The following is a 461,373-nucleotide window of genomic DNA, read 5'->3' on the forward strand; positions in this document are numbered from 1 at the left end:
GAAGAATTTGGTGGCTGGTTGAGTGCAGAGACCATGGATTATGTGGCTTCCTTACTCAAAATAGAGCCTATTGAAGTGTATGAAGTGGCCACTTTTTATTCGATGTACAACCTGAAGCCGGTTGGTAAATATGTTTTTGAAGTGTGCCAAACCGGGCCCTGCATGTTGAATGGCAGCGATGAGATCATTGAGTATATAAAGAACAAGCTGGGTATTAAAGTAGGCGAAACAACCGCCGATGGTTTGTTCACCCTGAAAACAGTGGAGTGCCTGGGCGCCTGCGGTTATGCCCCCATGATGCAATTGGGCAAACATTACCGCGAGCACCTGACGAAAGAGAAGATCGACGCCATCATTACAGAGTGTGAGCGCAACGCCGTGACGAATAATTAATAAACCTGACAGCATAATTGCTGAAAGAAATATAGAATGGGAAGAAAATTATTATTAGAAAAAGCGCATGTTCCGGGGATCCGTAGTTACGATGTATACCGTCGTGAAGGCGGTTATCGCAGCGTGGAAAAAGCGCTCAAGACCATGAGTCCCGACCAGGTAACCGAAGAAGTTAAGAAGAGTGGATTGCGGGGCCGTGGCGGTGCTGGTTTTCCTGCCGGTATGAAGTGGAGCTTTCTGGCCAAACCCGAAGGCGTTCCCCGTTACCTGGTATGCAATGCCGACGAATCGGAGCCAGGAACCTTTAAGGACCGTTACCTGATGGAGTTCATTCCGCACCTGCTGGTGGAAGGGTTGATCGTAGCGTCCTATGCGTTAGGTTCGAACAGAACATTTATTTATATCCGCGGCGAATACGCGTGGATCGTTGATATACTGGAACAGGCCATTGCCGAAGCCAAAAACAATGGCTGGCTGGGTAAGAACATCCTGGGCAGTGGCTTCGATTGTGAAATTTATGTACAACGCGGCGCCGGCGCATACATCTGCGGTGAAGAAACAGCCCTTATTGAATCGCTGGAAGGTAAACGCGGTAACCCCAGGATCAAACCTCCGTTCCCGGCGGTAAAAGGTTTGTGGGATTGCCCCACCGTGGTGAACAATGTGGAAACCATTGCTGCGGTAGTGCCCATCCTCAATATTACCGGTGAGGAATACGCCAAGATAGGCGTAGGTAAATCAACCGGTACCAAACTCATTTCAGCTTGCGGTAATATCAATAAACCCGGCGTGTTTGAAATTGACATGACCATTTCGGTAGAAGAATTTATATACAGCGAAGAATATTGCGGTGGTATTGCCAATGGCAAACGCCTGAAGGCCTGCATACCCGGTGGTTCTTCGGTTCCCATTTTGCCCGCCAACCTGCTGTTGAAAACAGCCAAAGGCGAAGCGCGTATGATGAACTACGAAAGCCTGAGCGATGGCGGTTTTGCCACCGGTACCATGATGGGTAGTGGCGGGTTTATTGTGCTCGATGAAGACCAGTGCGTGGTGCGCCATACGTTAACACTGGCGCGTTTTTACCGCCATGAAAGCTGCGGACAATGCTCACCCTGCCGCGAAGGCACCGGCTGGATGGAGAAGATCCTGAAGAATATTGAATACGGAAAAGGCAAGAAGAGCGATATTGATCTGTTGTGGGATATTCAACGTAAGATAGAAGGTAATACGATATGTCCGTTAGGTGATGCCGCTGCCTGGCCGGTAGCTGCAGCCATCCGTCATTTCAGAGATGAATTTGAGTGGCATGTGCAGTATCCGAATGCCGCCCAGAACAGGAATTATGGACTGGCGCATTATGCTGATCCGTTGCCCGTAGCAGCAGCTCCGAAGGCATAATACCCCCTGTCCCCCTAAAGGGGGAATACCCCCGGCCCCTAAAGGGGAGGAGGAAATTTAAAAAAGGGATATGAAGAAGAAAATGTTCTACGGTGCTTCATGGTTGCTTTTTGAAAGAGCAAAGAAGTTTCGTGAGAACATGACACAAGCGGAATTAGTTCTTTGGGAATATTTGAGACAACGTCCTTTAGGATTTAAATTCAGACGGCAACATCCTTTAGGAATTTATATAGTGGACTTTTTTTGCCACAAATTGAAACTGGTTATTGAAGTAGATGGAAGTGTGCATGATCTGAAAGAAATAAAAGCGGCGGACCTGGAAAGGCAAAGACTGCTTGAAATGGAAGGATTGAAAGTTATTCGTTTTACAAACGAAGAGATACTTAAGACGAAAGAAGTTGTAGTAGAGAAAATAAATTTGTTAATCAACGAGCTTTCTTAACGGAAAGTTCCAAAAAGCCCCTTTAGGGGTTTGGGGTTTGGTTTTATGGCTGATCAACCAAAGTTATTTAAAGTAACCATCGATAACATCACCGTTGAGGTGGAAGCGGGAACCAGTATCCTGAATGCGGCCCGCATGATCGGGGGTGATGTGGCACCGCCCGCCATGTGCTATTACAGCAAACTGAAAGGCAGCGGCGGTAAATGCCGTACCTGCCTGGTAGAAGTATCGGCAGGCTCAACGGCCGACCCGCGTCCGATGCCTAAACTGGTGGCCAGCTGCCGTACCAACGTAATGGATGGCATGGTGGTGAAAAACATTACCAGTGAAAGAGTACAGGATGCAAGAAAGGGTGTGGTGGAATTGTTGCTCATCAACCACCCGCTCGATTGCCCAATTTGCGACCAGGCCGGTGAATGCCACCTGCAGGACCTTAGCTATGAACATGGCGCAGAAGGCACCCGCTACGAATTCCCCCGCCGTCAATTCGAAAAACATAACCTCGGCCCCTATATACAACTGCACATGACGCGTTGCATCCTGTGTTACCGTTGTGTATTTACGGCCGACCAGCTCACCAATAAACGCGTGCACGGTGTATTAGACCGTGGCGACCACGCCGAGATCGCTACCTACATTGAGAAAGCGCTCGATAATGATTTTATCGGCAACGTGATCGATGTATGTCCTGTTGGTGCATTGACCGACAAAACCTTCCGGTTCAAAAACCGCGTATGGTTCCTGAAACCGGTAGATGCGCATCGTAATTGCCCCAAATGCTCAGGTAAGGTTACCTTGTGGCACCGGGGTGATGAAGTGTTTCGCGTTACCGGCCGTAAAGACCAGTGGGGCGAAGTGCAGGACTGGATCTGTAACGACTGCCGTTTCGAGAAAAAGAAAACGAGCGACTGGGTTATTGATGGGCCAACCAAGGTAAGCCGTCATTCGGTGATAAGCGCCAACCATTATGTTGATACGGTGAAACCACACGAAGCCTTACCCGAAGTAATGGGTGGCCGTCAGCCCCGCCTGCTGATGAATATTCATTCGGTGAGTGAAGTGAATAAACCCACGATAGACCTGTCGAAAATACAGGGACCGGCGCATTCGGGAGATTTTAAGAAAGGGGAGTAGGGGACAGAACCCTGAAGTGCGCGACGCAACAGAAGACGAGAAGAGAATAAACAGTTGACTACATAAAAAATTAAAATGCATTCTGCTTTATTAGCTATTGACCTGTTTTTTGTAATTGAGAAACTGGTGCTCATTGTAGGCATCGTCACCATGTCATTGGTAATTGCCATGTATGAAACCTATGCCGAACGTAAAGTAGCTGCTTTTATCCAGGATCGCCGTGGGCCGAACCGGGCGGGCCCGTTCGGGTTGTTGCAACCGCTGGCCGACGGGTTAAAACTGTTCATGAAAGAGGAGATCATTCCTAATACATCGAACCGTTTCCTGTTCATTCTGGGTCCCTGTTTAGCGATGCTGGCCGCCATGATGACATCGGCGGTAATTCCCTGGGGCGGCAAGCTCAATGTTATGGGCCGCGAAGTGAACCTGCAGATCGCTGATATCAATATTGGAATTTTATACGTGTTTGGCGTTGTGAGCATGGGGGTATATGGTATTATGATCGGGGGCTGGGCCTCAAACAACAAATTTTCGCTGATGGCCGCCCTGCGTGGCGCCTCGCAGGTGATCAGTTATGAGTTGCCCATGGGCCTTTCGCTGATCGCCTTGCTGATGCTCACCGGTTCTTTAAAAATGAGTGAGATCGTTGCTCAGCAAATAGATAGTTGGTGGAATGTTGTTTACCAACCGCTGGGCTTCTTTATATTCCTGGTATGTGCGTTTGCTGAATGTAACCGTACACCGTTCGACCTGCCCGAGGCAGAAAACGAATTGAACTTTGGATACCACCAGGAGTACTCTTCGATGAAACTGGGTTTTTACCTGTTTGCTGAATACATCAATATGTTCATCAGCAGCGTAATAATGGCAACCCTTTTCTTTGGTGGCTATGATATTCCATTTTTTAACGATGCTGCCCATGCCGACTGGGGCAACTGGCTCGTGGCTTTACAGGCAGTGTCATTACTTGGAAAAGTGGCCTTATTTATATTCCTGTTCATGTGGGTGCGCTGGACCATCCCGCGCTTCCGCTACGACCAGCTGATGAACCTGGGCTGGAAAGGGTTGATACCCCTTAGCCTTATCAATATGATAGTGACCGCCGCCATAGTATTGCTGAAGGCTAACCACTGGAAGTTTTAGTACCGCGGAACGCGGGAGGAATTAATTGGCGTATTGAAAGGAGAAAAATACTTTTGCGGTTTTAGTAGTGAAGGTTGTTTAAGCAGATCTAAGTTAACTTTTTATAATGCAAGCATTAACAAACAGAGCCAAAGCGGTAGACCGTAAACCCATGACACTTGTGGAGAAACTCTACGTGTGGAATATTTTCAAGGGTATGATGATCACCTTACGGCATCTATTTAAAAAGAAAGCTACCATTAGCTATCCCGAGCAAAAACGTCCGTTTAGCCCGGTGTTCCGTGGTTTGCATATCCTGAACCGCGATGAAGAAGGACGCGAACGTTGTACCGCCTGCGGGTTGTGCGCACTGGCCTGCCCTGCTGAAGCCATTACCATGGAAGCAGCCGAGCGTTTACCGGGTGAAGAGAACAAGTATCGCGAAGAGAAGTATGCCGCCAAATACGAGATCAATATGCTGCGGTGCATCTTCTGCGGATTGTGCGAAGAGGCCTGCCCCAAAGACGCCGTTTATTTAAGTGAAACCTTTGCGCCTTCGAACTATCAGCGTAAAGGGTTTATATACGGCAAGGATGATCTTTTGATCCCGAACCCTAAAGACAACCCCGGCGAATACTGGAAGGCTGTGGGTAACCGGAAAGCAAACAAAGAACAAGGCAATTAACAGAACCAACAAGCTGCAATGGATATTACACAAGTATTATTTTATGCTTTAAGTGCAATGGCACTGGGCAGCGCCATAATGGTGGTGATCAGTCGAAACCCGGTACATAGTGTATTGTGGCTCATCATTACATTCTTTGCCATTTCAGGACATTATATTTTAATGAATGCCCAGTTCCTGGGTATTGTGAACCTGATCGTATATGCAGGCGCCATCATGGTATTGTTCCTGTTCGTGATCATGTTGATGAACCTGAATGCCGAAACCGAACCGCAAAAGAATAAATGGCTCAAGCTGGCTGGTGTGGTGGCAGGCGGCTGTCTGCTGCTGGTACTGGTAGCTGCATTGAAACAGGCCGAAGTAAAAGGAAAGATAGCTATGCTGGGAACCGGTGATATTGGTTTGATCCGCAACCTCGGTAAAGCCCTGTTCACCGATTACGTAGTGCCTTTCGAAATAAGCAGCGTGCTGTTCCTGAGCGCGATGGTGGGCGCCGTTGTGATTGGTAAGAAGTAATTTATTAAAAGAGATTTATGTTAATTGAAAGATATATCTACCTGGCTATTGCCCTTTTTTGTATCGGCATTGTAGGAGTGCTGGCCCGCCGTAATGCCATCATCATCTTCATGTGTATTGAGCTAATGCTGAATGCGGTGAACCTGTTGCTGGTTGCGTTCTCAAAAATGCATCTTGCGGCAGCATTACCCGGTAAAGCGAATGCCGGTATCGACGGACAGCTTTTCGTATTCTTCATAATGGTGGTGGCGGCAGCCGAAGTAAGCGTGGGCCTGGCCATTATTGTGATGATGTACCGCAATACGCATTCGGTGGATGTAAATTTTTTAAACAGGTTGAAGCATTAAAAACTGTATGAACAACGTGTTACAATTAGTTTGGTTGGTTCCCTTTTTTCCACTGGTTGGGTTTCTGATCAATGGGTTGCTCAGAAAACAACTTCCCAAATCGCTGATCAGTATTATTGGCAGCGGTATGGTATTGGCCTCGTTCATTGTGAGTGTGCTGCTTTTCATGGAAGTAAAGAACGGGAACACACAAGTGGTAAACCTGTTTGATTTTATAAACTCCGGTACTTTATCAATTCCCTTTGCCTTTCAGATAGACCAGCTTTCGTCTCTCTTTCTGCTGATCATCACCGGCGTGGGTTTTCTGATACATTTGTACTCAGCCGCCTATATGCACGAAGAACGGAGTGAGCATTTTGGCCGTTACTTCTGTTACCTCAACCTCTTCGTGTTCTCCATGTTGCTGCTTGTACTGGGCGCCAACTATGTGATCATGTTCATTGGTTGGGAAGGTGTAGGTTTGTGTTCTTACCTCCTTATCGGTTACTGGTTCAAGAATACCGAATACAACAATGCAGCCAAGAAGGCCTTTATCATGAACCGTATTGGTGATCTTGGTTTTTTGATCGCCATCTTCTGGCTCATTGCCAAGCTGGGCACCGTAACATATACTACACCCGAAGGCAGCGGTGTGTTCGACCTGTACAATAAATTAACAAGAACTGATATTATCGGTATTACCTTACTGTTGTTTGTAGGCGCTACCGGTAAAAGTGCACAGATACCTTTATATACCTGGCTGCCCGATGCCATGGCGGGTCCTACCCCGGTATCGGCGCTGATCCATGCCGCTACGATGGTTACGGCTGGTATTTACATGATCGCGCGCAGCAACATTTTATATACCATGGCGCCCGAAACGCAAAGCGTGGTGGCGGCTATTGGTTTGGCTACTGCCCTGTTTGCGGCCACCATCGCCATCAAACAAAACGATATTAAAAAAGTACTGGCTTACAGTACCGTGAGCCAGCTGGGTTATATGTTCCTGGGTTTGGGCGTGGGCGCATATACCGGGGCCGTGTTCCATGTAATGACGCATGCCTTCTTCAAGGCCCTGTTGTTCCTGGGAGCAGGTTCTGTAATACATGCCATGCACCATGAGCAGGACATTCGCAAAATGGGTGGTTTGGCAAAGCACCTGAAAATAACCCATGCAACTTTCCTGATCGGTTGTATTGCCATTGCCGGTATACCACCCTTCAGTGGTTTCTTCTCCAAAGATGAAATATTAGCAGCCGCATACGAAAAAGACCATCTGTATTATTACCTGGGTGTGGCCGGTGCTATGATAACCGCCTTCTATATGTTCCGGTTATATTTTACTACCTTCTGGGGTTCTTTCCGCGGAACCGAAGAGCAAAAGCATCACCTGCATGAAAGCCCTGCCGCCATGACCATTCCATTGATCGTGCTGGCGATATTGAGCATGATAGGTGGTTTTGTTGGCCTGCCCGAAGTATTCAATATGGGTGAGCACAAACTGGAACATTTTCTGGCCCCCATATTTGAGGCTTCCACTAAAGCAAAAGAGTTGGTACACCCCGAAGTGGCGACCCTCGATCATGGTACCGAAATCATGCTGATGAGCATTTCGGTTGGGGTGGCTGTAATAGCTATTCTGATTGCCTGGGCCCGGTACATCAAAAAGCCTGAACTCAATGAACCTGCAGGTTTTGGAAAAGTGCTGGCCGACAAATGGTACATCGATGAATTATACAACTTCATTATAGTTAAACCATTGAACGGGCTGGCCAAATTCATGAACAGCTTTGTAGAGAAAAGATTTATCGACTGGCTGGTGAACGGGGTAGGCCGCACAGTGAATTATACCAGCCGCCAGGTTCGCCTGGTACAAAGCGGACTGGTGGGCAATTATGTGCTGTTGATGGTGCTGGGCATGCTGGCCTTGTTCGTTGTGAAGTTCTTTTTGAAAAAGTAAGATGGTGAGTTTCACGTTTCACGATTCTTGAATATTTATAGCTTATTATGATACCTGTATTGCTGATAGTTATTCCGTTGGTGAGTGGTTTGCTGGCTTTCCTGATAAAACAGGACAAGAGTGTGAGGGTATGGTCATTGTTGACATCCATTATAACAATGGTTGTTGCTGTAGCGGGCATCGCTTTTATACATAAAGCGTCTTACTTTCAATGTGATGTACCCTGGTTGCCAAGTTTAGGCAGCAGCTTTTCGCTGACGATGGATGGCATGAGCAAAATGCTGTGTTTGCTCACAGGTATTGCTTACCCTGGTATCTTTATTGCCACCTGGAATTCAACCTACAGAAATCCGCATCAGTTCTTTGCCCTGATGCTGTTGATGCAAACCGGTTTAATGGGTGTGTTTGTGGCTTCTGACGCCCTGTTGTTCTACTTCTTCTGGGAACTGGCGCTTATTCCTGCTTACTTCCTGTGCTCTACCTGGGGTGGCGAAAGAAGAGTGGCTGTTACCTTCAAGTTTTTCATCTACACGTTTATAGGCTCGCTGTTGATGCTGGTGGGTATCATCTGGGTTTATTTTCATACCCCCGATCATTCATTTGCCATGAGTTCTTTCTACAAACTGAACCTGCCCGGCGCTCAACAGGGCTGGTTGTTCTGGATGTTCTTCCTGGCCTTTGCCATTAAAATACCATTGTTCCCATTCCACACCTGGCAGCCCGATACGTATGAGCAATCGCCCACGGCGGTTACCATGGTATTGAGCGGCATCATGGTTAAAATGGGGGTGTTCGGCATTCTGCGCTGGCTGGCGCCGGTAGTACCGGTTGGCTTATGGGGTTATGGTGATCCTGCTGCATCCATGTGTGTGATCGGAATGATCTATGCATCCATAGTGGCCATGCAACAGGACGACCTTAAACGCCTGATCGCCTATTCATCAATTGCCCACATGGGTTTAATGGGCCTGGCCATCTTTGTTACCTCTTCAGTGGGTATACAGGGTGTAATGGTGCAAATGTTCAACCACGGTATCAATATTATCGGTCTCTGGATCATTGTTGAACTGATAGAGCGTCAGTTTGGAACGCGTAAGATGAGTGAGCTGGGCGGACTGGCACAAAAAGCGCCCACCCTGGCCATTATGCTGGTGATAGTATCGCTGGCCAATGTGGCCCTGCCGCTGACCAATGCTTTTATTGGTGAGTTCATGATGTTCAACGGGGTGTTTGGCTCCAAGTCATCGAACTACCATTATATCTTTATGGTAGTGGGCGGTATCAGCATTATTTTATCGGCTGTATATACCTTAAATATGCTGCAAAAGGTATTGTATGGCAATACCAGCACATTGACCGCCAATGCCAAGGATATTCGTGGCAATGAAAAGCTTGTACTGGTTGTATTGCTGATAGGCATTGTAGTAATGGGTGTATATCCCAAGCCAATGATCGAAGCAACAAGGCATGCGGTAGATGCCATTTACTCAAAAATGTTTGTCAAATTACCATAAGCGAACGTATAGAATTGAATTATGAATGCAATTGTAATTTCGGCTGTTCTGGGTGTAGTGATGATGTTTTGTGGCGTGTTCACGAATAGTAAAACCGCTGTGCGCACTGTAGCTATTATTGGCCTGCTGGGTTTGGTAATAGCCAATGTGCTCGACATGGGCGGCTATCATTTTTTTAATGTGAACGTACGAGGCATGCTGTCGTTCGACATCTTTGGCCTGTTGTTCAATACCATTGCCTTTGGCAGCACCTGGGTGTACTTCCTGCTGAGTGGCCGTGATATGGAACGCGTGGGGGTAAACCTCGCCGAATACTTTGCCTTGATATTTTTTGTGCTGTGCGGTATTGCCATTGTATCGTCGTTCGATTCTTTGCTGATGCTGTTCCTCGGTATCGAGATCATCTCAATACCATTGTACATATTGACCGGTAGCGATAAACGCAATCTCAAAAGCAATGAGGCGGCGCTGAAATACTTCCTGATGGGATCTTTTTCAACCGGTATCATGCTCATGGGTATTACCCTTATTTATGGGGTAAAAGGCAGTTTCAATATGGATGTGATCCGAATGGGAACCACGAACCTTACACCCATGCTGGCTGCCGGTTTACTGCTGCTGTTGTTCGCAATGTCGTTCAAGGTATCGGCTGCGCCCTTCCACTTCTGGACGCCCGATGCGTACGATGGGGCACCCACCGTGTTTACTTCTTTCATGGCAACCATTGTAAAGGTGGCCGGCTTCATAGCTTTTATCCGTTTGTTCGAAGGCTGTTTTGGCGATGTAAAAAGCCAGTGGCAATTGCTGGTGGCTATCATTACAGCTGCCACCCTGTTTATCGGTAACATTACTGCCGTATTTCAGCAAAGCGTTAAAAGAATGCTGTCGTACTCAAGTATAGCACAGGCCGGCTTTATGCTGTTTGCCCTGGTTGCTATGAACGATATGGCCAGGGAAGGGATGATCTTTTATGCAGCTGCATACAGCCTGGCTACCATCGGTATTTTCGCAGTGTTGCTGAAGATGAAGGATTATACTTTTGAAGGTTTTAACGGACTGGCCAAGCGTCAACCGGTGCTGGCTGCTACCAATACGATCTTCCTGTTATCACTGGCTGGCATACCTGCAACGGCGGGCTTCTGGGCCAAATTCTATATGTTATCGGCCGCCATCAGCAATGGCAATGTAATGTGGCTGGTTATTGTAGGGGTGTTGTGCGCCGCCATCAGCGTGTATTATTATTTCCGCGTTATACAGGCCATGTATTTTAAAGAAGGGGAAGCCGAATCACAGGAAATTGAAACCTCCCGCAGCTTTAAAGGGTTACTGATCGTTATTGCTGCCGTGGTCGTGTTGCTGGGTATTTTCCCCGAATGGCTGTTACATCAGTTAACTTCTTTCTTTTATTTGTAGTTCTGAGCGGGCTTGCGCTGAGCGAAGTCGAAGCGCCGAAGAATCGAGAGCTCACCACTCATATAACTTACCGTTTTGCAAGGCGTAATATTTACTATATTAGGCACACTAATTTAGTATGACACTTCGCGATACGCTTTCGCTGTCTTTTCGTACGGTGCGCAGTAACAAGTTGCGTACGGGTATTACAGTGGCCATTATAGCCCTGGGTATCACCGCGCTTATAGGCATCAATACCGCCATTGTAGCCATTCAGCAAAAATTCCTGGAAAGCTTTTCTTCCATGGGCGCCCTGGGTTTTACCCTCCGCTACCAGGAGCCCCGCCGTTTTTTCAGAAATGAAGAGGTGAAAAAGGAAAAGAAGGGGCAGAAGAAGGAGAAGAAATCGAGCCAGGGCAAACCCATTACCGAAAATCAGGCCGAAGCGTTCAAGGATATTTATCATTTTCCGGCACAGGTTAGCACCAATATTATGGGCGTACGCGATGCCATCATTTCGTATGGGAACCAGAAAACCAATCCCAACGTATGGGTGGTTGGCGGTGATGAAAATTACACCAGCTTAAATGGGTTTTCGGTTTTATATGGCCGCGATCTGAATACATTGGATATTCAAACCAGCCGTAATGTATGTTTGATCGGAAAAGATGTGGCCACCCGTTTCTTTGGAGAGAGCTTTGAACGGCCGCTCGATAAGATCATCCGCATCAATAATATTCCATTCCGCATTGTGGGCACGTTAGAACCAAAGGGTTCCACCTTTGGCCGCAGCCTCGATAATATCATTATAACTTCTTATTCGAACGTGCGCCGGTACTTCAATAGCAATCCCAATGCTTCATTCAATATTCAGGTAAAGGTGCCCGATATCAAGCTTATTGATGGCGCCATTGGTGAAGCCACCGGTACTTTTCGCACCATTCGCAGGTTATCGGTTACCGAAACCGATAATTTCCAGGTCGATAAAAGCGACAGCTTTGCTGAAATGCTGATCCGCAATTTGAGCTTTATCACTTTTGCGGCCCTGCTTATAGGGGTGATCACCCTGGTGGGGGCAGCTATAGGTTTAATGAATATTATGCTGGTGGCCGTTACCGAACGAACCAAGGAAATTGGGCTGGTAAAAGCGATTGGCGGTAAAAAGAAGAATGTGCGGTACCAGTTCCTGTATGAATCTATCATTATCAGTATGCTGGGGGCCGGCTTCGGTATTGTGTTGGGCATTATACTGGGCAATGTGGTGGGCATATTGCTGAGTACCAGTTTTGTGATACCCTGGAACTGGGTGATCACGGGTATTGTCATTTGTTCGCTGGTGGGTTTGCTGGCCGGGATATATCCTGCTATAAAGGCTGCGCGGTTGAACCCGATTGAGGCGTTGCGGTATGAGTAGTTTTTAGTTTGTTAGATTTCAGTTCGAAGTTCACAGTTCAAAGTTACCCGAACGTCTATGGTTTTAGTGGTTACATGCAGGAGTACCGGTATATCTATAAACAATACCTGCAAGCATAGATCAATTTGCAGGTGCTGCAACGCGAAATAATCCCCGGTTGCATAGAATTGCGCCATAGTCAGTCATTTTGCTGGTACTTTAACGAGAAATAATCCTTTGTTGCATAAGATTGCGCCACTGTGAGCGATTTTCTGGTGCCACTGCTTAAATAATCACCTTTACTTAAGCACTTTGCTCCATAACTAATCGATTTACTGCTCTAGGTTTCAATTTTCATCCCAATAGTTACTGATTTACAAGCTACTCTGCGATTTTTTTGTGAAATGTTGGAAGGAATTGCGATTTCCCGGAAGCTTTTGCGGATTCCTGGAGGCAATTGAGAATTCCTTTCAACTTTTAAGAATTCCCGGAAGGAAAGGAGATTTCCCTGAAGCTTTTATGAATTCCCGGAAGGAAAAGAGATTTCCCGGAAGATTTTATGAATTCCTGGAAGGATTTGTGAATTCCTTTCAGCTTTTAAGAATTCCTGAAAGGAGGAGCAATTTCCCGGAAGGATTAGAGAAATCCTGAAAGGAAAAGAGGATTCCGGAAAAACGGCCGGTCGCCTGAAAAAAGAAAATCCCTGAAAAAAAGGAGTCCAACTTGCTGATTTTCATTGAACTGTAAGTTCATGAAAAGAAGGGACCGGGCCAAAAAAAGAAGGGTACTTATCCCTTTCGAGTTAAGTACCCTTAAAATTTATTACTCTGATGTTTATCGCGAGTCTGCCTTTACACCCCCGTTAGGGGGCTTGGGGGTGTGGGCCGCGCCCTACCTCGGGTTCAATACCCTGTCAATTCTTTCATTCAGATCCTGCAAATGGTACCGGCTCATTTTATCGCCATAAGCAGGGATCGCAGCGGCGATCTCGGCCTTCAGCGCACGCAGAGTGCCGCGGGCAACCGAAATGATATCGGTCTTCCGAACTTCTACCGAGGGGCCAAACGAAATGGTGATGCCACCGCCGCCGCCCATACCGCCAGCAGGAGGCGTATTGGCAGCCAGCGAGCTCAATCTTTCAACAAAAGATTTTTGCAGGTTACGGCGGTAATTATCAATAGGGGCGCGGGCGGGTAATTCGCTCCAGATGCCTTTTTTCAGATCGTCCATAAACTCATCGAGGCGGTAAGCCTGCGCATCGCGGTTAGTACTTGAAATCAGGCGTTGCAAACGTAGGGGGCTTAACAGGGCGCCCAACCATACATCCTGCAGGCTGCTGATCTTGTCCTCAACCGGTGAGGTTACCTTTTCCATAATGGCTTTGTTCAACAGCCAGGTAGGTGTTGCGAACAGGTTCTTTTGCAAAAAGGCCATGGCCTCTTTTTGCACGGCTTTAGGTACAACGGTATATACGGCGCCATCCTGGTCGGTGGTCTTGAGATCAGTATATACGCCGCCGATATGGGTAACGGCATGGCCTATATACCGGCTGAAGGTAGTATACACTTCGTCATACACCTCATCGAGGGTTTTGTAGTTCTCGCCCTTTTCATTCAGCCATTTAGGTAATTGTGGTACTATCCATTTCAGGTTTTTGATGCCATATTCATTGGCCTTCATATTATCATCGCCGAGGCACTCGGTTTGTGCGCGGGGGTCAACGCCGTCGGCATGTAAGAAGCGCAGGCGGTTATTACCGTAATGGCTCTTTACCAAATCGTTCAGAATGGCTTTTTCTTCATCGTCGGTTTTACCGGGCAGTAATTTATAGCCCCATTCAATACTCCACAGGTCGTACTCGCCAATGCGGGGATACAGGCCGGCAATGCCTATTTTATCTTCCGGTTGTGCTACATAGTTAAAACGGGCGTAATCCATGATAGAAGAAGTATGGCCATGCTCTTCTACCCAGGCCTTATCGCGTAGTTTTTCAACGGGGGTAGCCGAAGATGCACCCATGTTATGGGGCAAACCAAGGGTATGGCCTACCTCGTGAGAAGATACAAAGCGAATAAGATCGCCCATTAATGAATCGTCGAAATGCGCATGGCGGGCACGGGGATCGCTGGGCGAAGCCTGTATCAGGTACCAGTTACGCAGCAGCGACATTACATTATGATACCAGTTAATATGCGATTCCAGGATCTCGCCGCTGCGGGGGTCATGAACATGCGGTCCGCTGGCGTTGGGGATCTCGGAAGGTTTATAAACAATGGCCGAATAGCGGGCGTCTTCCAGGCTCCAGGTGCTGTCTTCCTCTTTGGTAGGCGCCCGTTTGGCAATGATGGCGTTCTTGAAGCCGGCCTTTTCAAAGGCTTTTTGCCAGTCGTTCACCCCCAGAATGAGGTAGGGGACCCATTTTTCGGGGGTGTTGGGGTCAATATAGTAAATGATAGGTTTTTTAGGCTCAACCTGCTCACCCCGTTTGTATTTCTCCATGTCTTCCTCTTTGGGCTCCAGGCGCCAGCGGGTAATGAGGCTGATGTCCTTAACGCCTTGCGGATCGGCATCAAAATCAGTGTACTCGGTAGTGAAATAGGCTACCCGGTCGTCGTAAAAGCGGGGCCGCATAGCTTCTTTGGGCAACAGTACCAGCGAGCTGTTGAGCTCAAAAGTGGCATTACCGGTAGGCCCGGTGGCCAGTCCGGGAAATGGGCTGGGGGCAGGCATTTTATTATAGGTCTTTACCGTTTTTATTTCGGTATTGATGGGGAATGACCGGATGTCTGCTATATAGGATTTATCCATTTGAACCCCGCCAATGCGAAGCGATGATTTAAAGAAAGAGGCAAAGAACAGGATATCATTATCGCTGTTGATGAAATCTGTTACATCTATAACGATACCGGTGCTGTCTTTACTGAAGGCTTTAATATCGAAGGCGGCGGCAATGGGTTGAATATTGCTGTTCTGTACCGACTTGTACATGGGTTTCGAAGAGTCGCGGGAATAAACGGAGTAGGAGATATTCCGCAGCCATATTTTATTATTGGGGCCTTTATCAAAACGGATCACGTTCTCATTGATCTCGTCACCGGCATAGCCAAAGAAGCCGCTTCGGGTATTGATGGGGGCCTTGGAAATGCGGTTCACCACCAGTACATCTCTTCCTAACAGGGTATCGCCAATTTCGAAGTACCATTTGTCGTCGAGCTTATGAACGGTGAAAAGACCTTTGCGGGTTATTGCTTTGTCGGTGATAACTTCTTTGTAGGGTTTAGGGCCGGTTTGCGGGGGGCGGGGAGCTAAAGGCACCGGGCGTTTAGCAGTATCTGCCGCCGGGGCTGGCGTGTTTGATTTTTTTTGCTGGGCAAATGTGAGTGCACTACAACAAATCAGTACCATCACCAGGAGGGACGAACTCTTTTTCATCATTATAGTTATTGTTTTTTGAGCCAGATGGATTTTTAATGAACACTTAATTTAGGGTGCCCTGGAACTATTTACGAAAACGTTGTATTAAAATATCCATCTGAAATCAGACCATGAAAAATTTTAATGGATGAAGGTAGGGTAATTCAATTTCTCTCAATGTAAACCTTATTACCGTTGATCAAAAATGTCGATTGTTAATTAGCAATAAACTATGCCTGATTAACAATCGGCAAGCAGTTCAATAGGGGGGAACCGGTAGTTGGTTGTCTATAGCCTAATGCTCATTGAGTCAATCACTTGTTTTGTTTCTAATTATGACATATATTGGGCCCGTTCTATTCAATCAAATCGCCTGTTTTTTAGGCGATCAGTTAAGAAATTTCTTAACTTGTGAACCTTATCAAAATTTTTCTTGATCTTTTTGATCGGGGGAAGTTAGTTTTTGCATAAAATTGTGGGCCCATTTAGAATCTACTGATAGCTTAAAATTTATAAAACACTAAAAAACACAATCATGGCTGAAACAAGACCCGTTGCGACTGCAACCGCAGCGAAGAGTAGTACATCCGTTCAACCAAAAAAGAAATCCAATGCTATTTCATGGGTAGCCCCTGTTGTTTGTATCATCGCTGGTTATTGTATCTGGCGTTTTTTGCTCGGTGACGCCAGTAACTTTTCTCAACCTGATACTTCTGGCGCTTTTTTCTGGCCTAAACATAAAGGACCTAAGGGTGGTTTGGTGAGAATGTATGATGGTGGTATTATTGTACCTCTTCTGCTTGCAACCTTTTTAACCGTTATTACCTTCGTTATCGAGCGTTTACTGACTATTACAAAAGCTACCGGTGCTGGTAACATTGCTGAATTCATTCGTAAAGTACAATATCACCTGGCTAACAAAAATGTTGATCAGGCTATTTCTGAGTGCGACCGTCAACGCGGTAGTGTAGGAAATGTGATGAAAGCTGGTTTGCGCAAGTACAAAGAAATGATCTCTAACACTGAGCTGGATACTGAGCAAAAAGTACTGGCTATTCAAAAAGAAGTTGAAGAAGCTACCGCTCTGGAACTGCCCATGCTCGAAAAGAACCTGGTGTTCCTGTCAACTATCGCTTCAGTAGCAACCCTGTTGGGTCTGTTAGGAACGGTATTGGGTATGATCACTTCATTTGCGGCCCTGGGTGCTGAAGGTGGTGGCGGTGCTGCTGCTGAGCTGTCAAGAGGTATCTCTGAAGCGTTGTACAATACCGCATTGGGTATCGGTACTTCAGCTATCTCCATCATCATGTATAACATCTTTACTACAAAGATCGACTCTATTACTTATGGTATCGATGAGTCTGGTTTCACCCTCACCCAAAGCTTTGCCTCTCTGTACAAATAAGTGGTAAGCCCCAAATTGGGAAATATTGCTTTTTTAAGAGAAATGCATATGGAATTTGGAAGGAAGTGAATCTTATACCAGAATCAGAAATAATTAAAATATGCCAAAAGTAAAATTGCCGCGCAAGAGTACCTCTGTTGACATGACAGCGATGTGTGATGTGGCATTCCTGTTGCTTTCTTTCTTCATCCTCACCACCAAGTTCAAATCTGAAGATGGTGTGGCCGTTGTAACCCCCAAATCGGTTTCAACCAAGCCAGCAGAAGCCAAGAATGTGGTGGAGATCCTTATGGATAAAGATGGGAAAGTATACTTTTCGGTTGGCGACGATAATATTAGTCAAAAGCAGGACATTATCGATATGATAGACCAGGGCAAAAACCTTGGGTTAAGCGCCAAAGAAAAAGCTGCATTTGCAAAAGCCGGCTCATATGTAGGGGTTCCTTTTTCAATGCTGAAGTCGTATTTGCAATTGACGCCCGAGCAGGTGAAAACCTACAAAGCTCCGGGTATTCCCATCGATACGGCTAATAACGAATTGAGTATGTGGATGAACGCTGCCACCCGCGCCTTCTCAGGTAAAACAATGACCCTGCTGGTAAAAGGTGACAACAGCGCTAAATATCCTACATTCAAAGGGGTGATCGACGCATTCAAAAAGAATGAAATATTTAAGTTCTCGATGGTGACCGATCCCGAGGGTGTTCCCGAAGGTACTGCCCTGGCTGCTAAAAGAGCTGCCGGAAAAAAAGAGGAATAGAGCGAATCAAATTCTTAACTTAAAAAAAAGTGCGATATGGCAGAAATGGATACCTCCTCCGGGGGGGGACATAAAAAAGGCCCAGGCGTTAAGAAAGGGAAGAAACTTTCTACACGCGTTGACCTTACGCCAATGGTGGATCTGGGATTCCTGCTGATAACCTTCTTCATATTCACCACAACCATGAGCCAGCCTACTGCCCTGAAGCTTTTCCTGCCGAAAGACACGGATAAGCCTGAAGAGCAGAATAAGGTAAAAGCGTCTGGCGCTTTGACCATTATGCTGGGTAAAAGCGATGGGGTGTATTATTATGAAGGGGAGTTATTACCAGATGGTTCCAACTTCAAATCAAGCAACTTTAAAGAGATCCGTGAGGAGATCATCAATAAAAAGAAATCAACCAATCCCCAGGATTTTGTAGTGGTTATTAAACCCGGCCCCGAGGCTACCTACAAAAACACCGTTGACATTCTTGATGAAATGACCATCAATGATGTTAAGCGCTATGCGATGGTAGATATTTTTGATGTTGAAATTCAGCTGATGAAAGCTACCGAAGCCAGCCAGGGGATAAAATAAAAGTTGCTTTATGGAAATTTGCATTCAAAGCATCTAATTACAAAGATATTTTTTAATATGGAAGCCAATAAAATATTAAGCGCTGATGTTCTTGACATCATCTTCGAGGGCCGGAATAAGGACTACGGTGCTTATGACTTGCGCAAAACCTATAACAAGCGATTGATAACATCGCTTCTTACAGTTGCCGCAATTTGTCTTCTGCTTTTCCTTGGATACCTGGTATCCAGCTTACTGGAAAAAAATGCAGAATCAAAGAGCGTGGTGGTGCAGGACGTTCAGCTCGAAGAAATAAAACAGGAAGAGAAAAAGGAGGAGCCACCGCCACCTCCACCACCAAAACCACCAGAACCACCCAAAGTGGAAATGGCAAAATTCACCCCACCCAAGATCGTAAAGGATGAAGAGGTGAAAGAAGAGGAGAAACCACCAGAAGTAGAAAAACTGGAAGAGACCAAGATCGGTACAATGAACCAGGAAGGTCAAAAAGACGAGGGTATTGTGGCCCCGCCAGTTGAAGATGCCGGAAAAGGAGTTGTGGAAGCACCCAAAAAAGACGATGAAGACTGGGATAAAACCTTTACCAAGGTAGAAATTGAGTCGGAGTACCCCGGTGGAGCAGCTGCCTGGCAGCGCTACCTGAACAGGAACCTCCGCTATCCCCAGGAAGCTATCGATAACGAAGTACAGGGTGCTGTAGTTGTACAGTTCATTGTGGACAAAGAAGGTAATGTGAGTGATGTTGAAGCCATCAGCGGACCGCAGGAATTGCGTTCAGAAGCTGTACGGGTTATCAAGAAGAGTGGTAAATGGACACCAGCTGTACAAAACGGACGCCAGGTTAAATCGTACAAGAAGCAACCGATCGTGTTCCGTCTCGAATCTGAAGGATAATTCATCTCAATAAAAAGATTCTAAATCCTCTCCAGAAATTGGGGAGGATTTTTTGTTTTTAAAGGGGTGAACAAATAATTACCCGGGATTTATGGAAAAGGGTGAAGGGATACATCTTAGTAATAGCGTATAGCCTTGAAAAGATCAACCCATTCTAATATTGTTCATCAGGAAAGTACCGTAAGCAACGCAGTTTAACGAATGAGTTTACATCCTCCCGATACATCGGGAGGATTTTTATTTTATATTATTATAACGGTACAATATAAGTGTAGTTGATAAACAAATACCCGCATAAGTAGTATGGAAACTATCAATAGTTACATCTTATTATAAAATGTAGCCATGGAAAGTTCAACCATTTTAACCGCAGACGTACTCGACATTATCTTTGAGGGACGCAACAAAGAGTATGGCGCTTATGATCTGCGACGCACGTACAGTAAACGATTAACCGTATCCATTACTGTTATGTTATCGGCGATTGGCATTGTGACTATGAGCTTTGCCTTTACCGGTAAAAAAACAAAAACAGATGCGGATCTCCCTGAGAAAGTCATTGAGTTAGCGAGCGTAGAACAGCCACAGCGACCAGTAGAGCCGCCGCCACCACCACCGGTAAAGCCTCCGGCCCCGCCTGCCCAGGTAAAGATGGCAATTTTTGTTGCACCAGTAATTGTCCAGGATGATCAGGTAAAACCCGATGAAATGCCACCTGCCAACGAAACACTGGAGAATTTAAAGATCGGTAACAAAAATGTACCCAATGGGGTAGAGGATGATGGAACCATAATGGCGCCTCCCGGCGATGGTAATGTGGTAACATTGCCACAGAAGGAAGAAGAAGACTGGGAAGGAACCTGGACCAAAGTTGAAATTCCTTCGGAGTATCCTGGTGGGCCAGCTGCCTGGCAGCGCTACCTGAACAGAAATCTTCACTTTTCGCAGGAAGCGATAGATAACGAGGTAGAGGGTACAGTTGAGGTACAGTTCATTGTGGATAAGGAAGGGAATGTTAGTGATGTAGAAGCTATCAACGGGCCCATGGAATTACGCGCAGAAGCCGTACGGGTTATTAAGAAAAGCGGCAGATGGACACCAGCCATTCAAAATGGTCATCAGGTAAAAACGCTTAAAAAGCAACCGATCATTTTCCGTCTTGAAAAAGAAGGATAACAGCCGCCGTAGGTATGTTACCCTCCTGAAATTGGAACAATGGCTCGCCATTGCGCTCTACAAGCGGCAAATTATTCAGGATCCTCCCGAGGTATCGGGAGGATTTTTTTTATTTCTAACGGTATACAACGTATGTAAATGGATCAAACAAATATTCATTAATAGTATGGAAAGTATTTGATACCGCATCTTAGTAATAAATGATAGCCATGGAAAGTTCAACCATTCTAACCGCAGACGTGCTCGATATTATCTTTGAAGGACGCAACAAAGATTACGGCGCATATGATCTGCGACGCTCATACAACCGGCGATTAAAAGTATCCATCACTGTTATGTTATCGGTGATCTGTATGCTATCGCTCGGTTTTGTTTTTGCCGGCAAAAGAAAAAAAGTAGATCCTGCTTTGCTGGCCATGAAAGACATTGAGTTAGCTGCTGTAAAACCTGAGCAACCTGTTGAACCGCCGCTACCGCCACCCCCACCGAAGCCCCCGGCCCCGCCTGTACAGGTGCAAATGCGACAGTTCACGACCATCAAAATCGTACAGGAAGTGAAGCCTGAAGAAATGCCTCCTGAGACCAAAGAACTGGAAGATGTTACGATCGGAAAAATGAACAAAGACGGTGTTAAAGATGATGGTATAGTGGCGCCGCCTATTGATGTTGCCGGTACAGGCGTAATTGAAGGGCCCAAAAAGGAGGAGGAAGACAAAGATCACATATTTGTCTCAGTTCAAATTGAATCAGAGTTTCCCGGTGGACCAGCAGCCTGGCAGCGGTTCCTGCACAAGAACCTGAATTACCCGCAGGAAGCCCAGGATAACGGCATACAGGGGTATGTAACGGTTCAGTTCATTGTTGACGAGTTTGGAAATGTAAGTAATGTGGTGGTATTAAGCGGTCCCGAAGAATTGCGCGCAGAAGCGATACGGGTAATTAAGAAAAGTGGCAAATGGACACCCGCCGTACAAAATGGCCGTAACGTAAAATCGTACAAAAAGCAGCCCCTCGGGTTCAAATTGAATGACGAGTAGGACCCCCCAACCCCCTAAAGGGGGAGTTACAAGGAACAGTGCCACGTTTACAAAGCGTGGCATTGTTGTTTTTTTACTTACCTCTTGCTTCCCGCTTCGCCTGCCTTTTACCAACCCGGCATCAATAAAAACACACTCGTTGCCTTTTCGTACTTTTGCTGCCGTTTAAATACATTGTATGCAGGGAAAATCAATCGGCTGGGAAGATACCATTGTAGCACTGGCAACCGCGCAGGGAATTGGCGCTATTGGCGTTATCCGCCTCAGCGGCAGGCAGTCATTCGGGATCATCAACCGGTTGTTCCCCGCGAAAGACCTTACCAAACAGGCTTCCCATACCCTGCATGTAGGTTATTTGAAAGAGAATGGCAAGGTGCTCGATGAAGTGGTTGTATCGCTGTTTAAAGGCCCAAAATCGTACACGGGCGAAGATGTGGTAGAGATCTCAGGCCACGGCTCGCCATTCGTTTTACAGCAAATAATACAGGCATGCGTGAACCAGGGCGCCCGCCTGGCCAAACCGGGCGAATTTACCCAACGCGCCTTTTTAAATGGCAAGCTCGACCTGGCGCAGGCCGAAGCCGTGGCCGACCTTATTGCCAGTAATACCGAAGCCTCGCGCAAAACGGCCCTGCACAATATTCGCGGCGGTTTTTCAGAACGGTTGAAAGACCTGCGCGAACGGCTCATTAAATTCTCAGCACTCATAGAACTGGAGCTCGACTTCTCCCAGGAAGACGTGGAATTTGCCGACCGCACCCAGTTATTCGAGCTGCTGGCCGAAGCGCAGCAAACCACCCAGCAGCTGGCCAACAGTTTTCAGCTGGGCAATGTGATCAAGAATGGCGTAAGCGTGGCGATCATCGGTAAACCCAATGCCGGCAAATCGACCCTGCTCAATACCCTGTTGAACGAGAACCGTGCCATCGTAAGTGATATTGCCGGTACCACCCGCGATACCATTGAAGAAGTGCTGAATATCGATGGCATCCTGTTCCGCCTCATCGATACGGCCGGTATACGCGAGCATACGCACGATGTAATAGAAAGCATCGGCATGGAAAAAGCCCTGGCCAAAATGCAACAGGCCGATGTGGTGATCTATTTGTTCGATGTAAACGAGATCACCATTGCCGGGTTGCAATCCATCGTTGACGAACTGAACGCCAAAAAACTGAAATACATCCTGGTCGGAAATAAAGCCGATATGGCGCCGGAGGCCTCGCTACGTGAAAAGTTCAGCACGATCCCCGGTATAATATTCATTTCTGCAAAGGCCCAACAGCATACCGAAGTATTAAAAGAGAAATTAGTCGACCTGGTACTACAGGGCAAAATACAAACCGACGATACCATCATTACCAATGCCCGGCATTACCATGCCCTGCAGGAAGTATTACAATCACTGATCGATATCCGTAATGGGTTCGAGAACAAGGTGCCCGGGGACCTGGTGGCGCTCGACATCCGCCGCTGCCTGCATTATTTAGGTGAGATCACTGGTGAGATCACAACGGAGGATCAGTTGGATTATATATTTAGTAAGTTTTGTATTGGGAAATAGGGCCTTTCTTTTACTTTTCCTTGTTTTCATCAGCTTTCTTAATGTAATGCTTATCAGGACTGTATTCTAACAGATTCCTTTAATTTTCCTGCGTTTTTTTTGTTGGACGATTTCTGTTAATTTCGGATAGCAGGTGCGAGGTACAATATTTAAAGATTTTGGAGAAATTATTGCACTAAGATGCTCTTTAGTGCTTTCTAATGCAATAATGGATACCTCAACGCACCAGCACAAATCGTAAGAAATGAGCAGTAATATCAGAATACAGAGAGTTTATTTGCATTGTAAAAAGATGTTTACGGCCAAGACCACCGTAACAAAATTCTGTTCAGATGATTGCGCAAAGCGTAATTACAAACTACGTATGAAGGGGCAGAAGGTAGAGGCATCAGTAAGCGAAGCCAGGAGTGAAATGGATCATAACCTGTGGCATATACGAGCAAATTTCGCCCCCCTGACCTGATTTCGATGCGGAAACAAAAAAAGCATTTCGCCTCCTGATTCCTACAATGGTAACGGAAAATGGTACATAATTGCCAATTGTCTTGGTTCATCTGAATATTGCCTCAATGCTTATAAAAAAGGCGAATTATTTGTACCTGTAGATTCCGTTTTTTCAGGCATAGACATTGAAGCATTTTTTCACAGGTCATTCAGAATTTTATTTCGATTGATTAAGGTCGAAGACTTTCCATAACTAAAAATTGGCAGGCGGCTTTTATTTTCATAAGCAAACAGTCAGTGAATATTTAACCGTTAATGTATATGATTATGTTTGCACTGGATCGGGGTTCCAATTGGTATTGATATTTATTGGATGATATGTCAGCATCAGGCCACAACATTTAATAATGAAGTCGGTGAGACTATTAATTTTATTGTGCGGTAAATGAACCAGGGAAACGTCCAAAGGTTTAACTGATACCTGGCACTGGGAAAAGTATGTATACGTTACTGTATGTGACTTATGGCTGTAGCTGTTCTTATGGGAAAAAGTGGTATCTTCGATTAATTCGGTACTTTAAACACTGAAGATAAGTATTTAAACCTCCTTCTTTCTATGAAACAAAGAACTAACTTGCTTCCAGTCATTTTATGCTTGAGCTTAATTGTAAATTGTGCCTGCAAATCAGCAAAAGTATCTAAGGGACAACCTTCTAACAATATTCAAACCGCAGCAAGTGGTAAGTGCGACCAGGTAATTAAATATTACTCGGAAAAGGCAACGGGAAAAGACGGAAACGAGACCACTTTTAATACAGAAATTATTATTGATCCTTCAGCTAAAGTGATCAGTCTGGCCAGCAGCCCTCCAAATCAGGAGCCTGTAAAATTTAATATGAAAATAGAAAGTATTGATTGCAATTTGAGCCCCGACCTAACAACTGGGCAGTCAATTTATAAGGTTTATATTAATAAACCCGATGGCACTACAACACTGGAGATAATCAGGTTAGAGGCAAAAGATGGATATATTACCATTTCAGGTGATCCCGAGAAGGAAAGCGCAATGATTATAATAGTATCAAAATGGGAAGTTGTACGGTCGTAAGCCCTGCTTAAGCAACTTATATAATTTTAAGGTTTGTTGAAATTGATCATACTGTTTATTGAAAAAGATGATCAGTAATCTGAAGCGGTTTATTACTTTCAAAATTGAAAAGCGTTAATCGCCTGATCAGGTAATATAAAGACCAGTAGCTGCGTAAATTATTTATATAATCAGTAACGGCCCGGTCTTTATCGAGTTGTGCATTATTAAAATCAGTATAATTAAGACTGCCTACAGAATATTTTTGTAAAGCGATGTCATAACGTTGTTGTGACAGATGGCTTGCTTCTTTGGAAATTTCCATTTGCTCTTTTTGCATACTCCATTTCATGATCTGGTAATTTACTTCCTGCTCGGCAGAGAGCAGTTGTTGGGTAATTGTATTCTTCTCAAGCTCAAGATTTGCCAGTGCCCGTTTTCGGTTAGATTTATTTACTCCCCAATCTACAAGGGGAACATTGAACCCAATAGTTATTGATTGGTTTCTTAGCGGGTCGGAGTAGGATTGCTGAAATGTATTACCTGTTTGCGTTAGACCAATGTTGGCGTTGAGGCTTATGGATGGACCTGTTTCTGATTTAGTAGCGGCGACCGCTTGTTCTGCTTCAAGCCGCCTTCGCTGAAATTCAATGATAAATTTTCTGTTGCTTTTCACTTTTTCCAACGCAGCGGCCGGACTTACATCAAAAAAAGTTATAGAATCAGGCAGCTCAATTTCCAACTCTTCAACCTTTTCAAGATTTAAAAAGCGTATGAGGTTTTGTTGGGCGGTTTGCAATGAAAGCAAAGAATTAGCAACCGCTTTCTTTGCATTCAGTAAACTGACTTTTGATTGAAGAACATCATTAAGTTGTACTGTGCCAATTTCAAACCGGGCCTGGGTGGTTTTTATAAGTGTATCAATATTCCTCAGGTTTTGTTGATCCAGTTTAAGCTGAATATCTGCAAATAATAAGTTGAAATAATAGTTTACAGTATTATAGGAGATATCTTCCAGGTTTTCAAGATACTCCCGTTGTGCTTCCTTCAATCTCAATGGTTCAATCTTTTTCTGCCACTTGATATAATTATAAAACAAATTGTTTTGGCGATAGCTTATTGTCAATGGAACTGAGGTATATAAAGTGTTTTTAAAGTTTCCGAAATTATCTATTCTTCGAAGAGATGAACCCACTGATATGTTGCCACCAGTTAGCCCTATATTCTGCGACAGATTCAGGTTAATGCCTGAGTTTGCGACGTTCTGACTTACAAAGTTATTTTGACCATTGGGCAAAGTGATTGAATTAATAGTCCTGTAATAATCCGGCAAAGTTCCGTTCAGTGATAGCTTAGGTAAAAAGCCCGCTTTATAGCTTTCATAATTCCAGTAAGAGGACCGTGCTCTGTTTACTGCAATTTTATAGTCAAGCGAGTTTTCCAATGCAATATGTATTGCTTCTTTAAGAGTTAACCTACTTGTAGATTGTGCATTGGCATAAGAGAAAAGTATGGAAAAGATAACAATAAGGGGCAATCGTTTTTTCATTAATTCAGTGAATAAGGGTAATGAATTTCAGGCAATCAATAGTAACACAAAAGGCTATAACTAAAAGTGAAAGTACAATTTTTGTAGACAAAAAAAATGCATCAATTGATATTAGATAATAAAATATTTGTGTCCTTTATTTGGTTGGGTGATTTTTTTATTTAAACTTGTCATAGTTACAGTTAACCAACCAACCTTTAAACGTATGCATGACATTTATCAGTTCCACCGCGCAATACCCATTTACCCCAATCGATGTATTGGTTCTCTTCCCTGATATATCCTACATATAGACATACTTTACTGATCATGCTTTTGCAATAAGCAAGCTTTCCCAATTATAACGATTACATATGAAAATAGCAGTAATTGGGGCTGGCGCTGCAGGAATGACAGCTGCTTACTCTTTAGTGAAAAAGAACGTGAGTGTAGATATCTATGAGGCAAGTTCTGACATTGGCGGTCTGGCCCGTACTCTTTCCTTATGGAACCAAAAAGTAGATATTGGTCCCCATCGTTTTTTTAGTAATGACAAACGTGTCAATGCGCTTTGGCTGGAAGTGATAGGTAGTGATTATGAGATGGTGAACCGGCTTACACGCATACATTACAAGAATGATTTCTATAGTTATCCTTTAAGTATATTCAATGTCCTCAGGAATCTCGGAATTGGAGAAACAACCCGTTGTTTGCTTAGTTATTTGGCCGAGCAGTTCAGGCCAACGAAACAGGACGGATCTTTTGAAGCATGGGTACAGAGAAGATTTGGCAAACGTTTGTTTGAGATCTTCTTCAAAACGTACACCGAAAAGCTTTGGGGAATAAAATGTACCGAGCTGGATGCTGACTTCGCCGCCCAACGGATCAAGAAGCTCTCACTATATGAAGCAATTAAAAATGCCGCTTTACAAGGAAAAGGTAATAAACACAAAACACTTGTTGATCAGTTTGCTTACCCGCTCGATGGTACTGGAGTAGTGTATGAAAGGATGGCCAGGTTCATAAAGGAATCAGGGAATAACATTTATCTGAATACGCCGGTTTACAGGGTTACCACTTCTAATGGGGCTGTAAATGGCATAGAACTGAAAGATGGTACCGGCAGGCAATATGACCATGTTATATCATCTATGCCCTACACACTAATGGTGGGCCGCTTGCCGGAAGCGCCGGTGGAAATTAAGTCGTTGGCGCAGAAATTAAAATACAGGAATACTGTTATTGTTTACCTCCTGGTCAATGCTGTTGATATTTTCCCCGACAACTGGATCTATATTCATTCTTCGGATCTGAAAATGGGAAGAATAACTAATTTCAGAAACTGGGTGCCAGATCTTTATGGCGACAAAAAGAAAACTATTCTTGCGATTGAATATTGGTGTAATGATGACGATGAAATATGGAAATCCACCGACAGCAGTTTTATTCAGCTGGCATCAACTGAAATATTGAAGACTCAATTATTGAAACAGGGTATGCTAGAAAGTGGTTATGTACATCGCATACCCCGGTCATATCCGGTATACAGTAAAGGCTATAAAGAAATTTTAAAGCCAATAGAGGAATATCTTTCTTCAATACAAAACCTTTCGGCTATAGGCAGGTATGGTGCTTTCAAATACAATAATCAGGACCATAGTATTCTTATGGGGTTATTGGCTGCGGAAAATATTGCGGATGGCGCGGGTCATAAGTTAAGTGAAATCAATACCGACTATGAAACGTATCAGGAATCATATATCATTACAAAATCAGGATTGCTCAAACAATGATAAAGACCAGCACATATATAAAATGGAAAACCATTGTTTCCGATTGTTTGCAAAGCCCGCTGTTTTGGTTATTACTGATATGTTTTACTTTCAGGAATTTTTATGAACATTTATATGTTCCTGAGATCAACTATTATTCAGATACTGTAACCTATTATTATGCCGCGCAGCATATTTTTAATGGCATTGTAGATGCATTCAGAACTCCTGTTTATCCGATAATCATTAAGGTTATTCAGGCGATAGATGAGCGTAGTGTTTTTAATAACATAGTTTACTTTCAGAGAACCGTTTCCTTTATCAGCATTATTCCCTTCTATCTTTTTTGCAAAAGGTGGTTACAGGCAAAATATTTGCAGTTCACGGCAACCCTTATTTATGGCTGTATGCCGGCTATCCTTTATTATAACGTTGGGATTTTTCCGGAATCGTTGCTTTTATCCTCACTAACATTCTTGTTGTATTTCTTTTCAGAATATATACGGCAACCAGGTCCTGGTAAGGCAATAATGTTGAACTTATTCATTCTTTACCTTGTTTTATTAAAGCCTGGTTGTATTTATTTATATGGGGTGCTGGGCATGATCTGGATATTGAAGCTGTTTTATGAAAAGGGCAGAACACACTTCAAATATGAGATCGCGGGTTTCATTGTAAGTATCTTATTGGTGTTTGGTTACTGCCTGTTGAACAAAAAGCAAAATGGCATTTTGGGATTATCTACAGTTAACCACGATAATAATTTTGCGAATATAATTTTAAGCAACGCATACAAAAATATTTCCGATAAAAGATTTGTTGCTGCAATTGATAGTGCTAAAGGCAAGGGGCATTATTACAGTGTATATTATTTAAACAACGATTTCTACCGGTACCAGAAGTGTTACAAAAGTTTTCCTGCATTTTACCCATTTACAGAAGATATGACCGGGGTTTCTAAAGTGCCGCCAAATAATTATGGGTATACAAGAGCGCAATTAGATGCATATATAAAGGAGGCAATGCTGTCCAAAACATATTGGCAATACATTGTCAGCGAATTTGAAACGTTTACTCACTTCAGGCTGCTATTTATTAGCGGGTATATGCTTTATCTGCTTTTTCTGATTGAGTTGGTATTAATACTTCAGTTGGTAATACGCCGGAAAAAAATATCATGGATACATCTTTTTTGCTTTCTCGTGCTGGCTGGCATAATAGGCACAACTTTAATCGGGGGTATTGATGATGGTACCAGAAGCAGGGTGTTAATGCCTGTAGCCCCATTCCTGATTATTTTCATAATTGGATTTATTGATAGGTTACAGATCACAATTTTTAATAAGAATGGATTTAGGAAAATGCTGAATTATTACTCATAAACCTTTTTTCCACCGTTGAAAAAGTTACTATTGATACTCCAAAATGTTATAGGAAAGGTTTGGACCTCTCTAATTGGCTTGCCCTGGAGAAGATATCTCAGATATGTTGCCAGGAAAGCCGTATACCTGCTTTTGATTTTTATTTTGATTGTGGTTTTGCGTGTTTTCGTATTCGAGTTCTATAGCGTTGATTCGAATAGCATGGAAGGTACCTTACTTAATGGGGACCTTATAATGGTTAACAAGATTTGTTATGGAGCAAGATTACCACGTAAACCAAACGAAATGCCTTTTGTGGAAGCTGCTGCTTACTTACTTGGCTTTCAATCATGGGCACAGGACGAGAGTTGGAGTTATCGCCGGATGCCGGGAACGGGTGGCGTAAAGCGTAATGATATCATCGTTTTCATGCATCCGGAAAATGAAAAATATATTGTTAAACGCTGCATCGGTTTACCCGGAGATACGCTTCAGATCAGCCATAACTGCAGGTATATAAATGGCATAATTCAACCAGAGTCTCAGGAGGCAAAATTCTCCTACAATGTTAAATCAAAAGCAGAAAATCTTCCAGTCGATTCATTAAAAGAATATGGAATTACCAACAAGGATTTTCTATGGAGGTACAAAAGCTATTTCCATATGTCAATGACGGATAGTGCCGCGGTTTCTTTAAAAAACTGTAGCCTCATTGATACTGTTGCTATTGATGATATGCCGGTAGGTACAAATGGGCCGGCTTTGTTTCCGCCGCATTATGATGTAAAATTTACGAGGGAGAACTATGGGCCGGTTATTATACCTGCAAAAAACAAAACCATCCTGCTTAATACCAGCAATGTGGCTTTTTATATTGATGTTATTACTAAGTATGAAAGCAACTTGTTGAACATTTCAGGTAATAAGATCTATATAAATGATAAAGAAACTGATCGATATACATTTAAGATGAATTATTATTTCATGGCAGGAGATAACCGCTACCATTCTATAGATTCCCGGTATTGGGGATTTGTGCCTGAGAACCTGCTTATTGGTAAAGTGTCGTTTATGTTTTTTTCATTAGACCCTGAACAAAGCGGCTTCAAAAAATTTCGTATGAACAGGATGTTTAAAAGTATAAATTAAGAGAAATGAATAGAAATATTTTATTGGTGATCATCGGAGCCGTTATACTTTGTTTCGTAGCGTTGGATAATAAATTTCCAGTACTAACGCAGGATACAGGAAGTTATATAAACTCGGGTTTTACCAGGGATGTTCCCTTCGACAGACCGGTTTTGTATGGCTTGTTTATTAGTCATGCCAGTTGGGGGAGTTCTTTGTGGCTGGTTGTTTTCAGCCAGGCACTTATTCTTTCCATTGTATTATTCTATTATTTCCGTTATTTCTCTGCAAACATTTATTTCAATTTTTTTTATCTGGCCTGTTTGTTCTTTATAACTTTTTGCATGACCGGCTCATTAGCTGCAAGCAAGATCGCACCCGGTGTGTTTGGTGGTATTACTTTATTAGGTACGGGACTCATGTTATTTGCGAAAGACCTTACGCAACGCGATTACTGGATTATCCTGTCCATAACGGTCATCAGCGCCGGAATGGATGTAGCTTATCTGATAACACTGGTATTGCTTGTGATAATTTATGGAGTTGCAGCATTAATTAAAGGAAAAGGTCAGGTTCCGCATGTAATCAGTGTAAATAGAAAAAGAGTATTACATACAGGAGTAATGGCGGTTGTTGCCTGGCTGTTGATCTCAATGATACATTTCCTGCTCGGGGCAGGTTTTGGCATCACCCGTGATAAGCATATTTCCGTTTTTCCCCGCTTAATTAATACTGGTTTGGCGAAAGAATACCTTGATCAACATTGTGAAAAAGGGCAGCCTGGTATTTGCGCTTATAAAGACAGTTTAAATAAGCTGATTACGGTGAACAGCAGACTTGTTAACGCAGCTTTAACCGATGCACAGATCAAAGCATTCAGGGAAATAGTTCCTGAGATCATTTCACAAAACGGATTTGCGCGTAAAATAGTGAAAAGATCAGTCATCGATTTTTTCTTACAGATACCTAAGATCAGAACTGCTAAATATACACAGCTCCATGAGCGTTCGGTAACATATACATCTATTTATAAATGGTATAACAGTTCAGTGAGAGAGACCTATCTCTCGCGGCAAATGGCCAGATGGTTGGATTTCTGGTACCTGAATTACTCTCAGATAATTTCTGTTATATGTTGTTTAGGAGTTTTTATACTGGTTTTCTTTAATAAAGTAGCATCGCGGCAACAGCCTTTATTTATGTATGTATTTATTGCATACATGGTGTATGCTTTCGCAGGTGCGCTTTTATATGGAAGCAGAAACGATTTTCAAAGCGATATCGTTTGGGTATTGTGTGTTCCGGTTTTTATTTATCTGTCTGAAGCCGGGTTTAAGAATAGTGCTCAAAAGTCCGGCAAGGGTTTAACTTCTCCACAGGAAAGTCTTTTAATTTAAAAATTGATAGCCGAAAATGAATAAACAAATAACACCTACATACAAAAACATATTAGCTATCATTACAGCTACTGTGGTATTATGTTTCATGGCATTCCATAATAGATATCCGCTTATTTTCAACTGCGATTCGGCTATGTACATAGAAGCTGCCAATATGGGAATGGTAAGGGCAGACCGCCCTATATTATATGGTCTTTTCGTTATGTTTATGAGTCTCCATAAATCGTTGTGGCTTGTGGTGGTTGTACAGGCTATGATAGTTGCTTTTGTTGTTAATTGTTATTTCCGGTACTTTACTTCCGCGGCGAACTATATTCCTTATTATCTGAGCTTTATTGTATTGATTTCCTTTTTTATGGGCGGCTCATTTGTAACAAGCTGGTTAATGCCCGATGTTTTTACGCCTCTCTCAATTTTATGCATAGGCCTGTTATTATTCATCGAAAAATTAAAGCTCGCGGAGTTAATTGTTATATCAATACTCACTGTTGTAAGCATTGCTATGCATAATTCGCATTTCTTCATCTGCTTAAGCTTTACATTATTGTTACTGGCAGGCTTTGCTTTCAGGCAAATAAGATATAAATATCAGGCAGCCGGCATTCAAATAAAACGGCTGCTATTCACCATTGTTCTTGTTGTTGTGAGCAATGTTTTTTTATCGGCTGTTCATTACAAATACAGTGGCGAATTTAAAGCCTCCCGGGGCGGCCCTATTTTTCTGATGGGCAGTTTTATAGAAATGGGTGTTGTTGATACCTACCTGGCTGAGAACTGTGGGCGAAAAAATTATAAGTTATGTCAATACAGAAAAGCTTTGCCTAATAATTTTATGTGGGCAAGTAAAAGCCCCATTCATAAAACAGGAGGATGGGAGGGAAATGAATTAGAGTACTCAGCTATTATTAAGGATATACTCACCACTCCGGCGTATTTGAAAACGGTGGTTTATAATTCCATTATACTAACAAGTAAACAGTTCTTTCATTTTGAAACAGGGGAAGCCGGTGTGCCGCTTGAAACAGTAGTTAATGTTATACAAGACTATTATCCCAATGAAGCTTTAAGGTTTATGAATGCACGGCAAAGCAATGGCACACTTCATTTTGAATTTATAAATCATACTCAAACTCTGATTGTTGGGATTTGTCTTTTTCTTTTTTTATTGGTTTTCATATACGGAAAGTTAACTGTAAGGTTCCGGTTATTGATCATTTTTATATTAACAGCGTTGCTTCTTAATGCCTGGTTCTGTGGTACTTTTTCAGGTGTGTATCCCAGGTACCAGGACCGCCTCGTGTGGCTGCTCCCTTTACCGCTTTTTCTCTATGCGATGGAGCTGGCTGTAACCGATAATCTTTTTTATTCGATTAAGAAGAAATTGAATTTGTTATATGTCGAAAAGAGAGGAATAACAGATTAAAAATAAATTAAGACGATAATTGTCATGGAATTTACAATCTTAATGCCTTGCCTGAATGAGGCGGAAACTTTAAAGTCCTGCATACAGAAAGCTAAGAATGGTATAGCGCATAACAATCTGGTAGCGGAGATCCTTGTAGCCGACAATGGAAGTACCGATGGTTCTATTGATATGGCACTACATTTGGGAGCCCGCGTTATACATGTTGATGACAAAGGTTATGGAAATGCATTGAGGGCAGGGATTGAACATGCAAAAGGTAAATACATCATTATGGGTGATTCTGATGATAGTTATGATTTTGAAGATATCTCTTTATTCGTAGCCAAATTAAGGGAAGGTAACGACCTTGTTATGGGAAATAGGTTTAAGGGTGGAATAATGAAAGGCGCAATGCCTTTTTTGCACAGATATCTTGGAAACCCCGTATTGTCATTTATCGGAAGACTATTTTTCAAGATAAAGATTGGTGACTTCCATTGCGGACTGCGGGGGTTTAACCGAAATGCCATATTGGATATCGGATTAAATTCAACAGGGATGGAATTTGCATCGGAAATGGTGGTAAGATCTTCATTAAATAATTTGAAAATTTCAGAGGTGCCGACGACGTTACAACCCGACGGCAGATCTAGACCACCGCATTTGCGAACATGGCGGGATGGCTGGCGTCATCTGCGATTCCTTTTAATGTATAGTCCTAAATGGTTGTTCTTATATCCCGGAGCAATACTCACCATTACAGGACTTATAATAACAGCTATCCTTTTTGGGGGACCTGTGCAAATTAAGTCGGTAACATTCGACATTCACACAATGCTCTATTCGTCTATTATGATAATAATAGGCTTTCAGGTGCTTACATTTTATTTCCTTTCGAAGATTTATGCCATTAAGGCCGGACTGGATAATAATAAAAAGTGGTTAGGCAGCTTTGATAAATTTTTCTCTTTGGAAAGAGCATTAATATCGGGAGGGCTGGTTTTTATGGCAGGTTTGTTTCTCACCATTTACAGTATCGGGGTATGGAATAGCAAATCATTCGGGAATTTAGATCCGGTACAAACCTTCCGGTTCGTAATACCATCATCTACCTTCCTGGTATTGGGAATACAAATGGTTTTTAACAGTTTTTTTACCAGCATTCTGAACATGCAGGCGCGTGGAACTATAAAGTATAGTTGATTTTTTAATAGACAACTCTTTTTTTTCATTCACTTAAATCAAAATTCCATGCAAAGAAAAATGGTGTTTAAAGTAGCGGCGGCCCTACTTGTGGCTGGCCTTATGTTTCTTAATGTTGTCGTTGTTTCGAAGGACAAGGCAACTGCTCACCTGGAGGTGAGTTCTATTTACAAGGTGCTGGCAGAAGGTGAATCGGCCGGATCTGCCGACGGTGGCACAAGCGCTGCTGGAATGTTTCAATACGGCACTGACAACGATATTACTGACTGTCCCATCGAAACTATAACAGGTGTGAGATGGGAGGGGGTATCCGGAAGTGTGCAGGTGGGTACCGTTATTAAGGGGGCAACTGTTCAGCTGAATGCCAGTGGTGAAAAGGGTTACTATGAAAGTTACACTAAAACGACAGATGGTAAAGGGACGCAGAGAACGTGTCACACTGTCCCTATTCTTTGGTATTGTACTCCAAGTAGAACATGTTACCATTAATTAGATGGCTTTTATCTGTAAAAAGTAGCATGCGTTTAATCTGAAACAAATGTGAAAAAACTCCGGAACAGGTGTTTGAACCTGGTTCCGGAGTTATATTGATAATAATATTATTTAATTATTCTTAAGAAATGCAATTGAAAGTATTTAGAGAAAGCTGTAAAGCCATATTGTTAGGTGTATCTTTACTATCAGTAGCTTGTGGCAACAAGGAGCAAGGAGAAGCAAGAGCGAAACGTTTTTTTAAAGGATATGAAGATGTTGCAGGCAGATCGACCAATGTACCCTCTGTTTTAATAGAAAACAACGGCGCCCCCACAATAAAAATAGATAAGAAGAGTATTGCTGAATTATTTCTAATGCAGGATATTGTTGACTCTATCCGGTATGTTAAGCTGGAAACGAATAACTATAACCTGATTGGAAGGATAGATGAACTGTATTTTGACGATGGGCTTATTTTTGTTGTAGACAAGGAGATTGCATCTTCTGTATTCATTTTTGACAAAGAAGGGAAAATTATTTCTAAAATACACAATGTCGGTAAAGGGCCGGGAGAATATTTGGGTGTCAATAATGTGGCCATTGATCGCCGTCATAAAAGAATATTGTTATATGATATGTATTCAAGAAAGATCAATTATTATGACTATAAAGGGAGGTTCCTGAAAGAAGAAAGAACAATGATCTATTTTTCAGATATTAAGATTCACCCGAAAACCGGCGAGTATGTTTTTGCAACATACGGCATCCCGAATCTACATATTCCATCATTAGCATACAATTATTTAATTGTAGGTGACTCAACAAAAAAGTTTAACCATAAAGGCATCCCCTTTACACCAGAATTGTCTGTTTTGTCGCTATGGGGTAATTTCGGTTTAAATGATAATAATAACTTAATTGGTTATACGCCACGATTTTCGGATAGCATACTTGCTTTTAATGTCGCGGCTGACAAGTTGTTAGTTAAGTATATATTCGACTGTGGCGCCAACGGGCTGAAATATGAGAATAAATATACTATGGATACCAAAGAATTGTATACCTATTTAAATAAGAAAGAATTACTTTATTTCAACGGAAAATATATAGAGACAAACAAATACTTATATTTTACTCTTGTAACGGAAAATAAGATTGTGCATGGGTTGTATGAAAAAGGCACGCAGCAATTAGTTGTAACATCTGGGGTAGGAAATGACAATTATACGGTACCGGTTTTTGCAATGCCGGTAACAAATTTTGATGATTGGTTCGTTGGTGTTGTGCCTGTTTCGCGTTTTATTTGGAACAAAAATAATTTTAACGCCAGAATGAAGGATGATCCGGGGTTTGCCAAACTGATCAATACTACTCAGGAAAACGACAATCCGGTATTGGCATTTTATAAATTTAAAAGTCTTAAAGATCTAGGCAAATGAAAATTGTTGCAATTGTTTTGATAATTATATTATCGATCGTAAACGTTCTTCTTTTAGGGCATATTCATGCGTATAAGAAAGAGGTATCGCTTGATGAGAAATATTTAAGGGATGATAAAAATATACTTGAAAACAGGGTCATATTCCAGGTTAAAAGCAGTAATGACCGGGTAGCCACAACTGCCATGTTGAAAGACGAGAACAGGAACACCCATGCGTTGTCTGATATTATTAATAATAAGGATAAGTTTGTACTAAGGTTTACTGAAAACAATTGTCATAGTTGTGTTGAGTCAATGTTTCGGCAATTGAGCGAACCTGCTATAGGATTAAAAAAAGAAGATGTAATTATCCTGGTTAGCTATTCAAATATGAATAGCCTTAAACATCTGCTTGAAAAGTACCGATTTGATGGGCATATCTATAATATTGATGAAAAAGAGATGGCTGATAATTTTGCTGAAAAGCTGAATGTACCGTATTTTTTTGTCATAAAGGCGGATGGTACAGAAAGGATGGCTTTTTTCCCTGAGGGTCCCATATTATATGATCTGACGGAGGAATATTTGAAGATTGTTTCTGAAACGCTGCATAAACAAGCGGCAGGTAGTCAATAGCAGGCGAAAACTGTTTTAATTTAATTCTTTACTTATGAAGGGGCTAATAGTGCTTATTTTCTTACTCTCTGCAGTTGCTCTTCAATCGTGCGAAAGCAGGAGTAATGAGCCTGCAGATCCAGACAATGCAGCGAAGAATATATTTAAAAAAGAGGCTGCGGTTGTAACTGTAGCCAAAGCCAGGCTCGGGAATTTTGATCTCGAAATAAATTGTAACGGAAATGTATATGCAATAAACAATGCTGAGATAAAATTTCCTTTTTCTGAAAAAATAAGTGCAGTACTGGTTAAGAACGGAGAAGTAGTGAAAAAGGGGCAAGTGCTGGCCAGCCTGGATGAGACTGAGCTGGCTAAAAGACTGGCAAGAAGCAGAGAAGCTTTTGGTAAAGCGCTGATAGATCTGGATGACCGTTTGATAGATTATGGATACCGTTTGAAAGATTCAGTCAGTATACCTACAGACATTATGCGAATGGCAAGGATAAAAAGTGGTTATAACAGTGCTCAATACGATTATGCCGATGCAGAAACGGCATTAAATAAAACCAGGATTTTAGCGCCGTTTTCAGGTAAAATAGCCAATTTGGAAGCCCGTGAATTTAATACCTCAGAGAATTTTCGCAGGCTTTGCACCCTTATTGATGATAGCAAAATGCGGGTTGAGTTTAATGTGCTTGAAAGCGAATACCGGTTTCTTTCCAAAGGTTCGCCTATAGAAATAGTGCCTTACGGTGATGGCGCATCGATAAGAGGAGTGGTGAACCAGATCAACCCTTTGGTGGATGCGAACGGAATGATTAAAATTATCGGAATGATTGACAACCAAGCAGGACATTTGCTGGATGGAATGAGTGTGAAAGTAGTTGTCAGAAAATCGGTGCCCGGTAAATTATTCATTCCAAAAGACGCTGTTCTGCAACGTCAGGATAGGGAAGTGGTATTTACTTATAATAATGGACGGGCAAAATGGAATTATGTGCAAACAGATCTGCAGAATAGTAAGTATGTGAGCATTAAGGATGGCTTGCGGGAGGGTGAGCAGGTCATCACCAGCAATAATATAAATCTTGCACACGATTTGGAAGTAAAAATTGACAAAAATAATTAGTTGTTGAATCATTCTAGTAAGCGTATAAAACTTCCTTTACCGCCTTTTACTATTATTACCTTGTTTGCGGCGTTAATGATCGCAGGGGTGGCTTTTGTGCCTTTGTTGTCTTTTCAATTGGAACCTTCGCCCGACGTTAATAATATTACGGTAAGCTTTAGCTGGCAAGGAGCATCCGCCGAATTGCTTGAGCAGGAAGTGACTTCGAAGATTGAAGGTGTTTTGTCTACGGTGAAAGGAGTAAAAAATATCCGGTCTGTTTCTTCCAATGGCTATGGATTTGTGCAAACAGCTTTAGATGAAGGCGTAAATATTAACCAGGTAAGATTTGAGATCGCGATGTTAATGAGGCAGGTTTACGCTGGTTTCCCGGGTGGTGTTTCTTATCCTATGGTTTCTGCGAATCAGCCATCGCGAAACGGTACTAAGTCTATCCTCTCTTATGTTATTAATGGCCCGGGAAGCGCTTCTGCAATACAGCAACTGGCAGAAAAGAGTATCAAACCGAAATTAGTACAGATAAAAGGTGTATACGAAATTAATATTTATGGAGCGCCGCCTTTAGGGTGGGAACTTAGTTATGATCCGCATGAACTCGAACGCTGCCATGTTTCTATAAACGATATCCGGTCATGTATCGGCAATTATTTCAGAGAGTATGAACTGGGAAAGGCTTACGATGTACCGCTTACCCGGCCAAGCCGTTCCTCATACAGCTATCTTACTCTAAAAACCAACGGAAGCAGGCAAATTGACCTGGCTAAAATACCGGTTAAGAAGATCGGCAACAGAAATATTTATTTAAGCGATCTTGTTAAAATGAGTTATAAAGAGCAGGACGCTTATTCGTATTATCGCATTAATGGATTTAATACGGTGAATATAGAGATCGTTGCAGATAAGAACACCAATTACCTGACCCTCTCCAAAACAATTAAGGAACAAATACAAAATATTCAGCAGCACCTTCCCCCGCAGCATGCTATAATGCTGGCATATGATGCAACCGATTACCTGCAAAAAGAGCTGAACAAGATCACATGGCGTACTGTAGCCACGCTTATAATATTGCTTCTATTTGTTTTGTTGGTGAGCAAACAGATAAGGTATTTACTGCTCATCACCATATCATTAATAAGTAACCTGCTGCTGTCGTGTATTCTGTATTATTTTTTTAAACTGAAGCTCCACCTGTTCTCACTGGCCGGTATCACCGTTTCAATGGGTATGATCATTGATAACAGTATTGTGGTGATTGAGCATATTCGCTACAGAAAAAACATGCGGGTGTTACTTGCAGTTGCAGGCGCTACCTTGTGTACTATTGGTGCTGTATGTATTGTTTTCTTTTTAGATAAGGAGCAGCAGATGAAACTGATCGACTTTGCCTGCATAATGATCATTAATCTGGGTGTTTCATTATTGATAGCATTGCTTTTTATCCCCGCATTAATGAACTGGTTGCCATTGAAGGTGCATGCATTATCAAAACAGATCAGGCGCAAGAAAAGGGTTGTTCACTGGAACAGATTTTATTTACGTCTGATCACTTTTTGCAGCCGTTTCAGGATACTGCTGGTCCCCGTTATTATTTTGTTATTTGGTATCCCGGTTTTTATGCTTCCGGAGAAAATTGAAAGTGATAGCCGGTGGGCCAATACATATAATGCTACCATTGGAAGTGAATTTTATAATAAGTCTTTGAGATCATGGGTAGATAAGGGGCTTGGCGGAACGCTGCGTTTATTTTTAACAGATGCAGAGCAGTTCTCTTATGACGATATACCCCTGGAAAGAACATGCTTAAAAGTTACTATTCATATGCCTAAAGGCGCCAACCTTGAGCAAATGAACGACCTGGTGGTTGAGTGGGAAAGTTATCTGAGCGGTTTCAACGAAGTGGCGCAATACCAAAGCAGGGTATACAACGGACAGTATGCGGATATAGAGATCCTTTTTAAAAAGCAATTTGAAGAGAGCAGTTTCCCAATTACGCTTAAAAATCAATTGGAAACCAAAGCTGCCTTTACAGGGCTGGCTGAGTTTAATATCACCGGAGTAGGAATTGGGTTTAACAATGAATTACATACAGAAACAACTAACTATGGATTAGAACTTAATGGATACAATTATGACCGGCTTCGTGAATTGGCCGAGCAGGTTAAAACCCTGTTAAAGGCGAATCCAAGGGTAGAAAAGATAAGTATTACAAGCACAGAAGATCAGAAAGGAGAAAGAAGCAACTATGAATATGTTTTTCGCGTTCATAGTCAGGATAAATTGCTGTTGCATTATCTATCCCCCCATATGATCAGTAATGCGCTTACAACGCTTTCCGGAGAAAAAAGAAGAATAAGCGATGTATTGTACCATGGAAATTATGTGCCCGTTATTTTATCCCCTGTTAATAAAACGGCAGATATATGGGAAGTTATGAATGGCGCTGTGCGTTCAGATTCCGGTACGTATGTTCGTTTAAAGGAATTTGCCGATATGGAAAAAGAAAAAGAGGGGGATCAGATACTGCGGGAAAACAAGCAGTATCAACTGGTGGTCAATTATAATTTCATTGGGGACCTTAATTTGGGTGAAATAGTGTCAGAACGCATAATCAAACAGGTAAGTGCCGACCTGCCTTTGGGCTATAGTCTTAAAGAAACCAAACATAATTTCTGGAGGGGGGCAAAGAAAAAACTTACGTGGGCCATATTGCTCACTATAGGTATTGTATTTGTTATTTGCTCAGTGTTGTTGAACGATTGTAAGCAGCCGCTCGCCATTATAGCAATGATACCCATATCGTTTATTGGCGTTTTCTTAAGTGCTTATTTTTTCAGGTATAAGTTTGATGAAGGAGGGTATGCAGGAATGATCATGTTATGCGGTGTTGTTGTAAACGCTGCCTTATTTATATTGAATGATTATAATAATTTACTCAGGGATTATCCGGCCGTACCACGCAGGCGATTGTACATTAAGGCTTATAATTCGAAGATCGTACCGGTTATGCTGAGTATTACATCTATGACGCTTGGACTGACACCATTCATTGTATATTCAAAAGATGAAACGTTCTGGTATCCTTTGGCAATGACTGTAACAGGCGGGCTGCTTTTTTCTGTTATAGCTATTCTGATATTTCTTCCATTGTTTTTAAAGAGAACGTGTAAAAAATAGGGTATGGTTAAATTCCTGATTCATAGGCCGGTGGCTGTTATTATGGTGTTTGTTGCATTGATACTGTTGGGTATTATTGCAGTTGAACGTATCCCTGTTTCGTCTTTGCCCGATATTGACATACCGGAAATCACCGTGCATGTAGATAAAAAAAATACATCATCCAAAGAACTGGAAAGTACAATAGTGCGAACCCTGCGTGCGCAACTATTGCAGGTACCCGACCTTAGTGATATACATAGTGAAACAAGGGACGGTTATTCAAACATTCGTCTGCGTTTTAATTATGGGGCGGATATCAATTACGCTTTTATAGAGGTCAACGAGAAAATTGATCTCTCCATGAATAGTTTTCCCAGGGATATGGAAAGGCCCAGGGTGATCAAAGCCAGTGCTACAGACATTCCGGCGTTTTATATCAACATGAGCTTAAGGGATACAGTAGGGTCGGCCGATAACATGTCGCGTTTTATTGAGTTAAGCGAGTTTGCACGCGAGGTGATCAAACGGAGGCTCGAACAATTACCCGAAATATCTTTTGTAGATATCACCGGTGTTGTGTATCCGGAAATTTATATTATACCTGATATGGCAGCCATGTCGGCCCTTAATTTAAAGGAAGAAGACTTTAGGCGCATCATTGAAACTAATAACCTGCTTTATGGTAATGTGTCGGCTATGGACGGCGCATTGAAGTATAATATCCGTTTTGCCTCAGTAAAACCCATTTCTGTTGATGACATCAGGAATATCAGGTTCAAATATTATGACAGAATATTTAAGTTAGGCGATATTGCCACCATTGGCCAGCGCCGGCAGGATCTGAAAGGTTGCTTTATCGCGAATAGTCAACCAGCTATAAACCTGGCTATTATTAAACAGCCTGCCGCTAAAATGAGCGACCTACGCAACCAGATAAAGGGAACACTGGAACAGTTTACGCGGGATTATCCGAATATAAGGTTTGAACAAACACAGGACCAAACAGAATTATTAGAATATTCAATCGGTAACCTGAAACAGGATCTTTTGATTGGCAGCGCATTAGCCTTTGTGTTAATGTTTTTCTTTCTGAAGAATATCAGGTCTCCTTTGTTAATAGGAATTGCCATTCCGGTATGCCTGATATTAAGTATCCTGTTTTTCAGTTTGATCCATCTCAGCATCAATATTATTTCACTTTCAGGCCTGGTGTTGGGCGTTGGATTAATGATCGATAATTCCATCATTGTTATTGATAATATTTCTCAGTGTCAGGAACGAGGCATGGAGCTTTCTTTGGCTTGTAGTAAGGGTACAACTGATTTAATAAGACCACTTCTTTCTTCTGCAATGACCACCTGCTCGGTTTTTGTGCCGTTGATTTTTCTGAGTGGTATTTCAGGGGCGCTATTTTACGATCAGGCAATGGCTATTACAATTGGTTTATGTGTATCTCTTATAGTTTCAGTAACACTATTACCTACGCTTTACCGGTTGTTCCATAACGGGAAAAGGAAATCAGGTTCAATTGAGCATGACTTTTTTGAAAAATATGGTATCGTTTTTTTTGAAAGGATGTATGAAGCCGGATTTCATTGGGTGTTCAGATACAAAGTAATTTCCTTAATTATTGTAATTATCCTGATTGCTGCCAATGCGGTTTTATTTGTCCGTTTAAAAAAAGAAAAACTTCCTGCCTTTGAGCAAACGGAGCTCGTTACGAATATTGATTGGAATCAGAACATTACCATTGAAGAGAATAAGAAAAGAATAGTTGAACTGGTTATAAGTATGGGTGATGAACTATCTCAATCAAATGGAATGATCGGGGAACAGCAATATTTGCTGGATAAAGAGAAGGAGTTATCATCTTCACAGGCACAACTTTATTTGAAAGCAAAAAATAGCAGGTCTGTTGAAAAGATCAAGAATAAAATAAAGCATTATCTCAATGAATATTTTCCTGAATCCAGCTTGAAGATCAACGTTCCTAAAACTATTTTTCAGAAGGTGTTTGGAGATGATGAACCAACTCTTGTTGTGAAAATTACGCAATCAGGAGATGAAATATTACCCTATAAGAAAGACGTAGATAACGTATCTCTGCTAATTAATAACACTTTTAACGGCGCTAATATCTCACCCGTTGCAATGCAGCGAACCACTGCGCTGAGTGTAGACCCTGATAAGCTTTTATTATATGATGTGTCGATGGATGCTATATATAATAAGTTGAAAAGTGGATTGAATGCCAGTGAGATCGGCAGCTTACAGACCGGACAAAAACGGGTGCCTATAGTAGTAAGTGACCAAAATAATTATTTAGATCATATTTTCAGAACAGGATCTGTAATAAACAGTAAAGGATCACCTGTTCCTTTATCAGCGCTTTTAGAGATGAGCCGGGAGGAAACCTATAAAACTATTGAAGGAGACAAAAATGGCAACTTTATTCCTTTGGCCATGGAGTCTGATAAGCCGGAACAGGTCATTGAATATCTTAATAAAAAGGTCAGGGGAAACGGTAATTTTGAGATCTCTTTTGCCGGCAGTTATTTCTCTAACAAACAACTTATTAAAGAAATGACTATTGTGCTGGGTGTGGCTATACTTTTATTGTATTTTATTCTTGCAGCGCAATTCGAATCGATGATCCAGCCTTTAATTGTATTGCTCGAGTTGCCGATAAGTATGTGGGGGGCTTTAATAATGCTGTATGTGTTTAATTCATCCATAAACTTGATCTCATTGATTGGGCTGGTGGTTATGTGTGGAATTATTATTAATGACTCTATTTTGAAAATTGATACGGTAAACCAATTAAGGTGGAAAGAAGGATATAAATTGATGGATGCTATACATACTGCAGGAGTAAGAAGGTTAAAATCAATTATTATGACTGCTATGACTACCATTCTCTCTGTAGCGCCGTTTTTATTTGGTTCCGATATGGGATCGGTACTCCAGCGACCTTTATCTCTGGCGCTTATCGGGGGGATGGTAATTGGTACTCCTGTGAGCCTTTATTTTATTCCTTTGCTTTACTGGTTCTATTATAGAAAATCAGAGAGCAAGCAGGAAGTAAAGGTGGCTTAAGTTGAATTATAACGTTGTTCGAGGGTTTATTATTCCCGCTTACAGATAGGAGAAAAATGGGAGAAATAATTTGCAAAAGAGGTGCCTGTCTTGTTAGTAAACTCCGGAGCTGTGATACTAGAGGAACCAGCTATACCATCGGTAGCATCAGAAACGCATAATCGCTTTATGGAGATGCCTTTCAGGCGTTAACGTAAAGCAAGAAGCGAAAAATGTGGAGATAGGCATGGCCGTGGATTGTACCTCTTAATATGCAAATGTTTGAAAGTCAAAGGAATGTAAATTCTGTATTGGGAAGTAGGGCCTTTCTTTTACTTTTCCTTGTTTTTATCAGCTTTCTTAACGTAATGCTTATCAGGACTGTAGTCTAACAGATTCCTTTAATTTTCCTGCGTTTTTTTTGTTGGACGATTTCCTGTTAATTTCGGATAGCAGGTGCGAGGTACAATATTTAAAGATTTTGGAGAAATTATTGCACTAATATGCTCTTTAATGCTTTGTTGTGCAATAAAGGAGACCCTAACGCATCAGCACAAATCGTACGAAATGAGCAGTAATATCAGAATACAGAAAGTTTGTTTGCATTGTAAAAAGGTGTTTACGGCCAAGATCACCGTAACAAAATTCTGTTCCGATGATTGTGCAAAGCGCAATTATAAACTGCGTATTAAGGTGAAGAAGGTAGAGGCATCTGTAAGCGAAGCCATGCTGTCAATTAAATAATAGTTTTTATGCTTTAGGAAGAATCGACCCTTTTAAATAGACCTGGCAATACCAGGAACCCCGTTGATTGGTTGATACCTGTTGCTCCCTGATCGAATAATTCATCCCGATGGAATTTAGTAGCCGCCGATTTTCTTCCGTATCATAGATGGAGAGGATCATATGCCCTCCCTGTTTTAAGAAATGCGCGTACTGCACCAGCAGTTTCACAGGTTCCCTGGCATAGTACAGTGATTCATTAAAAATGATCACATCAAACCTACTTTTTGGGATATAAGTTTCCATGTCGGCCCGCACATACTGTGTAGTTTGATCACATAGCCTTCCGGCTTTTTTAATAGCTACCTCTGAAATATCAATGCCCAGGTAACTTGAATAACTTCCTGGTGGCATCCTTGATTGTAATATACCTTCACCACATCCTACCTCCAGGATATATCCATTGCGTCCATAGGCCTGCACCGCCTGGATGATCGCATCATATCGTTGTGCTTCAAGGTCGTCGTTCAAATAATCCCACATGCCTTTACGGTACTGGTCGTTCCAATCGGATCTTCTGCGGCCGGCCAGACTTTTTTTCAGGAATTTCAAAATCATAATAATTGAAGATTGACATTAAAACTATACAGCTGCCAGAAGGAAGGGATACCCCGACGTGGTCAATTTTATCCGGATCTCATTCACCTCATAAAAATCGTCTCTTACCTTCAATTGGTGCAGAATATCCTTCATTTTAATTCCGGGATGGGCGGCCTGGTATATTCTCCTGATCAAATTATCAGTAATAGTGGCGGGTATAGGAAATTTCAGCGGTTTCTCATTCAATAAATACCCTTTGTTGTTGTCCAGATAATATGTGTTCAACAGCATGGAAGATTTGGAAAAACTTGTTTCCAGGAATTCACTGCAGATTGACTCTTCGCTGCTTCTTTTTATTGTTGCATCTTTTCTCTGCAAATAGAACCACAGCATCGGCGAGTTGTTCATCATTAATAAATTCGATATCTGCCAGCGTTTAACATCCGGTAAAGCGTTGTATTGAGCCTTCAGGTATTCATCTGTAAATTTCATATTCCATGTAACCCTGCCAGCGTCTATATCAAATTGATTCTGGCAGGGCTGTAAGTATTGCAGGTTGCAATTTTCCAATAATTCTCCCAGCGATTCAACCGTATAGCTGTATTCATTCGGTTGAATAAGCTGATCGACCATCTGTGCTTCGGGCATGTTGACATGTGCAGACAGATAACTCTTCATTAAGCCATCATATTGAAAATCGGCCAGCAATTTTTTGATCAGCGTAAGTTCGAGGTCGAGGTCGATGGTGGAACTGGTGTCATAAAAATTACGGATCGCCTTTTGACAAGCCACCGATGCTATCCGGTGATAGAAATTATATACCATGAATTCCATGATGCCATTTTTCTTCAGCGCCCTGGATATCCTGTTCAGGGTGATCTCAGGATTTGCATTATGGTGAACTACTCCCGTGCAAATGATATAATCGAACTCCTCTTCATAGTCAACCTGGTTTAAACTTTTTTCTTCCAGCACCAGGTTCTTAACGCCAATCTGATCTGCATTTTTTCTACAGGTATTGATCGACTGGGTTGACAGATCTGTTCCATATACCTGGGCCTGCGGGAATTTCAACGCCGTCAAAAGCGCCTGGTTGGTGCCGCAGCCGGCAACCCATATTTTAAGATCCGTTGGAATTCGTTGATGCTCCCAGTTACCTATATCCTGGTTCAGGAACAGGGTAGTAACATCCGCAGGATATGAATGAATAACAGAAGGAGGCCATGGATAATTAAATCTGCCGTAGAATTTTTTATTGATCTGATCAATTTCTTCATTGGAATCGATAAGGGTTAGGTTAAAAACATCTGTGTTGCTCATACGTTTGGTATTTGAAAGTAAAATAGTGTTTATGGTTTGGATGAAAATGGCGGTAAATACTCATGTTATACTTTCGGGTAGATTCCGCCAACCGAATGCTGTTCGATATCACATGATGTCATTGCATTGCCAGCGTTGTTTGGATGGATATGATCCCGTTTTTAAGCGCATGTTTGAAGAGCCCGATAATTGACTTTACCTCAAGTCTTTCTTTCAACTCCTGTTTCAATTTCTCGACGGAGCTAACACTTAAATACACGGCAGATGCGATCTCCTGGTTACTTTTTTCTTCCCATAATAACTGGACGATCTTTTTTTCCCTCTCTGTTAAAATGTAGGCGGGGCTTTTCAATTGCCTGTTGATCTTTTGTTCTTTGTCGATATAAAGCGCCTCGGTGAACAACTTGTTCCTGTAAATCCTGTTTTCAGATGCCGCCACAATAGCCTGCAGAAGATTGGCTGGCTCGTCTGCCTTGGACAGATAGGCATAAATGCCCAGGTCCAGTAGTCCGCTGATGATCTTCAGGTCAGTACACAGGGATACGATGATGATCTTGATATCAGGAAATTCATTTCGCAGGATAGTAACGGTGTCAATACCGTTCATTCCCGGCATGAACAGATCGAGCAGAACAATGTCGACCGGGACCTTTTTCAACTTGCTTAATAATTCGAATGCATCTCCTGTCTCCAGGTTGATGGAAAGGTTTTTTTTTTCAGAAAGAAAATCCACCAGGAGCTTTCTAAATAGAGCGTGGTCATCGGTAATGGCCACATTGATAGGTTTAAGAATCATGATAAAAGAATTTGGTTGGGTGAACCGGCATGGGCCCTGGTTCCATCATTGTAATTTAAATAGCTATCGATATTTATTTTTTACGGATAACCAGAAAGTATTTTATGGCAGCGCTCAATTATACTCGTAACCATGTCTCTATTTTTGAGAACGGACCCGGGCATAGATTTGTTGAGTCGAAATGTGAATACGTGAAGAACGTAGACCGGTGTTAAGTCACACGAACATGTACACACAAACATAATTGTATGAGTGTATATATACGAGTAATGGTAATGAAAACAAAATGTTAAATCCTTTTTAACATCCAGGCATGCGAATGCAAACTATTAATTTGGCTATTGTCGATCATCATACGCTGTTCAGAAAAGTACTGAAGAATTATCTTTCGGGGCAGGACAATATTTTTGTCACGATACAAGTACGCACGATGACTGAACTGTTGGAAGAACTTAAATACAAACCCGTTGATATCCTTCTGATGGATCTGTTCATGCCCGGGTTGAACGGACTTGAAGCTGCCGAAAGGATCAGGCGGGAATATCCGGCTATTAAAATATTGATCTTATCCGTAAGTATGGATATGGATCTTATCAGCGACCTCATCGATGTTGGCATCGATGGATTTGTATCGAAATCGGATGAGCCGGAAGAATTGATGCACGCCATTTACGACATTGCGAATAACAGGGTCTGCAGGAGCCGGTGGTTCACAGAGGCGTTGTACTGGAATAAACAAATTACTATCAAAATAAATATGAACGGCGGCCGTAGCATTCTGAGCGACCGTGAAAAAAAGATCCTTCAATTGCTATGGGAGGAAAAAAGCAATAAGGAAGTGGCGGAGGAACTTTTCCTCGGCATTCGAACCGTGGAAAGGATCAGGCAGGAAATGAAGGAGAAGGTCGGGGCCAGTTCAACAGTGGGGCTCATCAAATTCGGACTCGAACAAAAGATCATCAGGACGCTAATGAATACTGCTGAACGATTCTTTATCAGTTAGAAATACTACCGTTGAACGAACCTAACACCCACTATTAATAATATTAAAGCTGCTGTAATGACAGGCAACAAAAAGATCGCAGTCATTGGTGCGGGCACCATGGGTACAGGGCTGGCGCTGAACCTTGCTATTTTCGAATACGAAGTTATATTGATCGACGCCGATCCCCAGGCGTTGCAAAGGGCTGAAGCAAAGATACCCGGTGATCTGCGCTTATTCAGGATGATGAATTCCGAAAAAAAATGGCCCACATCGGCAGAACTGTTGGCACGCATCGTATTCACCACCGAATACAAAGAACTGGAAGATGTACGTATCGTTATAGAGAATATCCCTGAGGATTGGAACAAAAAGGAAGCCCTTTACAGGAATATCAGGGGTGTATTTGATCCGGAGACGCTGTTCGCCATCAACACGAGTTGTATAGCAATAACCAGGGCTGCAGCCTGTTTTCATCGGCCGCAGAATGTTATAGGAACGCATTTTATGAACCCGGTACCATTAAAAAATTTTGTAGAAGTAATAACAGGTTATCATACATCGGAGCATACGGTAAACACTATAAAGACGTTCCTGGCCTCTTTCGGAAAGAAGTGTGTGGTGGTAAAAGACTACCCGGGTTTTGTATCGAACCGTCTTTCTCATTTATTTATGAACGAGGCTGCTTTTTTGTTGCAAGACCAGGTGGCTTCTCCCAGGGACATTGACCTCATTTTCACAGAGGGGTATGGGCATGCCATGGGACCGCTGGCTACGGCCGATCTCATTGGCCTGGATACAGTGGTGAACTCCCTGGAAATTTTGTGCAATAGTTATCAGGACCCTAAGTTCAGGTGCTGTCCGCTTCTGGTAAAAATGGTGCAGGCGGGTATGCTTGGCAGAAAGACAGGACAGGGTTTTTTTAAATACACGTGAAAAAGAATTTATGAATGAGAAAGAGCAACGACACAGCAAGGATGTAAAATGTCTTATATGGGACCTGGATGATACGTTGTGGCATGGAACCTTGTCTGAGAACCCACAGGTAATTCTTAAACCAGGGATCACCGAAGTATTGGAAAGCCTGGATCACCGCGGCATTCTGCTTTCCATTGCCAGTAAGAACAATTTCGACGACTGCTGGAGAAAACTGGAAGAGCTGCGCGTGGCGCATTATTTCCTTTATCCGCAGATCAGTTGGAATGCGAAATCCGCCGCGGTAGACATCATCGGAAAAAAAATGAATATCGGTCTCGATACGATCGCCTTTATAGACGACCAGCCTTTTGAAAGGGAGGAGGTTGGCAGCACACACAGCGAAATACAATGTATTGATGCGGGCGATTATCTTAACCTGCTGAACTACCCGCGGTTTAATCCGAGGTTTGTGACCGAAGACTCGGCCCGGCGAAGGGAGATGTACCAGCAGGATATCCGGCGTAACGAGCATGAACAACAATTCTCAGGGCCGAAGGAAGCGTTTCTGGCAACGCTGAATATGGTGTTTCAAATATCAGACGCCGGGGAGTTTGATCTACAGCGTGCAGAAGAGCTGACGGTTAGAACAAACCAACTGAATGCCACGGGAGTTACTTACAGCTTCGAGGAATTGCATTTTTTCAGCAACTCTGACAAGCATGACCTGCTGGTTTGTGAATTGACAGATAAATATGGTTCCTACGGAAAGATCGGCCTGGCATTGGTAGAGAAGCGCGTAGATGCCTGGCAGTTACGCATGATGTTGATGTCGTGCCGGGTGATGTCCCGGGGGGTAGGAACTGTTCTGTTAGCCTATATTATGAATGAAGCCCGGCGAAATGGTGTAAAGCTGCGCGCCGACTTCAGGATGACTGACCGGAACAGAATGATGTATGTCACCTATAAGTTTTGCAATTTCTATGAGATATCCAATGATGGAACAGGCAATATAGTCTTTGAGAACGAACTTTTGCAAATACCGGAGTATCCCGATTACATAGATCTTAGAATAAACAGAAATGCAATATGGAAGTAAGAGAAAAAATCCGACACTTCATAACTGCCAATTTTATTATTTCAAATGAAGAGGCCGATGTGTCATTTGAAGACCATGAAAATATTTTTTCGCTCGGTTTTGTAAACTCAATGTTTGCCATGAAGCTGCTGAATTATATCGAGAGCGAGTTTGGGTTCAGGGTTGATAACGACGATATTAACATCAACAACTTCAAGAGTGTAGATAATATGGTGTTACTGGTCAATAAAATGAGAGGGGCACTGACATGATAACTGAAGTAGCCGGTCTCATTGATGAGGCAAGGGCCTTTGCTGCAATGGAAATACGGCCGTATGCTGCCACATTCGACGAAGAACAGCAAATCTCCGCCGGCCTGATCCGGAAGATGGCGGATAAGGGATACCTGGGAGCCAGTTTTCCGGCAATGTACAATGGTTTGGCATTGGATGCAGTGAGCTATGGTTTGCTGACCGAGCAGATCGGAAAGGCATGCGCGTCGACGCGATCGCTGCTGACCGTGCATACATCCCTGGTGGGGGAAGCGATCCTCCGGTTTGGAACAGAAAGCCAGAGAATGAACTGGCTACCCGAAATGGCCGCTGGCAATAAGATAGGCGCTTTCGCCCTGACTGAGCCGGGCGCCGGATCAGATGCCAGAAGCATCGTGACTGCCTACCGGCGGCATAAAGACAAATATGTAATCAATGGTCGAAAGAAATGGATATCCTTTGCCGCCATCGCCGATTTTTTCCTTGTGATTGCGAGGAACGGAACAGACATATCGGCATTTATTGTAGATGCGAAGAGCCCTGGCGTTTCTGTAGTTCCCATGAAGGGGCTTTTGGCCAACCGGGCAGCACACCTGGCAGAGATCGAATTCTGTGAGGTTGAAGTTCCGGAAGAGAACAGGTTGGGAAAAGAGGGATTCGGTTTTACTTATATTGTCAATACTGCACTTGATCATGGTCGATATAGCATTGCCTGGGCAGGGCTTGCGCTTGCGCAGGAAGCGCTCGAGGCAATGAATGCCTATTCAATTCAAAGAAAACAGTTCGGCCGGAAGATATTCCTGCATGCTCCGGTACAGGCTATCATTGCCGAAGCGACCACCGGCGTGCATGCAGCAAGGTCATTGTGCCTGCGGGCCGGCAGCATGCGGCAGACAAAGCATAAAGATGCGCTGATGGAGACGATCATCGCGAAGTGTTTTACCGCTAAATTGGCAATGAAAGTGACTACAGATGCGGTGCAGGTGCATGGCGGTAATGGCTGTAGCAAAGAATACCCGGTAGAGCGTCTTTTCAGGGAAGCCAAGATCCTTGAGATCATAGAAGGAACTACTCAGATACACCAGGAGGCCATTGCTGAATTCAGTGTGCGCCAATATGGAATGAGATAAAATAACTCGAATAATATGAATGCAAAAAAGATAAAACTTTTTTGTTTGCCCTATGCAGGAGGCACGGCTGCTTATTATGATAAATGGAAGCCATTACTGTTTCCATGCATTGAAATGATACCGGTGGAGCTGGCAGGCAGAGGTAAGCGTATGCATGAGCCTTTCTCTGATGATGTATCAGTTATGGTGGAAGATGTGGTTGCCAGAGTCAGTACAGAGATTAATGATTCAGCGCCTTACGCATTTTTCGGCCATAGTATGGGAGGCCTGCTGGCCTACCTGGTTGCCTGCCGGCTGGAAGAGACGAGGGGCACAACCGCTGCGCATCTGTTCATTTCTGCCAAGGGGGCGCCACACATTCAACGACCCGACAGAACACCTTATCATTCGTTGCCCCGGGAGGAGTTTGTTTCGGCAATTGTAAAACTGGGAGCCACACCGGCTGAGGTATTTGAGTATGATGAGCTGTTGGATCTTTTCATGCCGTTGCTGCGATGTGATTTCAGGATCGGTGAAACCGTGTTGGCCGAAAAAGATATCAGGCAGCTGAGTTCGGATATAACCATTCTCACCGGCAGCAATGACGATATTTTACAGGAGCAGGTAGAAGGATGGAAAAGCTACACCCGGAAGAAGTATAATATACATGTATTTGACGGCGGTCATTTTTTCATCAATGAACATGTGAAAAGTGTAACGGATCTTATCAATGATCAGTTTAAAAGATGCAGCCGGTGCCAGCTTCATTAGCGTATAATCCGCCATAAAATGGCTGGTTATAACAAACAGCGTTTTGTTTTTTTAAAATAATTTGAATAGCATTTCCCGCTCGGGAGATCTGTTCCTGAAAATTTCCTGACCTTTTATTTTCCTTTTTTTTTGCAGAGAAGTCCTGTTACTTACTGTAGCGATAGCCTTATTCTTTACTCAACCTTAATCCTGTTTCCGCATGAATGGTTTTAATACCGGCTGGTACCTGATCTATACCCGGCCACGCCATGAGAAGAAAGTATACGGTCAACTTATTGAACGGAGCATCAATTCCTATCTTCCTTTAAAGAAAACGCTCAAGACCTGGCACGACCGGAAAAAATATGTCGACGAACCATTGTTTCCCTCTTATGTCTTTGTTCAACTTGAAAATGGTGAAGATTATTACCGGTGTATGCAAACAGACGGGTATCTGTATTATGTCAGGTCTGGCAAGAGCGTAGCGCGGATCAATGACGCGTTGATAAATAATCTAAAGCTTACAGTAAATGATGAAAATGAGATCCAGGTGTCGGAACGCTATTTCGAACCAGGCAAACAATTGACCATTACCCGTGGTGTGCTCGCGGGTCTTTCCTGCGAGGTGGTGAGGCATGATGGCAAAGAAAAATTACTGGTGCGTGTAGAGCTCCTGAACAGGAGCGTTCTTATGACATTACCCGAAAAAAATTTAATAGCTATTTAATGAAAAATAAAAATAACAATAGTGGTTTGGAGATCGCTATCGTGGGTATCAGCTGCCGCCTGCCGGGAGCAGATAACTGGCGGCAGTACTGGGACAATCTGAAGAAGGGCATAGAATCGGTAGAGTTCCTGTCGGATCAGGAACTGATCGATGCGGGGGTAGACCCTGGTATGATGGCGCGTAAAAATTATGTGCCTGTAAGAGCTGCCATGAGAAAGAAAGACCAGTTTGACGCGTCCTTTTTTGGATACCGGCCAGATGAAGCAACCCTCATGCATCCTATGAACCGCATTTTTCACGAATGTGTGTGGGAAGCTTTTGAAGATGCGGGTTATGACCCCAGGCAGGTAAATGGCCCAATAGCATTGTTTACCGGCGGGGGAGATGATCTGAACTGGAGGATCCATTCGCATTTAAAAAATTCGCAGTTGCAGATAGATGGCCTTACGCTCAACCAGATCAATAATAAGGATTACCTGGGTCCGCTGCTGGCCTATAAATTTAACTTCAAAGGGCCGGTGGTAACGTTGCATACCGCATGTTCCACCTCGTTAGTTTCCGTTAACCTGGCCTGTAAAGCCTTGTTATTCGGTGAAGCAAAGATGGCCGTTGCGGGTGGGGTACATGCAGCTACCACCCGGGATGGAGGTTATTTATACCAGGAGGGAATGGCCAACTCGATTGATGGTCATTGCCGTGCTTTTGACAAAGATGCCAACGGAGCGGTCAGCGGTGAGGGTTCATGCGTCGTTGTTCTTAAACGGCTCGCAGATGCCATCGAAGAGGGAGATCATATTTACGCTGTTATCAAGGGCAGTTTCGTCAACAGTGATGGTGATAGAAGAGCTGGATTTACTGCGCCCAGTGTGGAAGGACAGGCTGAATGCATCAGGCGGGCGTATGCTTTTGCCAAAGTAACCCCTGATACCATCGGTTATGTAGAAACGCATGGTACGGCAACCCGCCTGGGCGACCCGATCGAGATCGAAGCGCTGAATATTGCTTTTAACAGGGCAACAGAAAAACATTGCGCCATCGGGTCGGTGAAATCGAATTTAGGACATCCCGATACGTCCGCAGGAGTGGCTGGTCTTATCAAGGCCTGTCTCTCCCTGAAATATAAACTAATACCTCCCAGCCTGCATTTCAATTCGCCCAATCCGGCTATTGATTTTGCAGGAGGGCCTTTCTATGTGAATACGGAACTGAAAGAATGGAACAGGAACGGAACGATGCCTCTTCGCGCTGCAGTAAGCTCCATGGGTATGGGCGGTACCAATGCGCATGTAATACTGGAGGAGGCTCCGGAAGAAACAGCATACGAACAGGGGTGGCCTTTCCGGATACTAACCTTATCGGCCAGAACGGACCAGTCATTAGCAAGATACACGAACGATCTGAAGACGTTTGTGCTAGAACATGAAGATATCAATATCGACGATCTTGCATTCACTTTACAAACGGGTCGCCGGCACTTTCCCAGCCGGTATGCCGGGGTGTTTTCAACCAGAGAGCAGTTGCTGTCCCTTTTGGATGCACAAGCCGGGAAACAATCTTCCGGTAAGATCATGGAAAAGCAATCGAGGCTGGTCTTTATGTTCCCCGGCGTAGGCTCGCAATACCTCAATATGGGAAAGGAGCTCTATCAGTCGGTGCCTGCATTCAGAACGGAAATGGATCTTGGATTTTCACTGATCAACCGGCTGATGGGTATTGATATCAGGGAAACGATCTATCCTACTGGCCGGGCAAAAGGGTTGCTCGATGAATCGCTGTATAATTATCCCCTGATCTTCCTGTTCGAATATGCGCTAGCGAAATGGCTGATGTCGACAGGAGTAATACCCGACTACATGATCGGGCATAGCCTGGGAGAATATGTTGCTGCCGTGATCAGCGGGATATTCACTTTCGAAGATGCGATGATGCTGATCCTCAAAAGGGCTGAAATAGTGATGAAACTTCCTGAGGGCGTAATGCTAAGTGTGGCAGCGGGGGAAGACGCTGCGGGTGGATATATCAGGGAAGGCGTTTCTCTCGCTGCGATAAACGGTCCGGGTCAGATAGTGCTGTCTGGAGAGCCGCAGGCCATGAACAGGCTGGCCGCTGAACTTGACCAGTGCAACACCGACTATGTGAAGCTGCGCACGGCACAGGCTTACCATTCTCATATGCTCGATCCATTCCTGGATGAATACAGGCAGCAGTTGGAAAAGGTACAATTTCATACACCCAAAATACCTATTATCTCGAATATGACCGGGGAGTTCGTTGAGCCGGAAGTTGCTGCCTCCCCCACATACTGGTTACGCCATATGCGTAATACCGTTAGGTTTTCTCAGGGGATCAAAACGCTGCTTAACCGGGATGAGGAGATGTTGTTTGTGGAGGTTGGTGCGGGCAACTCGCTCACCAGTTTGCTGAAGCAACACCAGGATGACGGCAGGGATATCTTTTCCCATTACCTGGTGCGGTCGCTGTGGGAAGAAAACAGTGATCTTCGGTTGGTATCGGCAACCCTGGCATCTTTATGGTCGCGGGGGTTAGAGGTAAACTGGAAGGCATTTCATGCGCATGAAAAAAGGAAGAAGATGCCATTACCTACCTATTCTTTTGAACCTGTTCGTTTTGATCATAAGGCTGATCTTTCCGCCGGTGCAGGCATGCTTGCCCTTCCGGGTAAAAGGTCCCTGGAAAACTGGCTGTATTATCCATCCTGGATGCAGTCAGCTACATTCCACCACATAGGCAGAAAAGATAAAGGGACATATCTCTTTTTTTCCCCTGGCAGGGAATTTTCCGGCTATTTTACAGGCCTGCTTGTGGCAAACGGTTGCCGGGTCATCGAAGTGTATACCGGTGAAGAATATTCTAAGACGTCTCCTGACTCATATATTATAAATCCCCATTCGCCAAACGATCTGCGAATACTGGTCGAAGATTGCCATCATGCCCGGGAGAACATTACTGACATCATTTATGCAGGGCATGAAGGTAATTTTTATACGCCTTTTTGGAAGGCTATTCAGGCCTTTTTGCAGGCCGGCCGCCTGGAAGGAAAGAGGATATTCCTTTTAACCGACAGGCTGTATAAGGTTTCCGGAACAGAGATGTTTTCAGCAGATGCTTCGCTGATGCCGGGCATACTGTCTGTTCTGCCCCAGGAGCAAGCGGTTACCTGTATGAATATCGATATAGATGTAAGCGCAGACCCGGCAACTTTTGCTGAAGCAGTAGTGGCCGAACTGCTGTGCGCCCGACAAATAAAACAACCATCCATTGCCGTCCGGGGCGGTCAGCGATGGGAGCTCGTTTACCGCAGGCTTCCCGGTATTGCGGATCATGAAAGAAAAATAATTAAGAAAGAAGGATGCTACCTCGTTACGGGTGGTTTGGGAGAACTGGGCCTTTTGCTCGCAACGTATTTATTAAAACAATACCAGGCAAGGATCATAGTGACCGGCGGGGAGGAACTCACCGGCGCCGGCATGAAAGACAAACTCCGCAGGCTGCAGAAGTTGAAGGAAATGGGAGGAAGTGTACAATACGTAAATACGAATATTGCAGACCGGGAGTCTTTCGAATCTGTGGTCACAATGATAGAAAAGGAACATGGACGCATTGATGGATTGATCCATACGGCGGCGATTATCGACAGAGCCCATGTTGAATTGGTAGAAGATCTTACTGAACAACGGGTACAGGAGATCTTGGTCCCGGTAGTAACAGCAGCAAAAAATATCTACGATGTTTTTAAGCACAAAAAACCTGACTTCGTATGGATCGCCAGCAGCCTGGTAGCTGCTGTGGGCGGACTGGGGTACAGCACTTATGCAGCAGCGTGTAGCTGGGTGCATCATTTCATAGCGTCGAAGTCTTCCGAATTACCTTCCTGGAAATGTGTGGGGTTGGGTGAGATGGCTTTTGATGAGATGGAATCTAATCCTGCTGTGCTGCATCCTTCAGAGATCAGGGGTTTGTTCGAGCGCACATTACAGTATAACAATTGCCCTGTCGTGTTCGAAACCATCACCGACCTGATGCAAAGAATAGAGGCTGTGAATAGTGCTGAAAATATTGCAGGTGCGGGAGAAGCTGTTGCAGAAATTGCGGCTGCAAAGACCGAGCGTCCCAGTTTAGAAACTAACTATATCTCCCCTGAAACAACTACGGAAAAAGAGGTGGTTAGCCTGATCGAAGGATTTTTTGGGATAGATGGAGTGGGTGTAGAAGACAGTTTCTTCGACCTTGGAGGCGACTCGCTGAAGGCAATGGTTTTCCTGCGATCAGTAAGAAAGAAGTTCATGGTCGATCTATCATTGAAAGCCTTCTTTCAGTTGAAGAATGTTCGTCAGCTGGCATTGGAAATAGATGATATCTGCTGGATCAATAGCAAGAAAGAAAAACAATTTGTCGTAGACATTTAACATACGTTTCTATGAATGTAAAAGAAGTACTGCGGGAGCTGAAGGAGAATAAGATCGACATCGCCCTGCACAATGGTGATATCCGGCTCAGCAGCGATAATCCGGAGATTCCTGCAGCGATGATCCGGCAGATCAGGGAGATGAAAAAGGAGGTGATCGATTATCTGAAGCAACATATTAGTGATGATGCGGTCATAGATGCTATTCCTTTGTTACCGCCTCAGGAGGATTATGTATTGTCATCTTCCCAAATGCGTTTGTGGATGGTGACCCAACTGGCGGAAGGAGGCACTGCCTACAATATGAACGGGGTGTATATTTTCAAGGGCCAGGTAGATGAACTTGCACTGGAATATGCATTCAATATCCTTATGGCGCGACATGAGAGCCTGCGGACTATATTCCGTAATAATACATCCGGGGAAGTACGGCAGGTGATCGTGCCCCTGAATGAGTTGGAATTTTCCCTTGGCCGCATAGACCTTCGGGACCGGGCCGACAGGAAGGAGCATGTAAGACAACTGCTTGATGCTGCATTCAGAAAACCGTTCGATCTTTTAAAAGGGCCGCTCATCAGGGCCTGTATTTACCGGTTGGAGGATGATGAATGGGTATTCTCCTATACCATGGATCACATCATCACAGACGGCTGGTCAATGGATATTTTGTTCGGGGAATTACAACTGTTGTACAATGCCCGTATTAGTGGTAAAGAGAATCCCTTATCCCCTTTGCGGATCCAATACAAGGATTATGCTTCATGGCAGCAGCGGTGGTTCCAGAAGCCTTCGCTGAAAAGACAACGGGAATACTGGATGCAGCAGTTTGCCGACAATGTGCCGGTACTGGAGATGCCTGTTGACAAGCCGCGCCCCATGGTGAAAAGTTTCAGGGGGGGAGAGATGCGCAGATACATCAGTGCGGAGAAAACAAGTGCTCTGAGAGATCTGTGCCAGGCAGAAGGAAGTACGCTGTTCATGGGATTGCTGGCTGTTATAAATACCCTGATATACCGTTATTCGGAACAGGAAGATATTGTTATTGGAAGCCCCATTGCAGGAAGGGTTCACCCCGACCTGGAAGATCAGATAGGATTTTATGTAAATACACTGGCGTTACGAACACGCATTTCAGGTAAGGATACTTTCCGGCAGCTGTTGACTACCGTTAGAGATATTACGCTCGGGGCCTATCAAAACCAGGAATTCCCTTTTGATGAGCTGGTAGCCAACCTGCCTATACAAAGGGACATGAGCCGTAACCCTTTATTTGATGTGGTGGTAGCATTGCTCAATCATGAGATCAATGGAGCCAGGAAAAAGCAAAGACCAGCGAATTTTGAAGCGACCCCCTGGAAGACCAATGAATATAAGATAAGCAAGTTTGACCTGAGCTTTGTGTTTACCGAAACGGAGAATGGCCTTACCGCCTATATCGAATATAACACCGACGTTTATCTCGAGGATTCCATTCGCCAAATGTCGGGCTACTTTGAAAATTTACTGGACGCTATTTTGAGTCAGCCTGACCAGTCCATCGGCCTGTTACCTTTGCTCAATGAGCAGCAGCAAAAAGAATTGCTGATATCACTCCAGGCTCCCATGGTGGCTGTTCAGGAAGAGGGGACGCGGCCAGGCGAAGAGGCGGCGACGGAAAAGACCGTCGTGAGGTTGTTTGAGGAGCAGGTGAATAAAACGCCTGATGCCATTGCATTGATCTTTGAAGAGAACAGCTTAACCTATAAGGAATTGAATGAGCAGGCCAACCGGGTAGCACATTACCTAAGAGAGTCGTGTGCTATTGTTCCGGATGACCTGGTAGGGGTGCGACTGCAACGTAGTCATCGGATGATCGTCGCGCTGTTGGGTATTCTGAAAGCAGGGGGCGCCTATGTGCCCATCGACCCGGAATATCCTGATGAAAGGGTACAGTATATCCTTTCAGACAGCAGGTGTACACTGCTGCTGGAAGAAGCAGAACTTAAAAAAGCTTTAACAGGGGAATATAGCGGGGAGAACCCAACGGCTGTTAATATTCCTTCCCACCTGGCTTATGTAATATATACTTCGGGATCAACGGGATTGCCGAAAGGTGTCATGGTAGAGCACAAGAGCATTGTGCGGTTGGTGAAGCCCGGTGATTTTGTTCCGCTGACCGGGCGGGAGACGTTGTTGTCAACCGGCTCCCTTTCTTTTGATGCAACCATTTTTGAATTCTGGGGCATGCTGCTCAACGGTGGGCGGTTGATATTATGCACGGCCCAAACACTGTTGAATGGCACTGTGCTGGAGCAGCTGATCAGGCGTTGGGGTGTAGATACGATGTGGTTTACAGTGAGCTTTTTCAATCAGCTGGTGAGCAGGAACATTAGTGTATTCTCCGGCCTGAAGACTATTCTTATAGGTGGTGAAAAGCTATCGGCTGAATATATCCGCATTTTAAAGGATCGGTACCCGCACGTGAAGATCATCAATGGGTATGGCCCAACGGAGAACACCGTTTTTACCCTGACCTGTGAAATACATTCGGCCGGCTATATTCCCATAGGAAAACCAATGCGGAATACATATGCCTATGTCCTGAACAGGAAGGGACAGTTGCAACCTCCGGGCATGATGGGTGAAATTTGCGCGGGCGGTTTGGGGGTTGCCAGGGGCTATTTGTACAGGCCGGAATTGACGGCGGAAAAATTTGTCGATGATCCATACCTCCCGGGCGCACGGCTTTACCGTACCGGAGATCTGGGAAGGCTGCTGCCAGACGGAAATTTTGAATTTCTGGGGCGCAGGGATGACCAGCTAAAGATCAGGGGATTCCGTATTGAACCCGGAGAGATCGAAAGTGTGTTGTTGCGGCATAAGGCTGTGAAGGGGGCTGTGGTAGTTGCTGTGCCGAACAGAATGGGAGAAAAGGAGCTGGCTGCCTATCTCGTTAGTGAGGAAGTGCTCCATGTATCGGAACTGCGATCCTGGCTCTCGGAAGCGTTACCCTCGTACATGCTGCCTGTTCATTATGTTCAGTTATCTGAATTGCCGCTGACGGCTAATGGAAAGGTCGACAAACGGGCCCTGCCTCATCCGGAAGGGATGGAAATGGCAACCGGAAAAAAATATGTTGCTCCACGTAATGAAATAGAAACAAAGCTGGTTGCCATCTGGCAGGAAATGCTGAGCAGGGAAAGGATCAGTGTGAATGACGATTTTTTCGAGCTGGGTGGCCATAGCCTGAAAGTATTCCGGCTGGCCAGTGTACTGGATAAAGAATTTGGCGTTAAGCTAAAGATGCGCGACCTGTTTATGCATGTAGAGCTTGGCGCGCAGGCAATGTTGATAGAGCGGGCACAAAAGGGGATCGATGCCCCCGGCCAGCAGGTGGAAGGAACAGACGGCATTAAACACGAAACACCGGTTGTTGTTCCCATTGAGAACATTCCGTTGACACCGGATTATATTTTATCCTCGGGCCAACACCGGCTTTGGGTATTGCAACGGTTTTCAGAAGACAGTGTTGCATATAATGTACCTTATGCCTACACGCTGCGCGGAAAAATTGAGGAAGACCTGCTTGAGCGGGCGCTTGGAATGATCGTTGAAAGACACGAGATATTACGAACAGTTTTCAGGGAAGACGGTTCCGGAGAAGTGCGGCAGTTGGTGCTTCCTGCAAACGCTTCCGGCTTTATAACTGTGCGGGAAGACGTACGTGACAGAATAGATAAACGGGAATATATAAAGCATAGGGTTGAACGAATGTTCCATGAGGCATTCGATCTGGCAAAAGGACCATTGGTAAGAACAGGTTTGTTCAGAGTGGAAGACAATGAATGGGTGTTTTGTTATGTGATGCATCATATCATCGTTGATGGGTGGTCAATGGCCGTTCTTATAAGAGAATTCAGTCAGCTGATGACTGAGCACAGCGGACAGGTGATGGCAGGGATCAATCCACTGCCACCGCTGCGTATCCAATACAAAGATTATGCACATTGGCAGCAGGAGCAACTTGCCGGACAGGTGATGAAAGCGCACCGGGACTACTGGATGCGACAATTCGAAGGAGAGTTGCCTGTACTTGAGCTCACCGGTTCCGGTTTGCGCAGACAGCTGAAAAGCTACCGGGGCGGTAAAGTACGCCGCGAGTTAGGAACTGCAGAACTGGCTGTATTGAAAAAATTCTGCCGGGAAGAAGGCGGCACTTTGTTTATGGGACTATTGTCAGTCCTGAATATGCTGCTTTACAGGTATTCGGGCCAACAAGATATTATAGTCGGCAGCCCAATAGCCGGCAGGGACAATGCTGACCTGGAGGATCAGGTCGGGTTCTATGTGAATACGCTGGCGTTGCGCAACAGGTTCGAAGGAACAGATGATTTCAGGCAGCTATTGCAAAAAGTGAAGAAGACCACTCTGGAAGCTTACGAGCATCATCCTTACCCTTTTGATCAGCTGGTGAATGCGCTTCCCTTGCAAAGGGGTATGGGCAGAAACCCTTTATTCGACGTACTGATCGACTTCTCGAACCTGAATGAAACAATACATACACAGATGCAGCAGCGGTGGTTTAAGGATTTCGAATTAGAAAAATTCGGGGCTGTTGCACCGTCGATCAGTAAGGTGGACCTGACTTTTTTTCTGGAAGAGAATAACGGGGCTTTGTCCCTGTCAATAGAATATGATTCAGATCTGTACAGTAAGGAATGGGTAGAGCGGATGTGCGTACATTACCAACAGCTGCTCGAGGCTGTGAGTGCTGATCCCTCAAGGCCCATTGAGCAGATAGATATCCTGGACGACCTGGAAAAACAGATACTGAAAGACTTTAACAAACCATCATCAGCGGCGCCAGGGTACACCAACGTTGTGACCTTGTTTAACAGGCAGGCTGCAGCGACGCCAGAGGCCGTGGCCGTGGAGTTTGGCGAGCACCGGCTAACGTACCGTGAGTTGAATGAAAGGTCAGATGCATTGGCGGCTTATTTTGCCGATGAGTATTCAATACGGCCCGGCGACCTTATCGGGATCATGCTGCCCCGTTCGGAAAAACTCATCGTCGCTATACTTGCTACGCTCAAGCTGGGTTGTGCATTCGTGCCGCTGGATCCTGAATATCCTGCCACGCGGAAAAAGTTTATCATAGAGGACACAGGTGTTAAGCTGATGGTTATACAGGCAGATGAACTCGCAACGCTCGATTATTACGAAGGTCAGGTCTTCGCCATCGACATTCAGCTCGATGCCATTGTGCCGGCAACACCATTTGCCATGCCACACATTTTGCCCGGCAACACCGCATATCTTATTTATACATCGGGTTCTACCGGGAAGCCAAAGGGCTGTGAGATCGCACATCAAAGCTTTGCTAATTACATTCAATGGGCCAACCGTTATTATTTCCCCGAAGGGCTGATCCCGAATTTCAGCTTGTTTACGCCGGTGACCTTCGACCTTACTATTACAAGTATCTTCTGTACGTTGACGAGTGGGGGCACATTGGGCATTTATTCACAACATGCCGACATTACGGAGATACTTGCTAACTGTATGTCCGGCAGATTTTCTGCCAATTGCGTTAAGCTAACGCCGTCCCATGTCGACATGCTGAGCCAGCTTGGCCTTGGCAGTTCACCGGTGGTTTGCGTGATCCTGGGCGGTGAGCCGGTTGACAGGCGGCACGTTCACTTCCTTAAGGAGTTGAACCCCGATATGCGGATCTATAACGAATACGGGCCAACGGAGGCAACGGTAGGCTGTACAGTTGCGCTGCTGTCGGCAGATGAGCCGGTACTGATTGGTAAGCCGATTGCCAATACACACATCTATATCACCAATGCCGCAGGCGTTTTGCAACCAGCGGGTATCGAGGGAGAAATATGGATAGGGGGAACAGGAGTTGCCAAAGGTTATTTAAACCGTCCTGATCTGACGAATGAAAAATTTGTAATGGATCCTTTTTTTCCCGGCGGCCGAATTTACAAAACGGGCGATCGTGGGCGTTGGTTAAAGAATGGAAACCTGGAATACTTGGGACGAATAGACGAACAGGTAAAAATACGGGGCCACCGGATCGAGCCGGCCGAGATAGAAACTGCCTTACAGCTGCATCCGGATATAGATGCTGCGTTAGTGACGGCTACATCCGGCGCTGCCAACGAAAAAGAATTGATAGCTTACCTCGTTACGCAAAAGGAGCCTGCCGTTGCGGACTTACGCGCGTACCTCAAAGGACTGCTGCCTGCCTATATGCTGCCGCAGCATTATGTATGCCTGGACGCTTTTCCCCTATCGGCCAACGGCAAAGTGGACAGGAAAAAACTGCCTGACCCGATGGTTAAAGGAGGGCGTAGTGCAGAGCAATATGTGGCTCCTGTCAGTGATACGGAAAAAAGACTGGCTGCAATCTGGCAAAAAGTGCTGGGGGCCGAACAGGTAGGCCTGAACGATGATTTTTTTGAAATGGGCGGGCATTCTTTTCTTGCCTTGAAGATCGGCATCGAGATCAACAGTGCGTTTAATACGAACATTGAAGTAAAACATCTGCTGCAGTATACAACCATCCGTACGCTGGCGGAATTTGTAACGGCACTTACTGCCGACGAACCGGGCAATGGCCATCCGGGAGCTCCGCATGACGAGGCAGACCTTTCAGGGCCACATTACGAAGTGACAACCACGCAGGTTTATTGGCTGAACGATGAGATCGATAGTGAATACAAGTTGACGGATCCCATGCACAGTTCCGGCGTTATGATATATGAGCTGCAGGGAGAATTGGACCTTGACATGCTGAAAAAAGCGCTGTACGACCTTATGCGCCGTCACGAGAGCCTGAATGCTTCTTTTCACAAAATGAACGGGCGGTTTGTGATGAAGGTGAACGAAGTAGACCCCGCTAAACTGCCTCTTCAGGTTCTGGAACAAAAGAATGGCGGGGCGGTCAATGCAGCAGACGCCGAAAAATTCCTGGCGTTCAACGACCATATATTGAAAACGACAAGAGCGCCTCTCTTCCTGATTCGGGTCGTTCGGCACAATGCCGGCTATTTTACTTTTTCATTGAACATCCATCACGTCATTGCCGATGGCTGGGCGCTCGACATCCTGATGAGAGACCTGGTTGCTTTATACAATGCGCATAAGACAAACACACCGGTCAATTTGCCGGAATTAAAATATCAGCTAAAAGAACATTTCGGGTTCATTAATAAACATAAAGCATTGAATTATGATACCCACAAAGCATATTGGCAGGGGCTTTACAATGACCTGCCGGCAAGGCTTACGCTGCCAGGTTGCAATGAAAAACGTACGGCGCTGAAAGATAAGATATGCAAAGAGGTGACATATTCTTTTACAGACCGGCATGCGGATAACCTGAATGTACTGGTGAGAGAGCATAGGGTTAACCTGTTTATTGTTTTACAGGCGACGTTCAAATCTTTTCTTTTCTATACCACAGGCCAAAAGGACCTCCTTATAGGCACCTACGTGTTGGGGCGGGATATCCCCGATTCGGAGAACCAGATAGGCTGCCTGGCGAATACAAAACTCATTAGAACAATATTGAACGGGAACGATACAGTCAGAGAAGCCATAAGGAAAGTACAGAAGTCAAATGAGGATATGAACACGTATAATGCCTATACGTTGAACGACCTGTTCTCTGCAATGCTGCCGGCCAATGAATCGCTGACAGACGGGTATTGGAAGATAAACATGCAGTATGTCACCGTCAAAGAAGAGACCTTAAGTAACAGCTATTCCGGCAGCGGTGATCTCATGGTAAAAAAGAGGCCTGCTGAAACGGATGCCGTTATTCCCATCGACATGCAGCTTCAATTCCGTGGTTCTTATAAAAATCTGAAAGTGGATGTAACGTATGACAGCAGCCGCTATCAGGAAGATGCCATACAACGGCTAATGTCCGGTTATTTCAACTACCTGGAAAAAATGACAGGTTCCGGGAATATTTTAAATCCTGATAAGATATAAATGGGATAATTATGACTTGTTCTGATATTGTTCAAGGGACAAAACTCAAGTGGTACAACAACGGGCTTGAAATGAAGAAGGATATATGTTTACTTGTTCCCCAATTCAATGAGGGTGGCAGAGAGAACTTCCTGGGAAGGCTGGATTATTTCAGGGAACTGGCCAGGGAATTCAAAGACCATCTCGACATTATCCTTATAGACGACGGCTCTACTGATGGCAGCTTTGCGAAGATAGATGGCTACCTGGGATCTCATCCAGATGCATTTTTCTTTGCTTCCGTGTCCCCGAATGCCAATAAGGTAGGGGCGCTGAGCCAGGTTGCCTTATCGGTGTCGCATGAATTCATTATTCTTTCTGATTTCGATACCAACCTCGACGGGCTGAAGGACCTCTTGTCAAAGATCGATCTCTGGCGTGCGAACGATTCTCATATGGGTTATTTTTTCAGGCTGGTGCCATTCGAAGGCTCAGGGAAGATCTTCCAGTACCAGCAGCTGGAATACTGCCTGGCGCGTGTAAGATATAAATTTCACCAGAGGGTGTACACCGTACCGGTAATGCCCGGAGCAGGTTGTTGCTTCAAGCGGGATATATTGAATACGATCTATTCCCGCCACAGTGGCCTTAGGAACGGGGAAGACAGGGAGGCTACGATGATCGGCAGGCGGCTGGGTTATTCGGTGTCCTATCTGAAGAATGTACAGGCCCTGACACGCACACCGCTTACAATGAGGGCATTGATAAAACAGCGCGTTCGCTGGAACCTCGGTTACCTGGAGACGGTATATTTCGAACGGCGGCAGTACTGGCGGGAGATTCAATCGTTCAGCGTGCTGGGTATGCGCACCCTGTTAGATATGTTTTCTGTCTTCTTTATTCTGGCACTGCCCTTTATTCTGTTGATCATCGGCATGAATGGGCTACTTCACCTGGCGCTCCTTTCCACGCTCTATATCGGATTCGTATCCTGGTGCTACGCGTTGCTGCAGGTAGAACCGGAAGAATGTGCAGAGTTCAGGCCTAAGCTGATCCCGATGTTGCTGCTCTTTCCTTTGATCAAGCTTTGTATCGACTACACCGCCTGGTTAGGCGCCTTCAGGCAGTTCGCAAAGAACAAATATTCCGGATTTGGGAGCAGGTATGTTTAATTGAATATTACAAAAAAGATTTAAGCCATGAACGGAAAAAAAGTTTATTTAAAACCCAACGTGGTATTGGAGCCATTGGTCATGAACTGGTATGCCTGGCCGCATCTTATTTCGCCGGCCACGCTGGCTATGAATATTGTCGGAAGGCATCTTAAAATAATGAATTCATATATACGGTCGCCGGAGATACATCGCAAGGCGACGCTGGATCCCAAAATGAGGGGTGGGCCCTTTATGGATTACAAGGAGTCTCGTCAGCAGGAGATACGGCAGCTGAAACAGGAGACCATTGTGCAGCAATCCAGGCAGATAGAGCTGGCAGAGGCTATCGTTGAATTGGATGAAATGATCAGGAGGAATGCGAAAGGGGCTTCGATGGAAAGTCTTTATGAAAAGGTGCCTGATCTGCTGAAAGGATATGTGGAGCTGGTGTATGACCTCAACAACAACGCATCGTTCAGGCTGTTTGAATCGCTGTTGTATAACAGTGAATTTTACAACAAGTCTTTCCAAAGCATTGCGCTCTGGACCACCTGCAATGATGAGCGTCCATTTTGTTTAAGTGTGGCGAGGCTTGAAGAGCCGGGTGTGCTTCAATTGAATATCCCTTTCGAGCATGAAGGGGTAGATGCCTTGAGCCGGATGAAGAAAGAAGCAGCGCCGCTGGAAGAGATTGCTGCGCTATTGAATGTTCCGGCGGAGAAGAGACCCTTGTTCAACAGTTTATTTACAGAAGAACAACCCCCGGCCTACAACAGGTATTCAGGTGATAAGGCCAGGATGCGGTATTTCGGGCATGCCTGCATCCTGATAGAAACCTCCGAGATCAGTATCCTGGTAGACCCGGTGATCAGCTATTATGGATATGATTACAGCGTTGACAGGTTCACCGATGCAGACCTGCCTGATCACATCGATTTTGTATTGATCACCCATAATCACCAGGACCATATCCTGTTCGAGACCTTACTTCCTTTGCGGCACCGGATCGGAACCATCATTGTGCCGAAGACGACAAGCGGGGCCTTACAGGACCCCGACCTGAAAAAAATGTTCAATGCAATAGGCTTTAAGAATGTGGTTGAAATTGACGACATGGAGAAGCTTGAATTTGGCGAGGTGGCCGTCAGGGGTATTCCATTTACTGGCGAGCACAGCGATCTGAATATCCGCACTAAAAGCTGTTATCATGTAGCTGTTGAAAAGTTTACTTTTCTTTTAATGGCCGACTCGCGCATCGTTGAACCGCGTTTGTACGGGCACGTTCATGATCTTATTGGCGACGTGGACGTGCTGTTCCTGGGAATGGAATGCGACGGCGCGCCCCTGTCGTGGCTGTACGGACCGCTGCTGACGGAAGAACTGTCACGTGACAAGGATCAGTCGAGAAGACTGTCAGGGTCGGATTGTAAAAAGGGAATGGCGCTTGTTGATATCTTTCGCCCTGCCGAAGTATATGTATATGCCATGGGGCAGGAGCCGTGGATAGAATTTATCAGCAGTATAAAGTATACACCTGAATCGAACCCCATTATCCAGTCTGATAAGCTCATAGCAGAGTGTACCGCACAAGGCCGTGTTGCCGAAAGGCTGTTCGGCGAGAAAGAATTATTGTATAGTTACCGTAACCGGCAGGTTTCAAAATTACAGCATTATGAAAAGTAGCCGCACAAATATATTGATTGGCACATTGGCCGTCATCTCCGTATACATATCCGGAGATGTAAAGGCCCAGCAAAACAATGGCATGCCTGATCGCATGGTCGATGAACGCTGGACAAAGCGCGAAGTGATCGGCAAGGCCCGGATGATCAGTGAAAGCATAGAGAATAAGAAGATTTTTGATAGTGTTGAGCGGCGCCTGCTTCGCCACATGCGTGCACTTCGTATCCCTGGTATGCAGGTGGCTGTGGTAAAAGGTGGAAAGATCATTTGCCTTAAGGCGTTAGGCATTGCCAATGTAGAAGATTCGATAGCCGTATCTGACCAAACGGTGTTTCCTGTTCATGGTGTTACCCGGGCCATCATAAGCGTATCCATCATGCAACTGGTTGAACAGGGCAGGCTTGATATATATGGTCCTATATCAAGGTATCTCGACGATCTTCCGCGCGACTGGCAAAAAGTGACTATCCTTCATTTGCTTACCAACAGCTCCGGATTACCCGACTGCTGGGACCCTATCGATCGCGTGCCTGACCATGACGACGATGTTTCCTGGGCAAAAACCCTGGGCACTTCCATATTGTTTGAGCCAGGTGGAAAATTCCTGCTTTCGCAAACTAATTATGCGTTGTTGGGTAAAATTATTGAAAGGGTCAGCGGAATGCCATTCGCTCAATTCATATCCACGCGTCAATTCAATGTCGCCGGAATGAAGTGCAGCGGATTTGGAGATGCGCGTGATGTTATACCACATTTATCCAGGGATTATTGCTTTTACCGGGAAATTCACGATCACAGGGAAGATACAAACAGGCTTCAGGTGGCTGCACGTAACTGGCCTGAATTTGTATGGCCGTCCGTGGGTTTAAATACGTCCGCAAAGGACCTGGCGCAATGGACCATTGCGCTACAGGAAGGCAGGCTTATAGGGAAAAATGCAATGGCGCAAATGTGGAAACCGGTGGTCGGATGGGAGTCATCCATGGAAAAAAATGGTTTAAAAGAAGGATATAGCTGCGGCTGGGAGGAGACAACCTTTGAGAAACGCAGGGTTCACGCTATCACCGGCGGGGGTAAAGCGGCGATCTATTTCTTTCCGGATGATGATCTTACCATTATTGTGTCGGCCAACCTGGGGGTTCATGCTGAGCCAGACAGGATGGCTGAGGCTATAGCGACTATCATAAATAATTATAATCCCTGATGAATACAGGACTTTGGCGCTTTGTGAAACCCTATTGGCACCTGATCGGGATGTTGATTGTGCTAATGCTGGCAGCCAACGCCATGAGCTTATGGATACCCGCTATTGTATCACAAGCCATCGATGCCTACGGCAAAGGCGGGTTTCATGCAGGGGCGGTAATTTTAAAATTCTCCGTCGCTGCTGTGGCCATCGTGGTACTGGCCTGCGTTCAGGGCGCGGTGCAAGCCCTTTTTTCGGAGCGGGTTGCAAGAGACCTGCGCAGGAAACTGTCAGATAACATTGCCCATCAAAGCTATGAATGGATGGAAGACACCGACCCCGACAGGCTGTTGACACATTTGACCATTGACGTTGACGCCATCAAAACATTCATATCCCAGGCTGTTTTCACCATTGCATCTGCCATCTTTGTCGTCATCAGTTGCAGTGTGATCATGCTGTTCATCAATTGGCAGCTGGCCCTGTGCGTAATGGCGATGGTCTTTGCCATCGGCATAGCGAATTTTACCATGCTGCACAAGATAAAAATATTATCCAGGGGTAGCAGGGAGATAATTGACCGGCTAAATAAGGTGATCAGCGAGAATATTACAGGCGCAGCATTGATAAGGCTGGTTCATGCCGGGCATGAAGAGCAAGGGAAGTTTATAAAGGCCAATGAAAAAGCAAAAGGCCTGGGGTTGGCAACGGTGAACCTGTTATCGAAGTTCATGCCGGTGACCCCCTTTGCTACCAATATAGCAGCCCTGACTATTCTGGTGCTTGGTGGGTATTTTGTTATCACGGGCAACATGAGCCTGGGTAATTTTGCGGCATTCAACAGCTATCTATCCATGCTGGTGATACCCGTCCTTCAGATCGCATCCATGTCGGGAGTGATTGCCGGGGCTACTACCTCATACGAAAGGATCAAAAATATTCTTGAAGCCCCTCCACCGGCTGAAGCAGGCACACTGGAAGGTCCCTTGCAGGGAGCGATAGGACTGGAGAAGATACAGGTGGCTTATGGGCCAACTACCGTATTGAAAAACATTTCCCTTTCCATAAAAGCCGGGTCCAGAACGGCCATCATCGGTCCTACCGGCGCCGGCAAAACGAAGCTGTTGTACCTGTTGACCGGCCTGATAAGGCCACAAACAGGATCGCTGAAATTCGACGGCGTGGATATAGAAAAATATTGCGCGGCCTCATTTCAATCCCAGCTGGGCTTTGTTTTCCAGGACAGTATTATTTTTAACATGACTATTCGCGACAACATTGCCTTCAGCGCCTGCGTAACAGCTCAGTCCCTCGAAAAGGCCATCGCGACTGCAGAGTTAAAGGATCTCATTGATTCTTTCCCCAACGGATTGGATACGGTGATCTCGGAAAGAGGTACCACCCTTTCGGGTGGGCAGAAGCAACGGCTTATGCTTGCCCGTGCTTTGGTGATCAACCCGAAGATCCTGCTCCTCGATGATTTTACCGCCCGGGTCGACAAGAATACAGAACAAAAGATATTGTGCAATATCGAGCGGAATTATCCGGAGCTGACCCTGGTGTCGGTAACACAAAAGATCAGTTCTGTGAAGCATTACGACCAGATCGTACTGCTGATGGAAGGGGAGCTGCTGGCTATGGGAACGCATGAACAGTTGATGCGCGTCAGCCCTGAATATGTTCAGTTTTTTTTCTCACAGGAAAATGTGGACAATTATGAATTACGACCTGAACAAGCTGGCTGAGCAACGGCGGCGCAATGGATCCATTGCCGGCCTCGGCGGATTCATTGCGTTTTTTTCCCGTGAGCGGAAAATCCTGTGGCTGGCGATACCTGCCATATTAACAAATGCTGCGTTGAACCTTGCAGGTTCATTCCTGATCGGCTATTCCGTGGATCAATTTATTCAGCGCAGACCATTGCACGAAGTTTGGAAATTTCCGGCTGTCTTGCTCATAGTTTACCTGGCGGCGTCGATGACCAGTTACTTACAAACGCGGCTTATGGGTACCGCGGGGCAACGGATCCTGTTCTCGCTGAGAAATACCGTCTTTCAAAAATTGCAGACTTTGCCAGTTGACTTCTTCCATGCCAACAGAGCAGGGGATATCGTAGCGAGGGTCAACAATGATACGGAAAGCCTGAACCATTTTATTTCGGGGTTGCTGACCATGATGATCGCCTGCCTGGCTGCTGTTATCGGGGCATGTATCTGTATGCTGTTCATTAACTTCAGGCTCGGCCTCGCCGGCCTGGTACCCGCAGTGTTGTATGTTCTTTTTGTATGGGTAATTTCTCCTTTGGTAAAAAGGAAAAATGCCGCCTGGTTGGAGATGGCAGGACAAATGAGCGCCGCCGCGCTGGAAAACTTTAAGAATTTCAAATTTTTTGTGGCCCACAAACGCAGGGATTATTTCAGGAAGAGAATGAATAGCGTACTGTCCCAAAATTACACGGTAGCCATGGAGGCAGGAGCGCTTAATAATATCTTTTTTTCTGTGTATGCCTTTTTTTCGGCGTTCGGTCAGCTAATCGTGCTGGTGTACGGTTTATCGATGGTTGCTGCCGGCGGATTTTCTACCGGACTGCTGATAAGTTATCTTATTTATTCAGCTTACTTATACAATGCATTGCGGATAGTAGCTTCCTTTTGGCCCAGTTTACAAATTGCCCTGGCGGCCTGGGACAGAGTCAACGTTATACTTTCTATCGATGAAGCCTCAACGCACGCATCTGAAGAACGGGGCGATACTTCCGGTGCGTTGGTGGAATTCAGGAATGTTCATTTTACCTATGAGGGCGGGAAAGAGGTCTTGCGGAATGTATCCTTCCGGCTTCAGCGCGGCAAGAACTATGCTTTCGTGGGACCTACCGGTGGTGGAAAAACAACTACCGCCTCGCTCATCGCCAGGCTGTATGATCCAACCCGGGGATCTGTATGGCTCAATGGAAGGGATATACGCAATTATGCCGGGGAAGAGCGATGCCGGAAAATAGGTTTCATTTTACAGGAGCCAGTCCTGTTCACAGGTACTGTGCGGGAGAATATCTCTTATGGCAACCCGTATATATTAGCCGGTAAATTGCTGGAAGAGCTGCTTGAAGAGTGCCGCCTAACGGACCTCCTCAATGTTTTCAAAAACGGCCTCGACACGGAAATTTCGCCCGGCAGCGACAGCATCAGTCTTGGCCAGCGGCAGCTGGTATCATTCATCCGGGCAGTGCTGCGTAATCCTGAAGTTCTTATACTGGACGAAGCAACAGCCAATATCGACCCGGTTACGGAGCGCCTATTGGAAACAATACTCGACCGTTTGCCTGGGGAAACCACCCGAATTACCATCGCGCACCGGTTGAACACTATAAAAAATGCAGATGAGGTGTTCTTTATCAACGCCGGGGAAATCTATCGTGCATCTTCCTTCAATGACGCGGTGAACAAGCTGCTCACTGAAACAAGAGTGAGCTGATATCACTTTAAACTTATCTAAAACTTTTACCTGTATGGAGAAACAATTTCGACCCGGAGCCAGCTACGGCAAAGCCGGCTATTTTTTCCTTCCCTTTATCGTTTTGATCATGTTCGGCTTTTATAAGTCGTATATAGGCATATTCCCTTCTTTTAAAGCTACCGTACATGATCATTTCATGATACATTTTCACGCCGCCCTGTCCATGATATGGGTGATCCTTTTGATCGTGCAGCCTCTTTTGATCCGATTTAAAAAGGTCAGAATACACCGCTTATTGGGGAAAATGACATATGTTGTTGCGCCGCTGCTTATCTTTTCTTTTATTGGCCTTATTATCTCCTATTGGAAGCAGGAGAATGTTTCAACCTGGCCCTTTTTTGAGATTGCCCTTCATTACTATTTCCAGGTAATGCACATCATTTTCTTTACAACATTTTATATTCTGGCGGTCATTAACCGGAAAAAAACGGCGCGGCATGCGGCATTCATGATCGGCACCGGATTGATCTTTATTAACCCCATCGTTCGCCGGGTGTTCAGTAATGCATTTGGGTATTCCTTTACCGTAGCAGAGACAATAGCGCTGGCTGTTACAGACATAGCTCTTGTAAGCCTGCTCATATATGCGAAGAGACGGAATCTGAACCATAAGATTTATTATCTCATTATGGGCATGTTCGTCTTCTACCAGGTACCTATGTTCCTTATCCTGTATTACTTTTTTCCGGGTCAGTAAAAGCATTACCCATGTTCACAGTCGATCAACTTTATGGCGGGCACCTGAGCGCTCATACCTTGTCCCTGACTTTCGACGACGGGCCTGGGCCGAAGACGTACGCGCTTGCCGAATACCTCAATAAGCAAAATATCCCTGCTACTTTTTTTATGGTGGGGAAGCATTTGGAGGAATACCCGGAAGCGCCTGAGCGGCTACGTGCGCTGGGCCATCTTGCAGGCAACCATACTTACAACCATTTTGACCTTACGGACAACCGCCTTTCGGGTAACGAGCTGGTTAATGAGGTAGAGCATACCACGACCTTGCTGCATACCCGGCCCGAGGACAAGACGGTTTTTTTTCGTGCACCCTATGGGTACTGGAACGAACAGGTAGCCACCTGTTTGAACAGTAAACTCGATAAAGTGCGCCGTTACCGCGGACCTTATTATTGGGATGTTGATGCCCGTGACTATTTATTCTGGCAACATGGCCAACAGTCAGCGGCTTGCGCGAACGCCTATCTAAACGATATTCAAAAAGTGGGACGGGGTATCGTCCTGATGCACGACAGCTGTGCCGACAATGAGGTTATAAAAAAGAACAACCTGACCTTCGAAGCCATCAAAATAATGGTGCCGCGATTGAAAGAGCTGGGCTACAGATTCGTCAGGCTTGATACAATTACAAACAATACATATGAGCCAGTCAAAGCATGAATGTTTTTCGAGCAGATCGACTATTATCGACCGGTTGCAATTACACGCATCCGTGAGTCCCGACAGAAAACTGTTTCGGTTTCTCGACGACCAGGGGATGGGCAGCGAATGGGCATTTTCCGATGTATGGCGAAACGTTGCCGCACTTTCGCAGTACCTATCCACCTTACACTTAAAGAGTCAGCGGGCGCTCCTTGTATACCGGGATGCGGGACAGTTTATCATTCCTTTTCTGGCTTGCCTCCATGAAGGCATTGTAGCTGTACCTGTGCCTTTTCCCCGGGGCACCAAACAATTATCAAGGATGGTAGGCATATTCATGGATGCGGAAGCAACAGCGGTCATGTGCTGTTCAGGTGACTTTCATTTGATCGGTGCTATCCTGGCAGATAAGTCGGAAAACAGCCGGCCGGAGATCATTTTTACCGATGGGGAGCGAGCTACCGGAAATTATGCCGGGCTGGAGCAAAAGGACAATGAGACGGCATTCATACAATACACCTCAGGCTCCACGGCAGAACCAAAGGGTGTGGTCATCGGCCAGGGACAGATCATGCACAACCAGCAGTTGATCACCCAGGCCTTCGGATGCGACGGAGATTCGGTGATCCTGTCCTGGCTCCCTTTTCATCATGATATGGGGCTGATCGGGAACATCCTTCATGCGGTGTATACTGGTTGTTGCTGTGTACTGATGCCTCCGATGAGCTTTATACAACGGCCTTTATTGTGGTTGGAAAATATTTCCCGGCTGGGCGTAACGCACAGCGGGGGGCCAAATTTCGCCTATGACCTTTGCCTGGAAAAGATCAGTGCTGAGGAAAGGGATAAGCTCAATCTTTCACGCTGGCGGGTAGCCTACAATGGATCGGAGCCGGTGAGGGAATCTACCATTCGGCGTTTTACCGATTTTTTTGAACCTGCAGGTTTTGAACCGGGTGCATTCTATCCCTGTTACGGCCTTGCTGAAGCCACCCTTATCGTCTCTGGAAGTAAAGAGCATAGGGCGCCTGGTTTTCTTACCATCGGGCAGGGCCGGGAGAAAGAAAAGATAGCCTTTGCAGATAAGCCCGCACCGCTGACCAGAACAGTCGTCAGTGCAGGAAAGATATTGGATGGAATGGAGGTAAAGCTGCTGTCGGACGGTGGTGGAACGGTTTCCAGCGATCTGGAGGAGGGAGAGATCTGTATCTCGGGAAACAGTGTTTCCCCGGGGTATTGGAATAAAGACAACCAGTCCTGCTATTATTTTGAAGGGCATCGCCGTTTTTTCAGAACAGGTGATCAGGGATTCATCTATAATAATGAATTGTTTATCACCGGTAGAATAAAGGAAATGTTGATCATCCGGGGTAAAAACTTTTTCCCTTATGATATAGAATATGCGATAGCCTGTTGTGATCCGCGCATCGAGGGTAATGGAGTAGCCGTATTTAGCATCGAGACTGATCAGTTGCCGGTAGCTGTAGTCGAAGTAAAGCGTACTTCGGTAGCAGGCCTGGATGCTGCACAATTGGTTGGTGTAATAAACGATGAGATCGTAGCCGTTTTTGGTTTCTCACCTTATGATATAGTGCTGGTGCCTCCCCGCGAATTACCCAGAACTACCAGCGGCAAGATCAGGAGAACGCTGTGCAGGGAACTTTATGAAGAAAAAAGCTTCATGCAACTGGGGTCCTGGCAACAGTTGATGAATAGTCGTGAAGAAGATAACAGGCATTTGCTGAATATGGTTATGACCAGGAGGGATGAAGAATCTGTTAGAAATTATTTGCTTGATCTTATAGGTCGAAAGACAGAGGTCAGCAAAGACGCATTTGATGGTGAAACGGAACTGGCGGCCCTTGGTATAGACTCCATAGGCACCATCGAGCTGGTAAACAGGATCAATACACAGCTGCATATCAACCTGGATGTAGCAGACCTGTTCAGGGCTAGAACGCTGAATGGGATGGTGAACCTCATAGAAAAGGTGCTTTGGTTGAAGTCTGCCGGCCAGGGTAATGAAATAACAATTTAAAACGACACGTATATGATCAAAATGTATAAAAATATCGGGTTTGTTTTTCTAATCCTTCTTGCTTTTGTGATGGCGGGATTTTTCAAAACATACTGGGTCTTTCTTCCTCACCTGAATTTTCCTGCGACGGCCACTGCCGTCACTCACTTTCATGCCATGGTCATGAGCCTGTGGGTGTTGTTACTGATTGGCCAGCCGTTGCTCATCAAATACAAAAAAACACAGCTTCATCGTATACTCGGCAAAGTGACATATGTTCTTGCCCCTCTTGTAGTGGCCTCTGTCATTGGATTGCTGATAAGGAATTATCATAGGGATAATATGCGCATCTGGCCTTTCTGGGATCAGATGCAGGGTGTTTATTTCGGCGCAATACATTCGCTGCAATTCATCGTGTTCTATATACTGGCCCTCATTTACAGGCGGAATACAGCACTTCACGGAGGGTTCATGATAGCTACCGGGGTCGTATTGATCAATCCCGCCGTGGTACGGATCTGGCTGCATTTGTTCCACCTGCCATTCTCTATTGCGCAAACGATCACCTGCTCTACAACTTTTACGGCTATGTTGTTATTAGTGCTGGCGGCCCGTCGCAGACAAATGGATTACCGGTTTTTGCTGGTGATCTGGTCTACCTTCCTGTTGTATGACATACCGATGCTTTACCTTATTTGGGCATAGATAAAAAAGGAACAGTTTTATGCAAATTGCCGAGATCATTGATAAGCTAAAAAAATATGGCGCCGTACCTCGCCTGGAAGGTGATATGGTTAAGCTGACAGGCGCTGTGGAAAATATACCATCCTTTATTCTGGACGCGATAAGAAGCGAAAAGCAGGCGTTGATTGAGTATCTGAAGGAATCGCACAGGAAGATGAACGCTGTGCAGATACCACTTGCTGCCAAAAGAACGTATTATCCCTGCACGGCTGCGCAAAGACGTATGTGGTTCCTGTGTCAGCTCGATAATGGCTCTGCGGCCTATCACATCGTTACCCGGCTGAAGCTGGGCAACGATATCGATCTGGCATTATTGGAAGAGGCTTTCAGACTGTCTGTCAAAAAACATGAGATCCTGCGTACAGTATTTAAAGACATCGATGGTGCTCCGTTCCTGGAGATCCTGGACGATGTTCCTTTTGCAATCAACAGAGAACAGCCGTCTCTTGATGAAGATTTGCCTGAGCCTGTTCTTTTCGACCTGGATAAAGGTCCTCTTTTTCATGTCCGGTTGATGACACCGGGCAATAAAGACTATGAGATGATTTTTACGATCCATCACATAATAAGTGACGGATGGTCCATCCAGGTATTGATGAAAGAAGTGATGGATAATTATCAACGTCTCCTGCGCAAGGAAACGCAGGCGCAGGAAATGTTGAAGATACAATACAAGGACTATGCACACTGGATGGAACAACGGCTGGCGGGTGAATGGGGACAGCGCGGGATCGGGTTTTGGCAGCGGCAATTTCCATCGGCTCCTTCCGTTTTATCCCTGCCCTACGACATTCCGCGCACCGGGACCGTTGAATTTAAAGGAGCCACCGAGCGGTTTTCTTTCCAGCGGCAGCAGTACCTCGATATGCAGGCGCTTTGCAGGGAAGAAAAGGCGACACTCTTTAATTTTCTGCGTGCTGTGCTTAGTATATTACTTGGCAGATTCTCCCAACAAAACGAATTTGTAATAGGTGCTCCGGTATCGGGCCGCACCCATCATGAGTTGGCAGATCAGCTTGGACTTTATGTAAATACTTTGCCCCTCGCTGTACATATCGAAGGGAACCTGCATTTCAAGGAATTTTTGAAGGAGGTATCTGCCTCAACGCGGGATGTATTCGAGTTTCAGGATATCCCGCTGGACACCATTATTGATAAGATTGCTGTCAATAGGGAAGTGGGCAGACATCCGCTGTTTGATGTGATCATGGTTTTTCAGAATCCTGTTACAACAAACGAACCGGCCGCCTGGAGCAGACTGGATATTCATGCGCAAGGTGTCGCAAAATTCGATCTCACCTTTAACTTCGACTATACTGCTGATGGGTTATTTTACCTGGATATCGAATATGCTACCGGGCTATTTGCTGCCTATACCATCAAAAGATTATTTACCGCCCTGCAACAGATAATAGAACAGGTATTGAAGACGCCTGATATAAAACTTAACCAGATTGACCTGTTGACAGCGGAAAAAAGGCGTGAGTTGCTTTATGAACGTAATCCGCTGGTGTCTGACATTCATACACCAAATATCCTTCAACTGCTCAACCAGGCCTTTGATCAATGGAAGAACAGGATAGCGGTGATCTTCGAAAACAAAAAAGTAAGTTATGGCGAACTGAACAGTTATTCCACCAGCCTTGGCCATCGTCTGGATATTGAGCTGAACGGTGACACCGAATTGGTGGGACTGCTCACCGCGCGTAATGAATGCACCATAGGCATCATGCTGGGTATATGGAGATCGGGCCGGGCATACGTTCCCATTGACCCATCCTACCCGGTGCAAAGGATCAGGTATATTATCGCCGATGCAGGTTTGAAAGTGTTGGTCATAGACAGGCAGTATTCAGCATTGGTCCCTGACGATTTGAAAATAACGATCCTGTTCACAGATGAATTGGACGCTAACACTGCTGCAGACAATTCGGCTGTTATTACTACCGACTTCAGGGAAAAGCTGGCTTATGTGATCTATACTTCAGGGTCAACCGGAAGTCCGAAAGGCGTGGGCATTTGTCACAGAAATGTGATAGCCTTCCTCCAGTGGGCAAAGCGGGAATTTGCGGCGACTCCTTTTTCTATACTGTATGCAGCAACATCTTATTGTTTTGATCTCTCAATATTCGAATTTTTTGCTCCCTTGTTGCTTGGAAAAAGCATCAGGATGCTGCCCTCCGCGTTGTCGATACCGGAATATGCACATTCGGAAGAGGGGCTTTTTATAAATACGGTGCCCTCGGTAGTACATAGCCTGCAGGAAAGCGGAATGAACTGGGATAATGTGACTGCGTTGAACATTGCAGGTGAACCGTTAAGTGGAAACATGCTCAGCGGGTTGAACATTGACAAAATAGAGATCCGCAATCTGTACGGGCCAACGGAAGATACCACTTACAGTACCGTATACAGAGTGACCGGGCAGTTGACAGCCGCCGTCCCAATCGGCAAACCTATCGATGACACCCGGTTGTATATACTCGACGGGAACCATTGTCCGGTTCCGGAAGGTATGGCCGGAGAAATATACCTTTCCGGGCATGGCGTGGCAAAAGGATATATCAATCAACGGCAGCTGACAACCGAAAGATTTCTTAATAACCCATTCGTGCCCGGTACTGTTATGTATAAGACCGGTGATATTGGCAAATGGCTGGGGGATGGCAATGTGGAATTCATCGGGCGTGCTGATCTGCAAGTGAAGATCCGGGGACATCGCATTGAACCGGGAGAGATTGAACATACGCTGGAACAATATCCTTTGGTGAACCGTGGTTTAGTGACGATCTTTCGCGATGGAGGGGAATTCAGGATCGCTGCTTACTACACGGGTTTGGGATTGATTGACTTAGTGGGCCTGCAGGAATTCTGCCGCCGGCAATTACCTTCCTGGATGATCCCTGATTGTTGGATGCAATTAGACGCTTTCCCGCTAACTACTAATGGAAAAATAGATCGCAGCCGGCTGCCTTCGCCGGAGCTGTTCTCACAGTCTGACAGCGTTATTGAAAAGCCATCCACACTGCTCGAAGAACGGCTGTTGGATATATGGCGCGAACTGTTAGATAAAAAAGACATTGGCATCAATCAGTCTTTTTTCGAGGCTGGTGGCAACAGCCTGATGGCGATGCGGCTTAAATTCCTGGTGGAGTCACGTTTGTACAAACAATTATCCCTAAGCGAGCTCTTTATTCATTCAACCATCCGGCAACAGGCGCAATTGGTTGAACAACGGCCGCAGATGGTGATGTCAAAAATTGAACGGGCGAAGGACGGTCCCTTGTTCCCGGTATCGCACGTACAGGAAAGGCTCTGGGTACTCACCAGGTTTGAAGAAGCATCCGTAGCCTATAATATGCCTGCTGTCTTCCGCATAAATGGCGTCTTGGATATACCGCTGTTGAAGCAGGCTTTCCGGTTATCTATAGAAAGGCACGAAGCATTAAGAACAATTTTTTTCGAAGAGGATGGGCGGCAGATGCAAAAGATTCTGACGCCGTCAGCAATGACCTTTTCAGTCTTGGTGGAAGATTATGAAGATGAGGCTGCCTGGATCCAAAAGCATGTTACGCTGCCTTTCAATGCCCAAACAGGCCCATTGATCAGGTGTGCGGTGCTGCGAAGAAGGTCGGCAGACATCCTGTTGTTTAATGTGCACCATCTTGTCTGCGATGGACGGTCTGTCGAAATCTTATACGAGGAGGTTATAGAAGCCTACCGGGCGCTAATGTCGGGAGCTGTGCTGGAAAGACCTCCGCTTTCCTTGCAATACAGGGATTTTTCGCTTTGGCAAAGAAAGAAGTGGCAGAATGGATTTTTCGACGAGGACCTTCATTTCTGGAAGAACCTTTTCAATGATGGTGTGCCCGTATTATCCCTGCCTGAAGATTGTAACAGGCCCGATATTAAAACCTACCGGGGCGCCAGTATTACCCGAACAATGGGCGCTGCTGTGCTGGAAAAGATCAGCCATCTGCAGGCGAAATCGGAGAGCAGCCTGTTTGCGGTGCTGCTGGCCTTTGTAAATATTCTGCTGAAAAAATACGCCAACCTTGACGACATTGTCGTCGGCGTCCCCGTTTCGGGCCGTGATCATCGTCAGTTGGAAGATCAGATAGGGTTCTATGCCAATACGCTGGCGATCAAAACGCATGTCGATGCCACGCTCGACTTCCTTTCATTTATACGTGTACAAAAAGATATTATTCTGGAGGCATTTGTACATCGGGAACTGCCTTTTAGCATTCTTCTTGATAATCTGGACCTGCCCAGGGATTTGTCGAGAAGTCCGCTTTTCGATGTCATGGTAGTATTGCAGGAGGGCAGCGCCCTGGATGGTGATGTTGCCATTCATCCCGGCCTGCACTTTACCCGCATGCCGGTGGCGGCGAAATCTGCTAAATATGATCTGACTTTTACTTTTACCCTGCACGCCGGAAAGCTGGTGCTTGAGCTTGAATACAATTCGGATGTATTTGTGGAGGATACTGTCAACAGGATGACAGAACACCTGTCTCGCATAATCGGCCAGGTTATTAATGACCCTGCTCTGAAGATCAGGGATATTAGCCTGTTGGCGGAAGAAGAAACCCGCATGCTCAAAGAAAAGACCGACAGAACTGCTGTTGACTACGATAGGTCGGCCACGATCGTAAGCCTGTTCAGGCAGGCGGTGATGCAATGGAAAAATAAGACGGCTTTGCAAGCCGGTGATAGAAAAATGTCCTATGCGGAATTGGATGGCCTTAGCAGCCGGCTGGCTTCCATACTGGTGAAAAAATATGGCGTGAAGCCCGAAATGCCGGTGCTGCTGCATTTCCAGCGTGGCGAGTGGATGCTGGTGGCCATTTTTGCCGTGTTGAAGGCTGGGGCAGTGTATGTTCCTGTAGATCCTGATTATCCTTCAGCAAGGATCGACTATATACTCGACGATACGGGTGGCCAGCTGCTTTTGTACGATGTAGAGCCGAGGTACCCGATACGGGCGAACAAACCTGATCTTCAGTGTATCGCCATAACCGGTGAAGAGCTGAACAATTGGGCGGAAGATACCGGTGAATCAGATGAACACGAGGCTGCAGTAAGGCCTGATGCACTTGCTTATATTATTTATACTTCCGGAACAACCGGCCGTCCCAAAGGTGTTATGATAGAACACCGCAATGTAGTGCGACTTCTTTTCAACGATGAAATGCCCTATGACTTCAACGATTCAGACAAATGGGTGCTGTTCCATTCTTACTGTTTCGATGTATCGGTATGGGAAATATTTGGCTCTCTGCTCAATGGAGGTACGTTGATCATTCCTGGCAAGGAGACAACACAGAACAGCCTGGTGTTTTATGATCTTTTATTGCGTGAAGGGATCACTATCTTAAACCAGACCCCCACTGCCTTCCGAAGCCTTGTGCAGAACAACCAGCAACGGTTTGCAACGGAACCGCTGGCCAGCATCCGGTGGCTTGTGTTTGCCGGCGAAGCCCTCATGCCCGGCATTTTGAAGGAATGGAAGAGGCATATGCCCGGCTGCAGAAATATAAATATGTATGGTATTACGGAAACTACGGTTCACGTAACCTTCAAAGAACTCAGTGAGCAGGATATTGCCCATAATGTCAGCAATATAGGTTTACCGCTCCCGACGTTGAGTTGTGTTGTGCTGGATAAGGACCTTCAACAGGTACCCGTAGGTGTTACAGGTGAATTGTTTGTTGGCGGAGCCGGGGTAGGAAGAGGTTACTGGAACCAACCTGCGCTTACGAACCAACGGTTTATTGAAGATCCCTTTCACCCGGGGCAGCGGTTGTACCGGAGCGGGGATTATGCCAGATTTTTAGCAAGCGGCGATATAGAATATATCGGTCGCAGGGACGACCAGGTGAAAATAAGAGGCCATCGGATAGAGTTGAATGAGATTGCAATGGCGCTGAGTAAACTGGATGAAGTAAAAGATGCTATCGTGCTGCCGGAAAAGAACAGCAGCGGGGAGCCGGAATTGATTGCTTATTATATACCGGCATCAGATACTGTTACTGTAGATATACTTCGAAGGAAATTGAACGAGATGCTTCCTGCCTATATGATGCCTTCCTGCTTTTTATCATTGGCTGCCTTCCCAACGAACAGCAATGGGAAACTGGATAGATCTGTTTTGCCACGTCCGGCGGAAAGCGGGGAAAGAGCATTGGCATTTGTGCCTGCGCGGAATACAATAGATACGCAACTTATCGACATCTGGGAAAAAATACTGGAAAGAAAGAACATCGGCATCAAAGATAATTTTTTTGACCTGGGCGGGCATAGCCTGAAGGCTACCCGTGTAATAACCAGTGTCATTGAACTATATGGGATAAGGATCGATCTCAAGAACCTTTTTATGGATCCCACTATCGAAAGCCTCTCGGATCATATCAGCGTATTGCTCTGGGCCACGGATGGAACCGAGACAGCCATGGTACAGGGTGAAGACTTAATTGTTTAATAATGGAAAATATTATAACTATCCTTTCAAATTGCCGAAAAAAAGGAATCCGGATTTATGCCGATGCATCGGCAACAAATGTGATACTCAGGGGAAATGTAAATGAACTTTCAGCAGCCGAGCGACAGCTGATCAGTGACAATAAGAAATCAATCCTGCAATTCCTTATGAATGCCCGTAACGGGCATCAGCCAATCGAATTATTACCAGAACAGGCCGATTATGCCTTGTCTTCAGCGCAACAGCGGCTATGGATGGTTAGCAGGAGAAAGGAAGCGAGCCTGGCTTATCATGTGCAGGGAGCGTATGTCTTCAAGGGCGATGTAGATGTCACGGCGCTGAACTATGCTTTTGACGAACTGGTGAAAAGGCATGAGATCCTAAGGACCATCTTCCGGGAGACTGCTGATGGGGATGTAAGACAACGGGTTTTACCGCCGCCGGTCGAAGGATTTAAACTTTTATATGAAGACGTACAGCATTTCAGTGATAAAGAAAATTATGTCCGGGGACGGGTAGCGGAAAATTTTTCCCTTCCATTTGATCTCACCTCCGACATGCCCGTACGAGCAGCCATTTACCAGGTACAAAAAGATGAATGGATCTTTTGTTGCACCATGCACCATATTGTCAGCGATGGATGGTCGCTCGATTTGCTTACCCGTGAGTTACTGGCATTGTATCATTCCGGGAAAACAGGCGCTGGCAACCCGTTGCCGCCATTACGGGTACAATACAAAGAATATGCAGCCTGGCAGCAGCAACAGTTGAAGGATGTAACGTTCGACAGTGACCGGGAATACTGGTTGAACCGTTTCAGCGGAGAACTGACGTCCCTGACCTTACCAACTGACCGGCCTCATCCGGCCGTCAGAAGCCATCGTGGTGCAACGATGCGGCGTACCTTAAGCCGCGAAGACACAGATGCATTTGTAAAGTTGTGCAGGCAGGAAAACTGTACACTGTTTGTGGGGTTGCTTTCCGTAGTGAATATGCTGTTACACAAGTATACCGGCCAAAGCGATATTACTATAGGCAGTCCCATTGCCGGCCGCAGGCATGTGGACCTGCAGGATCAGATAGGCTTCTACGTCAATACGCTGGCCCTGCGTAACCGGTTTTATGCAACAGATAATTTCAGGCAGTTGATGGGCCTCGTAAAAGATACGGTGATGGGGGCCGATGAACACCAGGATTATCCTTTTGACCGGCTGGTAGAAGAGCTTTCATTGAAAAGAGACATGAGTCGCAACCCGCTGTTCGATGTGTGGGTGGTGGTGCACGACAGGCGTTTGCCGGTAGATGAGGCTCAGGGGTTCAGCGTAAGCGAGTATAATAGTGTGGACAGCGGCATTAGCAGGTTTGACCTGTTGTTCGCTTTTCTGCCCGTGGATGAGGGTATTCAGATGGAGATCCAATACAACAGTGACATTTTTGAAGAGCAAACCATTTCAGATATGGTTGTGCGGCTAAGTCGCGCGATCATTTCGGTTACAGTAGATCCCGAAAAAGAGTTGAGTCAATTGGATTTACTATCACGGGCCGAGCGACATGAATTATTATATGATCTGGGCGCAGGCGGGGCAAGCGCAAGTGGTGACGGTACTATTTTACAATTATTCGAACAGCAGGCGGAAATGTCGCCGCATGCAATTGCCGTAGTGGCTGAAGAAGGACAGCTCACCTATGCCGAACTGAATGGCCGGGCGAACCAATTGGCTGATTACCTCCGGAAAAAATACCAGGTTACTCCAGGCGACCCCGTAGCCATTATGTTGAATAGGAACGTAAACCTGTTCATTGCATTATTCGGTGTCATGAAGTCGGGAGCGGCGTATTTGCCCATCGACCCTGCCGATCCGCAGGAAAGAATAGCGTATATGCTTGAGGACAGCCGTTGCAAACTGGTTGTGGATGATCAGTTGCTGGAAAATTTAGAAAAGGAGAGTGAAACTTATACCCGCGAAAATCTTCAACCGGTGAATAAGCCAGGAGATCTGGCGTATGTGATCTATACGTCCGGCTCAACGGGTAGGCCCAAGGGGGTTATGATCGAACACCGGGCGTTGTTAGACTATCACAAGGGCATCCTGGCTGAAACGAATATACGGCATTGCAAAACGTTCGGGCTTTTTTCAACCATTGCCGCAGATCTTGGCAACACGGTCATTTATACGTCCCTGTTGTTAGGCGGAACGCTGGTCCTGTTTCCTGTGACGGGGATAATGGAGGCTGCCGGCGGAATATATCAAACGGTGGATTGTATCAAGATCGTGCCTTCACATTGGAAAGCCCTTCAAACAAAAAAGAATGCTTTTCTTCCCAAAAAATGTCTCCTCTTTGGAGGTGAACGGCTTACCTGGGATGTGATTAACGCTATACCGGGGGATCGGCGGGAACTGCAGGTATTCAACCATTATGGCCCAACGGAGACCACAATTGGAAAGTTAATACATCACGTGCAGGTGACAGATAGTTCGCGCACGGTGCCGCTGGGGAAGCCTTTCGGCAACAATTGGGTTTACCTGCTTGATCAGCACCGGCACCTTGTTCCCCGTGGACTTGTCGGGGAGATCTGCATAGGTGGAGAAGGGGTGGCACGCGGATATCTTCATCAGCAGCAGCTGACATCGGAAAGATTTGTACCCGATCCCTTCCGGGAGAACGAACGTATTTATCTCACTGGTGACCTGGGCCGGTGGTTGCCTGATGGAACGTTGGAATTTATTGGCCGCAAAGACACACAACTAAAGATCAACGGTTATCGTATAGAGCCGGGTGAAATCGAGCACATACTGATACAGCAACCCGGAGTAGGGGCCGCCCTGGTGGCAGCGCGGGAAAATAAAGAAGGCCACCTCATGCTTGTGGCCTATGTTAAGCATAATGAAGGAGAAGGGTTGTGCCCTCATCCCGATGTACCAAAGCTACAGGAAGCAGTAAGCCGCCTGCTGCCGGCTTATATGTGCCCGGCCTTTTTTGTCATCCTTAATGAATTTCCCTTAACGGCCAATGGAAAGATCGACAGGCATGCTCTGCCTGCACCGGATGAGACCGATGATCGTAACGGAATAATTGCAGATACCCCTGCCAGTGAGATCGAACGCAAACTGGTAAACATTTGGAGTGAAGTGCTGCAAACAGGAATGGAGAATATAGGGATCAATAGTGATTTTTTTCAACTGGGGGGGCACAGCCTCAGAGCAATCAAGGTTATGGTCAGGATACATGACACGTTCAATGTTCGCATAGATCCGGATGTTTTTTTCGCAGAACCTACTATCGCGGCGCTTGCTGCAGAAATAGAGAATCTTTTATGGTTGAAACACTCCGCCGACAATGGTAAAGACATCGGCGGAGGTCAGCTACTCACACCGGTAACGGTATAAAATTGTCAACTATGTCAAACGAAATACAAATACAGGGAATAACCCAGGGCGACATGTCGCTGACATTGATCACGCCCGGGAAAGGTGCTCCGGCGGGGCTCGATAGCTTGCTGACTTATATGGATGACAAACGCGACCTGCTGAAAGAATTACTCCATATACAAGGTGGGCTGCTCTTACGGGGTTTCGACATACAACGTAATGAAGACTTTCAAAGCGTAAGGGACCGGTTTGCCGGTCTTTCAAATTTTTCATACAGAGATGGCAATTCCCCGAGAACCAAATTGTCGGCAGGCATCTATACCTCTACTGAATACCCGAAAGAGTACAGGATAACCCTGCATAATGAATTGTCCTATTCCAGTAAATGGCCCGCTTACATTTTGTTCTATTGCCATATTCCTGCTGTGGAAGGCGGGGAAACCACTCTCGCTGATGGAAGGAAATTACTGCAACGGCTGGATGCTTCACTGGTAAATAAGTTTCGGGAATTTGGCGTCAGGTATACCCGGTTTATGAATGGCAACGCCGCAATCGGTAAAAGCTGGGTCAGCACATTTGAAACGTCAGACAGGGACAGTATAGAGAACTATTGCCGTGAAAACGATATTGAGTTCCGGTGGGAGAAGGATGCGCTATATCTGGCGCAGATGGGTCCTGGTGTGGTCCGGCATCCGCTCACCGGCGAGGAAGTATGGTTCAACCAGGCTAACCAGTTCCATCCTTCCAGTTTACCGGAAGAAGAGTACAAAGGGCTTCAATTACTGTTCTCACAGAAAAAATGCCGGTATCCCCATTATGCCTATTATGGCAATGGGGAAGAGATCTCCGAAGAAGATCTGAAGAAGATCACGGAGATCCAGGAAAGTCAGGCTTTTAAACTGAAATGGCATAAAGGGGATATTGCGATCCTCGACAATGTATTGACTGCTCATGGCAGAATGCCTTTTAAGGGTGAAAGAAAGATTTATGTAAGCATGTGTTAAAATTTTGATATGCAGAATATTCGTTCGCTTATACGGCGGCTTAAGGAATTGAATATCCAGGTCAGGCTGAACGGAGAAGATCTCCGGCTTTACTCAATAACAGGCCATATAGACGAGGGGATCCTGGCAGAAGTGCGCTCTGTGAGGCCGCAACTGGTAGATTATCTGAAAAGAACTGCAGGCGCTGCTCATATCCCCCGCGTTCCGGAGCAGACTGATTATCCTTTATCTTCTGCGCAACGTCGTATGTGGATCCTTTCCCAGTCGGCTGCAGGATGTGCGGCCTACCATGTGCCCGGTATTTTCACGTTGAAAGGACAGGTGGACATTCATGTTCTCGGGCGGGCTTTTGGCAGTCTGATCGAAAGGCATGAGATATTGCGAACAGTGTTCCGTGAAGGAGATGACGGCGAAGTACGGCAGGTGATCCTGCCCGTGTTGTCAACTGCCTTTAGCATTTCCCGGGAAGATGTACGTAAGCTGAACGATAAAGAAAATTATGTGCGGCAGCAGATACAACAGTGGCTTGCCAGGCCTTTTGATCTTTCGCACGGGCCGTTGCTGCGGGCTTGTATCTACCATATGGAAGATGACGAATGGTTGCTTTGCTGTTCTATGCATCACATTGTCACAGACGGATGGTCCAAAGGGATCATGATAAAAGAGGTGCTGCAATTGTATCATGCCGGCATGAACGGGATAGAGCCTTCTTTGCCTTTACTGCCCATTCAGTATAAGGATTATGCAAACTGGCAGCATAGACTGTTGGAAGAGGGAACGGCTGCGGCCAACCGGAAATACTGGATTGACCGCCTGTCTGATGGGGTTCCGGTGATCGAATTGCCCGCAGACCAGGTGCGTCCTGCCGTGAAAACCTACAACGGCGGAATGATCCGCAAGATACTGGGGACTTCAGGAACAGCTACGCTGGTGCGGCTATGCGGGGAAGAAAGGGCGACGCTGTTCATGGGTTTACTGTCCGTTGTACATTTGTTGTTATACCGTTGTACGGGGCAGCAGGATCTTGTGGTCGGAACTCCGGTAGCGGGCCGCGACCACACTGACCTGGAATCACAGATCGGATTTTATGTGAATACCCTGGCGTTACGTAACCAATGCAACGGCACAGATACCTTCAGGGCCTTGCTGAAAAAGGTGCAATTGAACACGCTCGAGGCATATGCACATCAGCGTTACCCTTTCGACCGGCTGGTAGATGATCTTTCGCTGAGACGCGATGCAAGCCGTAATCCATTGTTCGATGTGATGGTCATTCTACAGAACTATGAAGAATTTAAGGACAAGGCGCTATCTGATGCCCTTCCTTTCAACGTGCAGGAATATGAAAGCGGTGAACATGTTGTCAGCAAGTTTGACCTCACCTTTATCTTTCGGGAGAAGGATGGACAAATATGCCTGAACCTGGAATACAACAGCGATATTTTCTCGCGTGAGGCAGCCGATCGCCTGTTGAACCATTTTCTCGCCCTGTTTGGCGCTATTACCGATGAACCTGAAAAGGCAGTAGGCTTGCACAATATATTGAATGACGATCAGCAGCAATGGATCCTGGCGGCCGCGCATTCAGAGATACCTGAGCGCAGGAAGCATAAAACGATCATAGAATTGTTCGAAGAGCAGGCAGCCCGGTCGCCCGATGCGATCGCCGTAAGTTTTCTGGGTCGCACACTAAACTACAGGGAATTGAATGAGAAAGCGAACAGGCTGGGCGACTACCTGCGTAAGAACTATCAGGTGAAGGCTGAAGACATTGTAGGCATTTGCCTTGAACGCAGTGAATGGATGATCGTTGCGATCCTTGGTGTGCTGAAATCAGGAGGAGCCTATCTTCCTATCGATGTCGAATATCCTGAGGACCGCATCGGGTACATGTTATCCGACAGCGGTTGCAGCATCCTTCTCGATGAAAAGGAAATGGAAAAATTTAAAAAAGCGGAAGATGAGTATGAAAAGAATGATCTGCCGCCTGTAAATATACCCGCTCATTTGGCTTATATCATTTATACTTCGGGCACCACGGGTAATCCCAAAGGAAGCCAGTTAGAGCACCGCAACGTAGTTAGTCTGCTTGTTAACGGCGAGCCCTTATTCTCTTTTTCTGAAGAGGATGTGTGGACAATGTTCCATACCTATTGTTTCGATGTGTCTGTATGGGAGATGTACGGGGCATTGTTATATGGAGGCAGGCTGGTCATTGTTCCTTCTGCAACAGCAAAAGATCCAAAAGCATACCGCGAATTGATCCGCAAAGAAGGTGCGACGATATTGAACCAGACCCCTTCATCTTTTTACAGACTTATAGATGAGGACCTTGAACACTCCGACGTATTGTCTTCACTACGGTATATCATGCTCGCCGGGGAGGCTTTACACCCGGCCAGGCTACAGCGTTGGTGGGAAAAGAACCCATCGCCGAAGCTTATCAATATGTATGGCATCACGGAAACCACTGTTTTTGCGACGTATAAGACAGTGGGAGAAAAAGAGATAATCGCCAACAGCAGCAGCATTGGCTATCCAATGCCCTCATTCAGTTGTTATGTGCTCGATGAATGGATGGGGTTAGCACCTGTGGGTGTTGCGGGTGAGCTGTACATTGGGGGCGCCGGCGTAGGCCGGGGATATCTTAACAAAGAAGCGCTTACCCGGCAGCGTTTTATAGAAGACCCTTTTGCACCCGGCAGCGGCGGTCGCCTGTATCGTTCTGGCGATAAAGTAAAGCTGCTGGCATCGGGCGAGGTGGAATACCTGGGCCGAATAGACGAGCAGGTAAAGATCCGCGGACACCGGGTAGAACCTGGAGAGATCGAAAATGCGCTGATGCGGCATCCTGCTGTGTCTGCAGCTGCGGTACTGACGGTTCAGGATTCCGCCGGGGAGAATGAACTGGTGGCCTATATGGTAATCGATCAGCAGGCAGATGCACCTGATTTAACTGCAACACAGCTATCGGCATATATAAACGAAAGCCTTCCCACCTTTATGGTACCGGCCAGGTATATAAAAGTGGATGAACTTCCCCTCACATTGAACGGTAAAACAGATAAGCGAAAGCTCCTCAGGTTGAATGGGCAACCGGTCGGGACGGGTATTGCCTATGAGGCTCCCCGAAATGAAATAGAACGTCGGTTGGCAGCTGTGTGGCAAAGCGTGTTGGGACTGGAGAAATTGGGGGTCAGGGATAATTTTTTCGATCTCGGTGGAAATTCAATGAAGATCATCGAGGCGGCAAGATTAGCGAGCACTGCCCTCCGTCGGCAGATAGACGTAACCCTGGTGTTCCAGTATCCTACTATTTTGTCGTTGGCCGGCCACCTGGCAGGAACGACGGACCGGCCGGCCGTGGATGACCTTGACAGGGAGGCATTGCTGGCTGATCTGGCCAAATTTAGTTAAGCCTGTATTTTTTTAATTGAAAAAACTAAGGATAATATGTCACCGGATAATGGATATAATGGATTGGAAATTGCCATCATCGGCTTGTCAGGTCGGTTCCCGCAAAGCAACGATTACCGAGAGTACTGGCAGCACCTGAAGGAAGGAAAAGAACTGATCACACACTATTCGGATAAAGAACTCATACTGTCGGGTGTGCCCGAAGCGCATCTGCAGGATGTGGCGTATGTAAAAAGTATGGGCAGCGTGGGCGGAAAAGAATATTTTGATAACCGTTTTTTCGGCTACACGGCGGAGGAAGCTTCGTTGATGGACCCGCAGATCAGGGTTTTTCATGAACATTGCTGGAAGGCATTGGAAGATGCCGGATATGCAGGTATGACACAGCATAGAAAGATTGGATTGTTTGCCGGGGCTTCGGGTAGTGATCTCTGGAAGATGAATGTGTATCAACAGATGGAAAATGCAACCATCGACCCGTTGTACCTGGGCATGCTTGCGTCGGCTAATTACCTGTGTACATTGGTGTCTTATAAATTGAATCTGTGCGGGCCAGTGTTCTTTGTGGACACGGCTTGTTCAACGTCGCTGGTCGCGATTGATACAGCATGCAGAAGCCTGTTGACCCGGGAATGTAATATGGCGCTGGCAGGTGGCGTGTCGTTGAAAAGCGCCAGGCGAAAAGGATATTTTTATAAGGAGGGTATGATCCGGTCGAACGATGGGCACTGCAGGAGTTTTGATGCGGCAGCAAGCGGCACTGTGTCTGGTGAAGGCGTAGGAGTGATTGTATTGAAGAGACTGGCCGATGCCATTAAGGACAGAGATCATATCTATGGTGTAATAAGATCCTCTTTTGTAAACAATGATGGCCGGCAGAGGGTTGGTTTTACGGCTCCCAGTGTGGAAGGGCAGGCTGAATGTATTCTCGGGGCCATAAAGCTGGCGGGCATCCGTTCGGAAGAGATCAGCTTCGTAGAAGCCCATGGAACGGCTACGAGGTTGGGCGACCCTGTTGAAATTGCCGCGTTGAACAAGGCATTCAGCGGAGGAACGCAACCCTGTGCCATTGGTTCCGTAAAAACGAACATCGGTCACCTTGATGCCGCCGCCGGTGTCGCTGGCCTTATCAAGGCTGTGCTGAGCCTGAAACATAGACAGTTGCCGGCCAGTCTTCATTTCCGGCAAGCCAACCCCGAAATCAATTTTGCAGGAGGACCATTTTATGTCAATACATCATTGCTTGAATTACAACCACACGCAGAACGTCCACTTAGGGCAGGCGTGAGCTCCTTTGGCATGGGTGGTACCAATGCACACCTCATACTTGAAGAAGCACCACAGGCAGGTGCGGCGAGCCTCTCCACAGCCATGAACACCGGTCGGCCATACCAGTTATTGCCTTTATCGGCGAAGACAAAAAGTTCGCTGCTGAACTATGTAAAAGATCTGAATAGATTTCTGCAAAAAGAACCACCGGCCAGTCTGGCTGATATGGCCTTCACCTTTCAAACCGGAAGGGAGCATTTCCGGCACCGGGCCTTTTTTGTGTGCAGAAATAATGATGACCTGATTAACACGCTAAAGAATGGAGAAGAGGATTTACCGGTCTATGAATTAAATGAATCAGACCCCGGTGTGAGCTTACTATTGCCAGATCGGAATTATCTGTACGCAAATATTTGCAAAGAGTTATACCTGTATGAACGTCCGTTCAGAGAGGTAATGGAAGAAGGATTTACCATGATCGAGCGCATAACAGGCGAAGATTTCAGGACTATTCTTTACCCGGATATGCCAACAGGCGATACCGGTAACGCCGATGCCCGTCTCGGTGAAATGAAATATGCAGGGCCGCTGTTATTACTGACCAGCTATTCAATGGTGCGCACCTTATTGGCATTGGGAATAAAACCTTCCCATATTTCCACCGGCGGTGTAGGAGAATTGGTAACGGCCTGCGTTGAAGGGAGATATAGTTTTCAGGCGGCCATGGAAAAGGTCATAACGGAAGGAATCCCGGTTGCCACCGGAACACAAGATGGTCCGGAGGCGCCTTCCATAACTGTTGCCGAACAAACGCTGCAACTCATTCCAACAGAAATGCAGCAACGGGAAGAATATTTCACTGAATGTATAGGTAAATTATGGGCCCTTGGCGTGAACGTCGACTGGATGGAATACGCCCGGCATGAGACGGGCCGAAGGGTATCCCTGCCCACTTATTCCTTCGAAAAAATTGAGTTTCCCGCAGAAACAGATATTTCATTAAACGAGCCGTTGCCGGCTTCAGCAAACCCACAAACATCTGCATCCGCTGCAAACGAAAGCGGGAAACTGCCGCATTCCGGCATGGGCCATTTAGACAGGGGCAAGCTCTCAACTCCGTATGCGCCGGCTGTAACCGACACTGAAAAACAATTGGTGGCCATAGCGGAACAAATACTTGGTATTACGCCCATTGGGCTGAACGATAATTTCTTCGAGATAGGCGGCACTTCGCTGAAAGGGATGTCTTTTATTCGTAGGTCCGAGCGGCAGTTCGGCAAGGGGCTGGCGCTGCAGGAATTCTTTTTCAATCCCACCATCCGGGCGGTAGCAGAAAGGATCGATAGGGCGGCCTGGTTCAATTCGGACCTGGAAACTACCAATGAAATCATTATTTAAGATCATTACTAACGTATAAAATCAACGTATGGAGCAGCTGTTGAAAAAATTAAAGACACAGGGAATTAAAATTTCTGTCCAGGACGGCAATTTGAAAATTAAATTCATTGGAGATAAGCTTCCTGACGACATAATGCAGGAGATAAAGGATAACAAGCCTGCTCTTATCGAATACCTGAAGAACATACAACGCCATTCCGGTACGATTCCTTCTTTGACCGCACAGCCAGACTATGCCCTGTCATCTTCTCAACGCCGGCTTTGGATAGTAAGCCGGCTGGTGGAAAGCAATGCTGCCTATAACATGCATGGGGCGATGGTATTCAAGGGACGTCTCGACGTGGGCGCTCTGGAAAATGCATTTCGTCTGCTGATTGAAAGACATGAGATATTGCGCACTGTCTTCCGGGAAAATGCAGCGGGAGAGGTACGCCAGATAATTTTACCGGCGGCTATGGCAGGCTTTAAGCTGTTCATAGAGGACGCCACGTTACAGCAGGATAAAACACAATATGTCAGGGATAAGGTTGATATGGATCTTGCCCGGCCCTTTGATCTGTCAGCCGGACCTTTATTAAGAGTCACCATCTTCCGGATGGCAAATGATGAGCATGTTTGTTGCTGTACGCTGCATCATATTATTTGCGATGGCTGGTCAATGGAATTGCTGTTCAGGGAGATGCTGGTCTTTTATCGTGCGGCAGCTGCCGGGGAGAAGGCAGCGCTGGCTCCCTTACGCATTCAATACAAGGACTATGCAGCCTGGCAGCAGGAGCAGATGGAAGAAAATATACTGGCCGACCACCGGAAATACTGGATCGATCTTTTTTCAGATAGCGTGCCGGTGTTGCAACTGGGCGATAAACCACGTCCCCAGGTGAAAACATATAATGGCATGACGAGCCGGCATTCGCTGAACCCGGAGAAGGTAGCCCAATTCGGCAGCCTGTGCCAGGAAGAAGGGAGTACATTATTCATGGGATTAGTTGCCATCGTTAATGTATTGCTTCACCGGTATACTAACCAAACAGACATTACCACCGGCAGCTCTATTGCTGGCCGGGAAGATACGGAGCTGGAAGAGCAGATTGGGTATTATGCAAATGTGCTTCCTTTGCGCAACCGGTTTCGCCAAACCGACAGTTTCAGGGAACTGCTGTCCATTGTGAAAGAGGCTACGCTAAAAGCATATACACATCAGCGATATCCTTTCGATCAACTGGTCGATGAACTGGGGTTGCAACGTGATCCCGGCCGGAACCCTTTGTTCGATGTAATGATCGATTACACGGAGCCCGGAAATGATGCATGGGAAAAGAGCATTGAAGGATTGGAAATACGTCCTTATACGAATATGACCAAGACGATCAGCAAATTCGATCTCACTTTTTCTTTTACGGGAGACAGTGATGGGTTGGTGCTTGCGGTGGAATACAACACGGATCTGTTCGGGACGGCAATGATCAAACAACTGTGCGGGCATTTCGACAATTTGTTTGCCGCCGTGGTTCAGGACCCTGCCATGCCTGTTAACCGGCTGAAGATGTTGACTACCGGAGATATTGATACGCTTTTGTATACTTTCAACCGGGTGCCGGGAGAATTGGCGTCCAGAGAAGTGCAGGCATATACCCCGGTGATAGCCCTGTTCGAAAGTCAGGCCATGCGCACACCTGACCGTACTGCCATAGTATACCAGGAGGAAACGCTAACCTACAGGGAGCTAAACGATAGGGTCAGCAGGCTGGCAGCTTATCTGCAACGGAATTTTTCTATACAGCCAGGCAATCGCATTGGTGTAATGGCCGACCGGTGTTCAAATACCATCATTGCATTGTTGGCGATCCTGAAGTCGGGTTGCGCTTATGTGCCAATAGACCCTGACTATCCGCAGTCACGAAAGCGTTATATCATGAAGGATGCCCGGCTTGACCTGCTGATCACCGAGTCGGATCATCTTTGGGACCTGGACTATTTCGACGGAGTTGCATTTGCCATAGACAAGGAACCCTGGCTTGCAGAGGATGCTGCTTCCATCCAGGATAGGCTGATCGCGGGTGATGCTGCTGCGTATCTTATTTACACTTCCGGATCAACGGGTGATCCAAAGGGCTGCAGTATCAGCAATCACAGTTTTTCAAATTATATTCAATGGGCGAATGGCTATTATTTCGGGGCGGAGATGGTCCCTGATTTCGGTCTTTTCACCTCGCTTTCTTTCGATCTAACGATCACCAGCATCTTTTGTACACTCACCAGCGGAGGCAGGCTCGGTATTTTCCCTCAACGGGAGGCGATCGTCGATATATTGCGCCAGTATGTTGAAGGCGCTTTTTCTGCCAACTGTATAAAACTTACGCCGTCGCATATTGACCTGCTGAGTAAGTTGAGTCTAACGGCTTCTTCCATTAAATGCGCCATTGTGGGTGGAGAGGAGATGACAGCCAGGCATGTCGCTGCGCTTAAAAAGCTGAATCCGTCGATGAAGATCTACAACGAATATGGGCCAACGGAAACAACAGTGGGGTGTATGGTAATGCCATTAGAAGAAGGTCAGCGCATCCTTATAGGAAAGCCTATTGACAACATGAGAATTTACATTTTTGGAAATGAACGCCGTCTGGAGCCTGCGGGCGTTGCGGGGGAGATCTGTGTAGGCGGCGCGGGTGTTGGTATGGGTTACCTGAATCAATCCCGGCTTACAGAAGAAAAATTCATCGAAGACCCTTATCGTACCGGCGAGCGTATATACCGTACCGGTGATTTAGGCCGGTGGCTGCCAGATGGAGATCTGGAATTCCTGGGCCGCAAAGATGATCAGGTAAAGATCAGGGGCTACCGCATTGAGCCGGGCGAAATCGAAGCGGCACTGTGCAGGCACCGTGAGGTGGAGTTGGCCGTGGTGGCAGCGGAGACGGATGAAAGCGGCGATCTGCAGCTGGTAGCATATGTTGCGGGCGACATGGAACTGGATGCATCAATGCTGGTGGAGCATTTAAACGGGTTGTTACCTGCTTATATGATCCCCATGCGTTTTGTGCAGGTACAGGATTTCCCGATTTCGCCCAATGGGAAAGTCGACAGAAAACAGCTACGCCATGCAGCCGGCCGGTCACTGGACAGGGAAGTGGTGTATGAAGCCCCCCGGAACCCGACAGAGGAACAGCTTGCCGCTATCTGGAAGCAGGTACTTGGGCGGGAAATGGTAGGTATCCGCGATAATTTCTTCGAGATCGGCGGCAATTCCCTCAAGGCTGCCAGGTTGATGGAACTGATCAACCGGGCCTTTCCGATGAATATCTCGTTGCCTATGTTATTTAAATATCCCAACATATATTCTCTGGCCGAATATATAGTGACAGCAGGGGAGGCGGAAGTCGCCCAACCGTCGGAAAACGAGCTGTCGGAATCAACAGCGATCATAGACAGAACTTTACATTTACTACAAGACAACGGTGGTTAAAATTACTTTAAGAAGTTGTATCTTTCAGGCATATGCTAAGATTGGAAAATGTCAGGAAATATTACAATAGGAATCTGGTAATTGATTCAACATCTTTAGAATTGGATAAGGGCATTTTCTGGATAAAAGGGCCTAACGGCTCGGGCAAAACAACGTTACTGAAAATGATCGCGGGCATGTTGCCTTTTGAGGGTGATATTGTGTTCAATAATATAAGCCTGAAACGCCAACCGTTTGCCTATCGGCAGATGGTTGGCTGGGCCGAGGCAGAGCCGCTTTACCCATCGTTCGTAACAGGGAAGGACCTTTTATCATTGTATGGTGGTATCAGAAAGATGACGGTGGATGTGCGTAATGAATTACTGGAAAAGCTACGCCTATCAGGATACATTAATGATCCTGTTGGCACCTATTCGGCCGGAATGATAAAGAAGCTGTCACTGGCGCTCGCTTTTTGCGGCTTTCCTCCCCTGATCATCCTTGATGAACCACTGATCACGCTTGATCCTGATGCCTTTCTCATTGTAAACAAACTAATCATCGAACATCATGAAACGCACAAGACGACGTTTTTGATCAGTTCGCACCAGGATGCGGCGCTCCTGTCTGCCGAAGTGGGAAAGGAACTTTTTGTTGGCAACCGAACAATCACCTATTCGAATGTTCAATAGAATCAATATCCTTTTTCAGTCGCTGGTAAAGCCTTTTTACAAAGAAAATGCTACGGTCATTTTTCTTGTCTATATGTTTTTCCTCCTGGGGGTTGGGCATCTCGACGGTGAAGGCATCTACGAAATGCAGATCAAGCTCGTAACCGCTTTGCTAAACAGCACCAGCTTCTTACTGATTGTGTTTTTTTGCTGGTTGCTCTATGTACGGAAGGTGGCCGCCTTTGTGCATAGCTGGTTTAAAAAACCGGAATTGGCCTTTCTTTCTATTTTCAATAGCCTGGGGGTAGTACAGCGGTTTTTTTTGTTGCTGCTCATTCAGGTCTGTCTGCTTTTACCCATACTTATTTACCTGACGGTCATCTTTGGGATCGGCTTATATCATCATTTTTACACCTCTCTCATATATGTAGCAGTATACATATGCCTGTTATGTATTGTACCGGTGTTTTACTACCTTTTCTCTTTGAACCCGTTGAATAAGGTTCCCTCTTTCGCCTGGAAAGGAATAGATATATCGGCCGGCTTGCTGCCTGCCTATCCCCGGATCCTGGTGCGGTTTGTCGCTGCCCGGCAAAAGGTGATCTGGCTGGGTATCAAGATCATCACCTGTGGTTTACTGTATGGCATTGCCCGGAATAATACGTTGTCGGAATATGACGTGGCCTTTCCCTGCATGTTCTTTGTTTTCGGCATCCTTACCAATGCCATCATTATTCACCGGATAAGAGCATTTGAAGAAAGCAATCTGTCGTTCTACCGGGGGCTGCCTGTTTCGATGAAAAGAAGATGGGGGTATTTTGCATTGGTGTATTTTATTCTGCTGATCCCTGAATTCATAACAGCAGCCTTGCTTACCCCTGTGCATCTCCATTATGCAGATGCGCTCAATTTTGCCTTATTAGGGTACAGCCTTACTTTAATGATGGCCAGTATTACTTACCTCGCCGATTTTACCATGAAAGGGTTCCTGCTGAGGATACTGCTGCTATTTAGTATACAGTATTCTTTTATCATCAAGAACACGCTGATCTATTTATACCCGTCATATTTTGTGCTCGCTTTCCTCTTTTACTGTTTCGCATATTACAGGTTCGAAACCATAGCGGAGAAATAAATATTATTACTCATTACACTTATTGCAATTACCATGTCAATAATGGATGGAATGACACCGTTGTACCCAGAGACCAGAAAAACCGGTGACGTACACATTTACCATGGAAGGGAAGTGGCTGATCCTTATAACTGGTTAGAGGATATGGATTCTCCTGAAACCTGCCAATGGGCCGAAGAGCAGAACAGGTTCACCCGCGATTATCTTGATCGCATCCCTTTTCGGGAAGCTATTAACCGGCGGTTAGAGACCTTATGGAATTATGAGCGTTATAGTGTGCCTTTCACAGCCGGCGCTTACCTGTATTTCTACAGAAACAACGGCCACGAGGCTCAATCGGTGCTATACCGGCAAACAGGCGGGAGGGAACCCGAGATCTTTTTCGATCCCAACGACCTTTCGGATGATGGAATTGTTTCCCTGACGGCGATCGAGTTTTCAGGCGATGGCAGCCTGGCAGCTTTTCAACTGTCGGAGGCAGGCTCCGATTGGCAAAAAGTTTTTGTGATCAGGTCTTCTGACCGGCAAATCCTTGCAGATGTTCTCACCAAAGTGAAATTCTCTAGAATGGCCTGGCGGGGCAACCAGGGATTTTATTATACCTGTTATGGCGAAGCAGGCGCGGAAGGTGCTTCCTCCGGCACACCATTGAATGCCCGGCTTTATTACCACCGGCTGGGAACGCTTCAAAAAGAGGATGAACTTGTATTCGAGGGGCGCGATGGCAACCGGCGTTTCATAAACGCGTATCTGACGGCAGACGAATCCTTCCTGGTCATCGGCACTGCTATGTCTGCTACGGGCAATGACCTGTATATTCAGAACCTGAAAGAACCTGACAGCGATATCGTATGCGTTGTTGACCACCTGAACAGCCGCACCAGCATAGTACACAACGATGGCAGCCTGCTGTATCTTCATACTAATATAAACGCTCCGAATTTTACAATTGTAACCGCTGAAGCCGCCGATCCTTCTCCCGGCCGGTGGCGTGTATTTTTGCCGGAAGCTGAGTGCGTACTGCAGGTATCCGTCAGCGGTGGTATGTTGTTTGCTCACTATCTCGAAAATGCCGTCTCGAAAGTATTGCAATACCGGCCTGATGGCAGCTTTGTACGGGAAGTTGCCTTTCCTAAAGGCGGTACTGTATCGGGGTTCTGGTCAAAAGCCATCGACAACAAAACGTATTATACTTTCTCCTCGTATACCTGTGCACCTGTAATTTTTGCTTACGATGTGGTTACGGGTGAATCGTCGCTATACAAATTTTCACAAGTCAGGTTCGATGAAAAGAGATATGAATCCAAACAGGTGTTTTATACTTCCTGTGATGGCTGCAGAATACCCATGACGGTTATTTACCGGAAAGGCCTGGTAATGAACGGCAGGAACCCGGCTCTCTTATATGGCTATGGCGGCTTTGGCACTAATATGTTGCCGGAGTTCGATGTTTCGAATATTATTTTGCTTGAGCAGGACGGAGTTTATGCGGTGCCGAATATACGGGGCGGGGGAGAATATGGGAGAAACTGGCATGAGGCGGGTATGCGTATGAATAAGCAAACTGTGTTTGATGATTTTATTGCCGCAGCTGAGTATCTGATAAATAATAAATATACTTCTGCAGCTTATATGGCGATAGCCGGCACCTCGAATGGCGGTCTGTTAGCAGGCGCAGTAATGGCTCAGCGGCCCGACATATGCAAGGTTGTCTTTCCGGCTTGTGGCGTTATGGATATGTTGCGGTATCATAAATTCCCGGCAGGTGTGGCATGGACGAAAGAGTATGGTACAGCCGACGATTCGAAAGAAATGTTTGAATGCCTGTTGAAATATTCACCCTATCATTCGTTGAAACCTGCTGCGTATCCGGCCGCACTGATCATGACTGCAGATCATGACGACCGGGTAGCGCCTGCACATTCCTTTAAATTCACTGCACAATTGCAGGAATGCCAGTTAGGTGCTGCGCCCGTGTTCGTTCGCATTGAAAAGAATGCCGGACACGGATCAGGAAGATCAACGGAGCAACTTATAAAAGAACAGGCTGATAAATGGGCCTTCTTCTTTGCCAACATCCCTGCCGGCTACTCATTGGTCTTTTAAACTCTCCTTCGGATTAGCCGTTGCCGCCTTTATTGATTGGTAGCTTACTGTCGCTATAGTTATAGCCAGGGTGCCAACACCGGTGGCGAGAAAGATCCACAAGGATATATTGGTACGGTACTCATAATTCTGCAGCCATTTATACATGAAGAGATATACAAGGGGCGAGGCAATCAACAGTGAAAGTATTATCAGCAAAACAAAATCTTTCAGCAACATTCCCCATAGATTGTATACAGACGCTCCCAACACCTTACGAACGCCGATTTCCTTTCTTCGCTGTTCCGCCGTGAAGGATGCCAGACCGAACAATCCCAGGCAGGAAATAAAGATCGCCAGTACGGTGAATACCATGGCCAGCTTGCCGATCTGTACTTCATTATCGAACTTCCGCGCATACTCCTCATCTACAAACTGATATTCAAATGCGCCTGGATTGAACCGTTTGAACACGGGCTCTATCCGGGCGATCGCATTTTGCAGGGAACCTGTTGGCCGAAGCTTTATAAAAAGAATATTGTTCTCTTTATAGGTCATGTAAAAAATTGTCGACTCCGGGTGGGTATAGGGTGATTGCGTGATCATATCTTTCACCACGCCTATGATCATATGATCTCTGCCACCGAAGCGTATCGATTCTCCAACAGGGTGTTGCATGCCGGTGAGCCTGGCTGTTGCTTCATTGATAATGATCATAGTAGAGTCAGACGGATAATCCCTTGAAAAATCCCTTCCTTCCTTTAAGTGCCACCCAATGGTCTTGCCATAATCGTGTGTTGCGCCTACGGTACCGATGAGCGCTGTCACATTGGGGTCTTTCCCTTTCCACGAATAATCGTTGTCGAGCCTAATGGTTTCAGTAGTGGTGAATGAGGATTCAGCTATATCTGACACCACGCCCGTCTGTATCAATTCGTCACGCAGCCTGTTGTAAGGAGCGCTGTTAAGTTCAGGCGTGTTCATAACTATGGTGAGGAGCCCATCGCGTTGATAGCCTATCGGTCTCTCCTTGGCATACTGTATTTGACGGTAAACGATAATAGTCCCGATCATCAGCACGATGGATACTGTAAACTGTATCACTAACAATATTTTCCGGGGCAGTGCAGAGCTGGGGCCGGCTGCAAAGCCGCCTTTTAACACTTTAATTGGTTGGAAAGCTGACAGGTAAAAAGAGGGGTAGCTACCGGCGAAGAGTCCTGTAACAAGGGATACCAGCAGGGTCAATCCCCAGAAAACAGGGCTTGCATAAGGGATCGACACCTGTTTATGGGATATTTCATTGAAAAATGATAAGGACAGTTGTGCGACTCCGATGGCTATTATGAATGCTATAACGCTTACCAGTATGGCTTCGCCGAAAAATTGTCCCATTAACTGCCAACGCGTAGAACCGATGGCTTTACGGATCCCCACCTCTTTGGCTCTAATGCTACTGCGGGCGGTGGTCAGGTTCATGAAGTTAATGCAGGCAAGCACCAATATAAAAACACCAATTATGGCAAACAGCCATACCAGTTTAAGCCGGCCTCCGTAAGCCTTGCCTTCCCGAAAATCATTATACAGGTGCCACTTGCTCATCGGATGCAGGAATATCTCTTCATTGCCTTCTTTAATAAATGGCTTGGCAATATTCCTGATTTTCGCATTGGCTTTATCCAGGTCAACGCCCTCATTCAGTTCAACGAACAATTTCCAAAAACGTGTATCCCATAGTGTTGTATTCTCTTTTAACCAGGGAAGCACGGTCAGTGCCTTGTTCCAGGGGAGGAATATCGTTGTATTGTGAAAGGTGGTGTTTTCAGGAAGGTCTTCAAAAACCCCGCCCACTTTGAGCACGACCGAATTGTCCATGGTAATGGTCTTGTTCGTTGCCTCTTCCTTACCGAACAGGGCTGTTGCAAGGGATTGGCTGATCAGTGCAGACGATGCATCTTTCAATGCATTTTGCTCACCGCTGATCATTTTAAAGGTGAGCATCTCTGGCAATTCGGGGTCTGCCCAGGTACCGGGGGCCGAAACCCGCCTGTCACCGACAGCCAGTGAGTGGGTGTAATTGGGAAAAGCAAGAACGACATGTTTGAAATCATCCCCGTACTTGGTGCGTATGGCGTCGGCCAGAGGGATGGCTATTGCTTCGCTGGTACTGGTATTGCCGTTGAACGTTTGAACGTCCATAGCCTGGGCAATACGTTTATAGCGTTCGTGGTAATGATCGAAGGATAGCTCATTCCAGATCCAGAGGCCTATCAGGAGGGCAACGGACATGCCTATAGTGAGACCTGCAATATTGATAAGGGTATTACTTTTGTGTTTCAACAGGTTCCGCCAGGCCGTACGTAGAAAATTTCTAAACATAATCTGATTATAAGAAAAGGTTGAAAATTTTATGTGCCAATATTTAAAACCAATTTACCTAAAAAAAAGAAGCGGTGAACAAAATGAGTACCTAAATGTAAATTCTCCTATGTGTAAAAATTAACCGGGGTAAACGATATCGGGCAATCTTTACAACTGGTGGCCAGGCTGGCGCTGTAATTTGAATCCAGGTCCAGGTCGGAAATAAACCATGTTTGCCCTTCTACCATTACGCTTTCACTTAATACATCCACTTTGAAAAGAGGAATGGTTAATCCTATTCCGTTTGCTTTTATTACACTTTCCTTTCTGGTCCATAGTTTATAAAACAAATCCATCTTTCCTTCCATGTTCTTCAGGAATTCCCACTCTGCTTGTGAAAAAACTGCTTTAAAATCATCAGGATTAACCTGTGATATTTTTTGTTCCAGATCCACACCCAGTTTTATCTCCCTGCTAATGGCGCAAACAATATATTTTCCTGAATGTGAAATATTGAAGTTTATATTATCATCGATAAATGGTTTATTATGATCATTGAATCGCAGGTTATTGAGTATGTTATTGCTAAAACCATATTTAATTAAAGCGTTTTGAAGTAAAATCTTGCCAAAGAGATGAGCATGCTTGTCTTGCCATCGCAGATATCTTTTGTTTTTTATTTGTTCGCTTTCAGGTAAAAAGCTAAAGTAGTGTTCCCATAGGGAAGAAGACATGGGACCATGTATTTCACTTGTATAAATTTCTACCATAAATTTCACTTATGCCTTGCAAAAATTACTTTTTTTTAAGGTTACGCATCAAATTTTCTTCCGAACGCATTTTAGCTTCATTGGATAACCTTTCCTCAAGTAGGATTGCATTTAAAAACGAAGCCGCCTTATTAGCAAGGTCACGATTACCTTCACATGCTGCTATCCATTTATTCCAATTTATAATTTGAGTTTCATCTTTTTTGAAATACCAGGCGATAAAACTTTCATCCACGATCAAATCTTCAATGGACTTATAGTTTTTTTTCATAAAACAGCCTGGGATAAATTTTAATGGAAATGATTTTCGAACATTTTTATTTCCGGCATCTGCGCAGTTCCCCTTTTATAAAAAAAACTTTAATAAATGTGCCATTTTCTTAGGGGGTTGATTTTTAATGCTTTAGTGGTTGTGAAATTGCGCTGGTGACCGTTTTTGAAAAAAAAGTGTTCGATTTTGATACAGGATGCTGTTATGAAATAAGGCTTGCCAGCTCTTTACGGTTTACTTTCCCATTTCCGGTAACAGGAAAAGCGGTTAAAAACACGATTTTTTTAGGAATCATATATTCAGGAAGGCGAAGGCTTAGAAAATGCTTTAATACCTGGGAGTCGATTTCGGCATTCGACGTATAAAATGCAACCAGTACTTTAATATTGTATGCAAAATCCTTAACTATAACAATGCAGTCCCTTACTAATGGATACGTATTTAAAATAGCTTCTATTTCTCCTAATTCTATGCGTATGCCATGTATTTTCACCTGCTGGTCTATCCGTTCAATGTATTCGAGGTTTCCATCGGGTAACAATCTTACCCAATCGCCGGTTTTGTAAAATTTTCCATTTATAATTTCCGGATTGGTATCGAAACGTTCTGCAGTTAATTCAACCCTGTTAAGATATCCTCTGGCAAGACCGCAACCGGCAATACACAGTTCGCCCGTTTTGCCCGGGGGGTGCACCATATTATCGTTTATTACAAAGGTTTGGATGCCCTGTATAGGTTTACCTATCGGTATAATGTCGGGTGTGTTTGTATCGATATCATAATAAGTGACATCAATGGTAGCTTCTGTAGGGCCGTAAAGATTGGTTAATGTAGTTCCGTTTTTGTTTTCCAATAAATTTTTAAAGTCTTCAACATGATTTGATTTAAGGGCTTCGCCACTGCAAAAAACTTTTTTTAATGATACCAGGCAGTCGGCAGAATCTGCATTGTTTACATAATGCAGGAACATACTTAACATAGAAGGTACAAAATGTATGATTGTGATCCTGTGTTGCTGCACTGTATCAGTGATGACCATAGGATACTTTTCCATACCGGGCATTAAAAAGCACATTTTCGCTCCCGTAAACGACCACCATAATAATTCCCAAACCGATACATCGAATGTATCAGGTGTTTTCTGCAGTATTGTATCGTTTTCGCCGATAGGGTATTTTTGTTGCATCCACTCCAGTCTGTTCAATAAAGAATGATGCTCAATCATTACCCCCTTGGGTTTACCCGTAGAACCCGAAGTATAAATAACATATGCCAGATCACCCGGATTATTAACATGTGGAGGATTACCGGCAGGGCAATCGGTGTAGTTACTGTTGTCGTCATCGAGCACCACGCAATCTAAATGCTTACTGAATGCAGCCTGGTACTGTTTTTTTGTAAGTACCAGCCTGATAGCGCTATCTGCAATTAAATCGCTTACTCTCTCCTGCGGATCATGCTCGGAAAGCGGTAAAAAAGCGCCGCCGGCTTTCAATATACCTAAAATGCCAATGATCATTTCCAATGATCTGTCAACCATAAGCCCTATGATCTCATCGGGTTTAACATTCTTTTTTCTAAGTATCCAGGCCAGACGGTTTGCCAGGCTATTGAGCATATTGTAGGTAAGACATTTGTCGTTGAAAATGACAGCAATCTGGTGAGGCGTTTTTGTTACCTGCTCCTCGAAGCTTTCTATGATAGTTGATTTCATTTCTAACAGAACATAATATTTATAAATACTTACAGAAGTGTATCGCCTAACGCATTTTTACATACCTGGGTTGTACCTTCAATAATTTCCATAATTTTAGAATCGCGGTAACAGCGGGCCACCCGCGTGTTTTCCCGGCAACCTGCTGCGCCCTGCATTTGAACAGCATTACCTGAAGCCTGAACTGCCTCAACCGAAGCCATCAGTTTCGCCATTATAGCTTTTTCAATAGCCTGCGGGCTATGCTTATCTTCGAGGTAACTGGCCTGCCAGCATAGCAAACTAACCGCTTCCTGCCTTGTGCACATGTCAGCTATTACTGATTTAACCGATTCCAATGAGTGGAGTAATTTTTTTCCTATCATCCGTTTTTTGGAATAGGCAATACTTTCTTCTACACAGGCGCGCATTAAACCGGCAGCAGACCAGGCAGTGCTTATTCTACCGTAATGAAGCCCCAGGTTGGCTACACACGACAAACCAAAGCCAGGCCGCCCAATCACATTCCATTGCGGTACCCGGCAATTTTGAAAAGTTATTTCGGATAAATGAGATGCCCTGAAGCCCATCATATCTTTTATGGGTTCAATGTGAATACCCGGGGTATTACGTTCAACGATACATGCCACCGGCAACTGCCCGTTTAATTTTCCGAACACCAGGAATATATCAGCATATTCAGAAAAAGTGATCCATTTCTTTTGGCCATTTATAACCATATCATCATCCTGTAACGAAAAGGATGTTTCAATAAATTGAATATTACTGCCCCCTGCCGGTTCTGTTAAAGCAAATGAAGCGATTTGTTCCCCTGCCGAAATCCGGGGCAGCCACTGATTTTTTTGTGCTGATGTACCCCATTTTAAAATGCATACAGCTACCATTGCCTGAACGGTAAACAATCCGGTTAATGAAGAACTGGCTCTTCCAAAAGCTTCATTTAAAAGGCCGAAAGTAATGTTATCCCATTCGCCACCGCCATACTGTTGAGGAAGAATACCTCCAATAAATCCTGCTTTACCACATTGCTTCAGTACGTTATGCGGGATGCGTTGTTCGTGCTCCCATTCTTCTGCAAACGGAGATACATACTTGTCGACGAATTGTTTGAAAGTGCTATATCTTTCGAGTTGTTGGTCGTTGAGCAAATGTATCATACAACTTTATTCTAAACTTGCTTTATATATGTATCGCCTCAATTTACCCGGCTAACCTTCCGGGTAACAAAAGACGCGATAGTTTTTACTGACTTAAAATTTGATATATCCAAATCTTCCATGGTGATCTTTATCTTAAAATCTCTTTCCAGAAACGTCATTAGCTGAATAATAAAAAGAGAATTTACAATACCGCTTTCGAAAATGTCGGTATTTTCATCAAGCTCCATAAGGCCGGCGCACCTGAGAATATAACCTTTGATGACTTCAGTATACGAAATTGTTTTTTCCATAATTTGATAACTTAATAATAAAATATATGCTATTGCAGATTTATATTATAGTCATAAAATCCTTTCCCTGTTTTACGCCCTAAATGCCCTGCATCAACCATTCGGCGTATTACCGGGCAACACCTGAACTTAGGATCTTTATAACTTTCATAAAGGACATCAATAGATTTCATAACAGTATCGAGCCCTATCAGGTCGGCAGTTTCCAAAGGGCCCATTTTGTGAAAAAAGCACTTTTTGAATATCTTATCGATGTCTCGTGCAGAGGCTACATTATCCTGGTACACAAAAGCTGCTTCGTTGATAAAAAGATGAGATATGCGATTCGAAACAAACCCTGGAAAATCCTGTACAACGATGGCTTCTTTGTTTAATGTTGCAAGGAATTGTATTATTAAATCCAGCGTATTATCAGAGGTATGTATACCGCGCATTACTTCTACTGTTGGCATCAGGTTTACAGGATTCATAAAATGCACACCGACGATCTTATCACGCCTACTGGTAACACCCGCCAGTTTTGTTACAGAAATACAGGAAGTATTAACGCCAAAACAAATATGCGGTGGGCAAATCTGATCGAGGCGCCGGTATACTTTTTCCTTAACAGCCCAGTCTTCATAAACATTTTCTATTATAAGATCACAATCTTCAGTATCTTCCATTTGCGTAGTAGCTTCTATGTCTGCAAGCAACTTTTCGTGGTTTGGATTTTCTTTAGACCGCCCACGCATGAGCAATGCAAATTTCAATTCCTGGTCAATTTTAATACGTGCAGCCATCAGCGCATCATCGGTTACGTCTACCAGTTTTACATGATATCCGTTAAGAAGCAAATCCACTGCCATGCTGCTGCCAATGTTACCTGCGCCGATAATGCCAATTTTTTTTAACATATATTCATCAATTTGTTGTACTAAAGAAACAACTTTCCCCTAAGGGGCTCTCCGGGCCTGCGGGCTGGCTAAAGAATATTCTTCTTTAGATAATCTCAAATAATTCGTGTTATGGGGGATGTGTTTTTCATCAGATATTATACTTCTGTATTGCTGTTATTCATTAGCGCATCATATTCTTCTTTGTTTACAGGAACAAGAAACCCGATGCCTTCCATCGTCTTAAGCGTTATATCTGCAACGCATTTTACTTTCTCATAATTTAAAGTAACGCCTCCTTCAATATGAAGTATCCCATCACCCGTATCAAAATCGGCCCTGGTAAAATCGCAATAATTCTTATTGAGCTTTATGCCCAGCTCAGTACCAGTTTCTTTAAAAAGAATATGAACATATCCAAGATCAATACGTTCTTTTAAAGCCTTTGCCGTTTTGTCTGGTCTGTTGGCCTGAACGGGATGATTACCGGCTGATAATTTTTCTACAAGTTCAATCATAGTTTTTGTTTTTCTTCGCTGAAAGTCAACCTGTATTGAAGTTCTGATAACATTTTTTCTTTATTTGCTCTAAAACTAAAATTCTCATACTTTGCCAGTTCCTGCCAGATACTTTCTTCTTTGTCTTCAGCAACTGGTGTAATAAAAAAAATAGCGGCGGTTCTCCTGGTCAGGATGTTTTCGTAGGGCAACTCCCATTTTTCTATTAATCCCTTTTTCATAAGATTTTCCAGGTGTTCTTTAACTTCGATTATGTCTGGAACATGCATAACTAAAAATTTTATTAATTAAACAAAAATGCTTGAATCTGCAGTTTGTAACATGTTCTCCCGGAGCCATACCTTAAATAATTGTGTAAAAAGGAGGCCTCAATCCTTTCATAAAAGATTGCAAAGAATCGGCAGCAACAAATCTGATCTTCTTACTAACAAATTACCGCCGTTACCTAAAAACAAACTTTTACGGAGTAACAGGCCTTGCCTCCCGAAAGCTGTTGCTATTACAAGTAACACGATTACAGGTAAATGAGCTATAATTGAAGGTTAAAATAAAACTACTTCTAAACCTAATATTCCCAACTATAAGTAATACGATTCTATTGGCGGGTAATACTCAATAATAATTTTAAGGCAACTGCAGGCATTTTAATATAAAGTGTGCAGCTAATTCCTGCCTTCAGGTGTTAACGTAAAGCAGGAACGAAAAAATGACATAGGTATGTACATTGATTGTACCTCTTTGTAGCTAAATGTATGAAAGCCACAAGAATGCAAATTCTGTATTGGGAAGTAGAGGCTTTCCTTTGCTTTCTCCTGTTTTCATCAACTTTACTAACGTTATGTTTATCATTACTGTGTAGAAGCAGGGTTCTTAATTATTCTGCTTTAAAAACTATTTGCCGCAACCCCTAAACCTGCATATCAGTAAAACCTCTGTCTGGTAAAATCATAAAACAAAGTTTTTACAGTGCGTAACTCAATTGCTGAGGCAACGATGTATTGACTTGCTCCATCCATTTAGGTATATTATTCCTTTTTAGTACTTTTATGCTATTGCTTGTCATTCTTACCACTTGAATAGTAACTTATCACATACTGATAAAGAACTTTTTACACGAATTTCCAGGGGCGACGAAGTTGCTTTTGCCGAAATTTATCTCAGGTATACTGAAAAGCTGTATCCTCATGTTACCAGGTTGCTCGATTCTGACCTTTGGGCAGAAGAAATTGTGCAGGATGTATTTACAAAACTTTGGCAGGTCCGTCAATCGCTTTCCAGTGTAGAGAATCCTTCTGCGTATCTATACCGAATGGCGGGTAACCGCACCCTCGATCATCTGAAACACCATGCTATTGAAGTAAAGATGCAATATCATATGGTGCGCGAAGCTGAATATTTATGGAATAATAGCCTGGAAGAACATCATGACTCCCGTATCAGTGGGATTAAGAGGGCGGTAGAACAATTAACTGCTCAAAAACAATTGATCTTCCGGTTAAAGCATGTAGAGGGTCTTACCTATGAAGAAATAGCACATAAATTACAGCTATCCAAAAATACAGTCCGCAATCACCTGACGGAAGCTCTGCATTTTATACGTACCTACCTGTTTAAAAAAGGCGTTTTCATTTTACTCTACTTATATTATTACTTGTACTACTACTTGAACTGCCCTAAGAAATAATTTCTTAAAATGCTGGTACTTTTTTTAAACCTGGTCGTCTTACAGTAAAAGAACCGGAGTTATTGAATAGTTCAAATGAATGATCAACAAGTATATATCACTTACTTATGGCAACAGTTTGTCGATAAAAAAGCTTCCCCGGAGGAACTGGATGCTTTGTTTAATTATCTGGGGAACGCGGAAAATGATGAAATAAACCGCGCTTTTCTGGAACAGTATTTTGAAGGTCTTACTACATCAGATACTATTGACAGGGAATTTTGGTTGAATAAATTGAAAGAAATAATGGAGCCGCCTGGCCGGCAGCCTAAACCTGCCCCGGTTCGTAGCATTTCCAATAAACGGTGGTGGGCTGCTGCAGCAGTTTTGATTATTGGGATAGGTACTGCCGCATTGTTTGGTGTATTTAATAAAATAAATAATAAACAGGCAACAACAAAAAGTAGCCCACAAGTACAAAACGATGTATTACCTGGCGGAGATAAGGCTGTACTTACCCTGGCCAACGGTAAAAAAATATTTTTGGATAGTGCAAAAGGTGATATTGTACGGCAGGGAAGCCTGAAAATAACTAATACTAATAATAAACTGGATTATGAAGGTCAGGTTGAGACTGTGGAATATCATACTTTATCTACTCCACGTGGCGGGCAATACAAAATACAATTACCGGATGGAACTGATGTTTGGTTAAATGCTGCATCAAGCATTACCTATCCAACTGCGTTTAAAGGAAGGGCAAGGAATGTGACGATCACCGGCGAAGCGTATTTTGAAGTTGCGAAGGATATAACCAAGCCTTTTCGTGTGCAGGTCCATGATATTGAAGTAGAAGTACTTGGTACGCATTTTAATATTAATTCCTATGAAGACGAGGGGAACATAGCAACCACACTTCTTGAAGGAAGCGTGAAAATTCAGACCGCCGACGCTAAGTCTTCTGGCCGGCAACAAACTTTGGTCTTGAAACCTGGTCAACAAGCCGTTGCTGCGCTTTCTGGCTTGAAACCCGGTCAGAAGACTGCGGCGCGTTTGATGGTGGATAACAGCTTCGACATGGAAGAGGTGATGGCCTGGAAAAATGGTTCTTTCTATTTTAATCGCGCCGGATTGCAGGTAGTTATGAGGCAGTTGTCGCGCTGGTACGATATTGATGTGGTTTTTGAAAGTGGGATACCGGATATTAAAATCTGGGGAGAGATGAAGAGGAATCTGAATTTGTCGGAAGCGCTTGCTGCTTTGGGTAAAATGAATGTTCATTTCAGGATTGAAGGAAAAAAGCTGATTGTGATGCCATGAACCACAGGGGCTATTAGTTCTAACAACAGCCTAAAGGTAACACTATTCAATAAATGAAGATAGAAGAGCAGGTAAAAAGAGTAAGACCCGGTTAATCCAAAAGGTACAAAACAAAAAATGGTGATTACCAGCACGAAAATATACCAGGATAAAATCTTGAAAGCAGATTATTGCTTCCGCAAATTACAAAGACAAAAACCTTCCTTCAAAAGAAAATGGCAATGTTGCTATCGTCGCTTTTAAACGGTAGTTAACATATGGAAATGTCGCGATCGGTGACCTTAATGAATCGTTACATCAATCTGTGTTGTGATGAGTTATAAAAGGTTTCTCTTGAAGGCTTCGGGAACTGCCATAGTTAAACACATAATGATTTAAAGATAATGTTATCTAAAACAAAAGCCAGAAGTGCTGGAAACACCTCTGGCCGGCGTTTGGGTAACATCGAACAAAATAGTCTTCCAGGACTGCTTATTCAATCACCCAAACTATGCAAAGTTATGCAAAAGGCTCTTTGTGACCTTACATTAAAAAGGCTTCTGTTTCTATTCAAACCTGCCGTTGTCATGTCTTCTGGTTCTCAATCCCGGAATACAGACCAGGAACCCACACGGTGGTTTAACACCAAAATGCTGTTAGTTATGAAACTAACTAATTTTTTTCTCCTTGTAGCTGTTTTAAATGTGTCGGCTAAGGGGTTATCACAGACTATTACTTTCAGTGGTAAAAATGTTCCGCTTCAACAGGTGTTTGTTGAAATTAAAAAGCAAACTGGCTATGGAGTTATTTGCAATGCCGACCTGCTGGATCAAACTTCTCCTGTGTCTATCAGTGTAAAAAAAGCTCCCCTTGAGGATTTTTTGGTAGCTGTTCTTAAAGATCAACATCTGGAATTTTCTATTACCAAAACCACTATCGTAATTAGTAAACCAGCTGTGGCCATAACTGCCGACCGTAACAGGTCCGGAACAGATGCGCCTGCTATTAGGTTGATCGATATTCACGGACAAGTGGTGAATGAAAAAGGGGAACCAATAGAGCGGGCTACGGTAGAGGTTAAAGGAATAGGTAAAGGAACTGTTACAAATGCGAAAGGAGATTTTGTACTTACTAATGTAGAGCCTGATGCCACTCTTATTATCAGTAGTGTAAGTTATGTAACGCAGGAGTTTAAATTGAACGGTAGAACAAATTTTACTATTACGATGGTATTGAATGCCGATAAGTTAAATGAAACGGTGGTAACCGCTTATGGCATTGAAAAAAGAACGAAAGAATTGGGATACTCAGCTATAAAAGTCAGCGGTGCGGAAATAAACCGCACAAATCCCGCTAACCTATTGACAGGGCTAACTGGTAAAGTATCCGGCCTGAGCATCAGTACTACCGGCGCCGGAGTAAACCCGCAAATAAGAGTATTGCTTCGCGGGATTCGCTCGTTTAGTGAAACCACTAATAATCTCCCGCTATTTATTTTAAATGGCTCACCGCTTTCATTCGGGGCCGATCAGCAGGCAGCCAATATCCTGATGGATTTTATCAATAATATAAATCCAAACGATATTGAAAGCGTGAATATCCTGAAAGGAGCCAACGGGGCAGCCTTATACGGACCTGAGGGGGTCAACGGTGTAATTATTATTAATACAAAAAAGGGGAAACTAAATCCGGTGGTCAGTTACGTGCATTCAACCATGCTACAGACACTGGATACAAAATATCCCAAAATACAAAAGCGATTTGGAAGCGGGGCTGCTGTAGATCAATTTGGGCAGGGCATCTATGATCCCAATATAACGCAAAGCTGGGGGCCTGAATTTAATGGGGAAATGGTATCTATCGGCCGCCCTGATGAAAATGGAGAACAGCAAATGGTACCCTATAAATACACAAAGGAGCGATTCAGATTTTATAATGTAGGAATAACCGCTCAGAATAATATTTCCGTTTCGCAGGGCGATAACCGTTCAGACTATTACCTCAGCGCCGGGCATACCTATATAACGGGGTTAAAGCCTGATGACAGAACCAGCCGTGCTTCGCTTTTATTGAATGCAGGCCGGCAATTTGGAAAGATCAGCACCCGGGTGAATATGGGATATACAAAGTCCCACGCCAATTTAGCGGCTACCCTTGGTCTCGAACCTCTTTTTTTCCCGGCACATATTCCCATAACCAGGTATAAAGATTTCAGGAACGATAAATGGTCTGACCATAACCATTATTGGGCGGATGGTGTATCAAATCCTTATGAAGATATCGGTACACAGCGTTTGGTTCAGGACAATAACGCGTTGTTTGGAAATCTTTCCATTATTATGAAACCTGCCAGGTGGCTAACTGTAACCAACCGGATAGGCATGAATTACTACGGCATTGTGGAAAAAATCACAAAAGAGCCAATCCTCTATTCTGATTTTGGAAGGACAAATGGAAGGTCGATAAGTGCCAAAGGCGACATAAGGGCTTCTGTTATAGATGAACATAAAGTGAATCTGACGCTCAACAATGACTTGTTGATAAACACACAGTTTACAATGGGGAAGTTTTCTATAAAATCGACCATAGGCAATTCGGTTCGGGACAACAATTATGAAAATGTCAAGATCGCTGCCCTGTCTTTGCTTGTTCCCATTTATAACCCTTCGTACAATAGTTCTCCGCCCGGTGTCAGCCAGGTAAAAATCCGCGCCCGGTACTATTCTTTTTTTGGAACCAGTACAATTGGTTACAAGGACTGGGCCTTTCTTGAAGTAACCGGGAGACAGGATTGGGATTCAAAGATTGCCACAAGGGCAAGAAATGATAATTATTATTATGGGGTCAACTCGTCAATAGTGCTGGGAGAAGCAATACCGTCCTTATTAAAAAATAAATACCTGTCAGCCATAAGACTAAGGGCATCCGTTAACAGAACGGCCAACATGAATATAATACCATACCAGAACGAATCTTTATTAACACAAACCAATGTTTATCGCGATATTTTGTCTTATCAATTTGATCCAAGAACAATCGCCAACCCGGATATAAAGCCTGAAAATATTATCTCCCAGGAGTATGGAGTCGCCGCTGGTTTTTTGAAAGACCGAATTGGTCTCGACATCACGTACTACCGGCAAAGGAACAACGGCGTAATCGGGACGAGAGCTATTTCTATTTTTTCAGGCGGCGATAATATATTAGATAATATTGGGGATTTCCTGAATCATGGATGGGAATTTGATTTGAAACTGGCCCCCCTGTTCAAATTACCTAATGGCATTGCTGCTAATCTGGAAGGAATGCTTTCAATAAATGATAATAAGGTATTGGCAGTAAATGACCAACAACTGGGCAATGCTAATGGTTCGGGAGGCGGCCCAACATCAGTATCAGTAGGGGACAAACACGTCATTATGGTCGGCGGGCCCGCCTATGCCTTCAGGATGACTGATTGGAAAAAGGATAAGCAGGGAAGGGTGGTCGTTGACAGGGTTACCGGAATGCCATCAGTTGATAATTTCAATCCGAAAATAATAGGCCGGTCACTCCCCAAATATATCGGCTCATTTAACTTTCACCTTACCTGGAAAAATATCGGGTTGCATATGATTGGTGAATATCGTGGCGGATTTGACCATTATTTCAGAAATGCAACTTTATTCGTCATGGGTGGTATTGACGAAATGACAGCACAATATGGTCGCCGGCGTTTTGTATTTCCCAACTCCGCATACGACGACGGTACAGGAAAATATGTTGCCAACACGGATGTGCCCGTTCAATCGGCGCAGGCAGGACTGTATGATCTGTTTTCACAGGTAGAGACAAATTTCCTGGTAAGTGGTGCATTTTGGAAACTGAGGGAAATTTCACTGAGTTACAACTGGAAACTCAAAACAAAACTCATAAAGCAACTTGCCGTGACATTGGCAGGCAGAAACCTCCTGCGATTTTATCCTAAAACAAATCATTGGGGTGATCCCGAATTGGCTACCGGAGCTGGAACGGTAGATAGGGAAGATCAAAAAGCAGCAAGTAATCTTAATGGTCTTTTTTCAGACGGCTCCATTGGGGGTTCCCGCTTTTTGGGGATCAACCTGACTGCCGGCTTTTAGCGGTTAAACGAATGCTTTACAGTACTATAAAAAAGTTCTAATAATAATCAATATGAAAATCATTGCTTACTATATCCGCAGAGTAGTGTGCCCCGGATCTATTTTTATCATGTTCATCTTCACCGGCTGTAAGAAATGGGTAGATGTAAATTACGATCCCAACCTGCTGGCTGAATCAAGTGCTACTCCTGATCTTCTTTTATCACCGGTTTTGGAAAATTCGGCGCCACTACACGGACAATTATTAGACAATTGGATGGGATATACCTGTTCGCCGTTTCCCGTGGGGGGTTATTTTGAACAAACTTATAACCTCACTCCTTCCTTCGGAGCCGGCGAGTTGGCTTCGGCGACGATAAGAACATGCCGGGTTATTGAAAAGAAAAGCATGGCAACCAGTCAAACTTTTTACCTCGGTATTGCGAAACTCATGAGAGCGTTGGCCTTTTCGAATGGTGTTGACCAGCTCAATAACATCCCTTATACGCAATGTGGTGACCCAGTAAATTTTCAATATCCCCAATACGAGGATGCCAAATTAATATATGAAGACCTTATAAGGGTTTTGGACACTGCCATTCATTTTATTAAAAATGCCGATCCTGACAAAAACTTAAATATTTCCAGGGCTGATATCATGTTTCACAGTAATAAAAATAAGTGGATAAAGTTTGCCAATACGTTGAAACTCCGTTTGCTCATTCACCAGGCCAACAGATCAGACAGGACGGGCTATATACAAAACGTAATGGGCGGTATCCAGTCGGAAGGCTCTGGATTTCTTGCTTCCGGCGAGGATGCTGCGGTTAACCCGGGATATAAAGAGACGGATCCAAACCCTTTTTATAATTATTTTGGTTTTCTGCCCAGCGGCCTTTCGGGGCAGGGAAGCGAATCAGGAAGGGCCAATGTAACGGCAATGAATATTCTGAAGTCAAATAACGATCCACGCCTGGGCTTTTTTTATAATAAAATTGAGCAGCCGGTTCCCATAGGCGCTCCGGAGCCATTTGCGCAGCCGCAACCCAGCGACTACCGGGGCAACAAATACGGGTTTCAATTTGATACACGGTTTTTCATGTTCCAGAGCGCCCCGTTTGTTTCAAGAATTGGGGGGCTTACTGTTCACGGACCTGTGACTCCCTCTTCCTCCGGTCTTATCAAGGGATATGATATGGATCAGTGGGTGCTTACCAGCGTGGAAAGCTTGTTCCTGCAGGCCGAAGCCATTTTCAGGGGATGGATACCTGGAGATGCAAAGACTGCTTATCAAAATGCCGTACGGGAGTCATTCCGGTGGCTGAATGTTGGTGGGAACAGGAATGACCTGTCTCTTTCCAACCAGGTATTTACCAACTGGTATAATGCGCAGGATGCGGCCAACAATATAAATGTAAGCTGGGATGATGCACCGGATAAATACAAGCTGTTGATGTTCCAGAAATACATTGCCATGAACGGATTGAATTCGCAGGAAACCTGGACAGACTATCGCAGGAACGGCGGCTATTCATTTATCCCCCTGTCTGATGATCCCGGAAGAATTTCTTCAACACTTCCGGTTAGATTTCCTTATTCTGCAAGTGAGTATAAAATAAATCATGCGAATGTAACAGCACAGGGAGAAATCAATGTGTTTACCAGCAAAATATGGTGGATGCCATAAGATGAAAATAAATTTTGAATAGAAGTAGTCTTAAAATAACAATTTCATGAAAAAAGTTTTTTATCTGTGTTTGATGTTAGCATCAATCATTACAAATACCGGTTGTCTTAAAGATGATCCATATACAGCGTATGCTGATGGAGAACCATTGATCACTGTTCCCAATTCGAATTGGCCAGTCATGCAACAACAGCCGGATGACAGTTTGTTCAGTGCCTCTGCAGCAAAAGATACACTACTGTTATATGTAGAATTTTCCTGGAACAAAACAAAAGACGGGGAGCTTAAAGTTACTTTTCAAAAAGATAGTTCCCTGATCGCTGATTTTAACAGCAAGTGGAGGACAAATTATATCGAATTGCCTGCCGATAAATACCAGGCTCCCAATCTTACGGCCATTATACCTGCCCATTCACGGCGAGCTTCGATACCGATTGTTGTTTTTCCCAATACGATGAACATTTCCAACAACTACATGCTGGCTTACACGGTTGTCGACGCACAGGGAATTGTTATAGCATCCACCTATAAGAGTATGCTATTCCCAATGAAGGCGCAATAGCTCATCATAATAAATGATTTCGCGAAATATTAAAAGCTGTTTCCTGAATGGAATGCAGTTCCCTATTGCATTTTTTGTAGAGAGAAACGATTATGCTAAAAAAAGAAACAATGTTTACAACAGAATTAAATATAAAACGAACAATCTTGCTGTTTTTTCTTTCAGGGTTTGCCTGTGTTGTATTTGCACAAAGCAGCAATGAAAATGCAATACCGCTTGATCCAAAAATAAAAACCGGCAGGTTGTCCAATGGGTTCACCTATTATATTCGCAAGAACATCCACCCTGCCAACCAGGTTGTATTTTACCTGGTTAATAAAGTTGGCTCAATAGTAGAAACGGACAATCAACAGGGGCTTGCCCATTTCATGGAACATATGTGTTTTAACGGCACCAGGCATTTCCCCAAAAATGAATTGGTAGATTATCTCCAGAAGGCAGGGGTAAGGTTTGGCGCCGACCTCAATGCCTCGACAGGCTTTAATGAAACAATCTACCAGTTGCCGGTGCCTGCCGACAAAGAGGTAATAAGAAATGCTATCCAGATACTCAGGGATTGGGCCCGGGATGCCTCCCTGGCGGCAGACGAAATTGATAAGGAAAGAGGCGTTGTAATAGAAGAAAAAAGACAACGGCTGGGATCTTTCCAGCGGGTACAGGAAAAAGTATCACCGGTATTATTGAACCATTCAAGATATGTTACCAGATTGCCGATAGGGACAGACGAAGTGCTTAAAAACTTTGATCATGATACGCTTCGAAAATTTTATTACGATTGGTACCGGCCAAGCTTACAGGCATTGATTGTGGTAGGTGATATAAATGAGAAGGAGATGGAAAAAATGATCATTTCAAAATTCTCAGATCTGCAAAACCCGGTAGGGGCGCCCAATCGTACTGAGTATTCTATCGCACTTACAGGCAATAACCAATACCTGGCTGTTACCGATGAGGAGACGCCTGCAACTAGCATCAGCATATATATGAAACACGCCGCTGGTAAAATGAAAACCCTGGACGACTTTAGGAAACACATGCTACAGTCTTTATTAAATGATATAATAAGCAGCCGCTTTAATGAAATAAGCCAACAGGAACATGCTCCTTTTTATCAAATCGGCGGGGGTATTAACGCTGTTCTTGCCAATGTGAATTCTTTTACGCTGACTGTGCAACCCAAACAGGGAAGGGAGGAGGATGCGTTCAAGGCCCTTTGGATTGAAATGGAAAGAATAAAACGATACGGATTTCTGCCATCTGAGTTGGAAAGAGCTAAAATAAATTTTTTGACCCGCTATGAGGATATAAACAAAACAAAGGATATAACGCATTCGAGGCAATATGTGGAGGAATATGTAAGAAATTTTTTGGAAGGGGAAGCTTCACCAGGCATAAGCTATGAATATGAATTTTATAAGAAAAATATTGCAGCTGTTACGGTGAATGATCTGGCTATGTTATTCAACCAGGTCTTTAAAGAAACAAACAGGGATATAATAATATCGGCGAATGAAAAGGACAAATCTTTGATCCCGGCAGAGGATAAAATATTGCAATGGATGAATGAAGCAACAAAGGAAAACATGACAGCCTATGCAGACAAACCTGCTGCCGATGAATTGATGCCCGTTTTACCCGTACCGGGAAAAATTATCAGTGAAAAAAAACTGTATGGGAAAGCAGGTATTACAGAGATCAAATTAAATAATGGTGTACGGGTTCTTCTTAAATCAACCGATTTCAAAAAAGATGAGATCCAATTTGCTGGAATAAGCCCAGGCGGTACATCACAGGTAGGCGATAGCGATTTTTTATCGATCAGCCTGGCTTCGGCAATTATTTCAGCGAGCGGCGTGGGAAATTTAAGCAGGCAGGCGATAGGAAAAAAAATGGCAGGGAAAAAAGTAATAGTAGCACCTGTTATATCAACTTATTCTGAGGGTGTTAACGGTACTACGGATGCCAAGGACATAGAAACAGCCTTACAACTTGTTTACTTATATTTTACCAGGCCAAGAAAAGATATTGCCAGTTTTGGCCAGTTAAAAGAGCGCATGCTGGCCAGTTATGAGAATACTAAAAATTTGCCGGGGACCATATTTGGCGATACCGTTTCAAATGTATCATCTGGTTATCATATCCGGAACCAGAAGCCTACCCCGGGTCAGATAAATGCGCTGCAACTCGATACTATTATAAAATTATACAAGGAGCGGTTTAGTGATGCGGGCGACTTTACATTTGTTTTTGTAGGAAATTTTGATGTAGAAAAAATTAAACCACTACTGGAGCAATACCTGGGTTCACTGCCATCGGCGGGGCGGGTGGAAAAATTAAAGGATCTGAAGCTGGATATTGCCAGGGGTATTCATTCATGTAAGATTTTTGGAGGGAAAGAACCACAGGCAAGGGTTTTATTGATGCTCAGTGGTGCTTATCATCCGGATGCATTAATCAATTTTGAATTAAATGTATTGGCCGGTGTATTACGATTGCGGCTATTGGAACGGCTTAGGGAGGAAATCGGTGGAATATACAGCCTTGACATTAATCCTGTGTTAAGAAGGATCCCAACCGGGGAATATAATTTCAGTATCAATTTTATCTGTGATCCGGCGAATGTAGAATTATTGATATTGTCTGTTTTCGGGGAGATTGGCAAAATAAAGTCGACAGGGGCGTTGCAGGATGATATTGACAAACTTAAAGCTGCATCGAAACTGCAAAAAGCAAGAGCAATTAAAGAAAATGGTTACTGGTTAAGCCTGATTAGCTCATCCGTTTTACAAGGGACAGAAGAAGAGATTGAAGATGTATATAACGAAAATCTTTGGAAGGAGATAACGACTGAAAGTCTGAAGGAAGTTGCCATACAATTCCTGAATGGGGAAAACTATATGAGGTTTGTTTTATTACCGGAGAGATAAACAATGCCTGACCTGGTTATAGGGATAATTTTTCTGCATAAGCGCATAAACAGGCCGTCTCAGGATATGAGATGGCCTGTTTAAGGCTCACCCATTCTAATTGTCTACGAAACCCGAATAGATGATCGTCATTTTTCTCATGTGCCATTGGTTGCACAAGGGGGTTTGTGTTTACTTACCCCCTTTTTTAATCATAATAAAATGTTCCTATGCGAAGAACTGTTGTTGGAAGTAAGGGCTTTCTCTTATTTTTACTTTCATAACTGAATGCTTACCCTGCCTGTTTTAAATGCCTTTATTATGAATAAAATGTAATTACTTTTGTTGGTAATAAAGCCCACCCATATGCACCAATTAACGGATAAAGCACTACTGATTGCTGATGATGACCAGGAGGCTTTTCGTTTGTTGTACGAAAGATATTGGGACGCATTATATGTAAAAGCTTTGCATCGTACTGGTAATGATGCAGATGCGCAGGATGTTGTACAGGAAGTGTTTATTAGTTTATGGCGTAACAAAAAAAATATACAATCAAAAGATTCTCTTTCAGCCTACCTTTTTACTGCACTTAAATATTGTATCATTAAAAGGGTTTACCGCCAAGCCCAAAAAGGCATTGTAGTTCCCTTATCTGTTGAAGACCTGGAAAAAACAGATTTAACAGCTGAAGAGTTATTGCATTATAAAGAACTACAGTCGGCAATTGCTGCTGAGGTTGCCGGATTGCCTGAAAGAATGCGGGAAGTATACCGGCTTAGCCGGACAGAAAATCTTTCAATAAAGGAAATTGCACAACGACTCAACCTGTCGGAGCAAACTGTAAAAAACACCCTCAGTTCCACCCTCAAACGCCTGAGAGAGAAACTGGCCCGTTACGCCTGCTGGTTGCCTTTCTTTATTTGAGTATAAACCTTAGCCGGTTCCGCGAAATCTTACCCTTCGTTTTATTGAAAACCGCTTTCATAATTTTTTTTATTCCATTAGTACCACTATCTCTTTTTGGGTACTTTATCCTTGATCGGCATGGATACAGGGAATAGCATTTCAGTTAACCTTACCAAACTATACCATTATGAAGTATCGCAAAGCCAGTAAGTTATTATATAAATACTTATATGGTAAACCCACCGATGAAGAAAAGGCAAGGGTTGAAAAATGGTATGCAGCTGCTGATGGAATGCCATCGCATGTTGATCAGGATGCGTTGAACAATATTAAAGAACAGTTATACCAGCGTATACGGGCAGGGTTACAAACAGAAAGCAGCATTGTTCCTTTTTATAAACACTATGTATTCAGAATAGCTGCTGCTGCATCCATTTTACTGCTTATTGGTATAGCTTCCTGGTACCTGATAACAAAAAAGCCGCTTACAAATAAAAAAGACCAGGTAGCTACCCGGTCACAAAAAAATGATGTAATAGCACCTGTTATTAATAAAGCGGTACTTACGCTGGCAAATGGAACAAGGATCGTCCTCGACAGCGCTTCGAAAGGAGTGATGGCTACCGAAGGTAAAGCAACGGTAACAAAATTGAATAACGGTCAGATTGCTTATAAAACGAATGGACATGATGAAATAAGATATAATACCCTTACGGTGCCCAGGGGCAGCAAGCCGGTACAACTGGTATTGGCCGACGGCACCGAAGTGTGGTTGAATGTAGCCTCTTTTATAACTTATCCGGTTTCTTTTACCGGCAGCGAAAGAAAAGTACAGGTTAGTGGTGAAGCCTGGTTTCATGTAGCTAAAAATAAAACAATGCCTTTTAAGGTAGTAGCTAATGGTGTTGAAACGCAGGCACTGGGCACACAGTTTAATATCCAGGCTTACAGCGATGAGCCTGCTATACACACAACACTGCTTGAAGGATCGGTAAAAGTAACAGGGCATAACAATGCAGTTATTATTAAACCCGGCGAGCAAGCCCGGTTACAACAGGATTGCAGCAGTTGTATGCTTAATGTAGCGAATGTCGACACAGACGAAATAATAGCCTGGAAAAATGGCATTTTCCTTTTCGAGAAAGCAGATATCCGGTCCATTATGCGGCAGGTTGCCCGGTGGTACGATGTGGATGTAAAGTTTGAAAACGAAATTTCAACCCGGTTTGGGGGTACCATACCGCGGGATGTGAATGTTTCGAAATTGCTGTCTATGCTGGAAATGACGGGCCACGTGCATTTTAAAATTGAAGGAAGGATTATTACAGTAATACCTTAAATATAAATCGCATGCTATAAAATATCACCTTTTGGTTTACCTAAACAAAAGCCGGTAGTGCTGGTAACACTTCCCGGCCGGTAGTTCAGGTTAACCCCATAATACAATCCGCTTAGACTGCTTATTCGTTAACCTAAACTAAAAACAAATTTATGTTTTTAAAGGCTCTTTTTGTATCAAAACCGGCATCAATCTTCCGCTATGCCAGAGAGAGCGGGGGAGATGCCTCCAAACTCCTGCGGATTATGAAAATAACCGCTATACTGCTATTGGTCACAGCTCTGCAGGTGAGCGCCAACGGGTTTTCGCAATCCATTACGCTTTCTGTGAAGGATGCTTCATTGGAATCTGTTTTTAAGGAAATCCGAAAACAATCCGGGTATAATTTTCTGTTCAGCTATGATGAGCTGGATAAGGCCATGCCTGTTACCATACAGGTAAAAGAAGCGACGCTGGAAGAAGTATTGACAAAATGTTTCACTAACCAGCCGTTAAGTTACAGCATTGTAGATAAAGTGGTAATTGTTAAAAAAAGGGAGGAAGTGGCAGATCATGCAATTTCAAATCGTTCATTATTTATAGATATTAAAGGGATAATCAGTAATGAAAAAGGGGAGCCTGTAATAGCTACTGTTACCATAAAAGGCACAGATATATCTGTAACCAGTAATACCAAAGGTGAGTTTGTATTAAAAGGGGTAAATGAAAATGCCGTTCTGGTAATAACCGGTGTAAATTTAGAAACGCGCGAAATAAAAGTGGATGGAAAAATTAACCTTGAAATCAGTGTAAAAACAAAAGTTAAAGAAGAAAAGGAGGTGATAGTTACAGCATATGGTATTGAAAAAAGTACCAAAGAGTTAGGCTATTCAGCTGTAAAAGTAAGTGGGGAGGACATCAACCGCGCCAATCCCGGTAACTTATTAATGGGGTTGACCGGAAGAGTTTCGGGGTTAAATATTTCCCAGCAAAGTTCTGGTATGAATCCCCAGATGAGAGTGTTGCTGAGAGGCATACGTTCCATTAGTGAGAGCACCAACAATCTTCCCTTATTCATTCTGAATGGTGCTCCTCTTTCTTTTGGCTCTGACCAGGTATCTGCAAGCCTGGTAATGGACTTTGTAAATAATATCAATCCTGTAGACATTGAAGATGTTACCGTATTAAAAGGAGCTAATGGAACAGCATTATATGGTCCGGAAGGTGTGAATGGCGTTATCATCATCACCACTAAAAAAGGCAACAAAGGCTCTCCCTCTATTAATTTCAGGAACCATACTTCTTTTCAGAAATTAGATTTCCGTTACGTGACTTTTCAGACTCAGTTTGGATCAGGTACCGGTGGTGTGGATCAATTTGGAAATGGTGTCTATGACCCGATGGGCTTTAACGGGTGGGGGCCGGCTTATAACGGACAACTGGTGCCCATAGGATTTGAGGATGAAAATGGAGACATACAAAGAGTGCCTTATAGCTACACCAAAGATCGTTTTCATTTTTTTAGTGTGGCAAAGCAAGTTCAAAACAGTCTTTCCATTACTCAGGCAGATAGCAAATCCGATTTTTACCTGGGTTTGAATTATGCCAACCAATCAGGGCTGATACCAAAAGATGTGCAGAACCGGGCAAGTATTCTTCTTAATACAGCCCGGCAGGTAGGGAAGTTGAATGTAAGAACGAATATAGCTTATACCCGTACAAATGGAAATTATGGGGCACCACAATCAACGGTGCTGTCGCTACCAGCTCATATTCGTATTACTCATTATAAAGATTACGTAAATGATCATTGGTCCGATCAGAATCATTATCCTATGAATGGAGAAAATCCCTATGCCAATATTGACAGAGTTAGGGCTAAGACAACAGAGAACGCATTATTTGGTAATCTTACATTCACGGTCAAGCCTAATAATTGGCTCACACTGATAGCACGCCCTGGTATCAATTATTCCGGTTATTACGAAAAAGAAACAGCCGCCCCAATCAATTTTTCTGATTTTGCTAAAATGTTTGGAGGCGGTTTCAGAAGAAAAGACTGGTTGGCATCGGTGAAAGAAAAGATGGTTAGTACTACTGCACTTAATTCGGATTTTCTCGTGTCCACACTCCACAATACCGGCAATTTGTTGATAAGAACCAGCACTGGTGCTACAATCAGGGAAAATTATACCAAATCTATTAGAGCTGCTGCGCTCAGCCTGGCTGCCCCTGTATTTAATCTTGATTTCAATAGTTTACCCCCGGGTGTGGAAGAGAGGGCTGTTCTTTCCCGATTTTATTCTCTTTTTGGTACCGGTACCATTGGTTATAAGGACCGGATATTCCTGGAAATCACTGGAAGAAACGATTGGGATTCAAAACTGGCAAAAATTGCCAGGAACAAGAATTTCTATTATGGCGCAAATACGTCAGTGGTGCTGACAGAAGTGATTCCTTCATTGTCAAAAATAAATTGGTTGACCTCCGCCCGTATAAGAGCCTCAGTAACACGTACAGCCAATATGAATATTGAACCTTACCAGGCGGAAAGATTGTTTACATTAACAGCACCGTTCCCCTACAATAGCTTGTTAAGTTATAATCTTTTGCGCGGAGGTTACCCCAATCCCATGCTCAAACCTGAAAAAATAATCTCCCTGGAATATGGCGGCAATTTCAGTTTATTAAAGGATCGTATCGTTTTCGACGTTGCCTATTATCGTCAGCAGAATAATGGCCTTATTCTCAAGGTAAATAATGGCTGGCTGAGTACGGCACCGACTATTGACAATGCCGGCAAGTTTGCCAACTTCGGTTGGGAATTTGATCTGAAGTTGAATCCTGTATTCAAATTGCCCAATAGTATGAGTTTTACCGCCGAGGGACGTTTTTCTTTCAATAATAACAAAGTGCTGGAGCTATCTCCGGTATATGATGGAAGGCTACAGGCTACGGAAACCGCAGGTATGCCAGGCGCTGCTATGACTGCAAGAACGGGGCATTCCGCGTATGAATATGAAGTATTTGACTGGCTAAGAGATCCTTCGGGACGAGTGATCGTGGACCGGGTAACTGGTATGCCTTCAGTGGATCGCAGTCATCCTGTTGTTACAGGAAGAAGCCTGCCTAAATATACAGCAGCTGTTAATTTTAATTTTTCATGGAAAAAATTTACCCTGACCGCATTAGCGGAATACCGCGGCGGCAATCAGGTTTTTGCCGCCCAGCAGCAGAATATGATAAAAAATGGATTGCATCCGTTAACGACTTTAAACGGACGGCAGCGTTTTGTGTTTCCTAATTCTGTAGTTGATAACGGAAGCGGACATTATACAGAAAATACAGATGTTTTGGTAAGCTCTGCCGGGCAGGAGTTTTATGCCCTTGTTGCGCAAGCCAATATCCATTTTTTGAATAGCGCCGATTTTTGGAAGATCAGGGAGATTGCTATAAGTTATGAGATTCCATTCAAATCAAAATGGGCGAAAAAAGTAGGCTTTAATTTTTATATAAGGGACCCGTTTTCTTTTTATCCGAAATCAAATATCTCCGGTGATCCATTATTGATAAGGGGACCGGGAGACAGACCTTACCAAACTATCCAGAGCAATCTTTCAGGTGCCTATTCTGAAGTTGGCAGGTTACCAGGCACTGTATTGTGTGGATTTATTACCAATATCAGTTTTTAAGGATACTTATTTCTGTTAGAAAATAAAAAGAATTGTCATGAGGAAGATTTATAAATATTTCCGGCTTTCTGTACTGTTCTTTGCTTTTATCATCGTACATGCAGGCTGTAAAAAAGGATGGTTGGATGTAAATTACAATCCAAGGCAGTTGACAGAAAACAATACTACGCCCGACCTGGTGCTGCCGACGGTATTATTGGGATACTCCCAAAATGATATCCGGGTTTTAGAAGCGTGGATGGGCTATTGGTGTATGCCTTATGGATCATCTGGTACAGCGGATCAAACTTATAATGGAATTTTAAATAGCCTTTTTGGTGCGGGGCCTTCTGATGAGGTTTATTATCTCGAGGAAAAAGCGTCGCAAAGCAACCAGACGTTTTATGTTGGGATAGCCAAAATTTTAAAGGCGTTAGCCTGGAGCAGGTGCGTAGATGTCTTTAATAACGTGCCTTATACAGAAGCTTTTGATCGATCCATCAGACGACCGCGGTATGACGATGCGAAATTCATTTATGAAGACCAGATAAGGAACCTGGATTCGGGTATTGTGCTGATCAAAGGGGCGCAGGTAGATAGAAATGTGAATATTACCCACGCTGATATCATGTTTCATGGTAATAAAAATGGGTGGATAAAATTTGCAAACACACTGAAACTCCGGTTGCTGGTACACCAGGCCAACAGGCCAGACAGGGCTGCTTATATCCTGGCAGAGATAGCAAAAATAAAGGCCGAAGGTTCCGGTTTCTTAAATACCGGTGAAGATGCAGCTGTGAATCCCGGCTTTCAAGAGTTAAAGCCAAATCCTTTTTATGGAACTCATTGCAGGTATTACATTTTTCCTAACGTGGACTTAGAGATTGGCGTATATACCTGGGAGATTTCTTCGGCCAATACAACTGCTATGAATTTTCTCAAAGAAAATAATGATCCGCGATTAGGATTTTTTTACAGCCCGACTGTTTTCACCATGCCTCCCGGTAGTCCTGAACCTTTTACTCAGCCGTCACCTGATAATTTCCGTGGCAACCGGTTTGGGTTACCGGTATCGCCATTGCAATATCGTTTCCAGTCATCAAATTTTGTATCACAGGTAGGTGGTGTTACGGCACATGGTCCCAAAACCCCTGCCTCAACAGGTATTATAAAAGGGTATGATATGGATGCCTGGGTAATAACAAGTGTTGAAAGTTTATTTCTGCAGGCCGAAGCTATTCAAAGAGGTTGGTTAGCTGGCAATGCGGAAGAGGCATATAAAAATGCGGTAAAAGAATCTTTTCGCTGGTTGAATGTAGGAGGCAATAGCAACATGCCATCATTATCCGATGCTGTGTTTAATACATGGTATGGCGAACAGGTAACGGTGGGTAATCAAAATGTAAGTTGGAGTGCTGCACCTGATAAGTACAAAGTGCTGATGTTTCAAAAATATTTGGCCTTTAATGGTATTGAACCTTTTGAGATATACACAGATTACCGGCGCAATGGAGCTTATCCCAATATTCCATTATCCTTTGACCCGGGGCGTACTTCAAGAACGATGCCAATACGCATGCCTTACCCTGAAACTGAATATACGGCAAACCGGGATAATGTGAATGCACAGGGGGTGATCAATATTTTTACCAGTAAGATTTGGTGGATGCCATAGCCTGTAATGGGACTTAAATATTTGAATTCTTTAAAAATGTTCAATAATGAAACCAATTTTTTCAATACTGCTATTTGTTAGTATGTGCAGTGGTTGCCTGAAAAATGATATAGTACCGGGTTATTCAGGCATTGAACCCGTTGCAATTATTCCCAATTCAAATTGGCCTGTATCTTCTTTGCCTGCAGAAGATAGTGTATTTGATGCTGCATCATCTTCCGCAAAATTGAATTTATATGCAAAGATTTCATTTCAGGGTCCTCTAAATACAGATTTGAAAATAACTTTCCGGATAGATACCGCATTGGTAACCGAATATAATAATACATGGGCTAATAGCGGCGGGCCCGGTGGGCCTGGCGGACCCAGGCCAGGTGGTCCTGGTGGACCTGGTGGCCCCGGCGGTGGCAGTCAACTTTATGTTTTATTGCCTGATAGTGCTTACCAGCATCCCAACCTGCAACTTACCATACCTGCGGGATCACAAGAGGCTGTTTTACCCATTACAGTATATCCTGACAAAATGAGTAGTACACAAAATTATATGCTCGCCTATACTATTACGAACGCTGAAGGATGCACCGTTGCATCTAATTTTAAAACCATGATCTATGCGTTGAAGGTGCAATAACTTTTACTGTGTGTAAATTTAAAAACTGGGGGATGTGGTTTGTTTATGCATTCTGCTTATGTTGGAAAAACTACAGCCATGTATGGTTGAGTTTTCATAAGTGACCAGTAGCCCGAATGGAACTGGTTGAGTTTAAAAGTTAAAATTAAAATTAAATGTTCAAGAACAGTTTACTGATAACTGTTAGAAAAATAGCAGTCATCTTCATTGTTGAATTAATTACCCCGTGTTTATTTGCCCAACCGGGATCTGGTAAAATAGAACTTACAGGCGGTAAGGGACAAGTGAATAGCGGAACCCTTATTCCGCCTGATCCCAATGTAAAAATAGGCAGGTTGCCGAATGGGTTCACCTATTATATCCGTAAAAATATCCAACCTGCCAACCGGGCTGTTTTTTACCTGGTTAATAAAGTGGGCTCTGTATTGGAAACGGATGATCAGCGTGGGCTTGCTCACTTTTTAGAACATATGGCTTTTAACGGAACAAAACATTTTCCTCAAAATGAACTGATCAATTACCTTGAAAAATCAGGCGTGCGGTTTGGTGCTGATATTAATGCCTCCACCGGTTTTGATGAAACGATCTATAAGTTGCCTGTACCTGTAGAAAATAAAGAAGTGCTCAGGAACACCATTCAGATCCTCCGGGATTGGGCGCAGGATGTAACTTTGGATGATAAGGAAATAGACAAGGAACGGGGGGTAGTACTGGAAGAAAAACGGCAACGTCTCGGCGCTTCCCAGCGAATACAGGAAAAAACATTTCCGGTGATAGGAAATGATTCCCGGTATGTTAATCGGTTACCTATTGGGACAGAAGATGTGCTTAAAAATTTCAATCATGAATTACTGCGGAAGTTTTACATCAGCTGGTACCGGCCCAACTTGCAGGCTTTAATTGTTACTGGTGATATCGATGTAAAGGAAATAGAGAAAATGATTGTTGCCAAATTTTCCGACCTGAAAAATCCATCTTCTGCTCCTGAACGTACAGAATACACGGTTCCTTTGTTGAATAAAAACCAGTTCCTTTCGGTAACAGATGCTGAAACTCCTGCAACCAGCATTAATATTTCCATAAAGCACCAGGCAGCTGAAATGAAAACGGAAGCTGATCTCAGGGAATCTATGTTGCGTTTCCTCTTCAACGGGATTTTAAATGCCCGCTTTACTGAACTTGCCCGTCTGGAAAATGCACCATTTCAGACTATAAATTGTAATCTCAGTGGTTTAATAGGTAACCTGGAAGCATTAAACTTCAGCGTGCAGCCAAAGCCGGGCGAAATGGAGAAGGCATTCAAAGCACTATGGATTGAAGCAGAAAGGATAAAAAGGTTTGGTTTTTTGCCCTCAGAGCTCGAAATCGCCAAAATAAATTTTTTGAGCCGGTACGAATCCTTATATAAGGAAAGAGACAAACTCACATCCGAGCAATATGTAAATCAATATGTGCAGCATTTCCTGAAGGGAACGGCTATTCCCACAATTGAATATATGTATGATTTTTATAAAAAGAATATTGGTGCTATTACCGTCAATGATCTAAGTAATCTGTTTATTAGGTGCTTTAAAGATACCAATAGAGATATACTCATTACAGCCAATGACAAAGATAAAGCATCTATTCCTGCGGAGGATTTGCTGCTTCAATGGATGCGCGAAGTGGAGAAAGATACTATGACTGCTTATGTAGATAAACCCGTTGGTAATACATTAATGATTACACAACCGGTACCCGGCAAAATAACAAGTGAAAAAAAGGCATATGGGAAAACAGGCATTACAGAAATCTTGTTGAGTAATGGAATTCGGGTGCTGCTGAAACCAACTGATTTTAGAAACGACGAGATCCTTTGGATAGGAACCAGCCCCGGAGGTTCTTCACTGGTAAGCGACAGCGACTTTCATGCTATTAGCCTGGCTTCATCGGTTATAGCCGGTAGTGGCGTGGGCAGTTTTAACACACTGGCTTTACAAAGAATGCTGGCAGGGAAAAAAATGAATGTCACGCCGGGCATCGGGCCATATACGGAAGGCGTTAACGGAAGCGCCAGTCCAAAGGACCTGGAAACAGCTTTACAACTCCAGTATTTATACTTTACCAATCCCGGAAGGGACCCGGTTAGTTTTAATTTACTCAAAGAACAGTTAAAGGCCGGTTATGAAAATTCCAGGAATTTACCAGATAATGTGTTTTCTGATACCATTACGAGTGTAAGTTCAGGATATCATTTTCGCAGTCAAAGAGTGACGCCGGCAGAAATTGATAACATTCAACTGGATAAGGTAATGGCGCTTTATAAAGATAGATTTGGCGATGCCGGCGATTTTACATTTGTGTTTGTTGGCAATTTTAAAGTGGAAGAAATAAAGCCGCTGCTTGAAAAATACCTTGGTTCATTACCTTCCAGGGGTCGCATTGAAAAAGCAAAGGATATAAAACAGGATATTCCCCAGGGAACACAGTCCCGGAAAGTATTTAAAGGCAAAGAGCCACAGGCTAAAGTAGTATTGATGCTGAGTGGAAAATATACCCCTGATGCTGTAACCAACTTCAAGTTAAATGTGCTGACCAATATATTGCGGCTTCGACTGATACAACGACTCAGGGAAGATATAGGTGGAATCTATAGCGTCAACATAAATGCTTCTTTAAGAAGTGTGCCAACCGGGGAATATGCTTTCGATATAAGTTTTATCTGCGATCCCAAAAATGTAGAGTTGCTAATACTCACTACTTTTTCCGAGATCAACAAGATAAAACTTGAAGGCCCTTTACAAGATGACATTGATAAAATAAAAGCTCAGGCTAAAGTAGTAAGGCCTCGTTCACTCAGGACCAACGAATATTGGTTGTCTGTTATCAATGGGGCAGTGCAGCATGGAACAGAAGAGCTGCTCGAAGATATATTTAGTGATAAACAATGGAAAGAAATTACTACTGAAAGCCTGAAGGACGCAGCAATGAAATACCTGCGGGGTGAAAACTATATGCGATTTGTATTATTGCCGGAGCAATAAAGATGGATTCTTCTTCGGAATGTTTTTTAAAAGATCTGGTAAAATTACACTGAGTAGCATATTCTCTCTTGTGACCGTTCGATTAGAGAAGCAATCCTGAAAAGGGTTGCTTCATTTTTTTCTGATGCGATAGCTGGTTGAATTTTTAGTTCTATGCACATGTAAGACACATTGATTACAAAGCCTGCACGTTTATTTTGTTCTGCCTGCTTCTTTATCCATAATAACCCTTTATTGCCCTTCTTCATTTCTGTGTATGCCTGAAACATTTGATAACTTGCATTAACAATTTCATACATTTATGATTTCAAATTAAGATAAATGTTTGGTGGCAATAACCTCTAACCATAATGATATAGAATTATTTGAAGGTATCGCCGCTGGGGATGAAGGAGCTTTTTACCAGTTCTATAACCGGTACCGACCCCAATTGCGCAGTTTTGCTCTCAGCTTTACCCGCTCAGGGACCGACGCCGATGATATACTGCAGGAAACTTTTATGCGGATTTGGCTTAGCCGCGATACCATCAGTAAAGTAGAGAATCCCCGTGCCTGGGTATTTACTGTCAATGCCCGCGTTTGCCTCGATTATATACGCCGACAAGTCAATCAACGAAAAAAAATCGATCAGATACCTCAAATAGAGAATGCTGCTTTACCAACACCCTTTGATCTTGTTCATCTGAATGAGATCCATCACATTGTCCAAAAAACTATAAAACAAATGCCCCCTAAGCGGCGTCGTATCTTCAGAATGAGTCGCGACGAAGGAAAAAAGCCGGCAGAAATCGCCGAAAGCCTTGGTCTTTCGGGAGGTACGGTACGCAATGTGCTGGCAGTAGCTCTTAAGGAAATCCGGGATGGATTAGCGGCTGCCGGATACACCCTGTTAACCCTTCCTTACCTTATTTATATTTTTTTTTAAAAAAAGCTGCATGTAGAGTATTACGTTTTACTGTTTGCTGCTTCTTTATTAATAGACTATGGAACAACAACGTTTTATCTATTTGTTTGAGCGCTACAAACAAGGTATTCTCACTTCTGAAGAGCAAAATGAGTTCTTTATGGCAGTAGAGAATACCAACGATGCTGCTGTGCTGCAAGCCATAGCAACCATGGCAGATGCAAGCGCAGGTTATCCGGTGTTCGAAGAAAAATCACTTACTGATGCTGCTTTTAACCGGATCATTAATATAGATAAAACCCTGGCGGAAGAGGCTACTGATAATAAAAACAAAAAACCTTTGGTGCGTCTGCTGATCAATAGCAGGTGGTGGGTTGCCGCTGCTTCTGTTTTGCTAATACTGGCTGTTGTTGCTTACCTCTGGTCTGCGAAAAACGCTCAACCCGGTAAAACGGTAGTAAACAGTAACCAGCAATTAAGCAATGATGCATTGGCTGGTCATAATGGTGCTGTACTTACTCTCGGAAATGGCGAACAGGTAATGCTCGATAGCCTGGGTAATGGGGTAATAACCAAACAGGGAAAAACAACAGTTTTGAACCGCAATGGCCAACTGGTATATGATGCTACTGCAGTTAAAGGTGATGTTTTATTTAATACAATGACTACCCCGAAGGGAAGGCAATATCAATTGCAACTGCCAGACGGTTCAAAAGTATGGCTGAATGCAGCAAGCTCTATTACTTATCCAACTGCTTTTACCGGAAAAGAAAGAAGCGTCATACTGACTGGTGAAGCTTATTTTGAAGTGGCTAAAGATAAAAGCAAACCTTTCCGGGTTAATGTAAATAATCAATCCCAGGTAGAAGTGTTGGGTACTCATTTCAATATAAATAGCTATGGTGATGATGGTAAAATCAAAACAACGCTTCTGGAAGGAAGCGTAAAAGTGATAAGCTACGAAGGTAAGGTAGTAATTAAACCCGGACAGCAGGCCCAGGTGTCTTCAGCACCGCAACCTGGAAATAAAAAAGGTATTGCTGTGAATACAAATGTTGATCTTGAAATGGTGATGGCCTGGAAAAATGGTTCTTTTCAGTTTGACCGAACACCTCTTTCACAGGTTCTCAACCAGCTATCGCGATGGTATGATGTACAGGTTGTTTATGAACATGGGGTACCCGATATACGGCTGAGTGGTGAAATGAAACGGGATCTGAGACTGGCACAAGTGCTCAAAGGGTTTGGTAAGATTGGTGTCAACTTCAGAATAGAAGGGAAGAAATTAATAGTGTTACTATAAATAATCACATTTATGGTTAAGGAAATATCGAAAAAGTTGAATCAGATGGATTGAGATAATCAAAAATCAGCAGCAATGCTGTTACAATAAAGCTACTTAAACAAAAAGCCGGGAATGATTCGAGCATCCCCGGCAGGCGTTTGGGTAGCCTTTTAAAACATGTCGCCTATGACTGCTTTTCCATTCACCCAAACAATGCAAAGTTATGCAAATTGCTCTTTGTAACCGCCACTTTTCCCAATCCGCCTTTGTCGGACTATCTTACCAGGTTACAGCTGTTGTTTCGTTTTCTGATCAACAACTCAATACCGGCAACCGAAGGAAGATGGGGGCACCGTCAGGAAGGCTGCGGTTTCTGACCAAAACTCTTCTGATCATGAAACTAATAATGATCCTCCTTACGGCAGCAGCCCTCCATTTATCTGCTAAAGGACTGTCTCAAACCATCACTTTCAACGGTAAGGATGTACCGCTTGATGAGGTGTTTAAAGCGATTAAAAAGCAAACCGGTTATACCGTTATTTACAATTCTGATCAGTTTGGGAATACCCCGCCGCTTAGTGTGAACGCCATCAATACACCATTGCGGGATTTTCTGCAAACCGTGCTGCTGAAACTGCCGTTTGAATATTCAATTGAGAATACCACCATTTTCATTTCCAGAAAAAAAGCATCAAACAATAAACCGGCTGTTGTGATTTCTTCTGAACAACCCCGCTCTTTAATTGATGTTACGGGCCGGGTATTAAATGAAAATGGTGAATCTGTTGCAGGCGCCAATATTGCGATAAAGGGTTCCACAATTTCAGCAAATGCAAAAAACGATGGGTCTTTTCAACTTAATGGCGTAGACGAAAATGCAACCCTTGTAATAACCGGGATAAATATTGAAACTTTTGAAATTAAAGTGAATGGGCGTACTGATATAGGAGTCGTTCGGGCAAAAATAAAGTTTACTACACAGGATGAAGTAACAATAAACGCAGGTTATTATACTACTACGGCAAAGCTCAATACAGGATCAATAAATAAAATAACAGGAAATGACATAGAACGCCAGCCGGTGGCTAACCCAATTCTTGCATTGCAGGGGTTAGCGCCCGGATTACTCATCAGGGAAAGGAACGGATTGCCAGGGGCTATGGTTGATGTTCAGATAAGAGGGCAGAATTCACTTTTACAAGGTAATCAGCCTTTATACATTATTGATGGAGTGCCTTATGGCTTAGGTGGTCTGTATGGTTCTTCCTCAATTACAAGCATAACAACCCAGGGAATAACAAGTCCTTTTATAAACCTCAATGCCGCCGATATTAAAAGTATTGAAGTTTTGAAAGACGCTGATGCAACTGCTGTCTATGGTTCAAGAGGCGCAAATGGAGTGATTTTAATTACTACTAAAAGGGCAAAAGGCAACGGTCTGAATTTCTCAGCCAATGTGAGCCGTGGGCAGGCCCGTGCAAGCCGGTTGCTGCATTTTATGAATACAGAGCAATACCTTGAAATGCGCAGAGAAGCATTTAACAATGATGGCAGAGCAATCAACCTGATAAATGCCCCAGATCTGTTGATTTGGGATACAATCAGGTATACAGATTGGCAGAAAAAATTTCAAGGTGGCACTGCAATCCAGAATGATATTCAATTAGGCCTGGATGGAGGTAATGTGCAAACCAGCTTTCGACTCAACGCCGGCTATCATGACGAAACAACCGTTTTGCCTGGCGATTTTTCAAATAAACGGATCTCGGTAAGCCTGGGTGTCTCTCATAAATCTGTCAATCAAAAATTCAATACTACTATTACAACATATTATAACTCCGATAATTTAGGGTTACCACAATTTGATATAGGATCGTTACTGTATTTACTGCCACCAAATCATCCGGATTTGTTGGATTCCTCCGGAAAATTAATCTGGAAATATGGAGCTTACAATATTAGTATTAATCCATTCTCCTATTTATTTCAAAAACGGAAAGGCGCATTTGAAAATCTTGTAAGTAACGCAACTTTCTCTTATATGATCTGGCCGGGTCTTACGGCAAAATTGAGCATGGGCTACAACCGCATTCAAAGTGATGAAATAACAACACATCCGATATCATCTCAAAATCCCGCTGCCAATCCGTATAATTATTCGGATTTCAGCACAACACTTTCCAAAAACTGGATATCTGAGCCACAACTTGAATTTTCAAGAAAAATAGGCAATGGAAGAATAACTGCATTGGTGGGTGCAAGCTGGCAGGAAGTGATAACTACTGTCAGTAGAATTCAGGCGGGCTATTATCCAACTGAAGATTTAATGGAAACTATTGCAGCAGCGGGCTCAATACTTTTATCAGGGGCAGATGATACCAAATATCGATATCAGGCTGCATTTGGAAGAATAAATTATAATTGGAAAGATAAATACCTGTTGAATATTACAGGTAGGAGGGATGGGTCTTCTCGTTTTGGACCGGGAAAGCAGTATGCAAACTTTATGGCTGCAGGTTCTGCCTGGATTTTTTCGGAAGAAAAGTTTATTAACAAAGCGTTGCCTTGGGTTAATTTAGGCAAACTGCGTTTTAGCTACGGCATTACCGGGAATGACCAGATTGGAAACTATAGTTACTTGAATACATGGGACCTGTCTGCCAGGAGTTATCAGGGTGTTGTGGGGGTTGTTCCGGTTACTCCTTTTAATCCTGATTATGCCTGGGAGGAAGTACGGAAACTGGAATTGGGTTTAGATCTTAATATATTGAGTAACCGGATTCAATTAACTGTTGACTATTTCAATAACCTTAGCAGGAAGCAGCTGATCTCTTATACGCTACCTCAGCAAACAGGTTTTTCATTCGTTAAAAAGAATATTGATGCTCGCATTCAAAACAGTGGAGTTGAAGCTGTTATAAACGTTGCTATTTTAAGAAATAAGAAATATTCCTGGAATACAAGCATAAATTTTACGCGTGCTATTAATAAGCTACTCGCGTTTCCCGACCTTGAAAATTCCACCTATAGAGATAACTATGTAATAGGAAAGTCTCTAAGTATATTTAAACTGTATGATTATCAGGGGGTGGATCCTCAAACAGGGGTTATAACTTATAATGGTACCAATTCTCTTACCGACCGCACAGTGTTGCTAAACCCCGATCCTGCATTTTATGGGGGTATTAAATCTGTGTTTCAATATAAGAATTTTAGCTTCACCGTGCTTTTTAATTATGCAAAGCAAAAAGGTCCCAATTACCTGCAAACTGCACCCACACCGGGAGGCATGTATAATCAGCCAGTGCAGGTACTCGAACGCTGGCAAAAAGCAGGCGATATAGCGAAATTTCAAAAATACACAACTACTTCTTCAGCTGCAGGTATGGCATGGTCATCTTATTTTTCTAAATCTAGCGGTAGTTATAGTGATGCAACTTATCTGCGCCTGAATAATGCGTCATTTTCATATGCTTTCAATCAAAAATGGTTAAATAATATCAAAGTAAAAGAGATCACATTGTTTGTACAGGGGCAGAACCTGTTTATCATCTCAAAATATATTGGTGATCCCGAGGTTAAATCAGCCATTGCTACGCCAACACTTAAAAGATTTGTTTCAGGTATTCGTGTTAATTTATAATGCTTAAACCATGACTAAGATTATACTTTTTTCCATATTGACTGTTATAGGATTGAGTTCCTGTAAAAAATTTTTAAACGTTGGAAACCCTAAAACAAAATTGATAGATGAAACAGTATTCGAAAATGAGCAAAGCGCAACAGGCGTTTTAACAGGTATATACGGTGAGCTAAGTCAAAACACCATAGAATTAACAAGTGTAAAAGTTTCCAGCAATCTTGGTTTCGCCGCGGATGAAATGATTTATGCTGCAGGTAATAGTTATGATGTTTTGATCAATAATACTTACACTGCAGAAACGGGACAAGGCAATATTTGGGGCAGGGCTTACCGGTATATTTATATGGCCACTACAGCTATCAATGGACTTGAAAACTCCGGAATTTCGGTGGCTACCAAGAACCAACTGATAGGTGAATCGTATTTTGTAAGGGCATGGAGCTATTTTTATCTGGTAAACATTTATGGTGATGTTCCTTTGGTTCTTTCCACGGATTATCAAGAAACATCCTTCATTCCCCGAACGCCTAAACAGGAAGTTTATGCACAAATAATTGGTGATCTAAAATCGGCAAAGCAGTATTTGCAACCAACTTATCCTACTGCAGACAAAGCAAGGCCAAATAAATGGACGGCTACTGCTTTACTTGCGAGAGTTTACCTGTATTTAGGCCAGTGGGCTAATGCCGAAAATGAAGCAACCGATCTTTTGTCTTCCGGGCTATATACTCCTTTGCCATTACCAGAAAATACATTTTTAAAAAACAGTAAAGAAACAATCTGGCAATTTGCATCGGTAGTACCTGGCATTAATACCTACGAAGGCAATACCTTTCTTCCTGTATCTGCTAATACTATACCGCCATATCTCTTGCGACCAAATTTAGTTGATTCATTTGAATCAGGCGACAGGCGCAAACTAAACTGGATTAAGCAGAACACAATTAGCGGGCAGGTATTTTATTATCCGGCAAAGTATAAAGTTAGATCAGGAGCAGATATTTCAGAATTGTCGATTGTTTTCAGAGCGGCAGAGATATACCTGATCAGGGCAGAAGCAAGGGCTCAACAAAATAACCTTACAGGAGCCGCGGCTGATCTTAATGTGATCAGGAGTCGTGCCGGTTTGCCAGCTACAACTGCAACTACACCGACTGAATATTTGGATGCGATTTTTCGGGAAAGAAAATTTGAACTGTTTACCGAGTGGGGGCACAGATGGTTCGATTTAATAAGAACTGGCAATGCAAACACTGTGTTAGGCGCATTGAAACCAACATGGAGGCCTACCGCTGCGCTTTTTCCAATTGTCACACAGGTCCTTTTATCAAATCCACAACTTACGCAAAACCCCGGCTATTGAGAGGCTATTAAAAGGAATTCCAATACAATAATTCAATAGATCAACATTCTATTGACCAATAATTATATGCCCATTTAAAAAAAATAATATTATGAGCGTTTTAAAAGTATACAAGTATATACTCTTACTATTTATTGTTTTGAAAGTTACAGTTGGCCATGCTCAAAGAAAACATAAATTGCCATCAGTAAATATTAGTGACACAACCCAAAAGAAGGAAACCGATATAAAGATCAAACCTTTTCGCGAGCTCATTCCTCAAACGGCTGTTTCCGATTCCGGATTGTTCAATGTGTATAGGCTGGATGATAAATATTACCTGGAGATCCCGGACAATATTTTGGGAAAGGATATCATGGCTGTAGGACGTGTTTCAAAGTCGGCGGCTGATTTTCGGGTAAAAAGATTTGGATATTCAGGAGACCAGATCAATGAAGCTGTTATACGATTTGAAAAAGGGCCGTTGAATAAAATTTTCCTGCGAAGTGTTTCCTATTCTGAATTATCGAAAGATTCAACCCAGCCCATGTTCATGGCAGTACAGAATTCCAATTTACAACTTATTGAAGCCTCCTTTGATATTAAAGCATTTTCAGTAACAGGTCAGGGAAATGTAATTGATGTTACAGATTACCTTAATAGTGATAATAACGTGTTGTTTTTTGAATCCGAGTTAAAATCAGAGGTAGGTCTGGGTTTAATCCAGAAAGACCGCTCTTATATTTCATCAGTAAAGTCTTACCCGGTTAATACCGAAATCAAGACGGTAAAAACTTATGAAAGGAAATCTGATAAAGGTGCCACTACGGGGTATGTAACCCTGGAGCTAAACACCTCTCTGATATTGCTTCCTGAAAATCCCATGCAACCAAGGTATGCTGATGACCGGGTTGGGTATTTTACACAGAGAGTCCGGGATTTTGACAGAGATCCTCATGGAATAAAAAATGACGTTTATGTAACACGGTGGCGGCTTGAGCCGAAACCGGAGGACATGGAAAAATATAAGCGCGGAGAATTAGTAGAACCTAAGAAACCTATAGTGTTTTATATTGACCCTGCAACGCCCAAAAAATGGGTACCTTATTTAATAGCGGGTGTTAATGATTGGCAGGTTGCATTTGAACAGGCAGGTTTTAAAAATGCTATTATTGCTAAGCCCGCACCTACAAAAGAAGAAGATTCTACCTGGTCACTCGATGATGCGCGTTTTTCGGCTATTGTATATAAGCCCTCGGCCATCAGCAATGCAAGTGGTCCAAATGTGCATGATCCCAGGTCTGGGGAAATACTGGAAAGTCATATTAACTGGTATCATAATATAATGGATTTACTAAAAAAGTGGTATTTCATTCAGGCTTCACCCAATGACCTGCGCGCAAGAACAATAGATTTTCCGGATAGTCTGATGGGCGACCTGATCCGATTTGTATCCTCTCATGAGGTTGGACATACGCTAGGGCTGGCACACAATTTTGGCGCGAGCACCGCCTATCCTGTAGAAAAATTGCGCGATAAAGAATGGGTAAAAATTAATGGACATTCTCCTTCCATCATGGATTATGCACGGTTTAATTATATTGCCCAGCCGGGAGACGGTATAACCGGTTCTTTACTATATCCGAAAATAGGCGTTTACGATAAATGGGCTATTGAATACGGCTATAAATTAATTCCGGGAGCAAAAACTCCTGATGCAGAATATGAAACGCTGGATAATTGGATCCTCGAAAAGGCAAAGGACCGGAAATACTGGTTTGGTGTTCAAACGATAAGTCAGTCAGATCCGCGGTCGCAGAGCGAAGACCTGGGCGATGATGCTGTTAAAGCCAGTTATTACGGGATACAAAATTTAAAGTATATTCTACCGCATTTAAATGAGTGGACGGCAAAACCCAGAGAAGGATATGGTGACCTGAGAATAATGTACAAAGAATTGCTTAACCAGTTTAATACTTATCTATATCATGTTGAACATAATATAGGCGGCTTTTATAAAACGCCAAAAGCAACAGAACAACAAGGGCCTGTTTTTGAGATAGTGCCCAAAAGCAAACAAAAGCAGGCTGTTCAGTTTTTAAATGATCAACTTTTTAATGCACCGCTGTGGTTGGCAGATTCATTTATTATGGCCCGCATACCAACCTTTGAGCTTCCTTCCTCGGTGGGTTTATTCAGTGCCAGTAACATTGATATTATTGGTAATATGCAAACGCGCATGATTAAAAGCCTTTTGGAGCTTACTAAATTGACGAAAATGGTAGAGGAAGAAGCGTTATATGGAGACAAGGCTTATAGCGTAATCGAATTATTGACAGACTTGCGTAAAACAATTTGGAAATCAATAGACATACATGCTCCAATAGATATGTACCAGCGCAATCTTCAGAAAGAGTATATTGATAGATTAGGGTTTTTATCAAAACCAACAGACCCTATGTTATTGTTTGTGCTCAGGCAGGCTAATATACGATATCCAGACCCATATTTTTCAGATGTATCAAGTATTGTAAGAGGTGAACTTATATTGTTGCAAACAAAAATTAAAGGCGCCATTCCGCTGATGAACGATAAAATCAGTTTATATCACTTGCGAGACTTGTCGAAAAGAATAGAACTGATCCTTAATCCGAAATAAGGGAATAAATATAAATAACCTGTTTCCATGAATTAAGATCAGATCTTTAATAAATGATATAGAATGACTGGATGAGATATAGGGAGGAGGTTGTGGTAAAAAAATGAACTGAAAATGATGTGTTTTTTGCTTGGCGATCGGGATGCATGTGATCCGATTAAAATGCTTGCCCTGGTTAAGGATCACTCATTTTAATTGACTATGAAAACCAGAAAGGATGATCGTCATTTTTCTCATGTGCCATTGGTTGCACAAGGGGGTTTGTGTTTACTTACCCCCTTTTTTTAATCATAATAAAGTGTTCGATTTCTTAAAAAATATCTAGTACTATTTTCAAAATTTTATATTGATAATCAACTCCCTCCACTTTCTGTATCGGGAAAACAGGACCATTCTTTTGTTTTTCGTTGTTTTCCTACCCGCTGCCGGCCAGGAAAAATATATAGCCCCGCTTATTACAGGCGAATTGGCAACACGGTGATTTCTATAAATCTGCTTTTTGCTTATACTTTATTGAACAGCTGTACCATCCTGGTGAGTTCAATTACATTCGAAACCTCCAGCTTCAACATAATTTTAGCCTTATGCGTGCTGATCGTTGAAATATGAAGAAAAAGCATCTCAGCAATTTCTTTAACATTTTTTCCTTCTACCAGGTGATTCATGATCTCAAGCTCCCTGATAGTGAGGCAATCAAAAGGAGTGTTTGCCAGGTTGTCTTTATTCTCCAGGGTTAGTATATGCTTCATATCTGACCCAAGATATTTCCTGTTGTTCAGGATGGCAGCAATGCCAAGTCTGACCTCCGACGGCTCAGCTTCTTTATTTATAAATCCTTTCACACCCAGGGCGAGGTATCGCTTTGCATAAATGGCCACAGGGCTCATCGTGAAGATCATCACTTTCTGGTCGGGTCTATGGGTGAATATTTTTTTTAAGAGGAGCAATGAATCCATCGAAGGCATCGATATGTCTAGAATTACCAGGTCGTATTCTGTGCGCTGTATTTTTTCCCACACACAATTGCCGTTACTGCATTCATCTATTTCAGCAGTTGAGAACTCATCTTTTATTGTAAGGCCAAGCCCCCTTCTTACTATATGATGATCATCTGCAAGTAAAAATTTTATCATACGCTACGCCTTATTTTCAAAAGTTAAAGTTATTAAATTACCCTCGTCATTGCCCGAAACTATGTCGATTGTTCCCTGCAATTTGTTCAAAATTTCAAGAATGATCTTGTAGCCCCACCCCATGCCATGTTGGGAAGGATTATAACCTTTATCAAGAATACGTGCTACCAGTTCCTTATCCATACAACTACCGGTATCGGCTATGACGATGCGGGTGGTGAAAGCATCCTGAATGGCTTCAATTGTTATGGTTCCTTCGTAAGTATATTTATTGGCATTATCGGCCAGGTTTCTCAGAACCAGACTTAACAGGGTGGCATCTGTATGCAGCGTAATAGATGACGGAACCAGGTTGCTAAAGGTGTTTTTTTGAATTTGGGCTCCCACTTCACATAAGGAAATAATTTCACTGACAATATCACGCAACACTATTTTTTTCCGGTTGATCACAAATCCCTCTTTTTGCATATTGGTAAATACAAAAAAATCCTGGGTAAATTCATATATTTCATTGGTGGCATTATCGAATTGAAACAAGGTCTGCGAGAGTTCTTTATCTGCTGATGTTTTATAATTATTGTACATGCGCCGGGCTAAAATTTGCAGGAACCGTAACGGCGACCTTAGATCATGCAAAATAGCTGAGATCATTAACTCTTTTATCCGGTTGCTCTCAAATAATTGCATGGTTCTTTCATTCACCATTTGCTGCAGTAATTGCGCTCTTTTTACCTGGTAGTTATAGCGCAACCGGAAAAACAATAAAAATGTGCCAATTGCAAGTCCGCCCAACAGGCATTTGAACCACACCTGCTCATACCAGTAGGGAAGTATGGTTAATTGGATCGTACTATAAGTATAGCGCGTATACGGAAGCTGGCTTCTGACAGTCAGCGTGTAATTGCCGCTGTTCAGGTTTGTTAATATGAGGTTACCGTCATCAGGTACGGGGTACCAATTATCGTTCAACTCCTTTATAGTATATTCAAGGTGCAGGTTGAACCTGTTGCCAAAATAAGGAGTCGAAATTTCAAAGATCAATTGATTGGAATCCCTTGTTAACTCCAGTTTGTTTTTCAATAGCAACCTTTTGTCATTTGCCTGTAAAAAGTCTACAAATATTGGTTTATCGGGCAAAGGGATATGTACGCTATCGGGGTTAAACCGTACCAAACCATCCAGCGAGGGTAATGAAAAAAAATGATCACTTGTTACAATACCACAGGGTGTGCACCGGCCATTAAATTCATTGGTGCTAAATCCATACGATTTATCAACATAGTAATAATAAACGGACTGCTGTTGGCCGGCGGCATAATTATCCAATTCTTTTTTTGCAACCCTGAACAGCCCTTTGTTAGTGGGTATCCAGAAATAACCTTGCTGGTCTTCCATGAAACAATGAGCGGTAACAAGGCTTTTCCGGGAGTCCATTGGCATTCTGATGAAATGGTCATTATAAAATTTATAAAAGCCTTGTCCATAGGTGCCTACCCAGATACTACTATCCTTTGCAACGTGGATGATCTCTATATTCATTTTTTCAAGGCCGCCAACCGGGCGCAACAAATGGTTCGATAAATCATAAGTAAATAAACCTGCCGAGGTTCCAATCCATAGATTATTTCTACTCACTTCCCTCAGCGTTTGGATCTCTGCCTGCATGAGGTCGTTACCGTTCAGTAAAATAGTATCTTCTGTTCCGTGCCGCCTGAATACCTGGTGCTTGTTGCTGTAGATAATATCTTTATTGTCCCTTTCAATAATACCGGTAAGATAATGGCCCAGTGGTTTTAGGGTTACAAAAGAGGAAAGATGAATATCGGTCCTTTTTAAGGAGTCAAATTCCGACAGCCAGATGGACCCATCGGAGGCCTGCAGCCAGGCCTGTTTGCCGAAATTATGTGTATCCGGAAAAAGAACATGATCGTTATTGTAATAATTGAGAATGCCGGTTGGAGTAAGTATTCGGGAGCCTGGTAACTCAATCTGCAAGGACTGGCTATTGGCAATAAACCTGGTATCGTTAAAAAAAAGCCGTTCAAATTCATGCAGTTTCAGCACATACAACCCATTTGTAAGCGTACCTATGTAAAGCGCCTGGTAGCCTTCGTCATAGATCATGCATTTGATATCTTTTACAGGAATATCAGCTGCCAGTATTTTATAGTTTAATTCATTGTTGACCATTTTAAGCTGCAGAATAGTATCATTGCATAACATAAGGGTGTGGCGGCCATCTCTCCTTGTTTTCAATGATGCCTGCACCGGATCGGGGTTTGCGGCGGCTGCCCTGATGAAAAACTGGCGCAGGTCGGGGGCATACCTGATATTGTTCTGCAATACGCCGTTTTTGTACGCATAAACGCGATATTGATCATCAATATAAAAATAAATATCGCCTGTTATGAATTGAAGCTTCAGTTTATGGCCGGTAATTTCATGCAGCTCCTTAATGGTGCGCGTGTTTTCATCGAGGAAATAACAAAGGCCGCCATCATAAAAGTAAGCCTGCCGTTCATTCACCGTAATAGGTGCATAGCTTACAACCAGCTTATCGAACAGTTGTTTACAGGCAACGCCATAAGTATTGTAAAGACCATTATGAAAAAACAGGTGGTTGTTTGATGTCATGAATTGCCGATGGGGCCTGGCCGAACGAACACTATCTGTGGTGATCTGGTAATCATCGGTGGTCGTTAAAATATGCGTGCTGTCAAAAACCGGTTTAAAGAACAGCCGGTCTGTACCAGGTTCCCTTTGTGGCAGCGAATAATCATTCCACAAAAGAGCTGCACTGTTCTCCGTGTTGTATTCCCTGAAATTTTTACCATCAAACCGAACGATTCCCCATTTTGTGGCAAGCCAGAGAAACCCATTTTTGTCAAAGGCCATACCATTGATACTGTTCTGTGAAAGGCCATTATCACTGTTGTAATGGGTGATACTATACCGGTTCGTGGGAGTCTGCTCTTTTGACGGCAGCCATCGCAACAGGCAAAATACAAGCAATAACAGTGGCCTTAGCCGGTGGCTGTTCATGGGTGTTAATCAGGTCATTAAGTGTTATAACAACAGTTCAATATTATAATTTTTTACTTATATATACAAATAGCTAATTGTTTTTATACAACTAATACTAAGGAACAGCTTTTAAGAACGAACCACTTTTGCGGCGCGATGTCAAATCGCATTTACACAAATCAACAAAACGTACTTTATGAATCGGAAGAATTGTTCTATGGTGTTTTTATGTGCGACGCTTTTGGTAATCAGTTGTTCAAAAGACGGATCAAATGGAAAAGATGGTACCAACGGTACCAATGGTAAAACAGCTTTAACGAAAACTACAAAAGAACCGGCAGGTGCAAATTGTAAGTATGGAGGCACCAAATTTGAAACAGGGATAGATGCCAACAATAACGGAATACTGGATAGTGATGAAGTGACTACCACCCAAACAAAATATGTATGCGATGGGGCCGGTGCTATTTACTCATCCTGGATCGATGTGAACGTGTCAGATACATTAACAAAATTGAACGAAGAGAAGAATTTTTATTTTAAGCAGTTATTACCTGCAACCGCATTAACTGCCGATATCGTGAATAAAGGAATCGTTTTGATGTATTATAAAAACATCAATGGTGTAATTTATCCTGTAGATAGAGATCCTGCCAATACAATAAGAGATACTGATAGTACCGGAAATGATTTTGTCTTTGGTCCGGGGTTTGTATTCAAAGAAAAATACCTGTCCTTTTTAGTAAGTGGTTGGAATATGATGGATAAAATTAATGGTAACGGGTCGGCAGTCCGCTATGTTTTGATCCCTGGTATGGTTCAGGGCCGCAGCATTGCTGATGTGAAGAAGATGCCTTATAGCAAAATGGCCAAATTATACAACATCGAGGATTAAAGAAACTGTAACTAACGAAGCCCGCTATAACACTATGTTGTAGCGGGCTTTCATGTTCTGCCGGGGATCATAGAAAATTAGCTGTTAATAACCCAATATCCTTTATATGAAAGCTTCCAACCTATTATATGGGCTGATGCCGCTGATCATAGCATATACAACTGTACAGGCACAAAGCCCGCAGTCCCTGAAGTCGGTTTTGATTAACCTGGGGGAATCTTCCTGCGGTAATGGCTCACCAGAGCAACATTTACTTACTAATGTGTTCAGCAACAACCCGGCTTTACTGGAGGCCTGTGATCCCGGATTGCCTTTGTATTGGGCATCCCTTGCCTACAATCCCAAATACCGGAAAGTTTACTTTGCCGATTACCACGCAGATTCTACGCTCTTTTATATGCTGGATTACAATTTTTCAGGAACGATCAGTTGTCCTGCGTCTGTTTCTCCCCTATTCAGTTACAAAAGTGGCATCATTTATTTTTGTTTCGACGAAGACGGCAACAACCTTAGCCTGTCCAACTATAACGGTCCTGCAGCCCAGGGTACTGTAAAAAGGATCGATTTTTTGACCGGCAATGATATTCCGGGAACGGAGAAACTGATAAACTTTCCTCCCGGCAATGCACCTGGTTATTTTGGCGACGGCGATATTGTTAACCTACCTAACGGGCGGGTATTTGCCGTTTTGGGCGCAGGCCCCAGCCGGTTGTATGAATTTGTAAATTTAGACGGCCCGGGCAATGCCACTGCTGTTTATTTAAGTTCGCTGCCGCGTAACTGTTTTGGTATTGCTTATTTAGATGGCAACCTGTTAATGGCCGGCTATGATGGCAGCGGCTGTTATTATTATACCTGGGATATCAACAGCAACAGTTTAAGTGCTGAGGTTTCTTTTCCCCTGGGTAAAGGCACTACTGATCTCACACATTTAAACCTGGGCGCAGGTGTTGCCCAGGAATTGATTGGTGAAGTGCGGGTGAATGCCAATACTGCTGACATTTTTTACAAAGTGTATCTTAAAAATAAAGGGAATTGCGATCTGGTCAATGCACAATTACAAAGCAGGCTTACAGATGTTTTCGGGCCTGGTAATGTAGTGAATGTACAGGCAAGATTTTCAAGCAACCCCGCAGGGCTCACCCTTAACCCTGCCTTTGATGGAATAACAGATGTTAACCTGTTAGCTCCCGGGCAAATATTGCCCAACTATCCCACAGAGAATGACTCCCTGTCTATCATTGTTACGGTTCGTGCGACCAACCTGGTCATTGACCAGGTGTACCAGAGTTCAGTGATAGCCACCGGCCAGGTAGGCGCGGCATCAAACGTGCTTTCAGTGACTGATTCTTCAAACAATGGCAATGCCGCTAAAATAGATCCTGACCGAAACGGTGTTTCGGATGATGCAGGCGAAGGCATACCAACGCCTTACATGTTTAATGTTGTATTGGCATCAAAAGAATGGCAATTTAACGGCAACCTGCAAGAAAATACGGCCAGGTTACAATGGCGCCCTACCGGCCAGGCACCTGCAGTACGTTCTTTCGAATTGCAGCGAAGTACTGATGGCCTGCAATTTACAGATATTGCTTACAGGGCTCCTCAACCTGGCAACGAAGGCCTGTACACCGAAAGTGATGAGGTAGCCAATCTGCATGCGGCCAACGTTTATTATCGTTTAAAAATTATAGATAACAACGGTTTTTATACATACAGCCATCTTGTAACGATGCATTTAAAAGAAGCAAACAACAACCTGAGCATGTTCCCTAATCCATTTACTGATTACATTTCACTGAAAGTGAATTCCAGCCAAAAAACGAAGCTCCGGATAACCATTTATGATGCAGCAGGAAGGGCATTAAAGAAACAACTTAATGATTTGCAGCCGGGTGATAATATTATTATTGTAAGCGGACTGCAATTTCTTTCAAAGGGAACCTATATTTTAAAAACCCAAAGCGGCATGGAAACCTTTCAGTACAAACTTATTAAATAAGGTTAAATAATAGTTTAACCCTTCGTGGCATTCCCGGCTGGTAAATGCACTGGCCGGGGAATTTCTTTTTTCGAAAATCACTCAGTACGTCGGTGTTGTTACCAATTGAGTAGCTTTGTTCCTGTGCGTAGGTAACGCTACTTACTGCGAATACACATACCAGCATCAAATGAAATTTTAATTTGTTCATTGTGTCTGGATTAAAGGCAATGTATATTCCTTATAACTCCCGGCCTTACAAATTACATGTATATAAAATTGAAATAATAAAAAGAATTCATAATGATTAGATGATTAAAGAGAGTTACGTGCATACAGTTAACGATTTATCAATATCCAACTATTACTAGCAACCGATTTATACTAATGACTTATTGTTGTGGCGCCGTACTGTATGGTGTTTAAATGCTATACAGTCATATGTAAATCCAATAATCCGTAGAAAAATGAAAAGCAAACCTGTACCCTTTATTATTTTATTGATTATTTCACATTGGTGTAATTATGTGCGGGCAGAAACCAACTTTGATCCTGTATACCTGATAAGTACGAACCCCTCCAGTTGTAATGGTTCCGAAGGGTCAATTTCATTCAGCGGACTGGCACCCAACACCACTTACCAGGTAACCTATATTGATGATGGCGTAACAACAGCCCCTGTTGCTATTACTTCAAACGCAGCAGGCCAATTAACCATCACCGGGTTGAATGAAGGTATATATAACAATTTTATTTTTGACTTTAACGGCGATATAAAATCTGTATTGACATACGTTAAGTTATCAAACCCGATAACTGTTCCGCTTTTCTCTTCTTTTGCTTCTATTTGCCAGGGCAGTACACCACCGGCATTGCCGGTAAAATCGAATAATGATATTAACGGCACCTGGAGCTCAACGGTTATTGATAACCAGGCTTCAGGCACCTATACCTTTACGCCGACAGCCGGCACCTGTGGTATACCGGTTAAAATTAATATTACTGTAATACCAAAGGTGGTAGCAACCTTTTCGTTTGGAACATCCCTTACGATCTGCAACAAAGGTAATGTACCGGTATTACCCAATACATCAACCAATAGCATTACAGGCACCTGGTCGCCGGCTGTGATTGATTCTACTAAATCCGGCATCTATGTATTTACCGCAACGTCGGCCGGGTGCGTAACAGGAACAACGCTTAATGTCACTGTGAACCCGAATATCGTGCCCACTTTTTCTTTCGGCACAAGCGCTACTATCTGTGAAGGCAATCCGGTTGTTACTTTACCTGACAGTTCAACAAATGGCATAAAAGGCACCTGGAGCCCGGCGGTGGTAAGCAACACCGCCGGCGGAACGTATACGTTTACACCCAATAGCGGCCAGTGTGCTACAACGACAACATACATGGTCACTGTTAATCCGAATGTAACACCAACGTTTACGCCTCGTGTGCCCATCTGTGCCGGCACTACGTTGCCCCCTTTGCCCACAACATCCAGTGAAGGTATCACGGGCACGTGGTCACCGGCATTGAATAATACAGCCACTACTACTTATACATTTACGCCAACGGCAGGTCAGTGTGCCACCACAGCAACATTAACTATTACAGTAAACCAGAAAGTAACGCCGACGTTCCCGGCTGTTGCATCAATATGTTCGGGGGGTACGCTGGCAGCCCTGCCCACAACATCCACTGAAGGTATCACGGGCACGTGGTCACCGGCATTGAATAATACAGCCACTACTACTTATACGTTTACACCAACTGCCGGTCAGTGCGCAATGACTACCACGTTAACTATTACTGTTAACCCCATCGTTACCCCCACATTTGCCGTCGTTGCAGCAATATGTTCGGGCGGAACGCTCAATCCGCTGCCCACCACATCCATTAATGGTATTACTGGTACCTGGTCGCCGGCATTGAATAATACCGCAACTACCACCTATACATTTACACCGGCAGCCGGTCAGTGCGCAACGACTGCCACGTTAACTATTACTGTTAACCCCATCGTTACCCCAACATTTACCGCTGTTGCAGCAATATGTTCGGGCGGAACGCTCAATCCGCTGCCCACCACATCCCTTAATGGCATTACGGGTACCTGGTCGCCGGCATTAAACAATACTGCCACTACTACTTATACATTTACGCCAACGGCCGGGCTGTGCGCACCAGCAACAACGCTGACCATAACTGTTAATCCGAAAACGACACCGACATTCACACCAGTTGGTGCAATATGTACAGGCGGAACGCTCAATCCGCTGCCCACCACATCCCTTAATGGCATTACGGGAACCTGGTCGCCGGCATTGAATAATACCGCAACTACCACTTATACATTTACGCCAACAGCCGGTCAGTGTGCCACCACAGCAACATTAACTATTACTGTAAACCAGAAAGTAACGCCGACGTTCCCGACTGTTGCATCAATATGTTCGGGGGGTACGCTGGCAGCCCTGCCCACAACATCCACTGAAGGTATCACGGGCACGTGGTCACCGGCATTGAATAATACAGCCACTACTACTTATACGTTTACACCAACTGCCGGTCAGTGCGCAAACTCAACAACATTAACTATTACAGTAAACCAAAAAGTAACGCCGACGTTCACGGCTGTTGCACCAATATGTTCGGGGGGTACGCTGGCAGCCCTGCCCACAACATCGATTAATGGTATCACAGGTACCTGGTCGCCGGCATTGAATGATACAGTCACTACCACCTATACATTTACCCCAACAACCGGGCAGTGCGCAACAACGGCAACCTTAACGATCACCGTTAAACCGAATGTAGCACCGGTGTTCACGCCTGTTGCGCCAATCTGTTCCGGAACAACGCCAACTGCGCTGCCTACCACATCAAACAATGGCATTACGGGTACCTGGTCACCGGCTTTAAATAATACAGCAACCACCACCTATACGTTTACGCCAGCGGCCGGAGTGTGTGCACTAGCGACAACCTTGGCCATCACCGTTAATCCGAAAACAATACCGACGTTTACGCCTGTTGATGCAATATGTGCAGGCGGAACGCTCACTGCACTGCCCACAACATCGAATAATGGTATCACCGGTACCTGGTCACCAGCATTGAATAATACGGCCACTACCACCTATACATTTACCCCAGACGCCGGTCAATGTGCAACCACAGCAACATTAACTATTACTGTAAATCAGAAAGTAACGCCAACGTTCGCACCCCTGGCATCAATATGTTCAGGAGCGGCCCTCCCAGCATTGCCGTCAGCATCGACCAATGCTATACCTGTTACCGGAACCTGGTCGCCGTCATTGAATAATAATGCAACAACAACTTATACATTTGCCCCCGATACGGGGCAGTGTGCCAGTGCAACAACTTTTACCGTGCAGGTTGACCCCTTACCAGCCCTTATTGATATCACCAGGGATACCACCATTTACGACGGTACTGTTTTGGCGTCCTATAATTTTACAGTAAACAATCCGGGAGGCAGCATAAAATGGAATAATTCAAATCCATCTATTGGTCTGCCTGCTTCAGGCACCGGTTCGCTTCCTTCTTTTACGGCAACCAACATGGCCGATACGCCTTATACCGCAATCATTACCACAATTCCTTTCTCTAATGGTTGTGCCGGTGTATCTCAATCATTTAAAATAAAAGTATTGCCTTTGGCCAAAGATGTATTTGTGCCTAACATCTTTTCTCCTGATGGCGATGGAAAGAATGATCAACTTTTTATTTACGGAAATTATATCGTTTCTGTTGAGATGCAAATTTTCAATCAATGGGGCCAGCGCCTTGCCACGCTTAGCGATACTCACCAGGGGTGGGATGGTAAATACAAGGGGATTGCTCAGCCCGTGGGGGTTTATTTATATGTGCTGAAAGCTGCATTGAAAGATGGGCGAAAGGTTAGAATGAAAGGTTCTATTACGCTTATTCGATAAAAAACAATATCCTGAATATGAAGAACAAACGCATCAATCAATATGGTTGGTTAGCGGTCTGTTTGATAATGATAACTGCCATTAAAACAGTTGCCCAAACAGATCCGCACTTTACCCAGAATTATACATATCCCCTGTACATCAATCCTTCGCTGGCAGGCAGTGCCGACGGCGATTACAGGGCAACTGCTATTTATCGCAGCCAGTGGGGCAGCCTCAGTAGTTTATATCGAACCATGGGCGTTTCATTTGATGCACGTACCAATAAAAATGCAGGGCTGGGAATAAATCTCCTGAACCAGACTGCCGGTGATGGCGGGTTTAGTTACCTTACTTTATCCGGTTCTTATGCTTACACCGGGGTTAAATTCGGAAAGGATTTTAACCAGCGTATTGTTATGGCCCTCCAGGGCGGCATTATAAGCCGCCGGGTCGATCGCTCAAAATTCAAATGGGGCGACCAATGGAATCCTATTACCGGCTACCAGGAAAGTAACCCAACAACGCAAACTTTTGATAGAACTTCCTCCATCGTTCCGGATATAGGAGCCGGCTTTCTTTATTTTGATGCCACGCCCGAAAAGAAAACCAATTTATTCGGTGGCTTTTCAGTATATCATCTAAACAGGCCTAAAGACCCTATCGTCACTAACCACAATACCGATCTCAACAGGATCCCTATCCGGTATTCTGTACATGCCGGGGTAAGCTTTAATGTCTCAGCGCAAACCCGGATAATTCCGCATGTGCTATATATGCGCCAGGGTAGTGCATATGAAGCAACGGCTGGTATTTATGCACAAATGAATGTAAATGCAGAGACTGATTTTATGTTGGGTGGATATTATCGCATGAATGATGCCATAGCTCCTTATGTGGGTATTGATTACAGGAATTTTGTTATTGGCATGAGCTATGACGCGAATGCTTCAAAACTAAGAACATTGACGAAAAACGTAAACAGTTTTGAGCTCACTCTTTCTTATATAAAACGGTCGGGCACCAAGAGCATTGTTGATTTTGTTCGTTGTGCAAGACTTTAAAATTTGGATTGAACGTTTTTTGGAAATTAAACAATTGAGCATTCAGTTATGAGCAAATTTTTACATTGTAAGGTGAGGCCATTGGCCGGCAAATTATTGGGCGTACTGGTTGCAGGCATATGTTGGCTGCCTTTACGCAGTCAACAGGTTGTACATAAAAGTCCGCTACAGTTAGCCGATCAGTATTTTGAGGCCGGTGAATATTATACGGCTGGCTATTTGTATGAACAGTATCTGAAAATAGCAGGGGGAAATACAGGTGCACCTGCGTTTACAACCTATGCAAAAAAAGGTGCTGCGGCCGCAGGCGGTCAAAACAGGTCGCGGGCCAGCATCCTTTATAAACAGGCAGAAAGTTACCGGCTTGCCCATTATTGGGGAAAGGCCGACTCTGCATACAAAAAGTGTACTGATAATAGTGATGCTTTATATTGGAGCGCCGTTTGTGAACGCAGTCTTGAAAATTATGATGCGGCAGAAGAAGATTTACGCAAATATTTAAACGCTGGCGGAACAAACGGCCAGCTTAAAGAAGCAGCTGAAAAAGAATGGCAAACGTTGCAATACATACGCAAACAGCTGGCGGCAGCCGGCGCTGGCCAGGTGAACAGTTCGAAACTCAAAACACCCGGCAGCTTTGAAAAAGGCGCTTTTGCGGTAAGGGCGGTAAGCAGCAACAAGTACCTGGTAAGCAGTACGAAAACCGATACTGCCAGGGTTAAAGGCGTAAATCCGCATGCAAGCCGTTTGTATTATGCTACTTTGAAGAACGATAGTCTCGATCAACTAACCCCTGTTGTTTTACCGGTTGCCGGAATTTCAGATAATCAGGGGGTAGCAAGCTACACCGCCGACGGCAATCGTGTTTATTTCACTCAATGGAAAAAAGACAAGGGCCGCATAGTATCTAATATTTATTATATCATTAACCGCGGCGACAGTGGCTGGACCAAGCCGGTTTTATTGCCACAGGTTAATATCGACGGGTATAGCAGTAAGCAGCCATTTTGCTCAGCAGATGGGGTATACTTATATTTTTCTTCAGACCGTCCGGGCGGATCTGGTGCATTCGATATCTGGTATGCACCTATATATGAAGATGGCAGTGCAGGCATCCCTGTTAATGCAGGCCCGGGAATAAATACAGCCGGTGATGAGCAGGCGCCGTTTTATCATACCAGCAGCAGTACAATGGTGTTTGCTACAAACGGACGCCTGGGCATGGGCGGATACGATCTTTTTTCGGTGAAGGGCAGCGATAAACAATGGGGAGTGCCCCGCAATATGGGTTATCCCATTAATTCATCGAGAGATGATATTTACTTTTTTGCGCCTGAAGATACAGCACTGTTGGCAACTGCCATTGTTGGTTCCGACAGGGGTACCGGCTGCTGCCTTGAAAATTATCTCATTAAAAGATCGTTGAGGAACAAACCGTTTACCGGCCTGGTACGTGATAGCAAGGACAATACCCCCGTTGCCGGTGCCGACATTGTTTTAACAGACCCATCTGGAAAGACCTGGGCGACAAAAACGGATGATAAAGGCAATTATTCGTTTGATACCATCCATAATGATTATTCGAATTACCGGATAACTATTACCAAACAATATTATAACGATACCGCTGATGTCGTGAAAATTAATGATACCGCCGACGTGAACCTGTTCACCGATCAATTAGTCAATAGAGATATGTATATTGAGAAAAAATTCATATTAAACATTGCGAATGTTGTTACCGTATATTTCGATTTTGACATGAGCAACCTGAAAACAGAGGCGGTGAGCAAGCTCGATTCGGTTTACCTTGTACTGGTACAGCTTCCTTCTTCAACGCTTCAGATCTCAGCCTATACAGATGGCAAGGGTACCGATGAATACAATAAAAAGCTTTCTGACCGGCGTGCAAGGTCATGCGCCGATTATTTCATTGGCAAAGGCATAAAAGCCAGCCGCATTACCTTTGAATCATTCGGCGCCTGTTGTCCGCTTGAATTGGAATTGATCAATGGCCGCGATAATCCTGATGGCCGCAGTCGTAACAGAAGGGCGTTGATCAATATATCGAAGGAATAAAGAACAGTACTTACAGTGTTATAAAGAAAACCGCCCGCCTGAGCTTTAGCAAAGACGGGCGGTTTCAGTAAGTATTAATTTAATTATGTTATATTGGCTTGCGTATCCGGCACGTTCTCATAACCCACCAATCTTCATTCACTTTTCCCTGAACTCCTTTGGTGTAACCCCCACTTTTGATTTAAAAACGGTTGAGAAATAAGCCGGCGAGGTGAACCCTGTTCTGGATGCTATTTCTGCAATGGTAAAAGATTCATTCTTTATAAGGTATTTAGCCTTCTGCAGTCTCGTACTTAGAATATAATCATTGACATTCATGTTCATTAACGTCTTCACCTTCTTGTACAGCAGCACTCTTGAAATGCCCATGTTCTTACAAATGCTGTCTACATTGAGATCTTCGTTCGATAAATTATTTTCTACCAACGCTGTAAATTCACTAATGAACTTCCTGTCGGGTTTACTTATTGTTTGTGTATTTAAAGCAACCGGCATTTCTCCGGTAAAATGTTCCTTCAGGCGTGCGCGGTTGGCAAGCAGGCTTTTTATGGTTTGATCGAGGAACAGGGTATTGAATGGCTTTGTAACATAGGCATCTGCCCAGTTTTTCATGCCTTCAATTTGCTGCTCTATCGAAGTTTTGGCAGTTAATAAGATAACCGGGATATGCGAAGTGCGGAAATCAGTTTTAATAATACGGGTTAGCGCCAGGCCATCCTTACCGGGGATCACCACATCGCAAATGATCAGGTCCGGAATATGATCGAATGCCTGTTGTAAAGCCATTTGTCCGTTTTCTGCTTCCAGTATATCGTATTCAGCACTTAATTTATTTGCCAGAAATTGCCGCAGATCGGCATTGTCTTCGATGATCAAAATTGTATACTCTTTTCTTGTTTGATTGGTGTTTACTTCCTGTTTTACCGTTTGTTCGGTAATAAGATCGGCAGTAAATATTTTTTCATGTTCGTATAGAATGGAGTTGATTGCCTCAGGCGATGAACTCACCATTTCGTCTTTTGCAAGATGTTTGTTCCCCAGCGGAAGAAAAATTTCGAATGTAGTACCTTTCAAACTTTCACTTGCTACAGTAATAGAGCCTTTATGCAGTTCAATGAGGCTTTTCGACAATGCCAGCCCAAGCCCCGATCCTTTATAGTTTTCATATTCACCCTGGTAAAATACATCAAACGCGTGTTCAATAGCATCTTTCGACATGCCCACCCCGTTATCTTCAATTTTTATAATAGCATTATTGCCGCTTTCGCTTTTGTTGATATATACATGTATATAACCATTGTCTTTGGTAAACTTAAAGGCATTGGACAGTAAATTAAAAATAACTTTATCAAGCATAGTTACATCAATCCAGCTATTCAAATGCGATTCCGGCGTAATCAATCGTAAATCAATATTTCTCTTTTGAGCAATGCTTTTATATGATTGAATAATATCTGAAACAAAAACGATCAAATCGTTTTCGCTTGCTCTTAGTTTCATTTTATCCACTTCTATCTTTCTGAAATCCATTAGCTGGTTCACCAGCCGCAACAGCCGCAGCACATTTTTTCGAATTAAACCATGGGTTTGGCTGGTGTTGTACTGGTTTTTGTTGCTGCCCATCAATTCTTCCAGCGGCCCTAAGATCAGGGTTAAAGGCGTTCTGAATTCATGGGAAATATTCGTGAAGAAGTTCACTTTTGCCTCATTGGCCGCTTTTGCTTTTTCCGACATTTGTACCAATTGCGCCTGCTGTTCAAGGATCTCCTGGTTTTGCAACTGCAACTTTTTACTGATCTTACGATATTGCTGTAACGAGTAAAATGCCAGGCCGCCTAAAATAAGCGCTAAAAAAAGCGATGAGATCAGGATATAAACAAAACTGCGCTGGTTGTTATAGATCCTTGTTTGTTCCTTCAACATAGTTTTCTGCCGCTCAATTTGTGTTTGCTGACTGGCCGCTTTTGCAACCTGCAATTGCATAATACGTACGTTGGTTGAATCGATGACCGTAGTCTGGATCAGGTTTTCTTTTGGAACATTTTCTTTATTAAGGATCTTAACGGCGGTTCTGATAATTTCTTCACCCCCCGTTGGGTTTAGCATGGTGGCTGTTATTGTTTTGTTCGAAACGAATTGCAAACCGGTACTCGGCAAACCATCCACTCCAATGATGGCCGGTTTAATGCCAACCTTGTTTTTAAATACCTCGTAAGCAGCCTGCGCCATCATATCATTTTGGGCAAATACCAGGTTCACATCCCGGTACCGGGCTGCTATTTTCAACAATTCATTTTTTGCCGTATCAGGTAACCACTCGCCGTTTACCTGCTGTACAACCTGTAGCTGGGGATAGTTTTTAATGGCATCGGCAAATCCGTTGTGCCGTTCCATGGCAGGCGACGATTTAGGCAACCCGGTAATTTCAATGATCTTTCCTGTTCCGTGGAGCAAATGCACCGCATACTGGCCGGCCATTTTGCCAATTGCAAAATTGTCGCTGCCTATAAAAGCAGTGTAATGGGGCGTGGCAACCTTGCGGTCGACCACTATTACAGGAATCCCTTTTTTAAAAGCCTGTTCAACCACCGGGGTTAATGGCTCGCCTTCGTTGGGGGAAATAATAAACAGATCAATAGCTGATTGCAGCAACTCATTCGCCTGCACTACCTGTTTTTGACTGTTGCCATCTGCCTGCCGGTAAAGGAATTGAATGTTGGGATGAAAAGCCAGCTCGCGGTTCATTTCCTGCAGCATGGTTTTTCGCCAGTCGTCAGATTCAACGCATTGCGAGAACCCGATTGTAAAAGACCGCTGTTTTTGCTCACTGGTACAGGCCCCGAAAAATATAAGTAAGATCAGGCTGCTTACAACCAGGCGGCCTTTATAAAAGCTACCCCGTTTGGGTGATAACAGGTAATTAATTATTGGAGATAGTAAAGTCATACTGGCAGCAATGCAAAGTGAAAAAACAACCCATTTTAAATATATACTAAATATAAACAGCCACTATGAGGTGTTCAGTCTTTGTTCAATTTGTAAGGGTTTATGATAAACAAATTCTAAAGAACCATTACGATTTCTAAAGGCCCTAACCGGCCGGTAAAGGCATCAATTATTGAGTAGTAGTCCTTTATATGGAATAAGACTGTTTTTATTAATTAGAAATTATTATGAACAGGATTAGTATATCCGGAGCCTTCTGCTAAAGTATTTTGCAGAACATTAAGTGTAGTATGAACAAGTGAAAATGGCTTCTGTAGAGCTGACCGGGGTCATACTTTTTAATCTGCCTTATGAATGATCGCTTGCCAGGGTTTGTTTTTACTTACCCTCTTTTTCAATTATTTAAGAGAAAAATGTATGAAATACTCATCACAATTAACAGAGATCAGCCAGGTTTATAAATTAATTGTACAGGAAATTGAGCAAAATCCATCGGAAGCCAACGAAGGAAAATGGATTGAACGGTCCTTCGGTTTGGTAGTGAAAACCTGGCTCAACATAGAGGAGATGATCAGCAATTACCAGTTTTCGGAACGGGAGGAAGAGCTCTATTTTTATAAAAACCTGAAGCCGGAGTTTATTGGGTTGATTGAATACTTTACGCTGTTGTATAAATCTGTTGTGTTTCAGCCCGACGATTCTATGAAAAAGGTCGCATACTGGAAACATGAATTGAAGAGCTGCCGGGAATTGGTCGGCATATATAACTCTGGCTGCCAGTATTATGAGCAACATTTGTCGAACCTGGATATTTATTTTCTGGAACAAACCAATCAGCAACCCTTACTTTTTGGGCTTAATATAAGCCGGGTTAATGTTACTGATACTTCTTACAGTTATTTGCGCGGCAGGTTGATTGCGATGAAAAAATATGAAGCGTTCATACTCGGTAAATTGCATGAAAACACAGATTCCCTGGAAAACCAGCTATTTTTCGATCGCCATTCCTCTGCTAATTGATGATCAACCAAACAGTCATTTGTACATTTTTTTCGATTAGCAACCCCCGAACATGGAAAGCGCCTCTGATAGAAGACCGTTTGCCGGCTGGCAGACGGTTTTTTTTATTGGTTCAAAACGCCTTCACTGTTTACCGGCATAATACAAAAGATAGTCGTGTACGTGCCGGTAAATGGCGCTTTAGCCGCAAAAACACTGTCAACAATAACCCGTACCATTCCAACAACCTATTATATAAGACCAATTCCGCAGGTACAACTGGATGCTTTACAAATGAGCACCGAAGAAAAAGCCGCTTACCAGAATCCCGGCTATCAATAAACCCTTTTGAAAATAAAACAACGGGCCGCGCCGATTTTTTCGGGGCGGCCTTTTATTTTATGTGTAAATTGTTGAATGTCAGTTTAGGCTTTTTGAATGTGTACGTAATTGAACTATTTCTGAACAAATAGAAACCTCTACATGACAGCTAGTTGATAGTTTACACCTATATGAAACGGATCATTGTTTTGTTGGTGGTTGGTGCTATTATGATGGCCAATGCGATGGCCAAAAGTCAGGGGGCGCCACGCTATGAAAAAGATAAGCGTTATAATATTATAGAACGGGGGGCTATTGGCGATGGTAAAACCCTCAATACCCGGGCTATTCAGCAGGCTATTGATGAGTGTGCGCAAAACGGTGGCGGAACTATCATTATTCCCAAAGGCGTATTTGTAAGCGGCGCCATTTTCCTCAAACGCGGCGTCAATATAGAGTTACAGGAAGGCGCCGTGCTAAAAGGGTCAGCAAACATCAATGATTATCCAAAGTTGAACACCCGGATTGAAGGGCACTTTGAACCCTGGCGTGTTGCATTGATAAACGGAGATAGTTGTGACCACTTGCGCATCAGCGGTTCAGGTATGCTGGATGGCAGCGGCGAACCGTTCTGGGCAGCATTCTATGCACGGCGCGATGCTGATAAAAAGACGACCAACCTGAATGTAGAACGCCCCCGGCTTACCTTTATACAACATTCCAAAGACGTAAAAATAAGCGGCATTACCTTTCTGAATTCAGGTTTCTGGAACCTGCATTTGTACAATTGCAAAGAGGTGACAGTTGAATATTGTAAATTCCATGCACCATCGGGTCCCAAACCTTATCACCAGGCGCCCAGTTCAGATGGTATTGATGTCGACTGCTCGCAGAACATAGCCATTCGTTATTGCTTTTTTTCTGTGGGCGATGATTGCATTGCCCTGAAAGGGTCAAAAGGTCCTTTTGCCATGCAGGACCCGGATGGTTGGCCGGTAGAAGGAATTGAAATAAGCGATTGCATTTTTGAAGCAGGCGGCGGCATTGTTACATTTGGCAGTGAGGCAACCATAGTACGCAACGTGGTCATTCAGCGCTGCACTACGCTTCACCCCACCGTGTTGCGACTGAAGCTTCGCCCCGACACGCCACAGCAATATGAAAACATAACCATGAACGATATTACGCTGGTTGATGGCGGCGCTATTTTCAAAGTATCTCCATGGACCCAATACTTCGATCTGAAGGGGCAGGCGCCGCCAAAAGCGCTGGTGCGTAATATCAAAATTTCAAATGTGCATGGGAAAGGAAGTTCTTTGGGCGAGATCACCGGACATAACCAGGCAACAATAAGTGATATCCTGGTAGAAAATGTAAACGTTGATCTGAAAACCACTAATTTCCAACTCGGCAAAGTGCAAAACCTGCGCTTCGTGAATGTTACCGTGAACGGTAAAGCCATGACCACTCCCGAATTGAAACCCTAATCCAGTTAATCATAAATAATTAAGACGATCATGCAATTTGTGCGGTGTTTGCTCAATATGATAATAATGCTGTTGGTTGCAGCAACCAATGGAACGTTTGCTCAATCCCAAATTGACCGTAAAGCATTGGTTGAGCGGCATAAAATAGTGAACACTACAGCCGATACCCTGGCTTCCCTTACAGTGGGTAATGGAAAATTCGCTTTTACGGTTGATGTTACAGGCTTGCAAACCTTTCCAACAACGTATAAAAAAGGAATACCCCTCGGCACCCAGTCAGAATGGGGTTGGAATAGTTTTAAAGATACCGCCGGCTACAAACGAAGTGAAGCGTTAAAAGCCTATCATCTCAATGGCCGTGATGTAACCTACCTGGTACAGTGGGGTTCCGAAGGCGGCCGTAGTAAACAAGCCGCTGACTGGTTCCGCGCTAATCCGCACCGGCTGCAATTGGGTAACCTTGGTTTTGAGCTGCTGAAAAAAGATGGAACGCCTGTATCAATTGAAGATGTTCAAAATATTCACCAGGAATTGAACCCATGGACCGGTGAAATCAGAAGCCAGTTCTCAATAGAAGGAATTCCTGTTGACGTGCTTACGTATGTCCATGGCAGTGAAGATGCAGTGGCGGCTAAGGTGCAATCGCCCCTGATAAAAGAAGGCAGATTAAAAGTACGGTTGACATTTCCCTACCCAACAGGGGAGTGGGCCGATCATGGTACCAACTATAGCCATGAAAAACAACATACTTCTTTTATTGAAAGCAGCAATGCAACAGGCGCCTGGGTACGACACCAGTTACAAACGGCCGGTTACCTGGTTGGGTTTAGCTGGAATGCGAAAGCGGTTATCGCTAAAAAAGCGCCGCATGAATATTTGATAACGCCTGAAAAAAGTAACGGGGTGTTTGAATTTACCTGTTTGTTTACAAAGCAAAAGACGGCGGCCATTCCTTCTTTTGATGTAACGCAAACCAGTAGCCAAAAAGAATTACTCGCTTTCTGGACCAATGGCGGCGCTATTGATTTTTCAGGAAGTACCGATCCCCGGGCGGCGGAACTGGAGCGAAGGATCGTACTGTCGCAGTACCTGATGAAAGTACAGGAGGCGGGCAATTATCCGCCACAGGAAACCGGCCTTACCTATAACAGCTGGTATGGAAAGGCGCATTTGGAAATGCCTTACTGGCATTTGACGCATTATCCTTTATGGGGTAGAACCGGATACCTCGAAAAGGTAATGACGTGGTACGCAAAAGTGGCTCCGTTCGCTAAAGCCATTGCCCAACGCCAGGGATATGAAGGCGTGCGCTGGCAAAAGGTGGTGGAGAATACCGGGGAGGAAGTGCCTTCTTCCGTTGGCGCCTTCCTCATATGGCAGCAACCACATTACATTTATTTTGCAGAGCTCATTTACCGCAATAAGAATGACAAAACCACGCTGAACAAATACAAAGACCTGGTATTTGCAACGGCTGATTTCATGGCTTCGTTTCCTTATTATGACAAAGAAAAAGGACGTTATATTTTGGGCAAAGGCCTGATCCCGGCACAGGAGCGTTATAAAGCCGAAGACACCTATAATCCCACTTATGAACTGGTATACTGGCAATGGGGATTGGAAGCGGCACAGCAGTGGCGGCTTCGGTTAGGCATGCCCCGTAATAAGAAATGGGATGAAGTGCTCGCTAAATTGTCACCATTACCTGTACAGGATAGCGTGTACCTCGCTGCAGAAAGTGCGCCGGATTCATACACCAATCCCAAATACAAAACAGACCATCCCAGTGTATTGGGCGCCTATGGTATGATGCCCAAAAGCACCCTGCTCGATACCGCCACCATGCGGCGAACTTTTGACCTGGTGTGGAATACCTGGACCTGGCCCGACACCTGGGGTTGGGACTTCCCCATGACTGCCATGACTGCCACCCGGCTGGGGCTGCGGGATAAAGCCATCGATGCATTGTTCATGCCCATTAAAACCAATACCTATTTAAAGAACGGCCATAATTACCAGGACGACCGGTTAACCCTGTATATGCCGGGAAATGGCGGTCTGTTGATGGCCGTGAGTATGATGGTTGCCGGCTATGATGGTTCACCCGAATTGCCGGGTATACCTAACAACGGTAAATGGAAAGTGCGGTGGGAAGGATTGAGAAAAATGCCCTGATTACACTCATTTTGGTTAATACATCATTTTTCATTTCTTTTGGTTATATAAGTAGTGTGAGGGGGTGTACAAAATATATTGAAATGAAGTTTGGTGCCATATATAGTAAGCTTGCGGTGAAACAGGTGTGGGGTGTTTTTTCTTTTTTCTTCTTACTGGCAATTACTGTTCAGGGGCAGCCAAAATACAAGGTAGAACAATATTCTACCGAACAGGGCCTTTCGCACCGGCGGGTAAATTGTATGCTGAAAGACCGGGAGGGGTTTATGTGGTTTGGCACCTGGGATGGCATTAACCGCTTCGATGGTCATGCATTTGTTTCCTTCAAAAGTTCACCCGAAGATAAATACCAGTTGGGTAATAGCCGCATAGCCCGGATCGTGGAAGATCAATCGGGTCATTTATGGGTGCAGGCTTATGACTACCAGATCTACCGCTTCGATAAAAGAACAGAACAATTTCTGCCGCTGTCAACGCTGTTGAACTCCGATCATAAAATTGAATTCAATAACATTCTGCAAGCCGCTGACGGCTGGGTGTGGTTACAAACTAAAAACGATGGTATCTTTTGCGTATCCCAGTCTGATCTATCAAAAGAGCATATCATACAATATCAAAAATCCCATTCATCTCAATCATCCCAACCATCCCAGTCCTTTTTTCATACCGACAAAGAAAATCGCATCTGGATAGGCACGCCCGATGGGCTTTCCTGTTTGCAGCGGTCCTCAGCCGGCATTTATACAAATAGCAAAATGGTACCACCGGCTATGGCCGCCGGCATCAATTGTACGGCTGTTGAAGAAGATGCAGACCAGGTATATGTTGGACTTGCAGACGGCCGATTGATCATTTTTGAAAAGCGGTCAAAAACATTTGCGGTGCGAAAGATAGCGGCCGGCCGCATAAATGCGCTATTGCGGTCAACCCAAAGCGCTGTTTTGTATGCCAGCACTTCCCTGGGTGAAGTGGTAATGGTAAACCTCAACAACCAGCAAATTACTACCACTAATTACCGCCCTGCCGAAAACCTTTCTTCTTTGTATGAAGATAAAACAGGTGGATTATGGATAGAACCTGAAAAACTGGGCGCTATTCGTTTTGATCCGCAGCACCGTTCCTTTCAATTGTTTTTGCAGAATACAGGTAATATACTCAGTGATGTTAACAACAGATATTTCTGGGTGTTGGAAGATTACAAAGGCACTGTGTGGGTGAGCATGAAAAGCAGGGGCTTTGGTTATTTTAATGCAACCAGTAAATCGTTGGAATATGTTTTAACAACGCCCGAGGGTACAAATTACCAATTGCCCGCCAACATAATCGGGCATTATTATGATAGCGCGGGTATTCTCTGGCTTACCACCAAAGATGCCCGGTTGGTAAAAATTGTTATCCACGACAATGATTTTGAACAACAGCATTTAGTTGACCAGGAGTCAGCCACTTCGGGAAATGAAGTGCGGGTAATGTACAATGATCACCAGGGCCGGTTATGGCTGGGAATGAAAATGAGCCCGTTGAACGTGTTTCAGAATAATAAACCGGTAAAAGGGTTGTTTGAAAATGAGCCTGCGGAAGGCCTAGTAGGAGTATACTCCATTTTGCAGGATAGCCGGGGCAATATTTGGTTGGGTACAAAAGGGAACGGGCTTTACCAGGCCACCCCTGTAAATAAGGAACAAACAAGATACCGGCTCCATCATTTTCAATCGCATAAAGGTGTTACAGACAGTTTACCGTTTAATCAGCTCTATGCTTTACTGGAAGATAAGCAGGGCCGCATCTGGATCGGTTCGCTTGATAATGGGTTGGCATTAATTGAGCAGCACGCAACCGGCACAAGATTTATTCAAACCGGTAATGCCTTTACAAATTATCCCCAGGGTGCATTCCAGAACATTCGCACCATGAGCCTTGATAAAGATGGAAATATCTGGATAGGCACCACAAACGGTTTGCTGGTGCTCGATGCCAACGAACAGCATAATCCCGTTTATCAATACAAAACATACAGCACCATCCCAGGCAACAAAGAAAGCCTCGGCAATAATGACATTTTGTTTATTTACCGGGATACGAAAAACAAGATGTGGCTCTCCACTTCGGGTGGTGGTTTTTGTGAGGCAAGGGGCGACAAACCGTTCCAGGCATTACGCTTTAGAAATTATACAACCAAAGACGGGTTGCCCAATGACTATATTCTTTGTTGTGCCGAAGACAGCGAAGGAAATTTATGGTTGGCAACAGAAAACGGGCTTTCAAAATTCAACCCCGGAACACAGATCTTCAGGAACTTCGATTCCTATGATGCGTTACCGCCTAAGATAGCTTTTTCCGAAGCGTCGGTCACAAAGGAGCAGGCGGGTAAGCATTTATTTTTTGGAACCATTACCGGGTATCTGTCTTTTGACCCTCAACAGATCAATGCCAGCCGCATAAAGGCAGCTATTGCTTTTACCGGTTTGCAGATCAATAACGAAGATGTGGGGCCAAAAGCGAATGCACACCTGCTGCAAACAGATATTAATTACAGCTCGCAGTTGAGCTTACAGTATAACCAGAATATAATCAGCATTTATTACGCCATACTCGATCACCGGGGAAGCGGCGACCGGCAGGGATTTGCTTACCGCCTCATGGGCTTCGACAGTACCTGGCACAACGACTGGCAATTCAGAAAAGCTACCTATACCAATCTGCCACCAGGCAAATACGTATTTGAAGTAAAGAGCCTTAGCACCGATCTGTATTCCAATCAGCCTTATAAACGGTTGGCGATTACCATACTGCCGCCACCCTGGAAAACGGGGTGGGCTTATCTGATCTATGCCCTGCTCATTGGCGTACTTTTGTTTTTTATTCGCCGCTATGCCCTTGCCATGATACGGCTGCGCAACAAAATTGCGGTAGAGCAAAAACTGGCAGCGCTGAAGATGCATTTTTTTACCAACGTTTCGCATGAATTACGAACACCGCTAACGTTGATCGTGAATCCGCTGGAGCAGGTGGCAAAAAAGGGTGAGCTTACACCCGAAATGTCTTCTTATATAGAAGTGGCCCGCAAAAATGCCAGCCGCCTGGTGCGTTTTATAAATCAGTTACTCGATCTGCGAAAAGTGCAAAGTGATAAAGCAACCCTTCGCATCTCGAGGTTGGAGATTGTAACATTCGTTAAAAAGATTGCCGAACATTTTACCGAAGCGGCGCGAAGCAAACGTATAAACCTTGAAATTGTAGCCGGCGAAAAAGAACTAATTGCCTGGGTTGATGCGGAAAAACTGGATGTAGTAGTATATAACCTGCTGGCAAACGCCATCAAGTTCACGCCTGAAGGAAGATCAATAAAGATCTTTATCGGCACCATTGCCAACGACCAGCGTTTTTCCATTGCCGTGCACGACCAGGGACCGGGCGTACCAAAGGGAAAACTGGAGGAAATTTTTGAATTGTTTCAGGAAGGAGCGCATGCAAACGGCCGGGAACTCAAGGGGGCGGGCATTGGCCTCGCGCTTTCCCGCGAGTTCGTAGCGCTTCATGGCGGAAAGATCTGGGCTGAAAATAATAAAGATGGCGGACTTACAGTAACCGTAAAATTGAGGTCCGGTTCCGGCCATTACAGGCAAAAAGAAGTGTCGTTTGTTGATCTGCCGCAATCGGTTCCCGTTATCGAAAAACCAATTGAACAGCAGATCCTTTCTCAAATTGAAGGCAATGACCTTCCCCGTAACCAGGAAGCGCCACTGGTATTACTGGTTGAAGACAATGATGAACTGCGCGCTTTTATCAAAACACAATTGAGCGAGTATTATACGGTAGAAACAGCAAAAGATGGAGAAGAAGGGTTGCAAAAAGCCATCAGTTGTACCCCGGATCTGATAGTCAGCGATATCATGATGCCGAAAATGGACGGCCTTCAAATGCTCGACAAAGTGAAAAATGATGTGCATACCAGCCATATTCCGGTGGTATTGTTATCGGCCAAATATTCCATCGAAAGCCAGATCGAAGGGTTGAAATATGGGGCAGATTATTACATTACCAAACCCTTCAACAATGAGTTTTTGATCGCTTCCATCGACAACCTCCTTCGCCAGCGAAAGAAATTGTTTGAAGCACTGGTCGAAAAAAAGAAGACTATAGAACTAAGTCCCGAGCCGGTTGTGCTTACTTCCAAAGACGAAACTTTTCTCAAAGAGGTTATCAAAGTAGTGGAATCAAAAATGGAGGACCCTGATTTTAATATTGATGCGGTGGCCGAAACCATGGCGTTCAGCCGCACTAATTTTTATAAGAAATTCAAAAGCCTCACCACCTTAACACCGATGGAGTTTGTACGCGACATGCGGTTGCAGCGGGCAAAACAATACCTCGATGCCGGTGGCCACAATATTTCGGAGGTGGCTTACCTTACGGGTTTCAGTAATCCCAAATATTTCAGTACCTGTTTTAAGGAGAAATATTATGTGTCTCCTTCAGATTATATCAGGGGTAAAAACGGTTAAATACCAGTTACCAGTTACCAGTTTCCGGTTACCGGTTTCCAGGAAAACAAAATTCAGTCGGCCAACTGCAATAAAGGCCCGGTAACTGGGACCTGGTAACCGGTAACAATCCGCACTTTGCCTTTAATATTTACAATAATGTTAATTCATAGTGGCCTGTATATCCACGAAGTTTTTATTGATTGTACCCAATCGAACCATTTCTGTACAAACCTGAACCCCGTCACTCCGCCTAATAATTAGGTTTGTTTCCCCGATTGCCACAACAATTTAAACAAAGTTTAATTGTGAACTTGCTATGAAAAAAAACTACACTAACCGGCAGTATTACCTGCCATTAATTGCCCTTGTCTTATCTTTCTTTTCTCTTCAGCAAACACATGCCCAAACACTGGCTTTTCCCGGTGCTGAAGGTTTTGGCAAATATGCCAAAGGGGGAAGATATGGGTCAGTTTACCACGTTACCAATTTAAACAACTCCGGCACAGGTTCTTTACGCGATGCTGTAAGTGCGCCCAACAGGATCGTGGTCTTTGATGTGGCTGGTGTTATTAAGATCACCTCAAGGATCGTTGTATCGGCCAATATTTATATTGCCGGGCAAACGGCACCCGGCGAAGGTATTACCGTATATGGGAATGGCTGGAGCTTTTCGGGCGCCGACAATACCATTTGCCGTTACCTTAAGATCAGGATGGGTATTGTTGGCGATGATGGCAAAGATGCCAATGGATTAGCCGATGGCCACGACATCATTTTCGACCACTGTTCCGTATCCTGGGGCCGCGACGAGAATTTTTCCATCAACTCCACCACGGCCAAAAACATTACCATTCAAAATTGCATTATCTCCCAGGGGTTAATGACACACTCGGCCGGTGGTCTTATTCAGGCCGACAGCATCACGCTGTACCGAAACCTGTATGTTGACAATACCACCCGCAACAACAAGATAAAAGGTGTTAACCAGTACGTAAACAATATGGTTTACAACTGGAAAGACGGCGCCTACATCATGGGTGGTGAGTCGGAAGGCAACAGCTATGCCAACGCCACCAACAGTTGTTTTATCGCCGGGCCGTCACATGGCGTGCCGCCTTTTAATTTGGGTAACCTTAATTACCATATCTATCAAACCGATAATATTTTCGACAGTAGCCGTAATGGCGTGTTCGATCCTTATACCATACCGCCGGGTGAATATGTAGGCCCGCCCGATTTTCAGTTTACACCATATCCTTACCCGGTATTACCCACTGTGCCTGCCAATACATTAGTCAGCTCCCTGTTGCCTTCGGTAGGCGCCAGCCTGCCTTACCGTGATTATGCCGACTATTATGTGGTGAACGAAGTGAAGTCGTTTGGTATTAAGGGCGAGCTGATCGCCAATGAAAATTCATTACCCTTTGGCGCGCCCACTTCCTGGAGTTTATGGGCCGGTACCCCCCGCGCCGATGCTGACAACGACGGCATGCCCGATGCCTGGGAAACAGCTAATGGTACCAATGCTTCTGTGGATGATGCCATGGTGATCACCGCCACTGGTTATACGAACATTGAAAATTATATCAACAGTATTACCGCCAGCAATTCACAGGAGTATTTACGTACACCTATGAAATTGAAGCAGGATTCTGCTACCCAAACCACCCTGTATCTTTCCTGGCTCGATTATACAGAGAAAGAACAGGGCTATATCGTGGAAAGAATAGTGAACGGCGCCTGGGTGCAAATTGGCACTACCGGCGTAAATGAGAACTATTTTTCCGTAACAGGTATGCAGCCCGAAGAAGCAGATACGTTCCGGGTAAAAGCGTTCAATGCAGTAGGCGAGTCGGGTTACACCAATGAACTCATCGCCAAAACCAAACCGGTGGAAGTGCCTGTATTGAATCCCGGCACATTTGCACCGGCACTAACCTGGACGGGCGCCCTCAGCAACGATTGGGATAAAACAACAAAGAACTGGATCGACAGCACTAATACACCTGTGTTATTTACCGACACCAGCACGCTTACTTTCCCCGAAGCGGGACAAGCGGGAAGAACAGTGAACATTTCGGCGCCCATGGCGGCCGGTGACCTGCTGGTGAACAGCAATGGCAATTACACCTTTTCTGGTACCGGTTACATTACCGGCACAAAGTCGGTGAACAAAACCGGCAGCGGTACCTTATCACTGCTCACCAATAATACATACACAGGTGCTACCGTTGTGCATGGCGGTACCATTCAGTTGAATACGTTGGCAAATGGGGGAGTGGCCAGTTCCATCGGCGCCTCTGCCAATTACGCTTTCAACTGGGTTTGGAAGGGTGGTGGCTGGCTGTACTCCGGCGGTACCATAGGAACCGACAGGAATGTAGCCCTGGATGCCACTACTGAATTCAATGTGAGCAACCCGGCGAGCACTGTTACGTTTAATGGAGTGCTGTCGGGCGATGGCGGACTTATTAAATCTGGTCCCGGTAGAATGGTGGTAAAGAATGCCAATCCCTATTCCGGTGAAACGGTTATAAATGGCGGTATTCTGGAAGTAAGCCCCGTGAGTGCCGCTACCTTGGCCGGCGATATTATCGATAACAACCAGGGCATTGGAACTTCCAATGTATTGCGGTTGCACAATGGGTCCTACGTTACCTCCAACGGCAGTGGTACCATTTATGAGAACTATCCGTTGCAGCTGTATATTGACGATAGTACAGTCAATGGTTTTACCCCCGACCGCAATGCCAACCTGAATATGACCGTACATGGCGCTGGCACCCTGAATTATACAATTCCTTACTTAAGGGAAATAATCAAGGGCGACTGGAGCGACTTTACCGGCACCCTGGTTGCCAATGGCATTAATACAGATGACGTGTACAGTCTTTTGCCAATCGACAACGGCACGGGATTCCCTAACAACCGCATTGTTACAACAGGTAATACCAAAATTGCCGCCTATAGTAATAACAATGTATTTTCTATTGGTGGTCTCAGTGGCAATGCAGGCACCTGGCTCTCTTGCGGTGGAACAAAATCGCCCACCTTTGGCAATGGATTTACAACATATGTGGTAGGTGGCATGGGCACCAACGAAACCTTTAACGGCATCATCAATAACCACCTGTACGGGAATGCAGCTGATGGCAGCGGTACTACCACCATTGTTAAAACCGGTACCGGTTTATGGCGTTTAAACGGTAACAATACATACATTGGTACTACCACTATAGAAGGTGGTAAACTGATTGTGAATGGCGCCAATAGCGGTAATGGAAAAGTGACCGTTAATGAAGGCGCCACGCTGGCCGGTAAAGGCGCTGTCACTGGTGAAATAGCGGTGGCCGGTACGTTGGAACCAGGCGATAGCTCAATCGGCACCTTTACCGGTAAAGACAATCTTACCCTGCAATCAACTGCAGTAACTTCCATTGATATCAATAAAAGTAACGGAACCTGGGACAAGGTGGCCGTAACAAAAGATATTGTTTATAACGGCACCCTGAAGATCAGTTTCACCGGTACGCCGGCTTCAGGCGACAAGTTCAAAATATTTACGGTGGCCGGCGCAACAACGGGCGCCATTACCCGGTTTGATCCGGCAACACCTGCTCCCGGTTTGTTGTGGGTATTTAAACCTGCAATAGGCGAACTGGATATTCAATCGCCCAACTTTGTGGAGGCGCCCACCAGCCTTACGCTGAGTGCACCGGTTGCCAAAGCCGGCATGCCCAGCACGGTAAACGTTGGTTGGACAGACAATTCAGATAACGAAGATTATTTCATCGTAGAGCGCAGCGTTGACAGCGTGAACTTTACTGATGTGGCCCATGCTGCTGCAAATACAACTGCGTATACTGATGGCGGTCTGCAATCAGGCATGAAATATTATTGCCGGGTAAAAGCGCACAGCCCGCTGAACGAGTCGGCTTACAGTGCAATAGTGTCTGTAAGAACACCAGTTGAAGGCACACTGCCTTTAACAACAACGAACCCCTCACCGGCGCAAAACGCCACCAATGTGTTCCTGAACAATCAAACTACGGCATTCGGCTGGGAAGGCAATTATGCCGATAGTTTCGACGTGTACCTGGGAACCAGTGTCGATAGCCTGGTGAAAATAGGGGCGGTGGCTGCCGCAACAGCAACATTTACTTCCGGGAACTTAAATCCCAATACTACTTATTACTGGCGTATCGATGGCAAAAACAGCAACGGCACTACTACCGGTACCATATGGAATTTCCAGACGGCGAATATTCCTGTACCGGTAGCTGGCGATTACCGGTCAAAAGCCAGTGGTAACTGGGGAACTTCTACAGTAGCCACCGACATCTGGGAAACTTTTGATGGCGCCAACTGGCAAAGTACGGCCACGCCACCTTCCGGTTCAACCCCAACAGTAACCATTAAAACAGGTCATACCGTAGCGCTGAACGCTACTACCGGCGTTAATAATGTGGTGGTGGAAACCGGGGCCAATCTTATTTCCGGAACAAGCGACGGTGCAAGCGGCACCGCTTCGCAAAGAAACCTGAGGGTCATTAGCAGTCTCAATAATTTCGGTACAGTAGGCTCCAGCACTGTTACCACAAACCGGGTAAATTTTGAAGGGTATCGCGACAACGGTAAAGTGTATATTACGGGTACCGGCACCTGCTATCTGAATACATTTACTGTAAACGCCATTGCACAAACAATGGAAGTGGTGATAGATAACAACCTCAACCTGGCCAGTTACATGCGGGCCAATTATTCTACATCTACCACACTACCCTGGACGTCGGCCCCGCAAAATGACGACAACATTACCATCACTATTAAAGAAGGTAAAACGGTTGCCATCGGCAGCTCGGGTTATCTGCAAGCCGGCAGCAGTCCAACCACCAATACCATCGGGGAATTTGGTAACTATACTTTCAATATCAATGGTACGCTCGACATGCGTTCAACCGGTACATCCTGTGTGGTTGGGCATGCCACCTTGCCCGGTGCAACTACAATAAATGTAAACGGAACCTGGCTAATGGGGAATGCCATTCGCTTTATTACTTCTGCTACCACGCCTTCCATTGGTACCGTATCACTTAATATAGGTGCCAATGGGGTGGCAGATGCGGGGGCAAGAACGACCGGCAGCAGCAACACGGCCACCAATATTGTAGCAACCAACAGTAATTTTTCGCCAAACGTTTTCTTTAATATTACTGGTGGTGGCTTATTGAAAACAAAAGTGAGCACCAGTACCGTAACCTATCAAATAGGTTCCGATAAAATATACAGCCCCGTGAAACTTACCAATACCGGCACGGCCGATATTATTGCAGTGGGTGTTAAATCCGGCGTGAACCTGCCGGTTGCGGATAGTACAAGGCTGGTTAATAAATTATATTCTGTTGTACCTGCCATGCAGGCAACTACCAACCTCACCATTGGTTTGGGCTGGCTCGCAGCAAGCCAGGGCGCTAACCTGAACCCGGCTGCTTCAATGGTGCAGGGCAGGTATACAAACAATACCTTTACGGAATTCCCGGCTACTGTATCCGGCGCGGGCACAGCGGCCAATCCATATTATGCAACAGTGACTGGTTACTCCAGCTTTGGCCCTTTTGCCGTTGGGCAAACAGGTGCAGTGAAGGATGTGGAAGCGCCGGTCGTACGTACTAAACCGATAGCAATAACACTCGGATTGAATGGCACTGCGTCAATTACACCTGAACAGGTAAATGACAGTTCTTATGACCGCAGCAGTAATGTGACCTTGAGTGTATCACCAAACAGGTTTACAACAGCCGATGCAGGTGTTGATACGGTGACCCTCACCGCTACGGATGCCAGTGGCAATAGCGCACAAGGCAAAACCACCGTCACTGTAAAGCAACGCACCGCTATACTTAAATATACCGGTAACAGCACCGGACAATATTCCGACCAACAGGCATTGACTGCTGTTCTTACTGATTCAGCAACGGGTACGGTATTATCGGGCAAAACCATTCGTTTTGATCTTGGCGCCCAATCGGTAAGTGCATTAACTGATACTACGGGCAAGGCAGGCACAGGTTTGCTGATTACACAGGACCCTGCATTGACCTATACCCTGTATGCAACCTTTGCCGACAGCTTGTTTATAGCAGCCATTGACAGTGTGCCTTTTGTCATCAAACAGGAAGATGCCAGGGCTTACTACACAGGTACCCTGTTTGGGTCAACCGGTTCGGGCACTACCACTATTATTACGTTGAGTGCAACTGTTCGCGACATTACCGCTGAAACAACGGCTTCGTCAACAGATGCCTTTGCCGGTGATAGTAGAAATGCCAACGTTACTTTCATTGACCGCACTACGAATTCGGTTATCGCTACCGTTCCGGTAGGTTTGGTGAACCCGCAGGATACAAAAGTGGGCACTGCTACCTATAACTGGAATGTAGATCTTGGCAGTAACAATGCAAAGGATTTCACCATTGGCGTACAGGTAAGCGGTTATTACCAGCGCAATGCAGCAGAAGACAATACCATTGTTACAATATCCAGATCATTGAACGAATTTGTTAGCGGCGGCGGCTATATTCAGTTGGCGCATCCTACCGGGCAAATGGCTGGTGATGTGGGCAGCAGGAACAATTTCGGTTTCAATGTAAAGTTTAACAAACGCGACAGGAACCTGCAGGGTAATTTCAATACCATCATTCGCCGTACAGAATTGGATGGCGTGCATGTATACCAGGTACAATCAAATGTACTCACCACCTTGTGGGCGATCCCGGCTATAGGAGCAATACCGGCGCGGGCCAGCTTTAGCGGAAAAGCCAGCATTCAGGACATTACCAATCCTTTGGCGCCTGTATCAATAGATGGCAATGCAATAGTACAGGTTCAAACGACTGACCGTAGTGAAGCAGGTACTGGTGATGCCATTGCCATAACGGTCTGGAATAAGTCGGGCGGCTTGTGGTTTACCAGCAACTGGAACGGCATGCGTTATGATGAGCAGGTGCTTGCCGCAGGAAATATCAGGGTCAATAATGGCCCATCCATCTTTCAGACGATCATTTCGGTTATTACAGATATCATTGATGGGCATGGTAACCCTGCAACCGGAAATAATCCCGGCGGCCTCATGGAAATAGCATTGGCGCCAAACCCTGCTAATTCCTATACCAGGCTTACGATCAATGCCAATCCACAAAATGGGAACGTGTACATAAAAGTAACGGACCTGTTTGGGCAGATCATTGAAACAAAAGAGATCGCTGCAGGCCGAAATGCCATTCAGTTTGGGAGCGGGTACAGGCCAGGTGTGTATGTGATTGAAGTGAGTCAGGGCCAGGATAAAAAGACGGTACAGCTTATTAAATTATCCCAATAGCTTTGCCTGGAAAAATAAAAAACGGGGTCGCACAAGCGGCCCCGTTTTTTTTATTATACTACAGGTAATTATTTTGTAGAGAACAATTTCAATTTTCCTGCAAAACTGAAAGTGGTAGCTTCAGGTGCACCCTGATTAGGAGAGTACCAGTAAGATACTGAGTTTGTATAGGCGGCGGTTCCAGACGCTGCAAATTTTATAGAGGTAGCGCCCGTTGTCATATTAAGACTGTCAACAGTTACGCCTATGGTGAGGCCGGTACCGGTACCATAATAATAGGCATTGTCGTAATAAGAATCGGCATCACTCCAATAGTGACCACCTGATACGTTAGTTACTGCCTTTGACGTAGGATTATAGGTGAATGATGTATAGGCGCCTTCGTTCCAGCTAACATCGCTGAAACGCTCAATATAAATATCATAAGTGCCATCATTATTATTAGTCATGCTTTGCGTGGAATGATCTGAAGACTTGAATTTGTAAACGCCGGTTACAGTTCTGGTTTTGCCATCGTCATCAGTGAATGTAGTGGTGGCTGTAATTGGTTCATTAGAGCCTAATGAAGATACAACGCCATCTAATTGCTCCTGTAAAGCGGAGTTCTTGCTTTGCAGATCTTTAATGTCATCTTTCATTTTTTTACAAGATACAAAAGGAGAACCTGCGATAAGCACGCCGAAAATAATAGCTAACTTTTTCATTAGAAAATTGCTTTTTGGGGGTTTATTTAGGAAAAATAGTGAACTCGTTCCAGTTCTTTCAAAATGGGCAATAACCGGTCATACCGCTATTGTATAGCTGCTGCGGTACTAATAAATACAATAAATGATAGCGCTTATAATATTATCCAGGGAAACTAAAAGAATAGCTAAATCGCCTGCAATATGGTGGCTTTGTAATCGAATTATTTGTGTAAGAATTGTTTTTCATGGTTTGGAATTTATGGCTGCCGGTTAATAATTTGAATGCCGGCATTAATGATAGCGCAAATGTAATAGGAATACCTCACGCATGCAAGCAAATTTTAATAAAATGTAGTTTTCACAGTTCAAAATGATGATAAATGGGCATGAAATGTATATAACGAGGGCCCCATATTTGCACGCTTATCGCCCAAAACGACGCACCTATTGTCGAAAATGCGCGCTTATTAAATAGTGACTAACTGCGAAAGGTAACTGTATTTATTTTACCTACTTTAGATAGGTAATATCTATCACGTACAATACCTTATCTGGTGATAAAAGAACCTATATCCATCTTACATGAGCAGGAATACGAACATCATGGTTTTTATCTTCTCAGAACACCGTGCTTTCCCGTAAATTATCTTGAACGCCTGGCCGATCTGGCTTTAGTGCAAAACAAAGAGAACAACCTGTTCACCGACCCGCAATTCCTGGAAGCGTTGTTTTTGGGTTCCCACGAGTTGTACACACAATATTTAAAATACCTTGATGGCCGCCGGTCTGCAGAAAGGATCGACAGTAAGTTATTACATTCCATAGAGCGGTATTTTATCCGGATGTGTTCCCGCTGTACGCCTTATGGTGTTTTTGCTGGCTATAAGGCGGGGCAGCTAAGCGAGGCTACATCCATTACCGTGGGCGCGCGGCATAATTACAAACGGCATGTTCATCTCGACATGCATTATCTTACCGGTCTTGCCCGTCATCTTCAGTCATTACCGGGTATAAAGGAGCATATTCTTTTTTATCCCAACAATAGTTTATACAAGGTAAAGGATAAGCTCAGGTATGTTGAACCTTCAGACGCAGGCGCAACCACCAGCTACAGGATCTCTGCTGTTGATAATTCTGAATACATCGACGCCATTCTGGCCAAAGCTGAACAGGGCGCCTGCCTGCAGCAACTCATAAACACGCTCATCAGTGAAGATATTGATGCTGACCAGGCAGGTGCTTTCATCGATCTGTTGATCAGTAATAATTTGTTGGTGTCGGGGTTGGAGCCGGCCTTATCGGCGGAAGATGTTTTCGAAAACATGTTAACCACATTGTCTTTTTTGCCCGAAGAGCACGAAGTGTATAAGTGCCTGCGCAGCGTTGCACAACTATTGAAAAGCCAGGAGCCCGGTACCGGGTTGTATGAAAAAATAGCCGGCTTGTTGAAGACCGTGTATCCCGAAACACCGGTAAAGAACCTGGCTCATACCGTTCTGGAATTAGGAGGCGATGAGGCCCGGCTCAATGAAACAGTTATCCGCGATATACAAACCCATATTTCCGCTTTGCGGCCTTTATTCCTGATCACGGGCAACGAGCGGCTGAAAACATGGGCGCAAACTTTCAGCGAAAAATATGAAGACCTGGAAATTCCGCTGATCATGGCACTGGACCCTGAACTGGGCCTGGGTTATGGCGATTATGGAGAAGATACACTTGCCGAACTCCCCATGCTGGCAAGCCTGGTGTTTAACGGCAAACAGCCCGCGAAACAAATGAACTGGTCAAGGCTGCTTATATGGAAGAACAGAAAGCTGAAAGAATCACTTTTAAATAAAAAAGACTTTGCCATAACAGACGAGGATATTTTGACAATAGGCTTCCATGATATGGAGCTGAAGGCGCCCGAAAGTTGTTTTGTTATGGGCAGCATACTGGCGGGCAGCAGCGCGGATGTTGATAAAGGCAATTATACTTTTTCGCTCGACACATTTTTTGGTCCCAGCAGCATTAACCTGTTGTCACGGTTTGCCAATGGCGACCCTTTCCTTACCGGGAAACTAAAAGAATGCGTGGAAGCAGAAGAAGCACATCATCCTGAAAAAATATATGGGGAGATCATTCATCTTCCTGAAACCAGGGCCGGTAATTTATTATTACGGCCGCCTTTCCGTCAATATGAGATCGCCTATCTGGCAAGGCCATTTGCCAGTCCCGACAATCAGCTAACCATCACCGACCTTATGGTGAGTTGCCGGGCCGGCAAGGTGATCCTCAGATCGAAAAAGCTGAACAAAGAAATAGTGCCCCGGCTTTCCACGGCGCATAACTATACCCGCACCAGCCTGCCGGTATACAAATTCCTTTGCGATCTGCAGTTGCAGGATATCAATACAGCGATTGTTTGGGACTGGGACATCTTCAAAGAAGACAGGTATTTGCCCCGGGTCACCTATAAAAACCTCATCTTAAGTCCCGCTACCTGGAACATCAGCTTCGATGAGCTGGCAGAAGCAGATCCCGCTGATCTTTTCCCTGTATATGACCGGCTGCGGCAGCAGTTGAACATTCCTGCCAAAGTGATCATCGTTGACAAAGACCAGAAATTGTTCATCGATTTGGAAGATGAAGCTTATTTGCGGCTATTCCATAGTTATTTCAAAAAGAACCGGCAACTGAAGTTGCAGGAATTCTTCTTCACGCCTGAAAATTGTTTTGTTACCGGAGAAGGCGGTCAATATGCGAGTGAGATCATCGTACCGCTTACAAAAAAAGGGGGCGAAAAAAAGCCGCTGCGCACAAACACGGGGCTTCCCCCACAGCGCGATAGCGCCCCTAAAAGGGAATTTGCATTGGGCAGTGAATGGTTGTATTGCAAACTCTACACCGGAGCTGTACCGGCTGAGCACATTCTGAAGGAATGCATTGCTCCATTGGCGTTAGCCCTGAAGGAAGAGGGGCTTATAGAAAAATGGTTTTTTATTCGCTATGCCGATCCCAAACCACATCTGCGCGTCCGGTTCTACCATTCAACCGATAAAAAGTTCTGGCAAAGAACGATCGGTTACCTCAATTCGGCTCTCGCCGCTTATTCGGGCCCGGGCCTTATTGAAAATGTGCAGTATGATACCTACGAACGGGAGTTGGCAAGGTATGGGTATGAAAAAATTGATTGGAGCGAAACGTTGTTTTACCACGACAGCGAAGCCATTATACAATTGCTGGGATTATTGGAAGGAACAGAGGGTGAAACACTGCGGTGGCTGATGGCGTTGCGCAATATCGATATGCTGCTTTCTGAATTTGGGTTTCCGTTAGAAAAGAAACACCACAGGCTGCAATTGTTAAAAAATGATTTTTTAAAGGAATTCAGTGTCGACAAACCCGGGCTTTTGCAGCTCGACCAGCGGTACAGAATGGAATCGAAACAGATACAGCGTTTTCTGGACGAACGGTTCGACCACGATAACGGCATCGAATCATTGGTTGCTGTTTTCCGCGAAAGAGGGGAACGGAATAAAAGCATTATGGAAAACCTGTGTGGGCACAACGGTGAAAAGGGCAGCATCAACCTGCACTACCTGGCTGCCAGCCATGTGCATATGACATTGAACAGGTTGCTGGTCGCCGAACACCGGAAGCAGGAAATGGTGCTTTATTATCTACTGTGGAGATACTATGAATCAAGGCTGGGATTTATAAAATTTAATTGACTATAAAAATCAATGAATATGGAGACTAAGGAGAGGGTGGGATCAATGAGAATAGCTTTGGAAAGGATTGCAGACGACAGTAAGACATACAAACCTAAAAGATGCCCTGTAGGTCTTTTTAGCGGCAAGGCCGGGATGGCTTTATTCTATGCGTACCTCTACCGTTGGTCGGGAGATCAGGATCATTTTGAACAGTTTTCACTGCTGCTCGACGAGTGTTTGGCCGGGATGGGTAATGCAACAATGGGCTCAAGTTTTGTTGGCGGTATAGCTGGTGTTAGCTGGCTGGTACGGCACCTGATCGACATAGAGCTATTGGAAGAGTCGTCACTTGACTCACTGGAGGTTGTTGAAAAGTATATCCTGAAATCATTAGCAAGGGATAAAGAAACCAAACGATTTGAAATATTCAGGGGATTAACCGGGAAGGGACTTTGTTTCCTGGAGGGGCCGATGACGGCAGCAGGGCAGGAAGGAATAGAACAAATTCTGACCATCCTGCAATCAGGAGCAATACCCACAGATGGCGGTATCGCCTGGACCACAAAAAGCTGGCGTGGCGATGAACTGTATTTTGATCTTGGCATACCCCATGGCGTTACCGGCATCATCCTTTTCTTATGCCGGGTTAGCCGCACCAATATTCAGCGCGATCTTGTGCTTGAATTGATCGACGGCGCCGTTCGCTGGTTATTGGCGCAAGAGAAACACATGGGAATAGGATATTTTCCGCATATTGTAGGTCGCGAGTTTGCCGGCCGGCTGGCCTGGTGCTATGGCGACATGTGTGTGGCAACAGCATTGCTCGCAGCTGCCGAAGTTTTATCCCTGCCGCCGCTCAAAGAAAAAGCGATTGGGATACTCGATAAAGAAGTGGGCCGGAATATAGATTCTGCGCGTGTTTTTAAACATCCCCGGTATAACATCCACGACAGAGGGCTATGCCATGGCACGGCAGGAATCGCTTTATGCTTCAACAGCTTTTATAAAAAGACAGGGATCGAAAGTTTACGCGGGGCAAGAGATTACTGGACGGATATTACCCTTTCCATCAAAAAAACCGGTATAGGCAAAGGCATCGGCGGTTATATATTCCCTTCTACTTCAGACAAGAATATATGGCAAAAGAATCCTTATGTGCTCGACGGAGCGTTAGGAGTGGGGTTATCCTATCTGACCCTGCTAAACGAAGATCAGCTTCCCTGGGAAAGAATGTTCCTGTTGTGTTAAGCGGCAGAAAATATAAAGAAGGTTTTTATTATTAATCATTAAAACTTAAAAAGATGAAGAAGAAAATCGAAGTGAAATTGGAGCTGAACAAAAAAACAATTGCCAAGCTGGACCCCAATTCAATGAAAAAGAAAGGAAACGGCGCTGGTGATGGTGCATCGCAAACCGACGCCAAAAGCAACGGCGCCGATTGCAGCTGTGCCTGCTGTGCAAGCACAGAAAGCTAAAAGCAATCAATATTATCCCTTTCCCGCCAGGGGGAAGGGATAATATTAACTCCAATTTCTTTATAATTGTATATAATTCATCCTGCATGAAATACTCGTTAGGCCTTTTCCTGTTGATGATAACCGTTATTTGTCCCGGACTGATGGCACAACAAAACCCAGCTGGCCGGCCGGTAGTGGTACAGGGGAAAGTTGTTGGGGACGAACAGGTATCCTTTGCAACAGTAGCCTTACTGCGGGCCCGCGATGGGGGGCAGGTGACCCGTACTGTCACAGATTCGTTGGGCCGGTTCAATTTAACAGTCAATACCGGCGATACATTTCTTTTGGCAGTTAGTCATGTGGGTTTTATATCGGAGCGGTCGCCCGTTTTCAATCCAGATACAGCAAAAGAAGATGTGCTGCATTTTACAATCAGGTTGAACAGAAATGCGGCCGGGCTAAAAGAAGTGGAAGTAACGAAAATGCCGGTGGTGGAGCGAAAGCTTGACCGGGTAGTCATCAGGGTCGACAATAATATCGTTGCCAGCGGGGAATCTGTTATGGAGTTGCTCAGGACCTTACCAGGTATTGTTGTTGACGGTGCTAATAATGTTTCTATAAAGGGAAGATCGGATATCCGCGTAATGATCGACGGCAGAGAAACCTATTTGAAGGGGGAGCAACTGAAGGCTATGCTGGCAAGCATGCCGGCCAATAATATTCAAAAAGTGGAGGTCTTTTCAAACCCGCCTGCCCGGTATTCGGCTGAAGGTGCGGGTGGTTTGATCAACCTGATCACCAAAAACCGGGAAACGCCCGGTATCTCGGGCAATATTTATTCCAGCTATGCCCAGGGCATCTACGGAAGAACGACTGCCGGGGGTTTGTTGAATTATAAAAATAAACGCCTGCTGGTCACTGGCTCTTATGATCTCGTTCATGGTACAGGTTTTTTTAATGACGATGAAAAGCGGCGGTTCCTTTCCTCTTCTCCCGTCATTACCTTTCTCCAGCAAACACATCGTCCCACAACCTCAACCAACCACTATTATAAGGCAGGCTTCGACTATAGAATTGCCCGTAACCAGAATATCGCTGTTTCCTTTGATGGAACGGTGTCAGATTCGAGAAAGCCATATGACGCCACCCTGAAGGTGTACCATGACCCCAATGCCATCGACAGCTCCTATACCATTAACAATCTTACAAAAACACATTATACCAACACCAACCTGAATGCCGATTATACCCTGCGTATCGACACTACCGGTCAAACCCTGACAGCCAACTACAGCCATTTGCAATTCAATACCAAAGACACCAACAGCTATCACTCGCTGTTCTTCGACAACAATGGCAGTAATCCCCGCGCTCCGCAAATGGATGGTTCCTATAATAAGGCCACTATTCGTGTAAATGCGTATAAACTGGATTACAAAAGAAATTTGCCCGGGAAGGTGCAGCTGGAAACCGGATTGAAGTATACCTCTTCTGTTACTGACAACGACATTGCTTTCTATATTTTTCAAAACGGCGCGTATAAGAAAGATGTCAGCCGTACCAATCATTTTATTTACACCGAGAACATTGGAGCTGCTTATATTTCTGCGAGGCGGAATTTTAAAAAACTGGATATCCAGGCGGGGCTTCGTTATGAGGAAACCCGCGCAAAGATCGATCTGATCACCGACACCTTTCTCATCCGGCGTCATTTACAAAATCTTTTCCCCACTTTATTCCTTGAATACAGGATCAGTGACAACCATAAACTGAACTTTACTTCGGGACGGCGCATAAAGCGGCCCGATTATGCTTCGCTGAACCCTTTTGCTTTTTATTATGATCCGTTTTCTTATTCAACAGGCAACCCTTACCTGCTGCCTCAGTTTACGTTCAGCAACGATGTAACCTATACCTATAGGAATGAGAATACCCTTAGCCTGGGTTATTCTTATGTCACCAACCTGCTCAACGAGATCACTATCCAGAACGATACTACAAAAACAGTGATCTACAAAAACGAGAACATCAATAGCAGCAAAAGCCTGTACCTCGAAGTATATGTGCCATGGAAGATCGCTTCGTGGTGGAGCACCAATGCAGATGTGAATGTAGCTTATACTTCCGTTAAAGGCAATGCCGACTACGGCGTTTTCTCCAATAAGCGCACCGAAGTAAGCGTTAGCAATAACCATAATTTTACTTTACCAAAGGGATATACCGCCCAGGTCAACTTTCTCTATTATGGTCCATCTGTGTATGGTGTAACCGTATTTAAAGGCCGCGAGCGGCTTTCGTTGGGGCTCAAGCGGTCCTTCTTCAAAAAAAGCCTGACGGCGACACTGCGCTTTACCGACATTTTTTACTCCGATAAAGTGCGTACCACTACGACTGTACTGAATCAGGACATTGCATTTCGAACTGTGCGTGATACGCGAAAGGTAGGAATAACGCTCACCTATAATTTCAGGAGTGGCGCCAAATTCAACGAACGGAAAGTTCAGTTTGGTGGCCAGGACGAAAAGAACCGGATGAGTATTACACCGAAAACGAATTAAGTGCAGTCCTTCCACATCAGGGCTGCTTTTTACAGGTATACATTTGATCGATGTAAAAAATGCCATCATAAAGACGCGTCCATTGGGCTTCTACATTATAATGGTTGTACCCCGACATGTAGAATTTTCCGGGATCAGCAGCATGCGCCTGCTGGTATTTTTTGAAATCTACAAATGAATAAGCGCCTTTGGGGCGTACCCAGTTTTCGAAGCTTTCTTTTTTAGGTTTGGGCAGTGTATAATCAGGAAAACCAATTCGTCCGGCCGTTCCTTCATAACTGCTAAAACCCACTACATAGGTATTGGCAGCCAGTGAAGGGTCTGCAGTAAAGGCGCCACCCATAGAGATAACCTTGCGGGGGTTATCGGGCATATCTTCCCTCGTTTTCGAAATATGCTGACTGGCAGCCCACACAATGATCTTTTCGTTGGGATATTTCACTTTGCATAACCAGGCCAGATTGGCCGCCATTTGAAGGTCCCTGACATTATTGCTATGTTTTGAATATTTATCCTTATCCTTCAAAAAGCGGTAGTGTTCATTTTCCTGCAACAGGTTATCGATAACCTGTAACCAGAAATCATTTGCACTCAATTGTTGCGCCGCTTCCTTTCGTATCTGTTGCAACCAGGCAGCACATTGATCATATAATGCAAGATCAGGTTTTGAACGCCACCACATTCTCATTAAATCGATCGTGGGAATGATCTGCTGCCGGTATTCAGGTGTTTTGGTAACAGGTAACTGTAATGAAAGCAGCACGCTGTCGAGCTGGTGTGCCAGTTGGTTCGAATAGGGCAACATCATCTGGTTATCGAAGCCTGCTATTTGTATGGGCGATGCCGTTTGAAAAGTGCCGGGCAGGTATTGTCTGAACAAAGGGAAACAGGCATCGCAACCCGTCCACACAGTAAATATATTATTAAGCAGGTACTTGACCACACTGGCTGAATCTTTGGGCAACAGGTCCCAGCCGCGATTCAGGGCAAAGAAATCGCTTTCTATGGCCAGCACAGTAAATCCCTTTTTTTCGTGCAGGTATTTTACAAGCCGCGTTTTAGCCAGGTAGGTAGGTGCATCTCCATGGTCCTGCTCACCCAGCATCACGATCCGGGCATCGCCGATCGAATTGCCGATCACTTCAAGATCTGAAAAGTCGGTGGAATCAGGATGCACGGTACGTATGGCCATGGCTGTTCCCTGTATATGTTCCTTCAGGGACAATTGTGCGTTAGATACAGAAAAAGCTAAAATTGCTGATAGCAGAAAAAGAAATGGTTTCATGATAAGGTAATGAATGCAATAAAACTAATGATCTTTTACTGAACGGAGAAATAGCCTTTACAATAGGTGATCATGATCACTCCTCCTCATCACCCAGTCCATAATCATACGGATTCCCAAATTCATCATCATAATCCTTATCCAGATGATAGGGATAATATTTCATCCAGTCATTTTCGTACTTCTTTTTCAAATACTGGATCTCGATCTGTAAGGCCCGGGCCCGTTCTTCATCGGGACTCAGGTCTTCCTCAATACAGTCGGTAAATAATCCTGCATAAAAAGCACACTGGCAATGTTCACCCAATGCACATTTCTTATGTTCGGTACCTGGTTTACACAAACCGAAAAATCCCATATGCCAGGTCTTCACCTTTACCTCCTGGTTGAAATTATCTCTTATGGTGGCATATTGCACCCGCTCAGGTACTGTTGTTTGCAATACGAAACAACAGTTATAAATGTTCAACAGTTGATTTAACGCTTCAAGCAGGGCATATACCTGTTCATCGGTAAGCATATGGGGTGGGGGAAGCATTTCCTGGTAAATACCGGTCCAATCCTGCAGATTGCGAACAGGAGCTGTTCGCTCTTCCTCCTCTTCCGACAGCCAGTCACTCAGTTCATAGATGATGGCAGCAGAAGCATTCTTTTCATTGTCAATAGAAATGGCAATATCGCCAAGCAGTTGTTCAAAATAGCGCTGCATATAAAACAGGTTTAATGGTTGTTCTATTCTGAAGTTCGCAATAAATTTAAAATTGGCCAAAAACGGGTTTTCCTGTTCACAATCAGTAAAAGCAGCTCCTGTATTTGCCTGAATTAATGTAACTTAATACAGCCTCTTTTCTGCTTCTTTCTATCTCCCTTATGTGAATGAATTAACAGTGCATCCCTTATGAAGTAACATCGGTAGATCACATAACCCTCAAAGTGATTGTTGACCAAAAAATTACAGGTTATGGAAAAATTGTTACTTAAAAAGCTGTTGCTTTTATTATTATTTTTTGTTGACTCTTTTTGTTTTGCCCAGGTTACGCCCGAATGGGTGGCGCGGCAAAATGGGCCGGGAAATGGTACCGGCGGCGCGAGATCGCTTGCTGTAGATGATAACGGAAATGTATATGTAACCGGATCAGGTACAGGGACCGGATTGGACTATAGCACCATCAAGTATAATGCGGCTGGTGTGGTACAATGGGAGTCGCGCTACAATGGCCCCGGTAACGATGATGATGAAGTGATCTCCTTTTTATCGAATGAAGCACCCGCTGCCGACTGGACAAGTAAGAAAGCCTGGAGCGGCCAGCCGGTTAAAAAGGATTATAAGGTGGAATATTAATTTTCATAGCCCAATTGCCTTCAGAAAGGGTTCTTTAAAATTAACGCCTATAGGAACCGCTGTTTTTTGAATATAAACGGTATTGCCTTCAATATGGGTGATCTTCGATTTGTTGATGATGAACGAGCGGTGTACCCGTATAAATAAACCGGCGGGTAACAGGGATTCAAACGAGGAAAAAGACATATTGGGCAGCAGGGTAGTGTTGGCGCATACTACTTTTGTGTAATTCCCTTTTGCTTCGGCCAGCAGTATATCATTGTAATGCAATTTGTAAATTTTACCATCGGCCTTTATAAAGAAATAATCAGTGGGTATGCGCTGGTTTTCATTGGGGATAGTAATGGCTGCCTGCAGTTTTTCGGTTGCTTTATCCACTGCCACTATAAATCTTTCGAGAGAGAATGGTTTTACCAGGTAATCGCAGGCCGATAATTCAAATGCATCAACTGCATATTCTTTATAAGCAGTAGTGAATATTACCTGCGGCGTGTGCTTCAGGGTTTTTAAAAAGCCAATGCCATCCAGCACCGGCAGGTGTACATCCAGGAACAAAATATCTATAGGGTGTTGTAATAATATTTCTTTTGCCTCAAACACGTTGCCGCAGCTGCCGGCAACACACAGTTGTGACAGGTGGCTGCAATAATTTATAATAATTTCTCTTGCAATGGGTTCATCATCTACAACAAGGCAGTTAAACATGCTGTTAGTTTATTTTTAAGCGAAGTTGAACAATGTACCAATTGTCTTTTACAAACTGCTCCAATTCATAATCTTCTTCATACAACAGCTTAAGACGCCTGATGGTATTGGCCAGTCCCAAACCGGAGGCCGCCTGAAGAATTCGGTTTTGCTGTTTTACCTCACTGTAAGAATTTTCAACTGAAAATACAATAAAATAACCGGTGATCTTCAGGCTGATATGAATATATATCTTTTGGTCAAGGGTATTGCGGGCATGTTTAAAGGCGTTTTCAATAAATACGATCAGCACCATGGGCGCAATGGTAATATTCGGGTTGTTTATGATCTCTATATCGGTTTGCAAAACCAGCCGGTCGCTGATGCGCAACTTTTCAAAACTGAGATAATTCTGGATGTATTCCAATTCTTCTGTTAAAGGTACAAACGGCTTTTTGGTATCGTATACCGAGTAGCGTAACAGGTCACTTAATTTTAATAGCAGGGGCGGCACCTGCTCATGTCGGGTTATTGAGATGCCATAGAGATTATTAAGCGTATTAAATAAAAAGTGGGGGCTTAACTGCGATTGCAACAGGTTCAGCTCACTTTGTTTTTGTTCGGCAGTGAGCTGGGCTCCCTGTATTTGCCGTTTAATGGAGGCCCTGATCAGTTTTATAAAAATACCCATTATGAACCCTATGATAAAGAAGGGCAGGGTGGTTACGGAAAATTCAATAATATCGCCCGGTGAATGAAAGATCTTTTTTGCAAAAAGCGGCCAAATGATAATGATCGCCATCAGGGTGAGCACAGAATACAAACTGAAATGAAATGGCCGGTGGCGAAGGTAAAAGTTCTTGCAAAGCCATCGGCCCATGTAAATACAACCCAGCAATAAAAGGCAGGCAAAAGTGGATAAGCCGGTCCTGAATGAAATGAACCGGTAGTAATAATATATACCTGAAAGCACCAGCATAACAACGGCCATGCTGAAAAGGGCATGCAGTAGCAGGGCTTCGCTAACGATCTTTTTGGAGGCAACTCGCATAGTATAAAGATCGCTATAGTTTTTTGCATACCGGGGGTGTAAAATGTTGGAATTGGGAAAAACAGGTACGGATAATCAAAAAACGATGACGAAATTTTAAACCTCCAAAGCAAGGCATTCACCCCTTTTTTACCAGCATTGAACACAACGATTTTATTGGCTGGGTACAGCAGGTAAAATTTGTGGAAACAAGCACCATGAAGATCCTTCCACTATTCTTTGCCATTATACTTTTATTCGTTCTGCATAATACAGGCCAGGCCCAAAACCTTTCAGGAAAAATAACAGGCATTGTTACCGATGTACAAAACAGGCCGTTGCCCGGCGCCACTATTTTGCTGTTGCGTGCAGGGGATTCTGCAACAGTAAAAGCGGGCGCATCAGGAGAGGATGGAAAATTCATTTTTAAAAAATTGCCTGCCGGCAGGTATATTATCAGGATAACAGGCGCCGGGTTTAAAAAATTCACCAGTAGTATGCTGACCATTGATGCGCAACATGCCGACCTGGTATTGCCGGCTATTGCCATTGAACAGGCAAACCAGAAGGTCCTTAAAGAAGTAATTGTAACAGCTAAAAAGCCAATGGTTGAGCATAAGGTAGATCGTACTATCGTAAATGTAGATGCCATGATCTCCGCGGCGGGTAGCAATGCGCTGGAGGTGTTGTCAAAAAGCCCCGGGGTGTTCGTTGATATTGATGGAAATATAAATCTAAATGGGAAGGGCGGGGTACTGGTGCTCATCGATGATAAGCCTACGTATTTGTCGGCCCAGGACCTGGCGGCTTATTTACGATCGCTGCCAGCCGGCATGTTAGAGAAAATTGAGCTCATGAGCAATCCGCCTGCGCGGTACGATGCATCGGGCGGCGCTGTCATTAATTTGCAGCTGAAAAAGAACAAAGCGCCGGGTTTTAATGGCAATGTAAGTATTGGTTATAACCAGGGCGTATATGGAAGAAGCAATGATGCCTTGAATATCAATTACCGAAATAAAAAAATTAATGTATTCGGCAACTTCGGTTATGGAAGAGATGCAGGCTATAACAAAGAGATCAACAGGCGGAATTACTATAATACCATTGGCGATGATTCTGCTGTTACTTTACTCGACAGGAAATATGTTTATTCTTCCGATGGCTATAATTTGCGGACCGGACTTGATTATTACGTTTCTGCCAAAACAACATTGGGTGTTTTATTAACAGGCGGCATCAGGCCCCGCAGGGATCAGTTACATTACAGCAGTGATCAGTTAAACGCGCAGCAAAAAATTGATTCCACTGCTATGGGCGGTACTACCGGTGGTTATCAATGGTACAGCGGGGGTGTTAATTTCAATCTGCTGCACCGCATAAATGCCAATGGCGCTATGATCACCGCCGACCTCGATTATGTAAACCTGCATGCCAATGGCAGTCAGTTATTGAACACAGCCGTGTACCAACTGGATGGGAGCATAAACAGCGCCAATGAAATTTTGTACCGGTTACCGGCCGATATCAATATCTGGTCGGCAAAAACTGATCTTTCACTGCCACTGAAGGGCAGGACGAATGTGGAGGCAGGCTATAAATCATCGTATGTAGTTACCGACTATAACAACAACTGGTATAATGGAGTGGGAAATGATTTTATACCCGATTACGGCAGAAGTGACCATTTTATATATGGCGAGAATATAAACGCTGCGTATATAAGTACCTCAAAAGAATGGAATCGATGGGCCATAAAAGGCGGGGTACGCATGGAGAATACCCGCATGCAGGGGAAGCAGCCCGGTAATGTAGTTATCGCTGATTCTTCTTTTAAAAGAAATTACACCGACTTTTTTCCATCCTTTTATCTTTCCTGGAAAGCCGACAGTGCCGGTCACCATACCTTCAGCATTACCTATAGTAACCGCATCAGACGGCCCGGTTACCAGCAGTTAAATCCCTTTCTTTTTTATAACGACCGCTATTCGTACAATGCAGGCAACCCCTGGCTGAAACCACATTACCTGCATGGCATTGAGTTGAAATATGATTATAAAAGCTTTTTTATGGTTGAAGTGGCGTACCTGCGCATAAATAATCTCATACAAAACCTCATACAACCGTCGGGCGATATTTATATCAGCCGCCCGCAGAATTTCGGGAACAATTACTCATTTAATTTTATTTCGAATTTGTCAACGGATATAGTGAAGGGCTGGCATGTAAATGCGTTCCTCCTTGTTTTTCATTTGGTGAATAAAGGCATTGCCAATGGGCAGGTAATAAGCAATGCAACGAATACCGCTGAACTGGAACTGGGCAACCAGTTTCATCTGTCAAAAAGCTGGAGTGCAGAAATAAACGGGTCGTATGGCAGCCGCCATTTACAGGGACAAACACGAACCGATCCCTTCTGGCAATTGAATGCAGGCGTGCAGAAAATGATCCTGAAAGACAAAGGCAGCCTGAAACTAAGCGCCAATGATATTTTTCATACCATCATCAGGCGCGATAACATCACCGCTTCCCAACAAATGGTTGCCTGGCGAAGAACACAAACCGATACCCAAAGAATAGGCATCGCTTTCAGTTACCGTTTTGGAAAAGACACCAATACCCGCAAACGTAACCACAATACCGGCGGGGCGGCGGATGAGCAGGGGCGGTTATGAGTACCATTAAAAAGCTTACAAATAGTTTAAATATCTAAAATGACCGGTGCTATTCAGGCCGGTCATTTGTGTTTAAAAAGATTAAAACAGCTTTAAATTTGTTTAATTTCCGGAAATTATTGTTATTTTAGCCTGGTAGATAGTCCGATTGTCAGCCTGCCCCGGCTTGTCGGGGCTTAACGATTGCCAGAGTAAGGTTCTTTTTGCTTGTTGAATCAATGAAGTTGTCCTTCGGATAACAATTCTGTTTCAATTTGGTAGCAAAACCTTAACCTGATAGTTTAATAGTGCTTCGAATAGTTTAATTTATTTGCGACTCCTAAAGATTTCGTTAACAAAACTAATTGCCAGTGTATGAAGAACACCCATTTAAACTACCGGCGTACAGCTTTTACAAGCCGGTATGCCCGTTTTTGCTTCCCGGCTTTTACCTCCTTTTTATTTATTATGCAGATGCTGTTGCTACCCGGTTTCGGGATAGCAGCCCCCGTTTCGGGTCCCGAAGTAAAGGGAAAAGTATCCGATGAAAAGGGCGCGCCCATCTCTGGCGTGAGCGTAAATATAAAAGGGTCCAGCATTGGTACCTCTACAGGGCCCGATGGCAGCTTTACCATCCAACTGCCTGCCAGTGAAGCCACACTGGTATTTACCTATGTAGGCTATAATACAGTTGAACAAAAAGTAAACGGTCAAAACCCGGTTCTCATCGTGCTGAGGCAGAACGATGCCTCCCTGCAAAACGTAGTGGTGATCGGTTATGGCACCCAGAAGAAAGTGAACCTCACCGGTGCGGTTGACCAGGTAGGCAGTGAGGTGCTGGAAAACCGGCCCTTGCCTAACCTTACGCGTGGATTGCAGGGCGTTATTCCCAACCTGAATATTCGCATGACGGATGGCAAACCCATTCGCAGTGCTACATATAATGTACGCGGTGCTACATCTATTGGTGCCGGTGGAAATGCGCTGGTGCTCATCGATGGCGTACCGGGCGATCCCAATCTTATTAACCCCGACGATGTGGAGAGTGTGTCAGTGCTGAAAGATGCCGCTTCTGCAGCTATCTATGGGGCTCGTGGTACCTTTGGCGTGGTGCTCATCACCACCAAAAAAGCCTCGAAGAACAGAACGAAGATCAGCTACAGCGGCAGTGTATCGCTGAATAACAGAACCGTTAAACCCAACCTGGTAACAGATGGTTACAACTGGGCAAAAACGTTCGACTCGGCTTATTATTCCTGGAACGACTATAAAGCGCATCCGCCAAAAGCGAACAGCGTATTTCCCTTTTCACTCAGTTACCTCGATGAATTGAAAAAGCGGCACGACGATCCTTCGCTGCCCCGCACAGATATTGACCCCGTTACCGGTGAATACATTTATTATGGCAGCACCGACTGGTTGAAAGAACTGTATGCCGACCAGAACCCTTCTACCGAACAATCGCTGAGTGTTTCGGGAAGTTCAGATAAAGTGTCATATTATCTATCGGGCCGCTATATGGGCCAGCATGGGATCTTCAGATACAATCCCGACAAGTACAAAACCTATAACCTGCGCGCCAACGGCTCGGTGCAGGCATTTAAATGGTTGAAGCTGGAAAACGATCTAACTTTTTCACAGGTCAATTATTTCTTTCCCATCCTGAATCATCCTTCCAATACACCGGTATGGCGCCGGATCTCAGATGAAGCGTTTCCAATTGCCATGCTGAAAAACCCTGATGGAACGCTTACGCAGAACGCTTCTATTGTTTTCGGCAGTTTTGTATCTGGCAATAACTATTCTGATCTCAACCGCCAGCAGGTGCGTAATACTTCACGCTTCACGGCCAGTTTTCTACAGAATAAATTGCGCGTATCGGGCGACCTTACTTTCATGAAAGTGAATGAAACAGAGAACCGCCTGTATACCCCGGTTCCCTATAGTACAAAACCCGGCGCCATGTTGGAACGTGGTGAAAGTAAAATGAACCAGAATGAAAACAAGACCAATTATATCGGCGCCAACATCTACACTGAATATGAACAGCATTTTGGCAAACATTATTTCAAAGGGATGGTGGGGTATAACTATGAACATTCGCTGTTGAAAAGTTTGTTCATCCAGCGCGACGGCCTCATCAATAATTCACTGCCCGATTTCTCCTTATTAAATGGGTTGAATTATACTTTAACAGGTGGCGGCAGTGAATGGACTACCCTCGGCAGCTTTTTCCGGTTGAATTACAACTATGACGAAAAATACCTGCTCGAAATTAATGGCCGCTATGATGGTACGTCGAAATTTCCGGAAGACCAGCAATTTGGTTTCTTCCCCTCAGCATCTGCAGGCTGGCGCGTATCGCGCGAAGCTTTCTGGGAGAACTTTGAAAACATCATTCCCAATCTGAAGCTGCGGGCTTCATACGGAAGTTTGGGTAATGGTAATATTTCTCCCTATCAGTACCTGGAGGTAATGGGCGTAAGCAAGCTCAACAAAGTGATCAACGGCGTTATACCCGATTATACGAGCAGACCCAATGTAATTCCTAATGGCCTTACCTGGGAAAAGGCCACCAGTACAAACCTTGGTATAGATCTCGGGTTGCTCAACAACCGCCTTACCGCCACCTTCGACTGGTATACGCGGTATACCACCGATATGTTCACTACGGGATTGCCGCTGCCCGCCGTTTTTGGCGCTGCGGTGCCCAAAGGCAATTACGCCGATCTGAAAACAAGAGGTTGGGAATTCTCGATCTCCTGGAACGATGCCACTGCCTGGACGAAACCCCTGCGGTATAATTTCAGGTTCACCCTGGCCGATAATACTTCCTATATCAAAAAATACAATAACCCGCTGGGCCTCATCGATACCTATTATGAAGGACAACGCCTCGGCGATATCTGGGGTTTTGAAACCGAAGGATTATTTAAAGATGCCGATGATATAAAAGCACATGCCGATCAAAGTTATACGCGCGTAGCGGCCGCCAATGTACTGTTACCCGGCGATGTTAAATTCCGCGATCTGAACAAGGATAATGCGATCAACCTGGGAAGCAGCACGCTCGCTGATCCCGGCGACCGCAAGATCATTGGTAACGATCAACCCCGCTACCAGTTCAGTTTTAACATGGGGGGCGAATGGAGCAATTTCTTTATCAATGCATTTTTCCAGGGAGTTGGCAAAAGAGATTTCTGGCCCGGGGCCGATAATGCCTTGTTCTGGGGCGCATACAACCGGCCTTACAGCTGGCATCCCGTATCGGTTGAAAACAATATGTGGACACCCGAAAACCCCGATGCTTATTTCCCCCGCCTGAGAGGCTATGTGGCCCTGAACTCAAGAGGCGAATTGCAGGTTACGCAAAGCCGTTATTTGCAGAACGTAGCCTATGTACGGTTGAAGAATTTAACCCTGGGTTACAATTTGCCCAAGAGCCTGATCGCAAAAGCAGGTATCTCCTCCGCGCGGGTATATTTCACCGGACAAAACATTTGGACCTGGTCGCCCATGTACCGCGTCACCAGGGATCTTGACCCCGAAGTGATCGAGGGCGCCGATCCTGAAATGAACGCAGATGCGGGTAATGGAATGGCGTATCCCATGTTGAAAACCTATACCCTCGGTATTAATGTGTCCTTCTAAAAAACTACACAATGAAAAGAACATCCTTCATTATATTCATGGCCACCACCATGGCATTTGTGGCCTGCAAAAAAGACCTCGATCTGAAGCCTTTTGATAAATTATCGCCCACCACGGCGTTCAATACCGAAAAGGACCTGCAGCTGTATGCCAATTCATTTTATAAAATATTGCCAACCGGTAATGATATTGTACGCGGCGATGCCCTGAGCGATTATCTCGTAGGCAGTACGCCGAATACCTATTTGTACGGTACCTTCAGTTCAACCCTGGCAACGGGCTGGAAATGGGATAGTTTGAGAAACGTAAATTATTTCCTGGAACATTATCAACAGGCCAATGTTACTACTGAAGCCAGCGGGCATTACCAGGGTCTGGCGCGTTTCTTCAGGGCCTGGTTCTATTTCGAGATGGTTAAAAAATTTGGCGATGTACCCTGGTATGGAAAAACACTCACCGTGAATGACCCCGATCTGTACAAAAAGCGCGATCCGCGTACACTGGTCATGGATAGTGTGCTGGCCGATCTCAATTACGCCTGTGACCATATTCGCGATACCAAAGATGCCACGGCTTCACAGATCACCAAATGGGTAGCGTTGGCGTTTAAATCGCGGGTTTGTTTGTTCGAAGGCACTTATCGAAAATACCATGATGAATTAGGATTGGTTGCCACCGCCGATAAATGGTTGACCGAAGCGGTGAATGCGGCTGATGCATTGATTGCCTCAAAAAAATACAGCCTGCATACCAGTACGGCTACTACTGCCGATTACCGCGACTTGTTCAGGAATGAAACGCCGTTGAGTGATGAAGTACTGTTGGCAGCGGTGAACAATAAATCGTTGCGGGTTTTCAACGATGCCAACTGGTACTGGACGAGTGCTACCTATGGCGGCCGGTTTAGTTTGATCAAAAAATTCATCAATACCTATCTGAAACAGGATGGAACCCGGTATACCGATCAGGCAGCATACAATGAAATCCCTTTTGCTACAGAAGTAAAAAGCCGCGATCTGCGTTTGCAACAAACCATTCGCATGGGCAGTTATACCCGTGATGGGGCTGTGGCGCCGCCCGATTTTACGTATACCTATACCGGCTATATGCCGCTGAAGTTGACGCTCGATGCAAAGGCTACCGATGGGGTAGCTGAGAATTATAATTCCCTGCCGTTGATCAGGTATGCTGAAGTGCTGTTGAACTATGCCGAGGCGAAAGCGGAGTTGAACACTTTTACCTCGGGCGACTGGGATAAAACCATCAAACTGTTGCGTACGCGTGCAGGCATTACCAATGCAACAATGCCAACCACTGTTGATACTTACCTGCAACAGAATTATTACAGCAATATTACCAGTCCGGCGCTTTTAGAAATTAGAAGAGAACGCGGTATTGAGCTGGTGCTGGAAGGCTTCCGGTACGATGACCTGAAGCGCTGGAAAGCCGGCCGCCTGCTCGAGAATCAATACGATGGCATGTATGTACCGGCCATGGATACGCCTTATGACCTCAATGAAGATGGAAAGCTGGATGTGGCTGTTGTTACTAAAGTGCCAGCTACCAAAGTGCCCGGTGTTTATTATTTTATAATCGACAATGCGCAAAACAAATTGAGTGATGGCACAAAGGGCCGCCTGATCCTGATGGATAATTTAACCCGCAGCTACGATGATTATAAATATCTATATCCAATCCCTTATGATGAAATCGTGTTGAACCCTGCGTTGGCGCAGAATCCTCAATGGAAGTAATAGGCACTGGAGGAAATTCAACAATAAAAGGACTGTTAGCGATGGCAGTCCTTTTTTGTTTTGAGCGGCGCCGAAGAATGGGCGAAGCCGAAGGTTCTGGGCGCAACCGAAGAATGAACTACAGCCAGCCCGACCGGCGGAAAAAATAATAAAGCACAGCACAAGCACATAAAGTAAGGATCACCACAACCGGATAGCCATAGGTCCATTCCAGCTCAGGCATAACTTTAAAGTTCATCCCGTAATAGCCCGCCACCAGGGTGGGTACCGCAAGGATAGCAGCCCAGCCGGCGAATTTTTTCGACGTATCGTTTTGAGAAATGGAGATCAGTGCAAAATTGGCATCCAGCGCGGTGTTCAGTAATTCCCTCGTATTATCTACTATTTCATTGATGCGCAGCGCATGGTCATAGATATCGCGGAAATACGGCTGTGTATCGGGTGAAATAGCTTTCATATCAAACCGCATAAGGCGGTTGCAGATGTCTATCAGGGGCGATACGGCCCGTTTCACCAGCAGCAGGTCTTTCTTGAGCTGATATATTTCTTCTGTTGTTTCCCGGTTAGGCGTTTCTTTAAATATTTTGTCCTCGATGCATTCCAGGGCCGATTCCAGTTCCTCTACTACCGGGAAGTACATGTCGACTATAAAATCCATAATGGCATACAGCACAAATCCCTGTCCTTTCCCCAATAATTCGGGCATGGTTTCACAATGGCCGCGCACCTCGGTGTACGCCACCGATGAACCATGCCGCACCACTACAATATAATTGGGTCCTACAAAAAAATGGGTTTCGCCAAAATGGATCTGACATTCCTGGCCCATCTTTGCCGTTCGAAGCACAATGAAAAGCGAATCGCCATATAGCTCTATCTTGGGACGTTGATGCGCCCGGTGCGCATCTTCAACGGCAAGGTCGTGCAGGCCAAATTCCTGTTGCACCCGTTCCAGTAATGCTTCAGAAGGTTCGTACAAACCTATCCAAACAAATTGACTGGGGTCTTTTAATATTTCATGAATATCTTTCAGCTCAACATCGGCAGTGCGATGGCCGCCCGAATATGCCGCACAATTGACAATCTCTTTCATAACACGATTTTTTGCAAGTTGCTACTAAAAAGTTCGCATTATTTTTAATACGTACCAAATGGCTATGAAGTTTTAAGTTTTTCCTGGTAGGCATAAAATGAACTGGCGATCCTCCCGACGCGGCGGGAGGATCGTCAGTTTTTTAAGCGGTCGTTTTTTTGCGCTCAGTGGCCTGAATGTTCTACTGCCTGCTGCCGCCGATTATTAATTTCACCCGCTCTGTTTTGGTACCTATTGTAATGTTCGCTATATATACACCGGCAGCTTTGTGGCTGGTATTCCAGTAAACGGTTTGTTCGCCTGCCTGTTGGCGCACATTGATCACTTCTTCTACTTGTCCGCTGATGTTAACCATCGTAATATGTACCAGTTCTGGTTTTAACAGGGTATACCGGATAGTAGCCTGGTTCCCGGTTAAAGGGTTTGGATAAACCCTGATATTATTGTTGAGAGAAATTGCTTCGCCCGTTGTAGCCTCCCTGGCGGTTGCTGCTGATGAAGGCGCCGTACCATCTCTGAACGAACGCACCCGTCTCCATTTTACAACAGCTTCACCAGTGGTAAGGGTACCGTAATTCCCATACTTGTGGTAATTGGTAACAGCTTCATTATCGGCTATCTCGGCTTTTTTCACCCCATTGATATAAATAATGATCTTATTACCCACATTTTCCTGAAGGTGTATAACGTTTATACGCACTTCTTTCCCATAAACATTAGTAGCCAGGGTTTGTCCCGCACCCCGTATCGATCCCCCACTGGCTGCATAGCCGCGGATCATCAGCTCGGTAGCCCCGGAGGTACTGCCGAATATCTGCATCAGGCTTTCATCGTTCAAAGGTGAATAAAATGTTACATAGCCTTCAAACTGCCGGCTGCCGGTGGAGTAATCGTTCTGTAACCTTATTTCAGACCGGTTACTCCGGTTGTCAAAAAGGCGAAAAGTTTCGGTTTCCGTGCTGCTATTATAGCTGTAATCGGCACAAACCGGGCTGCAGACTGATTTAGAAGAAGTCCATGAATAAATTTGAAGCCCGTCTTCATTATCCAGGTGAATTTTTTTCGTGGGTGAATATTGCACCCAGCCGCTGCCCAGTTGGGCATGCGTAATGGATGTGGAGAATAATAGTGCTGCAATGAAGCACAGTGCACGCATAATGTTGCGTATTGCATAGGTAGTTGTAAGTTTCATATAGTGTTTTTTAAAGTGGGTGAGGCAGAAGTGACGCCTCCGCCTCACCCGTTTATTTTTGATCAAAAATTTAACTTGATATTACTCCTTCAGTAACTTCTTTGTTATGATCTTTCCATTATATACCAGCTTCAGCAAATAAGTGCCGGCAATTGATGCGTAGCAAAAATGGTGCGGTGGTTACCTGCCTGCAACCAGGCGTTCACCAGAACACACACCTGTTTGCCCGTGATATCATAGGTTGTTAGTTGAGCATGACCAGCCACCGGCAGGGAAAATGTAATGGTACTGGTTTCCCTGAATGGATTGGGGAATGTGTTCAGTGCCGCTTTTGTTACAGAAGAAACAGTTGTTTCATCCGGCGCCATCGACCGCGCCAAAAGCGAGGCTGAACTGGTAAGAATTTTTACTTCGGTGTAACTGTTCCAGGCATTCACGCTGTTGCCATGTCCTACAATGCGAACGTATTTGGCGGAACGCGGTGTAATATTGAAAGTTTCCAGGTTCAGCGAAGTGCCACTGCTTACCAGACCCGATGCGGCAGTTGTCCAGGTAGTGCCATCGGTTCCGGTCAAAATATCAAAGGTGGAAGTACGTGTATTGCCATTATAGAAGGCGATCTGCACGCCTGTAACCGTAGTCGTATTTGCCAAACAGAATTGGATCCATTGCCCGTCGCCATTGGCCGACCAGCGTGTATTGAGATTATTGTCAAGCACATTGGCAGGCACATTGCCATCGTTGCCACTGGCAGTAACCGGATCACAGGCAGGCGGCGGTGTACTGCCATCGGTAATAATTGATAGTTGCGGCGGGTTGGAACCAAATTCACTCGCGTTCCACAAAATGCGTGGATCATGTGCGAGCTCGCTTTTCAATGCAAAGGCCACTTTTTTACGGCCTGCTGCCAGTTCGGCTTTTACATAGTTGGTTACATCCCAGGTATAATAAGTGGCGGCTGCATTGGTAACCGTGGTGGAGGCCAACGCGGCTGTTGAGGTAGCCGGTTTATTATTCCAGGTAATGGTGTTTTCAGTCCAGGTAGTGTTGGCTACAGAAAATACACCCACTGGTACGCTGGGAACTGTGGTAAGATCTACTTTGCCAAATACTTTCAACTGAACCGATGCTGCATTGCTGGTAAGCGAGGTAAGATCGAACAGCAGGTACGATTCGCGGTTATTGTTTAATTGTCCGCTGGGTGATACCTTGGTAATAAGCAACGTTGAATCGGTGGTGCCGAATGTGGTGCCGGCATTGGTGCCATCGCGTACATAGGCATCGTGAACCGGTGTGAATGTGATGGCCGCTGGTGCTACCCTGAAGTAAGCGGTGTACGTAGTATCTGTATCTGTGATGGTGATATTTTGTGTGGCCGCCCCGCCATGTTCCCAATGATCGAACAAATAAGTAACGCCATTTACGGTTTGTGGCGATATGGCTTCCATTGGCCGCACCATACCACTCAATGCAGGCGTACTATAAGGTGTGGCAAACGGTACATCATCTAATTTTATCTGTAAACCCGCGGGTACACTGCGAAGATTAAGCGTAGACAGCACCGGGAATATTTCAACATAGGCCGTATCGCGGGCGCCCAGCGCATCCCTTGCTACCAGGTATAACCGGTACCAGATATCGGTTTCAGTATGGCCTTCGGCCGAAATAGGGAAGGAACCACTGGTAACGCCATCCGCAATATCGGGACCCGGATGAATATGATTGGCATGATGAAAATCGACCCACCACTCAAAATTGGCAGCCGGTAAAGTTCCATCTTCCGCATCGGTGGCCGTGCCGCTGAAATTGATTACGGTACCAGCCCTGAATTTGCTGCCATTGACGGGGCTGGTAATAGTAGCCACCGGCGGTGTGTTGGGTTGTGTTACTGTTAACGTTGCATTATTGCTGGTAACAGAACCGGCGCTGTTGGTCACCACTACGCTGTATGTACCGGCATGCGAAGGTTGTACATTACTGATGCTGTAAGTAGCTGCTGTAGCGCCTGAAATATTGGTGCCATTTTTTCGCCATTGGTACGAGGGCGCCGGATTACCCGTAGCGGTAACACTAAACGTAGCCGTACCACCCTGCGATATAGTGATACTTTGTGGCTGCGTGGTGATCACCGGCGCCTGCGTGCCACTGTAAATAATTTTATACAACGCGTTGGCATCCCGGCTCAGGAAGTACAGGTTGCCATCTGTCCCCTGTTTAAGATATACCATTCCGCTGCCAAGACCCGTACCAAAACCATTGCGGGTAGGCGAAGCCAATGTTGGGTTAAGATTATCGATCCAGGAACCACAATAATCAAGGAAGAAATAACGGCCATTGTAAGTAGCTGGGTAATTGCTGATAGCCCCGTTGAAGAAAGTGCCGCCGTTTATGGCGCAACCCTGTCCGGCCGGCGGTGGATCGTCCCTGTTAGTGGAGTATACATAAATGGGGTTGGTTAAACCGGTACAGCCGCTGGTGCACATGCCTTCCTTATCGGGCCAGCCAAAATTGCGGCCGCCGGCAGTGGCGTCGTTGATCTCTTCCCAGGTAGAATTGCCCACATCGTTCACAAAAAGCTTTCCGCTTACAGGGTCAGCAGCAATGGTAAAAGGGTTTCTCAATCCGTATGCCCAAACCCTGCTGCGGGCGGCGCCACCCGTAAAGGGGTTTCCTGTTGGAACCGTTCCATCCGCATTTATGCGCAACAATTTACCCAGGTAGCTGTCGAGGTTTTGCGAATTGGAACCTACCTGGTTCTCACCAACGGCAACATATAATTTGCCATCGTTGCCAAATGCCAAACCGCCGCCGTTGTGGTAAATGGCGTTAAGCGTGGGCAGGTCAAGAATAGGGGTTTCTGACCCGGCCACATCGCCCGTCATGGTAAAACGGCTCACACGGTTATGCGGACCCGAGGTATTGGTGTAATACAGGTAAATGAATTGATTGGTGGCGAAATTAGGATCAACCGCCACACCTATCAATCCTCTTTCGCCGCTGCTGTTAACAGTAAGCGTAATAGCAGGCGTTGATAAAAGGCTACCATTCTTTACTACCCGTAATTGTCCGCCCTGTTGACAAATCAGTACCCGGCCATCGGGCGTAAAGGCCATAGCGGTGGGGTTGCTTAATGATGCAGTGACCTGAACACGTTGAAAATTGGTGGGCAGTGTTTGGGCCTGTACATTGGGGAGTACTATTAAAAGTACCATGCACAGGTTTAACAATGCCAGCCATGCTTTTAGGATGTTTGTTTTTTTCATACAGATGGTTATTTTGGTTAGCAATGGTAATGCAGGCCCAGCCATGCAGGGGAGTAATGTTTCTTGCATGGTCAGGTCAATGCAGTAATTTTATTGTTCTTCTTATTATTCTTTCAACAGTTTTTTGGTAATGATCTTTCCATCATAGGTCAGCTTCAACGTGTACACGCCCGCAGAAAGATGGGATGCAGCAAACTGGGTTTGGTGAGTGCCCGCGGTCAATATGCCGTTCACCAGGACCGCCACCTGCTTACCGTTTATATCGTATACCGAAAGGTTGGTGTGGGCAGGTTTTTCAAGGGTAAAACTGATGGTGTTATTATCGCGGAATGGATTGGGAAAACTATTTAATCCGCTGGCTGCAGTGGCGGGTATGGTTATTCCGGTTGTTCCCTGCCGCGCGGTGGCAGCCAGGGTGATCGTTAACTGTGGCGCGTTGCTGCCGGTTTCTTTTGAATTCCATAATAAGCGGCCTGATGTTTCCTGCTGATTCTTCAGCACAAAAGAAACCTTTGTATGGCCGGCCGCTTTTTCACTTTGAATATAGCTGGTGATATTCCAGTTGTAATACCGGGCGGTGGCATCGGTGACTGTAGCGGTAGCCAATGCCGAAGTAGCACCGGCGGGTTTGTTGTTCCAGGTAATGGTCGATTCGGTCCAGCTGGTGTTTGAAACGGCATAGGCGCCCACGCCTACATTAGCATCACTGCTACTTTCTGTATGGCCGTTTACTTTTAGGGTAGCGCCCGTAACCGTACCGGTTATAGAAGAGATATCGAAAGTGAGATAGGTTTCGCGGTTGTTGTTTGCCTGGCCGCTGGGGGCCACTTTGGTAACCAGGTTAGCTGCATCGGTTGAACCGAATGCAGTCCCGGCGTTTGTCCCATCCCGTACATAGGCATCCTGTTGTGCGTTCAAATTAACGGTAGTGCCGGTATTGCCGCCGCCCACACTGCTGGGGCACAGGCTGGCGCTGCTTTCCGTAATACAGAAATCATTGAACAGCACCTGTTCATCGCGCAGTGCAGCATCCTTGCCGCGATAAACACCCCATTTGGGCCGGTTATAGGAAGCGCCATCGCGCCACATATCAAGACTGTTGTTGCTGTAAGAAAGCAGTACCGCGCCATCGCTTATGCGCGTTAAGGTGATCTCAAAAGTTCCGGCGCTGCCATCACTGCTTTTGTATTTTACATAAGCTTCCACCCAATTGCCTTTAAAGGGCGCCAGGTCGGCTTCTTTAACGGTGCCGAGGCTGCCGCTTCCTTCGCCCGAGCTGTGAATGATCTGGATCTTTTGCGGATTGCCGGCCCTGGGTGTAATGGTCATCAATGGGGCGCCGTCATCGCCATCAATGGCCTTGATCTGAAAAATATGAGTGAACCGGCTCGAAGGAATAAAGCCGGCATCGAGCTTGAATTTCCAGCGATAGTAGGCCGTTTGTCCCTGGGTGTGTTGCATCTCGGCCGGCGAACCGGAGCCCCCTTTGATCTCCATACGAACGCGGTCCTCGTTGGTACAACGGTCATCATCGGCCGTGGCGTGACTGTGAAATACAAACACATATTTCCCCAGGGTGTTATCAAATGCCTGGGTCACGTGCGGACCAAACGAAGGATGTTTACAATCGGGGTTCTCATTGCCGAATCCATTTGCGTCGATGAGGTCATAGGCAGTGCCCGAACCGGTAGCGCTTAAGGTAACCTGCGCCTGCAGGGGTGCTTTGGATAATAGTAATAGCAAGACCGTTGCGGTTGTAATGAACCGCGCAAAGTGTAAAAGTTTCATTTTTTGAATGAGGCTTTAAGTGTTGAAAAATGAGTATTGGTTCAGGCCATTTTTGTGACCTGTTGGTACGGCAGGGGGTAGGGTGAGAGAAGAGATAGAAAAAGCCTGAGAGAAGAAGGTTATCTGAAGTAACTACATTCTTTTATTAATTGGGTGCGGGTGATTGGCCGGTTAATAAACTATTTTAGCATTAGTAGAATGGTAACGGCGATGAATATGTTTTATTTGTTATGGGTTTTAATAAAATGGGCCAACCTGTTAGGCCGGCCCGTTTATCTTATTGATATGGCAATCATACATTATTCTTCTTTAATAAATTTACCATCTTTGTCAATAGCGTACCATTTACTATCTATCATTACCCGGCCAACATTTTCAGAGAAGGTGGCGGCATATTGGAAGCGAAAGGCGATTATTTCTTTCCCGTTTTTGTCGATATAGCCCCATAGTCCTTTTTTATTGCAAACCGGGGCAACACCATCGCTAAAGCTGCGGGCATTGGTAAAGTTCATAGGAATGACCATGTTACCCGTAGAATCAATAAAGCCAAAATTTTCACCTTTAGTTACAACAGCCAGGCCTTCATGAAATGAATATACTTCGTGGTATTGGGGTTTTATAAACTCATTACCGTTTTTGTCAACGAAGCCCCATTTGCCGTTGAGCAATACGGCTGCTTTGTCTTCCGAAAAGGCAATAGCGTCATCATAGATCAGGGGAACCATTATTTTTCCCTGTTCGGTTACGAATCCGAATTTACCGTCCTTTTTTACGAGGGCAAGGCCGCAGTTGCAGGCATCAACCCGGTCATATTTTTTTGCCCATTGCTGTGCAACGGCGTAAACACTCGTTGCAACGAGACATACAAGCAATAGATATTTTTTCATAAAACGTGCTTTAAATGCACTGTTAAGTTACTTGCAGATAAGGGAATGGGGGATGATCGTGGGCAGGGCAGAAGCTGATTATGGTAAGTATGGCGGGTGATGGGGGATAACCGGTGATATTTGCCATTAAAGAATTTAAAATACGGGCCAACTCACAAGGTCAGCCCGTTTATTTATTACTGTTGTTGTTTAATATAATGGTCTGTCGCCTCTTTTATAAAAAGCGCCAGTTCCATGCTAGGTAGTCCGTTAACGGTTGTATAGCGATTGTCTGCTACATACAGTTCACCCAGTTTTCTGAAATATTCCAGCTTGTCCATTGCTATTTTACCACCAGTGAGGCGGAGAATGAGCTGATACCTGCGCGCTATGCATTCCTGAACTGCTGCGCTTTTAGGGTCGCCGTTCATGAGCGCTGTTAATTGCGCGGTAATGTCATTCAGTTGTTTTTTCATTGTTTCCATATCTTCTTTACTGAAGCTGCGTAGGGTATCTTCAGCCTCGGTAATGGTTTCTTTTCCCCATTTTGAGATGGCTTCTGCTCTCCAGGCTTCCATTTTTTCCCGGGGTATACCTTCATATAGATCTTCTACCTGTAACATAGTGTTGTTTTTTAGTGTTACCAATGTTTTTTCAATGGTACCAATCAATGTGTTTATCCTTTCCTTCCTGGCTAACAGCGCTTTCCGGTGTCCTTCCAGGGCCTGCACCAGATCGAATGCAGGGTCATCCAGAATGGCGCCGATCTCTTTCAAGGGAAAATCGAGTTCCCGGTAAAAGAGGATCTGTTGCAATCGCAATAGTTCTTTTTCGCCGTATAGCCGGTACCTGGCCTCGGTACGTACAGAAGGTTTAAGTAAGCCCATTTTGTCGTACAGGTGTAAGGTGCGCACGCTTACGCCTGCCAGTTTCGAGAGCTTTTTTACAGAATAGTTGTCCATCGTTTGGATTTATACCTTACAGGAACAAATATAGCCTATGACGTAAGGTAAGGGTCAAGAGAAAAGGCGGGTTTTTTTAAAAAAAACCGATACCCTTCTTTAATAAGATCCCCTTCTCTGACATGGATGGTGAAAATTTTTTTAATTTAGATCAATGCTTATGACAACGAGAAACTGGCTCTATTTTATTATAATCTTTTTCATTACCTCCTGCAACGAAATGTGGGGCGACCATCCATTAGGAAATCATCTTTCTTTGCTGGAAGGAGATAAGAAAGAAGACAGAATTATTGTTTATTGTGGTGATGAAGGAGGGATCTGCCACGGTGGTATACCAATTGTTCCCACTTACAATCGGCAATTTGATGAGAAAGGAAGATATGCGGAATATGTGCAAACAGCAATTTCAAATAAAAACTGGATAATAGCAGAAACCGTGCAAGTAAAAAACAAACAAAAAAACTATTGGATTATTAAGAAGGCGTTTGATATTGAGAATATAAATTGCAGAAAATCAAATTGCGACAGTATTATTCAATCTTATGTTACAGGTCCTTTAAGTATTGCTGATTTTCAAACGCAGATAAAGAAATTGAATATAGACCTGAGTTTTTGAATAAACTGAAAAGGACCGCACTATGAAAAATGAATTTACACAGGAGGAATGGGATGCATGCATCAAAGTATTGCAGGTATTATCGCGGGAACCGGAAAAATCGCTGGATACCCATGTTTTGAAAGGGCTGGTCACCAAATTGTACAAACGGGCCAAAAAAGATAACAAACAAACCCGGGTTGAATTGCAAACCCGCAAGCTGATAGACTCTACCCAATTGTTGTCCCTGCAAAAAGTACAGAAAATTTCACAGCAGCAGGATCTGCTGAAACAATACGACAAAAAAATTGTATTAACCCAAACGGTACTACACAGGAAATATGAACTTGCTGCAGAAGAAAGATCATTTGATTCCAATGAAGCGTTGGAATTGACTGGTGCCCAGAAATGTTATAGCTGTAAAACTCCATACAGTAAGATCCATTTTTTCTATCACCTGCTTTGTCCTTCCTGTGCGGAGTTGAACTACACCCGCCGGCAGCAAAGCGCAGACCTTACTGATCGTGTAGCACTGATAACGGGCGGCAGAATAAAGATCGGCTATTTGACGGCCTTGCGCCTGTTGCGCGATGGCGCCAAAGTATGGGTAACGACCCGGTTTGCCAAAGACTGTATAAAAAGGTTTAGTGAAGAAAAAGATTTTTCAGTATGGGGGCATCGCCTAAAAATAGTGGCCCTTGATCTTCGCAATCTTGCCCAGGTAAAAAATTTTATACAATACCTGCAGGAACATGAAACGCAGCTGGATATTCTCATTAATAACGCCGCACAAACAGTAAAACGGCCAACAGAATTTTATCAGCACCTGTTTGAGTTTGAACAAACGGGTGCAGATGCCTTGCCTGCTGCTCTGCAGCAATGCCTGGTAGATGCTGCGCAATTTCAATTTCAGCCGGGTATGTGGCAACAGCATCTGCTGCCATATGAAGCAGCTGCCTGCTTTCCACCCAATCAATACGATAAAGACAGGCAACAAATAGATCTAAGGACCAGCAACAGCTGGACGATGTTGCTGGAAGAAATTTCCCCGGTTGAAATGCTGGAAACACAACTGGTGAATGTGACGGCGCCATTTATGTTGAACAGTCAACTGAAAGCGTTGATGAAAAAGTCGCCTTTCGAAAGAAAGTTTATCATAAATGTTTCTGCCATGGAAGGGCAATTTAACCGTTCTTCCAAAACACCTTATCATCCGCATACCAATATGGCCAAAGCCGCACTCAATATGATGACGAGGACCGCTGCGCAGGAATATGCTCTGAGCGGTATATTTATGAACAGTGTTGACACCGGCTGGATAACCCAGGAAAATCCTTATCCTGATAAAGAAAGATTATATAATGAAGGATTTGTGCCGCCCCTGGATGAAACGGATGGTATGGCAAGAATTTATGACCCGGTGGTAACCGGTCTTACACAGCCCGGTTTGCCTTTATTCGGTCATTTTCTGAAAGACTATGTGCCACACGCATGGTAAAACGATAACAAAATTTATTCTGTTCAATATGCAAACAATGCCGATACTTTGCCCGGTTGATCATGTGTCCGCCGGCAAATTGTCGAACTAAATAGAGGCATTATTTGCGCGTATTTTTCAATTTAAATCGTTAATAGACAAATACATATTCTAAAAAAACCAATTTCATCAATAGTAATATAGTGATGTCTTTATTGTCTCTCTACAAATACCCGCTTTTGCATTCAGTCATCTTAAGTACCAATTTTCTTTGATAATGTGGGGATTTCTTCCTCACGGAGGACACCCTTGCCTTAAATGAACGGTTCACGCTATTTCAACACCCGTTTGGGACTTATACACTGGAGTTAGTCGACTTGCCCGGCAAAAGAAAAAGGGAAGTATGCTGATTGTTACTTACCTCTTTTTAATATATTTTTGAACGTTTTAGCACCGATTTACCTATTGAACCCCTCCAAAACATGAACCCGAGAAAACCGGTCCTGTATATTGTACTTCTGCTATTAAGCTATTGTAGCACTCTGGCACAAACTCCAATACCCTCTGCTAACTATACAAGAGTAATGGATTCCCTTCACCGGATGCAGTTGATCCATTACCAGGGCAATCAAAACAACCGCCCTCCATTCGTCCCCGCAGCTAACATCCCTGCCTCCTTCAACGGATCTTCCCTGCAGCTTCGGCAACAGCCTGTACGATCTACACTGCAGGCTGCACGGTCCGCACGTTCATTGGCCACCATATGTTTTGATACGTCAGGGCGTTATTTTATGCAGGAAGATACCATGACCTATTATGTTACCAATTCGCTTGTGCTGGCAGATGGCAATGTACTGATAAGCGGACAATGGTCAAGCCGGAATCCCCCTTATGGTAGTGGTGGATTTCTAATGAAGTGTACAGATACCGGCACCCTGCATTGGAGCCGTTTATACGATAGCGTTAATCGCTCAGGCTACAATTATATTAATTATTATAGGTTGCTCGAGTTGCAGGACGGCTCTTTTCTGCTGGCCGGCGCTACCAATAACGCGGTCACTAAAAATGATGATGTGATCATAACCCACACAGATAATACCGGCAATATTATCTGGAGCAAAACATATAGATCAAAGGTGTGGCAGGTGGGCACAAGTGGCAGTGGTGACTATTTTTATTTACAAGAGGTAAAACAGGATCCTTATACGGGCGACATCTTCATTTCCAGTCCACACTGGTCCGATGGCTATAATATTACTAAATTCAGTATTGCAAATGGCGCCATTGCCTGGAGCAAATACTACAATACCTGGGGAGCCAATTTTGACAGACCTATTGGCTTCGATATAACATCCCGGGAACTCGTTTCATTTTCAAGCTATACTACAGGTGGAACTGGCATCAGCATGTACAGGATCAATAAGAACACGGGCGACACGATCGCAACCAGGTTTTATAAACCGGTAGATGCATCTAATTCCAATGGCTACGTAGGTTTTCTGAATGCGGACGGAGTAACAAAACTGAATAACGGCAATTATGCACTTTACGGCCCACAGTATAAGTATTATCGCTGGGGTACCGATACTACAGATATGTATCATGCCGGTGTGGTAGAATTAGACCCTGCAGGCAATTTTGTTCAGGCTTATTCCTTCCGGAATCCATATGCCAGCAATAGCTATAATACAGCGATTAAGGTTTTCAAGGATGGTTCGGGCGTATTCAGCATGTTGCAGGGATTCAGCGGCTACACTGCCAACGTATATTACGTACAGTTTAAAGATGGACAGATATTGAAGCAACGGCGTAAGTATTATCTGGGTGAAGGAATGCCCATAGAAAATACAGCACTCCGGCTCGCAGATGGGAGCGACCTGATCATAAAATTGCTGGGAGATTCCATTTCGAATATTAATAAAATTGAATTCTTCAAACTCCATATTTCCGATACAGCATCCAATTGCCTTGGCTGGGATGATTTCGGTACTTATACAGAGCCGTACAGCGTTGTTCCTGTCAATTACGGAATCCAGTCTATTGTATCGAACGATCTTTCGGAAAGTACCAACAAAACATTGATTTCGTGGAACACGATACCCTATGTAATACCAGCCTGCCGCCAGGTCTCGCATTGTGACACATTTTCACTCCTGTCTTCTGCTGATACTATTTGTGTGTCTGGTAGCCTCATTCTTACGGCCAGAAAAAATCCTGATTGTGGCGCCCACCCCTTCCTGGCATATGATACATCATTGGTACAGTCGTTCCAGACACTGAATGACTCCATGTTCCTGTTCAATTTCAAAGATCCCGGCGAATTTAAGTTATATGGCAGCATACCAGGCTGCACTATGCTCACTGATTCCATCAAAGTAAGTGTGCGCCGGTCAAATGGCCAGGTCAACCTTGGGAAAGATACAGTTATCTGCCCGGGCAACACTATACAACTCAATGCCCATAAAGGCTATAAAACCTACCTGTGGCAGGATGGGTCGGCAGACTCCGTGTTACAGGTAACCCAACCCGGCATTTATCATGTGTTGGTATCAGACTCTTGCGGCAACCCATTCCGCGATACACTGGAAGTAAAGCCACATCCTCCTATTCCATTTGACATTGGCATGGATACTGTGACCATTTGTGAAAAAGACACTATTACCATTACCGCGCCGGCAGCCTTCTTCAATTACAAATGGCGTCCCAATTACAATGCCAATGGTATCACCACACAGTCGATCCGCGTGGCTCCTGCCAGAGATACTATGTACTATGTAAGCGCCGAAAAAACACCCGGCTGTTATGTATACGACTCCATTGCGTTGAATGTAAATCATTCACCGCCTATTAATTTAGGCGCCGATGCATCGTTTTGTTTTGGCGACAGCCTTGTGCTTGATGCAGGAGCCGGATTCAGTCAGTATCAGTGGAGCACAGGCAGCACTGCCCAAAAGCTAACGGTTTTTAATAATGGTAAATATTGGGTAAAAGCTGAGCCCGGCAACGGCTGTAAATCGGTAGACACTTTACAGGTATTGCAGGTATTCAATAACCCTGTACCGAACCTGGGAACAGATGGCCCCTTGTGTGAAGGAACAGTAAGCTTATTGAATCCAGGTACTTTCAGTCAGTATTCCTGGAGTACCGGTAGTACTGACCCTACTATTTCGGTGGCGCAACCCGGTGTTTATGCAGTATCCGTCATTGATCAGCATGGTTGCAAAGGAGCAGATACCGTGACAATAAACAGACTGATAGCAGCTCCTACGGAGTTTCTGCCGGCAGATACCACCATTTGTAGCAAAAGCAAATATACCCTGAAACCGGCGCGCACTTTCTCTTCCTACAAATGGAGCACGGGCAGCACCAGTAGTTCAGTGATCATCACACAGGCGAACACCTATTGGCTGGAAGTGAAGGATCAGTACCAATGTACAGGCAGGGACACAATTGCTATAGCACTCAAAGATTGTATGAGAGGGGTTTACATTCCCAATGCTTTTACGCCCAACAACAACGGCAGGAACGATGTATTTAAACCGTTGATATTTGGTAACCTGGTCAAATATGAATTCCATGTGTACAATCGCTGGGGACAATCAGTATTTCATTCAACCGACATCCGCAAAGGGTGGGATGGCATGTTTCAAGGCAGTCTTCAATCAGGCACCTTTGTATGGACCTGCATCTGGCAACTCGAAGATGAGGAAGTGAAAAGAGAGAAAGGCGTTGTGGTAGTGGTGAAGTAGGTGAAGTTAACAGTTTCTTCCACCTCCAGTTTATAATTGTCTGTGGGGGTGGAAGGGTTCGAACCTCCGTTTTCGCCCCGCAAGGGCGATATTTTTCCAGTTAAATTACCTCCCCCATCAATGGCATGGGATAGGGTTCGAACCTATAACTCATATTTGCAGTATGTGTTTTTCCAGTTAAACTACCCACCTGCCATTGGAGCGCAAATGTAATAATTTCATTGCTTCCCCCACACTCATCACCCATTCTCCCGCGCTCCTGTACTTTTCTTTTCTGCCAAGCGAAAAATGTGATTATTTTACTTCAGTGAAAATAAATGCCCCGATATCGCTTTACTGGAAATGCCAGCTCGCCGGCTGGACCGTTGCCGGTTTATATTGGAGCTATACTGGCCTCGAAGGAAACCACGTGAGCTACCTGCAATTGTTGCTTGATTTTATCGGTGATGTGGCAGTGTGTATTTTGATCACGCATGCCTACCGCAATGTGGCCCTTAAATATAATTGGCAGCAGTTAAATCTGAGATCGCTGGTATTGCGAATAGTGCCCGGCGTTCTGATCCTCGGTTTTCTTTTTATGGTATTGATCGCCATAAAACTTTACCTGGTGCGCATTCTTTTGAAGCCTGATTTCCCGGTTCGGTTCTTAACTTTTTTTGAAACCGCGCGATTAACGCTCTTTATAACAGGCATCAGGTTGATGTCTATCTGGATCCTGGCCTGGCATCTTTATCACTACGCGCAACGGGAAATAAACGCCGTAAAGGAGAATGCCCGGTTAACGATCATGACAAAAGAAGCGCAGCTGAATAATCTGTCGGCCCAGCTAAACCCGCATTTCTTTTTCAATTCACTGAACACGATAAAATTCCTGGTCGATGATAATCCCGGTTCGGCACGAAGGGCCATCGATCTGTTATCTGACCTGCTCCGGAATTCACTGTATAAAAAAGAAGATAAGCTGATCACCCTGCAACAGGAAATTGACCTCGTAAAAGATTACCTGGAACTGGAAAAGCTCCGGTTTGAGGAACGGTTGCAAACAACCATTCAGGTAGATGAAAAGCTGTTCAATCTAAGGTTACCGCCCCTGTGTATTCAAACCCTGGTTGAAAACGCCATCAAACATGGAATAGATAAAAGGATAGCAGGTGGCTTCATAAAAGTGTCAGTAGAAAGAGAAAACGATCTTATAACCATCAGTGTTCAAAATTCAGGGAAACTACAGGCAATAGGATCGCAAGAAGGATTAGGATTAAAAAATCTACGCGAAAGATTACAGCTGCAATACAATGGGAAAGCAATGTTGAGCATGAAAGAAGTTGACGATCAAACTGTAATTGTATCCATTTTAATTCCCTCGTATGAATAAGATCCGCACCATAATAATTGACGATGAACGGTCGTCGCGCGAAGAGCTAAAGCGAGCGTTGAAAAAATATGTGGATATAGAAGTGATCGGCGAAGCGCAACATGCAACGGAGGCCAAAGAACAGATTGAAGCAAAACACCCTGATCTCATCTTCCTGGATATCCATATGCCCGAACAATCGGGTTTTGAGCTGTTGGAATCGCTCGATGTGGTACCAGCGGTGATCTTCACCACTGCATTTGACCAGTATGCGGTGCAGGCATTTGAAATAAATGCACTCGATTACCTGATGAAACCGATCAGGGAAGAACGTTTTGATAAAGCCATAGAAAGAATACGGACTAAACAGGCAGATCCGCCACAACAGCTATTCATTAAGGATGGTGAGAAATGTTTTTTTGTGAAGTTGCAATCAATCTCTCTTATAGAATCGCTTGGCAATTATTCGCGGTTGTATTTCGAAGGAAAAAAAGCCATGCTGAAACGCTCGCTCAGCAAATGGGAAGAATTATTGGACGCTGCCATCTTTTTCAGGATCAACAGAACGCAGCTCATAAACATCCATCATATTCGCGAGGTACAATCCAGCGAAACCGGCCGGTTCAAAATCAATTTAACAACCGGCGAATGGCTGGAAGTCTCAGACCGTCAATCGGTGAAATTCAGGAACCTGAATAGTAATAAGCCCAAATAACATTTTACACATATAGCCATGAAAATATCTTTCACCATGCTACTGGTGTGCATGCACCTTTTTGTGTGCACATCAGCCCAACAGGATACCAGTCGCTACCTCATTGACACCAGCGTACTCATACAAACAAAGGATGGCGCCACCCTTTCTGCCATTGTTGTAAGAGATAAAGCGGTAACAACCCCGCAGCCCGCTGCTTTATTTTTCTCTATTTATGCGAATGAGCAATACAGCCTGAATGAAGCCATGCAATCTGCCGCGCATGGCTATGTGGGCGTGGCAGCCGATGCCCGCGGTAAACGGCTTGGTTTGGATTCAATAGCTCCCTACGAAGTGGAAGCAAAAGATGTAACGGCAGTAATTGACTGGATAAGCAAACAACCCTGGTGCAATGGTAAAGTAGGTATGTATGGGGGCAGCTATGCTGGTTTTGCGCAATGGGCGGCCACCAAATATATGCATCCGGCCCTGAAAACTATTGTGCCTTATGTGGCCGCCATCCCTGGGTTGGGGCTGCCAATGGAAAACAACGTATTTTTAAATGCCAATTATGGCTGGGCATTTTATGTTACCAGTAATAAATACCTCGACAATACAACCTATAATGACCGGCAACGCTGGCGTTCCCTACAAATCAATTGGTATGAAAGCGGCGTCCCTTATCGAAAAATTGACAGCATCGACGGCACGCCCAACAATTGGTTACAACGTTGGCTACAACATCCGGCTTATGATGAGTATTGGCAGCAAATGGTGCCGTACAAACAGGAGTACGCCAGAATAAATATTCCCGTTCTCTCCATTACGGGTTACTATGATGACGGACAAATATCTGCCATACATTATCTCAAAGAACATTATAAATACAATAAGGCGGCGAACCATTATTTGATCATTGGTCCGTACGATCATTTTGGCGCACAACGTGGGGGCGTACCCGTACTGAGGGATTATGCAGTTGATTCAATAGCGCTGATCAATACCAGGGAAATAACTTACCAGTGGCTTGATTATATCTTGAAACACGGAAAAAAGCCGGCGCTGTTACAGGATAAAATAAACTTTGAAGTAATGGGCGCCAATGAATGGAAACACGCGCCCTCACTGGAAAAAATGCATAACGAACTGCTGACGCTTTATCTTACTGATCTAAGGTCAGGCAACCATTACCAGCTTTCTTCAAAAAAACCGGCCAGGCAGGGGTATCTTCAGCAACAGGTAAATTTTGCCGACCGCAACACTACCAACAACAACGAGTATTATCCTTTCCCCATCATTGTGCCCGAGCTGGCCGACACCACTGGATTATATTTCATCACTGAACCATTCAGTAAACCCTTTTCCATCAATGGCGCCTTTTGGGGTGAATTGAAAGCAAGCATCAATAAAATGGATATGGATATTGGCGTGTCGTTATATGAAATAATGCCCAATGGCAACTATTTCCATTTGTCCTATTTTTTAGGCCGGGCCAGTTATGCAAATGACATGAGTAAAAGAATTTTATTGACCCCGGGAAAAATAACAGCGATCCCTTTCAACAGAACACGCATGGTAAGCAGGCAAATAAGCAGGGGCAGCCGCCTGCTGGTTGTTTTGAATATCAATAAAAATCCACAGGCCCAGATCAACTACGGTACAGGACAAGAGGTAAACAATGAAAGCATCTCCGATGCAAAAGAGCTCCTTCAGATCAAATGGTACAATAACAGTTATATAAAAATTCCTGTATGGAGGTAAAACTATAGTCTTTTTAAAGCCCCTACAAATTGGGGAAACTCTTCGTTCCCTTTTTTATGCCAGGAACTATTGTTCTCTTCCAAACGATTTTTCCTGACGTGATCAAATATCTGGCCCCAGCTTATTTTGATCTCGGCATTGGGTGTCTATTGGGTGGAACCCAAAGCGGTCGATCCGAACCCCTTTTGAAATTTCTTCAGGTGTTATATGAACAATGGAGGGCAAACCGTTCCAGAAAGCTTTTTTACCATAATGAGAATCCATATAACGGGCTTCTTTGAAATTCATGAAATGAAAGTAAATATATTCCTCTACGTTGTCTCCATCAGCAGTTATCTTTCCATTCTTCCAATACCAGGTTTGAGGGTGGTTAATTGTTCCATCCCTCCATATGGTAGGAGTCAAAGGCGTTGTATATTGTTCTAAAAAGTATAACTTCTTATGATATCTCCTTCCAAATAAATTAGGCTTGACAATGGATAATTCCCTTGGTTTAAACACCTGAGTAAAAATATCTTCATCAAAGCGCTGATTGGTGGGCTCTTCTAAAAATTTCTTCCAGTTTTTAATTTGTTTAAACGCGGCTCTGAGCCAGGACTTATTCCTGATTAATGAAAGGTGACCAGAAAGGCACCATTCATGAGTACTTATTATGTTATTTTCTAAAACGGCATCCGTATAAAACTTTCTAATATCACCATAGATCAGATCTATATCTCCATAGCCGAAAAAGTCGTACCCTTTAATTTCTTCAGCATATAGGTAGCCGGTCGCTGGCTTCATATCAGTAAGTTTATACCATTCCTGTGGCGTGAATTTGATGTTTAGGGTTTCACTTACATACTTAATATAGTTCTCCTTGGAAGTGAATTTAAACTTGACATTTGGAACATTAAAACCTTCAAAAGGGCAATCTGTATGAAAAAGCCAATCAATTGTAGGATTATGTCTACAACTTTCAAGAAATATTGGAAACCAGGGCGGCCACTTGCCAAAGTAATCTATAATGATTATAATCGATTTCATCGGTGTGTTTTTTATTTAGCCGAAAATTTCTTCTCTTAGTAATTCTCCAATAAAAGTTTTAGCGGGTAAATTAAATAATAGCTCAAGATAAATATATGAGTATTCGTTCATGATTGTAAACAGGACAGATGATACATCTTTGAATTCTAGTTGTGTTACATCAGTTCTCTGAACCTGATCTTTTTTTATAAAGTTTGAAAACTCTATTTCATCAGAGCCATTGAAATACCCAATATTTTTCCCGATGAATAATCGAAATGGTTTAAAAAACCAATAATGAATAATATATTGCTCAGCAGCCCTGATTTTATTATTTCTTTGAAAAAAATAGCTAAATGCCAGTTGTTCAATCAACTTAGAATCCCAGGTGGGTTTCTTTGGCCATTCGTTATCATTTGAAATTTGCTCAATTAAATTAATAATTTCGTCAACAATTGGCCAATTGCTATAGTTTACTCCCACAACTCCGGAATTCCACATGTACGCTTGAGTTGAAATTGCATAAGAAGTACCATCCAAAGAATTAAATCTATGCGTTTTTAAATAATTACATATCTCAGTTTTTTGCAAAAATTTTTCTTCTCTGACATGCATTTGCAGGTGGCCTTGTTCTATGCTTTGAAACAATGGCAAAGGATCCTTAACAAAAAAAGTATCAGTGTCAACAAAGAGCGCGTTTGTTCTATAATGAGAAAAAAAATCCTTCAAAATCCATGCTTTTAGAGTCAGAAAAAAATTATTACTTCTCTTAAGCCATGTTTCATATTCAGATTTATCTAATACTCTAAATGTAATTTTAAAATGTGCCACGATGGGGGGTACCTGGAACTCTATATTTGTATAAACTATTATTTCAATTTCATCTCTCAACCCCTGGGAAATTACTTTATCCAGGGATAAAAGAGAATACACAAACTCGTTTTGAATTTTAGTGCTATCAAAAACTAAATATAAGATATACTGCTTCATCATATTAACGTAGATATTTCTCAATAAACCTGTATCCTTCATTTGATTCTTCCTTTTCCCTGAAGATCGCTTTCATTTTTTTCACATTTCTTCTGATTACATCATTGGTCATCACATTCATAATATTTGCTTTTAACTGATCTTCTGAAACAGACGCAAAATCGTCTTGCACGCCTAAACCATGATGCTTAACTAACATCGCATTTCTGGGCTGGTCATACATACCGGGGTACACGATCATCGGAACGCCGAAATAAATACATTCTTTCACAGAGCCCAACCCACCATGAATTATGGCTAAGGATGAAAGCTGAAGTATGTCGATCTGGTCAACCCAATTGTATACCTGAACGTTTGAAGGCAGCGGTTTAAACGATTCTAAATCAAATCCTTCGCCGGTTGAAATAACCAACTGAGTGTCGCACAAACCAGGGTCCCTCATTACTTTGATCAGGCATTGATAAAACTTAAAACTATTTTGGAAAATTCTTGCAGTTTGAGAGCCTAAAGAAGCAAAGATTATTTTGTTGTTGGGCTTGCCTTTTGAAAACGAACGACGATTGGAACCGGTACGAATGGAAGGTCCCAAATGAATTCTATTTGATTTATTAAAGTGGGGGTTATAATCAAGCTCTTTGGGACATGCCACTAATTCAACAAAGTTGTTTAACGGCCGTAAAAATTTCTTAAGCCTCGCTCTTGTTATTATATGTTTGGGATTTATAATTTCATTACTGAGGCCCGATGTTCTGTTCCAGATAGGGGCATGGTAAAGCAGGCTTGCGATTACAGGCATAGGGAGATACCGCATATTATTATAACCTTCATGCTGCGGATCAATATCAGAAAGTAAATACGGAGTAAAAATTATGGGCTGTATTTTAAATCTATAATAGATCAGCAACGCCTCTAAACTTAAAAATGTGTTTACAATTAAAAGATCAGGTTTAACCTTTTTAAGAATATTGCCAAAATGAGGATCCAGCGCATGGCAATATGTAAGTTTGGAACTTACTCTGTTTTGGATTTGGTCCAACTTGAAATTTTCTCTACTTCCTTTTGGGTATTCGTTTTCACAAATACTGTGAAAGATAAAGCCCCGTGAAATAATATATTTCTCATTATCAACAACACTGACATAGTGAATACTGTGTCCTCTCTCAGCAAGAAAAGTAGCAAGTCCGAATGTTGGGAAAATGTGCCCTTCCTCATAATCTACAAGAAAAAGAATTACTGCCATAAGTTAGTAAGGATATTATGTCCTTTGTTTATTTACGGAAATCTGTTTGCTTAAGTGTTGCAACATATTAAGGCATATATAAAATTTAAAATCTGAGATTCCCAAATGACGATTGATCAAATTCAATAAGGCGATCCTGGCATCGGCAATATCTCTCCTTGCATGGAAAAAATCTAGGCAAACCTCTTCCCATTTTGTTAACCAGTTCAATTTTCTATGGATCGGATTTTTATTCACCTGACCATAGATCTCATACAAGATTGATTTGTTAGAAAGAAATAGCGCTTTCACTTCTTTTTCAGATAAGAGATCATTAAATTTTAAAGAGCTAACATCTAAATAGTTTTTAATCCAAACCTCTTTATCGAGAACAAACTCCTCAGTACTTTGTACGCTTGTCTTAAGTACAGTAAGTTGCAAATAGATCAGTAAGGTAAATAAACTACTATCATCGACTTCTTCACGGCAAAACCTTTCTAATATTATGGTTGACAAACATGCTCTTGCATTTTTAAACTCATCGTCTGTTATTCCTTTAATATACTTGTTGTTTACAATTTCGAAATAATAGGTATTGTTTGGAGTATTTAAAAAATCTGTTACCCTAGAAGTGGAAGGAAGCCTTGTCAGGAAGTCATTTATAGTAGGCGAGATTTGTTGTTGAATGGCCCTGGAATTAAATTCTGATTCCAATACCAATGTTATGCAATTAGAATAATGGTTACTTATGAAAATATAAAAATTCAAGGGGCTGAAGTCAGACTTGAGATCTTTGATTGTCCTATCAACATACCTTGAAAGCAGTAATTTCCATTTAGACCGCTCGTAAAAGATGCTAATTTTTAGTTGCTGCATTGGAATTACCTTTTTATCTGTTTAACAAGGCCATAATAAAATCTTTCCAATAACCTTAAATCTTTGGTAATAATTTCAGCTTGTGCGGTTAAGCCATCTCTATACTGAACCTGTTTATTATATGTTGTAGTTAAACCATTAGAGAAATTAATTCTTGCCAGGTAACCGCTATCGGTTGGAATATGTGAGATAAAGTCAACTTTACCACTTACATAGCCATATTCCTGGTATGGGTATGAATTGAATTTGAGTAATACCTTTTGATCTGTGGCAACTTTTCCAAAATTAGTTTGCGGAATAAATAGCTGTGCAAAATATTCCGAGTTTTCAGGATTGATATAACAAACTGTTTGCCCGATTTGTAATTGTTGGTTTTCCTGTATAAAACTTGCAAAAGAAATTTTTCCGTCAATAGGGGCTATTAATAAATATTTTTTCTTCCAGTCATCCAACTGGCTTTTAAAAGTATTGAGTGCCTGCTGAAAGATATCTTTTTGTTGAGCAATGGTATTTTCCAGTTCATCAATTTCTTTATATTTATCGTTTTGCTGGCTTTGATTGTTGATGATTGTAGCATCTATTTGTGGTAAGGTTAGTTTTTTATTAATTAATTTACTTTGTTCAGCCCTGAAATCAAATTCAGAAATTACTTTTTCTTTATTAAGGCTTTCATTGGCCTCATAGGTTTTTTGAGTAATGCCCAGGTCTTGTTGCTGCAATACCTTTTGCTCTTCTAATTTAGCAGCTAATTTTTTAAGATTGCTAATATCCTTAAACAACATTGATTTTTTTCTGAGATAAAATCCGTCTGATAAATAGTTTCTAAAACTTAAATAAGCATATGTGAGGGTTTGATAAGTTTGTTGCAGTTCTCCTAATTGTGAATAGTTATTATTAAAAACAGATGATAGTTTCTCAGTTGAATTATTGGTCAATAATTCCTGTGTGTTAGCAATATTAGCATCCAATTTAAATACTTCATTATAATTAGCCGTAGATTCCATAAATCCTAAAATAGCTCCCTGCTTTACCTTTTCATTCTCTTTTACTTTTAACCTGATTAATTTTCCGGTTGTTAAACTGATCACCTGCTTGGGTGCGTTAATAGAAGTGAGTTTCGCGGGTGTTTCTATAATGTCAGGGTATTTAATAAACCAACAAACACCTGCAAGGATAAATAATAGAATTAAAAATAAGATCGTACCCCAACGAACAAGGAATGGTGGTTTACTGGAAATAATATCTTCGACTTCATTGCCATGTTCAGCAAATGTATTTTTCGTTATGGATACATTTGCTGACTTAGTCATCGGCTGTTCATTAATTATGATATTATCATTCATGGTTTATATTTCATTATTTTTGATGGAGTAATAATGAAAGAATCAGGAACTACTTTTACTTCTCTTTTGGGGATATATATTTTTTTCAACTTTATTAAATGGTACAATAAAACATAATATTTATTACGATAAACTAACGTTCCTTTATTCCATTTCAATTTGCCCGGTATTCCTTCAATAATATTTAAATCGAAATAAACATTAATATAGCCTGCCATTTGTAATCTTTGGATGACGTGCATCATACTCTCGATTTCAGTTTTAACTTCATCATATTTTTTCCCATCAGTGAAATCATCATGTGCAAAATTTGTTTCATCAAAACAATAATGCGTATCACTTTTAAAAACTTTTTTGTAGTCTTTGCTCTGCTTAAACAAAGTATTAAGTTTATCTGAATTTCTAAACAAAACAAAGCATCCCGGAATCCAATCTGGCCGCACGCTTATAATATCATGAGCCGATAATACTTTCCTGGTCATAAAGGACCTGATATTCCCAAATATTATATCAATATCTCCATGGCCCCAAAAGTCATACCCTTTAAGAATGTCGTTGAAAATATATCCATAAGCTGGTTTAAAATCACACAGTTTATAAGCATGGCTAATTTTAATTGTAAATCCTAATCTCTTTGAAGTCAGTTTGCTTACTGCTTCTAAACTTGTATAAATAAATTTTACATTTTTTGTATACCGTTTCTTATAGACATCGTCAGTGACTATATAAAAATCAACGGAAGGATTGTATTTACAGGAATGAATAAAATAATCAAAATACCAGGGCAACTTGCCAAAATAGCAAACTAAAAATGCGATTTTATGTTTATAATGGGACATTGTTTTTAATTAACGCTGTTTTGTCAGAATAAAACTAAGTGGCTGCAAGAATCCCACCACTTACTATTCTTTATTTAATAACTGGAACATCTATACCCGGTAACATAACCGCAATCGAGGTTGTATGAACAACATGTTGCCATATACCACTTGCTGCCTATTCAAGTAGAAATATTTTTAGCTTCCAAGTTCTAATTGATTTTTTATAAGTTCATAATATTTACCCTTTTTCATAGTGAGTGCTTCATGTGTCCCTTCTTCAGCGATTTCACCATTTTCTAGCACTACAATCTTGTCTGCATTTTTAACCGTGCTCAATCTGTGGGCTACCACAACAACAGTTTTGCCTTCAAAGAATTGTTGAAGGTTTTCCAATATTACTTTTTCATTATTGGCATCTAAAGCATTGGTAGCTTCATCGAAAAATATAAACTCAGGGTTTTTATATACGGCTCTTGCAATAGAGATCCTTTGCCGTTGGCCGCCGCTGATCCCCGTTCCTTCTGCACCCAATTTGGTATAAAAGCCTAATGGCAGTGATTCTACAAATGATAATATATTAGCTGTTTTACAAGCATTTATTAATTTTTCATTGTCAATATTCTCATCTGTCACGGTAATATTCTTCCTGATAATATCATTGAAAATAAAATTGTCCTGCATGACGGCACCGCTTATGCTGCGCCAAAACCTGGGACTGATGATCTTGAAATTTGAATTACCTAAATATATATCGCCCTTATAGTTATCATAAAGCTTCAATAGTAATTTGAGGAGTGTAGTTTTACCGCTGCCGCTCATACCTACAATGGCAGTAATTTTTCCTTGTGGAATTTCTAGACTAATATTCTTTAACACAGCTTCATTACCCGCGCCGGGATAAGTAAAAGAAAGATCTTTTATTTGAATGCCATGTTGGTCAGATAAGTAATGGCTAAATTGCCTGTTAGTGGGTTCCTCATCCTCCAGCGAATGGATATCATTTAATCTTTCCAGGCTTATTTTAGCATCCTGCGCCTGTTGTGTGAAACCGACTAATTGTTCAATGGGACTATTTAACTGGCCGAGAATGTATTGTATTGCCAGCATGGCTCCTAATGTTAAATTTCCTTCTACTACTAATTTGGCGACTAAAAAAGTGATAGTGATATTTTTTCCCTGGTTAATGAAAAATGCTCCAATTTGTTGATACTGGCTTAGTGATAAATTTTTAAAACTTAACTTAAACAATCCGGCCTGTAAGCCTTCCCATGACCAGCGAAAAGTTTGCTCAGCATTATTTAGTTTTATTTCCTGCATACCATACACCAATTGCATGGTGGCATTGTTTTCTTTTGACGCAATGGCAAAACGTTTATAATCTAATTGCCGCCTGTATTTTAAAAGTATTTGTATCCATATTAAATATAAAATACTGCCTACCACGAATACAATAAATACAATAACACTATACGAGAGCATCACAAAAGAAAAAATAATAAGGTTCACCATGCTGAATAACGTACTTAATGCAGTACCAGTTAAAAAGCCTTGAATTCGTTGATGGTCACTGATGCGTTGAATAATATCGCCGGGATGTTTGCTGTCGAAAAACTGCATAGGAAGTTTTAACAGCTTTGCCCAAAAGCCCGAAAGCAGGGAAATATTAATCCGGGTGCTGATATGTAATAGAATACGGCTTCGAATAAATTCAACTATTGTTTGGGAAAACAATAACATTAACTGTGCAGCCAATACAATGGTAATGAAATTTAAGTTTTGTGTATTGATACCGGTATCTACAATGCTTTGTGTGAGATATGGAAAAATTAATTGTAAAGCGCTGCCGATCAATAAACCAATGGCAACCTGTATAAAATACGCCCTCTGATTTTTTACATAACTAAATAAAGTATCCCAACCTATTTTGCTTTTGGATGTTTGCTCATCGTCATATTCTAATTGTTTAAACCGAGGAGTGGGCTCTAATAGAAGAGCAATGCCCTTTTCAGTGCTGTTCTCAGAGGTCGAGATCCAATTTTTTAAAAAATCTTCTTTGGTCAATTTTATTAAGCCTCTAGCCGGGTCGGCAATAACAAGGTTTTTTTTATTTGATTGAGGAGTTAAAACAACAAAGTGATATTGTTGCCAAAGTAATATGGCCGGTAATGGGGCATCATTGATAAGCTGATCAAAACTCAATTTGGTTCCCACAGATTTTAAACCTATATTCTCAGCAGCATCTGCCAGGCCTAATAAACTAACCCCTCCTTTGCCATACTGGGTTTTCTTTCGTAAAAGATCCAGGTTAATACTACGTCCGTAATATTTTGATACCATGCGTAAGCAGGTGGGCCCGCAATCCATAGCATCTAATTGTTTATAAACCTGAAAACTCATGCTCTGCCTTTCAATATTTTTTGTGGGGGAAAAATAAAAAACTGTCTGGGTAAGGCCATTAGGATCATGGCCATGGCTTAGCCAACTAAATACTTTGCTGGCTTTACGTTGTACGATTATTTACTTTTGTATTGTTGAAGTTTTAATTCATATTCAGCCAATGTGGCGCTGGAAAAATTTTTCCTGTTTTTCAAGTCGGCAATGGCTTTTTGTTGTGCGTCGATCGCTTTTAATGAATCGTTTGCCCGCCAATATAAGGTTGCCATATTGTTATAAAATTTATATAGATCAACATTTTCAGGAAAGGCAATATGATCGATCTCGGCTTGGTAAGCTTCCGCACCTAACTGGTAAATTTCAGCAGGGAGCTTTAGTTTGTCTGCATATGTTCTAACAGCTACCCTGATCTGAGACCAGGCAGGTTCATCATAGGTTGGTGTCACCATCGCCATTTTGCCATATTCATAAGCTTTTCGCGGGTCGATTCTGAGTAACGAAACAAAGGTGTTATAAGCGATTATAGGCGCATATTTCAGATCGGGTTCCTTTCGAACGATCTCATTGATCGTTAAAAGCACAGAATCCGGATCCCGAAGATCTTGCAAGGGATCGTGTCTGAACCTGATCAATTCATAAGACGCATCCTGATCCAGTTTTGCGAGGCGCCGTTGCCAATTGCGCCTGGCCAAAGCCTCGTTAATATCCCAAGTATTGTTTTTTATCTTCTGCAGCACTTCCTCAAGCAACATGGGGTGGCCAATCCAGGCTATTTTCCCTTCTGCATTCACTACAAAAACACTCGGGATGCCATGTGCTTCTGCAGCATTGAGCCAACCAGACTGCATCAGATAGCTATCCTCTACCGCCACGGGATAATCCATCCGGTCTCCCATGCTATCGACAAATGCTTTTACCTTTTCGATGGGAGTGGTTTTCCGCTCCATGACATCGATACTTAAAACGGTGAACTTATCCCTGTATTTTCGGGCTAGGGCCGAAAGATGCGGCATAGCACTTCTGCACGGCGCACACCAGGTGGCCCAGAATTCAATCACATACACCTTATTCTTTTCCAGGTGCTGAACCGGTGATCCTTTTATCCACTCACGCAGCCGTAACGGAGGCGCCGGATCGCCAATATTTAGCGAAGGGGGCCGAATCTCCTGCCCATGGGTGGCAACTGTTATAACACATAACAGCAATGGTAAATTGAAATTCAATCGCATAACTATGAATATACTTCGTAGCCTCAAAAAGCTGCAGTCTACCCCAGGTACACTGCAGCAATGGATAAGAAAATTACGCAGTTATCAACTAGCGCCTGCACAGTAGCATGTTGTACCACCAGTATTAGCTCTACATTTGCCGGTACCGCCACTTGAAAATGTACAGTCGACGTAGGGGTCGCACCAACTCAATGAAGTAGCGCAACCTCCGCTGTCGCTGCCTGCCATGATCTTCTTCATTTCAGCCCGGCTCAGCTTTCCATGAATATTTGCCAGGCTCAATTTTTTTTGTTTCATAACACTTTATGTTTTTGTTGTAAAGAATTGTACAACATTGTTAACAAGCTCCGGCACAGTAGCAGCTTCCGGATTGACTCATTCTGCATGTGCCCGTAACGCTGGTACCCCCGCAATGCAAAACACATGACAGAAAAATATTACTGCACCATGTGCCGCATTGGCCAGCGTCGTCGCTGCCAGCCATAATCTTCTTCATTTCAGCCCGGCTTAACTTTCCCTGGATATTTGCCAGGCTCAACTTTTTTTGTCTCATAAATTTTACGTTTTTAATGTTAATAATTGAAGGTAATGCCTGCTGCTTTAAGCGTCACAGGCTTTGGCTGCCCGGCATCCCGGTTGCGCATACCGGGTTAGCTCAGCCGGGCTTTTCTTCCGGGGAGCTACTCCAGAAGAAAGTATTTTAAGTCAGCTATGTCGTATGTTCTGGGAAGTTGATACCCATTTATAAAAAAGGTGGGTGTAGCGGTTACCTTCATGTCAGTGCACCACTGGTTCATGGCTTTTATTTTTATATCCTGCTTTTGTAATTGTCCGTTCACCGGGTATTTCCAGGCAAACGCTTCATAATCCTTTTTCTCAGGAAGATACCAGTCATCAAGGGCTTTTTTTATGGTGTTTTCGTCACTCGTTTCTGCAATGGCCATTAAATGCATGGCAGGTTTGGTCATGACTTCATCCCCTCCGTACCCTGTGGTGAAAATGATCTTAGCCTTTAGATCAGGCATTTCTTCAAGCAGCTTCTCCATGTCGGGGTGCGCTCTGGAGCAGGGACCACAATAAGGATTACATACTTTTATTAATGTGTGTTTTGCAGTGGCTGATCCCAGATCGATACCCAGGCCATCGGGTATGGTTACCTTTGGTTGGTTCCTGAGCAGTGTGTCGAAAATTTCTTCATTGAATTTTATCCTGAAATACTCGCGTTTGTCGTTCTTTGCGAGCTGAATCTTCAGAACGAACGGTTTAATGGTAAACCAGCAAAGTACAGGCACAGCATACAGCAATAAGCCCTGCGCCAATACAGGTAAATTGATCGCCGGCCATGAACTATATAAGTGATTAACTAATACATTAACTGCCCCTGCCACCAGCAGCACCTGTACGATAAGACAAAGCACACACCATTGCTTTGCCACCCGCCATTGGTAATACACTGAAAATACAGGGTAAGGAAGGGCCAGTATATTTATCAGAGCGATCAGCGAAATATAAACCATCATATTCCCTCCTGCAAGTATCATGCAGAGCAGGGCGCTGGTATAATAAAAAAATCCAACCTCACTCCAGCTAAGCCAACCGAATGCTTTGGCTGCTTTACCTGTAAGTATGGCTGCGCAGTTTCCTTTTGCAATACCGGTACACACTTTCTGCAATAAGGGATTATTCCTGTCTGTTTCATACCATATTAACAATGATGTAACGAAAACCCCGGCAAGTGTAATAAAGTACTGCAAAAAGATGGCAGTCGCCGGAAAAGAATTTTCACCAACATCATTTTTGATATTCGTCCAAAAAAGAAAAGTGGCCAGAAAAGCTATAACAAAAATAGCCGCTCCAGAAACCAGGGTAGCTACGGTTTCCTTTCGTTTAGCGGCTTTATAATCCGGCTCACCGGAATGCACATTTGGCTCCGCAATAAGGTACAAACCAACCCAGCCCTGGTCCTTTATAAAATCACTTCTGGTACTGGTTACATTCCTTTTATAGTTACTGTCAAGAAAATGAACGTAATTGTCATCTACTGCAGTAACAACTATGAAGGGCGCTCCTGCTCTTCTTGTAAGAGCGATAAACGGTAACGGCAGTTGGTCAATATTCGCTGTATCTATCTTTCCCGCACCATTCGGCAAATTCCATTTACCCAAGGCATCACTAATGCTGAGCAGACTGGTCTCGTCTGGATGATTCTTGAGCGTTTCGTTTACTGTAGAAGCATTTACCTTTACACGCAGGTGGCGAAGAAAAGCAATAGTAGCTTTTACGTGGGATTCGAAAGCAATGAACATAATGAGATAAAGTTTATAGTGAGCTACTTAAAATTATTTTAAATTTATTCATCATCCGGTGAAATTTAATATTTGCGCAGTTTTGACTATAACTGTTTGTCTATGGGGCCTGCTTGTTTTTGTTGATTGCTTGAAATGGCAAGTAGTTAAAAAACTTCAGAGACGATGATCCCCGGTGGTACCGTTGTCGATAATGGGTATGGCTTTGGGAGCGCTGAGGAACATCCCATTTAGTTAATGCGTCGGAAATGGAAAGTAAGCTGGGGTAATCAGGATAATTCCGCAAAGTTTCATCAACTGTAGTCTTATTTATTTTAATTTTTAATTGCTTCAATAAAGCAATAGTTGCAATGACTATATTTTCATATTGGTTGAACATATGCAAGCTATTAAGAGGATAAATTCACTAAAGAATAGAAATACACAAGCCTGTCAATTGTTAAAATCCAATCAACAAATTAATAATCCAGCGTAAGTGGAATAAATATGGGGCACTATGTTAGTGATCAGTACTTAAGTATTGTTTAATTCTTTCCGTTTAATCTTGTTTTTCTGGCAGGAGTAAATTGCGATGGCAATAGTTGCGGACAGTAATTGCAAAAAGATAAGGTGCTTCTTCTTCATGGAAATAGGTATTTGATGGTTCACATAAACCTTAAATGCAGACCGTTATTTAATAACTCTATGGAACATGTATAACGGTTTTTAATAACTGGCCTGAAGACGATAACCGAAGTTAAAAAATAAATGTGTTATTTACATAAACAAATTTATAACTGTGCCAAATTTGACAATAACCGTGTAGTTTTTGACAATAAGCGTGTAAACATGGGCAATCAATTTGCAAAAAACATTGCCTGAACGACTAGCGGAACAGGATGCGATAGGACTGTTATATATCATCAGTAATTAATTGACTGCTGCCAGCGTGAATATGTGAATAGAATGCGGAGGGAAACAAATAGACCAGGCTGCCTGTGTTTAAATAATATTAAGCCTCGAAGAACTGAATCATGCAAATTGTAATATCGCAGATAAAGACATGAAATTGTTATATGCATCTCTCAATGAAAAAAACTCAAAGATCCTGATCGGGGATACCTCCCTTCGGCAAAGACCCCCAAAGGCAATCAGCTATATCCTGCAGCTGCTAAATATTCTTTGGCAGGTTAAAATAAATGTATAATTTACGTATATAAATTCACTGGCCCGAATAACAGTGAAGCTGCTTTTATGGACTACGGATTGCTTGCTGATAACGTATTGCTTAAGCTATTGAAAATAAGCGACGAACTTGCTTATAAAGAGCTTTATTTACGTTATTGGCGAAAGCTGTACCGTTCTGCCGTAAGCAAAACAAATAGTAAGGAAGTGGCGGAAGACATAGTTCAAAGCGTGTTCACCGATCTTTGGGACCGCCGGGAAAGCCACCAGATAATTACCATCGCCGCCTACCTCGAAACAGCAGTAAAATACCAGATAATCAACTACATTAAGTCGGCCATTTCAAAACGCACGCAGTGTACACGGGTTTCGGCGAATTGCAAAAAGCAGAGGAAAACAGCGCCGATCTGCCCCTGCTGGTGCAGGAGCTGAACACCGCCATCGACAAAGCCATCAGTCAGTTGCCGCAAAAAACGCAGACCATCTTCCGCTTAAGCCGTTTTGAAAAACAAAGCAATAAAGATATCTCCCGCATCATGGACCTCTCTGAAAAGGCTGTGGAATATCATATTACCCAATCTTTAAAGTCGCTGCGTTTCTTTTTGCGCGACTTTATTCTCGTTGATTTTATCCTCCTCCTGTTTGAAAATATCTCTAAGTAATAAATTGAAATCGGTTTAGCGCCTGCTGGTTTACCCATCAAAAAAAAGTTACCATTCTTTTTAGGGTAAATAAAGGTTGATTTGACTATTATATTATAAGTGCCAAAATTGTTCTAATGGACCATAAAGCATTCAGACAGTTACTGAAAAGGTACCTGGATAATTCCTGTACAGATGACGAAAGAAACGTTATTGACCAATGGTATGAACTGTTGGACAATGAAACTATTGACCTCAATGACAGGGAAATGGGTGAAGTGGAAAGCCGCCTCTGGAACAAATTGCAATCTGCTTCAAAAGAGAAAGCGATTATGGTGCCCCTCAAACGGCGGGCCTTTCCCTGGAAATACGCCGCCGCTGCCTGTTTGCTGGGCCTGGTTTTAACCAGCGGTATACTTTGGTTCAGAAGTAATGCGAAAACGCCTGCTGCCGGCGGTACATTGGTTGCCGCAAAGGTCACCGCGGGCTTTATGGAGCAGGCCAATACCGGCACTACACCCAAAGATGTGCAGCTGGAAGATGGCAGCACGGTGACCATGTATCCCGGTTCCAAACTTGCCTTTCCAAAACACTTTGCGGCCGCAAAAAGAGAAGTGTATCTCGAAGGCGAAGCCTTCTTCAAGGTCAGCAAAAATCCTAACCGGCCATTTTTTGTATATAATAATAATATAGTTACCCAGGTGCTGGGCACCAGTTTCGACATTCGGGGAAAGAACGGCCAGGTGGAAGTGGCAGTAAAAACCGGCCGCGTAGCCGTGTATGAAAATAAAGAACAGCTCAAGCTGAATGAAGTGCAGCAGAAATCAAATGGCGTTATTATTACCCCCAACCAAAAAGTGACCTATTACCAGGAAGAACGGCATTTTGTTACCTCTATAGTCGATCAACCGGTACCTGTTCCAAAAGAAACAAAAAAGGAAGAAGCCCATTTCGTATATAATGAAACGCCGCTGTATAAGGTGCTGAACGACCTCGAAGATACTTATGAACTGGAGATAGTGCTCGAGAACGATAAGATCAGGAATTGCCAGTTCACCGGCGACCTCACGGGGCAAAACCTGTTCAATAAACTGGAAGGTATTTGCCTGATCTTTAATGCGACCTATGAAATAAAAGGGACCAAGATATTATTAAAAACAGCGAAAGAATGTCCTTAGAACTGATTGCTTATTGTATAACCTCAAAAAAAACTGCCATATGAGTCGTAATCCAACATAGAAGTCTGCAAAAATAAAAGCCAGCAATATTCGCAGTATTGCCGGCCTTAGCAATCCCGACCTAGTCGGGAAGGGTTTTGCCCGCTCTTATCATTCACGTTCAAAACCAATCACAATTTATGGAAAAAAACTTACTTATTGCTTTAACCCGGTTGGCAATGAGATTGATGATCATTTATATACTAATTGCTTTTACTGTCTTTTCATCGTATGCCATTCCTGTGCACGGGCAGGAAGCACTGAACAGGAAAATTACCATTGCTGCTAACAATACTGAATTAAAGGCCGTATTGGAAAAAGTACAAACAGCAGTGGATGCCAAATTTGTATTCAGTCCCACCATTATAAATGTAAAAAGAAAACTGAGTTTTTCTGTACAGGACAAAACGCTGGCCGAATTTCTGCAAACGATCATCGGGCCATTAGGCATCAAATACAAGGCTGTTGGCAACCTGATCATCCTGTTTGATGCAAAAGAAAAGGAACAGGATTATAATAATACAGCTGTTAATAATGCAGCCGTAACTGAAGAAAAGAAGCCGGTAAACCGCGACATCTCAGGCGTGGTGCTCGATGAGAAAAAAACACCGGTGGTAGGGGCTTCTGTCTTCATTCAGGGTACTACTATTGGTACCATTACAGATGCCAGTGGAAAATTCCGTTTATCGGTGCCGGATGAAAACGTGACCCTCGAAATTTCTTATGTTGGTTTCAAAACCCAAACAGTGGAGGTGAGCGCCAGCACTGCTTCGGTGAACATTACCATGAGCGCCAGCGCAGGCGACATGAATGAAGTGATCGTAATTGGCTATGGTACCCAAAAGAAAGGCGATGTAACCAGCTCGGTGGCCTCGGTAAAAGCAGCTAATTTTGTTAAAGGTTCGGTGCGCGATGCCGGTCAGTTGATCCAGGGAAAAGTAGCCGGTTTAACCGTTGTAAACCCCAGCGGCGACCCAACCGGTTCTACCCAGATCATTTTACGTGGCCAGTCAACTTTGATGGGGCAGAACCAGAATCCATTGGTTTTGATAGATGGGGTGCCCGGCGATCTGCGCATGATTACACCACAGGATATTGAATCGGTCGATGTATTGAAAGACGGTTCTGCCGCAGCCATCTACGGTACCCGTGGTACCAACGGTGTTATTTTCATCACCACAAAAAGGGCTAACGGTAATAACAAAACATCGGTTGATTATGGTGCTTTCGCCAGTGTTCAAACCATTGCGCGCAAACCCGATATGTCTACGGCTGCAGATATGCGTGCACAGATCGCTGCGGGGCTGCGTCAAAACCAGTTGATCGATCAGGGCGCCAGCACCGATTGGCTGAAAGAAATAACCAGAACGCCCTTCTCACAGGACCATAATCTCACTATTCGCGGCGGTAATTCTACTACCAATTACCTCGCGAGCCTGAACTATGACAATTCACAGGGTTTATTCCTTAAATCATACAACCAGTTATTTTCAGGCCGGTTCGATTTGAATCATAACATGTTCAACAACAAGCTTAAGCTGAACGTAAATGCATTCAGTTCATCCCGTAAATTGAATGGCTTCAATACCGGTGACTACCTGCAGGCTTTACGGCAAAACCCCACGGCTCCGGTGAAGGATACTGCCGGGAACTGGTTCCAGGAGTTAAGCAAATTTGAATACCAGAGTCCGGTATCGGACCTGATGGAAAGCAAAGGACAAACCAATGAAGGGCTCTCCAGGTTTAACGGTTCAATAGCATTCCTGCCTGTTAAGGGATTGAAATTATCGGCCCTGTTCTCTTACTCAAAATGGATGCAGGAATATGGTTACGCCGAAACAAAAAAACATGCTTCCACACTAAGGGATAACCGCAATGGCTATGCCCGGGAAGGTGGCGCCGAATCAATTGACCGGTTGACTGAATTAACGGCTGAATATTCAAAGTCATTATCAAAACACAACTTTACGGTATTGGGCGGTTACAGTTACCAGGAAAATGATTACAGCAATCGTCAAATGGAGAACTGGGATTTTCCCACCGATATCTTCGACTGGCATAATATAGGGTTGGGACGAGCGATCAGCAGCGGTGATTATGTAAACCTTATCAGGACCTACAAGGCTGAAACCAATTTGATCGGCTTGTTCGGCAGACTGAGCTATAATTACGATCAGAAGTATTTATTCATGGCAAGCATTCGTCGCGAAGAGGCCAGTCAGCTGTGGGGTACCAATAATAAATGGGGAACATTCCCGGCAATATCTGCCGGCTGGAAGATCAGTCGCGAGGCATTTATGGATAATGTGAAGATCATCAATGACCTGAAATTAAGAGCGGGATATGGTGTTACCGGTTCCCAACCATTTGACCTGTTCCGCGGTGTTGCCTTGCTTGGTTATAGCGGATTTGTATTATCAAATGGTAGCTGGATCCAGACCCTGGTGCCTACACAAAACGCCAACCCCGATCTGAAATGGGAAGAAAAGCGTGAAACGAATATCGGTCTCGACTTCAGCCTGTTGAATAACCGCATCAGCGGTAGCATCGACCTGTACGACCGCCAGATCCATAACCTGCTGTACCTGTTCGAAGTACCCAGTCCGCCAAACTTATACAATCGTACGCTGGCGAATGTAGGCACACTCGAAAATAAAGGGCTTGAAATATCGCTGAACTTCGTGCCGGTATCGAAGCGTGATTTTCAATGGAACACGACCGTTAATTTTTCTACCAACTCCAACAAGCTGAAAAGTCTTTCCAATGATCTGTATAAAACATCCACTGATTATATCCGGGTGGGCGCTATTTTCCCGCCTATTCAAACCTTCTCGCACCTGTTAAAGGTGGGCGGATCAGTTGGAGATTTCTATGGGTATAAAGTTGTGGACGTTGGCAATGACCCATCAGATGCTGCGAACTATGGCCAATGGGTGTATGAAGGAAAAGATGGCAAACCGGTGAATTATTCGTCATTCGGCCACTCGTTTGAAGATAAAAAAGTGATTGGGAATGGCTTACCCAAATACTACCTGTCATGGAACAATAATTTCACCTATAAGAACTGGGACCTGGCCATAACGCAACGAGGCGCATTCAAATTCCAGGTGGCAAACTTGCAGCGGATGATGTTCGAGAACCCCACCCAGGCGCAATACAACCTGTTAAAGAATGCATATAATCCGGTATACGGAAAAACACAATTGAAGTCACCGGTTGAATTCAACAGTTATTATATTGAGAACGGTGATTTCTGGAAGATAGATAACATAACGCTGGGTTATAGTTTAAAGAATACCGGTTTAAAATATATCAGGTCTGCAAGATTCTATATAGCTACACTTAATACATTTATTATTACAGGTTACAAAGGCATAGACCCCGAGGTTAGTTTACGCAATGGAACTTCTACTGCCCAGTCAGGTGTTGTGCAGGTTCCCACTTCAGGTCTTGATCCCGGAATGGATTCACCGTTCAAATATCCAACAACCCGCTCCTTCAGTGTTGGTCTTAACGTTACCTTCTAACCTTTAATTATTTCAGCAATGAAAAAAACAGCTCATTATATAGTATCTGGCATAACTGCACTGGTTGTTGGTGCTATGTTGTTATCGGCCTGCACAAAATTGAAAGACACTAACTATAACCAGATCGTTTCAGGTGATTTTGTTCCTACCAGCTCTGATCTGCCGGCACTGGCAGGAGCAGCCTATGTTGACTGGCGGGGGCTTTTGTTACAATGGAATACGCTTTACCGCGCACAGGAAGTTTCCGGTGATGAAATGCTTACGCCTGCACGGCCGAATGGATGGGTGGATGGCGGTGTTTACCGGCGCATCCATGAACATAAATGGACAACCGATGACGATATTGTGATCAATATCTGGACGCGGGCCTACCAGGGCGTTACCAATTGTAACCGCATCATTTACCAGGTGCAATCGGGCGCTATTCCAGTTGCAGCCAAAGACACGGCTGCATTGGTTGCGGAAATGAAATTGTTGCGCGCATCTTACTATTGGGTCTTATGCGACATTTACGGCAATATTCCCATTGTTGACCGGTTTGATGTACCGGCCGGGTTTCTGCCCCAGCAAAGTACCCGCAAACAAGTGTATGATTTTATTGTGAATGATCTTATCACAAACATTCCGCGGGTGACCGATGAAGTAAGTACAAAGACTTATGGCAAATTCAATAAATGGGCCGGGCTTGCCTTACTGGCGAAAATGTATCTGAACGCAGAAGTGTATACCGGTACATCTCAGTGGGACAAATGCAAGGCTGTTTGTGATACCATCATCAACTTTGCAACAAGTTCCGGAAAGATCGGCCTGGAGGCTAACCAAAAGAGTGTATTTGTAACCAACAATGAAAATTCGAAAGAGATCATTTTTGCTTTGCCTTTCGATTCAAAATACGTGAACGACTGGAATTCTTTTGACGTGCATATGCAAACGCTGGAGCCGGAAAATCAAAAAACCTACAATCTGCAATTTTCGCCCTGGGGTGGTGTATGTGCGATACCACAATTTATCAATACATTTGACCCGGAAGACAGCCGCCTGCTCGATAACTACATCAGGGGGCAACAATACACGGCCACAGGCGATAGCATCTTTGGTACTATGGGCGCTTTTGTAGGAAAGCCGCTGGCTTATCGCAATTCTTTGCCCGGCGTTGACCAATCGGAAGAAGTGGATGGGTACCGGCTGGGAAAATTTGAAATAGCCATGAAGGCTACCAACCGCCTCAGCAATGACTGGCCGCTTTTCAGGTATGCCGATGTGTTGATGATGAAGGCAGAAAGTTTATTGCGATTGGGAAGCGCCGATGCAGCTGCCCTCATCGTAACCCAGGTGCGTCAACGGGCTTTTAAAGCGAATCCCGCCAAGGCGGTTGTAACCGGAGCGCAGTTATCAGGCGGGAGTACGTATGATTATGGCCTGCGGAATCATTTTATTTCAACAACTGAAGGCGGCGCCGATATTAAGTATGGCCGTTTCCTCGATGAACTGGGTTGGGAATTTAACCAGGAAGCCCGGCGAAGAACAGATATGATCAGGTTTGGGGTGTTTACCAAAAAATCGTGGTTGTCGCATATGCCCAATGGCGATTACCGTGCGCTGTATCCCATTCCTAAATCAGAAATGGATAAGAATACAAACCTGAAGCCGAATCCTGGATATTGATCATTAAATAAAGGACTGACCTTTGAGGTCCTAACTATATGAAATAGGAGGTAAGAAGTAGGAAGTAAGAAGAGACCGAATTTCCAGCCTCAAAATCTTAATTCGATTTTCTAAATAAGTGGCAAGCTGAACTTTTTTGAGCTTCATATCTCTTACTTCCTACTTCCTGCCTCGTTCCCCTATTGCTTATCGACCTTACAGGTATTCATGATAACACAAACCTAAATGAATAAGAAAAGAATTATTTTATTCTCTTTTTTACTGGCCGGACTGCACGTTACAAGTTGGAGCCAATCGTACCAGAAAACCGACAATGGAATCAAAGCAAGGATCCAGGGCACTGATGTGGAAGTGCAATTTTATACGCCGCAAATAGTGCGCATAATAAAGGCGCCTGCAGGTTCCACCGCAATGGAGAAAAGCCTGGCCGTCATTGCGGCGCCACAAAAAAAATTGCGATTGGTGATTGGCGAGGAAAAAGATGAATTGACAGTGCTTACCCAATCAGTGGTGGTGAAGCTCAACCGGCAAACAGCAGCCATTCGTTTTTATGATAAAAATGCGGCGTTGTTATTGAAGGAAAAAGAGAATGGCACTCATTTTTCCCCTTCCGCCGACCCACCCCTGTATGACGTTGTACAAACGTTTCAGTTAGAAGGTGGTGAATCTATTTATGGCCTGGGCCAGCATCAAAGCGGTGTAATGGACCAGCGCGGTCAGCAATTACTGCTGAAACAAAATAATATGCAGATCGCCGTACCATTTTTTCAATCCATCAAAGGCTATGGCGTACTGTGGGATAATAATTCAACCACTCATTTTAAAGACGACGCCGATGGAACCTCTTTTCAATCGGAAGTAGGGGCGGGCGTTGACTATTATTTTATTCAGGGCGGCAATGCCGATAAAGTAATTGCCGGTTACCGGCAACTCACCGGCGAGGCGCCGCTGTTTCCCCGCTGGACGCTCGGTTACTGGCAAAGCCGCGAGCGCTATAAAAGCCAGTATGAAACCAATGAAGTGGTACGCAAATACCGGGAGCTGCATGTGCCGCTCGATGGCATTGTGCAGGACTGGCAATACTGGGGCGAAGACGAAAGCTATTGGAACTCTACTGAGTTTGGCAACCCCCGTTTTCCTGAACCAAAGAAAATGGTAGACAGTGTGCATGATCATCACGCGCACATCATTATTTCTGTGTGGCCTTCGTTCGGCAACAAAACAAAAATATACGAGGCGTTCAAACAACAGAACTTGTTGTTTGGCAAGTATGTTACCTGGCCCATCAATGAGAATGTAGAAGTGTACGATGCATTCAATCCGCATGCCCGCGACATTTACTGGAGCTACATGAACAAAAATATTTTCTCTATCGGTATTGATGGCTGGTGGTTGGATTCAACTGAACCCGATCATTTCAAGGATAAAGAAAGTGATGAAGCCTATCAAACTTTCCTCGGCGCTTATCGAAAAGTGCGGAATGCCTTTCCCTTAATCCATACCGGCGGGGTGTATAAACATCAAAGAGAAGTGACGGGCAACAAGCGGGTATTTATTCTGGCCCGCTCGGCCTTTAGTGGTCAGCAACGCTTTGGCACCATGATGTGGTCGGGCGATGTGGTATCGGGCTGGAATGTTTTTCGCAAACAGATCTCCGGCGGGCTTAATTTATCATTATCAGGTCTGCCTTACTGGAACAGCGATATTGGTGGTTTCTTTTCAGGAAGAAATTATCCGGGCGGCGTAAGCGATGCGGCCTTCCGCGAACTGTATGTACGCTGGCTGCAGTTTGGAACTTTTTGTCCGATGATGCGTTCGCACGGTACAGATACACCCCGGGAAATTTATCAATTCGGCGCCAAAGGCGACTGGGCCTATGATGCCATCGAAAAATTCATTAACCTGCGTTACCGGTTCCTGCCCTATAATTATTCCAATGCCTGGGAGGTTGCTGCCGGCGGCACTATGATGCGCGCCCTGATGATGGATTTCCCCACCGATAAAAAGGTGTTGAACATCGATAATGAATATATGTTCGGAAAATCAATGTTGGTTTGTCCCGTAACTGATTCCATGTACACCAGCAGGGCAAATGGCAATACCGCTGTTGATCTCAAGACCATCAAAAAACAAAAATTGTATTTGCCTGCAGGAACCCAGTGGTTCGATTTCTGGACAGGTGAAAAATTAGCCGGCGATCAGGAAGTGGAAAAAGAAGCGCCTATTGATATTATGCCTTTATATGTAAAGGCCGGGTCAATTATTCCAATGGGACCGTTTCAGCAGTATACCGACGAGAAAAAACCGGATGCGCTTGAAATAAGGATCTATGAAGGGGCCGATGGCAAATTCACGTTGTACGAAGACGAAGGCGACAATTACAATTATGAAAAAAGGATCTGTACTTTCATCGACTTTGAATGGAACGACAAAGCCCGGACCTTAACCATTAAAGACCGGAAGGGATCATTTCCCGGAATGTTGCAGAACCGCACGTTCAATGTTGTGGTGGTGAAAAAGGGTAATGGAACAGGGATGGAAGTGCCCGGGAAGTTTGATAGGGTGATAACTTATACGGGTAAAGCGGTAACAACCAAAATACCTTAACCCTGGCAGGGCTTATTTATTATAGCATTGAAAATCAATGTATTTTTTGTTGACGCAGACATTTTCAATTTAAAAGGACGTCCATTTCATTTAATTGGACGTCCTTTTAGTTAAATCAAATGACTGTTTCGTTTAACGCAAAGCCGTTTTAATTAAATCGAAACGCCATTCCGTTTAACGCAACGGGCGTTTAATTAAATCAAAACACCATTCCTTTTAAAGCAAAAGACTTTTAATTAAATCGAAACGCCATTCCGTTTAACGCAAACACGTTTGAATTAAACGATTTGTCCATTTCTTTTAACGCAAAAGACTCCTAATTAAACTAAATGGCCGTTCCGTTTAACGCAAAAGGCGTTTAATTAAATCAAAAGACCATTTCTTTTAATGAGAAGTTCTCTTATTTGAAAAGAAAAATAGCCCTTTTTAACAGCTTCAATTTTTCTTCTCAACCAGCGCATGGCCACATTTAGGGCATTTGCCATCCTTGTCAAGCGCTACCTGCGGATGCATGGGGCAGGTATATACCTTGCCAACTTCCGCTTTCATTTGCTCCTTGGAAGAAAGTTGTAGTTTCCGGCCACACTGCGGGCATTTGCCGGGGTCATGCTCCACTACATCTACATGCACCGGGCAACGATAACTTTTTGTGGCCGTTGCCTTCATTTGTTCTTTACCCGAAAGCACGAGCGCCATGCCGCATTTGGGGCATTTGCCAGGTTCTTTTGATACCATGTCAGGGTGATGTGGGCAGCTATAATAAGTAACATGCTTTGCTGTATCTATTTTGCCGGCTTTTGATTGTGCAAAACAAACAGGCAGGGCAACAAAAATGACAATGATGGAAAGAATAATGTGTTTCATTTTACAATGTTTAAAGGATAGTATTATGGTTAATTGACAGCCTAAAACTACCTTTTCAATTGTGCACATGAAGTGATCCTGGTTAACAAGTGGTATGAGTTTTATCACAGGGGTGTTCCATTTCTGCCAAAACATCAGGCGACTTCCCACCCATTTCTACCGGCCGGCAACAACGCCCCCAGGCTCTCCCGGGGTGTTTTCAATCTTCCCCTATCGTCGGCATTCCCTAACCGTAAAAGCTCATATTAATAGCTGAATCAGATACAATCGAGTGAAAATCAGCCAACTTAACATTTAGTACCCTAATTGTAAACATTTGAATCCCTCATATAAAGCCCTACCGTTATAGATTTACAGCATCGTTTAACGCTTGTATTGCTTATATATGAAATTACGATTGTTGCTTTTGGGTGTCCTGTGCTTTTCGATGATAAATGCCGTATTGGCAGATTCTCCCGCATACATTACAACCCCCACCGGTGTAATCATTTACACCGATAGCCTGGTAACGGGCAGGTCGGGTGCCGTTAAACTCGAAGTAATTGCTGATAATATTATAAGAGTGATCGCAGCGCCCGGCAGGGAAGTGGCCCTTACTCAAAGTTTGATCACAGATTACAGCAAAAAGCCCGGCCTTACCTGGAACGTAATTCCCTCAAAAGGCAGCCTTACGCTTAAAACAAAAACCCTCACCGCCATTGTCGATCTTAAAACAGGCGCCGTTTCTTTCCGCGATATCACCGGCAAAAAAATACTGGCTGAAAAGCAATTGTTTGGACGACACTTTCAGCCTACCGTAATTGAAGGCAAACCTTATTATGCGCTTACACAAACCTTTCAATCAACCGGCGACGATGCCTGGTACGGTTTGGGTCAGCACCAGGATGGCATTATTAACTATAAAAACGAACAGGTTACCTTCTTCCAGAACAATACCGAAGTGGCCATTCCGTTTTTGATCTCTAATAAGAATTATGGCATTCTGTGGGATAATTATTCCCTCACCCGGGCCGGGGATGTACGCTCGCTGAATCAATTGTCATCCTTACAACTTTTCTCAAAAAAAGGCGAACCCGGTTGGCTTACCGCTTCCTATACAAATACCAAATCAAAACCTGAGGATAAAATAGTAGAAAGAGCAGAGTCTGTTATTAATATGGAGTTCCTCAACGATTCTAAAATTGTTTTGCCTGCAGCATTTACGCCGCTCACAGGTGCTGTGACCTGGGAGGGCAGTATTGCCAGTTATGTAACCGGTTTGCATAAATTCCGCTTCACATTTGGCGGCACCATTAAAGTATGGATAAATGGTGTGCAGGTACTGAACCGCTGGCGCAAGGCCTGGAACCCTGCACCGGCTTCGCTGCCGCTGTATATGACCGGCGGAAAGAAAATGGACATTCGCATTGAATGGGACCCCGAAGGCGCCGAATCCTATCTCGCCGTAAAATGGCAGGAACCGGTTTCCGCAACAGAAGAAAATTGTTTCAGCTTCAACTCGGAAGCCGGTAAACAGGTTGACTATTATTTCATCTATGGCAATAATATGGATGAAGTGATTGCCGGTTACCGCAACCTCACCGGTAAAGCAACCATGGTGCCCAAATGGGCATTGGGTTTTTGGCAAAGCCGCGAGCGATACAAAACAGAAGGGGAGATCCTGAACACTGTTGATGAATTCCGCAAAAGAAAAATTCCCCTCGACAATATTGTGTTAGACTGGAGCTACTGGCGCGAAGCCGAATGGGGCAGCCAGGAGTTTGATGAAAGCCGTTTCCCTTCGCCCGACAGCATGATCGATGTATTGCATAAAAAATACAATACCCGCATCATGATCTCGGTATGGCCGAAATTTTATGAAGGCATTTCCACTTATAATGAGTTTGATAAAAATGGCTGGTTGTATAAAAGGAATATTGCCGACCGTCAAAGAGACTGGATTGGCAAAGGCTATATTTCTACATTCTACGATGCCTTCAATGAAAACGCCCGCAAAGGTTTCTGGAACCTGATCAACAAAAAGATCTATAGCAAAGGAATTGATGCCTGGTGGATGGATGCCAGCGAACCCGATATTCTTTCCAATGTAAGTCCGGAAAAAAGAAAACAACAAATGACGCCTACGGCATTAGGTAGTTCAGCCGAATACCTGAATGCCTATCCTTTACAAAATGCGAAAGGCATTTATGAAGGACAGCGGGCAACAGATCCCGGCAAGCGCGTGTTCTTATTAACGCGTTCAGGTTTTGCCGGTTCACAACGCTATGGCGCCGCCATCTGGAGCGGCGATATTGGCGCCACCTGGCACGATATGAAGATGCAAATAGCTGCCGGCGTTAATTTTTCCATGTCGGGTATTCCTTACTGGACAATGGATATCGGCGGATTTGTAGTGCCCGAAAAATTTGAATACCCAACTGCTGAAAGTCTGGAAGAATGGCGGGAATTAATGACCCGGTGGACGCAGTTCGGCGCCTTTGTTCCTTTGTTCCGCTCGCACGGGCAGTTCCCTTACCGCGAAGTATTCAACACGGCGCCCGAAACACATGCTGCCTATCAAAGCTTTCTCTATTACGATAAATTGCGTTACCGCCTCATGCCTTACATCTATTCACTGGCGGGTGCAGCCTACCATAATGATTATACCATCATGCGCGGACTGGCAATGGATTTTGCAGCAGACACCGCTGTGTTGAACATTGCCGATCAGTATATGTTCGGGTCTTCCCTGCTGATAAACCCGGTTTATCAATACAAACAAACCCAACGCGAATTGTATTTGCCAAAATGCGCAGGCTGGTACGATCTGTATTCGGGAAAATGGTATGCCGGCAAACAAACAATTACGGCCGAAGCACCGTACGAACGCATGCCGGTATTTGTAAAAGCAGGTTCTATTATTCCCTTTGGGCCCGAATTGCAATACACGGCAGAAAAACAGGCCGACACTATTACATTGAATGTATACACCGGAGCCGATGCATCCTTTGAGCTGTATGAAGATGAAGGCACCAATTACAATTACGAAAAAGGCGCTTTTGCCATCATTCCAATAAAGTATAGCGAAGCAACAAAGACCATTACAGTGGGCGACCGTAAAGGCACTTTTAATGGGATGCTGCAGAGAAGAATGTTCCGTATTAATGTGATAACACCCAATGAAGCAAAGCGTTTGGACTTTGATGCCAAATGCGATAAAGAGGTGTTGTATGATGGAAAGAAAGTAAATATTAAACTGTAGTTAAGTTAAACATTTAAATATGAAATCAACCAAAACGATCTGCTTGCGATCATGGCTGCTATGGGGAATGTTGTCGGTATTCCTTATAAGCACAAAATCTTTTGCCCAAACGGCAAAAATTAGCGGTACGGTTTTAAACCAACGTACAGGCGAGCCCATTCCGGGCGCCACCATTATGGTGAAAAAGACCAGCCGCACCGCAATTACTGACCTTAACGGAAAGTTCGCGATCAATGCGGCTTCCGGCGAAGTACTGGTGATCACTTCCATTGGCTTCGCCTCTCAGGAAGCAACGGTGGGCAATGGTGACTTAAGAATTACTTTGCAGGAAGCCGACCTGCAACTGGAAAATGTAGTGGTGATCGGTTATGGCACCCAAAAGAAAAAGCTGGTAACCGGCGCCAATGTACAGGTAAAAGGGGCCGATATTCAAAAGCAAAGCACCACCAATGCCTTGCAGGCCTTACAGGGGCAGGCACCCGGCGTACAGATCACTTCTTATTCGGGGCAGCCGGGTTCGTCAATGAATGTAGTCATTCGCGGTAAGGGCACCATTGGTAAATTTGGACCTTTGTACATTGTTGACGGCGTTCAAACCGGCGATATTTCTTACCTGAACCCTGCCGATATTGAATCTATTGACGTGCTGAAAGATGCTGCTTCTGCTGCTATCTATGGTAATCAGGCTGCCAATGGGGTCATTCTTGTTACCACAAGAACAGGAAAGATCAATCAAAAAATGACCATCACCCTCGATGGTTTTTATGGCTCACAGAATGTGGCGCGTAAGGCAAAAATGCTGAACGCAAAAGAATATGCCACCATTATAAATGAAGCCGCCGTTAATTCAGGCAAATCGCCTTATTTCTCCAATGACGTTATTAATAATTTACCCGTAAGTACCAACTGGATGGACCAGATGTTTTCAAAGAATGTGCCTTTCCAGAACTATGTGTTGGGTATGCAGGGTGGTGGTGCAGGATCTTCTTATTCTGCCTCGTTAGGCTATACCAACCAGGGCGGTATTGTGGGGGGTTCAAAGATCTCCAATTTCGAACGCTATACCTTCCGCATGAACTCTGAGCATAGTTTATATCAGAACATCGTGAAGCTGGGTGAGCACCTTACCTTTAATTATCAAAATACCCGTGGCATTTTGGTAGATGGCCAGTACAATAATACATTACGCGCTGCATTCCAGACAAGTCCATTCCTGCCAATGTACGATTCAGCCGGTAAATACTTTGCTGGTGATAAAACAGGCTGGTATCCCGGAAAACTGAATCAGGCATGGAACACCGGTGAATCGAATCCCTATGCAGTGATGGATTATACCAGCCGCAACCGCAACAGCAAACAGGGTTTGGTGGGCGACGTATATATACAGGTTGAACCCATTAAAGGGTTGAAATTCCGTTCAAGCCTTGGGTTGAATTATTACGCCAGTCAAAACCATGGTTATACGCCGGTTTACCATCTTTCAGTTTATGCATTTAATGATACTACAAGGGTTAGTCAGTACATGGATAACGGGCGTACCATCCAGTTCGATAATTTGCTGAGTTATGATTTCAAGGTGGCAAAGGACCACAGTTTCAGTGTGATGGCCGGTAGTTCTTCATTGAAATTCAAAAGCTCCAATATGTTTGGCAGCAACTGGGACCTCAGGGTTTCAGACATCAATTATGCCTATCTTTCTGTAGCGCAGAATGTCTCCAATGCGAATTATATAACCCTTACCGGAAAACCTGAAGAGAATGCGTTGATGTCTTATTTTGGCCGGTTTCAATATAATTTCCGCGAGAAATATTTATTGAACGCTACATTCAGGGCCGATGGTTCATCAAAGTTTGCACCCGACCATCGCTGGGGTTATTTCCCTTCGGTATCTGCAGGCTGGGTGGCTTCAAGCGAAGACTTTATGCACGGGATTACCTCGCTCGATTACCTGAAGATCCGTGCCAGCTGGGGCCAGGTAGGTAATCAGAATGTGGATCCTTATCAGTATTTATCAGGTATCAGTTTCAGCAATGCTGGTTATATTTTCGGGCCAACAGAAGGGCAGTCTACCCAGGGCGCTTATCCAAACCGACTCGGCAATCCCGATCTGAAATGGGAAACTTCCGAGCAAACCAATATCGGTTTCGACGCCACTGTCATAAAGAACCTGAATGTTTCGTTTGATTATTATATTAAGAAAACAAAGAACTGGTTGATCCCTAAACCAATGCTCGCTACATCGGGCGTTGATGCCATATTGGTTAATGGTGGCGATGTAAAGAATACCGGTGTTGAGCTGGCGTTGAACTACCATAACAATATCGGTAAATTGAATTACTCGATCGGGGCTAACGGCGCGTATAACAAAAATACGATTGGTCATATTCCTACAGCCGATAGCACCATTCATGGCAATACAAACGTTTTATACGCCAATGCCGGGGAATTTTACCGCGCTCATGACGGAGAACCCGTTGGCTATTTCTATGGTTTGAAAACAGATGGCATCTTCCAGACGACAGCAGAAGTAAATTCTTATGTTAGCAAGTCGGGTAATAAAATTCAGCCCGATGCACAACCTGGCGATGTGCGGTATGTTGATGTGAACCATGATGGCGTCATCGATGCCAATGACAGAACGAACATCGGCGATCCCAATCCTCACTTCACCTTTGGTTTTAATATAGCGCTGGATTATAAAGGTTTTGACTTCGCGGTACAGGCAAACGGTGTTGCAGGAAATAAGATTGTGCAGTCATGGCATCAACAATCCAGCTCACAAAGTAATTATTCTACAGAGATCCTTGGCCGGTGGACTGGTCCCGGTTCATCCAATAAAATCCCAAGGGTAACGGAAGACAACCGCAACTGGACACAGTTCTCCGATCTGTACATTCATGACGGCGATTTCCTGCGCATCAGCACCATTACGCTGGGCTATGATTTTGCCGGCATGCTTAAGAAAAATTACCTGAGCAAAGTAAGGCTGTATGCTGCTGTAACCAATGCTTTCACCTTTACCAAATACACTGGTATGGATCCCGAAGTAGGATACAACGAAAGCTTTTCATCGGGCGTTGACTTAGGTTATTATCCAAGGCCAAGAACAGTAATGATCGGTGCAAACATTCGCTTTTAATTAAAACCATTGAAGATGAAAAAAATAACAATATATATACCAGTCATCGTTCTGTTGTCGCTGGCAGCCTGCAAAAAAAGCTTTCTCGACACGCAGGACGTAACCACTGCAACGGAGCAGAACTTTTATAAAACACCCGACGATGCCTGGAAGGCATTGGTAGGTACATATGATGGATTACAGCGGGTATGGTCAGGTGGAATTGCTTTACCCCTTGCCGCTGAAATTATGTCTGATAACGCTTTTGGTGGAACCGGTAATTCAGACGGATTGGGTTATCAAATGATGGATGAATTCGACAAGCTGCGTTCGCCTTCAGATCAAAACCTGTTTGGCAATAACTGGACCGACTATTATAAAGCTATTTTCCGCGCCAATATGTTGCTGACGCATCTTGACCAGGTTAACTGGGAAGGGAATGATAATCTGCGCAAAACATATGAATCGGAGGCAAGGTTCATTCGTGCATATTGCTATTTTGATATGGTGCGGTTGTGGGGTAATATTCCGCTGGTTACCAAACCTACTACAGAGAATGTACCACAAGCCGGTGCCGACAGTATTTATAAACTCATTGCCGACGATCTTACGTTTGCCGCAGCCAATCTTAAGGCTACACCTTATGGCAGCCAGGATAAAGCTACTTACGGCCGGGTTACCAAATGGGCGGCTGAAGCGTTGATGGGCCGCGTATTCCTGTACTATACCGGTTACTATAACAAAGCCGACCTCGTAGGTACCGTGTCGAAAGCGCAGGCCCTCACTTACCTTGAAGATGTGATCAGCAATGGCGGTTTTAGTTTGGTGGAGAAGTTTGCTAATTTATGGCCCGCCGCTTCTGTTAATGACTATGCGGGAGAAGATAATAAAGAAACTGTGTTTGCCGTCAAGTATACCTATACCAGCAATTATAATGGTAATACAGACGGTAACCAGTGGATGGTAATGTATGGCATTCGTGGCGCCAATTTTTACCCATACGGCTCAGGCTGGGGTGGCGGAACGGTGAGTGCAAAGCTGTGGAATGCGTATGAAGCAGCAGACACCCGCAGAAGTGCTTCAATAGTTTCAATTGCTGATGAAGCGTTCACTTATGACCCAAAAGACCAGCGGGAATATACAGGCTATTACAACAAAAAATATTCGCCCATGGCTGATGCTGCCGGAAAAAGCCTGGCCGAAAAAATGGGTGGCGTCAACTTCATGATCGGTCAGTTCGAGGATTATGTTTCTATCCGTTTTGCCGATGTATTGTTAATGGCTGCTGAACTGGGTTCTGCCAATGCGCAAACCTATTTTAATCTGGTGCGCAACCGGGCCTATGGTGGCAGCGCTCCTGCAAAAACAGTTAACCAGGCAAATATCATGGCCGAAAGAAGATTGGAATTTGCCGGCGAAGGCCAGCGTTACTGGGACCTGCTTCGCCAGGGTATAAGCACCGCTGCTTCAACTATTGCTGAATCAGTGACCGTAAAGAATGGTGGCGCCAATACCACAAAAACCATTGTAGCGTCGAAGATCACTGACACAAAAGGATTGGCACAAATACCCAATTCACAGATCACTTTGTCGAACAACGTCCTGAAACAAAATGCAGGCTGGTAAAACATTAACAACATCTAAATAGTACTAAGATGAAATATATTATCCGGATAGCGCTGTTCATTTCAATTGCGGTACTCACTGTGGTATCCTGCAAAAAGAAAGACTACAGCTTAGGTAACCTGCCCGATAAATCGCAGATCGACATGGAAATAAAACAGGACCTCACTGTTGATCCAGGCGGCAATACGGTTTATCTGATCAACCACACCGAAAAAATTGAACCGGTTTGGGATTATGGTACCGGCAGATCAATGCTTCAGATAGATACCATTCATTATGCTTTTGTTGGCGATTATAAAATTGCCCGTTCGGCAGTAACATCCGGTGGTCTGGTGTACCTCGATACAGTTACCATTCATGTTACAAAAGATAATCTCAAATATGTAAACGATCCTTTCTGGAATTTGCTCACCGGCGGGCCCGGACAGGAAAAAACCTGGGTATGGGATATTGATGCGAATGGACAGTGCAAGGTTTTTGACGGGCCGTTGTTCTTTTCCGGAGCAGATATCGGCTGGCATGCTGAGTGTATGAAGACAGGCGGTGATTGCTGGAGCTGGTGGCCAAAATACGATGATATCAAAGGATGGATAGGTATTCCCCCTGCTGATTATGGAACAATGACCTTTAGCCTGAAAGGCGGACCTTTTGTAAAAGTGGTGCACAATACCCTGCCGTCGAGAGGTACCGAAAATGGAACTTTCTATCTTGATAAAGATAAAAAGACCCTGACCATGAATAATGCTACCCCGCTTCACAGCGCTGCGTTGGATAATTGTGCCGTATCATGGAGCAATCTCAAGTTAATTGAGTTAACAGACACCAAACTGCAGATCGGCTATATCAGAAATGCTGGCTGTGGCGGCGCAGCAACAATTATTTTGAATTACTATGCCAAATAAACCCAGCCCAATATGAAAATTTTAAAACGAACGATATATTTAAGTCTTTTGTTAGGGGCGGTGTCATTTTTGTCATGCGAAAAAAGTGATAAAACCGCGCCCAATGTAACCCTTTCCTCGTCTGAAGTGGTATTTACTGTGACTGGCGGTACAGCTGAACTAACCATTAACAGTAATGCAGATTGGTCAATAAAGAGCTATGATAAAATTGACTGGTTGCAAATTAGCCAAACAACAGGCAATGCCGGAAACACTACGCTAAAAATAACTGTAGCGGAAAATAAGGGATTTGCAGATCGCAATTCAACCTTATTAATTGCAACAGCGAATGGCGCTCCCATTCAGGTTTCTGTTACACAATTTAGCCGTAGCCGTTTGTATCCAAGTTATAACCTTACGCCCAAACCTGCCGATGCTACCGGTATGGGAAGTACCGCCGTTCAACTGGCCTCGAAAATTAATATGGGTTGGAACATTGGCAATACCCTGGAAGCCATAGGTGGCGAAACCGCCTGGGGAAATCCTAAAGTTACCAACGACCTTATTAAAGCAGTAAAACAGGCCGGGTTTAATGCCATTCGCATCCCCTGTTCCTGGAATCAATATTCCGATAAAGCTACCGCAAAGATCCAGGATGCCTGGTTAAATCGTGTTAAGGAAGTGGTTCAGTATTGTGTAAATAATGATGTGTATGTGATCCTTAACATCCATTGGGACGGCGGCTGGCTCGAGAACAACTGTACGGCCGATAAAAAAGATTCTGTCAACGATAAACAAAAAGCGTTCTGGGAGCAAATAGCTACCACCTTCCGTGATTTTGACCAGCATGTACTCTTTGCCAGTGCCAATGAACCAGCCGTTAATAATGCTGATCAAATGGATGTGCTGCTTTCGTACCATCAAACGTTTGTAAATGCCGTGCGGTCAACAGGTGGGCGCAACCGCTATCGCGTGCTGGTGATCCAGGGGCCTTCAACAGATATTACCAAAACAAACAGCCTGATGAGTTCGCTTCCTGCAGACCGTACTACCAATCGCATGATGGCCGAGGTGCATTACTATAATCCTTATCAATTCTGTTTGATGGACGCGGATCAATCATGGGGTAACATGTGGTATTACTGGGGACAAAATTATCATTCCACTACCGATGCCACCCGCAATGCTACTTCAGGTGAAGAAAGTGATCTGAACAAATTATTCGTCCTGATGAAAAAGCAATTTACCGATAAAGGTATTCCGGTAATAGTGGGTGAATTTGATGCCATGCGCCGTTCTAATTTAACAGGTAGTGATTTACAGCTCCACCTCGATTCGAGGGCCTATTTTTTAAAATATGTTGTAAAGCAGGCAAAAACAAATGGATTATTACCTTTTTTATGGGATACTGGTAATGGCGTGATCAATAGAATGAATAACACGGTGTTTGATCAAAAAGAGTTGGATTCACTGCGTAGTGGCGCAGGTCTTTAAAATTCCCTCAAATAAAAGCCTCCATTAGCACCTGATATTGCGAATGGAGGCTTTTACTTTGAATTTACATTTAGGCCAGGGTGTAAACAGGTCTACTGCATATCCATCTTCATCAACCCTGGATATATTCTTAAAAATAATTGTAAGCTTAATGGGTTTTTTCCATAGAGGTTGTTTAGTTTATTATCGGCATCATAAAAAGTGAGATGTCCGCCAACGGCGAGCCTGGTCTTTGCAAATTGCAAAAGATCGTAGTTAAGTCCGGCTGTGAAAGCATTTACCGGGAACAACGCATCCTTTCCATAAGTAACTTCAGGGAGGTTTAATTCCTCATTCGATTTTTGTACCCATTCATACCTGGTATATAGTGTAACCTTATGTAAGCCCATTGCCCCTTCGAGTAACAGGGCGTTTTCACCATCATGCCCGGCTGTTTTATTCAGTCCCCATAGTGCGGTAGCATTAAGCCAGTTGTCGTTATTCAACGGCAAACTATAAATGGCTGAAGCGGTTGTTCTTTTTACATCCTCATCAGGATGCAGTGCTTCCGGACTTTTTGTAAAACCATGCGATACCTGTAATGACCAGTTATCGGATGGATTAAAAGAAAGCCGTCCGCTCCAGGAGTCAAACCGGGCTTTATCAAAATTATACCGGTCTTCATCAGGCTCCCGGCCCGTAAAGGACGAGCCTTCCAGTTTAAATTTATCGAATCGAACGCCTATGGTGGCCACGCCAAAGGTAATGTGCGTGCCATCGTTCCAGTGATGGCTGATAGGCGCATCAGGATTGGGCAGTGAAGATGGGCGGTGCATAAAAGCAACTGAACCTAATGCCGGTTCACCGGGATAACCTACATATACAAAGGCATCTATTTTTTTTGAAAAAGCATAGCTATAGCTCACCGATAGTTCTGAAAACAGATCATGCGGATGTTGCCGGTCAACCAGTGGAACGTTTTTCCAACTTTCACCGCTTTGAAACAGCAGGGGGTAGCCATTGCCTCCCTCAGTTAACCGGTCGAGTGATAGCATGATATTGTAATGGAACAATCCTTTTTCACCAACTTTTCGTTGGGCCATTAACATAAACCAATTGGGTACACTGAATTTTTGGTCACCACGGCTTCCTTTTGAAGTAAGGTCCTGGTTGGTGTAGCCGGGGAATATACTCCCATGGATCATGTACATCCAGTTTTTGCTGTGCAGCATATAGCCATACATGGGCGAGGCATCGGGCAACCAGCCTGTTCCCGATCCGTTGCGGTTCATGGGAAGGTTCAAAGAAAAAGCATGGCTCATGGGAACCTCCCTATTCATCTCCATATGCATGTCCATGTTATGTTCCATGGCTGGCTTTGTTGTATCCTTTTTCATCGTAGCGGGATGATTTCCGGCCGGCATATGGTGTTCATGCTGCGAGAAAGCGGCGGCGGATAAACTGCAGAACACTATAAATATAATTATCGCTTTGAACATAAGCTGATCATTCTGGATGTAAATGCTGAAATAATTGTACCACGCTAATAGCAGCATTTGCGAGGATATGCATCTACAGAAAGGGGCGGAATTACCTTGTTGAAGCAGCAATTATTTTACCCGTAACAGCCTGGCATTAAAAGCAACTACAATAGTGCTCACGCTCATCAGCATGGCGCCCATAGCCGCACTTAACATAAATGCCGGATATAAGACGCCCGCTGCCAACGGTATGGCAACAACGTTATACCCTACGGCCCACAATAAATTCTGCACCATTTTTCGATAGGTTGCCTTTCCAAAAGCGATCATTTGTACCACGTCTTTAGGGTCGCTGTTCACCAGGATAATATCGGCAGTTTCTGCAGCTACATCGGTGCCCGAACCAATGGCGATACCAACATCGGCCTGCGCAAGGGCAGGGGCGTCGTTTACACCGTCGCCGGTCATGGCAACTATTTCACCTTTATCCTGGAACTCTTTTATTTTTTGCTGTTTTTCGTGGGGCAGCACATTGGCTAAATATCCATCCATCTTCAATTGTGTGGCTACCGCCGCTGCAACCTGTTCATTGTCGCCGGTTAAAAGGAAAGATTTAATATGCATGGCCTTTAAGCTGGCAATCGCGGCTGCTGCTGTTTCCCTGATACCGTCTGCCAGGGTGATGATGCCAACCGGTTCATTGTCTATCAAAACAAAATTCACCGTGGATATCGATTGATCAATTTCAGCTGGTATAACCGGTTGCTGCCGGTTTTCCTGTTTAAAATAATTCGGACCCACTGCCACTACCTCTTTTCCTTTCACCTTACCGGTAACACCCACGCCCTGGATGTAATTAAAATTGTCAGACTTCCATAACTCCAGGTTCTTTTCTTTCAGCTTACGCATAATGCCATGCGCAATGTGATGTTCAGAATTTTGCTGGATGGCTGCCACATATTGCAGAAGCTCGTCGGCAGTGAACCGGCCGGTTAAAGGCATCACCGCCTGTACTTCATGGGAGCCTTTGGTTAAAGTACCTGTTTTATCAAAGATGATGGTGGTTAATTTCCGGGCATTCTCAAAGGCAGTGCGGTTTCTGATAAGCAGTCCATGTACAGCCGACAGGGATGTAGAGATGGCTACTACCAATGGTATGGCTACGCCTAAAGCATGCGGACACGCGGTGACCATTACTGTTACCATCCGTTCCAGTGCAAAGGATATTTCCTGTCCCCGGCTTAACCAGGTTATAAAAGTGATGAGTCCCACACTGATGGAAATAATGGTCAGCCACATGGCTACTTTATTGGCCAGGTTCTGGGTTTTTGATTTGGTTCCCTGGGCAGCCTGCACCATACTGATCACTTTAGTAAGGTAGCTGTCGCTACCGGTACCGGTGACCTGTACTTTCAAAACACCATCGCCATTTACAGCGCCGCCTATGACTTTTGCATCCTTTTCTTTTTTCACCGGTACACTTTCACCGGTGAGCATACTTTCATTCACATAAGAACTGCCTTCCCTGATATATCCATCGGCCGGGATCTTTTCACCGGGTTTTATAATGATGAGGTCATTGGTTTGTAATTCCTGTAAAGAAATATCACTGGTTGCGCCATTTCGTTCAACATGCACAACAGCCGGTAATAAAGCTACCAGCGATTCCAGGGCCCGGGATGCAGCCATTTGTGATTTCATTTCGAGCCAGTGGCCTAACAACATGATATCGATCAAAGTAGCCAGTTCCCAAAAGAAATCCATCCCTTTCAAACCCAATACTACAGCTGCACTGTATGCATAGGCGGTGGTAATGGCCACTGCCACCAGCGTCATCATACCCGGGTTGCGATGTTTTAATTCTCTTGTTATACCCACTAAAAAGGGCCAGCCGCCATATCCATATACAAAACTGCTAAGCGCCAGCAATACATATTTATCGCCTGCAAACGTCAAAGTGAATGCAGCCCATTGCTGTATCATGTGCGACAATAACAATATGGGCAGGGTGATCGCCAGGCAGATCCAAAAGCGTTTCAGGAAATCTTCTGTATGATGACCGGCATGTTCATTGTGACCGGCATGATCATCCTGTTGCTTGTGATAGGCATGCTGCTGCATTTGTTGAACAGGTTGGTCGTGGCCCGGGTGTTTATGTATACCGGGTTCTTCCGGTGTTGACTGTTGATGGCCGTGGTGATGATTATGCTGATGATCCATAATGCTGTTTTAAGGTGATACGGACTGGTAGTAGTTTTTTGCCCATTCAATGAGCTGTGTTTTTTCTTCGTTTGTAAGCCGGGCATCTTTGTGAATCAGGGTATACGATGATAAAGGCATCTCATCTTCCTCAACGGTTTTGGCAATTGATTTGAATTTGCCTTTCTGTTTTCTTTGCGAGTAAGACCCGAAATCACTGAAGTTCAGTTCCTCCTTTCCTTCACTAACGTGCCAGGACAGGTACCAGCCCACCGGTTGTATATTCACATACCAGGGGTACCGGGTATTGTTGCTGTGGCAATCGTAACAGGCTGTTTTCAATGAAGCCTGTACATTTTCGGGAATGCTATACAATTTCGTGATATCGGTAGCCAAAACCTGCCCGTTTATGTTACGGGCAGGTCGAATGAATTGTATAACAATAAGGAGAACAAGAACTCCCAGGAGAATTTTTTTTGTCCGGCTCATATTGATGTTTTATTGTAATTCCAGTTTTACTGAACCACAGGTTGGCATTTTCTTGCCATAATAAGGGTTCTCAATTTCCTTTTTTTCGCTTAACCAGGTAGCGCCTTTGCCATCATTGTACATGGGGCACGAGTCCTGGTACAATGATTGTCCGGCCCCGAATGTTTTTACCAGTTCAAACATATCCTTGCTCAACAGGTCAAAGTGTTCGCGCTGGTGTTTAATATTGCTGCCATTTTTGCCAATATGTTCTGCATGTTCCCGGGCATCATCTTCCACATCTTCGTACAGTTTTTTCTGGTCAGGTGTCAATGCCGATTTATCGAACTGGTGAAAAGCCGTTTCCATCGATTTGCCTGCGGCGGCCGCATCGCTTCCGTTATCATTTGCCAACGCATTCTTTAATTGTAAATAACCGGTCAGCACATCCTTAACGGGTGTAGCTTTTGTTGTTGTGGCTGGCGCCGGCGCTGTTGTTTTTGTTGGTGTGCTGTCGCTTGCTGTTTTTGTGGCCGCGTTGTTATTATTGTTATTGCTATTGCAGGCTGAAAAAATGCCAATACTTATGGTTGCTATAAAGAGGCTGTATTTCATTATTTAGGTTTATATGAAAATGAATGAATGGCAACTATTACCCGGTTGCGGGCCGGATCTATTGCTTATAAAATGAACTTTACTACAAATGCAAAACTGCCTGTATCAGATCTGGAAGGACTGAATGCACACACGTATCCCACGTGAATTAAGGGTGTACGGTCGCGCTACGGGAATTTTATTGGTTTCCTGGGTAATAGCGGGCAAAAAGGCCCGGTATAAAAAATGAAGGGGCGCCAGGGTCACTGGAATTTCAATGCCGTAATAAATGGTTTGGGCAGCTAATTTATCCGTTTGGGAAAGCTGCGATACCTTGCCGGTACAACAATTATCATCTTCGTTGGCAGTGTTGCTGGCCTTTTTATGATCATGATGATGGTGGTGTGCGCCGTTTTCATCATGATGGTGCGAATCTTTTTTTACAGCCTCTCCGTGGTGGTGATGACTATGCGTATCCTTTGCATGGAGACCCAGGTTTACCCCAACAGCACAGGCAAAACCTATCAAAGTATTCAGGCTGAATACTATTAATAAGAAAACTGCTTTTAATTGTATGGTCTTGTTGATCTTCATTGCAACCCCGCAATAAATATAAGATTATCATTAATTATTCACAAAATCATCTTCCCTGGCCGAATGCTGGCAAAGTTAGCCCACCGGTTATTTAGCCTGTTATGAAATTTTAAGCAGGGTTTATATAATTGGCAGGAACCAGCATGATTTGGAATTTTTTGATAATATGACAGAAGGGGGATCGAGTATCCCAGGTTCCCTATTTTTCTACGCCATTTTAATTTTTTATTTTTAGAACGCTTTATAAAAAATATGGAATTACCATTTTATTACCAGGGTCTGATGAAGAAATATCCGCAGGTAACAACGGAAGAATGGCAACTGCTCGACAGTATTGCCACCGTAAAGCACATTCGTAAGGGCGAAAGCTTTCTGCGCTATGGCAAAGTGGCCCGGTTTTCTGCATTTTTACTATCGGGCCAGTTTAAGTTTAGCTTATTAGATGAAGAAGGCGATGAGCGCATTGTTAAGTTCAGTTTTACCGATGATTTTTTAGCTAATTGTGAAAGTTATCATAAAAAAGCGCCTTCAAATATCAGCATTATTGCTATGGAGGACGCAGTGATCTTGCGCATCAATATTAAAAAACTGCAACCATTGTACGACCTGCACATGAACCTGCTGCAGGTAAACCTGCAATTATACCAGGAGCTGCTCGAACAACAGGCCGAGCATCAATATATACTTTCCCTTAAAAGCCCGCTGCAGCGTTACCGTTTCCTGGTAGAGCACCGGCCGGCTATGATTCAAAAAATATCCCTCACGAATATTGCCCGGTATCTGTACATCAGCCGGGAAGCTTTAAGCCGGGCCAGGATCTTATTATCTGCCCGCTCCCGTGGGTTTTGTGATTGAGATCACGGGTAAGGGCTGGCAGGCCCAATAGCTTTGCTTATAAAAATAACATGAAGCAAAGCATGGTATTGTTACATGGGCTATTCGGCGGCTTAAGCAATTGGCATAGCGTGGTAGGGCATTTTCAATCAAACTATAATATCCATATCCCGGTTCTGCCCATGTTTGACCGGCATAACAATAATGAACTGGATTATCTGACCGGTTTTCTTGAATCTTACATCCATAGCCATAGTCTGCTTGACGTGATTTTAGTTGGCAACTCCCTGGGCGGGCATGTAGCTATCCTTTATACGCACCGGCATCCCGAAAAAGTAAGCCGGCTGGTGCTTACCGGTAGTTCCGGACTATACGAAAATACCAGTATGGGCAGTTATCCCAAAAGAGGTAATTATGCATACATCCGGGAACGGGTAGCCTACACTTTTTACGATCCTGCTGTGGCCACAGATCCCCTGGTCGATGAAGTGTTCGGCATCACCACCGACCCGCATAAATGCCTTAGCATAGTCCGGATGGCAAAATCGGCCCAACGCCATTATGTAGCCGGCCTGTTGCCGCACATCCATGTACCTGCTTTACTGATCTGGGGCGAAGAAGACCGGATAACACCGCCGGCCGTTGCCCGGGAATTTGAAACCCTGTTACCCAGGGCCAGGCTGGTCATGTTTCCCCAATGCGGGCATGCGCCAATGATGGAAAAACCTGCGGAGTTTAATAGGGTGCTTGAAAAATTCCTGGATGGTTCAGGAGTTTAGTATCTTACCCGGCAATTACGGGAAACAATTATGAAATTCTTGAAGATATTGTATGTGCAGGTGATCCTGGGTATTGTGGCCGGCGTTTTGGTTGGCTGGCTGTACCCTTCCTTTGCGCCTACCGCCAAACTGATCAGCGAAACATTCATTAATATGATCAGGATGGTGATCACCCCCGTAATTTTTTTAACCATCGTTGTGGGGATTGTAGGGGCCGGTGATATGAAAAAAGTGGGCCGGGTGGGGGTAAAATCATTGATCTATTTTGAAGTAGTGACCACACTGGCATTGGTCATTGGGCTTATAACCGCCAATCTTATAAAACCCGGTAAAGGAGTTAAGCCCACCGGTGAAGCCAGCAGGCAGATCACAGAAATTTCAGAACAGGCCAGTAAAATGAACTGGGGTAAATTCTTCTCAGATATTGTACCCTCCAATATCATCGATGCGTTTGCCAAAGGAGATATTCTGCAGGTATTATTCTTCAGTGTACTATTTGCCATTGGGTTAAAAATGTTGGGCTCCTCAGGTAAAGGATTGCTCACCACGCTGGAGAACATCAATAAAGTATTGTTCAATATTTTGAAGCTCATAATGCGACTGAGCCCCATCGGCGCTTTTGGCGGCATGGCCTTTACCATTGGTAAATTTGGTTTTGCTACCCTCATCGCATTAGGTAAGTTGATGCTTACATTTTATTTAACGGGTGTCTTTTTCATTTTTGTAGTGCTTAATTTAATTGGCCGCTATTATGGCATTAGTGTGTGGAAGCTGCTTGGTTATATAAAAGAAGAAATATTGATCGTATTGGGAGCCAGCAGCAGCGAATCTGTATTGCCCTCTGTGATGAAAAAGCTAACAGATGCTGGGTGCGAAAAAGAGGTGGTGGGGTTGGTAATTCCTACCGGTTACAGCTTTAACCTCGATGGTACCACTATTTACCTGAGCATGGCCATTATTTTCCTGGCCCAGGTTTTTAATATCGATATGTCATTGGGGCAGCAACTAACTGTCATCGGCATTTTGTTGCTCACCAGTAAAGGCGCCGCCGGTGTTACCGGTAGTGGCTTTATTGTATTGGCGTCAACCCTTACCGCATTGAAGGTGATCCCGCTTAGTGGTCTGGGGTTACTGATAGGGGTCGACCGCTTTATGAGTGAAGGCCGCGCCATTATCAATATCATTGGTAATACCATTGCTACGGTGATCATCGCAAAAAGCGAAAAAGCATTGAATATGGATACGTACAAAATGGTTGTTGAAAAGAAAACGATACAACTGCCTGCAGAAGCGCCCATAGTCAAAGCCGTATAACAGGCTACCTGTTCTCCAGCCATTCCAGAAAAGCAGTGGTCTTTTCTTTGCCTAATAACAGATCATCAGGACTGGGCACCGTCAGTTTTACCAGCAATTTTCTGCCATAATAATGTTCCACTTCCTTAATGGCGCTAAAGCTCACCAGGTATTGCCGGTTCAACCGGTAAAATTGTTTGGCCGACAGCTGGCCTTGCACCTGGTCGAGCGATTGGGTAATGGTATAGGTTTTTTCGCGAAAGGTTACAATGGTAGTGGTATCGTTGCTGATATAAATAAAAGCGATGTCTTCCGTTGAAATAGTAACGTATTTGTTGTTTTGAAACACCAGGAAACTTTTCTTCCCCTCATCCACACCTATCATTTTCAGTAATGCCGCCAGATCGGGCTGCGTGTTTTGCTGGAAAAAGTTTTTGAAATTGTCTACTTTCTCAAAGGCCTGTTGCAGCTGTTCTTTGGAGAATGGTTTTAAGATATAATCAATGCCATTCGCTTTGATGGCATCCATGGCATATTCGCCATAGGCCGTGCAAAAAATAACCGGGCAATTGATCTTAACCGATTTAAAGATCTCGAAACTCACGCCATCAGATAACTGAATGTCCATAAACAGCAGATCGGGCGAACCATGCTGCGATAGATAAGCAACGCTGCTTTCAATGCTTTGCAGGCTGGCGACTATAGTGGCGGCAGGCTTTAACTGCATGATCAGGTTGGCCAGCGATTTTGCCGCTTTTATTTCATCTTCAATTATGATTATTTTCATGTATAAGAGGCAGTTTAATGGTGAAGAACTGTTCGCCGGGCACGATCTCTATTCTTTTATCCAGCAAATGCAGATACCGCTGGTTGATATTTTCAAGTCCCACACCAGTTGAAGCTTCGGGTGTACGTTTTAACTGGATCTGGTTTTGAACAACGATAGCATCCTTTTCATTGTATATTTTTATCTGTAGCGGACGCTCCAGCGAAACGATATTATGTTTGATACAGTTTTCAACCAGTAACTGCAACGTGAATGGCGGAATATAGGTTTGTTGAACCGGCTCATCAATTGCAACAGAAAGCTCGATACCTTCTTCGAACCGGGCCTTTAATAAATACACATACGACTCAATAATCTTCAATTCCTCCGACACTTTGATCAGGTTCAGCTTCCGACTTTCCAGCGTGAACCGGTAGAAGTCAGATAATTTTAAAACAAATTCCACGGTATGTTCATCCTGGCTCTCCACCATATATTTCAGCGTGTTCAAACTGTTGAACAGGAAATGCGGGTTTACCTGTTGTTTCAGCAGTTCATACTGGGCGCCCAGGTTATCCATTCTACTACGTTCCAGCTCAATGCTTACCTGCTGGTTATGATAACTCTGGTACAACAGGTGAATGAACATATAAAAAGTAATACTGATGAGGATACCTCTTACCTCTACCATTAATGCGGCCTGTTCAAAGTTGAGATGGGTTAATAAAAATTGCTGTAAACCGGCCAGCAGGAACATCACTAAAATTCCCATGGCCAGGTTCTTTACCAGGCGTTTCATGGAAATTCCCTTGGCAATATCTTTTGAAGAATATACCGGCAGCGTAAATATATTATAATACCAAACGAACAGGGAAAAAAGGAATGTCAGGGTCGAATTGACGATAGTTTCGGGGAGGTTAAAATGCCGGTCGGCAATTTTCGGTACAGACATCAGCACACCCAGCAAAAATGAGCTCAGCCAGATCACCTTATTCGATATTTTGAACGTTTCCTTTTTCATTGCTGGCTCAAATATAAAGGAATTCATAGCGCTAAATAGTTGGGCGCTGACCGCTTAGGCAATTGGGACCGCGGACCGGGCATTTCCGGGCCTGAATTAGTCACGTATTGCGAAAATGACTTGTAAGGTTTTGAGGCAATAGGGAAACGAAATAAGAAGTAATTGTTGATTTTGAGATTTAGAGATTTTGGGATTGGTTCTGATTTTAAATTTTCGATAAATCTCAAAATCTCTAAATCCCGAAATCTCTAAATATTTTGCTTCCTCCTACAGCTATGGTCTAATAGGGCTATTTGAAACAATCTAATGCCCAATTCGACCCTCAATATGGCCACACCACGGCACAATGCATTTCTACCCCCTGTTTCTGTTGTCTATTTGTATCAGCAATTAACAATAAAACGGTTTACGATGACAAAGTTGTTCAAAAGAAAAATGATGATAGTAGTTGTGCTGGCGGTCATTGCCATTACCACGGTGACCATTATCTCAATAAATACAACGGTGATAGCCAATTCACCGGTAACAGGTGAAATACAGTTGCCTGCAGATGTAAAGCAGGTATTGATGCAGAGCTGCTACGATTGTCATTCTAACGAAACAAAATTACACTGGTACAATAAATTGCCCATTGCAGCTTCCCTTGCGAGGCGTGATATAACAAAAGCCCGCAAACATTTCAACTTCTCGGAGTGGAATAAATTATCACCCAACGAGCAGAATGGACTTCTTTGGGAAATGTATAATATGGTGAATGCAGGGGAGATGCCGCTTCCGTCTTATACGGCGCTGCATCCCGGTGCAAAGGTTTCACCAACCGGTCTTTCCATTTTAAGAAACTATCTCAATACAATAAAAGTGGATCCCGCTTTTAATGCAGACAAAGAAAAACAAGCCGATAGCCAGTACCTGAAATGGGTAAACCGCTATGCTCCTCCTGACTCTTTACCCGTTTCAGCCAATGGAATTAAACATATGCCCGAATACCGCAACTGGCAGGTGATGAGTACCACATCGCGGCTCGATAATGGCACCATGCGGGTTATGTATGCCAATCCAGTTGCTTACAATGCCATTAAAACGGGGCGAATCAATCCATGGCCCAATGGTTCTGTAATAGTAAAACTGGTTTGGGAAAAACTGGTAACTGCATCAGGTGATATTCGACCGGGTAAATTCCTCAACGTTCAATATATGGTAAGAGATAGCGAAAAGTTTAAAGACACAAAAGGGTGGGGCTATGCCAAATTCGAAACACCGGCCCTGAAACCGGATAATGAGAGTCCATCAAAATGTGCTTCCTGTCACCAGGCAGCAAATCAAACCGGTTATGTATTTGACCTTTCAACCAAAGATTAACAATAAAATGTTGTATATGAAGAACGCTATTTTATATCTGTCATTGATCCTTGTTTTTTGCAGCTGTGCGTCGGGCGTAAATAAGAAAGTACATCTCAGGGAATATGCTTTCAACGACAGCGGATTAAAAGTGATCACTGCACGGTTGAATGATAGATCGGGAACAATGTCTACGCTGTATGGAAATTCAGCTGCATTTGATTGGAGTATGGGGAAAAATACCAGTCGGATTGGGGGTGAAGTCTATAAACTGGTGACTTATAAACAGCAGGACCATGCTTTCTGGTATGGCAGCAGGATCAATGGGAAGGTCATACAGGTTGAAACTCTTCAATTAAAACAGCAGGCGGGTCGCATAGTTCCGGTTTATACGATTGAATATCCGGGACCGGCTGATACATTGGCCAGTATAAATTATATGATGAATGCCACCGCCGCTTATTTCCCCTGATCGGTCCTATTAGAAATAAAATTAAAAAGGAACATATGAAATCATTACTTGTATTAATTGTAGCCGTAATGATCGCCGCGGTTTCCTGCGCGCAGGTTAGAACCGAAAGCAACAAACAGGCGATCCCTGATAAAAACAATGGTTTTGTAGTAGCAGAACTGTTCACTTCGGAAGGTTGCTCCAGTTGTCCGCCCGCCGATAAGCTGCTTGAAAAATTACAACAGGAAGATCAGGGTAAGCCGGTTTACCTGCTGGCTTTTCATGTTGATTACTGGGACCGCCTTGGCTGGAAGGACCGCTTTAGCGATCCTGCCTATACAGAAAGACAACGCCGCTATGCCGGTTGGTTGAAGCTTGAAACGGTTTACACCCCGCAAATGGTAATAAACGGAAAAAGCGAAAGTGTAGGATCCGATGAGCGCTCCATCAACAAAGCCATTTCAAAGGGATTGGAACAAACCACTTCAACAACACTTACGCTGCATGCGAAAACAGCAGGCGGTACACTGCAGGTTGATTACCAGGCGGCCAATGATAAGCATGCAGAACTGGTGCTGGCCCTGGTACAAAAATCTGCAACCAGTAATGTAAAGGCCGGGGAGAACGCCGGTAAACAGTTATCGCATGCGCAAATTGTGCGGCAGTTAGTTCAACAGGATGTAAGTGAGGCAAAAACCATTACCCTGAACCTGCCCAACGACTTTGTTGCCAACGGCTGGGAACTGATCGGTTTTATTCAACAAAAAAGCAATGGACATATTACGGCTGCTGCCTGGGTTGAGCTGTAAATTATTCAGAAAGCATTTTCAATACATAATTATTAAAACACAAAAAATGAAAACCAGTTTCTTATCACCAATGAAGTATGTACGAATTCTTGCGGCCGTTTTGTTATTCAGTTGTATAACCATACGAGTGATCAGCGCACCACCAAAGGCCAAACCCCCGTCAGGCAATGAAGTTAAAAATATTGTCATCGTGCATGGCGCATTTGCCGATGGGTCGGGGTTTAAAAAATTGTACACTATTCTTACTAAAAAAGGCTACCATGTTACCATTGTTCAAAACCCGCTTACTTCTTTGAAAGATGATGTGGATGCCACCACCCGGGCAATCGAAAAGCAGGATGGTCCGGTTATATTGGTAGGTCACTCCTGGGGCGGCACGGTAATTACCGAAGCCGGAAATCATTCGAAAGTAGCCGCATTGGTATACATTGCTGCCTTCATGCCCGATAATGGCGAATCTACCGCACAGCTGGCTATGTCGTTACCCATGAAGACCCAAGGCGGTATTTTACCTCCCGATGAACATGGAGTGGTGTATTTCGACAAAGCAAAATTTCATGCAGGTTTTGCCGCCGATCTCAGCAGCGATGAAGCCGCTTTCATGAGCGACTCGCAGGTTCCCATATTCGCCACCTGTTTTGGTGCACCGGTCACCAATGCTGCCTGGAAAACAAAACCGAGCTATGGTATTGTTGCTACAGAAGATAAAGCGCTGAACCCCGATATCGAGCGCAACATGTATAAAAAGGCCGGCGCTGCCATCACCGAAATAAAAGGAAGTCATGTAATATTTATCTCACAGGCCGAAGCAGTGGCCAAAGTGATCATGAACGCTGCCAGTGGAAACAAATAACCATCAATTTGGTGTAGGTGGTTTTTTCATGGCAAAATGCAGCAACCTCTCCATGCGGGAGGTTGTTGTTTTTTAACAGGTTACTTACTTTTGAAGGCGACATAATAAAAAAATTATTTTAATAATACATGAAACGCCGTAGATTAGCCGTGTTGATTGAAGAACACAAAACACATTTAACCTGTTAATTTAACATTTAAAGCGTCTTGTCATTCCAGTCTCCATATAATGAGCTCGAATTACTGAAACTGGTTATTGCCGGTGATAGAAATGCTTTTACACAGGTTTACAATAACTATCGCAACAAGATCTATTCCATTGCCTTTGAGCTCACTGAATCATCTGCCGTGGCCGAAGAGATCGTACAGGATGTGTTTTTGAAGATCTGGGTTAAAAGAGCTACGCTCGATGAAGTGGAGCATTTCCGCGCTTACCTGTTTACCATAACCCGCAATTATGTATTCACTGCTATGAAGCGCATGGCGCGAAGGGAAGCCATTGAAGTGAATGCCATGCAGGATGTTCCTTTATTTCACCACGATACCGAGAACCGGGTGTTGAACAATGAGTATACCCGCATTTTGCAGGCTGCCATCGACCGTCTGCCCGAACAGCAACGGCAGGTGTACAACCTGATCAAAAAAGAAGGCTATAAAAGAGAAGAAGCCGCTGCCGCCCTCCGTTTATCTCCCGAAACAGTAAAAACTCACCTGGCGCAGGCCATGCGCAGCATCAGGACCTATTGCCTGGCCCGGCTCGATGTTTCCATCGCCCTCATCATTTTGATGCGTCATTATTAAATGGCTGATTGTCACATTAGTTAGCTCCTTCCTAATATTTTTTTTAAATAATTTTTCATTCCTACTCACCCAACTGGTTTTGTACAATAGTCTCTATAGTACGTGTAACTAAATGTGTAAAATCACGAACCCCATAGTGTATGGCTTCATCGCTTGAATATTTATTGAACAGGTATGCTGACAAAACCTGTACACCGGAGGAAAAAGAAGAATTGATGCGCCAGTTGCAGGAAGGCGGTAATGACGAAGCGATGCAGCAGGTGATCGATAAAATGATCGAAGAACGGCCCGCCATCCATTCCATGCCCGATGCTACGGCCCAGGCTGTATTGCAGGCGATCTTTGAGGCCGATGAAGCGCCGGTGGTTCCCTTGGAAACCGGGCGCCTGCGAAAAATATCTTTTGGCCGCATAGCCACCACCGCTGTAGTGCTTCTATTGGTTACGGTTGCCGGCTGGTTACTGGTAACGCGTACGTCAAATAAGCAGGTAGCGACACTTACCACCAACGGTGATGTGGCTCCCGGAGGCAATAAAGCCCTCCTGACGTTGTCAAACAGATCAACGATCGTATTGGATAACGCGGCAAACGGAGTTGTTGCCCATGAAGGAAATGCGGCGGTAATAAAGCTGAAAAATGGCGAATTGAAGTACACAACGGCTGATGACCAGCCGGCAAACTCATCTGTTGAAATAGCGTTCAATACTTTGTCAACGCCCAAAGGCGGTGAATATACGGTTGTACTGCCTGATGGCACCCAGGTATGGTTGAACGCTGCTTCTTCCATAACATACCCAACCGTATTTGATGCAAAAGAAAGAAAGGTACAGATTACCGGTGAGGCTTACTTTGAAGTAGCTAAACTGTTAAGCGCCGATGGAAGAAAGCGTGTGCCTTTTGTTGTTGATATTCTCCCCGCAACTGGCCGCGGAACTGTTGGTGGCCGTATTGAAGTACTGGGAACTCACTTTAATGTGAATGCCTACAACGACGAAAAAGCCATAAAAACAACCTTGCTGGAAGGAAAAGTAAAGGTTACGAAAGATGAGGCATCAGCTATATTGAAACCAGGGGAGCAGGTGTCAATATCGCATCCCGATAGCTATCGGGACCGGTCATCCCATTTATCCCAACCCATCCCGGTTCAGACAGATGCGGTAATGGCCTGGAAGAATGGCGTCTTTCATTTTGAAAATGCTGATATAAAAACGGTGATGCGGCAATTATCCCGCTGGTACGATGTGGAAGTTGTTTACAGGCGAAACCCCGATACTGACGATCCCTTGTTTTTTGAAGTGTCGCGCCATACCAATCTCTCCGATGTGTTGAAAGTGCTTAACCTCGCCGGCGGCGCCCGTTACAGCATTGAGAACAAAAAGATCATTGTACAATAAATGATAATTATTCCGGAAAATAACCGATCCATATTTTTTTAAAACCTAAACTGATTATATGAAAAACCTGTAACAAAAATGCCCTAAACCCTAACCCGGCTTCTGCTCATTTTAAAGGCCGGGTACCCAACCCGTAGATCGATTACCCTAATTAAAACAGTCAGGAATTCTATGAAAATTTTTACACACACCTTTCCATACCATGCACTGTATAAATGGATGAAAAGGAAGATCATCCTGCAAACGCTGTATGGTTTGCTGTTGATGATCGCTTTCAATCAAAATGTTGCTGCGCAAAGAACTTTCGCGCATCCGGGTATCAGCCATAAGCTTTCAGACCTGGAAAGGATGAAATATAATGTGCAGGCCGGTAAGGAACCCTGGAAAACTTCTTTCCAGAATCTATCCCAAAACCAATATGCCAGCTACAATTATGTGGTGCAGGGCGATGCCAGCGTTACCCGCCTGGTAGAACCTTCTAGTATTGCAGGTTACAATTACGAGAAATTCAAGTACGATGCATTGGCGGCCTACTATAATTCAATCATGTGGTATATCACGGGCGATGAACGGCATGCGAAAAAATGCGTCCAGATCTTCAATGCCTGGGTAAACCTTACCCATATTGAATCAAATGGTACCAAGGCGCTCGATGCCGGCCGCGTGATCTGGAAAATGCTGGAAGGCGCCGAGATCATTAAAAGTACGTATACAGGTTGGTTGCAATCAGACATCAATAAGTTCAAGGCGATGCTGGTGTACCCCGGTTATTCCACCACGGTAGAACCAACCGCCGCCATTAACTCCGAAGACGCCACCTTTTACTGGTACATGTACAATGGCGATCCGGGCCGTCATGGAAACCAGGGCCATTTTGCGATGCGTGGAATTATGGCCATGGGTATTTTTATGGATAATGAGATCATGTACGACCGGGCCCTTCGCTATATGAAGGGGTTGCCGCACCGTTCTGATGATCTGCCCTATCCTTCCGGACCGAATACAACATCTGCTTCGCCTTCTAATACCTACGATTATTATGATGAATATTCTTTAACTGCTTTAGGTGGTTCAACCCCCGACTATGGTTTTAATGAACCTATAGGAAATTATATCTGGGAAAACGGCCAGCCGCAGGAAGCTTCCCGCGACCAGTCGCATACCATCACTGCGGTTGCTATTATAAATACCTTGTGTGAAATGGCCTGGAACCAGGGCGATGATATGTATAGTTTTTTAGATTACCGGCCATTACTGGGTATAGAATTCGGCATGCGCTACAATGCATCGCTCAATTATTCTTTCCCCGATCAGCCAACGCCCTGGGAACCTACTGTAGAGAACGGTGAGTTCATTCAGCGGCGCGACCGCACCGGCCGCTGGTTCTCGAAGAAAATAAATCCTTATTCAGAAAAGGAGTTTACCAAGCTGCTGCGCGGAGTGAATTTTAAATTCAGCGAATATCCTTTCCATGAAATGACGCTGGCGCATTACCGTGATCGCGTTGGGTTAAGCCCCGACCGGTATAAATGGTTGCAACGTGTATTCGACATTTCAACCAGGGAAAGTGGATTGGAAGGCCAGGGTTTCCAGGTTGATTTCCCCGGCTGGGGTGGATTGACTTTCCGCAGAGCAACGAACTGTCCCGGTGATCCGGTTCAGTTTGTAAACGGCCAGCCTGTTTATAAAATGAATATGGCGCCCGGAAAGATCGAAGCGGAAAACTTTGACCACTTTACTCTCGATGGACAGGGCAAAGTGTATAACGACAATACCGCCGCAAATACGGGTGGTCAGTACAGGACCGCAGAAGCAGTAGACATCGAGACCTGTTCAGAAGGCGGTTATAACCTGACTGCCCTGGAAAACGGCGAATGGATCAATTATACTATTGCCGTACCCACAGCAGGTACGTACAAATTAAAAATGCGATATGCGGCAACTGCGGCCAATGGCGCCATGCGGGTTGAATTTGATGGAACTGATAAGACCGGCCCGTTTGCGATTCCGTTCGGAAGCGTATACTCAAACGGTGCACAGGACTGGCGCGATATTACGGTGGGTTCTGCTTTCACCCTGCAGGCCGGCGTACAAAGCATGCGCGTATTTATTTCCGGCGCCAGCAATGCATTTAACATCAATAGTTTCTCACTCAGCTATATCGGTAGCCTCGATGCGCAAACCATAAATTTTGGCGTGCTGCCTACCAAAAAAATGGGCGATGCCGATTTTGATGCAGGCGCAACCGCCAGCTCGGGATTACCGGTTACCTATACCAGTTCCAATACGGGTGTGGCTACAATTGTTGATGGCAAAATTCATATTATAGCATCCGGGGTGTCCAGCATTACCGCTTCACAGGCCGGGAATGATACTTATGCAGCAGCGGCCAATGTTTCACAAACACTCACCGTTACGGGTATCGCCGCCGGTGATTATGTATCATCGGGCAATATGAACTGGAATGGAGGTACCTGGAATATTTCCGACGGAAACGGGGGCTACAGTGGCACCACCACAACGGCTCCCACCAGTAATACCAATGTGCATATTCTATCGGGGCACACGGTCACGCTGGCAACAACGGCCGGCGTCGCAAAAAACTGCACAGTATTCAATGGAGGCACCCTGTTACAACAGGTTGCCCTTACTGTTTCGGGCCTGTATGTAGTTGATGGTACCCATACCATGTCGAACACGCTTACAGTGAACGATTTTTCAATCACCAATACCGGTGTGCTCGCTTCTACCACTGCACCGGCAGGAAGTGTATTCAGTTTGATCACCAATAAAGCAACAACACTTTCTGTCAATGGCCGCCTGGGTGCGCCTGCAGGTTCTGCAGTTACTACAGTTGGTTCAGGCATAAGGGTATTTGTAAGCGGTACAGGTACTACCACCTTTACCGGTAATGGTGTGGTGAATATTGCCCGGTTCTCACCCAACTCCGGACAAAGCTCGGCCCAAACTATAGTGGTCGATGTTGATATGGAAGTGCGTAACTACGCAGGTTCAATGGTCAGCAGCCTCACCTTGCAGAACGGAAATAATGGAACGGGCGCGAAGACCCTTACCATTAATGCCGGTAAAACAGTTACCATTAACGGAAGCAGCAATCAGGGCGCTTTTCATGGCCAGTATGGAACCGGGTATGGCTGGTCGGCTTCCGCCAACACCGGTGGCAGCATGATCTATAATATCAATGGTACACTCGATTGTTCCAATGCACAATTTAACCTGGTAGCAAACCAGCTTAGTAGTACCAATGAACTGACCGTAAATGTGAACGGAAAATTAAAGCTCGGTTCTACCGTACGTTTATTCCGTTTCCTCGACGGGCAAAAGATCAACATCAACATTGGTGATACCGGTATTGTGGATGGTGCTGCTTCAGCACTTAATTTAAATACCGCCACCAGCGGGCAAAGTATAAACACCAGTAACTTCACCGGAGCTGCTGCGGTGGCAACAGCACTGGGCGGTGTAACATTTAGCGGCAATAACCCCGTTGTGGGCACCTATACTTTTGTTGGTAATGGAGGTTCAGGATATGCAACTGCTCCCGCTGTGTATTTCACCGGCGGTACATTGTCGGCCAACCTGGCGCCCACCTATGCTGTTGCCAACCTTACGAATGGAGTGGTTACCAGCATCACCGTTATTTCAACCGGTACTTATTCGGTAAAACCAACCGGTCTGCAATTTGTAGGTGGTGGGGCCCCAACACAATGGTTTGCCATCAAGGGCGATAACCAGTCGGGCACTTTAACCCGCCTCACCAATGCCAATGTGGCTACTCCTTTATGGATTGGTACTGCTGACACTTATAATCCGGTGACAGTAAAACCGGCCGCGGGTACTGTATTCACCGCGAATGTGAAAAAAGGTAATCTCAGCGTAGGCACTTCTTATGAAAGCCATGCCATCAACAGAAGCTGGAACATTCAACCGGCCAGTGCGTCTGCAACTGATATTACATTCGGTTACAATGCCACCGACGCCAATGCGCAATGTAATGCAGCCGCAGCCATGCGTTTGGCAAATTCATCAATTGTACTCGACACCCTGAGCACACCAGCGGCTGCCACTGGCACCAACTGGCAGGTAAGCTATACCGGTGTAACCAGTTTCCCCGTATTTAATTTGTTGAATGCCGGATCCCAAACCATTGCATTCGATTCACTGCAACCCGTGATGATCGATGCAGCTGATTTTGATGCAGGCGCTACCAGCAGCTCACAATTACCGGTTACCTATACAAGCGCTGATACTTCTGTAGCTACCATTGTAAACGGTAAAGTGCATATTGTAAAAGCAGGTATTGTTACCATTACTGCTACACAAAATGGCGATGTGTATTATTTGCCGGCCGGCAGTGTTTCAAGGCAACTGACCATCAACAAAGCTTTTTATATTGATGCAGATGCCGATGGCTATGGTGCAGGCGCTGCGGTGTTATTTGCACAAAATGAAACACCGGCCGGTTATTCAACCGATAGCACAGATTGCAGCGACGATGATGCAACTGTTCACCACCCGGTATTGTATTACGTTGATGCTGACCACGATGGTTCCGGTTCGTCAACAGCTATCATGCTGTGCGCTTCCACCGCACCAACCGGCTTTGCAACCGATAGCACCGATTGTAACGACAACGATTCTACTGTTCACCACCCGGTATTGTATTATGTTGATGCCGACCACGATGGTTTCGGTTCATCGGTAACGGCTATGTTGTGCGCCTCCACCGCACCATATGGTTATGCAACCAATAATGCAGATTGCGATGACACTAAATTGCTGTATACCGATTCAGACGGCGATGGCCTGGGTGCCGGTACGCCTGTAGCTTGTGGTGTGTCAAACAACTCAGATTGTGATGATACCAACCCCGTTGCTTTAACTGCCACTATTCCTGATGTATACGCTGTTAGCCAAACGGCAACCGAAAAAAATACCATTTATGTTGGCTATGGATCTTCGTCGCTGACTATTGCTGCCCAGCCTGCGGGTGGAACAGCTCCATATACTTACAAATGGAATACCGGTAAAACAACGCAGTCTATTATTGTTACGGCTGCCGGTACTTATACGGTGTCTGTCACGGATGCCAAAGGATGCCAGACCACAGCATCCATCAAAATTGAGCTGGTAAATATTGAATGTGGTAACGATTGGGAGAACAAGGTAACGATCTGCCATAACGGACATAGCGTTTGCATAGCTTCTTCTTCTATAGCTGCCCATTTGAAACATGGTGACAAACTGGGCTATTGCAATGAAGAAGATGCTGTTGAAGACATCGTTGCTTATCCGAACCCGGTGATCAATGGACGGTTTATTGTTAAAACACCAGATTACCTGCTCGACAGGCAAATTCAATTAGAACTGACCGACCTGGCAGGCAAAACGGTTTATCAAAAACTGATAGCACAAAATACCGGTGTTATTGAAGTGCAGCTCGACAAAATGTTGAAGACCGGAATTTATATCCTGAAGATAAATGGACGCTGTGTAAGCAAGCTGATAATAATTCAGTAAACAGTTTAGTAAACTGTTAAGCAGACAAATATAAGCCCCGGCATAACGCCGGGGCTTTTTTGTTGGGAGCGAAGTCGAAGAATTAAGTGTATCCCTGTATAGTAAAAAGCACTGGGCCTGACGGTATTGTTAGTTTAAATTTTGTTTATCTCTATTTTATAGATAGACTATCCGTTCCTATTAAAATTTTTTGTATTACTTTTACTGCCATTGATAACCTATACTTGGAAGCAACCCTGGTTCATACAGATGAAACACTACTCTCGCTGATTGCCGACGGAGATAAAGCAGCGTTTACCATGCTTTACCGCCGTTACTGGCAATTGTTATTTACAACGGCTGCAAGGGCGCTTCGCTCCAAGACGGATGCTGCAGATCTGGTGCAGGATGTTTTTTTATCGATCTGGAACCGGCGCGATGAGCTAAGTATAACCAGCTCGCTTGCCGCGTACCTGCAAACCAGTGTGAGGTACAGGGTTATTAAATATGTTGAAAAGAATATTACCCGGCGCGACTATCTCATTCTGTTAACCGAAATGTTGGTGAGTTACCAACCTCCTGATGTGGAATCTCAATTACATATAAAGGAATTACAAACTGCCATACAATCGGCCGTTGATCAAATGCCGCATAAAATGCGCGAAGTATACCAACTCAGCCGGCAACATCATCTTAGCCATAAAGAAATTGCCGAACGCCTGGGGATCTCCGATGAAACAGTAAAAAAGCATATTCAACACGCTTTACTGCTCATTAAAACAGCTATTGGTCAAAACGCCCCGGCTTTTGCAGTGTTGCTGATTCAATGGCTGTGGTAATTTGATGCCAGCATTGTTTGTATCGCAGAAAAGTATATTTCACATTTGCCATGTGATTTAACGCGTTGTAATCCCTTGTCAGGGTAGCGTATACCCACGTTCTGTACCCCTGGAAAAAAAATATTTATTTTTTTTACCCCCCCGGCTGCTTTTGCGGGACTATATATACGTTGCCCGAATTTTTATAAAAAGATTATGAACGAACCATTGGCAACGGAGCTTTTAAGAAAATACAGTAGGGGAGAATGTTCCGCTGCTGAAGTGCAGCTTATTGAATCATGGTATCAGGAATTGATCAAAACAGGAGAGCTGGAATGGGCGGAAGGAGAACAGGAATCATTTCAGGATACTGGTGAACAATGGTTAATGCAGCAGATGTCTGCAGCTGACGTTCCGGCATCTCCGGTTCGCCATATGCGTGGCAACCGGACCTTGTGGGCCGCCGCTGCTATGCTGGTAATATTAACCGGGGCCGTAATTTATTTATATAATAAACGGCCCGTCGCAACAACGGTTGCAAACACCGGTGTACTAAAAAATGATGTAGCCCCCGGTGGCAATAAAGCAGTGCTTACGCTGGCAAATGGGGCAACCATAAATTTGGATGATGCATCAATTGGCATGGTTGCGCAACAGGAGAATGCAAAGGTGCTCAAGCCCAGTGATGGTCAACTGGTGTATTCACAGGAAGGGAATAATGAAGATGCCGCCTTATCATATAACATACTGGCAACACCGCGGAGTGGACAATACCAGCTTGTTTTGCCTGATGGCAGTAAGGTATGGTTGAATGCTGAATCTTCTATCCGTTATCCCGTAACATTTTCGGGTAATGAAAGAAGAGTGCAGATCACGGGGGAGGCATATTTTGAAGTGGTGCACAATGGCAAAATGCCTTTTATAGTAGAAAAAGGGGATATGCAGGTGGAAGTGTTGGGAACGCATTTCAATATAAATGCCTACGAGGACGAAAGCGCCATTAAAACCACGCTGCTTGAAGGGAAGGTAAGGACATCAACGATGAATGGCCAGCGGGCAATACTTAAGCCAGGAGAGCAGGTATCCCTGTCCCATTCATCCCATTTATCCCAACCTATCCCAGTTCAGACAGAAGATGTAGTAGCATGGAAGAACGGATTGTTTCACTTTGAAAATGCCGATTTTAAAACGGTAATGCGGCAGATTGCAAGGTGGTATGATGTAGACGTTATATATAAAAGAAACACTGTGAAAAATGACCCCATGTTTGTTGAAATTTCAAGGAACACCAGGCTGTCAGATGTGTTGAAGATACTGGAGGAATCTGGCAGCGCGAAATTCAGCATCCAGGGGAGAAAGGTTATAGTAAAGTAACCCCCTATTATATGCAATACCTATTTGAGACCAACCGTGTAAACTGTAAGCACGGCCATTCAGCAACCTATGTAACAAGGCTCCATGCCCGGCATGGGCTCCGTACCCCGCTATTGGGTACGATCTCCAAACAACATTACCCGGTTTGGGCTGCGGATATTTCATGCCTGTTGCAGCCACAAGACGATCCTTTCATAAAATATTGACCGGTGAATAACTAATGTACTGGCGACTGTTTAACGTAGTGCGCACGGTTTGTCGTGTACCTGTACGAAAACGGTTTCGTTGGAAAATGTGTGCGATCACCCCATCAACGAGTTTGATTACCCTGAATAAAAAACCGCCCCGAAGGCGATCGGTGCGGTTCTGTTGAATTCAGGTTAATGCAATAGAGAAGCTGATATCCTTATTGTTTAACCCCAGCCCCCGGCCTGCGAAGCCGGGGGGTAAATCCAAATTTATGTATTTAAGTCATTGCCTCCACCGCTATTTGCGGAAAATAAAGGTGGGGCGAAAAGAACTGATCGTAATGAATTACCTGACCATTTTTCTATTAGCCACCTGTTTGCACCTTACGGCAGGCGTGTACTCCCAAAAGGTTACCCTGTCGGGAGAGAACATCTCACTAAAGCAGGTCTTTAAGGAAATTAAAAAGCAAACAGGCTATACGTTTGTATACCGGGAAGTATTATTGCAAAAAGCCGGTAAGGTAAACGTAAATGTCAAAAACGCATCTGTTCAACAGGTGCTGGATATTTGTTTCAGGAACCAGCCGCTTTCCTACACTATTATTAATAACAATATAGTAGTGGTAAAAGAAAGCCACGTGCCCGCCGTACCGGTTGTTACTGTTGAAAAACCGGTAAAGGTTGAAACGGCACCACCGCCACCGGTAAAGATCACTGGTGTGGTGCTTAATGAAACCGGCGCGCCCCTGGCAAACGCCAACGTAGCTGAAAAAGGAAAGCTCAATAGTGTAATGACCAGGGGCGATGGTTCGTTCGCAATTATGGTAGAAGGGCCCGGCGCTACATTAGTGGTTTCATATGTTGGGTTCGATGATAAACAGGTTTTTCTCGGTGATAAAACCGAAGTATCCATAAAAATGTCGGTTGCACAGGCGCCCATGGAAGAACAGGTGGTAGTAGGATATGGCACCTCAAAGAAGGCAACAGTTACCGGTGCATTGGAACCGGTAACCAGCAAAAATTTCGAAAGCAGGGCTGTATCCAATCCCGCATTGGCCTTGCAGGGCAGCACACCCGGACTTACCATAACAAGAACTTCTTCACGCCCCGGCAATGAAGAATTGAATATGCAGATCCGCGGCGTTACTTCCGTGAATGGAGGTTCTCCGCTCATTGTTATCGATGGAATTCCTGTTGCCAATACCAATGCATTTTTCACCATGAACCCCGATGATATAGAATCGGTGAACGTCTTAAAAGACGGTATGGCAGCCATTTTTGGTAGCCGCGCCGCCAACGGCGTTATTCTTGTTACTACCAAACGTGGTAAAGGAAAAACGAAAATTGATTATGGTTACAATGCACGCATCAACACATTAGGTCTTAAAACGCCTGCCACTACGATGCAGCAATACGCCAGTATGTGGATAGACGCTATTACGCAGGATCCAAAGCCTGATTATTGGGGATGGCAATCGATGGATAACCTGAAAAAAATGCAACAGGGCATCGAAGGGATCTATTCAACGTCAAAGTGGGGTGATATATTTATTGGTAATGCCAACCGGTACGATGAACTGTTTGCTACCCGCCTGTCACAACAGCATAACCTGAGTGTTTCGGGATCTTCCGATAAAACTTCCTATCGCTTATCTGCCGCTTATGCCGATAACCGCGGGCCATTGGCCACAGCATATGATGGCAAGAAACAATATAACCTGCGCCTGAATTATGATTATAAGCTTACTGAAAAAGTAAAACTGCAAACAGGCGTTACGTATCAAAGAGATATCACATCTTCTCCTTCAAGCGGTTTACGTTTTGAAATGATTGCCTGGGATGCGCCTTTATTCCCGGCCAAAAATCCTTTTGGTCTGTGGTATGCCAACTTTGGTGTGGGTGACAGAAACTCTACGGCAGCCACCATGGACGGTGGAAGAGATACCAGGTCCAATGATCTGGTAAGAACCGATATCAAGGCTACTGCCGAGCTGTTGAAAGGCCTTGAAGTGGAAGGTACTGTTTCTTATCAGGTAAACCAGTATAGAATGGATAATTACCGGCTCACTGTTCCCACGTACCGGTGGAATGGTGCAATTGCCGAGAAAAATATAAATCCGGAATCTGATATCAGGGCACAATCAGATAATACTTTATATCAAAACTATACCGGTTTATTGCGCTATACAAAAACAGTTGGCAGCCATCGCTTCACGGCTATGGCGGGTATGAATGCCGAGAAGAACGATTATAAAAGTGTGTATGGATACCGTACCAACATTGGAGCCGATGGGGTGTACGACCTGAATGTTGCTCCCACCGATTATGTGGAAGCAAAAGGTGGACGCAACCAATGGGGCTTATATTCCTATATCGGCCGGTTGAACTATGGTTTCAAAGGTACCTACCTGTTGGAGCTGGTGGCACGTCGCGATGGCTCTTCCCGTTTTGCTCCCGGCAATAAATGGTCTAATTTCTATGATGTTTCTGCAGGCTGGGTGATCACTAATGAAAATTTCATCAGAGACCTCGGGATAACCGACCTTAATTACCTGAAAATTCGTAGCGGCTATGGCGTAATGGGAAACAACGTCAATATCGGCGACTACGATTATATTTCGGACATCGCTATGGGTAACACCATCTTTGGCAGCGTGGCAACCAGTCAAACCACTGTGCGGTTAAACCGCAACGGCCTTACCAGCAACGATCGCACCTGGGAGCGCGTGAAAATGATAAACGTGGGTATAGACGCGGTCATGCTCAGGAACAGGTTGACTGCCCGCTTCGATTATTATAAGAAAAGGAATGATGGCATGTTGATCAATATACTTTATCCCGCCGTATTAGGGGGCAATGCACCGCAAACGAATAATGGTGTGCTCGATGTAAAAGGATGGGAAGCCATGCTGGGCTGGCGCGATAAGATCGGGGACTTCAGTTATAATGTAACTGTGAATATAGCCGACAGCCGCAACAAACTGGTTGCGTTGAACGGCGCTGCCGCCTACAATCCGGGATTGGTTGCAGCAGTGGAAGGTCACCCGCTGAACTCCTGGTTCATGTATTCGACAAGAGGGTTTTTGACCGATCAAAAAATGGTTGACCTGTATTACGATAGATATACGGCCATCGCACAGGGAGAAATGCCTGCCGCAAGCGATGACGTAAGGCTTCGTGCGGGCGATACCAGAAAGCGGGATGTGAATGGCGATGGCATCATCGATCAAAGAGATGTGAAATACATGGGCGATGCAGCACCGCATTACACCTTCGGACTTACACTGGGCGCCGGATGGAAAAACATCGATTTCACAGCATTTCTGCAAGGCGTAGGCCAACAATATATTGAACGCACGGGCGCACTGGCTTACCCGTTCTGGGATATTTACACCAATCAAAACAGTAGTTTCCTGGGAAATACCTGGACGCCCGAAAATACCGGTGCCAAATACCCAAGGCTCACTACGAATAAAGACCGTGCCAGATGGAATTACCTGCACAATGATTTCATGCTTCAGAATAACAGGTATCTGCGCCTGAAATCACTGATCGTAGGTTATACGCTGCCGCAATCAATGATCTCGAGAATAAAACTCGAAAGAGTGCGGGTTTATTTTTCAGGCAACGACCTGTTTGAATTTACCTCCATTAAAGATGGATTCGATCCGGAACAGGGTGCGAATTCTCAATTAGACGGTTATCCCTTTATGAGAACATGGTCATTTGGCCTTAACCTCGGTTTATAATCCTAATATCTGATGAGCGTAAAAATTCTTGAAATGAAAAACTTTATTATTCCGGTAGCTATCGGTACCCTGATCATAGGCGCCGGTTCCTGCACGAAAAATTTCCTCGACCTGAAGCCTTTGGATAGATTAAGTGAAGCAACTTATTTTAATACCCCCGATCAGTTTAAATATGCAACCAATGATTTTTATGAAAAAATGATCAGCTGGGAGCCGGTCGATGGAAGCAGTATTTACGATTTTATGGACTTCGGTTCAGACATTTCAGCCTTCGTTGGCGATGCTGCACAGGTAAAGTATGGCCGGGGTGCCGTGAATGTACCACTTGACGATAAATATTGGGTGAATCCCTATGCCTACATCCGTAGCATTAATATCATTCTTAAAAAAGCAGATGCCTATTCCGGCAAAAAAGAAGACATAAAGCAATACGTAGCGGCCGCAAAATTTTTCAGGGCCTGGCATTATTTCTTTCTGTTAAAACGCTTCGGCGGCGTTCCCATCGTAACAACAGTACCCGACATCGAGGGGGAGGAATTAAAGGCCCCGCGAAACAGCCGTTATGAGGTGATTGATTTTATACTGGCCGATCTAAAAGAAGCCATTGCCGGTTTGCCAACAGAACAGGCAATTCCAACCAGCGAAAAAGGGCATGTAAGCAAATGGGCAGCAGAAGCCTTTAAGGCACGGGTACTGCTATACGAAGCTACCTGGCGCAAATACACCGGCACCTCTACCGATTTTAAAGGTTCAGGCGGTGCGGCCGCCGATCAGGTTAACCAGTTTTTGACTGAAGCAATTAGTCTTGCCAAAGATGTAATGCAGAATGGCGGTTATAAATTATGGAACTATAACAGCAACACGGCCATTGCCAACCGAAGCAATTTTTACCTGTTTTGTATAGATGGCTCAGGGGGTAACCCGGCAGGGCTCGATAAAACCACCAACAGTGAGTTTATACTTAAAAGCATGTACGACATAAACCTGCGCCCCGGTGGTATCAATCTGTCGCATACAGTTCAAAACCAGGGGCTGCCCAACCGGAAAATGATGGATATGTATCTGTGCACAGATGGATTACCGGTAAATAAATCGGGTTTGTTCAAAGGCTACAAAAATGTGTCGAAAGAATACCAGAACAGGGATTACCGTTTGCTGAGTTATGTGTTGGGAAACAAAAAAGCGCCCGATTCAGGAACGATCACATTGGACGGGAAAGTGGGTTACACCAACTTTAAATTATCCGCTTACAATTATCCAACTTACCGCACCAGCAATCAGGAATCGCAAGATTATCCACAGATCCGGCTGGCCGAAGTGTACCTGATCTATGCCGAAGCTTTGATGGAAAAGAACGGCTTCATCAGCGATGCCGATCTGAATAGCTCCATCAACCAGTTACGCGCAAGGGCCGGGGTAGCGCCACTCACGAATGCGCTGGTCACCAACAATGGTTTGAATATGCTGGATGAGATCAGGCGCGAGCGCACCGTGGAGTTATATGGCGAATGCTTCCGGTACGACGATCTGAAACGCTGGGGTATTGCAGAACATGAGCTCAATCAAAGCGTATGCGGTATGGTAGTAGGAGGGGCTTCCTATGAAACCGAATTCAAGGTTGCTTCAAAAGTAGACCCCACCGTGGATAGCGCAACGGGCAAATATATAGTGCGGAATTACGAGAAAACAGCCGGAAGTGGCGATGGCGAAACAGTGGTATCTACCGTTTACGGCGGTCTGAAAGCTATATTGATCGATGATGCAGCTAACCGTAATTTCAGAAGACAACATTATTTGTACCCGCTGCCATTGAGGCAGATCCAGTTAAATCCTAACCTGGTTCAGAATAATGACTACTAAAGCAATAGGCAATAGGCAATTGACAGAGAGAGGAGCAAACACAATTTGAAAGCTCCTATCCAATCGGGAGATATCAAATTGACTGTCGATTGTCTATTGCCAATAGTTATAACAACTTGAAGAACCTGTTTAAATCCAAACTATATGAAGTTCCCAATAAAAAAGATCCATTCCATAACGGCCTTACTTGTTTTGGCAGGCATGTATGCTGGTTGTACTAAAGGGCCCAGGCTTAAAGACTATACTTATCCCGAGCCTCAACCGAAAAGTATGTTTCCTGACAGCGGTTATGCCGGATTCGCTACTGTAACGATCACGGGCAGTACATTTGGTGATTATAAAGATGTGGTTAAGGTGTTCTTTAATGGTATTCAGGCCGATTCGATATTGTCGTGTGAAGATGGAAAAATAGTAGCCCGCGTACCAAAAAATGCCCTGTCAGGGAAAGTAAGTCTGCAGGTTTGGACACACATCGTTGATTCTATAGGACAATTTAACATCGTTGCAGCCCCGGTGGTGTTATCAACTAATAAGGATATCGGTTTACCAGGTGAAACGGTGGTGATAACCGGTGCGGGATTTGGTATCGACCCGGCAAAAGTAAAAGTAGATTTCAATGGTACAACCGGTACTATTACCACTATAAACGATTCAACACTTAACGTAACCTTACCGCAGGGATTCACCTCTGGTAACATTGTGGTATCGGTTAATAATTATCCGGTAACCGGCCCATTGTTCAGGGCCGTTGCAACTGTTCCGAACCCAATTTACTGGCTGTCATTTGAAGGCAACCTGACCGACAATATGGGGGGGGCTGCTGCGACTTATACTTACAAAACGCCCGAAGGTAAGCCCATGAGCTATGTTAATGGTATAGCCGGACAGGCTGTCAAATTGGAGGGCACGTATAATTTGACAACGACAAATAACCAGGTATTGGCATTGCCCGCCCAAATAACCAGGCAGAAAGAGCTTACTGTTGCCTGCTGGGTGAACTGGACGAATGATTCTACCAACTGGGTACAGGAGCCTGTGTTTGATGCCGGAGCGGCCAGGGGGCAACGTATCTGCTTAATGACCAGGATGAATTCAGGTTTTGGCACCGGTTATCTTAATATGATCGGCCGCTCGGTCTTTGAAAACATTAATGGTTTTGGTACACCCCCTACTTATTTTAACGCAATTGGCAAAGGACCGCTTCCGCCCAAAGAATGGCATCATGTAGCCATGGTAATTTCAGTAACCAATCGCATTGAAAGAATTTATATGGACGGTGTAGAGGTTGGTTCAGTGACTTTAACCGCCGCTGCAGACCATACTGTATATAGTCACTCCAAAGTTTATATCGGTTCACCAACCAATGGCGTTACCAAAGAACCGGCATTGGGTGGTATGATAGACGAGTTTCAGATCTATAACCAGGCATTGACCGCCGACCAGGTATTTGCCATTTACTACAAGAACAAGCCGTAACGGCGAAATATTTATTTTCAAAAGCCCAATTAAACTATGAAACGACTCGCCCTTTTTTCTATACTCGCCACTGTATTGAGTGTATCTATGATAGACTGCTCAAAAAAAGGCGGCGAAGAATATGATGAGCTTTACGACACCACTAACATGGTGGGTGCAGTTAAATATATTGATACATTGCCTCCCGGTACTCCGTTAATTCATCCGGGTGGATTGAATGTAACTGAAGATTTTGACCGCATCAAAGCGGCGCTGGTTGCAAATAATAAAGACATTACAGCCGGATACAATAAACTGAAAGCCAACTCGCATGCAGATTCAACGTATACGCCCAGCCCGGTTGTAAAGTTGATCAGAGGGGGCAGTAGCCGGGAAGAACCTGAACCGGATAACTATTCGAAGGCTTTCAATGACGCGGCTGCTGCCTATCAGTTGGCGCTTCGCTGGAAGATCGAAGGCAGAACAGGTTACGCCAATAAAGCCGTTCAGATCCTGAACGCCTGGGCTTCTACCTGTACGCAATTAAGCGGCGACCCCAATGTGTTCCTGGCAGCCGGTTTCTACGGTTACCAGTTTGCATTAGCCGGTGAACTGATGCGCGATTATAGTGGCTGGGCACCTGCCGATTTTCAGGCCTATCAGCAATGGATGTTAAAGGTGTTTTATACCATGAACCATTCATTCCTGGTAAATCATAACGGCGCCTGTATCGATCACTATTGGGCTAACTGGGACCTGGGTAATATTGCCTCTGTTATGGCAATCGGTATTTTAACCGATAACCGTACCATGTACAACGAGGCCGTGAATTATTTTCAGCGGGGCGCCGGAAACGGAAATATCAGAAAGGCCATTTATTATGTACATAAAGACGCCGGTTTGGCCCAGATACAGGAAAGCGGTCGTGACCAGGGGCATGCTACGCTTGTAACAGCCTTATTGGCCACCATTTGCGAAATAGCTTATCACCAGGGCGATGATTTTTATGGATTTAATGATAATATGGTGTTGAAGGCTTCTGAATATACCGCCAAATACAATGTGGCTTATGAGGATGTTCCTTTCCAACAGTATCCGTACAGGGATTGTGATACAACGATCATGCAAACTGAAATTAGTGATTACCAACGAGGCACGGTGCGCCCCATGTATACGATGATCTATAATCATTATGTAAAGCGCAGGGGATTGAAGGCGGCGCCGTACACTGAGCGCGGTGTTAACGCCAGCTATCCCGAAGGCGGTGGTGGCGACTACGGTCCCAATAGCGGTGGCTTCGACCAGTTAGGATTCGGCACCCTGTTATATTCAAGATAGTTAGGATGATCCAATATCCTGTTTAAATCCAGCTGATTTCTCTACCCATGTAGTTCAGGTGACATGCGGCAGAAAGTTACCAGGCTTCCCGGTTCACCGGGAGGCCTTTTCTGTTGATCGGGGAAAAGGCAACACTAAAGGGTATAGCAATTAATGCCGGCAACCTTTATGATATTAATACCACTGCCGGCATGAGCTATGAATTTGTTCCTTAAATAGAAATGGCAATAGCAATTAAAACTCCATTAGAATATCATTAAAGTTAGCCGGCGCATTTTCTAATATTGTTCGCTACCGGAAGAAAATTTTATTAATGAGTTGTTATTGGGTCAAATAAACAATTAAAAGTTGCCATCGGGCCTTTGCCCGTGTTCATTTTACCGTTAATTTTACGAATCCCGCATTACTGCTAACAGTAGCATATGGGGGACCTAAACGATGGCTTTCCATTAAACGGGAAAGCTTTATTTTTTAGGGAACAGTAACAACTGTTTGTTTAATGAACTTCATATTATTTGGAGCCTGATGATGAAGTCGGTTATTAAAATGCTGCTTTTATGTGGTTTTCTCTTTCTTGGGGGGTATGCACATACAACCCAGGCTCCCTTTGGCCCCGCAAATACGGCCGACAGATCTGCGCTGGCGGAATATCCGGTAGTGCAAAAAAATAAAGCATTCTTTACAGCCGCACCCCTTCCCGGATTAAGAAAAGTTGCCGATCCATTAAAGGCCACAAAAGAAGAGGATGATGACGATGATGATGATTTCTTTAAAAAACATCCGGGCACAGGTTATGGGGGCATTTCTTCTTTTTATACTACAATAGTTGAATATTGCGATTATTATTTGAGCGGTCGCCTGCCAGTTCGTGAACATTTTTCCTACGTCTCCACATCAAAGTTTATCATGCACTGCGTGATCAGGATATGATCCCTTTCTTCCATAGCGGACAAACAATGACAGCCTAACCACTCCATTATTGATTGTATTGCTTGCCATAATAGCTTAAGCTATCGTGGTTAGGAATGCTTTGTCCCCGCTTTAATCAATATTCTCAGGCAATCTCTAAACGCTCCATAAATATTATGAAACAAATTCTTATGCTCATTGGCTTATATGCCACCCTGGTGTGCCATACAAGCTGTAAAACAAAAGCGGAAACCACTAAAGAAGAGCCTACAAAACTGCTCGTGACAAGTCCGGTGAAAATGGACACAACCGTAACCAATGAATATGTGTGCCAGATAAAGTCCATCCGCAACATTGAATTGAAAGCGCAGGAGAAAGGTTACCTCGAACGCGTGTATGTTGACGAAGGCCAGTATGTAAAGGCCGGACAATTATTATTCAAGATCATGCCTACTGTTTACCAGGCCGAAATGGAAAAAGCTGATGCGGAAGCCCAGGCTGCAGAAATTGAAGTGAATAATACCCAATCGCTGGCCGATAGAAATGTAGTATCAAAGAACGAACTGGCGCTGGCCGTTGCTAAATTAAAAAAGGCAAAGGCGGAGTATGCGCTGGCCAAAGCACACCTGGCATTTACCGACATCACAGCCCCTTTCGATGGTATTGTTGACCACCTGCATTTAAAACAGGGAAGCCTGGTTGAAGAAGGTGAGTTGTTGACAAGCCTGTCAGACAACAGCAAGATGTGGGTTTACTTCAACGTATCTGAACCGGAGTACCTGAATTATAAAGAACATGCCCAGGCAAAAGAAAAGCTGAAAGTAAACCTGATGATGGCCAACAAAGAGTTGTTCAAACATCCCGGTTATGTTGAGACCATTGAAGCCGAGTTCAACAACGAAACCGGTAACATCGCTTTCCGCGCCACCTTCCCCAACCAGGAAGGATTGTTACGTCATGGTGAAACCGGCAGCATTCTCATGAAGGAAGATCTGAAGAATGCCATCATCATTCCGCAAAAAGCGACACTGGAGATCATGGATAAAAAATATGTGTATATAGTTAATAAAGACAATGTGGTGAAGCTGACGCCCATTACCATCGCTGCTGAAATACCTGACCTGTATGTGATCAAGGACGGTGTAGCCGAAGGCGACAAGATCTTGCTGGAAGGGATCCGTAAGGTGCAGGATGGTAACCGGATAGCCTTTGAGTATGAAGAACCCGGCAAGGTAATGTCTCAGTTAAAGTTGGAATCGGAATAATGCAGGTTGCCAGTTACCAGGTACCAGTTACAGGAACTCAAATTAATTGCAGGTTGATTACAGGCCGGCTTTCCGCATGAAGGGCCCGGCAACCGGAAACTGGTAACTAAAATATTGACCATTCACCAAACGTAAAGATTAGAATACATGTTTAATATATTCATGAAAAGGCCGGTCTTTGCGATCGTGCTATCCCTCGTTATTGTCTTTATGGGGATACTGGCGATCAATACCCTGCCTACATCTCAGTTCCCTTCCATTGCGCCCCCACGGGTAATCGTTAGTGTGGCGTACCCCGGCGCCAGTGCCGATGTGTTGGTAAAATCAGTGCTCATCCCCATGGAAAAAGCCATTAACGGGGTGCCTGGTATGAAATACATGACCTCAGATGCCACCAGCGCCGGTGAGGCAAACGTACAGGTGGTGTTTGATCTGGGAACCGATCCCAATGCGGCGGTGGTAAACGTAAAGAACCGCATTGAGCAGGTAACAAACCGGTTGCCTGTACTGGTGCAACGCGAAGGTATCATCGTTAACCTGCTGCAGCCGAACATGTTGATGTATGTAAACGTATACAGTAAGGATAAGAACGCCAATGAAAACTTCCTGTACAACTTTACCAACGTAAACATCATGCGCGAGCTCAGCCGCGTAAAGGGTATTGGTAGCGCGCAGATCTTAGGTAGCCGTAACTATGCCATGCGCATTTGGCTGAAGCCCGACCGCATGCGGGCATACAATGTATCAACCGATGAAGTAATGGAAGCCCTGGGCAGTCAGAGTATCATTGGTTCGCCCGGCCGGTTGGGAAGAAGTGATGGTAAGCGTTCCGAAGCATTGGAATATGTGTTAACCTATCAGGGCCGGTATAACCAGCCGGAGCAATATCAGAATGTGATCATTCGCGCCAACCCCGATGGCGAGATCCTTTACCTGAAAGATATCGCCGATGTAGAGCTGGGAAGTGAATTTTATGATATCTATTCAAACCTCAATGGCCACCCTTCTGCGGCCGTGGTATTGAAACAAACCTATGGCAGTAATGCCCAGGATGTAATTAAAGCGATAAAAGAAAAACTGGAAATACTGAAAAAAGAATCCTTTCCGCCGGGAATGGATTATGAGATCGATTATGACGTCTCGAACTTCCTCGACGCTTCTATAGAAAAAGTGTTGCATACGCTGGGCGAGGCCTTCGTGCTGGTGGCCATTGTGGTGTTCCTGTTCCTGGGCGACTGGCGTTCTACGTTGATCCCCACGCTGGCGGTACCTGTATCGCTTATTGGTTCGTTCTTCTTTATGCAGTTGTTTGGGTTGAACATCAACCTCATCACGCTGTTTGCGTTGGTACTGGCCATTGGTATTGTGGTCGATAACGCCATTGTGGTTATTGAAGCGGTGCACGCCAAAATGGAAGAAACGCATATGTCGCCTTATAAGGCAACAAAGGAAGTATTGCATGAGATCAGCGGCGCCATCATCGCCATCACCTTCGTAATGGCAGCGGTGTTTATTCCCGTGGCGTTTATGAGCGGTCCGGTAGGGATCTTCTACCGCCAGTTCTCCATTACAATGGCAACCGCCATCGTACTGTCGGGTGTGGTGGCGCTTACTTTAACACCAGTGTTGTGCGCCATGTTATTAAAGAATACCCATGGCAAGCCAAGAAGGAAGACGCCGATCAATCTATTCCTCGATGCCTTCAACCGGGCGTTTGAGAAACTGACGGGCCGGTACTCGAAGCTGATGGAAAGGATCGTGAGCCGCCGCCTGGTCACATTCTTATTATTAGGTGCATTCTGTTTTGGCATCTTTGGCATTGGTAAAACATTGCCTTCGGGTTTCATTCCCAATGAAGACCAGGGTATGATCTACGCCATTATACAAACACCGCCCGGTTCCACCCTCGAAAGAACAAACGACCTGTCGAAGCGGGTACAGGAAATTGCCGAACATGTAGATGGCATTCAATCGGTATCGGCGCTGGCGGGTTATGAGGTGTTGACCGAAGGCCGTGGTTCAAATGCCGGTACCTGTATCATCAGTTTGAAAGACTGGAGTGAACGTAAACATAATGTGAACGAGATCATTGAGGAACTGGAAGAAAAATGTAAAGAGATCCCCGGTGCTACCATTGAATTCTTTGGTCCGCCGGCCGTGCCCGGTTATGGTTCTGCAGGTGGTTTTGCCCTGCGTTTGCTCGACAAAACCAATAGCGATAATTACACCGACATGGAAAAGGTGAACGATGATTTCATGGCTGCGCTCAGAAAACGTAAAGAGCTTACCGGTTTGTTCACCTTCTTCAGCGCCAACTATCCGCAATATGAATTGCAGATCGATAACAAGGCCGCTATGCAAAAAGGCGTATCCATCGGAAAAGCCATGGACAACCTGTCGATATTGATAGGTAGTACCTATGAGTTGGGTTTCATCAGGTTCGGTAACTTTTTGAAAGTGTTCGTGCAGGCTTCGCCTGAATACCGCGCCCTGCCCGATGATCTCTTGAAACTATATGTAAAGAACAACCGCGAAGAAATGGTGCCTTACTCGGCATTCATGTCAATAAAGAAAACACATGGGTTGAATGAGATCACCCGGTACAATATGTATAACTCCTCGGCTATCCGCGGGGAACCGGCGGCAGGTATAAGCAGTGGTGAAGCCATTAAGATCATTCAGGAAGTGGCCGATAAAACATTGCCCCGTGGTTATGGTATCGACTGGGAAGGGTTGTCGAAAGATGAATCATCGCGTGGTAATGAAGCGGTGATCATTTTCGCCATCGTATTGATGTTCGTGTATTTGATCCTGGCTGCGCAATACGAAAGTTTCATTTTGCCATTATCGGTTATTCTCTCGTTGCCTGCCGGGGTATTCGGTTCGTTTTTGTTGATCAAGGTAATGGGACTGGCAAACGACATTTACGCCCAGGTGGGTTTGATCATGCTGGTGGGTTTGCTGGGTAAGAACGCGGTACTGATCGTAGAGTTTGCCGCGCAAAAACACCGTGCCGGCATGACCGTTTTCAGGGCTGCGATGGAAGGCGCCCGAACACGTTTCCGCCCCATCTTAATGACATCACTGGCGTTTATTGCCGGGTTGATACCGCTGGTATTTGCTACAGGCCCCGGTGCCATTGGTAACCGTACCATTGGTTCATCTTCCTTAGGTGGTATGTTGGTGGGTACACTGGCCGGGGTAATTGTTATTCCCGGATTGTACTATATGTTCGGTAAACTGGCAGCCAAACGCAAGCTCATTAAAGATGAAGACGAAAATCCATTAACAGAAGAAATAGATCACAATGTTTAAAAACAACCTATGCAAATACCTGGGCATCGCAAGTATTTGCCTGGCCTACACGGCCTGCAAACTGCCTGTTCTGGTACAAAAAACAGAGAGCAAAGCAACCCCTGCGAGTTTCAACAACTCGCAGGATACTGCCAATATAGGGGCCTTAAAATGGTCAACCTATTTTACCGATCCCTATCTGGTAGCTTTGATCGATACCGCGCTTCAGCATAACCAGGAGTTGAACATCACCCTGCAGGAGATCGAGATCACAAAGAACGAGATCCAGGCAAGAAAGGGGGAATACCTGCCCTTTGTGGGCGTAAGGGCTGGCGCCGGTGTTGAAAAAGTAGGCCGTTATACCAGCCAGGGTGCTGGTGACGCCACTACCGAAATAAAACCCGGTAAAGAAATGCCCGACCCGCTGCCCGATTTTCTACTGGGTGCCTATGCAACCTGGGAAGTAGACATCTGGCACAAACTGCGCAATGCGAAAAAAGCAGCCGTGACCCGGTACCTGGCAACCATAGAAGGCCGCAACTTTGTGGTCACTACACTCATCGCCGAGATCGCCAATTCATATTATGAATTGCTGGCGCTCGATAACCAGCTCGATATTGTAAAAAAGAACATCGAGATCCAGAGCAATGCGCTCGAGATCGTAAAGGTGCAGAAGGAAGCAGCACGGGTAACGGAGCTGGCCGTGCGTAAATTCGAAGCGGAAGTGCTGAAAACAAAAAGCCTGCAATTCGATATTCAGCAGCAGATCACCGAAACAGAGAACAGGATCAACTTTTTGCTGGGCCGCTTTCCGCAACCCATTGCCCGCAATGTACAAACAATGGATAAAGCCATGCCCACCATGATACAGGCTGGTATTCCGGCGCAGTTATTAAGTAACCGGCCCGACATTAAACAGGCGGAGCTGGAACTGGCTGCATCGCGGCTGGATGTACAGGTGGCCAAAGCGCAGTTCTATCCATCATTGGGCATTACTGCCGGTATCGGGTACAATGCATTTAACCCCGCTTATTTGTTCAGAACGCCCGAGTCAATGTTATATTCACTCGCAGGCGAGCTGGTAGCGCCGGTTGTGAACCGGAACGCCATAAAAGCGGCCTATATGAATGCCAATGCCAAACAAATACAGGCGGTGTATAATTATGAGCGCACCATCGTAAATGCGTATGTGGAAGTGGCCAACCAGATCTCGAAGATCGGTAACCTGCAAAACAGTTATGAGCTGCAGACAAAGCAGGTAGCAGCGTTAACAGAATCGATCAACATTTCGAACGACCTGTTCAAATCGGCCCGCGCCGATTATATGGAAGTGTTGCTTACCCAGCGCGATGCGTTGGAATCAAAATTTGAACTCATCGAAACAAGAAAAGAACAAATGGTTGCCACCGTGAAGATCTACCAGGCGTTAGGCGGTGGGTGGAAATAAGAATTAGACAACATAAATAGAAAAACCCGCAGCGCGCAAAAGCCCCGTCTCCAGTTAGGTGGAACGGGGCTAATTTTTTGTTTCAAAGCGTAATTATTTCATCCTTACATATTTTTCAATATTCAACCGGTTCACCCCGGTGGCTGCTATCTTTTCTATTCCCTGCTGTATGAGGGTGTCGTTATGGATGGTAACAGTAAACGAAAAGTCATTGTTCTCCCAACTCCGGTCGCTGCAGTATTCAAGGTGTTCGGTATAGGTGCTGTCTTTGAGGGTATATTTACCACCGCCCGAAGAAAAGAAAGCGGTAGCGGAATCTTTGCCTTTGTTGAGGTCATGACCTAAAAATGAAAAATGCGAATCGTTGATGACCTTGATAAACTGTTTGTTTTGCGTGTAGTCGGTAACGGTGGTGTCGTTCTTTTCTATCAGGGTGCCAGATATCAGTTTCCAGGTACCGGTAATGGGCAGGGTCGATGGTTTTGTGTTGCACGATACATAGAGTAGAATGGTGAAAAGAGAAATGGCAAGTCTCATGTGCGTTTTTCTTTAAAAGTATTGCAAAATATGTATAGCTACTGCAATACTATTCCATGAACCTGAAAACGATCCATCAAAAAGTACCGGCCGCCACTTTTCTGCGGGTAAGTAAATCATACGTGGTCAATAAGGAATACATTGAATCGTTCGACAACCATAATATCTACATCGGTGAAACCGAAATTCCCCTGGGCGAGGTATACCGCGCAGCATTCTTTGACAATTATGCAGGTGGTTTTATGAGTGGGGAAGCGTGAACCGCAATCCTTCCTTTCTAATTGTAGCTTTTTGTATTATTTTTACGCCAACATGCATTGGCTTAATTGGAAGAAGTAACTACCCATACTGACGATACCTTGCTGGCATTGATGGCAAACGATGATAAAGATGCGTTCACCCTGCTTTATCGCCGGTATTGGGAAGCCATGTATTTAACAGCTGCCAAAGCGCTTCGCTCAACAGACGATGCGGCCGACATGGTACAGGAGGTTTTTTTATCGCTCTGGAACCGCCGCCACGAATTATCAATTACCGGCTCCCTCGAGGCTTACCTGCAAACAAGTGTTAAGTACAAGGTCATTAACTATATTGAGAAGAACATTACCCGCCGCGATTACCTGGCTTTATTGGCCGACATGTTGAACAATTATGAACCGCCTGATGCGGAATTACAGCTGCAATTAAAAGAGTTACAACAGTTGGTGCAATCGGCAGTGGAGCAAATGCCCGGCAAAATGCGCACGGTGTACGAGCTCAGCCGCCAGCAACACCTGAGCCATAAAGAAATAGCGGAACGCCTCGGCATTTCAGATGAAACAGTTAAAAAGCATATTCAGCATGCCCTGCAGCTCATTAAAGACGTGATCCGGAAAAATGCAGGGTCCTTTGCAGCGCTGCTTTTTCATTATCTATTCTCCTGATCAGTAATGCGCGAAATTTTTTTTCTTTTTTTTACCCCCTCTGCTTTTCTCAGCTGACATATATACAGGGAACCCATTCATTTTCTACACATGAACATACCACAACTACAGGAGATATTAAGAAGATTCGGTGCAGGCGAGTGTACACCCGCTGAACAGGAGCTGGTTGATAAATGGTACAGCGAGTTGGTGAATACCGGAGAGGTGCCCTGGAATGTAGAACAAAAGAATAGGTTGCAGGCGACCTTTGAAAACAGGTTGTTACAAAGCATTACAAATGAACCGCAGGCGGCACCTTCTACGGGCCGGGTGCGATTTATACAGCGAAAGATGTGGTGGGCAGCCGCTGCGATATTTGTTTTACTGGCGGGCGGTGCATACTTTTTCCTTAATAAACCTAAAAAGGAAATTGAAGTAGTGAAGACAACTACCAAACCGCAAAACGATGTGGCGCCCGGTGGCAATAAAGCGGTGCTTACGCTGGCCAACGGAACTACTATAAATTTGGATGATGCGTCAAATGGCATGATTGCGCAACAGGGAAATGCAAAAGTGGTAAAGCTTGATGATGGTCAATTAGTTTACGATGCAAAAGCATTGACCATTGACCATTCACCATTGACCTACAATACATTGGCAACCCCCAAGGGCGGACAGTATCAACTGGTTTTGCCCGATGGCAGTAAAGTTTGGCTGAATGCCGCCTCTTCTATAACCTATCCAACCGCATTTACCGGTAACCAGCGAAAAGTACAAATAACCGGCGAAGCCTATTTTGAAGTAGTACATAACAGCAAGATGCCTTTTGTTGTAGAAAAAGGCAGCATGGCTGTTGAAGTGTTAGGTACACACTTCAATATCAATGCGTACGATGATGAGGCTGAAATGAAAACTACTTTGCTGGAAGGGAAAGTGAAAGTAAGTACGGCAGTCGGAAATGGGTCGGCCATATTAAAGCCTGGAGAACAAGTATCCTTATCCCACTCATCCCACTTATCCCAACCCATCCCAGTTCAGACAGAAGAGGTGATGGCCTGGAAAAACGGACAATTCCATTTTGAGCATGCCGACTTAAAAACAGTCATGCGCCAATTAGCCCGGTGGTACGATGTTGACATTGTTTATAAGAACCCAACGCAAAAAAACGATCCCTTGTTTATCGACATGTCAAGAAATGCCAACCTCTCTGATGTATTGAAAGCCCTGGAAGTATCGGGCAGCGCCCGGTTCAGCATAGAAGGAAAAAAGATCATCGTTCTGTAATAGTAATAAACGAAACATAGCTTATGCCATTTGAAAACACAACTTATCGAACGCATCCTCCCGAATAATCATTCATAGGGTTGGCCTCAGCGAGGTCAGCCTCTCCAGGGATTAACCAAAAAAAATCGCCCCGACGGCCATCGGAGCGATCCATTCAGGTTAATCCAATGCAAGACTGTGTACATCCTTTTATTGTTTAACCCAAACAGCCCCAGCAAATACGTGGGGCTACAAACCAAATTTATGCATTTAACTGCTTGCCGCAACCTTTTTTTGCCGAATATACAGGTTGGGCGAAAACAATTGCTTGTGATGAAATTCACCTCATTTTTCTTACTGGTGGCCTGTTTAAATGTATCTGCCGGCGTGTATTCCCAAAAGGTGTCGCTGTCGGCCGACAACATTTCATTAAAGCAGGTTTTCAAGGAGATCAGGAAGCAAACGGGTTACTCGTTTGTCTTTCGCGAAGTACTGTTGCAAAAAGCCCGGCCGGTCACGCTCCACGTCAACAATACCGGCATAAGCCAGGTGCTCGATCTGTGTTTGAAAGATCAGCCCTTTACGTATGCCATCATTGGCAGCAACATTGTTGTGATCAAGGAAAAAGACATTCCACCGCCAATTAAAACACAGGAAGAGAAGGCGCCCCCAATAAAGGTCACAGGTACCATTTATAATGAGAACGGTACGCCGTTGGGGAACGCCAACATTCAGGAGAAAGGAAAAACGGGTGGCGTATTTTCCAAACCTGATGGCAGCTTCGAGATCAACGTTGACAATCAAAATGCCGTTCTTATTATTTCTTATGTGGGTTATGAGGCCCGGGAAATAAAAGTGGGCAATCAAACAAGTATCACCATAAAATTAACGCAAGCCAACATTGCGATGAACGACATCGTAGTGATTGGTTATGGTACTGCTAAAAAAGCCACCGTTACCGGCGCTGTTGAACAGGTGAGCAGCAAAACATTTGAAAGCAGAGCAGTTACCAACCCGGCATTGGCCTTGCAGGGACAAACACCCGGTTTGTTGGTGACCCGCAGTTCATCCCGCCCCGGTAAAGAAGCGATCAACTTCCAGATCCGCGGCGCTACCTCGGTCAATGGCGGTTCACCGCTGTTGGTGATCGATGGTATCCCTTCTTCCATCGATAAAATTGTAGATGGAAAACTGGTTTCCACCCCCGATGCCTTTTTCACCATGAACCCCGATGATATAGAATCGGTAACCATCCTGAAAGATGGGATGGCTGCTATTTATGGTTCCCGCGCTGCCAACGGGGTAATAATGGTTACTACCAAACGGGGCAAGGGAAAAATGCGGATCGATTATAATTTCAACACGCGCTTCAATACCATCGGTATTAAAACGCCTTCGCCCGATATGCAGCAATACGCCACCATGTGGATAGATGCCAATAAAGAAGAAGCCGTGCCCGATTACTGGGGTTGGAAGTCATTGGACAACCTGCAAAAAATGCAGCAGGGCGTTGAAGGCATTTATTCAACTGCATTCTGGGGCGATATCTTCATTGGCAAAGCAAACCGGTACGATGAATTGTTTGCAGCCCGCGCTTCGCAGCAACACACGATGAGCCTTTCCGGTTCATCAGACAAAACATCGTATCGCCTTTCGGCTGGTTATGCCGATAACCGGGGTAACCTGGCTACCGCTTACGACGGGCAGAAACAATACAACCTCCGGTTGAATTATGATTATCGAATTACTGATCACATAAAATTGCAAACGGGTGTAACCTATCAGAAAGATAATACATCAGGTCCTTCAGGCGGTCTTGGTTTCGATATGATCGCCGAAGACCCGCCGTTCTTCCCCGCTAAAAATCCATACGGACAATGGTATGCCAACTTCGGCAATGCCGGTAATCGTAATTCTGTAGCCAGCACCACCGATGGCGGCAGAGATACCAAGACCAATGACCTCATCAGGATCGATCTGAAAGGAACTGTAGAAATTTTTAGAGGACTTGAACTGGAAGGAACCGCTTCCATTCAACAGAACCAGTACCGCTGGGATCTGTACAACCTTACCGTGCCCATGTATCAATGGGATGGAACATTAGCGCCTTCGAGCATCAATCCAACCTCGAATATCAGGGCCGAATCGGACAATACATATTACCAGAACTATACCGGGTTAGCACGCTATACCAAAACGTTCGGCGACCATCGCATTACCGCCATGGTGGGTTTGAATGCAGAGAAGAATATGTTCAAAGGGTTGTATGCATACCGCACCAATATTGGCAGCAATGGCGTGTATGATCTTAACGTTGCGCCAACTACATACGTGGAAGGAACAGGCGGCCGTAACCAATGGGGGTTTTATGCCTACATCAGCCGCATCAACTATTCGTATAAAGACAAATACCTGTTGGAATTGCTTGGCCGTCGTGATGGCTCATCGCGATTTGCGCCCGGGTATAAATGGTCGAATTTCTATAACATCTCAGGCGGCTGGGTTGTCACCAATGAAGAATTCGTGAAGCAATTACGCCTGCCTGTTGATATGATGAAAATCCGTGCCAGCTATGGCGAAACCGGCAACCAGGTGGGTATTGGTTTGTACGATTATATTTCACAGATCGGCACCGGCAATGCCACTTTTGGCAGCACGCCAGCCAATCAAACCGCTGCCACTATTAGCAATAGCGGCCTTACCAGTAAAACCCGTACCTGGGAACGGGTAAAGATGATGAACCTCGCGGTTGATCTCGCATTCCTGAATAACCGCTTAACTGCTACGTTCGACTATTATAAAAAGAAGAACAATGGCATGCTCATCAACGTTACCTATCCTTCGGCATTGGGCGGAACCGCTCCTAAATCGAACAGCGGCGTGCTCGATGTGCATGGCTGGGAAGCGGTAGTAGGCTGGCACGATAAGATCGGGGAAGTAAGTTATAATGTAGCGGTGAATGTAAGCGATAGCCGCAACAAGCTGATTTCGATGGAAGGCGCTACTACCTGGAATGCCGGAAAAGTAGCTGCTATTGTAGGCTCACCGCTGAACTCCTGGTTTATGTATCAAACCGATGGCTATTTTAAAGATCAGGCAGCAGTAGACGGCTATTACTCTAAATACACCTTAACCTCACAAGGCGAAATACCTTCGCAGGGCGACCAGAAGGTGAACCTGCGCCCCGGTGATACAAAAAAGAAAGACCTCGATGGCAATGGGTATATCAGCGCCATAGGCGACCCCAGCAAAGGAGATAAAGGAGATGTGAAATATATGGGCGATGCGGCACCGCATTATATTTTTGGGTTGAACCTCGGCGCTTCCTGGCGCGGGATCGATTTCACCGCTTTCTTCCAGGGTGTGGCCAATCAGTATGTAGAACGCGATGGTACACTGACCTATCCGTTCTGGGCCGTATGGACCAACTCCAATACTTCTTTTCTCGGTAAAACCTGGACGGCCGACAGGCCCAATGCCAAATATCCCCGCCTCACGGTGAACAATGTTCGGTCGGCATGGAATTACCAGCACAACGATTTTATGTTGCAGAACAACCGCTATGTGCGCATGAAAACACTGGTGATAGGTTATACGTTGCCAAAAACACTGGCGGCAAAAGCAAAGCTCGATCGCGTACGGGTTTATTTTTCGGGTAACGATCTGTTTGAGTTTACCTCCATTAAAGATGGGTTCGATCCCGAACAAAGCCTCACCTCGCAAAACAACGGCTATCCGTTCATGCGTACCTGGTCGTTTGGCGTTAACCTTGGTTTGTAATTCATTGATTGAACTGAATAAAAATATTATATAGAATGAAGAAGCAATTAATTCCTGTTATCATCGCTGCGGTTTTGTTCCCGGCCGTTTCGTGCAGGAAAGATTACCTGGACCTGTTGCCCGAGGACCAGTTGACCGAAGCAAATTATTTTACTACACCCGCGCAATTCAAAGCTGCCGCCAATGCTTTTTATAATAAAATGATCAGCTGGCAGGTGATCGATAAAAGCAACGTGTATGATTTTATGGATTTCGGTTCCGACCTCTCCTCGAATATCACCGTAGGGTCAACCGTGAACTATGGACGCGGAACGGTGAATGCGCCATCAATCGATATTTATTGGGACAATGCGTATAACTATATCCGCAATGTGAATTTGCTGCTGGCAAAAGCGGATGCTTACAAAGGCGACAAAAGCGCTATAAAGCAATATGTTGCCGAAGCAAAATTCTTCCGGGCCTGGCATTATTTCTTTTTGCTGAAGCGGTTTGGTGGAGTTCTCCTCCTTACTTCTGTTCCCGATCTTAGCTCACCAGAAATTACGGCTCCGCGTAACAGCCGCTATGAAGTGGTAAACCAGATCTACAACGACTTAACCGACGCCATTCCCGATCTGCCAACCGAACAGGCCATTCCGGCTGCCGATAAAGGACATATCAGCAAATGGGCGGCAGAAGCATTCAAAGCCCGGGTGTTGTTATATGAAGCCACCTGGCGCAAATACACCGGCACCAGTACTGATTTCGCTGGTTCTGCAGGGCCTGCTTCTGATCAAATCGCATCCTTCTTAACCGAAGCGGCCACATTGGCCAAAGACGTGATGGACAATGGCGGGTATAAATTATGGGATAATAACGCCACGCTCAATAAAAGAAGTTCTTACTATTTATTCAGCATCGATGGCGCCGGTTCCAACCCCGCCGGCCTCGATAAAACCAGCAATAATGAGTTCATCATTAAAAACGTATACGATTACAATATTCGCCAGGGCGGTATTAACCTTACGCATACTGTACAGGCTTTTATGACGCCCAGCCGCAAAATGATGGATCTGTATTTGTGTACCGATGGTTTACCCGTAAGCAAATCACCCTTGTTCCAGGGCTACAGCGATATCACTAAAGAATACCAGAACCGCGATTACCGTATGCTGAGCTATGTGCTGGGTTATGCAGCCATTCCTTCAGCAGGTTCTTTAACGTTAAACGGCGGCGTAGGTTATGGCAACCAGAAATTCGCCGCATACAATTATCCCACCTACCGCAACGATAACCAGGAGTCGCAGGATTATCCGCAGTTACGCCTGGCCGAAGTGTATCTGACTTATGCCGAAGCGTTGATGGAAAAGAACGGCAACATCAGCGATGCCGATCTGAATGCATCTGTCAATTTAGTAAGAGCAAGAGCAGGGGTAGCGGCGCTCACCAATGCACTTGTTACGGCAAATGGGTTGAACATGCTGACGGAGATCAGGCGCGAAAGAACGCTGGAATTATATGGCGAGAACGCGCGCTTCGATGATCTGAAGCGTTGGGGCATAGCAGAACAGGAATTGAACCAGAATATCTGCGGCATGGTGGTAGGCGATGCTTCGTACCCAACCGAATTCAGGGATGCCAGTGGCAATGCCACCAGCAAATACCAGCCGGCCAAATATGTGAACGGCGAAGCCACCGTAGCTACCGGTAAGGGCAACCTGAAATGTATTGTGATCGATGCGGCGGTGAACCGCAATTTCAAACGCATGCATTACTTATTCCCCATTCCGTTGAAGCAAATTCAGTTAAACAAGAATCTGGTTCAGAACAACGGCTATTAATACCCTGGTTAAACTCAAAACGATACATATGAAATCTTCTATAAAATATAGTTCTTTCATTCTGGCAATACTGTTTGCAGCAGCCATAATAGCCAGTTGCAACAAAGGCCCCAACCTTACAACCTATACGTACCCGGCGCCACTTCCTACGGGGTTTAGTCCGGCCAGCGGTTACCCCGGAACAGATGTGGTGATCACCGGTTCCAGCTTTGGCGATTACCCTAATGCAGTGAAGGTTTTCTTTAATGGCGTGAAGGCAGATACCATCCGGTCATGTGCAGATGGAAAGATCGTAGTGAAGGTGCCTGCTAATGCGCTTACGGGAAAAGTATCCATATCGGTATGGACAAATGGAGTTGACTCCCTCGGCATTTTTACGGTTATTCCCGCGCCGGTAGTTAAATCTATCAGTGCCGATGCCGGCACACCCGGCGATACGGTGATCATTAAAGGTATGGGGTATGGAACCGATCCATCGAAAGTGGTGGTAAGCTTCAATGGAACTACCGGTACCGTAAATGCCATGAATGATACCTTGATAAAAGCCATTGTACCAGCGGGCTTTTCATCAGGTAACATCATTGTTATTGTAAATGGTTTTCCGGTAACAGGTCCGGGTTTCGCTTATCTGGTGCCTGTTCCTGATCCTATTTATCAACTGGATTTTGAAGGCAACCTGAACGACAAAATGGGCGGTACGGCTTCAACTTATATAAAAGGAACGGCCGGTGTTGCTGCCTTATCATATGTGACTGGCATAAACGGACAGGCAGTTTATTTGCCGCCCGGTGTTAAAGCCACGGCCTTTGGTGATGTACAGCAAACCATTTCATTGCCCGCACAAATAAGTAAAGTACCAGAGCTAACGGTTTCGTGCTGGGTGAACTGGGCAGGTACTGCCGATTGGGAACCCATCTTTGATTTTGGCGAAACGCGCGGTAATCGTGTTAACCTCACGGCGCGTGCCGCTGCCAGCTGGAACGGCGCAGGCACCAATATGGTGAGCCGCTTTATCATTGAGAACAAGACCGGCTTCAGCGGCTACTTTGAGTATAATAATATTGGCAATAAGTCCATCACGGTGAATACCTGGCGTCATGCGGTGTTAACCGTTTCATCGGCTAACCTCATTATGAAAATGTACCTCGATGGCGTATTGATCGGAACAAAAGCGCTGCCTGCAGGCGCATCAAACACTATTTTCAGTCACAGCAAAGTATACATTGGCGGACAGGTGGTAGCGGCTGCCAATGAACCAACTTATGGCGGCAAGATCGATAAGTTCCAACTCTATAATTCGGTGCTTTCTGCCGACCAGATCTATACATTATTCTATAAAAAGTAATACCACCTTAAACAAATACTATGAAACAAATCATTTTGTACTCGATGCTCACGCTGTGTGGCAGTTCAATGATACTGTCCTGTGCCAAAAAAAGTTCAGGTAGCGGTGATTCACCCACCGATACAACGGCGGTTACTGAAACACTGGAATACATTGATACCCTGCCGCCCAGCACACCGATGACGCATCCCGGTGGCTTGCAGGTGGCCGAAGATTTTACGCGCATAAAATCAGCGTTGGCCAATAATTCCGAACCCTGGGTATCGGGCTGGAATAAACTGATCGCCAATTCGCATGCGCAGTTAAGTTATGTGGCCAGTCCAACCGTAAAACTCATCAGGGGCGGTAGCAGTCGCGAAGAACCGGACCCCGATAACTATTCCCATGCATTCAATGATGTAGCAGCGGCATATCAAACCGGTTTGCGCTGGAAGATCTCCGGCGATACTACTTATGCAGAAAAATCAATCCAGATATTAAATGCCTGGGCAAGCACCTGCACTACATTGAGTGGGGATCCTAATATTGCACTGGCAGCAGGTATTTATGGCTATCAGTTTGCCATTGCCGGTGAGCTCATGCGCGATTATAAGAACTGGAAAGCGGCGGATTTCGCTAAATACCAGCAGTGGATGCTGACTGTATTTTATTCGTACAATCATAATTTCCTGCTCAATCACCAGAATAGTTGTCCAGACCTGTTTTGGGCCAACTGGGACCTGTGTAACATTGCTTCTACAATGGCCATCGGCATTTTAGCCGATAAACGTGGCATTTATAACGAAGCGGTAAATTATTTTCAGCGTGGCGTGGGCAATGGTAACATTCGCAAGGCCATCAATTATGTATGGAAAGACCAGGGACTGGCGCAATTGCAGGAAAGCGGCCGCGACCAGGGGCATGCTACGTTGGTGATTGCGTTGCTGGGAACCATCTGTGAAATGAGCTACCACCAGAACGATGACTTTTATGGGTATAACAGCAACCGGTTCCTGAAGGCATCGGAATATACCGCAAAATATAATGTGGCTAATTTATCGGTACCGTTCCAATCCTATACGTATTACAATTGCAGCACCACCACTACGCTTACGCAGATAAGTTCTGATGGAAGAGGAACGGTGCGGCCTATGTGGGCGATGATCTATTATCATTATGTAAAGCGAAAAGGATTAACGGCGCCTTATACGCTGATGGGCGTTAACACCACGCAACCCGAAGGTGGTGGCGGCGATTATGGCCCCAATAGTGGAGGGTTCGATCAATTGGGATTTGGAACATTGTTGTATACAAGATAATGAGTACTTTTAACAGAGGGAGCTCCTGGCATCAGCGGGCTCTCTTTTTAATTTAAATAGCGTGGCAAAAAGAATTTTCATTTTAGTATTTTTCATTGCGAAAGCCATTATGGCGGGCGCACAGGAATGGCAATGGTCAGTTACAGTTGACAGTGTAGTATCGCCCGAGACCAACTCTTTCCCCCGGGCGTTTTTATGGATCCCGCCCAACTGCAAACAGGTGAGGGGCGTGGTAGTAGGCCAGCACAATATGATAGAAGATGGCATCCTGGAGCATCCCGATTTTCGAAAGGCCATGACGGCATTAGGTTTTGCCGAAGTGTGGGTGACGCCGAATATTACTATTCCCTTCGATTTCAACAAAGATGCAGGGGCCGATTTTAATTACATGATGCAAAAGCTGGCCGATAGTTCGGGGTATGCAGAGTTGGCGAAAGCGCCGGTGGTGCCAATAGGGCATTCCGCATTGGCCAGTTATCCCTGGAATTTTGCCGCCTGGGACCCTGCACGTACGTTGGCGGTTATTTCCATTCATGGCGATGCACCGCAAACGAAACTCACCGGTTATGGAAGACCTAATGTTGATTGGGGGAATAGAACGATTGAAGGCGTGCCGGGGCTTTTTATTATGGGCGAATATGAATGGTGGGAAGACCGCATAGCGCCCGGGTTTGAGTATGTACGCCAACATCCTAAAACACCGATCACTTTTTTTGCCGATGCCGGGCATGGACATTTTGATTACTCCGATGAGTTGGTAAATTATGTGGCGTTGTTTATTCAAAAGGCAGCTGAATACCGGTTAGTGGCAGGTGCTGCCAATTTAAAATTTATTGACCCCGCAAATGGGTGGTTGATGGACAGGTGGCGGAAGGACAGTGTGCCCACGGCTGCCGCCGCGCGGTATAAAGAGTATAAAGGGAATCGCCTACATGCATCCTGGTGTTTTGATGCCGCGCAATGTGCCGCTACGGAAAAATATTATGCAACCGCAAGGGCGAAGCAGGCGCAGCAAATAGGTTTTATGCAGGAAGGAGCGGTAGTGGCGCCTTCGAAATCACACGCCAACTATACCTTGAAATTTGAACCGTTGCGTGATGGCATTACCTTTCACGTGAAAGCGTTCTTTGCCGATACCTCACGTATGGTTGCAACAGCACAACATGCAACAACACCAGTGCATCTAAACCGGATCACGGGACCGGTGATGAAAATAAATGATTCAACTTTCAGGCTTTGGTTTTATCGTATAGGATTTAATAACCCGAAGCGGTCGAATGATGTGTGGTTAATTGCTACCAATGCTGGTGATGAGAAATATAAAAGCATAGTGCAACAGGCCAACCTGCGGTTCCCGGTAAAGAACACCGTGGGCAAAATGCAGCAGATCAATTTCCCTTCTATACCTGATCAAAAAATTAATACAAAAGTAATTGAGCTGAACGCTACTTCTACTGCAGGCGTTCCGGTTTACTATTATGTAAAGGATGGTCCGGCCGCGCTCAACGGTAACCGGTTAACGATCACTAAAATTCCACCGCGGGCAAAGTTCCCGGTAAAGGTAACGGTAGTGGCCTGGCAGTATGGCAGTAGTGTAGAGCCGAAATTACAAAGTGCGGAACCTATTGAGCGTAGCTTTTACATTTTTAAATAGAATGGTTAAGTGTTCATCCTGGTCCGTATCCTATCGCAATTACCTGAAAGAAAGGCCGCTTCCTATTGAAGCCGGCCCTTTTAATTCCAGGCGTTATCCCCGCCTGCGCTAAACGAAGCCGGAATGTGGCATGAATTTTTGTTGGAGTAATCAGTTTCAGCAATTGAAGAAAAAACAATTAACATGCATTGGTGGGAAAGGATCTTTATGGGGAATACGGTCTTGAACTGGATTATAGCCATCGGCATTGTTGTGGTTTCCTGGATGGTATTACGCATAGGCCGGCTGGTGTTCTTAAAACGGTTCAAACAATTTTCTACGCGTACGCGAACAACACTCGATGATTTTATTGTACAAATTACCGAAGGCGCCCTGCTGCCCGCTTTGTATTTAGGCGGCTTATATGCCGGCGTTTCTTACCTCACAGTAAGCGCCAAAGCAGACCAGCTGCTGCATGTTGCAGTGATGGTCGTGATCACTTTTATCATTATCAAAACCATTACCTCGGCGCTGAACTATTTAATAAACCAGGCGCTGGGAAGTACTGCCGAAGACCTGGAGAGAAAAAAACAGGCACGGGGAATTATTCTTATTGTAAATGTGGTGTTATGGGTATTGGCCCTGGTATTCCTGATCAATAACCTGGGCTATAACATAACCTCAGTAGTGACCGGACTGGGTATTGGCGGTGTGGCCATTGCGTTGGCATCGCAGAATATCCTCGGTGATCTGTTCAATTATTTTGTGATCTTCTTCGACAAGCCATTTGAAGTAGGCGATTTTATTATTGTAGATGATAAGATGGGGGCTATAGAATACATTGGGGTGAAGAGCACGCGCATCAGAACGTTGAGCGGCGAGCAGTTGATCTGTTCCAATACCAACCTGGTGAATGCCCGTATACATAATTACAAGCGGATGGAGAAACGGCGGGTAGTGTTTACATTTGGTATTCCCTACAATACCCCGCCTGAGAAAGTAGCCCGCATACCGGGGATGATAAAAGAGATCATTCAAAAACAGGAGACCACCACTTTCGACCGGGCGCATTTTTCGGCGTTCGGACAGTTCAGTCTGACCTTTGAAGTAGTGTATTACATTTTAAGTGCCGATTATACCTTGTATATGGACCGGCAGCAGGCTATTTACCTGGCCATATTAAATTTATTTAAACGGGAGGGAATTTACTTCGCATATCCCACCCAAACGCTGATGATCAATGATACCCCGTTTATGCGGCCGGAGTTGAAAAGCTGAAAAAGTTTTTAAGATGTAGAATCATTTCCCCTATCTGTGCGATGCCAGATAAAATAATGTAAAGCTTATAGCCAGGCAAATGGTTGCCAACACCATCATAATGCGGCCATGCATGCGGCTGGTTTTATCATACATTTTTACGGTGGTGCCGTTCTTTAACGTTTTTTTAGCCTGGTTAACAACGAGACCGGCCAAAAAGCCGCCAATGGCCAACTGAAAAAAGTAGGAGGCGCCCAGTAAACAGGCCAGGTAACCGAGGATGATCCAGATCAATTCCAGTTTCAAAGGTTGAAAGGTACTCGCAGCTGCAGGGACCGCTGTGGGTACATGCGTCCTTTCCGCCAAAAGCGAAGCGGCAACCTGAATATCATAGGCGTTCCAGGAGGAAGGGTCGTTAATGATCTCCCGCAATTCTTCAGTGGAGGAAGATTGCAGTACGTGTTCAAAACCAGGTTGCAACATATCGAATTTGGCCTGTTCGGCCAGCAGTCCGTTCAGGTCAGGAAACCGGTCGGTAGGAATTTGCAGCGCGAACATGGGGTCAACGCCTTCACTAAGAAAAACTTTATCGAGCTGGTTCACTTCATGTTCGAGTTTGCAGGGGATACCGTGTTGTTGTAAAAACGATATCAGGGCTTGCGCATCTTCTGGGGAATAGAACTTGGTGAAAGTTGCATATTGTGCCATAAGAGGAAGGGTATGGGCACAAGATAATAAAAATTTTGGAAGGCGGCAATGGAGTTCGGCGGCAGGTGGATTGCGGCAGGAATAGATTAACTTTGAAACAAACCCGGACAATGAGAAAAAAGGCTATAATATTCGATCTGGACAATACGATATTCCCGGTTCCGCAGATAGGATATACATTATTTGCACCTTTGTTTGCATTGATAGAGCAGGCGGGCTATCATGGTAATGAGATGGACCAGATAAAAGATGAAGTGATGCGAATGCCCTTTCAGCGGGTAGCACAAGAACATAATTTCAGCGAAACACTCACCAATAAAAGCATTGAGCTGTTACAGGAGCTTGCTTATAACGGCGACATGGAATCGTATGAAGACTATGCCCACATACAACGACTGCCCCATGATAAATATATAGTGACCACTGGTTTTCGAAAAATGCAACAAAGCAAGGTCGACCGGTTGGGACTGGCCAATGACTTCAAGGAAATTCACATCATAGACCCCACCACTACCAAACAAACAAAGAAAGATGTATTTGCCGAGATCATGCACCGGCATGGATATAAACCCGAAGATGTGATGATCGTGGGCGATGATTTGCATTCAGAAATAAAGGCGGCGCAGGAGCTGGGCGTATATGCGCTTTGGTATGATAAGGAAGAGCGGTATAAACCCGTGCCTGGCGTAAAGAAGATAAAGGATTATGGCGAGTTGTTGAAGGTGTTGGGCTCGTTGTAAGGGAATTGTAATAGTTTTGCGTACAATTTTCAGGATATGACCGGCTTTCAACCCACTAAAGATGATATTACCAGCCTGCAACAGGTAGTTACGGATTATGCCTATGCGCTGGATGTGCTGGACCAGTATGATCACCAGGTACTGGAGATCCGCGATACTACACCCGACGGATTATACAAAATAACATATGAAGAAGCCATGTGGGCTATTCAGGGCCTGCGCGATAAATTTGGCGGAAGCGCACTGTTTGGTAATGAAAAAGACGAAAGCTTCCAGGGATCACTGGCGGCTATATATCAAACCTTCGACGGAAATTTCGTTTACCCCGGCATAGAAGAAAAAGCTGCGAACTTATTATACTTCGTTGTAAAGAACCATTCTTTCTCAGACGGCAACAAACGTATAGCTGCATTTTTGTTTGTATGGTTCCTGCAAAAGAATAACATCCTATACCATACTGATGGTTCAAAACGCATTGCCGACAATGCATTGGTTGCTATAACACTGATGATCGCCGAAAGCAAACCGGAAGAAAAGGAGATGATGGTGAAGGTGGTGGTGAGTTTGGTGAATTTGAAGAATTAAATAAAGATAATCTTACATCACAGGCAACTATTGAACCGCCAATAGTACAAATTTGCTTCGCGCTACAGCACTTCAAAAAAAATAACAACATCGTTTGGTTTATAACACATGCCTGACTGTTATATATAAGGGGTGATTTCATTTTCGGTTAATGGATCGACATCGATTGATTTAATTTATTTGAAATCGTAAAACCCTTGTAAAATGGAAAGAATAGGTGAGATTTTTATATATCAGACTGCAGATGGGCAAACATCCATTGATGTAACATTAGAGAAAGAAACAGTTTGGCTTAGTCAGGAACAGATGGCTGAATTGTTTAGTAAATCCAAATCAACTATTAACGAACACATCAAAAGTATCTATAAGGAAGGAGAGCTTTTTGAATCTGACACAAAAAGGAAATTCGGAAATTCCGAATTTTCTGACAAACCGACAAGTTATTACAGCCTTGATGTCATTATTTCAGTTGGATATAGGGTTAAATCACAGCGCGGTATCCAATTCAGAATTTGGGCTAATCAAGTCTTAAAGAATTATCTTACAAAGGGTTATGCGATTGATAAAAAGCGTCTTCAAGACCAATCCCGCCAATTGGAAGAACTCAAACAAACCGTAAAGCTGTTAGAAAATGTTGTCGGCAATCATGAATTAACTTCCGATGAATCTTCCGGTTTGTTAAAGGTGGTTATTGACTATACCTATGCCCTGGATGTATTGGACCAATACGACCACCAGGTCTTAGAAATTCAGAACACTACTTCGGCCGAATTATTTAAGATCACTTATCAGGAAGCCGTGTTGGCCATTAAAGGCTTGCGAGATAAGTTTGGAGGAAGCACTTTATTCGGTAATGAAAAAGACGAATCTTTTCAGGGATCGCTAGCCGCCATTTACCAGACTTTCGACGGGCATTACGTATATCCGAGTGTGGAAGAAAAGGCCGCCAACCTGTTATATTTTGTTATAAAGAACCACTCCTTCTCTGATGGCAACAAACGGATAGCTGCGTTTCTTTTTGTATGGTTCCTGGAGAAGAATCGTATTTTGTACAGGTCGAATGGTTCCAAACGTATAGCCGATAATGCGCTAGTAGCTATTACCCTGATGATTGCCGAAAGCAAACCAGAGGAAAAGGAGATGATGGTGAAGGTGGTGGTGAGTTTAATTAATTTGAAGAACTGAGCAACTGTCAGGAATTTCCTGACAGTTGTAGTAGAGGGAGGTGCTCAATACGAAAGTTTTTGACCTTGCCAACCTGTGGTGCGCAGAAATTGTTCCCAACTGAGGCTGTCGGGGTTTATTTGTCGGCTCCATAGCAGATCGCGGTCCTTTTTGAAATAGCCATACTCAACTGCGTACGTTACCATTCCCAAAATTTCATGCACTAAGGTCTCGTTTGAACCAATTTCCGGGAAATGATGAAGCAAACTCGCCCGTGTGAACGCAGAACTATATTCAGCCTTCTTACCTGTGACCTGGATGAAAGTATCGACCATTTCCTGGGGTGAGATAATATCGCCGATAACTGGCAGTGACTTACCAGCGTACTTACCTGGATTCGAAAAAATTTCCAAAACAGCCGGACCAGTAGCCGTAAGCGGATCAACAAATGGTGCCCGGAAGTCTTTGGGTAAATAGATCGGAAACACCAATGTATCGCCTTTCATAGCAGGTGGATAAAATTCAAGCAGATTGGTGTAAAAGAAAGCCATATAAATAAACGAGCTGGTGACAGGTAGCGTACGAATATATTCTTCGATGTTGGCCTTGTCTGTAAAATGAGGCGCAAACATTTTTCCATCCGTAATTTTATCTACATTTTCCAGGCTGCTGAAGATAATATGCTGTACGCCTGCTTCAACCGCCGCATCTGCCAACTGTTTACCCAACTCCATTTCATGAGTGGCGGGTGGAATAATGCCAGGAGTCAGCATGAAAACACCCGCTGAGCCAAGGAATGCTTTCACAAAGTCTTTTTTATAACCCAGATCAAGCGGTACATTCACCAGTTCGGCTCCCTGTTCTATCAAACCAAGCGCTTCCGGTGAATCAACGCGACGGGTGATACCGCGTACCCGGTAACGCCCGCTTTGTAATAAAGTGCGGGCAGCACTGCGCCCTTGCTTACCCAAAACGCCAACGATAGTAATGAGGGGTTTATCTTTTAAACTAAATGCCATGTTTTCTGTTATTGAATTTTAGAACTATAAAAAATATAGTTGCAAAACTATTTACGGGGCAATAGATTTACAATAACTATCCATTTGGATAGCTTTTAAAATAAATGTTATGGGAATAGAATGTAAGAGTGATTTTATAAAAATCAATAATAAATTATACCCTTGCACGGTGAGTGCAGCGATGGATCTTGTCGGCGGAAAGTGGAAAGCGGTTATTCTATATCATTTAAAGGATGCCCATAAACGATATAGTGAGTTGAGAAAGGAAATGCCTGGCGTTACAGAACGAACATTGAGTTTGCAATTAAAACAGTTAGAGGAAGACGCGTTGATTTCAAGGCAGGTTTTTGGAAAAAAGCCGCCCATTAAAGTTGTTTATAGTTTAACAGATTTTGGCAAAACGTTCACTCCTGTATTGGCAGCAATACTTGAGTGGGGAAATCAGATAGCTGAGGAAAGAGGGGAATTTGTCGGGAATGCTTTATGACCTGGCGACTATGTGGCATTTTGTCAAGGTGATATTTAAAATAGTCAGGTTCTCACCAGAAGTTGTTAAAGATATGCCCTCTCGTACTAACTATACGGCGTCCGGGACTTAAAATGCGATATCCAGATCTAAAGATGCCGCATTTTGATCGAACTTTTTTGCATCCAGATCCAACTATAGTGCATCGCCGCTTAACTTTGAGCCATAAGAACATAAAAATGAGACACGAGTAGCTAATTTAAAGGTATAAGTTGCAAACCTATAACACAAAGTTGAAACAGGAAGCTGCATAATTTGGTACTGATACCACATAATTGGCTACTGACGTTCCATAATGAAATCTGGATACAATATAATGAGTCCTGGATTTACAATAACGATACCGGGATAATGCATAGTTGGCACAGAAAATTGTATTTATACTTCCGGATGGTGCAAACAGTTAAGTAGAGACAATTAATTATATTGTGCTACCAAAATTCAGGATCTCACATATGGATAAAAAGTGCAATGCCTTACTGCAGATAATTATTTTACAAATTCTTGTTACCGTTATATTTGGTTGTCAAAGTGCAGTTACTGAAAGCGCTTCGAAACCTGTAGAACCCCAAAAAGAAGTTGATAGCGAAAATAAAACGGCCGCAAAAAAAATAGAACCAAAGAAAGAAGTTGATAACGGAGATGAAAGTGAATTAAACGATATTCTTGCAGACTTCATGGAAATGAACGATAAGCCTTATTTACATGATACCCTGTTGATGATTGACAAGGATAGTTTTATTGTTTCTATAAAGCATTTACAAATCTACGAAGACACTATAGTTGTTCCCAAAAAGTATGTTGAAATGTACAAGCTCGAAAGCTTTAGTACTTTTGCTTTTAAAACGTCGGTTACCATAAAGAAAAACGGGAAGGTCATTATGCAAAGAAATATTTTGAAAGATGACTTTCAGCAATATCTTGATCCCTCATTAAAAAGCTATGCGGTATTGCTTTATCCATATGTCGTCACCAGGCAGGGCCACATTGAGATCCATCACAGTATCAGCATTCCATTGACAGATGTAGGAATTGGAGTATCGACTACGATCGATAAGAATGGGAACGTTGAGTTTATGCGGAACTGATGGGATAATACTCACCAATGCAATTTTCATAACTCATTGATCCGCTTGGTCTGGCCACATGAATGTGTATGCTTTACGTTATTTATTCAATTAAATGTACTCTCTTCATTAACTGGGATAGATAATCGAATAATACATATATTTGGTTTTACATCTAAAAGGTCCGTTAAGACTCTCTGATTTTGTCGCACCCCACATAACCCATCGACAGGGACAAACCAACCACTTCAGTGCATTAGACTACTTGTGCAAGCTTTTATGTCTTGCCAATAGGACTATTGTAGCTAATTAAATTTCTGATTTAACACATGGCGCACTGAGATGGGCGCCAGGCAGGAGTATTTACTTAAAATTTCATAGCTTGGGTAAACCAGCAGCACGAATAGGCGATATGCATGATTGTCCGGCCGTATCACCGGCAGGCGTACTGCATGTGGGCGGACCAATTGTTGGTCCGGGTAGTACAACAGTATATATAGAAGGATTGCCAGCGGCTACAGCAGGGGATGCGTGCTTTTGTGTTGGCGAGCCAGATAAAATAGTCTCCGGTTCAACAGGTGTATTTATAGAGGGAAAGGCGGCTGTGCGCCAGGGAGATCGATGCGCGCATGGCGGGGTGGTAGTAGGAGGGAGTGGAACGGTGGAGATTGGGGAGCGGATGGGGGCGTTGGGAGTGCCAGGGTTTGGAAATGTTGATGATAATTTTATAGAACCTTCTGAAGAACAAAAAAAGGTAATAATAAACCAGGCAATCAAGGATTGCGTAAGCTTGCTGGAAAGAAAGCTGGAGTTATTACAAGATGAAGACCCGAATACACTTTCGCAGTTTAAGGATTGGTTTGGAAGCGATGATCATGAGTCGAAGCAAAAAATTTTATCAAGGATTAGCAGGGCGTTGGCGGTGAGCAAAAATTTGACTGAAGCTAACTTTGCACCAATTAAAAATGAAAAGGCTAAAAAAGAAGATTATGCTAATGCTTATCATGAAGATGAATCGCATAAAATCCTTCTTGGAGACTTATTTTGGAAGGCTGATGCTAAAGGAAAATGTTCTCAAGCATCGGTCATAGTTCATGAGTTGTCTCACTTTGACGATATTGGACCAACAGAAGATGTTATTTATGGAGAGGAACGTTGTTTAAAGTTAGCAAAGGATTATCCGCATCTGGCTTTGTCAAATGCCGACTCATTTGAGTTTTTTATAATAGCGTGATGTGCCGAGGGGGTAAAAATTTTGAATATTAAATGTATATGTTTATGGTAAAAAAGTTTGTTGATATTCACCTGACAGTTGATATAATTACGGATTTATTGCTTGCTCATGTACAGTTTCTAAATAATTCAGATAAGGAAATATATTTAGATACAAAAACGATTTGTAGTGATAATAGAACAACCAGAAGCGTGTTTGATATCACAGACGAACATCAGAATAAAGTTAAGTATAAGGGAGTTTTAGTAAAACGTGTAGTTGTTCCTGAGGACTATATATCATTGAAAGTTGGCGAAAAAATAGAAGCTCAGATCGTTTTAAATGAAGTATATAAGTTAGAAAAGGGCAATAAGTATAATATTCAATATTCTGTTTTTCACCCTACTTATATGGATGAAGCGGGTTTTACGAAATTGGAATCTAATAAGGTGGAAGTTAGTTATTAATGGCTGTAAAGAGAATGTTTCTAGTTAGGCAACTGTTCGGAGATTTCAATACTAACTTGCTTACAAATTAAAACAGCTTCGGTTGAATTTGAAAATCTTTTCTTTTGTAATAATTACTGAGTCCTATTTTAACAATTTCAACCTCATCTAAATTGTTTAAGTAGTTGCATAACTGTTGTGGAGTCCAATCCAAATGAACTTGTTCAATAATTTCATTAATAGACAAAGGTTTGCCATTAAATAAATTCAAGATTGTCTCCTTAATTTCTTTATTTGATTTTGTTTGATATTCTGTTTGAGGATCATACATGGTTTGGCTTGACAGCTCAGTTTCCAGAATATAATTTGTGCTTATTATCTGCGTTGAGGTATGAAGCGAATTTAAGTGTTGAACGAGTTCATCACCATTAGAAAGAGGGATGCCCCCCATTTTTATCAGATCAATGTTTCCAATAGGAGCAGGGTTTAATAAAGCGGGATTCAATACAAAAAGCGGAATGTTATGTTTTAATGCAGTCAGGCCTGCATCAAAAGTACCACTCATTTTTCCGCTGGCATCGCGTTCTGGGCCTGATGCAATAACAATAACAGCTTTTGACAAAGCACACACCAATTTGTTTCTTGCCATGGCATTTTGCCCCGAAAATTTCTCATAAGGCATAAATTGGGAAATGAAAAGTGTGTTTTGTTCCCAATTATATTCTTTGATATCTTTTTTAATGCTCAAATGATTAAAGCCGTAGCTTAAAACCATTGTCGTTGTGCTATTACTTTCAAGCGCTCCAATGTGGGCACTTGTATCTACTCCTTTAGCAAAGCCGGAAGTTACATTGTATCCGCAACCTGCAATTCTATTTGCAATACGTTTAGTAAGCGTTATGGCATAATCGCTTACATCTCGCGAACCGATAATGGAGATGCTATCAGCATTCAAAAGTGACAAGTTCCCTTTACAAAATAAAACTGGTGGGGCATTCCCTCCTAACCTTTCAATAAGGGATTTAGGGTAGCGTTCATCATCTAACCCTATAATATGGACATTTTCTTGTTTTAATTGCTGATAAGAAGCGTATAGTTGCTGCTCGTCTAACGAATGTAAAGAGGATAAATTCGCCCGTGAAAACTTGCCCCGGCCAATTTCGGGAAAGTATTCAGTTAGTTGTGAAAGGCTTTTTTCAAACAAGTCATTTACTTTCAATCCCAGGTTTTTGAGATTCCCATATATATAAGAAATGCTTTTTGCACCGAAGCCTGGTGTATTAAGAAGCATATATGTGGAAAATTCTCTGTCTCTCATCGTTTTGACCTGGTTTTAGTAATTGTCAGCACATATACATTTTTGGCTTTGCCCTGGTTGGTGATTATGTCCCAAGCCGCACTGAGTGTTACATAAAGATCGTCAAAAAGCAGGATATTTTTGCCTGTTAAGTGGCCATTTTGAAGTCCAAATGCCCCATCCAAAAGTTGTTTTCGCTTAGCCGGATCATCAATTCCTTTCATTTCGGGGGTTGATTTTAATCTCTTTAGACAATGGAAATCAATAGGAAGCCTGCAATGCTGTCCTATGTGAGTAACGATTTCAATTACCGGTTGAAACTCCCTAGTTACATCGGATGGGGGAATGGGTATTATTAGACTAATGTTCCAGGATGGCAGTTGGTGCTTTAGAAAATCTGCTGCTGTCTCTCCGATTACTTCAGCTCTTTGTATTTCCTTCCAATATTTTTAAATGGTTCATTTCGAGCCCCATTGGCGTATATGTATTTTCCCATTTAATGACCTCGTCCTGAATTACTTTTTCAATTGTCACTGGTTTTCCATCAACCAGAACAGTTTCTGTTACCTTTTTTGTTGACCATTCTTTAGGAACACTTGACAAAGTATGTAAGTCCAAAGCAAAGCCCTCTTTCCATGGCCCTGGTAATCGTTGTGGATTTATATTCATAAGCAATTAGAGGGATTGTTATAGCAATTCAGATATTTTCGCTTATGTATGGGGATTATAAATATAAATAATAAATGCTATTATTGATGCCAGTACCAGTTCATGTTATACGAAATTGATTGTAATCAAGATTGGAAACTGAAGTTGAACTGGTTAAATACTGTTAAAAATCCTGCAACGCTAGAACCAAAACCTTAACCCACATCAACACTATTTCTTAACCAGGATCATTGCCTCAAATGAACGCAGAGTGGGATCTTTGCAATATTAATTCGCTGCATCATGCCAAAGACCTTTAGTTTAATAGTGATATTAACCTGTTGCACTATAGCGACCGGGGCACAAACAATCACCTGGAAAAAGCAGGAGTTTGTTTTGAAAAATGTCACCGCGTCGGTTGTTAAACTAAATGGAGAAGAAGTACTAAAAGTGGAAAGGGATTTAAAAGCATTGCCATTCGATATAAATAATATGGCTGCCACCGTAGATGAACCAACCTATGTTAAGTTGCAGCATGTTGAGCTGGAAAATGGGATAATTGAAGTGAAGTTGTTAAGCCGCATTCAGGACCCTTCACCCTTTGAAGGGGCAAGGGGATTTATCGGGCTTGCTTTTAGAATAAGTGAAAACGATACGGCGTATGAATCCATTTATGTAAGACCAAAGAATGGGCAATCGGAGGACCAGTTAGCGCGGAACCATACCGTGCAATATTATTCGTATCCGCATTATAAGTTCGACCGGTTACGACGCGAGGCTGCAGGTGTATACGAAACTTATGCTGATATTGGGTTAAATGAATGGATAACCTTCCGCGTTGAATTAGCTGGCGATACCGCGAAGTTGTATATAAATGATCAAAAGCATCCGGCGTTTATTGTCAATAAGATGAAAGGCGATGTAACTAAGGGTGCAATAGCCTTATGGGTTGATATAGGAACGACCGGCTACTTTAAAGATCTGACAATTACAAAGAAATAAAAGTCACAAACAAACCCGCTGGCAGCACTACGAGTTTGTTTGTGACAATACCCTGAGCACCAGGCAACTCTTAACTATTTACCCTGGCTCCATTTCTTCCTTCGCGCCAGTTCCGCTTCGCTCGGTTCCTCCGATACAAACGAACCGTGTTTCACTTCGCCATCCGGAACATAACTCCCAATTAGTACACCCGTTGTTGACACTTCCGACTCCGTCAATTTCCATTGTTGCGCCTGGGTGCCTTCTTCAAACAATTTTTTTCCTTTACCAAGTGTGATGGGGAATGTCCAGATATGCAATACATCAACCAGGTGATTGGCTAATAAAGTTTGTATCAACCGGCTGCTGCCCCAAACAAAGAGGTCGGGGCCATCCTGTTGCTTTAATTTCTTCAACTCATTCACTACATCTTTGTTGATGAGGACGGTGCCATTCCACGACGTATCAATAGGCGTTGTGGCCACTACGTATTTATTGATGCGGTTGAACAATTCACCGATCGCGTCATTTTTATAAGGCCAGTACGCCGAAAATATTTCATATGTACGACGGCCAAGCAGCAGGTCATGCGGGGCCGACATGATCTTGTTCAATTTATTATTCATCAACTCATCCCAATAATGAAATGACCAGCCGCCCCATTTGAATCCATTTGTAGGATCTTCTTCCGGTCCGCCCGGCGCCTGCAATACGCCATCCATTGTCATATAGGTGGCAACAATAATTTTTCGCATATTTTTTTGTTTTGTTTGATGACTCAAAGCTAACAAGTCCAGTTAACTCAGGCAGGGTGTGTATGTGACTTTGTAAAGGTGCATTGTGACAAAGTTCAGCGGGGTTCAGTTATCCGGAATTCCGGAATACTATTTGGCCAAGACATTATAGCCTATGATCACCTTTCTGACGTCGGGATAAGAAAACCATTTTCGTGACGTCACGAAAATGGTTGGTGTCGCCGGGGTATAATATATTGATCCCATTCCTGATGTCAGGAAGGTGATCAATATAATATGAAATGTAAAACTTGATTATTGTCAATAGCTTTCGAATAGTACTAAGTGTAATTATAGTTGTTTACATGGAATAGCGCTTTGAAACAATTATAATAACCACAAAAGAAAGCCATATGAAACAAGATTTAATTAACGAGCTGTTTAAAAAGTTTGAAGCTACATGTTATGACATTGATAGTATAGAATGCTGGAGTGCCCGTGAAATGCAATTTTTATTAGGTTATAACAAGTGGGAAAATTTTGAAAAGGTGATAGATAAGGCAAAAGATGCCTGTATGAATTCTGGCGAGCACGTTGAAGACCATTTTCCTGACGTCAGGAAAATGGTTCAGATAGGCTCTGGAACCGAAAGAGAAATTGAAGATATCGCCTTGACTCGATATGCCTGTTACCTGGTAGCTCAAAACGGCGACAGTAGAAAGCAAGAAATAGCCTTTGCTCAAACCTATTTTGCTGTACAAACTCGTCGGGCAGAAATTGTGGAGCAGCGGTTATTAGACTATGAGCGGGTTAAAGCTAGAGAGAAGCTTAGCCATACAGAAAAACAGCTTTCTGGAATATTATATGAACGAGGAGTTGATGATAAGGGGTTTGCAATTATACGTTCAAAGGGCGATCAGGCTCTGTTCAGGTTATCAACGCCTCAATTAAAATTAAAAATGGGTATACCTGACAATCGGCCAGTAGCTGATTTTCTTCCTACCATAAGTATTAAAGCAAAGGACCTTGCAGCAGAAATGACCAGCTTAAATGTTCAAACAAAAGACTTGAAAGGACAAAACCCTATAGAAAAGGAACATATAGACAATAATACTGCTGTGCGTGGTATGTTGCTGGAAAGGGGGATAAAACCAGAAAAACCTTCCTCCTGCAGAGGATGTTAAAAAAGTACAACGTAAACTCGATAATGATGAGAAGAAGGCTCTGAAAGTAATTAAGAAAAAGAACAATAAGAAAAAAGAGTAGAAGGTTGTCGAATGAAGGTATCGTAATTATTTCAGTTGTCAAGAAATCCTTGACAACTGAAGTAATAAAGTCAGCAGTTATTCGAAATCTTCGAATAACTTAATTATCCGGAAATTCTGAAAAGTTCAGTTCTCCGGATTTTCCCAATCCTCCATTAAATTTACCCAATGCAAATTCAGTACTGTTCAGATCTGCACCTCGAATTTCCTGCTAATAGTAAGCATATAAAAAAGCATCCGCTTGAGCCGGTGGGTGAGGTATTGATCCTGGCCGGCGATATCCTGCCTTTTGCGCTGCACAAAATGCAAACGAACTTTGTTGATTATATAGCCGATCATTTTGAAATGGTGTATTGGGTGCCTGGGAACCATGAGTACTACGGGTACGATCTGTCAACAGTAGCCGATCCGTTGTTGGAGAAACTTCGAAGCAATGTATGGCTGGTAAATAACCAGGTGGTTGATTACAAGAATGTGAGTTTTATTTGCAGCACGCTATGGAGCAAAATAGATGTCGTGCATGCTTTTGATATTCAGCGAAGCATTTCAGATTTCTTTTCCATACAATGGCAGGGGCAGAAATTAACCACCGAACAATTCAACCAACTGCACAATCAGTCGGTTCAATTTTTAGAGAAAGCGTTTAAGGAAGTGAGTACGGAGAAACGCATCGTGATCACGCATCATGTACCTACTTTATATCAATATCCAAACCGGTATAGGAATAGTCCATTGAACGGCGCTTTTGTAACGGAGTTGTATGATCTCATCCATGATTCCGGAGCTAATTACTGGATCTACGGCCATCATCATTACAATATCCCGGAATTTAAAATCGGGGCTACCACTTTGCTAACGAATCAATTGGGGTATGTGCAGCACGGTGAGCATTTGAGTTTTAGGCGGGAGAAAACGATAGAGATAGAAAGTTGAACTAGCAAGGAATAGTGGATCTTGTGCCTGAAAGCGAAGCCAGAACGTAGCCAGGGTAGTGCAACTACGGTCCTGTATTAAGCCCAGGATAACCAGGTTAATGTAAACACCCAGCTTTGTGATCATATAACAGATCACCATAACAAACACTTATATAGCTGGCGCCGGTGGTAGCGTAATGGTACCGGTATTGTAGCCTGATGCTCTAAACACTGTACACTTACTCTACAGAGATCCTACAGGAACCTAAGGCTGCAGTAGGCCATTCCTGTACCAGTCTCAGCGCAGTCTCAGAGCTATTCCTATAGCGCAACACCCTTTCGAATACTACCCAGCATGGAGCCTACTACCAAGGGCGCGCCCCTTCCTTCATAAAAATGCTTTGCTTGTACCGGGCAGCTTTGATCCGAATTAGCATTAAACGAAATTTAAAACGTTTTTTCACCGCGATCGCGAATAAGACTGTAAAACCCTCAATGAGCCTATTGAATTGGTTAAAATGGCTAATAGAGTTGCGGCAGATTATGTGTTTGTGTGACGCAGTTTGCGTGCAAGTAATTAACCCCCTCATTCAGCACATTTCCCAATCCGGGATAACCGAAGCGTGACCGAAGCTTAACCGAAGCTTGACCGAAGCTTAACCGAAGCTTGACCGAAGCATTCCTTAAGGCATTCCCTAAATTGGAATAGTAAATGCAGTAGGGTGGCAAAAATATTCCTTAGCCAACTTGGTTAATTTGTCTGAAAAAAAATCGTATGAGACGGAGGGTATTCGAAATCCCATTTCAATTCTGTTGAACATAGTCGTCGCTTTCAACTATTTCAACTTCAACAAATGTGGATAACTAAATCTTAGCCAAGTTGGCTAGAACTTGGCTAATCGAACGGTTTTTCTGCCTCAATTTTGATCAACGCTTAAGCAGTGAGTGCGATGCAGCGAAACCGGAAGCTAGCGCCGGAATGCTGCCGTACTTCCTGCCTCCCGGCCGGAATAGCGTTGTAACAATTTTACTTCTAACATTTTAAAAATTGATTTTATGGCAGAATCTAAAAATAACTATGTCATGTTTGGCATGTCGGGGAAATTGGGCAAGCTGCTCATTTTCCGCCAGCGCGGGGGTAAAACTATTGCCACGGCCATCCCCAATCGCTCCAATGTGTTTACCGAACAACAGTTGGAGATACAAAGTAAATTCAAAGAGGCAGCTTCCTGGGCACGCGGCATCCTGAAGAATGCGGAGAACCGCAAGTTCTACAGTTCCCAGGCAACGGGCGGTCAATCGGCCTTCAACATGGCCATAGCCGATTGGTTTACTGATCCCGAAATAAAGGAGATCGACACCAAAGATTATACCGGTGTGGTTGGCAGTGTTATCAAAATAGGGGTGATAGATATCATCAAGGTGCAATCGGTGAAAGTGTCCATCACCACCGCAAGTGGTACGCTGGTGGAAGAAGGCAACGCTGTTTTTGATGCCAATAGCCAGCAATGGTTGTATACGGCCGTTCAAAACAATGCAACGCCTGTAGGTTCGCACATTAAAGCAACGGCTACCGACAAACCGGGCAACAGCCATTCGCTCGAAAAAGTGATAGAAGCTTCCTAAGCAGCTATTTTGTTTTTGTCATTGAAAAGACTGCCCCCGGTAAAATGGGGGCGTCTTTTTACCTGGTATCAGGAGAAGTTTAGTTGATTAACCCGCCTCTTCCAGTTCCACTATTTGTTGAGAAAGAACGTGTGTAACAGGTTGCATCTGCTGATTGAGATATAACTGATAGGCAGCTTCAACCAGGCAAAGAATATGATTATAAACCATCCAGGCCTGCCAGGGCGAGAAGCCGTTGGGGTATTGACCCTCGTAACCGATGCCGGCTTCGAGGAAGTCGGCCAGTTCGCGCCGGGTGTACTCGATGGGGCATTGCTGAAAGAAAGAAGTAATAACCAGGGAAGGATCGGCCAGTTGTTCCTCATTCAAATATACCGGCGTAAAATGGGGGGAATTTTCCGACTTACAATACACCGCCTCCACAAAGGGTAACAGCTGATCATGAAACTCAAACAGGATCTCCCGGTCAATGGCAGCAGTATAAGGACTCATGTTATTAATAAGCGCCACGCGCAACCAATTAGGCAATAAATATTCCTGCAACTCATCAAACGGCGTGTGAGAAAACACCTCAGCAATTACTTCATCAGGGTGGGACGTAGCTTTTTCAATCAACCGGGCTGGTTTCGAGAACCGGGCAGGTTGAGCCACTTTCGCGGTTGGCTGAACCAGTTTATTCCTGGCTGTTCCTGGCGGCTGACTCACCGGGTTAATGATCGAGCCGGTCTGCCGTTTCATTATCCACGCAGCCTCCACCAGGGATTCCATTTTTTCATAGAAGAATAGGTAGTTATTACGCTCATGATAGTCATCGGCATGGCTACCCGGACTGGAAACCGCAGCGGTTAGCCATTGCCACATGATTTCGCGAACGTCCTGGAGGTGGTAGCATTGGAAGAAGTCGTACAGGACAAGTTGCGGGTTATTGGTTTGTTCAGGAGTGAGGCGGAGGGGTGTGTTTTTAAGATTGGGATTGTGGGTTTTCATGATGGCAAGTTTAATAGTGAAGTAATAGTAATCTTGATCAGTGTCAATTTTTGAACTGATAGTCAATATATTGAAAAGATGATGGTATATTAGTGGTGTATTATAATAGTGTCTGTATAGCGTTTCTGCAAAATTATTATAGAAAATTATTGGAAGATTGAAATAGTTGATTTAATTTGCTCTGTATAGTAATTATGCGATATTATTTATCCGATATAGCAGAAGTGTTTACTGGGCATACGCTTCGGGAGAAAGTACAACATGATCCCGATGGTGAATGCGCCGTAATTCAATTAAAAGACCTGTCATTCACACCCAATGTCTGCATTAAGAATCCGCCCTATAAAATCTCATTGCTGCGCGGTATTCCCAAAAATCAGTTGCTTCAAAAAGGTGATATCCTGATCCTTTCGAAAGGTTCTGCTAATAAAGCCCTGTTATACGAAGGTCAATATGCGCCGTCAGTTGCCGTTTCGGCATTTACAATAATCCGATTACATAGCGGTCATCTGAAACCGGAATTTTTAACCTGGTATATTAATAGTACCGGGGCGCAGGAGTATTTTAGTATGCACCGGGCCGGTACTACTACTTTGAACCTATCGAAAAAGGCGATCGATGAATTACCGGTTCCGGTACCGCCTTTGGAGAAGCAGGAAATTATGATGAAATTGGTAACTCAATATGAGTTATATACAAACCTGGTAGCCGAATATGAGCGTAATGTCCGGATGCTGGTCGATCATACATTAAACAATCAACTTAACGATCAATAAATGAGCCGTAAACCAACACAAGACGAGATCAATGCCGCGCTATGGGCTGCCTGTGATTCCTTCAGGGGAACGCTTGACAGCAGCGATTATAAGAATTACATCCTCAATTTCATGTTCCTTAAATACCTGAGCGATGTATGGAAAGATAAATATGAAGAGTACAAAAAACAGATAGGTGATAACGATGAGCTGATCCGTCGTAAAATGAACCGCGAACGATTTGTGTTACCAGATCATTGCACATTTGATTATATAGTTGAGCATAAGCACGATACCGACCTGGGTTCATTGATCAATAAGATCACGGAGAAGATTGAAGATGAGAACAAGAGCAAAATGGAAGGGGTGTTTAAAGATATCGATTTTAATTCTGACAGGTTGGGTAATACCAAAGACCGTAACCGAAGGCTGAAAAACCTGATTGAAGACTTCGATAAACCGCAGCTTAATTTTCGTCCGTCTGTAATTGGCAGCGAGGATATTATTGGTAACGCGTACATGTACCTGATCGAACGTTTTGCCGGCGGGGCCGGTAAAAAAGGCGGCGAGTTTTATACACCACATGAAATAAGTGTGTTATTGGCCAGGTTGATGATGCCCAAAGCAGGCGACCGGATTTGTGACCCTACCTGCGGTTCCGGCTCATTACTGATTACTGTTGCCGAACAGGTGCCCTTTAAACCGGGTACGCATTTAAGGGATTGTAGTCTGTATGGGCAGGAAAGCAATGGCGGTACCTGGGCATTAGCAAAAATGAACATGTTCCTGCATGGTATGGATGCGGCGCATATTGAGTGGGGCGATACCATTAATCAGCCGTTATTGATAGAAGGCGATCACCTGATGAAATTTGACATAGTGGTGGCCAATCCGCCTTTCTCCTTAGACAAATGGGGGGCAGAACGGGCGGCACATGATACGTATAAACGCTTTACCCGGGGCATACCGCCAAAGACAAAAGGCGATTATGCGTTTGTGTTGCACATGATCGATACGGCGGTGGAAGGCTCAGGCAAAGTGGGGGTGATTGTACCGCATGGTGTGTTATTCCGCGGAAGCAGTGAAAGGCAGATCAGGGAAAGCCTGGTCCGCGATAATCTGCTGGAAGCGGTGATAGGTTTGCCATCGAACCTGTTCTTTGGAACAGGGATACCGGCGGCTATTCTGTTGTTCAATAAAGGAAAGAAAACAAAAGATGTATTGTTTATTGATGCCAATAAGGAATTTGAAAGCGGTAAAAAGCAGAACACCATACGCGAACAGCATATCAGCCGCATTGTAGATACGTACAAAGAGTTTTTACAAGGTGGGGGAGAAAAAGAAAAATATGCCCATCGCGCCAGCTTTGAAGAAATAGAAAAGAATGAATTCAACCTCAATATACCCCGGTATGTAGATACGTTTGAAAAAGAGGAGGAAATTGATATACCTGCAGTGCAAAAGAGGATTGAAGAGCTGGATGAAGAGTTGGTAAAAGTAAAAGCGGAGATGAATAAGTATTTAAAGGAGTTGGGGTTTAAATAGAAGGCGCTCATAAACCAAAATACATCATCAATCAATAAAAAGTAAGCCATGAAACAAGAACAAATTAAAGAACTGTTTGAAAAATTTGAATCAGCTTGTTATGAAATCAAAGGTGTAGAGTGTTGGAGTGCCAGAGAGTTACAGGATATATTAGGTTATAAAGAATGGCGAAATTTCATGAACGTTATTGAAAAGGCAAAGGAAGCTGTTAAAAATTCAGGAGATCAATTAGATGACCATTTTGTTGAAGTCAACAAAATGGTTCCAATTGGTTCAGGATCAGAGAGAACTGTTGATGATGTCGCACTTACCAGATATGCCTGTTATCTTGTTGCTCAAAATGGAGATCCTTCTAAACCTGCTATTGCTTTTGCTCAAACTTATTTTGCTGTTCAAACCCGTAAACAGGAAATAATAGAACAACGATTGTTAGATGTGGCGAGAGTTAGTGCGAGAGAGAAATTAACCAAGTCTGAAAAAAAAATGTCGGGTATTTTGTATGAAAAAGGAGTTGATGAAAAGGGTTTTGCATTAATTCGTTCCAAAGGCGATCAGGCTTTGTTTGGAGGTTATACTACTACTGATATGAAACGTAAATTAGGTGTGCCGGCATCAAGGCCTTTAGCAGATTTTCTTCCGACGTTAACCATTAAAGCTAAGGATTTTGCAACAGAGCTTACAAGTCACAATGTTCAGGAAAAGGAATTAAGAGGGGAAACTTCAATAGGTCAGGAGCATGTGGATAATAATAAAGCTGTTCGTAAAATGTTGGTCGAGCGTGGTGTTAAACCAGAGCAATTGCCTGCTGCAGAAGATGTACAAAAGGTAAAAAGAAAATTGGAGTCTGAGGAAAAGAAAATGCTAAAAGATGTAAAGAAGGAAAAAAGGGGTAGGAAAAAATGATTAATAAATCAGTTATTATGTTGGCATTCTTCAGTTGTCAAGTATTTCTTGACAACTGGACGCTGAAGATGAGAATAAATTAACTAAGGAACTGTCAAGGAAAACTTGACAGTTCAAAAAGGTAGTTCACTAATGACCATTCAATACTGCTCAGACCTTCATCTGGAATTTCCCAGGAATAAAATGTTCCTGGAAAGGTTCCCACTTCAACCGGAGGGCGTAGTATTGATATTGGCCGGTGATATTTTACCATTTCACTTGCACAAAAAACAAACCGGCTTTATTGATTTTGTAGCAGATAATTTTGAAATGGTATACTGGGCGCCCGGTAACCATGAATATTATGGACATGATGCGGCAACGGTGGCTGATCCATTGCTGGAAAAATTACGCAGCAATGTATGGCTCGTCAACAACCGGGTGATAGCGTATAAAGACGTGCAGTTTATATGCAGTACTTTATGGAGTAAGATACCGGTGGTAAATGCATTGGATATACAGCGAAGCATTTCAGATTTTCATGCTATCCGCTGGCAGGGAAAGAAATTGAGTGCTGAACGATTTAATCAGCTGCATGAAAATTCGGTTGCTTTTTTACAGCGGGCTTTTAAGGAGACTAATACAATGAAAACGGTTGTGGTTACCCATCATGTGCCTACGCTGTATCAGTACCCTGATCAGTATATGAATAGTCCATTAAATGGCGCGTTTGTAACCGAGTTATATGATTTGATTTTTGGTTGTGGCGCTGCTTATTGGATTTACGGGCATCACCACAGTAATGTAGGTGCGTTTGCGATAGGTGAAACAACCTTGTTGACCAACCAGCTTGGTTATGTGGAGTATGGTGAGCATGCCGTTTTTAGTAGAAATGCAGTAAGAAACATTTAAAAGATATATCAGCTATTCGAAATTTTCGAATAACTCACTGAGTTATCCGGGATTTCCGGATAACTCAATAAAATTAAAAATGATTATATGGAAGGATATAAACATACTGAGTTGGGATGGATACCGGATGATTGGGATTGTTTAGAATTATCACATATTACTCAGAAAGAAAGACCAGTTTCTTATGGTATAGTTCAAACAGGTCTTCCGGTTAAAGATGGAATTAAATGTATACGGGTCTTGGATATTGTAAACGGTAAAATAGATGATGATAATTTAATTACAACATCGCATAAAATAAGTAATGCATATAAGAGAACTGTCTTACAAGATGGGGATTTGGTAATGGCATTACGTGGTAAGATTGGTGAATTAGCGAAGGCTACAAAAAGTCATGAAGGTTACAATCTGACTAGAGGAGTGGCTTTAGTCGCTCCAAAAGCCAATTACGATAGTGAATATCTTAAGCAGCAAATGTCATCGCCTCTTTTTCGTGATTATTTAATGGGTCATTTGAATGGATCGGCATTAAAGGAACTTGCAATTAATGTTATACGGAAGATAAAGGTGCCAATCCCAAAAAGCAAAAGTGAACAGCTTAAAATAGCCGATGTTCTTTCCACCTGGGACAAATCCATCGAAACCCTCACCCAATTAATAGCCGCGAAACAACAACTCAAAAAAGGCTTAATGCAGCAACTGCTTACCGGCAAAAAAAGATTGCCGGGGTTTAAGGGGAAGTGGGAAGTTAAAAAAATAAAGCAATTGGGAAAAATCGAATCAGGAGGAACGCCAGATACTAAAATTGTTGAATATTGGGATGGACAAATTGATTGGATAACTCCAACGGACATCACAGGTCTTAATGGTTATAGATTTATCGAACATACACAACGGAAAATAACTAATGCGGGCTTAAAAAATAGTTCGGCTACATTAATTCCGGCCAATTCAGTTATCATTTGTACTAGAGCAACAATTGGTGACTGCGCTATTAATTTGAAACCTATAACTACAAATCAAGGTTTTAAAACCATAATACCCAAGGATGTTAATTATATGTTTTTATATTATAAAATGCTAAGTATTAAGGACGTAATGATTGAAAGAGCAAATGGAAGTACATTTTTGGAAATATCAAAGACGGATTTTGAAAATCTTGAGGTTCTTGTTCCTCCAACCGAGAGTGAGCAAACAGTTATTGGATCTTTTTTAGAGAAACTGGATGAGGAGATAGATTTGTTAAAAAAACAACATGAAAGCTTAAAACTCCAAAAACAAGGCCTCATGCAACAACTCTTAACCGGCAAAAAAAGAGTAAAAGTATAACCATATCCTTTATCCTTTGAAACGAACCATAAAAGTGGGGAAGGGAACAGCGATACCATGAAAACATACCTACATACCTACATCTACAAAGCATTCGTATGAGTTATTCAGAACTACACGATTCCCAATCCCCCGCCTTACTGCTATTGCGCAAATTGGGCTGGCAGCATATTACCAAAGACGAAGCGCTGCAACAGCGCGGTGGCATCAGGAGTAATGTAATATTGGAAGATATCCTGGAGCAGCAATTAAAAGCGCTCAATACCTTCACTTATAGAGGCAACAACTATAAGTTTTCCGAAGGTAATATCCATGCCGCCATTCATGCCATCAAAAATGTACCTGACGAAGGACTGGTTCGCACCAGCGAAAAAGTGTACGACTTAATTACGCTGGGTAAAAGCTTCGAGGAAACCATCCAGGGCGATAGAAAAAGCTTTACAATCAAATACATCGATTGGGAAAACCCAAGGAACAATGTCTACCACATTGCAGATGAATTTGCAGTCGAAGGTTTGAATGAAACCCGCCGGCCCGACCTGGTTTTATTCATAAACGGAATTCCCTTTGCCGTTATAGAGAATAAAAGAAGAGATAGAAATGGTTCCATCGATGAAGCTATTTCCCAGCATCAGAGAAACCAGAAAAAAGAAAATGGTATTCCAAAATTATACCATTATGCTCATTTGCTGTTGGCCGTTCATCCAAACGAAGTGAAATACGCTGCCATCGATACAAAGCCAAAGTTCTGGTCGGTATGGGAAGAACAAACGGATGTGGAAGATAAAGTACAAAACATTATCAAAAAACCGGTTTCCGGAACGAAGGAAGGAGTGGAAGACCGGTTGCCCACTTTCCAGGATAAAATGTTGTATAGCCTTTGTCGCAAAGATCGGTTGTTAGAGCTGGTTTATAAGTTTATCGTGTATGATGATCGAAAAAAGAAGATCTGCCGCTACCAGCAATATTTTACCGTAATGAATGCCTTGCAACGCATAAAAGAGTTTACCAAAGAAGGGCAACGCAGGGGCGGCGTGGTATGGCATACCCAGGGCAGTGGTAAAAGCTTAACCATGGTGATGCTGGCCAAATGTCTGTCGCTTGAAAAAGATATTAAAAATGCAAGGGTTATCATTGTCACCGACCGAATTGATCTCGATAACCAGATCACCAAAACTTTTGAAGCCTGTCAGAAACATCCGGTGCAGGCAAAAAGCGGCGCTGATCTGGCTGAATTGATCAATAATAATGGAATAGAGATAATAACTACCATCATTGATAAATTCGACGCCGCTTTAAGCCGGCGTGATATTGAAAATGATTCGGCCAATATATTTGTGCTGGTCGATGAAAGTCACCGCAGCCAATACGGTAGCATGCATACCAAAATGAGAAAGGTATTGCCAAAGGCCTGTTATATTGGTTTTACCGGTACGCCGCTTACCCATAATGAAAAATCAACGGCGAAAAAGTTTGGTGGCTTTATTCTTCCCAATTACCCAATTGAAAAGGCCGTTCGCGATAAAGCTGTAGTCCCTTTATTATACGAAGGCCGTTCTGCAAAGTTGTCGGTGAACAGAACCGCATTGGATAAAGAGTTTACCCGCGTAAGCGAACCGTTAACGGAGTACCAGACTAAAAACCTGCAAAGGAAGTTTGCATCCATCACAAAAATTTATAAAAGTCAGCAGGTTGTTGAAGAAATAGCCTACGATATAGCAAAGCATTATTGCGAGAACTGGCAGGGTAAGGGATTTAAAGCCATGCTGGCGGTACCGCTTAGGGAAACGGCTATTAAATACCTGCGCTATTTTGAAAACCAGATCAACCCTAAACTGCACCTGAATGCGCGGGTAATTATTTCCGCACCCGATACCAGGGAAGATAATGAAGAGGTGGATGAAGAACCAACCTCCGAAGTACAGAAATGGTGGGATAAAACATCCAGGGATTACGGCGGCATCGACGAATATGAACGTGTTACTATTGAAAAGTTCAAGCAGGAAAGTGAAGACGTGGAATTATTGATTGTAGTAGGAAAGTTGTTGACTGGTTTTGATGCGCCGAATTGCAGCATTTTATACCTGGCAAAGCCGCTGGCCGAACACAACCTGTTGCAGGCAATTGCCCGCGTAAACCGGTTATATGAAGGAAAAGATTTTGGCTACATTATTGACTATATCGGCATTTTAGGCGAACTGGATGAAGCCCTGACCCATTACGCAGCTTTAAGCGAATTTGATGAAGAAGATTTGGAAGGCAGTTTGATTAGCGTTGCAGAAGAGATTAAGAAACTTCCCCAACGGCATGCAGAGTTAGTTGATGTATTTAAAGAGGTGAAAAAGAAGGCGGACAAGGAGGCGTTGGAGCGGTTTCTGCGGCCGGAAGATAAGCGGGATATTTTCCGGCAAAAGCTTACAGCATTCGGCCGTACCCTGCACACCGCTTTAGCAGCCAGCGATGAGCTGGAGAAGATATTTTCGCGAGAAAAAGTGACGTTTTTTATTAAGGAATTCGAGTATTATAATTCTTTACGGATTTCAATACAGGCTCGATATGCTGATAAAGTTGATTTCAAAGAATACGAAAAAAGGATTCAAAAACTACTGGATACTTATGTAAGCGCCGAAGGGATGGATCAGATCACCGAGCCAATCAATATTTTCGATGAGGAGCTGTTCAAAAAAGAAGTAGAGCGGGTTACCGGCTCTATAGCTTCCAAAGCAGATGCCATTGCTTATGCTACAAAAAAAGTCACATCTGAAAAGATGGATGAGGATCCCGTATACTATAAACGGTTTTCCGATATGATCGACCAGGCTATCCAGGATTTCCTGCAAAAGCGCATCACAGAATCCCAGTACCTGGCTAAGCAGATACAAATAAGGAATGAAATGTTGAAAGGCAGTCCGGAAGGTGTACCCGCTGAAGTGCAGGGCAAACCGGAAGCCCGGGCATTTTATGGTATTCTTCGTGAAGAGATATTGAATGCAGGAATTCAACTTAGCGCGAAACAAAATAAGGCGCTGGCACAGGCCGGTTTAAATATAGCCAATATTATTTCATCGCTGGTGATCAGAGATTGGGTACGAAACAATGATGTGAAAAATAAAATGATGAATGATATGGAAGACTACCTGCTTCGGGAGTCGGCTCAATGGGGTATTACTATATCTTATGAGTTGTTGGATACAATGCTTGAGAAATGTATAACCGTTGCTAAAAAAGTCTATTGATGAAGCAAAGTGAAGGATTGCACATTGAATATGGAACTACCCGTATTCCTTTTGTGTTGCTGTACAGTAAAAGAAGAACCTTGGGCATTGCGGTTACGCCTGATAAACAGGTAACCATAACGGCTCCTTATGATGCCAGTCTTGAAAAAATATTGGAGAAAGTTGGGAATAGGGCTGCTTGGATCAGTAAACAAATAAGAAAGTTTGACTCATACGAAGTCACGTTACTACGCCGGAAGATTGAATATGTAAGCGGTGAAACGCTTTATTACATGGGTAGGAAATACAGGTTGAAAGTCGTAGAAGGTATTCCGGAAATGATCACCAAAGAAGGAAGAAATATAAAAGCTGTTGTTAAAAGTAAGGCAAATCAGAAGCATATAGCCGGTATGGTTATGGACTGGTACAAGCAGGAGGCGAAAAGAGTATTCCGGGAGCGGTTTGAGCGTTATGCATATATATTGAAACGGGAAAAGTTATCAGTTAACCAGTTACTAGTTCGACGTCTGGAAAAACGTTGGGGTAGTTGTACTGAACTGGGAAATATAATACTTAACCTTTCACTGATTCAAGCGCCGGTTCAGTGTGTTGATTACGTTATTTTGCATGAACTCTGTCATTTAAAACATCTCAATCATGGACCAAGGTTTTATAATATGCTTGGCAGGTATATGGAAGATTGGGAAAAGAGAAGAGACCGGTTGCAAACCGTTAGAATACTCGAATAATTTATGTATTTTAAAGTTAATAATCAGAAAATATAGAAGCTTATGTACTGGTTATTTAGCAATGATATTTTTGGTGTTCGCAGCGAAGTTGTAAATATCTCCTGGCAACAAAAACAAAATTTTCAAGGAGAAGTTGGTGATGAAGTGATTTTTTTTGAATTTAATTATAGGAGACATTTATTTACTCATCTTTATAAAATAGCTCGAATTAACAAGCGGAAAACTGAAAGGAATTTAGGTATTAATTCAATTTCTCTTACACTTCGGTTAATTACAAATTTTGGGGAAGAGAAGGAGATTGAGGATTATATTTTCAGTTTCCCTAGAATCAAGTATTTCAGGAGTCGGCTATACAGGTATTTTAATAGGCGATATTACAAATTAACTGATGTAGAGTTTTTTGCCATAGTTGAAGATAGAATATTTCTTTCCAGGACAATCGTTGGTACTGCCTTAAATGCATTGCATTCGGATCATAGAAGGGCATTCAGCCAACTTATGGTTGAAAGAAATCCGGATATTTTACAAAATAGATATACTCATACAGAGATCTTAAGCCTTTTAAACGAATACTTCCAGTACGCAATTGTAACTCCTGCAAAGCAATTGGCTGAGGCATATGTTCAAATGCAATCATTTATTGAACGAGGAGAAGCGCTTGAATCGATATCTTTTTATAATACTGCAAATCCAAGAATTCGAAACGATAGCATAAGAACTCAGGTAAATTTAATTAATGAATATTTGGAGCAGGTAGATATTTCAATTCCCGAAGATAGGCGAACGAATGTAGATGAATCAGAGTTTGAATCTTTATTTAGAAATAAACCATTACCTATAGATCTAAACGATTGAATATGGCTATAACAAAAGTTAGGCAACTTCGTAAATCAATAGAAAAATTATCTAAATGGGAGAGCTCTGGAAATGCGTTTGGTTTTATTGAAGGAATAGCTGATAATAAGGTTGATTATATTTATGAGTTTTTTTGTGCTGTTCAAATCTTATATGATTTAAATACTCACCATAACATTAAGCTGTGCCCAGGAAAAAAGGGGTATCAATTTCCCTTGAAGCCAGGAAATAAAGCTGAATGGGCAAAGTTTGTAATTACAAAAGACAAGAGATCGCGTGAGCCCCTTTATGAACTATGTATGGGAGTTTCTGTAAAGATTAGTTCATCTCCCCAAACAACCTTTGCAGCCGATATATCTATTCAGAGTCCACTTTCAGGCGATCCTGATGAGTCTCATGTCGTTCTTATTATGGATGCGAAGTATAAGAAGTCTAGTAGATCAACTCTTGACATTGGTACAATTCGAGAATTTGCTCAATGTGTACGAGATATGCAAGTGCCTAAATGTATAGATGGTCTTAAGTTTAATAAGCTGGGAGATTTAGCCTCTAATTGTTTGTTTACAAATGGTGAGTTGATTAATGAACATGAGTTGTATTGTAAGAACAATAAATTAAAGCAAGTCGGGAGATTTGACTGTGATAGTCGACAAATGATTGTTGTGGGTTAGGATAGTAATTTTAATGAATGGACTTGTTTTTGAAAATTTCACTATTGAATTTGATATGCTTATTTTTCAATTTATAACTGTATATGGAAAACACTCAAGGAATCGTCTACATCCTCACAAATCCAGCCATACCAAATATGATTAAAATTGGTATGACTTCCCAGGAAGATGTAAAGTTAAGGATGGCTCAACTGTATAATTCAGGAGTTCCCTTGCCGTTTGAATGTGTATATGCTGCAAAAGTTAGCAATTTTGAAAAGGTTGAAAAAGCTTTGCATATAGCCTTTGGACCTGACAGGGTGAATCCAAAGAGGGAGTTCTTTGCAATTGACCCCGGTCAAGCTATTGCCATTATAAAGTTGATGGAAATTGAAGATGTAACCCCTAAAGTGGCCAATGAGAAAGAGGAGGTTGATGAAGTTGATCGGGAAGCTGGGGTAGAGTACGCAAGAAAAAATAGGCCGCGGTTTAATTTCAATGACATGAATATCCCGATTGGAAGTGAACTGGTTTCTGTTGCCAATGGAGAAGTGGTTACTGTCGCAAGTGACAGAACTGTTCGTTTTCGTGGTGATGAAACTTCATTGACAAATGCAACCAGAATAATTTTAGAAAACGGATATCATGTGGCGCCGGGGCCATACTGGACATATAATGGTAAAAAATTGAGAGATATCTATAATGAAACCTATCCAATGCAATGATGCCAATGAAAAAATGGTTAATAATTGTTGTGCTTACAGGCCTAGTAATTATAGGTAGACTTTACGCCCAAACTGAATTAAATCAACTTGATGGAAATAAGGAATTAAGAAATGGAGACATTATTTTCCAAACATCACTTTCAGAACAAAGCAAGGCGATTCAATTAGCCACAAAATCAAAATTCTCTCATTGTGGAATTGTTTTTAAATATGGCCCAAATTATTATGTCTTTGAAGCCGTTCAACCTGTTAAACGTACTGCTCTTGATAAATGGATCGCACGTGGCCAAGATGGTAGATATGTAGTTAAGAGGCTTAAAAACGCCGATCAAATTTTAACTGGTACTGTATTGGTAAAAATGAAACAAATATGCAATCAATTAAAAGGTAAAAGTTACGACCTCACTTTTGAATGGTCAGACGATAAAATTTATTGTTCAGAGTTAATTTGGAAAATATATAAACGTGCAGCAGGTATTGAAATAGGCAAGCTTGAGAAGCTTAGCGATTTTGATTTGAAAAATGATGCTGTTAAAAAGAAAATGAAAGAACGCTATGGCAACAACATACCATTGAATGAAACTGTTATTTCTCCGGCAGCAATTTTTAATAGCGAACTTTTAACTACCGTAAAATCAAACTAAGTATTGATATGCTGGCAACCAAACAACAAACCCGCTGCGTAATACAACGGGTTCTTCTAAATAAATTTACAAATATTACCTCCCCACCGTTACACTTCCCCTCTCAGCCCCATACCCAAACCGCACACTGTTCAAAGCAGCCGAATCCACAAAAATGTCCCTGGACCTCTCCCCATTCACCCCATAAAACTGTACCGGCGGCGTAAGCGAACGAACCTTAGCGAAGCTAAGGTGATGACTGTTCTCAATATTAATAAGCGGACTCGAAACAGCACACTGCAACACCACATTCGAAAAGCCCACATTACAGGCTTCAATCAAATCGACGCCTCGACGCGAAGTGATCACCACATCACTCAACTGAATATCTTTAATACTCATCTCTGGCAGCCCCCGGATCAACATCGCCCGATCGGCGCCGGAGCATATGATGTTATCGATATAGAACTTGCGGAACTGCGGGGTACCGGAATCCACAGCAGGAATCTCTACTTTCACACCCAGGCCTGGAGCCTTGGCAAAGTAATACATATCGAACGAAATAGCATCGCCGCCTATGTTTTGCATGTTGATGTTCTTAATATAAATATTCTCCACTATGCCCCCGCGGCCGCGGGTGGTTTTGAAGCGCAGGCCGATGTCGGTGCCCATGAAGGTGCAGTCGGTCACGAAGATATCATGCGCGCCGCCACTCATCTCACTGCCGATCACAAAGCCGCCATGGCCGTGGTAGACTATATTGTTGCGTATGACAATGTATTGTGAGGCTTTACCCACTTTCCGGCCTTCTTCATCCTTCCCGCTTTTGATGCAAATGCCATCATCGCCGCAATCGAGCATACTATTCTTTACTTCTACATACGAACAGGATTCTATATCCAGTCCATCACCGTTTTGGGCGTAGGATGGATTGCGAACTTTGATTCCATCGACTGTCAGGTTTTCGCAATAGATCGGGTGCAAACACCAGGCTGGGGAGTTCTGGAATGTAGCGCCTTGCAACAACACTTTCTTACAATTTGTCAGCACCAGCAAATTGGGGCGCAGGTAATCTTTGATAGGGGCGTAGTCTTCCAGGGTAGTACGGGTAACGGTCTCCCGGCTTTGTTCTGCCTTCTGATACGCTTCGGACGGATACCAACTGCGTCCATCGGTACTCAACACGCCACCAGAAGCCACCAACTCTTTCCACTCGCTTTCCGTTAATTTGTCTTTCTTGACCGACCGCCAAACATCCCCATTTCCGTCTATAATGCCTTCTCCGGTAATCGCTACATTTTCCAAATTAGTTCCCGAGATCGGCGGCTGGTTGCGTACGGCCTTCCGCCCTTCGAAATTCGTTTCTATTAATTTATACTGGCTTTTATCGCCGGTGAATTGTAACAATGCCGCCCGGCTCACATGCAGGTTCACGTTACTTTGCAGTACGATCGGACCGGTCAGCCAAATGCCCTGCGGTATATACACGACTCCACCACCGGCCTGACTGCACGCTTCTATCGCTTTGTTGATGGCCTCAGTATTGAGTGTAATACCATCGGGCTTCGCGCCAAAGCGTGTAATGTTAATCGTATCATTCTTAAATACTGGCACCTGTACCCTGGGCAAATTTGCCCAGGTATACGTGCCGTTTTGTGCATAGGTTAACAGGGCCATACCAGCGCTTATCGCCAGTAAAAAGATCCGCTTTGTTGTGTTCATTGGTAAGTCTGATTTATTGGCTTCGTCAATTTATAAGTCTATAATGGTTAGTGAACGCCTTTCTGTCCCGGCTCACCAGGGCCGAAGGCTCTTAATACGTCCACCTGGGATCGCCAATCGCGCCACCCGCACTGCTCACCGTGCGTAATACTGAGTTAGCCGGTAAGGTAAAATCAACGGTCGTGGTCGTCCAACCCAGGTTGATATTGTTGTTGCCCACCATCGTAATATTCGTCGCGGGGAAAGTGCTTGCAGTGCCCGATCCATTGGTCAAATTGAAATAATTACTATTGCTGAATACCACCGCTGTACCTGCTCCGGTGGCATTGATGAGCTCCGGTTTTACCGTGGCCGATGCCTTCGGTATATTGGCCACAATACTGTTGGTGATATTCAACTTAATCGGATTGCTTCCGGCATTCAAGATGGGGTTCAGGTTCTTCGCGCCAAAATTGTTCAGCGTACAATAATCGAATGTGATAGTAGGTATGGCCGTCAAAACCGTCGATGCCGTCACGAGCGACTGTCCCACATTGTAAAAGGTCGATTTGCTCACCGTCATCGTTTTGAACAACAGCTTATCTAAATGAAAACAATTGTAACTCAGGTTCGTCCCAATATCAGATACAAACGCATTCTTCACCAATATCTGGTCCATGGTATAATCGCCCGCCGCCGAGCCGCGGTTCGCCCGCATAAAACTGGTCAACGCGCCATGCACCCAACAATTGCTCACACTCACCTGCGTATACGCGCATTTTTCTGCATCGGCTGCCACACCGGTCAGGTTAATAAAATACAATGCGCCGGAAGCGGTTCCATCCAGTTCTATTCCTTCCAGGTTAATGCCTGCTCCATTTCCGCGTAGCGTAAACTCTTTAAAATTTACCTTGGTATCGGCCGGGTTATTTGAAATAGATTTAACGGTCACCGTTTTTTGCAACACAGTGAAATTGCTGGTACCCGCAGTATAGGTGCCGGGGTTCAAACCGATGACATCATTGTTGACGGCATTCGTGATCGCGGCCACCAGGTCATCGCCCGAATTCAGGATCACGCTGTACACCGTAGGCGCCGGGGTTTTAAATACCAGTATTCCCTTGCTCTTGGTACCCAGGAACAGTTCCGCTACATAGGTGGTATCGGAGATCAATCCGCTTACCTTTACCGCGCCACTGCTCAACTCGGCAGCTGTAAGGTTATGGGTTACCATCACCCCTTTATTGGGGAACAGCGTAATATGCGTTAACTGTGGATTGGGTTGCCAGCGCAGAACAACAGATGTTTCCGTAAGCTCTACATCCCTGATGGGGTAGAACCATTGTTCGCCGTTGATCGAAAAAGCACTGCTTCTTTCCCATTTCGATTCGGGCTGGTTGTCATATGCGTTCGCTTTAATGCGCACGTAGTATTTTTTTCGCAGCTGGATCTTGTCATCGCTGACCGTAATGGTGGCCGTATCTGTCTCTATCGAAAATTCCGCAGTGGCAAATGTAGAGTCCTGCGAAAATTCCGCCGTATAGGTCAGCGCCTGTCCCTTGCTTAAGATCGGCACACTCCAGGTAACGGTTGCGGTTGTCTCCGTCGTTTTCACAGAAATGCCCTGTGGCTTGAACAGCCGCGGCGGTTCCAACCCATCATTCTTTTTACATGATACTGCATAAACAGCTACTGCCAACAGCAGCCCTGATAATATATTTATAGTTATACGGTTCATTGTTATGTTTTTTAAGTTTACCGGCCAACTCCAAGCGCCCTGAGCGAAGCCGAAGTGCCGAAGGATCAATACCCCCAGTTTTGTACAGTATTGGTGTTCTGCAACAGGATATCCTTATGAAAGGGAAACACCTCTTTCTTATTGGGTTCAAAATAAGTGGCAAACCCGGTGCTGTTGCCGGTAATGTATTCTTCATTGAGTGAGGCGCGCCAGCTCTTGGTGATATAACCACTCGGTGCAGTCGACGTGCCCAGTCCGGGTTGAAAGAGCACCGCCGTGGGCGAGCCACCATAGGTGGTCAGACTGGTAAATTCATCCCCCGAGGCAATCACATTATAGACCGCCGGTTTTATATACACGTACTTCGGGATGTTTGCATAATCTCCTTCGCCATTCATCAACTGGCGCAGCTTCGCCCTTGTTTCCTTAAACTTGGCGTCCATCAAATTCCAGCGAATAAGATCATATTTCCGGATGGCTTCGCCGCCAAATTCCAGCAACCGCTCTTTTACAATGGCAGTAAAGAACCCGGCATAATCGGTAGGTATCGCCGGTATCCGGCTTTCATTGCCCACAAAGGCGCGTTTCCTTATTTCCATCAACGCATTTTGTGCATCTGCACTCGGCACGCCATTCAATTCATTATCGGCTTCGGCAAACATCAACACCACATCGGCAAAGCGCAGCACCGGCCAGTTCACCGCCAGCGTTTGTGTAGTACCTATAATATTTGTCCATGACCTTCTGAACTTGGCATCGGTCATGTTATTGAGCGGGTTCAATACTTTGTAAGTGCTGTCGTTTATTTCGTATGATCCAATGGTTACATCGCGGCGTACATCGCCTATTTGATCAAATTCATAAAAATATGTGGCTATGCACAACTCTCCACCGCCGCCGCCGCCAAATCGGGAATTACTGTTGATGCGGATGCCATTATAGTATCCCAGTTTGGTATCGGTGCGCGAACCGGCGCCATACGCTCCTACTTCAAAAAGCAATTCATTGGTAGGGTCGAACCGGGTAGCCGTGTGCAGTGATTTAAAAATATTTTCATACACGGGGTTCAGGTCATGCTGATCGCGGCGCGCCATCACTTCCTTACATTCATCATACGCGATCTTGTAATAATCTTTATAATTGCTGCTGCGCAACATTGTGTGCGATTCTTTGTCCATCAGGTACCCACCGCGAAATAACGCGATGCGCGCGCGCAACCCTTTCACGGCGCCTTTGGTGAAACGCGTATCGGGATAACCGGCTTCTTTGATCCAGGGAACCAGCGTCTCTGCTTCTTTAAGGTCATCGAGTAAATGCTCCAGGATCGTACTGCCCGCAGTTACCGGGGCATCCAGCTCCGTTATATTGGCCGATGGTTCCCATTGAGCCACCACATTGCCCCAATTCTTCACCAACGTTAAATAGAACCAGGCGCGCAAGGCCAACGCTTCGCCCAAATACTGACCCATCAATTTCTGATTGGCTGCTCCTTCTGCATACAACGGCGATTTGCGAATGCCACTGATACAGATATTCGCTCTTTCAATGCCACTGTACAACTGAAGGAACCCGCCCGATAATTCTCCATTGTCGGGTGCAGCGCCATACATGCTTACACCGCGGCGGTCCTGCTTGCTGTAACTGCCCGAGGTTTTAAAATCGTCGGCCGATAGTGCCCAGATGGTGCCTTCTTTCGTGGCGCCATTATCGCCACATAATTGATTGTATACACCAATAAGGGCGGTGTTGGCATAGGAGGTGCTTTTGAAGGCCGCTTCCTGTGAAATGGTGGATGGGTTTTCTACCTCAAGGTATTTCTTGCAGGAGCTTGTACTAACCAGGGCCACCGTAATGGCAAACAGGCCGGCCATGGTCTTTTTATTATGGAGCGTCATACTGTTTTCTTTTAATCGTTAAAAACTTACATCAATGCCTGCGAGGATGTAACGGCTGCGCGGATACGCCGCATAATCAACGCCCGGGGTCAATGGGTTCGAACGGCGCGTATTGGCCTCCGGATCATACCCCGTGTATTTGGTGAACGTGTGCAGGTTGTTCACCGTTGCGTATACCCGGAAGCGCGAGAATATCTTCGTACGTTGCAGTAATTTCTGTGGTAATGAATACCCCAGCGTAATATTGCTCACCCGCAAAAAGGAACCGTCTTCAATTTCGTAAGAAGTAAGAATGTATTGTCCGCCCGGTGGTGTCCAGAAATGCGTGTTGGCATTCAGGTCGGCCAGTTTGGCGGGGTCGGTGACCTTCACGCCATTTTCATCAAATAGCTTCCAGCGGTCTTTCACCACTTCCAGCATGTTGTTGTCTTTATACAGGTACTGACCGGTGAACTCACTTTTATTGGCATTATAGGTTTCGTTGCCGACAGAAAAGTTCACAAATACGCTGAGATCAAAATTTTTGTAGTTGAACTGCTGGCTAAAACCGCCCGCGAATTTGGGAAAAGCATTGCCCAGCACGGTTTTGTCGGCTTCAGTCAACGTGTCGCTGAGTTTATCACTCAATTTTTTCAACTTCATATCGCCGGGTTGCGGGTCTTTACTGCCTAATGCTACATCTCTTGCATTGGCAATGCCGGGTTTCAACTTGTACGAATAGCTGTTGGCCGATGCATTGTAGGTTACATTAAAATCGTCCAGTTCGTACCGGCCATCGCTCACAAAGCCATAAAATTGTCCAACAGGCGCGCCTACCTGCGCCAGGAAATCGTTACCATTGATACCGCCTGATGCTACCGTGTATGAATTCTTTGGATTTCCATACTGGTCATTGCCAAGGTTTACGATCCGGTTACTGTTGTGCGAAATGTTGAAGTTGATGGCATAGGTGAAGTCTTTGGTGTTGACCACCCGGGCGGCTACCTGCAATTCCACTCCTTTGTTCGAGGTCTTTCCTATATTCTGGATCTGCGACGTGTATCCGGAAGTGGGCGGGATTTGCGCCGTCAACAGCAGGTCTTTTGTATTGTTGTGGTAGAAATCAAGGCTTACACTCAGGCGATTGTTGAACAGGTCCATATCAACGCCGAAGTTGCGGCTGACCGTTGTTTCCCATTTGATATTGGGATTGGGCAATGTAGTAGAGGCAAAACCGGGTGTCACCGCTTCTGTTACGGCATACCCATAGTTACTGCCTGCTGTATATAATGTTTTATACAGATCGATGCCAATTCGGTTATTACCACCCACGCCATAGCTGGCCCTGAACTTCAGGTTGTTCAAAAAGGTTTGATTGAGCTTCATAAAGAATGGTTCATTGCTCAACGTCCAGGCCAGTTGTACTGAGGGGAAAACGCTGTACCGGTTGTTGGGGGCAAATAAGGAGGAGCCATCGCGCCGTACAATGAAGTTGGCCATGTACCTGTCCTGGTACGAATAAGAAGCCCGGCCAAATAAAGAGAACAGGCGGGTAGCGCTCTCTGAGGTAGTTGGGGGATCCTGAATGGCCCCGCTTGGCGGCTGCGCTTTTTGAATACCGGCAAATGCTTCATCGGCTGTAATATCAACCGGCAGCCATTTTACCGTAGAAGCAAAATTGCGGCTGTTGCTCTGGTTTATTTCATGACCGGCCAGCAGGCTGATGCGGTGGTTCTTCTTTATAGTAACATCGTAGTTGATCGTATTGGTATTGGTAATGGTTAGGGTAGAACCGTTCGACAAATCAACCACCGGCATATTGGCGTTTTGCCGCGCCACACTGGTGATGGCGCTGCTGAACTGATCGGTGCGTTTTTCTGAATTGGTAATACCGACAATCGTTTTTACTGTAAGACCGGGAATGATGGTGTATTGTGCATTCGCACTCGTAATGATCTGGTTGGTGTAATCATTTTTTGTGACCGAATAAGCATCCAACACCGGACCGGTTAAGTTAGTCTGGTTGGCATAAGCAGGATCGAACTCATCAACATCAGACGCCTGCGAACTTTCGAATGGGCGGTACCGTACCGAGTTGCGCAATTTGTTATTGCTTTGCGAACCGGTGCTCGTGGTGCCTGCGCCCCATATCGTTTGCCGGCTGTACCGGGCATTAAAACCAAAACGGAATTTTTCGGAACCGGTATGATCGTAGCGGAAGGCGGCAAAGATGCGTTTGGCGCCGGAGTTCAGCATGATGCCATCTTCCTTATAATTATTCAGGGTGAAATTGAAGTTGGAGGTTTTGGTACCGCCGTTCACGTTGAAGTTTTCGGTATGTGATAAGGCATTGCGGCCGAATACGCGGTCCTGCCAGTCGGCAAATGGAACGTTCTTATAAATATCCAGGTCTTCAAAAGTGCCGTATGATTTGGTGAACGCATCTTTTGTTTGCTGGTCGGTATTGTTGTTGTACAACTGGTACTGGTACATCACATAATCGTACGGCTTCATTACCGGCAGTTTATTTACAATGGTGCGAACACCGGCATAGCTGCTCAAACCCGCCATGGTGCGGCCGGTCTTGTTACCGCCTTTAGTGGTGATAAGCACCACGCCATTAGCGCCGCGCGCGCCATAAACCGCCGTTGACGCAATATCTTTCAGCACGTCGATGCTTTGAATTTCCTGTGGCGAAATAACCGACAACGCATTTTCTACCTGTATGCCATCTACTATATACAGGGGTGAATTGTCCTGCGTAATGGAACCGCCGCCGCGTACGCGGATCGTGATATCGGCGCCGGGTTTTCCTTCCGAGGTCACTACCGATACCCCGGCCAGTTTACCGGCCAGCGCTTCTGCCGCGGTTGCAACGGGGAAGTCTTTCAGGTCTTTGGCGCCTACTGATGATACGGCACCGGTGACCGCTTTCCGGGAAACAGTGCCATAACCGATGTTCACGACCACCACTTCTTCCAGCGACTTATTGTCTTCCTGGGTAAGCGTGATAGAAATGTCTTTTTGACTGGTAACCACATATTCCAGGTTTTTATAACCAACATAGCTGGCTACCAGCGTGGTGGTCCCGGTTTCGGGAATACTGATCCTGAACTGGCCTTTGGCGTCGGTGAGGGAATAAATTTTTGAGCCTTTTATTAAGATGGTGGCTCCAACCAAAGCTTCCTTGTTATGGCCGAGCACGTTACCGGTTACAACCCGGGTTTGTGCCCATACGGTCAGGGACATAAGGGAGCATAGCAGGGTTTGAATGACAAGCTTTCTCATCGTTAGTTTGATTATACTTGTCAAACATACAGGTCAGCGACCGGGGGCAGGTTTGTTAATTGACCGAAATGGTTCAATAATTGGTGGGGAGGGTAAGAAGGTGATACTCAAGAAATATTTTGGACCTTGGGTGCGGTGAAAGAAACTGTTACAGGTTTCAGGTTGCAAGTTACCAGTTACCGGTTTCCAGTTACCAGGGCTTGAATTTCTATCATGCTACCTATAATCGGGTTCTCTAAAATTTTTGCCCGGTAACCGGGACCTGGTAACCGGTAACTATAGTCTTATCATGTATTCCCTGTAACCTGTAACTTGAAACCTGCAACTGTAGTTTTATTTACTACTGCTTTTCTTTTCCCAATTGCTTCAAATAATCACTCGGCGTAACCTCATACTTCGCCTTAAAACACGTGCTGAAATATTTCGCATTGTTGAAGCCAACGGAATACGCGATCTCGGAAATGTTCCCATAACCGGAATCGAGCAATTGTTTGGCGCGTTTTAATCGCATCTCGCGCACAAATTCAACGGGGGCTAATCCAGTCAGTCCTTTGAATTTGCGGTAGAAGGTCGTTCTGCCCATGGCAATACTTTCGGCAACCGTATCGATATTGAAATCAACATCTGCCATTTTTTCTTCCACAATGGCAATGATCTGTTGCAGAAAGGTTTCATCGCGCGAGGTAATGGTGACTTCGCCCGGTTCCAGCTGCAAGGCCTTTTTACCTTCCAGTGCAGCTGCCAGGATTTTTTTGCGTTGGTTGATGAGGTTGCGGATGGCCGCTACCAGGAAATCGTGGCGGAATGGTTTGGTAATATAATAGTCGGCCCCATATTCCAGTCCTTCGATCTGGCTTTCAATGGCGCTTTTGGCGGTTAATAAAATTACGGGGATATGACTGGTGGCCAGGTTGTTCTTTAATTGAGCGAGCAATTGAATGCCATCCATCTTCGGCATCATGATATCGCTCAGCACCAGGTCGGGTTGCAGCTCCAGCGCTTTCGCCAGGCCTTCCTCGCCATCACTGGCAGTCTCCACCCGGTACAAGGTATTTAACTGTGTTTTCAAAAATGCCTGCAGATCGGCATTGTCTTCCACCACCAGTAACAGGGGAAGATCGCCATTTCCATTGGCGTTGATCGCTTCTTCTTCTCGTGTAGTGGCTTGTCCTTCCAGCATCTCGCTGGTGGCTTCTGCATGTTGCAAAAACCCGGGTGTCGTTTTTTGCGCCGGGGCTTTGCCTACCGGTAAAGTTACCGTGACGGTGAGCCCGCCCTCCTTATTATTATGGGCAGCAATAGTTCCGCCATGCACCGCGATCATTTCTTTTGACAGGGCGAGACCGATACCTGTGCCTTTCACCGGTTTGCCATTGGTTTCGGGTTCTTCGTAGAACAACTCAAAGATCTGATTGAGGTGTTCTTGCGGCACCCCCTTGCCCTGATCGCTTACGGCAATTTCTATTTTGTCCTGTTGTTTGGAAAGATGAATACGAATGGCTTTTCCTTCCGGTGTAAATTTAAAGGCGTTGGCTACGAGGTTATAGATGACGGTTTCTATTTTGTCGAGATCGAGCCAGGCTTCCAGCTCGCGTTGTTCGCTTACTACCTGGAAGTCGATGTGTTTTTCGCGCGCCAGTTCCAAAAAGTATTCGCCGATGCTTTTTACAAAGGAGACCACTTCTACTTTGGAGGGATGAATAACAGCCTTGCCGCTTTGCAGTTTGCGCAGATCGAGCAACTGGTTCACGAACCGCGCCATGCGGTTGGCATTCTTGCGCACCACTTCCACATATTGTTTGCTTTGTGGCGTAAGGTTTTGTTGTTTACCGATTTCTTCAATAGGGTTCAGGATCAGCGTAAGCGGGGTGCGCAGCTCATGCGATACATTGGTGAAGAAATTCAATTTCAGCTCAGCCAGTTTTTTCTCCACCGCAATACGATGCCGCAACCGCAACATAGTGAGCACTGCCCGCCGCACAATTTCAAAGATGATGGCAGCGATGAGCACATATAATACATAAGCCCACCATGTTTTCCACCACGGCGGCAAAATGGTGATGTGCATGCTTTTCACCGGTACATTGCTGTACAGTTCCTGGTTGGTGCATTTTACTTCAAACACATAATCACCCGGTGGCAGGTTGGTATACGTAGCGCGGCGTTCGCTGCGGTTATTATGCCAGCCGGTATCAAAACCCTGCAAGCGATAGGCATACGATTGTTTGTCGCTCGAACGGTAGTCGAGCACCGCATAATCGATGCTGATGATATTCTGATTGTACTTCAGTTTGAGTTCCGGCGTGTAATCAACAGAGAAAGGCATAATTGCATCCTTGCCGCCCGCCACAATATTGGTATTGTTTATTTGCAGATTGGTGAACGCCATCTCCGCATGTATGGGATGATCGACAATGGTTTTGGGATCGAAGGTGAGATAGCCTTTAATAGTGCCGAACACCACGCGGCCATCCTGGCGACGCAAACCCGATGCTTCGGAAAAGGCATACTTCGGTACGCCATCATATGAGCTGTAATTTCGGAAAGTTTTATTTTTTAAATCAAGCCGGGAGAGACCGGTTTGCGTGGCGATCCATAAATGATGCGTCCTATCTTCTACACAACACAACAGGTAATCATTCGGCAAGCCGTGTTGCGTGGTATATACCTGGAAGCGCAAATTCCTCATGGGGTCATCACCTATGGCCTGGTTCAAACCGCCGCCCGAAGTGGCCAGCCACATATTGTTATAGGAGTCGCGAAAGATGTATTGAATATCGTTGTTCCCCAGGCTTTGCACATCGCCGGGAATTTTCTGGTACATGGCATAGGTGAATTTAGCGGGGTTGCTGGTGTTCACGATCATTAACCCATCGGTAGTGCCCAGCCACAAGTTGCCCTGTTTGTCCAGCGTCATATGCCTGATCTTACGAAAGATATTAGCGGGATAGTCGCTCAGCGCGTTTTTGTCGTGCAGAAAGGTAACGTGGTCGCCTTCTTGCACTATAAGGCTTAAACCGTTCTCAAAGCTGCCTACCCATATTCTGCCGGCTTCATCTTCGAGCAGCGCATACACTTCATTATGGGGGATGCTGGTGGGATCAGCCGGATCATGCATATAATGATAGAGCTGGTATTTCGTTTCATCCTTATTCAATGGAACGGCTTTATACAGCCCATGCGCCTTGGTACCCAGCCAGATGTTGCCGGCTTTGTCCTGCATGATCACATAAACCAGCCCTAACCCTTGCGGGGGCATATTCACGAACAGGTCGTTCACGGGGTGGCCATTTTCCCGTACATACAGGTTATTGCCTTTTGCGCCAATCCATAAGCGCTTTTTGCGATCCTCACACAGTCCGCGCACTTCATTGTCACTTAGGAAGGGTGCGGGATTTATCAGCAATTGCTGCTCAAAATTGTTGCGGGGAAAAGTTATTTTTTCAATACCCCGCTCAATGGTACGCAACCATAAAATGCCCGAGGGTTCGTAGAATATGGCATTAACGATGTTTGAGAACTGGTGATTGGCCGCATTGGGTTCGTTGTAAAAATATTCCACCTTATCGGTTACGGAATCATAATAGCCAAAGCCGCCGCCTTTTAAATTCACCCATATACGCTCCTGGTTATCTTCAAAAACGGTGAAGCGATCGCCCGCGTAATTATATTTCGCGTTGTTGGGTTGCTGGTAGGTTTTCAGCTTTCCGGTAACCGGGTTAATTCTGATGGCGCCTTCGCGTTGCGGTTCTACCCAAAGGTAGCCGCTCTTGTCTTCGTACACCGCGAACAGTGGGTTGTTCTTATCATTGATCAAATACTTTTTTGCGTATGAGGGAATATGCCCCGTAAGATCAAATGACATCAATTCTCCACCGGCCGTGGTAACATACAATTTTGTTGCGTCTTTGCTGAATTTTAAAGTATGGATGGCCGACTGGCAGCATTTTCTCAAGGCAATGGAACCATCGGGTTCTATATACAATAGTTGGCCATCGCTGGTGCCAAAGTAGGGTAGTTCATCTGCTGTATTTGTTATGCATGTGTACGCAACTTTGGTGGGAAAAAAATCATTCGTCACATTTTTATAAACCCCTTTTGCATCGCGTTGCAAACAAACCAATCCTTTCTCGGTGCCTATCCAGATAGTACCATTCTTCATTTCCTTAAAGAACAGGAGATGATTGGAAGGGAGACTGAAATCTTTTGTTAGCCCTTCCTGGTAGGTATAGTAACTGCCGGCGGAATCGGCCTGTGGTGTCGTCACCATTATTAAACCTTCATTCAACGTTTCCAGCCATATTCTGCCATTCCTGGTAGAGAGAATGCGCCGGAAGGCATATTTGTTGCGCAGCGGCAGTTTCAGAATGGAAGAGAGCGGCAATAGTTTTTCGGTGCGTTTGTTGAAGCGGTATACCATTTGATCGTAGCCCTGTAACCACAACTGCAGGTAATCATCTTCCATGATCTGGTCAATGCGGTGGCTTTTCAGGTACGATTTGTCGCCCGGCGATGATTTGTAGATAACAAACCGTTGTCCATCAAAACGATTGATACCGTTCCAGGTGCCGAACCACATAAACCCTTCGCGGTCTTTAAAAATGCAGGTGATAATATCATGCGAGAGCCCGTCTTCGGTAGAGTAATGTTCAATCTTGCATTTGGGTTGCGCAATAAGGCTTCCCACAGTAAGGGCCTGCAGTAGCAACAGGCAACAAAAATATCTGGCAATCATACGCATAGCACAAAACAATCGTACAGCAAATACCGCCCTTTTAACATAGTGAAAGTAGCGATTTACTTGTAGAATTTACCTTTTTTCAGCGATTTATAGCGGTTTGGAACCGGAAAACTTGCCTTTTATCGCGGTGATTGGCCGATTTGTCTATTCGGATGAGTCTGGCTTAAACTATGCCCGCCTTATGCTATCAAATAAGTACAAAAAGGCCCCAAAAAGAATTCGTAGTGATCGTGCAAAGGCCTTGGTTACATTTTAGGGTTTTTGGTTATTGATAACAGCTGCCGGGCATACTGGCAGCTGTTTTTTTTATAGATCGCCAAAAATTAAAGAAATTGCTGTTGAATTGTTTTTATGCTATTAACTATTACATGCACCCACCAGCCAGCTTCCGACCTGAGTTATTTATTACATAAGCACCCCGGCAAGGTGCATGATATTGAAATTTCTACCGGTGTTGCGCATGTCTTTTACCCCGAGGTTTCATCAGCACGTTGCACAATTTGTTTATTGCTCGATATTGACCCCGTGGCCCTGGTGCGCCGCAGCAGTGGGCCGCGTGGCAATGATTTTGCCCTGGAACAATATGTGAACGACCGGCCATACGTGGCCAGCTCCTTTATGAGTGCTGCCATTGCAAAAGCGTTTTCAACGGCCATGAACGGCCGTTGTAAGGATAAGCCTGAACTGGTTGCCGTGCCAATGCCATTTGAAGTGGAGATCGCCGCCATACCCGTTCGCGGGGGAGAAGCGGTGGTGAAAGAATTGTTTGAACCGTTGGGCTATACCATCATACTACAACGCCATCCGGTTGATCCGCAATTCCCCGAATGGGGTGAAAGCCGGTATTTTACGCTTCGCCTGAAAAATACGCTCACTGTTCAGCAATTGTTATCGCACCTGTATATTTTGATCCCGGTTTGTGATAATGATAAACATTACTGGATAGGCCAGCATGAAATAGAAAAGTTGTTGGAAAAAGGGAAGGACTGGTTGCCGGCACATCCCGCAAAAGAATTCATCACCATGCGGTATTTAAAACATCAGCGCAGTTTGGCGAACCAGGCCATGGAAATTTTGTTACAGGATGAAACAACCGGTTCAGCCACCGAAGACGACAACCCCGAACCGGAACAAAAGGAACGCGTGCACGACCTGCGTTTACAGGCAGTACGGGATGAACTTTTGCAGGCAAACGCCAAAACCGTCGTTGACCTGGGCTGTGGGGAAGGGAAGTTGTTGCGCTTACTGATGGCAGAAAAACAGTTTGAGCAGGTGCTGGGGATGGACGTAAGTTACCGCTCGTTGGAGATCGCAAAAGATAAATTAAAGCTCGATAAACTGCCCACCGCCCAACGGAAACGGATAGAACTGATACAGGGCTCGCTCACTTACCGCGATAAACGCATTGAAGGGTTCGACGCGGCCGCCCTGGTAGAAGTAATAGAACACTTAGATGAACCACAGCTGGCTGCCCTGGAGAAGATCATCTTCAAGTATGCAAAACCGGTGGATGTGGTGATCACTACACCCAATGCAGAATACAATACAAAGTTTGATGGCCTGCCGGCCGGAGAAATGCGGCATGCCGATCACCGTTTTGAATGGACGAGGGCCGAATTTCAGCAATGGGGCAATCGCATTGCTGAACAATACAATTACAGTGTGGTGTATAAGCCGGTAGGCGAGGAAGACCCCGGGGTGGGCGCCCTGACGCAAATGGCGGTTTTTACAACAAAACAAATGATCATTGGAATGAACAGGTTTTTATCATATGGCAAATAAGAACATACATATACCGGAATTATCGTTGGTGGTGTTGATTGGTGCATCGAGCTCGGGTAAATCAAGCTTTGCACGAAAGCATTTTAAACCCACCGAGATCGTTTCCTCAGATCATTGCCGGGCATTGGTTAGTGATGATGAGAACAGTTTGGAAGCATCTACAGATGCGTTTGACCTGGCACGTTTTATTACAGCGAAACGGCTGAAAGCCGGCTTGCTCACCGTGATCGATGCCACCAATGTACAGGAAGAGGGACGTAAGGACTGGGTACGGCTGGCCCGCGAATACCATGTGTTACCGGTGGCCATTGTTGTTAATATGCCGGAGAAATTGTGCAGCCAGCGCAGTGCCACCCGGCCCGATCGCGACCTGGGCGCGCATGTAATACCACAGCAGATCAGTCAGCTGAGAAGAGGCCTTAAGCATTTAAAGCTCGAAGGCTTTCGCACCATTGTGGAATTGCGCACGCCCGAGGAGGTAGATGCCATAGAAAGTATTATTCGCGATCCGCTGTATAACAATATGAAGGATGAGAATGGTCCGCTCGATATCATTGGCGATGTGCATGGCTGTTACGATGAGTTGGTCGATTTGATAAATGAGCTGGGTTATGAAAATATTGAAGGATTATATCAACACCCGGCCGGCCGCAAGCTGGTATTTGTGGGCGATCTGGTTGATCGCGGTCCTGATACGCCGGGCGTATTGCGGCTGGTGATGAACCAGGTAAATGCGGGGCTGGGCTATTGCGTGCCCGGCAACCACGATGCGAAATTGCTGAAGTGGATGAATGGAAAAAATGTGACCATCGCCCATGGCCTGCAGGAATCTATTGATCAATTGGCAATGGAAACGCCCGAATTCCGGGCACAGGTAAAACAATTTACTGACGGCCTCATCAGCCATTATGTGTTTGACGACGGTAACCTGGTGGTGGCGCACGCTGGTTTGCGCGAAGAAATGCATGGCCGCGGCTCCGGCGCCGTGCGCGAGTTTTGCCTGTATGGAGAAACTACCGGCGAAATAGATGAATTTGGATTGCCCGTTCGATATAACTGGGCGGCAGAATACAAAGGCAAGGCGATGGTGGTATACGGACATACACCCGTACCCGAACCGCAGTGGTTGAACCGCACTATTGACATTGACACCGGTTGCGTTTTTGGCGGAAAATTGACGGCTTTGCGTTATCCGGAAAAAGAGTTAGTGTCAGTACCTGCCGCGAAAGAATACAAAGTATCGAAACGGCCTTTGATTAAAGCCGAAACGGTGCTTTCGCTGCAACAACAGCACGACGATGTGCTGGATCTTGAGGACGTAACCGGCAAGCACATTGTACAAACCACCTACGGGCATAACGTTACCATTCGGGAAGAAAATGCCATTACGGCCCTTGAAGTGATGAGCCGGTTTGCCATCAATCCCAAATGGCTGATCTACCTGCCGCCCACGATGAGTCCGTCAGAGACCAGCAAACTGGATGGCTATCTCGAATATCCGGCCGAAGCATTTGACTATTATAAGAATGCAGGTGTAGAGAAACTGGTCTGCGAAGAAAAACACATGGGCTCGCGGGCAGTGGTAATTGTGGGCCGCGATGAGGAAGCTATACAAAAGACATTCGGTATAGAGAACGAAGGTATCGGAGTTGTGTATACCCGCACCGGCAGAAACTATTTTAATGAAAAGAAAGTAGAGCAGGATTTCCTGTTGTTGGTGAACAATGCGTTGGAGAAGTCAGGGTTTTATGACCGGTTCCAAACAAGTTGGGTTTGCCTGGATGCGGAGCTGATGCCCTGGAGCGCCAAAGCGCAAAGCCTGCTCGAAACACAATACGGCTCAGTAGGCGCTGCAGCCACACAGGGTACCTGGAGTGCCGTAGAAGCCTTGCAAAAAGCAACCCGCCGGCTGGCGGATGATGCTGCGCTTCCTCTGCTGGAGAAATATAAATTGAAGAAAGCGCAAACCAGTCAGTTCATTCATGCCTATCGGCGCTATTGCTGGCCCGTGCATAAGCTAACGGATTATAAGCTGGCGCCGTTTCATATTCTCGCTACCGAAGGCAAAAGCTGGGTGCACGAGTCGCACGAATGGCATATGGAAAACATCCAGGAGATCTGTGATGCCGATTCGTCAGTGCTGCTGGCAACGCCGTATAAGATCGTTGATCTGAATAACGAAGCCAGTATAGCAGATGCCACCAACTGGTGGCTGTCATTAACGGCCAAAGGCGGTGAAGGCATGGTGGTGAAACCATTTCAGTATATTCACACCAATAAAAAGGGGCTGGTGCAACCGGCTATTAAAATAAGAGGACAGGAATACCTGCGTATTATTTACGGACCGGAATATAGCACGCCGGAGAATTTGAACCGGTTAAAGGCAAGAGGGTTGAGCGCCAAGCGGTCGCTGGCCTTGCGCGAGTTTGCATTGGGCTTGGAAGGGTTAGAACGGTTCATCAAAAAGGAACCCCTGCGCCGGGTACATGAATGCGTTTTTGGCGTGCTGGCCCTGGAAAGCGAACCGGTGGATCCCAGGTTGTAAGCAATAGCGCAATTGTTCAAACACAAGACATCATCGTTATGCAATATTTACACGCGGCGGTAAAAGAAGGCAAAAAGTATTTGAACCCGGTGCCCACCAATGTGAGTACCGGATCGCTACCCGCTGTTTTATGGAAGTACATTACCAATAAAGCAGAAACAACCCCCAAAAAACAGTTGGGCCCTTTTGCTACCGATGTGTCAATATACCAGCAGGCACCCGAAACAGGTTTGCGCATTACCTGGATGGGACATTCAGGGTTGCTCATAGAAGTTGATGGACTGCGTATACTCACCGATCCCGTGTGGAGCAGCCGCGCATCCTTCCTGTCCTGGATGGGACCGAAAAGATTCTTTCCCGCACCACTGGCAATAAAAGACCTGCCGCCACTGGATGCCATCATTATTTCGCACGATCATTACGATCACCTCGACCGGCAGGTGATACCCCAATTTGCCAATAGTAACGTGCCGTTCTATTGTTCGCTGGGCGTGGCTCCCTATTTAAAAGCCTGGGGTATACAGGAAGAAAGGATCACCGAAATGAACTGGATGGATAGTGCCACCATTGCGAATAGTTGTACCATTACCGCACTGCCGGCCCGGCATTTTAGTGGCCGTGGATTGCACAACCGGTTTGAGACCCTGTGGTCATCTTTTGTTTTGAAAACAACTAACCATAACATTTATTTTGGCGCCGATTCGGGCTGGTACGACGGTTTTCAGGAGATCGGTGAAGCCTATGGGCCTTTTGACCTCACCATGCTGGAAATAGGCGCTTACAATAAAAGCTGGGCCGATATTCACATGGGGCCCGACAACGCAGCAAAGGCGCATTTGGCGTTAAAGGGAAAGCTGCTGATGCCCATACACTGGGGCACGTTCAACCTGTCGCTACATGCCTGGAAGGAACCCATTGAAAGATTATTGAAGATCGCGCATGAAAAAAGCATCCCTTTATTTATACCCAGGCCGGGTGTGCCCACACAGGTAACGGGTGGTGAATATAATTCACATTGGTGGATGTGACTTACGCTGTTTTATTTCTTTTTTGTTGCACGCTTTTAGGCTGAAACTGCACGGTTATCGCTCAAACTGCACGGGTTATTAAATACTCCTTTAACAACCAGTCATTTGCCCGGATTTTAATCAAAACATAATCATCTTCCGGCATAATAGGATCGGTCGATGTCATGAAATCTTTTTAAATTCAGGGCCTCATTGCCTTCGAAAGATTAAAAAAAAATTCCATGAAACGATCGATCCTTGCCATATTGCCCGTTCTGCTTATTGCCAGCGCCTTTCAGCTGGCTGTTTCTACCAATAAATACAAACCGGCACCTGTGGTTACCCCGGAAGTAAAAACCCGCATCGACGCCACCTTAAAAAGGTTTATTGATTCCAACAAAATAGCAGGCGTTTCTGCGCTCATCTTCGAAAATGGAAAGGAAGTATATTTCAATGCATTTGGCCTGGCCGACCGCGAAGCCAATGTGCGTATGGACCGCAATACCATTGTACGTATTTTCTCCATGACCAAACCGGTGACCGGCGTGGCCCTGATGACGTTATACGAGAAAGGGGCTTTTCAACTCGATGATCCGCTTAGTAAATACCTGCCCGAATATGCCGACATGAAAGTATTTACGGGTGTTGATGCCAGTGGCAATATTATAGTGGAACCGGCCAAACGGCCCATCACTGTTCGGGATATTACCCGTCATACCGCCGGTTTTGCCGGTACGGATATTCCAGCCCTGGCCGACCTGGTAAAAAAAGCAGACTATATGAACCCGGCCAATACGCTGGCTGAAATGTCAACAAAACTGGCCAGCCTGCCTTTGCAATTTCATCCCGGCGATCAATGGGCTTATGGGCCCTCTGTTGATGTGCAGGCCCGCCTGGTTGAAAAGCTTTCCGGCAAGCCTTTCGATCAATACCTTCAGGAAGTAATTTTTGATCCGCTGAAAATGACCAACACCCGCTATGTGGTGCCGGAAAAAGACCGCCCGCGTTTTGCCGCTTTGTATAATAGAAGTGATGATGGGGTATTGACCCGTGTACCCGAAGAACGGGCCAATGGGTTCAATACAAAGGACTGGGCGCTAAAGCCCGGTGGGTGGGGACTGACTTCTACCCTCGATGACTATATGAAATTCGCCCAAATGCTGGTACATGGTGGAAGATCAGGAAAAGTACAGATCCTGAAACCGGAAACCGTAAAATTAATGTCGACCAATCAATTGAGCGATACCATCACCAAACGCATGTGGTTGCCCAGCAAAGGACAGGTTGGCTTTGGAATTGATTTTGCCGTGCGCACGAAACTGCCCGCAACCAAAGAAGAAAATAATGGAACAGTAGGTGAATTCTTTTGGGATGGCGCCGCCAGCACCCTGTTCTGGGTCGATCCTCATAATGACCTCACCGCGGTATTGTTCACGCAACTGATGCCCTTCGACAAGGTGAAACTGCATAAAAGTTTCCGCGATGCGATCTATGGAGCGTACAATCCGGCAGAAAAATAATAAGGGTAAATTTATTTAAATACAAAAAGGCCTCCGCAACCTGCAGAGGCCTTTTTACATTATTATCTTTCGTTTTTTATTTTGTTTCAGCCTTCAGCTTTTCCAGGATCCACTTCGCATGATCATTCTTCGCATCGGCGGCAACCGCTTTCTCATACGCTTCTATCGCTTCTTTCTTCTTGCCATTCCGTTTATAAATATCGCCCAGGCTTTCCCATGCTGGTGAGGAGTTGGGATATTCCTGGGTATTCAATTCAAAGATCTTGATGGCGTCTTTCATTTTCTTGGCCTGCCGCAAGTCATTCGCCACATAGTTTAACTGGGAAACATCATACACCAGACCCGGACTGCGGGTGGCTTTCATGGTTTTGTATTCTTCAATGGCCGCATCGGCGCCTTTTCTTTTAGCCGTTTCCAGTATAAGATCGTGCATGGCCCAGGTATAGCGATAAGTTTTTACGGGAATAGCCGGGTACAGCACATGATAGGCAATATCATTGATCTCGTTTAAAGAATTGGAGAGAATAACAACACCTGTTTTTTTAGTTCTGTTCAACAACATCATGGCGCGGTAACCGGCGGTGGTACCATCTTTCCATAAAAATTCATCACCGTTATCGGCTTTTACCAGCGTCCAGCCCAGGGTTACCTGGCCGTCCTTTCCTTTTGAAATGTGGGGAACATGCGCCAGCTGCATGGCGGGGTACAGGTCGGTTTTAACGAGTCCCAGGTTGGCGGCAGCAAAAGTGAGCATATCGTTCATGTTCGACCGCAAGCCGCCGGTACCGGCAATGGCAGGGAGGTCCCAGCTGGGAGCAGGCGCTCCGTATTCTGTATGTCCCCCGGCGAGCTTTGTTTTTTGCTCAGGTGTTAATACATAGGTGGTATTGGTCATGCCCAATGGCGTGCAGATCCTTTCTTTTACCAGGGTTTCAAGCGGTTTGCCGGCTATCAGGGTGAGAATATTGCCTAATAAACCATAGCCAGCATTCGAGTAGCTGAACCAGGTGCCCGGGGCATAATCAAAATTACTCCGGCTTACGTAATCGTATAATTGTTCTACCGTGTAATCTGAAAACGGGTTGTCGAGGTTTTGCGGATCATAATTATCCGGCATACGGGGCCAGCCAACCGAATGGGTGGCCAGGTGCTGCAGCGTGATCGGTTTGCCTTTGATGACCGGGACATTTACCGAAGCAGGCAGGTATTTTGAAATGGGATCGTCGAGGTTTACCTGTTTTTTCTGCACCATATCGGCCAGCAATAAAGAGGTAAATACCTTGGTGATGGAGCCAATTTCAAAAATCGTATTTCCGTCGGGTTGAATTTCTTTTTTGTCGCTGTAAGAACCGGCGCTGATGATTTCGCGCTTACCAGTTGCGTCGATGGTTCCCACAATAATGCCCGGCGTTCTTTTCAGCTGCACTTCTTTGTTGAGAATGGCTGCTATACTATCCACCGGTAATTGGGCGCTGGCAGCCAAACAGGTTGTGGTAAACAGTAAACCGGTTAAAATACTTCGTTGTAAAGTTTTCATATTCAATTGAATTAAAAAGCGTATCGTGGCAGAACGACCCGCCAAAATACAAAACAGATCGTTGCCGTTGAAATTCCCACAAAAAAATGTCCTGCCGGTTTTTACCGTGTAGGTTTCTACACAATAATCCGGCAGGACCCTTTAAATATGATGTGGCGGCTAATTGCTATCTTCCGTTTGCCCGTAGCACTACGATGTCTTTCTGCACCTTATCCTCATAGGTTTTTTTGATGATGTAATGCCAGTTGCGCTCCGATACATCTACAAAGAAAATATCGCCCTGTTTATGCGCCGCAATGGCATCCTGCACTTCTTTCGGGAACATGAGTTCACCAAAGAACCAGTCGGTGTCGCCTTTGGTGGTGTTGCCGTCCATGGTGTACTGGTCACTCAATTTATCCCACGATTCGCCGGCATTGGCTTTTGCCACAATGACCTTTTTCAGGCTGTCTATTTCTGATGGTGACAAAGAGCTGCCATCAAGAAAAATATAACTGCCCCGGTAGGCGATGGATTCTTTTGCTTCCACTACTTTGTAGGTAACATAGCCTACGGAAAAGATATCGCCCTGTTTTTGCCGTAATAACCGTTTGTCGAGCAGGGAGGTGTCTTTGCCATAAGTAAGCCGCAAAAGGGCGGGCTTAATGTCCTTGTTGGCATCTACGAATTGCTGGGCCTGTTGAACAGTTCCGATCTTTTGAAACTTTTCTACCAATGTTGGTTGTGCTATAGCGGCTGCTGAAAAGAGCACTAATAAAACCGACAAGCTAAATTTCATATGTATATTATTGTTTTCTGTTGTTTTATATACGAATACCGGGGGTAAATATAATGGCCAGACATTGGAAGTTACTATTTTTTTACCTTATAAGACCACCCGGTTTGGTGAAATAAATTGTGAATTATTTGCAAAAACTCAGCCATTTTTATGCTAAAATGATACGGTATACCCTGGCTAAGGGTTGGTATTTATGCGAAATTAGCAGAGTCGTAAACAGCGCAAGAATCGGGTTTTACAGCCATTAAATCGGGGCGAGATTTGCGGTATTAAACGTCCATGGCAAAATTTTCATTATGATGCCATCGGCGATGAAAATTTTGCCATGGTAAGTTCCGTCTGGCAATCAAAAACAATAAAAATTAACAGACGAAATAGTGTATATGGAAAAGCAACAGGAAATAAATTATAACCGGATTGCCGAAGCCATTGACTTCTACAGGCAGCATTTTAAGGACCAGCCTTCGCTGGAAGCGGTGGCTGAGCATGTGCATGTAAGCCCCTTCCATTTTCAACGCATGTTTAAGGACTGGGCCGGGGTTACGCCCAAGCAATTCCTGCAATACCTTACCCTCGAACACGCCAAACAGGTGCTGAAAAAAGGCGCTTCGGTTACCCTGCTCGATGCGGCTTTTGAATCGGGGCTATCGGGCACCAGCCGCCTGCACGACCTGTTTATAAAGGTGGAGGGCATGACCCCGGGCGAATACAAGAACGGTGGCGAACAGCTGGCTATTAATTACAGTTTTGCCGAAAGTCCGTTCGGCACCATCATCATTGCCTCCACGCACAAGGGCATTTGCTATATGGCCTTTGTTGATGAAGAAGAAAAGGCCCTGCAGGAATTAAAGAACCAGTTCCCGAATGCAAAATACCGGCAGCTGAGCGACAAAATTCAACAGAACGCCCTGTTCATTTTTACGCAGGATTGGAACAAACTCCATGAAATAAAGCTGCATTTGAAAGGAACGCCTTTCCAGATAAAAGTATGGGAAACCTTGCTGAAGATCCCGATGGGCGAACTGCAAACCTACAACAGCATTGCCTGTAAGCTCAACAATCCCCAGGCATCGCGGGCCGTGGGCTCAGCCGTGGGCAGTAACCCCGTGGCATTTTTAATTCCCTGTCACCGCGTAATAAAAGCAAACGGCGAATTTGGCCAGTATCATTGGGGCCCCACCCGTAAAAATGCCATTATTGGTTGGGAAGCGTCTAAATTTTCTTCTGCCATTTAAAATGTGACAACAGCATGGAATTATTCAGCAATCATATAGATGAAACTATAAATTTTTTGCCACAGGATGGAACCGTTAATTATTATGGCAGGTTGTTAACGCGGCAGCAGGCAGATCATTACCTGGAAAAATTATTGACGACCATTGCGTGGAAAAACGACGAAGCCGTCATTTTTGGCCGGCATATTATCACCAAACGAAAAGTGGCCTGGTATGGCAATGAAAATTACAGCTATGCATACTCCAACATTACCAGGCATGCGTTAAAATGGACAAAAGAATTATTGGAGTTGAAAGCAATGGTGGAAGAAAAAACAGGCGAAGTATTTAATTCTGTTTTACTGAACCTGTACCATACAGGTGAGGAAGGCATGGCCTGGCACAGCGATGATGAAAAAACATTGGGAAAGGACTCCACCATCGCCTCCTTCAGTTTTGGCGCCGAGCGTAAATTCTCTTTCAAACATAAACAAACAAAGGAAGTGGTGTCCATGATGCTGGAGCATGGCAGCCTGCTGGTGATGAAAGATACCACCCAAACGCACTGGCTGCATTGTTTGCCCAAGTCAAAACGCATTACCACACCCCGGGTAAACCTTACTTTCAGAACCATGATACAGCAATAATGATGATGAGGCATATTGAGCTGGGAAAAGATGCCCAAACCCGGCAGGCGGCGGTGCGCCGGTTGATCAGGAACGGGAGCATTCAATTTGGGGGGAACAGGCCCGCTAAGATTTACGGCAGGCTTTCCTGTGTGTCGGGCAAAAAAATGAAGGTAGCAAACCGGGTATTCTTTCAAAATGAACAGGAGGCTATTAAGGCAGGTTACCGACCTTGTGCGCGCTGTATGCAGGCGGCCTACCTGGAATGGAAAAATGCCTTATTTTAGCGGGCCCTGAGCATTCTGAGCAGGCTCGCACTGAGCGAAGTCGAAGTGTCGAAGGGCCCTTCCATATGAAAAAAATACTTTCCAACCATTTCCTGTTAGTTGTTTTCCTGTTCACATATTCAGTAGTTGTTGCGCAAAAGCCCATCCGCATTTCGTGTATTGGTAATAGCATTACCGCCGGGGCAAAGCTCACGCATCCTGAGAAGAATGCTTATCCGGCACAGCTGCAGCAATTGCTGGGAAGCAGTTATGAAGTGAAGAATTTTGGGGTGGGGGGCCGAACCGTGATCAAAGATTGTGACCGGTCGTACATGGCCACGCCGGCATACCAGGAGGCATTAAAAAGCAATCCGGATATTGTTACTATAAAGTTGGGCACCAACGACAGCCGCCTGCCTTACCGGTTGCAGATCGATAGTTTTATGGCCGATTATAAAACGCTGGTCCATTCATTTCAACAACTGCCCTCACATCCCCGTATCATACTTTTATTGCCGGTTACTTCCTATGTTACCGATACCATGAAGCATATAGATGCTGCCATAACCAAACTTATTCTGCCGCGCATAAGACAGGTCGCTTTTGAAGAAAAGCTCGAGCTGATCGATCTGCACAGCATCACGGCCGATATGCTTACGGCCTTTCCCGATAGTTTGCATCCTTCATCCTTAGGCGCTACTATTCTGGCCAAACGGGTATATGAAGCCATCATCAATAAAACAGATGCCTCGTTCGATATTTTCAAAAAGATAAAAGAACCGTTCACTGTTTCTTCTTATTATGGTTATGATTGCGCCGAGTTCACCTTCAATGGTAAAAAGGCCAAAATTGTAAAACCCCGCCGCGCAGCCGAAGGCAGGCCCTGGATCTGGAATGCGCGTTTCTGGAATGTAGAACCGCAAACCGAGATCGCCCTGCTCGACCGTGGTTTTCATGTAGTGTATTGCGATGTGGCCGAATTATTTGGCAATGCAGAGGCGATCGATAGCTGGAATAAATTTTTTGCATTTCTGCAAAAGGCCGGACTGGCGAAGCAAGCCTGCCTGGAAGGATTCAGCAGAGGTGGCATCTATGCATACAGCTGGGCCGCACAAAATCCCGATAAAGTTGCCTGCGTATATGCCGATGCACCGGTGCTGGATGTAAAAAGCTGGCCCGGGGGTAAAGGAAGCGGAAAAGGCAGCGCTGCAGAGTGGGCCACCTTTAAAAAGGATTTCGGATATGCTACTGATTCAGCAGCCTGCACATTCAAGGGCAATCCCATTGATATAGTAGATAAGATCGTGCAGGGCGGTTATCCCATGCTGCATGTGGTGGGTGATGCCGATAATGTAGTACCGGTGAGTGAGAACACTGCCATCTTTGAACAAAAGGTGCAGGCATTGGGTGGAAAGCTGCAGGTGATCCATAAACCCGGCGTTAATCATCATCCGCACAGTTTGGCCAACCCAACCCCCATCGTTGATTTTATTTTGAAGGCTGTTCACAAGAAAATAATGTATGCGGTTATTCCGGCGCCCGGTGCAGAATACCGCTTTGGCAATGGGAGCGACTGGTGGGATAATTATGACGATATTCAACATTCGCTAGACAGTGTTGGCAAAGTAGACGTATTGTTCCTGGGCAATTCCATTACGCAAGCCATTGGTCATAGAAGCCTGGAGGTTAAAGGGGCGGGTACCCGTGCCTTTGACAGCGTATTAAGTTCGTACAAATATGGCGTTGCCGGCATTAGGGGCGACAGAACGCAGAACCTGTTATGGCGCATTCAGCATACCGAATTCTCAAAAGCTGATCCTGCAGTAGTGGTAGTGACAATTGGGGTTAACAATTTCAAGGATGAAGAGGCCCTGGATGTAGTAGCAGGTATTCAAACCATATTAAAAGCGCTGGATCAAAAATTGCCAACGGCAAAGATCGTGCTTATGGGACCGTTACCTGCGGGCAATACTATAAATGATGATTACCGCAAAAAGTACGCAATGGTACATGAGCAAATAAAAGAATTTGTCAATAACAAGAACATCTTTTTCTGTGATCCTTCAAAAGCATTAATTAATGCAGCTACTGGTAACCTGGCCGATGGTTGTTACCGCCCCGATGGCATTCACCTTACTGAAAAAGGATATACCGCCTGGGCCGGCGAATTATTGCCGGTGATAAAACAGGTGATGGGAAAATAAATTTCGGTTAATTGATCACTGATTGTTTTACTTCAGTGGATTGGTTTAAAAAATCGCCATAAGCTTTCCCGGCTTTGGTAACAAGCGGTTGTATTGCTTTAGGGACGGCTTTAAAGAATTGTGCTTCTACCAGTAGTTTCCCTTTTTGCACGGTTCGTTTCCAGATCCCGGTTACCTGTCCGTTCACCACAATAACAGGCCGGAAGTATCCATTATTTGAGACCGCGAATTTTTTCAGATCGCCGGGGTACATGGCCGAGCGGTCTTTGTAACTGATAATGTATTCGTCGTAGGCGGGCAATAAATAAACGCTGTTTTGTTTTTTGGGCGGAACCGCAAGCGATGGGGGCAGCCAGTAGGATTGTCCGCTTATCTTCTCTTCTTGCAGCTGATCTTTTATGGCTTCCAACCCCTGCCGGGCGGTGGTAATATTTAAACCCGACCACCACACAAAATCTGAGAGCGTGGCTGGGCCATGGCTATTGAAATATTTTTGCGCCAGCAGGGCGATGGCTTCTTCTTTTTTCAGTTCTTTCTTTTTGGGCACCCACTCCTGTAACAAGGCATAAGTTGGTTCTTTCTCTTTCAGGCTGCCGCTGCAAATAAGCCCTTCCATTTCGGCCCAGAAAAAAATATGCGAGGAGCGGTTATTGTCAACAGCGATCTTTGCTTTCTTAAATTCCTGTAACAGTTCCTCGCGGGTTAAATGCCCGTGTTTTGTCAATGCCTTTTCAATAATGGAATTGGTTTTCCTGAGAACGGCCGGGGTTAGTCCCGTTTCTTTATGCCGCGCTTTAACCAGGGCTTTTAATTTGGGCGCCGATAGGGCCAGCATCCAGTAAATATCTTCTGCGGTTACCAAATGCCAGGTAGGCCGTAAGAGATGGGTTCTCAGAATTTCTCCTTTATGAATGGCGGCTTCAATAATTTTTTCAGTAGCTGATGGCAATCGAATGCCAACGGCCCATTTCGACATGTGATAATCCTGCGCCTGCATAACGCCCATCCAGGAGATAATGTCTTTCGCTTTTTTGAATTTGGTAATAGCAATTTGCTGGTTGTGTAACCTGCAATGGGTAATATCAGTTATGCTCATGTAATGTCAATAAGAAACTCAAACTTCAACCGCTTCCTTGTTGTATTTGTTGCGGTATTCAATGGGCGATAAACCGGTGATCTTCCTGAACACCGTTCTAAAGGCTTTCACATCGGAATAGCCAACATCATACATCACTTCATTCACGTTCTTGCGGCTGTTCTCCAGTTGCTTTTTAGCCGCTTCAATTTTTACGCGTTGAATATATTCGATGGGAGTGTTATTGGTGGCTTTTTTAAAGCGCCTGATAAAATGCCGTTTTCCGATGGCATATTTTACGGCCAGCTCTTCAACCGAGATGCGCTCAGTGACATTACTCTCAATAAATTCCTGGGCTTGTTTTATGGGTTCGTCCTCATGCTTTTTTTGACCGTTGAACATGATGAACGGCGACTGCGTTTTTCTGTCAATTTCCAGTGCATACACTTTGGCAGCCATGATGGCCATTTCGCGGCCGGCATGTTTTTCAACCAGGTGCAATAGCAGGTTCCAGTAGGAAGAAGCGCCGCCGCTTGAATACAACCCCTGTTGCTCCGTAACAATTCTGCCATCGACCAGGGTTACTTCGGGAAACATTTCCCGGAACTCGTTTGCCGACAGCCAGTGGCTGCTGCATTCTTTTCCATTTAATAACCCGGTAGCTGCCAATAGAAAGGCGCCAATGCATAAACTGGCCACTTCTGCACCCTGGTGAAATTGATCAATGATCCAGGGTGTGAAGCCTTCATTCTTTTTGATTGCAGCCCTCAGATCACCGCCAATGGCCGGCACCATTATGAGATCGGTCTTTTTTACATCGCCGATCAGGGCATCGGCATGAACCGTAAAAGTGCCATTGTGCAATTCAACTTCTTTGGTAAGCCCTACCAGCTGTACTTTAAAGGCTGGTGGTTTGCCGGCAGCTGCGAGGAAGTCGTTTACGCCGGTAAAAATGATCCGCGGGTCAACAATACTGGCCATCACCGCATCGTGCGGAATAAGAATGCTGATGTGTTTCATAATAATATAGCAATTTGTCGTTATTTAACAACCTGCATCCGGGGGTTATTAAGTCTGATTATCCACCCTTTATGCCTTTCCCGTTAAAGGTAAGAAACTATAAAGTCGCGAACAACCCGTCAGGAAGTCATTTTCACACTCTGTCAAACCTATTTGCCGTTGGTACCTTTGTAGCACATCACCTGATCATTAAACAAATGCTTATGAAACAGGCAATAAAAAGAAAGCGGCTTGCAGCAATTTGTTTGCCATTAACTGTAAAGGTCATTTTTAATGACAGGGGTATTGCACAAACCAGCAAACAGACGGGAATATGCGAAAAGTAATTGTATCCATGAATGTGACCCTTGATGGTTTTATGGCCGGCATTGATTGCGGGTTAGACTGGCATTTTAAAACCTGGAACGAGGAAATGGCAAGGGCAACAGCCCTGCAATTAAGTGAGGCCGATACCATTTTGCTGGGCGGCATTACTTACCGGGGCATGGCGCAATACTGGAATTCGGATCCGGTGAACATGATAAGGCCACGAACCGATCTTGATTTTGCTTCTATGTTGAACAGTTACCCCAAAGTGGTTTTCTCAAAAAGCATGACAAGTGTTAGCTGGAATAATGCCCGGCTGGCCAAAAGGAATATTGGGGAAGAAGTAAGTGAATTAAAGCACCGCAGGGGGAAAGACATGATCGTGTATGGAAGCGGAAAAATAGTAACAGCGTTAACAAAGCTTGGACTGGTTGATGAATTCAGGATGTGGGTGCACCCCGTGGTGATTGGCTGTGGTAAACCGGTGTTTAAGGAGTTGAGCGGAATACTCAATTTGAAACTGGTGAAAACAGAAGTGTTCAGCTCGGGGGTGGTGATATTGTATTATGCGGTAAAATAAAAAAGACCTGTAAGAGCTCGATCCGTTTTGCCGGGTTCCCTTACAGGTCCTTCTTGCTTGTTAATTAAAAAAATGTTCCGAAACGATCTTGCCATTCTTTACTTCGTAGGTACAAAGCTCGGTCATGTCCATATGGTCCTTGTTCTTCATAGTAACATCCATATGCATAGTGCATGCAAATGAATTACTTGCAACCATGGGTTCACTAACTTCGAGCTTTTTCATGGACTCAACCATGTTGTTCCATTGTTTACCTTTTTCAATGATGGCTTTCAATCCTTTTGTTTCTTTTTCGAAACCACCACCAGCTTGTGCTTCAATGCTCATGGCGTTTTCTGCAAACAACTCTTTTTGGGCAGTTTCAAACTCGCCCTTGCGGCATAGTTCAACCAGCCGGTTGGCAATCTGATTCGTTGTCATAGCAAAAAAATTTACTATTAAGGTACTTAAAAAACTTATGCCAATCCTCCATTGTTGATCAATTTCAGCTTTTCGGGGTCAAGCATGTTGCTGATCTCGAATATTTTATTGCTCTCAACATCAATGCCAAATACCTGGCATCCTATGAGTTTATCACCATTATAGAGCAACAAAGCCGGTTGATGATTGATCTCAGATAAGGTGAATGTTAATCCTGTATCGTATTTATGGTAAACAAAAATGAGCAGATCGGCCACTTCCTGTATACCGGTGCATTTTTTAGCAAATACCTTAATTGCTGAACCACCATCGGCATAAAAGGCAATGTCTTCTGTTAACAAACCCTCCAGCGATTTTGTATCCCTGCTCCGGATCGCATGCATGAATTTCTCCAGAATAGCCGGCGTAATACCTTCCTTTGCCGGGGCAGATACGGGGGCATGCACCGTGTCGATCTTTTGTTTGGCGCGGCTGAGCAGTTTGCGGGAATGTTCAACCGTAATAGAAAGGGTTTCTGCTATTTCTTCATGTGCATATGCAAAGGCTTCTTTTAAAATAAAGACGGCCCGCTCTTTGGCGTTTAATTGTTCTAACAAGATCAACAGCGAGTAAGAAACAATTTCGCTCAGGTTTATGTTCGTGTCTGCACCTTCCGTATCAACCGGTTCGGGCAGCCACATATCGCCCAGTTGCAATTTTTTTCTTTTGTTTTTGATATTGATCGATTGATTAATGACGCTGCGGATAAGGTAATTTTTGGGATCTTCCATGCCTTCCTTTCCGGCAGCTAAAAAATTATACAATACATCCTGTATCGCGTCCTTTGCATCTTCTGCTGTTCCCAGAATATTATACGCATAGGGGAACAGCATGTGTTGATAATCTTTCAAGTGCTCTTATTTTACGCCTTACTTTATTTGTTCAGCCAATTATACATTATTTTTTGCAATGCAGGCACCAACGCATAAACTGCAATGGGTACAACTATAGCAGTAGAGGCCAGTGTTCGCAAAGGGAGCGGATTTATTTTTTCGAAATGATTGCCAAATAACAGCGCTACTAAAGTAACAGTGGGATAAATGGCTATCCAGATGAGGATAGCCATTTTCCATTTTTTAGGTGGTTTGCTCATGGCCTGTTTGTTATAGGATTAATTAAATTGGCCAACTTTATAATTACCCGGTACAGTTTTCCATGCAACGTTAAGCCGGTTCCAGCTATTGATGTTAGCGATAGCCATAGTGAGATCGGCGATTTCCCCTTTGGTAAAATGCTGCGACAGTGTTTCAAACAACTCATCGGTAATGCCATGTTGGTGTAAGTTGGTTACCGCTTCGGTATAAGCGAGCGCAGCTCTTTCGGCCTCCGTATAATAAGGACATTCTTTCCAGGCTGGCAGTGAATACAGGCGTTGCTCGCTTTCACCCATGGCGGTGGCATCTTTGTGATGCATGTCTAAACAATAGGCACAACCATTTATTTGTGACACCCGGCATTTGATGAGTTCCAGGAGTTTATGGTCAAGGCCACATTTTTTCAAATACATCTCTGTTTTGAATAAGCCGTCGAATAAGCCTTTTGTTACGTCTGTAAATCCAATTCTTGCTTCCATTTTATTTTGTTTTATTGTTTAAAATCGATTTCCGGTAGTAAAACAAACAGGTGAAACAAAACGTGACAGGTTTGAGGGATTTTTTTTGATTAGCTAAAATTATTTGGAAATTAGTGGCAGTACAATTAGGCGGGTTGATAACCGTAAGCAGGTATAAAACAGGTTGAATTTCAAGAATTGACCATTGTCAAGAAATGAAGAAGAAGAGCACTTTAATTCGATAGATCGCTAATTAATTTAGTAAATTAGAGTTATTAATTTTTGAGGTGATGGCAAAAGAGAGTAAACCGGTGCAGCGTGATTACATATTACATCTGCAAAATCACTTTTATTAGGATAATCCCCATTGAATCTTCTATAATCCAGGTCAACTAACTATTTAAATAGCTTAAAATTAGCGTTCGCGCTGGTGCCATGGCGAAATTCCTATTGGCAATTGACATTGAAGTCATTACAACTTTCGTTAATTCCAGTACAAAAAGTTGTAATTGAAATAAAATCGCTAAATTTAGAATCAACAGCCGATTTTCAAATTGTCAAATTCGCCATATGGGATCAGTCGCGCTTCTTGTGTTGACCATTGCTGCCATTCTTTTTTCGGCCGGCGGCATACTCGTATCAAAATTTTTGGTACGGGGATCGGTGAATGCGCAAAAAGGCCAACCCTATGAATGTGGCATACCTTCTGAAGGCTCTCCCTGGAATCAGTTTAATGTTGGTTATTATCTGTTTGCCCTTTTGTTCCTGATCTTTGATGTAGAACTGATCTTCGTTTATCCCTGGGCCGTAGTAGTTAAGAAAGTTGGAATTATGGCGCTTGTTGAGATCGCCATTTTCTTTTTCATATTATTTACCGGTTTTTTATACGCACACAAGAAAGGCGCATTAAAATGGATGTAATACGGAAAACTATCTCCGTCAATGGAAAACAATTTAAATAAAGAAACAGCAACCGCATCCAACGGGAACACGGCATTCCCCGGCCAGGTACATGACCTCCCCGGGGGCGGCATCGTGATCAGTTCTTTTAACGAGATCATTAACTGGGCCCGTTCCAATTCTTTATGGCCGCTCACTTTTGCTACCAGTTGTTGTGGTATTGAAATGATGTCGGTTGCTTCCTCGAAATACGATTTCTCCCGCTTTGGATTTGAGGTGGCGCGCGCCACACCCCGCCAGGCCGATGTGATCATCATTGCCGGCACCATTGTGAATAAAATGGCGCCGGTGCTCAAACGCCTGTACGATCAAATGGCCGATCCCAAATATGTGGTCGCTATGGGCGCCTGCGCCATCAGCGGCGGTCCATTCTTCTATAATACCTATTCGGTTGTAAAAGGCGCCGATCATGTGATCCCGGTCGATGTGTACATTCCCGGTTGTCCGCCCCGGCCCGAAGCACTGTTGCATGCATTGATCACCTTGCAGCAGAAAATTAAAAGCGGATTGACCCGCGAACAAATACGGGCAGAAAAAATGCAATCATGACCAGGGAGGAATTAAAAGAAAATATCATACAGTACCGGCCCAACGCCGTTTTTGATGAAACCGGCGAATGGTTAAATGTATTTATAGAAACCGCTGACTGGAAATCCTTCGCACAATGGCTGCGGAACGATGTGTTGCAAATGGATTATTTGTTTTGCCTCACCTGCATCGACTGGTCGCAAACCGCTGCCGGCAAAACAGTGCTCACGATGGTATATCATTTTACTTCCACCACCTTCAGGCAGGCACTGGTCGTAAAAGTAAAGCTCGATAGAAATAACCCCGAAATAGCAACGGTGTCTGATATCTGGCGCACCGCCGAATTTCATGAGCGGGAAGTGTTTGACCTGTTTGGCGTGCGGTTCCTGCATCATCCCGATCTGCGGCGTTTAGTGCTGACCGATGATTTTGACGGGCATCCGTTACGAAAAGATTTCGAAGACCCGGTAAATATGATCAAACTATAAAACTGACAGTTGTACAGGGAAACTCAAATAATAAATGATGCTGCCACGCTTCCTTCCGCCGAGGGGGAGCTGGTGATCAATGTAGGGCCACAGCATCCGGCCACGCATGGCGTGCTGCACCTGGTGATCACCCTGCAGGGCGAAACCATTCAAAAAGTAGAACCGCATTTAGGCTACATCCATCGCAGCATAGAAAAAATGTGCGAAAGCCTCAGCTACCGGCAGTTCATTTATGTTACCAGCCGCATGGATTATTTATCGGCCCATATTAATAATCATGGTTGTGTGCTTTGTGTAGAAAAAGGATTGCAACTGGAAATACCACCGCGCGCCCAGGTGATCAGGGTGCTGATGGATGAGCTCACCCGTATTGCTTCGCATGAGCTGTGGTGGGGCGCCATGGCAATGGACCTCGGCGCCTTCACGCCCTTCTTTTATGCTTTTCGCGAACGCGAAACCATTAATGACATCATGGAAGAAACCTGCGGCACCCGCCTCACCATGAACTATATGGTGCCGGGTGGCGTGATGTATGATCTGCATCCCAATTTTCAAAAAAGAGTAAAAGACTTTATACAGCTTTTCAATAATAAGATCGATGAGTATGACGACCTGGTAACCGGCAATATCATTTTTCAGAACCGCACAAAAGGAGTTGGCGTGCTGTCGAAAGAAGATGCCATTTCTTTTGGTTGTACCGGGCCCGTTGGCCGGGCGAGTGGCGTGCATTGCGATATCAGGAAGTTGTATCCTTATGAAGTGTACGACAACCTATCGTTTGATGAAATTGTTGAAACTGCTGGTGACAGTTATGCCCGTTACCTGGTGCGCATAAAAGAATTGCGTCAATCGATCCGCATCATTGAACAATTGATAGATAATATTCCCGAAGGCGATTTTCAGGCAAAGACCAAGGCCGTGTTGAAATTGCCCAGGGGCGAGTTTTATTCAAGGGTAGAAACTGCGCGCGGCGAGTTGGGCGTGTTTATCGTGAGTGAAGGCGCCACCACACCGTATCGTATTAAATTCAGATCACCGGGGTTTTCGAATTTGTCGGCACTCGATCATATGAGCCGGGGCAGTAAGATAGGTGACCTGATGGCGATAATGGGAACATTAGATTTGGTGATACCTGACATTGACAGGTAAATTCGGTTCATATAAGTTTACGAAGTAGGAAGTAAGAAGTACGAAGATTGGCGTTTAAGTGAAAGTCGTGAAGAAAAAAAATTAGGAAATATTCTTACCTCATACTTCTTACTTCAATTTGTTTGAAGCAGGATGTAGAAATCAAAACAATGTTTAGCTTAGAATATATTACAGATTCAATTCAACACTGGTTGTACAGCACGTTCAACCCAACCATGGCATTGCTGTTGGAATGCCTTATCATCATATTACTGGTGACCGCGTTTTTTGGAGTACTGGGTCTGGTGTTGGTGTTGATGGAAAGAAAAGTGGCGGCCCGCATGCAGATCCGCCTCGGGCCAAACCGGGTAGGTCCCAAAGGGATGTTGCAAACCACTGCCGATACAATAAAGCTGATGATGAAAGAAGGGCTTACGCCCGATGGGGCCGATAAATTCCTGTTCAACCTGGCGCCCTTTATTGTAATGATCGCCGCCATGCTGGTACTGGCCCCCATTGCATTTGCCAAAGGTTTTCAGATCTGGGACATTAATATAGGTGTACTATATGTGTCGGCTGTGTCGTCAGTTTCGGTGATCGGCATTTTGATGGCCGGTTGGGCCAGCAATAACAAGTATTCTTTACTGGGCGCCATGCGCAGCGGCGCACAGATCGTTAGTTATGAATTGTCGGCCGGGTTGTCGATCATCTCTATTGTTGTGCTGTCGGGAAGTTTACAGATCTCGGAGATCATAGCTTCGCAACAAACCGGCTGGTGGTTATTTCGCGGACATATTCCTGTCATTATCGCATTTGTGATCTTTATTATTGCGGTGACCGCCGAAACCAATCGCGCCCCGTTCGACCTCGCTGAAGCAGAATCGGAATTAACGGCGGGGTTTCATACCGAATATTCGGGAATGAAGTTCGCGCTGTTCTTCCTGGCTGAATACATCAACATTTTCATAGTGTGCGCCATTGGCGCCACCTTGTTCCTGGGTGGCTGGATGCCCTTGCACATTGGTCATTGGAAAGGGTTTAATCATATTATGGATTATATCCCTTCTTCGGTATGGTTCCTGGGCAAAACATTTTTCCTGATCTTTTTGATCATGTGGTTCCGCTGGACGTTTCCCCGCCTGCGGGTTGATCAGTTGCTGAGCCTGGAATGGAAGTACCTATTACCTATCAGTATGTTCAACCTGTTGCTGGTAACCCTGATCGCGATCATGGGGTGGCATTTTTAAGCCACTCAGTCTCCGCCAACCGGCGGGGAGTAAAACAAGAAGAGTATGTTTATTAAAGATTACATATCGGATGTATATAACGCAGTTACCTCGTTGCTGAAAGGAATGAGAACTACAGGCGGCTATTTCATAAGGCCCAAAGAGATCATTACCCAGCAGTATCCCGATAACCGGGCGCAAATGAAATTGCCCGAGCGCTTCCGGGGCGAAGTGGTGATGTCGCACGACGAAAACAACGAACATGCCTGTACGGGTTGCACGGCTTGTGAACTGGCTTGCCCCAATGCGACCATCAAGATCGTTACCAAATTTGATACAACACCCGAAGGCAAGAAGAAAAAAGCACTGGATACTTTTGTATATCACCTGGAGCTGTGCACCATGTGTAATTTATGTGTAGAGGCTTGCCCCACCAGCGCCATCAAAATGGCCCAAACCTTTGAACACAGTGTGTACGACCGCAACCAGTTGTTGAAGAAATTAAATAACCCGGGGTCAAAGTTGCGGGCCGGTGTTGAGTAAAATACTGACTATTGAATAATAATTATGAACGGTTCACAGATCATATTCTATCTTATTTCAGCCTTTATACTGGGTACGGCCGTTTTGGCGGTCACCACCAGCAAGATCTTCCGTTCGGCTATCTGGCTGTTGTTTAGCCTGGTGGGCGTGGCGGCCCTGTATTTCTGGATGCAGGTAGAATTTGTTGCAGCTGTTCAAATCATTGTATATGTAGGTGGGGTAGTGGTGCTCATCATCTTCTCCATATTTCTTACGCAGCAATCGGGCAGCGAAATGCCAAAGCCCTCGTTGAAACGCCTGCTGTTTGCTGTATTGGCGGTGTTATTTGGTTTTGCCTTTACATATAATATCATTGCTCAATATGGATTTACACCTGCCGTGGTGAAACCATTTACTGTACCGGTAACCGCTATTGGCGAACAAATGCTCGATACCAAACAATATGGTTTTGTGCTGCCGTTTGAAGTAGTAAGCATGTTGTTGCTGGCAGCCATGATCGGTTGTATTGTTATTGCCATGCGGTGGGCCCCCAAAGGAAAACCGGTACAAAAGCCACCTTATCCCGGCATGAATGGAAAAAGCGCCAATATTCCAGCTATTTCAAAAGAGACAATGGAGGAAAAAATACCATGAGCAGCATTCCATTGACACATATCCTGTTTGTTAGTACGGCCTTATTTTTTATTGGCATGTACGGCCTGTTCACCCGGCGCAACCTCATCACCATGCTGATGTCAATTGAGCTGATCCTGAATAGTGTGAACATCAATTTTGTAGCATTCAATAAATACCTGTACCCCGACAAACTCAATGGTGTTTTCTTTTCCCTGTTTATAATAACGATTGCCGCTGCAGAAGCTGCGGTAGCGATTGCGATAATCATTAACCTGTACCGAAGCCATCGCTCAATAGATGTGGAAGAAACGCAGGAAATGAAATATTGACCCCGCTTTCTCCGCCAGTTGGCGGATTCAGCGGGCAAAGCATGATCAAATGAACTATTCATCATACATAGCACTCATTCCATTATTACCGCTGGCAGGTTTTGTATTGCTCGGCCTGTTTGGGCAGCGGCGTTTCTCCAAATCAGCGGGCATACTGGGCACACTCATTTTGCTGGCAGCAACGGTGCTGGCATTTTATACGGCGTACAATTATTTCTTTGTGAGCGGAAAAGTGAACGGCGTTTATCAGCCGGTGATTGCCTTACAATATACCTGGCTGCAGTTCAGCCCCGGCATGTCGATCGATATGGGCATATTGCTCGATCCGGCCTCGGTGATGATGCTGGTGGTGGTAACATTTGTATCGCTGATGGTGCATGTATTTAGTTTGGGCTATATGAAAGGAGAGAACCGGTTTGCTACCTATTATGCATTTTTGGGGTTGTTTACTTTTTCCATGCTGGGGCTGGTGCTTTCAACCAATATTTTTCAGATCTATATCTTTTGGGAACTGGTGGGCGTATCTTCCTTTTTGCTCATCGGTTTTTATTATGATAGGCCGGCAGCAGTGGCAGCAGCTAAAAAAGCATTTATCGTTACCCGCTTTGCCGATCTGGGATTTTTGATTGGCATATTGATCCTTGCATTTTATAGCGGCACGCTTGATTTTGGTACAATGATACAACGATTAACAGCAGGCGACTCCTCGCAATTGGCGCAAATGACGGGAAGCACATTCCTGGGTATTTCTATATTAAGCTGGGCGCTTACCCTGGTGTTTATGGGTGGCGCCGGCAAATCGGCCATGTTCCCCCTGCACATCTGGTTACCCGATGCTATGGAAGGGCCTACCCCCGTATCGGCATTGATACATGCGGCTACCATGGTGGTGGCCGGTGTGTATTTGGTAGCGCGTTTGTATCCCATTTATCAGCTCAATGTTTCGGTGCTGCAATTGATAACCTGGGTTGGTGCCATCTCGGCTTTTCTCGCCGCCATCATTGCCTGTACTCAAACAGATATAAAACGGGTGCTGGCTTATTCAACCATTTCACAGATCGGGTATATGTTGTTTGCATTGGGCGTGCCGGCGTATAGTATAAGCAGCGGTACCGGCTATACTGCTTCGCTCTTTCACCTCTTTACGCATGCCTTCTTTAAATCATTGCTGTTCCTCGGTGCGGGCGCCGTTATACATTTTATTCATACCAATGAAATGGGCCAAATGGGTGGTCTGCGAAAGTTGATGCCATTGACGCATCTTACGTTCCTCATTGCCTGCCTGGCCATTGCCGGGATACCACCTTTTGCCGGGTTCTTTAGTAAGGAAGAAATTTTGATGACCGCCTGGCAAAGCAACCGGACTATTTATTATATAGCGCTGATCACCTCGGGCATTACCGCCTTTTATATGTTCCGCCTGTATTTCTGTATTTTCTGGAACAAGCCATCCACCCATCACAATGATCATGGAGAAGGCGCTTTGAATATGAAGCTGCCATTGGCGTTATTAGGCGTAGCTGCGGTTGTGGTTGGCTTCATTCCCTTCTCCCAATATGTACCGGTTGATGGGCGGGCGAAAGAAATGACTATACCCATCTCCTTTTCAATTGCACCGGTGGCTGTTGCCCTTGCAGGCATAGGCATCGCCTGGGCATTGTATTATAAAGAAAACCAACGGCCGCAACAACTGGCAGCTGCATTTGGTGGCTTGTATAACACCATTCGCCGCAAATTCTATTTCGATGAATTGTACCTGTTCATCACCAAAAAGATCATCTTTAATGGTATTGCGAAACCCGCCGCATGGATCGATAAGTATGTAGTGGATGGATTGATGAACGGATTGGGCATTGCCACCACCCGCGTATCGGAAAGCATAAAAGCATTACAATCGGGCCGGGTACAGGCCTATGCTATATACTTTTTTGGAGGGGTCATTGCTTTGGCTGTGGTTTTTATCTATTGGTGGAAGTAAGCAAATGTGCTAATAAGATAATTTGATAATGTGATAATGGAAAGCCATTGACCATTCACCATTGACGACTTTATTCATGAATTCACGAATCAAAACAAATTATGTCGTTATCATTACTCATCATATTACCACTCATTACGGCACTCGTGCTGTTGTTTTGTAATGGGGCAAAACAGGTACGTGCCATGGCATTAAGTGGTGCGGTGATGCAATTGGTGCTTGCGTTCATTTTATTGTTTGAATACTGGCAACAAAGGACCACAGGCAACCCGGGCATCATGTTGTTTGAAGAAGATCATTTGTGGTTTACGCCGTTGAATATTCATTATCATGTTGGTGTTGATGGCATTTCCATTGCCATGATCCTGTTAACAGCTTTTGTAACTGTTGCCGGTATACTGGTTTCCTGGTCAATGGAAAAGCTCAATAAAGAATTTTTCTTTCTGTTGACCCTGTTAAGTATGGGCGCTTATGGGTTTTTTATTTCGCTCGATCTGTTCACGCTGTTCTTTTTCCTGGAAGTAGCGGTGATCCCCAAATTCTTACTTATTGGTATCTGGGGCAGCGGCCGCGCAGCGTACAGCGCCATGAAACTGGCGCTGATGTTAATGGGCGGCAGTGCGCTTGTTTTTGTTGGGTTGGCAGGCATTTATTTTAATACGCAAACAACCGGTGGTACACACACATTTGATCTGCTGCAGATAGCGCAACTGCATATTCCGGTTGAAGCACAAAAGATCTTCTTTCCGTTTGCCTTTGCAGGCTTTGGCGTTTTCACGGCGTTGTTCCCCTTTCATACCTGGGTTCCCGATGGACACTCATCGGCCCCTACAGCGGCTTCTATGTTCCTGGCCGGCATTTCTATGAAGCTGGGCGGTTATGGATGTTTGCGGGTAGCCACCTTGCTGATGCCCGATGCCGCACACTATTATTCAGGCATTATTATTCTGCTGGCTACTATAGCGATCATCTATGGCGCCTTCGCCACTATGATGCAAACCGATCTCAAGTATATCAACGCGTATTCATCGGTAAGCCATTGCGGTTTTGTGTTGTTGGGAATAGGTATGCTAACGAAAACTGCTGTTATGGGGGCCGTAATGCAAATGGTGTCGCATGGGTTAATGACAGCCCTTTTCTTCGCGGCCATTGGCATGTTGTACGACAGAACCCATACGCGGCAGGTGGCGCAACTGGGCGGCTTATTAAAAGTAATGCCCTTTATTGCTGCGGTGTTTGTGATTGCCGGTTTGTGTTCATTGGGTTTACCGGGCCTGAGTGGCTTTGTTGCTGAAGTAACTGTCTTTATGGGCGCCTGGCAAAATGCAGATACGCTATACCGGTTGGCCACCATACTGGCCTGCGCTTCCATTGTGGTCACCGCCGTTTATATTCTGCGGGCCATGGGCAAAGTGATCATGGGACCATTGCAGGTAGAAGGAAGCGGAATAACTGCGCAACCCGGCGCGTTACTGGCCGATGCGGGTTGGAATGAAAAAATAGCGGCCGGCTTATTAATCATTGGAATTTTAGCGATTGGCATTGCACCATTCTGGTTAACGGAACTGATCACAAAATAACTAATTGTATGGCAGGTGATTTTTTTATACTCATGAAGCACGAGCTCATCATTACCGTGATCATCTTCACGCTCTTGCTGTTAAAGATCGGCAGCGATCTTTCTAATAAAAGCCTGCTGAACCTGGTGAATGGATTGTTATTGCTGAACCTGGCCGCAGGTTTTATCGGCAACCAGCCGGGTATGTTGTTCAATGAAATGTTCCTGACCAATCCATTGATCGTACTCGAAAAAAATATCCTGAGCCTGGGTACATTGATCGTTTCGCTGCAATCGGCTTCCTGGCTAAAGCAGCATGAGCATGTGGCGGAGTTTTACATTTTATTATTGTGCACCCTGCTTGGCATGTTCTTTATGATCTCTGCCGGCAACCTGTTGATGTTTTATGTGGGGTTGGAGCTATCGAGCATTCCTTTAGCCGCCATGGCCAATTTCGATCTGGGTAAAAGGAAGTCCTCTGAAGCCGCTATGAAGTTTATTATTTCCTCGGCATTTGCTTCGGGTTTATTACTATTTGGCATTTCCCTGGTGTATGGCGCAACTGGCACGCTCACCTTCAGCGAAATGGCTTCGCATATAAATGGCAGTCCCTTACACATTTTTGCATTCGTTCTATTGCTGGCCGGTTTTGGCTTCAAGATCTCCGTTGTTCCATTTCATTTATGGACCGCCGATGTGTATGAAGGAGCGCCCGTGGCAGTTACTTCCTGGCTCTCGGTGATCTCAAAAGGATCGGTGCTGTTTGTGTTTATCTCCGTTTTATATACCGTGTTCAAACCAATGGCCGCCACCTGGTATAATATGTTGTTTGTGTTGTCGGTACTGACGATCTTCACGGGAAACCTGTTTGCGATTCGGCAAAATAATATCAAACGGTTCTTAGCATTTTCTTCCATTGCACAAATAGGATTTATACTGGTGGGTATAACCGGAAGCTCACAGCTGGGCACGGCATCGCTTGTTTATTTTGTGCTCATTTATGTATTCTCGAACCTGGCGGCATTTGGCGTGGTGGCCCTGGTAAGCGCGCTTACCGGCCGCGAGCAGGTAAGTGATTACAAGGGCTTTTATAAAACCAATCCCGTATTATCGTGGGTGCTCACCATTGCTTTATTTTCACTGGCCGGCGTACCGCCTACTGCGGGGTTCTTTGGCAAGTTTTTTCTGTTGTTATCGGGCGCGGGAAAAGGCAATTATGTGTTGATCACGATTGCGGCGCTGAACATGATCATCTCATTTTATTATTACCTGCGCATCGTAAAAGCGATCTTTATGGATGCCAATGAGCAACCTATTGAACGGCTCACCATTCCCGGTTACCCCAAACTCGCTATGATCATTTGTGTGGCGGGTATTATAGTAACAGGGTTGGTTGGGTATGTGTATGATTATATACATTCATTGAGTTTCGGTTTTTAATTATAGAAGCACTGTTTATGGCGATAAATAAAAATCATGAGTTTGAAGAACTGAATGGCGTTAAATGCGCCATAGTGGAAAAGAATGCGTCGCAACAACGTGTCGATTTTTTACAACCATTGCTTGAGTTCAATAAGTACACAGTGATAGTGATGGCCTCACCTGCACCGAAGGCCGCTGCACCAGCTGCCGCTTCAACCGCTAATGCCGAAACAACAACCGAAGCGGCGCCCCTGCCGCCTGCTACCTTTACCATTGGCGTTACTGATGTTACCTTCAATGCCACCAATGCAGTCTTTGGAAGATTGTTAAAAACACCCGGTGGGCGGGTTGTTACGTTGGCGTACTGGCAGCAAAAGGAAACCATCAGCCGCGATGATGTGCCTTACTTTGCAAAGAAGTAATGTGTGTTTATAACTCATGCGTTGAGTATTACTACTGCATCATAAGTATCTCTACTTGATCTTCGTCAAAGAATTATACTTACTACTAATGTGGTATTGGTTGCGTTACATGCAGCCGTTACTTTTGCATTCGATTGCAGCATCGAATAATTACCGCGCTTTATGGATCTGATCAGGTAGCTGATCATTCTGCATCAGCAGGGTTCACTGATTATTAGCAACAAACATTTTAATAAAGGAATGGGTAGCCATTACACTAATGGCTTACTGGTATCTTATTGTATCAAACTCTTAAAACATTGTAAAGGTCATGAAATCGTTTTTGAAAAAAGGATCACTCGTTCTCTTATGCTCATTATTGTCGTTTCAGGCGATTGTTTCGCAATGGGTGGCAAGGCATAACTTAAGCCCGGCGCAATACCAGGCTGCATTTGATGAGTTCGTAAAACAAGGGTACCGGTTGTCGACGGTAAGCGGTTATACCTGTGGCGGACAGGAGCGTTATATTGCGTTATGGGAGAAGAAGTCGGGGCCCGAATGGGCTGCACGCCATGGGTTATCAGGCGCCGATTATCAGGCAGCTTTCGATGACTTCGCTAAAAAAGGATTCCGGCTTACGCATGTAAGTGGCTATGGCGTAGGCAACCAGGCGAAGTTTGCCGCCATCTGGGAAAAGGCATCGGGCCCGGCATGGGCTGCCCGGCATAACTTAACAGCGGCCCAGTATCAGCAGGCATTTGACGATTTCTCAAAACAAGGCTATCGCCTGCTGCATGTGAGTGGCTATGTTGTGAACAACGTAGAATATTTTGCAGGTATTTGGGAGAAGAGTGCCGGTAATGCGTACATCGCCCGTCATAATCTAACTTCCAGCCAATACCAGCAGGCGTTTAATGATTTCACCAAACAAGGCTATGTATTAAAAACAGTAAGTGGCTATACAAAGAATGGCACTAACCTGTATGCAGCTATCTGGGAAAAAGAGAGCAGTCCGCTATGGGCAGCCCGGCATGGCGTAAGCAATGGCAATTACCAGTATGTATTCGACAATATGTATTACCAGGGTTACAAACCGGTGTATGTAAATGCGTATACTTCAGGCAATAGCTGTGAATACAATGCCATTTGGACCAACACCAACATGAAAGGCGCCGATATCGCTGCCATTGATGATGCGGTTAACCAATACATGAGCAGTCAGAGTGTAAAGGGATTGTCGATCGCGATCTGTAAAGATGGAAGACTGGTATTTGCAAAAGGCTACGGGTACGCCGATGCCGCCAATGGTGAAGAAATGTCGCCCGACCAGCCGCTGCGCATTATGAGCATTTCAAAACCGGTTACCTCGGTGGGTGTAATGACCTTGCTCGATCAGCATAAGATCTCGTTAGACAAGCCTGTGTTCGGGCCCAACAGCATTCTCGGTTCAAAATACGCCACGCCTTCAGGAAAGGAAAAACTCAACAGGATCACCGTGCGCCAGTTACTGAACCATACTTCAGGTTTGCGCACCTGCAATGGAGAATCCGTTTTCTGGGACCAGAATAAAACGCCCGATGACGCCATGAATGTATTGTTGAATTCAGCTGATCTCATTACTACTGATACTTCTTCGCAATGGATCTATTCAAATACCAACTTCTTTATTCTGGCACGGGTTATTGAACAGGTGAGCGGACAATCATACGAAAATTTCATCCGCAATAACGTACTCAATAAATGCGGTATTGGCAATACGATGTATGTGGGCGAAGCCTCGGGCAATGCAAAAAGCGGCGAAGCAACTTATACCCCAATGGATAAAATGAACCTGCAACTGTGGGCCGGTTTTGGCGGCTGGGTGGCGCGCCCCATCGATCTGTTAAAATTCCTGAACCGCGTTGATGGTACTGCTATTCCAAGTGATATCATTACAGCCCCTACGCAAACAACCATGACAACCGGTTCGGCTTTGAAAGTGAGCTATGGCTGTGGTTGGAACGTTTCGGGCCTGTTGCAAAACCACAACGGTTGTTTTGATGGTACGCGGTCGTTCCTGGTTGAACTGGGTAATGGGCTTAGCTATTCCGTGATCGTTAATAACAACCCTTCGAATGATGGTTGCGGCTGGACGATGAAAGGTGCCATTGAAGCCGGTTTAGGTAAGGTGTCGGGTTATCCTTCGTACGATCTGTTTTAAATTAGAGTTTCTCCCGTTAATAAAAATACCGTCCTGGCTTAACCGGGACGGTATTCTTTTTATAATCGAATGCTATTATAACGCTTCAATAGACACTGACGTTGTTTTTGCTTTTTTGTCGTAGGTAGCAACCATTACGTGGCCTTCTTTGGCAGGAAACAGGTTGGTACGGATATTACCCGATCTGTGCGGAACGGTACGCATTACTTTTTTCTGATTCACATTATATACAAATACGTCCCTGAAATCATCGATGATCATGTAGTTCGATTTGGTATCGGGGTTAGAAACCAGGTAAAACCCTCTTTTGTCGTACATAGAAACAGGCATTACACCCGGATAATCGCCGGTATTATTGGCAGGAATGAAATTGTCGACCGAAATAGCGCCTTTCTCAGTTTGTTTCATCAATACGGCGTCTTTCACCAGGCCCTTGGTATAACCGGTGCTGGCAATGATAATGGGGGGTACAACAAATGGAATGGTGGCTATCGTAAAGAACATGGAACCCCATCTGGCTTTCCTGATAATGGTTGAACCGGCAAAATAGGTATTGCCCTCATAATCCCTGAACGACCGCACAAATCTTGGATAGGTGTTGTTGTCAACGAAATGTCCTTTGCGGGTGATGAAAGATTGCTGGCCCTCGTTCCAGTAAGAAAATATTTCCTGCACCTCCGATTTTTTGGTGCCATTTATATTGATCGTATAAACGCCGCTGTAAGGCCCGCGGGCCAGGTGTTTGGCAGAATAATATTGATTGCCGTGGTTCGCATCAATAACATAACCGGCAATAAAAGGCTTACCGCTAACGGGGTCATTGTCGAAGGTGATCACTTTTAAAGCATTGCCCTGTTTGTCTTTCAAGGTGTATTTGGGATAAACCGTTCCATCGGTTACATCATAGCCTAATAATTCGAACCCGCCTTCTTCCATTCTATCTTTTTTCTTCACCATTAAATAGATGCCCTGTTTGGAGGCCAGCAAACCAAAGGCCTGTGCCTGCTCGCTGGTATTTTTTTGCCAGGTTATTTCACCGGCCGGGTTAAAGATCAGCAGGTTACTTTTACGGTCGTCGCCATAAAAGCAGGCAAAACCTTTTTGCGGAATATTACTTAATTGCAGTGAATGTTTCAGGCTCCCAATGGCGTCATAACCATCATACCAGTAATTATTGGGGCGGGGAGTCATTTGTATTTCATAGGAGTTTGATTTTATGATCTTGCCATCCAAACCCAGGAATTGTAAGAACACGGCTGATTTTTCATTTTGCAACCCTTCGGTGTATGCCTTCCTGCTCTTATAGCTATTACCGAAAAAAGTACTCTTTATATACGCCAGGCACAATACATCCTGTTCAAAGCTTACTGCCTGCAGCGAAAGTTTAATTTCCCTGAAATTAATGGTGCCGATGTCATTGAGGTTTTCGTCCATTATACTGATCCTGTAATTGAACGAATCGGCGCTTGCTTTTTCGAGCTGGGTAAATACAAGATAACCTACGAGATTATTATCCTGCCTGATCGTTTTTACTTCTGAAGACATGTCTTCACTTACTTCTCTGAAAACTTTTGTTTGCGCATGGCCATAACATACGATAAACAGCATTAGTAGTGCTGATAACGTTTTTTTCATTTGTAGTTGTTTGTTATAAGGTTGAATTTGAATAGTTATTTGGTTTCGAAGTTCTGCGTGAGCTCGCAATACATGCTGCCTGAATTGGCGACGTCGAATTCCTTAGCGGCCCTTGCCTTGTTCTTCTCAGAATTATCGGGGTCAAGCGCCAGGGTGTACAGGAAGCTTTTTAATGCTCTTTCACTGGCGGGCATTATTTTCCAGAAACCTGCCTCCTGTATTACTTTACAGTATTGTTCCAGCTTATCGCGGGGTATTTGTTCCAGCATGGTTTGCAGCTCATAATAGTCCTGGGAGATCAATTCCTTTTGGGTAACGCCAATGGCATTGAACCGGTGCAATTCGCGGTCGGCGTAATATAATCCGGTAATGATATTATGGATCATGAAATCGTACCACTCATCCTTATTGCCATTGTCTTTTTCCATCAAAATGCGGTATAAACAAGGGGTAAGGCTCATGTTGGAATACATATTCCAGATAAGCATTTTATTGGCCTTGTCGTGTATATTTGCCGGTATGGCGTTATAGATGCCCTGGCTAACGGTAAATGGTTTTGTTTTATTATACCGTTCAACGCACTCGGGGTGGGTCTTTAACGAATCTTCAATGCCCGAGGTATCCCTGAAGCTATAGGCTCTTGTTGACAGTCCCTTCGATCGTTTTCTGGTCCAGCTGTCGTCAAAAGAAAGATTATAGGTAATGAAATACTGTTTAACGGGATTCTTTAAATGATGCTGATAAATGTTGTCCGAACTATCTAACCGCAGAAAGAAATCGGCGTTGAAGGTGATATTGCTTTTTTTCAACAGAATAATAGCCAGCGAATCGGCATCGCTTTCATGGTAACGTTGGTGTTTGCTTCGGCTGAACGAATAATTTTCAAGTACTTTTTTCAGCCGCGACAGTCTTTCATATTTTGAATTTAACACGGCGTTCAGTGACTGCTGGTATTCATCTGAACTCAGCCATTCGGCCCGTTGTTTCATGGCTGTTTCAGGATGGGTGAGAATATTGTGCGATAATTCGTGTGCAATGGCCAGCGACAATTCTTCCCTAGACTGCGAGAACACAATAAGGCCCAGGTTAACGGCAATGATATTATTACCGATGGCATATGCGTTGGCCGATGAGCTTCTGTCGATCAGCAACAGGGGCTTCTGGGGTATAATTTGTTTATTGGCCTGTACCAGCTGGTTAATGATGCCATCTACATAGCTGTACACTTCATTGTCATGCACATAGTTGTCGGCTTCAATGGCCCGGGTTATAAACTGGGTCCTTTCATCCCATATTTCCTTATATTTTTTCTGGGTGTTCTTATCCTTGTAAATAGCCGGGCATACCCATGCTTTCGTCAATGAATCTTTTTGCTTTTGATAATAGGCATGCGAAAGGTCCTGATAGCTGTACAATAATTTCGTTTGGGAAACTACAGGTATTGAAATAATAGTAAGAATGAAAGTAATTAAGGGATTAACGCGATACATTGGATACGTTTTAAACGAACACCGGTTAGTTACGCAAAAATACTAAGAAAGAAAGGGGTATATTAAATATTTCAACAAATATGGGGTAATTATATTATATAGGGCAGGTTTCCTGTATGGGTGTTTGGGCCGCAATGAAAAGCCCCCGGCGCCTGAAAGCGTAACTTTCAGTGCCGGGGGCTTTCCCTTTGTAAAGGGTGTCTGAATTCCCTTTTTCCTAATTCACTTTTTTATACTTTTCTGTAACGGTGAGGTTTCCTTCAATGTCAGATTTTACGGTCATCCAGCTTTTTTCATCTTCCAGTTTTACAAAATATTCTGTCCTGGAAGTGTTGCTGTTTTCTGTCATGATAGAAACTTCAACAACGCCAAAGATCTTTTTATCGGGATATGCTTCTTTGACCCTGGAATGGATCAGGAACGGCAAATTCGACTCAAAATAATACCTGGTGAACTCAGTGGCTTTTCCATCTTTCAGGTACACCACGCGCGAACGAATACCATCTGCGACAAAATTTACCACCCAGGCTTTGGGCAATTCATACCATTGAACATGCTCGGCTTTTGGAAAGCTGGTGTTGAATGTTCTGATCAGTTTGTCTTCCGGGTCACGGGCAAGTAAACTGAAACTAAGAAGCAGGGCTGAGAAGAGAATGAATAACTTTTTCATGGCTTAAACTTTTTAAACATTAATAATCGGCCGTAAAGGTAAAAGGTATTTGGACTATTCAGGCATCCGGTTTCTATATACCAGGTAGTCCGGTTTAATGTGGCAACAATAAATGAATATTGTGTTAACGCTTTTACTTTGTGGCGCGATACAAAGATGGGATGATCGTGCGGCGGGAAATTGTATAAATCGGTACAAAATGATAAAAGGGCCAGAATTATTTTGAACGGATCGTTCTTGAAAGCATCTCTACTGCTTGTGCTGTTTCTTCTTCATTCATCCAGCCAAAACCCATACGGGTTGAGTTTAGTGACACAGCCGATGTATTATGAATTAAACCATTTGAAAGAATGAGTCCTTTTGCTTTTAACTTTTCTGTAAGAGGCGGTAAGGGTACCGATTTATGAAATTTTGCCCAAATGGCCAGTCCGCCGTCAGGTGTTTTAAAATCGATGACATCTGAAAGCTGTTCTCTCAATAAATTGCATAAAAAGTCCCTGCGTTTGTGATACAGGAGTGTGGCTTTTTTCAGGTGCCGTTTAATGTGTCCTTCTTCGAACATTTCAATCAGCGCCAGTTCCATAATGGGATCGCCCTGGGTATCGACCAACTGCCGTACGCGGCTTAATTCAAGAATGAGGTTCTGTGGCGCAATGATATATCCGGTGCGAATAGCGGGCGCAATGGTTTTACTAAGCGTGCCAATGTAAACCACCATTCCCTTTGTGTCGGCGCTTACGAGCGGCAGCATGGGACTGCTTAAATAATGGAAATCGTAATCGTAATCATCTTCAATGATGATAAAGCCATATTTTTCGGCCAGTGATAATAATTTAATGCGGCGTGCGGCTGACAGGGTTACCGTAGTAGGGTAGTGGTGATGCGAGGTGATGAACAACGCTTTTATTTTTTTGCGGCTGCATAATTTTTCGATGGCCTCTACATCGATGCCGCATTCATCAACCTTTACACGCGCCAGTTGCATCCCGGCCAGCAGAAACACATGATCGGCATAATAATAATTGGTATCACCCACGATGATGGTATCGCCTTTTGAGAACAGCACCAGCGATAGCAGGTACAGCGCCTGCTGGCTTCCCCTTGTTACCAGGATGTTCTCGAAACTTGTTTGCACCCCCCGGCTCGTATTGAGGTAATCTGATAATACTTCCCTGAATTTTTGTATACCATGTGTTTCAACATAAGACATGTACTTGAAGTAGGCATGCCGCGACAAAACGCCTTTATAGGCTCTTCCCAGTTCATCGGTAGGCACCAACCGCATGTCGGGGCCATCGTGGAAACCCATGATATGCCTGAGCGGCAATACGGGTGTACGGATACTGTTATTTACTTTAACCGTATAACCGGTTGTTGGGGGAAAGAAGTTCTGTTTTTGGTTGTTTGAAAAACGCCGGCCATTTATTTCGGGCAATTCTTTACTGGTGAAGGTTCCTTTGGAGGGATGCATTTCTATCCAGCCCTGTGCATCCAGTTCTTCGTAGGCCCGCACAATGGTTTTGCGGTGTACTTCCAACAGCTCGGCCATTTGCCGCGTGCCGGGCAATTTAATACCGGGACCAACCCGGCCCTTGCGCATTTCGTGTATAACTGAATTGGCTATTTGCAAATAAACCGGCGTATCGCATTCCTTTTGCCATTGAATGATCGTTTTCCATGGAAGCATAGTGGACTACCTGGTTGGTTAAAAAAGTATACTAAGATAGTCCATTTAGCGCAGGCCCTAAACTTTTATTTCTACTCTTTTTCCGGTAGCGGCTGCTTTGTAAATGCCTTCTATGATCACCAGGTCGCGGCGGCCCAGTTCACCTGGAATTATTGTGTTACGGTTGGTTAAGATACAATTGGCGAAATCATCCATTTGCAGGGCCTGTTGATTGGGCGGGGTAAAGTTCAATGGCCCCCGGCTGGTTTCTACCACCATGCCCCGGTAGGTAAAGGCATGTTCTTTGAATTCGATGAAGCCTTTGGGGCCTTCAGCCCTGAATTTATCGGCGCTGTGCTGGTAGCTTGTTTGTGCTGTACAGGTAGCGCCACCGGGAAATTCCATGGTCCAGTTAATGCCTTCTTCCACATCAGTGAACATCTCAGGTTTTGTTTTGGGATGTTCCTGAGCAGTAACGGCTACCGGCGCCACGCCATTGGCAGTCATGCAGGCGCCATGAATAATATAGATGCCCAGGTCCATCAGGGGGCCGCCACCCGCGAGTTTTTTATCGGCGCGCCATACCTTGGTTTGCATAATAAAACCGCGATCGCCGGTCATGGTGGTAAAAGCGCCGAAATCTTTTTCTTTCGCAAGGCGCATCAATTCTTTATGATAGGGATCAAAATGCAGGCGATAGCCAATCGACAATTTTACCTTAGCGGCTTTACAGGCAGCAATGATGGCATCGCATTCGGCCACCGTATTGGCCATGGGTTTTTCGCAAATGACGTGTTTGCCGGCTTTGGCCGCGGCAATTGCATGTTGGGCATGCAATCCATTCGGGGTAACTACATACACAATGTCGATGTCTTTGTTATCAGCCAGTTGGGCCATGGTGTCGTAGCTATAAATATTTTTTACGGGAAACCCATATTCCTTTGACCATTGTTCGCCTTTTTCTTTTGAACCGGTGACCACACCCATGAGCTGGCACCATTTGGTTTCCTTAAGGGCCGGGCCTAATTGCCTGGAACTGTATTTGCCCAGGCCTGCCAGGGCAACTCCCAGTTTGCGATCGGTTTGTTGGCTGATGGCAAATGCACTCAATGGACCGGCGCCCAGTACCGCAACAGTGCTTAAGGAGAGCTGTTCAAGAAAAGAACGGCGGCTGATAGCAGATTTTTTCATATGTCAATTTACTGCTATAGTCTGATAGCGTATTCAACGCTGCTGGCTGTTTATGAAAGGATATTGGCTGGCATAATTTTTTAAACTACTGTTTTATAATTTTTCACTATGCGTGACTGGCTTAGGACCCTGATCGCAGGCTATGCTGCCTGGAAATGGGGTGGTGGTTGTTTAGGGACCATCGTTTTATTCATCTTGTTTTATTGGTTGCTACAGCACTGTTAAATGAAACCTGCTTCTCTTTAGGGAGCGCAAGTGTTATTCGTACTTCGCAAAGTGCTGTTCATACGCTTTTTCTTAAAATACCCCGGTTTTCCCGATTTTTATGGTACTATGAAAAGAGTGCTGTGGCATAGCGCCTTCTGGCTGGTGTACCTGTTGCAGGATACCGTGCTGGAATTCGTTTGGGTAGCGCCTGCCCTTAAAAATATTCCTGATAATGTTCAATTCTGGCTGGCCTTTAAGGCTGCCCTGGCTGCGGTAATTCCCAAATTACTGTTCACCTATTATGCCCTGTACGTTCCTGTACGGCAAATTGTGAAGGGGCATGTTAAGCTATTCTGGACCATAGCACAGGTGGTAGCTGCCATTATTATCACCATTATTATATACCGCGCAATATTTGTATACTACATTACCCCGGTCATTTACCAGGGCTTACTTACAAAACGGCCCCTGTTCAACCTGCTTGGTGTATTGCTGGCTGTTATGGACATCGGTTTTGTTTCGGGCGTTGCCATTGCCTTGAAGTTGCTGCGGATACAGTTAACTGTGCGCGAACGCGAAAAGAACCTCATCAAGGAAAAGCTGGAGGCTGAACTTAAATTCCTTCGCCATCAAACCAATCCGCATTTTTTATTTAATACACTGAATAATATTTATGCGCTTGCGCGGAAACGGTCGGAACATACGGCAGAAGTGGTAATGCGTTTATCGAAACTGTTGCGGTTTATTTTGTATGAATCAAAAAGCGATCTTATAACGGTGGCAGATGAGCTTAAAATACTGGATGATTATATTGCTCTGGAGAAGATGCGGTACGAACGCCTTACCATTCACTTTCAGCGTGATATTGATGAAAGCACGCAGCAGATAGCTCCCCTTCTTTTATTGCCATTTGTTGAAAATGCGTTCAAGCACGGCGCCAGTGAAAGCCGGTTCGATTCTTTTATCCGCATCAGCGTACAATTACAAAAGGGACGGCTTACCTTTAATATTGAGAATACCAAAGAGGGCCAAACTTCGCAGGAGATCAGGGATAATATCGGGCTGTGTAATGTTCGCAGGCAATTGGAACTCATGTACCGGGAATATGATCTGCAATTGCAGAACGAACCGCATATTTTTTCGGTTCGGCTTTATATAAATCTTACCAGCTATGCACAGGTATAATTGTATAATCGTTGAAGATGAGCCGCTGGCGGCGGAAGTATTGAAAGATTATATTCTGCAGGTCCCTTTTCTGCAGCTGAAAGGCATTTGTACCGATGCTTTGTATGCCATGGACCTGTTGCAGAAAGAAAAGATCGACCTGATCTTCCTCGATATTCACCTGCCTAAATTAAAAGGGCTCGATTTCATTAAAGCGCTGAAAAAACCACCACAGGTCATCATCACATCTGCCTACCAGGACTATGCGCTGCAGGGCTATGAATTGAATGTGCTGGATTATTTATTAAAGCCTATTGAATTCAGCCGCTTTGTAATGGCGGTGAACAAACTGAAAGACCGGGAACCGGTAGAAACATCGCTGGTGCCTGCTTCCGCGCCGGAAAGAGCGACCCTGTTCTTTAATGTTAGCAAGAAGCGCGTGAAGGTTTATATTGATGAGATCCTGTTTATTGAAAGCCTGAAAGAATACATCCGCATCACTACAAAAGATAAAGCTATTCTCACCAAATTTCAGCTGGGGCAAATTGAAGAAATGCTGTCGAAGAACGGCTTTCTGCGTATTCATCGTTCTTTCCTGGTTGCCAGGAACAAGATCGATGCTTTTTCGGCCACCGATGTAGAGATAAATGGATTACAAATACCTGTTGGAAGAAGTTATAAGGAAGCGGTGATGACTATTTTAGAAAGTTAGTAAGTTATTCAGTTGGCTATAGCAGAAGCCTGGAACCGAATAACCCAATAACTTGCTATTTATACGTTGCAAGCTGCATTTTGTAGAATATTCAACACTTCAAAGGAACTGAAAGTTAATTTCATACTCAACCAACACGCTCTGCATGACCACCATCCAAACCGTTCCGGAGCATCGCCGCTATGCTGAAGGCTCAATGCTGAAAACAATTGCCTGGGTAGGGTTACTGGCCGGTACCCTCGATATACTGGCTGCTTTTATTCAGGTTTATATTGCCCGGGGTACAAGCCCCGAAATTGTGTTGCGGTTCATTGCCAGCGGCGCATTTGGCAAGGTGGCTTTTTCGGGGGGGTGGCAAATGCCCCTGGCTGGGTTGCTCTTCCAATACATTATAGCCTATAGTTTCACCACCCTGTTCTTTTTGTTGTATCCTTCCATAAAAATAATGTCTAAAAGTATAGCGGCTACCGCTATCGTATATGGGATCTTTATTTACGTGGTAATGAATATGGTGGTGCTGCCTTTGACCCGCATACCGGCAATTACCTTTCACCTCGATAAAGCATTACTGGCATCGGGGATCCTGATCGTAGCTATCGGGTTGCCGCTTTCCATTTTTGCCCGGAAGTTTTACCGATCATGATATTTTTAATCATGAGGCCAGCCGTGATCATTTTTTGGGGGGAACGGAAGACATTGGTACCTGGGCCAGTCTGGCCGTATCAATCTTCCGGGTAAGCTCAATGACCACTGCCCGTAGTGAATCATTTTGTAATATGAGCTCCCTGTTTTCCTGTTTGTAGTCAATGGTTTGTTTATAAAGACAACCGCTTACAACAACAAGCATTATAATAAATGCGAGCAGAAGTTGATAAACTGAGCGTGTCCTATTCATCGTGCGGTTCTTTCCCATGCAATATATCCCGGACCCATTATCGGATAATTAATAGTGGGTTAGAAGCGGATTAGAATTTTTTTCTGTTGGTAATGTGATCAGGAACTCGGTGCCCTCGCCGGGTGTTGAGGTAACGGTAATGTTCCCCTTATGCAGTTTTATGATGCGGTTGGCAAGCGAAAGGCCCAGGCCGAACCCCGTTTGCTGGGCTGTATTGTTGACACGATAAAAGGGTTGGAAAATGTATTTCAGTTCCGGTTCGGGAATACCCATGCCTTTGTCGATAATAGCAATATTGATGGTATCGCCTTCAGCCTTCAGCTTTATAACGGCTTTATGATCGTTTGAATATTTGCAGGCGTTGGAAACAATATTTTTAATAGCAGTGAACAGCAGTTCGGCATTGCCAAATACAATGAGTTTTTGCTCATCGGCCGGCATAACATCAAACGAAAGAATGACCAGGAATTCGGGATTGCTCTTTTTCATTTCAGCCGGCAGGCTCATAAGAATTTCGTCCATCCGTACGGGTAGTATGTTCAGTCCGCCCGGGTCGCCCGAAGCCTGTGCAAATTCAAGCAGGGTTTGGGTAAGCTTGCTCAGGTGGCGTACATCCTGGTATACCGATTCCATAACCCGGCGATATTGCTGCGCTTCCCGGCTTTTTTGCAGGGATACTTCTAGCTGGCTTGAAATGGCTGTTAACGGGGTCGACAGTTCATGCGAAGCATTGGAAACAAAACGGCGTTGCGTTTCGAAACTGTCCTGCAACCTGTTCAATAACCGGTTAAGCGTTTCAGACAGGTAAAACCATTCATCCTTTACTTCGCCGGTGCTGATGCGCCCCGAAAGATTATGGGCTGAAATATCATTGATGTCATCGGCGATTTTTTTGATCGGCCGCAGCAGGCGGTCCGAAAAAAAGTACCCGCCCACAAAGGCAATGAGGATGCCCGACAGAAAGCTGAACCACAGAATATTCGACAGCTCCCTGATCTTGTTCTTCCCTTCTTCATCATAGGCTGCGGTGATCACTACAATACGCGTGGTAGGGTTTACGTAATGATAGGCCACGGCTTCCTTATTCCCGATCTTGAAAAAAAGGGTGCCCTTAACGCGGGCGTCATCGAGGATCAGGGTGTCAACGCTCAGCGTATCGACCAGTGCATCACTATAGCTGTACACTCTATTATTCAGGTAATCATAGGCCTGAAAGGTTTTGTCTTTCAGCGACAGCGAAGTGGAGGAATCAATTTTACGAATGAGGCTGGGGTCAAATACCTGCCGCTGGCCCAATAAACGCGCAAGGGTGATGGCCCTATTGGTTAACCGGGTTTGAATATTGTGTGCGCGCTCGGTATAGGAAAAGTAAAACACAGTTGCGCATACCATGGCCAGGATCACAAAGACAATGAGACAGAATAATAATGTTATGCGCAGCTTTACAGGCATCAGCGTTCGGTTTCCTTTAAAATATATCCCATACCAACATGCGTTTGTATCAGTTTGTGGTCGTAGGGCTTATCGATCTTATTTCGCAGATAGCTGATATATACATCGATGATATTGGTGTTGGTATCAAAATCAATATCCCATACGTTCACGGCAATGGCTGCCCTTGACACCACTTTGTTCTTGTTTCGTAACAGGTATTCGAGCAATTGAAATTCCTTGGCAGTTAAAGAGATGACATCACTGCCTCGTCTTACTTCCTTGCTGTCGAGGTTCATGCTGAGGTCGGCTGCTCTTAAGATATTGCCTACCGGCACCTGCTGGTTCATGGTGCGCTTTAGCAGTACACGTATTTTAACCAGCAGTTCCCTGAACTCAAATGGTTTTACCATGTAATCATCAGTGCCGGCATCGTATCCTTCCATTTTATCATTCAGTGAACTTAATGAAGTAAGCATGATGATGGGTATAAGCGTATTATGGGCCCTGATAATTTTGGCCAGCTCATAACCATTCACACCCGGCAGGTTGATGTCGAGGAGCACCAGGTTGAAATCATGGGCAAAAAATAACCGTTCACCTATCTTGCCATCATACGCCACCTCTACGTGGTAACCGTTTTCGGCAAGTCCCACTTTCAATGTATCGGCAATCTTTTGTTCATCTTCTATGATCAGGATTTTCGTTTCTTCCATATCCATTAATTGCTGCGTACAGGGGTACACATGATTTTGCCACAGCGAAGTTACAAATTCAAAAATTTTCAAATGAAAGTCGGTCAAATAAACGATTCAGGACCCTATAAATCAAGGTTCTAATCCACTTTTAATTTGGGATTAACAGATGCCTAATTTGGGGAGAATAAGTTTGACATTCATGTTAAAAGGTAAAGTAATGCTGATGAAAAAAGGTTTATTAGGGTTGCTGTTCGCTGTGAATACGCTTGCTGCCATTTCCCAAACACCCGGCGATGTTAAAAAGAACATTTACTACGAGCGGTATCATACTGCCGAAGACCAGCTGCAAAAAATAATAAAGGCCGAACCGGCCAATGCCGAAGCCTGGTACCTGTTATCAAAGGCTTATATTCAGGGGAATGATGCCGCGCTATTGCAACAGCTATTGGCACAAAGCCCGGATGCCATAAAAGGCGAACCTTTTTACCAGGTGGCTTACGGAAGTTACCTGCTGAATAAAGGCAATAAAGACAGTGCCCGCTTTTATTTTGATCAGGCGCTGGATAAAACCCGCGAAAAGAACCCTGATATTTTATCAGCCATTGCCAATGCGCATATTATTACCAAAACCGGTGATGCCAGCTATGCAGCGCAGCTGCTCAACAAGGCCATCGATCGCGATAAAAAGGACCCCGCCCTGTATACCCTGCTGGGCGATGCACAACGCAAACTGGGTAACGGGTCAGAAGCCTATAAACAGTATACAGCGGCGTTGGATAAGGATAACAGGAATGCCGCTGCATTGTACCGCATGGGAAAAATATTTGTTTCGCAGAAGAATCCCGAAATGTACCTGAAATATTTTAACCAGGTGCTGGAAGCCGATAGCAACTATGCGCCCGCTTTGTTTGAATTGTATTATCATTACTATTTTACTGAGCCCCGGAAAGCATTGCAGTATTTTCAGCAATACGCCGCAAAAAGCGATTATGACAAGCAAAACGATGTGCTGTATACCGATCTGCTGTATTTGAACAAACAATATAAAGAGGCCGTAGCCAAAGCGCAACAACTGCTGAATGAACATCAAGGCGACTCAATGCCCCGCCTGTACAAATTAATGGCCTATAGTTATATGGGCCTCAGCGACTCGGCCAGTGCCCTCAGCAATATGAGCCAGTATTTTTCGAAAGAGGTGGATACCAATATGGTGGCGAAGGATTTTGAGCTCATGGCCGATCTGTATGCTGCAGTACCAGGAAAAGAAGATTCTGCCATCGTGTATTATGTGAAAACGGTGGATAAGGCCAAAGACAATCCCGACAGATTTCACTTCTACAAAAAATTGTCAGATCTGTATAAGAACCAGAAAGACTATTTGAACCAGGCTAAATGGCTGGGTATGTTTTACCAGGATAATGCAAAGGCAACAAACATTGATCTGTTCAACTGGGGTATTGCCAACTATAAAGCAGAAGCGTATGTACAGGCTGATACGGTATTTGGTACATATATTCAGAAGTATTCCGAACAGGCATTTGGTTATTACTGGCGTGCCCGTATTAATTCATCAATGGATTCAACCATGGAAAAAGGCGCTGCCATTCCCTGGTACACCCAATTGATCACGATGATTGAAAAAGACCCAACCAATAAAACCAATAAGAAATGGCTGATTGAAGCCTATGGTTACCTGGCTGCTTATGAAACCAACCAGGCAAAGGATTATAAAACCGCGGCGGAGAACCTGAAGAAGATACTGGCCATAGATCCGGAAAATAAAGATGCTCAACAATATATATCCATATTGGAGAAGAAGATATCGACTGGTAATACCACCAGTGCGGATAACAATAAATAAAATGGAGGTGTAGCAACTCCCATTACAGTGCTCTTTTTCTACAGGTCATAGGTGGGCTGCTCATTTTGGGGTGGCTCACCGTTTTTTTATATCCTGGTTGCCGGGCCTGCTTGTTGCGCAATTGTCGCATTTATACATAACTTGACCGGAGTTATTTTTTGGGTTTGAAAAATTGTTATCGCTCATGTGCAATAACAATTTTATTGAGCAAAAACAATGTGTATCTAAAATCATTTCATAAAAACATGTAATTTTATTTAGATATTGGCAGTCAAAAATTTTTTATTCAAAGAAATATTTTATTTTTGGCTACCCAAAAACATTAGGTCTTCCATTTGCTCTGTTGTTGACTAAACCTGCGTTCCTACCAGTATTAACGACCATTCAATACTATACAGATTCCCGCGACAACATTTTTGATCATTTAGTAAGCACCCCTCACCCTAATTCGTATATCCTGTACGTTTATTGGGCTGCAATCATTATTGCGGCAAGTACCTTGTCTGCCAATACAATTATCCATTTATCATTGCTGTAAACCCGATCCTTAGAGGGCATGGTATGCGTGTAACGAATTGTTATATACATAAATACATTTGAAAAACCCATGATAACGCCTATATAGTAGCATGTGCATCCTGTACTGGTTAAGGTCAGCTTTTGTTCTGGTTAGTTTACAATTTTGATTGCGATGGTAAATAATCCTTATCTGTAGCCATCTTAATTAAATATGGCTACTTATAAAACCATAAGCTGAACTTATTACTATGAAAAACCAAACCCCCGACGTCAGCGTTGGGGGTTTTTTTATGATAGTGATGGAACAGAGAAATATGTTTTATCGTTGAATGATCTATTGTTACCAAAATTGGTACAGCCAGTTTGCTAAGCAAAATTCAACACTATGCGCTGGCACAACTTTGTTTTTTGGTAATGTTCACTTCAACGAACAATACCTCGCTAACACAGCATTGTCTTTTGGTCATACCCACTGCAACGAACAGTCTCCTAAAGCTACCCTCCCGCTAGTAATGCGTATATGATACGCGCATTCCCTTTATTTACCAGGATGGTTCTTTTTACATTCTTGTTGAGATCATCTGTATAACATTCTATTTTCATTGATTCTCCATTCATCCTCCATTCATCCTCCATTATATAATGGAGGATGAATGAAAAAATGATGGGCCTTTGATGAACACATGATGAATATTACTTATATTCATGTAAAATCTATCATGTATGATCGTAACAGGAAACCCTTTACTAACCGGCGTGTCTGGTAAAATGAAGAACATTGTTGTAAAGCAGTACAAGGATAAAACTGTGATAACTGCTGTGCCTGATATGTCGCGGCGAAAGCTTTCCCAAAAACAAAAGGACGCCAATGAACAAATGCAATCGGCCATTACTTGCGCCAGGGCGATCACAGCCGAGCCCCGGTTAAAACAGCGGGCATGCGAACTGCTACAGGTTCCGCCCAATAAAGTGTTCCGGGCAATTGTAAAACAATTCCTGCTTACAAATGGGGAAGGGCCGGTATTTGAAGAAACCGAACAGGAAGTGCGTGATAAAGAAACATTGACTACGTTAAAAACAACAATAACCACGGAGATCCCTGATGCAGCAATAATGCTCTTCGGCAATCGCACAAAAGGCGCCTACGACGCAAAAAGCGATTGGGACATACTGGTACTTACGGGCAAAGATCATCCCAAAACACGCAAATGGGAGCTGCAGGAAAAACTATTTGCCGTTACCATACAGCAAGGCACCCGGGTAAATCTTTTGCTGGTACAAAAAGCCAAATGGTACACCGACAAAGAATTTGAAACTATCCGGGAACGGATAGAAAAAGAGTTGGTGCCGGTGAGTTGATCTCAGTTAAAAATAGCTTGTTGAGCCGCCTTTTTTGGGTTTTAATGAGTTGTGCAATTCATTATAATAGGGATGATCAAAGCTAAGTTTGTATAAACGCCATAATAAGCTGAACAAGTTAGAGAAATAATATTCTTCATCTAGAAAAGCCACATACACAACATCCTGTAAAAATGGAGTGAAAGATGTATGAGGTTTCCCATCCAATAGAATTGGAATTACACTGTCTGCCCCATATTTCGTAGGCTGCCTTAGGCGGGTATTAACAAGCTTTTGCTCCGCTGTTACAACTGCATCAGTCGTTTTGCTTTCATACTTTTTCTTTAATAGCGGGGTACCCACAACAATGGCAAAATCAGAATCAAGGATGCGATCAACAAATTGAGAAATGCTTGAACCGGGTATATTATGCCATCTATCAAATAGGACATCAATACCTGCATTTCTTAGATCGACGGCCATGCGATTTACCCATTGCTCCTGCATCGGTTCGCCCCAGGCATAACTTATGAAGCAGGTTGGGCCTGAAGATTTACTGCTCTTATCTCTCAGGATCCCTTTTATTCTTACAAGGGCGGCTTCAAAAGCAGTTCTGCGTAAGGCAATAGCCTCCTGCTCATCCAGTTTTTCTTCTGCATTTTGAAAACCACGATACAGATCTTCAATATCGGGTAAAATAATTTTACTTCCACATTCATTGCAGAAACTAAAACTTTTGCCCTTTTCCAATTGCTGCATAACAACCGTTCTGGCTAAACGCTCATTACAATCCGGACAGTTAACAGGTTGATAGCGGTAAACTTTTAAATCTTTGCGACTTAAAAAGCGCTCAAAAAGACCCTGGAAAAGCGATTTCACATGTTCAGGAATATTGGGGACATAATATAGAATAAGTTCAATTTCTCCTTCACGATTGGCAATCTGTTTAAATCCGCATATTTCCCCTTCACCTAATTGATATTGCGCCTGGTTCTGCCATTGGTTGTTGCGAATAAAAGTATTTGTATAGCCTAATAAAACAACCAAAGACGCAAATACATTTTCTACGGGTCCATTTACGCGGTAGTAAACATCGTCAATAACAGGAATGTCTTCAATAATTGGCCGCTTCTCATTAATTAGTGAGGGAAATACCAGGAACCCCTGGTCGTTAAAAGGTTCTCTAAAACATAGTGTACGTTGTAGAAACAGGACCGTTGCCACATCAAGCAAGGTTTCTTTTTCTTTTTTTGTCAGGCTCGTTAGCTCGGCAAACTTATAATTGCCTTTTAGCAACCTGTCTTCTTCCAATACACCTAAGCCCCTGGGATTTCGACGGGCTTCCAAAACGAATGAGGAAGCAAGATTTGATAGCAGCTCTGGTACCAGTAAGATATATTTATCGCCAGTTGAACTTTGCAGAATACTTACATATCCATGATTAGCTAAATGCTGAACTGCGGTCATCATTTCATCTCCGGTAAACTGCCATTTTTTATCTGATTTTTTTAGCGCGCTTTTTAGTAGGGCAGGCGTAATTAGGACATTTTTTCTTTCTATGCTTTCTTTCAGTGATAGAATATACCCTTTAATTTTTTTGAAGGTTGCTGTGGTTATGGTCGCCTTTAATGAATCCCAGGGTATCAGATCTTTTATTCTATCTATTAACGCTTGCAAACCTTCACCGGTTTTGGCGCTTGTGGCAATAAACCCACCATTGATTTCTTGTTGCTTGCAAAACTCTTCTAATTCTTTTGTTGTAAGCGTAGGCATACCTCTATCGGCCCGGGAACCGATCAAAACGATGGCGCAATTGCTTTTATGGTTCTTTTGCAATTGTTTCAGCCAAAAGAGTGGACCACTGAGCGGTTCCTGCCGGGTGGTTGGGTCAAACAATAAAAGCCCCAAATCAACATTGTCGAGGAAGAGCGAATGAACCAACCGATAATCGGGCTGACCAGCCAGGTCCCATAAAACAGCTTCGCAAACTGTTCCATCTTTTCGGGTAATTCCTAATTCGTTAACAACCCAGAATTGCTGACCATGAGTTGATTCGTGTTCTTTATAGGCATTATGCGCTAATCGCCAGCCGAGCCCTGTTTTTCCCACGCCGGAATCACCAACCAATATTAATTTGGCTGTGGTGTAACGGATAGAATTCTCTTTGGGGGATTGGTTAAGTAGGGTTAGTAAGTCAATTTTCCAAATGCGTAAAGCTGTTTCCTTTTTCCCCCGGGTAGCTAAATATGGAAATTTTGGATTAAAGCTTATTTTTATTCCGATATGGTCTGTCAAAGAACTTTCAGTCAAAGTGGCTACTTCTTGCCAGTTATCACAACGCCAAATTTTAATTGTTTGATCATGGGATTTAGACACCAATAAATTTCCGTCTTGACTAAAGTCAAAACTAGTAATAAGAGCTGTGTGGCCTTCCAAAGTTATTTCTAACTTTTTTGTTTCAATATTCCATATATGAATACTACTTTCTATGCAAAAGCCAAGATATTTACCACTTAAGGCTATGTTTTCAAATCCATAACTTGATAATATTCTATCATCTATTACTACTTCTGATTTCCAATTCAAAGTATCAAATACGACAACCCTTTGCTCATCATCAATTAGAACATATAGATTAGTTCCATCGTTTGACCAAAGAAAATAACCGGCTACGCTTTTAAAGGGGCCTAAAATGATCTTTTCCTTTTCTTGGGCAGTATCCCATATTATTATACTAAAATGAAAAGGAGCTGAAGACCGGGAAGTTGGAGAAGGGGACGTTGAAAAGGCCAGCATTGATCCATCCGGAGAAAATTCCAACAAATGAATTCCAGTTTTTTTACGAGGGTGCAATATTTTTAATGTTTCCATGCCCTCTGCATTCATAATTAGAATTTCTGTATCTAAACTGATTGCGAGTTGTTTACTATCTGGCGACCATGAAACATCATAAGTGGCAGTTGCGCTTGGATTATTTAATATCTTTTTACTTTCACCTGTTGTAATATTATATATGCACAATGCATCCTCTGATGACGAGGCCAGCAAATTGCCATCAGGTGACCAATTGGCGAACCATACTGGATCTGTATGTGTTCTTAAGACGTTATTTAAAGTAATACCAGCAACTGGTGATTCTCCAAGTTCAAGAACTTCAATTTTTGATGCCCTGGTTGTATTATTATGGGGTTTTATTCTTTTGGTCTTTTTTTGTTTACTCATAGCATGGTTTTGATTAGTCGGCATACTAAGGATGTCATGTATGTCGTATCTGCTATTTGAAGATAATTTATCAGAAGTTCAAAGAGAAAGAAATTTAAAAAAATTGACTATTAGTCCTGCCGTTGATCCTGCCTTTGAGAAATTGAATTATTAGGTCCTCGAACTTGCATCCTCCCAACCGCTCACATTTCAACCAGAAATCCTGGAATGAGCATTTGCCCGGTTTGCCCCTTGTGCACAAGAATCCAGCTTAATAAGCGTACATATTGCAAAATTTGCATGTTTATGCGGCCGGAAATGGATTTTCTCCCCAAATAAGCTAGATTTAGCCTCTTTATTTATCTTAATTGCAAATAATTTGCAATTAATTTTGCAGATTTCGAGAATGGGCTTAAATTAGTGAAGTCGATTTGAATGGGTCTTTCGCCATCACTAACACTTAAAAAGAAAATTTCGCATGATAACCCAACGAAGAAATGCGCTTAAAAAATTGTTCGCTTCTGTTGCCGGAACAATGGGCTTAGGATTATTTGCAAAGGCTGAAACCGCTACCGCCGCACCCAACGAAAAAGAAGTATTCAATGTAGTATATGACCAGGATATTCCCCTGTTCTCCAGCGTTACCAAATTCAATGGAATGGTATTTATAGCAGGAAAAGGCGCTCATTTTGCGGGCGACGTAAAGTCCCATACCGATCACGTACTCAAAGAGCTGGAAAAAGAACTGCTGGCTGCCGGCTCTTCCATGGAAAAAGTACTGAAGGTGAATGTATACCTCGACGATATCAAAGATTGGAGCGCCATGAATGAAGTATTTAAAGGCCGCTTTGGTAAAAATCCACCGGTACGTACAACCGTAGCTGTGGCCAAAGGCGGTGTGCCGGGCGATTCCCTGGTTGAAATGGATTGTATCGCCTACGTATAGTGTGTACTTTTTTCCGGTTAAGGTTCGATTATTTTACCGCAGCGTCGCAGGTCTTATTCTCTTATCACTGTGTCTCTGCGGTTCTCAACATGCTCATTACAAATGGGCAACCCGTTTTTAATCAGTACCTCCTTATATAATTGTGATCCAACCAAACGGGTTCGCCACCTAAAAAACTAACTGTATGCAACGGAGAGAACTGCTGAAATTTTTTTCGCTGGTCCCCATGGCCGGAAGCGCTGCCCTTATTCCCTGGGCGGCTGCAAATGCCGCACCGCCACCTTCTGTAAAACGCGACTACTTTAAAGAACTGGGTGTTCGCACCTTTATCAATGCCGCAGGTACCTACACCATGATGACGGGTTCCCTGATGCACGATTATGTGCTGGATGCTATTCAATATGGCGCTACCGAGTTTTGTATGCTCGATGAATTGCAGGATAAAGTAGGCGAGAAGATAGCCGCACTCGTTCATTCCGAAGCTGCTGTAGTTACTTCCGGCGCCTTCTCGGGTATGACGCTGGGACTGGCCGGTATTTTAACCGGGGTTGACCAACGTAAAGTAGAACAGCTGCCACACCTCGATGGCACTGGCATGAAGTCGGAAGTGATCATTCAAAAAGCGCACGACATAGTATACAACCATGCGTTGAAAAATACGGGTTGCAAGCTCATTTATGTTGAAACGGCCGCTGAAGTGGAACAAGCCATAAACGACAAAACCGCCTTGTTACACTTTTTAAATATCGAGGCCGATAAAGGCAAAATACAGCACGAAGAATGGGTAGCCCTGGGCCGCAAGTATAATATTCCTACCTCTATTGATATTGCCGCCGATGTTCCACCCGTATCGAACCTGTGGAAGTTCAATGATATGGGATTCAGTTTCGTCGTGATCTCAGGCGGCAAAGCCATACGCGGTCCGCAAAGCGCGGGATTGCTCATGGGTAAAAAGGAGATCATCACCGCTGCCCGCCTGCATATGCCTCCCCGCGGTTTTAATATTGGCCGGGGATTTAAAGTAAATAAAGAAGAGATCCTGGGCATGTACGTAGCCCTTGAAAAATATATTCAACAGGACCATGACAAAGAATGGAAAGCGTGGGAAGCTACCACTGCGCAAATAGACAATGCAGCCAAAACCGTGAACGGGGTAACTACCAGTATCACCGTACCGGCGCTGGGTAATGTAACCCCAACCTTACAAATTACCTGGGATGCGTCGAAAGTAAAATTAACCGGTAAGGAACTGCAGGAAAAATTACGCAGTGGTATTCCATCTATCGAGATCGGCGGTGTAAAGGATAACAGCATTACCGTTACCGTATGGATGCTGAAACCCGGACAGTCAACAATTGTAGCCGCTCGTATTAAGGAAGAATTGGCAAAAGCGACCGCTTAAAAAATAACAGGAAAAGGCGATGAACCCGTGAGCCCCGGCAATCACTGCCTGCTTTTCCCTGGCAGGCAGTGACCGGGGATGGTTAATGTGCTATTTTGCTAATGTGATAATTTGATAATGAAAGCGAATTCCAAAATTCTTACTTCCTGCTTCTTACCTCTTACTTCGGACCCCGGGTTCACTATTAATTCAATTATGTTCAAAATATATACCTTACTCTCTCTGGTTGCAATTGCATGGCAAACATCAACAGCACAGTCGTACAATTTGGTAATAAAAGGCGGTCATGTTATTGATGCCAAAAACAATCTTGATGAGGTTATAGACATTGCCGTTAGTGATGGCAAAATTGCCCGGATTGCCAAAAATATTGATGAGTCAAAAGCTACACAGGTAATTAATGCCAAAGGATTGTACGTAACGCCCGGCCTTATTGATGCACATGTACATGTTTTTTATGGAACCGATGCCGACCGCACTTACAGCAACGGCCCGCTGGCGGTTATCCCCGATGTCTTTACCTTCAAAACGGGTGTTACCACGGTAGTGGATGCCGGCAGCTCGGGCTGGCGCAATTTTCCCCTCTTTAAAAAACAGGTGATCGATCTGTCACAAACAAGAGTGCTTGCTTTTTTAAATATAGTGGGTGAAGGCATGCGGGGTGGTGTATACGAACAGGATACCAAAGACATGGATGGTAAACTCACCGGCATGACGGCCAGGCGCTACCACGATTATGTTGTTGGTATTAAAGTGGCGCATTATGTTGGCGCCGAATGGACGCCCGTTGATGAAGCCGTGAAAGCCGGCACCCTGGCCAATACACCGGTGATGATCGATTTTGGCAGTAGCAGTCCACCATTATCTATTGAAGAATTGTTTATGCGTCATTTGCGACCAGGCGATATTTTTACGCATTGCTTTGGCCAGTTGCGCGACCGCGAGCCCATTGTGGATATCAATACCAAAAAAGTAAAATCCTTTATTTGGGACGCGCAGAAAAAAGGAATTGCATTCGATGTTGGTTATGGTTCCATCAGTTTTGCCTTCTCCCAGGCCATCCCCGCATTTAAAAATGGGTTCTACCCCAATTCCATCAGCACCGATATTCATGCACATAGTATGAACGCTTCCATGAAAGACATGCTGAATGTAATGTCGAAGCTCATGAGCATTGGCATGAGCCTGCAGGGTGTTGTACAGGCTGCCACCTGGAACCCCGCCCGCGAGATCAAACATGAAGAGTTAGGTAATTTGTCGGAAGGCGCAATTGCCGACATCGCCATACTGAATGTGCGCACAGGAAAATTCGGGTTTTTCGATTATACTGGCTATAAAGTAGAAGGCACCCAAAAGCTGGAATGTGAAATGACCATTAAAGATGGAAAGATCGTTTACGACCTCAATGGCCTGGCAACACCCCTGCCTGCAAACAAAATGGACGATCATTAAACTCACCAGATCATGAAACGGATCATTATAATACTTGTAGCTTTTTTATATACCATTACCGGAGCCCTGCAGGCGCAAACCATTGCGCGCGATGAACTGGTATTCCTTACCTCGGAATGGAAGGGAGAACGTTTCCCGGATGGACGGCCGAAGATCCCGGATGAGCTTATTCGCCGCGCCCGCAATATTGCCATGGAAGATGCCTGGACGATCCTCAGCAATGAAGGGTATACCTGTCAGTATGAAGGCAACTGGAAAACGGTGAATAATGATACCCCGGTGGTGGGCCGGGCATTGACCGCCTGTTTTATGCCCTCGCGCCCCGACGTGGAAAAGAATATAAAAGAACGCGGTAAAAAAGAAGGACGCGTGGGTAATACCAACGCCTGGCCCATTGATATGTTAACGAAAGGCGATGTGTATGTGGCTGACGGCTTTGGGAAAATATCGGGGGGAACGCTTATAGGCAGTAACCTCGGCAACGCTATTTTCAGTAAAACGGGTACGGGTGTCGTTTTTGACGCCGCGGCCCGAGACCTGGAAGGTCTCGCAGAAATAAAGGGCTTTAACGCGTATGTACGTGACTGGCACCCATCGTACCTGAAAGAGGAAGTGCTGATGGGGTTGAACGCGCCCATCCGCATTGGGCATGCGATGGTAATGCCCGGTGACCTGGTGATCGCCAAAAAAGGCGGCGTACTATTCATTCCTGCCCATATGGCCGAAAATGTGATCGTGACTGCGGAGTTTATCATATTAAAGGATAAATTTGGGATAAGCATGCTGAAGGCCGGCCGGTATACACCCGGACAGATCGACAACCAATGGACCGATAAAATAAAACAGGATTTTCTCGATTGGTTGCAGAAAAACCCGAACGAGATACCCATGACCCGCGCGCAGCTTGATGAGTATATGAAAAAGAGAACGTGGTAGGGCAATGTGATAATTGGATAATTCGATAATGCTTTAAATTCGTGAAGGCCGAAAAATAACTGGCTCTCCGCATAATGCATTATCACATTATCAAATTGGCTCTATAATTCACCAAACTCCCAATCAATCACAATAGATTATTAATAAAGAAATGACTATCTCAAAGATTGCCCTGCCTGTTGCTGCTGTTTGTTTGCTGGGATTTATCGTCTTCAATATTGTTGGCAGTGCTGCCTTTGCGGGGCCCTGGCTGATCGCTTTTTTTATTAGTCTGTCCATTGGCTTCAGAGCCTATGCCGCATTGAAAGGTTTTGCTTTCACCATGCTCATCTTTGCCGCAGTGACAACTGCTTTATATTATCCGCACTACTTTGTAAGCTGGGGCGGCGTAAAGCTCGCCACCTTTTTTACGCCGCTGTTACAGATCATCATGTTTGGGATGGGAACCGAAATGGGGATTAAAGATTTTGCCGGGGTTATAAAAATGCCCAAAGCAGTGTTGATCGGGTTGTTTGGTCATTTCACTTTTATGCCGCTGGCGGGTTATACGCTGGCGCGTGTATTTAATTTCCCACCAGAGATCGCGGCAGGCGTTGTACTCATTGGCAGTATGCCTTGCGGAATGGCCTCGAATGTGATGTCGTATCTGGCCAATGCCAATTTAGCCCTGTCGGTTACATTAACAGCAGTGGCTACCATGTTATCGCCTTTTTTAACGCCATTGTGGATGAAAATACTGGGCGGACAATTCATTGAAGTGAATGCAAAGGCCATGATGTGGGAAATCATCAAGATTGTGGTGCTGCCGATATGTGCCGGCTTGCTGTTCAACCGGTTCTTTAAAGGCAAACTTACCTGGCTCGATAAAATAATGCCGCTGATCTCGATGTTCGGCATTGCATTTATCATTGTGATCATTGTGGCGGCCGGGCGCGATAACCTCATTGTAATAGGGCCCGCATTGATAGTATGCGCACTAATTCATAATACAACCGGTTATTTGTTTGGTTACTATATTGGCAAATTGTTCAGGTTGCCTGAGCGGGATGCACGTACCATCGCTATTGAAGTTGGAATGCAAAATGGTGGACTGGCATCGGGGCTGGCGCGCGAAATGGGAAAAGCAGCTACGCTTGGTTTGGCGCCTGCTATTTTTGGTCCGCTCATGAATATCACCGGATCGGTTCTTGCATCTTACTGGCATAGGAAACCGGTGAAGGAGTCAACGATTTCAGAAAAACAAAAAATGGAAGAGGCAGGCGAATCAGTAGAAGTGGGATGAGGTTGTTAAATTGAAATACATGCGAAGGACGCGGTTAGTTAGTCGCAATCATTCATAAAAGGGTGGTTGAAGTAATAGAACGTGTGTAATTAACCAGCTTTATTCTGCGCATACTTCGCCCGGTTCTTTAATATACACTCCATATGCTGTTCGGCCCAGCCAGCCAGCTGCTCAATATGCGGCAATAAACTTCTGCCGAGGTCGGTTAACTCATATTCTACCCGCGGCGGAATTTCTGGATACAATTTACGCGATACCAATCCATCGGCCTCCAGTGAACGCAAAGTAACCGTCAACATCTTCTGCGAAATATCGCCTATCTGCCCGTTCAACTCATTGAACCGCTGCTTTCCCACATGTCCTAATATGGAAATGATCAAAATACTCCACTTGTCGCCAAAGCGGTCGAGTATATGCCTGATAGAACAGTTAGGGTGCGGGGAATTATTTTCATTATTATTTTTCATGTCTAAACATTGATAATCAACATTACTTACCTGGAGGTAACCTGCTATCAGTAAAGTAACTTCTTTGTTGGTATTTACTTACTTCTTAGCTTTGACTCTCCAAAAGAGAGTAAGACTCTAATAGGATGCAAGGTAAAACAAAAAAATAAGTCACACAAGTTCATCGCAAATTTGGGCCCTGAAAACTACATAAAGTGCACAGAATGAGTTATCTGTGGCATTTGTGCTGAACACAAAAAGTTGAACATATGATATTGGTAACAACCGCAACCGGACACCTGGGAACTGCCACCATTGAAGCCTTATTAAAGAAAAGCGTACCCGCCAGCCAGATCGCCGGCCTCGTTCGTGACGAGCAAAAAGCCGCCACTTTAGCCGCCAAAGGCATTACCCTGCGCAAGGGCGATTACCATAATACCGCTTCCCTGGAGCAGGCTTTTAAAGGCATCGATACCCTGGTATTTATTTCTTCGGGCTCTATGGAAGACCGGGTAGGCCAGCACCGGAATGTCGTAAATGCCGCCAAAACAAGTGGCGTAAAACACATTATTTATACCAGCGTGCTGAAGGCTTCGGGAACCCTGAAATTTACCGCCGGTATTGATCACTACCATACCGAAAATCTTTTGAAAGAGAGCGGCATTCCCTACACCATTTTCCGCAATACCTTTTATATAGAAGTACTGCCCATGTTGTTTGGCCCCGCCCTGCAATCAGGCCAATGGTACTATGCAGCCGGTAATGCAAAAGTGAACCTGGCGGCCCGCACCGATATGGCAGAAGGTATTGCCAATGTAGCCATTGCTCCCGCATCACATGCCAATAAAATATATGAGATCGCAGGCAACCAGTCGTATACATTTGCCGAAATCGCCGGAGTAGTAAGCAAGGCTGTTGGAAAAAAAGTCGACTACATTCCCGTTCCCGTTGAAGCTTTGACAGAAGGGATGAAACAGGCAGGTGTGCCCGAAGCTTATATTCCCATGTTGGCCAGCATTGCAAACGCCATCAGCCACGGCGAGCTGGATTCGGATGACAATTCGCTGGAAAAATTATTACAAAGAAAACCGGTTGGCCTCGATGAATATCTGCCAAAATTGTTAACTGCGTAAAGGGAAAGAAAGAAAACAAATTATTATGAAAGTAGAGATCTGGTCAGATGTGATGTGCCCGTTCTGCTATATCGGCAAACGGCGCTTTGAAAATGCCTTACAGCAATTACCTTTCAAAGATAGTGTTGAAGTGGAATGGAAAAGTTTTCAGCTGGACCCAACCGTTCGGCATGAGCCCGGTAAAACCATACACCAATACCTTGCTGAACGCAAAGGTTTCTCTGAACAAAAAGCCAAAGAGCTCAACGATCACGTAACCGGAATGGCCGCAGCCGAAGGGTTACAATATAATTTTGATAAGGCCGTTGTGGCCAATTCATTTGATGCACACCGCTTTTCGCACCTGGCCACCCGGCATGGCAAAGGAGATGCCGCGGAGGAAAGTTTGTTTAAAGCCTATTTTACCGAAGGGAAGAACATTGCCGATAAGGAAACTTTAACTCAATTAGGCACAGATATTGGGCTTGATGCAGCCGAAGTGAAAAAGGTACTGGATGAAAATGCCTATGCGCAGAACGTGCAGCAGGATATTGCTGAAGCAGAAGCGCTGGGCATCCGCGGGGTTCCGTTTTTTGTGATCGACCGCAAATATGCGGTTTCAGGTGCACAGGCAGCAGAAGTATTTCACCAGGCATTGGAAACAGCTTATACTGAATGGAAAAAAGAGAATAATAATTTCACAACCATTCAGGGGGAAGTTTGTTCTACTGACGGTGATTGCAAATAAGATCAATTAAAGATATATATTTGCGCCCCCCTAAACGCGTACCATAAACGATTGCACATTTTGGTATTGTTATATGAATTTTTCCAATTGGCAAAATTGGAAAGGTTAAGTTCTTATTATCTCTATACATTAATACTCAAACAATAGAAACATGAAAAAAGCAACTATCATCGCAGCATTATTGATCGCATCAGCAGCAACAACATTTGCACAAACCTGGACGGCCGACAAAGCGCACTCCAGAGTAGGTTTTAACGTTACGCACCTGTCAGTAACTGAACTGGGTGGTACCTTCAACAGCATCGACGCCAAGCTCACTTCAGCAAAGCCTGATTTTACCGATGCAGTGGTTGAGTTTTCAGCCGATGTTAACAGCATCAATACCGACAACGAGCAACGCGACACACACCTGAAAAGTCCCGATTTCTTTGACGCAGCAAAATTTCCGACCCTTACTTTCAAAAGCACATCTTTTAAGAAAGTAAGCGATAAGAAATATAAAGTAAGCGGTAACCTTACCCTGAAAGGTGTTACTAAACCCGTTGTACTGGATGTAGTATTGGGCGGTACCTCAACCAACCCCATGAGCAAAAAAGAAGTGGTGGGTTTCAAGATCACTGGTACCATCAAACGTTCTGATTTTGGTGTAGCTACCGGTATGCCTACGGCCATGTTGAGCGACGAAGTGACGCTGAATGCAGGCACTGAATTTACAAAAGACTAATAAGATTTGATTATGAAGAAGCTGATCATTTCAATGGCAACACTGCTGGCTTTTACAGCAGTGTTTGCCTTCACCGTAGCTCAAAACTGGACTATCACCGACAAGTATAGTATCAAGTTTTCGAGCAATGACGTAGCAGGAATATTCAAAACATTTAAAGGCAGCATTGCTTTTGACGAAGCCAACCCGGTTGCCTCTAAATTTGATGTAACGATCGATGTAGCCTCTATAAATACCGGTAACGGGTTGCAGAACAAACACGCCAAAGGCGAAGAGTGGTTCGATGCTGCCAAATACCCGGTTATCAAATACACCAGCAAAAAGTTTGCAAAAACAGCCACTGGTTATGCGGTAACAGGCGATCTGCAGATCAAAGGGGTAACCAAAGAGTTCACCATTCCCTTCACCTTTAAAAAAGCCGGCGCCGGGGCTACCTTCAATGGCAGCTTTACCGTGAACCGTTCAGATTTCAAGATCGGTAAACCGGGTGGCGATGTAGCTGAACAGATAAAGATCGATGTAGCTGTTCCGGTTACAAAAGGCTAATAAACCAACAAAGTATGTTTAAAAAATTATTACTGCTGGGTTTGGTATCGGGGGTGCTGGCAGGTGTGGCGGCTCTTATTTATCAAAAGGTATATTTTAAAGCCAATGAAGCCGATTTCTCGGCCGTTGTAAAGCCGGTGAACGTTATGATCGTTTGCACGTTGGCCGGTTTGCTGGCCTCGGTGGGTTATGGCCTGTTAACGAAATGGCTGCCCAGATACGGTGAGATCATTTTCAATTTCGTATTCGTTATTCTAACGTTTGCGAGTATTGTAGGGCCCATTGGTTTTCGATTACCGCTCGAATATGAGCAACCCGAATTGTTCCCGGGGTTAACCGTGCCCATGCACTTCTTTCCGGCATTGGCCTGGTTTACATTAAAACCCCTGTTTGTAAAGAAATAAGCAACAGCCTTACGAACCCTGGATGGCTCGCCCTGAGCGAGGTCGAAGGGGCGAAGGCCGGGGATTCGGATCCTGAGTACCTGTATGCCTGTTGGCGGAAAGTCGAAGGATTGAAGGGTCGAAGGGCTGTTGATGTTCAGGGCCGGAAGTAGTTTTTAGAAGAAGTACAGTAACAGGATGGATGTATAAAACGGATGATAGATGATAGTTGTACGCTTCCGGCCATTTTTTCCCCTTGCGGGAATAATCAATATAGTGAAACTCCCCTGGTATGCCGCGGTTTCCCCGCGGCATACTTTTTTTGATAATACCCTGCCAGTTGATTTTTTATGAGCGCCGATTCATAAATGAACCTACCTTTGGGCTATACAGACATAATTCTCAATAGCTGTACGAATAATTTTACCTGATTATATTTGTTCTATACTTGTAGACAGTAAAAGAATTCCATATATGAATTACTATACGTTGTTGGATGAGATAAAGCAATACGTAACAAATTTCTTTCACACGCATACCAATGATAAATTAGTTTATCATAACCAGGTACACACCGAAAATGTAGTGACTGCTGCTATTGAGATCGCCAATCATTACCGCCTGAACGACCTTGATTATTTTATTGTGGTAACAGCTGCCTGGTTCCATGATATAGGTTATTTTACCGATCCCGGCCGGCACGAAGAAAGAGGCGCAGAAGAAGCTGCCATGTTCTTAAAAAGGAAAGGGGTGGAAGAATCAACCATTCAAACCGTAGCCAATTGCATTCGCGCTACCCGCATGCCGCAAACGCCGGAAACCACGCTCGAAAAAATTGTGGCCGATGCCGATCTGTATCATTTGGGCACTTCAAAATTCAACGAATTAAATAAAGTAATACGCAAGGAGTTTATAGCCCTGCACCATATTGATATCAGTAAGGAAGAATGGCGTAACAAAACCATTCGCCTGCTCGAAACACACCAGTACCATACCGACTATTGCCGGTTATTGCTGAACGATACCAAAGCAAAACACCTCGAAAAGTTGAAGGCAAAAGCGGCGGAAAAGAATCCTGCTATAAAAAATTCCGTTCCCATTGCCGTGCCCGTACCAGCGCCAGTCGCCAAGCCAAAAGTAAAACCCCTGTTTCCGGAAGATGCTATAGAAAAAGCAAAACGCAAAAACCGGCCCGAACGCGGCATCGAGACCATGTTCCGCATCACCTCAGGCAATCACCAGCGCCTGAGCGATATGGCCGATAGTAAGGCGCATATTATGATCTCGGTAAATTCGATCATTATCTCTGTGCTGCTCAGCGTGCTGTTAAAGAACCTGGAGCAGTTCCCGCAATACACCTTCCCTGCAATGACCCTGCTCACCGTTAGCCTGGTGACCATTGTATTTGCCATACTGGCTACCCGACCCAAGATCCCCAGCGGTACGTTCACTGAAACCGACATTAACGAAAAAAAGGTGAACCTGCTATTCTTCGGTAACTTTTTTAAAATGAGCATGGATGACTATACCACCGGAATGTTGCAGATGATGGAAGACCGCGACTTCTTATACCGCAGCCTTATAAAGGATGTGTATTCGCAAGGTGTGGTGCTGGGATCAAAATACCAACGCTTACGTATTTCCTATAACGTATTCATGTATGGGTTGATCGTTTCTGTGATCGCCTTTGCCATTGCAGCCATAGTTACTACCTGAAATTATCAACAGCATGCATTCTGAATCTTTTTTCGATAGAGACCTTAGCTGGTTGTCTTTTAATGGGCGGGTACTGGAAGAAGCAGGAAGTAGCAGCGTTCCTTTGCTGGAACGTATAAAATTCCTGTCTATCTTTTCTTCCAACCTCGACGAGTTTTACCGGGTTCGCATGCCAGCTGTAATGGCCCTGGAAAAAATACGTCAGTCGAAGGGGGAGCAAAAAAAAGAGCAGGCCATAACAGCCGTTTTACTACAGATCATAAAAATAATAAACGAGCAACAGGACCGCTTCGGCACAATATTCACTACCGAAATTCTGCCGCTGCTGCGCGAAAAGAATATTCATTTATTATACAATGAACCCATTCCCGCCAGCATAAAAGAAGAGGTGCGTGACTATTTCTATACCCAGCTAATGGCTTTTCTGCAACCGGTATACCTGTCGATAGCCGGCTCAAAATTCTTTCCCGAAAATAACAAGCTGTACCTGCTTACCGTCATTGAAGGCGATCGCGGTTTCGATGAGCTGGTAATTATCAATATCCCTTCCGATAACCTGCCGCGGTTTTATACCGTGCAGCGGGGTAATGAGCAATTCGTTGTTTTCATCGATGATATCATAAAAGACAATCTGGCCGCTATTTTCAAACATACCGTCGTTAAAGGATGCTATAGTTTTAAAATAACCCGCGACGCCGAGCTGGAAGTGGAAGATGATTATGAAGGCGACCTGGCCCGGAAGATCGAAGAACAGTTATCGAAACGCGATTTTGGTTTGGCCACGCGATTGTTACATGAACCCGGTATTGAAGAGGGGCACCTGCAGTTATTGTTAACTCCATTAAGGCTGCAACATGCCATGGTCGTAAAAGGTGGTAATTACCACAATCTGAAAGACCTCGGTTCCTTCCCTGTAAATGATGCGTCGATGAGCTATGAAAAATGGCCCGCTGTCAATGTGAAAGCAGAAGATGAATCCCTGTCATTGTTTGAGGAGGTGGAGAAGAAGGACATTATGCTGCATCCGCCATACCAGTCATACGATATGGTGCTGCGGTTCTTTAATGAAGCGGCAGTTGATCCCGATGTAACAGAGATCTATGTAACCCTGTATCGAATAGCCAGTGATTCAAGAATAGGCAATGCGCTGGTAAGCGCGGCAAAGAATGGGAAGAAGGTATCGGTGCTGGTAGAATTGAAGGCGCGCTTCGATGAAGCCAATAATATTCGCTGGGCAAAAAAGATGAAGACCGCCGGAGTAAAGATAATTTACAGCGCTCCCTCGCTGAAAGTGCATGCAAAAATTGCCCTGGTAAAACGAAAGAAAGAGAAACGGATCTCGTACGTGGGGTTGCTCGCAACGGGGAACATGAACGAAAGCACCGCCCGTTTTTATACCGATCATATCCTTTTCACCGCGCATCCCGAAATATTACGGGAAATGGAATTGCTGTTCATCTTTTTGGGACACCGCAAAAAGGCCGGAAATCCCGGATTGATTGAGTTCAACCAGATACTGGTAGCCCAGTTCAACCTGCAGCAACGGTTCCTGCAACTGATTGACCGGGAAATAAACAATGCCCGGGCGGGCAAAGAAGCGGCTATCATCATCAAGATGAACAACCTGGAAGAAAAGGTGCTCATCAATAAATTATATGAAGCATCCCAGGCTGGTGTAAAGGTGCGCATGATCGTGCGCAGTATCTGCTGTTTGAAACCCGGTGTGCCCGGCATCAGCGAGAACATTTCCGTTACCCGCATAGTTGACCGGTACCTGGAGCATGGACGCATATTTGTTTTTCACAATAATGGTTCCTCTGAATTGTATATGGGGTCGGCCGACTGGATGAACCGGAACATATACCGGCGGATAGAAGTTTGTTTCCCCATATATGACGAAGGCATTAAAAAGCAGGTGCTGGAAATAGTACAATTGCAGTTGAACGATAACGGGCAGGCCGTAGCCATTGATCAGCAACTGAACAATGTACCCTTGCCAAAGGAGGGAGCAGGCTTGTGTTCGCAAAAAGCTATTTATAATTTATTGGCCGCTGGACATAATTAATAAATAACGATTATGTATAGTTTAAAATTAATGCCGGGTTGGATGATCATATTGATCTTTATAATGATCTCCACTGCCTGCTCGCAGAAACGGAATTTTGAGAACCCGAAAGGATACAATATCAATAATCCGCAGAAGTTCGTAATGCCCGTAAGCTTGCATGAGATCTCGGGCATTGCTTTTTATAAAGGCGACCCCGATACGGTGTATGCCGAGGAAGATGAAAATGGTAAACTGTATTACCTGCAGCCCGGCGATAAAAAAGCTTCCTATTACAAATTCGGCAAGCATGGCGATTATGAAGATGTAGCTATTTGCAATAATACAGTGATCATGCTGCGCAGTAATGGCACTCTGTTCAGTTTTCCCATATCCGTTATACATCAGCCCGAAGCCGAAGAAAATGATGTTACTGAATGGAAAGACCTGTTGCCTAAGGGGGAATTTGAAAGCATGTACGCCGATGAAATGAGCAAGCGTATTTATATTCTATGCAAGAATTGCCAGGATGAAAAAGATACCAAAATGGCAAATGGTTATATCTTTGAACTCAGTAATGATGGAAAGATCAGCCAGATTGGTACCTTTGCAATAGATGTAAAGGAAATTGAAGCCCTGACCGGTGAGAAGAAAATTAAATTTCATCCATCTGCCCTTGCCTGGAACCCCCGTACCAATGAATGGTACATTATATCATCGGTAAACAAATTACTGGTGGTCACCGATAGCAACTGGAAAGTGACCGCCACTTACAGATTAAATCCAGCCCTGTATATTCAACCCGAGGGGATCGCTTTTGATAGAAATGGCAATCTGTATATATCCAATGAAGGCGGAGACCTGCATTCCGGAAATATCTTAAAAACGCCATTTAAGGGCAAATAAACCAGGTAGGCCTATGCCAAAAAAATATTTACACCTTGTATTACTTATTGTATTTACTGCGCCCATTGCAAAAGCACAAACCGACAGTGCCGCAGTAAAAGCACATCCCACATACGATAGTGTGACCCCCATGCACCGGCGACTGTTTGGTGAAAATTTCCGCAAGGAATGGGCGGTCCCGGTAAAACTGCCGGTGATCAGGTTATCAGAAAAAGGGCTTATTCCTTTGCAGTTGGGGGGCGGGCATCAAACCCATTCCTTACGCATGAAAGATGCCCATGGAAAAGAATGGGTATTGCGAAGCATTGAAAAATATCCCGAAATAATATTGCCCGAAGCCCTCCGCGAAACTTTCGCCGCCGATTGGGTGCGCGATGCCATGAGTGCACAGCATCCATATGCGCCGTTGGTAGTGCCCGTGTTATCTGAGCAGGTGCAAGTGCCGCATTCAAACCCGGTAATAGGGTGGGTGACGCCCGATAAAAACCTGGGTCAGTATGAAAAGGAATTTGCCAATACCTTGTGCCTGCTCGAAGAAAGAGAGCCGTATGGCAATTCAGACAACACCGGTAAAATGTTGGAGCGCCTGAATGAAGACAATGATAATTCAATTGATACCGTTGAATTTTTCAGGGCCCGTTTGCTCGACCTGTTCCTGGGCGATTGGGACCGGCACGCAGACCAGTGGCGCTGGGTTGATGAAAAGAAAGGAAGCAGCAGAAAATACCTGGCCATTCCCCGCGACCGCGACCAGGCATTGTACCGCAATGAAGGGGTGATCCCCAAAATGGCAAGCCGCAAATGGATCGCGCCCTTTTTAACAGGGTTTAGGTCTGAAATTAAACGTGGCAATCAGTTCTTCTTAAATGGCCGTCAACTCAACTCCCGGTTCTTTATACAGTTTGATCATGACCGTTGGATGCAAATAACCAACGATTTTGTAGCCCGGCTCACCGATGATGTACTGGAAGAGGCGCTTAAAAGATTGCCCAATGAAATATATGTAATAAAACACGATGAGCTGTTGCTTAAAATGAAACAGCGCCGGGCTAATTTGCCGAAGGCCATGGACAGCTATTACTATTTTTTGAGCCGGAAAGTCGACATCCAGGTTTCCGACAAAAACGAACTGGTTGAAATAACCAATGGCCCCGATAAAGGGTTATCGGTGGTCATTCATAAATTATCAAAAAAAGGAAACCCCGGCGATCAACTGTTTAACCGCACATTTCTTGGTTCAGAAACCAAAGAGATCCGCTTGTTCATTGGCAAGGGCGACGATAGGGTAGTATTGAACAACACCAATAAGAAAATAAAAGTGCGGATTGTGGGTGGCGAAGGGCAGAAACTGTATAATGTAGAACAGTCTGGTAAAAAAGTATGCGTGTATGAAAACGAATCCGGCGCCACTTTCACCGGCAAAACGAGCCGGTTGCGAAAGCATTTGTCGAACGATACGGCCAATACCGCCTTTGTGCCCACTAATCCCTATGGCATTGTTCAGCCGCTGGTTACTGCCGGCTTTAATCTGGATGATGGCTTCTTACTGGGTGGGGGCGTCAAAATAACGCAACGGGGTTTTAGAAAACTGCCTTATGCCAGTGTGCAACAGATCGATGTTACCCATTCTTTTTCAACAAGCGCTTTTCGTGTACGTTATAAAGGCGAATGGTTGCAGGCGGTAGGCAAGGCAGATATAACCTTGCAGGCTAATATTTTAGCACCCAGCAATACCCGCAACTTTTTTGGCCGGGGCAACGAAACGGAATTTATCAAGGTGGGTAATTATAAAAGATTCTATCGCTCCCGGTATAATGTGTACCAGGCTAGTCCCGCCCTCCGCTGGCATATAGGCAAGGGGACAACGATCAGCGCCGGCCCGTCTATTCAATTTTATCATTCAGACAGTCTTGAAAATAAAGGCCGGTTCATTAACAATGAAGCCTATATCAATTCATACGACAGCAACACGATCTATCGCGATAAAGTGCATGCCGGTGTAATAATCAGCCTGGTGCGCGACAAGCGTAACAGCATCATATTACCCTCGGCCGGGCATTATATTAGTATTCAGGCACAGGCGTATGGCGGGTTGAATAAGGAATCAAAATCATATATGATGCTGATCCCCGAGCTTGCCTTTTATAAGAACCTGAGCAAAAGATCGTTGGTGGTGATCGCTGAACGGTTAGGCGGCGCTGTTACTGCCGGTAAATCAGCTTTTTATCAATCAGCTTTTTTGGGTGGTCACGAAAACCTGCTGGGCTTCCGTCAGTACCGGTTTGCGGGGGAACATATGTTGTACAACAACCTTGAATTTCGTATAAAGCTGGGTAACTTTGTAAATTATATACTGCCCGGTCAGGTGGGATTGACCAGCTTTTATGATGTGGGCCGGGTATGGGAAAAAGATGAATCGTCGAAGGTGTGGCACCAGGGCGTTGGGGGAGGATTTTACTTTGCGCCTGCTCAAATGGCAGTAATTCAGGTACAGGCCGGCTACTCCAAAGAAGGCTGGTATCCCTACGTATTTATGGGTTTCAGGTTTTAAGGAATGCGCTTTCATAGGATATAGTTGACGGAATTACTGGTAGCACAGTGACATTCCTGCTGGTTTTCAGTTGTGGCATTCTATTGGAGTAAAAAAGGGGACTGGTCACCAAACCGGACTGACCAGTTATATGTTGTTAAAAAAGTATTGCGCCTTTTGCTTTAAAAAAGGCCCTGTGTATGCAAACGATGTCGATCAATATTAATGAGAAGTTTACTTTAGCTGAACTGGATACGGCCTTTTCACTGCGTCCATTTATTAAATATTTAAAAGCAAGCCTTAAGAACGATTCTTCTTTAAAAGATAAACTCACCGCATTTTTACTGGAGAAGCTGGAACAGTTTCCTGAACTGGAAGGCGACGTTCCTCTCGAAAACATCGAGAAATACCGCGAAATACTGGAGCTCATCTTTGTAAGCATGACGAATGTCACCGAAGATGAAACCCGTTTGCCCTGGGCGCTGGGTATGCCGTTGCGCCCTCAATTCATCTATGGCACCAGTGCTTTTTATACCCTCATGATAGATGCCCGGGAACAAAAGCTTAAGAAAGCGGTGACCCAGGGAGATGAAAAAATGATGCGAATGCGTAGCATGCGCATAGCTTATTCTTTTATTCTGGAACGCCTGTATAATTTTTCTCCTTTTCATAAAAATGAGATCATTCATACATTTATTGATGAAGAAACCGGGTTGTTGCGGCATTTAAGAATAAACATCGATACCCGTTTTATAGATGTTACACCTGTTGGTGAATTACCCGATCTCAACGGCCTTACCAGCCCCAACAAGCTCGATGAGGAGCAGGGTTTTGAGCACCTGGCAAAGGTGTTGCCGATAAACCTTTTCAAATTCCGTGGCATGTCGGTAGTGACCATCACCGATGAAACTGTGAAATATGCCGTGGAAACCATTAAGAATACGATTGTTGCGCACAACCGGCATAGTGAGGACGAATGTTACAAGGATGTTACCAAAGCGTTGAAAACTTTGGTGCAGAACAACGCCATTGATTTTAACATTACGCCCTTGTTCCGCATAAACGAAAAACTGGTGATACCGGAATTAACCGATATCAAAAGCGTTTTGATGGGTGACGATTGCAACAACGGCACCGCGCGCAGCGCCTACCAGGCGTTTGCAGAAGAGTACATGCGTAATCCGCGCCCGCTTATTTACAAAACGATCTCTTCAAAAGAAGCTAAATTATATCCCTTTCTGTCAACCTGTACCAGAACGGGCATTCAGTCCTTTATTGTATTACCGCTTTTCTCGAATAATAAAATGGCGGGCATACTCGAGATCTTTGCCAGAGAACCGGGACTGTTGGATGAAAAGGTGCTGGCTATGCTTGAACCAGCCTATCCGGTGCTGGCGCAGCTGGTGCAGATCTCTATTGATGATGTCAATTCATCAATTGACCGGGTAATAAAGGAAAAGTTTACCTCTTTACAACCGGCCGTGCAATGGAAATTCAACGATGCCGCGTGGAATTATCTGCAGGAAGTGGAAAACCATGGAAAGGGCAAAATAGAAACGATCGGGTTCGAGAGTGTGTATCCCCTCTATGGCGCTATCGATATCCGCAACTCAACCATTGAACGCAATAAAGCACAACTCAGCGACCTGCAGCACCAGTTCTCCCTGCTGCTCGAAACCCTGCAACAGGTTAAAAAGCATTACAGCCTGGCATTGACCGATGAAATGATCTACAAATGCCGGAAATGGAAAAATACGTTGGATGAATCAATGACGCCGCACAGCGAAGTAAAGCTGACCGATTTTCTGGAGAAGGAAGCCGTTTCATTCCTGAAACATTTCAAGCTTACCCATCCGGGATCAGCCGGTATTGTTGAGAAGTATTTTGCTGCTATCGAGGAAACAAAAGGTATTGCCTGGACGAACCGCCGGCAGTTGGAAGAGTCGATGCAAACGATAAATACGGCGGTGAACAATTACCTCGATATGATGAAGGATGAATTGCAGCAATCGTATCCCTGTTATTTTGAACGCTTCAGGACCGATGGGGTAGAATATGATATTTACATTGGGCAGTCCATTGCGCCCGATAAGCCGTTCGACATTTTATATTTAAAGAATTTGCGGCTTTGGCAATTGTCATCCATGGCAGCGATCGCCCGCATCACCCATGAAATGTTGCCCAACCTGTCGAAACCATTACAAACCACACAGTTAATATTCATTCACAGCAGTACGATCGATATTAGTTTCCGCAACGATGAGCGCCGGTTCGATGCCGAAGGCGGATATAATATTCGCTACCAGGTAATAAAAAAGCGGATCGATAAAGTACATGTGGCCGATACCAATGAACGATTAACGCAGCCCGGGAAGATTGCGCTGGTGTATTTTAACCGCCGTGATGCTGAAGAATACATTTCGCACATCCAGTACCTGCAGGAGCAGGGAATTTTATTGAACGATTTGGAGTATCTTGACCTGGAAGAGTTACAGGGCGTGGCCGGTTTAAAGGCTTTGCGTGTTGGTATTAATATGGAATACGACCACTCGGTGGTTTCCTGACAGGCAAATGATATCTATGCAATGGGGACGTTTCATTACCGGTTGTTTGATTGGGTGCTGCGTAACAGGAACAGCCTGGGCACAGCAGCCGAAGGCCTATCGGCACCTGCTTCGGGTGTATGAAGACAATGATAATATTAATATCAGGGGAGTAGGCACCGACCAGGGGTATACCAATGGTTCCCGCATCGACTATTTCTTTATAAAGGACAAACCTTCCCGTTTTTTTCTGGATCGCATTATGCCAAAAGCCGGCGACAGCAGCCTCAATACCTGGGGCTGGGGCCTTATGCAGGTAATAATGACGCCCAAGAACATAATTAAAAGAATACCCGATAAAAACGACTTTCCCTATGCGGGCGCTTTGTTTGCAACCCACACCCTGCATTCAACCAATTCAATAAAGAAATATAATATTCAAACCGAATTTATGTTCGGTGTTATGGGGCCGCCCTCACTGGCAAAGCAAACGCAGCGCACAGCCCATCGCATTGTTCGTATTGTACAACCCGGCGGCTGGGATTACCAGCTAAAGACCGATCCGCTGCTGAATATGAGTGTGGCGGGGGAAAAAGAGCTGGTGCATATTAATAATAGTATTGAATTCATTGGCGGCGCGCAGGGTTTTGCCGGAACCGCCCTGAATGGCGCCTCGCTTTACTCGCTCATCCGCATTGGCAGAATGACGCCTTATTTTGATGGCTATGGATCACAGTTTGCAACCCCGAAAGGGACCAGGCAGCGCAAACAGTTCTATTTTATCCTTCGCCCCTCTGTGGAGTGGGTACTGTACAATGCGCTGATCGATGGGGGTGTTTTCAACCATAGCCACGAACCCGTTCCGGGGCAGCCCAATGATCCAAATAATGATGAACCGAAAAAGGACCCAATGGTACGAAAGCGATTTGTTGCCAAACTCGATTATGGCATGGCGCTTTCCCTGGGACGCGTGTGCCTTTCATTTACCCAAACCACCATGACGCCCATGGTTAAAGGAACCGATATACAGGAAGTTGGTAATGTATCGGTATTTCTTGCCTGGTAATCGGGAGCGCAGTCGAAGGGTTGGAGAATATATGTAGAGCGAAGTTCAAACGTATTAAATAAACTACCCCAAGCCACCCCACGTAAGCGGGGTGGCTTTTTTTAGTCCCTTTTAGCAGGAATTAGCTCCAAAAACGGGTCCCACCTTTTCTTGGACCATGATTAATTGAAGAAAATTATAATTTGATTTTCAATAAGGTAGCAGGAGTAATAGAAAAAATTTAAGAAGTTTATTAAAAAAGTTAAAAAGTTATTTTAACTTAACATTATATTTGAAAAAAGAACCTGCTAACGTCGCGCATGGAAAAAAACTTATTGTATAAAAGGAGGATCGTTAAACATCTCTATTTTGGCAATATGTTGTCCTGTGCCGACCTGAGCGATAAGATCCACAAGAGCATTCCGCTTACCACCAAAATGTTGGGTAAGCTTATGGAGGAAGGAATGGTTACGGAAACAGGTTATGCCGCTTCAACCGGTGGCCGCCGCCCGGTGATGTACTCATTGAAACAGGATGTAATGTATGTGGTGTCGGTGGCAATGGACCAGTTGGTTACCCAGATAGCCATCCTCGATATGCAAAACAGGAACGTGGCCGAAATTGAACTGTTTGAACTTCCGCTTACCAAAAATCCGAATGCGCCAACTGCACTAGCAGAAAAAATTAATGAAATAATCAGCCGGTCAGGAATTCCAAAGAACAAGATTGCCGGAATAGGAATTGGGATGCCTGGTTTTGTAAATGCTGTAAAAGGTATCAATTATACCTTTTTAGAACCAGAGGGTGGCAACATCAGCCAGTATATTTCAGCCAAAGTAAAATTACCTGTATTCATTGATAACGACTCGCGTTTGATCGCATTGGCCGAATTGAAATTCGGCGCAGCGCGTGATAAGAAGAATGCGTTGGTGATCAACGTAGGTTGGGGCGTGGGGCTGGGAATGATCCTGGAAGGAGAGCTGTTCAGGGGGCATGATGGCTTTGCAGGCGAGTTCAGCCATATACCGCTTTTTCTGAACAACAAATTATGCAGTTGCGGTAAAAGCGGTTGTCTGGAAACAGAGACCTCGCTATTAGTAGTGATCGAAAAAGCAGGCAAGGGTTTGAAAAGCGGAAAGCTATCTATGATAAAGGAGAAAGAGCTGTCGGCAAATCATCCTGACACAGCCTTTCAGAATATAGTAGCCGCCGCCGGTAAGGGCGACAAGTTTGCGGTAGAGATCTTATCCGAAGCTGGCTACAACATTGGAAGAGGGGTTGCCATCCTGATCCATTTACTAAACCCGGAGGCAGTGATATTGAGCGGACGCGGATCATCGGCCGGTAAAATATGGCAGGCACCCATACAGCAGGCGCTGAACGAACATTGTATCCCCCGGTTATCGGTGAATACGGAGATCGAGATCTCGGCACTGGGATTCAAAGCCGAGCTCACAGGCGCTGCTGCCCTCGTTATGGAGAACTATGAACGCGAGGATTCAAAGAACCTTATTTATGAAAATAAACCGGATGTGTTCATTTAATCCGGTGCTCACCTTTCCTATTATTTACCCTGGATAGAAGACTGTTGGTGTAAGACCAGAAAGTATTGTAGGGAGCAATACTGCCAATATCTGTTATTATAAAGTATCAATTTTTTTTTGACAATCAAACAAACTGCTATGACGAAAGCAACCATCCGATTACTACTGATCGTGCTGGCTGGTATCTGGAGCCTGACAGGTACTGCACAGGAAAAAAAGATGATCACAGGAGTGGTAAAGGATAGCGCTGGTAATGCATTGCCAGGTGTGTCCATCCTTGAAAAAGGAACTACCACTGCCACTATTTCTGACATGAACGGTGCGTTCAGGATCCCGGTTTCAACTGCAAAACCGGTACTTGTATTTTCTTCTGTTGGGTTCGACAGAAAAGAGGTTACTGTAGGTAGCCAAACCAACCTCAGTGTTTCCCTGGCCGGTGAAACAACCAGCCTCGAAGGTGTTGTGGTAACTGCGTTGGGCATTAAAAAAGAACAACGCAAGTTAGGTTATGCCACTACGCAGGTCTTGCAAAAAGACATCATTCAATCGTCGCCTACCAACTTTGCATCCGCATTGTATGGTAAAGCTCCGGGCGTTACGATCACTACCAATCCTGGCGGTGCTACCAGTGCGGTAGGTATCCAGATCAGGGGTATCAACTCTATTAGTGGTCAGCGGCAACCGTTGTTAGTGGTAGATGGTGTTATTATCCGGAATGGCGATGCCAACGGCGAAGGATACTGGGGCGGTAACCAGCGCCTGAACGGCAATGGGTTGCTCGATATCAATCCTGAGAATATTGAAAGCATCAACATCCTGAAAGGTGCAGCTGCTTCTGCCCTGTATGGTTCTGATGCCAACTTTGGTGTTATTGTGGTTACTACTAAAAACGGTAAAGGCCATAAAGGATTAGGCGTTGATGTTAACCTGAGCGCCAATGCCGAAAAAGTAGCAGTATTGCCCGATCTGCAGGAAGAATACGGTCCCGGTTATGACCGCGGAACCAATATGTCGGCCTTTGGTTCTGATGACCAGGGTTGGATCACACAGACTGTAAATGGTCAAACTGTTAAACGTCCCATTTTCAGAGCGTATGGACAGTTTGGTCCTAAAGTAGATGGCAGCCAGGTGTATTGGTGGGATGGACAGATGCGTCCATATGTATCACACGGTAACCCCTGGAAAAAGTTTTACCGCACCGGTCATAGCGAAATCGCCAATATCGCTGTAAATAATGCTACCGAAAAAATGAACTATCGTCTTTCGTATACCCGTAATGATTATAAGGGTATCCAAATTGGCGGTAAGCAGGAGAAGAATACATTCAATTTCAATTCTTCTTATAAGGTTACGCCTAAATTAACGGTAGACCTGGTGGGTCAGTACATAAACGAAAAAGTACACAACAGACCCCGTCAGATCTATTACGTTACCAACAACTTTGGCGGTTTCTTCAGTCCTATTGATGATATGGACATCTATTTCAACAAGTATAGAACTACCAAAGGATATAAATGGGTTGACTGGAACTCGAATTTAGATGTTAGTGAAAGACTGGCCTATAATATTCGCGGAAAGGACTTCCTTGACTTTTTATGGAACCAGTTGGCAAATAATTTCGATGAAACCACCAACCGCCTGCTTGCATCAGCAACCGTCAATTGGAATATTGCAAAAGGGCTGAATTTCCGTGGCCGTTATGGAACTGACTATACAGGCTATTTTGCTGAAACGCAGAACCGTTCAACCCAACCGCTTTCATTTGGGGCATCTGGTGCTTATGGTACCAATACCAACCGGTACCTGATCAATTATGGCGACCTGTTGTTGTCGTATGAGCACCAGGTAATACCTGATCTGAAGGCAACTGTATCGGTAGGTTACCAGGCCCGCAAGGAAGATTACCGCTATAACAGTGCTTTCACCAAAGATGGGTTAACCCAGGAGAACTGGTTTAACTTAAACGCTTCTAAAAACAACGCCACCGGTACAGCCAGAACCCAGGCATTGGTAAAGGATGGGGCGTTCGGTATCCTTAATCTGGAATACAAGGACTTCCTGTTTATAGAAGGAACATTGAGAAGAGAGGTGAGCTCATCACTGGCTCCCGGCAACAATACCTTTTATTATCCTGGTGTAAGCGCTGCCTTTGAATTGAGCAGGGCGCTCCAGATGCCGGAATTTGTTAACTACAGCAAACTGCGTGCTTCATATGGTGTGGTAGGTAATCCGCCCGATGCTTATGTAGGCAACGTATTATATAATTCAAACCCTCCCGGTAATATTGAAGGTATTCCCATTCTGTATCCGCAAACTTCAAACTTTGGCAATAAAGAGCTGAGAAATGAAAAGAAACAAGAGTTTGAGGTTGGTTTGGAAAACAAATTCCTGAATAACCGTTTAGGATTTGACCTTACTTATTATAATGACAAAATTGTTGACCAGATTCTGCCCCTTTCTACACCGGCCACCATTGGTGCTACCAGTGTTTACGTGAACGTAGGTGATCTGCGCAATTATGGAGTTGAATTGGGTTTGTATGGCACACCTGTTAAAACAAAGGATTACGCATGGGATACCCGGTTGAATATTGCTTTTAACCGTAACAAGCTGGTTGCTTTGAGAGCCGGTCTGGAACAATTAGTTGCAAACAATCTGGATAATGGCTCCCTGGTAGTAGTTTCCAAGCCTGGCCGCCCGGTTGGTGACCTTATGGGTTACAAAAGAAGGGTAGATGACAAGGGGAATTATATTATCAATTCCGATGGTTACTACGACATCAACTTCGATCAGCAGGCCCGCCTGGGTAATCTGCAACCCAAAGCAACCGGTGGTTTCATCAACAGCTTTACCTACAAAAACTTCAATCTGAATGTAGTGGTTGATTTCCGTTTTGGCGGTCAGGTTGTATCACAGGCTTTGTTGTATGGAACCGGCGCTGGTTTATACAAGAACTCTTTGTTTGGCCGCGATGCTGATCATGGTGGTTTATCTTATTACACTGCCGGTGGAAAGAATATTCAGGTTGCTAAAGGAACTGCTACAGGCCCCGGTGGTCAAAAAGTATACAATGATGGTATGGTCCTGAAGGGCGTAACCGCTGATGGGAAAGAAAATACCACCGTAATTGATGCGCCTAACTATTATCTGAACACATTTGGCTGGGGCTCATGGCCTGGTTCTGGCTCCAACATCAGCTATAACGATGCGGTATTCAATAACGACTACATCAAAATGCGTGAAGTAACCCTGTCGTATATGCTGCCTAAAAAAGTAGCCGGTTTCATTAAAGCGCAAAACCTGACTTTCAGTGTGTATGGTAGAAACCTGTTTTATTTCAAAAAGACGCTGCCTTACCTCGATCCTGAAGAGGGTGTTGGTACCAACTATGCTGCTCAGGGTACTTCGCTCGGACAAGGTAATGCCGCTACCCGTTCAATCGGTGGCAGCCTCAGGGTTTCATTCTAAACACATCAGCTAAACAATGACAATTATGAAAAAACTTATTATAACAATTCCGCTTTTAATAATAGCAGCCGGCATGCTGGTGACGGGTTGCAAAAAATCTGATTTTCAAAACAATTATACTGATCCCAACGCATCAGTTGCTGCAACTGTCCCCAGCTTGTATTCAGGATTGCTTTATAATGAAAGGGTATTGCCACGGTATTGGGGACTGTACACCTTACAGATCCCAACCATGGGCACATACAGCCAAACGGCTGGGTACACCCAGGGTAATAAAATATATGAACAACCGGTAAACTACACAGGAGACCGTTGGAATTATTATTATACCACTACCCTTGCCCGGTTCCGTGAAATTGAGAAGGCTTATAACAAGCTCACTACCGATGCCGATAAAACCGGTTACCTGTTGTTCCTGGAAACAGCCCGCATTTTTTTCTATGATCAAACGGCGCAAATGGTAGATCTGTGGGGCGATATTCCCTTCTCAACTGCCGGTTCACTGAATACATCAGGAACTATTGTACTGCCTTCATACGACAAAGGCGCTGATATTTATACGAATATCCTGACCGATCTGAAAAGGATCTCTGACTATTTGTCTACCGTATCGGCCGATCCATTTTATACCACGCAGTTGACTTCTTATGATTATGTGAATAAGGGTTCTCTTACTGCATGGCGTAAGTATGCAAATTCACTGATGTTGCGTTTGGCAATGCGCATCTCCTATAAGGATGAAACAACTGCCAAATCACTGATACAAACGATTCTCGGTAACTCAACCAAGTATCCGACTATCGATGCCGCCAGCGAAAGCATAAAAATTCAACCGTCAAGCACCAGCAGTTCGCTTGTTTCAATGAATGATATCAGAAATGGTTTTGGCGTAGATCCGTTCGCGCCCGGTAAAATGGTTGATTCAATCATGTGGCCTGCCAGTGATCCACGTTTACCCATTTACTTTACCGCTAATAAGAAAGGCGAGTATCATGGCGTTCCCAATACCTGGAATTCAAGCCGGGTGAGCGATTCTACAACCGCTAACTATTTCTCCCGCTGGGATTCAACCACTTTCACTGAAAACAACCTGTTCCCCGGTATCATTTTTACCGCTGCGGAAGTAAGTTTCCTGAAAGCTGAAGCGTATGAAAGATGGGGTGGTGGAACTGCTAAAACTGCTTATGAAACCGGTGTTAAGCAATCCATCCAGTTTTATTTAAGCATTAATAATAACAGCGATTATGGCGGTACCAAGGAAACAATGCCTTCCGATGCAACCATTGCTACCTATCTGTTAAATCCTATTGTGGCTTATGGCACCAATAACCTGGAAAAGATCGCCACGCAAAAATGGATCGATTTCGGGGTAATACAGGCAAACCAGGCATGGGCCGAATGGCGCCGTACCAAATTACCAAAATTGACATTCCCAACTGATAATTCATCCGTATTATCACCCACGCCGCCTAACAGGTTCTTATATCCTTCTTCTGAAGCGACGTATAATGCAACCAACTATGCAGCGGTTAAATCAAGTGATGTGATCACCACCAAGGTGTTCTGGGATGTAAAATAAGTTACATTAAGTTTTACATTTTAAGTGTTGAGAGTTACGGCCCCGATAATCATATCGGGGCTTTTTTATTTCTGAGCGGAGTCGAAGAATCTCTGCCCAATTCCTTAAATTGATAGTTATTTGCCGTATTTGCTCATCAATACCATTAACATGGAAACTATTTTAATCGTGCTGCTGGCCATTTTGTTGTTGGTAAGCATCATTACCCTCGTATTTGCCTGGAAAGCCTTCACCGCCAGGAACAATACCGACTACATGGCCTTAAAATACAAAATGGATAATGTGCTGGCCGAAATTGCACGCATTGAAACAGCCGTGAAACAGGAAATGGTGACCAACCGGCAGGAAACGGGCGATAACTCCCAACGCATCCGTGCCGAACTGGCTGCTTCGTTAAAAAGTTTTGGTGAGCTTATTACCCAAACTATGACCAATGCGAATACGGTGCAAAAAGATAATTTCTTTGCCTTATTGAATAAACAAAGTGAGCAGAACAACGCTACCTCTTTGCGGCTCGATCAAATGCGCGAAACGCTGGAAAAGAAAATGGCCGACATGCAAACCGGTAACGAACGCAAGCTCGATGAAATGCGGGCTACGGTAGACGAAAAATTACAGAAAACACTGGAGGCCCGCCTCGGCGAATCGTTTAAGCTGGTGAGCGAGCGGTTAGAGGCGGTGCATAAAGGATTGGGCGATATGCAGCAACTGGCAACGGGTGTGGGCGATCTCAAACGGGTGCTCAGCAACGTGAAAACAAGAGGCGTGCTCGGTGAATACCAGTTGGAAAGTATTCTTGAACAAATACTCACAATTGATCAATATGGCAAGAACGTAAAAACAAAAGAAGGTTCCAATGCGTTGGTCGAATTTGCTATTAAACTTCCAGGCCGCGGCGATAAGGACAAACCAACCTGGCTGCCCATTGATTCAAAATTCCCCAAAGAAGATTTTGAAGCGCTGCTCGATGCATACGACCAGGCCCTGCCCGACCTGGTAGAGGAATGCCGGAAAAGTTTTGTGAAAGGAATCCGGAAATGTGCCCTCGATATCAGTGGCAAATATGTTGACCCGCCCAATACAACTGATTTTGCCATCCTGTTCCTGCCATTTGAAAGCCTGTATGCAGAAGTGTTGCGTACACCCGGTTTGTTCGAAAGTATTCAGCGTGAGTATAAGATCATTATCACGGGGCCAACTACGTTATCGGCCTTGCTCAACAGTCTACAAATGGGTTTCAGAACGCTGGCCATTGAAAAAAGATCGGGTGAGGTATGGCAATTACTGGGCGCAGTAAAAACAGATTTCAGCAACTTTGGTGTTATTCTGGATAAAACGAAAAAGAAGTTACAGGAAGCCAGCAATGTTATTGAGCAGGCAGGTACGCGCACAAGAGTGATCGAAAGAAGATTGCGCGACGTTCAGGAATTACCAAAAGAAGATGCCGTTGCCCTGATCGGGAAATCGAACACGTTTAACGTGGATGAAGAGGATGATAATAATACGATTAAGGAGTAATAAGGATATTACTGCGGTTCCTGAATAAGGGAGAATTCGTAAAGCCGGATGTTATGCGGGTCCGGCCTTACGGTTTGGGAAAAGTTAATCCTAACAACTGTTGTATGCTGATAAAAAAGTGTAATGTGTACACTAAATTATTAACAGTGTGCAATATACGCTAAAAGAGTATTCAGGTATCAATTACCGGTAGTAACCAGGGGGAAATAGTTATCCACTTTTTGGCTGAGGGAAACCAATAATTATTTTGGATAACCTGTATGGTAAAGTCTGGTCTGTTACCTGGTGAAGGTAGCTCACTGTTTGATGTTGGCAAATAACAGACCAATGTGTGGCGGGTAATTAAAGAAGCGTAAGATTTTTAGCTTTATAAGCCTGTAATTCATTGCTCTCAGGCGAAAGTTCTGTGATTAAATAATGGATCTCATTCACATCGGCAATTTTCATTTGCATCACCGAATTGAGTTTTTCGGAAATGGTGAGCACGGCCACTTTATCTGCAGCGTTGATCATGGCTTTTTTAACCTGAATGGTTTCCCAGTCAGAATCGGTTAAGCCGCTATTTGAATCAATGGCATTGATACCCAGGATGCACAGGTCGGCCTTGATATTGCTGAGGTACTGAAAAACTTCACCGCTAACAGTCATCTGGCTGTAGGTTGAAATTTGTCCGCCGATCATAATGGTTTTGATCATTGGTTTATCGAGCAATTCAACGGCGGTAAGCACGTTTACGGTAATAAAGGTGGCGCGCAGGGTGGCAGGGATCTTTTTGATGAACTCCCTGATGGTAGTACCACCGCCGATGAGCACGATCATATCGTCTTTCAGTAATTGCACGGTTTTATCGGCAATGATCCCCTTATTTTGCTGTGAATACGTCTGTGATTCATGGCCAATATGATAGGCCGCCGACATAACCCCGCCTTTAATGCGGATCACCTGTCCTTCCTCGGCCAGTTCGTTCACATCACGCCTGATGGTATCTTCCGACACATCGATCAGTTTAACCAGGTCGGTAAACATTAAACGGGTATGGATGTTCACCTGTTTGATGATCAGCTTCTTCCTTTCCTTTTTTTGCAAGGCTACCGGGGCTGATGAATTTGAATTATTGTTTGCCATATATCTGTTGAAACGTTGTTTGGATGAGGTCCTTCTCCAATTGACAAAATTCAATATTATCCTCGAAATAAAATGGCTTCTTCAAGGTTGCCGGCTAATATTTTTCAAATAAACAGGGCAACAGGCAACACTTTGTATACCTTCTATTTCTCTGCAATCTTTGCAATAATACAATAATTGCAAATATTTTGCAAGTCCATTTCTGCCGACCGGCAAATCTGTCTGAATTTGATGGGCATTCTAAATTAAACTGAATATCAAACAGTTATAAAGTATTGCCCGCTTCCGGCCTAAACCGCCATTAGGAATTACCTATATGTAACAATTTGCAGCAATTATTATTTTAATTGCAAATAATTTGCAGATATTGCTTTTTTGTTATTAAATTGAGACAGAATTTGCAACCGTAACTAACTTTTCTACTCAACACAACGCTTATGAAACGAGTCAAACTAATTGCTTCGGGCAGCTTGCTGCTATGTTTCCATTTGCTTTTTGCCTTCTCAGGTCTGGCGCAGTCTGCCCAATTAAAGGGGGTAGTAAAAAATGAAACCGACCAAACTCCCATTCCCAATGTTACCGTAACCCTGGTCTCCAATAGCAGTGAGGCCTCTACCACTACCGATACCAAAGGGCGTTTTACGCTGACCATACCCGCCAGCGCCAATTCTTCTTCCATTCAATTAGTTGTTTCTTCGGTAGGCTACGAAAAAAAGCAGCTTACAATTGATCCCAGTCAGGGCTTCCTCACCATTTCGTTAAAACAGGGCGGCGCCGATATGCTCGATAATGTGGTGGTAACGGCATTGGGTATAAAGAAAGATCGCAAAGCGGTTTCCTATGCAGTGTCTGAAGCAAAGGGCAGTGAATTTACGCAGGCTCGTGAAAACAATGTTGCCAATGCCCTTTCCGGAAAAATTGCCGGAGTGAACGCAGCCGGTTTATCAACCGGTCCGGGCGGTTCAAGCCGGGTTACCATTCGTGGTAATAGTTCCATGATCGGTGATAACCAGCCTTTATATGTAATAAATGGTATGCCTATCGATAATACTGTTCCGGGCGGCGCACCTACTGCGAATGGTATTACCAGCAACATTGATAAAGGTGATGGAATTGCAGGCATTAACCCCGATGATATTGAAACCATCACCGTATTAAAAGGCGGTACGGCCGCCGCCCTGTATGGCTCGCGCGCCAGTAACGGGGTTATAATGATCACAACCAAAAAAGGCCGGGCGCAAAAAGGTATAGGCGTTGAGTACAACTCAACCTATACTATGGAGAATGTTGCGGTGATCCCCGATTTTCAATATGAATATGGTCAGGGATTGAACGGCGATATGCCACTTACGCTTGCTGACGGACAGCAATCGGGCCGAAAATCATGGGGTGCGCCTATCGACCCTTCCAAACAATTTATGGGTGCTGATGGAAAAATGCATCCTTACGCAGCCCAGAAAAAAAATATTCAGAATTATTATCAAACCGGTACTACGTTCACCAACAGCCTGGCATTTTCAGGTGGTAACGAGGCCATACAATACCGGTTCTCTTTAGCCGACCTCAACAGCAAAGGTATTCTGCCCAACACTACCTATAAGCGTAAAACCTTCAACCTGTCGGTGAATGGCAAGATCAACGATAAATTAAGCTTTGAAGCATTGGCGCAATACAACCTGGAACAGGGACACAACCGTACCGGCGCCGGGGATGCGTTGGGTAACCCCAACTGGACGCCATTGGAAATATCCACCACGGCTGATATCCGCTGGTTTAAACCCGGTTACGACTCTGCCGGTAATGAACTGTTATGGAACGATGCCGCCATTGCTTCGAACGGATATTTTGTACAGAATAAATGGAAAGAAGACGATACCAAGAACCGGTTTATTGGTCAGGCTTCTATCTCCTATGAATTGGTGAAGAACCTGGTGTTTAAAGGAACGGTGAGCCGCGACTTTTATAATTACAACTATGTAAATATATTACCAACCGGTACCCTGTATACGCCATTGGGCGAATATGTTGGGTTGAAGTCGGATCTGTCTGAAACAAACGGCATGATCACTGCCAGCTATAAAACGAAATTTGCACAGGATTTTGGGGTAAGCGCCATGGTGGGCGCCAACAACCGCAAATTCGAGAACAAGGAATTGAATTTAAGCGGTAAGCAATACATTGTGCCTTACTTTTATAGTTTTTCGAACCTCGCTGCTTCAACAACCAGGCCCTATACCTCCCATTTTACTGTTAATTCGGTATTTGGTTCGGTTGACCTCGATTATAAAGGATTGTTTTATTTAACGTTTACAGGTCGTGAAGACTGGTTCTCTACGTTAAGTCCTACAAACAATCACATTTTTTACCCGAGTGTAGGCGGTAGCTTTATACTGTCCGATGCAGTCGAGTTGCCCAAATTTATAAACATGGCCAAAGTAAGGGCCTCCTGGGCAGGCGTAGGTGGTGGTGCGCCCCAGCCATACCAGATCAATTTAACATACAGCAATGTACCCAGCTCGGGGCAGCCATTGATGAACGTTACACAGGACGCCTCAGGGCAGAATTCAATTTCAAATATTGGTCTCAAACCCTATTCAACCCATACCTATGAAGGCGGACTTGAATTACAGGCGCTGAATAACCGGTTAGGTCTCGATGTTGCCTATTACGAGCGCCAAACGACCCAGGATATTGTACAAACAACCATCTCCGGCACTTCGGGCTATAATTCGGTTATCTTAAACGTTGGTGAATTAAGAAACAAAGGAGTCGAATTATTATTAACGGGAAAACCTGTACGAACAGCTGATTTTGGCTGGAACGTAAGCTATAATATGGCCTATAATGAAAGTAAAGTGGTGGAGCTGGCCCCGGGATTGAACTCCGTGCAAATAGCCAGTGCCGTGAATGGATGGGCAACCCTGCAACACATTAAAGGAATGCCATATGGTACAATTGTAGGTACCCACATGGTGCGCGATGCAAATAATAATGTAGTATTCAACAGGGGCAGCCACCTGCCGGTTATGAGCGATCCCGCGCCATTGGGTAACAGCGTAGCGCCTTATACCATGGGCCTCTCCAATGAATTCAGGTATAAAAACTTTTCACTGAATGTTTTGCTCGACGGAAAATTCGGCAATAAAATATTCTCCATCTTCGAACTGTATGCCACCCGTATGGGTAAGTTAAAAAGCACCCTGCCGGGCCGCGATAAAGGATTGGAGCTGAAAGGCGTTGACCAAACCGGTGCGGTGTACGATACAACCATTACCCAGGCTGGCGGTGTATTGCGCACCTATTACGACAACTACAAAGTATATTCAGACAAGTTCTTACACGATGGCAGCTTCATAAAACTGCGCCAGGTTATTTTATCATATAATATTCCGGTAAGTAAGATCAAATTGGCAAAGATCCAATCGGCCAATATTTCGTTTGTGGCGCGTAATCTTTTCATTCTGTACCGCCAAACCAAAAACTTCGATCCTGAACAAAGCTTTACCAATAGTAATGCGCAGGGATTTGAATCAATCGGTTTGCCGCGTACGCGCTCATATGGTTTGAACCTTACCCTTAAATTATAATACTTAAAAAGAATTGAACAATATGAAAAATATTATAAAATATACTGGTGGTTGTATGGCTGTGCTGGGAGGGCTTTTGTTGCAGTCGTGCGATAAGGATTTTGCGGATACAAACACCAATCCTGATGCCGTATCAAAACCAATTCCACAATACGTATTTACCAAGGCTTTGTACGATGGCACCGCCAACACGGCGTATTTTTTACTGGGTACTATGCAGTATACCACCAGCTTTAATGATGTGGCGGGCTTTGGTTCAAAATATAATGCAGCCCAAACCTTACAAACCTTTGCAAATTTTAATAACGCCTATCCAAAAGAGATCAACGAATTAGGCATCGTGATCAAGGCGGTAAAAAATGATCCTTCGTTGGTGAACTGGCTCGCAGAGGCCAGAATATGGCGGGCGTTTTGTTTTAGCCGGTTAACCGATCTGTATGGTGATATCCCTTATTCACAGGCGGGGTTAGGATATGATTCTGCGGTGTACAAGCCAGCTTACGATGCACAGAAAGATATCTACACCAACATATTGGCTGAGCTCGATGATGCCGCAAAAAGCCTCGATGCCAGTAAGTCAACTTATGGTGTGGCCGACCTTATCTATGGCGGCGCTACTGATAAGTGGAAGAAATTCGCTTATTCTTTGATGTTGCGTTGCGCCATGCGTATGACCAAGGTAGATGCAGCTGCCGCTCAAAGCTGGGCAACAAAAGCGATAGCGGGTGGGGTTATTACAGCAGATGCAGATATGGCTAAAACACCATATTTAAGTTCGGGCCAGGATATTAATAAAAATCCATTGGTATTGCAATTGTGGAACTCTGATTATATTGCCCAGGACGGATTGAAGAATACAGAAGGCGGAAAATACCAGGATGTATTCATTAACTATCTTAAGAACAGTAATGACCCGCGCCTGCCGGTAATTTCAGTGGTTTGGAAAAATGGAGTGCCTGATACTACCTCAACAATTCAACAGGGCATGCCTTCCAATTTGGTTTCGCGGCCAAATAATTTTGGCAACCTTTCTGAACCCAATCCCAAAACCGTGCTGTTAATGGGTTCGCCATATTTGTTGTTTACACCTGCCGAATCTTATTTCCTGCTTACCGAAGCAGCATTAAGAGGCTGGTACACGGGCGCCACGGCCGGTTCATTATACCAGAACGGTATCAGGGCTGCCATGCGGCAATGGGCTGTTATTGCCGGAAGCGCCGGCACTATTGCACAAACAGCCATCGATAATTATGTAACGGCTGCAGCCACCTCGTTCAGCAGCGCTGCAACCTTCGATGCACAAATGAATGTACTGTACACCCAATTCTGGGTAAGCATATTCCCCGAGGCACAGGAAGTATATGCCAGTTATCGCCGTACCGGTTATCCGGCCCTGGTTCCAAACAATTATCCCGGCAACGCTACCGGTGGTAAAATTTTCAGACGGTTCCTGTACCCGATAACCGAAGCAACCCTCAATGCCGATTCTTATAGTGCTGCAATAAGCCGGCAGGGTGCAAACGATCTGTTAACCCGTTTTTGGTGGGATAAATAATTCGAAAAAAGTTCTCGTACACATTACAAGTAGGTTTTAAGTGTAACAGGAGGGCATGTCTATGCCCTCTTTTTAAATAAACCACTTTAAAGAAATGATTGGCATGATAGTAAAAGGTTGGTTAGTTGTTCTTATTTGCATGATACAAAGCACAATTTCTTATGGTCAGCATGATGTGGTGAAAGATGGCGAGGCCAGTGATTATAATTTGAATAAACCCGAGCGGGAGGAATGGTTACGCAATGCGCCTGCCGGATTATTTATCCATTTCAGTGTGGATGCGCAACTGGGGATCGTGATCAGCCATTCACTGGTGGGTGCATCGGCTGATTACGTGAACCGGTATTTTAACGAGCTGCCAAAAACATTTAACCCGGCCCGCTTTGATCCGGTGGAAATAGCTACCCTGGCAAAACTGGCAGGCATGAAATATATAATGTTCACTACAAAACACCACTCGGGCTTTTGTATGTGGGATACGAAAACCACCGGTTTCAATATCATGAATACGCCTTACCATAAAGACCTGTTGAAAAATTTTGTAGAGGCTACCCGCAACGCAGGGCTGCAGGTTGGTTTTTATTTTTCACCCGAAGATTTTCATTTTCTGCATACCCATAATATGCTCATCAGCCGCGACAACGTTGTAATGAGCGGGGAGGTGAAAAAAGAATTCGATCAATTTACCCGTACCCAATGCGAAGAATTAATGACGAATTATGGAAAGATCGACCTGCTGTTCATCGATGGCGAGCCAAAGGAAGTGGTGAAAGCCACCTGTTGGAAGTTACAGCCCGACCTGCTGATAACCAGGGGCGCGTTAAAAACCACCGAACAAATGTTACCGGGTGTAACCATTCAAAAACCCTGGCTTTCCTGTATCACCATTGGCACGGCCTGGCAATTTCAACCAACGAACGAGCGATATAAATCGGGAACTAATTTGATTGAATTGCTGATAGAGGCCCGGAGCAAAGGCGGATCGCTTTTGTTGAATACAGGCCCACAACCCAATGGCACCCTGGTAGCCGAACAGGAAGACAGGTTGCGTGAGCTGGCGGCCTGGTATTTCATCAATAAAGAATCGGTAGACAGTGTGCAACCCTGGGTTATTAGCCGGGAAAAAAATATCTGGTTCACGGCAATGAACAACAAGCAAACGCTGTTTGCGATCGTTACCGGTTTACCCGATTGGATAGAAGGCGATCAAAAAAGCTTTGTGCTGCACTCAGTAAAGGCAACCGCTAACACCACCATCAGTGTACTGGGACAGAATGGCATTATCCAGGAATACAAACCTGGCAAAAATGTAAGCCCGTCATTTCGTCAAACAGATTCCGGACTGGTAGTATCGGTATTTCGTACCCAACGCATTTATGATGATCATAAGTGGCCCAACCCAATAGTTATAAAGCTCGAAAATGTACAACCGGCTATTGACCCCGTACAGGTGGTAACGTTAGATGCCCGTTCATCCGGAACAAGCCTGCTGCTATCAGGAAAAGTTCTAAACTTTAAACCCGGAACAGCTATGAAGGCCCGTTTTTATTATCGTCCCTATCATGGGCAAATAGAAGACCTGTATACTGGTCCATGGATAAGATCGGCAACCATATTCATTGATAACAATGGCAATTTCAAGACAACTATCAGCGGTTTGAAAAAAGGACAGCAATACGAATATAAGGCGACAGCTGCCTGCAGCGGCATAGAACTGGAAGGCGATAAAAAATTGTGGCAGCAGTAGATTATGAAGCGTAACCGTACATACCTGGAGGCAATATTGCTTTTATTAATGCCGTATGCCGTTCTGGCGCAGGCAGGCACCCAAACGTTGCCGGCCCTGATACCATTGCCGGTTGACGTAAAACAATCCACTGGTTTTTTTAATATCAATCCAGCTACAAAAATTGTAATTGGTAACAGCGGGTTAAGCGGCTTGGCCGGTTTGCTAAACGGCTATCTTGCATGCTGCAACGGAATGCAGGTAAGTGTGGCTACTAAAACAACTGGCAGTGATTTTATTTCACTTGAAATTGATTCGGCTGTGGTTACTCATAAAGAGGGGTACCAGCTGCGAATTGATAAAAATGCCATTCGCTGTATTGGCCACGATGCGGGTGGTGTTTTGTATGCCTTGCAAACATTGCGGCAATTATGGAGTGTGGGAAAAAACAAGCTGAAAGTACCGGCCTATATTATCAACGATCATCCACGATTTGCATACCGGGGCATGGGGCTCGATGTGAGCCGACATTTTTTTCCGGTGGCATTTATTAAAAAATATATTGACTGCCTGGCCCTGTACAAATTTAACACCTTTCACTGGCACCTTACCGATGACCAGGGCTGGCGTATAGAAATAAAAAAATATCCAGGATTGCAATCGGTAGCTGCCTGGCGCAACGAAACCCTGATAGGCCATAAAAAGGAATTACCCCATCGCTTTGATGGCAAAAGGTATGGCGGCTATTATACGCAACAGCAAATAAAAGAAGTGGTTCAATATGCGGCCGCGCGGCATATAACCATTATACCTGAAATAGAAATGCCCGGGCACGCGTCGGCAGCGCTGGCGGCGTACCCTACATTGGGTTGCACGGGCGGGCCTTATAAAACGGCCACCTTCTGGGGCGTGTTTGATGAGGTGTATTGCGCCGGTAACGACAGTACATTCACCTTTCTGCAAAATGTGCTCGATGAAGTGATCAATCTTTTTCCTTCCACCTATATCCATATTGGCGGTGATGAGTGTCCCAAAACAAGTTGGAAAGCCTGTGCAAAATGCCAGCAACGGATGAAAGCAATGGGCCTGGCCGATGAACATGCCTTACAGAGCTATTTCATTCAGCGCATGGAGAAATACCTGAACAGTAAGGGACGGCATATCATTGGCTGGGATGAAATACTGGAAGGCGGCCTGGCCCCGAACGCAACCGTCATGAGCTGGCGGGGCGAAGAGGGTGGAAAGGCTGCCATTGCACAACAACACCGCGTAATTATGACGCCCGAGAGTCATTGTTATTTTGATTATTACCAATCGCTGTATGCCGGGGAAACACTGGCGGCAGGCGGATTTACCCCATTGCAAAAAGTATATGGGTATGAACCGCTCGCAGGAAGTGCAGAGAACATGAACCCAGACTTGCTGGCAGGAGTGGAGGGACAGGCCTGGAGCGAATATTATACCAGTGAAGCAAAGGCTTTGTATATGATCTTTCCCCGTGCCCTTGCCCTGGCCGAATTGGGCTGGACGCCCGCATCGCAACGCAATTACGATCAATTTCTGCAACGGTTGCGCGCGCAAAGATCATTGATGCAGCAGGCCGGATTACCCAATTCATCACAATATGATGATATAACGGGTACGGTTGCACCTTCCCAAAACAAAGCGGTGCAGGTGACCCTGCAAACCTCGCTCCCCGGCAGTACCATCAGGTATACCACTAACAACACATTGCCCGGCAAACAAAGTGCTTTATACACCGGGCCCATAACGATTTCCCAAACCGGTACGTTAAAAGCCAGGCTTTTGAATGGTAACGGGCAACCTACCGGCCGTTTATTTCAACAATCATTTCGACTACATAAAGCAGTGGGGTCACCTGTGGTGCTGCAACATAAACCGGTTGAACGGTTCAACCCGGGCGCGGGCGTGCTGGTTAATGGCGTTTTTGGCAGCAACCGGTATAACGACGGTCAATGGACAGGCTTTAGTGGAACCGATCTGCAGGCCGTAATTGACCTGGGCGCTGTACAGGAAATTCGCCGGCTGGGGGCGCATGTGTTGAATTACCATTGGCAGCGGATGTGGGCGCCTGTTTCCCTGCAGTTCCTGGCATCAACAGATGGGGAACAGTATAGCGAATTGTACAAACAGGATTCATTTCCAGTGAATGGTATTAATATATTGGATGTGCCGGTAAAACCGGTGCAGGCGAGATATATAAAAGTAGCAGGCATCAATAAAGGAACAATACCTGCAGGTGAATATGGCGCGGGCGGCAATGCGTTGTTGCTGATCGATGAAATAGTAGTGGAATAAAGAATATAAAATATTTAAAAGCGCAGCATGTCAATTGCGATAGTATTAATATGTATTGTAGTACTGATCCTGCTTATTACCTGGGGTAAGCTGAATGCTTTCCTGGCGTTTTTGGCGGTATCGGTATTGGCGGGATTGTTACTACAGCTTCCGGCACAAAAGATCATGGCTGCGGTGCAACATGGCATGGGCGATACGCTTGGTTCGCTGGTAAGCATTATTTGCCTTGGCGCCATGTTGGGTAAGCTGGTGGCTGAAAGCGGGGCTGCTCAAAAGATAGCGGCTGTATTGATGAACGCATTTGGCGTTCGTTATATGCAATGGGCGCTCATGATCACCGGGTTTATTATTGGCATTCCGTTGTTTTATGGGGTAGGATTTGTGTTGATGGTGCCCCTGATCTTTTCTGTAGTATACCAATATAAATTACCGGCTGTATATATAGGATTGCCCATGCTGGCAGCCTTATCTGTTACGCATGGCTTTTTACCACCGCATCCTTCCCCAACGGCATTGGTAACGCAGTTCGGGGCCAATATGGGCGTCACTTTGTTATATGGATTACTGATTGCCATTCCCGCTATCATTATTGCCGGTCCGCTTTTTTCAAGGAGTATAAAAAATATTGGTGCCGAACCATTGGAAATGTTCAGACCAACCGCCATTGACAAAACAAAACTGCCGGGCGCGGCCAATAGTTTTATTACCTCCTTGTTGCCGGTTTTCCTGCTCACGGCCACAACAATATTAAGCTATATCTCCGGCGATGATAGATCTATAAAAGGAGTGTTGACCCTGGTAAGCGAACCGGGCCTCATCATGCTGGTTTCGGTTTTAGTAGCCGCTTTTACCCTGGGTATTGCCTGTGGTAAAACTATGAAGGCGGTAATGGCGATATATACAGATGCGGTTAGGGATGTTGGTATGATATTGCTGATCATTGCAGGTTCCGGAGCATTGAAACAGGTATTGACCGATAGTGGGGTAAGCGGGCAAATAGCAGCTGCCCTGCAAACCTGGCCGGTGCATCCGTTGATCCTCGGTTGGTGTATGGCCGGCATCATACGCATATGTGTGGGCTCGGCTACGGTAGCCGGATTAACAACGGCTGGCATCATAGCGCCGTTGTTAGCCAGCTCATCGGTAAACCCTAACCTGATGGTATTATCAGTGGGCGCGGGCAGCTTATTGTTTTCGCATGTAAACGATGCCGGCTTCTGGATGTTTAAAGAGTATTTTAACCTGAGCATAAAAGACACGTTAAGGACCTGGTCGGTAATGGAAACCATTGTAGCCGTGACCGGACTGGCCGGGGTAATGATCCTTGACCGGATAATAAGTTTATAATATTTCAATCATAGAACATGAACGCAGAAGAAAGATTCAACAAACTGGGACTGAGACTACCGCCTGCCCCCACACCTTTGGGAGTGTACAAACCTTATGTGATCGATGGAAAATATCTTTATTTATCGGGCCATGGACCGGTGCGGGAAGATAAAACATTGATCATTGGCCGTATAGGCAGCGAGTTAGATGTAGAGGAAGGAAAACTGGCTGCAAGGCAGGTAGGCTTAACCATGTTGTCAACGATCCATACCCATATCGGTAGCCTCGATAAAATAAAACGGGTGATCAAAGTGCTGGGGATGGTTAACTGTACTCCTGATTTTGAACGGCATCCTTATGTAATAAACGGGTGCAGCGAATTGTTTGCCGCAGTATGGGGCGAAGAGAATGGCATCGGCGTTCGCAGCGCTGTAGGCTTTGGTTCCCTCCCCGACAATATACCCGTTGAAATTGAAGCGCTGTTTGAGCTGTATTGAAGTAAGAAGTATGAAGTACGAAGTAAGAAAAGGTTGCGATTTGAGGTTAATGGAGGTGTCGGAAAGCTCGAAATTCGGGAATCATTTCACCATTAACCATTGACCATTCACGAATATGGGTTATAATTGTTAAAAGCCTTCAATGATGATGACACCCGTTTACGGTCCTGTTCAATTAACCGCATTTGGTGAATTCATGATGCGGTTGCACAGCGCCGGATCGCAACGATTTTTACAAACCCGCGAATACGAGGTCTGGTATGCCGGGGCCGAAGCCAATGCCTGTGTGTTATTGTCGCGCCTCGGTATGCCAACCAGGTATGTTACCCGTGTTCCGGATAACGATATTGCTTTAGCTGGTTTACAACAATTGCAAAGTCATGGCGTGGCCACCGATCACGTATTGTATGGTGGCGAAAAGCTGGGTCTTTATTTTACAGAACCAGGCAATCAGATGCGCGCAACCCGGGTTATTTATGATAGAACCGGTTCTTCTTATGCAGAACTGCAACCCGGCATGATCGACTGGAAAAAAGCCCTGCGCGATACCCGGTATTTTCATTGGTCGGGTGTGGCAGCGGCGGTATCGCAAAGCGCCGCCGATGTATGCGCCGAAGCCCTGGCAGTGGCAAAGGAGAACGGCGTCATCATTTCGGCCGATTTCAACTATCGCAGCACATTATGGAAGTATGGTAAAAAAGCGGCCGACATTATGCCGGCCCTGTTGCAACCGGCCGAAGTGGTAGTGGCCGATCTGGATTCTGCCGCTGTTTATTTCGGCATCACTACCAATACGAATGCTTCTTTGGAAGACAGGTTCAAACAATGTTGCGAAGCATTGGTAAAAAAGCTGCCTTCGCTGAAAACGCTGGGCATGAGCTTTCGAAAAACTGATGGATTGATGCACGAATATTCAGGAGCGCTCCTGCACCAGGGGCAGTATTATTTTTCAACTGGTTACCGGTTGCCTTTTATTACCGATCAAATAGGCAGTGGCGATGCCTTTACCGCCGGCATCTTGTATGGGTTAATGAATGGGTTTGAACCGCCAGCCATGCTGGAGTTTGCGATCGCCTGTGGCGCCATCAAGCAAAGCATACATGGTGACTGGGCCATCGTAACGAAGCAGGAGGTGGAGCAGTTTATGCAAACCGGGTCTTCTGGAAGGATAATACGTTGATTGATCTTGAATTGTGAAACTGCAAACAAATTATTATTAATCTAAAAAATTAAATAAGCCCCCTTTAGGGGGTTGGGGGTATGTTTACTATAGATGCACATCTTGATCTCAGCATGAACGCTATGGAATGGAACCGCGATCTGCGGCAGCCGGTTATGGCTATTCGTAAACGCGAAGCCGGCCTCACCGACAAACCCGACCGGGCCAAAGGGACCGTAGCACTGCCCGAATTGCGGCAGGGAAATATTGGCCTGGTAGTAGCCACCCAAATTGGCCGCTACGTGGCGCCTGATAATCCATTGACCGGCTGGCACTCACCCGAACAGGCCTGGGCCCAAACCCAGGCGCAGCTGAGCTGGTACAAAGCGATGGAAGCTGCCGGTGAAATGGTGATGATAAAAGACAAAACTGGTCTGGAGCAACACCTTTCGCTATGGCTGAATGGGGAACCAAACGATAATAAACCCATCGGTTACATACTAAGCCTTGAGGGCGCTGATTCCCTCGTTTCGGTAAAGCACCTTGAAACAGCATATGCCTATGGATTGCGGGCTGTGGGCCCGGCCCACTATGGTCCCGGCCGCTATGCCAATGGTACCGATGCAACAGGCGGTTTACAGGCTATGGGCAGGGAGTTGTTAAAAGAAATGGAACGTTTGAGCATTATTCTCGATGCCACGCATTTATGTGATGACGCCTTTTGGGATGCCCTGCATATTTTCAACGGGCCGGTATGGGCCAGCCACAACAATTGCCGGGCCCTGGTAAATCATAACCGCCAGTTCAGTGACGACATGATCAAAGCACTTATTGAAAGGGGCGCCGTGATTGGCGGGGCGCTTGATGCCTGGATGATGGTGCCGGGCTGGGTGCGGCAGCAATCAACACCTGAAGGAATGCAGTGCAACCTCGAAAAAATGCTCGATCACCTCGATCATATCTGTCAGCTTGCCGGCAATACCCTGCATGTTGGTATTGGCACCGACCTCGATGGCGCTTTTGGCAAGGAACAAACTCCTTATGACCTGGAAACCATTGCCGATCTGCAAAAGATCCCAACCCTGCTGATCAAACGGGGATATACACACGCAGATATAGAGAATGTCATGCATGGCAACTGGTTGCGTTTTTTGCGGCGGGTTTGGAGCTGATAGGAATGTTTAATGATATTTTAATTGTAAAGAAAGTTCATTAAACAGTTGTGGAATGAGAAGCTAAAACTGATCTTCTTTATACTGCCAAAATGGGGCCCCAACGGGGCTTCAATCTATTTTTCAGAGAAATGTATATCCACAATTAAAATAATAACTACCTAAATATAAAGGGATTATTACTTTTTTTTTGGACACTTCCCCTTTTAAGGAACGTTTTAAGAACAAGCGGCACAATAATAGCTGCTAGCTGCATGACTGCCATTGCTGCGGTTATTAAGCGAACATCGTTACCCTCCCCTTATTCAGGGCATTGAAAACCTGAAAGCCGGTCTGTAGTAGCTTCCATGTTTTATAATTACCTGCAGTGCATGCATTAAGATATTATGCTATGCACCGTAAAATTTTTTTTGCACCCAACGATGTGTGGGTTGCAGTCGTACTATTAACTTAACATGACCATGAACAAATTATACTATACTGATTTTTATTGATATTATAGAACACATATGAAGATCGTACATGTAGTAGAACCTTTTGCTTCTGGTATAGCGGTGTTTGTTCAATCGATCGTACAGAATCTGCGGGATGATTATCATATAATCATTCATGGTGAGCGGGAATATGTGATGCGTTCAACAGAAATTATAAAGTATTTTCCGGAAGATAATGTTCAGTTCATCAGGTGGCGCTCGGCGCAACGTAGTATAAGTTTGGTAAAAGATACCGCTGCATTGGTAGAACTATGCCAGTTGCTGAAAAAGCTGAAAGCAAAAAAAATGGTTGATGCTGTTCATCTGCATTCATCCAAAAGCGGTTTTCTTGGGCGGCTGGCCTGCAGGCTCATGAATATTACCAATGTGATCTATACGCCCAATGGCGCCCCGTTCCTGTTGAGCAATATCAATGCTGTTAATTTGTTCTATAAGTTTTTTGAAAAGCTGGGTTCTTCTTTTGGCGGAAAGGTTGTTTGCAGTTCCCAGTCTGAACGCGATGCCTATCGTAAGCTGGGCATTAAAGCGATGAGCATTAACAACGGCATTGCAGTGAATACAAACCGCAAACCTGCTGAAGAAACACCTGCCGGCACTACAAAATTCCGCATTGTTACCTGTGCCCGGATCGTGCAACAAAAAGATCCGGCGCTTTTTAACGCCATTGCTACCTGCTTTAAAGATTTTGATCAGTTTGAATTTTTGTGGGTGGGCGAAGGAGAAGAAAGACACCGCCTTACTTCGCCCAATATTACCATAACCGGCTGGTTGCCTCCGGCCGAAGTGCTGCAGCTGATCAACAGTGCCCATTTATACATATCTACATCACAATACGAAGGCTTGTCATTTTCTGTGCTCGAAGCATTGTCGTTACGCAAAACAGTATTATTAAAAGATTGTATTGGTAACCGGGATATTGTAAAAAAAGGATTGAACGGCGATCTGTTCACCAGCAAACAGGAAGCTATTGTAAAGATCTTACAGTATTATAATAACCCCGCCATGTTGCAGGTAATGGGCGAATACTCACGCTGGCTTTGCCATAACGAGTTTAATGTAGATGCAACCTGCCTGCTGTACCGCAACCTGTATGTTAATAAATATAAATAATTTCTATGGATATCTCTATAAACCGGTTGAAAGAAAGGAGCGAAGTAATAAAGCATGGGACTAACGGTTACGCCAATTCTGATCAGGCGTATAAGCACATCAATGAGCAGTTGGAGCAAATTACCCGGTACCTGATGCAGGAGATGGAGTATAAACAACGCATCATTGAAGAGCAGCGCCAGGAAATGGTGCAGTTGAAAAAAGATATTGATCAACGGTCAGGGGTAATAGCGGGCCTTGAGCAACAGTTGAACCATTGCGCCCGGCATACCGAAGGCCATCGCCAGCTCATCAATAAATTATTAAATGATATTGAGCATTTTCAAAATGATATTGACTGGTATAAAAGAACCTATGAACGCCGAAGCATCTGGGGCGTATTGAAATCAAAGCTTACAAAAAAGAAATAGCTCAAAAAAAGATATAGAGGAACGTTAAGGCCGTCAACAGCTTTTTCAAAGATTTAATTGATTGATACAACAGATTGCGGGCCGCCTGGTAATTGATATTCATGATCTCGCTCACTTCTTCATAATTCAGCTCCTGGTAAAATTTCAGGTAAATGATCTCCTTCTGGCGGTTCGATAACTGGCCAAGCGCCTGCACCACCCGGGCCGTTTTTTCAGCATCCAGCTCCCGGCTTACTATCAGGGTCTCGTGGCTAAGCTCAAACAATACATCGCTGTGATTTTCATTAAAAGGACCGGCCGTTTTGCGTTGATGGGCCCGGTACAGCTTGTATTTGAGCGATTTAAACAGGTAGGCCTTTACCGATTGAACCTGGGTCTGGCTTTTGTTCTGCCATAGTTCGGTGAACAGTTCCTGGATGCAATCTTCCAGTATATCGTTATTGCTGGTGAGTTTACTGCCATATTGAACCAGGGGCTCATAATAGCGCCGGAACAGTAACGCAAACGAATCGTGATCGCCTTTTTGGTAGGCCTCCCATAATGTAATATCAGACTGGTTGGATATCAATTTGTTATAAGCTAAGCTAGTTTAGTGAGTCCTAATCCGAAACAGATGTGAATTTAGGATATGTTTTATTTGAAAATCATAAAAAAGCATAAAAATATGATTACAAAAATTGATTTTGCAGTACTAAATTTAGAAGTGAAACCTACTATATGGAATTATCGATCAATTCTATTGAAGAACTATTAAGTGATGAGAGCTTTTTGTCATGGTATTTTAAAACGGATCCCCAGGCTGAACAAGCCTGGAACAATCGTATAGCCCGGGATCCTGTGCAAAAGAAATTGGTTGATGAGGCCGTTCAATTGCTTCAAAATGTTGTTGTTAAAGAACAGCCTGTGGATGAGCAGCGGAAAAAGCTGGCTGAAACCAGGTTGATACATACTATAGGTTCTACTGACGACGGTCAGCCTGCTGCGAAAGTGATCACTATGAGATCGCGTTCTGTAAAATGGTGGGCTGCAGCTGCAATAATTTTCTTATCTTCATTAGGCATTTGGCAATATAGCCGTACTACAAATATACTCTCAACACACACCGCCTTTGGGGAAACCCGGCAGCAGGTATTACCCGATGGATCATTGGTAATGCTTAATGCCAACACCACCCTCGACTACCGGAACTGGAAAGAAGGATCCGACCGGGAAGTATGGGTGAAAGGTGAAGCCTTTTTCCATGTAAAGAAAACAGCTCGAAAAACAAAGTTCATTGTACACACCGGTCATTTTGACGTGGTTGTTACAGGAACCCAGTTCAATGTCATTAACCGCAATAACAGGAACAATGTGTTATTGACGGAGGGTAGTGTTACTATCAGGGGTAATGAACAGGAAGTTCATATGAAGCCGGGTGAATATGTTGAGTTCAATAACAAGGTTATCCAAAAGAAAGAGATCAACAAAACACCGGTGCTGGCCTGGATGGAACACAAATTTTATTTTGAGAAAACACCAATGAAAGAAGCTGCCGCTTTGATAACTGAGGTGTTTGGAACAAAAGTAACCCTGGCCGGCGAAGCAGTAGCTGCTGACTCTATCTCTTGCATCATGCCCACTGACAACCTGGATATTCTTGTACAATCACTCCAAGCCTTATCTAAATATGATGTTGAAAGAACGGACAAAGAGATCCTGATCAGAAAAAAGTAACAACAGGCAGGTTTCTGTTTTAAAATCTGCGTATGAGGAAAAAAGGCTCGGAAAGATTTTTCCGGAGTTGCTTTTTCACGGTTTTATTATTTCTCATTAGCAATGCCTATGCGCAGAATGCGATATCACTAAACCGGAAAAAGCCGCCCCGGCAAACTTTACATTCAGGTACATCAACCCCGGCAACAGATACTGCTATTGCCCGTCAACCTCTTTTTTCCATTCTCAAACAACTCAATCAATCAAAAGGCATTTTCTTTCTTTTCTCCGATAAATCGTTTGGCGAAATAAGGGTGAAACCGGTATTGGATATTAGCCGGCCTGTTGAAAAAATACTCGAAGAACTGCTGCAGTTCACCGGGCTTAAGTTTAAAAAGATAAATGAGAAAACATTTGTCATCATGCCTGCGCCTGCGCCCGAAGCCAAACCACCCGCCACGCCTGAAAGTGTTCAAAAAAATACTGCAACCGAAAGGAAGGTTCAATTGGTAAAAGGCCGGGTAACCAGTACAGAAGGAAAGCCTGTGGCCAATGTGAGCGTATGGGTAAAAGGCACCAACCGGGGCACAACTACCAATGCCGAAGGAGAGTTTGAGGTAGAAGGCGCCAAAGGTGAAGTGCTGGAACTCACAAGTGTGGGGTACGAAAAGAAGGTGATACTCCTGAATCACTCCGGTTCCATCATTTATCTCAATGCCCAGCTCGATGTGGTGGAGAATATGATGAATGAAGTGGTGGTCACCGCATTGGGCGTAAATAAATCGTCCCGTTCGTTAGGTTATTCGTTAAGCACCGTAAGTGCCGAGGAACTTACCTCGGCCGGTAATACCAACCTGGCTTCGGCTTTATATGGCCGCTCGCCCGGGGTGTTGATCAACACGGCGCCGGGCGGCGCCACCAGTGCCGTTCAGGTACAAATACGCGGCGTTAACTCGCTTAATTTTAACGCGCAGCCCCTGTATGTGGTAGATGGCATCATCATTCGAAATACCAACGAAAAAGGAATTGCCGGCATCAACAATGGCGGTTACTGGGCCGATCCACGCATTCGCGGCAATGGCATTCTCGATATCAATGCCGCCGATATTGATAACCTTACCATTTTAAAAGGAGCCAGCGCCACAGCATTGTATGGTTCCGAAGCGGCGGCCGGCGTGGTAGTGATCACTACCAAAAAGGGCACGCCCAAAAAGCGGCTGGGCGTTTCTGTGAACTATACCAATACAATAGAACAGGCCGCCTTTCTGCCCAAATACCAGCAGGAGTACGGTCCGGGGGCCGACAGGGCCACCAACCTGTCTGAAGGCGCCACCGAAGAAGGCTGGATCCCCGTTGACCTCGATGGCGACGGCGTTAATGACCACCTGCGGCCAAACTTTACCGCCTATGCGCAGTTTGGACCCAAATTCGACGGGCGCGAAGTTCCCTGGTGGGATGGCGAAATGCGCCCTTACGTAGCACATGAAAATAACTACAAACAATTATACCGCACCGGATTTAATTCCATTTTTAATACATCGGTGGCCAACCAAACCGATAAATTCAGTTACCGGTTATCCTATACCCGCAACGATTATAAAGGCATACAGCAGGGCGGCGATCTGCAACGGAATACTTTTCACCTGAACAGTAATTTCAGGATCAGCGATAAGTTAAATGTAGATGTGATCTCCAGTACATTTACCAGCAAAGTACATAACCGCCCCTTTCAGTTAACCCGCATCATTGCAGCCTATGCAGGTTTTTATAGCCGCGCCGAAGATATGTCGGTGGTATTTAATAAATACCAAACCAGTGAAGGGTACAAATGGGTTCCCTGGAACCAGTCGCAACGAAACCCCGCAGAAGCGCTTCACTATAATGTAAAGACCGAAATGCTTGATTTTTTATGGAACCAGTTAAAGAACAGTGAAGATGAATACCAGGACCGCTTGCTGAACAGTATCACCCTGAATTATGAAATGAACAAACACCTGAAGTTCAGGGGGCGGTTCGGCAATGATTTTACCAGCCTTAAAACAGAAACCCGCAATTACAGTGAATACCCGGTAATTTTCAACCCTACCACCAATGCCAGTACGGGGATGTTCAGGATTGCCAATGGCCGGTATTCCATTTTATACGGCGATGGATTGGTTACCTACACAAACAAACTGAACAAGAACTGGAATCTTTCGTTGACCGGTGGTTTTCAGTCGCGCAAAGAGAATTATAATGATCAGTCGTCCCAAACAACCGATGGGTTGCTACAGGAAAACTGGTTCAGCCTCGAGAATTCCTTTCACCCGGTTACTACGGTCACTGATAGAAGTGCGGTATTGAAATATGCCTTGCTGGGCTATTTCAATCTGGCGTACAAAAATCTGTTGTTCTTTGAAGGAACTGCCCGGCAGGAATACTCGTCTACCTTACCACCGGGGAAGAACAGTTATTTCTATCCTTCGTTGAATACCGGTTTTATTTTCAGCGAATTGATAGATGCCCCGGCCTGGTTTTCGTACGGAAAGCTGCGTTCCTCGTTTGGTATTGTTGGTAACGCGCCACCGGCCTATACCTCGCCGGTAACATATACCCAAACAACGCTTGCTGCGCCCTCGGGTTCCGTAGCTGCCCTGAATGCACAAACAAATGCCGGCAACAATAACATCAGGCCTGAGAATAAATATGAGTTGGAACTGGGGCTCGAGACTATGTTGTTCAGGAACCGGGTGGGTTTTGATATCACGTGGTTCAACAGTCGCACGGTAGATCAGATCATTCAGTTAAGCATTCCGGCCAGTTCTGGCGCCATGACCAAACTGGTAAATGCCGGTGAGCTGCAAAGCAATGGGTTGGAAATGCGGGTGCACGCCCTTCCGCTGGTGACAGATAAATTTAAATGGACAAGCCAGCTGAATTTCTCCCTGTCGCGGTCGAAGGTCAGTAAGCTGGCTTCTGGGGTTAAGAACATTGTATTTTATGAAGCCGAGCAAAATGCCCTGCGCATTGTGGCAGAAGAAGGTGAAACCGTAGGTAATATTTATGTATACCCGCGAATGAAAGATGATGCCGGCAATTATGTCATTGGTTCAAACGGATTGTATGTAATTGATAACAGCCGGTATGAAAAAGTAGGCAATGTAATGCCCCGGGTAACCGGTGGCTTTTTTAATACCATCAGCTGGAAAAAAATTACACTCGATTGTGCGGTAGACTACCGCATTGGCGGTAAAATGGTTTCACCGCCATTGAAGTATAATACCGGCGCAGGTATGTATGAAAGCACCTTGCAGTATCGCGATGCCGAACATGGCGGCTTACCTTATTATATTAACAGCGCAGGCGATAAAATTTTACTGCCCGATCACCAGGCGCAGGCACCCAATGGTGGTAAAGTTTACCACGATGGGGTTATACTGCCCGGTGTAACGGTAGCAGGTAAAGAGAACACCCAGATCGTTGATGCTGCCTATTACTATATGAACACATTTAACTGGGGCGCTTCGGCTATAAATGAAAGTGCTGTTGTAGATAACAGTTATATAAAATTGCGCGAAGTCGTACTGGGATATTCCTTGCCGGCCAAACTAACCGGCAAGTTGCATTTTAATACGATCCGTGTTTCGCTCATCGGCAGAAATCTGTTGTATTTCTACCGTACGTTGAAGTACATTGACCCCGAAGCTACCATTGGTTCTAACTGGATCAGGCAAAGTGTTGATGAAGGTTCCATGGCAGCTACCCGGAGTTTTGGGTTCTCGGTGAATTTTGAATTTTGACAATCTGGTCCCGGTAACTACCGGGATATAACTAAACGTTTGCTTACAAAATATGACCAAACAGGTTGTATACATAATTTCTATTGTGTTACTGTTGTCGGTAATGACAGGTGGCTGCCGCAAAAAGCTGGACGACCTGTATTACGACCCCGATCAAACCGTACAACCTTCCATTGAAAAGTTCTTCACCGAAATGCTGAACAACGACCGGGTACGGCCTTCCTATTGGAACATCCGCACCTTTGTGGCGATGCATACCGGTATCTATACGCAATCATTAGGCTATTTGAACACCACCACTGCCTACCAGCAGAATGCCGGCTATTGCCAGGACAGGTGGAATGATTTTTATCGCCCGGGTGCTGCAGCTAACGGTGGCAATGGCGGCATTATGGCCCATTACCGGTTGATAGAATCGTTGTATGAATCGCTGAAAGACGAACAGCAAAAGCTCAATGCCGGTGTGTTCCTCATGGCGGCCAAAGTAGTGCTGTACGATCAGGCATCACAAATAGTTGACCTGTGGGGCGATATACCCTTCAGCCAGGCAGGTACCGTAAGCACCTCGGGCGATATTGTGTATGCGGCATTTGATAATGCTTCCAACATATACGATGTTATGCTCGACGGATTGAAAAATGCCGCACTGTATTTTTCCAGTGCCCAACTGTCTACGGCAGTACATGCTTCGTTCGGCAAGCAGGATATCTTGTTGAATGGCCAGTTCGACAAATGGCAGCGGTACGCCAATTCAATTCGCCTGCGTTTGCTGATGCGGTTATCATTTGTGAATGAAGAGAAGGCAAAAGCAGAAGCGTTGAACATTATAAATAATCCGGGGTTGTACCCGCTCATTGATGGGGCCTCAGGATATGTGCCGGCTTCAACCGATGTGTTGTTACAACCGCTTTCCAATTATGTCGATGACCTGCACAATGCCCTTTCAGAAGTATTCAATTATTCGGCGCCCGATTATATGTTGAATACGGTTATGAAACCAGCGAACGACCCGCGCATTCCGGTGCTATTCGATAAATACGGCCGCACCGATGGCGATCAGTTCATCCCCAATACCGATTACAACGGTTTGCCGGTAAGTTTCAATGCCGAACAACAACAAGTGAACCTGGGCCGGTACGCTATTCTTGATTCGGCCACCTTTTTATTTAACAGTAAATTGCCTGGTATTGTGATCACTGCTCCCGAAGTGAATTTTTTAAAAGCAGAGGCCTGGGAACGATGGGGTGGGGGCGATGCCCAGGCTGCCTATGAAACAGCCGTTCGACAATCGATTGCATTCTATTTTTATTTAAACAACATAAGTTCTTCAACCCGTACACCCGTATCTTCACCGGCAACAGCTGCCATAGATAGCTTTTTACAAAACGATCAAATGAAATATACAGGTACGGTTAATCAGAAGCTGGCGAAGATCTGGATCCAGAAATGGTTGCATTTCGGGTTTTTACAATCGGTGCAGGGTTGGGCCGAATACCGGCGCACCAAATATCCGGTGCTGCAGTTCTACCCCTCCACCTTGCCCGGTTATGAATTGCCCCCTTCCCGGCTGGTATACCCTTCCAGCGAAACCTCATATAACACTAACTATGCAACCGTAAAAGACCGGGATGTGCGAACCGGCAGGATCTTTTGGGATGTTAAATAAAGTCTAAGGTTTGGGAACTTTTTAAAATCCGGCATGTATCGTTGAAATTTCTTTGCCAGTACTTAGTTTTGGCCTCCCATGACCCTGAGCGCGTGTCCGCCCTGCGGCGGAAAGTCGAAGGGTAATTCAATATCCGCCATTATCAACCTATATTTTTTGTGCTGCCATCGTAATAGATAACGCTGCCGTCTTGAATAGGACGGCAGATTATTAAATTAAAACCAGCTTCACGATTATGATCATTAGCAGTTTCCCGGTTTCCCGGCTGGCAAAACAGTTCGTTTCATTGTCAGGCCTTTCCCTCCTTGTGTTCCTTACTATAACAACTGCAAAGGCACAGGAGCAACAAATTCATCCCCAATCAACCCAATACGAGTGGCCTGCCGATCCGGCTGTAAAAGAAAAGCTGGAACACTGGCGCGATCAGAAATTCGGTATGATCATTCACTGGGGACTGTACGCCGTGCCTGGTATGATTGAGTCCTGGGCGCTGTGTTCTGAAGATTGGATCACCCGCGACAGCACCAGCAATTATGATGATTTTAAAAAATGGTATTGGGGACTGAACAAGGATTTTAATCCCGTAAAGTTCAACCCCGACCAATGGGCGCAGGCAGCAAAAGATGCCGGCATGCGTTACCTGGTATTCACCACCAAGCACCACGATGGCTTTTGTATGTTCGATACAAAAGAAACAGATTTCAAGATCACCAATGGGCCTTTTGCCAGTAATCCCAAAGCCAATGTTGCCAAATACGTATTCGATGCGTTTCGCCGGCAGGGATTCATGATCGGCGCCTATTTTTCAAAACCCGACTGGCATTGCCCCTATTATTGGTGGCCTATGTATGCCACGCCCGATCGTAACAATAATTACGACATTCGCAAACATCCCTGGCGTTGGAACAAGTTTAAGGAATATACGTATAACCAGATCAGTGAGCTGATGCATGATTACGGTTCTATGGACATCCTGTGGCTCGACGGCGGCTGGGTGCGGCCATTGGAAACAGTAACCGAGGAAGTAAAGAACTGGGGCGCCAATATACCCGCCTGGAGCCAGGATATCAATATACCTTCCATCGCCAAAATGGCCCGCGAGGCGCAACCCGGTCTGTTGATCGTTGACCGCACCGTGCATGGCCCGTATGAAAATTACCAAACACCCGAACAACGGGTGCCCGATAAACAACTCGATCATCCCTGGGAAAGCTGCATTACCCTTGGCGACAGTTGGGGATATGTGCCCTCCGATAAATTAAAAACACCGGCAAAAGTCATTCATCAATTAATTGAAGTGGTAGCCAAAGGCGGCAGCCTGTTGTTAGGCGTTGGTCCCAAACCCGATGGTACCATCGATTCGCCGGTGGTGCAACGCCTGGCCGAGATCGGCAGCTGGTTAAAAGCAAACGGCGCGGCCATTTATAACACGCGTCCAATTCAGGGCTATCAAAGCGGCAACGTGTATTTCACGCAATCAAATAAAGGAAAGGAAGTGTATGCATTGGCTTTGTTAGCCGAGAACAGTCCCGTGCCGGCAACCGTTGAATGGTCGATCAATACACCGCCCAAAGGAGCAAAGATGAAATTGCTGTCGACCGGCGCCAATGTAAAGTATGTGGTTAAGGGAGAGAAAGTAATAGTGACAATACCGCCCGCCGTGCAGAAATTAAAAGGCTATCCGGCGCTGGCATTTGAATTTATAGTAGCCGCCGATTAAAGCACTTAATAAATATACGATCAGCAGCGAATATGAAATGCCCGTGACAAAATCTTCATTATTATCCCCTGGGTTATGAAAATTTTGTCATGGGGTATTTCATCTGGCCAAAAAATAAAATAAATAATCTCAGATGAATATTAGAAATGGGTTTAGTAAAATAGTAATGGGATCGCTTGTTATTATTGGTTATTTGCCGGTTTCAGGCCAAAAGGTAGAACCGCCTGCGCCCGTTGGGCCGGTGCCATCGCCTGCACAGCTGGCCTGGCAGCAGATGGAGACCAATGCATTTGTTCATTTTACCGTTAATACATTTACCGACCGCGAATGGGGCATGGGCAGTGAGAGTGAGCAATTGTTTAATCCCCAGGGCGCCGATGCCATGCAATGGGCGCGCGTGTTGAAAGAGACCGGTTTCAAACAAATGATCCTCACCTGTAAGCACCACGATGGATTTTGTTTGTGGCCAACGAAATACACTGAACATTCTATAAAGAACAGTCCGTATAAAAATGGCAAAGGCGATCTTGTAAAAGAAGCTTCCGATGCCTGTAAAAAATATGGGTTGAAGTTTGGCGTATACCTTTCGCCGTGGGACCGCAACCGCGCCGATTATGGAACACCTGAGTACATTACTTATTACAGAAATCAGTTAAAGGAGCTGTTCACTAATTACGGACCGGTTACCGAAATGTGGTTCGATGGCGCCAATGGTGGTGATGGCTATTATGGCGGTGCAAACGAGAAAAGGAAAATTGATGGCAGAACCTATTACGATTGGCCCACTACGCTCGATATGGTAAGGCAAATGCAACCCAATGTTATATTCTTCAGCGATGCCGGGCCCGGTGTACGCTGGGTAGGTAATGAAAGAGGTATGGCCGGTGAAACCAACTGGAACACCATATCGCCAGATACCCTCTATGCCGGAAAAGCAGGCATTGAAGAACTCCTGAACCAGGGTTCAGAAGATGGAACAAAATGGATCCCCGCAGAAGTAGATGTATCTATCAGGCCCGGTTGGTTCTATCATAAAAAAGAAGATTCACTGGTGAAAACGCCCCAGCAGTTGTTTGATATTTACCTTACTTCTGTTGGCCGTGGTTCCGTATTGTTATTAAATGTACCACCCGACCGGCGCGGTCTTTTTCACGAGAACGACATCAAGTCGCTGTATGGGTTTCGCGCCCTGCTGAACCGCGAGCTTGGTAAGAACAAGGCGCAGGGAGCAAGCGTAACAGCCAGCAATTACCGCGGTAAGGCAGCTTCCTATGCCGGGGGCAATGTTACCGATAACAGCAACGAAACCTATTGGGCAACCGATGATAATGTACCAACAGGTTCGGTTGAAATAAACCTCGGCAAAATGCAAACCATCAAGTATGTGATGCTGCAGGAATATATTAAGCTGGGCCAGCGCGTAAAAACATTTACGGTAGAAGTATGGAATAATGAAGGCTGGCAACAGGTGGCCGCAGGTACTACCATCGGGTATAAACGCATTTTGAAACTGGCGCCCGTAAAGGCAGGTAAGGTGCGCATCAATATCACCGCTTCCAAAGCCTGTCCGGTAATTTCAAATATCGCAGTGTATTAATAAGGTTTAAAGACCCTGAGCGAAGTCGAAGGGGCCAGCCATAAAGCGTTGAGCGAAGTCGAAATACGAACTTATCTAATGACATTGAAAATAAAAATCGTAGTTGAATATTATGAGATTATTTTGGCGTCGTGGCCCGGTTAACTGGAAAAGAATTTTATTACTTTGTTTAGCAGGTGCGTTGCTGGCCGGCACTACCATGGCGCAAACCGCGCATACATTTGAAGTAAAGGGCTCACAATTTTTATACGATAATAAACCCGTACAGATCCATTCGGGTGAAATGCATTATGCCCGTATACCGGCGCCATACTGGCGGCACCGGTTAAAAATGATGAAGGCAATGGGCCTGAACACGGTGGCCACCTATGTGTTCTGGAATTTTCACAACCCGGCGCCGGGCGTATGGGACTTCAGTACCGGTAGCCACAACCTGGCCGAATTTCTTCGCATCGCCAAAGAGGAAGAGCTGTTCGTGATCCTGCGCCCCGGTCCGTATGCATGTGCCGAATGGGAATTTGGAGGCTATCCCTGGTGGTTATTAAAAGATAGCAACCTTGTCATCAGGGCGTACAACCAACCATTTTTAGATTCCTGCAAAGTATACATCAACAAACTGGCTGAGCAAACAAAGAATTTCCTGGTGAGTAAGGGCGGGCCCATCATTATGGTGCAGGTGGAAAATGAATTTGGTTCCTACGTTTCCCAACGTAAGGATATTCCACTGACCGAACACCGGAAATACAATGAAGCCATACACCAGTTATTGATCAATTCCGGTTTAACCGGTCCGTTCTTTACGTCAGATGGAAGCTGGTTGTTCGAAGGCGGCTCATTGCCCGGCATCTTGCCTGCGGCCAATGGGGAAGACAATGTGGAGAACCTGAAAAAACTGGTCGACAAATACCATAACAATGAAGGTCCTTACATGGTGGCGGAATATTATCCCGGCTGGTTATCACATTGGGGGGAACCCTTTCCCAATATTTCAACGCAACAGGTTACCCAGCAGGTAGAGAAATACCTGAAGAACGGCGTTCACTTTAATTTCTACATGGTGCATGGCGGCACCAATTTCGGCTTTACTTCCGGCGCCAATTACAACAAGGAACACGATATACAACCCGACCTTACCAGTTACGATTACGATGCGCCCATTACCGAAGCAGGCTGGGCATCGCCCAAATACCTGGCCGTGCGCGAGCTCATGAAGCAATATGTAAAATACCCGGTACCCGAAATACCCGCAAAGATGCCGGTGATCACCATGCCGCCCATTCAATTAAACAAGTCGATGGACCTGTTTGATTTGAAAAAGACAATACAGCCCGTGGTGGCCGACACACCACTGTCATTTGAAGCATTGAACCAGGGCCATGGGTATGTGCTGTACAGCAAACACTTCACCCAGCCCATACAGGGCACTTTACAAGTAAAGGGGTTGCGCGATTATGCAGTGGTATATGTTGATGGAAAGAAAGTAGCAATATTGAACCGGATGAATAAACAATATACGGCTACGATCGACATCCCTTTTAACAGCACGCTCGATATACTGGTTGAGAACATGGGCCGCATTAATTATGGCAGTGAAATTGTGAATAATACCAAGGGCATTATTTCACCCGTGCTCATCGATGAAAAAGAGATCACCGGAGGCTGGAATATGTATAAACTGCCATTTGATAAAATGCCGGTGGTGAAAACCGGTAAGGGAAAAGAAGGCCGGGCTGCGATTTACAGTGGCACATTTATGACACCAAAAACCGGCGATATGTTCCTCGATATGCGCAGCTGGGACAAAGGCATTGTATTTGTAAATGGTTACAACCTTGGCCGCTACTGGCAGGCGGGGCCGCAACAAACCCTGTATGTGCCCGGTTGCTGGTTGAAGAAAGGCGTGAACGAGATCGTGGTGTTTGAACAGTTGAACGAAGATATAAAACCGGTTATTTCCACCGTAATGAAACCGGTGTTAACGGAACTCAAGGGGCAATAATCAAAGGCAATAACAATCTACAATCGAAGTATGAATAAACGAATTCTGTTATCATTGAGTGTGGCTGTTGTTATGACTGCGCATGCACAGAACACACCTGTATTCCGCAACCCGCAGCAACCCATGGAGGCCAGGGTGAATGACCTGTTGCACCAGTTGACGCTGGAAGAAAAGATCTCCTTACTGGGCTACCGCAGCAAGGAAGTATCACGGCTGGGTATACCTGCTTATAACTGGTGGAACGAGGCGCTGCATGGCGTGGCCCGGGCCGGCGTAGCCACCGTGTTCCCACAGGCAATTGGCATGGCCGCTACGTTTAACGACGACCTGTTGTACCAGGCCGCCAATGTGATCTCAACCGAGGCCCGTGCCAAATACAATTTGTCAACAGGCGAAGGCAACCGCCTGCAGTATATGGGACTTACCTTCTGGTCGCCCAATATCAATATCTTCCGCGATCCACGCTGGGGGCGCGGACAGGAAACTTATGGTGAAGATCCCTTCCTGACCGCCCATATGGGAACGGCATTTATAAAAGGATTGCAGGGCAACGACAACCGGTACTTAAAAGCGTCGGCCTGCGCCAAACATTTTGCCGTGCACAGCGGTCCTGAGAATGGCCGTCATACCTTTAATGCAGTGGTCGATGAAAAAGACCTGCGCGAAACTTATCTCTATGCTTTTCATGCCCTGGTTGATGCCGGCGTTGAATCGGTGATGTGCGGTTACAACCGCGTGAACGACCAGCCATGTTGCACCGGTAATATTTTGTTACAGCAGATCCTGCGCAATGAATGGAAGTTCAAAGGACATGTAGTGACCGACTGTGGCGCGCTGGACGATATTTTTATGCGCCACAAAGTAATGGCTTCAGGGGTTGAAGTAGCGGCCGCCGCTATAAAAGCCGGGGTGAACCTCGATTGTTCCAGCATTTTGCAAAAAGATGTGATGAAGGCCATCGAGCAAAAACTGATCACAGAACAGGAAGTAGACAGTGCGCTGGCCGGCATTTTACGCACCCAGTTCAAACTGGGTTTTTATGACGAAGCCTCCGCAAATCCTTTTTATAAATATGGCGCCGACAGCGTTTCCAATGCCTGGCATACAACGCTGGCCCGCACAATGGCGCAACAAAGCATGGTGTTGTTGAAGAACGACAACCAGTTACTGCCCATCAATAAAAAGAAATTTCCACAGATCATGGTGTTGGGCACCAACTCAGCTTCTATGGATGCGTTGCTGGGCAACTATCATGGCGTGAGCAACCGCGCGGTAAGTTTCCTGGAAGGGATAACCAATGCCGTTGACGCCGGTACCCGGGTTGAATACGACCAGGGTAGCGATTATACCGATACCGTTCATTTTGGCGGTATTTGGGCGGCCGGTAATGCAGATATCACAGTAGCTGTAATTGGATTGACCCCGGTATATGAAGGCGAGGAAGGCGATGCATTCCTGGCAGCCAAGGGAGGCGACAAACCCGACATGAGCCTGCCCGCTTCACACATCGCATTTATGAAAGCCCTGCGCAAAGCGAATAAAAAACCGATCATTGCCGTGGTAACAGCCGGCGGTGCGGTGGATATTTCTGCCATTGAGCCCTATGCCGATGCCATCATTCTGGCCTGGTATCCCGGTGAACAGGGCGGCAATGCCCTGGCCGATATTCTCTTCGGCCGCGTATCGCCGGCAGGCCGCTTACCGGTTACTTTTTACCAGTCCTTTGCCGATGTACCGGCATACGACATTTACGCCATGAAGGGCAGAACTTACCGGTACTTTAATGGCAAGGTGCAATATCCGTTCGGGTATGGGTTAAGCTATACTTCTTTTGCCTATGAGTGGCAGAAAATGCCAGCGGCCATCCGCACGGTGAAAGACAGCATTAACTGCACCATAAAGGTGAAGAACACGGGTGCTATGGATGGCGATGAAGTGGTGCAGGTGTATGTAGAGTATCCGCCGGTTGACCGCATGCCGCTGAAAGAATTAAAAGCCTTCAAACGCGTGCATGTAAAGGCGGGTGGGGAAGCTGAAGTGCAAATAAGCATTCCGGCAACAGACCTGCAGAAATGGGACCTTGCCACCCGTAGCTGGAAATTATATCCGGGCAACTATACTATTTTTGCCGGCGGTAATTCTGCCGATAAGAAGATCACGGCAACAATAAAAGCCGAAGTAAGAAATAGGAAGTAAGAAGTAGGAGGTGCCCGAATTTCCGGCCTCATACTTCTTACTTCATACCTCCTGCTTCATAAAGCTATGACCAATAAAGGAATTATAATATGAGAAAACTAATTTGGCTAATCTTACTTGCAGGTCATGTAACGCTGGCTCAGGACCGGTACGAATTGAACAGTGGCTGGGTATGTGCCGCCATCGGTTCACTGAAGGCAACCGGTGAAAAAATATCTGAGGCCTCGTATTCAACCAAAGGCTGGATGCCAGCCACCGTTCCCGGCACGGTATTAACTACCCTGCTCAATAATAAAAAAGTGCCCGATCCTTTTTACGGCATGAACAATGAAAAGATCCCCGACATCTATAAAACCGGCCGCGATCATTATACTTATTGGTTTGTAAAGGATTTTACCGAAAAGGCGCCGGCCGGCAACCAACAGGTATGGCTACACTTCAGAGGCGTTAATTACAGTTGTGATGTTTTTTTAAATGGAAAGAAAGTGAACAGCGCCCGGCATTACGGCATGTTCTTACGGCAAACCTATAATATTACCAAATTGCTGAACAGCAATGGCGCCAACCGGTTGGCAGTGGTCGTGTACCCCATTGATCCCGTTGGTAATCCCAATGGCGGCCAGGGTGGTGATGGTACCATTGCCCGCAACGTATCGCATCAGTATGTAGCGGGGTGGGACTGGATACAACCTATACGTGACCGCAATACGGGTATCTGGGATAAAGTAACTATTGAAAGAACCGGTTCTATAAATATTAAGAACCCGCATGTGATCACCAAAGTGCCCGGTGTTCGCGAACCAAAGGGCCCGCAGGAGCCGGCGCAGATCATTGCCAGCGCCGAACTGGAAAACCCTACTGCGGCAAAGATCGAAGGCGTTTTACAATATCAGCTCGATGGGCAAACGGTAAAACAACCTGTTACTATTGAACCCGGCACGGTGAAAGAAGTGACGTTGCCGGCGTATCAGCTCAACAATCCAAAATTGTGGTGGCCCAGTGGTTATGGCCCGCAAAACTTATATGCGGTGCGTTTTCAGTTTTTACAGGACGGGCAAACGGTAACCGATGAAGAAACCGTGACCACCGGTGTACGCGAAATTCAAACCACCTGGAACACCACCACCCGCAGCAAACAGGTTGCGGTGAACGGACAAAAAATATTCATCAAAGGCGGTAACTGGATCATTTCCGATGCCATGCTCCGTTTCTCTGACCAGCGCTATGATGCAGAGATCAGGTATCATCACGATATGAACCTGAACCTCATTCGCGTGTGGGGTGGGGCGCTCATTGAGCGGCCTGAGTTTTACAATGCCTGCGATAAATATGGCCTGCTGGTGATGCAGGATTTCTGGATGTCGGGCGACTGCAATGGCCGTTGGGTAGACCCGATGAAATCCGAAGATCAATGGACACGCCGGAAATACCCCAACGATCATACGCTGTTCCTGCAATCGGTGACCGACCAGGTGAAACTGGTACGTAACCATGCCTCCCTGGCTATCTGGTGTGGTGGTAACGAGATCACACCGCCCGAAGATATTCTGAGGCCCATGAAAGATTCTATTTTACCGGCATTGGATGGAACCCGCTGGTTTGTCGATTATTCAAACAGCGATGAAATGTCGTACAATGCGCTCGGCGGAAATGGCGATGGCCCCTATGGAATACAAGACCCCACGCATTTCTGGGAGCACCGCACTTTCCCTTTCAATTCAGAAGTAGGCTCGGTAGGCGTTGGCGATTATGAATCGTTGCGGCGGTTCGTACCACAGTTGAATATGCAGTTCCCGCAATATAAATTGAAGAAGGTTGATTCTGTTTGGGAATATCATAAATACATTGGGTATGATCAATACCTTGACCCCTATGGTGAACCAAAAGATATAGCCGACTTTACAAGGAAAGCACAGGTGGTGAATTATGAGCAGTATCGCGCCCTGGCCGAAGGGTTCAGTAACCGCATGTGGGACTGGTATACCGGTTTCATCATCTGGAAAACACAAAATCCCTGGACGGCCCTGCGCGGACAGATGTATGATTATTATCTCGATCCCAATGCCTGTTTGTTTGGGTTGCGCAATGGCAGCGAGCCGGTGCATGTAATGTGCAACCCCACCGATGGCATGGTCACTATTGTGAACAATACATTTGAGGAACAGCGCAACCTGATGCTGGTAGTGCGTTTTTATGACCACAGTGGAAAAGACAGTTTTGTTACCCAGGTATTGACCTATATAGAACCATCTTCGGTAAAACGTATTCTGTCAGTAAAAGAATTAATGACCAGCCTGGCAAAGAGCAAGGGCATATTCCTGTCGTTGCAATTGCTCGATGATAAAAAGCAGGTGGTCAGCGATAATTTATACTGCATACCCGATGAGCTCGGTATCCATTCCGGTTTGCAGGGCCTGGGTCATGCCGGGTTAAAAGTAAAAGCAAACTCCCTGGGCAAAGGAAAAATTGAAGTAACGCTGACCAACGGCGTAACTGAGCCGGTTGCATTTTTTAACCGGGTAACCCTGTTAGATGCGAATAAGAAAGAACGCGTGTTGCCGGTATTTTACAGCGACAACTATTTCTCCCTGTTACCAGGCAGTGAAAAGAAGATCGTTGTGGAATATGATAATGCTAATGCGGTTCTAATTTCAGTAGAAGGATGGAACGTATCGCCGCAGGAGGTGAAGGTGCAATAGTTGGTTTCAACTTTTTAACGATAATACAAGGTGGGTCAAAGCGGCTCACCTTGTTTATTTATACGGATATTTATTATTTTACAACCATTCGGTAATTATAAACATCAAATCTAATATGAGTGCTCGGTGGACTGTTATATTATTTCTCCTGGTTCAACCCGGTATGCAAAGCATTGCCCGGCAAAAGAATTCAATAGGGATACAGCTGGTTGATGTTAAGCCCGGTACTTTTAACATGGGATCGAACCGGGGAAATGAAGATGCCGATGAAAGCCCGGTGCATGCAGTTACCATTTCTACCGGTTTTAAGATGTCGGCCACCGAGATCACCAACAAACAATATGAAGCATTTGATCCCGCGCACAGCAAATTGCGCGGGCAGCATGGGTTCTCTTTAAAAGATGATGAAGCAGTTGTTTTTGTAAGCTATGAAGAAGCCGTTGCCTTTTGCGCCTGGTTATCGCGTAAGGAAAGAAAACCCTACCGGCTGCCAACAGAAGCCGAATGGGAGTATGCCTGCCGCGCCGGTTCTGCCACCGACTATAATACCGGTAATGAATTGCCGGCAGCCTATCAAAAATTACAACATACCAACCGCACGCCGGTACCGGTTTCCCTGCAGGTGGCCCAAACCCCGCCGAATGCCTGGGGCTTATATGATATGCATGGCAATGTAGAAGAATGGTGCAGCGACTGGTATGGAGCGTACACCGCCGGTGCGCAAATAGATCCGGTGGGCAGAAAGACAGGGATGAGCCGGGTAACACGAGGCGGCAGTCATAATACGCCGGTGAAATACCTGCGTTCGGCTAACCGGCAGGGTATGTTGCCCGAAGACAAACACTGGCTTACCGGTTTTAGAATAGTGCAGGGCGCGCTGCCTGCAACCAAAGCAATAGCAGCAGAACCATTGCCGGCCAACAGCCAGGCGGTATCGCAACAAAAATATCTTTGGAAAAAAGTAACAGAGCCCTTCTTCGATGCACCGGTCGTATATGTGGTAAAACCCGATAGCAGCGCCGGTATCCCATTCTACAAACACAATCATTGTCCGGCCATAACCTGGTGTCCCAATGGCGATCTGCTGGCTGCCTGGTTCAGTACCAATGCCGAGAATGGCCGTGAAATGGTGATACTGGCCAGCCGCCTGCGCGCCGGTAAAAAGAGTTGGGATACAGCCTCTTTATTTTTTGCAGTACCCGACCGTAACACAACCGGCACTTCTTTATTATATGATCAAAAGGGAATGTTGTACCACATAAACGGACTGGAAGTTGCCGGCGACTGGCAGAACCTGGCCATGGTAATGCGCACCAGTACCAATAATGGCGCTACCTGGTCGAAACCGGAGTTGATAGCACGGGAGCATACCAAACGCCACCAGGTAATTGCCGGTTCACTCATCACAAAGGAAGGCTGGCTGGTACAATTATGTGATGCCGATCCTGGTCCGCGCGGCGGAACCGCTATGCATATCAGCAAAGACAAAGGCGCGCACTGGACAACTCCTTATAATTTACCAATAACACCATTATTCAAAGAGAATAGTATGGGTGGGCTTATTGCGGGTATTCATGCCAGTGTGGTGCAGTTGAACGACGGCCGTTTACTGGCCCTGGGCCGCAACGATAATATTAAAACAGACAGTGTAACTGAAAGAATGCCCATGAGTATTTCGAACGACGGCGGCGCCACCTGGCAATACGAAGCTTCTGTTTTTCCACCTATCAACAGCGGGCAGCGCCTGGTTTTACGCCGCCTGAATGAAGGCCCGTTGTTATTGATCTCTTTTACCCACACACCTGGTAAACCAGGCACAGAAGGGATGGACTTCACCAAACCCAATGGCGAAGTATTCAAAGGAAATGGCATGTATGCCGCACTTTCATTTGATGAAGGAAAAACCTGGCCGGTAAAAAAGCTGCTCACCGATGGCACGATCCGCCAGCTTAATGGCGGTGCCTGGACGGGGCTCTTCACCATGGATGCTGCCCATGCAGAACCCAAAGGATACCTGGCTGCCACACAAACCCCCGACAATGTGATCCATCTTATTAGCAGTAACCTGTATTATCGCTTCAATTTAGCCTGGCTGGAAAAATAGTAGTTACCGGTTGCCAGTTTCCGGTTGCCGGGTAAAAAATTTGGAGAGCCCGACTGGTTGTTGGAGTGATCAAAATTCAAGCCCCAGAAACCGGCGCCCGGTAACTGGTAACTAAAATTAAGCATGCTAAAATTTTTCAGCAAAGTAGGAAAACAGAAATCCCCTACCCGTTATTACTAACGGTAACAATATGTAGTGTCGAAACATCTCCTGATTGTAATCATGTTTTTTGGAAATTTATTAAGTTGGTGTAAATTTTTAAAAAGTAATTGGGGCATAAAAAACAATTGTTAATTCTTTATTACAAAATGGTATTTGCCTACACTATACTATGCAGCCATGTATAAGAAAAATTATGCATGGGGATAGATGTACCATAACGCACTGTTAAAAAAGAACGGATAACCAGAACTAAAACATAACTCTTCACGAACCCTAAGGAAAGGGTATTAACACCAATAGGGAGCTTTTACAAAATGATTGCGGTCTGTAAAAAGACGGCCAGCTATTGGTATGTCATTTTGTTACCGACCTTCTTTTGGAGTTATTTAATCATCATAAAACCATCGCTAATGAGACATGTTCGCCTGCTAATTGCATTCATTCTACTGCATTCAGCAATACTGGCCCAAACCCGACAAATATCAGGGTCTGTCAAGGACAAAGCCGGTACCGGGATTCCCTCAGTTACAGTTAAAGTAAAAGGAAAAAACATTGAGACCATGACCGATATGGGCGGTGTTTTCAAATTAGAGGTGCCAGCGGGTAAATTACAGCTCGTAGCATCCTCCATTGGTTTTAGCGAAACAACGATTGACGTAGGCGCCAATGAAAGCAACGTATCTATTACAATGGGCGAATCGAGTGGGCAGCAACTGGGAGAGGTGATTGTGACCGCATTAGGTATTTCGAAAGAAGCCCGTAAAGTGGGTTACTCTGTGGCCAC

The 461,373-nt window shown here is 44.6% G+C and carries 312 protein-coding genes, 2 tRNA genes and 1 pseudogene (2 of these 315 cut by a window edge); 232 read left to right on the forward strand and 83 right to left on the reverse strand.

The window, feature by feature from the left end; genetic code table 11:
- From nuoE to A3860_RS25165, 12 genes are all read left to right on the forward strand, one after another.
- Positions 1 to 393, forward strand: partial view of an NADH-quinone oxidoreductase subunit NuoE gene (gene nuoE, locus A3860_RS25110; protein WP_143774252.1) — the 3' portion only. Its footprint begins 108 nt before the window's first position; the window shows 393 of its 501 coding nt (coding positions 109-501); its start codon lies off the left edge, out of view; the stop codon is at positions 391 to 393.
- 36 nt (positions 394 to 429) lie between these two features.
- Positions 430 to 1,794 carry an NADH-quinone oxidoreductase subunit NuoF gene (gene nuoF / locus A3860_RS25115; protein ID WP_081151218.1) on the forward strand — a complete coding sequence of 455 codons (1,365 nt, stop codon included), beginning with the start codon at positions 430 to 432 and terminating at the stop codon, positions 1,792 to 1,794.
- 70 nt (positions 1,795 to 1,864) lie between these two features.
- Positions 1,865 to 2,236 (forward strand): endonuclease domain-containing protein, encoded by a 372-nt coding sequence (locus A3860_RS25120; RefSeq protein WP_081151220.1) that lies wholly within the window; start codon positions 1,865 to 1,867, stop codon positions 2,234 to 2,236.
- Positions 2,237 to 2,266: 30 nt separating this feature from the next.
- Positions 2,267 to 3,370, forward strand: coding sequence for a 2Fe-2S iron-sulfur cluster-binding protein (locus A3860_RS25125; RefSeq protein ID WP_245843624.1), 1,104 nt, complete (start codon positions 2,267 to 2,269; stop codon positions 3,368 to 3,370).
- Positions 3,371 to 3,445: 75 nt separating this feature from the next.
- On the forward strand, positions 3,446 to 4,513 hold the full coding sequence (gene nuoH, locus A3860_RS25130) for an NADH-quinone oxidoreductase subunit NuoH (RefSeq protein ID WP_081151226.1): 1,068 nt from the start codon (positions 3,446 to 3,448) through the stop codon (positions 4,511 to 4,513).
- 106 nt (positions 4,514 to 4,619) lie between these two features.
- The gene (gene nuoI, locus A3860_RS25135; RefSeq protein ID WP_081151228.1) at positions 4,620 to 5,177 is read left to right on the forward strand and encodes an NADH-quinone oxidoreductase subunit NuoI; all 558 of its coding nucleotides are present in this window, start codon (positions 4,620 to 4,622) and stop codon (positions 5,175 to 5,177) included.
- A gap of 18 nt (positions 5,178 to 5,195) precedes the next feature.
- Entirely contained in the window at positions 5,196 to 5,693 is a 498-nt protein-coding gene (locus A3860_RS25140; RefSeq protein WP_081151231.1) for an NADH-quinone oxidoreductase subunit J family protein, read from the forward strand.
- Positions 5,694 to 5,710: 17 nt separating this feature from the next.
- Positions 5,711 to 6,040 (forward strand): NADH-quinone oxidoreductase subunit NuoK, encoded by a 330-nt coding sequence (nuoK, locus tag A3860_RS25145; RefSeq protein WP_081151233.1) that lies wholly within the window; start codon positions 5,711 to 5,713, stop codon positions 6,038 to 6,040.
- Positions 6,041 to 6,047: 7 nt separating this feature from the next.
- On the forward strand, positions 6,048 to 7,979 hold the full coding sequence (nuoL, locus tag A3860_RS25150) for an NADH-quinone oxidoreductase subunit L (protein WP_173820255.1): 1,932 nt from the start codon (positions 6,048 to 6,050) through the stop codon (positions 7,977 to 7,979).
- Between the two features lie 47 nt (positions 7,980 to 8,026).
- Complete coding sequence (locus tag A3860_RS25155) at positions 8,027 to 9,493, forward strand: complex I subunit 4 family protein (RefSeq protein ID WP_081151236.1); 1,467 nt, start codon at positions 8,027 to 8,029, stop codon at positions 9,491 to 9,493.
- A gap of 21 nt (positions 9,494 to 9,514) precedes the next feature.
- Complete coding sequence (locus tag A3860_RS25160; RefSeq protein ID WP_081151238.1) at positions 9,515 to 10,906, forward strand: NADH-quinone oxidoreductase subunit N; 1,392 nt, start codon at positions 9,515 to 9,517, stop codon at positions 10,904 to 10,906.
- Between the two features lie 118 nt (positions 10,907 to 11,024).
- Positions 11,025 to 12,299, forward strand: coding sequence for an ABC transporter permease (locus A3860_RS25165; RefSeq protein WP_081151240.1), 1,275 nt, complete (start codon positions 11,025 to 11,027; stop codon positions 12,297 to 12,299).
- Between the two features lie 870 nt (positions 12,300 to 13,169).
- Here A3860_RS25165 and A3860_RS25170 read toward each other — a convergent pair.
- Entirely contained in the window at positions 13,170 to 15,713 is a 2,544-nt protein-coding gene (locus A3860_RS25170) for a zinc-dependent metalloprotease (protein WP_317043506.1), read from the reverse strand.
- Positions 15,714 to 16,227: 514 nt separating this feature from the next.
- Here A3860_RS25170 and A3860_RS25175 point away from each other — a divergent pair.
- From A3860_RS25175 to A3860_RS25215, 8 genes are all read left to right on the forward strand, one after another.
- Positions 16,228 to 17,097 carry a MotA/TolQ/ExbB proton channel family protein gene (locus A3860_RS25175; protein WP_081151242.1) on the forward strand — a complete coding sequence of 290 codons (870 nt, stop codon included), beginning with the start codon at positions 16,228 to 16,230 and terminating at the stop codon, positions 17,095 to 17,097.
- 100 nt (positions 17,098 to 17,197) lie between these two features.
- Positions 17,198 to 17,857, forward strand: coding sequence for an ExbD/TolR family protein (locus A3860_RS25180; protein WP_081151245.1), 660 nt, complete (start codon positions 17,198 to 17,200; stop codon positions 17,855 to 17,857).
- Between the two features lie 36 nt (positions 17,858 to 17,893).
- Positions 17,894 to 18,436 carry an ExbD/TolR family protein gene (locus A3860_RS25185; protein WP_081151247.1) on the forward strand — a complete coding sequence of 181 codons (543 nt, stop codon included), beginning with the start codon at positions 17,894 to 17,896 and terminating at the stop codon, positions 18,434 to 18,436.
- 57 nt (positions 18,437 to 18,493) lie between these two features.
- Positions 18,494 to 19,330: an energy transducer TonB gene (locus A3860_RS25190; RefSeq protein ID WP_081151250.1), complete on the forward strand. Its 837-nt coding sequence runs from the start codon at positions 18,494 to 18,496 to the stop codon at positions 19,328 to 19,330.
- Between the two features lie 345 nt (positions 19,331 to 19,675).
- Positions 19,676 to 20,506: an energy transducer TonB gene (locus tag A3860_RS25195; RefSeq protein WP_081151253.1), complete on the forward strand. Its 831-nt coding sequence runs from the start codon at positions 19,676 to 19,678 to the stop codon at positions 20,504 to 20,506.
- Positions 20,507 to 20,715: 209 nt separating this feature from the next.
- Positions 20,716 to 21,543, forward strand: coding sequence for an energy transducer TonB (locus A3860_RS25205; protein ID WP_081151261.1), 828 nt, complete (start codon positions 20,716 to 20,718; stop codon positions 21,541 to 21,543).
- Between the two features lie 178 nt (positions 21,544 to 21,721).
- Entirely contained in the window at positions 21,722 to 23,107 is a 1,386-nt protein-coding gene (gene mnmE / locus A3860_RS25210) for a tRNA uridine-5-carboxymethylaminomethyl(34) synthesis GTPase MnmE (RefSeq protein ID WP_081151263.1), read from the forward strand.
- A 1,060-nt stretch (positions 23,108 to 24,167) separates the two neighbouring features.
- Positions 24,168 to 24,659: a hypothetical protein gene (locus tag A3860_RS25215; protein ID WP_081151266.1), complete on the forward strand. Its 492-nt coding sequence runs from the start codon at positions 24,168 to 24,170 to the stop codon at positions 24,657 to 24,659.
- 55 nt (positions 24,660 to 24,714) lie between these two features.
- Here A3860_RS25215 and A3860_RS25220 read toward each other — a convergent pair whose 3' ends face one another.
- Positions 24,715 to 26,187, reverse strand: a complete 1,473-nt coding sequence (locus A3860_RS25220; protein ID WP_081151268.1) for a TolC family protein — start codon at positions 26,185 to 26,187, stop codon at positions 24,715 to 24,717.
- A 353-nt stretch (positions 26,188 to 26,540) separates the two neighbouring features.
- Here A3860_RS25220 and A3860_RS25225 point away from each other — a divergent pair, with 353 nt between their 5' ends.
- The 13 genes from A3860_RS25225 to A3860_RS41245 all read left to right on the forward strand — a co-directional run bounded on the left by A3860_RS25225 (position 26,541) and on the right by A3860_RS41245 (position 45,051).
- On the forward strand, positions 26,541 to 27,959 hold the full coding sequence (locus A3860_RS25225) for an FAD-dependent oxidoreductase (RefSeq protein WP_081151271.1): 1,419 nt from the start codon (positions 26,541 to 26,543) through the stop codon (positions 27,957 to 27,959).
- Positions 27,960 to 28,669: 710 nt separating this feature from the next.
- Positions 28,670 to 29,320 (forward strand): hypothetical protein, encoded by a 651-nt coding sequence (locus tag A3860_RS40645; protein WP_143774253.1) that lies wholly within the window; start codon positions 28,670 to 28,672, stop codon positions 29,318 to 29,320.
- Positions 29,321 to 29,335: 15 nt separating this feature from the next.
- On the forward strand, positions 29,336 to 30,448 hold the full coding sequence (gene lepB, locus A3860_RS25235; protein WP_081151277.1) for a signal peptidase I: 1,113 nt from the start codon (positions 29,336 to 29,338) through the stop codon (positions 30,446 to 30,448).
- Between the two features lie 5 nt (positions 30,449 to 30,453).
- On the forward strand, positions 30,454 to 31,824 hold the full coding sequence (locus A3860_RS25240; protein ID WP_081151280.1) for a hypothetical protein: 1,371 nt from the start codon (positions 30,454 to 30,456) through the stop codon (positions 31,822 to 31,824).
- Positions 31,825 to 31,840: 16 nt separating this feature from the next.
- A complete protein-coding gene (locus A3860_RS25245) occupies positions 31,841 to 33,250 on the forward strand; it encodes a hypothetical protein (protein WP_081151283.1) in 1,410 nt (469 codons plus the stop codon).
- A 24-nt stretch (positions 33,251 to 33,274) separates the two neighbouring features.
- Positions 33,275 to 34,435, forward strand: coding sequence for a glycosyltransferase family 2 protein (locus A3860_RS25250; protein WP_081151285.1), 1,161 nt, complete (start codon positions 33,275 to 33,277; stop codon positions 34,433 to 34,435).
- A 48-nt stretch (positions 34,436 to 34,483) separates the two neighbouring features.
- The gene (locus tag A3860_RS25255; RefSeq protein WP_081151288.1) at positions 34,484 to 34,924 is read left to right on the forward strand and encodes a hypothetical protein; all 441 of its coding nucleotides are present in this window, start codon (positions 34,484 to 34,486) and stop codon (positions 34,922 to 34,924) included.
- Between the two features lie 131 nt (positions 34,925 to 35,055).
- Positions 35,056 to 36,348 carry a 6-bladed beta-propeller gene (locus A3860_RS25260; protein WP_081151291.1) on the forward strand — a complete coding sequence of 431 codons (1,293 nt, stop codon included), beginning with the start codon at positions 35,056 to 35,058 and terminating at the stop codon, positions 36,346 to 36,348.
- On the forward strand, positions 36,345 to 36,965 hold the full coding sequence (locus tag A3860_RS25265) for a hypothetical protein (RefSeq protein WP_081151293.1): 621 nt from the start codon (positions 36,345 to 36,347) through the stop codon (positions 36,963 to 36,965). Before A3860_RS25260 ends, A3860_RS25265 begins: the two co-directional genes overlap by 4 nt.
- Before the next feature lie 34 nt (positions 36,966 to 36,999).
- Positions 37,000 to 38,073, forward strand: coding sequence for an efflux RND transporter periplasmic adaptor subunit (locus tag A3860_RS25270; RefSeq protein ID WP_081151296.1), 1,074 nt, complete (start codon positions 37,000 to 37,002; stop codon positions 38,071 to 38,073).
- 3 nt (positions 38,074 to 38,076) lie between these two features.
- Positions 38,077 to 41,250 (forward strand): efflux RND transporter permease subunit, encoded by a 3,174-nt coding sequence (locus A3860_RS25275; RefSeq protein ID WP_143774254.1) that lies wholly within the window; start codon positions 38,077 to 38,079, stop codon positions 41,248 to 41,250.
- A 3-nt stretch (positions 41,251 to 41,253) separates the two neighbouring features.
- Entirely contained in the window at positions 41,254 to 44,328 is a 3,075-nt protein-coding gene (locus A3860_RS25280; protein ID WP_081151302.1) for an efflux RND transporter permease subunit, read from the forward strand.
- 546 nt (positions 44,329 to 44,874) lie between these two features.
- Complete coding sequence (locus A3860_RS41245; RefSeq protein WP_158085349.1) at positions 44,875 to 45,051, forward strand: hypothetical protein; 177 nt, start codon at positions 44,875 to 44,877, stop codon at positions 45,049 to 45,051.
- 6 nt (positions 45,052 to 45,057) lie between these two features.
- Here the strand turns inward: A3860_RS41245 and A3860_RS25285 are convergent, their stop codons facing one another.
- The 3 genes from A3860_RS25285 to A3860_RS25295 all read right to left on the reverse strand — a co-directional run bounded on the left by A3860_RS25285 (position 45,058) and on the right by A3860_RS25295 (position 47,746).
- The gene (locus tag A3860_RS25285) at positions 45,058 to 45,648 is read right to left on the reverse strand and encodes a class I SAM-dependent methyltransferase (RefSeq protein WP_081151305.1); all 591 of its coding nucleotides are present in this window, start codon (positions 45,646 to 45,648) and stop codon (positions 45,058 to 45,060) included.
- A 24-nt stretch (positions 45,649 to 45,672) separates the two neighbouring features.
- Positions 45,673 to 46,950 (reverse strand): class I SAM-dependent methyltransferase, encoded by a 1,278-nt coding sequence (locus A3860_RS25290; protein ID WP_081151307.1) that lies wholly within the window; start codon positions 46,948 to 46,950, stop codon positions 45,673 to 45,675.
- A gap of 118 nt (positions 46,951 to 47,068) precedes the next feature.
- Positions 47,069 to 47,746, reverse strand: a complete 678-nt coding sequence (locus A3860_RS25295; RefSeq protein ID WP_081151310.1) for a response regulator transcription factor — start codon at positions 47,744 to 47,746, stop codon at positions 47,069 to 47,071.
- Positions 47,747 to 48,059: 313 nt separating this feature from the next.
- On the opposite strand from A3860_RS25295, the gene A3860_RS25300 reads away from it, so the two are divergent.
- The 27 genes from A3860_RS25300 to A3860_RS25430 all read left to right on the forward strand — a co-directional run bounded on the left by A3860_RS25300 (position 48,060) and on the right by A3860_RS25430 (position 101,947).
- Complete coding sequence (locus tag A3860_RS25300; protein ID WP_081151314.1) at positions 48,060 to 48,749, forward strand: response regulator transcription factor; 690 nt, start codon at positions 48,060 to 48,062, stop codon at positions 48,747 to 48,749.
- A gap of 57 nt (positions 48,750 to 48,806) precedes the next feature.
- The gene (locus A3860_RS25305; RefSeq protein WP_081151316.1) at positions 48,807 to 49,664 is read left to right on the forward strand and encodes a 3-hydroxyacyl-CoA dehydrogenase family protein; all 858 of its coding nucleotides are present in this window, start codon (positions 48,807 to 48,809) and stop codon (positions 49,662 to 49,664) included.
- Positions 49,665 to 49,674: 10 nt separating this feature from the next.
- Positions 49,675 to 50,742, forward strand: coding sequence for an HAD-IIIC family phosphatase (locus tag A3860_RS25310; protein WP_081151319.1), 1,068 nt, complete (start codon positions 49,675 to 49,677; stop codon positions 50,740 to 50,742).
- Positions 50,733 to 50,993 carry an acyl carrier protein gene (locus tag A3860_RS25315; RefSeq protein ID WP_081151322.1) on the forward strand — a complete coding sequence of 87 codons (261 nt, stop codon included), beginning with the start codon at positions 50,733 to 50,735 and terminating at the stop codon, positions 50,991 to 50,993. The genes A3860_RS25310 and A3860_RS25315 overlap by 10 nt, the downstream gene beginning before the upstream one ends.
- Positions 50,990 to 52,123 (forward strand): acyl-CoA dehydrogenase family protein, encoded by a 1,134-nt coding sequence (locus tag A3860_RS25320; protein ID WP_081151325.1) that lies wholly within the window; start codon positions 50,990 to 50,992, stop codon positions 52,121 to 52,123. The genes A3860_RS25315 and A3860_RS25320 overlap by 4 nt, the downstream gene beginning before the upstream one ends.
- A 15-nt stretch (positions 52,124 to 52,138) precedes the next feature.
- Positions 52,139 to 52,873, forward strand: a complete 735-nt coding sequence (locus A3860_RS25325; protein ID WP_081151328.1) for a thioesterase II family protein — start codon at positions 52,139 to 52,141, stop codon at positions 52,871 to 52,873.
- A 199-nt stretch (positions 52,874 to 53,072) separates the two neighbouring features.
- Positions 53,073 to 53,579 carry a UpxY family transcription antiterminator gene (locus A3860_RS25330; protein ID WP_081151331.1) on the forward strand — a complete coding sequence of 169 codons (507 nt, stop codon included), beginning with the start codon at positions 53,073 to 53,075 and terminating at the stop codon, positions 53,577 to 53,579.
- On the forward strand, positions 53,579 to 58,006 hold the full coding sequence (locus tag A3860_RS25335) for a type I polyketide synthase (RefSeq protein ID WP_081151334.1): 4,428 nt from the start codon (positions 53,579 to 53,581) through the stop codon (positions 58,004 to 58,006). The genes A3860_RS25330 and A3860_RS25335 overlap by 1 nt, the downstream gene beginning before the upstream one ends.
- 11 nt (positions 58,007 to 58,017) lie before the next feature.
- Positions 58,018 to 65,994, forward strand: a complete 7,977-nt coding sequence (locus A3860_RS25340; protein WP_081151337.1) for a non-ribosomal peptide synthetase — start codon at positions 58,018 to 58,020, stop codon at positions 65,992 to 65,994.
- A 71-nt stretch (positions 65,995 to 66,065) separates the two neighbouring features.
- Positions 66,066 to 67,145 (forward strand): glycosyltransferase, encoded by a 1,080-nt coding sequence (locus A3860_RS25345; RefSeq protein WP_158085350.1) that lies wholly within the window; start codon positions 66,066 to 66,068, stop codon positions 67,143 to 67,145.
- A 27-nt stretch (positions 67,146 to 67,172) separates the two neighbouring features.
- Positions 67,173 to 68,810 carry an MBL fold metallo-hydrolase gene (locus tag A3860_RS25350; RefSeq protein ID WP_081151343.1) on the forward strand — a complete coding sequence of 546 codons (1,638 nt, stop codon included), beginning with the start codon at positions 67,173 to 67,175 and terminating at the stop codon, positions 68,808 to 68,810.
- Entirely contained in the window at positions 68,800 to 70,014 is a 1,215-nt protein-coding gene (locus A3860_RS25355) for a serine hydrolase domain-containing protein (RefSeq protein ID WP_081151346.1), read from the forward strand. Before A3860_RS25350 ends, A3860_RS25355 begins: the two co-directional genes overlap by 11 nt.
- Positions 70,014 to 71,741 (forward strand): ABC transporter ATP-binding protein, encoded by a 1,728-nt coding sequence (locus tag A3860_RS25360; RefSeq protein WP_081151348.1) that lies wholly within the window; start codon positions 70,014 to 70,016, stop codon positions 71,739 to 71,741. Before A3860_RS25355 ends, A3860_RS25360 begins: the two co-directional genes overlap by 1 nt.
- Complete coding sequence (locus A3860_RS25365) at positions 71,713 to 73,467, forward strand: ABC transporter ATP-binding protein (RefSeq protein ID WP_081151351.1); 1,755 nt, start codon at positions 71,713 to 71,715, stop codon at positions 73,465 to 73,467. Before A3860_RS25360 ends, A3860_RS25365 begins: the two co-directional genes overlap by 29 nt.
- Positions 73,468 to 73,501: 34 nt before the next feature.
- Complete coding sequence (locus A3860_RS25370) at positions 73,502 to 74,206, forward strand: hypothetical protein (RefSeq protein ID WP_081151354.1); 705 nt, start codon at positions 73,502 to 73,504, stop codon at positions 74,204 to 74,206.
- Positions 74,207 to 74,217: 11 nt separating this feature from the next.
- A complete protein-coding gene (locus A3860_RS25375) occupies positions 74,218 to 74,907 on the forward strand; it encodes a polysaccharide deacetylase family protein (protein ID WP_081151356.1) in 690 nt (229 codons plus the stop codon).
- Positions 74,888 to 76,927: an AMP-binding protein gene (locus tag A3860_RS25380; RefSeq protein WP_081151359.1), complete on the forward strand. Its 2,040-nt coding sequence runs from the start codon at positions 74,888 to 74,890 to the stop codon at positions 76,925 to 76,927. Before A3860_RS25375 ends, A3860_RS25380 begins: the two co-directional genes overlap by 20 nt.
- A 12-nt stretch (positions 76,928 to 76,939) precedes the next feature.
- Complete coding sequence (locus A3860_RS25385) at positions 76,940 to 77,611, forward strand: hypothetical protein (protein WP_081151362.1); 672 nt, start codon at positions 76,940 to 76,942, stop codon at positions 77,609 to 77,611.
- Positions 77,612 to 77,630: 19 nt separating this feature from the next.
- Entirely contained in the window at positions 77,631 to 84,134 is a 6,504-nt protein-coding gene (locus A3860_RS25390; protein WP_081151365.1) for a non-ribosomal peptide synthetase, read from the forward strand.
- A gap of 2 nt (positions 84,135 to 84,136) precedes the next feature.
- Positions 84,137 to 87,523: a non-ribosomal peptide synthetase gene (locus A3860_RS25395; protein ID WP_081151370.1), complete on the forward strand. Its 3,387-nt coding sequence runs from the start codon at positions 84,137 to 84,139 to the stop codon at positions 87,521 to 87,523.
- An 11-nt stretch (positions 87,524 to 87,534) separates the two neighbouring features.
- Positions 87,535 to 88,509: a TauD/TfdA family dioxygenase gene (locus A3860_RS25400; RefSeq protein ID WP_081151372.1), complete on the forward strand. Its 975-nt coding sequence runs from the start codon at positions 87,535 to 87,537 to the stop codon at positions 88,507 to 88,509.
- A 9-nt stretch (positions 88,510 to 88,518) separates the two neighbouring features.
- Positions 88,519 to 91,926, forward strand: coding sequence for a non-ribosomal peptide synthetase (locus A3860_RS25405; RefSeq protein WP_081151375.1), 3,408 nt, complete (start codon positions 88,519 to 88,521; stop codon positions 91,924 to 91,926).
- Positions 91,927 to 91,962: 36 nt separating this feature from the next.
- A complete protein-coding gene (locus tag A3860_RS25410) occupies positions 91,963 to 94,593 on the forward strand; it encodes a type I polyketide synthase (RefSeq protein WP_081151378.1) in 2,631 nt (876 codons plus the stop codon).
- A 28-nt stretch (positions 94,594 to 94,621) separates the two neighbouring features.
- A complete protein-coding gene (locus A3860_RS25415; protein WP_081151385.1) occupies positions 94,622 to 98,056 on the forward strand; it encodes a non-ribosomal peptide synthetase in 3,435 nt (1,144 codons plus the stop codon).
- Between the two features lie 32 nt (positions 98,057 to 98,088).
- Entirely contained in the window at positions 98,089 to 98,727 is a 639-nt protein-coding gene (locus A3860_RS25420) for an ABC transporter ATP-binding protein (protein ID WP_081151388.1), read from the forward strand.
- Positions 98,717 to 99,841: a hypothetical protein gene (locus A3860_RS25425; RefSeq protein ID WP_081151391.1), complete on the forward strand. Its 1,125-nt coding sequence runs from the start codon at positions 98,717 to 98,719 to the stop codon at positions 99,839 to 99,841. Before A3860_RS25420 ends, A3860_RS25425 begins: the two co-directional genes overlap by 11 nt.
- Positions 99,842 to 99,892: 51 nt before the next feature.
- The gene (locus A3860_RS25430; RefSeq protein WP_081151394.1) at positions 99,893 to 101,947 is read left to right on the forward strand and encodes a prolyl oligopeptidase family serine peptidase; all 2,055 of its coding nucleotides are present in this window, start codon (positions 99,893 to 99,895) and stop codon (positions 101,945 to 101,947) included.
- Here the strand turns inward: A3860_RS25430 and A3860_RS25435 are convergent.
- The 9 genes from A3860_RS25435 to A3860_RS25475 all read right to left on the reverse strand — a co-directional run bounded on the left by A3860_RS25435 (position 101,933) and on the right by A3860_RS25475 (position 110,154).
- On the reverse strand, positions 101,933 to 104,305 hold the full coding sequence (locus A3860_RS25435; RefSeq protein WP_081151397.1) for an ABC transporter permease: 2,373 nt from the start codon (positions 104,303 to 104,305) through the stop codon (positions 101,933 to 101,935). The genes A3860_RS25430 and A3860_RS25435 overlap by 15 nt on opposite strands.
- A gap of 107 nt (positions 104,306 to 104,412) precedes the next feature.
- Entirely contained in the window at positions 104,413 to 105,021 is a 609-nt protein-coding gene (locus tag A3860_RS25440) for a 4'-phosphopantetheinyl transferase family protein (protein ID WP_158085352.1), read from the reverse strand.
- A 61-nt stretch (positions 105,022 to 105,082) separates the two neighbouring features.
- The gene (locus A3860_RS25445) at positions 105,083 to 105,328 is read right to left on the reverse strand and encodes a hypothetical protein (RefSeq protein WP_081151403.1); all 246 of its coding nucleotides are present in this window, start codon (positions 105,326 to 105,328) and stop codon (positions 105,083 to 105,085) included.
- Positions 105,329 to 105,530: 202 nt separating this feature from the next.
- A complete protein-coding gene (locus A3860_RS25450) occupies positions 105,531 to 107,042 on the reverse strand; it encodes a non-ribosomal peptide synthetase (RefSeq protein WP_081151406.1) in 1,512 nt (503 codons plus the stop codon).
- Between the two features lie 29 nt (positions 107,043 to 107,071).
- Positions 107,072 to 108,199, reverse strand: a complete 1,128-nt coding sequence (locus A3860_RS25455; RefSeq protein ID WP_081151409.1) for an acyl-CoA dehydrogenase family protein — start codon at positions 108,197 to 108,199, stop codon at positions 107,072 to 107,074.
- A gap of 38 nt (positions 108,200 to 108,237) precedes the next feature.
- Positions 108,238 to 108,492: an acyl carrier protein gene (locus tag A3860_RS25460; protein ID WP_143774255.1), complete on the reverse strand. Its 255-nt coding sequence runs from the start codon at positions 108,490 to 108,492 to the stop codon at positions 108,238 to 108,240.
- Between the two features lie 29 nt (positions 108,493 to 108,521).
- Positions 108,522 to 109,388, reverse strand: a complete 867-nt coding sequence (locus tag A3860_RS25465; RefSeq protein WP_081151414.1) for a 3-hydroxyacyl-CoA dehydrogenase family protein — start codon at positions 109,386 to 109,388, stop codon at positions 108,522 to 108,524.
- Between the two features lie 137 nt (positions 109,389 to 109,525).
- Positions 109,526 to 109,885, reverse strand: coding sequence for a hypothetical protein (locus tag A3860_RS25470; RefSeq protein WP_081151415.1), 360 nt, complete (start codon positions 109,883 to 109,885; stop codon positions 109,526 to 109,528).
- Positions 109,882 to 110,154 (reverse strand): hypothetical protein, encoded by a 273-nt coding sequence (locus A3860_RS25475; protein ID WP_081151417.1) that lies wholly within the window; start codon positions 110,152 to 110,154, stop codon positions 109,882 to 109,884. The genes A3860_RS25470 and A3860_RS25475 overlap by 4 nt, the downstream gene beginning before the upstream one ends.
- An 803-nt stretch (positions 110,155 to 110,957) precedes the next feature.
- Here A3860_RS25475 and A3860_RS25480 point away from each other — a divergent pair.
- The 12 genes from A3860_RS25480 (at position 110,958) to A3860_RS25535 (ending at position 133,329) form a co-directional block, all read left to right on the forward strand.
- Positions 110,958 to 111,569 carry an RNA polymerase sigma-70 factor gene (locus A3860_RS25480; protein WP_158085353.1) on the forward strand — a complete coding sequence of 204 codons (612 nt, stop codon included), beginning with the start codon at positions 110,958 to 110,960 and terminating at the stop codon, positions 111,567 to 111,569.
- Positions 111,570 to 111,644: 75 nt separating this feature from the next.
- Positions 111,645 to 112,868 (forward strand): FecR family protein, encoded by a 1,224-nt coding sequence (locus A3860_RS25485; RefSeq protein WP_081151420.1) that lies wholly within the window; start codon positions 111,645 to 111,647, stop codon positions 112,866 to 112,868.
- Positions 112,869 to 113,509: 641 nt separating this feature from the next.
- Positions 113,510 to 116,968, forward strand: coding sequence for a SusC/RagA family TonB-linked outer membrane protein (locus tag A3860_RS25490; protein ID WP_158085354.1), 3,459 nt, complete (start codon positions 113,510 to 113,512; stop codon positions 116,966 to 116,968).
- A gap of 52 nt (positions 116,969 to 117,020) precedes the next feature.
- The gene (locus A3860_RS25495) at positions 117,021 to 118,634 is read left to right on the forward strand and encodes a SusD/RagB family nutrient-binding outer membrane lipoprotein (RefSeq protein WP_081151423.1); all 1,614 of its coding nucleotides are present in this window, start codon (positions 117,021 to 117,023) and stop codon (positions 118,632 to 118,634) included.
- 46 nt (positions 118,635 to 118,680) lie between these two features.
- The gene (locus A3860_RS25500) at positions 118,681 to 119,196 is read left to right on the forward strand and encodes a DUF1735 domain-containing protein (RefSeq protein ID WP_081151425.1); all 516 of its coding nucleotides are present in this window, start codon (positions 118,681 to 118,683) and stop codon (positions 119,194 to 119,196) included.
- A gap of 110 nt (positions 119,197 to 119,306) precedes the next feature.
- The gene (locus A3860_RS25505) at positions 119,307 to 122,123 is read left to right on the forward strand and encodes a M16 family metallopeptidase (RefSeq protein WP_158085355.1); all 2,817 of its coding nucleotides are present in this window, start codon (positions 119,307 to 119,309) and stop codon (positions 122,121 to 122,123) included.
- A gap of 345 nt (positions 122,124 to 122,468) precedes the next feature.
- Complete coding sequence (locus A3860_RS25510) at positions 122,469 to 123,029, forward strand: RNA polymerase sigma factor (RefSeq protein WP_143774256.1); 561 nt, start codon at positions 122,469 to 122,471, stop codon at positions 123,027 to 123,029.
- A gap of 169 nt (positions 123,030 to 123,198) precedes the next feature.
- Positions 123,199 to 124,350 carry a FecR family protein gene (locus tag A3860_RS25515; RefSeq protein ID WP_081151430.1) on the forward strand — a complete coding sequence of 384 codons (1,152 nt, stop codon included), beginning with the start codon at positions 123,199 to 123,201 and terminating at the stop codon, positions 124,348 to 124,350.
- A 245-nt stretch (positions 124,351 to 124,595) separates the two neighbouring features.
- Positions 124,596 to 128,021 carry a SusC/RagA family TonB-linked outer membrane protein gene (locus A3860_RS25520; RefSeq protein ID WP_158085356.1) on the forward strand — a complete coding sequence of 1,142 codons (3,426 nt, stop codon included), beginning with the start codon at positions 124,596 to 124,598 and terminating at the stop codon, positions 128,019 to 128,021.
- Between the two features lie 37 nt (positions 128,022 to 128,058).
- Entirely contained in the window at positions 128,059 to 129,675 is a 1,617-nt protein-coding gene (locus A3860_RS25525; protein WP_081151435.1) for a SusD/RagB family nutrient-binding outer membrane lipoprotein, read from the forward strand.
- A gap of 46 nt (positions 129,676 to 129,721) precedes the next feature.
- Positions 129,722 to 130,306, forward strand: a complete 585-nt coding sequence (locus A3860_RS25530) for a DUF1735 domain-containing protein (protein WP_143774257.1) — start codon at positions 129,722 to 129,724, stop codon at positions 130,304 to 130,306.
- A gap of 155 nt (positions 130,307 to 130,461) precedes the next feature.
- Positions 130,462 to 133,329 carry a M16 family metallopeptidase gene (locus tag A3860_RS25535; protein ID WP_081151437.1) on the forward strand — a complete coding sequence of 956 codons (2,868 nt, stop codon included), beginning with the start codon at positions 130,462 to 130,464 and terminating at the stop codon, positions 133,327 to 133,329.
- 44 nt (positions 133,330 to 133,373) lie between these two features.
- Here the strand turns inward: A3860_RS25535 and A3860_RS41700 are convergent, their stop codons facing one another.
- Positions 133,374 to 133,628: a hypothetical protein gene (locus A3860_RS41700; RefSeq protein ID WP_081151439.1), complete on the reverse strand. Its 255-nt coding sequence runs from the start codon at positions 133,626 to 133,628 to the stop codon at positions 133,374 to 133,376.
- 29 nt (positions 133,629 to 133,657) lie between these two features.
- Here A3860_RS41700 and A3860_RS25545 point away from each other — a divergent pair, with 29 nt between their 5' ends.
- The 6 genes and pseudogenes from A3860_RS25545 to A3860_RS25565 all read left to right on the forward strand — a co-directional run bounded on the left by A3860_RS25545 (position 133,658) and on the right by A3860_RS25565 (position 143,162).
- A complete protein-coding gene (locus A3860_RS25545; protein ID WP_158085357.1) occupies positions 133,658 to 134,254 on the forward strand; it encodes an RNA polymerase sigma factor in 597 nt (198 codons plus the stop codon).
- A gap of 58 nt (positions 134,255 to 134,312) precedes the next feature.
- Complete coding sequence (locus A3860_RS25550; RefSeq protein ID WP_081151442.1) at positions 134,313 to 135,536, forward strand: FecR family protein; 1,224 nt, start codon at positions 134,313 to 134,315, stop codon at positions 135,534 to 135,536.
- Positions 135,537 to 135,741: 205 nt separating this feature from the next.
- The gene (locus A3860_RS25555) at positions 135,742 to 139,161 is read left to right on the forward strand and encodes a SusC/RagA family TonB-linked outer membrane protein (protein WP_081151444.1); all 3,420 of its coding nucleotides are present in this window, start codon (positions 135,742 to 135,744) and stop codon (positions 139,159 to 139,161) included.
- A gap of 10 nt (positions 139,162 to 139,171) precedes the next feature.
- Positions 139,172 to 139,813, forward strand: a pseudogene (locus A3860_RS42315) (RagB/SusD family nutrient uptake outer membrane protein); the annotation flags it as partial.
- A gap of 357 nt (positions 139,814 to 140,170) precedes the next feature.
- Entirely contained in the window at positions 140,171 to 140,524 is a 354-nt protein-coding gene (locus tag A3860_RS42320) for a RagB/SusD family nutrient uptake outer membrane protein (RefSeq protein ID WP_394334799.1), read from the forward strand.
- 91 nt (positions 140,525 to 140,615) lie between these two features.
- Entirely contained in the window at positions 140,616 to 143,162 is a 2,547-nt protein-coding gene (locus A3860_RS25565; protein ID WP_081151448.1) for a zinc-dependent metalloprotease, read from the forward strand.
- Between the two features lie 503 nt (positions 143,163 to 143,665).
- Here A3860_RS25565 and A3860_RS25570 read toward each other — a convergent pair.
- Positions 143,666 to 144,295 (reverse strand): response regulator, encoded by a 630-nt coding sequence (locus A3860_RS25570; protein WP_081151449.1) that lies wholly within the window; start codon positions 144,293 to 144,295, stop codon positions 143,666 to 143,668.
- A gap of 3 nt (positions 144,296 to 144,298) precedes the next feature.
- A complete protein-coding gene (locus tag A3860_RS25575) occupies positions 144,299 to 147,337 on the reverse strand; it encodes a sensor histidine kinase (protein ID WP_081151451.1) in 3,039 nt (1,012 codons plus the stop codon).
- Positions 147,338 to 147,515: 178 nt separating this feature from the next.
- Here A3860_RS25575 and A3860_RS25580 point away from each other — a divergent pair, with 178 nt between their 5' ends.
- Positions 147,516 to 148,214, forward strand: a complete 699-nt coding sequence (locus tag A3860_RS25580; protein ID WP_143774258.1) for a DUF7151 family protein — start codon at positions 147,516 to 147,518, stop codon at positions 148,212 to 148,214.
- Positions 148,215 to 148,320: 106 nt separating this feature from the next.
- On the forward strand, positions 148,321 to 150,216 hold the full coding sequence (locus tag A3860_RS25585) for a T9SS type A sorting domain-containing protein (RefSeq protein WP_081151454.1): 1,896 nt from the start codon (positions 148,321 to 148,323) through the stop codon (positions 150,214 to 150,216).
- Here A3860_RS25585 and A3860_RS40650 read toward each other — a convergent pair.
- Positions 150,209 to 150,406: a hypothetical protein gene (locus A3860_RS40650; RefSeq protein ID WP_143774259.1), complete on the reverse strand. Its 198-nt coding sequence runs from the start codon at positions 150,404 to 150,406 to the stop codon at positions 150,209 to 150,211. The genes A3860_RS25585 and A3860_RS40650 overlap by 8 nt on opposite strands.
- 256 nt (positions 150,407 to 150,662) lie before the next feature.
- Between A3860_RS40650 and A3860_RS25590 the strand changes: the two genes are divergently transcribed.
- Genes A3860_RS25590 through A3860_RS25600 form a run of 3 tightly spaced genes read left to right on the forward strand, consistent with a single transcriptional unit; the run spans position 150,663 to position 157,282 of the window.
- The gene (locus tag A3860_RS25590) at positions 150,663 to 154,160 is read left to right on the forward strand and encodes a gliding motility-associated C-terminal domain-containing protein (protein ID WP_081151456.1); all 3,498 of its coding nucleotides are present in this window, start codon (positions 150,663 to 150,665) and stop codon (positions 154,158 to 154,160) included.
- A gap of 17 nt (positions 154,161 to 154,177) precedes the next feature.
- Positions 154,178 to 155,203 (forward strand): PorP/SprF family type IX secretion system membrane protein, encoded by a 1,026-nt coding sequence (locus A3860_RS25595; RefSeq protein ID WP_081151458.1) that lies wholly within the window; start codon positions 154,178 to 154,180, stop codon positions 155,201 to 155,203.
- A 48-nt stretch (positions 155,204 to 155,251) separates the two neighbouring features.
- Positions 155,252 to 157,282 carry an OmpA family protein gene (locus A3860_RS25600; RefSeq protein ID WP_081151459.1) on the forward strand — a complete coding sequence of 677 codons (2,031 nt, stop codon included), beginning with the start codon at positions 155,252 to 155,254 and terminating at the stop codon, positions 157,280 to 157,282.
- A 138-nt stretch (positions 157,283 to 157,420) separates the two neighbouring features.
- Here A3860_RS25600 and A3860_RS25605 read toward each other — a convergent pair whose 3' ends face one another.
- The gene (locus tag A3860_RS25605; RefSeq protein WP_245843625.1) at positions 157,421 to 160,228 is read right to left on the reverse strand and encodes a hybrid sensor histidine kinase/response regulator transcription factor; all 2,808 of its coding nucleotides are present in this window, start codon (positions 160,226 to 160,228) and stop codon (positions 157,421 to 157,423) included.
- A 417-nt stretch (positions 160,229 to 160,645) separates the two neighbouring features.
- Here A3860_RS25605 and A3860_RS25610 point away from each other — a divergent pair, with 417 nt between their 5' ends.
- From A3860_RS25610 to A3860_RS25635, 6 genes are all read left to right on the forward strand, one after another.
- Positions 160,646 to 161,248, forward strand: a complete 603-nt coding sequence (locus A3860_RS25610; protein WP_158085358.1) for an RteC domain-containing protein — start codon at positions 160,646 to 160,648, stop codon at positions 161,246 to 161,248.
- 156 nt (positions 161,249 to 161,404) lie between these two features.
- Positions 161,405 to 161,569, forward strand: a complete 165-nt coding sequence (locus tag A3860_RS40655; RefSeq protein WP_158085359.1) for a hypothetical protein — start codon at positions 161,405 to 161,407, stop codon at positions 161,567 to 161,569.
- A gap of 170 nt (positions 161,570 to 161,739) precedes the next feature.
- Positions 161,740 to 163,035: a glycoside hydrolase family 28 protein gene (locus tag A3860_RS25620; RefSeq protein ID WP_081151466.1), complete on the forward strand. Its 1,296-nt coding sequence runs from the start codon at positions 161,740 to 161,742 to the stop codon at positions 163,033 to 163,035.
- A 66-nt stretch (positions 163,036 to 163,101) separates the two neighbouring features.
- Entirely contained in the window at positions 163,102 to 165,210 is a 2,109-nt protein-coding gene (locus A3860_RS25625; RefSeq protein ID WP_245843626.1) for a hypothetical protein, read from the forward strand.
- 83 nt (positions 165,211 to 165,293) lie between these two features.
- On the forward strand, positions 165,294 to 169,715 hold the full coding sequence (locus A3860_RS25630; RefSeq protein WP_158085360.1) for a hybrid sensor histidine kinase/response regulator transcription factor: 4,422 nt from the start codon (positions 165,294 to 165,296) through the stop codon (positions 169,713 to 169,715).
- A 298-nt stretch (positions 169,716 to 170,013) separates the two neighbouring features.
- On the forward strand, positions 170,014 to 177,075 hold the full coding sequence (locus tag A3860_RS25635) for an autotransporter-associated beta strand repeat-containing protein (protein WP_081151472.1): 7,062 nt from the start codon (positions 170,014 to 170,016) through the stop codon (positions 177,073 to 177,075).
- A 68-nt stretch (positions 177,076 to 177,143) separates the two neighbouring features.
- On the opposite strand, the gene A3860_RS25640 is transcribed toward A3860_RS25635, so the two are convergent.
- A complete protein-coding gene (locus A3860_RS25640) occupies positions 177,144 to 177,779 on the reverse strand; it encodes a hypothetical protein (RefSeq protein ID WP_081151475.1) in 636 nt (211 codons plus the stop codon).
- A gap of 536 nt (positions 177,780 to 178,315) precedes the next feature.
- On the opposite strand from A3860_RS25640, the gene A3860_RS25645 reads away from it, so the two are divergent.
- The 4 genes from A3860_RS25645 (at position 178,316) to A3860_RS25655 (ending at position 185,474) form a co-directional block, all read left to right on the forward strand.
- The gene (locus A3860_RS25645; protein ID WP_081151478.1) at positions 178,316 to 181,477 is read left to right on the forward strand and encodes a lantibiotic dehydratase; all 3,162 of its coding nucleotides are present in this window, start codon (positions 178,316 to 178,318) and stop codon (positions 181,475 to 181,477) included.
- Between the two features lie 18 nt (positions 181,478 to 181,495).
- Entirely contained in the window at positions 181,496 to 182,707 is a 1,212-nt protein-coding gene (locus A3860_RS25650) for a lanthionine synthetase C family protein (RefSeq protein ID WP_158085361.1), read from the forward strand.
- A 53-nt stretch (positions 182,708 to 182,760) separates the two neighbouring features.
- A complete protein-coding gene (locus tag A3860_RS41250) occupies positions 182,761 to 182,934 on the forward strand; it encodes a class I lanthipeptide (RefSeq protein ID WP_158085362.1) in 174 nt (57 codons plus the stop codon).
- A gap of 86 nt (positions 182,935 to 183,020) precedes the next feature.
- Positions 183,021 to 185,474, forward strand: coding sequence for an outer membrane beta-barrel family protein (locus A3860_RS25655; RefSeq protein WP_081151484.1), 2,454 nt, complete (start codon positions 183,021 to 183,023; stop codon positions 185,472 to 185,474).
- A 16-nt stretch (positions 185,475 to 185,490) separates the two neighbouring features.
- Here A3860_RS25655 and A3860_RS25660 read toward each other — a convergent pair whose 3' ends face one another.
- A complete protein-coding gene (locus A3860_RS25660; RefSeq protein WP_081151487.1) occupies positions 185,491 to 186,759 on the reverse strand; it encodes an erythromycin esterase family protein in 1,269 nt (422 codons plus the stop codon).
- A gap of 76 nt (positions 186,760 to 186,835) precedes the next feature.
- Complete coding sequence (locus A3860_RS25665) at positions 186,836 to 187,468, reverse strand: hypothetical protein (protein WP_143774261.1); 633 nt, start codon at positions 187,466 to 187,468, stop codon at positions 186,836 to 186,838.
- Between the two features lie 252 nt (positions 187,469 to 187,720).
- Here A3860_RS25665 and A3860_RS25670 point away from each other — a divergent pair, with 252 nt between their 5' ends.
- Positions 187,721 to 188,101 (forward strand): SBBP repeat-containing protein, encoded by a 381-nt coding sequence (locus A3860_RS25670; protein ID WP_081151493.1) that lies wholly within the window; start codon positions 187,721 to 187,723, stop codon positions 188,099 to 188,101.
- A gap of 3 nt (positions 188,102 to 188,104) precedes the next feature.
- Here the strand turns inward: A3860_RS25670 and A3860_RS25675 are convergent, their stop codons facing one another.
- Both A3860_RS25675 and A3860_RS25680 read right to left on the reverse strand, forming a co-directional pair.
- The gene (locus tag A3860_RS25675) at positions 188,105 to 188,806 is read right to left on the reverse strand and encodes a LytR/AlgR family response regulator transcription factor (RefSeq protein ID WP_081151495.1); all 702 of its coding nucleotides are present in this window, start codon (positions 188,804 to 188,806) and stop codon (positions 188,105 to 188,107) included.
- A 4-nt stretch (positions 188,807 to 188,810) separates the two neighbouring features.
- Positions 188,811 to 189,836 (reverse strand): sensor histidine kinase, encoded by a 1,026-nt coding sequence (locus A3860_RS25680; RefSeq protein ID WP_081151497.1) that lies wholly within the window; start codon positions 189,834 to 189,836, stop codon positions 188,811 to 188,813.
- Between the two features lie 197 nt (positions 189,837 to 190,033).
- Between A3860_RS25680 and A3860_RS25685 the strand changes: the two genes are divergently transcribed.
- The 3 genes from A3860_RS25685 (at position 190,034) to A3860_RS25695 (ending at position 197,871) form a co-directional block, all read left to right on the forward strand.
- Positions 190,034 to 192,487, forward strand: coding sequence for an outer membrane beta-barrel protein (locus A3860_RS25685; RefSeq protein ID WP_081151499.1), 2,454 nt, complete (start codon positions 190,034 to 190,036; stop codon positions 192,485 to 192,487).
- A gap of 354 nt (positions 192,488 to 192,841) precedes the next feature.
- Positions 192,842 to 196,117 (forward strand): SusC/RagA family TonB-linked outer membrane protein, encoded by a 3,276-nt coding sequence (locus A3860_RS25690; protein ID WP_081151501.1) that lies wholly within the window; start codon positions 192,842 to 192,844, stop codon positions 196,115 to 196,117.
- A gap of 11 nt (positions 196,118 to 196,128) precedes the next feature.
- Complete coding sequence (locus A3860_RS25695; protein WP_081151504.1) at positions 196,129 to 197,871, forward strand: RagB/SusD family nutrient uptake outer membrane protein; 1,743 nt, start codon at positions 196,129 to 196,131, stop codon at positions 197,869 to 197,871.
- A gap of 118 nt (positions 197,872 to 197,989) precedes the next feature.
- Here A3860_RS25695 and corA read toward each other — a convergent pair whose 3' ends face one another.
- The 6 genes from corA to A3860_RS25725 form a co-directional block, all read right to left on the reverse strand.
- A complete protein-coding gene (gene corA / locus A3860_RS25700) occupies positions 197,990 to 198,964 on the reverse strand; it encodes a magnesium/cobalt transporter CorA (protein WP_081151506.1) in 975 nt (324 codons plus the stop codon).
- A 181-nt stretch (positions 198,965 to 199,145) separates the two neighbouring features.
- The gene (locus tag A3860_RS25705) at positions 199,146 to 200,156 is read right to left on the reverse strand and encodes a T9SS type A sorting domain-containing protein (RefSeq protein WP_081151509.1); all 1,011 of its coding nucleotides are present in this window, start codon (positions 200,154 to 200,156) and stop codon (positions 199,146 to 199,148) included.
- Positions 200,157 to 200,287: 131 nt separating this feature from the next.
- Positions 200,288 to 203,419 carry a PQQ-dependent sugar dehydrogenase gene (locus A3860_RS41945; RefSeq protein WP_158085363.1) on the reverse strand — a complete coding sequence of 1,044 codons (3,132 nt, stop codon included), beginning with the start codon at positions 203,417 to 203,419 and terminating at the stop codon, positions 200,288 to 200,290.
- Positions 203,420 to 203,524: 105 nt separating this feature from the next.
- Positions 203,525 to 205,207 carry a CBM96 family carbohydrate-binding protein gene (locus tag A3860_RS25715; RefSeq protein WP_081151514.1) on the reverse strand — a complete coding sequence of 561 codons (1,683 nt, stop codon included), beginning with the start codon at positions 205,205 to 205,207 and terminating at the stop codon, positions 203,525 to 203,527.
- 299 nt (positions 205,208 to 205,506) lie between these two features.
- Positions 205,507 to 206,094: a WG repeat-containing protein gene (locus tag A3860_RS25720; RefSeq protein ID WP_081151517.1), complete on the reverse strand. Its 588-nt coding sequence runs from the start codon at positions 206,092 to 206,094 to the stop codon at positions 205,507 to 205,509.
- Between the two features lie 176 nt (positions 206,095 to 206,270).
- Complete coding sequence (locus A3860_RS25725; protein WP_081151519.1) at positions 206,271 to 207,035, reverse strand: MerR family transcriptional regulator; 765 nt, start codon at positions 207,033 to 207,035, stop codon at positions 206,271 to 206,273.
- A 160-nt stretch (positions 207,036 to 207,195) separates the two neighbouring features.
- Here A3860_RS25725 and A3860_RS25730 point away from each other — a divergent pair, with 160 nt between their 5' ends.
- The 3 genes from A3860_RS25730 to A3860_RS25740 all read left to right on the forward strand — a co-directional run bounded on the left by A3860_RS25730 (position 207,196) and on the right by A3860_RS25740 (position 212,856).
- A complete protein-coding gene (locus tag A3860_RS25730; RefSeq protein WP_081151522.1) occupies positions 207,196 to 207,651 on the forward strand; it encodes a hypothetical protein in 456 nt (151 codons plus the stop codon).
- Between the two features lie 22 nt (positions 207,652 to 207,673).
- Positions 207,674 to 209,128 (forward strand): SDR family NAD(P)-dependent oxidoreductase, encoded by a 1,455-nt coding sequence (locus tag A3860_RS25735; RefSeq protein ID WP_081151524.1) that lies wholly within the window; start codon positions 207,674 to 207,676, stop codon positions 209,126 to 209,128.
- Between the two features lie 563 nt (positions 209,129 to 209,691).
- Positions 209,692 to 212,856, forward strand: a complete 3,165-nt coding sequence (locus tag A3860_RS25740; RefSeq protein WP_158085364.1) for a T9SS type B sorting domain-containing protein — start codon at positions 209,692 to 209,694, stop codon at positions 212,854 to 212,856.
- A gap of 43 nt (positions 212,857 to 212,899) precedes the next feature.
- Here the strand turns inward: A3860_RS25740 and A3860_RS25745 are convergent.
- A tRNA-Ala gene (locus A3860_RS25745) sits at positions 212,900 to 212,972 on the reverse strand.
- 5 nt (positions 212,973 to 212,977) lie between these two features.
- A tRNA-Cys gene (locus A3860_RS41255) sits at positions 212,978 to 213,051 on the reverse strand.
- A gap of 1 nt (position 213,052) precedes the next feature.
- On the opposite strand from A3860_RS41255, the gene A3860_RS25750 reads away from it, so the two are divergent.
- Genes A3860_RS25750 through A3860_RS25760 form a run of 3 tightly spaced genes read left to right on the forward strand, consistent with a single transcriptional unit; the run spans position 213,053 to position 216,662 of the window.
- A complete protein-coding gene (locus A3860_RS25750) occupies positions 213,053 to 214,228 on the forward strand; it encodes a sensor histidine kinase (RefSeq protein ID WP_143774262.1) in 1,176 nt (391 codons plus the stop codon).
- On the forward strand, positions 214,221 to 214,922 hold the full coding sequence (locus A3860_RS25755) for a LytR/AlgR family response regulator transcription factor (protein WP_081151529.1): 702 nt from the start codon (positions 214,221 to 214,223) through the stop codon (positions 214,920 to 214,922). Before A3860_RS25750 ends, A3860_RS25755 begins: the two co-directional genes overlap by 8 nt.
- Positions 214,923 to 214,940: 18 nt before the next feature.
- Positions 214,941 to 216,662, forward strand: a complete 1,722-nt coding sequence (locus tag A3860_RS25760) for a CocE/NonD family hydrolase (protein ID WP_081151532.1) — start codon at positions 214,941 to 214,943, stop codon at positions 216,660 to 216,662.
- 102 nt (positions 216,663 to 216,764) lie between these two features.
- On the opposite strand, the gene A3860_RS25765 is transcribed toward A3860_RS25760, so the two are convergent.
- The 9 genes from A3860_RS25765 to A3860_RS25810 all read right to left on the reverse strand — a co-directional run bounded on the left by A3860_RS25765 (position 216,765) and on the right by A3860_RS25810 (position 228,845).
- The gene (locus A3860_RS25765; RefSeq protein ID WP_081151534.1) at positions 216,765 to 217,688 is read right to left on the reverse strand and encodes a DUF6625 family protein; all 924 of its coding nucleotides are present in this window, start codon (positions 217,686 to 217,688) and stop codon (positions 216,765 to 216,767) included.
- 15 nt (positions 217,689 to 217,703) lie between these two features.
- On the reverse strand, positions 217,704 to 218,660 hold the full coding sequence (locus A3860_RS25770) for a hypothetical protein (RefSeq protein ID WP_143774263.1): 957 nt from the start codon (positions 218,658 to 218,660) through the stop codon (positions 217,704 to 217,706).
- 1 nt (position 218,661) lies between these two features.
- Entirely contained in the window at positions 218,662 to 219,897 is a 1,236-nt protein-coding gene (locus tag A3860_RS25775) for a nucleotide disphospho-sugar-binding domain-containing protein (protein ID WP_081151539.1), read from the reverse strand.
- 15 nt (positions 219,898 to 219,912) lie between these two features.
- Positions 219,913 to 220,590 carry a hypothetical protein gene (locus tag A3860_RS25780; protein ID WP_143774264.1) on the reverse strand — a complete coding sequence of 226 codons (678 nt, stop codon included), beginning with the start codon at positions 220,588 to 220,590 and terminating at the stop codon, positions 219,913 to 219,915.
- A 167-nt stretch (positions 220,591 to 220,757) separates the two neighbouring features.
- Positions 220,758 to 222,095, reverse strand: coding sequence for an HlyD family secretion protein (locus A3860_RS25785; protein WP_081151545.1), 1,338 nt, complete (start codon positions 222,093 to 222,095; stop codon positions 220,758 to 220,760).
- The gene (locus tag A3860_RS25790) at positions 222,092 to 222,934 is read right to left on the reverse strand and encodes a DUF6625 family protein (protein WP_081151547.1); all 843 of its coding nucleotides are present in this window, start codon (positions 222,932 to 222,934) and stop codon (positions 222,092 to 222,094) included. The genes A3860_RS25785 and A3860_RS25790 overlap by 4 nt, the downstream gene beginning before the upstream one ends.
- 177 nt (positions 222,935 to 223,111) lie before the next feature.
- On the reverse strand, positions 223,112 to 225,313 hold the full coding sequence (locus A3860_RS25795) for a peptidase domain-containing ABC transporter (RefSeq protein WP_081151550.1): 2,202 nt from the start codon (positions 225,311 to 225,313) through the stop codon (positions 223,112 to 223,114).
- Positions 225,314 to 225,429: 116 nt separating this feature from the next.
- Positions 225,430 to 226,539 (reverse strand): TlpA family protein disulfide reductase, encoded by a 1,110-nt coding sequence (locus A3860_RS25800; protein WP_081151552.1) that lies wholly within the window; start codon positions 226,537 to 226,539, stop codon positions 225,430 to 225,432.
- A 680-nt stretch (positions 226,540 to 227,219) separates the two neighbouring features.
- Positions 227,220 to 228,845 (reverse strand): vitamin K epoxide reductase family protein, encoded by a 1,626-nt coding sequence (locus A3860_RS25810; RefSeq protein ID WP_081151559.1) that lies wholly within the window; start codon positions 228,843 to 228,845, stop codon positions 227,220 to 227,222.
- Between the two features lie 1,233 nt (positions 228,846 to 230,078).
- Between A3860_RS25810 and A3860_RS42325 the strand changes: the two genes are divergently transcribed.
- The 6 genes from A3860_RS42325 (at position 230,079) to A3860_RS25845 (ending at position 239,666) form a co-directional block, all read left to right on the forward strand.
- Positions 230,079 to 230,441 (forward strand): sigma factor, encoded by a 363-nt coding sequence (locus A3860_RS42325; RefSeq protein ID WP_081151564.1) that lies wholly within the window; start codon positions 230,079 to 230,081, stop codon positions 230,439 to 230,441.
- The gene (locus tag A3860_RS25825; protein WP_081151567.1) at positions 230,366 to 230,671 is read left to right on the forward strand and encodes a sigma factor-like helix-turn-helix DNA-binding protein; all 306 of its coding nucleotides are present in this window, start codon (positions 230,366 to 230,368) and stop codon (positions 230,669 to 230,671) included. The genes A3860_RS42325 and A3860_RS25825 overlap by 76 nt, the downstream gene beginning before the upstream one ends.
- Before the next feature lie 116 nt (positions 230,672 to 230,787).
- Positions 230,788 to 231,828, forward strand: coding sequence for a FecR family protein (locus A3860_RS25830; RefSeq protein ID WP_081151570.1), 1,041 nt, complete (start codon positions 230,788 to 230,790; stop codon positions 231,826 to 231,828).
- A gap of 179 nt (positions 231,829 to 232,007) precedes the next feature.
- The gene (locus tag A3860_RS25835) at positions 232,008 to 235,394 is read left to right on the forward strand and encodes a SusC/RagA family TonB-linked outer membrane protein (RefSeq protein WP_143774265.1); all 3,387 of its coding nucleotides are present in this window, start codon (positions 232,008 to 232,010) and stop codon (positions 235,392 to 235,394) included.
- 18 nt (positions 235,395 to 235,412) lie between these two features.
- On the forward strand, positions 235,413 to 237,059 hold the full coding sequence (locus A3860_RS25840; RefSeq protein WP_081151573.1) for a RagB/SusD family nutrient uptake outer membrane protein: 1,647 nt from the start codon (positions 235,413 to 235,415) through the stop codon (positions 237,057 to 237,059).
- Positions 237,060 to 237,284: 225 nt separating this feature from the next.
- The gene (locus A3860_RS25845) at positions 237,285 to 239,666 is read left to right on the forward strand and encodes a glycoside hydrolase family 31 protein (RefSeq protein ID WP_081151576.1); all 2,382 of its coding nucleotides are present in this window, start codon (positions 237,285 to 237,287) and stop codon (positions 239,664 to 239,666) included.
- A 435-nt stretch (positions 239,667 to 240,101) separates the two neighbouring features.
- Here the strand turns inward: A3860_RS25845 and A3860_RS25850 are convergent, their stop codons facing one another.
- Positions 240,102 to 240,530 (reverse strand): heavy metal-binding domain-containing protein, encoded by a 429-nt coding sequence (locus A3860_RS25850; protein WP_216823504.1) that lies wholly within the window; start codon positions 240,528 to 240,530, stop codon positions 240,102 to 240,104.
- Between the two features lie 385 nt (positions 240,531 to 240,915).
- On the opposite strand from A3860_RS25850, the gene A3860_RS25855 reads away from it, so the two are divergent.
- From A3860_RS25855 to A3860_RS25875, 5 genes are read left to right on the forward strand one after another with little or no spacing between them, the layout of a single operon-like run.
- A complete protein-coding gene (locus A3860_RS25855) occupies positions 240,916 to 243,771 on the forward strand; it encodes a TIM-barrel domain-containing protein (protein WP_081151578.1) in 2,856 nt (951 codons plus the stop codon).
- A 19-nt stretch (positions 243,772 to 243,790) separates the two neighbouring features.
- Positions 243,791 to 246,910 (forward strand): SusC/RagA family TonB-linked outer membrane protein, encoded by a 3,120-nt coding sequence (locus A3860_RS25860; protein WP_081151581.1) that lies wholly within the window; start codon positions 243,791 to 243,793, stop codon positions 246,908 to 246,910.
- Between the two features lie 15 nt (positions 246,911 to 246,925).
- Complete coding sequence (locus A3860_RS25865) at positions 246,926 to 248,515, forward strand: RagB/SusD family nutrient uptake outer membrane protein (protein ID WP_081151584.1); 1,590 nt, start codon at positions 246,926 to 246,928, stop codon at positions 248,513 to 248,515.
- Between the two features lie 29 nt (positions 248,516 to 248,544).
- Positions 248,545 to 249,417, forward strand: coding sequence for a hypothetical protein (locus tag A3860_RS25870; protein WP_081151587.1), 873 nt, complete (start codon positions 248,545 to 248,547; stop codon positions 249,415 to 249,417).
- A gap of 12 nt (positions 249,418 to 249,429) precedes the next feature.
- Positions 249,430 to 250,890 carry a cellulase family glycosylhydrolase gene (locus A3860_RS25875; protein WP_158085366.1) on the forward strand — a complete coding sequence of 487 codons (1,461 nt, stop codon included), beginning with the start codon at positions 249,430 to 249,432 and terminating at the stop codon, positions 250,888 to 250,890.
- Between the two features lie 92 nt (positions 250,891 to 250,982).
- Here A3860_RS25875 and A3860_RS25880 read toward each other — a convergent pair whose 3' ends face one another.
- From A3860_RS25880 to A3860_RS25900, 5 genes are all read right to left on the reverse strand, one after another.
- The gene (locus A3860_RS25880) at positions 250,983 to 252,266 is read right to left on the reverse strand and encodes a hypothetical protein (RefSeq protein ID WP_245843627.1); all 1,284 of its coding nucleotides are present in this window, start codon (positions 252,264 to 252,266) and stop codon (positions 250,983 to 250,985) included.
- A 213-nt stretch (positions 252,267 to 252,479) separates the two neighbouring features.
- Positions 252,480 to 254,570 (reverse strand): heavy metal translocating P-type ATPase, encoded by a 2,091-nt coding sequence (locus A3860_RS25885; protein WP_081151590.1) that lies wholly within the window; start codon positions 254,568 to 254,570, stop codon positions 252,480 to 252,482.
- A gap of 9 nt (positions 254,571 to 254,579) precedes the next feature.
- On the reverse strand, positions 254,580 to 255,038 hold the full coding sequence (locus A3860_RS25890; protein WP_081151593.1) for a heme-binding domain-containing protein: 459 nt from the start codon (positions 255,036 to 255,038) through the stop codon (positions 254,580 to 254,582).
- Between the two features lie 9 nt (positions 255,039 to 255,047).
- Positions 255,048 to 255,632, reverse strand: coding sequence for a DUF3347 domain-containing protein (locus A3860_RS25895; RefSeq protein WP_081151596.1), 585 nt, complete (start codon positions 255,630 to 255,632; stop codon positions 255,048 to 255,050).
- Positions 255,633 to 255,737: 105 nt separating this feature from the next.
- On the reverse strand, positions 255,738 to 256,205 hold the full coding sequence (locus A3860_RS25900) for a hypothetical protein (protein ID WP_081151599.1): 468 nt from the start codon (positions 256,203 to 256,205) through the stop codon (positions 255,738 to 255,740).
- A 252-nt stretch (positions 256,206 to 256,457) separates the two neighbouring features.
- Between A3860_RS25900 and A3860_RS25905 the strand changes: the two genes are divergently transcribed.
- The 3 genes from A3860_RS25905 to dctA are packed head-to-tail and all read left to right on the forward strand — an operon-like array spanning position 256,458 to position 259,132.
- Positions 256,458 to 257,060, forward strand: a complete 603-nt coding sequence (locus A3860_RS25905; protein WP_081151602.1) for a Crp/Fnr family transcriptional regulator — start codon at positions 256,458 to 256,460, stop codon at positions 257,058 to 257,060.
- Between the two features lie 50 nt (positions 257,061 to 257,110).
- Positions 257,111 to 257,818: an alpha/beta fold hydrolase gene (locus A3860_RS25910; RefSeq protein WP_081151605.1), complete on the forward strand. Its 708-nt coding sequence runs from the start codon at positions 257,111 to 257,113 to the stop codon at positions 257,816 to 257,818.
- A gap of 30 nt (positions 257,819 to 257,848) precedes the next feature.
- The gene (gene dctA, locus A3860_RS25915; RefSeq protein WP_081151608.1) at positions 257,849 to 259,132 is read left to right on the forward strand and encodes a C4-dicarboxylate transporter DctA; all 1,284 of its coding nucleotides are present in this window, start codon (positions 257,849 to 257,851) and stop codon (positions 259,130 to 259,132) included.
- A gap of 4 nt (positions 259,133 to 259,136) precedes the next feature.
- Here dctA and A3860_RS25920 read toward each other — a convergent pair whose 3' ends face one another.
- Both A3860_RS25920 and A3860_RS25925 read right to left on the reverse strand, forming a co-directional pair.
- Positions 259,137 to 259,898 (reverse strand): LytR/AlgR family response regulator transcription factor, encoded by a 762-nt coding sequence (locus A3860_RS25920; RefSeq protein ID WP_081151611.1) that lies wholly within the window; start codon positions 259,896 to 259,898, stop codon positions 259,137 to 259,139.
- Positions 259,879 to 260,898, reverse strand: a complete 1,020-nt coding sequence (locus A3860_RS25925; protein ID WP_081152310.1) for a sensor histidine kinase — start codon at positions 260,896 to 260,898, stop codon at positions 259,879 to 259,881. Before A3860_RS25925 ends, A3860_RS25920 begins: the two co-directional genes overlap by 20 nt.
- Before the next feature lie 411 nt (positions 260,899 to 261,309).
- On the opposite strand from A3860_RS25925, the gene A3860_RS25930 reads away from it, so the two are divergent.
- From A3860_RS25930 to A3860_RS26015, 17 genes are all read left to right on the forward strand, one after another.
- Positions 261,310 to 262,257, forward strand: coding sequence for a heme-binding domain-containing protein (locus A3860_RS25930; RefSeq protein WP_158085367.1), 948 nt, complete (start codon positions 261,310 to 261,312; stop codon positions 262,255 to 262,257).
- Between the two features lie 16 nt (positions 262,258 to 262,273).
- Positions 262,274 to 262,708 (forward strand): hypothetical protein, encoded by a 435-nt coding sequence (locus A3860_RS25935; RefSeq protein ID WP_143774266.1) that lies wholly within the window; start codon positions 262,274 to 262,276, stop codon positions 262,706 to 262,708.
- Between the two features lie 35 nt (positions 262,709 to 262,743).
- Entirely contained in the window at positions 262,744 to 263,496 is a 753-nt protein-coding gene (locus tag A3860_RS25940) for a DUF1223 domain-containing protein (protein ID WP_081151620.1), read from the forward strand.
- Between the two features lie 46 nt (positions 263,497 to 263,542).
- A complete protein-coding gene (locus tag A3860_RS25945; RefSeq protein ID WP_081152313.1) occupies positions 263,543 to 264,349 on the forward strand; it encodes an alpha/beta hydrolase in 807 nt (268 codons plus the stop codon).
- A 206-nt stretch (positions 264,350 to 264,555) separates the two neighbouring features.
- On the forward strand, positions 264,556 to 265,149 hold the full coding sequence (locus A3860_RS25950; RefSeq protein ID WP_081151623.1) for an RNA polymerase sigma factor: 594 nt from the start codon (positions 264,556 to 264,558) through the stop codon (positions 265,147 to 265,149).
- Positions 265,150 to 265,289: 140 nt separating this feature from the next.
- The gene (locus tag A3860_RS25955; protein WP_081151626.1) at positions 265,290 to 266,543 is read left to right on the forward strand and encodes a FecR family protein; all 1,254 of its coding nucleotides are present in this window, start codon (positions 265,290 to 265,292) and stop codon (positions 266,541 to 266,543) included.
- A 171-nt stretch (positions 266,544 to 266,714) separates the two neighbouring features.
- Complete coding sequence (locus A3860_RS25960; RefSeq protein WP_081151629.1) at positions 266,715 to 272,084, forward strand: carbohydrate-binding domain-containing protein; 5,370 nt, start codon at positions 266,715 to 266,717, stop codon at positions 272,082 to 272,084.
- A 224-nt stretch (positions 272,085 to 272,308) separates the two neighbouring features.
- Positions 272,309 to 272,902, forward strand: a complete 594-nt coding sequence (locus A3860_RS25965; protein WP_081151632.1) for an RNA polymerase sigma factor — start codon at positions 272,309 to 272,311, stop codon at positions 272,900 to 272,902.
- Positions 272,903 to 273,097: 195 nt separating this feature from the next.
- On the forward strand, positions 273,098 to 274,255 hold the full coding sequence (locus tag A3860_RS25970; protein ID WP_081151635.1) for a FecR family protein: 1,158 nt from the start codon (positions 273,098 to 273,100) through the stop codon (positions 274,253 to 274,255).
- Positions 274,256 to 274,715: 460 nt separating this feature from the next.
- Positions 274,716 to 278,192: a TonB-dependent receptor gene (locus A3860_RS25980; RefSeq protein ID WP_081151640.1), complete on the forward strand. Its 3,477-nt coding sequence runs from the start codon at positions 274,716 to 274,718 to the stop codon at positions 278,190 to 278,192.
- A gap of 33 nt (positions 278,193 to 278,225) precedes the next feature.
- The gene (locus A3860_RS25985) at positions 278,226 to 280,052 is read left to right on the forward strand and encodes a RagB/SusD family nutrient uptake outer membrane protein (RefSeq protein ID WP_081151643.1); all 1,827 of its coding nucleotides are present in this window, start codon (positions 278,226 to 278,228) and stop codon (positions 280,050 to 280,052) included.
- A 144-nt stretch (positions 280,053 to 280,196) separates the two neighbouring features.
- A complete protein-coding gene (locus tag A3860_RS25990; RefSeq protein WP_081151645.1) occupies positions 280,197 to 281,528 on the forward strand; it encodes a LamG-like jellyroll fold domain-containing protein in 1,332 nt (443 codons plus the stop codon).
- 36 nt (positions 281,529 to 281,564) lie between these two features.
- Positions 281,565 to 282,845: an alginate lyase family protein gene (locus tag A3860_RS25995; protein WP_081151648.1), complete on the forward strand. Its 1,281-nt coding sequence runs from the start codon at positions 281,565 to 281,567 to the stop codon at positions 282,843 to 282,845.
- A 525-nt stretch (positions 282,846 to 283,370) separates the two neighbouring features.
- Positions 283,371 to 283,775 carry a hypothetical protein gene (locus tag A3860_RS26000; protein ID WP_143774267.1) on the forward strand — a complete coding sequence of 135 codons (405 nt, stop codon included), beginning with the start codon at positions 283,371 to 283,373 and terminating at the stop codon, positions 283,773 to 283,775.
- A 155-nt stretch (positions 283,776 to 283,930) separates the two neighbouring features.
- Positions 283,931 to 285,019, forward strand: a complete 1,089-nt coding sequence (locus tag A3860_RS26005; protein ID WP_081151653.1) for an efflux RND transporter periplasmic adaptor subunit — start codon at positions 283,931 to 283,933, stop codon at positions 285,017 to 285,019.
- Between the two features lie 147 nt (positions 285,020 to 285,166).
- Complete coding sequence (locus tag A3860_RS26010) at positions 285,167 to 288,334, forward strand: efflux RND transporter permease subunit (protein ID WP_081151656.1); 3,168 nt, start codon at positions 285,167 to 285,169, stop codon at positions 288,332 to 288,334.
- A complete protein-coding gene (locus tag A3860_RS26015) occupies positions 288,327 to 289,760 on the forward strand; it encodes a TolC family protein (RefSeq protein WP_081151659.1) in 1,434 nt (477 codons plus the stop codon). The genes A3860_RS26010 and A3860_RS26015 overlap by 8 nt, the downstream gene beginning before the upstream one ends.
- Before the next feature lie 93 nt (positions 289,761 to 289,853).
- Here A3860_RS26015 and A3860_RS26020 read toward each other — a convergent pair whose 3' ends face one another.
- Complete coding sequence (locus A3860_RS26020) at positions 289,854 to 290,297, reverse strand: lipocalin-like domain-containing protein (protein ID WP_081151662.1); 444 nt, start codon at positions 290,295 to 290,297, stop codon at positions 289,854 to 289,856.
- 56 nt (positions 290,298 to 290,353) lie between these two features.
- Here A3860_RS26020 and A3860_RS26025 point away from each other — a divergent pair, with 56 nt between their 5' ends.
- From A3860_RS26025 to A3860_RS26065, 9 genes are all read left to right on the forward strand, one after another.
- Complete coding sequence (locus A3860_RS26025; protein WP_081151665.1) at positions 290,354 to 290,557, forward strand: LytTR family DNA-binding domain-containing protein; 204 nt, start codon at positions 290,354 to 290,356, stop codon at positions 290,555 to 290,557.
- 66 nt (positions 290,558 to 290,623) lie between these two features.
- Positions 290,624 to 291,220, forward strand: a complete 597-nt coding sequence (locus A3860_RS26030) for an RNA polymerase sigma factor (protein ID WP_081151668.1) — start codon at positions 290,624 to 290,626, stop codon at positions 291,218 to 291,220.
- A 90-nt stretch (positions 291,221 to 291,310) separates the two neighbouring features.
- Positions 291,311 to 292,483 (forward strand): FecR family protein, encoded by a 1,173-nt coding sequence (locus A3860_RS26035; RefSeq protein WP_081151671.1) that lies wholly within the window; start codon positions 291,311 to 291,313, stop codon positions 292,481 to 292,483.
- Between the two features lie 312 nt (positions 292,484 to 292,795).
- Complete coding sequence (locus tag A3860_RS26040; RefSeq protein WP_245843639.1) at positions 292,796 to 296,242, forward strand: TonB-dependent receptor; 3,447 nt, start codon at positions 292,796 to 292,798, stop codon at positions 296,240 to 296,242.
- Between the two features lie 35 nt (positions 296,243 to 296,277).
- A complete protein-coding gene (locus A3860_RS26045) occupies positions 296,278 to 298,062 on the forward strand; it encodes a RagB/SusD family nutrient uptake outer membrane protein (protein WP_081151677.1) in 1,785 nt (594 codons plus the stop codon).
- Positions 298,063 to 298,090: 28 nt separating this feature from the next.
- Positions 298,091 to 299,407: a LamG-like jellyroll fold domain-containing protein gene (locus A3860_RS26050; protein ID WP_081151680.1), complete on the forward strand. Its 1,317-nt coding sequence runs from the start codon at positions 298,091 to 298,093 to the stop codon at positions 299,405 to 299,407.
- Positions 299,408 to 299,427: 20 nt separating this feature from the next.
- Positions 299,428 to 300,705: an alginate lyase family protein gene (locus A3860_RS26055; protein ID WP_081151683.1), complete on the forward strand. Its 1,278-nt coding sequence runs from the start codon at positions 299,428 to 299,430 to the stop codon at positions 300,703 to 300,705.
- 61 nt (positions 300,706 to 300,766) lie between these two features.
- Entirely contained in the window at positions 300,767 to 302,359 is a 1,593-nt protein-coding gene (locus A3860_RS26060; RefSeq protein WP_216823505.1) for a hypothetical protein, read from the forward strand.
- Positions 302,360 to 302,542: 183 nt separating this feature from the next.
- Positions 302,543 to 303,616 carry a mechanosensitive ion channel family protein gene (locus A3860_RS26065; protein ID WP_081151686.1) on the forward strand — a complete coding sequence of 358 codons (1,074 nt, stop codon included), beginning with the start codon at positions 302,543 to 302,545 and terminating at the stop codon, positions 303,614 to 303,616.
- 30 nt (positions 303,617 to 303,646) lie between these two features.
- Here A3860_RS26065 and A3860_RS26070 read toward each other — a convergent pair whose 3' ends face one another.
- On the reverse strand, positions 303,647 to 304,303 hold the full coding sequence (locus tag A3860_RS26070) for a hypothetical protein (protein ID WP_081151688.1): 657 nt from the start codon (positions 304,301 to 304,303) through the stop codon (positions 303,647 to 303,649).
- Between the two features lie 110 nt (positions 304,304 to 304,413).
- On the opposite strand from A3860_RS26070, the gene A3860_RS26075 reads away from it, so the two are divergent.
- From A3860_RS26075 to rhuM, 3 genes are all read left to right on the forward strand, one after another.
- Positions 304,414 to 305,043 (forward strand): HAD family hydrolase, encoded by a 630-nt coding sequence (locus tag A3860_RS26075; RefSeq protein WP_081151691.1) that lies wholly within the window; start codon positions 304,414 to 304,416, stop codon positions 305,041 to 305,043.
- A 36-nt stretch (positions 305,044 to 305,079) separates the two neighbouring features.
- The gene (locus A3860_RS26080) at positions 305,080 to 305,628 is read left to right on the forward strand and encodes a type II toxin-antitoxin system death-on-curing family toxin (protein ID WP_081151694.1); all 549 of its coding nucleotides are present in this window, start codon (positions 305,080 to 305,082) and stop codon (positions 305,626 to 305,628) included.
- A 204-nt stretch (positions 305,629 to 305,832) separates the two neighbouring features.
- Positions 305,833 to 306,813, forward strand: coding sequence for a virulence protein RhuM/Fic/DOC family protein (gene rhuM, locus A3860_RS26085; RefSeq protein ID WP_081151697.1), 981 nt, complete (start codon positions 305,833 to 305,835; stop codon positions 306,811 to 306,813).
- A 44-nt stretch (positions 306,814 to 306,857) separates the two neighbouring features.
- Here the strand turns inward: rhuM and A3860_RS26090 are convergent, their stop codons facing one another.
- Positions 306,858 to 307,811, reverse strand: coding sequence for an NmrA/HSCARG family protein (locus A3860_RS26090; RefSeq protein WP_081151699.1), 954 nt, complete (start codon positions 307,809 to 307,811; stop codon positions 306,858 to 306,860).
- Between the two features lie 109 nt (positions 307,812 to 307,920).
- Between A3860_RS26090 and A3860_RS26095 the strand changes: the two genes are divergently transcribed.
- The 4 genes from A3860_RS26095 (at position 307,921) to A3860_RS26110 (ending at position 311,084) form a co-directional block, all read left to right on the forward strand.
- A complete protein-coding gene (locus A3860_RS26095) occupies positions 307,921 to 308,298 on the forward strand; it encodes a winged helix-turn-helix transcriptional regulator (protein WP_081151701.1) in 378 nt (125 codons plus the stop codon).
- 494 nt (positions 308,299 to 308,792) lie between these two features.
- Positions 308,793 to 309,425 (forward strand): hypothetical protein, encoded by a 633-nt coding sequence (locus A3860_RS26100; RefSeq protein ID WP_081151704.1) that lies wholly within the window; start codon positions 308,793 to 308,795, stop codon positions 309,423 to 309,425.
- A 361-nt stretch (positions 309,426 to 309,786) separates the two neighbouring features.
- A complete protein-coding gene (locus tag A3860_RS26105) occupies positions 309,787 to 310,638 on the forward strand; it encodes a M35 family metallo-endopeptidase (protein WP_081151707.1) in 852 nt (283 codons plus the stop codon).
- A gap of 44 nt (positions 310,639 to 310,682) precedes the next feature.
- A complete protein-coding gene (locus tag A3860_RS26110) occupies positions 310,683 to 311,084 on the forward strand; it encodes a hypothetical protein (protein WP_143774268.1) in 402 nt (133 codons plus the stop codon).
- A gap of 67 nt (positions 311,085 to 311,151) precedes the next feature.
- Here the strand turns inward: A3860_RS26110 and A3860_RS26115 are convergent, their stop codons facing one another.
- The 3 genes from A3860_RS26115 to A3860_RS26125 all read right to left on the reverse strand — a co-directional run bounded on the left by A3860_RS26115 (position 311,152) and on the right by A3860_RS26125 (position 313,029).
- On the reverse strand, positions 311,152 to 312,381 hold the full coding sequence (locus A3860_RS26115; protein WP_081151713.1) for a DNA-processing protein DprA: 1,230 nt from the start codon (positions 312,379 to 312,381) through the stop codon (positions 311,152 to 311,154).
- Positions 312,378 to 312,584 (reverse strand): hypothetical protein, encoded by a 207-nt coding sequence (locus A3860_RS26120; protein ID WP_081151716.1) that lies wholly within the window; start codon positions 312,582 to 312,584, stop codon positions 312,378 to 312,380. The genes A3860_RS26115 and A3860_RS26120 overlap by 4 nt, the downstream gene beginning before the upstream one ends.
- Positions 312,585 to 312,780: 196 nt before the next feature.
- Positions 312,781 to 313,029, reverse strand: a complete 249-nt coding sequence (locus tag A3860_RS26125; RefSeq protein WP_081151719.1) for a hypothetical protein — start codon at positions 313,027 to 313,029, stop codon at positions 312,781 to 312,783.
- 282 nt (positions 313,030 to 313,311) lie between these two features.
- On the opposite strand from A3860_RS26125, the gene A3860_RS26130 reads away from it, so the two are divergent.
- Positions 313,312 to 314,010: a LamG domain-containing protein gene (locus A3860_RS26130; protein ID WP_081151722.1), complete on the forward strand. Its 699-nt coding sequence runs from the start codon at positions 313,312 to 313,314 to the stop codon at positions 314,008 to 314,010.
- 74 nt (positions 314,011 to 314,084) lie between these two features.
- Here A3860_RS26130 and A3860_RS26135 read toward each other — a convergent pair whose 3' ends face one another.
- Complete coding sequence (locus tag A3860_RS26135; RefSeq protein WP_081151725.1) at positions 314,085 to 314,744, reverse strand: dihydrofolate reductase family protein; 660 nt, start codon at positions 314,742 to 314,744, stop codon at positions 314,085 to 314,087.
- A gap of 392 nt (positions 314,745 to 315,136) precedes the next feature.
- Here A3860_RS26135 and dinD (A3860_RS26140) point away from each other — a divergent pair, with 392 nt between their 5' ends.
- The 3 genes from dinD (A3860_RS26140) (at position 315,137) to A3860_RS26155 (ending at position 318,528) form a co-directional block, all read left to right on the forward strand.
- Positions 315,137 to 315,907 carry a DNA damage-inducible protein D gene (dinD, locus tag A3860_RS26140; protein ID WP_081151728.1) on the forward strand — a complete coding sequence of 257 codons (771 nt, stop codon included), beginning with the start codon at positions 315,137 to 315,139 and terminating at the stop codon, positions 315,905 to 315,907.
- Positions 315,908 to 316,156: 249 nt separating this feature from the next.
- Positions 316,157 to 316,921 carry a metallophosphoesterase gene (locus A3860_RS26145; protein ID WP_081151731.1) on the forward strand — a complete coding sequence of 255 codons (765 nt, stop codon included), beginning with the start codon at positions 316,157 to 316,159 and terminating at the stop codon, positions 316,919 to 316,921.
- Between the two features lie 1,037 nt (positions 316,922 to 317,958).
- Complete coding sequence (locus A3860_RS26155) at positions 317,959 to 318,528, forward strand: hypothetical protein (RefSeq protein WP_081151737.1); 570 nt, start codon at positions 317,959 to 317,961, stop codon at positions 318,526 to 318,528.
- An 87-nt stretch (positions 318,529 to 318,615) separates the two neighbouring features.
- Here the strand turns inward: A3860_RS26155 and A3860_RS41710 are convergent, their stop codons facing one another.
- Positions 318,616 to 319,515 (reverse strand): hypothetical protein, encoded by a 900-nt coding sequence (locus A3860_RS41710; protein WP_216823506.1) that lies wholly within the window; start codon positions 319,513 to 319,515, stop codon positions 318,616 to 318,618.
- A 194-nt stretch (positions 319,516 to 319,709) separates the two neighbouring features.
- On the opposite strand from A3860_RS41710, the gene A3860_RS26165 reads away from it, so the two are divergent.
- The 11 genes from A3860_RS26165 (at position 319,710) to A3860_RS26215 (ending at position 331,776) form a co-directional block, all read left to right on the forward strand.
- On the forward strand, positions 319,710 to 320,291 hold the full coding sequence (locus A3860_RS26165) for a restriction endonuclease subunit S (protein WP_081151740.1): 582 nt from the start codon (positions 319,710 to 319,712) through the stop codon (positions 320,289 to 320,291).
- On the forward strand, positions 320,292 to 321,815 hold the full coding sequence (locus tag A3860_RS26170; protein ID WP_081151743.1) for a type I restriction-modification system subunit M: 1,524 nt from the start codon (positions 320,292 to 320,294) through the stop codon (positions 321,813 to 321,815).
- Between the two features lie 48 nt (positions 321,816 to 321,863).
- Complete coding sequence (gene dinD, locus A3860_RS26175) at positions 321,864 to 322,718, forward strand: DNA damage-inducible protein D (RefSeq protein WP_081151746.1); 855 nt, start codon at positions 321,864 to 321,866, stop codon at positions 322,716 to 322,718.
- Between the two features lie 132 nt (positions 322,719 to 322,850).
- A complete protein-coding gene (locus A3860_RS26180; protein ID WP_081151749.1) occupies positions 322,851 to 323,609 on the forward strand; it encodes a metallophosphoesterase in 759 nt (252 codons plus the stop codon).
- Positions 323,610 to 323,696: 87 nt separating this feature from the next.
- Positions 323,697 to 324,938, forward strand: a complete 1,242-nt coding sequence (locus A3860_RS26185) for a restriction endonuclease subunit S (RefSeq protein ID WP_081151752.1) — start codon at positions 323,697 to 323,699, stop codon at positions 324,936 to 324,938.
- A gap of 98 nt (positions 324,939 to 325,036) precedes the next feature.
- Entirely contained in the window at positions 325,037 to 328,174 is a 3,138-nt protein-coding gene (locus tag A3860_RS26190) for a type I restriction endonuclease subunit R (RefSeq protein ID WP_081151755.1), read from the forward strand.
- Complete coding sequence (locus A3860_RS26195) at positions 328,174 to 328,902, forward strand: M48 family metallopeptidase (RefSeq protein ID WP_081151758.1); 729 nt, start codon at positions 328,174 to 328,176, stop codon at positions 328,900 to 328,902. Before A3860_RS26190 ends, A3860_RS26195 begins: the two co-directional genes overlap by 1 nt.
- 42 nt (positions 328,903 to 328,944) lie before the next feature.
- Positions 328,945 to 329,757, forward strand: coding sequence for a hypothetical protein (locus tag A3860_RS26200; RefSeq protein WP_081151761.1), 813 nt, complete (start codon positions 328,945 to 328,947; stop codon positions 329,755 to 329,757).
- A gap of 2 nt (positions 329,758 to 329,759) precedes the next feature.
- Positions 329,760 to 330,428 carry a hypothetical protein gene (locus A3860_RS26205; protein WP_081151764.1) on the forward strand — a complete coding sequence of 223 codons (669 nt, stop codon included), beginning with the start codon at positions 329,760 to 329,762 and terminating at the stop codon, positions 330,426 to 330,428.
- A gap of 83 nt (positions 330,429 to 330,511) precedes the next feature.
- Complete coding sequence (locus A3860_RS26210) at positions 330,512 to 331,132, forward strand: GIY-YIG nuclease family protein (RefSeq protein ID WP_081151767.1); 621 nt, start codon at positions 330,512 to 330,514, stop codon at positions 331,130 to 331,132.
- Positions 331,129 to 331,776: a YiiX family permuted papain-like enzyme gene (locus A3860_RS26215; RefSeq protein ID WP_245843628.1), complete on the forward strand. Its 648-nt coding sequence runs from the start codon at positions 331,129 to 331,131 to the stop codon at positions 331,774 to 331,776. The genes A3860_RS26210 and A3860_RS26215 overlap by 4 nt, the downstream gene beginning before the upstream one ends.
- Before the next feature lie 75 nt (positions 331,777 to 331,851).
- Here the strand turns inward: A3860_RS26215 and A3860_RS26220 are convergent, their stop codons facing one another.
- The 5 genes from A3860_RS26220 to A3860_RS26240 all read right to left on the reverse strand — a co-directional run bounded on the left by A3860_RS26220 (position 331,852) and on the right by A3860_RS26240 (position 345,091).
- A complete protein-coding gene (locus A3860_RS26220; RefSeq protein WP_081151769.1) occupies positions 331,852 to 333,477 on the reverse strand; it encodes a glycoside hydrolase family 28 protein in 1,626 nt (541 codons plus the stop codon).
- Positions 333,478 to 333,568: 91 nt separating this feature from the next.
- The gene (locus A3860_RS26225; RefSeq protein ID WP_081151772.1) at positions 333,569 to 335,194 is read right to left on the reverse strand and encodes a DUF4957 domain-containing protein; all 1,626 of its coding nucleotides are present in this window, start codon (positions 335,192 to 335,194) and stop codon (positions 333,569 to 333,571) included.
- A 65-nt stretch (positions 335,195 to 335,259) separates the two neighbouring features.
- Complete coding sequence (locus A3860_RS26230; RefSeq protein WP_245843629.1) at positions 335,260 to 337,089, reverse strand: RagB/SusD family nutrient uptake outer membrane protein; 1,830 nt, start codon at positions 337,087 to 337,089, stop codon at positions 335,260 to 335,262.
- 18 nt (positions 337,090 to 337,107) lie between these two features.
- Complete coding sequence (locus A3860_RS26235) at positions 337,108 to 340,356, reverse strand: SusC/RagA family TonB-linked outer membrane protein (RefSeq protein ID WP_081151775.1); 3,249 nt, start codon at positions 340,354 to 340,356, stop codon at positions 337,108 to 337,110.
- A 340-nt stretch (positions 340,357 to 340,696) separates the two neighbouring features.
- Entirely contained in the window at positions 340,697 to 345,091 is a 4,395-nt protein-coding gene (locus tag A3860_RS26240) for a hybrid sensor histidine kinase/response regulator transcription factor (RefSeq protein ID WP_158085368.1), read from the reverse strand.
- A 357-nt stretch (positions 345,092 to 345,448) separates the two neighbouring features.
- Here A3860_RS26240 and A3860_RS26245 point away from each other — a divergent pair, with 357 nt between their 5' ends.
- The 4 genes from A3860_RS26245 to A3860_RS26260 all read left to right on the forward strand — a co-directional run bounded on the left by A3860_RS26245 (position 345,449) and on the right by A3860_RS26260 (position 351,951).
- Complete coding sequence (locus A3860_RS26245) at positions 345,449 to 346,879, forward strand: 3' terminal RNA ribose 2'-O-methyltransferase Hen1 (RefSeq protein ID WP_081151781.1); 1,431 nt, start codon at positions 345,449 to 345,451, stop codon at positions 346,877 to 346,879.
- On the forward strand, positions 346,869 to 349,424 hold the full coding sequence (locus tag A3860_RS26250; RefSeq protein WP_081151783.1) for a polynucleotide kinase-phosphatase: 2,556 nt from the start codon (positions 346,869 to 346,871) through the stop codon (positions 349,422 to 349,424). Before A3860_RS26245 ends, A3860_RS26250 begins: the two co-directional genes overlap by 11 nt.
- 38 nt (positions 349,425 to 349,462) lie before the next feature.
- Complete coding sequence (locus tag A3860_RS26255) at positions 349,463 to 350,452, forward strand: MBL fold metallo-hydrolase (RefSeq protein ID WP_081151785.1); 990 nt, start codon at positions 349,463 to 349,465, stop codon at positions 350,450 to 350,452.
- 221 nt (positions 350,453 to 350,673) lie between these two features.
- On the forward strand, positions 350,674 to 351,951 hold the full coding sequence (locus A3860_RS26260; RefSeq protein WP_081151788.1) for a serine hydrolase domain-containing protein: 1,278 nt from the start codon (positions 350,674 to 350,676) through the stop codon (positions 351,949 to 351,951).
- A gap of 76 nt (positions 351,952 to 352,027) precedes the next feature.
- Here the strand turns inward: A3860_RS26260 and A3860_RS26265 are convergent, their stop codons facing one another.
- Both A3860_RS26265 and A3860_RS26270 read right to left on the reverse strand, forming a co-directional pair.
- Complete coding sequence (locus tag A3860_RS26265) at positions 352,028 to 353,488, reverse strand: serine hydrolase (RefSeq protein ID WP_081151791.1); 1,461 nt, start codon at positions 353,486 to 353,488, stop codon at positions 352,028 to 352,030.
- Positions 353,489 to 353,654: 166 nt separating this feature from the next.
- Positions 353,655 to 354,266: a hypothetical protein gene (locus A3860_RS26270; protein WP_081151794.1), complete on the reverse strand. Its 612-nt coding sequence runs from the start codon at positions 354,264 to 354,266 to the stop codon at positions 353,655 to 353,657.
- Positions 354,267 to 354,649: 383 nt separating this feature from the next.
- On the opposite strand from A3860_RS26270, the gene A3860_RS26275 reads away from it, so the two are divergent.
- The 4 genes from A3860_RS26275 (at position 354,650) to A3860_RS26290 (ending at position 358,576) form a co-directional block, all read left to right on the forward strand.
- Positions 354,650 to 355,501: a methylated-DNA--[protein]-cysteine S-methyltransferase gene (locus tag A3860_RS26275; RefSeq protein ID WP_081151797.1), complete on the forward strand. Its 852-nt coding sequence runs from the start codon at positions 354,650 to 354,652 to the stop codon at positions 355,499 to 355,501.
- A 14-nt stretch (positions 355,502 to 355,515) separates the two neighbouring features.
- Positions 355,516 to 356,127, forward strand: coding sequence for an alpha-ketoglutarate-dependent dioxygenase AlkB family protein (locus tag A3860_RS26280; RefSeq protein ID WP_081151800.1), 612 nt, complete (start codon positions 355,516 to 355,518; stop codon positions 356,125 to 356,127).
- A complete protein-coding gene (locus A3860_RS26285) occupies positions 356,127 to 356,393 on the forward strand; it encodes an Ada metal-binding domain-containing protein (protein WP_245843630.1) in 267 nt (88 codons plus the stop codon). The genes A3860_RS26280 and A3860_RS26285 overlap by 1 nt, the downstream gene beginning before the upstream one ends.
- Before the next feature lie 65 nt (positions 356,394 to 356,458).
- Complete coding sequence (locus A3860_RS26290; RefSeq protein ID WP_081151803.1) at positions 356,459 to 358,576, forward strand: GDSL-type esterase/lipase family protein; 2,118 nt, start codon at positions 356,459 to 356,461, stop codon at positions 358,574 to 358,576.
- A gap of 7 nt (positions 358,577 to 358,583) precedes the next feature.
- On the opposite strand, the gene A3860_RS26295 is transcribed toward A3860_RS26290, so the two are convergent.
- Together A3860_RS26295 and A3860_RS26300 are read right to left on the reverse strand one after the other, a co-directional pair.
- A complete protein-coding gene (locus tag A3860_RS26295; RefSeq protein ID WP_081151806.1) occupies positions 358,584 to 359,672 on the reverse strand; it encodes a winged helix DNA-binding domain-containing protein in 1,089 nt (362 codons plus the stop codon).
- Between the two features lie 18 nt (positions 359,673 to 359,690).
- Positions 359,691 to 360,671: a GlxA family transcriptional regulator gene (locus tag A3860_RS26300; RefSeq protein WP_081151808.1), complete on the reverse strand. Its 981-nt coding sequence runs from the start codon at positions 360,669 to 360,671 to the stop codon at positions 359,691 to 359,693.
- 313 nt (positions 360,672 to 360,984) lie between these two features.
- On the opposite strand from A3860_RS26300, the gene A3860_RS26305 reads away from it, so the two are divergent.
- Positions 360,985 to 361,557 (forward strand): dihydrofolate reductase family protein, encoded by a 573-nt coding sequence (locus A3860_RS26305; RefSeq protein WP_081151811.1) that lies wholly within the window; start codon positions 360,985 to 360,987, stop codon positions 361,555 to 361,557.
- A 60-nt stretch (positions 361,558 to 361,617) separates the two neighbouring features.
- On the opposite strand, the gene A3860_RS26310 is transcribed toward A3860_RS26305, so the two are convergent.
- Genes A3860_RS26310 through A3860_RS26325 form a run of 4 tightly spaced genes read right to left on the reverse strand, consistent with a single transcriptional unit; the run spans position 361,618 to position 363,589 of the window.
- Positions 361,618 to 361,977 (reverse strand): SnoaL-like domain-containing protein, encoded by a 360-nt coding sequence (locus A3860_RS26310; protein ID WP_081151813.1) that lies wholly within the window; start codon positions 361,975 to 361,977, stop codon positions 361,618 to 361,620.
- Between the two features lie 35 nt (positions 361,978 to 362,012).
- Positions 362,013 to 362,867 carry a sigma-70 family RNA polymerase sigma factor gene (locus A3860_RS26315; RefSeq protein WP_245843631.1) on the reverse strand — a complete coding sequence of 285 codons (855 nt, stop codon included), beginning with the start codon at positions 362,865 to 362,867 and terminating at the stop codon, positions 362,013 to 362,015.
- 23 nt (positions 362,868 to 362,890) lie between these two features.
- On the reverse strand, positions 362,891 to 363,109 hold the full coding sequence (locus A3860_RS26320) for a hypothetical protein (RefSeq protein WP_081151818.1): 219 nt from the start codon (positions 363,107 to 363,109) through the stop codon (positions 362,891 to 362,893).
- A gap of 18 nt (positions 363,110 to 363,127) precedes the next feature.
- Positions 363,128 to 363,589 carry a carboxymuconolactone decarboxylase family protein gene (locus A3860_RS26325; RefSeq protein WP_081151821.1) on the reverse strand — a complete coding sequence of 154 codons (462 nt, stop codon included), beginning with the start codon at positions 363,587 to 363,589 and terminating at the stop codon, positions 363,128 to 363,130.
- A 549-nt stretch (positions 363,590 to 364,138) separates the two neighbouring features.
- Here A3860_RS26325 and A3860_RS26330 point away from each other — a divergent pair.
- From A3860_RS26330 to A3860_RS26390, 13 genes are all read left to right on the forward strand, one after another.
- The gene (locus tag A3860_RS26330) at positions 364,139 to 364,489 is read left to right on the forward strand and encodes an NADH-quinone oxidoreductase subunit A (RefSeq protein ID WP_081151823.1); all 351 of its coding nucleotides are present in this window, start codon (positions 364,139 to 364,141) and stop codon (positions 364,487 to 364,489) included.
- Positions 364,490 to 364,510: 21 nt separating this feature from the next.
- Positions 364,511 to 365,077, forward strand: a complete 567-nt coding sequence (locus tag A3860_RS26335) for an NADH-quinone oxidoreductase subunit B (RefSeq protein ID WP_081151826.1) — start codon at positions 364,511 to 364,513, stop codon at positions 365,075 to 365,077.
- Entirely contained in the window at positions 365,074 to 365,544 is a 471-nt protein-coding gene (locus A3860_RS26340; protein WP_081151829.1) for an NADH-quinone oxidoreductase subunit C, read from the forward strand. Before A3860_RS26335 ends, A3860_RS26340 begins: the two co-directional genes overlap by 4 nt.
- A 9-nt stretch (positions 365,545 to 365,553) precedes the next feature.
- On the forward strand, positions 365,554 to 366,693 hold the full coding sequence (locus A3860_RS26345) for an NADH-quinone oxidoreductase subunit D (RefSeq protein WP_081151832.1): 1,140 nt from the start codon (positions 365,554 to 365,556) through the stop codon (positions 366,691 to 366,693).
- Positions 366,694 to 366,842: 149 nt separating this feature from the next.
- Complete coding sequence (nuoH, locus tag A3860_RS26350; protein WP_081151835.1) at positions 366,843 to 367,919, forward strand: NADH-quinone oxidoreductase subunit NuoH; 1,077 nt, start codon at positions 366,843 to 366,845, stop codon at positions 367,917 to 367,919.
- 45 nt (positions 367,920 to 367,964) lie between these two features.
- Positions 367,965 to 368,441, forward strand: a complete 477-nt coding sequence (locus A3860_RS26355) for a 4Fe-4S binding protein (protein ID WP_081151838.1) — start codon at positions 367,965 to 367,967, stop codon at positions 368,439 to 368,441.
- Positions 368,442 to 368,465: 24 nt separating this feature from the next.
- Positions 368,466 to 369,074, forward strand: a complete 609-nt coding sequence (locus A3860_RS26360) for an NADH-quinone oxidoreductase subunit J family protein (protein ID WP_081151841.1) — start codon at positions 368,466 to 368,468, stop codon at positions 369,072 to 369,074.
- A complete protein-coding gene (gene nuoK / locus A3860_RS26365; protein ID WP_081151843.1) occupies positions 369,071 to 369,385 on the forward strand; it encodes an NADH-quinone oxidoreductase subunit NuoK in 315 nt (104 codons plus the stop codon). Before A3860_RS26360 ends, nuoK (A3860_RS26365) begins: the two co-directional genes overlap by 4 nt.
- 49 nt (positions 369,386 to 369,434) lie before the next feature.
- Positions 369,435 to 371,363 carry an NADH-quinone oxidoreductase subunit L gene (gene nuoL, locus A3860_RS26370; protein ID WP_081151846.1) on the forward strand — a complete coding sequence of 643 codons (1,929 nt, stop codon included), beginning with the start codon at positions 369,435 to 369,437 and terminating at the stop codon, positions 371,361 to 371,363.
- A gap of 101 nt (positions 371,364 to 371,464) precedes the next feature.
- Positions 371,465 to 372,943, forward strand: coding sequence for a complex I subunit 4 family protein (locus tag A3860_RS26375; protein ID WP_081151849.1), 1,479 nt, complete (start codon positions 371,465 to 371,467; stop codon positions 372,941 to 372,943).
- An 8-nt stretch (positions 372,944 to 372,951) separates the two neighbouring features.
- The gene (locus A3860_RS26380; protein ID WP_081151852.1) at positions 372,952 to 374,361 is read left to right on the forward strand and encodes an NADH-quinone oxidoreductase subunit N; all 1,410 of its coding nucleotides are present in this window, start codon (positions 372,952 to 372,954) and stop codon (positions 374,359 to 374,361) included.
- A 17-nt stretch (positions 374,362 to 374,378) separates the two neighbouring features.
- Complete coding sequence (locus tag A3860_RS26385) at positions 374,379 to 374,765, forward strand: hypothetical protein (RefSeq protein ID WP_081151854.1); 387 nt, start codon at positions 374,379 to 374,381, stop codon at positions 374,763 to 374,765.
- A gap of 310 nt (positions 374,766 to 375,075) precedes the next feature.
- Positions 375,076 to 376,944: a serine hydrolase gene (locus A3860_RS26390; RefSeq protein ID WP_081151857.1), complete on the forward strand. Its 1,869-nt coding sequence runs from the start codon at positions 375,076 to 375,078 to the stop codon at positions 376,942 to 376,944.
- Between the two features lie 75 nt (positions 376,945 to 377,019).
- Here the strand turns inward: A3860_RS26390 and A3860_RS26395 are convergent, their stop codons facing one another.
- From A3860_RS26395 to A3860_RS26415, 5 genes are all read right to left on the reverse strand, one after another.
- Positions 377,020 to 378,579 (reverse strand): DUF6770 family protein, encoded by a 1,560-nt coding sequence (locus A3860_RS26395; protein WP_143774269.1) that lies wholly within the window; start codon positions 378,577 to 378,579, stop codon positions 377,020 to 377,022.
- Positions 378,580 to 378,614: 35 nt separating this feature from the next.
- Positions 378,615 to 380,069 (reverse strand): M48 family metalloprotease, encoded by a 1,455-nt coding sequence (locus tag A3860_RS26400; RefSeq protein ID WP_081151863.1) that lies wholly within the window; start codon positions 380,067 to 380,069, stop codon positions 378,615 to 378,617.
- Between the two features lie 217 nt (positions 380,070 to 380,286).
- Positions 380,287 to 380,739, reverse strand: coding sequence for a hypothetical protein (locus tag A3860_RS26405; protein ID WP_081151865.1), 453 nt, complete (start codon positions 380,737 to 380,739; stop codon positions 380,287 to 380,289).
- Between the two features lie 217 nt (positions 380,740 to 380,956).
- Complete coding sequence (locus A3860_RS26410; RefSeq protein ID WP_081151868.1) at positions 380,957 to 382,426, reverse strand: aminotransferase-like domain-containing protein; 1,470 nt, start codon at positions 382,424 to 382,426, stop codon at positions 380,957 to 380,959.
- Positions 382,427 to 382,483: 57 nt separating this feature from the next.
- Positions 382,484 to 383,596, reverse strand: a complete 1,113-nt coding sequence (locus A3860_RS26415; RefSeq protein ID WP_081151871.1) for a Gfo/Idh/MocA family protein — start codon at positions 383,594 to 383,596, stop codon at positions 382,484 to 382,486.
- A gap of 333 nt (positions 383,597 to 383,929) precedes the next feature.
- Between A3860_RS26415 and A3860_RS26420 the strand changes: the two genes are divergently transcribed.
- The 3 genes from A3860_RS26420 to A3860_RS26430 all read left to right on the forward strand — a co-directional run bounded on the left by A3860_RS26420 (position 383,930) and on the right by A3860_RS26430 (position 386,322).
- A complete protein-coding gene (locus A3860_RS26420; RefSeq protein WP_143774270.1) occupies positions 383,930 to 384,988 on the forward strand; it encodes a sensor histidine kinase in 1,059 nt (352 codons plus the stop codon).
- Positions 384,975 to 385,679: a LytR/AlgR family response regulator transcription factor gene (locus tag A3860_RS26425; protein ID WP_081151877.1), complete on the forward strand. Its 705-nt coding sequence runs from the start codon at positions 384,975 to 384,977 to the stop codon at positions 385,677 to 385,679. The genes A3860_RS26420 and A3860_RS26425 overlap by 14 nt, the downstream gene beginning before the upstream one ends.
- 145 nt (positions 385,680 to 385,824) lie before the next feature.
- The gene (locus tag A3860_RS26430; RefSeq protein ID WP_081151879.1) at positions 385,825 to 386,322 is read left to right on the forward strand and encodes a hypothetical protein; all 498 of its coding nucleotides are present in this window, start codon (positions 385,825 to 385,827) and stop codon (positions 386,320 to 386,322) included.
- A gap of 27 nt (positions 386,323 to 386,349) precedes the next feature.
- Here A3860_RS26430 and A3860_RS40660 read toward each other — a convergent pair whose 3' ends face one another.
- From A3860_RS40660 to A3860_RS26440, 3 genes are read right to left on the reverse strand one after another with little or no spacing between them, the layout of a single operon-like run.
- Positions 386,350 to 386,574 carry a hypothetical protein gene (locus A3860_RS40660; protein WP_143774271.1) on the reverse strand — a complete coding sequence of 75 codons (225 nt, stop codon included), beginning with the start codon at positions 386,572 to 386,574 and terminating at the stop codon, positions 386,350 to 386,352.
- Between the two features lie 48 nt (positions 386,575 to 386,622).
- Positions 386,623 to 388,026 (reverse strand): HAMP domain-containing sensor histidine kinase, encoded by a 1,404-nt coding sequence (locus tag A3860_RS26435; RefSeq protein ID WP_081151881.1) that lies wholly within the window; start codon positions 388,024 to 388,026, stop codon positions 386,623 to 386,625.
- Positions 388,026 to 388,721, reverse strand: a complete 696-nt coding sequence (locus A3860_RS26440; RefSeq protein ID WP_081152328.1) for a response regulator transcription factor — start codon at positions 388,719 to 388,721, stop codon at positions 388,026 to 388,028. The genes A3860_RS26435 and A3860_RS26440 overlap by 1 nt, the downstream gene beginning before the upstream one ends.
- Before the next feature lie 205 nt (positions 388,722 to 388,926).
- Between A3860_RS26440 and A3860_RS26445 the strand changes: the two genes are divergently transcribed.
- The gene (locus A3860_RS26445; RefSeq protein WP_143774272.1) at positions 388,927 to 390,564 is read left to right on the forward strand and encodes a tetratricopeptide repeat protein; all 1,638 of its coding nucleotides are present in this window, start codon (positions 388,927 to 388,929) and stop codon (positions 390,562 to 390,564) included.
- Between the two features lie 1,242 nt (positions 390,565 to 391,806).
- Positions 391,807 to 392,442 (forward strand): nucleotidyltransferase family protein, encoded by a 636-nt coding sequence (locus tag A3860_RS26450; protein ID WP_081151886.1) that lies wholly within the window; start codon positions 391,807 to 391,809, stop codon positions 392,440 to 392,442.
- A 6-nt stretch (positions 392,443 to 392,448) separates the two neighbouring features.
- Here A3860_RS26450 and A3860_RS26455 read toward each other — a convergent pair whose 3' ends face one another.
- Complete coding sequence (locus tag A3860_RS26455; RefSeq protein WP_158085369.1) at positions 392,449 to 395,643, reverse strand: GTP-binding protein; 3,195 nt, start codon at positions 395,641 to 395,643, stop codon at positions 392,449 to 392,451.
- A 457-nt stretch (positions 395,644 to 396,100) separates the two neighbouring features.
- On the opposite strand from A3860_RS26455, the gene A3860_RS26460 reads away from it, so the two are divergent.
- From A3860_RS26460 to A3860_RS26480, 5 genes are all read left to right on the forward strand, one after another.
- Positions 396,101 to 396,568 (forward strand): RidA family protein, encoded by a 468-nt coding sequence (locus A3860_RS26460; protein ID WP_081151891.1) that lies wholly within the window; start codon positions 396,101 to 396,103, stop codon positions 396,566 to 396,568.
- Positions 396,569 to 396,752: 184 nt separating this feature from the next.
- Positions 396,753 to 397,970, forward strand: coding sequence for an aminotransferase class V-fold PLP-dependent enzyme (locus tag A3860_RS26465; RefSeq protein ID WP_081151893.1), 1,218 nt, complete (start codon positions 396,753 to 396,755; stop codon positions 397,968 to 397,970).
- A gap of 195 nt (positions 397,971 to 398,165) precedes the next feature.
- Positions 398,166 to 399,422 (forward strand): amidohydrolase/deacetylase family metallohydrolase, encoded by a 1,257-nt coding sequence (locus A3860_RS26470; protein ID WP_081151896.1) that lies wholly within the window; start codon positions 398,166 to 398,168, stop codon positions 399,420 to 399,422.
- Between the two features lie 12 nt (positions 399,423 to 399,434).
- A complete protein-coding gene (locus A3860_RS26475) occupies positions 399,435 to 400,358 on the forward strand; it encodes an RraA family protein (protein WP_081151898.1) in 924 nt (307 codons plus the stop codon).
- Between the two features lie 151 nt (positions 400,359 to 400,509).
- A complete protein-coding gene (locus tag A3860_RS26480; RefSeq protein WP_081151900.1) occupies positions 400,510 to 401,640 on the forward strand; it encodes a bile acid:sodium symporter family protein in 1,131 nt (376 codons plus the stop codon).
- A gap of 89 nt (positions 401,641 to 401,729) precedes the next feature.
- On the opposite strand, the gene A3860_RS26485 is transcribed toward A3860_RS26480, so the two are convergent.
- Complete coding sequence (locus A3860_RS26485) at positions 401,730 to 402,107, reverse strand: winged helix-turn-helix transcriptional regulator (RefSeq protein ID WP_081151902.1); 378 nt, start codon at positions 402,105 to 402,107, stop codon at positions 401,730 to 401,732.
- Positions 402,108 to 402,355: 248 nt separating this feature from the next.
- On the opposite strand from A3860_RS26485, the gene A3860_RS26490 reads away from it, so the two are divergent.
- The 15 genes from A3860_RS26490 (at position 402,356) to A3860_RS26560 (ending at position 424,492) form a co-directional block, all read left to right on the forward strand.
- A complete protein-coding gene (locus tag A3860_RS26490) occupies positions 402,356 to 403,219 on the forward strand; it encodes an SDR family oxidoreductase (protein WP_081151905.1) in 864 nt (287 codons plus the stop codon).
- A gap of 25 nt (positions 403,220 to 403,244) precedes the next feature.
- A complete protein-coding gene (locus tag A3860_RS26495; protein WP_081151908.1) occupies positions 403,245 to 403,946 on the forward strand; it encodes a DsbA family oxidoreductase in 702 nt (233 codons plus the stop codon).
- Between the two features lie 151 nt (positions 403,947 to 404,097).
- Positions 404,098 to 404,670 carry a YceI family protein gene (locus tag A3860_RS26500; RefSeq protein ID WP_081151911.1) on the forward strand — a complete coding sequence of 191 codons (573 nt, stop codon included), beginning with the start codon at positions 404,098 to 404,100 and terminating at the stop codon, positions 404,668 to 404,670.
- A gap of 12 nt (positions 404,671 to 404,682) precedes the next feature.
- Positions 404,683 to 405,216, forward strand: a complete 534-nt coding sequence (locus A3860_RS26505) for a YceI family protein (RefSeq protein WP_081151914.1) — start codon at positions 404,683 to 404,685, stop codon at positions 405,214 to 405,216.
- Between the two features lie 14 nt (positions 405,217 to 405,230).
- Positions 405,231 to 405,620: a hypothetical protein gene (locus tag A3860_RS26510; RefSeq protein WP_081151917.1), complete on the forward strand. Its 390-nt coding sequence runs from the start codon at positions 405,231 to 405,233 to the stop codon at positions 405,618 to 405,620.
- 453 nt (positions 405,621 to 406,073) lie between these two features.
- The gene (locus A3860_RS26515; RefSeq protein WP_081151920.1) at positions 406,074 to 407,315 is read left to right on the forward strand and encodes a Pycsar system effector family protein; all 1,242 of its coding nucleotides are present in this window, start codon (positions 406,074 to 406,076) and stop codon (positions 407,313 to 407,315) included.
- 13 nt (positions 407,316 to 407,328) lie between these two features.
- Entirely contained in the window at positions 407,329 to 409,380 is a 2,052-nt protein-coding gene (ppk1, locus tag A3860_RS26520) for a polyphosphate kinase 1 (RefSeq protein ID WP_081151922.1), read from the forward strand.
- A gap of 12 nt (positions 409,381 to 409,392) precedes the next feature.
- The gene (locus A3860_RS26525; RefSeq protein WP_081151925.1) at positions 409,393 to 410,265 is read left to right on the forward strand and encodes an SdiA-regulated domain-containing protein; all 873 of its coding nucleotides are present in this window, start codon (positions 409,393 to 409,395) and stop codon (positions 410,263 to 410,265) included.
- Between the two features lie 13 nt (positions 410,266 to 410,278).
- Positions 410,279 to 412,816 carry a BamA/TamA family outer membrane protein gene (locus tag A3860_RS26530; RefSeq protein WP_081151927.1) on the forward strand — a complete coding sequence of 846 codons (2,538 nt, stop codon included), beginning with the start codon at positions 410,279 to 410,281 and terminating at the stop codon, positions 412,814 to 412,816.
- A gap of 179 nt (positions 412,817 to 412,995) precedes the next feature.
- Positions 412,996 to 415,359, forward strand: a complete 2,364-nt coding sequence (locus A3860_RS26535; RefSeq protein ID WP_143774273.1) for a GAF domain-containing protein — start codon at positions 412,996 to 412,998, stop codon at positions 415,357 to 415,359.
- 16 nt (positions 415,360 to 415,375) lie between these two features.
- Positions 415,376 to 416,404 carry a lipid A deacylase LpxR family protein gene (locus A3860_RS26540; protein ID WP_158085370.1) on the forward strand — a complete coding sequence of 343 codons (1,029 nt, stop codon included), beginning with the start codon at positions 415,376 to 415,378 and terminating at the stop codon, positions 416,402 to 416,404.
- Between the two features lie 299 nt (positions 416,405 to 416,703).
- Positions 416,704 to 417,927 carry an ROK family protein gene (locus A3860_RS26545; protein WP_081151936.1) on the forward strand — a complete coding sequence of 408 codons (1,224 nt, stop codon included), beginning with the start codon at positions 416,704 to 416,706 and terminating at the stop codon, positions 417,925 to 417,927.
- A gap of 138 nt (positions 417,928 to 418,065) precedes the next feature.
- The gene (locus A3860_RS26550) at positions 418,066 to 421,395 is read left to right on the forward strand and encodes a SusC/RagA family TonB-linked outer membrane protein (RefSeq protein WP_081151939.1); all 3,330 of its coding nucleotides are present in this window, start codon (positions 418,066 to 418,068) and stop codon (positions 421,393 to 421,395) included.
- 25 nt (positions 421,396 to 421,420) lie between these two features.
- The gene (locus A3860_RS26555) at positions 421,421 to 422,974 is read left to right on the forward strand and encodes a SusD/RagB family nutrient-binding outer membrane lipoprotein (protein ID WP_158085371.1); all 1,554 of its coding nucleotides are present in this window, start codon (positions 421,421 to 421,423) and stop codon (positions 422,972 to 422,974) included.
- A gap of 150 nt (positions 422,975 to 423,124) precedes the next feature.
- Positions 423,125 to 424,492, forward strand: a complete 1,368-nt coding sequence (locus tag A3860_RS26560; protein WP_081152331.1) for a DNA recombination protein RmuC — start codon at positions 423,125 to 423,127, stop codon at positions 424,490 to 424,492.
- Between the two features lie 342 nt (positions 424,493 to 424,834).
- On the opposite strand, the gene A3860_RS26565 is transcribed toward A3860_RS26560, so the two are convergent.
- Positions 424,835 to 425,617 carry a DeoR/GlpR family DNA-binding transcription regulator gene (locus A3860_RS26565; RefSeq protein ID WP_081151945.1) on the reverse strand — a complete coding sequence of 261 codons (783 nt, stop codon included), beginning with the start codon at positions 425,615 to 425,617 and terminating at the stop codon, positions 424,835 to 424,837.
- Between the two features lie 437 nt (positions 425,618 to 426,054).
- Between A3860_RS26565 and A3860_RS26570 the strand changes: the two genes are divergently transcribed.
- The 10 genes from A3860_RS26570 to A3860_RS26615 all read left to right on the forward strand — a co-directional run bounded on the left by A3860_RS26570 (position 426,055) and on the right by A3860_RS26615 (position 440,975).
- Positions 426,055 to 429,204 carry a SusC/RagA family TonB-linked outer membrane protein gene (locus tag A3860_RS26570; RefSeq protein ID WP_081151948.1) on the forward strand — a complete coding sequence of 1,050 codons (3,150 nt, stop codon included), beginning with the start codon at positions 426,055 to 426,057 and terminating at the stop codon, positions 429,202 to 429,204.
- A gap of 22 nt (positions 429,205 to 429,226) precedes the next feature.
- Complete coding sequence (locus A3860_RS26575; RefSeq protein WP_081151951.1) at positions 429,227 to 430,759, forward strand: SusD/RagB family nutrient-binding outer membrane lipoprotein; 1,533 nt, start codon at positions 429,227 to 429,229, stop codon at positions 430,757 to 430,759.
- 139 nt (positions 430,760 to 430,898) lie between these two features.
- The gene (locus A3860_RS26580) at positions 430,899 to 432,506 is read left to right on the forward strand and encodes an alpha-L-fucosidase (protein ID WP_245843632.1); all 1,608 of its coding nucleotides are present in this window, start codon (positions 430,899 to 430,901) and stop codon (positions 432,504 to 432,506) included.
- Between the two features lie 3 nt (positions 432,507 to 432,509).
- Positions 432,510 to 434,804, forward strand: coding sequence for a glycoside hydrolase family 20 protein (locus tag A3860_RS26585; RefSeq protein WP_081151957.1), 2,295 nt, complete (start codon positions 432,510 to 432,512; stop codon positions 434,802 to 434,804).
- Positions 434,805 to 434,831: 27 nt separating this feature from the next.
- Positions 434,832 to 436,151, forward strand: a complete 1,320-nt coding sequence (locus A3860_RS26590) for a gluconate:H+ symporter (protein ID WP_081151960.1) — start codon at positions 434,832 to 434,834, stop codon at positions 436,149 to 436,151.
- A 17-nt stretch (positions 436,152 to 436,168) separates the two neighbouring features.
- Entirely contained in the window at positions 436,169 to 436,630 is a 462-nt protein-coding gene (locus A3860_RS26595; protein WP_081151962.1) for a RidA family protein, read from the forward strand.
- 142 nt (positions 436,631 to 436,772) lie between these two features.
- Positions 436,773 to 437,810 (forward strand): sugar kinase, encoded by a 1,038-nt coding sequence (locus A3860_RS26600; RefSeq protein WP_245843633.1) that lies wholly within the window; start codon positions 436,773 to 436,775, stop codon positions 437,808 to 437,810.
- 80 nt (positions 437,811 to 437,890) lie between these two features.
- A complete protein-coding gene (locus A3860_RS26605; protein WP_081151968.1) occupies positions 437,891 to 438,961 on the forward strand; it encodes a dipeptidase in 1,071 nt (356 codons plus the stop codon).
- A gap of 509 nt (positions 438,962 to 439,470) precedes the next feature.
- A complete protein-coding gene (locus A3860_RS26610) occupies positions 439,471 to 440,565 on the forward strand; it encodes a glycosyltransferase (protein WP_081151971.1) in 1,095 nt (364 codons plus the stop codon).
- A gap of 5 nt (positions 440,566 to 440,570) precedes the next feature.
- Positions 440,571 to 440,975 carry a hypothetical protein gene (locus tag A3860_RS26615; protein ID WP_081151974.1) on the forward strand — a complete coding sequence of 135 codons (405 nt, stop codon included), beginning with the start codon at positions 440,571 to 440,573 and terminating at the stop codon, positions 440,973 to 440,975.
- 1 nt (position 440,976) lies between these two features.
- Here the strand turns inward: A3860_RS26615 and A3860_RS26620 are convergent, their stop codons facing one another.
- Complete coding sequence (locus tag A3860_RS26620) at positions 440,977 to 441,543, reverse strand: RNA polymerase sigma factor (protein WP_081151977.1); 567 nt, start codon at positions 441,541 to 441,543, stop codon at positions 440,977 to 440,979.
- Between the two features lie 149 nt (positions 441,544 to 441,692).
- On the opposite strand from A3860_RS26620, the gene A3860_RS26625 reads away from it, so the two are divergent.
- The 9 genes from A3860_RS26625 to A3860_RS26665 all read left to right on the forward strand — a co-directional run bounded on the left by A3860_RS26625 (position 441,693) and on the right by A3860_RS26665 (position 460,427).
- Complete coding sequence (locus tag A3860_RS26625) at positions 441,693 to 442,688, forward strand: FecR family protein (RefSeq protein WP_081151980.1); 996 nt, start codon at positions 441,693 to 441,695, stop codon at positions 442,686 to 442,688.
- A 32-nt stretch (positions 442,689 to 442,720) separates the two neighbouring features.
- Positions 442,721 to 446,446 (forward strand): SusC/RagA family TonB-linked outer membrane protein, encoded by a 3,726-nt coding sequence (locus A3860_RS26630; RefSeq protein ID WP_081151983.1) that lies wholly within the window; start codon positions 442,721 to 442,723, stop codon positions 446,444 to 446,446.
- A 52-nt stretch (positions 446,447 to 446,498) separates the two neighbouring features.
- A complete protein-coding gene (locus A3860_RS26635; RefSeq protein WP_081151986.1) occupies positions 446,499 to 448,112 on the forward strand; it encodes a SusD/RagB family nutrient-binding outer membrane lipoprotein in 1,614 nt (537 codons plus the stop codon).
- Positions 448,113 to 448,347: 235 nt separating this feature from the next.
- Positions 448,348 to 449,832 (forward strand): alpha-L-fucosidase, encoded by a 1,485-nt coding sequence (locus A3860_RS26640; RefSeq protein ID WP_081151989.1) that lies wholly within the window; start codon positions 448,348 to 448,350, stop codon positions 449,830 to 449,832.
- A gap of 133 nt (positions 449,833 to 449,965) precedes the next feature.
- Positions 449,966 to 451,429, forward strand: coding sequence for an alpha-L-fucosidase (locus A3860_RS26645; protein ID WP_081151992.1), 1,464 nt, complete (start codon positions 449,966 to 449,968; stop codon positions 451,427 to 451,429).
- 112 nt (positions 451,430 to 451,541) lie between these two features.
- Positions 451,542 to 453,428: a beta-galactosidase gene (locus tag A3860_RS26650; RefSeq protein WP_081151995.1), complete on the forward strand. Its 1,887-nt coding sequence runs from the start codon at positions 451,542 to 451,544 to the stop codon at positions 453,426 to 453,428.
- Positions 453,429 to 453,458: 30 nt separating this feature from the next.
- On the forward strand, positions 453,459 to 455,624 hold the full coding sequence (locus A3860_RS26655; RefSeq protein ID WP_081151998.1) for a glycoside hydrolase family 3 N-terminal domain-containing protein: 2,166 nt from the start codon (positions 453,459 to 453,461) through the stop codon (positions 455,622 to 455,624).
- Positions 455,625 to 455,713: 89 nt separating this feature from the next.
- Entirely contained in the window at positions 455,714 to 458,323 is a 2,610-nt protein-coding gene (locus A3860_RS26660; protein WP_081152001.1) for a glycoside hydrolase family 2 protein, read from the forward strand.
- Positions 458,324 to 458,438: 115 nt separating this feature from the next.
- Positions 458,439 to 460,427 (forward strand): SUMF1/EgtB/PvdO family nonheme iron enzyme, encoded by a 1,989-nt coding sequence (locus tag A3860_RS26665; RefSeq protein WP_081152004.1) that lies wholly within the window; start codon positions 458,439 to 458,441, stop codon positions 460,425 to 460,427.
- On the opposite strand, the gene A3860_RS41715 is transcribed toward A3860_RS26665, so the two are convergent.
- Positions 460,394 to 460,552, reverse strand: a complete 159-nt coding sequence (locus tag A3860_RS41715; RefSeq protein WP_216823507.1) for a hypothetical protein — start codon at positions 460,550 to 460,552, stop codon at positions 460,394 to 460,396. The two genes, A3860_RS26665 and A3860_RS41715, sit on opposite strands and share 34 nt — an antisense overlap.
- Positions 460,553 to 460,999: 447 nt before the next feature.
- Here A3860_RS41715 and A3860_RS26670 point away from each other — a divergent pair, with 447 nt between their 5' ends.
- On the forward strand, positions 461,000 to 461,373 hold the start of the coding sequence (locus A3860_RS26670; protein ID WP_081152007.1) for a SusC/RagA family TonB-linked outer membrane protein. It continues 2,707 nt past the right edge of the window; the window shows 374 of its 3,081 coding nt (coding positions 1-374); the start codon lies at positions 461,000 to 461,002; its stop codon lies beyond the right edge, outside the window.

The organism is Niastella vici (assembly GCF_002077945.1).
GTDB classification, from domain to species: Bacteria; Bacteroidota; Bacteroidia; order Chitinophagales; family Chitinophagaceae; genus Niastella; species Niastella vici.

Coding starts and splice junctions, on each gene's coding strand:
- A3860_RS25305 (WP_081151316.1), top strand. CDS start 48,807: ATGACAGGCAACAAAAAGATCGCAGTCATTGGTGCGGGCACCATGGGT.
- A3860_RS25580 (WP_143774258.1), top strand. CDS start 147,516: ATGAATCGGAAGAATTGTTCTATGGTGTTTTTATGTGCGACGCTTTTG.
- A3860_RS26450 (WP_081151886.1), top strand. CDS start 391,807: ATGATCGTAACAGGAAACCCTTTACTAACCGGCGTGTCTGGTAAAATG.
- A3860_RS26645 (WP_081151992.1), top strand. CDS start 449,966: ATGAATATTAGAAATGGGTTTAGTAAAATAGTAATGGGATCGCTTGTT.
- A3860_RS25465 (WP_081151414.1), bottom strand. CDS start 109,388: ATGTTAAAAAAAATTGGCATTATCGGCGCAGGTAACATTGGCAGCAGC.
- A3860_RS26130 (WP_081151722.1), top strand. CDS start 313,312: ATGCCAAAGACCTTTAGTTTAATAGTGATATTAACCTGTTGCACTATA.
- A3860_RS26580 (WP_245843632.1), top strand. CDS start 430,899: ATGATACAAAGCACAATTTCTTATGGTCAGCATGATGTGGTGAAAGAT.
- A3860_RS25325 (WP_081151328.1), top strand. CDS start 52,139: ATGAATGCAAAAAAGATAAAACTTTTTTGTTTGCCCTATGCAGGAGGC.
- A3860_RS26660 (WP_081152001.1), top strand. CDS start 455,714: ATGAGAAAACTAATTTGGCTAATCTTACTTGCAGGTCATGTAACGCTG.
- A3860_RS25350 (WP_081151343.1), top strand. CDS start 67,173: ATGAACGGAAAAAAAGTTTATTTAAAACCCAACGTGGTATTGGAGCCA.
- A3860_RS25225 (WP_081151271.1), top strand. CDS start 26,541: ATGAAAATAGCAGTAATTGGGGCTGGCGCTGCAGGAATGACAGCTGCT.
- A3860_RS25165 (WP_081151240.1), top strand. CDS start 11,025: ATGACACTTCGCGATACGCTTTCGCTGTCTTTTCGTACGGTGCGCAGT.
- A3860_RS26295 (WP_081151806.1), bottom strand. CDS start 359,672: ATGAGCATAACTGATATTACCCATTGCAGGTTACACAACCAGCAAATT.
- A3860_RS25900 (WP_081151599.1), bottom strand. CDS start 256,205: ATGAAGATCAACAAGACCATACAATTAAAAGCAGTTTTCTTATTAATA.
- nuoF (WP_081151218.1), top strand. CDS start 430: ATGGGAAGAAAATTATTATTAGAAAAAGCGCATGTTCCGGGGATCCGT.
- A3860_RS25960 (WP_081151629.1), top strand. CDS start 266,715: ATGAAAATTTTTACACACACCTTTCCATACCATGCACTGTATAAATGG.
- A3860_RS25655 (WP_081151484.1), top strand. CDS start 183,021: ATGAAATACTCGTTAGGCCTTTTCCTGTTGATGATAACCGTTATTTGT.
- A3860_RS26260 (WP_081151788.1), top strand. CDS start 350,674: ATGAAACGATCGATCCTTGCCATATTGCCCGTTCTGCTTATTGCCAGC.
- A3860_RS26630 (WP_081151983.1), top strand. CDS start 442,721: ATGAGGAAAAAAGGCTCGGAAAGATTTTTCCGGAGTTGCTTTTTCACG.
- A3860_RS26475 (WP_081151898.1), top strand. CDS start 399,435: ATGAAACGGATCATTATAATACTTGTAGCTTTTTTATATACCATTACC.
- A3860_RS26560 (WP_081152331.1), top strand. CDS start 423,125: ATGGAAACTATTTTAATCGTGCTGCTGGCCATTTTGTTGTTGGTAAGC.
- A3860_RS25195 (WP_081151253.1), top strand. CDS start 19,676: ATGGAAAGTTCAACCATTTTAACCGCAGACGTACTCGACATTATCTTT.
- A3860_RS25720 (WP_081151517.1), bottom strand. CDS start 206,094: ATGAAAAAATATCTATTGCTTGTATGTCTCGTTGCAACGAGTGTTTAC.
- A3860_RS26005 (WP_081151653.1), top strand. CDS start 283,931: ATGAAACAAATTCTTATGCTCATTGGCTTATATGCCACCCTGGTGTGC.
- A3860_RS26440 (WP_081152328.1), bottom strand. CDS start 388,721: ATGGAAGAAACGAAAATCCTGATCATAGAAGATGAACAAAAGATTGCC.
- A3860_RS25290 (WP_081151307.1), bottom strand. CDS start 46,950: ATGAGCAACACAGATGTTTTTAACCTAACCCTTATCGATTCCAATGAA.
- A3860_RS25595 (WP_081151458.1), top strand. CDS start 154,178: ATGAAGAACAAACGCATCAATCAATATGGTTGGTTAGCGGTCTGTTTG.
- A3860_RS41245 (WP_158085349.1), top strand. CDS start 44,875: ATGAGCAGTAATATCAGAATACAGAAAGTTTGTTTGCATTGTAAAAAG.
- A3860_RS26500 (WP_081151911.1), top strand. CDS start 404,098: ATGAAAAAAGCAACTATCATCGCAGCATTATTGATCGCATCAGCAGCA.
- A3860_RS26170 (WP_081151743.1), top strand. CDS start 320,292: ATGAGCCGTAAACCAACACAAGACGAGATCAATGCCGCGCTATGGGCT.
- A3860_RS25400 (WP_081151372.1), top strand. CDS start 87,535: ATGTCAAACGAAATACAAATACAGGGAATAACCCAGGGCGACATGTCG.
- A3860_RS26075 (WP_081151691.1), top strand. CDS start 304,414: ATGAGAAAAAAGGCTATAATATTCGATCTGGACAATACGATATTCCCG.
- A3860_RS26285 (WP_245843630.1), top strand. CDS start 356,127: ATGATGATGAGGCATATTGAGCTGGGAAAAGATGCCCAAACCCGGCAG.
- A3860_RS26590 (WP_081151960.1), top strand. CDS start 434,832: ATGTCAATTGCGATAGTATTAATATGTATTGTAGTACTGATCCTGCTT.
- A3860_RS25755 (WP_081151529.1), top strand. CDS start 214,221: ATGAATAAGATCCGCACCATAATAATTGACGATGAACGGTCGTCGCGC.
- A3860_RS26615 (WP_081151974.1), top strand. CDS start 440,571: ATGGATATCTCTATAAACCGGTTGAAAGAAAGGAGCGAAGTAATAAAG.
- A3860_RS26215 (WP_245843628.1), top strand. CDS start 331,129: ATGATGCCAATGAAAAAATGGTTAATAATTGTTGTGCTTACAGGCCTA.
- A3860_RS26305 (WP_081151811.1), top strand. CDS start 360,985: ATGCGAAAAGTAATTGTATCCATGAATGTGACCCTTGATGGTTTTATG.
- A3860_RS26625 (WP_081151980.1), top strand. CDS start 441,693: ATGGAATTATCGATCAATTCTATTGAAGAACTATTAAGTGATGAGAGC.
- A3860_RS26410 (WP_081151868.1), bottom strand. CDS start 382,426: ATGCTTCCATGGAAAACGATCATTCAATGGCAAAAGGAATGCGATACG.
- A3860_RS25245 (WP_081151283.1), top strand. CDS start 31,841: ATGAATAAACAAATAACACCTACATACAAAAACATATTAGCTATCATT.
- A3860_RS25685 (WP_081151499.1), top strand. CDS start 190,034: ATGAAGATCCTTCCACTATTCTTTGCCATTATACTTTTATTCGTTCTG.
- A3860_RS25320 (WP_081151325.1), top strand. CDS start 50,990: ATGATAACTGAAGTAGCCGGTCTCATTGATGAGGCAAGGGCCTTTGCT.
- A3860_RS25280 (WP_081151302.1), top strand. CDS start 41,254: ATGGTTAAATTCCTGATTCATAGGCCGGTGGCTGTTATTATGGTGTTT.
- dinD (WP_081151746.1), top strand. CDS start 321,864: ATGAAACAAGAACAAATTAAAGAACTGTTTGAAAAATTTGAATCAGCT.
- A3860_RS25880 (WP_245843627.1), bottom strand. CDS start 252,266: ATGAAAAAGGATACAACAAAGCCAGCCATGGAACATAACATGGACATG.
- A3860_RS25340 (WP_081151337.1), top strand. CDS start 58,018: ATGAATGTAAAAGAAGTACTGCGGGAGCTGAAGGAGAATAAGATCGAC.
- A3860_RS25475 (WP_081151417.1), bottom strand. CDS start 110,154: ATGCATGTTCCAGACATAATCGAAGTTAAAGAACACCTGGAAAATCTT.
- A3860_RS25385 (WP_081151362.1), top strand. CDS start 76,940: ATGATCAAAATGTATAAAAATATCGGGTTTGTTTTTCTAATCCTTCTT.
- A3860_RS26435 (WP_081151881.1), bottom strand. CDS start 388,026: ATGCCTGTAAAGCTGCGCATAACATTATTATTCTGTCTCATTGTCTTT.
- A3860_RS25175 (WP_081151242.1), top strand. CDS start 16,228: ATGGCTGAAACAAGACCCGTTGCGACTGCAACCGCAGCGAAGAGTAGT.
- A3860_RS26000 (WP_143774267.1), top strand. CDS start 283,371: ATGATGAAGTCGGTTATTAAAATGCTGCTTTTATGTGGTTTTCTCTTT.
- A3860_RS26390 (WP_081151857.1), top strand. CDS start 375,076: ATGAAATCGTTTTTGAAAAAAGGATCACTCGTTCTCTTATGCTCATTA.
- A3860_RS26335 (WP_081151826.1), top strand. CDS start 364,511: ATGGAAAACAATTTAAATAAAGAAACAGCAACCGCATCCAACGGGAAC.
- A3860_RS25990 (WP_081151645.1), top strand. CDS start 280,197: ATGAAGTTCCCAATAAAAAAGATCCATTCCATAACGGCCTTACTTGTT.
- A3860_RS26010 (WP_081151656.1), top strand. CDS start 285,167: ATGTTTAATATATTCATGAAAAGGCCGGTCTTTGCGATCGTGCTATCC.
- A3860_RS26425 (WP_081151877.1), top strand. CDS start 384,975: ATGCACAGGTATAATTGTATAATCGTTGAAGATGAGCCGCTGGCGGCG.
- A3860_RS26605 (WP_081151968.1), top strand. CDS start 437,891: ATGTTTACTATAGATGCACATCTTGATCTCAGCATGAACGCTATGGAA.
- A3860_RS26395 (WP_143774269.1), bottom strand. CDS start 378,579: ATGAAAAAAACGTTATCAGCACTACTAATGCTGTTTATCGTATGTTAT.
- A3860_RS25660 (WP_081151487.1), bottom strand. CDS start 186,759: ATGAAACCATTTCTTTTTCTGCTATCAGCAATTTTAGCTTTTTCTGTA.
- A3860_RS26595 (WP_081151962.1), top strand. CDS start 436,169: ATGAACGCAGAAGAAAGATTCAACAAACTGGGACTGAGACTACCGCCT.
- A3860_RS26430 (WP_081151879.1), top strand. CDS start 385,825: ATGACCACCATCCAAACCGTTCCGGAGCATCGCCGCTATGCTGAAGGC.
- A3860_RS25395 (WP_081151370.1), top strand. CDS start 84,137: ATGGAAAATATTATAACTATCCTTTCAAATTGCCGAAAAAAAGGAATC.
- A3860_RS25680 (WP_081151497.1), bottom strand. CDS start 189,836: ATGCGAGTTGCCTCCAAAAAGATCGTTAGCGAAGCCCTGCTACTGCAT.
- A3860_RS25830 (WP_081151570.1), top strand. CDS start 230,788: ATGGACCATAAAGCATTCAGACAGTTACTGAAAAGGTACCTGGATAAT.
- A3860_RS25775 (WP_081151539.1), bottom strand. CDS start 219,897: ATGGCAGTAATTCTTTTTCTTGTAGATTATGAGGAAGGGCACATTTTC.
- A3860_RS26470 (WP_081151896.1), top strand. CDS start 398,166: ATGTTCAAAATATATACCTTACTCTCTCTGGTTGCAATTGCATGGCAA.
- A3860_RS26465 (WP_081151893.1), top strand. CDS start 396,753: ATGCAACGGAGAGAACTGCTGAAATTTTTTTCGCTGGTCCCCATGGCC.
- A3860_RS42325 (WP_081151564.1), top strand. CDS start 230,079: ATGGACTACGGATTGCTTGCTGATAACGTATTGCTTAAGCTATTGAAA.
- A3860_RS26575 (WP_081151951.1), top strand. CDS start 429,227: ATGAAAAATATTATAAAATATACTGGTGGTTGTATGGCTGTGCTGGGA.
- A3860_RS26415 (WP_081151871.1), bottom strand. CDS start 383,596: ATGAAAAAATCTGCTATCAGCCGCCGTTCTTTTCTTGAACAGCTCTCC.
- A3860_RS25315 (WP_081151322.1), top strand. CDS start 50,733: ATGGAAGTAAGAGAAAAAATCCGACACTTCATAACTGCCAATTTTATT.
- A3860_RS26210 (WP_081151767.1), top strand. CDS start 330,512: ATGGAAAACACTCAAGGAATCGTCTACATCCTCACAAATCCAGCCATA.
- A3860_RS41700 (WP_081151439.1), bottom strand. CDS start 133,628: ATGTATGAAATTGTTAATGCAAGTTATCAAATGTTTCAGGCATACACA.
- A3860_RS25995 (WP_081151648.1), top strand. CDS start 281,565: ATGAAACGACTCGCCCTTTTTTCTATACTCGCCACTGTATTGAGTGTA.
- A3860_RS25845 (WP_081151576.1), top strand. CDS start 237,285: ATGAATAAGAAAAGAATTATTTTATTCTCTTTTTTACTGGCCGGACTG.
- A3860_RS25260 (WP_081151291.1), top strand. CDS start 35,056: ATGCAATTGAAAGTATTTAGAGAAAGCTGTAAAGCCATATTGTTAGGT.
- A3860_RS25380 (WP_081151359.1), top strand. CDS start 74,888: ATGAGCCAGTCAAAGCATGAATGTTTTTCGAGCAGATCGACTATTATC.
- A3860_RS26650 (WP_081151995.1), top strand. CDS start 451,542: ATGAGATTATTTTGGCGTCGTGGCCCGGTTAACTGGAAAAGAATTTTA.
- A3860_RS40650 (WP_143774259.1), bottom strand. CDS start 150,406: ATGAACAAATTAAAATTTCATTTGATGCTGGTATGTGTATTCGCAGTA.
- A3860_RS26220 (WP_081151769.1), bottom strand. CDS start 333,477: ATGAACACAACAAAGCGGATCTTTTTACTGGCGATAAGCGCTGGTATG.
- ppk1 (WP_081151922.1), top strand. CDS start 407,329: ATGCATTCTGAATCTTTTTTCGATAGAGACCTTAGCTGGTTGTCTTTT.
- A3860_RS26270 (WP_081151794.1), bottom strand. CDS start 354,266: ATGAAATTTAGCTTGTCGGTTTTATTAGTGCTCTTTTCAGCAGCCGCT.
- A3860_RS25240 (WP_081151280.1), top strand. CDS start 30,454: ATGAATAGAAATATTTTATTGGTGATCATCGGAGCCGTTATACTTTGT.
- A3860_RS25785 (WP_081151545.1), bottom strand. CDS start 222,095: ATGAATGATAATATCATAATTAATGAACAGCCGATGACTAAGTCAGCA.
- A3860_RS25550 (WP_081151442.1), top strand. CDS start 134,313: ATGGAACAACAACGTTTTATCTATTTGTTTGAGCGCTACAAACAAGGT.
- A3860_RS25575 (WP_081151451.1), bottom strand. CDS start 147,337: ATGAACAGCCACCGGCTAAGGCCACTGTTATTGCTTGTATTTTGCCTG.
- A3860_RS26655 (WP_081151998.1), top strand. CDS start 453,459: ATGAATAAACGAATTCTGTTATCATTGAGTGTGGCTGTTGTTATGACT.
- A3860_RS26070 (WP_081151688.1), bottom strand. CDS start 304,303: ATGGCACAATATGCAACTTTCACCAAGTTCTATTCCCCAGAAGATGCG.
- A3860_RS41715 (WP_216823507.1), bottom strand. CDS start 460,552: ATGCTTAATTTTAGTTACCAGTTACCGGGCGCCGGTTTCTGGGGCTTG.
- A3860_RS25500 (WP_081151425.1), top strand. CDS start 118,681: ATGAAAAAAGTTTTTTATCTGTGTTTGATGTTAGCATCAATCATTACA.
- A3860_RS26485 (WP_081151902.1), bottom strand. CDS start 402,107: ATGAAAAATAATAATGAAAATAATTCCCCGCACCCTAACTGTTCTATC.
- A3860_RS41710 (WP_216823506.1), bottom strand. CDS start 319,515: ATGAAAACCCACAATCCCAATCTTAAAAACACACCCCTCCGCCTCACT.
- A3860_RS26095 (WP_081151701.1), top strand. CDS start 307,921: ATGGGAATAGAATGTAAGAGTGATTTTATAAAAATCAATAATAAATTA.
- A3860_RS25695 (WP_081151504.1), top strand. CDS start 196,129: ATGAAAAGAACATCCTTCATTATATTCATGGCCACCACCATGGCATTT.
- A3860_RS26240 (WP_158085368.1), bottom strand. CDS start 345,091: ATGATTGCCAGATATTTTTGTTGCCTGTTGCTACTGCAGGCCCTTACT.
- dinD (WP_081151728.1), top strand. CDS start 315,137: ATGAAACAAGATTTAATTAACGAGCTGTTTAAAAAGTTTGAAGCTACA.
- A3860_RS26185 (WP_081151752.1), top strand. CDS start 323,697: ATGGAAGGATATAAACATACTGAGTTGGGATGGATACCGGATGATTGG.
- A3860_RS25875 (WP_158085366.1), top strand. CDS start 249,430: ATGAAAATTTTAAAACGAACGATATATTTAAGTCTTTTGTTAGGGGCG.
- A3860_RS26545 (WP_081151936.1), top strand. CDS start 416,704: ATGGAAAAAAACTTATTGTATAAAAGGAGGATCGTTAAACATCTCTAT.
- A3860_RS25800 (WP_081151552.1), bottom strand. CDS start 226,539: ATGCGATTGAATTTCAATTTACCATTGCTGTTATGTGTTATAACAGTT.
- A3860_RS25430 (WP_081151394.1), top strand. CDS start 99,893: ATGACACCGTTGTACCCAGAGACCAGAAAAACCGGTGACGTACACATT.
- A3860_RS25255 (WP_081151288.1), top strand. CDS start 34,484: ATGCAAAGAAAAATGGTGTTTAAAGTAGCGGCGGCCCTACTTGTGGCT.
- A3860_RS26600 (WP_245843633.1), top strand. CDS start 436,773: ATGATGATGACACCCGTTTACGGTCCTGTTCAATTAACCGCATTTGGT.
- A3860_RS26275 (WP_081151797.1), top strand. CDS start 354,650: ATGGAAAAGCAACAGGAAATAAATTATAACCGGATTGCCGAAGCCATT.
- A3860_RS26360 (WP_081151841.1), top strand. CDS start 368,466: ATGAACGGTTCACAGATCATATTCTATCTTATTTCAGCCTTTATACTG.
- A3860_RS25885 (WP_081151590.1), bottom strand. CDS start 254,570: ATGGATCATCAGCATAATCATCACCACGGCCATCAACAGTCAACACCG.
- A3860_RS26115 (WP_081151713.1), bottom strand. CDS start 312,381: ATGAGAGACAGAGAATTTTCCACATATATGCTTCTTAATACACCAGGC.
- A3860_RS25555 (WP_081151444.1), top strand. CDS start 135,742: ATGCAAATTGCTCTTTGTAACCGCCACTTTTCCCAATCCGCCTTTGTC.
- A3860_RS25445 (WP_081151403.1), bottom strand. CDS start 105,328: ATGAAAAAAAACTATAAGTCCATTGAAGATTTGATCGTGGATGAAAGT.
- corA (WP_081151506.1), bottom strand. CDS start 198,964: ATGAAAGAGATTGTCAATTGTGCGGCATATTCGGGCGGCCATCGCACT.
- A3860_RS26490 (WP_081151905.1), top strand. CDS start 402,356: ATGATATTGGTAACAACCGCAACCGGACACCTGGGAACTGCCACCATT.
- A3860_RS25665 (WP_143774261.1), bottom strand. CDS start 187,468: ATGCAGCGCTATTTTGAACAACTGCTTGGCGATATTGCCATTTCTATT.
- A3860_RS25525 (WP_081151435.1), top strand. CDS start 128,059: ATGAGGAAGATTTATAAATATTTCCGGCTTTCTGTACTGTTCTTTGCT.
- A3860_RS25375 (WP_081151356.1), top strand. CDS start 74,218: ATGTTCACAGTCGATCAACTTTATGGCGGGCACCTGAGCGCTCATACC.
- A3860_RS25730 (WP_081151522.1), top strand. CDS start 207,196: ATGACAACGAGAAACTGGCTCTATTTTATTATAATCTTTTTCATTACC.
- A3860_RS26225 (WP_081151772.1), bottom strand. CDS start 335,194: ATGAACCGTATAACTATAAATATATTATCAGGGCTGCTGTTGGCAGTA.
- A3860_RS26535 (WP_143774273.1), top strand. CDS start 412,996: ATGCAAACGATGTCGATCAATATTAATGAGAAGTTTACTTTAGCTGAA.
- A3860_RS26355 (WP_081151838.1), top strand. CDS start 367,965: ATGTTTATTAAAGATTACATATCGGATGTATATAACGCAGTTACCTCG.
- A3860_RS25985 (WP_081151643.1), top strand. CDS start 278,226: ATGAAAAACTTTATTATTCCGGTAGCTATCGGTACCCTGATCATAGGC.
- A3860_RS25910 (WP_081151605.1), top strand. CDS start 257,111: ATGAAGCAAAGCATGGTATTGTTACATGGGCTATTCGGCGGCTTAAGC.
- A3860_RS25355 (WP_081151346.1), top strand. CDS start 68,800: ATGAAAAGTAGCCGCACAAATATATTGATTGGCACATTGGCCGTCATC.
- A3860_RS25840 (WP_081151573.1), top strand. CDS start 235,413: ATGAAAAAAACAGCTCATTATATAGTATCTGGCATAACTGCACTGGTT.
- A3860_RS26480 (WP_081151900.1), top strand. CDS start 400,510: ATGACTATCTCAAAGATTGCCCTGCCTGTTGCTGCTGTTTGTTTGCTG.
- A3860_RS25495 (WP_081151423.1), top strand. CDS start 117,021: ATGAAAATCATTGCTTACTATATCCGCAGAGTAGTGTGCCCCGGATCT.
- A3860_RS26665 (WP_081152004.1), top strand. CDS start 458,439: ATGAGTGCTCGGTGGACTGTTATATTATTTCTCCTGGTTCAACCCGGT.
- mnmE (WP_081151263.1), top strand. CDS start 21,722: ATGCAGGGAAAATCAATCGGCTGGGAAGATACCATTGTAGCACTGGCA.
- A3860_RS26195 (WP_081151758.1), top strand. CDS start 328,174: ATGAAGCAAAGTGAAGGATTGCACATTGAATATGGAACTACCCGTATT.
- A3860_RS25715 (WP_081151514.1), bottom strand. CDS start 205,207: ATGAAACTTTTACACTTTGCGCGGTTCATTACAACCGCAACGGTCTTG.
- A3860_RS26525 (WP_081151925.1), top strand. CDS start 409,393: ATGTATAGTTTAAAATTAATGCCGGGTTGGATGATCATATTGATCTTT.
- A3860_RS26540 (WP_158085370.1), top strand. CDS start 415,376: ATGCAATGGGGACGTTTCATTACCGGTTGTTTGATTGGGTGCTGCGTA.
- A3860_RS25530 (WP_143774257.1), top strand. CDS start 129,722: ATGAAACCAATTTTTTCAATACTGCTATTTGTTAGTATGTGCAGTGGT.
- A3860_RS26320 (WP_081151818.1), bottom strand. CDS start 363,109: ATGAGCAAACCACCTAAAAAATGGAAAATGGCTATCCTCATCTGGATA.
- A3860_RS25410 (WP_081151378.1), top strand. CDS start 91,963: ATGTCACCGGATAATGGATATAATGGATTGGAAATTGCCATCATCGGC.
- A3860_RS25405 (WP_081151375.1), top strand. CDS start 88,519: ATGCAGAATATTCGTTCGCTTATACGGCGGCTTAAGGAATTGAATATC.
- nuoH (WP_081151226.1), top strand. CDS start 3,446: ATGCATTCTGCTTTATTAGCTATTGACCTGTTTTTTGTAATTGAGAAA.
- A3860_RS25470 (WP_081151415.1), bottom strand. CDS start 109,885: ATGATTGAACTTGTAGAAAAATTATCAGCCGGTAATCATCCCGTTCAG.
- A3860_RS26565 (WP_081151945.1), bottom strand. CDS start 425,617: ATGGCAAACAATAATTCAAATTCATCAGCCCCGGTAGCCTTGCAAAAA.
- A3860_RS25890 (WP_081151593.1), bottom strand. CDS start 255,038: ATGAGCCGGACAAAAAAAATTCTCCTGGGAGTTCTTGTTCTCCTTATT.
- A3860_RS25610 (WP_158085358.1), top strand. CDS start 160,646: ATGAAATACTCATCACAATTAACAGAGATCAGCCAGGTTTATAAATTA.
- A3860_RS25390 (WP_081151365.1), top strand. CDS start 77,631: ATGCAAATTGCCGAGATCATTGATAAGCTAAAAAAATATGGCGCCGTA.
- A3860_RS26340 (WP_081151829.1), top strand. CDS start 365,074: ATGACCAGGGAGGAATTAAAAGAAAATATCATACAGTACCGGCCCAAC.
- A3860_RS26015 (WP_081151659.1), top strand. CDS start 288,327: ATGTTTAAAAACAACCTATGCAAATACCTGGGCATCGCAAGTATTTGC.
- rhuM (WP_081151697.1), top strand. CDS start 305,833: ATGGAAAGAATAGGTGAGATTTTTATATATCAGACTGCAGATGGGCAA.
- A3860_RS25250 (WP_081151285.1), top strand. CDS start 33,275: ATGGAATTTACAATCTTAATGCCTTGCCTGAATGAGGCGGAAACTTTA.
- A3860_RS25420 (WP_081151388.1), top strand. CDS start 98,089: ATGCTAAGATTGGAAAATGTCAGGAAATATTACAATAGGAATCTGGTA.
- A3860_RS26505 (WP_081151914.1), top strand. CDS start 404,683: ATGAAGAAGCTGATCATTTCAATGGCAACACTGCTGGCTTTTACAGCA.
- A3860_RS25865 (WP_081151584.1), top strand. CDS start 246,926: ATGAAAAAAATAACAATATATATACCAGTCATCGTTCTGTTGTCGCTG.
- A3860_RS26400 (WP_081151863.1), bottom strand. CDS start 380,069: ATGTATCGCGTTAATCCCTTAATTACTTTCATTCTTACTATTATTTCA.
- A3860_RS25630 (WP_158085360.1), top strand. CDS start 165,294: ATGAAGTTTGGTGCCATATATAGTAAGCTTGCGGTGAAACAGGTGTGG.
- A3860_RS25155 (WP_081151236.1), top strand. CDS start 8,027: ATGATACCTGTATTGCTGATAGTTATTCCGTTGGTGAGTGGTTTGCTG.
- A3860_RS26135 (WP_081151725.1), bottom strand. CDS start 314,744: ATGCGAAAAATTATTGTTGCCACCTATATGACAATGGATGGCGTATTG.
- A3860_RS25515 (WP_081151430.1), top strand. CDS start 123,199: ATGAAGTATCGCAAAGCCAGTAAGTTATTATATAAATACTTATATGGT.
- A3860_RS25365 (WP_081151351.1), top strand. CDS start 71,713: ATGAATTACGACCTGAACAAGCTGGCTGAGCAACGGCGGCGCAATGGA.
- A3860_RS25980 (WP_081151640.1), top strand. CDS start 274,716: ATGTATTTAAGTCATTGCCTCCACCGCTATTTGCGGAAAATAAAGGTG.
- A3860_RS25460 (WP_143774255.1), bottom strand. CDS start 108,492: ATGGAAAAAACAATTTCGTATACTGAAGTCATCAAAGGTTATATTCTC.
- A3860_RS26635 (WP_081151986.1), top strand. CDS start 446,499: ATGACCAAACAGGTTGTATACATAATTTCTATTGTGTTACTGTTGTCG.
- A3860_RS25205 (WP_081151261.1), top strand. CDS start 20,716: ATGGAAAGTTCAACCATTCTAACCGCAGACGTGCTCGATATTATCTTT.
- A3860_RS26025 (WP_081151665.1), top strand. CDS start 290,354: ATGAACCTGAAAACGATCCATCAAAAAGTACCGGCCGCCACTTTTCTG.
- A3860_RS25345 (WP_158085350.1), top strand. CDS start 66,066: ATGAAGAAGGATATATGTTTACTTGTTCCCCAATTCAATGAGGGTGGC.
- A3860_RS26445 (WP_143774272.1), top strand. CDS start 388,927: ATGAAAAAAGGTTTATTAGGGTTGCTGTTCGCTGTGAATACGCTTGCT.
- nuoH (WP_081151835.1), top strand. CDS start 366,843: ATGTTTAGCTTAGAATATATTACAGATTCAATTCAACACTGGTTGTAC.
- A3860_RS26555 (WP_158085371.1), top strand. CDS start 421,421: ATGAAAAAACTTATTATAACAATTCCGCTTTTAATAATAGCAGCCGGC.
- A3860_RS25285 (WP_081151305.1), bottom strand. CDS start 45,648: ATGATTTTGAAATTCCTGAAAAAAAGTCTGGCCGGCCGCAGAAGATCC.
- A3860_RS26230 (WP_245843629.1), bottom strand. CDS start 337,089: ATGACGCTCCATAATAAAAAGACCATGGCCGGCCTGTTTGCCATTACG.
- A3860_RS25725 (WP_081151519.1), bottom strand. CDS start 207,035: ATGGACAACTATTCTGTAAAAAAGCTCTCGAAACTGGCAGGCGTAAGC.
- A3860_RS26290 (WP_081151803.1), top strand. CDS start 356,459: ATGAAAAAAATACTTTCCAACCATTTCCTGTTAGTTGTTTTCCTGTTC.
- A3860_RS25425 (WP_081151391.1), top strand. CDS start 98,717: ATGTTCAATAGAATCAATATCCTTTTTCAGTCGCTGGTAAAGCCTTTT.
- A3860_RS25310 (WP_081151319.1), top strand. CDS start 49,675: ATGAATGAGAAAGAGCAACGACACAGCAAGGATGTAAAATGTCTTATA.
- A3860_RS25930 (WP_158085367.1), top strand. CDS start 261,310: ATGACAAAGTTGTTCAAAAGAAAAATGATGATAGTAGTTGTGCTGGCG.
- A3860_RS26325 (WP_081151821.1), bottom strand. CDS start 363,589: ATGGAAGCAAGAATTGGATTTACAGACGTAACAAAAGGCTTATTCGAC.
- A3860_RS25215 (WP_081151266.1), top strand. CDS start 24,168: ATGAAACAAAGAACTAACTTGCTTCCAGTCATTTTATGCTTGAGCTTA.
- A3860_RS26090 (WP_081151699.1), bottom strand. CDS start 307,811: ATGGCATTTAGTTTAAAAGATAAACCCCTCATTACTATCGTTGGCGTT.
- A3860_RS25335 (WP_081151334.1), top strand. CDS start 53,579: ATGAAAAATAAAAATAACAATAGTGGTTTGGAGATCGCTATCGTGGGT.
- A3860_RS25455 (WP_081151409.1), bottom strand. CDS start 108,199: ATGATACATTTGCTCAACGACCAACAACTCGAAAGATATAGCACTTTC.
- A3860_RS26145 (WP_081151731.1), top strand. CDS start 316,157: ATGCAAATTCAGTACTGTTCAGATCTGCACCTCGAATTTCCTGCTAAT.
- A3860_RS25705 (WP_081151509.1), bottom strand. CDS start 200,156: ATGAAACTTACAACTACCTATGCAATACGCAACATTATGCGTGCACTG.
- A3860_RS25640 (WP_081151475.1), bottom strand. CDS start 177,779: ATGAAAAAGTTAGCTATTATTTTCGGCGTGCTTATCGCAGGTTCTCCT.
- A3860_RS25485 (WP_081151420.1), top strand. CDS start 111,645: ATGAATGATCAACAAGTATATATCACTTACTTATGGCAACAGTTTGTC.
- A3860_RS25920 (WP_081151611.1), bottom strand. CDS start 259,898: ATGAAAATAATCATAATTGAAGATGAAATAAAAGCGGCAAAATCGCTG.
- A3860_RS26080 (WP_081151694.1), top strand. CDS start 305,080: ATGACCGGCTTTCAACCCACTAAAGATGATATTACCAGCCTGCAACAG.
- A3860_RS25565 (WP_081151448.1), top strand. CDS start 140,616: ATGAGCGTTTTAAAAGTATACAAGTATATACTCTTACTATTTATTGTT.
- A3860_RS25770 (WP_143774263.1), bottom strand. CDS start 218,660: ATGATGAAGCAGTATATCTTATATTTAGTTTTTGATAGCACTAAAATT.
- A3860_RS26100 (WP_081151704.1), top strand. CDS start 308,793: ATGGATAAAAAGTGCAATGCCTTACTGCAGATAATTATTTTACAAATT.
- A3860_RS26180 (WP_081151749.1), top strand. CDS start 322,851: ATGACCATTCAATACTGCTCAGACCTTCATCTGGAATTTCCCAGGAAT.
- A3860_RS25520 (WP_158085356.1), top strand. CDS start 124,596: ATGAAAATAACCGCTATACTGCTATTGGTCACAGCTCTGCAGGTGAGC.
- A3860_RS25490 (WP_158085354.1), top strand. CDS start 113,510: ATGAAACTAACTAATTTTTTTCTCCTTGTAGCTGTTTTAAATGTGTCG.
- A3860_RS41945 (WP_158085363.1), bottom strand. CDS start 203,419: ATGAAAAAAACAAACATCCTAAAAGCATGGCTGGCATTGTTAAACCTG.
- A3860_RS26065 (WP_081151686.1), top strand. CDS start 302,543: ATGCATTGGTGGGAAAGGATCTTTATGGGGAATACGGTCTTGAACTGG.
- A3860_RS25185 (WP_081151247.1), top strand. CDS start 17,894: ATGGCAGAAATGGATACCTCCTCCGGGGGGGGACATAAAAAAGGCCCA.
- A3860_RS26640 (WP_081151989.1), top strand. CDS start 448,348: ATGATCATTAGCAGTTTCCCGGTTTCCCGGCTGGCAAAACAGTTCGTT.
- A3860_RS26530 (WP_081151927.1), top strand. CDS start 410,279: ATGCCAAAAAAATATTTACACCTTGTATTACTTATTGTATTTACTGCG.
- A3860_RS25955 (WP_081151626.1), top strand. CDS start 265,290: ATGGCTTCATCGCTTGAATATTTATTGAACAGGTATGCTGACAAAACC.
- A3860_RS26040 (WP_245843639.1), top strand. CDS start 292,796: ATGAAATTCACCTCATTTTTCTTACTGGTGGCCTGTTTAAATGTATCT.
- A3860_RS25510 (WP_143774256.1), top strand. CDS start 122,469: ATGCACCAATTAACGGATAAAGCACTACTGATTGCTGATGATGACCAG.
- A3860_RS26515 (WP_081151920.1), top strand. CDS start 406,074: ATGAATTACTATACGTTGTTGGATGAGATAAAGCAATACGTAACAAAT.
- nuoK (WP_081151843.1), top strand. CDS start 369,071: ATGAGCAGCATTCCATTGACACATATCCTGTTTGTTAGTACGGCCTTA.
- A3860_RS25295 (WP_081151310.1), bottom strand. CDS start 47,746: ATGATTCTTAAACCTATCAATGTGGCCATTACCGATGACCACGCTCTA.
- A3860_RS26585 (WP_081151957.1), top strand. CDS start 432,510: ATGAAGCGTAACCGTACATACCTGGAGGCAATATTGCTTTTATTAATG.
- A3860_RS25590 (WP_081151456.1), top strand. CDS start 150,663: ATGAAAAGCAAACCTGTACCCTTTATTATTTTATTGATTATTTCACAT.
- nuoK (WP_081151233.1), top strand. CDS start 5,711: ATGTTAATTGAAAGATATATCTACCTGGCTATTGCCCTTTTTTGTATC.
- A3860_RS25330 (WP_081151331.1), top strand. CDS start 53,073: ATGAATGGTTTTAATACCGGCTGGTACCTGATCTATACCCGGCCACGC.
- A3860_RS26200 (WP_081151761.1), top strand. CDS start 328,945: ATGTACTGGTTATTTAGCAATGATATTTTTGGTGTTCGCAGCGAAGTT.
- A3860_RS26330 (WP_081151823.1), top strand. CDS start 364,139: ATGGGATCAGTCGCGCTTCTTGTGTTGACCATTGCTGCCATTCTTTTT.
- A3860_RS25300 (WP_081151314.1), top strand. CDS start 48,060: ATGCGAATGCAAACTATTAATTTGGCTATTGTCGATCATCATACGCTG.
- A3860_RS26125 (WP_081151719.1), bottom strand. CDS start 313,029: ATGAATATAAATCCACAACGATTACCAGGGCCATGGAAAGAGGGCTTT.
- A3860_RS25535 (WP_081151437.1), top strand. CDS start 130,462: ATGTTCAAGAACAGTTTACTGATAACTGTTAGAAAAATAGCAGTCATC.
- A3860_RS25360 (WP_081151348.1), top strand. CDS start 70,014: ATGAATACAGGACTTTGGCGCTTTGTGAAACCCTATTGGCACCTGATC.
- A3860_RS26155 (WP_081151737.1), top strand. CDS start 317,959: ATGGCAGAATCTAAAAATAACTATGTCATGTTTGGCATGTCGGGGAAA.
- A3860_RS25690 (WP_081151501.1), top strand. CDS start 192,842: ATGAAGAACACCCATTTAAACTACCGGCGTACAGCTTTTACAAGCCGG.
- A3860_RS26510 (WP_081151917.1), top strand. CDS start 405,231: ATGTTTAAAAAATTATTACTGCTGGGTTTGGTATCGGGGGTGCTGGCA.
- A3860_RS26550 (WP_081151939.1), top strand. CDS start 418,066: ATGACGAAAGCAACCATCCGATTACTACTGATCGTGCTGGCTGGTATC.
- A3860_RS40660 (WP_143774271.1), bottom strand. CDS start 386,574: ATGAATAGGACACGCTCAGTTTATCAACTTCTGCTCGCATTTATTATA.
- A3860_RS25620 (WP_081151466.1), top strand. CDS start 161,740: ATGAAACGGATCATTGTTTTGTTGGTGGTTGGTGCTATTATGATGGCC.
- A3860_RS26055 (WP_081151683.1), top strand. CDS start 299,428: ATGAAACAAATCATTTTGTACTCGATGCTCACGCTGTGTGGCAGTTCA.
- A3860_RS26165 (WP_081151740.1), top strand. CDS start 319,710: ATGCGATATTATTTATCCGATATAGCAGAAGTGTTTACTGGGCATACG.
- A3860_RS26020 (WP_081151662.1), bottom strand. CDS start 290,297: ATGAGACTTGCCATTTCTCTTTTCACCATTCTACTCTATGTATCGTGC.
- A3860_RS25940 (WP_081151620.1), top strand. CDS start 262,744: ATGAAATCATTACTTGTATTAATTGTAGCCGTAATGATCGCCGCGGTT.
- A3860_RS26380 (WP_081151852.1), top strand. CDS start 372,952: ATGGCAGGTGATTTTTTTATACTCATGAAGCACGAGCTCATCATTACC.
- A3860_RS25180 (WP_081151245.1), top strand. CDS start 17,198: ATGCCAAAAGTAAAATTGCCGCGCAAGAGTACCTCTGTTGACATGACA.
- A3860_RS26235 (WP_081151775.1), bottom strand. CDS start 340,356: ATGAGAAAGCTTGTCATTCAAACCCTGCTATGCTCCCTTATGTCCCTG.
- A3860_RS25870 (WP_081151587.1), top strand. CDS start 248,545: ATGAAATATATTATCCGGATAGCGCTGTTCATTTCAATTGCGGTACTC.
- A3860_RS26495 (WP_081151908.1), top strand. CDS start 403,245: ATGAAAGTAGAGATCTGGTCAGATGTGATGTGCCCGTTCTGCTATATC.
- A3860_RS25435 (WP_081151397.1), bottom strand. CDS start 104,305: ATGTTTAGAAATTTTCTACGTACGGCCTGGCGGAACCTGTTGAAACAC.
- A3860_RS26310 (WP_081151813.1), bottom strand. CDS start 361,977: ATGACAACGAATCAGATTGCCAACCGGCTGGTTGAACTATGCCGCAAG.
- A3860_RS25835 (WP_143774265.1), top strand. CDS start 232,008: ATGGAAAAAAACTTACTTATTGCTTTAACCCGGTTGGCAATGAGATTG.
- A3860_RS26110 (WP_143774268.1), top strand. CDS start 310,683: ATGGTAAAAAAGTTTGTTGATATTCACCTGACAGTTGATATAATTACG.
- A3860_RS25450 (WP_081151406.1), bottom strand. CDS start 107,042: ATGAAATCAACTATCATAGAAAGCTTCGAGGAGCAGGTAACAAAAACG.
- A3860_RS25760 (WP_081151532.1), top strand. CDS start 214,941: ATGAAAATATCTTTCACCATGCTACTGGTGTGCATGCACCTTTTTGTG.
- A3860_RS25570 (WP_081151449.1), bottom strand. CDS start 144,295: ATGATAAAATTTTTACTTGCAGATGATCATCATATAGTAAGAAGGGGG.
- A3860_RS26045 (WP_081151677.1), top strand. CDS start 296,278: ATGAAGAAGCAATTAATTCCTGTTATCATCGCTGCGGTTTTGTTCCCG.
- A3860_RS25625 (WP_245843626.1), top strand. CDS start 163,102: ATGCTGTTGGTTGCAGCAACCAATGGAACGTTTGCTCAATCCCAAATT.
- A3860_RS26385 (WP_081151854.1), top strand. CDS start 374,379: ATGGCGATAAATAAAAATCATGAGTTTGAAGAACTGAATGGCGTTAAA.
- A3860_RS25600 (WP_081151459.1), top strand. CDS start 155,252: ATGAGCAAATTTTTACATTGTAAGGTGAGGCCATTGGCCGGCAAATTA.
- A3860_RS26405 (WP_081151865.1), bottom strand. CDS start 380,739: ATGAAAAAGTTATTCATTCTCTTCTCAGCCCTGCTTCTTAGTTTCAGT.
- A3860_RS26250 (WP_081151783.1), top strand. CDS start 346,869: ATGGCAAATAAGAACATACATATACCGGAATTATCGTTGGTGGTGTTG.
- A3860_RS25585 (WP_081151454.1), top strand. CDS start 148,321: ATGAAAGCTTCCAACCTATTATATGGGCTGATGCCGCTGATCATAGCA.
- nuoI (WP_081151228.1), top strand. CDS start 4,620: ATGCAAGCATTAACAAACAGAGCCAAAGCGGTAGACCGTAAACCCATG.
- A3860_RS25440 (WP_158085352.1), bottom strand. CDS start 105,021: ATGTCTTCTTCCCTATGGGAACACTACTTTAGCTTTTTACCTGAAAGC.
- A3860_RS26280 (WP_081151800.1), top strand. CDS start 355,516: ATGGAATTATTCAGCAATCATATAGATGAAACTATAAATTTTTTGCCA.
- nuoL (WP_081151846.1), top strand. CDS start 369,435: ATGAACTATTCATCATACATAGCACTCATTCCATTATTACCGCTGGCA.
- A3860_RS25635 (WP_081151472.1), top strand. CDS start 170,014: ATGAAAAAAAACTACACTAACCGGCAGTATTACCTGCCATTAATTGCC.
- A3860_RS25670 (WP_081151493.1), top strand. CDS start 187,721: ATGGAAAAATTGTTACTTAAAAAGCTGTTGCTTTTATTATTATTTTTT.
- A3860_RS26245 (WP_081151781.1), top strand. CDS start 345,449: ATGCTATTAACTATTACATGCACCCACCAGCCAGCTTCCGACCTGAGT.
- A3860_RS25850 (WP_216823504.1), bottom strand. CDS start 240,530: ATGAAACACATTATTCTTTCCATCATTGTCATTTTTGTTGCCCTGCCT.
- A3860_RS25945 (WP_081152313.1), top strand. CDS start 263,543: ATGAAAACCAGTTTCTTATCACCAATGAAGTATGTACGAATTCTTGCG.
- A3860_RS25170 (WP_317043506.1), bottom strand. CDS start 15,713: ATGATGAAAAAGAGTTCGTCCCTCCTGGTGATGGTACTGATTTGTTGT.
- A3860_RS25650 (WP_158085361.1), top strand. CDS start 181,496: ATGGAGACTAAGGAGAGGGTGGGATCAATGAGAATAGCTTTGGAAAGG.
- A3860_RS25120 (WP_081151220.1), top strand. CDS start 1,865: ATGAAGAAGAAAATGTTCTACGGTGCTTCATGGTTGCTTTTTGAAAGA.
- A3860_RS26035 (WP_081151671.1), top strand. CDS start 291,311: ATGAACATACCACAACTACAGGAGATATTAAGAAGATTCGGTGCAGGC.
- A3860_RS25895 (WP_081151596.1), bottom strand. CDS start 255,632: ATGAAATACAGCCTCTTTATAGCAACCATAAGTATTGGCATTTTTTCA.
- A3860_RS25270 (WP_081151296.1), top strand. CDS start 37,000: ATGAAGGGGCTAATAGTGCTTATTTTCTTACTCTCTGCAGTTGCTCTT.
- A3860_RS25190 (WP_081151250.1), top strand. CDS start 18,494: ATGGAAGCCAATAAAATATTAAGCGCTGATGTTCTTGACATCATCTTC.
- A3860_RS25925 (WP_081152310.1), bottom strand. CDS start 260,898: ATGAAAAAGGAAACGTTCAAAATATCGAATAAGGTGATCTGGCTGAGC.
- A3860_RS25160 (WP_081151238.1), top strand. CDS start 9,515: ATGAATGCAATTGTAATTTCGGCTGTTCTGGGTGTAGTGATGATGTTT.
- A3860_RS26455 (WP_158085369.1), bottom strand. CDS start 395,643: ATGAGTAAACAAAAAAAGACCAAAAGAATAAAACCCCATAATAATACA.
- A3860_RS25220 (WP_081151268.1), bottom strand. CDS start 26,187: ATGAAAAAACGATTGCCCCTTATTGTTATCTTTTCCATACTTTTCTCT.
- A3860_RS25265 (WP_081151293.1), top strand. CDS start 36,345: ATGAAAATTGTTGCAATTGTTTTGATAATTATATTATCGATCGTAAAC.
- A3860_RS25765 (WP_081151534.1), bottom strand. CDS start 217,688: ATGAAATCGATTATAATCATTATAGATTACTTTGGCAAGTGGCCGCCC.
- A3860_RS25935 (WP_143774266.1), top strand. CDS start 262,274: ATGAAGAACGCTATTTTATATCTGTCATTGATCCTTGTTTTTTGCAGC.
- A3860_RS25905 (WP_081151602.1), top strand. CDS start 256,458: ATGGAATTACCATTTTATTACCAGGGTCTGATGAAGAAATATCCGCAG.
- A3860_RS26460 (WP_081151891.1), top strand. CDS start 396,101: ATGATAACCCAACGAAGAAATGCGCTTAAAAAATTGTTCGCTTCTGTT.
- A3860_RS25810 (WP_081151559.1), bottom strand. CDS start 228,845: ATGTTCATTGCTTTCGAATCCCACGTAAAAGCTACTATTGCTTTTCTT.
- A3860_RS26420 (WP_143774270.1), top strand. CDS start 383,930: ATGAAAAGAGTGCTGTGGCATAGCGCCTTCTGGCTGGTGTACCTGTTG.
- A3860_RS25370 (WP_081151354.1), top strand. CDS start 73,502: ATGGAGAAACAATTTCGACCCGGAGCCAGCTACGGCAAAGCCGGCTAT.
- A3860_RS26050 (WP_081151680.1), top strand. CDS start 298,091: ATGAAATCTTCTATAAAATATAGTTCTTTCATTCTGGCAATACTGTTT.
- A3860_RS25970 (WP_081151635.1), top strand. CDS start 273,098: ATGAACGAACCATTGGCAACGGAGCTTTTAAGAAAATACAGTAGGGGA.
- A3860_RS25790 (WP_081151547.1), bottom strand. CDS start 222,934: ATGTCCCATTATAAACATAAAATCGCATTTTTAGTTTGCTATTTTGGC.
- A3860_RS25140 (WP_081151231.1), top strand. CDS start 5,196: ATGGATATTACACAAGTATTATTTTATGCTTTAAGTGCAATGGCACTG.
- A3860_RS25735 (WP_081151524.1), top strand. CDS start 207,674: ATGAAAAATGAATTTACACAGGAGGAATGGGATGCATGCATCAAAGTA.
- A3860_RS26375 (WP_081151849.1), top strand. CDS start 371,465: ATGTCGTTATCATTACTCATCATATTACCACTCATTACGGCACTCGTG.
- A3860_RS25740 (WP_158085364.1), top strand. CDS start 209,692: ATGGATTCCCTTCACCGGATGCAGTTGATCCATTACCAGGGCAATCAA.
- A3860_RS26255 (WP_081151785.1), top strand. CDS start 349,463: ATGCAATATTTACACGCGGCGGTAAAAGAAGGCAAAAAGTATTTGAAC.
- A3860_RS25605 (WP_245843625.1), bottom strand. CDS start 160,228: ATGACTTTACTATCTCCAATAATTAATTACCTGTTATCACCCAAACGG.
- nuoL (WP_173820255.1), top strand. CDS start 6,048: ATGAACAACGTGTTACAATTAGTTTGGTTGGTTCCCTTTTTTCCACTG.
- A3860_RS26570 (WP_081151948.1), top strand. CDS start 426,055: ATGAAACGAGTCAAACTAATTGCTTCGGGCAGCTTGCTGCTATGTTTC.
- A3860_RS25860 (WP_081151581.1), top strand. CDS start 243,791: ATGAAATCAACCAAAACGATCTGCTTGCGATCATGGCTGCTATGGGGA.
- A3860_RS26610 (WP_081151971.1), top strand. CDS start 439,471: ATGAAGATCGTACATGTAGTAGAACCTTTTGCTTCTGGTATAGCGGTG.
- dctA (WP_081151608.1), top strand. CDS start 257,849: ATGAAATTCTTGAAGATATTGTATGTGCAGGTGATCCTGGGTATTGTG.
- A3860_RS26265 (WP_081151791.1), bottom strand. CDS start 353,488: ATGAAAACTTTACAACGAAGTATTTTAACCGGTTTACTGTTTACCACA.
- A3860_RS25415 (WP_081151385.1), top strand. CDS start 94,622: ATGGAGCAGCTGTTGAAAAAATTAAAGACACAGGGAATTAAAATTTCT.
- A3860_RS26190 (WP_081151755.1), top strand. CDS start 325,037: ATGAGTTATTCAGAACTACACGATTCCCAATCCCCCGCCTTACTGCTA.
- A3860_RS26205 (WP_081151764.1), top strand. CDS start 329,760: ATGGCTATAACAAAAGTTAGGCAACTTCGTAAATCAATAGAAAAATTA.
- A3860_RS25855 (WP_081151578.1), top strand. CDS start 240,916: ATGAAATTACGATTGTTGCTTTTGGGTGTCCTGTGCTTTTCGATGATA.
- A3860_RS26120 (WP_081151716.1), bottom strand. CDS start 312,584: ATGAAAGGAATTGATGATCCGGCTAAGCGAAAACAACTTTTGGATGGG.
- A3860_RS41250 (WP_158085362.1), top strand. CDS start 182,761: ATGAAGAAGAAAATCGAAGTGAAATTGGAGCTGAACAAAAAAACAATT.
- A3860_RS26300 (WP_081151808.1), bottom strand. CDS start 360,671: ATGAAACACATCAGCATTCTTATTCCGCACGATGCGGTGATGGCCAGT.
- A3860_RS25675 (WP_081151495.1), bottom strand. CDS start 188,806: ATGTTTAACTGCCTTGTTGTAGATGATGAACCCATTGCAAGAGAAATT.
- A3860_RS25505 (WP_158085355.1), top strand. CDS start 119,307: ATGTTTACAACAGAATTAAATATAAAACGAACAATCTTGCTGTTTTTT.
- A3860_RS25795 (WP_081151550.1), bottom strand. CDS start 225,313: ATGAGTTTTCAGGTTTATAAACAATTAGATGCTATGGATTGCGGGCCC.